The organism is Litoreibacter roseus (assembly GCF_009811795.1).
In the GTDB taxonomy this organism is placed as follows: Bacteria; Pseudomonadota; Alphaproteobacteria; order Rhodobacterales; family Rhodobacteraceae; genus Litoreibacter; species Litoreibacter roseus.
The window spans coordinates 225,870-685,756 of the sequence record NZ_BLJE01000002.1; the positions used below are offsets into that span (position 1 = coordinate 225,870).

The 459,887-nt window shown below is 57.4% G+C and carries 428 protein-coding genes, 7 tRNA genes, 3 rRNA genes, 1 other RNA gene and 1 pseudogene (2 of these 440 cut by a window edge); 230 read left to right on the forward strand and 210 right to left on the reverse strand.

Annotation, left to right across the window (positions count from 1 at the left end; translation table 11 throughout):
• Positions 1 to 288 carry the end of an NADP-dependent malic enzyme gene (locus tag KIN_RS08110; protein ID WP_159805850.1) on the forward strand. Its footprint begins 1,974 nt before the window's first position, so 288 of the gene's 2,262 nt are visible here — the last part of the coding sequence; the start codon falls outside the window, past its left edge; its stop codon occupies positions 286 to 288.
• Positions 289 to 297: 9 nt separating this feature from the next.
• Here KIN_RS08110 and dnaJ read toward each other — a convergent pair whose 3' ends face one another.
• The 3 genes from dnaJ to KIN_RS08125 form a co-directional block, all read right to left on the reverse strand.
• Positions 298 to 1,437 carry a molecular chaperone DnaJ gene (gene dnaJ, locus KIN_RS08115; protein ID WP_159805852.1) on the reverse strand — a complete coding sequence of 380 codons (1,140 nt, stop codon included), beginning with the start codon at positions 1,435 to 1,437 and terminating at the stop codon, positions 298 to 300.
• An 82-nt stretch (positions 1,438 to 1,519) separates the two neighbouring features.
• Entirely contained in the window at positions 1,520 to 3,445 is a 1,926-nt protein-coding gene (gene dnaK, locus KIN_RS08120; RefSeq protein ID WP_159805854.1) for a molecular chaperone DnaK, read from the reverse strand.
• 226 nt (positions 3,446 to 3,671) lie between these two features.
• Complete coding sequence (locus tag KIN_RS08125) at positions 3,672 to 4,493, reverse strand: ABC transporter permease (RefSeq protein WP_159807903.1); 822 nt, start codon at positions 4,491 to 4,493, stop codon at positions 3,672 to 3,674.
• Positions 4,494 to 4,607: 114 nt separating this feature from the next.
• Between KIN_RS08125 and cysQ the strand changes: the two genes are divergently transcribed.
• The 8 genes from cysQ to KIN_RS08165 all read left to right on the forward strand — a co-directional run bounded on the left by cysQ (position 4,608) and on the right by KIN_RS08165 (position 13,383).
• Complete coding sequence (gene cysQ / locus KIN_RS08130) at positions 4,608 to 5,417, forward strand: 3'(2'),5'-bisphosphate nucleotidase CysQ (protein ID WP_373281649.1); 810 nt, start codon at positions 4,608 to 4,610, stop codon at positions 5,415 to 5,417.
• Complete coding sequence (locus KIN_RS08135; RefSeq protein WP_159805858.1) at positions 5,414 to 6,214, forward strand: 3-deoxy-manno-octulosonate cytidylyltransferase; 801 nt, start codon at positions 5,414 to 5,416, stop codon at positions 6,212 to 6,214. Before cysQ ends, KIN_RS08135 begins: the two co-directional genes overlap by 4 nt.
• Positions 6,211 to 7,425, forward strand: coding sequence for a glycosyltransferase family 2 protein (locus KIN_RS08140; RefSeq protein WP_159805860.1), 1,215 nt, complete (start codon positions 6,211 to 6,213; stop codon positions 7,423 to 7,425). Before KIN_RS08135 ends, KIN_RS08140 begins: the two co-directional genes overlap by 4 nt.
• Positions 7,426 to 7,563: 138 nt before the next feature.
• Positions 7,564 to 8,457 carry a UTP--glucose-1-phosphate uridylyltransferase GalU gene (gene galU, locus KIN_RS08145; protein WP_159805862.1) on the forward strand — a complete coding sequence of 298 codons (894 nt, stop codon included), beginning with the start codon at positions 7,564 to 7,566 and terminating at the stop codon, positions 8,455 to 8,457.
• Positions 8,458 to 8,475: 18 nt separating this feature from the next.
• Positions 8,476 to 9,459: a UDP-glucose 4-epimerase GalE gene (gene galE / locus KIN_RS08150; protein ID WP_159805864.1), complete on the forward strand. Its 984-nt coding sequence runs from the start codon at positions 8,476 to 8,478 to the stop codon at positions 9,457 to 9,459.
• On the forward strand, positions 9,419 to 10,660 hold the full coding sequence (locus KIN_RS08155; protein WP_159805866.1) for a glycosyltransferase family 4 protein: 1,242 nt from the start codon (positions 9,419 to 9,421) through the stop codon (positions 10,658 to 10,660). Before galE ends, KIN_RS08155 begins: the two co-directional genes overlap by 41 nt.
• 27 nt (positions 10,661 to 10,687) lie before the next feature.
• The gene (locus tag KIN_RS08160) at positions 10,688 to 11,698 is read left to right on the forward strand and encodes a glycosyltransferase family 2 protein (protein ID WP_159805868.1); all 1,011 of its coding nucleotides are present in this window, start codon (positions 10,688 to 10,690) and stop codon (positions 11,696 to 11,698) included.
• Complete coding sequence (locus tag KIN_RS08165) at positions 11,695 to 13,383, forward strand: DUF5927 domain-containing protein (RefSeq protein WP_159805870.1); 1,689 nt, start codon at positions 11,695 to 11,697, stop codon at positions 13,381 to 13,383. Before KIN_RS08160 ends, KIN_RS08165 begins: the two co-directional genes overlap by 4 nt.
• Before the next feature lie 3 nt (positions 13,384 to 13,386).
• Here KIN_RS08165 and KIN_RS08170 read toward each other — a convergent pair whose 3' ends face one another.
• The 8 genes from KIN_RS08170 to KIN_RS08205 form a co-directional block, all read right to left on the reverse strand.
• Entirely contained in the window at positions 13,387 to 13,851 is a 465-nt protein-coding gene (locus KIN_RS08170; protein WP_159805872.1) for a PTS sugar transporter subunit IIA, read from the reverse strand.
• A gap of 31 nt (positions 13,852 to 13,882) precedes the next feature.
• Entirely contained in the window at positions 13,883 to 14,458 is a 576-nt protein-coding gene (gene hpf, locus KIN_RS08175; protein ID WP_159805874.1) for a ribosome hibernation-promoting factor, HPF/YfiA family, read from the reverse strand.
• A gap of 236 nt (positions 14,459 to 14,694) precedes the next feature.
• Positions 14,695 to 15,456 (reverse strand): LPS export ABC transporter ATP-binding protein, encoded by a 762-nt coding sequence (gene lptB, locus KIN_RS08180; RefSeq protein WP_159805876.1) that lies wholly within the window; start codon positions 15,454 to 15,456, stop codon positions 14,695 to 14,697.
• Complete coding sequence (locus tag KIN_RS08185; protein ID WP_159805878.1) at positions 15,457 to 15,951, reverse strand: LptA/OstA family protein; 495 nt, start codon at positions 15,949 to 15,951, stop codon at positions 15,457 to 15,459. It abuts the gene before it with no gap.
• A gap of 12 nt (positions 15,952 to 15,963) precedes the next feature.
• Complete coding sequence (lptC, locus tag KIN_RS08190; RefSeq protein WP_159805880.1) at positions 15,964 to 16,563, reverse strand: LPS export ABC transporter periplasmic protein LptC; 600 nt, start codon at positions 16,561 to 16,563, stop codon at positions 15,964 to 15,966.
• A gap of 2 nt (positions 16,564 to 16,565) precedes the next feature.
• On the reverse strand, positions 16,566 to 17,537 hold the full coding sequence (locus KIN_RS08195) for a KpsF/GutQ family sugar-phosphate isomerase (protein ID WP_159805882.1): 972 nt from the start codon (positions 17,535 to 17,537) through the stop codon (positions 16,566 to 16,568).
• Positions 17,538 to 17,546: 9 nt separating this feature from the next.
• Positions 17,547 to 18,158 (reverse strand): ribonuclease D, encoded by a 612-nt coding sequence (locus KIN_RS08200; protein WP_159805884.1) that lies wholly within the window; start codon positions 18,156 to 18,158, stop codon positions 17,547 to 17,549.
• Positions 18,159 to 18,186: 28 nt separating this feature from the next.
• Positions 18,187 to 18,272, reverse strand: a tRNA-Leu gene (locus KIN_RS08205).
• Between the two features lie 153 nt (positions 18,273 to 18,425).
• Between KIN_RS08205 and KIN_RS08210 the strand changes: the two genes are divergently transcribed.
• Positions 18,426 to 19,409 carry a complex I NDUFA9 subunit family protein gene (locus KIN_RS08210; RefSeq protein WP_159805886.1) on the forward strand — a complete coding sequence of 328 codons (984 nt, stop codon included), beginning with the start codon at positions 18,426 to 18,428 and terminating at the stop codon, positions 19,407 to 19,409.
• Here the strand turns inward: KIN_RS08210 and KIN_RS08215 are convergent.
• The gene (locus tag KIN_RS08215; protein WP_159805888.1) at positions 19,406 to 20,209 is read right to left on the reverse strand and encodes an undecaprenyl-diphosphate phosphatase; all 804 of its coding nucleotides are present in this window, start codon (positions 20,207 to 20,209) and stop codon (positions 19,406 to 19,408) included. The genes KIN_RS08210 and KIN_RS08215 overlap by 4 nt on opposite strands.
• Before the next feature lie 210 nt (positions 20,210 to 20,419).
• On the opposite strand from KIN_RS08215, the gene KIN_RS08220 reads away from it, so the two are divergent.
• From KIN_RS08220 to gltB, 3 genes are read left to right on the forward strand one after another with little or no spacing between them, the layout of a single operon-like run.
• Positions 20,420 to 21,853 carry an NAD(P)-dependent oxidoreductase gene (locus KIN_RS08220; RefSeq protein WP_159805890.1) on the forward strand — a complete coding sequence of 478 codons (1,434 nt, stop codon included), beginning with the start codon at positions 20,420 to 20,422 and terminating at the stop codon, positions 21,851 to 21,853.
• 58 nt (positions 21,854 to 21,911) lie between these two features.
• A complete protein-coding gene (locus KIN_RS08225) occupies positions 21,912 to 22,361 on the forward strand; it encodes a GFA family protein (RefSeq protein WP_159805892.1) in 450 nt (149 codons plus the stop codon).
• Positions 22,358 to 26,893 (forward strand): glutamate synthase large subunit, encoded by a 4,536-nt coding sequence (gltB, locus tag KIN_RS08230; protein WP_159805894.1) that lies wholly within the window; start codon positions 22,358 to 22,360, stop codon positions 26,891 to 26,893. Before KIN_RS08225 ends, gltB begins: the two co-directional genes overlap by 4 nt.
• 5 nt (positions 26,894 to 26,898) lie before the next feature.
• Here the strand turns inward: gltB and KIN_RS08235 are convergent, their stop codons facing one another.
• From KIN_RS08235 to KIN_RS08260, 6 genes are all read right to left on the reverse strand, one after another.
• Positions 26,899 to 27,372 carry a hypothetical protein gene (locus KIN_RS08235; protein ID WP_159805896.1) on the reverse strand — a complete coding sequence of 158 codons (474 nt, stop codon included), beginning with the start codon at positions 27,370 to 27,372 and terminating at the stop codon, positions 26,899 to 26,901.
• A 7-nt stretch (positions 27,373 to 27,379) separates the two neighbouring features.
• Positions 27,380 to 27,859: an RNA pyrophosphohydrolase gene (locus KIN_RS08240; protein ID WP_159805898.1), complete on the reverse strand. Its 480-nt coding sequence runs from the start codon at positions 27,857 to 27,859 to the stop codon at positions 27,380 to 27,382.
• A complete protein-coding gene (locus KIN_RS08245) occupies positions 27,856 to 29,193 on the reverse strand; it encodes a S41 family peptidase (protein WP_159805900.1) in 1,338 nt (445 codons plus the stop codon). The genes KIN_RS08240 and KIN_RS08245 overlap by 4 nt, the downstream gene beginning before the upstream one ends.
• A 167-nt stretch (positions 29,194 to 29,360) precedes the next feature.
• Positions 29,361 to 30,881, reverse strand: a complete 1,521-nt coding sequence (gene gpmI / locus KIN_RS08250) for a 2,3-bisphosphoglycerate-independent phosphoglycerate mutase (RefSeq protein ID WP_159805902.1) — start codon at positions 30,879 to 30,881, stop codon at positions 29,361 to 29,363.
• A 68-nt stretch (positions 30,882 to 30,949) separates the two neighbouring features.
• Positions 30,950 to 31,726, reverse strand: coding sequence for a CpsD/CapB family tyrosine-protein kinase (locus KIN_RS08255; protein WP_159805904.1), 777 nt, complete (start codon positions 31,724 to 31,726; stop codon positions 30,950 to 30,952).
• Positions 31,727 to 31,744: 18 nt separating this feature from the next.
• On the reverse strand, positions 31,745 to 32,890 hold the full coding sequence (locus KIN_RS08260) for a GumC domain-containing protein (protein WP_159805906.1): 1,146 nt from the start codon (positions 32,888 to 32,890) through the stop codon (positions 31,745 to 31,747).
• Between the two features lie 225 nt (positions 32,891 to 33,115).
• On the opposite strand from KIN_RS08260, the gene KIN_RS08265 reads away from it, so the two are divergent.
• Complete coding sequence (locus KIN_RS08265; RefSeq protein WP_159805908.1) at positions 33,116 to 33,802, forward strand: sugar transferase; 687 nt, start codon at positions 33,116 to 33,118, stop codon at positions 33,800 to 33,802.
• Here the strand turns inward: KIN_RS08265 and rlmH are convergent.
• From rlmH to crtA, 6 genes are all read right to left on the reverse strand, one after another.
• On the reverse strand, positions 33,799 to 34,269 hold the full coding sequence (gene rlmH / locus KIN_RS08270; RefSeq protein WP_159805910.1) for a 23S rRNA (pseudouridine(1915)-N(3))-methyltransferase RlmH: 471 nt from the start codon (positions 34,267 to 34,269) through the stop codon (positions 33,799 to 33,801). The genes KIN_RS08265 and rlmH overlap by 4 nt on opposite strands.
• A complete protein-coding gene (gene rsfS, locus KIN_RS08275; protein ID WP_159805912.1) occupies positions 34,270 to 34,626 on the reverse strand; it encodes a ribosome silencing factor in 357 nt (118 codons plus the stop codon).
• Positions 34,627 to 34,777: 151 nt separating this feature from the next.
• Complete coding sequence (bchO, locus tag KIN_RS08280) at positions 34,778 to 35,641, reverse strand: alpha/beta fold hydrolase BchO (RefSeq protein WP_159805914.1); 864 nt, start codon at positions 35,639 to 35,641, stop codon at positions 34,778 to 34,780.
• A complete protein-coding gene (locus KIN_RS08285) occupies positions 35,638 to 37,314 on the reverse strand; it encodes a magnesium chelatase subunit D (RefSeq protein WP_159805916.1) in 1,677 nt (558 codons plus the stop codon). The genes bchO and KIN_RS08285 overlap by 4 nt, the downstream gene beginning before the upstream one ends.
• On the reverse strand, positions 37,311 to 38,318 hold the full coding sequence (gene bchI / locus KIN_RS08290) for a magnesium chelatase ATPase subunit I (protein WP_159805918.1): 1,008 nt from the start codon (positions 38,316 to 38,318) through the stop codon (positions 37,311 to 37,313). Before bchI ends, KIN_RS08285 begins: the two co-directional genes overlap by 4 nt.
• A complete protein-coding gene (gene crtA, locus KIN_RS08295) occupies positions 38,315 to 39,052 on the reverse strand; it encodes a spheroidene monooxygenase (protein ID WP_159805920.1) in 738 nt (245 codons plus the stop codon). Before crtA ends, bchI begins: the two co-directional genes overlap by 4 nt.
• An 82-nt stretch (positions 39,053 to 39,134) precedes the next feature.
• On the opposite strand from crtA, the gene KIN_RS08300 reads away from it, so the two are divergent.
• From KIN_RS08300 to tspO, 3 genes are read left to right on the forward strand one after another with little or no spacing between them, the layout of a single operon-like run.
• Positions 39,135 to 40,682: a phytoene desaturase gene (locus KIN_RS08300; RefSeq protein ID WP_159805922.1), complete on the forward strand. Its 1,548-nt coding sequence runs from the start codon at positions 39,135 to 39,137 to the stop codon at positions 40,680 to 40,682.
• A complete protein-coding gene (gene crtB, locus KIN_RS08305; RefSeq protein WP_159805924.1) occupies positions 40,679 to 41,686 on the forward strand; it encodes a 15-cis-phytoene synthase in 1,008 nt (335 codons plus the stop codon). Before KIN_RS08300 ends, crtB begins: the two co-directional genes overlap by 4 nt.
• 25 nt (positions 41,687 to 41,711) lie before the next feature.
• Entirely contained in the window at positions 41,712 to 42,179 is a 468-nt protein-coding gene (gene tspO, locus KIN_RS08310; RefSeq protein ID WP_159805926.1) for a tryptophan-rich sensory protein TspO, read from the forward strand.
• Here the strand turns inward: tspO and crtC are convergent.
• Both crtC and crtD read right to left on the reverse strand, forming a co-directional pair.
• A complete protein-coding gene (gene crtC / locus KIN_RS08315; RefSeq protein WP_505712031.1) occupies positions 42,176 to 43,090 on the reverse strand; it encodes a carotenoid 1,2-hydratase in 915 nt (304 codons plus the stop codon). The two genes, tspO and crtC, sit on opposite strands and share 4 nt — an antisense overlap.
• On the reverse strand, positions 43,000 to 44,574 hold the full coding sequence (gene crtD / locus KIN_RS08320) for a 1-hydroxycarotenoid 3,4-desaturase CrtD (protein WP_159805928.1): 1,575 nt from the start codon (positions 44,572 to 44,574) through the stop codon (positions 43,000 to 43,002). The genes crtC and crtD overlap by 91 nt, the downstream gene beginning before the upstream one ends.
• 104 nt (positions 44,575 to 44,678) lie before the next feature.
• Here crtD and KIN_RS08325 point away from each other — a divergent pair, with 104 nt between their 5' ends.
• From KIN_RS08325 to dxs (KIN_RS08385), 13 genes are all read left to right on the forward strand, one after another.
• The gene (locus KIN_RS08325; protein ID WP_159805930.1) at positions 44,679 to 45,560 is read left to right on the forward strand and encodes a polyprenyl synthetase family protein; all 882 of its coding nucleotides are present in this window, start codon (positions 44,679 to 44,681) and stop codon (positions 45,558 to 45,560) included.
• Positions 45,561 to 45,680: 120 nt separating this feature from the next.
• Entirely contained in the window at positions 45,681 to 46,688 is a 1,008-nt protein-coding gene (locus tag KIN_RS08330) for a methyltransferase (protein WP_243144866.1), read from the forward strand.
• 130 nt (positions 46,689 to 46,818) lie between these two features.
• The gene (gene bchC, locus KIN_RS08335) at positions 46,819 to 47,760 is read left to right on the forward strand and encodes a chlorophyll synthesis pathway protein BchC (RefSeq protein WP_159805932.1); all 942 of its coding nucleotides are present in this window, start codon (positions 46,819 to 46,821) and stop codon (positions 47,758 to 47,760) included.
• Positions 47,757 to 48,758 (forward strand): chlorophyllide a reductase iron protein subunit X, encoded by a 1,002-nt coding sequence (locus tag KIN_RS08340; RefSeq protein ID WP_159805934.1) that lies wholly within the window; start codon positions 47,757 to 47,759, stop codon positions 48,756 to 48,758. Before bchC ends, KIN_RS08340 begins: the two co-directional genes overlap by 4 nt.
• A 322-nt stretch (positions 48,759 to 49,080) precedes the next feature.
• Entirely contained in the window at positions 49,081 to 50,523 is a 1,443-nt protein-coding gene (gene bchY / locus KIN_RS08345) for a chlorophyllide a reductase subunit Y (protein ID WP_159807909.1), read from the forward strand.
• A gap of 91 nt (positions 50,524 to 50,614) precedes the next feature.
• On the forward strand, positions 50,615 to 52,093 hold the full coding sequence (bchZ, locus tag KIN_RS08350; protein ID WP_159805936.1) for a chlorophyllide a reductase subunit Z: 1,479 nt from the start codon (positions 50,615 to 50,617) through the stop codon (positions 52,091 to 52,093).
• Positions 52,090 to 52,314, forward strand: a complete 225-nt coding sequence (pufQ, locus tag KIN_RS08355) for a cytochrome PufQ (protein ID WP_159805938.1) — start codon at positions 52,090 to 52,092, stop codon at positions 52,312 to 52,314. Before bchZ ends, pufQ begins: the two co-directional genes overlap by 4 nt.
• Before the next feature lie 141 nt (positions 52,315 to 52,455).
• Complete coding sequence (gene pufB, locus KIN_RS08360) at positions 52,456 to 52,602, forward strand: light-harvesting antenna LH1, beta subunit (RefSeq protein WP_159805940.1); 147 nt, start codon at positions 52,456 to 52,458, stop codon at positions 52,600 to 52,602.
• A gap of 11 nt (positions 52,603 to 52,613) precedes the next feature.
• On the forward strand, positions 52,614 to 52,769 hold the full coding sequence (pufA, locus tag KIN_RS08365) for a light-harvesting antenna LH1, alpha subunit (RefSeq protein WP_159805942.1): 156 nt from the start codon (positions 52,614 to 52,616) through the stop codon (positions 52,767 to 52,769).
• A 122-nt stretch (positions 52,770 to 52,891) separates the two neighbouring features.
• Positions 52,892 to 53,731, forward strand: a complete 840-nt coding sequence (pufL, locus tag KIN_RS08370; protein ID WP_159805944.1) for a photosynthetic reaction center subunit L — start codon at positions 52,892 to 52,894, stop codon at positions 53,729 to 53,731.
• A gap of 3 nt (positions 53,732 to 53,734) precedes the next feature.
• Positions 53,735 to 54,703 carry a photosynthetic reaction center subunit M gene (pufM, locus tag KIN_RS08375; RefSeq protein WP_159805946.1) on the forward strand — a complete coding sequence of 323 codons (969 nt, stop codon included), beginning with the start codon at positions 53,735 to 53,737 and terminating at the stop codon, positions 54,701 to 54,703.
• A gap of 3 nt (positions 54,704 to 54,706) precedes the next feature.
• On the forward strand, positions 54,707 to 55,813 hold the full coding sequence (gene pufC / locus KIN_RS08380; RefSeq protein WP_159805948.1) for a photosynthetic reaction center cytochrome PufC: 1,107 nt from the start codon (positions 54,707 to 54,709) through the stop codon (positions 55,811 to 55,813).
• Positions 55,814 to 55,893: 80 nt separating this feature from the next.
• Positions 55,894 to 57,777, forward strand: coding sequence for a 1-deoxy-D-xylulose-5-phosphate synthase (dxs, locus tag KIN_RS08385; RefSeq protein ID WP_159805950.1), 1,884 nt, complete (start codon positions 55,894 to 55,896; stop codon positions 57,775 to 57,777).
• Here dxs (KIN_RS08385) and idi read toward each other — a convergent pair.
• The 6 genes from idi to KIN_RS08415 all read right to left on the reverse strand — a co-directional run bounded on the left by idi (position 57,768) and on the right by KIN_RS08415 (position 64,022).
• Positions 57,768 to 58,310: an isopentenyl-diphosphate Delta-isomerase gene (gene idi, locus KIN_RS08390; protein ID WP_174239107.1), complete on the reverse strand. Its 543-nt coding sequence runs from the start codon at positions 58,308 to 58,310 to the stop codon at positions 57,768 to 57,770. The two genes, dxs (KIN_RS08385) and idi, sit on opposite strands and share 10 nt — an antisense overlap.
• The gene (locus KIN_RS08395; RefSeq protein ID WP_159805952.1) at positions 58,307 to 59,488 is read right to left on the reverse strand and encodes a geranylgeranyl diphosphate reductase; all 1,182 of its coding nucleotides are present in this window, start codon (positions 59,486 to 59,488) and stop codon (positions 58,307 to 58,309) included. Before KIN_RS08395 ends, idi begins: the two co-directional genes overlap by 4 nt.
• Positions 59,489 to 59,491: 3 nt before the next feature.
• Positions 59,492 to 60,781, reverse strand: coding sequence for a BCD family MFS transporter (locus tag KIN_RS08400; protein ID WP_159807913.1), 1,290 nt, complete (start codon positions 60,779 to 60,781; stop codon positions 59,492 to 59,494).
• Positions 60,778 to 61,677, reverse strand: coding sequence for a chlorophyll synthase ChlG (gene chlG / locus KIN_RS08405; protein WP_159805954.1), 900 nt, complete (start codon positions 61,675 to 61,677; stop codon positions 60,778 to 60,780). Before chlG ends, KIN_RS08400 begins: the two co-directional genes overlap by 4 nt.
• A gap of 96 nt (positions 61,678 to 61,773) precedes the next feature.
• Positions 61,774 to 63,195, reverse strand: a complete 1,422-nt coding sequence (ppsR, locus tag KIN_RS08410; protein WP_159805956.1) for a transcriptional regulator PpsR — start codon at positions 63,193 to 63,195, stop codon at positions 61,774 to 61,776.
• A gap of 56 nt (positions 63,196 to 63,251) precedes the next feature.
• Complete coding sequence (locus KIN_RS08415; RefSeq protein WP_159805958.1) at positions 63,252 to 64,022, reverse strand: hypothetical protein; 771 nt, start codon at positions 64,020 to 64,022, stop codon at positions 63,252 to 63,254.
• Positions 64,023 to 64,355: 333 nt separating this feature from the next.
• Between KIN_RS08415 and bchF the strand changes: the two genes are divergently transcribed.
• From bchF to KIN_RS08490, 15 genes are all read left to right on the forward strand, one after another.
• Entirely contained in the window at positions 64,356 to 64,823 is a 468-nt protein-coding gene (gene bchF, locus KIN_RS08420; protein ID WP_159805960.1) for a 2-vinyl bacteriochlorophyllide hydratase, read from the forward strand.
• A complete protein-coding gene (locus KIN_RS08425) occupies positions 64,820 to 66,100 on the forward strand; it encodes a ferredoxin:protochlorophyllide reductase (ATP-dependent) subunit N (RefSeq protein ID WP_159805962.1) in 1,281 nt (426 codons plus the stop codon). Before bchF ends, KIN_RS08425 begins: the two co-directional genes overlap by 4 nt.
• Before the next feature lie 52 nt (positions 66,101 to 66,152).
• The gene (gene bchB, locus KIN_RS08430) at positions 66,153 to 67,694 is read left to right on the forward strand and encodes a ferredoxin:protochlorophyllide reductase (ATP-dependent) subunit B (protein WP_159805964.1); all 1,542 of its coding nucleotides are present in this window, start codon (positions 66,153 to 66,155) and stop codon (positions 67,692 to 67,694) included.
• Positions 67,684 to 71,229, forward strand: a complete 3,546-nt coding sequence (locus KIN_RS08435) for a magnesium chelatase subunit H (RefSeq protein WP_159805966.1) — start codon at positions 67,684 to 67,686, stop codon at positions 71,227 to 71,229. Before bchB ends, KIN_RS08435 begins: the two co-directional genes overlap by 11 nt.
• 28 nt (positions 71,230 to 71,257) lie before the next feature.
• Positions 71,258 to 72,154, forward strand: coding sequence for a ferredoxin:protochlorophyllide reductase (ATP-dependent) iron-sulfur ATP-binding protein (bchL, locus tag KIN_RS08440; protein WP_159805968.1), 897 nt, complete (start codon positions 71,258 to 71,260; stop codon positions 72,152 to 72,154).
• Entirely contained in the window at positions 72,154 to 72,858 is a 705-nt protein-coding gene (bchM, locus tag KIN_RS08445) for a magnesium protoporphyrin IX methyltransferase (protein ID WP_159805970.1), read from the forward strand. Before bchL ends, bchM begins: the two co-directional genes overlap by 1 nt.
• Positions 72,855 to 74,294 (forward strand): PucC family protein, encoded by a 1,440-nt coding sequence (locus KIN_RS08450; RefSeq protein WP_159805972.1) that lies wholly within the window; start codon positions 72,855 to 72,857, stop codon positions 74,292 to 74,294. Before bchM ends, KIN_RS08450 begins: the two co-directional genes overlap by 4 nt.
• Positions 74,295 to 74,328: 34 nt before the next feature.
• A complete protein-coding gene (gene puhA, locus KIN_RS08455) occupies positions 74,329 to 75,096 on the forward strand; it encodes a photosynthetic reaction center subunit H (RefSeq protein WP_159805974.1) in 768 nt (255 codons plus the stop codon).
• A gap of 13 nt (positions 75,097 to 75,109) precedes the next feature.
• Positions 75,110 to 75,748 (forward strand): photosynthetic complex putative assembly protein PuhB, encoded by a 639-nt coding sequence (gene puhB / locus KIN_RS08460; RefSeq protein ID WP_159805976.1) that lies wholly within the window; start codon positions 75,110 to 75,112, stop codon positions 75,746 to 75,748.
• 12 nt (positions 75,749 to 75,760) lie between these two features.
• Positions 75,761 to 76,213: a photosynthetic complex assembly protein PuhC gene (gene puhC / locus KIN_RS08465; RefSeq protein ID WP_159805978.1), complete on the forward strand. Its 453-nt coding sequence runs from the start codon at positions 75,761 to 75,763 to the stop codon at positions 76,211 to 76,213.
• An 18-nt stretch (positions 76,214 to 76,231) separates the two neighbouring features.
• Positions 76,232 to 76,528, forward strand: coding sequence for an O2-dependent cyclase accessory protein (locus tag KIN_RS08470; RefSeq protein WP_159805980.1), 297 nt, complete (start codon positions 76,232 to 76,234; stop codon positions 76,526 to 76,528).
• Entirely contained in the window at positions 76,525 to 77,619 is a 1,095-nt protein-coding gene (acsF, locus tag KIN_RS08475) for a magnesium-protoporphyrin IX monomethyl ester (oxidative) cyclase (RefSeq protein ID WP_159805982.1), read from the forward strand. The genes KIN_RS08470 and acsF overlap by 4 nt, the downstream gene beginning before the upstream one ends.
• Positions 77,619 to 78,473 carry a putative photosynthetic complex assembly protein PuhE gene (puhE, locus tag KIN_RS08480; protein ID WP_159805984.1) on the forward strand — a complete coding sequence of 285 codons (855 nt, stop codon included), beginning with the start codon at positions 77,619 to 77,621 and terminating at the stop codon, positions 78,471 to 78,473. Before acsF ends, puhE begins: the two co-directional genes overlap by 1 nt.
• Positions 78,463 to 79,674: a 5-aminolevulinate synthase gene (gene hemA, locus KIN_RS08485; protein ID WP_159805986.1), complete on the forward strand. Its 1,212-nt coding sequence runs from the start codon at positions 78,463 to 78,465 to the stop codon at positions 79,672 to 79,674. The genes puhE and hemA overlap by 11 nt, the downstream gene beginning before the upstream one ends.
• A gap of 91 nt (positions 79,675 to 79,765) precedes the next feature.
• Positions 79,766 to 80,215 carry a c-type cytochrome gene (locus tag KIN_RS08490; RefSeq protein WP_159805988.1) on the forward strand — a complete coding sequence of 150 codons (450 nt, stop codon included), beginning with the start codon at positions 79,766 to 79,768 and terminating at the stop codon, positions 80,213 to 80,215.
• Between the two features lie 56 nt (positions 80,216 to 80,271).
• Here KIN_RS08490 and KIN_RS08495 read toward each other — a convergent pair whose 3' ends face one another.
• Both KIN_RS08495 and KIN_RS08500 read right to left on the reverse strand, forming a co-directional pair.
• Complete coding sequence (locus KIN_RS08495) at positions 80,272 to 81,657, reverse strand: mechanosensitive ion channel family protein (protein WP_159805990.1); 1,386 nt, start codon at positions 81,655 to 81,657, stop codon at positions 80,272 to 80,274.
• A 76-nt stretch (positions 81,658 to 81,733) separates the two neighbouring features.
• Entirely contained in the window at positions 81,734 to 82,345 is a 612-nt protein-coding gene (locus KIN_RS08500) for an SOUL family heme-binding protein (protein WP_159805992.1), read from the reverse strand.
• A 243-nt stretch (positions 82,346 to 82,588) separates the two neighbouring features.
• Between KIN_RS08500 and leuC the strand changes: the two genes are divergently transcribed.
• From leuC to KIN_RS08535, 6 genes are all read left to right on the forward strand, one after another.
• Positions 82,589 to 83,992 (forward strand): 3-isopropylmalate dehydratase large subunit, encoded by a 1,404-nt coding sequence (gene leuC, locus KIN_RS08510; protein ID WP_159805994.1) that lies wholly within the window; start codon positions 82,589 to 82,591, stop codon positions 83,990 to 83,992.
• A complete protein-coding gene (leuD, locus tag KIN_RS08515; protein ID WP_159805996.1) occupies positions 83,992 to 84,597 on the forward strand; it encodes a 3-isopropylmalate dehydratase small subunit in 606 nt (201 codons plus the stop codon). Before leuC ends, leuD begins: the two co-directional genes overlap by 1 nt.
• Positions 84,598 to 84,758: 161 nt before the next feature.
• A complete protein-coding gene (locus KIN_RS08520; protein ID WP_243144867.1) occupies positions 84,759 to 85,688 on the forward strand; it encodes a hypothetical protein in 930 nt (309 codons plus the stop codon).
• 65 nt (positions 85,689 to 85,753) lie between these two features.
• Positions 85,754 to 86,743, forward strand: coding sequence for an endonuclease/exonuclease/phosphatase family protein (locus KIN_RS08525; protein WP_159805998.1), 990 nt, complete (start codon positions 85,754 to 85,756; stop codon positions 86,741 to 86,743).
• Between the two features lie 70 nt (positions 86,744 to 86,813).
• Positions 86,814 to 87,929: a 3-isopropylmalate dehydrogenase gene (gene leuB / locus KIN_RS08530; protein ID WP_159806000.1), complete on the forward strand. Its 1,116-nt coding sequence runs from the start codon at positions 86,814 to 86,816 to the stop codon at positions 87,927 to 87,929.
• 149 nt (positions 87,930 to 88,078) lie between these two features.
• Positions 88,079 to 89,032, forward strand: coding sequence for a DMT family transporter (locus KIN_RS08535; protein WP_159806002.1), 954 nt, complete (start codon positions 88,079 to 88,081; stop codon positions 89,030 to 89,032).
• 4 nt (positions 89,033 to 89,036) lie between these two features.
• On the opposite strand, the gene KIN_RS08540 is transcribed toward KIN_RS08535, so the two are convergent.
• Genes KIN_RS08540 through KIN_RS08575 form a run of 8 tightly spaced genes read right to left on the reverse strand, consistent with a single transcriptional unit; the run spans position 89,037 to position 97,467 of the window.
• Complete coding sequence (locus tag KIN_RS08540) at positions 89,037 to 90,083, reverse strand: glycosyltransferase family 4 protein (RefSeq protein WP_159806004.1); 1,047 nt, start codon at positions 90,081 to 90,083, stop codon at positions 89,037 to 89,039.
• The gene (locus KIN_RS08545) at positions 90,080 to 91,627 is read right to left on the reverse strand and encodes an ABC transporter permease (protein ID WP_159806006.1); all 1,548 of its coding nucleotides are present in this window, start codon (positions 91,625 to 91,627) and stop codon (positions 90,080 to 90,082) included. The genes KIN_RS08540 and KIN_RS08545 overlap by 4 nt, the downstream gene beginning before the upstream one ends.
• Positions 91,628 to 91,630: 3 nt before the next feature.
• Complete coding sequence (locus KIN_RS08550; protein WP_159806007.1) at positions 91,631 to 92,389, reverse strand: ABC transporter ATP-binding protein; 759 nt, start codon at positions 92,387 to 92,389, stop codon at positions 91,631 to 91,633.
• Positions 92,390 to 92,393: 4 nt separating this feature from the next.
• Complete coding sequence (locus KIN_RS08555; RefSeq protein WP_159806009.1) at positions 92,394 to 93,392, reverse strand: ABC transporter substrate-binding protein; 999 nt, start codon at positions 93,390 to 93,392, stop codon at positions 92,394 to 92,396.
• On the reverse strand, positions 93,389 to 94,321 hold the full coding sequence (locus KIN_RS08560; RefSeq protein ID WP_159806011.1) for a lysylphosphatidylglycerol synthase transmembrane domain-containing protein: 933 nt from the start codon (positions 94,319 to 94,321) through the stop codon (positions 93,389 to 93,391). Before KIN_RS08560 ends, KIN_RS08555 begins: the two co-directional genes overlap by 4 nt.
• A gap of 1 nt (position 94,322) precedes the next feature.
• Entirely contained in the window at positions 94,323 to 95,930 is a 1,608-nt protein-coding gene (locus tag KIN_RS08565; protein WP_159806013.1) for a sulfatase-like hydrolase/transferase, read from the reverse strand.
• Positions 95,927 to 96,670, reverse strand: a complete 744-nt coding sequence (locus tag KIN_RS08570; protein ID WP_243144868.1) for a CDP-alcohol phosphatidyltransferase family protein — start codon at positions 96,668 to 96,670, stop codon at positions 95,927 to 95,929. The genes KIN_RS08565 and KIN_RS08570 overlap by 4 nt, the downstream gene beginning before the upstream one ends.
• Positions 96,667 to 97,467, reverse strand: coding sequence for an endonuclease/exonuclease/phosphatase family protein (locus KIN_RS08575; protein WP_159806015.1), 801 nt, complete (start codon positions 97,465 to 97,467; stop codon positions 96,667 to 96,669). Before KIN_RS08575 ends, KIN_RS08570 begins: the two co-directional genes overlap by 4 nt.
• Positions 97,468 to 97,533: 66 nt before the next feature.
• On the opposite strand from KIN_RS08575, the gene KIN_RS08580 reads away from it, so the two are divergent.
• Entirely contained in the window at positions 97,534 to 98,121 is a 588-nt protein-coding gene (locus tag KIN_RS08580; protein ID WP_159806017.1) for a YceI family protein, read from the forward strand.
• Between the two features lie 14 nt (positions 98,122 to 98,135).
• Here the strand turns inward: KIN_RS08580 and KIN_RS08585 are convergent, their stop codons facing one another.
• Positions 98,136 to 99,029 (reverse strand): LysR family transcriptional regulator, encoded by an 894-nt coding sequence (locus tag KIN_RS08585; protein ID WP_159806019.1) that lies wholly within the window; start codon positions 99,027 to 99,029, stop codon positions 98,136 to 98,138.
• A gap of 129 nt (positions 99,030 to 99,158) precedes the next feature.
• On the opposite strand from KIN_RS08585, the gene KIN_RS08590 reads away from it, so the two are divergent.
• From KIN_RS08590 to KIN_RS08605, 4 genes are all read left to right on the forward strand, one after another.
• Entirely contained in the window at positions 99,159 to 100,157 is a 999-nt protein-coding gene (locus KIN_RS08590; protein WP_159806021.1) for a TRAP transporter substrate-binding protein, read from the forward strand.
• A gap of 78 nt (positions 100,158 to 100,235) precedes the next feature.
• Positions 100,236 to 100,718: a TRAP transporter small permease gene (locus KIN_RS08595; RefSeq protein WP_159806023.1), complete on the forward strand. Its 483-nt coding sequence runs from the start codon at positions 100,236 to 100,238 to the stop codon at positions 100,716 to 100,718.
• Positions 100,715 to 102,007 (forward strand): TRAP transporter large permease, encoded by a 1,293-nt coding sequence (locus tag KIN_RS08600; protein WP_159806025.1) that lies wholly within the window; start codon positions 100,715 to 100,717, stop codon positions 102,005 to 102,007. Before KIN_RS08595 ends, KIN_RS08600 begins: the two co-directional genes overlap by 4 nt.
• On the forward strand, positions 102,004 to 104,127 hold the full coding sequence (locus KIN_RS08605; RefSeq protein ID WP_159806027.1) for a N,N-dimethylformamidase beta subunit family domain-containing protein: 2,124 nt from the start codon (positions 102,004 to 102,006) through the stop codon (positions 104,125 to 104,127). The genes KIN_RS08600 and KIN_RS08605 overlap by 4 nt, the downstream gene beginning before the upstream one ends.
• Here KIN_RS08605 and KIN_RS08610 read toward each other — a convergent pair.
• Complete coding sequence (locus tag KIN_RS08610; RefSeq protein WP_159806029.1) at positions 104,124 to 105,374, reverse strand: NADH:flavin oxidoreductase/NADH oxidase family protein; 1,251 nt, start codon at positions 105,372 to 105,374, stop codon at positions 104,124 to 104,126. The two genes, KIN_RS08605 and KIN_RS08610, sit on opposite strands and share 4 nt — an antisense overlap.
• An 84-nt stretch (positions 105,375 to 105,458) precedes the next feature.
• Here KIN_RS08610 and xrtT point away from each other — a divergent pair, with 84 nt between their 5' ends.
• The 6 genes from xrtT (at position 105,459) to KIN_RS08640 (ending at position 114,028) form a co-directional block, all read left to right on the forward strand.
• Positions 105,459 to 106,880, forward strand: coding sequence for an exosortase T (gene xrtT, locus KIN_RS08615; protein WP_159806031.1), 1,422 nt, complete (start codon positions 105,459 to 105,461; stop codon positions 106,878 to 106,880).
• Positions 106,881 to 106,897: 17 nt separating this feature from the next.
• Positions 106,898 to 108,913: a VIT and vWA domain-containing protein gene (locus tag KIN_RS08620; protein ID WP_159806033.1), complete on the forward strand. Its 2,016-nt coding sequence runs from the start codon at positions 106,898 to 106,900 to the stop codon at positions 108,911 to 108,913.
• Positions 108,914 to 108,961: 48 nt separating this feature from the next.
• Positions 108,962 to 109,642: a response regulator transcription factor gene (locus tag KIN_RS08625; protein ID WP_159806035.1), complete on the forward strand. Its 681-nt coding sequence runs from the start codon at positions 108,962 to 108,964 to the stop codon at positions 109,640 to 109,642.
• A 29-nt stretch (positions 109,643 to 109,671) separates the two neighbouring features.
• Positions 109,672 to 111,171, forward strand: a complete 1,500-nt coding sequence (locus KIN_RS08630) for an ATP-binding protein (RefSeq protein ID WP_159806037.1) — start codon at positions 109,672 to 109,674, stop codon at positions 111,169 to 111,171.
• A 79-nt stretch (positions 111,172 to 111,250) separates the two neighbouring features.
• Positions 111,251 to 112,207 carry a TAXI family TRAP transporter solute-binding subunit gene (locus KIN_RS08635; RefSeq protein WP_159806039.1) on the forward strand — a complete coding sequence of 319 codons (957 nt, stop codon included), beginning with the start codon at positions 111,251 to 111,253 and terminating at the stop codon, positions 112,205 to 112,207.
• A gap of 33 nt (positions 112,208 to 112,240) precedes the next feature.
• Positions 112,241 to 114,028, forward strand: a complete 1,788-nt coding sequence (locus tag KIN_RS08640; protein ID WP_243144869.1) for a TRAP transporter permease — start codon at positions 112,241 to 112,243, stop codon at positions 114,026 to 114,028.
• Positions 114,029 to 114,053: 25 nt separating this feature from the next.
• On the opposite strand, the gene rrtA is transcribed toward KIN_RS08640, so the two are convergent.
• From rrtA to KIN_RS08655, 3 genes are all read right to left on the reverse strand, one after another.
• Positions 114,054 to 114,695: a rhombosortase gene (rrtA, locus tag KIN_RS08645; RefSeq protein WP_159806041.1), complete on the reverse strand. Its 642-nt coding sequence runs from the start codon at positions 114,693 to 114,695 to the stop codon at positions 114,054 to 114,056.
• On the reverse strand, positions 114,692 to 116,932 hold the full coding sequence (locus KIN_RS08650) for a VIT and vWA domain-containing protein (RefSeq protein WP_159806043.1): 2,241 nt from the start codon (positions 116,930 to 116,932) through the stop codon (positions 114,692 to 114,694). Before KIN_RS08650 ends, rrtA begins: the two co-directional genes overlap by 4 nt.
• Positions 116,933 to 117,492: 560 nt before the next feature.
• Entirely contained in the window at positions 117,493 to 118,926 is a 1,434-nt protein-coding gene (locus KIN_RS08655) for an MFS transporter (RefSeq protein ID WP_159806045.1), read from the reverse strand.
• Positions 118,927 to 119,369: 443 nt separating this feature from the next.
• On the opposite strand from KIN_RS08655, the gene KIN_RS08660 reads away from it, so the two are divergent.
• From KIN_RS08660 to hmuQ, 5 genes are all read left to right on the forward strand, one after another.
• Complete coding sequence (locus KIN_RS08660) at positions 119,370 to 120,410, forward strand: hemin-degrading factor (RefSeq protein WP_159806047.1); 1,041 nt, start codon at positions 119,370 to 119,372, stop codon at positions 120,408 to 120,410.
• Complete coding sequence (locus tag KIN_RS08665; RefSeq protein WP_159806049.1) at positions 120,407 to 121,261, forward strand: heme/hemin ABC transporter substrate-binding protein; 855 nt, start codon at positions 120,407 to 120,409, stop codon at positions 121,259 to 121,261. Before KIN_RS08660 ends, KIN_RS08665 begins: the two co-directional genes overlap by 4 nt.
• A 57-nt stretch (positions 121,262 to 121,318) precedes the next feature.
• The gene (locus KIN_RS08670; protein ID WP_159807923.1) at positions 121,319 to 122,326 is read left to right on the forward strand and encodes a FecCD family ABC transporter permease; all 1,008 of its coding nucleotides are present in this window, start codon (positions 121,319 to 121,321) and stop codon (positions 122,324 to 122,326) included.
• A complete protein-coding gene (locus tag KIN_RS08675; protein ID WP_159806051.1) occupies positions 122,323 to 123,123 on the forward strand; it encodes a heme ABC transporter ATP-binding protein in 801 nt (266 codons plus the stop codon). The genes KIN_RS08670 and KIN_RS08675 overlap by 4 nt, the downstream gene beginning before the upstream one ends.
• A 91-nt stretch (positions 123,124 to 123,214) precedes the next feature.
• Complete coding sequence (gene hmuQ / locus KIN_RS08680; protein ID WP_159806054.1) at positions 123,215 to 123,535, forward strand: heme-degrading protein HmuQ; 321 nt, start codon at positions 123,215 to 123,217, stop codon at positions 123,533 to 123,535.
• A gap of 37 nt (positions 123,536 to 123,572) precedes the next feature.
• Here hmuQ and tolA read toward each other — a convergent pair whose 3' ends face one another.
• The 5 genes from tolA to KIN_RS08705 are packed head-to-tail and all read right to left on the reverse strand — an operon-like array spanning position 123,573 to position 126,339.
• The gene (gene tolA / locus KIN_RS08685) at positions 123,573 to 124,505 is read right to left on the reverse strand and encodes a cell envelope integrity protein TolA (protein ID WP_159806056.1); all 933 of its coding nucleotides are present in this window, start codon (positions 124,503 to 124,505) and stop codon (positions 123,573 to 123,575) included.
• Entirely contained in the window at positions 124,502 to 124,885 is a 384-nt protein-coding gene (locus tag KIN_RS08690) for an ExbD/TolR family protein (RefSeq protein WP_306439000.1), read from the reverse strand. Before KIN_RS08690 ends, tolA begins: the two co-directional genes overlap by 4 nt.
• Positions 124,882 to 125,283, reverse strand: a complete 402-nt coding sequence (locus tag KIN_RS08695) for an ExbD/TolR family protein (protein WP_306439001.1) — start codon at positions 125,281 to 125,283, stop codon at positions 124,882 to 124,884. The genes KIN_RS08690 and KIN_RS08695 overlap by 4 nt, the downstream gene beginning before the upstream one ends.
• Positions 125,255 to 125,908 (reverse strand): MotA/TolQ/ExbB proton channel family protein, encoded by a 654-nt coding sequence (locus KIN_RS08700; RefSeq protein ID WP_159806060.1) that lies wholly within the window; start codon positions 125,906 to 125,908, stop codon positions 125,255 to 125,257. Before KIN_RS08700 ends, KIN_RS08695 begins: the two co-directional genes overlap by 29 nt.
• Complete coding sequence (locus KIN_RS08705) at positions 125,908 to 126,339, reverse strand: hypothetical protein (RefSeq protein WP_243144870.1); 432 nt, start codon at positions 126,337 to 126,339, stop codon at positions 125,908 to 125,910. The genes KIN_RS08700 and KIN_RS08705 overlap by 1 nt, the downstream gene beginning before the upstream one ends.
• Before the next feature lie 161 nt (positions 126,340 to 126,500).
• Here KIN_RS08705 and KIN_RS22410 point away from each other — a divergent pair, with 161 nt between their 5' ends.
• The 3 genes from KIN_RS22410 (at position 126,501) to KIN_RS08715 (ending at position 127,725) form a co-directional block, all read left to right on the forward strand.
• Positions 126,501 to 126,737, forward strand: a complete 237-nt coding sequence (locus tag KIN_RS22410; protein ID WP_243144871.1) for a hypothetical protein — start codon at positions 126,501 to 126,503, stop codon at positions 126,735 to 126,737.
• A 117-nt stretch (positions 126,738 to 126,854) separates the two neighbouring features.
• Positions 126,855 to 127,238 carry a TroA family protein gene (locus KIN_RS22415; RefSeq protein WP_243144872.1) on the forward strand — a complete coding sequence of 128 codons (384 nt, stop codon included), beginning with the start codon at positions 126,855 to 126,857 and terminating at the stop codon, positions 127,236 to 127,238.
• A 43-nt stretch (positions 127,239 to 127,281) separates the two neighbouring features.
• Positions 127,282 to 127,725, forward strand: coding sequence for an ATP-binding cassette domain-containing protein (locus tag KIN_RS08715; protein WP_243144873.1), 444 nt, complete (start codon positions 127,282 to 127,284; stop codon positions 127,723 to 127,725).
• 120 nt (positions 127,726 to 127,845) lie between these two features.
• Here KIN_RS08715 and KIN_RS08720 read toward each other — a convergent pair whose 3' ends face one another.
• The 7 genes from KIN_RS08720 to KIN_RS08750 form a co-directional block, all read right to left on the reverse strand.
• Positions 127,846 to 129,843 carry a TonB-dependent hemoglobin/transferrin/lactoferrin family receptor gene (locus KIN_RS08720; protein ID WP_159806064.1) on the reverse strand — a complete coding sequence of 666 codons (1,998 nt, stop codon included), beginning with the start codon at positions 129,841 to 129,843 and terminating at the stop codon, positions 127,846 to 127,848.
• A gap of 412 nt (positions 129,844 to 130,255) precedes the next feature.
• On the reverse strand, positions 130,256 to 131,362 hold the full coding sequence (locus KIN_RS08725; RefSeq protein WP_159806066.1) for a flagellar basal body P-ring protein FlgI: 1,107 nt from the start codon (positions 131,360 to 131,362) through the stop codon (positions 130,256 to 130,258).
• Entirely contained in the window at positions 131,362 to 132,372 is a 1,011-nt protein-coding gene (locus tag KIN_RS08730) for a flagellin N-terminal helical domain-containing protein (protein ID WP_159806068.1), read from the reverse strand. The genes KIN_RS08725 and KIN_RS08730 overlap by 1 nt, the downstream gene beginning before the upstream one ends.
• Before the next feature lies 1 nt (position 132,373).
• Positions 132,374 to 133,828: a flagellar hook-associated protein FlgK gene (gene flgK / locus KIN_RS08735; protein ID WP_159806070.1), complete on the reverse strand. Its 1,455-nt coding sequence runs from the start codon at positions 133,826 to 133,828 to the stop codon at positions 132,374 to 132,376.
• Positions 133,829 to 133,850: 22 nt separating this feature from the next.
• The gene (locus tag KIN_RS08740; protein WP_159806072.1) at positions 133,851 to 135,155 is read right to left on the reverse strand and encodes a flagellar hook protein FlgE; all 1,305 of its coding nucleotides are present in this window, start codon (positions 135,153 to 135,155) and stop codon (positions 133,851 to 133,853) included.
• An 85-nt stretch (positions 135,156 to 135,240) separates the two neighbouring features.
• On the reverse strand, positions 135,241 to 136,071 hold the full coding sequence (locus tag KIN_RS08745) for a flagellar motor protein MotB (RefSeq protein WP_159806074.1): 831 nt from the start codon (positions 136,069 to 136,071) through the stop codon (positions 135,241 to 135,243).
• Between the two features lie 83 nt (positions 136,072 to 136,154).
• Positions 136,155 to 137,033, reverse strand: a complete 879-nt coding sequence (locus KIN_RS08750; protein ID WP_159806076.1) for a zinc ABC transporter substrate-binding protein — start codon at positions 137,031 to 137,033, stop codon at positions 136,155 to 136,157.
• A 79-nt stretch (positions 137,034 to 137,112) separates the two neighbouring features.
• On the opposite strand from KIN_RS08750, the gene KIN_RS08755 reads away from it, so the two are divergent.
• The 4 genes from KIN_RS08755 to KIN_RS08770 are packed head-to-tail and all read left to right on the forward strand — an operon-like array spanning position 137,113 to position 139,477.
• Positions 137,113 to 137,601, forward strand: a complete 489-nt coding sequence (locus KIN_RS08755; RefSeq protein ID WP_159806078.1) for a Fur family transcriptional regulator — start codon at positions 137,113 to 137,115, stop codon at positions 137,599 to 137,601.
• Positions 137,598 to 138,314: an ATP-binding cassette domain-containing protein gene (locus KIN_RS08760; RefSeq protein ID WP_159806080.1), complete on the forward strand. Its 717-nt coding sequence runs from the start codon at positions 137,598 to 137,600 to the stop codon at positions 138,312 to 138,314. The genes KIN_RS08755 and KIN_RS08760 overlap by 4 nt, the downstream gene beginning before the upstream one ends.
• Entirely contained in the window at positions 138,314 to 139,111 is a 798-nt protein-coding gene (locus KIN_RS08765) for a metal ABC transporter permease (protein ID WP_159806082.1), read from the forward strand. Before KIN_RS08760 ends, KIN_RS08765 begins: the two co-directional genes overlap by 1 nt.
• A complete protein-coding gene (locus KIN_RS08770; RefSeq protein WP_159806084.1) occupies positions 139,112 to 139,477 on the forward strand; it encodes a hypothetical protein in 366 nt (121 codons plus the stop codon).
• On the opposite strand, the gene KIN_RS08775 is transcribed toward KIN_RS08770, so the two are convergent.
• Positions 139,409 to 140,647: a Coenzyme F420 hydrogenase/dehydrogenase, beta subunit C-terminal domain gene (locus tag KIN_RS08775; protein ID WP_159806086.1), complete on the reverse strand. Its 1,239-nt coding sequence runs from the start codon at positions 140,645 to 140,647 to the stop codon at positions 139,409 to 139,411. The two genes, KIN_RS08770 and KIN_RS08775, sit on opposite strands and share 69 nt — an antisense overlap.
• 142 nt (positions 140,648 to 140,789) lie before the next feature.
• On the opposite strand from KIN_RS08775, the gene KIN_RS08780 reads away from it, so the two are divergent.
• Positions 140,790 to 141,812: an aspartate-semialdehyde dehydrogenase gene (locus KIN_RS08780; protein WP_159806088.1), complete on the forward strand. Its 1,023-nt coding sequence runs from the start codon at positions 140,790 to 140,792 to the stop codon at positions 141,810 to 141,812.
• A 7-nt stretch (positions 141,813 to 141,819) separates the two neighbouring features.
• On the opposite strand, the gene KIN_RS08785 is transcribed toward KIN_RS08780, so the two are convergent.
• The 4 genes from KIN_RS08785 to KIN_RS08800 all read right to left on the reverse strand — a co-directional run bounded on the left by KIN_RS08785 (position 141,820) and on the right by KIN_RS08800 (position 144,629).
• Positions 141,820 to 142,500, reverse strand: a complete 681-nt coding sequence (locus KIN_RS08785) for a hypothetical protein (RefSeq protein WP_159806090.1) — start codon at positions 142,498 to 142,500, stop codon at positions 141,820 to 141,822.
• Between the two features lie 126 nt (positions 142,501 to 142,626).
• On the reverse strand, positions 142,627 to 142,938 hold the full coding sequence (locus tag KIN_RS08790) for a P-II family nitrogen regulator (RefSeq protein ID WP_159806092.1): 312 nt from the start codon (positions 142,936 to 142,938) through the stop codon (positions 142,627 to 142,629).
• Position 142,939: 1 nt separating this feature from the next.
• Entirely contained in the window at positions 142,940 to 143,917 is a 978-nt protein-coding gene (locus tag KIN_RS08795) for a sodium-dependent bicarbonate transport family permease (RefSeq protein WP_159806094.1), read from the reverse strand.
• A gap of 64 nt (positions 143,918 to 143,981) precedes the next feature.
• Positions 143,982 to 144,629: a carbonic anhydrase gene (locus KIN_RS08800; protein ID WP_159806096.1), complete on the reverse strand. Its 648-nt coding sequence runs from the start codon at positions 144,627 to 144,629 to the stop codon at positions 143,982 to 143,984.
• 144 nt (positions 144,630 to 144,773) lie between these two features.
• Here KIN_RS08800 and KIN_RS08805 point away from each other — a divergent pair, with 144 nt between their 5' ends.
• From KIN_RS08805 to KIN_RS08815, 3 genes are all read left to right on the forward strand, one after another.
• Positions 144,774 to 145,154 carry a hypothetical protein gene (locus KIN_RS08805; protein WP_159806098.1) on the forward strand — a complete coding sequence of 127 codons (381 nt, stop codon included), beginning with the start codon at positions 144,774 to 144,776 and terminating at the stop codon, positions 145,152 to 145,154.
• A gap of 70 nt (positions 145,155 to 145,224) precedes the next feature.
• A complete protein-coding gene (locus tag KIN_RS08810; RefSeq protein ID WP_159806100.1) occupies positions 145,225 to 146,607 on the forward strand; it encodes a leucyl aminopeptidase family protein in 1,383 nt (460 codons plus the stop codon).
• Positions 146,604 to 147,431, forward strand: coding sequence for a C40 family peptidase (locus tag KIN_RS08815; RefSeq protein ID WP_159806102.1), 828 nt, complete (start codon positions 146,604 to 146,606; stop codon positions 147,429 to 147,431). The genes KIN_RS08810 and KIN_RS08815 overlap by 4 nt, the downstream gene beginning before the upstream one ends.
• A 3-nt stretch (positions 147,432 to 147,434) precedes the next feature.
• Here the strand turns inward: KIN_RS08815 and KIN_RS08820 are convergent, their stop codons facing one another.
• Both KIN_RS08820 and KIN_RS08825 read right to left on the reverse strand, forming a co-directional pair.
• Positions 147,435 to 147,779 carry a DUF2794 domain-containing protein gene (locus KIN_RS08820; RefSeq protein ID WP_159806104.1) on the reverse strand — a complete coding sequence of 115 codons (345 nt, stop codon included), beginning with the start codon at positions 147,777 to 147,779 and terminating at the stop codon, positions 147,435 to 147,437.
• 234 nt (positions 147,780 to 148,013) lie between these two features.
• Positions 148,014 to 148,832: a DUF4198 domain-containing protein gene (locus KIN_RS08825; RefSeq protein WP_159806106.1), complete on the reverse strand. Its 819-nt coding sequence runs from the start codon at positions 148,830 to 148,832 to the stop codon at positions 148,014 to 148,016.
• Here KIN_RS08825 and KIN_RS08830 point away from each other — a divergent pair.
• The 3 genes from KIN_RS08830 to KIN_RS08840 are packed head-to-tail and all read left to right on the forward strand — an operon-like array spanning position 148,831 to position 151,967.
• Positions 148,831 to 149,985 carry a HupE/UreJ family protein gene (locus KIN_RS08830; protein ID WP_243144874.1) on the forward strand — a complete coding sequence of 385 codons (1,155 nt, stop codon included), beginning with the start codon at positions 148,831 to 148,833 and terminating at the stop codon, positions 149,983 to 149,985. The two genes, KIN_RS08825 and KIN_RS08830, sit on opposite strands and share 2 nt — an antisense overlap.
• A gap of 18 nt (positions 149,986 to 150,003) precedes the next feature.
• Entirely contained in the window at positions 150,004 to 151,020 is a 1,017-nt protein-coding gene (locus KIN_RS08835; protein ID WP_159806108.1) for a phosphatase domain-containing protein, read from the forward strand.
• Positions 151,017 to 151,967, forward strand: coding sequence for a DMT family transporter (locus tag KIN_RS08840; protein ID WP_159806110.1), 951 nt, complete (start codon positions 151,017 to 151,019; stop codon positions 151,965 to 151,967). The genes KIN_RS08835 and KIN_RS08840 overlap by 4 nt, the downstream gene beginning before the upstream one ends.
• Before the next feature lie 239 nt (positions 151,968 to 152,206).
• Here KIN_RS08840 and KIN_RS08845 read toward each other — a convergent pair whose 3' ends face one another.
• On the reverse strand, positions 152,207 to 153,076 hold the full coding sequence (locus tag KIN_RS08845; RefSeq protein WP_159806112.1) for a branched-chain amino acid aminotransferase: 870 nt from the start codon (positions 153,074 to 153,076) through the stop codon (positions 152,207 to 152,209).
• 162 nt (positions 153,077 to 153,238) lie between these two features.
• Between KIN_RS08845 and KIN_RS08850 the strand changes: the two genes are divergently transcribed.
• The 6 genes from KIN_RS08850 to dxs (KIN_RS08875) are packed head-to-tail and all read left to right on the forward strand — an operon-like array spanning position 153,239 to position 158,461.
• A complete protein-coding gene (locus KIN_RS08850) occupies positions 153,239 to 153,751 on the forward strand; it encodes a MarR family winged helix-turn-helix transcriptional regulator (protein ID WP_159806114.1) in 513 nt (170 codons plus the stop codon).
• Between the two features lie 8 nt (positions 153,752 to 153,759).
• The gene (locus tag KIN_RS08855) at positions 153,760 to 154,461 is read left to right on the forward strand and encodes a response regulator (RefSeq protein WP_159807931.1); all 702 of its coding nucleotides are present in this window, start codon (positions 153,760 to 153,762) and stop codon (positions 154,459 to 154,461) included.
• An 18-nt stretch (positions 154,462 to 154,479) separates the two neighbouring features.
• The gene (locus tag KIN_RS08860) at positions 154,480 to 155,418 is read left to right on the forward strand and encodes a histone deacetylase family protein (RefSeq protein ID WP_159806116.1); all 939 of its coding nucleotides are present in this window, start codon (positions 154,480 to 154,482) and stop codon (positions 155,416 to 155,418) included.
• Complete coding sequence (locus KIN_RS08865) at positions 155,415 to 155,657, forward strand: exodeoxyribonuclease VII small subunit (RefSeq protein ID WP_159806118.1); 243 nt, start codon at positions 155,415 to 155,417, stop codon at positions 155,655 to 155,657. The genes KIN_RS08860 and KIN_RS08865 overlap by 4 nt, the downstream gene beginning before the upstream one ends.
• Positions 155,658 to 156,518, forward strand: coding sequence for a polyprenyl synthetase family protein (locus tag KIN_RS08870; RefSeq protein WP_159806120.1), 861 nt, complete (start codon positions 155,658 to 155,660; stop codon positions 156,516 to 156,518).
• A gap of 14 nt (positions 156,519 to 156,532) precedes the next feature.
• Complete coding sequence (dxs, locus tag KIN_RS08875) at positions 156,533 to 158,461, forward strand: 1-deoxy-D-xylulose-5-phosphate synthase (protein WP_159806122.1); 1,929 nt, start codon at positions 156,533 to 156,535, stop codon at positions 158,459 to 158,461.
• Here the strand turns inward: dxs (KIN_RS08875) and KIN_RS08880 are convergent.
• The 7 genes from KIN_RS08880 to hslO are packed head-to-tail and all read right to left on the reverse strand — an operon-like array spanning position 158,458 to position 166,691.
• A complete protein-coding gene (locus KIN_RS08880) occupies positions 158,458 to 159,648 on the reverse strand; it encodes a class I SAM-dependent RNA methyltransferase (RefSeq protein WP_159806124.1) in 1,191 nt (396 codons plus the stop codon). The two genes, dxs (KIN_RS08875) and KIN_RS08880, sit on opposite strands and share 4 nt — an antisense overlap.
• A 7-nt stretch (positions 159,649 to 159,655) precedes the next feature.
• Complete coding sequence (locus KIN_RS08885) at positions 159,656 to 161,512, reverse strand: ABC transporter ATP-binding protein (RefSeq protein WP_159806126.1); 1,857 nt, start codon at positions 161,510 to 161,512, stop codon at positions 159,656 to 159,658.
• Positions 161,509 to 163,350 carry an ABC transporter ATP-binding protein gene (locus tag KIN_RS08890; protein WP_159806128.1) on the reverse strand — a complete coding sequence of 614 codons (1,842 nt, stop codon included), beginning with the start codon at positions 163,348 to 163,350 and terminating at the stop codon, positions 161,509 to 161,511. Before KIN_RS08890 ends, KIN_RS08885 begins: the two co-directional genes overlap by 4 nt.
• A gap of 39 nt (positions 163,351 to 163,389) precedes the next feature.
• The gene (locus KIN_RS08895) at positions 163,390 to 163,974 is read right to left on the reverse strand and encodes a LysE family translocator (protein ID WP_159806130.1); all 585 of its coding nucleotides are present in this window, start codon (positions 163,972 to 163,974) and stop codon (positions 163,390 to 163,392) included.
• Complete coding sequence (locus KIN_RS08900; RefSeq protein ID WP_159806132.1) at positions 163,974 to 165,104, reverse strand: CCA tRNA nucleotidyltransferase; 1,131 nt, start codon at positions 165,102 to 165,104, stop codon at positions 163,974 to 163,976. The genes KIN_RS08895 and KIN_RS08900 overlap by 1 nt, the downstream gene beginning before the upstream one ends.
• Positions 165,104 to 165,706 carry a CoA pyrophosphatase gene (locus KIN_RS08905; RefSeq protein WP_159806134.1) on the reverse strand — a complete coding sequence of 201 codons (603 nt, stop codon included), beginning with the start codon at positions 165,704 to 165,706 and terminating at the stop codon, positions 165,104 to 165,106. Before KIN_RS08905 ends, KIN_RS08900 begins: the two co-directional genes overlap by 1 nt.
• On the reverse strand, positions 165,690 to 166,691 hold the full coding sequence (hslO, locus tag KIN_RS08910; RefSeq protein ID WP_159806136.1) for an Hsp33 family molecular chaperone HslO: 1,002 nt from the start codon (positions 166,689 to 166,691) through the stop codon (positions 165,690 to 165,692). Before hslO ends, KIN_RS08905 begins: the two co-directional genes overlap by 17 nt.
• A 96-nt stretch (positions 166,692 to 166,787) precedes the next feature.
• Here hslO and KIN_RS08915 point away from each other — a divergent pair, with 96 nt between their 5' ends.
• Positions 166,788 to 167,228 carry an NUDIX domain-containing protein gene (locus KIN_RS08915; protein WP_159806138.1) on the forward strand — a complete coding sequence of 147 codons (441 nt, stop codon included), beginning with the start codon at positions 166,788 to 166,790 and terminating at the stop codon, positions 167,226 to 167,228.
• 17 nt (positions 167,229 to 167,245) lie between these two features.
• On the opposite strand, the gene KIN_RS08920 is transcribed toward KIN_RS08915, so the two are convergent.
• Positions 167,246 to 168,559: a SpoIIE family protein phosphatase gene (locus KIN_RS08920; protein ID WP_243144875.1), complete on the reverse strand. Its 1,314-nt coding sequence runs from the start codon at positions 168,557 to 168,559 to the stop codon at positions 167,246 to 167,248.
• 127 nt (positions 168,560 to 168,686) lie between these two features.
• Here KIN_RS08920 and KIN_RS08925 point away from each other — a divergent pair, with 127 nt between their 5' ends.
• Entirely contained in the window at positions 168,687 to 169,010 is a 324-nt protein-coding gene (locus KIN_RS08925; RefSeq protein WP_159806140.1) for an Hpt domain-containing protein, read from the forward strand.
• Here the strand turns inward: KIN_RS08925 and ilvA are convergent.
• Complete coding sequence (gene ilvA / locus KIN_RS08930; RefSeq protein WP_159806142.1) at positions 169,002 to 170,261, reverse strand: threonine ammonia-lyase IlvA; 1,260 nt, start codon at positions 170,259 to 170,261, stop codon at positions 169,002 to 169,004. The genes KIN_RS08925 and ilvA overlap by 9 nt on opposite strands.
• 142 nt (positions 170,262 to 170,403) lie before the next feature.
• On the opposite strand from ilvA, the gene KIN_RS08935 reads away from it, so the two are divergent.
• From KIN_RS08935 to KIN_RS08945, 3 genes are all read left to right on the forward strand, one after another.
• Positions 170,404 to 171,630 (forward strand): argininosuccinate synthase, encoded by a 1,227-nt coding sequence (locus tag KIN_RS08935; RefSeq protein WP_159806144.1) that lies wholly within the window; start codon positions 170,404 to 170,406, stop codon positions 171,628 to 171,630.
• Positions 171,631 to 171,813: 183 nt separating this feature from the next.
• Positions 171,814 to 172,893: a YjgN family protein gene (locus KIN_RS08940; protein WP_159806146.1), complete on the forward strand. Its 1,080-nt coding sequence runs from the start codon at positions 171,814 to 171,816 to the stop codon at positions 172,891 to 172,893.
• Positions 172,894 to 173,955, forward strand: a complete 1,062-nt coding sequence (locus tag KIN_RS08945; protein WP_159806148.1) for a M48 family metallopeptidase — start codon at positions 172,894 to 172,896, stop codon at positions 173,953 to 173,955. It abuts the gene before it with no gap.
• Here KIN_RS08945 and KIN_RS08950 read toward each other — a convergent pair whose 3' ends face one another.
• Positions 173,956 to 174,243 (reverse strand): YggT family protein, encoded by a 288-nt coding sequence (locus KIN_RS08950; RefSeq protein WP_159806150.1) that lies wholly within the window; start codon positions 174,241 to 174,243, stop codon positions 173,956 to 173,958. It lies immediately after the preceding gene.
• Positions 174,244 to 174,376: 133 nt separating this feature from the next.
• Between KIN_RS08950 and KIN_RS08955 the strand changes: the two genes are divergently transcribed.
• The 4 genes from KIN_RS08955 to KIN_RS08970 all read left to right on the forward strand — a co-directional run bounded on the left by KIN_RS08955 (position 174,377) and on the right by KIN_RS08970 (position 178,146).
• Positions 174,377 to 174,907 carry an acyl-CoA thioesterase gene (locus tag KIN_RS08955; RefSeq protein WP_159806153.1) on the forward strand — a complete coding sequence of 177 codons (531 nt, stop codon included), beginning with the start codon at positions 174,377 to 174,379 and terminating at the stop codon, positions 174,905 to 174,907.
• 88 nt (positions 174,908 to 174,995) lie between these two features.
• Positions 174,996 to 176,435, forward strand: coding sequence for an MFS transporter (locus KIN_RS08960; RefSeq protein WP_159806155.1), 1,440 nt, complete (start codon positions 174,996 to 174,998; stop codon positions 176,433 to 176,435).
• Positions 176,417 to 177,283 carry a penicillin-insensitive murein endopeptidase gene (gene mepA / locus KIN_RS08965; protein ID WP_159806157.1) on the forward strand — a complete coding sequence of 289 codons (867 nt, stop codon included), beginning with the start codon at positions 176,417 to 176,419 and terminating at the stop codon, positions 177,281 to 177,283. The genes KIN_RS08960 and mepA overlap by 19 nt, the downstream gene beginning before the upstream one ends.
• Complete coding sequence (locus KIN_RS08970) at positions 177,280 to 178,146, forward strand: esterase-like activity of phytase family protein (RefSeq protein WP_159806159.1); 867 nt, start codon at positions 177,280 to 177,282, stop codon at positions 178,144 to 178,146. Before mepA ends, KIN_RS08970 begins: the two co-directional genes overlap by 4 nt.
• On the opposite strand, the gene KIN_RS08975 is transcribed toward KIN_RS08970, so the two are convergent.
• Positions 178,143 to 178,958 carry an LOG family protein gene (locus KIN_RS08975; protein WP_159806161.1) on the reverse strand — a complete coding sequence of 272 codons (816 nt, stop codon included), beginning with the start codon at positions 178,956 to 178,958 and terminating at the stop codon, positions 178,143 to 178,145. The genes KIN_RS08970 and KIN_RS08975 overlap by 4 nt on opposite strands.
• Before the next feature lie 85 nt (positions 178,959 to 179,043).
• Between KIN_RS08975 and dapD the strand changes: the two genes are divergently transcribed.
• The 8 genes from dapD to typA all read left to right on the forward strand — a co-directional run bounded on the left by dapD (position 179,044) and on the right by typA (position 188,480).
• On the forward strand, positions 179,044 to 179,871 hold the full coding sequence (gene dapD / locus KIN_RS08980) for a 2,3,4,5-tetrahydropyridine-2,6-dicarboxylate N-succinyltransferase (RefSeq protein WP_159806163.1): 828 nt from the start codon (positions 179,044 to 179,046) through the stop codon (positions 179,869 to 179,871).
• 154 nt (positions 179,872 to 180,025) lie between these two features.
• Positions 180,026 to 180,772 carry a MipA/OmpV family protein gene (locus KIN_RS08985; protein WP_159806165.1) on the forward strand — a complete coding sequence of 249 codons (747 nt, stop codon included), beginning with the start codon at positions 180,026 to 180,028 and terminating at the stop codon, positions 180,770 to 180,772.
• Between the two features lie 60 nt (positions 180,773 to 180,832).
• Positions 180,833 to 181,165 (forward strand): DUF8846 family protein, encoded by a 333-nt coding sequence (locus tag KIN_RS08990; RefSeq protein ID WP_159806167.1) that lies wholly within the window; start codon positions 180,833 to 180,835, stop codon positions 181,163 to 181,165.
• 16 nt (positions 181,166 to 181,181) lie between these two features.
• On the forward strand, positions 181,182 to 182,330 hold the full coding sequence (dapE, locus tag KIN_RS08995) for a succinyl-diaminopimelate desuccinylase (protein WP_159806169.1): 1,149 nt from the start codon (positions 181,182 to 181,184) through the stop codon (positions 182,328 to 182,330).
• Between the two features lies 1 nt (position 182,331).
• Entirely contained in the window at positions 182,332 to 182,916 is a 585-nt protein-coding gene (locus KIN_RS09000) for a TIGR04282 family arsenosugar biosynthesis glycosyltransferase (RefSeq protein ID WP_159806171.1), read from the forward strand.
• Between the two features lie 9 nt (positions 182,917 to 182,925).
• Positions 182,926 to 185,172, forward strand: coding sequence for a ribonuclease R (gene rnr / locus KIN_RS09005; RefSeq protein WP_159806173.1), 2,247 nt, complete (start codon positions 182,926 to 182,928; stop codon positions 185,170 to 185,172).
• A 109-nt stretch (positions 185,173 to 185,281) separates the two neighbouring features.
• Positions 185,282 to 186,577, forward strand: coding sequence for a lytic murein transglycosylase (locus KIN_RS09010; protein WP_174239108.1), 1,296 nt, complete (start codon positions 185,282 to 185,284; stop codon positions 186,575 to 186,577).
• Positions 186,578 to 186,659: 82 nt separating this feature from the next.
• Positions 186,660 to 188,480 (forward strand): translational GTPase TypA, encoded by a 1,821-nt coding sequence (gene typA, locus KIN_RS09015; protein WP_159806177.1) that lies wholly within the window; start codon positions 186,660 to 186,662, stop codon positions 188,478 to 188,480.
• Positions 188,481 to 188,516: 36 nt separating this feature from the next.
• Here typA and yaaA read toward each other — a convergent pair whose 3' ends face one another.
• Complete coding sequence (gene yaaA, locus KIN_RS09020; RefSeq protein ID WP_159806179.1) at positions 188,517 to 189,311, reverse strand: peroxide stress protein YaaA; 795 nt, start codon at positions 189,309 to 189,311, stop codon at positions 188,517 to 188,519.
• A 57-nt stretch (positions 189,312 to 189,368) separates the two neighbouring features.
• Positions 189,369 to 191,408, reverse strand: coding sequence for a DNA helicase RecQ (gene recQ / locus KIN_RS09025; RefSeq protein ID WP_159806181.1), 2,040 nt, complete (start codon positions 191,406 to 191,408; stop codon positions 189,369 to 189,371).
• Positions 191,409 to 191,581: 173 nt separating this feature from the next.
• Here recQ and KIN_RS09030 point away from each other — a divergent pair, with 173 nt between their 5' ends.
• A complete protein-coding gene (locus KIN_RS09030; RefSeq protein ID WP_159806183.1) occupies positions 191,582 to 192,610 on the forward strand; it encodes a TRAP transporter substrate-binding protein in 1,029 nt (342 codons plus the stop codon).
• On the opposite strand, the gene rsmD is transcribed toward KIN_RS09030, so the two are convergent.
• Together rsmD and KIN_RS09040 are read right to left on the reverse strand one after the other, a co-directional pair.
• A complete protein-coding gene (rsmD, locus tag KIN_RS09035) occupies positions 192,607 to 193,170 on the reverse strand; it encodes a 16S rRNA (guanine(966)-N(2))-methyltransferase RsmD (protein ID WP_159806185.1) in 564 nt (187 codons plus the stop codon). The two genes, KIN_RS09030 and rsmD, sit on opposite strands and share 4 nt — an antisense overlap.
• Entirely contained in the window at positions 193,167 to 194,375 is a 1,209-nt protein-coding gene (locus KIN_RS09040; protein WP_159806187.1) for an NAD(P)/FAD-dependent oxidoreductase, read from the reverse strand. The genes rsmD and KIN_RS09040 overlap by 4 nt, the downstream gene beginning before the upstream one ends.
• Positions 194,376 to 194,460: 85 nt before the next feature.
• On the opposite strand from KIN_RS09040, the gene KIN_RS09045 reads away from it, so the two are divergent.
• Positions 194,461 to 194,949 carry a peroxiredoxin gene (locus tag KIN_RS09045; RefSeq protein WP_159806189.1) on the forward strand — a complete coding sequence of 163 codons (489 nt, stop codon included), beginning with the start codon at positions 194,461 to 194,463 and terminating at the stop codon, positions 194,947 to 194,949.
• Positions 194,950 to 194,989: 40 nt separating this feature from the next.
• Here the strand turns inward: KIN_RS09045 and KIN_RS09050 are convergent, their stop codons facing one another.
• From KIN_RS09050 to KIN_RS09075, 6 genes are all read right to left on the reverse strand, one after another.
• Positions 194,990 to 195,283: a 4a-hydroxytetrahydrobiopterin dehydratase gene (locus tag KIN_RS09050; protein ID WP_159806191.1), complete on the reverse strand. Its 294-nt coding sequence runs from the start codon at positions 195,281 to 195,283 to the stop codon at positions 194,990 to 194,992.
• The gene (locus KIN_RS09055) at positions 195,267 to 196,460 is read right to left on the reverse strand and encodes a GNAT family N-acetyltransferase (protein WP_159806193.1); all 1,194 of its coding nucleotides are present in this window, start codon (positions 196,458 to 196,460) and stop codon (positions 195,267 to 195,269) included. Before KIN_RS09055 ends, KIN_RS09050 begins: the two co-directional genes overlap by 17 nt.
• 48 nt (positions 196,461 to 196,508) lie before the next feature.
• Positions 196,509 to 197,261, reverse strand: coding sequence for a glycerophosphodiester phosphodiesterase family protein (locus KIN_RS09060; RefSeq protein WP_159806195.1), 753 nt, complete (start codon positions 197,259 to 197,261; stop codon positions 196,509 to 196,511).
• Positions 197,258 to 197,725, reverse strand: coding sequence for a RidA family protein (locus tag KIN_RS09065; protein ID WP_159806197.1), 468 nt, complete (start codon positions 197,723 to 197,725; stop codon positions 197,258 to 197,260). Before KIN_RS09065 ends, KIN_RS09060 begins: the two co-directional genes overlap by 4 nt.
• 83 nt (positions 197,726 to 197,808) lie before the next feature.
• The gene (locus KIN_RS09070; protein WP_159806199.1) at positions 197,809 to 199,122 is read right to left on the reverse strand and encodes an HlyD family type I secretion periplasmic adaptor subunit; all 1,314 of its coding nucleotides are present in this window, start codon (positions 199,120 to 199,122) and stop codon (positions 197,809 to 197,811) included.
• The gene (locus KIN_RS09075; RefSeq protein WP_159806201.1) at positions 199,119 to 200,855 is read right to left on the reverse strand and encodes a type I secretion system permease/ATPase; all 1,737 of its coding nucleotides are present in this window, start codon (positions 200,853 to 200,855) and stop codon (positions 199,119 to 199,121) included. Before KIN_RS09075 ends, KIN_RS09070 begins: the two co-directional genes overlap by 4 nt.
• A 174-nt stretch (positions 200,856 to 201,029) precedes the next feature.
• Here KIN_RS09075 and KIN_RS09080 point away from each other — a divergent pair, with 174 nt between their 5' ends.
• A complete protein-coding gene (locus tag KIN_RS09080) occupies positions 201,030 to 201,779 on the forward strand; it encodes an MlaA family lipoprotein (RefSeq protein ID WP_159806203.1) in 750 nt (249 codons plus the stop codon).
• Complete coding sequence (locus KIN_RS09085; protein ID WP_306439002.1) at positions 201,766 to 202,374, forward strand: MlaC/ttg2D family ABC transporter substrate-binding protein; 609 nt, start codon at positions 201,766 to 201,768, stop codon at positions 202,372 to 202,374. Before KIN_RS09080 ends, KIN_RS09085 begins: the two co-directional genes overlap by 14 nt.
• 2 nt (positions 202,375 to 202,376) lie before the next feature.
• On the opposite strand, the gene KIN_RS09090 is transcribed toward KIN_RS09085, so the two are convergent.
• The gene (locus KIN_RS09090) at positions 202,377 to 204,554 is read right to left on the reverse strand and encodes a transglycosylase domain-containing protein (RefSeq protein ID WP_159806207.1); all 2,178 of its coding nucleotides are present in this window, start codon (positions 204,552 to 204,554) and stop codon (positions 202,377 to 202,379) included.
• Between the two features lie 256 nt (positions 204,555 to 204,810).
• On the opposite strand from KIN_RS09090, the gene KIN_RS09095 reads away from it, so the two are divergent.
• Both KIN_RS09095 and amtB read left to right on the forward strand, forming a co-directional pair.
• Entirely contained in the window at positions 204,811 to 205,149 is a 339-nt protein-coding gene (locus KIN_RS09095) for a P-II family nitrogen regulator (protein ID WP_159806209.1), read from the forward strand.
• A gap of 27 nt (positions 205,150 to 205,176) precedes the next feature.
• Positions 205,177 to 206,523, forward strand: a complete 1,347-nt coding sequence (gene amtB, locus KIN_RS09100; protein WP_159806211.1) for an ammonium transporter AmtB — start codon at positions 205,177 to 205,179, stop codon at positions 206,521 to 206,523.
• Between the two features lie 76 nt (positions 206,524 to 206,599).
• On the opposite strand, the gene trxA is transcribed toward amtB, so the two are convergent.
• From trxA to regB, 8 genes are all read right to left on the reverse strand, one after another.
• Entirely contained in the window at positions 206,600 to 206,920 is a 321-nt protein-coding gene (gene trxA / locus KIN_RS09105; protein WP_159806212.1) for a thioredoxin, read from the reverse strand.
• 21 nt (positions 206,921 to 206,941) lie between these two features.
• A complete protein-coding gene (addA, locus tag KIN_RS09110; RefSeq protein ID WP_159806214.1) occupies positions 206,942 to 210,340 on the reverse strand; it encodes a double-strand break repair helicase AddA in 3,399 nt (1,132 codons plus the stop codon).
• Positions 210,337 to 213,288, reverse strand: coding sequence for a double-strand break repair protein AddB (addB, locus tag KIN_RS09115; protein ID WP_159806216.1), 2,952 nt, complete (start codon positions 213,286 to 213,288; stop codon positions 210,337 to 210,339). Before addB ends, addA begins: the two co-directional genes overlap by 4 nt.
• Positions 213,281 to 213,967, reverse strand: a complete 687-nt coding sequence (locus KIN_RS09120) for a nucleotidyltransferase family protein (protein ID WP_159806218.1) — start codon at positions 213,965 to 213,967, stop codon at positions 213,281 to 213,283. The genes addB and KIN_RS09120 overlap by 8 nt, the downstream gene beginning before the upstream one ends.
• Complete coding sequence (locus KIN_RS09125; protein WP_243144878.1) at positions 213,960 to 214,970, reverse strand: aminoglycoside phosphotransferase family protein; 1,011 nt, start codon at positions 214,968 to 214,970, stop codon at positions 213,960 to 213,962. The genes KIN_RS09120 and KIN_RS09125 overlap by 8 nt, the downstream gene beginning before the upstream one ends.
• A 2-nt stretch (positions 214,971 to 214,972) precedes the next feature.
• The gene (gene tsaE / locus KIN_RS09130; RefSeq protein WP_159807937.1) at positions 214,973 to 215,455 is read right to left on the reverse strand and encodes a tRNA (adenosine(37)-N6)-threonylcarbamoyltransferase complex ATPase subunit type 1 TsaE; all 483 of its coding nucleotides are present in this window, start codon (positions 215,453 to 215,455) and stop codon (positions 214,973 to 214,975) included.
• A gap of 72 nt (positions 215,456 to 215,527) precedes the next feature.
• Positions 215,528 to 217,117 (reverse strand): PAS domain-containing protein, encoded by a 1,590-nt coding sequence (locus KIN_RS09135; protein ID WP_159806220.1) that lies wholly within the window; start codon positions 217,115 to 217,117, stop codon positions 215,528 to 215,530.
• 65 nt (positions 217,118 to 217,182) lie between these two features.
• Positions 217,183 to 218,577, reverse strand: a complete 1,395-nt coding sequence (gene regB / locus KIN_RS09140) for a sensor histidine kinase RegB (RefSeq protein ID WP_159806222.1) — start codon at positions 218,575 to 218,577, stop codon at positions 217,183 to 217,185.
• 97 nt (positions 218,578 to 218,674) lie between these two features.
• Here regB and KIN_RS09145 point away from each other — a divergent pair, with 97 nt between their 5' ends.
• From KIN_RS09145 to KIN_RS09155, 3 genes are all read left to right on the forward strand, one after another.
• The gene (locus KIN_RS09145; RefSeq protein ID WP_159806224.1) at positions 218,675 to 219,289 is read left to right on the forward strand and encodes an SCO family protein; all 615 of its coding nucleotides are present in this window, start codon (positions 218,675 to 218,677) and stop codon (positions 219,287 to 219,289) included.
• Positions 219,290 to 219,358: 69 nt separating this feature from the next.
• Positions 219,359 to 219,913, forward strand: coding sequence for an ActR/PrrA/RegA family redox response regulator transcription factor (locus KIN_RS09150; protein ID WP_159806226.1), 555 nt, complete (start codon positions 219,359 to 219,361; stop codon positions 219,911 to 219,913).
• Between the two features lie 77 nt (positions 219,914 to 219,990).
• Entirely contained in the window at positions 219,991 to 220,296 is a 306-nt protein-coding gene (locus tag KIN_RS09155) for a hypothetical protein (protein WP_159806228.1), read from the forward strand.
• A gap of 36 nt (positions 220,297 to 220,332) precedes the next feature.
• Here the strand turns inward: KIN_RS09155 and KIN_RS09160 are convergent, their stop codons facing one another.
• A complete protein-coding gene (locus KIN_RS09160; protein ID WP_159806230.1) occupies positions 220,333 to 220,497 on the reverse strand; it encodes a hypothetical protein in 165 nt (54 codons plus the stop codon).
• A 104-nt stretch (positions 220,498 to 220,601) separates the two neighbouring features.
• Between KIN_RS09160 and KIN_RS09165 the strand changes: the two genes are divergently transcribed.
• Positions 220,602 to 221,471: a LysR family transcriptional regulator gene (locus tag KIN_RS09165; RefSeq protein ID WP_159806232.1), complete on the forward strand. Its 870-nt coding sequence runs from the start codon at positions 220,602 to 220,604 to the stop codon at positions 221,469 to 221,471.
• Positions 221,472 to 221,473: 2 nt separating this feature from the next.
• On the opposite strand, the gene KIN_RS09170 is transcribed toward KIN_RS09165, so the two are convergent.
• Both KIN_RS09170 and KIN_RS09175 read right to left on the reverse strand, forming a co-directional pair.
• Positions 221,474 to 221,956 (reverse strand): GNAT family N-acetyltransferase, encoded by a 483-nt coding sequence (locus tag KIN_RS09170; protein WP_159806234.1) that lies wholly within the window; start codon positions 221,954 to 221,956, stop codon positions 221,474 to 221,476.
• Entirely contained in the window at positions 221,953 to 222,546 is a 594-nt protein-coding gene (locus KIN_RS09175; protein WP_159806236.1) for an HD domain-containing protein, read from the reverse strand. The genes KIN_RS09170 and KIN_RS09175 overlap by 4 nt, the downstream gene beginning before the upstream one ends.
• 114 nt (positions 222,547 to 222,660) lie before the next feature.
• Between KIN_RS09175 and ahcY the strand changes: the two genes are divergently transcribed.
• The 3 genes from ahcY (at position 222,661) to KIN_RS09190 (ending at position 225,272) form a co-directional block, all read left to right on the forward strand.
• Complete coding sequence (gene ahcY, locus KIN_RS09180; RefSeq protein WP_159806238.1) at positions 222,661 to 224,046, forward strand: adenosylhomocysteinase; 1,386 nt, start codon at positions 222,661 to 222,663, stop codon at positions 224,044 to 224,046.
• A gap of 27 nt (positions 224,047 to 224,073) precedes the next feature.
• Positions 224,074 to 224,799, forward strand: a complete 726-nt coding sequence (locus tag KIN_RS09185) for an extensin-like domain-containing protein (RefSeq protein WP_159806240.1) — start codon at positions 224,074 to 224,076, stop codon at positions 224,797 to 224,799.
• A 131-nt stretch (positions 224,800 to 224,930) separates the two neighbouring features.
• Positions 224,931 to 225,272: a DUF2853 family protein gene (locus tag KIN_RS09190; RefSeq protein WP_159806242.1), complete on the forward strand. Its 342-nt coding sequence runs from the start codon at positions 224,931 to 224,933 to the stop codon at positions 225,270 to 225,272.
• Positions 225,273 to 225,579: 307 nt separating this feature from the next.
• On the opposite strand, the gene KIN_RS09195 is transcribed toward KIN_RS09190, so the two are convergent.
• From KIN_RS09195 to tsaD, 4 genes are read right to left on the reverse strand one after another with little or no spacing between them, the layout of a single operon-like run.
• Positions 225,580 to 225,993 carry an EVE domain-containing protein gene (locus tag KIN_RS09195; RefSeq protein ID WP_159806244.1) on the reverse strand — a complete coding sequence of 138 codons (414 nt, stop codon included), beginning with the start codon at positions 225,991 to 225,993 and terminating at the stop codon, positions 225,580 to 225,582.
• Positions 225,993 to 226,265 carry a YciI family protein gene (locus KIN_RS09200; protein WP_159806246.1) on the reverse strand — a complete coding sequence of 91 codons (273 nt, stop codon included), beginning with the start codon at positions 226,263 to 226,265 and terminating at the stop codon, positions 225,993 to 225,995. Before KIN_RS09200 ends, KIN_RS09195 begins: the two co-directional genes overlap by 1 nt.
• A 2-nt stretch (positions 226,266 to 226,267) precedes the next feature.
• Positions 226,268 to 227,200: an NAD(P)H-dependent glycerol-3-phosphate dehydrogenase gene (locus tag KIN_RS09205; RefSeq protein ID WP_159806248.1), complete on the reverse strand. Its 933-nt coding sequence runs from the start codon at positions 227,198 to 227,200 to the stop codon at positions 226,268 to 226,270.
• A complete protein-coding gene (gene tsaD / locus KIN_RS09210) occupies positions 227,197 to 228,294 on the reverse strand; it encodes a tRNA (adenosine(37)-N6)-threonylcarbamoyltransferase complex transferase subunit TsaD (RefSeq protein WP_159806250.1) in 1,098 nt (365 codons plus the stop codon). Before tsaD ends, KIN_RS09205 begins: the two co-directional genes overlap by 4 nt.
• A gap of 70 nt (positions 228,295 to 228,364) precedes the next feature.
• On the opposite strand from tsaD, the gene KIN_RS09215 reads away from it, so the two are divergent.
• The 6 genes from KIN_RS09215 to KIN_RS09240 all read left to right on the forward strand — a co-directional run bounded on the left by KIN_RS09215 (position 228,365) and on the right by KIN_RS09240 (position 236,112).
• Positions 228,365 to 229,075, forward strand: coding sequence for a uroporphyrinogen-III synthase (locus KIN_RS09215; RefSeq protein ID WP_159806252.1), 711 nt, complete (start codon positions 228,365 to 228,367; stop codon positions 229,073 to 229,075).
• A gap of 90 nt (positions 229,076 to 229,165) precedes the next feature.
• On the forward strand, positions 229,166 to 230,509 hold the full coding sequence (locus tag KIN_RS09220) for a COG4223 family protein (RefSeq protein WP_159806254.1): 1,344 nt from the start codon (positions 229,166 to 229,168) through the stop codon (positions 230,507 to 230,509).
• Between the two features lie 8 nt (positions 230,510 to 230,517).
• Positions 230,518 to 232,053, forward strand: a complete 1,536-nt coding sequence (locus KIN_RS09225) for a heme biosynthesis protein HemY (RefSeq protein ID WP_159806256.1) — start codon at positions 230,518 to 230,520, stop codon at positions 232,051 to 232,053.
• A gap of 86 nt (positions 232,054 to 232,139) precedes the next feature.
• A tRNA-Thr gene (locus tag KIN_RS09230) sits at positions 232,140 to 232,215 on the forward strand.
• Between the two features lie 103 nt (positions 232,216 to 232,318).
• The gene (locus KIN_RS09235) at positions 232,319 to 234,406 is read left to right on the forward strand and encodes a hydantoinase/oxoprolinase family protein (protein WP_159806258.1); all 2,088 of its coding nucleotides are present in this window, start codon (positions 232,319 to 232,321) and stop codon (positions 234,404 to 234,406) included.
• A complete protein-coding gene (locus tag KIN_RS09240) occupies positions 234,403 to 236,112 on the forward strand; it encodes a hydantoinase B/oxoprolinase family protein (protein ID WP_159806260.1) in 1,710 nt (569 codons plus the stop codon). Before KIN_RS09235 ends, KIN_RS09240 begins: the two co-directional genes overlap by 4 nt.
• 20 nt (positions 236,113 to 236,132) lie before the next feature.
• On the opposite strand, the gene KIN_RS09245 is transcribed toward KIN_RS09240, so the two are convergent.
• Both KIN_RS09245 and KIN_RS09250 read right to left on the reverse strand, forming a co-directional pair.
• Positions 236,133 to 237,248, reverse strand: coding sequence for a CaiB/BaiF CoA transferase family protein (locus KIN_RS09245; RefSeq protein ID WP_159806262.1), 1,116 nt, complete (start codon positions 237,246 to 237,248; stop codon positions 236,133 to 236,135).
• Positions 237,248 to 238,411, reverse strand: coding sequence for an acyl-CoA dehydrogenase family protein (locus KIN_RS09250; protein WP_159806264.1), 1,164 nt, complete (start codon positions 238,409 to 238,411; stop codon positions 237,248 to 237,250). Before KIN_RS09250 ends, KIN_RS09245 begins: the two co-directional genes overlap by 1 nt.
• 208 nt (positions 238,412 to 238,619) lie before the next feature.
• Between KIN_RS09250 and KIN_RS09255 the strand changes: the two genes are divergently transcribed.
• A complete protein-coding gene (locus tag KIN_RS09255; RefSeq protein ID WP_243144879.1) occupies positions 238,620 to 239,195 on the forward strand; it encodes a nuclear transport factor 2 family protein in 576 nt (191 codons plus the stop codon).
• A 159-nt stretch (positions 239,196 to 239,354) separates the two neighbouring features.
• Positions 239,355 to 241,154: an NAD(P)/FAD-dependent oxidoreductase gene (locus KIN_RS09260; protein WP_159806266.1), complete on the forward strand. Its 1,800-nt coding sequence runs from the start codon at positions 239,355 to 239,357 to the stop codon at positions 241,152 to 241,154.
• A 20-nt stretch (positions 241,155 to 241,174) separates the two neighbouring features.
• Here KIN_RS09260 and KIN_RS09265 read toward each other — a convergent pair whose 3' ends face one another.
• On the reverse strand, positions 241,175 to 242,089 hold the full coding sequence (locus tag KIN_RS09265; protein WP_159806268.1) for a LysR family transcriptional regulator: 915 nt from the start codon (positions 242,087 to 242,089) through the stop codon (positions 241,175 to 241,177).
• A gap of 213 nt (positions 242,090 to 242,302) precedes the next feature.
• Here KIN_RS09265 and KIN_RS09270 point away from each other — a divergent pair, with 213 nt between their 5' ends.
• Positions 242,303 to 243,952: a BCCT family transporter gene (locus tag KIN_RS09270; RefSeq protein ID WP_159806270.1), complete on the forward strand. Its 1,650-nt coding sequence runs from the start codon at positions 242,303 to 242,305 to the stop codon at positions 243,950 to 243,952.
• A gap of 53 nt (positions 243,953 to 244,005) precedes the next feature.
• Here KIN_RS09270 and KIN_RS09275 read toward each other — a convergent pair whose 3' ends face one another.
• The 10 genes from KIN_RS09275 to KIN_RS09320 form a co-directional block, all read right to left on the reverse strand.
• Positions 244,006 to 244,446 carry a MarR family winged helix-turn-helix transcriptional regulator gene (locus KIN_RS09275; protein ID WP_159806272.1) on the reverse strand — a complete coding sequence of 147 codons (441 nt, stop codon included), beginning with the start codon at positions 244,444 to 244,446 and terminating at the stop codon, positions 244,006 to 244,008.
• A gap of 96 nt (positions 244,447 to 244,542) precedes the next feature.
• Complete coding sequence (locus tag KIN_RS09280) at positions 244,543 to 246,759, reverse strand: xanthine dehydrogenase family protein molybdopterin-binding subunit (protein ID WP_159806274.1); 2,217 nt, start codon at positions 246,757 to 246,759, stop codon at positions 244,543 to 244,545.
• A 2-nt stretch (positions 246,760 to 246,761) separates the two neighbouring features.
• Positions 246,762 to 247,226 carry a (2Fe-2S)-binding protein gene (locus KIN_RS09285; RefSeq protein WP_207710122.1) on the reverse strand — a complete coding sequence of 155 codons (465 nt, stop codon included), beginning with the start codon at positions 247,224 to 247,226 and terminating at the stop codon, positions 246,762 to 246,764.
• Positions 247,227 to 247,572: 346 nt separating this feature from the next.
• Complete coding sequence (locus KIN_RS09290; RefSeq protein ID WP_159806276.1) at positions 247,573 to 247,917, reverse strand: DUF8776 family protein; 345 nt, start codon at positions 247,915 to 247,917, stop codon at positions 247,573 to 247,575.
• A gap of 20 nt (positions 247,918 to 247,937) precedes the next feature.
• A complete protein-coding gene (locus KIN_RS09295; RefSeq protein ID WP_159806278.1) occupies positions 247,938 to 248,324 on the reverse strand; it encodes a response regulator in 387 nt (128 codons plus the stop codon).
• 13 nt (positions 248,325 to 248,337) lie between these two features.
• Positions 248,338 to 249,222 (reverse strand): CheR family methyltransferase, encoded by an 885-nt coding sequence (locus KIN_RS09300; protein ID WP_159806280.1) that lies wholly within the window; start codon positions 249,220 to 249,222, stop codon positions 248,338 to 248,340.
• Entirely contained in the window at positions 249,219 to 249,689 is a 471-nt protein-coding gene (locus tag KIN_RS09305; RefSeq protein ID WP_159806282.1) for a chemotaxis protein CheW, read from the reverse strand. The genes KIN_RS09300 and KIN_RS09305 overlap by 4 nt, the downstream gene beginning before the upstream one ends.
• Entirely contained in the window at positions 249,673 to 251,760 is a 2,088-nt protein-coding gene (locus KIN_RS09310) for a chemotaxis protein CheA (RefSeq protein WP_159806284.1), read from the reverse strand. The genes KIN_RS09305 and KIN_RS09310 overlap by 17 nt, the downstream gene beginning before the upstream one ends.
• A 4-nt stretch (positions 251,761 to 251,764) precedes the next feature.
• Entirely contained in the window at positions 251,765 to 252,133 is a 369-nt protein-coding gene (locus tag KIN_RS09315) for a response regulator (protein WP_159806286.1), read from the reverse strand.
• Positions 252,130 to 252,420, reverse strand: coding sequence for an STAS domain-containing protein (locus KIN_RS09320; protein ID WP_159806288.1), 291 nt, complete (start codon positions 252,418 to 252,420; stop codon positions 252,130 to 252,132). Before KIN_RS09320 ends, KIN_RS09315 begins: the two co-directional genes overlap by 4 nt.
• A gap of 267 nt (positions 252,421 to 252,687) precedes the next feature.
• Here KIN_RS09320 and KIN_RS09325 point away from each other — a divergent pair, with 267 nt between their 5' ends.
• The 7 genes from KIN_RS09325 to KIN_RS09355 all read left to right on the forward strand — a co-directional run bounded on the left by KIN_RS09325 (position 252,688) and on the right by KIN_RS09355 (position 259,055).
• A complete protein-coding gene (locus tag KIN_RS09325) occupies positions 252,688 to 253,488 on the forward strand; it encodes a S49 family peptidase (protein ID WP_159806290.1) in 801 nt (266 codons plus the stop codon).
• Between the two features lie 169 nt (positions 253,489 to 253,657).
• Positions 253,658 to 254,608, forward strand: a complete 951-nt coding sequence (locus KIN_RS09330) for a calcium/sodium antiporter (protein ID WP_159806292.1) — start codon at positions 253,658 to 253,660, stop codon at positions 254,606 to 254,608.
• Complete coding sequence (locus tag KIN_RS09335; protein WP_159806294.1) at positions 254,605 to 255,393, forward strand: SDR family oxidoreductase; 789 nt, start codon at positions 254,605 to 254,607, stop codon at positions 255,391 to 255,393. Before KIN_RS09330 ends, KIN_RS09335 begins: the two co-directional genes overlap by 4 nt.
• Before the next feature lie 305 nt (positions 255,394 to 255,698).
• A complete protein-coding gene (gene uvrC / locus KIN_RS09340) occupies positions 255,699 to 257,585 on the forward strand; it encodes an excinuclease ABC subunit UvrC (protein WP_159806296.1) in 1,887 nt (628 codons plus the stop codon).
• Between the two features lie 98 nt (positions 257,586 to 257,683).
• Complete coding sequence (pgsA, locus tag KIN_RS09345; RefSeq protein ID WP_159806298.1) at positions 257,684 to 258,352, forward strand: CDP-diacylglycerol--glycerol-3-phosphate 3-phosphatidyltransferase; 669 nt, start codon at positions 257,684 to 257,686, stop codon at positions 258,350 to 258,352.
• Positions 258,353 to 258,354: 2 nt separating this feature from the next.
• The gene (moaD, locus tag KIN_RS09350; protein ID WP_159807943.1) at positions 258,355 to 258,600 is read left to right on the forward strand and encodes a molybdopterin converting factor subunit 1; all 246 of its coding nucleotides are present in this window, start codon (positions 258,355 to 258,357) and stop codon (positions 258,598 to 258,600) included.
• 5 nt (positions 258,601 to 258,605) lie between these two features.
• Positions 258,606 to 259,055 (forward strand): molybdenum cofactor biosynthesis protein MoaE, encoded by a 450-nt coding sequence (locus KIN_RS09355; protein ID WP_159806300.1) that lies wholly within the window; start codon positions 258,606 to 258,608, stop codon positions 259,053 to 259,055.
• Between the two features lies 1 nt (position 259,056).
• Here the strand turns inward: KIN_RS09355 and KIN_RS09360 are convergent, their stop codons facing one another.
• The 3 genes from KIN_RS09360 to ubiA all read right to left on the reverse strand — a co-directional run bounded on the left by KIN_RS09360 (position 259,057) and on the right by ubiA (position 262,405).
• The gene (locus KIN_RS09360) at positions 259,057 to 259,386 is read right to left on the reverse strand and encodes a hypothetical protein (RefSeq protein ID WP_159806302.1); all 330 of its coding nucleotides are present in this window, start codon (positions 259,384 to 259,386) and stop codon (positions 259,057 to 259,059) included.
• Positions 259,373 to 261,343, reverse strand: coding sequence for an OmpA family protein (locus KIN_RS09365; RefSeq protein ID WP_159806304.1), 1,971 nt, complete (start codon positions 261,341 to 261,343; stop codon positions 259,373 to 259,375). The genes KIN_RS09360 and KIN_RS09365 overlap by 14 nt, the downstream gene beginning before the upstream one ends.
• A gap of 87 nt (positions 261,344 to 261,430) precedes the next feature.
• Complete coding sequence (gene ubiA / locus KIN_RS09370; protein ID WP_159806306.1) at positions 261,431 to 262,405, reverse strand: 4-hydroxybenzoate octaprenyltransferase; 975 nt, start codon at positions 262,403 to 262,405, stop codon at positions 261,431 to 261,433.
• 12 nt (positions 262,406 to 262,417) lie between these two features.
• On the opposite strand from ubiA, the gene KIN_RS09375 reads away from it, so the two are divergent.
• The 3 genes from KIN_RS09375 (at position 262,418) to KIN_RS09385 (ending at position 265,115) form a co-directional block, all read left to right on the forward strand.
• Positions 262,418 to 263,146 (forward strand): 16S rRNA (uracil(1498)-N(3))-methyltransferase, encoded by a 729-nt coding sequence (locus KIN_RS09375; RefSeq protein WP_159806308.1) that lies wholly within the window; start codon positions 262,418 to 262,420, stop codon positions 263,144 to 263,146.
• Positions 263,143 to 263,670, forward strand: a complete 528-nt coding sequence (locus tag KIN_RS09380) for a hypothetical protein (RefSeq protein WP_159806310.1) — start codon at positions 263,143 to 263,145, stop codon at positions 263,668 to 263,670. Before KIN_RS09375 ends, KIN_RS09380 begins: the two co-directional genes overlap by 4 nt.
• 74 nt (positions 263,671 to 263,744) lie before the next feature.
• Positions 263,745 to 265,115 (forward strand): glutamate--cysteine ligase, encoded by a 1,371-nt coding sequence (locus KIN_RS09385; protein WP_159806312.1) that lies wholly within the window; start codon positions 263,745 to 263,747, stop codon positions 265,113 to 265,115.
• On the opposite strand, the gene plsY is transcribed toward KIN_RS09385, so the two are convergent.
• From plsY to KIN_RS09400, 3 genes are read right to left on the reverse strand one after another with little or no spacing between them, the layout of a single operon-like run.
• Positions 265,112 to 265,726: a glycerol-3-phosphate 1-O-acyltransferase PlsY gene (plsY, locus tag KIN_RS09390; RefSeq protein ID WP_159806314.1), complete on the reverse strand. Its 615-nt coding sequence runs from the start codon at positions 265,724 to 265,726 to the stop codon at positions 265,112 to 265,114. The genes KIN_RS09385 and plsY overlap by 4 nt on opposite strands.
• On the reverse strand, positions 265,719 to 266,984 hold the full coding sequence (gene pyrC, locus KIN_RS09395) for a dihydroorotase (RefSeq protein ID WP_174239110.1): 1,266 nt from the start codon (positions 266,982 to 266,984) through the stop codon (positions 265,719 to 265,721). The genes plsY and pyrC overlap by 8 nt, the downstream gene beginning before the upstream one ends.
• Positions 266,984 to 267,934: an aspartate carbamoyltransferase catalytic subunit gene (locus KIN_RS09400; RefSeq protein WP_159806316.1), complete on the reverse strand. Its 951-nt coding sequence runs from the start codon at positions 267,932 to 267,934 to the stop codon at positions 266,984 to 266,986. Before KIN_RS09400 ends, pyrC begins: the two co-directional genes overlap by 1 nt.
• A gap of 157 nt (positions 267,935 to 268,091) precedes the next feature.
• Here KIN_RS09400 and KIN_RS09405 point away from each other — a divergent pair, with 157 nt between their 5' ends.
• The 4 genes from KIN_RS09405 to KIN_RS09420 all read left to right on the forward strand — a co-directional run bounded on the left by KIN_RS09405 (position 268,092) and on the right by KIN_RS09420 (position 274,368).
• Complete coding sequence (locus tag KIN_RS09405) at positions 268,092 to 268,865, forward strand: uracil-DNA glycosylase (RefSeq protein WP_159806318.1); 774 nt, start codon at positions 268,092 to 268,094, stop codon at positions 268,863 to 268,865.
• Between the two features lie 18 nt (positions 268,866 to 268,883).
• Entirely contained in the window at positions 268,884 to 269,426 is a 543-nt protein-coding gene (gene moaB, locus KIN_RS09410; RefSeq protein ID WP_159806320.1) for a molybdenum cofactor biosynthesis protein B, read from the forward strand.
• Positions 269,427 to 269,514: 88 nt separating this feature from the next.
• Entirely contained in the window at positions 269,515 to 270,963 is a 1,449-nt protein-coding gene (locus KIN_RS09415) for an efflux RND transporter periplasmic adaptor subunit (protein WP_159806322.1), read from the forward strand.
• Positions 270,964 to 274,368 (forward strand): efflux RND transporter permease subunit, encoded by a 3,405-nt coding sequence (locus KIN_RS09420; RefSeq protein WP_159806324.1) that lies wholly within the window; start codon positions 270,964 to 270,966, stop codon positions 274,366 to 274,368.
• On the opposite strand, the gene KIN_RS09425 is transcribed toward KIN_RS09420, so the two are convergent.
• Entirely contained in the window at positions 274,365 to 275,204 is an 840-nt protein-coding gene (locus tag KIN_RS09425; protein WP_159806326.1) for a protein-disulfide reductase DsbD domain-containing protein, read from the reverse strand. The two genes, KIN_RS09420 and KIN_RS09425, sit on opposite strands and share 4 nt — an antisense overlap.
• A 106-nt stretch (positions 275,205 to 275,310) precedes the next feature.
• On the opposite strand from KIN_RS09425, the gene KIN_RS09430 reads away from it, so the two are divergent.
• Positions 275,311 to 275,886 (forward strand): YqgE/AlgH family protein, encoded by a 576-nt coding sequence (locus tag KIN_RS09430; protein WP_159807947.1) that lies wholly within the window; start codon positions 275,311 to 275,313, stop codon positions 275,884 to 275,886.
• On the opposite strand, the gene KIN_RS09435 is transcribed toward KIN_RS09430, so the two are convergent.
• Entirely contained in the window at positions 275,883 to 276,824 is a 942-nt protein-coding gene (locus KIN_RS09435) for an L-threonylcarbamoyladenylate synthase (RefSeq protein WP_159806328.1), read from the reverse strand. The two genes, KIN_RS09430 and KIN_RS09435, sit on opposite strands and share 4 nt — an antisense overlap.
• Before the next feature lie 126 nt (positions 276,825 to 276,950).
• Between KIN_RS09435 and KIN_RS09440 the strand changes: the two genes are divergently transcribed.
• The 5 genes from KIN_RS09440 (at position 276,951) to KIN_RS09460 (ending at position 280,964) form a co-directional block, all read left to right on the forward strand.
• Complete coding sequence (locus tag KIN_RS09440) at positions 276,951 to 278,657, forward strand: acyl-CoA dehydrogenase (RefSeq protein WP_159806330.1); 1,707 nt, start codon at positions 276,951 to 276,953, stop codon at positions 278,655 to 278,657.
• Positions 278,654 to 279,676 (forward strand): MBL fold metallo-hydrolase, encoded by a 1,023-nt coding sequence (locus tag KIN_RS09445; RefSeq protein WP_243144880.1) that lies wholly within the window; start codon positions 278,654 to 278,656, stop codon positions 279,674 to 279,676. The genes KIN_RS09440 and KIN_RS09445 overlap by 4 nt, the downstream gene beginning before the upstream one ends.
• Positions 279,677 to 279,698: 22 nt before the next feature.
• Positions 279,699 to 280,154: a DUF6173 family protein gene (locus KIN_RS09450; RefSeq protein ID WP_159806332.1), complete on the forward strand. Its 456-nt coding sequence runs from the start codon at positions 279,699 to 279,701 to the stop codon at positions 280,152 to 280,154.
• Positions 280,155 to 280,229: 75 nt separating this feature from the next.
• The gene (locus KIN_RS09455; protein ID WP_159806334.1) at positions 280,230 to 280,364 is read left to right on the forward strand and encodes an aa3-type cytochrome c oxidase subunit IV; all 135 of its coding nucleotides are present in this window, start codon (positions 280,230 to 280,232) and stop codon (positions 280,362 to 280,364) included.
• Positions 280,365 to 280,370: 6 nt separating this feature from the next.
• Positions 280,371 to 280,964: a hypothetical protein gene (locus KIN_RS09460; protein ID WP_243144881.1), complete on the forward strand. Its 594-nt coding sequence runs from the start codon at positions 280,371 to 280,373 to the stop codon at positions 280,962 to 280,964.
• Positions 280,965 to 281,073: 109 nt separating this feature from the next.
• Here the strand turns inward: KIN_RS09460 and rpsU are convergent, their stop codons facing one another.
• A complete protein-coding gene (rpsU, locus tag KIN_RS09465; RefSeq protein ID WP_012176928.1) occupies positions 281,074 to 281,280 on the reverse strand; it encodes a 30S ribosomal protein S21 in 207 nt (68 codons plus the stop codon).
• Between the two features lie 108 nt (positions 281,281 to 281,388).
• Here rpsU and KIN_RS09470 point away from each other — a divergent pair, with 108 nt between their 5' ends.
• Positions 281,389 to 282,090, forward strand: a complete 702-nt coding sequence (locus tag KIN_RS09470) for a COQ9 family protein (protein ID WP_159806336.1) — start codon at positions 281,389 to 281,391, stop codon at positions 282,088 to 282,090.
• A 95-nt stretch (positions 282,091 to 282,185) separates the two neighbouring features.
• The gene (locus KIN_RS09475) at positions 282,186 to 283,166 is read left to right on the forward strand and encodes an NAD(P)H-quinone oxidoreductase (protein WP_159806338.1); all 981 of its coding nucleotides are present in this window, start codon (positions 282,186 to 282,188) and stop codon (positions 283,164 to 283,166) included.
• 2 nt (positions 283,167 to 283,168) lie between these two features.
• Here the strand turns inward: KIN_RS09475 and KIN_RS09480 are convergent, their stop codons facing one another.
• Together KIN_RS09480 and KIN_RS09485 are read right to left on the reverse strand one after the other, a co-directional pair.
• Positions 283,169 to 283,630 carry a CreA family protein gene (locus KIN_RS09480; protein ID WP_159806340.1) on the reverse strand — a complete coding sequence of 154 codons (462 nt, stop codon included), beginning with the start codon at positions 283,628 to 283,630 and terminating at the stop codon, positions 283,169 to 283,171.
• A gap of 56 nt (positions 283,631 to 283,686) precedes the next feature.
• Positions 283,687 to 284,316, reverse strand: coding sequence for a ribonuclease T2 family protein (locus KIN_RS09485; protein WP_159806342.1), 630 nt, complete (start codon positions 284,314 to 284,316; stop codon positions 283,687 to 283,689).
• A gap of 126 nt (positions 284,317 to 284,442) precedes the next feature.
• On the opposite strand from KIN_RS09485, the gene KIN_RS09490 reads away from it, so the two are divergent.
• Positions 284,443 to 285,216 (forward strand): DUF1013 domain-containing protein, encoded by a 774-nt coding sequence (locus tag KIN_RS09490; RefSeq protein ID WP_159806344.1) that lies wholly within the window; start codon positions 284,443 to 284,445, stop codon positions 285,214 to 285,216.
• On the opposite strand, the gene ccoS is transcribed toward KIN_RS09490, so the two are convergent.
• The 8 genes from ccoS to ccoN form a co-directional block, all read right to left on the reverse strand.
• Positions 285,217 to 285,402: a cbb3-type cytochrome oxidase assembly protein CcoS gene (ccoS, locus tag KIN_RS09495; protein WP_159806346.1), complete on the reverse strand. Its 186-nt coding sequence runs from the start codon at positions 285,400 to 285,402 to the stop codon at positions 285,217 to 285,219. It lies immediately after the preceding gene.
• Positions 285,399 to 287,540, reverse strand: a complete 2,142-nt coding sequence (locus tag KIN_RS09500; protein WP_159806348.1) for a heavy metal translocating P-type ATPase — start codon at positions 287,538 to 287,540, stop codon at positions 285,399 to 285,401. Before KIN_RS09500 ends, ccoS begins: the two co-directional genes overlap by 4 nt.
• Positions 287,537 to 288,001 carry a FixH family protein gene (locus KIN_RS09505; RefSeq protein ID WP_159806350.1) on the reverse strand — a complete coding sequence of 155 codons (465 nt, stop codon included), beginning with the start codon at positions 287,999 to 288,001 and terminating at the stop codon, positions 287,537 to 287,539. Before KIN_RS09505 ends, KIN_RS09500 begins: the two co-directional genes overlap by 4 nt.
• Positions 287,998 to 289,416: a cytochrome c oxidase accessory protein CcoG gene (ccoG, locus tag KIN_RS09510; RefSeq protein WP_373281651.1), complete on the reverse strand. Its 1,419-nt coding sequence runs from the start codon at positions 289,414 to 289,416 to the stop codon at positions 287,998 to 288,000. Before ccoG ends, KIN_RS09505 begins: the two co-directional genes overlap by 4 nt.
• Positions 289,417 to 289,612: 196 nt before the next feature.
• Positions 289,613 to 290,497 carry a cytochrome-c oxidase, cbb3-type subunit III gene (gene ccoP, locus KIN_RS09515; protein ID WP_174239111.1) on the reverse strand — a complete coding sequence of 295 codons (885 nt, stop codon included), beginning with the start codon at positions 290,495 to 290,497 and terminating at the stop codon, positions 289,613 to 289,615.
• Complete coding sequence (locus KIN_RS09520; protein ID WP_159806355.1) at positions 290,497 to 290,712, reverse strand: cbb3-type cytochrome c oxidase subunit 3; 216 nt, start codon at positions 290,710 to 290,712, stop codon at positions 290,497 to 290,499. The genes ccoP and KIN_RS09520 overlap by 1 nt, the downstream gene beginning before the upstream one ends.
• An 11-nt stretch (positions 290,713 to 290,723) precedes the next feature.
• Positions 290,724 to 291,503, reverse strand: a complete 780-nt coding sequence (gene ccoO / locus KIN_RS09525; protein WP_159806356.1) for a cytochrome-c oxidase, cbb3-type subunit II — start codon at positions 291,501 to 291,503, stop codon at positions 290,724 to 290,726.
• 12 nt (positions 291,504 to 291,515) lie between these two features.
• Positions 291,516 to 293,114: a cytochrome-c oxidase, cbb3-type subunit I gene (gene ccoN / locus KIN_RS09530; RefSeq protein WP_159806357.1), complete on the reverse strand. Its 1,599-nt coding sequence runs from the start codon at positions 293,112 to 293,114 to the stop codon at positions 291,516 to 291,518.
• A 190-nt stretch (positions 293,115 to 293,304) separates the two neighbouring features.
• Here ccoN and KIN_RS09535 point away from each other — a divergent pair, with 190 nt between their 5' ends.
• Positions 293,305 to 294,144 carry a universal stress protein gene (locus tag KIN_RS09535; RefSeq protein ID WP_159806358.1) on the forward strand — a complete coding sequence of 280 codons (840 nt, stop codon included), beginning with the start codon at positions 293,305 to 293,307 and terminating at the stop codon, positions 294,142 to 294,144.
• A gap of 14 nt (positions 294,145 to 294,158) precedes the next feature.
• Here KIN_RS09535 and fnrL read toward each other — a convergent pair whose 3' ends face one another.
• A complete protein-coding gene (fnrL, locus tag KIN_RS09540; protein ID WP_159806359.1) occupies positions 294,159 to 294,896 on the reverse strand; it encodes a transcriptional regulator FnrL in 738 nt (245 codons plus the stop codon).
• 174 nt (positions 294,897 to 295,070) lie between these two features.
• Here fnrL and KIN_RS09545 point away from each other — a divergent pair, with 174 nt between their 5' ends.
• Positions 295,071 to 295,811 (forward strand): sulfite exporter TauE/SafE family protein, encoded by a 741-nt coding sequence (locus tag KIN_RS09545; protein ID WP_159806360.1) that lies wholly within the window; start codon positions 295,071 to 295,073, stop codon positions 295,809 to 295,811.
• Here the strand turns inward: KIN_RS09545 and KIN_RS09550 are convergent.
• The 3 genes from KIN_RS09550 to clpS are packed head-to-tail and all read right to left on the reverse strand — an operon-like array spanning position 295,808 to position 297,988.
• Positions 295,808 to 296,614, reverse strand: a complete 807-nt coding sequence (locus KIN_RS09550; RefSeq protein WP_159806361.1) for an SDR family NAD(P)-dependent oxidoreductase — start codon at positions 296,612 to 296,614, stop codon at positions 295,808 to 295,810. The two genes, KIN_RS09545 and KIN_RS09550, sit on opposite strands and share 4 nt — an antisense overlap.
• A 38-nt stretch (positions 296,615 to 296,652) precedes the next feature.
• Positions 296,653 to 297,624: a class I SAM-dependent methyltransferase gene (locus KIN_RS09555; RefSeq protein WP_159806362.1), complete on the reverse strand. Its 972-nt coding sequence runs from the start codon at positions 297,622 to 297,624 to the stop codon at positions 296,653 to 296,655.
• 43 nt (positions 297,625 to 297,667) lie between these two features.
• A complete protein-coding gene (gene clpS / locus KIN_RS09560) occupies positions 297,668 to 297,988 on the reverse strand; it encodes an ATP-dependent Clp protease adapter ClpS (protein WP_159806363.1) in 321 nt (106 codons plus the stop codon).
• Positions 297,989 to 298,097: 109 nt separating this feature from the next.
• On the opposite strand from clpS, the gene KIN_RS09565 reads away from it, so the two are divergent.
• Positions 298,098 to 298,802 carry an HAD family hydrolase gene (locus KIN_RS09565; RefSeq protein ID WP_159806364.1) on the forward strand — a complete coding sequence of 235 codons (705 nt, stop codon included), beginning with the start codon at positions 298,098 to 298,100 and terminating at the stop codon, positions 298,800 to 298,802.
• Here the strand turns inward: KIN_RS09565 and KIN_RS09570 are convergent.
• From KIN_RS09570 to KIN_RS09590, 5 genes are all read right to left on the reverse strand, one after another.
• Positions 298,799 to 299,620, reverse strand: a complete 822-nt coding sequence (locus tag KIN_RS09570; protein ID WP_207710123.1) for a DJ-1/PfpI family protein — start codon at positions 299,618 to 299,620, stop codon at positions 298,799 to 298,801. The two genes, KIN_RS09565 and KIN_RS09570, sit on opposite strands and share 4 nt — an antisense overlap.
• Positions 299,621 to 300,088: 468 nt before the next feature.
• Positions 300,089 to 300,688, reverse strand: coding sequence for a recombination mediator RecR (gene recR, locus KIN_RS09575; protein WP_159806365.1), 600 nt, complete (start codon positions 300,686 to 300,688; stop codon positions 300,089 to 300,091).
• Positions 300,689 to 300,713: 25 nt separating this feature from the next.
• Positions 300,714 to 301,058: a YbaB/EbfC family nucleoid-associated protein gene (locus KIN_RS09580; protein WP_159806366.1), complete on the reverse strand. Its 345-nt coding sequence runs from the start codon at positions 301,056 to 301,058 to the stop codon at positions 300,714 to 300,716.
• A gap of 51 nt (positions 301,059 to 301,109) precedes the next feature.
• A complete protein-coding gene (locus KIN_RS09585) occupies positions 301,110 to 301,610 on the reverse strand; it encodes a GNAT family N-acetyltransferase (RefSeq protein WP_159806367.1) in 501 nt (166 codons plus the stop codon).
• Positions 301,582 to 303,342, reverse strand: a complete 1,761-nt coding sequence (locus KIN_RS09590; protein ID WP_159806368.1) for a DNA polymerase III subunit gamma/tau — start codon at positions 303,340 to 303,342, stop codon at positions 301,582 to 301,584. The genes KIN_RS09585 and KIN_RS09590 overlap by 29 nt, the downstream gene beginning before the upstream one ends.
• A gap of 164 nt (positions 303,343 to 303,506) precedes the next feature.
• On the opposite strand from KIN_RS09590, the gene KIN_RS09595 reads away from it, so the two are divergent.
• A complete protein-coding gene (locus KIN_RS09595; RefSeq protein ID WP_159806369.1) occupies positions 303,507 to 304,253 on the forward strand; it encodes a hypothetical protein in 747 nt (248 codons plus the stop codon).
• A 132-nt stretch (positions 304,254 to 304,385) separates the two neighbouring features.
• Here KIN_RS09595 and KIN_RS09600 read toward each other — a convergent pair whose 3' ends face one another.
• Positions 304,386 to 304,943 (reverse strand): TetR/AcrR family transcriptional regulator, encoded by a 558-nt coding sequence (locus KIN_RS09600; protein WP_159806370.1) that lies wholly within the window; start codon positions 304,941 to 304,943, stop codon positions 304,386 to 304,388.
• Between the two features lie 86 nt (positions 304,944 to 305,029).
• On the opposite strand from KIN_RS09600, the gene KIN_RS09605 reads away from it, so the two are divergent.
• Positions 305,030 to 305,893 (forward strand): alpha/beta hydrolase family protein, encoded by an 864-nt coding sequence (locus KIN_RS09605; protein ID WP_243144882.1) that lies wholly within the window; start codon positions 305,030 to 305,032, stop codon positions 305,891 to 305,893.
• Between the two features lie 9 nt (positions 305,894 to 305,902).
• Here the strand turns inward: KIN_RS09605 and ffs are convergent.
• Positions 305,903 to 305,999: signal recognition particle sRNA small type (gene ffs, locus KIN_RS09610), an RNA gene on the reverse strand.
• 97 nt (positions 306,000 to 306,096) lie between these two features.
• On the opposite strand from ffs, the gene nudC reads away from it, so the two are divergent.
• Together nudC and KIN_RS09620 are read left to right on the forward strand one after the other, a co-directional pair.
• Entirely contained in the window at positions 306,097 to 307,065 is a 969-nt protein-coding gene (gene nudC / locus KIN_RS09615) for an NAD(+) diphosphatase (protein ID WP_159806371.1), read from the forward strand.
• A 47-nt stretch (positions 307,066 to 307,112) separates the two neighbouring features.
• The gene (locus KIN_RS09620; protein ID WP_159806372.1) at positions 307,113 to 307,601 is read left to right on the forward strand and encodes an SRPBCC family protein; all 489 of its coding nucleotides are present in this window, start codon (positions 307,113 to 307,115) and stop codon (positions 307,599 to 307,601) included.
• Here the strand turns inward: KIN_RS09620 and KIN_RS09625 are convergent.
• Positions 307,598 to 308,431, reverse strand: a complete 834-nt coding sequence (locus KIN_RS09625) for a prephenate dehydratase (protein WP_159806373.1) — start codon at positions 308,429 to 308,431, stop codon at positions 307,598 to 307,600. The genes KIN_RS09620 and KIN_RS09625 overlap by 4 nt on opposite strands.
• 104 nt (positions 308,432 to 308,535) lie before the next feature.
• Between KIN_RS09625 and KIN_RS09630 the strand changes: the two genes are divergently transcribed.
• The 5 genes from KIN_RS09630 (at position 308,536) to KIN_RS09650 (ending at position 314,939) form a co-directional block, all read left to right on the forward strand.
• Entirely contained in the window at positions 308,536 to 309,054 is a 519-nt protein-coding gene (locus KIN_RS09630; RefSeq protein ID WP_159806374.1) for a c-type cytochrome, read from the forward strand.
• 166 nt (positions 309,055 to 309,220) lie between these two features.
• A complete protein-coding gene (locus KIN_RS09635; protein ID WP_159806375.1) occupies positions 309,221 to 311,140 on the forward strand; it encodes an extracellular solute-binding protein in 1,920 nt (639 codons plus the stop codon).
• Between the two features lie 15 nt (positions 311,141 to 311,155).
• The gene (locus KIN_RS09640) at positions 311,156 to 312,238 is read left to right on the forward strand and encodes a microcin C ABC transporter permease YejB (protein ID WP_159806376.1); all 1,083 of its coding nucleotides are present in this window, start codon (positions 311,156 to 311,158) and stop codon (positions 312,236 to 312,238) included.
• Positions 312,235 to 313,341 (forward strand): ABC transporter permease, encoded by a 1,107-nt coding sequence (locus KIN_RS09645; RefSeq protein ID WP_159806377.1) that lies wholly within the window; start codon positions 312,235 to 312,237, stop codon positions 313,339 to 313,341. The genes KIN_RS09640 and KIN_RS09645 overlap by 4 nt, the downstream gene beginning before the upstream one ends.
• Positions 313,338 to 314,939, forward strand: coding sequence for an ABC transporter ATP-binding protein (locus KIN_RS09650; protein WP_159806378.1), 1,602 nt, complete (start codon positions 313,338 to 313,340; stop codon positions 314,937 to 314,939). Before KIN_RS09645 ends, KIN_RS09650 begins: the two co-directional genes overlap by 4 nt.
• Positions 314,940 to 314,944: 5 nt before the next feature.
• Here the strand turns inward: KIN_RS09650 and KIN_RS09655 are convergent, their stop codons facing one another.
• Both KIN_RS09655 and KIN_RS09660 read right to left on the reverse strand, forming a co-directional pair.
• Positions 314,945 to 316,318 (reverse strand): D-alanyl-D-alanine carboxypeptidase family protein, encoded by a 1,374-nt coding sequence (locus KIN_RS09655; protein WP_373281652.1) that lies wholly within the window; start codon positions 316,316 to 316,318, stop codon positions 314,945 to 314,947.
• A gap of 206 nt (positions 316,319 to 316,524) precedes the next feature.
• Complete coding sequence (locus tag KIN_RS09660) at positions 316,525 to 316,920, reverse strand: hypothetical protein (protein WP_159806379.1); 396 nt, start codon at positions 316,918 to 316,920, stop codon at positions 316,525 to 316,527.
• A 91-nt stretch (positions 316,921 to 317,011) separates the two neighbouring features.
• Here KIN_RS09660 and hemF point away from each other — a divergent pair, with 91 nt between their 5' ends.
• A complete protein-coding gene (hemF, locus tag KIN_RS09665; RefSeq protein ID WP_159806380.1) occupies positions 317,012 to 317,905 on the forward strand; it encodes an oxygen-dependent coproporphyrinogen oxidase in 894 nt (297 codons plus the stop codon).
• Here hemF and KIN_RS09670 read toward each other — a convergent pair.
• Together KIN_RS09670 and hemE are read right to left on the reverse strand one after the other, a co-directional pair.
• Positions 317,902 to 319,287, reverse strand: a complete 1,386-nt coding sequence (locus tag KIN_RS09670; protein ID WP_159806381.1) for a mechanosensitive ion channel family protein — start codon at positions 319,285 to 319,287, stop codon at positions 317,902 to 317,904. The genes hemF and KIN_RS09670 overlap by 4 nt on opposite strands.
• 27 nt (positions 319,288 to 319,314) lie before the next feature.
• Positions 319,315 to 320,346: a uroporphyrinogen decarboxylase gene (gene hemE / locus KIN_RS09675; protein WP_159806382.1), complete on the reverse strand. Its 1,032-nt coding sequence runs from the start codon at positions 320,344 to 320,346 to the stop codon at positions 319,315 to 319,317.
• A 99-nt stretch (positions 320,347 to 320,445) separates the two neighbouring features.
• Here hemE and hemC point away from each other — a divergent pair, with 99 nt between their 5' ends.
• Positions 320,446 to 321,405 carry a hydroxymethylbilane synthase gene (gene hemC / locus KIN_RS09680; protein WP_159806383.1) on the forward strand — a complete coding sequence of 320 codons (960 nt, stop codon included), beginning with the start codon at positions 320,446 to 320,448 and terminating at the stop codon, positions 321,403 to 321,405.
• On the opposite strand, the gene KIN_RS09685 is transcribed toward hemC, so the two are convergent.
• Entirely contained in the window at positions 321,402 to 322,814 is a 1,413-nt protein-coding gene (locus KIN_RS09685) for an FAD-binding oxidoreductase (RefSeq protein WP_159806384.1), read from the reverse strand. The two genes, hemC and KIN_RS09685, sit on opposite strands and share 4 nt — an antisense overlap.
• A 112-nt stretch (positions 322,815 to 322,926) precedes the next feature.
• On the opposite strand from KIN_RS09685, the gene KIN_RS09690 reads away from it, so the two are divergent.
• Positions 322,927 to 323,003 (forward strand) — tRNA-Met (locus KIN_RS09690).
• Positions 323,004 to 323,132: 129 nt separating this feature from the next.
• Here KIN_RS09690 and ykgO read toward each other — a convergent pair.
• Entirely contained in the window at positions 323,133 to 323,258 is a 126-nt protein-coding gene (gene ykgO / locus KIN_RS09695; RefSeq protein ID WP_028287243.1) for a type B 50S ribosomal protein L36, read from the reverse strand.
• A gap of 80 nt (positions 323,259 to 323,338) precedes the next feature.
• Positions 323,339 to 323,413 (reverse strand) — tRNA-Val (locus KIN_RS09700).
• 137 nt (positions 323,414 to 323,550) lie between these two features.
• Between KIN_RS09700 and KIN_RS09705 the strand changes: the two genes are divergently transcribed.
• Positions 323,551 to 324,420, forward strand: a complete 870-nt coding sequence (locus tag KIN_RS09705; RefSeq protein WP_159807959.1) for an N-formylglutamate amidohydrolase — start codon at positions 323,551 to 323,553, stop codon at positions 324,418 to 324,420.
• Positions 324,421 to 324,453: 33 nt separating this feature from the next.
• Here the strand turns inward: KIN_RS09705 and KIN_RS09710 are convergent, their stop codons facing one another.
• The 9 genes from KIN_RS09710 to KIN_RS09750 all read right to left on the reverse strand — a co-directional run bounded on the left by KIN_RS09710 (position 324,454) and on the right by KIN_RS09750 (position 335,411).
• Positions 324,454 to 325,755, reverse strand: coding sequence for a PepSY-associated TM helix domain-containing protein (locus KIN_RS09710; RefSeq protein ID WP_159806386.1), 1,302 nt, complete (start codon positions 325,753 to 325,755; stop codon positions 324,454 to 324,456).
• A 39-nt stretch (positions 325,756 to 325,794) separates the two neighbouring features.
• A complete protein-coding gene (locus KIN_RS09715) occupies positions 325,795 to 326,154 on the reverse strand; it encodes a hypothetical protein (RefSeq protein WP_159806388.1) in 360 nt (119 codons plus the stop codon).
• A 74-nt stretch (positions 326,155 to 326,228) separates the two neighbouring features.
• Positions 326,229 to 327,479, reverse strand: coding sequence for a glycerate kinase type-2 family protein (locus KIN_RS09720; protein ID WP_159806390.1), 1,251 nt, complete (start codon positions 327,477 to 327,479; stop codon positions 326,229 to 326,231).
• On the reverse strand, positions 327,476 to 328,360 hold the full coding sequence (locus tag KIN_RS09725; RefSeq protein ID WP_159806392.1) for an NAD(P)-dependent oxidoreductase: 885 nt from the start codon (positions 328,358 to 328,360) through the stop codon (positions 327,476 to 327,478). Before KIN_RS09725 ends, KIN_RS09720 begins: the two co-directional genes overlap by 4 nt.
• A gap of 80 nt (positions 328,361 to 328,440) precedes the next feature.
• Entirely contained in the window at positions 328,441 to 330,354 is a 1,914-nt protein-coding gene (locus KIN_RS09730; RefSeq protein ID WP_159806394.1) for a glycosyltransferase family 2 protein, read from the reverse strand.
• Positions 330,351 to 331,535 (reverse strand): glycosyltransferase family 61 protein, encoded by a 1,185-nt coding sequence (locus KIN_RS09735; protein WP_159806396.1) that lies wholly within the window; start codon positions 331,533 to 331,535, stop codon positions 330,351 to 330,353. Before KIN_RS09735 ends, KIN_RS09730 begins: the two co-directional genes overlap by 4 nt.
• The gene (locus KIN_RS09740) at positions 331,532 to 332,635 is read right to left on the reverse strand and encodes a glycosyltransferase family 4 protein (protein WP_159806398.1); all 1,104 of its coding nucleotides are present in this window, start codon (positions 332,633 to 332,635) and stop codon (positions 331,532 to 331,534) included. Before KIN_RS09740 ends, KIN_RS09735 begins: the two co-directional genes overlap by 4 nt.
• Complete coding sequence (locus KIN_RS09745; RefSeq protein ID WP_159806400.1) at positions 332,632 to 333,618, reverse strand: hypothetical protein; 987 nt, start codon at positions 333,616 to 333,618, stop codon at positions 332,632 to 332,634. The genes KIN_RS09740 and KIN_RS09745 overlap by 4 nt, the downstream gene beginning before the upstream one ends.
• Positions 333,615 to 335,411 carry an ABC transporter ATP-binding protein gene (locus tag KIN_RS09750; protein ID WP_159806402.1) on the reverse strand — a complete coding sequence of 599 codons (1,797 nt, stop codon included), beginning with the start codon at positions 335,409 to 335,411 and terminating at the stop codon, positions 333,615 to 333,617. The genes KIN_RS09745 and KIN_RS09750 overlap by 4 nt, the downstream gene beginning before the upstream one ends.
• 310 nt (positions 335,412 to 335,721) lie before the next feature.
• Here KIN_RS09750 and KIN_RS09755 point away from each other — a divergent pair, with 310 nt between their 5' ends.
• The 7 genes from KIN_RS09755 to KIN_RS09785 all read left to right on the forward strand — a co-directional run bounded on the left by KIN_RS09755 (position 335,722) and on the right by KIN_RS09785 (position 343,393).
• Positions 335,722 to 336,555: a hypothetical protein gene (locus KIN_RS09755; protein WP_243144883.1), complete on the forward strand. Its 834-nt coding sequence runs from the start codon at positions 335,722 to 335,724 to the stop codon at positions 336,553 to 336,555.
• Positions 336,548 to 337,600, forward strand: coding sequence for a glycosyltransferase (locus KIN_RS09760; RefSeq protein ID WP_159806406.1), 1,053 nt, complete (start codon positions 336,548 to 336,550; stop codon positions 337,598 to 337,600). The genes KIN_RS09755 and KIN_RS09760 overlap by 8 nt, the downstream gene beginning before the upstream one ends.
• Positions 337,597 to 338,589 carry a sulfotransferase family protein gene (locus tag KIN_RS09765; RefSeq protein ID WP_159806408.1) on the forward strand — a complete coding sequence of 331 codons (993 nt, stop codon included), beginning with the start codon at positions 337,597 to 337,599 and terminating at the stop codon, positions 338,587 to 338,589. The genes KIN_RS09760 and KIN_RS09765 overlap by 4 nt, the downstream gene beginning before the upstream one ends.
• Positions 338,586 to 339,755, forward strand: a complete 1,170-nt coding sequence (locus KIN_RS09770) for a hypothetical protein (protein ID WP_159806410.1) — start codon at positions 338,586 to 338,588, stop codon at positions 339,753 to 339,755. The genes KIN_RS09765 and KIN_RS09770 overlap by 4 nt, the downstream gene beginning before the upstream one ends.
• Entirely contained in the window at positions 339,752 to 340,708 is a 957-nt protein-coding gene (locus KIN_RS09775) for a glycosyltransferase family 2 protein (protein WP_159806412.1), read from the forward strand. Before KIN_RS09770 ends, KIN_RS09775 begins: the two co-directional genes overlap by 4 nt.
• 217 nt (positions 340,709 to 340,925) lie before the next feature.
• Positions 340,926 to 341,900: a UDP-glucuronic acid decarboxylase family protein gene (locus KIN_RS09780; RefSeq protein ID WP_174239112.1), complete on the forward strand. Its 975-nt coding sequence runs from the start codon at positions 340,926 to 340,928 to the stop codon at positions 341,898 to 341,900.
• The gene (locus KIN_RS09785; protein WP_243144884.1) at positions 341,897 to 343,393 is read left to right on the forward strand and encodes an NAD(P)/FAD-dependent oxidoreductase; all 1,497 of its coding nucleotides are present in this window, start codon (positions 341,897 to 341,899) and stop codon (positions 343,391 to 343,393) included. The genes KIN_RS09780 and KIN_RS09785 overlap by 4 nt, the downstream gene beginning before the upstream one ends.
• 7 nt (positions 343,394 to 343,400) lie before the next feature.
• Here KIN_RS09785 and KIN_RS09790 read toward each other — a convergent pair whose 3' ends face one another.
• The 3 genes from KIN_RS09790 to KIN_RS09800 all read right to left on the reverse strand — a co-directional run bounded on the left by KIN_RS09790 (position 343,401) and on the right by KIN_RS09800 (position 347,674).
• Entirely contained in the window at positions 343,401 to 343,826 is a 426-nt protein-coding gene (locus tag KIN_RS09790) for a universal stress protein (RefSeq protein WP_159806416.1), read from the reverse strand.
• 15 nt (positions 343,827 to 343,841) lie between these two features.
• Positions 343,842 to 346,601, reverse strand: coding sequence for a TRAP transporter permease (locus KIN_RS09795; RefSeq protein WP_159806418.1), 2,760 nt, complete (start codon positions 346,599 to 346,601; stop codon positions 343,842 to 343,844).
• A 110-nt stretch (positions 346,602 to 346,711) separates the two neighbouring features.
• On the reverse strand, positions 346,712 to 347,674 hold the full coding sequence (locus KIN_RS09800) for a TAXI family TRAP transporter solute-binding subunit (protein WP_159806420.1): 963 nt from the start codon (positions 347,672 to 347,674) through the stop codon (positions 346,712 to 346,714).
• Between the two features lie 189 nt (positions 347,675 to 347,863).
• Here KIN_RS09800 and KIN_RS09805 point away from each other — a divergent pair, with 189 nt between their 5' ends.
• Positions 347,864 to 349,183, forward strand: a complete 1,320-nt coding sequence (locus KIN_RS09805) for an aspartate aminotransferase family protein (protein ID WP_159806422.1) — start codon at positions 347,864 to 347,866, stop codon at positions 349,181 to 349,183.
• 3 nt (positions 349,184 to 349,186) lie between these two features.
• On the opposite strand, the gene KIN_RS09810 is transcribed toward KIN_RS09805, so the two are convergent.
• Positions 349,187 to 350,440 carry a DNA polymerase IV gene (locus KIN_RS09810; protein WP_159806424.1) on the reverse strand — a complete coding sequence of 418 codons (1,254 nt, stop codon included), beginning with the start codon at positions 350,438 to 350,440 and terminating at the stop codon, positions 349,187 to 349,189.
• Between the two features lie 112 nt (positions 350,441 to 350,552).
• Between KIN_RS09810 and KIN_RS09815 the strand changes: the two genes are divergently transcribed.
• From KIN_RS09815 to KIN_RS09825, 3 genes are all read left to right on the forward strand, one after another.
• Entirely contained in the window at positions 350,553 to 351,446 is an 894-nt protein-coding gene (locus tag KIN_RS09815) for an SPFH domain-containing protein (RefSeq protein ID WP_159806426.1), read from the forward strand.
• A gap of 2 nt (positions 351,447 to 351,448) precedes the next feature.
• Positions 351,449 to 351,730 carry an NfeD family protein gene (locus KIN_RS09820; RefSeq protein WP_306439003.1) on the forward strand — a complete coding sequence of 94 codons (282 nt, stop codon included), beginning with the start codon at positions 351,449 to 351,451 and terminating at the stop codon, positions 351,728 to 351,730.
• A 240-nt stretch (positions 351,731 to 351,970) separates the two neighbouring features.
• A complete protein-coding gene (locus KIN_RS09825) occupies positions 351,971 to 352,315 on the forward strand; it encodes a hypothetical protein (RefSeq protein ID WP_159806428.1) in 345 nt (114 codons plus the stop codon).
• Positions 352,316 to 352,375: 60 nt separating this feature from the next.
• Here KIN_RS09825 and pyrF read toward each other — a convergent pair whose 3' ends face one another.
• Positions 352,376 to 353,065, reverse strand: coding sequence for an orotidine-5'-phosphate decarboxylase (pyrF, locus tag KIN_RS09830; RefSeq protein WP_159806430.1), 690 nt, complete (start codon positions 353,063 to 353,065; stop codon positions 352,376 to 352,378).
• 243 nt (positions 353,066 to 353,308) lie between these two features.
• On the opposite strand from pyrF, the gene clpB reads away from it, so the two are divergent.
• Positions 353,309 to 355,927, forward strand: coding sequence for an ATP-dependent chaperone ClpB (clpB, locus tag KIN_RS09835; protein WP_159806432.1), 2,619 nt, complete (start codon positions 353,309 to 353,311; stop codon positions 355,925 to 355,927).
• Between the two features lie 69 nt (positions 355,928 to 355,996).
• Here the strand turns inward: clpB and KIN_RS09840 are convergent, their stop codons facing one another.
• Positions 355,997 to 356,485, reverse strand: a complete 489-nt coding sequence (locus KIN_RS09840; RefSeq protein WP_159806434.1) for a fasciclin domain-containing protein — start codon at positions 356,483 to 356,485, stop codon at positions 355,997 to 355,999.
• Between the two features lie 243 nt (positions 356,486 to 356,728).
• On the opposite strand from KIN_RS09840, the gene KIN_RS09845 reads away from it, so the two are divergent.
• The 11 genes from KIN_RS09845 (at position 356,729) to KIN_RS22425 (ending at position 366,980) form a co-directional block, all read left to right on the forward strand.
• Entirely contained in the window at positions 356,729 to 358,228 is a 1,500-nt protein-coding gene (locus KIN_RS09845; protein ID WP_159806436.1) for an FMN-binding glutamate synthase family protein, read from the forward strand.
• A 71-nt stretch (positions 358,229 to 358,299) separates the two neighbouring features.
• Positions 358,300 to 359,214 (forward strand): protein-methionine-sulfoxide reductase catalytic subunit MsrP, encoded by a 915-nt coding sequence (gene msrP, locus KIN_RS09850; protein ID WP_159806438.1) that lies wholly within the window; start codon positions 358,300 to 358,302, stop codon positions 359,212 to 359,214.
• A gap of 36 nt (positions 359,215 to 359,250) precedes the next feature.
• Entirely contained in the window at positions 359,251 to 359,880 is a 630-nt protein-coding gene (msrQ, locus tag KIN_RS09855; RefSeq protein WP_159806440.1) for a protein-methionine-sulfoxide reductase heme-binding subunit MsrQ, read from the forward strand.
• Positions 359,881 to 360,615, forward strand: a complete 735-nt coding sequence (locus KIN_RS09860; protein WP_159806442.1) for a histidine phosphatase family protein — start codon at positions 359,881 to 359,883, stop codon at positions 360,613 to 360,615.
• Between the two features lie 676 nt (positions 360,616 to 361,291).
• Positions 361,292 to 362,755 (forward strand): 16S ribosomal RNA (locus KIN_RS09865).
• A gap of 151 nt (positions 362,756 to 362,906) precedes the next feature.
• A tRNA-Ile gene (locus KIN_RS09870) sits at positions 362,907 to 362,983 on the forward strand.
• 16 nt (positions 362,984 to 362,999) lie between these two features.
• Positions 363,000 to 363,075: transfer RNA gene (locus KIN_RS09875), tRNA-Ala, on the forward strand.
• Positions 363,076 to 363,377: 302 nt separating this feature from the next.
• Positions 363,378 to 366,207, forward strand: a 23S ribosomal RNA gene (locus KIN_RS09880).
• Positions 366,208 to 366,286: 79 nt separating this feature from the next.
• A 5S ribosomal RNA gene (gene rrf / locus KIN_RS09885) occupies positions 366,287 to 366,401 on the forward strand.
• Together the 16S, 23S and 5S rRNA genes with 3 tRNA genes alongside form the textbook arrangement of a ribosomal RNA operon.
• A gap of 75 nt (positions 366,402 to 366,476) precedes the next feature.
• A tRNA-Met gene (locus KIN_RS09890) sits at positions 366,477 to 366,553 on the forward strand.
• Positions 366,554 to 366,776: 223 nt separating this feature from the next.
• On the forward strand, positions 366,777 to 366,980 hold the full coding sequence (locus tag KIN_RS22425; RefSeq protein WP_243144885.1) for a hypothetical protein: 204 nt from the start codon (positions 366,777 to 366,779) through the stop codon (positions 366,978 to 366,980).
• A gap of 99 nt (positions 366,981 to 367,079) precedes the next feature.
• On the opposite strand, the pseudogene KIN_RS22680 reads toward KIN_RS22425, so the two are convergent.
• The 3 genes and pseudogenes from KIN_RS22680 to KIN_RS09910 form a co-directional block, all read right to left on the reverse strand.
• Positions 367,080 to 368,132, reverse strand: a pseudogene (locus tag KIN_RS22680) (recombinase family protein); the annotation flags it as partial.
• Positions 368,129 to 368,299: a hypothetical protein gene (locus tag KIN_RS09905; RefSeq protein ID WP_159806443.1), complete on the reverse strand. Its 171-nt coding sequence runs from the start codon at positions 368,297 to 368,299 to the stop codon at positions 368,129 to 368,131. The pseudogene KIN_RS22680 and the gene KIN_RS09905, both read right to left, overlap by 4 nt.
• Positions 368,300 to 368,507: 208 nt before the next feature.
• Complete coding sequence (locus tag KIN_RS09910) at positions 368,508 to 368,927, reverse strand: helix-turn-helix domain-containing protein (RefSeq protein ID WP_159806445.1); 420 nt, start codon at positions 368,925 to 368,927, stop codon at positions 368,508 to 368,510.
• A gap of 160 nt (positions 368,928 to 369,087) precedes the next feature.
• On the opposite strand from KIN_RS09910, the gene KIN_RS09915 reads away from it, so the two are divergent.
• From KIN_RS09915 to KIN_RS09925, 3 genes are read left to right on the forward strand one after another with little or no spacing between them, the layout of a single operon-like run.
• The gene (locus KIN_RS09915) at positions 369,088 to 369,291 is read left to right on the forward strand and encodes a hypothetical protein (protein ID WP_159806447.1); all 204 of its coding nucleotides are present in this window, start codon (positions 369,088 to 369,090) and stop codon (positions 369,289 to 369,291) included.
• Positions 369,284 to 369,604 carry a hypothetical protein gene (locus KIN_RS09920; RefSeq protein WP_159806449.1) on the forward strand — a complete coding sequence of 107 codons (321 nt, stop codon included), beginning with the start codon at positions 369,284 to 369,286 and terminating at the stop codon, positions 369,602 to 369,604. The genes KIN_RS09915 and KIN_RS09920 overlap by 8 nt, the downstream gene beginning before the upstream one ends.
• Positions 369,601 to 370,413 carry a heparin lyase I family protein gene (locus KIN_RS09925; protein WP_159806451.1) on the forward strand — a complete coding sequence of 271 codons (813 nt, stop codon included), beginning with the start codon at positions 369,601 to 369,603 and terminating at the stop codon, positions 370,411 to 370,413. Before KIN_RS09920 ends, KIN_RS09925 begins: the two co-directional genes overlap by 4 nt.
• Before the next feature lie 470 nt (positions 370,414 to 370,883).
• Here KIN_RS09925 and KIN_RS09930 read toward each other — a convergent pair whose 3' ends face one another.
• Complete coding sequence (locus KIN_RS09930) at positions 370,884 to 371,072, reverse strand: hypothetical protein (RefSeq protein ID WP_159806453.1); 189 nt, start codon at positions 371,070 to 371,072, stop codon at positions 370,884 to 370,886.
• A 234-nt stretch (positions 371,073 to 371,306) separates the two neighbouring features.
• Here KIN_RS09930 and KIN_RS09935 point away from each other — a divergent pair, with 234 nt between their 5' ends.
• Entirely contained in the window at positions 371,307 to 372,743 is a 1,437-nt protein-coding gene (locus tag KIN_RS09935; RefSeq protein ID WP_159806455.1) for a hypothetical protein, read from the forward strand.
• Positions 372,744 to 372,773: 30 nt separating this feature from the next.
• Here the strand turns inward: KIN_RS09935 and KIN_RS09940 are convergent, their stop codons facing one another.
• Entirely contained in the window at positions 372,774 to 373,364 is a 591-nt protein-coding gene (locus tag KIN_RS09940; protein WP_159806457.1) for a hypothetical protein, read from the reverse strand.
• Positions 373,365 to 373,984: 620 nt separating this feature from the next.
• Here KIN_RS09940 and KIN_RS09945 point away from each other — a divergent pair.
• On the forward strand, positions 373,985 to 374,566 hold the full coding sequence (locus KIN_RS09945; RefSeq protein ID WP_159806459.1) for a hypothetical protein: 582 nt from the start codon (positions 373,985 to 373,987) through the stop codon (positions 374,564 to 374,566).
• 453 nt (positions 374,567 to 375,019) lie between these two features.
• Here the strand turns inward: KIN_RS09945 and KIN_RS09950 are convergent, their stop codons facing one another.
• Positions 375,020 to 375,592: a recombinase family protein gene (locus tag KIN_RS09950; protein ID WP_159806461.1), complete on the reverse strand. Its 573-nt coding sequence runs from the start codon at positions 375,590 to 375,592 to the stop codon at positions 375,020 to 375,022.
• Positions 375,593 to 375,830: 238 nt separating this feature from the next.
• On the opposite strand from KIN_RS09950, the gene KIN_RS09955 reads away from it, so the two are divergent.
• The 14 genes from KIN_RS09955 (at position 375,831) to KIN_RS10020 (ending at position 395,199) form a co-directional block, all read left to right on the forward strand.
• Entirely contained in the window at positions 375,831 to 376,214 is a 384-nt protein-coding gene (locus KIN_RS09955) for a hypothetical protein (RefSeq protein WP_159806463.1), read from the forward strand.
• Positions 376,215 to 376,387: 173 nt separating this feature from the next.
• Positions 376,388 to 377,113 carry a P-loop NTPase fold protein gene (locus tag KIN_RS09960; RefSeq protein ID WP_159806465.1) on the forward strand — a complete coding sequence of 242 codons (726 nt, stop codon included), beginning with the start codon at positions 376,388 to 376,390 and terminating at the stop codon, positions 377,111 to 377,113.
• A gap of 33 nt (positions 377,114 to 377,146) precedes the next feature.
• A complete protein-coding gene (locus KIN_RS09965; RefSeq protein ID WP_159806467.1) occupies positions 377,147 to 378,310 on the forward strand; it encodes a hypothetical protein in 1,164 nt (387 codons plus the stop codon).
• 53 nt (positions 378,311 to 378,363) lie between these two features.
• On the forward strand, positions 378,364 to 382,155 hold the full coding sequence (locus KIN_RS09970) for an SIR2 family protein (RefSeq protein ID WP_159806469.1): 3,792 nt from the start codon (positions 378,364 to 378,366) through the stop codon (positions 382,153 to 382,155).
• Between the two features lie 143 nt (positions 382,156 to 382,298).
• Positions 382,299 to 383,396 carry a hypothetical protein gene (locus KIN_RS09975; RefSeq protein ID WP_159806471.1) on the forward strand — a complete coding sequence of 366 codons (1,098 nt, stop codon included), beginning with the start codon at positions 382,299 to 382,301 and terminating at the stop codon, positions 383,394 to 383,396.
• 680 nt (positions 383,397 to 384,076) lie between these two features.
• The gene (locus tag KIN_RS09980; protein ID WP_159806473.1) at positions 384,077 to 385,018 is read left to right on the forward strand and encodes a helix-turn-helix domain-containing protein; all 942 of its coding nucleotides are present in this window, start codon (positions 384,077 to 384,079) and stop codon (positions 385,016 to 385,018) included.
• Positions 385,019 to 385,111: 93 nt separating this feature from the next.
• A complete protein-coding gene (locus KIN_RS09985; protein ID WP_243144886.1) occupies positions 385,112 to 386,146 on the forward strand; it encodes an NAD(P)H-dependent flavin oxidoreductase in 1,035 nt (344 codons plus the stop codon).
• Positions 386,147 to 386,149: 3 nt separating this feature from the next.
• Positions 386,150 to 387,430 carry an amidase family protein gene (locus KIN_RS09990; RefSeq protein WP_159806475.1) on the forward strand — a complete coding sequence of 427 codons (1,281 nt, stop codon included), beginning with the start codon at positions 386,150 to 386,152 and terminating at the stop codon, positions 387,428 to 387,430.
• Between the two features lies 1 nt (position 387,431).
• Positions 387,432 to 388,205 carry an MOSC domain-containing protein gene (locus KIN_RS09995; protein ID WP_243144887.1) on the forward strand — a complete coding sequence of 258 codons (774 nt, stop codon included), beginning with the start codon at positions 387,432 to 387,434 and terminating at the stop codon, positions 388,203 to 388,205.
• A gap of 36 nt (positions 388,206 to 388,241) precedes the next feature.
• Complete coding sequence (locus tag KIN_RS10000) at positions 388,242 to 390,137, forward strand: FAD-dependent monooxygenase (protein ID WP_159806477.1); 1,896 nt, start codon at positions 388,242 to 388,244, stop codon at positions 390,135 to 390,137.
• Between the two features lie 161 nt (positions 390,138 to 390,298).
• The gene (locus tag KIN_RS10005; RefSeq protein ID WP_159806479.1) at positions 390,299 to 391,084 is read left to right on the forward strand and encodes a hypothetical protein; all 786 of its coding nucleotides are present in this window, start codon (positions 390,299 to 390,301) and stop codon (positions 391,082 to 391,084) included.
• Positions 391,081 to 391,884: a hypothetical protein gene (locus KIN_RS10010; protein WP_159806481.1), complete on the forward strand. Its 804-nt coding sequence runs from the start codon at positions 391,081 to 391,083 to the stop codon at positions 391,882 to 391,884. Before KIN_RS10005 ends, KIN_RS10010 begins: the two co-directional genes overlap by 4 nt.
• Positions 391,881 to 392,636, forward strand: coding sequence for an aspartate/glutamate racemase family protein (locus KIN_RS10015; RefSeq protein ID WP_159806483.1), 756 nt, complete (start codon positions 391,881 to 391,883; stop codon positions 392,634 to 392,636). The genes KIN_RS10010 and KIN_RS10015 overlap by 4 nt, the downstream gene beginning before the upstream one ends.
• A complete protein-coding gene (locus tag KIN_RS10020) occupies positions 392,629 to 395,199 on the forward strand; it encodes an AMP-binding protein (RefSeq protein WP_159806485.1) in 2,571 nt (856 codons plus the stop codon). The genes KIN_RS10015 and KIN_RS10020 overlap by 8 nt, the downstream gene beginning before the upstream one ends.
• A 15-nt stretch (positions 395,200 to 395,214) precedes the next feature.
• On the opposite strand, the gene KIN_RS10025 is transcribed toward KIN_RS10020, so the two are convergent.
• A complete protein-coding gene (locus KIN_RS10025) occupies positions 395,215 to 395,937 on the reverse strand; it encodes a substrate-binding periplasmic protein (protein WP_159806487.1) in 723 nt (240 codons plus the stop codon).
• A gap of 124 nt (positions 395,938 to 396,061) precedes the next feature.
• Between KIN_RS10025 and KIN_RS10030 the strand changes: the two genes are divergently transcribed.
• Entirely contained in the window at positions 396,062 to 397,948 is a 1,887-nt protein-coding gene (locus KIN_RS10030; protein ID WP_159806489.1) for a methyl-accepting chemotaxis protein, read from the forward strand.
• A gap of 22 nt (positions 397,949 to 397,970) precedes the next feature.
• Here KIN_RS10030 and KIN_RS10035 read toward each other — a convergent pair whose 3' ends face one another.
• The 5 genes from KIN_RS10035 to KIN_RS10055 form a co-directional block, all read right to left on the reverse strand.
• On the reverse strand, positions 397,971 to 399,002 hold the full coding sequence (locus tag KIN_RS10035; RefSeq protein ID WP_159806491.1) for an oligopeptide/dipeptide ABC transporter ATP-binding protein: 1,032 nt from the start codon (positions 399,000 to 399,002) through the stop codon (positions 397,971 to 397,973).
• Positions 398,999 to 399,964 carry an oligopeptide/dipeptide ABC transporter ATP-binding protein gene (locus KIN_RS10040; RefSeq protein ID WP_159806493.1) on the reverse strand — a complete coding sequence of 322 codons (966 nt, stop codon included), beginning with the start codon at positions 399,962 to 399,964 and terminating at the stop codon, positions 398,999 to 399,001. The genes KIN_RS10035 and KIN_RS10040 overlap by 4 nt, the downstream gene beginning before the upstream one ends.
• Before the next feature lie 3 nt (positions 399,965 to 399,967).
• A complete protein-coding gene (locus KIN_RS10045; RefSeq protein WP_159806495.1) occupies positions 399,968 to 400,882 on the reverse strand; it encodes an ABC transporter permease subunit in 915 nt (304 codons plus the stop codon).
• A gap of 10 nt (positions 400,883 to 400,892) precedes the next feature.
• On the reverse strand, positions 400,893 to 401,816 hold the full coding sequence (oppB, locus tag KIN_RS10050) for an oligopeptide ABC transporter permease OppB (RefSeq protein WP_159806497.1): 924 nt from the start codon (positions 401,814 to 401,816) through the stop codon (positions 400,893 to 400,895).
• 127 nt (positions 401,817 to 401,943) lie between these two features.
• Positions 401,944 to 403,584, reverse strand: coding sequence for a peptide ABC transporter substrate-binding protein (locus KIN_RS10055; RefSeq protein WP_159806499.1), 1,641 nt, complete (start codon positions 403,582 to 403,584; stop codon positions 401,944 to 401,946).
• 292 nt (positions 403,585 to 403,876) lie between these two features.
• Between KIN_RS10055 and KIN_RS10060 the strand changes: the two genes are divergently transcribed.
• From KIN_RS10060 to KIN_RS10080, 5 genes are all read left to right on the forward strand, one after another.
• Positions 403,877 to 405,367, forward strand: a complete 1,491-nt coding sequence (locus tag KIN_RS10060) for an alkaline phosphatase (RefSeq protein WP_159806501.1) — start codon at positions 403,877 to 403,879, stop codon at positions 405,365 to 405,367.
• Positions 405,368 to 405,445: 78 nt separating this feature from the next.
• Positions 405,446 to 405,865, forward strand: coding sequence for a hypothetical protein (locus tag KIN_RS10065; RefSeq protein WP_159806503.1), 420 nt, complete (start codon positions 405,446 to 405,448; stop codon positions 405,863 to 405,865).
• Positions 405,866 to 405,870: 5 nt separating this feature from the next.
• Entirely contained in the window at positions 405,871 to 406,539 is a 669-nt protein-coding gene (locus KIN_RS10070) for an ABC transporter ATP-binding protein (protein ID WP_159806505.1), read from the forward strand.
• Positions 406,532 to 407,851 carry an ABC transporter permease gene (locus KIN_RS10075; RefSeq protein WP_159806507.1) on the forward strand — a complete coding sequence of 440 codons (1,320 nt, stop codon included), beginning with the start codon at positions 406,532 to 406,534 and terminating at the stop codon, positions 407,849 to 407,851. The genes KIN_RS10070 and KIN_RS10075 overlap by 8 nt, the downstream gene beginning before the upstream one ends.
• A 232-nt stretch (positions 407,852 to 408,083) precedes the next feature.
• A complete protein-coding gene (locus KIN_RS10080; protein WP_159806509.1) occupies positions 408,084 to 409,922 on the forward strand; it encodes an ABC transporter ATP-binding protein in 1,839 nt (612 codons plus the stop codon).
• A gap of 30 nt (positions 409,923 to 409,952) precedes the next feature.
• Here KIN_RS10080 and KIN_RS10085 read toward each other — a convergent pair whose 3' ends face one another.
• The 4 genes from KIN_RS10085 to KIN_RS10100 form a co-directional block, all read right to left on the reverse strand.
• A complete protein-coding gene (locus tag KIN_RS10085; protein WP_159806511.1) occupies positions 409,953 to 411,014 on the reverse strand; it encodes a lipocalin-like domain-containing protein in 1,062 nt (353 codons plus the stop codon).
• Positions 411,004 to 413,400, reverse strand: a complete 2,397-nt coding sequence (locus KIN_RS10090) for an ABC transporter permease (RefSeq protein WP_159806512.1) — start codon at positions 413,398 to 413,400, stop codon at positions 411,004 to 411,006. Before KIN_RS10090 ends, KIN_RS10085 begins: the two co-directional genes overlap by 11 nt.
• Positions 413,400 to 414,083 (reverse strand): ABC transporter ATP-binding protein, encoded by a 684-nt coding sequence (locus KIN_RS10095; RefSeq protein ID WP_159806514.1) that lies wholly within the window; start codon positions 414,081 to 414,083, stop codon positions 413,400 to 413,402. The genes KIN_RS10090 and KIN_RS10095 overlap by 1 nt, the downstream gene beginning before the upstream one ends.
• Before the next feature lie 73 nt (positions 414,084 to 414,156).
• On the reverse strand, positions 414,157 to 415,029 hold the full coding sequence (locus KIN_RS10100; protein ID WP_159806516.1) for an AraC family transcriptional regulator: 873 nt from the start codon (positions 415,027 to 415,029) through the stop codon (positions 414,157 to 414,159).
• Positions 415,030 to 415,333: 304 nt separating this feature from the next.
• On the opposite strand from KIN_RS10100, the gene KIN_RS10105 reads away from it, so the two are divergent.
• The 7 genes from KIN_RS10105 (at position 415,334) to KIN_RS10135 (ending at position 424,878) form a co-directional block, all read left to right on the forward strand.
• Positions 415,334 to 416,014 carry an MBL fold metallo-hydrolase gene (locus KIN_RS10105; protein ID WP_159806518.1) on the forward strand — a complete coding sequence of 227 codons (681 nt, stop codon included), beginning with the start codon at positions 415,334 to 415,336 and terminating at the stop codon, positions 416,012 to 416,014.
• Positions 416,015 to 416,083: 69 nt separating this feature from the next.
• Positions 416,084 to 417,817 (forward strand): ABC transporter substrate-binding protein, encoded by a 1,734-nt coding sequence (locus tag KIN_RS10110; protein ID WP_159806520.1) that lies wholly within the window; start codon positions 416,084 to 416,086, stop codon positions 417,815 to 417,817.
• 86 nt (positions 417,818 to 417,903) lie between these two features.
• Positions 417,904 to 418,914, forward strand: a complete 1,011-nt coding sequence (locus tag KIN_RS10115; RefSeq protein ID WP_159806522.1) for an ABC transporter permease — start codon at positions 417,904 to 417,906, stop codon at positions 418,912 to 418,914.
• Between the two features lie 3 nt (positions 418,915 to 418,917).
• Positions 418,918 to 419,856, forward strand: a complete 939-nt coding sequence (locus KIN_RS10120) for an ABC transporter permease (RefSeq protein WP_159806524.1) — start codon at positions 418,918 to 418,920, stop codon at positions 419,854 to 419,856.
• Complete coding sequence (locus KIN_RS10125; protein WP_159806526.1) at positions 419,853 to 420,821, forward strand: ABC transporter ATP-binding protein; 969 nt, start codon at positions 419,853 to 419,855, stop codon at positions 420,819 to 420,821. Before KIN_RS10120 ends, KIN_RS10125 begins: the two co-directional genes overlap by 4 nt.
• Positions 420,814 to 421,794 carry an ABC transporter ATP-binding protein gene (locus KIN_RS10130; protein ID WP_159806528.1) on the forward strand — a complete coding sequence of 327 codons (981 nt, stop codon included), beginning with the start codon at positions 420,814 to 420,816 and terminating at the stop codon, positions 421,792 to 421,794. Before KIN_RS10125 ends, KIN_RS10130 begins: the two co-directional genes overlap by 8 nt.
• A gap of 3 nt (positions 421,795 to 421,797) precedes the next feature.
• Complete coding sequence (locus KIN_RS10135) at positions 421,798 to 424,878, forward strand: alpha-mannosidase (protein WP_159806530.1); 3,081 nt, start codon at positions 421,798 to 421,800, stop codon at positions 424,876 to 424,878.
• Here the strand turns inward: KIN_RS10135 and KIN_RS10140 are convergent.
• The 4 genes from KIN_RS10140 to KIN_RS10155 form a co-directional block, all read right to left on the reverse strand.
• Positions 424,862 to 425,662, reverse strand: a complete 801-nt coding sequence (locus KIN_RS10140) for an ABC transporter permease (protein ID WP_159806532.1) — start codon at positions 425,660 to 425,662, stop codon at positions 424,862 to 424,864. The genes KIN_RS10135 and KIN_RS10140 overlap by 17 nt on opposite strands.
• A complete protein-coding gene (locus KIN_RS10145) occupies positions 425,655 to 426,422 on the reverse strand; it encodes an ABC transporter ATP-binding protein (RefSeq protein ID WP_159806534.1) in 768 nt (255 codons plus the stop codon). The genes KIN_RS10140 and KIN_RS10145 overlap by 8 nt, the downstream gene beginning before the upstream one ends.
• A gap of 50 nt (positions 426,423 to 426,472) precedes the next feature.
• Positions 426,473 to 427,489, reverse strand: a complete 1,017-nt coding sequence (locus KIN_RS10150) for an ABC transporter substrate-binding protein (protein WP_159806536.1) — start codon at positions 427,487 to 427,489, stop codon at positions 426,473 to 426,475.
• 113 nt (positions 427,490 to 427,602) lie between these two features.
• Positions 427,603 to 428,532 carry a hydroxyacid dehydrogenase gene (locus KIN_RS10155; RefSeq protein WP_159806538.1) on the reverse strand — a complete coding sequence of 310 codons (930 nt, stop codon included), beginning with the start codon at positions 428,530 to 428,532 and terminating at the stop codon, positions 427,603 to 427,605.
• Positions 428,533 to 428,677: 145 nt separating this feature from the next.
• On the opposite strand from KIN_RS10155, the gene KIN_RS10160 reads away from it, so the two are divergent.
• Both KIN_RS10160 and KIN_RS10165 read left to right on the forward strand, forming a co-directional pair.
• Positions 428,678 to 429,997, forward strand: a complete 1,320-nt coding sequence (locus KIN_RS10160; protein WP_159806540.1) for a UDP-glucose dehydrogenase family protein — start codon at positions 428,678 to 428,680, stop codon at positions 429,995 to 429,997.
• Positions 429,963 to 431,159: an NAD(P)/FAD-dependent oxidoreductase gene (locus KIN_RS10165; RefSeq protein WP_159806542.1), complete on the forward strand. Its 1,197-nt coding sequence runs from the start codon at positions 429,963 to 429,965 to the stop codon at positions 431,157 to 431,159. Before KIN_RS10160 ends, KIN_RS10165 begins: the two co-directional genes overlap by 35 nt.
• On the opposite strand, the gene arsH is transcribed toward KIN_RS10165, so the two are convergent.
• The gene (arsH, locus tag KIN_RS10170; RefSeq protein ID WP_159806544.1) at positions 431,140 to 431,841 is read right to left on the reverse strand and encodes an arsenical resistance protein ArsH; all 702 of its coding nucleotides are present in this window, start codon (positions 431,839 to 431,841) and stop codon (positions 431,140 to 431,142) included. The genes KIN_RS10165 and arsH overlap by 20 nt on opposite strands.
• Positions 431,838 to 432,743 carry an oxygen-dependent tRNA uridine(34) hydroxylase TrhO gene (trhO, locus tag KIN_RS10175; protein ID WP_159806546.1) on the reverse strand — a complete coding sequence of 302 codons (906 nt, stop codon included), beginning with the start codon at positions 432,741 to 432,743 and terminating at the stop codon, positions 431,838 to 431,840. Before trhO ends, arsH begins: the two co-directional genes overlap by 4 nt.
• A gap of 100 nt (positions 432,744 to 432,843) precedes the next feature.
• Between trhO and pncA the strand changes: the two genes are divergently transcribed.
• Both pncA and pncB read left to right on the forward strand, forming a co-directional pair.
• The gene (pncA, locus tag KIN_RS10180; RefSeq protein WP_159806548.1) at positions 432,844 to 433,452 is read left to right on the forward strand and encodes a bifunctional nicotinamidase/pyrazinamidase; all 609 of its coding nucleotides are present in this window, start codon (positions 432,844 to 432,846) and stop codon (positions 433,450 to 433,452) included.
• Complete coding sequence (pncB, locus tag KIN_RS10185) at positions 433,445 to 434,737, forward strand: nicotinate phosphoribosyltransferase (RefSeq protein ID WP_159806550.1); 1,293 nt, start codon at positions 433,445 to 433,447, stop codon at positions 434,735 to 434,737. The genes pncA and pncB overlap by 8 nt, the downstream gene beginning before the upstream one ends.
• Here pncB and KIN_RS10190 read toward each other — a convergent pair.
• From KIN_RS10190 to arfB, 3 genes are read right to left on the reverse strand one after another with little or no spacing between them, the layout of a single operon-like run.
• A complete protein-coding gene (locus tag KIN_RS10190; RefSeq protein WP_159806552.1) occupies positions 434,734 to 435,648 on the reverse strand; it encodes a phosphotransferase enzyme family protein in 915 nt (304 codons plus the stop codon). The genes pncB and KIN_RS10190 overlap by 4 nt on opposite strands.
• Complete coding sequence (locus KIN_RS10195; protein WP_159806554.1) at positions 435,638 to 436,912, reverse strand: aspartate aminotransferase family protein; 1,275 nt, start codon at positions 436,910 to 436,912, stop codon at positions 435,638 to 435,640. Before KIN_RS10195 ends, KIN_RS10190 begins: the two co-directional genes overlap by 11 nt.
• Positions 436,902 to 437,324 carry an alternative ribosome rescue aminoacyl-tRNA hydrolase ArfB gene (gene arfB / locus KIN_RS10200; RefSeq protein WP_159806556.1) on the reverse strand — a complete coding sequence of 141 codons (423 nt, stop codon included), beginning with the start codon at positions 437,322 to 437,324 and terminating at the stop codon, positions 436,902 to 436,904. Before arfB ends, KIN_RS10195 begins: the two co-directional genes overlap by 11 nt.
• Before the next feature lie 85 nt (positions 437,325 to 437,409).
• Between arfB and KIN_RS10205 the strand changes: the two genes are divergently transcribed.
• A complete protein-coding gene (locus tag KIN_RS10205; RefSeq protein ID WP_159806558.1) occupies positions 437,410 to 439,113 on the forward strand; it encodes a SulP family inorganic anion transporter in 1,704 nt (567 codons plus the stop codon).
• 238 nt (positions 439,114 to 439,351) lie between these two features.
• Here the strand turns inward: KIN_RS10205 and KIN_RS10210 are convergent, their stop codons facing one another.
• The 5 genes from KIN_RS10210 to dapA form a co-directional block, all read right to left on the reverse strand.
• The gene (locus KIN_RS10210; protein ID WP_159806560.1) at positions 439,352 to 439,975 is read right to left on the reverse strand and encodes a queuosine precursor transporter; all 624 of its coding nucleotides are present in this window, start codon (positions 439,973 to 439,975) and stop codon (positions 439,352 to 439,354) included.
• A 108-nt stretch (positions 439,976 to 440,083) separates the two neighbouring features.
• A complete protein-coding gene (locus tag KIN_RS10215; RefSeq protein ID WP_159806562.1) occupies positions 440,084 to 441,268 on the reverse strand; it encodes an amino acid aminotransferase in 1,185 nt (394 codons plus the stop codon).
• A gap of 2 nt (positions 441,269 to 441,270) precedes the next feature.
• Positions 441,271 to 442,119, reverse strand: coding sequence for a 3-mercaptopyruvate sulfurtransferase (sseA, locus tag KIN_RS10220; RefSeq protein ID WP_159806564.1), 849 nt, complete (start codon positions 442,117 to 442,119; stop codon positions 441,271 to 441,273).
• Positions 442,120 to 442,260: 141 nt separating this feature from the next.
• Positions 442,261 to 442,743, reverse strand: coding sequence for an SsrA-binding protein SmpB (gene smpB / locus KIN_RS10225; RefSeq protein ID WP_159806566.1), 483 nt, complete (start codon positions 442,741 to 442,743; stop codon positions 442,261 to 442,263).
• Positions 442,744 to 442,845: 102 nt separating this feature from the next.
• Complete coding sequence (gene dapA / locus KIN_RS10230; protein ID WP_159806568.1) at positions 442,846 to 443,718, reverse strand: 4-hydroxy-tetrahydrodipicolinate synthase; 873 nt, start codon at positions 443,716 to 443,718, stop codon at positions 442,846 to 442,848.
• A 144-nt stretch (positions 443,719 to 443,862) separates the two neighbouring features.
• Between dapA and KIN_RS10235 the strand changes: the two genes are divergently transcribed.
• Positions 443,863 to 445,797 (forward strand): lytic transglycosylase domain-containing protein, encoded by a 1,935-nt coding sequence (locus KIN_RS10235; RefSeq protein ID WP_159806570.1) that lies wholly within the window; start codon positions 443,863 to 443,865, stop codon positions 445,795 to 445,797.
• Positions 445,798 to 446,035: 238 nt separating this feature from the next.
• Here the strand turns inward: KIN_RS10235 and KIN_RS10240 are convergent, their stop codons facing one another.
• Both KIN_RS10240 and mnmC2 read right to left on the reverse strand, forming a co-directional pair.
• Positions 446,036 to 446,908, reverse strand: coding sequence for a DMT family transporter (locus tag KIN_RS10240; RefSeq protein WP_159806572.1), 873 nt, complete (start codon positions 446,906 to 446,908; stop codon positions 446,036 to 446,038).
• Positions 446,905 to 447,570: a tRNA (5-methylaminomethyl-2-thiouridine)(34)-methyltransferase MnmC2 gene (mnmC2, locus tag KIN_RS10245; protein WP_243144888.1), complete on the reverse strand. Its 666-nt coding sequence runs from the start codon at positions 447,568 to 447,570 to the stop codon at positions 446,905 to 446,907. The genes KIN_RS10240 and mnmC2 overlap by 4 nt, the downstream gene beginning before the upstream one ends.
• A 52-nt stretch (positions 447,571 to 447,622) precedes the next feature.
• On the opposite strand from mnmC2, the gene KIN_RS10250 reads away from it, so the two are divergent.
• Positions 447,623 to 448,666, forward strand: a complete 1,044-nt coding sequence (locus tag KIN_RS10250; protein ID WP_159806576.1) for an NAD(P)/FAD-dependent oxidoreductase — start codon at positions 447,623 to 447,625, stop codon at positions 448,664 to 448,666.
• Positions 448,667 to 448,669: 3 nt separating this feature from the next.
• Here the strand turns inward: KIN_RS10250 and KIN_RS10255 are convergent, their stop codons facing one another.
• Entirely contained in the window at positions 448,670 to 449,449 is a 780-nt protein-coding gene (locus KIN_RS10255) for an HTD2 family dehydratase (protein ID WP_159806578.1), read from the reverse strand.
• 18 nt (positions 449,450 to 449,467) lie between these two features.
• Positions 449,468 to 450,007, reverse strand: coding sequence for an NADPH-dependent FMN reductase (locus KIN_RS10260; RefSeq protein ID WP_159806580.1), 540 nt, complete (start codon positions 450,005 to 450,007; stop codon positions 449,468 to 449,470).
• Positions 450,008 to 450,118: 111 nt separating this feature from the next.
• On the opposite strand from KIN_RS10260, the gene KIN_RS10265 reads away from it, so the two are divergent.
• Positions 450,119 to 451,789, forward strand: a complete 1,671-nt coding sequence (locus KIN_RS10265) for a thiamine pyrophosphate-binding protein (RefSeq protein WP_159806582.1) — start codon at positions 450,119 to 450,121, stop codon at positions 451,787 to 451,789.
• On the opposite strand, the gene KIN_RS10270 is transcribed toward KIN_RS10265, so the two are convergent.
• The 3 genes from KIN_RS10270 to KIN_RS10280 are packed head-to-tail and all read right to left on the reverse strand — an operon-like array spanning position 451,784 to position 453,832.
• A complete protein-coding gene (locus tag KIN_RS10270) occupies positions 451,784 to 452,734 on the reverse strand; it encodes a zinc transporter ZntB (RefSeq protein ID WP_243144889.1) in 951 nt (316 codons plus the stop codon). The genes KIN_RS10265 and KIN_RS10270 overlap by 6 nt on opposite strands.
• A gap of 2 nt (positions 452,735 to 452,736) precedes the next feature.
• On the reverse strand, positions 452,737 to 453,345 hold the full coding sequence (gene cobO, locus KIN_RS10275; RefSeq protein ID WP_159806584.1) for a cob(I)yrinic acid a,c-diamide adenosyltransferase: 609 nt from the start codon (positions 453,343 to 453,345) through the stop codon (positions 452,737 to 452,739).
• A 55-nt stretch (positions 453,346 to 453,400) separates the two neighbouring features.
• A complete protein-coding gene (locus KIN_RS10280; protein WP_243144890.1) occupies positions 453,401 to 453,832 on the reverse strand; it encodes an Lrp/AsnC family transcriptional regulator in 432 nt (143 codons plus the stop codon).
• Positions 453,833 to 453,936: 104 nt separating this feature from the next.
• On the opposite strand from KIN_RS10280, the gene rocF reads away from it, so the two are divergent.
• A complete protein-coding gene (gene rocF / locus KIN_RS10285; protein ID WP_207710124.1) occupies positions 453,937 to 454,869 on the forward strand; it encodes an arginase in 933 nt (310 codons plus the stop codon).
• The gene (gene ocd, locus KIN_RS10290) at positions 454,869 to 455,924 is read left to right on the forward strand and encodes an ornithine cyclodeaminase (RefSeq protein ID WP_159806586.1); all 1,056 of its coding nucleotides are present in this window, start codon (positions 454,869 to 454,871) and stop codon (positions 455,922 to 455,924) included. The genes rocF and ocd overlap by 1 nt, the downstream gene beginning before the upstream one ends.
• Here ocd and KIN_RS10295 read toward each other — a convergent pair.
• From KIN_RS10295 to cobN, 3 genes are all read right to left on the reverse strand, one after another.
• The gene (locus KIN_RS10295; protein ID WP_159806588.1) at positions 455,921 to 456,637 is read right to left on the reverse strand and encodes an LrgB family protein; all 717 of its coding nucleotides are present in this window, start codon (positions 456,635 to 456,637) and stop codon (positions 455,921 to 455,923) included. The genes ocd and KIN_RS10295 overlap by 4 nt on opposite strands.
• A complete protein-coding gene (locus tag KIN_RS10300; RefSeq protein ID WP_159806590.1) occupies positions 456,621 to 456,971 on the reverse strand; it encodes a CidA/LrgA family protein in 351 nt (116 codons plus the stop codon). Before KIN_RS10300 ends, KIN_RS10295 begins: the two co-directional genes overlap by 17 nt.
• Positions 456,972 to 457,053: 82 nt before the next feature.
• A protein-coding gene (cobN, locus tag KIN_RS10305) for a cobaltochelatase subunit CobN (RefSeq protein WP_159806592.1) crosses the window boundary here: on the reverse strand, positions 457,054 to 459,887 show its 3' portion. Its footprint extends 841 nt past the window's final position; only the last 2,834 of its 3,675 coding nucleotides appear in the window; the start codon falls outside the window, past its right edge — the gene reads right to left on this strand; it ends in the stop codon at positions 457,054 to 457,056.

The following is a 459,887-nucleotide window of genomic DNA, read 5'->3' on the forward strand; positions in this document are numbered from 1 at the left end:
GTTGATTTTGAGTACGATGGCGAGATGAATGTTGACGTCGCCCTGAGTGCTGACGTCATGGCGGAATATCCATTTTGTAAACTGACAGGCCCCGCGAATGTTCTGGTGGTTCCAGCGCGCCATTCCGCGTCAATCTCGGTGAAACTGATGCAGCAAATGGGGGGCGCTACGATCATCGGACCACTTCTCAGCGGTCTCGATGAACCAGTTCAACTGTGCTCGACCACATCCCGTTCTAACGACATCCTGAACATGGCGGTCATGGCTGCCTGTAAAGTCGGGCGGTAGCGGTCTGGGTCAGCTTTTCATGCTGTCCCAGAAACCTTTGACCTTTGAAAAGAATTTGAGGAGCTGAGGATTGTTTTCCTCACTTAGCTTCTCAAACTCTTCCAGAAGTTCTTTTTGGCGGCTTGTGAGGTTCACTGGTGTTTCAACGGCCAGTTCGATGAACATATCGCCGGATCCGCCACCACGTAGCGCAGGAATGCCTTTGCCCCGCAACCGCATTTGACGACCCGATTGGCTGCCATTGGGAACTTTGACGCGGCTCCGGCCTCCGTCAATCGTCGGCACTTCGACATCGCCACCCAACGCAGCGGTCGTCATCGAAACCGGAACGCGGCAATAAAGATCGACGCCATCCCGCTCAAACAGCTCATGTTCCGCAACTTCGATGAAAATGTAGAGATCACCGGATGGTCCGCCCATCATTCCGGCTTCACCTTCGCCCGCTAGGCGAATGCGGGTCCCGGTTTCAACACCGGCCGGGATGTTGACGTTCAAAGAGCGATCCTTTTGCTCACGTCGCGCGCCGCCGCAGGCTTTGCAGGGGTTCTTGATGATCTGACCGGCGCCTGAACAAGTTGGGCAGGTCCGCTCGACCGTGAAAAACCCTTGCTGTGCGCGCACTTTGCCCATGCCGGAACAAGTTGGACATGTCTGCGGCTCTGCACCGCCTTCGGTTCCGGTGCCCTCACAGGCGGAACACGCGACAGAAGTCGGCACAGTTATCGCCTTTTGGATTCCGGTATAGGCGTCTTCCAGCGTGACCCGCAGGTTATAGCGTAGATCCGATCCGCGCATGGCCCGCTGGCGCCCACCACGTTGCCCACCGCCACCCATGAAGTCACCGAACAAATCTTCGAAGACATCCGAGAACGCACTGGCAAAATCACCTTGCCCGCCTCCGGGGCGCGCCCCGCCCATGCCGCCTTCGAAGGCCGCATGACCATAGCGGTCATATGCAGCTTTCTTGTCTGCATCTTTGAGAACTTCGTAGGCTTCGTTCGCTTCCTTGAACTGCGCCTCGGCGTCTGGGTTGTCTGAGTTCCGGTCTGGGTGAAGCTCTTTCGCTTTCTGGCGGTAAGCTTTCTTCAGCTCATCCGCCGAAGCCCCCTTTGAAACGCCAAGAATGTCGTAATAGTCACGTTTTGCCATAGTCAGATAAGCCTTTCCCTGAACTGCGGAGGCCGGCCGTTTGTCTCCGGCCGGCCTCGCTTACTCAGGTGGTGCGCCTCATTTAAGCGCGTTTGTCGTCGTCCAGATCTTCGAAGTCGGCGTCAACGATATCCTCGTCTACGCTGCGTGGATTGTCTTCCTCGCCATCTTCCGAAGGCTCTGCCGATGCGGCTTCATCCTGCTGAGACTTGTAGATCGCCTCGCCAAGTTTCATGGCTGCGTCTGTCAGGTTCTGGACCCCGCCTTTGATCTTGCCGGCGTCTTCCGTCTCCAGCGTTTCTTCCAGCGCTTTCATGGCCAGCTCAATGGCTTCGACTGTAGACCCATCGACTTTGTCGCCGTGATCTTCGAGGGATTTCTTGGTCCCGTGTATCAAGCTTTCGGCTTGGTTCTTCGCTTCGACCAGCTCGCGACGTTCTGCGTCGGCCTCGGCATTTGCCTCGGCGTCCTTCACCATTTGATCGATCTCATCATCAGACAGACCACCGGAAGCTTGAATGGTGATCGCCTGTTCTTTGCCGGTGCCTTTGTCTTTTGCACCGACCGAAACGATACCATTGGCATCGATGTCAAACGTCACCTCAATTTGCGGAAGACCGCGCGGTGCGGGTGGAATTTCTTCCAGATTGAACTGACCGAGCATCTTGTTATCGGACGCCATTTCACGCTCACCTTGGAACACCCGGATGGTTACGGCGTTCTGATTGTCCTCGGCAGTCGAGAAGATCTGCGATTTCTTCGTCGGGATTGTTGTGTTCCGGTCAATCAAACGTGTGAACACACCACCCAGCGTCTCGATACCCAGCGACAATGGCGTTACATCCAGAAGAACAACGTCTTTAACATCACCCTGCAGAACGCCGGCCTGAACGGCAGCACCCATCGCGACAACTTCGTCCGGGTTCACGCCTTTGTTTGGCTCTTTCCCGAAGAACTTCGAGACCTCCTCAACGACTTTGGGCATCCGCGTCATACCACCGACGAGGACAACCTCGTCAATATCGCTGGTGCTGAGGCCCGCGTCTTTCAGCGCTTCTTTACAAGGTTTGATTGAGTTCTTGATCAGATCGTTGACCAGTGTTTCCAGTTTGGCGCGTGTCAGCTTCATCACCATGTGAAGCGGCTGGCCGCCGTTTGGATCCATTGAGATGAACGGTTGGTTGATCTCGGTCTGCTGGGAAGACGAAAGCTCGATCTTCGCCTTTTCGGCGGCTTCCTTCAGACGCTGTAAGGCCATTTTGTCTTTGGTCAGATCGACGCCGTTCTCTTTTTTGAACTCGTCGGCAAGATAGTTGACGATCCGCATGTCAAAGTCTTCACCACCAAGAAACGTATCACCATTGGTGGATTTCACTTCAAAGAGGCCGTCATCAATCTCAAGGATTGTGATGTCGAACGTACCGCCACCAAGATCATAGACCGCGATGGTTTTTGTTTCTTTCTTGTCGAGACCATAGGCCAGCGCAGCGGCTGTCGGCTCGTTGATGATCCGCAAAACTTCAAGGCCAGCGATCTTACCGGCATCTTTCGTCGCCTGACGTTGGGCGTCGTTGAAGTAAGCTGGAACTGTGATAACCGCTTGCGTGACGTCTTCACCCAGATAGCTTTCAGCGGTTTCTTTCATCTTCTGCAGGATGAACGCGGAAATCTGAGACGGTGAATATTTCTCGCCGCTCGCTTCAACCCATGCATCGCCGTTACCGCCGTCGATCACGTCGAACGGCATGTTCTTTTTGTCTTTCGCAAGATCTGCGTCGTCAAACCGACGGCCGATCAAACGTTTCACGGCAAAAATGGTGTTGCTGGGGTTGGTGACAGCTTGCCGTTTTGCGGCTTGGCCGACGAGGCGTTCGCTGTCGGTGAAGGCGACGATCGAAGGTGTGGTGCGTGCACCTTCCGCATTTTCGATAACGCGGGGTTGCGATCCGTCCATGATCGCAACACAGGAGTTGGTGGTTCCAAGGTCGATACCGATGACTTTAGCCATATGCTCTGGTCCTCTCTTTAAGGCGATGTTGTGGATAACAGGTCCTTTTAGGCCCCTGCTGTCCGATCCCAATTGACCGGGGGCGAACCCCCATCGGATTTCTGGTGGTATATAGGTCCCTCAAATCAGCGCTGCAAGGCGCGAGATCTGCGGAAATTCAATGAAAAAGAGTATTTTTGGCCTCTTATGTCTTAAGCTATAGGGTGATGTTTCAAATTCGGATGGATCAGCGGCCCGCGCCCCAACTGACAGATGCGTGTTTGCGGGTGTAAAATTCACCCATAAGACCGATCATGATCAATGCCAGCGAGACGTAAACTGGATAAGAGATAGAACTGAAATGCGGGTTGTAGTTGATGAATGCAAAACCGCGCGCTTGATCAATACAATGGAACAGCGGATTCCAGTCGAAGAAGGCGAGCATGAAGCTGGGCATCGTGTTGGCAAGGAACATCTTGCCAGACGCGATCATATTGGCTCGGCTATAGACCATGGCGCACAGGCTTGCAAAACCCGGAAACCAAGGCTTCAAAGCCAGAAATACCATCCCAACGGCGACACCCGAGAACCATGCAAGCAGGAACATGCCCGCGCTGCCGATAGGGTCGTCGATAACGATTGGGCGCCATGCAACATGAACGATGAATAAGATCAATAGGACAGACAGGGTCTGCATATAGAGTGTTGAGAGAGCCGCTGCCGATATGGCGATTGCAGTGTTCATCGGCGCGTGCTGCATCATTGCTGAGGTGGGCCCTTCTGACCCAACAATCGCACCCACGGCCTTGGTATGTGTGAGAAACAGGAATATCCCTGACAGCAGGTAGAGAATAAAGTCGCCCCGAATTGCGCTGCCACGCATCCCGAGGACATAAAACATCAAGTAGAACGCCGCGAGAAACACGACCGTCTGCATCATATTGGAGGCAAGGCCCAGTATGGCGTTCCGGTTGCCTTTTCTCATACTTCGCACAGTGCTGACATAGATCAGCTCAAGCAATCCGAGCGCGGATCGAAAATGCGAATTTCTGTCCTGTGCGTCAAACATAAGAAGTGGATGCCTTGAGGTGGTCGCCACGACGTCTCTAATACCGGAGAACTTGCCGTTCCGTTAGCGACGCACCATAAGGGGATCAACTGTTTCGATCAACAAATCCCGGAGATGGCCCCAGTGGACTATAACAACTTGGCAACGGTTTTCAGGACGCTCGCGCTGGAAGCTGGCGCATTGATTATGGAGATTTACGAAGCCGGGGAGATCGACGTCAGATCCAAGGATGACAGTAGCCCTGTGACGGCTGCCGACGAAGCCGCAGACAAACACATCTCTGCCGGACTTCGAAAGGCCTTTCCGGATGTTGCGCTTGTGACTGAAGAGCAGAGTGACAGCCACACGCAGGACGTATCGACTTTTCTGATCGTTGATCCCCTGGATGGAACCAAGGAGTTCATCAAGCGGCGCGGTGAGTTTACTGTGAACATTGCGCTCGTTGAAAACGGTGTGCCCACTCGCGGCGTTGTTTATGCGCCAGCAAAAAACCGGATGTTCTACACAGATGCGGCGGGAAACTCAGTTGAAGAAGACGGTCCGTTTGATACGCAAACCGTTGGCCAGACGCGCGCGATGAAGGTCACGCAGCCAGATAATGATAGTCTGGTTGTCGTGGCTTCGAAATCTCACCGGGATCAGGCAACGGATGACTACATCGGTAAGTACGCGGTTAAAGACATGACCAGCGCTGGGTCTTCGTTGAAGTTCTGTCTCGTCGCGGCGGGCGAAGCGGACATCTATCCTCGCCTTGGTCGGACAATGGAATGGGACACCGCAGCGGGTCATGCTGTTCTGGCTGGCGCTGGTGGGCAGGTGGTCCGGTTCGATACGCATGAGCCACTGACATATGGGAAACCGATCTTCGAAAATCCGTTCTTCATTGCCTATGCCCCTGGTGTTGACCTGAAGCATCCAGAGTGAGTGCTGCAATCATAATTCCGGCCCGGTTTGCATCGAGCCGCTATCCCGGAAAACCGCTGGTCGAGTTGACGGGCGCAACAGGTGAACGCGCTAGCTTGATCGAACGATCATGGCGCGCGGCAACGTCTGTGTCTGGAATATCCGAGGTGGCTGTCGCCACAGATGATCCGCGGATCGAAAGGGCCTGCATAGAGTTCGGCGCGCGGGTGATCATGACGTCGCCCGATTGTCAGAACGGGACCGAGCGCTGCGCAGAGGCGATGGCGCATCTAACGGAATCTGCAGATATCGTCGTCAATCTTCAGGGCGACGCCCCGCTTACGCCCGCTTGGTTCATCGAAGATCTGGTCGCTGGCCTTCGGGATGATCCCAAAGCTGATGTCGCGACGCCGGTGTTGCGATGTGACGGGGCCGCGCTCAACGGGTTTCTCGATGATCGCAAGGCAGGTCGGGTTGGTGGGACGACGGCTGTCTTTGATGCGAACAAACACGGCCTCTATTTTTCAAAGGAAGTCATTCCGTTCACCACGAAGCATTACGAGGATGCAGACGAGACGCCCGTATTCCACCATGTGGGTGTCTATGCTTTCCGCCCCTCAGCGCTCGACGCCTATCCCAACTGGCCGGTGGGTCCACTGGAAAGACTGGAAGGGTTGGAGCAGTTGCGGTTTCTTGAGAACGGCAACCGCATTTTGTGCGTCGAGGTTGAAGCGAGGGGACGCCAGTTCTGGGAACTGAACAATCCTGAAGACGTCCCGCGCCTCGAGAAAATGATGGCGGAGATGGGCATCGCATGACCGAGACGGCCGCGAGCGTGATTATCGCAAGCCGCCATCGACCGCGCGACCTTCTGAAATGCCTCAAAGCGCTCGAATTTCAGCATCACCGCAATTTTGAGGTCGTCGTCGTCTCCGATCCCAGCGGATGTGCCGCGATCAAAGACAGCACCTTTTCTGGACGGGTCAAACTTATCCCATTTGATGAGCCGAATATCAGCAGGGCGCGGAACACTGGATTGGAGCGTGCCGCCGCCGACATCGTGGCGTTTATTGATGATGACGCGATAGCGGAGCCGACGTGGCTCATCAGATTGATTGCGCCTTTTGAAGATCAGACCGTACTCGGCACAACCGGATATGCGCGTGGTCGGAACGGCATAAGCTACAGGTGGACCGGCGAATACATCCAACCCAATGGCGATGTGGTGCCGCGAAATCCGGCGGCCCCGGAGCGTTATGTTCACGGTGCAGATCCGGTCTTGATGGCCATCGGGATGAACTGCGCTTTTCGCGCGTCGGCCTTGAGTAAGGTTGGCGGTTACGATCCGAACTTTCACTATGGTCTGGATGACGCTGACTTGAGTATGAGGCTTGCTGAACTTGAAGGCGCGACGATCTTGGTTCCGCTGGCGCAGGTCCAGCACATTTCCGGACCAAACGAAACACGAAGTACCGCTCAGGTGCCGACTTCAATGATTGAGCACGGGGCAAGCTTTGGCTGGTGGTCCAAGAAGTATGACCGGTCCTTAGACGAGTTCTACGCGATTGCAAAAAAGCTCTGGCGCGACTCGATCGACCCGCGACTCGTACGCGGCGATCTGGAACCGAAATCCGCCCGTCAGTTGGCCGAGGGATTCGCGGAAGGGTTCAAAATTGGTCAGTCCCGCACCAGAATTGAGCATAGGCTCGAACCTGCTCAAGCACCCTTCCTGCGCTACTCTGAAAAGCTAAAACCCAACAACCTCAAAGTGGTTCCCGGCTATGTTTGGAACCGGCAAGATCTTTATCAACGCGCCAGGGATCTGGCCCGTCAGAACACTGTCGTGACGGTGATGTCGATGTCGCCTACATCGCTGTTTCACAGGCGTTTTTTTCATGAGGATGGCTTTTGGGTTCAGTCTGGCGGGATCTACGGAAAATCTGATCGCAAAGATCCGCTATTTAAATGGCAGACACTTGCCGAACGCGTTCAAAGAGAGGCTGTAGCTCTCTCTGTAACTAGGCCATAATAAAGCCAATGTTCTACCACAGAGGTTCAGGTCAACAGGTCTTCGCGAGATGGGCACAGTGCATATACTCTAAGTTTATGTTGCCGTTGCATCGTTTGTCGTAGACTGAGAACCGAACTTAAAAAATCGAGGGTTATGATGAAGCGTCGCGTGACCAAAGCTGTATTTCCTGTTGCCGGTCTCGGAACCAGATTTCTGCCTGCAACAAAGTCTATTCCAAAAGAAATTATGACATTGGTCGACAGGCCACTGATTCAATATGCAATTGACGAGGCCCGCGCGGCTGGGATCAAGGAGTTCATTTTTGTCACGTCTCGGGGCAAGGGTGCGCTTGAAGACTATTTCGACCATGCGCCAGAGCTCGAGACCTCTCTTAAAAAGAAGAAGAAGAAAGATCTGCTGTCCGCTTTGAAAAGCACCAATATGGACAGTGGGGCAATTGCCTATATCCGCCAGCACAAGGCGCTTGGTCTTGGACATGCCGTTTGGTGTGCGCGCCGCTTAATCGGGGACGAGCCGTTTGCCGTCATCCTGCCCGACGATGTGATCGCGGCGGAAAAACCGTGTCTTCAGCAGATGGCGGAAGCCCATGCTGAAACGGGCGGTTGCATGGTTGCCGCGATGGAAGTGCCCCAGGAAAAGACGTCCTCCTATGGTATCCTTGATGTGAAAGAGGATCACGGATCCATCGTTTCGATGAATGGTATGGTCGAGAAGCCTTCTGCAGAGACCGCGCCGTCCAATCTGGCTGTGATCGGTCGATATATCCTAACCCCGCAAATCATGCAGAACTTGAACAAGATTAAGCAAGGGGCCGGTGGTGAAATCCAGTTAACTGACGCCATTGCGAAAGAGATCGAGAACGGTCGTTCAGTGCATGGGTACCGGTTCCGCGGCCAGCGCTACGATTGTGGATCAAAGGCGGGTTACCTGCAGGCGACCGTCGCGTTCGGTCTTGCGCGGGAAGAACTTCACGACGAGTTCTCCGCCTATCTTGATGAACTTGCGGCGACGAAGCGCGCAGCACAGTAAGCAGACATCACGGCTGACATGACTCAAATTCTCGTGACAGGGGGCGCCGGTTACATCGGTTCCCACGCATGCAAAGCTCTGCGCGCTGCCGGATATGAACCCGTTGCTTTTGATAACTTGTCGACGGGCTGGTCGGATGCTGTGAAATTCGGTCCTTTCGAACAAGGTGATTTGCTTGATCGTGAGAGGCTCGATGCTTTGTTCGCGACGTACGATTTCGACGGTATTTTGCACTTCGCGGCATTGAGCCAAGTTAATGAGGCATCAGAAGATCCGGGTCTTTATTGGCGTAACAATGTCGGCGGATCTCTGAACCTGATCGAGGCTGCGGTCAGTCACGATTGTAAGAATTTCGTATTCTCCTCGACATGCGCCACATACGGCGATCAGGACGGCGTCACGCTGACGGAAGACACCGATCAGCATCCGATGAACGCCTACGGGGCCTCCAAGCAGGCCGTCGAGCAAATCCTGAAGAATTTTGGTGAGAGTCATGGTCTGCGCCACGTGATTTTCCGGTACTTCAACGTTGCGGGTGCTGATCCCGATGGCGAGGTTGGCGAGTTTCATCAACCCGAGACTCACCTTATCCCGCTGATGCTTGATGCAATCGATGGGAAGCGCGACGCGCTTACGGTCTATGGCAGTGATTATCCAACAGAGGACGGCACCTGTGTGCGTGATTATGTCCATGTGATGGATCTGGTCGATGCGCATATCAAAGGTCTGCGATGGCTTGTCGATGGCGGCGAAACCCGCGTTTTCAATCTGGGGACGAAAAACGGTTACTCGGTTCGCGAAGTTATCGATGCCAGCCGGTTGGTCACCAATAAGGATGTCCCCATCATTGAGGGTTCTCGTCGGGAAGGCGATTGCGCTAAGCTGGTCTCGGGCAGTGACCGCGCAAGACAAGAGCTTGGTTGGAGCCCCGATCGTTCAACCATGAAGGATATGATCCGGGATGCCTGGCGTTGGCACCAGACGGGACATTACGATAAATAGGCACTTTCCGGTCTTACTCGACATCAGTCGGCTGATTTCCCGTGTTCACCTGCCCCAAATGACAGGGATCGACCGGGTCGAGATGGCATATCTCGATTGGGGCATGTCCAGTGATGCGCCTTTTCACGCGGTTGTACGTCTTGTCGACAGTGTCGCGGTTCTTGATCGGCAGGGTGTACACCAGATACTGGACCGGCTCATGGGCCGGGTAGAGTGGGGGACGAAAGACCTTCGCGCGTTTGCTGGTCTCAAGTTGCCGGATTTGAGGCGGCGGGCCGAGGCAGATGTGCGGCGAATTGCTGTAGCCAAGATAAAGGAGGATCAGGTCGGCGATATTGCCCTTGGCGATGCGATTTATCTAAACGTCGGCCATTTCATCCAGTCGCGGAAGTTCCTGTTATCATTCTCAGGGCTTAAAGTTCATCTGGTTCACGACCTCATACCACTCGACTATCCGCAGTTTCAAAAATCCGGAACCGTGCCAAAGTTTGAAGCGGACATGAGGCGTGTTGCTGCGGTCAGCGATCTGATCCTGTCAAACTCGAAAGCGACAGCAGATCGTGTCGCAGAGGTTTTCGGATCATGGGGATCTGTCGCCCCGGTCTCGGTGGCGCATCTCGGTGTGTCTTTCCCCCACTTCGAACGTAAAGCGACGATATCCAAAGCGCCGTATTTCATTGCAATTGGGACCATTGAACCGCGCAAAAATTACGATTTCCTTCTCGATCTATGGGAGGAACTCGCGGGCGATCCTGACCGGTGGCCGCCACATCTTCATATCGTTGGACGGGACGGTTGGGCGGATAAAGCACTTTTCAGGCGATTGAAAGTGGCGGAAACGAAAGGTTGGCTTTCTATCCATAGCGATATCGACGACGCTCAGCTTTGGTCCCTTCTGAGCGGCAGTGGGGGACTTCTTTTTCCAAGTCACGCGGAAGGTTTCGGTCTGCCCGGGCTGGAGGCGAAGGCACTTGGCATTCCAGTGATTTGCCCGGAGCTTGACGTGCACAAGGAACTCCTTGGTGACTACCCCGTTTACGCAAGCACAACGGATCGCTATCAGTGGATAACCGCCATACAACGACTGGTAGATCGATCAAAAACACGCTCCGATATTCAAAGCGACGGCAGATTAAATGACGTGCCAATCTGGTCCGATCATTTCCGGACGATCACCGCAGAGATTGAAAAACTCAGATAATCGTTTTCTGCTATGCGGTGTCGCAACATGAGGACACTTAAAAACTACCGCTTGCGTTTGGAGCGTAAGAGATGGCGCGCACGGGCGTTTCGAAAACGTCGAGAGTTGAGCGTCGCAATCAATCGAACCGGTCAAATCCAGTCGACTGATATCCTTCTGTTTTCCACGATCAGAAATGAATGCCTGCGGCTGCCATACTTCCTGTCGTACTATCGTAATCTCGGCGTTGACCACTTTTTCTTCGTCGACAACGGGTCCAGAGACGACACCGTTGAATATTTGTCGGGTCAGCCTGACGTAACTTTGTTTCAAACGGATGCAAGCTACAAACTCGCGCGCTTCGGGGTCGATTGGCTCAATTGGCTACAGATGCGATATGCGCATGGGCACTGGTCAATCGTTGTCGATGCCGACGAATTCCTGATCTATCCGTTCTGTGATACGAGGCCGCTGCGTGCCTTAACCGATTGGCTGGATGCATCTTCGATTCCATCACTGAGCGCGATGCTGCTCGATATGTATGCGAAGGGTCCCCTTGCAGACGTTGACTATCAGCCCGGCCAGAACCCATTCGAGATAACGGAGTGGTTCGACAGCGGGAACTACACGATCGAGCCCAATTACAAGTTTGGGAACTTGTGGATTCAGGGCGGTCCACGGGCGCGGTCCTTCTTTTTGGAAGATACGTACGCAGCCCCCGCACTGAACAAGACACCCTTGGTCAAATGGGATCGCGGCTATTGCTACGTGAGTTCGACGCATAGTCTTTTGCCGCGCAGACTGAACCATACCTATGAGACCGGTGGCGGCGAGCGTATCTCGGGCTGTCTGCTTCACGCGAAATTTCTTAATGATTTTGCGAGCAAGCGAGAGGAGGAACTGCAGCGTCGGCAGCACTACGGTGAAGGCCGGGAGTACGAGGCTTATGAAGAGTCGACCGTCGACGCGGACGGCTTCTGGTCACCATATTCGAGCCGATATACCGGATGGCGGGACCTTGAAACACTCGGCCTGATCTCACGCGGAACATGGATATGACCGTCGGTTTTGTCATGCTGGCTCATGCCTCCTTGGACCGGGCTGGGCAAGTCGCACGTCACTTGTCGGAAAGCGGTGCGCCCGTTGTCGTTCATATAGATAGACGTGTGAGCGATGCGGATTTTCGAAGGTTTAAATCCAAGATGCAGGATTATCCGGATGCGCGATTTTCTGAGCGTGTCACGTGCGAATGGGGAACATGGTCGATTGTTGAGGCAACGCAAAAGGCAGCGCAGCTTCTTCTGGATGAGTTTGAGCACGTCGATCGCGTTTTCCTGATCAGCGGAACGTGCCTACCTTTGCGTTCAATCGCAGAATTACAGGCTTATCTTGAGGCGCATCCAGGCACCGATTTCATCGAGTCTGTGACCGCTGATGAGGTGGACTGGCCTCTGGGCGGTCTGCATTATGAGCGTTTTACGCTTCGCTTTCCGTTCTCTTGGCGCAAAAGCCGAAAACTGTTCGACCGCTACGTCCAGTTTCAGCGCAGGTTTGGGGTTCAGCGCACGTTGCCGAAAAACATTTCACCGCATCTCGGATCTCAATGGTGGTGCCTGACACGTGAGACGCTGACTGCAATCTTTAATGCGCAGGACAGGGAGGATATCGATAGGTTTTTTCGTCGGGTCTGGATCCCGGATGAGAGCTATTTTCAAACTTTAGTCAGACAACACGCGACCCGAATAGAGAGCCGCTCTTTGACGCAGTCAAAGTTTGACATTCAAGGCAAGCCCCATGTGTTCTATGACGATCACCTAGCGTTGCTGGAAGATTCTCAGTGTTTTTTCGCGCGAAAGATCTGGCCGCGCGCCGAGAAACTCTACCGCAGATTTTTGGATCCGGCGAAAAGCGCGGTGTCTACGGCTGAGCCGAATCCGCTTGATATTGAACGTCTGTTTTCACGATCAACTGAGCGCAGCATGCGGGGGCGCGCCGGTCTTCACATGCAGTCGAGATTCCCACCCTATGGCTGGAGCAACGGTGCTACGGCCGCGCCTTATATGGTGTTACAGGGCTTCTCCCATTTGTTCGAGGATTTTGAAAACTGGCTCGACGGGGCGACGGATCTGCGCGCTCACGGCAGGCTTTTTGCATCGGACCGCGCGCATTTTGCGGGCGGAGAGAAAACATTTTCTGGCTGCCTCAGCGATGATTCTCGTTTGCGGGATTACAATCATCAGGCCTTCCTGACGAACCTGATCTGGAACACGAAGGGTCTCTCGCAGTGCTTTCAATTTGATCCCGCCGACAACCAGAATATCAGCTGGTTTCTCGCCGCTGATCAGAACGCACATATCGGTATTATCTCCGGTGCCTGGGCTATACCGCTGTTCCGTTCGGACGTGCCATTTCCCGAGATGCGCAAACAGGCAGCGCACCTGCAGCGGACTGAGGACAATTTTTTAAGACTGCTTAGTGATGGATCTTACACCAAGGCGCGCGTTAAAGTGTGGAGTCTCGCTGAGTTCATCGAAGACCCAAACACTAACATCGAAGCCATGTTTGCAGATCACCTTATCCAAACGGAGCATTTGAAGCTGCCGGAAATGGCTGATCTGATCGGTTTTGGATCATTTCTTCAAAAGCTACGAAACGAGGGTATGAGCCCACATGTCATGGGCGATTTTCGCGTTGCCGATGGTGAGGTGATCGTCGCGGTGCCCCCGAAAAAGTCCGGCAGCTAGAGATCAAGCTGCCTGCGACGTCGGGTGTTCTGTCAGGACCGTATGGAGTGTTGAAGACACGCCGTTGGCGCGCAGCTTTGCACATGTCTCGATATCACGCATTGTACGGGACACCAAAGCGAGCGCCTTCAGGTGGCTGATCCCAGAGTCGGCTGGGGCAAGCAACGCAAAGAACAGATCCACGGGCTGTTTGTCAGCGGCATCAAAATCCAACGGTGTCTCTGCCCGGATAAAAACGGCAATGACATCTTCGATCTCTTCCAGCCGCGCATGGGGCAGCGCAACGCCTTTACCCACACCGGTCGGTCCGAGGTTTTCGCGGTCCTGTAACGCTTCAAACGCGCGGGACTGCGATATTCCATAGGCCTGTTCAGCGATTTCGGCGATCTCTTGGAAGAGACGCTTTTTACTGGACAGAGACGATACGACTTTCACCGCCTCGGGCTTGAGAAGTTCCGAAATTTGCATTGCCGTTTCTTTAGTCCGAATTGCGGTCGCTTTAGGTGTTTGCGGCCGGATCGATCCAGCCGATATTCCCGTCATCACGTCGATACACGACGTTGATCCCCTTGTTCCCCTCGTTCCTAAAAACGAGAACTGGCGTCTCCGCTATTTCCATTTGCATTACTGCTTCGCCAACAGACAACGACGGTATCTTGGTCTCCATTTCCGCAACGATCACGGGCTGAAGGCTCTCGGGTTCCGCTTCCTGCGAGTCGTCTGTTCCGGCGAGGATATACGAGGACGCTTCCGAAAGTTCAACAGGCTGTGATCTTTCCTTGTGGTGGTCCTTCAAACGCCGCTTGTAGCGCCGCAACTGCTTTTCCATCTTTTCAGCGCAACCGTCAAAAGCAGCATAAACCTCTGTATTCTTTGCTTTTGCCTGTGTCGAAAGGCCCGTGCTCAGATGAACGGTCGCCTCGCAGACATACTCATGGGCATCTTTTGAGAAAACTATCGTTGCGTCAGTTGGTCGCTCTGCATACTTGCCGACTATTTCGCCAAGCTCGTTTTCTACATGCGTTTGGAGGGCCTCACCGATATCCAGTTGTTTTCCGCTGATCTGATAGCGCATAGCACCTCCATTATGTTGAGTGAAATCATGTCAGACGATAACTCCGTTCGCATCGAGACGCAGAAAGCTGACCTTCTGATGACAGAAACGTGCCACGTCCTGTTTTGATGTGTGGACGGGCCGCGGGAATGCAAGGCGTTAGAGCATTATCAAATGACATTGATCTCAGTTGGCGACAGACAGATGCCCCCTGTCAACCGAGTCGGCGGGGAAACGGTTGAATCCCTTACTTCCGGTCAGCTGATCTTGAAGTCTTTTCCCAGATAGACGCGCCGGACGTTTTCATCTGCAACGACTTCATCCGTTGTCCCACTCATCAGCACGTGGCCATCATGCAAAATGTAAGCCCGATCCACGATCTCGAGCGTCTCGCGTACATTATGATCTGTAATCAGAACTCCGATTCCACGCTTTTTCAACTCCCCCACCAGGGACCTGATGTCACCCACTGCGATTGGGTCAACGCCCGCGAAGGGCTCATCAAGCAACAAGTATTTGGGATTGGCCGCCAGACAGCGCGCGATCTCTGCACGACGACGCTCCCCCCCGGAAAGCGACAAGGAGGGCGCCCGTCTAAGATGTTCTATGGAGAACTCACTCAAAAGTTCTTCGAGACGTTCCCTTCGCTTCTTTCGGTTGCTTTCCGCGATCTCGAGAATGGCGATGATATTGTCTTCGACACTCAGGCCCCGGAAAATCGACATCTCTTGCGGTAGGTACCCGATCCCCATCTTCGCGCGGCGATACATCGGAAGGAGTGTTACATCACGCCCATCGATTGTGACGGTGCCACCCTCGGGGGTGACCAGACCTGCAATCGTATAGAAACATGTCGTTTTTCCTGACCCATTTGGACCAAGAAGAGCGACAACCTCGCCGCGTGATAGTTCCAGACTAACGTCCGTAATCACCGGTCGGCGCTTGTAACTCTTGCGCAAACCTTTCACGCGCAGGCCCGACAGCCCATCTGTTACGGTGAGTGTCGGTGTCGGTGTCACTTATTCGCCGCCTGTCTGAAAGATTGTCCGGACGCGCCCCTCCATCCGGCCCTGACCCGTGTCCAGATCAACGACAAGCCGCTCACCAGACAATGCATTCGGGCCCTGTGTCAGGATGACATCGCCGATCATCACGATCTCGGAATCGCCAATGCTGTAGACGGCTTCGCGGGACTCCGCTGCTTCCTCACCGTTTACGAAAGTGACACCACCAGATGCCAGAAGCCGTTCGATATCACCGCTATCGGCCTCCGGTCCTGTCGCATACTCCACGTCCAGTTGCGCGGCGCTCAATCGCATCTGTCCCTGACCGGCGACAACATTTCCTGTGAAGACAGCGCGGCCGGTGGTTTGATCCACGCGCAGCTCATCTGCTGTGATCTCGACTGGCAAGGATGCATCATGCTGAAGTCCGCCAAAGGCAACCGTTGCATTCTGGGCCATGGCGACCCCTGCAAACATCAACGAAGCGGCGAGAAATGAAAGACGAAACATAGACAAATACCTTCAGGAGTCAGGCTTATATACCAGCTTCACGCCGCCTTGGAAAACAAGAAGCTCGGATCCGGCGGGACCGGTCAATTTCATACGGCCCGCATCGATTGTACCGTAAGGCCCGGTTGCGCTGACTGCACCCGGCGTGGACAACCCGGTCGTTTCGAGATTGGCTAAAAGCTCTTGTGTGCGCATGTCGTATCCCGCTGAGCTGTTGATCCGCACATTCCCCGTCAGGTTCAACGTGGCCGCGCGATCGTCAAAGAGCGCATGATCAGAAATCACGACGTAAGTATGGCCCGTTGTCGTCTCGATCCGGGCAATGACCTCTTCAGCCATCAGACGTCTTGGATTGGTCAGGTCTGGCCGTGCGTATTTTGCGTCCACGGTGATTTCAGAGCCATCGCCCGTAACGCCGGAGAATTTGGGATCTGCCAACCGCTGTTCATTGGCGATCTGTTCGACATCGATTTCCGCGAAAGGAATTGCGTCGCTAGGGTCGAGCGTTCTGGAAAACAGAAAGAGCGTCGACAAAAGGGCAAGTGCCAACAACGGGAACAGCACCTTGGCCCATTGCACAAAGCGCGAATACCGGTTGTCGCGCGATGCCATAATTAAACGATTCCGGCGCGGAGGCAGTCATGTATGTGAAGCAAGCCCTCCGGCCGACCCGCCCCATCATTTGGAACGGCAAAAAGGCACGTTATGCGCGGGGACGGCATTGTCATCAGCGCGACGGCCTCTTCGGCTAACGCGTCGGGCTCAATCGTACGAGGATCGGCAGTCATGACCTGATCGACCGCCTTTTCCAGCAACCCGTTCATATGACGCCGCAAATCGCCATCTGTTATGATCCCGGCCAATTTGCCCGATGTATCAGTCACACCCACAACGCCAAACCCTTTTTGACTAATGACAAGAAGGGCTTCCGACATAGGCGTTCCAGACGAGACAAGCGGAAGTTCATCGCCTTTGTGCATAAGGTCCTGAACTTTCGACAGCTTTGCACCAAGTTTGCCGCCCGGATGAAATTCCCTGAAGTTTTCAGGGGTGAACGATTTCGTCTTCATCAACGCAATGGCAATTGCATCACCGAGGGCCAGCGTCATTGTGGTTGATGTTGTTGGGACTATGCTGGTGCCGCAGGCCTCTTCCGCGGGGGGAAGAACGATTGCCACATCGGCCTTCGTCAGAAGCGTGCTGTTCGCTTTACTCGCAATGCCGATAAGCGGAATTGAGAAGCGCCGTGTGTAGGCGATCAAGTCCGCAAGCTCAGGCGTTTCGCCGGAGTTCGACAGAACAATTGCGACGTCGCCCACCGACATCATGCCCAGATCACCATGGCTTGCTTCCGCTGGATGAACGAAATGCGCGGGCGTTCCGGTCGACGCGAATGTCGCCGCCATCTTCCGGGCAATGTGGCCGGACTTGCCCATGCCGCTGACAATGACCCGTCCCTTGGCACTCAGGAGGATTTCCAAAGCGTCAGAGAAGCCTTCGCCCAGCGAGTTCGCCAGCATATGAAGCGCGTCGGCTTCCTGCTCGATCGTCTGTCGACCGATGGAGATAAAGTTCTGGTCAGTCATTGCACTTACTTAATGCGCAAAGATGTCGATGTCAGGCCACCCGGCCAAATCCAGCCCGGCACGGACCGGCAGAAAGTCGAAACACGCTTGCGCGGTCTCCATTCGACCTTCCCTGATAAGACGTTCATTCAGCTTATCCCGCAGGCGATGGAGGTACAGGACGTCCGAAGCCGCGTATGCCAACTGCGCCTCGGTCAATTCTTCGGCACCCCAGTCGCTTGATTGCTGTTGTTTCGAGATATCGACGTTCAACAGCTCTTGCAGAAGATATTTCAGGCCATGCCGATCCGTGTAGGTCCGGATGAGTTTTGAGGCTATTTTGGTGCAATAGACCGGCGCGGTCAGCACGCCAAACGCGTTCATCATGGCCGCGATATCAAAGCGCCCGAAGTGGAAGAGCTTCAGTACATCTGGATCTGTCAGCAACTTGCTCAGATTGGGCGCTGAAGTCTGGCCTTTCGCAACCTGAACAAGATGGGCATTGCCGTCACCACCGGACAATTGCACGACGCACAACCGATCCCGATGCGGGTTCAAACCCATCGTCTCGCAATCGATCGCAACAACCGGTCCAAGGTCCAGATCGTCGGGCAAGTCTGCGGTGTAAAGGTGGTTTGTCATTTATCCCTCGTCATCCTAATCGGAGGGATGGTGCCCAGGAGAGGACTCGAACCTCCACGTCCATACGGACACTAGCACCTGAAGCTAGCGCGTCTACCATTCCGCCACCTGGGCAGGTGTCGTCGTGAGCGCGGTGGATAGCGCTGACCTTGCCAGCTGTCAACGGGATTCGACCCAGTTCCAGCCCTGAAATGACTGGGACCATTTGCGCCTTGTCTGGCTAGCTTCGCGGGCGTAAACGAGTGTGGCCTCAGGAAGGAAAAGCACATGTCCAAGCTGGTAACGATCTATGGCGGTTCGGGCTTCGTGGGCCGCTACATTGCGCAACGTCTCGCAAAGGCGGGCTGGCGTATCCGGGTCGCTGTGCGACGTCCGAACGAGGCGATGTTCGTGAAGCCCTACGGCGTTGTTGGCCAGGTAGAGCCCGTCTTCTGCAACATTCGCGATGATGAGAGCGTGCGAAGCGTGATGCACGGCGCCGATGCGGTTGTGAACTGCGTGGGCATACTGGCGCCCGATGGCAAGAACGGGTTCGATGCGGTCCAGCATGAGGGGGCCGAGCGGATTGCACGCATCGCGTCCGAGCAGGGCATCAATACAATGGTTCACGTGTCGGCAATTGGTGCGGATAAAGAGAGCGAAAGCATCTACCAGCAAACCAAGGCTTTGGGCGAAGAGGGCGTGCTGCAACATATGCCGTCTGCAGTAATCCTGAGACCTTCGATTGTTTTCGGACCTGAAGATGATTTTTTCAATCGCTTCGCATCGATGTCCCGGTTTGGTCCGATTTTGCCCGTTGTGGGCGCTGATACCAAATTCCAACCGGTTTATGTAGACGATGTCGCCGATGTTGCTGCGCGGGCCATTGATGGCGAGGTGGCGCCGGGAATTTATGAGCTTGGCGGTCCAGAGGTGGGTACGTTTCGGGAACTTATGCAGCAGATGCTGGACGTCATCCGTCGTCGTCGCCTGATCATCAACATTCCATTTTTCATAGCGCAGATCATGGGCGCCGGTTTTGATTTCCTGAAGCTGATATCGCTCGGTCTTATATCCGGTCCGGTGACCCGCGATCAGGTTCGCAATCTTGCGTCGGATAATGTGGTTGCCAATGATGCAAAGGGGTTTTCGGATCTCGGCATTACGCCAACCGCGCTTGAGGCGATTTTGCCGTCCTATCTGTGGCGGTTTCGCCCATCAGGTCAGTATGATGCGATCAAGGAGAGCGCGAAGAACCTGCGCGTTGATTAGGTGTAGGCGATTGTCAGTAAAATGATGCCAAGAATGACCCGGTAAATCACGTAGGGCGTAAAGCTCACTGATTTCAGCAACCGCATCATTAGGCTCAAGGCGAAAAGTGCCGCGACAAAAGCAAAGAATGCGGCAATAGCGGAGTCTCTGGCCAGCATGACATTGGCGTCCGCAATAACCTCCAGCCCGAGAACCAGAGCAGATCCCAGTATCGTCGGGATCGACATGAGCATCGCGAGTTTTGCAGCGTCTTCTCGTGCGTAACCAAGTGCCCTCGCGCCCGATATTGTTGCGCCAGATCGTGAGGTCCCGGGGATCAAGGCCAGCGCCTGCCACACCCCCATGATTGCTGCGTCTTTTAAAGACCAGCGAGGTGCAGTTTTTTCTGATGGAAAGTTTTGGTCTGCCCAATAGAGCACAAGTCCAAAGATCAGCATTGTCCAGCCGATCACCGTGACGGAGCGCATCGCCAGATCAAGACCAGTTATCTTCAGAACAATGCCAAACAGAACCACAGGAACGGTCGCGATACACAGGCAAAGGGCAAGCCACGCGCCTTGGGTGTCCACCCTGCCACGCACAAGACGAGTCACCCCCACCGAGGCGACCTTCACATCGGACCAAAAATAGAGAATCACGGCAAATAGCGTGCCAACGTGCACGGCGACATCAATCGTCTGGCCTTGATCATCCAAACCGGTGAGTTGCGGCAATAGGATTAGATGCCCGGATGAAGAGACCGGCAAGAACTCTGTAACCCCTTGAATTATAGCTATTATTATTAGGTGTAAGAGAGACACAGGTCCTACCGTCAGCGATTCTCCGGCACACTAGCCACAAGGGCTCAAATAGAAAGAGTATATTTAGGTAACCTATACTTACCTAAATATACAGTGCAGACATGCGACTTTCCGTACTTGATCTGAGAAAAATGAATTTAAGTCAGTATATATGACTTTTATTTCGGTTGGAACTGTCTTAACCAGTGCCTTCGATCAAGGGAGTATACCATGGCGAAGCAGCCGATGCTGAAGTTTGTTGATGTAGAACGGGATATGCCGGAGAAGCGGCCCCCGAATCTGCGTTCGCACGACTTTAACGAAATCTACGCTGAATACGCGCGCGAGAAAGCTGCCGAGCAGGCAGGGCGATGCAGTCAGTGTGGCGTCCCGTACTGTCAGTCCCATTGTCCGTTGCACAACAACATCCCCGACTGGTTGCGTCTGACTGCGGAAGGTCGGTTGCAGGAAGCCTACGAACTCTCCCAAGCGACAAACACTTTTCCCGAGATCTGTGGCCGTATCTGTCCTCAGGACCGGTTATGCGAAGGCAACTGCGTGATCGAGCAGTCTGGCCATGGCACGGTCACCATCGGCTCGGTCGAGAAATACATCACAGACACCGCATGGGAGAACGGTTGGGTAAAACCGGCAAATCCGAAGGTCGAACGAGAAGAAAGCGTCGGCATCATCGGCGCGGGTCCGGGGGGTTTGGCCGCTGCAGACCTGCTGCGCCGGGAGGGCGTCCAAGTCACGGTGTATGACAGGTATGACCGCGGCGGCGGGCTACTGACCTACGGCATCCCCGGCTTCAAGTTGGAAAAAGACGTCGTCATGAAGCGGATGGAGCAGCTTGAGCAAGGAGGGGTGACCTTCCGGCTAAACTGCAATGTTGGTGAAGACATCAGCTTCGAAGAGATCCGTGATACCCATGACGCTGTTCTGATCGCGACCGGTGTTTACAAGTCGCGGGATCTACCCGCGCCGGGTGTGGGTGCCGACGGCATCGTGCGCGCTATCGACTTCCTGACCGCCTCCAACAAGAAAAGTTTTGGCGACAGCGTTCCCGAATTCGACAACGGCGAGTTGAATGCCGAAGGCAAGCGGGTGGTCGTGATCGGCGGTGGCGATACCGCGATGGATTGCGTGCGAACTGCTGTTCGCCAAGGGGCCACTTCTGTCAAATGCCTCTATCGCAGGGACCGCGCAAATATGCCGGGTTCCCAGCGGGAAGTCGCAAATGCCGAGGAAGAAGGCGTGGAATTTGTCTGGCTCACCGCGCCCAAGGGATTTGTCGGCGATCAAGTGAGTGGCGTGATGGTCAGCAGAATGCGATTGGGTGCGCCCGATGCAACTGGCCGTCAGACGCCAGAATTGATCGAAGGTGCAGACTACACCGAAGATGCCGATCTGGTGGTCATGGCGTTGGGCTTTGAGCCGGAAGAATTGCCCGCGCTTTGGAATGTGCCAGAACTCGAGGTTACGCGCTGGGGTACCGTCAAAGCTGATTTCCAGACCCACGAAACGAATCTGCCCGGCGTATATGCCTGCGGCGACATTCAACGAGGCGCTAGTCTTGTGGTTTGGGCGATCCGTGATGGGCGTGAAGCGGCAGAAGCGATGTTAGACCAGTTCGCTGCCAAGGGGCAGATCGCAGCCGAGTAGCGCACGCGACATTGAGAGTGCCCTTCGGGGCTTATCCGATCTCAGGAGACCGAATGATATGAGTGATGCAGTAACAGGTGGATGCCTTTGCGGGGCTGTGCGTTATACGTTGTCCAAAAAGCCTGACGCCTTTGGCGCGTGTCATTGCAATATGTGTCGCCGTTGGACCGGTGGAATCGAATTGGGTGTTCAAGTGATGCCCGGCGATATCACTTTCGACGACGAGACCCATATCAAGCCCTTCAAATCGTCTGACTGGGCCGAGCGGGCGTTTTGCGACACCTGCGGCACAAGCCTGTACTGGCGGCTGACCGCGCCCGGCGCGATGCACGGGATGATGGCTTTGTCTGCGGGCAGTTTGGACAGTTTGGAGGGGATGGTTCTGGATCATGAAGTATATGTCGATCACAAACCTGCCGCCTACGAATTTGCGGGCGACCGCAAACAGATGACCGAAGCCGACGTAATGGCGATGGTACAAGGATCACTTGAGGGAGACGCGCAATGAGCTTGGATGAAAATTGGGTCCTTCAGGAAGAACAAAAGCGCGCCTGGATGAGCGAGAACAGCCTTTATCGTAACGAGGACGAACACGCGTCTTGCGGCGTTGGTCTCGTTGTTTCAATCAACGGGAAAAAGTCGCGCAAAGTCGTTGAGAATGGCATCAATGCGCTGAAAGCTGTTTGGCACAGGGGGGCTGTGGATGCAGACGGGAAAACCGGTGACGGCGCGGGTATTCACGTTCAAATTCCCGTCCCGTTTTTCTACGATCAGATTGAACGGACAGGGCATAAGCCGAAGACAGATGCGCTGATCGCCGTTGGTCAGGTCTTTCTGCCGCGTACTGATTTTGGTGCTCAGGAAACCTGCCGGACCATCGTCGAGACCGAAGTCCTCCGGATGGGATACTATATCTACGGCTGGCGGCACGTTCCTGTAAACATCACGGTTCTGGGCGAAAAGGCCAATGCGACACGGCCCGAAATTGAACAAATCCTGATCTCGAATTCTAAGGGTGCGGACGAAGAGACATTCGAGCGGGAGCTTTACGTGATCCGCCGCCGCATCGAAAAAGCCGCTGCTGCCGCGCAGGTGCCTACGCTCTACGTTTGCTCGCTGAGTTGCCGCTCGATCATCTACAAAGGGATGATGTTGGCCGAGCAGGTGGCAGAGTTTTATCCCGATCTGATGGATAAACGGTTTGAAAGCGCATTTGCCATCTACCACCAACGCTATTCGACCAACACGTTCCCGCAGTGGTGGTTGGCCCAACCGTTTCGCATGCTGGCGCATAACGGTGAAATCAACACGCTGAAAGGCAACATGAACTGGATGAAGAGCCATGAGATCCGCATGGCCTCTGGCGCATTCGGGGACATGGCCGAGGATATCAAGCCAATCGTGCCGACCGGATCGTCAGATTCCGCGGCGTTAGACTCTGTTTTCGAGGTGCTTGTGCGTGCGGGGCGGTCCGCACCGATGGCCAAAACTATGCTGGTCCCGGAAAGCTGGTCAAAGCAGGCAGTCGAGATGCCGAAGGCGTGGCAGGACATGTATTCCTACTGCAACTCGGTGATGGAGCCTTGGGACGGTCCCGCAGCGCTTGCGATGACGGATGGGCGTTGGGTTTGCGCCGGTCTGGACCGAAACGGTCTGCGCCCGATGCGTTATGTCGTGACGGGTGATGGCCTTTTGATTGCGGGATCCGAAATCGGGATGGTACCCACAGACGAAGCGACTGTTCGGGAGAAAGGCGCACTTGGGCCCGGCCAGATGATTGGCGTCCATATGGGGAAGGGCAAGCTCTTCCATGATGAGGAGCTGAAGAACAAGATGTCTGCCGCGCTGCCATTCGGCGAATGGGTCGGCAAGATCACCGATCTGGAAAGCGTGACGTCCGGTGTTCAGGAAACTCCGTTGTTCTCCGGTGAGGAACTGCGGCAACGCCAAATCGCTGCCGGCTACTCCATCGAAGAGCTAGAGCAAATCCTCGCGCCAATGGCAGAGGACGGTAAAGAGACTTTGGCATCCATGGGCGATGACACGCCTTCCGCGGTTCTGTCCAAGAAGTATCGCCCGCTTAGTCATTTCTTCCGCCAGAACTTCAGCCAAGTAACGAACCCCCCGATTGACAGTTTGCGCGAATACCGCGTGATGAGCTTGAAGACCCGGTTCGGAAACTTGAAGAACGTGCTGGATGAGGATTCCAGCCAAACCGAGATTCTCGTACTCGACAGCCCATTCGTCGGTAATGCGCAGTTCGAGAAGATCATCGAGCACTTCAATGCGCCGATGGTCAGCATCGATTGCACCTTCCCTGCAGAATCCGGACAAGGCGCCCTGCGAGAAGGCTTGGAACGTATTCGGGCCGAGGCTGAGGACGCCGTTCGGTCCGGCGCGGGACACATCGTACTGACCGATCAGCAACAGTCCGAAAGCAAGGTCGGGATGCCAATGATCCTCGCCACCAGCGCTGTCCACAGCTGGCTCACGCGTCAGGGTTTGAGGACGTTCTGTTCGCTGAATGTGCGGTCCGCCGAGTGTATTGACCCTCATTATTTCGCCGTTTTGATCGGTTGCGGTGCGACGACGGTAAATGCGTATCTGGCGGAGGATTCTATCGCTGATCGTATCGACCGCGGACTGCTTGATTGCACTCTGACAGAGGCCGTTGCCCGGTATCGCAATGCGATTGACCAAGGCCTTCTGAAGATCATGGCAAAGATGGGTATCTCTGTGATCTCCTCCTACCGCGGTGGTTTGAACTTTGAGGCCGTGGGTCTCAGTCGCGCTATGGTGGCAGAATACTTCCCGGGAATGCAAAGCCGGATTTCTGGGATTGGCGTGAACGGCATCCAAACGAAGGCAGCGGAAATTCACAGTCGTGGATGGCTGGGGGAAAGCGGGATCCTTCCAATTGGCGGGTTCTACAAAGCCCGTCGCTCGGGGGAAAAGCACGCATGGGAAGCACAGACGATGCACATGCTTCAGGCCGCCTGCACGCGCGCAAGTTATGACTTGTGGAAGCAGTATTCCCAAACGATGAAGGCCAACCCCCCTATCCACCTGCGTGATCTTCTTGAGATCAAGTCACTGGGCCAACCGATTTCGGTGGACGAAGTGGAAAGCATAACGTCGATCCGTAAGCGCTTTGTGACACCGGGCATGTCGCTGGGGGCGCTCAGCCCTGAAGCCCACAAGACCCTGAATGTTGCGATGAACCGGATTGGGGCCAAGTCGGACTCGGGCGAAGGCGGCGAAGATCCCGCGCATTTCGTACCGGAGCCCAATGGTGACAATCCGTCCGCCAAGATCAAACAGGTCGCATCGGGTCGGTTCGGTGTGACAGCGGAATACCTCAACCATTGCGAAGAACTTGAGATCAAAGTCGCGCAGGGTGCAAAGCCCGGCGAAGGCGGTCAGCTTCCGGGAATGAAAGTCACAGACCTGATTGCTCGTCTGCGGCATTCAACCAAAGGTGTCACGCTAATTTCGCCGCCCCCGCACCACGATATCTATTCAATCGAGGATCTGGCTCAGCTGATTTACGATCTTAAACAGATCAACCCACGCTGTAAGGTAACTGTGAAGTTGGTCGCGGCTTCGGGCGTTGGCACGATTGCCGCGGGTGTCGCGAAGGCCAAAGCCGACGTTATTCTAATCTCGGGCCATAATGGCGGGACAGGTGCGTCGCCTGCCACATCGATCAAGTATGCAGGGCTGCCATGGGAAATGGGTCTGACAGAGGCGCATCAGGTTCTGGCGATGAACAACCTGCGGGATCGCGTGACTTTGCGTACCGATGGCGGTTTGCGGACCGGGCGTGATATCGTCATGGCGGCGATGATGGGCGCTGAGGAGTACGGCATCGGCACAGCCGCATTGATCGCGATGGGCTGCATTATGGTGCGCCAATGTCAGTCGAATACCTGCCCGGTCGGGGTTTGTACCCAAGACCAAGCGTTGCGGGACAAATTCACGGGTACAGCGGACAAGGTGGTCAACCTGATCACGTTTTACGCGCAGGAGGTGCGGGACATCCTCGCCAGCATCGGTGCACGCTCTTTGGACGATGTCATTGGTCGTGCCGACTTGCTAACGCAGGTCTCGCGTGGCTCGGCGCATCTCGACGATCTGGATCTAAATCCGCTTTTGATTACCGTCGATGGGGCAGAGCGGATTGTGTATGATCGCAGTCGCGCGCGGAATGCGGTGCCTGATACGCTTGATGCGGAGATCGTGAAAGATGCCCAGCCTTTCTTTAAGGACGGTGAGAAGATGCAGCTGTCCTATGCCGTGCAGAATACCTTGCGCACTGTCGGTACGCGGGCATCTAGCCATATCGTTCAGCGGTTCGGCATGCGGAACGATCTGCAACCCGATCATCTGACCGTGAACCTGACGGGCTCGGCCGGTCAATCGCTTGGGGCCTTTGCAGCCCCTGGTTTGAAGCTGGAAGTGTTTGGCGATGCCAATGATTATGTCGGCAAAGGTCTATCCGGTGGCCGTATTATTGTTCGCCCCCCTCAGGAAAGTCCGCTGGTGGCGGAGGACAATACAATCATCGGCAACACTGTTCTTTACGGTGCAACTGACGGTCATCTGTTTGCAGCAGGTCGTGCGGGAGAGCGGTTCGCCGTCAGAAACTCCGGTGCCAAGGTTGTCATCGAAGGATGCGGCACCAACGGATGCGAATACATGACCGGCGGTGTCGCGGTTATTCTTGGTAGCATCGGCGCCAATTTCGGCGCTGGTATGACGGGGGGTATGGCGTATCTCTATGACCCGGACGGTGAGGCCACAGCGCTGATCAACATGGAAACACTCGTCACCGGGCCCGTGACCGTCGATCACTGGGAAAATGAGCTAAAGCAACTTGTTGAAGCACATGCCGCCGAAACAGGGAGTCAGAAAGCTGCAGGTCTTCTGCAACATTGGGATAGCGAAAAGCAGAACTTCCTGCAGATCTGTCCGATCGAAATGCTGCCCCATCTTGCAGCACCCCTGAACTATGAGGACGCCGCCGTCCCGGCGGAGTAGACGCTTTACTGCGCCTCCGGCTCGCATGGGCCGGAGGCCGCACATTGTTCTATCCGTTTCAATGTGTCGTTTGCCGGATCGGCAAAGAGCGATTGATAGCAAGGACCGACGGTCATGCGCAACTGGCGGCCCTCCACTTCCACAAAAGCCAGATGTGTCGACGCTGGATTCAATGTCGCGCACCAAGGTCCCGCGCAGGTGAGCGTGATCTCAACAGGTGCCGCCACATCTTCGGTGAAGCCCCGGGCCGTCAAAAGCTGTCCGGCGAATTGAGCTTCCAAATTCAAGCTTTGCGGATTTTCCCGAACGGCGGGTGGCAAGGCGTCCTCGAATGAAAAAACGCCTTTCAAGACCACATAGGTTTTGGCCGATTGAGACGCCATCCCGTAGGCCTGCGCGACATCGGGCTTCATGCAAGACAGCGCATAGGCCGGGTTTGCCATCAGGGATAACGCGAGAATGTAGCAGATCCGCTTCATTCGGCATTCATATCATGTCGCGAAATTCGGCAACGACCTTTTCGTAAACGGGACGCTTGAACGGCACGATTTCACCGACAATCGTATTGATGTCCGCCCATCTCCAGCGTCCGAACTCCGGATATTTGGTTTCGATGTTGATCGCATCGTCATTTGCGGAAAGGCGCATCAGGAACCACATCTGCGTTTGTCCGCGAAACCGCCCGTTGGCCACTTTTGCGACAATCTCGGGGGGGAAGTCGTAGTTCACCCAATCGGACGTTTGACCCACGACAATCACATCATGAGCACTTACACCGATTTCTTCTTCAAGTTCGCGAAAGGCGGCGGTTTCGGGCGTTTCGCCTTCGTCGATCCCGCCCTGAGGCATTTGCCAGGCCTCAGGCGTATCCAAGCGTTCGCCGACAAAGATCTTGCCATCTTTATTCGCCAGCATAACCCCGACGCAAGGTCGATAGGGCAGCTGGCGAATGTCTTTTTGCGTCACTGATTGGCAGGCGTCAGCGCACCGAGGCCTTTCAGGATATCGATTGCATAGGCCAGTTGATAATCCTGATCGCGTAAAGCTGCGGCGGCTTCGGCTCTGGCTGTCTCTTCTTCAAGCAATTTGCGCTCATCCTCAGAGATCGAGTCGTTATTGAGGGAGCCGCGAAGGTCAGCCTCGTACCGGCCCTGTTGCGCGGCTTCTTCGTCCTCCTCCGCCTCGGGACGGCGGGGTGGCTGTTTCACGATGATATCAGGCGAAACGCCCAATGCCTGAATCGAGCGTCCCGACGGTGTATAGTAGCGCGAGGTCGTCAGGCGCATCGCGCCGTCACCGCGGACTGGCACAACGGTTTGGACCGACCCTTTGCCAAAGCTCTTTTCGCCAATCACAACAGCGCGACGGTGATCCTGCAATGCACCCGCGACAATCTCGGATGCGGAGGCTGAACCGCCGTTGATCAAAACAACAATCGGTTTTCCTTCGGTCAGATCACCTTCTGTCGCGTTGTAGCGTTCGCTGTCACGGGGGTTGCGGCCACGTGTTGATACGATCTCGCCCTTGTCCAGAAACGCATCACTTACCGCGATCGCCTGGGTCAGAAGCCCGCCGGGATTGTTCCGAAGATCAAGGACAATGCCGTTGACGTTGTCGATGCCACCGGCCTCTTCGATCTGCTTTCTCAAACCTTCTTCAAGATTTGGGTATGTCTGCCGGTTGAACGTGGACACCCGCAGTACAACAGACTGCCCTTCGGTCCGGGCCCGCACAGCTGTCAGTTTGATGGTGTCCCGGATGATGGAGACGTCAAACGGCTCATCCACACCTTCCCGCACCACGGTCAAAACGATCTCTGACCCAACGGGACCGCGCATCATTTCGACCGCTTGGTCAAGTTGAAGACCCAGAACGCTCTCGCCGTCGACAGCTGTGATAAAGTCGCCCGCTGCCATGCCGGCATCATCGGCCGGCGTACCGTCCATCGGTGCGACAACTTTCACGTAACCATCTTCCTGTGTCACTTCGATACCCAAACCGCCGAACTCACCGCTCGTCTGCGTCCGCATGTCATCGTAGTCTTGCGGCGCAAGATAAGACGAGTGGGGATCGAGTGATGTTAGCATCCCATTGATTGCGGCTTCGATCAGATCTGCTTCTTCAACGTCCTCGACATACTGGGCGCGGATGCGCTCAAAAATGTCACCGAACAGATCAAGCTGTTCGTAGACGGAGGACTTTCTATCTGCTTCTTGAGCCAGAAGCGGGCCCGCGACCTGAGTGGTCAGCAGGGCGCTCGCAGCGGTCCCCACAAATGCAGCCATAAGAAATTTCTTCATGAGGTTTTCGTTCCCTTTCCGCAGCGCGCGTGCGCGCCCGACGTCACCTTGTCTGTGCACATATAAACCGGTTGAAGGCGTTTGCCGCCACATTGATTTGCCTTGGGCTATCAAAAAACCGTCATATTCTCTGTCCCAAACGCTAAATTGTGCCGAAATGCCACGCCTTATTGGTTAATCAGCGAAGCCCCGGTCATTTCCTTCGGCTTTGGCAGGTCCATGAGTTCGAGCAGCGTTGGTGCAAGGTCGGCAAGCCTGCCCGAAGATAGTGTGGCATCCGGGGGCCCGCCGACAAGAAGGACAGGAACGGGATTGAGCGTATGAGACGTGTGCGGTCCGCCCGTGTCCGGGTCGATCATCGTCTCGCAGTTCCCGTGATCTGCTGTAACGATCATGGCGCCGCCCGCTTTGTTAAGGGCCTCTATGGTTCGCCCTAGCCCCGTGTCGACAGCTTCACAGGCCGAAACGGCGGCGTCGATGTCGCCTGTGTGTCCGACCATATCAGGGTTGGCGTAATTGACGACGATAAGATCAACCCCGGATCCGATTGCCTTGATCAAAGCATCTGTTACCTCACCCGCAGACATCTCCGGCTGCAGATCGTATGTCGCCACATCGGGGCTTTTGGGCATGGAGCGATCTTCGCCAGCCTCGGGGTCTTCCTTGCCACCATTCAGAAAGAACGTCACGTGTGGATATTTTTCAGTCTCTGCCAACCGAAACTGAGTTTTTCCATGCTGTGCGACCCAAGCGCCCAATGTGTTTGTAATCGTTTGCTTGGGAAAGACCGTGGTCATGTAGTCGTTGTGAGCGGTGGAATAGTCTACCATCCCAAGGCGGGCGGCTAGTTTCGGGCGGCTCTCAATCGGAAAAGCGTCAAAGTCCGGCTGACCAAACGCTGCCAAAATTTCGCGCGCCCGGTCCGCACGGAAATTCAGACAAAAGAGCCCATCACCGTCAACCATACCGGCGTAGTCACCAATAACAGTCGGCAGGATGAATTCGTCTGTTGTGTCGGTCTCGTAAGCTGCTTCGACAGCGCTCATTGCGCTTTTGGCCATTTCACCTTCGCCATTGCCCATCGCATCGAAGGCCTTCTTGACGCGGTCCCATCTGTTATCGCGATCCATTGCATAATAGCGTCCTGATAACGTTCCGATCTTCACGCTTGCGGGTAGGCCGTCCAGTAGCGCTTCGAGATAGATTTTCGCTGATTTTGGCGCGACATCTCGACCATCTGTTATGGTGTGTAGGGTCACGGGGACGTCGGCGTCCGTCAAAGCCTTTGCGGCAGCGATCATATGTTCGTGGTGGCCGTGAACACCGCCGTCCGAGATGACACCCATGAGATGCGCCGTTCCGCCGGTCCCCTTAAGCGTTTCGATGAACCCCTGCAGAGACGGGTTCTCGTGAAAGCTACCATCCTCAATCGCCAGATCGATCTGTCCAAGGTCCATGGCGACAACGCGGCCGGCGCCGATGTTGGTATGCCCGACCTCGGAATTACCCATCTGGCCACTAGGCAGACCAACATCTGGGCCATGGGTGACCAGCGTTGCATTTGGACAGGTCTCAAGCAGCCGGTCCATGGTCGGCGTGTTCGCCAGAACCGGCGCATTGCCGTCGCGGGTGTCGGACAGGCCCCACCCGTCCAATATGCAAAGAACAACGGGCTTTGGTGCAGACATGACGGACCTCTCTTTTGCCGTCTTGTCTAGTCGCCGCGCTTTGCCACATCAACGTGGTTTCCCGAGACTTACGAAAATCGATCACGGTTCAGCGCAACACCCAGAAAATCAGTACTGTCCTTCAGGATATCGCGGCACGTTTCCAACTGGTCGATATCAGACTGCCCCGCCCGTGTTACCAGAAGTGACGCATCGAACATATCAAGGGCCGCCAGGGTGTCGTCATGGGGCAGCAAGGCTGGCATGTCGAAAATTATGACATCCGGCTGGAAATGCGCCTCAACCTTGTCGAGCAGGCTCCGGCTTTGAAATGCCGCCAGCATTTCGGCGGGCATGTCCACGGGGGTCTCGTTTAAACTAAGCGCAAGGTTGGTGCCGACCCGCAAGGTCGTGCTGGCAAAGGATCGGTGGGTTGTTGCTAAAGCGGACAGGCGTGGTCCCTTACTGTCGAGATCGAGATATTTCGAAAGGGTTGGACTGCGCAGATCGAAGTCAAACAGCATCACCCGCAGGTCATGCTGCCGCGCCATTGCAAATGCGAGATTGGCCGCAACGACAGATGTGCCGCAGCCTTCCATCGGTGCCGTGACGGCAAGCCTATGGTGGCTGCATGTGCGCATCTTTTGCAAGACGGAGGTACGCAGCCGGTCGAAATACTCGGTCCGCTTGTCCGCGCGGTCTGCGAAAATCATGTTGCGCCTTAATCGCTTCGGATCCAGCTCAACCGGTGTAAAAAGCTCCCATGCGTCGGCAGCCTCGCTGTCGAGAATACGCTTTCGCAAACCAGAAGGTGCCTCGTTTTTTGTTGCGGCAACCAGGTTTTCAGGCTCTTTGATCTGTTCCATAGGAAGGCTCCTTCGAGGTCAGGACAGCGTCTTGGAAAAATTGGGGATCACCGCCAGAGGCGTGAGACCCAATCCGTGGCTGATGTCTTTTGCGCGGTGAATGCGACGATCACTGCGGCGGAAAAATGATCCGACAAGCCACAGGCCCGAGACAGTCATCAGGGCGCCGCTGATCAATATGAGCCATTTCAGCCGTAAAGACGTCGCGGTGGTCTGAACGAATGGCCCGACGATGGAGGATGTCGCGGTTTGATTGATCCGATTGTCATACTGAGACAGGGCGTCTGTCGCGTTGCGGTAAAGACTTGCGAGGCGACCCTCCTCTTCCCGCAGTGTTTCTAGGGCCAGCGCCTTTTCTGGCGCCAACGTCTGCTCGGCGTTTATCTTTGCGATCTGTGCTTCAACCTCGGCCAGTGGTGCGCCAACCGCGGGTTGTGGATCTGTCGTGTGCCCTACGAATTTCGCGCCGTTCGTTTTCGTAGGCGCTTGGCGAAGGGCTGCAAGACTTGTTTCGGTCGGTTGAGGCGGCTTCACCTTCAGCAGGCTTGCCCGTTGTGTCTGAAGTTCGGTCAGCTTCTTGGTCCGCGCCGCGACGGCTGTTGGACTGAGATCGGAATTTGTTTGGGTGAATTCCAGAATACGCTTGCTTTGTGTATTCAGCGCATGTTCCGCCCGGGCGGCGCTCAACTCGAGACTCTGTCGTTGTCGCGTCGCAGTGGCCATTAAACGTTTCTTTTGTTCGTCGATGATCTGACCCGCGACCCCCAGTGTTAGGGCTTGTGCGATCTCGGCGTTTCCGTGACCGTGCCGCGCGCGGAGGATCGTGGCGTCGGACGTATTCGCGATGATGTCGACGACGAGGCTATCGCGAAGCGCCTCGTGAACGCTGGTCGCATCAGCGCCAAACGTGCTTTCCAGACCTAGATCCTGAACCAGTTGGGCCAAGACGTCCGGACGTGTCGCGAGGTGCCGAAGAAGCGTGCCTTCGGCGCCGCGAGCCGTATCAGGACGCTCAGGCGTCTGGAGCATAACCTCTGTCGTGGCCGTGTATGTGAGCGGGAAATTTGACACACCCCAATGCGTCGCTGCTGCACCCGCGCCCAGGATCAACGCATATGCGGGAAGGCGTTTGAGCGACATCCAAAGATGGAAGCGTGTGTTCATGGAGATGTTCCTTTTTTGCGTAACACCAAGCGTTTAACCGGCGAATTCATGCCATTTTTCGTGCAAATTCAGGAACGAAGGATGTGTTTAAAGGTTTAAGACATAATTAATCGTATTCTTCGATTTGTTCGACTAAGCCGAAGAAGCGAGTTGATGGTCCTTGTGTAAGAAAAGAATCAGGCAGGCTCTCTCCTGCTGCTGCAAAAGAAACCTGCGAGGATCCGGATGACAGCACCCATTAAGATTACCGAGGTCGACGGCTTTGGGCCTGTCGAACCGGTCCCTGCTGCACGCCCCTTTCGAAAACGAATTTACGACGGCTTTGGAAAGCGCGCGTTGGATCTGACGCTGATCGCGTTGTCTCTGCCGCTTATTGTTCCATTGATCACTCTGATGGCGTTGGCCGTTATTTTGCAGGGGCAAAAGCCTTTCTTCCGCCAGCGCCGTATCGGTCGGCATGGCGACGTCTTCACGATGTTCAAGCTGCAGACGATGTGCAGAAACGCCGATGCAAAGTTGGGCGATATACTGAAAGATGATCCAGACGCCGCCGCCGCATGGGCCAAAAAGCAAAAGCTAGATCACGATCCTCGTGTGACGCCTGTCGGACGTGTTTTGCGCAAAAGCTCTATGGATGAACTGCCGCAGATTTGGAATGTTCTGATTGGCGATATGTCGTTGGTCGGGCCTCGGCCGATGATGGAGAATCAGGCGGCCCTTTACGAAGGTACGGCGTATTTTAACCTTCGTCCGGGTCTGACCGGTCCTTGGCAAGTCTCCGCGCGCAATAAGTCTAGTTTTGGGCAACGCGCCCATTTCGATGATCTCTACGGTAGGAAGAAAAGCTTGACCTACGACGTCGCCATGATCCTTCGCACCTTGCGTGTGGTTGCTCGCGGAACGGGCAGCTAGATCCTGTGATAGGGTAAGTTGGCCGCGATGGAGGCAGCGCGATAAAGCTGTTCGGATAGCATCACGCGGGCCAGCATATGCGGCCAGACCATTTTCCCAAAAGACATCGAGAAATCTGCCTGCGCCCTGACCTTGGTTGAAAGACCATCCGCGCCGCCTATCAGAAACGTGGCATCGCTTCGCCCCGCATCGCGCCAATTTGCGAGCTTTGACGCAAACTCAGGCGATGTCAGCGCATCTCCCCGCTCATCCAATGTACAGACCAAGCTGCCTTTCGGGATCGCATTTGCAAGCAGTGCGCCTTCGCGTTCAGAGCCGCCGCTCTTTTTGTCTTCGATCTCAACAATACGGGCGGGCCCAAGACCCAGCCCGCGACCGGTGCGGTCAAATCGTTTCAGATAGTCTTCTATGAGGTCCAGTTCCGGCCCGGATCTCAGGCGACCGACCGCACAAATGTGGATCCGCATTCAAAGATCAGCGTCTTTGGATCCTGCAGGCAGCCACATTTTCTCAAGTTGATAAAATTCACGAACTTCGGGGCGGAAGATATGCACGACGACATCGCCCGTATCGAGCAGAACCCAGTCACCCTGGCTCTTTCCTTCGATCTTCGAGATACGCCCGAACGTCTGTTTGATGTGATCCGTCAGCTTCTCTGCCAAAGAGGACACCTGCCGTGTCGACCGGCCTGAACAGATTACCATGTAGTCGGCAATCTCAGAGCGACCGCGCAAATCGATTTGCACGATGTCTTCCGCTTTATCAGATGTGAGGGATTTAACGATGGCGTCCAGCACCTCTTCGCTGGTTCCGACATCACGCATAGCGGCCGTGTTGGCCTTTGAAGCAACTGGCGTTCCAGTTGCATTTGCAAGTTGAGACAGCGCTCAAATCTCCTTCGTGGCGCGCCGCAAACCCTCGGCGCCAGGTAAGTCGAAGATAACACCGGTTTTGAGAAATCTCAACGTCGCGAAATCAGGCTGCGTCGATATGGGACCTTATGAGCGCGGTGCAGCGATCCGGGTCCTCTTCGTGCATAAGGTGTCCCAGGTCATCAAGCATGACGAATTTTCCGTTTTTCACGCGTCTTGCGGCTTCATCGGACACATCAGTTGGAACGGCGCCGTCCTTCTTGCCAGCCAGAAACAGTGTCTCTTGTTCCAGATGAGGCAACTGTCTGCGCAGCTTGGTAAGTGACCAGTTCGCCATCATTGAAAGCGTTCCGTCCACATGGTCTCGATCCGAGATCAGACGTTGGTAGAAATCGAGGCCGTCAGGCCCAATATCGCTGCCCGTTCCCGTAATTAGCTTATGGACCGTCGCTGGGCGTGATGCGGTTTTGCTGAAGACGGAGGCGGTCAAAGGATTGAGCGCGAGCAATTTAGCCATTGTGGGAAACAGGACTCCAGCCACCCCCTCAAAGTTCTCGAGCGCGCCATTGATCGCAACCAGCCTGGTGGACTTTAGCGACGGCCAATCCAGTGCCATGCGGAAAGCAATCGCTGCGCCGGCTGAATGGCCGATAATTGCTTTTGGAATGACTTTCATATGCCGCAACAGACTGATGATATCTGCGCTCATGAAATCAAGCGACAGTCGCGACTTTCTGTCGGCCTTAGTAAATCCCTGCCCTGGTAAATCAACGGCGATAACGCGGTGGTCTTTGGATAGATCGGTGAATACCGCGCGCCAGGAATGGCACGATCCGCCCGCGCCATGGATAAGAAGAACCAGCGGTCCTGTGCCCGCATCCTGTACGAACCAGCGATAGGGACGCACGTCGACAAAGCTGCTGAACTCGGCATTCGGCCAGTCTTCAGAGTTTTCGTCCCAGTTCATTCCAGAACAGCTTCGATCGCCTGACTGACACCATGCGCGTTTGCTCGCGGAAGGGGCAGATATGGCGCGCCAAGGTCATGGGCAAGATCCTTCAAAGCCGCTTGCGGTCGCGTGCCGGTGTCGATCACCAGGGCGGGTGTCTGCTTTTCGCGAATTAATCGCGCGATTTTGGACGCATCCCTCTGTGCCTCGCCCCGGTTGGCCGAGCCATCCAGCGCGATATTTGCCCGGCCATCAGTCAACAAGGCAATTGTTGGCGTCATACCTTTGCTCTTCGTTGACAAGGCTAAAAGAAACGCGGCTTCCAACCCTGTTGCAAGTGGGGTGCCGCCCCCACCGGGCAGTGCAGACAAGCGGCGCTTGGTTTGAACCAAAGAACGCGTCGGTGGCAAAAGTAATTCCGCGTCCGTGCCTCTGAATGCAATCAGGGCGACTTGATCCCGTCGCGCGTAGGCTTCCGCCAAAAGCAACTCGACTGCGCCCTTTGCCTCAGCCATTCGGGCCAATGCTGCGGACCCGGATGCATCTACGGCGAATATAAGAAGCCGGTCACTCTTTTCTTCGAACCGCTTCAGGCAGAGGTCCTCAGCACGGATGTGTATCGTCCGGTCCGGTGCGTAGGGCGCTCCCGCCCTGATCTTCTGCCATGGGGCTGCCCTACGCAAAGTGGCGATCAGGTCCAGCCGGGCCGCGCCGCCCAGTCGCCCGCGGATTGATGGCTTTGGTTTGCCGCGCCGATTGCTTCGTTTTTTCGCTCCAGCTCCTGAAGACCCGGTGGTGGTCGCTTTCGCAGCGCCGGTTTTCAAATCCTGCAGAACGTTTTTCGGCAATGCAGCCGCGACGGCTTGCAAGACGATATCTTCGGGGATTCCGGTTTGGGTCGTTTGGTTTTCAGGTTGACCTTCAGGGGATGCGCTTTCTTGGGGTGCAGGTGCATCCGACAGGTCTGGCACGCGGATGGCACGCGGCGCGATCACAAGTGCCATGGCTTGTGCCAAATGGGCTTCTGTCACACTCGCATTCCGCTGGAGCGCCGCCAAAGCGCGCGCGGCCCGGATCGCGAACAGAACTGCCCGCGTGCTGACCACCCCAAACAAAAACGCAGTCTCCACCGCTTGCGCGACGAGGTCGGCGGAGATTTCGAGTTTTGCGTAGGCAATCCTGGCGATTTCGATGCTGTCATGATCCAGAATAATCTCGCTGGTGTTTCGATGGCTAAGGCCATTCAGATCCAGATGAAACGCCAACCGGTCCTGCAAGGCGGGTGGAAGCATTTCGTCATCATCGCTCTCATCAAGCGCCAAAAGACTATGACCTTGACCGCCATCAAGCGACTGCCCAAGCCGGGCAGCAAGGGGGGCGGGACACCGTTCGGCCATGCTCAGCATCAAAACAGAAGGCTCGCGGCCAAGAAGTCCCGATGTCAGGACAGTTCGACCGAGATCGAGCGTTTGGGTCAGATCAAGACCACCAAACAACTGATCGTCGCTGACATTCGGATGCAAACGGGCAAGAGGTCGGGGTGCCATAGCCGGACCGACCGCAGCAATAAGCCGATCCCGTGGTGCGTCTGCTTTCGCGCGCAGCCAGATGCCACCCAAGCCTGCGGGATCAATCGCAAGAAGCGTCAGTGCCGCTGTGGCCGTTTCCCATTCAGCGGCCCGCTCGGTCATACCAAGACTTCATTGATCACCCGATGCACCCGGGCAGTCGAGCCTGCTTCGTCAAGTGGATCGCGGCGAAGCCTGTGTCGCAACGACGACGGTGCAATATCGCGGATGTGCGATCTGGTGATTTCTGCATCCCCTTGAAACGCCGCCAAGGCGCGTGCGGCTTTCAAAAGGGTAAGCTCACCGCGTAGCCCATCTGACCCCAAGGCGACGCACAGCTTGGCGCACTCTTCCAGCGCGCTGTCCGGGGTCGCGACACCACCGAGCAAATCTCGCGCGGCCAAGATACGGTTGCGTAGCTTGGTGTCCTCGGCGCGCCACCGCTTCATGAACGGTTTCGGGTTGGTTTCATATGCGTCGCGTCGCTTGATCACCTCGACCCGGTGCGCAATATCCGTCGGCGATGCCACCTCCACAGACAGACCAAACCGATCAAGAAGTTGGGGGCGCAATTCGCCCTCCTCCGGGTTGCCGGAACCGACAAGAACAAACCGGGCTGCATGGCGGATAGACAGTCCGTCGCGCTCAACAACGTTTTCTCCCGAGACAGCGACATCAAGGAGAAGATCCACGATGTGATCCTCAAGCAAATTGACTTCGTCTATATAGAGATATCCCCGATGCGCGCGCGCCAGCAGACCAGGTTCAAAGTCCTTTTTGCCCTGTGTCAGAGCCTTTTCGATATCGAGCGCGCCCACGACGCGGTCCTCGGTCACACCCAACGGCAAATCGATCACGGGCGTGGGAACCTGGATCGTGCGGTTGCCTTTCACCGTCTCGGGCACAGGGCAGTCCGCCACTGTTTCACTGTTGTAGGGACATCCGCTTACGACGTTAATCTTCGGCAGAAGTGCGGCCAAGGCCCGGACAGCGGTCGACTTTCCGGTGCCACGATCCCCGAATACCAGAACACCACCGATGGACGGGTCGATGGCCGTGAGGACCATCGCTTGCTTCATCTCGGTCTGCCCGACGATTGCCGAAAACGGATAGGGTTGTGCGCTCATGGGCCGCCCTCCTCTGGTTTGAATGCGGCCAAGGGGTTTTTGCCCTGCCAACTGCCGACAGCCTCGCGCACCGCAAACCGGGCGTAGAGCTCTTCCGAGAACCAGTCACCGGCGCGGACCGCTTTGATCGCGCGCGCATGCGGCCCATCTTTGCGGGCGAAATGGCTCATGCTGGTCAGATCAGGCCAGATTGAGAACGTCACTTGGTGGAACCATGGCACTTCCCCAACCCCGATCTTGAATAAAACCGAGGAGTCGCTGCCAATCACGGTACTGATTGCGGGCACCCGTTTCCAGAATTGTAGCGCCACGGATGGTTTGATCGTAGCCCGCGTCAACGCAGCGATCGGTCCGTCATCCGTGGCGGTACCAGGCTCAAAGGGGTTAGCATCTGACCATCGCCCCCGCACCGACGACGTCTGCAAAAACACGGTCCAATGTTCTGCGCATTTGTTGCGATATCGATTGAATAGACCCTCGTCCTCCAACCGGGATTTGGCGATGTCGAAGGACGGCCAAACCGCGAGGATGGCATACACCTCGGTGTTGGGGACGGGTGTAAATCCTTCCCCCGTTCCGCTGCCGAAAAGCTTCCAGAACTGGAGGTCTCGGATTCGTTTCATAGGGCGTCTGGCAAGACCCATTTGAGCGAACGCCCAAAGCCGTCCGTACGCGGATGGAAACCGAAAGAAGCTGAGGCTTACGGTTTGTATGGCGACTCTCCCGATCGACATGTGTCAACTAAGTCTGACATAACTGGGTTCGGTTTGAAAGGAATTGTTGTAAACAAAAATAGACACATGTACGCTTCTCAGAATGACAAGAGTCGATCCTAACCTATTCTATCCGACACCTCCTAAGCATCGCCCGACCGCAGTCGTAATAGGCGCTGGATTGGGTGGGCTCGCTGCCGGGATGCGCCTTGGTGCGCGGGGCTACCGGGTCGAGATTGTTGATCGTTTGGATATGCCCGGGGGGCGCGGATCGTGCCTTCATCAGAACGGTCACCGGTTCGACTTGGGGCCGACGATTGTGACCGTACCCCAGACCTTGCGAGAGCTTTGGGCTGCTTGCGGCGAAGACTTTGATGCCGCAGTAGATCTGCGGCCGATGGATCCGTTTTACGAAATCCGCTTTCCAGATGGGTCGAACTTCAAGGCAACCGGTACCACGGATGGCATGCGTGCCGAGGTCGCGCGGCTGTCCCCGTCTGACCTGAAAGGGTTCGACAAATTCCTCGTCGACAGCGAAGCCCGATATCAGTTTGGCTTTGAAGATTTGGGCCGCAGGCCGATGAACAAGCTCGCGGATCTGATAAAGGTCCTGCCAAAATTTGCATATCTGCGCGCAGATCGGTCTGTGTACGCCCATGCCGCACGCAGGGTCAAAGACGAACGTCTGCGCATGGCACTGTCATTTCATCCGCTCTTTATCGGCGGCGACCCATTTCATGTCACCTCCATGTATATTCTGGTGAGCCATCTCGAGAAGGAGTTCGGTGTTCACTATGCGATGGGCGGTGTCGCCGCGATCGCGCAGGCTATGGCCGATGTCATCGAGCGTCAGGCCGGAACGTTGAACTTCAATCAGGATGTCAGCGAGGTTCTGACGAAAAACGGACGTGCGGCTGGCGTCAAGCTGGCGTCGGGTCGGATCATTCCGGCGGATATTGTCGTGTCAAACGCGGACGCCGGACACACCTACAAGCATTTGGTCAAGTCGCCGCGTAAGCGCTGGACTGACAATCGTTTGAAAAAGTCACGCTGGTCGATGGGTCTTTTCGTCTGGTATTTCGGAACCAAGGGCACGCGGAAGATGTGGGAAGATGTCGGTCACCACACAATTCTAAATGGGCCGCGCTACAAGGGGCTGGTTCGTGACATCTTCATCAAGGGCAAGCTGTCCGATGACATGAGCCTTTACATCCACCGTCCAACAGTCACGGATCCGTCCGCCGCGCCCGAAGGGGATGACACGTTCTACGTTCTCTCCCCCGTTCCGCATCTCGGGTTTGACACGGTCATTGATTGGGAAGAAGAGCGCGAGCGTTACAAGGCAAAGGTTACCAAGGTTCTCGAAGACAAAGTGTTGCCGGGCTTTTCCGAGCGTATCTCTGCCAGCGAGATCTTTACTCCGAATGAGTTTCGGGATCGCTACCTGTCGCCCAATGGGTCGGGCTTCTCGATCGAGCCGCGGATTCTACAAAGCGCATGGTTCCGTCCGCATAATGTGTCAGAGGAATTGCCCGGCCTCTACCTCGTCGGCGCAGGAACCCATCCGGGCGCCGGTCTGCCGGGCGTCATTTCCTCTGCGGAGGTTCTTTCGAAGCTTGTGCCCGATCCCGTAAAGGTTCCTGCAGAATGATCCCCGCCGCAGATCTTGCGCACTGTCGCGCTGCGATCCGCACGGGATCCCGGTCTTTTTTCGCGGCCTCTCATCTTTTGCCGGCGCGGGTGCGTGATCCGGCCCTCGCGCTTTATACTTTTTGCCGGCTGGCAGATGATGCGGTCGACTTGCACCGCGAAAAGGCGCAGGCTGTTGCCGCCTTACGGGATCGTCTCGAACTGGCTTACGCAAAGACCCCGCGTGATGCGCCCGCTGATCGTGCCTTTGCAGCGATGATTTCCGATCATGAGATGCCGCGGGAGTTGCCGGAAGCACTTTTGGAAGGCCTTGCGTGGGATGCTGCGGGGCGCGATTATGAAACGCTCAGCGATGTGCGGGCTTACTCTGCCCGCGTCGCCGCTGCGGTTGGCGCGATGATGACCGTACTGATGGGTGTGCGAGACGCGGATGCCTTGGCGCGGGCCTGTGATTTGGGCGTCGCGATGCAACTGACCAACATTGCCCGCGATGTGGGCGAGGACGCCGTGGAAGGCCGCCTCTACCTGCCGCGTCAGATGATGGAGGATGAAGGGCTCGATCCCGACGATTTCCTAGCTGCGCCGAAGCCTTCCGCTGCATTGGGTCGAGTGACGCGCCGATTGCTGAGAGAAGCGCAGCGTCTTTATCATCGATCAGAGCCGGGGATCAGTGCGCTGCCTTTATCCTGTCGTCCAGGGATCTTTGCCGCGCGCCATATCTACGATGGCATCGGCCAACAGGTCAGACGCAATCAGTACGATAGCTTCAGTCAGCGCGCGCGCACGAACAAATGGCAAAAAACGGCATGGTTGATGCAGTCTGTTCTGCGCACGGGCGTAACCTGTGCGATGCCGCAATCCGCTGTTCTCTTTGCTGCCCCTTTGCCTGAAGTCGAATTCTTGGTAACCGCCGCTGCCATTGATCAGGATCGTAGACAACCCCGGGCGGCTGCGGTGATCGATGTATTTGCCCAACTCGAAGCGCGAGATAGGTTAGGCGCATAAGCATCGTCAATTTGCAGGATCACTGATGGACTGGACGCTCTTCCTCATCTTCTTCGGGGCTTGCTGCGCTGCTGCGGCGACGGGCGCGCTATTTCAGCCGGGAGAGTGGTACGAGAGCCTCGACAAACCGAGCTGGACGCCGCCGGATTGGGTCTTTCCGGTGACGTGGACGATCCTTTACATCGCTATCGCTGTCGCAGCCGCGCGTGTTGCCAAGATGGAAGGGGCATATCTGGCGCTGGCCTTTTGGTCTCTGCAGATCGCTCTCAACACCCTCTGGACGCCGATTTTCTTTGGCTTGCGGCGTCTGAAGGCTGGGATGATTGTTATCGTGGCCCTATGGGTGGCGGTCGCCGGATGCCTCTGGACAATGATGCAGCTAGACACAATCGCAGCGCTGCTGTTTGCGCCCTATCTGGTCTGGGTCACCATCGCATCTGCGCTTAACTTTTCAGTGATGCAACGCAATCCGGACGTTGAGCCTATAACCTAGGTTGCCCAACGCGCGCGGCGTGGCACTTTTACCGCCAGCATTGGCTTGATCCAGCGCGATCCGAACCTGTTGAGATCCAGCGCCTCGTGAACGCCCTCGGACCGAAGTCCGTTTATGGTGGTTTGGACAACAGACCGGCAGTAAAACGGCGCATCCAGCATCGACTTAACCTGAACAGGATGTGTGCCAGCGTCACCCCGTGTTTCGCGGCGTACGGTCCAGAGGGATCGCTGCATTTCCTGCTTCGGCGGTGCTTCGAACTGCTGGATTTGGCCCATCGCGTCAAATTTCAGCGCAACCGCCAGATCCGGCGATCCATCGCGTCGCGTGGCATCGTAAAAGCAGGCAGTCCCATCAGGCATCGGATAGCGACCCCACGTCCAGTAGCTGAAATCATCTTCAAGCGCCGCTGTACCAAAATTCGCATCGAAGTACCCATGGCCATGCCAGTTCCAGCCCGCTCGGCCCAGATCGACCTCGATGTCTGCCACCGGCGCAAAGGGCCGCCAAATGTGCCTGTCCGTTTTGTGTAGTGACACTTCTACGTCTGTCACAGCTTTCGGATGTACCTTTATGGTCCCTCGAACCCGGTCAAGATGGGGTACACTGCGCTCATTAACGGCGATCGTTAGCGACGTACCATCCCAGTGAAAGGAACTTGGCCCAACTTCGAATGTGTCATCGCTTTGTGTCAGCGCAGATGATCCCCGGTCCGTCATGGTCCAACGGCCGCCAGCGCCATAAGTGGCGACATTAATGCAGCAGTGGTCTTGGGGTGATCGTCGTCCGCTCCAACGATACCAGGGCGAAAAGACCGATCCTATGAAGCCGATGATTGAGATGGCCCGTGTGCCATCTGCGCTGACCCCGTCGATGTACCACCATGCATAGCCGTCCGGCGCGACCTGGATGCTGAAGTTCGGTCCGCTAAGATCGCCTCTGCCGCGTGCTTGCCGGAGAGGGCCGCCATGGGGATACCCGCCCCCGGATGCGCCCCGCCCCCTGCCAGATAGAGCCCCGGTATTTTCGTCTGTGCGCGGGGCCGCTTCATCGCGGCCAACAGTCCGTGCGGGCTTCGACCGTAGAGTGCGCCCGCGGAGCCCGGAAACAAGTCCGCGAAGTCTGTCGGTGTCGTCAGAGACTTCAGGGTCGGTGTTGTCTCGAAGGTCAGCCCCATTCTGGACAGCCTCTCGAAGGTTTGAGTCTGACATTGCGCTGCCTCCTCCTGATAGGTTGCACTTTGGGCTGGCGGGCCATTCATGATGATTTCGAACCGCTCGGCGCCGCCCGTTGGTTGCGCGCTGTCATTGCGATCCTGCGCGCAGACATAAAGCGTTGCGTCGGACGGCACCTGTCCTTGGGCAAGATCGCCAAACTCGGTCTCAGGGTTATCTGCAAAGAATAAATTGTGATGGACCAGATTGGCCCCTCTTGGTTTTGCGGCGAAGGACCAGACAAAGGCCGAAAGGCTACGTGGTTCTACGTGTGATTTTGAGACAGCGCCGCCCACGTTCTGCCCAAGCATCCCGTGGGACAGAGCCCTGGGGTCCCCGTTGAAGACGACCTTCTCTGTCAGAATATGACTGCCGTCATCAGTGATCACGCCCGTAACGCCGTGGCCATCAGTTTGGATACGCGCGACGCCTTGGTTCAAGGTGATGGTTCCGCCGGCCTTCTCGATCAGCCCAGCGAGGGCGGCAGCAAGCGTGTGCATCCCCCCTTTGAGCGACCAGACACCAGCCTGCTCCGCACTCCAGATAAGGGACAAAAGAGCAGGCGATGCGTAGGGAGAGCCGCCGACATATGTCGCATATCGCCCAAACAGCTGCCGCAGGCGTGGATCACCAAATGTATTCGACAAAGACGCGGCCAGACTACGCAGCGGGTCCATCTTCGGGATCACATGTGGCTGGCTCATGACCTTCAAGGTCAAGTCCATTTGGCGGGGCGATGCTGCCTGCATCATCGGCTCGTCGAATGCGTCAAAGAGGATTTTGGTTCGCTCTGAAAATCTAAGGAACGCATCAGCTTCGCGCTTACCGGCAAAGCTCTCTACAGCGGCTGCACTTTTGGCCGTGTCGTAATAGAGATCAAGCGCGCTTCCGTCTGACCAAGCGTGGCGTGCCAAAATGTCGTGTTGGATGAGATCGACGGTGCTTTCCAGCGTGGTGCCTGCATTTTCCAAAAGATCGTCAAAGACATGGCGCATCGTCATCACTGTCGGTCCAGCGTCGACCGGCCCGACCTCTGACGGAACAGTGCGCATCTTGCCCCCGACGGCAGCGTGACGCTCAAGAACCAGAACATTTTCGCCTGCAACGGCCAATCGAAGGGCTGCCGCAAGACCGCCAATGCCTGCGCCAATCACGACGATCTGTTCCGCCTTCTGTCCCACGCCAATCCTCTGCTGTGTGCCACGCTTATGTTGACAGCTTTCGGACAGCTGTCCACTATAACTTACACTATGACTGTAATCAAAAGCGGACAGAGGGGTGGGCGATGCCTTTTACCAAACGGATAGATGCGGCCGTTATAAGATCCCTTCGTACAGCGCAAGCTGGTGCCGCACCGCCCAAACTCGCCGCAGCGCTCGAGCACGCTGTGCTGCCCGGTGGCGCACGCATTCGTCCGCAGATTTGTATGTCCGTGGCGAAGGCTTGCGGGGATGACCAACCTCAAATTGCAGATGCCGCAGCTGCAGCGATTGAATTGATCCACTGCGCAAGCTTGGTGCATGATGATCTGCCTTGCTTCGACGATGCGGGGTTCCGGCGCGGAAAGCCAAGCGTTCATGTCGCCTATGGTGAGCCGCTTGCTGTTCTCGCGGGTGATAGCCTTATCATATTGGCTTTTGAGACGCTGGCGCGTCAGGCACATCATGACTGCCAGCGCACGGCCCAGTTGATCCTATCGCTTACCCAATCCACTGGAATGCCCAATGGGATCTGCGCCGGGCAAGCCTGGGAGAGTGAGCCCGAAGTAAACCTGTCTGCATATCACCGCGCAAAGACCGGCGCGCTGTTTGTCGCTGCGTCCCGCATGGGTGCAATCGCGGCGGGTCATGACCCCGAACCATGGACCGAGCTTGGCGCCCGCATTGGTGAGGCCTTTCAGGTCGCCGATGATTTGCGTGATGTGCTTTACGATGAAGAGACGCTTGGAAAGCCCGTAGGTCAGGATGAAATTCACACGCGACCAAATGCTGTGTCAGAGCTTGGCGTGCGCGGTGCGATTCGAAGGCTCAAGGACATCCTCGGTGGTGCCATTGCGTCCATCCCCTCGTGCGAAGGCGAGGCAGAGCTGGCCGAAGTTGTGCGCAAAACCGCCGAGCGTCTGACGCCTGTTTCGGTCAAGCGCAGCGGCGCCGCCCACGCGGTATAGATTGTGGCGGCCGTTGATCCAGGCAACGCGGTTCGACCCGGCGTTTTGGAGCGCCTTCAAAACTGGATGATGTCGCTGGTCGCACGACCTGGGTTTCAAGCTTGGGCGTCGCAGAACAGAATGACACGCCATCTTGCCGCGAAAGACGGCGCGCGGCTCTTTGATCTGGTTTCGGGCTTTGCCTATACGCAAGTTCTTCTTGCGGCGGTTGAATTAGACCTCCTTGCGATCCTGAAAGCCGGGCCTTTGAGCTTGGATCAAGTCTCGCAGCGGATCGGTGTGCCCCGTAAAAACGCAGAGATTCTTCTGAATGCGGCAGCCGCGCTTGATCTGATCAAAAAGCAGCGTGATGGCCGATATCGTCTGGCGCGCTTAGGCGCGGCCACCCTTGGTGTCCCCGGTTTGGAGCAGATGATCCTTCATCACCGCATGTTCTATGATGATCTTAGCGATCCGGTCGCCCTGCTCCGCGGAGAGACCAGGCCGCAACTGGCAGAGTTCTGGCCTTACGTAAAAGGTGAGGCCGGACGCGATATCCCGCCAGAGACTGCTGCGACCTATTCAAATCTCATGTCAGAGAGCCAATCCCTCGTTGCAGCGGAAACGCTCGCGACCGTCAAACTTGATGATGTATGCCATTTGCTCGACATCGGCGGCGGCACTGGCGCGTTCATGACGAAAGTGCTCGCGCAGTATCCGAAGATGAACGGCACCGTGATGGACTTGCCGTCCGTTGTTCAAAATGCAGTCTCAGCTGAACCTCGGATGAATTTCCAACCCGGTAGTTTTCTTGAACCTATCGATACCAGCGCAGACGCCATCAGCCTGATCCGCGTACTCTACGATCATTCTGATGAAACGGTTCAGAGCTTGCTGACAAACATCTACGACACGCTTCCAAGCGGCGGGCTATTGCTTATTTCTGAGCCGATGTCCGGTGGTGCGACGCCCCAGCGAGCGGGCGATGTCTACTTCCCTTTATATACGCTTTGCATGGTCACGGGGCGAACCCGGTCTGCCGATCAAATCTCAGATCTGCTGTCAATTGCCGGATTTTGCGACATCAAAATACATGCTGCACACCGCCCCTACGTCACATGCTGCGTGACATGCCGGAAGGCTGTCTAGCATGTTGGACATATTTGCTGTCCAAAAGAATTGACAATCAGTTCTGTCAACTTAAACTGACACATAAGACTCAAAAGTCATCAATGCGAGCCAAAAGGCTTCCAAATTAGCCGACACGGGGAGAAAATTTGTGCAAACGACCGCCGTTCTTCTTTCCGGGCCCAAGGATCTCAGCTTGGATTCCATTGAATTGAATGCGCCTGCGGATGGCGATGTGGTGATTGATATCACGCATTCCGGAATTTCTACCGGTACCGAAAAACTCTTCTGGACCGGTGAGATGCCGCCATTTCCCGGTATGGGATATCCGCTGGTGCCGGGATATGAGGCCGCCGGTGAGATCATGCAGGCGCCCGCTGAAAGTGGATTCAAAGTTGGCGACCGAGTTTTTGTACCCGGCGCGAATTGCTTCGGCAACGTGAAGGGCCTGTTTGGCGGCGCATCCCGCCGTATTGTCACACAGGCAGAGCGGGCCATTCGGATCGATCCGGAGCTAAAGGCCGAGGGCGCGCTTCTGGCGCTGGCTGCCACGGCACGTCATGCGATGGCCGGTCTTGATAAAGCGCTTCCCGATCTGATTGTCGGGCACGGCACTTTGGGGCGCTTGCTGGCGCGGCTCACAATCGCCGCTGGTGGGCCGCCGCCAACCGTATGGGAAATCGATCCGGACCGGCAAGTGAGTGATGGCAGCTATCCGGTGATCAATCCCGAGGCAGACGACAAGCGCGACTATGACTGCATCTATGACGCCTCTGGCAACGGCGGTCTGCTCAATGAGCTGATTTCCCGTATTTGCAAAGGGGGCGAGATCGTCCTTGTAGGTTTCTACGCCGAGCCTTTGTCATTCGCATTTCCACCCGCGTTCATGCGGGAAGCTCGGCTGCGTGTTGCGTCCGAATGGACCGCTGAAGATATGGTCGCAACCCGCCAGCTGATTGAATGCAACGCCCTCTCCTTAGATGGGCTAATCACACATCGCGCCAGCGCCGTGCGTGCAGAAAGCGCTTATCAGCAAGCCTTCGAAGATCCGGCCTGCCTGAAAATGATACTCGACTGGAGGGATGTCGCGTGAAAGACGAAGTGCCAAATCTGAAAGACTTCGATCAACGCCTGCGCGACGAAGCGCACGAAGACCTGGCGGACGTCATTGCAGAAGAGCCGACTTCCAAAACGCAGATCATCGCGATCTACGGTAAAGGTGGGATCGGAAAATCGTTCACGCTCGCAAACCTCAGTCACATGATGGCGGAGCAGGGCAAACGGGTCCTGCTCATCGGCTGCGATCCGAAGTCTGACACGACCAGCTTACTGTTTGGCGGCAAGGCCTGCCCTACGATCATCGAGACCTCCACCAAAAAGAAACTCGCCGGAGAAGAGGTCAAGATCGGCGATGTCTGCTTCAAGCGTGGTGGCGTCTTTGCAATGGAGCTTGGCGGACCCGAAGTGGGTCGTGGGTGTGGTGGTCGCGGGATCATCCACGGGTTTGAGCTTCTTGAAAAGCTCGGTTTCCACGACTGGGATTTTGACTATGTGCTGCTCGATTTTCTGGGCGACGTGGTTTGTGGAGGATTTGGCCTGCCGATCGCACGCGACATGGCACAAAAGGTCATTCTCGTTGGTTCGAACGACCTCCAGTCTCTCTATGTGGCCAATAACGTTTGTTCCGCGGTGGAATACTTCCGCAAGCTCGGGGGTAATGTCGGCGTCGCGGGTCTGGTCATCAACAAGGATGACGGGAGCGGTGAGGCTCAGAAATTTGCCGATGCGGTCGATATCCCCGTTCTGGCTTCCATACCGCAGGACGATGATCTGCGTAAGAAATCCGCCAACTATCAAATTGTCGGTACGTCCAAATCTCAGTGGGGTGCACTCTTCGCAGCCCTTGGGGACAATGTCGCCGAAGCACCGCCCGTTCGTCCGGCGCCGCTGGATCAGGACGGCTTGCTGGCCCTTTTCGACAGTAAAGACACGGGCGGCGACTTTGTGCTGCAGCCCGCGACAGATGAAGACATGCGCGGGAAGAACGCCAAGCCGGTCGAAAGTCTCGAGGTGATCTATGACCACGTCTGAGATGAAACTGGTGATGCGTGAAATGCTCGAGGAGCTTGAAAGGCAACGTGCGGAGGCCGTTCGGCAAGCGAAACGCTGCAAAGATATGGAGAAAACATATCAGCGCATGCGAGACGATGCCGAACAGCTTTATCGCGCAAGCTTGGGGAACCGGACCGATGTTTGATCTCGAAGAACTCGCCCAGTGGGACGAAGGATTGTCAGCGCTTGATACGGATACGCCGGAGATGGATGACGACGTCTCTGAAGATGGGGCGGACGATTGAAAGATGAGCTGACATACGCCCCAGCCGATGGTGCGGGGTGCCATGCCGGCGATACGATGAAGGCGGCTGCGCGGGAGGCAGGCAATTCCGAGGTGCTGGATCAGTACGCCGCCGACTACCCTCAAGGTCCCCACGACAAACCGCAAAGCATGTGCCCGGCTTTTGGCTCATTGCGCGTGGGCCTGCGTATGCGGCGCACCGCAACCGTTCTGAGCGGATCAGCCTGCTGCGTCTATGGGCTGAGCTTTGTTAGCCATTTCTACGGTGCGCGGCGGTCTGTCGGATACGTGCCGTTCAACTCTGAGACGCTCGTTACAGGTAAGTTGTTCGAAGATATTCGGGACAGCGTTCACGAGCTGGCAGATCCCGACCGCTATGATGCCATTGTCGTGACGAACCTTTGCGTGCCAACGGCGTCTGGCGTGCCGCTGCGGCTTTTGCCGTCTGAAATTAATGGCGTACGGATCATCGGAATTGACGTTCCGGGATTTGGTATTCCGACTCATGCCGAGGCGAAGGATGTGCTTGCCGGGGCCATGCTGAACTACGCCCGTGCAGAGATTGAAGCCGGTCCTGTTGCCGCGCCGGTAAGTGCCAAATCCGATAGGCCGACCGTTACGCTGCTGGGCGAGATGTTCCCTGCGGATCCGATGAGCATTGGTCAGATGATCGAGCCGCTGGGCTTGGCTGTGGGTCCGACGGTGCCGTGCCGTGAATGGCGGGAGCTTTATGCCGCGCTGGACTGTGGCGCGGTTGCTGCGATCCATCCGTTCTATACAAGTTCCATTCGCGAATTTCAGGCCGCCGGGCGGCCGATACTGGGATCTGCCCCGGTGGGTGTCGATGGCACTGCCGCGTGGCTCAGGGGTCTGGGGGATGCGTTCGGTCTCTCTGACACGGCGGTGGCGGCGGCGCAGAATGCGTCTCTCCCGGCGATTTCATCTGCGCTTGCCGCCTCGCCAATCTCGGGCACCATCACATTGTCGGGGTATGAAGGCAGTGAGTTGTTGGTGGCCCGCCTTCTTATCGAAAGCGGTGCCGATGTGCCTTATGTCGGCACCGCTTGTCCAAAGACGCCTTGGTCTGCCGCTGACGCGGAGTGGCTTGAAAACAAGGGCGTTAAGGTGAAATTCCGGGCGTCCCTTGAGGATGACTGCGCGGCGATGGAAGGGGTCAAGCCCGACCTTGCCATCGGCACGACGCCGGTCGTTCAGAAGGGCAAGGAGCTTGGGATCCCATCGCTCTACTTTACCAATCTGATCTCGGCGCGACCGCTCATGGGGCCTGCTGGTGCCGGGTCGTTGGCGCAGGTCGTTAACGCGGCCATCGCGAACAAAGACCGGATGGATCACATGCGGGAATTCTTCGATGGCGTGGGTCACGACGACACTGCCGGGGTCTGGGAAGGGACACCGAATGTGCGGGAGGATTTCAGGGAACTGAACCGCAAGAAGCTCGAAAAGCAGGCCCGCGCGGCAAAAGCGGCGGAGATGATATGAAACCTCTCCGCAGCCGCGAAATCACCTTTCGGACTTCTATCGGACTTTTGTCGGACTTCCCTCGGACCGCATCCGGTCCGGAGGGGCGCCCATGCTGATCCAGGATCATGACAGGGCCGGCGGATACTGGGGCGCGGTCTATGCGTTTTGCGCCGTCAAAGGTCTGCAGGTCGTGATCGACGGTCCGGTCGGCTGCGAGAACCTGCCGGTCACGTCTGTTTTGCACTACACCGATGCGCTGCCTCCACATGAGTTGCCCATCGTGGTGACTGGACTTGGCGAGGAAGAGTTGGGTCGCGATGGCACCGAAGGCGCGATGAAGCGCGCATGGGGCACCCTTGATCCGGCGCTGCCTGCGGTCGTCGTCACTGGCTCGATTGCCGAGATGATCGGCGGGGGCGTCACGCCCATGGGGACCAACATCCAGCGGTTCTTGCCCCGCACGATCGACGAGGATCAGTGGGAAGCAGCGGATCGCGCGATGACGTGGATCTTCACAGAGTTCGGCATGACCAAGGGTCGAATGCCGCGCGAGGCCAAGCGTGAGGAGGACGCGAAGCCTCGCGTCAATATTTTGGGTCCGATGTATGGCACGTTCAACATGCCATCCGATCTGGCCGAAATCCGGCGTCTGGTCGAAGGGATCGGGGCTGAGGTCAATATGGTGATGCCCATGGGTGCCCATGTGGCCGAGATGCGCAATCTCGTGAACGCCGATGTAAACGTCTGCATGTATCGGGAGTTCGGGCGCGGCCTGTGCGAAGTTCTGGGCAAGCCCTATCTGCAAGCGCCGATCGGGATCGACAGCACAACCAAGTTTCTGCGCACTCTGGGCGAGATGCTGGATCTGGATCCTGAGCCGTTCATCGAGCGCGAAAAGCATTCGACGATCAAGCCCGTCTGGGACCTGTGGCGGTCGGTCACGCAGGACTTCTTTGCGACGGCCAGTTTCGGGATCGTCGCGAACGAAACCTATACGCGGGGGATCCGCAACTTCCTTGAGGACGATATGGGACTGCCATGTGCCTTGGCCGTTCCGCGGTGCGCCGGGAAGAAAACCAACAACGAAGCGGTGCGTGCGGAACTTGCGCAAAAACGTCCGCTGATCGTCTTGGGTTCGATCAACGAAAAGATGTATCTGGCCGAGCAAAAAGGCGGGTTTGGCCCCTCGCCTGCTTTCATCCCGGCCAGCTTTCCGGGCGCCGCGATCCGGCGCGCGACGGGCACGCCCTTTATGGGCTACGCCGGGGCGACCTACCTGATCCAGGAGGTGTGCAACGGGCTGTTCGATGCGCTCTTCCACATTCTGCCGCTGGCATCCGAGATGGATGCGGCGGAGGCTACGCCGACCAATCTACGCCGCGATTTTCCGTGGGACGAGGACGCCCAGCGGCTGCTCGACACGATTGTTGCAACCCACCCGATTTTGACCCGCATCTCGGCCGCGAAAAACCTGCGGGATCAAGCCGAAGCGGCCGCGCTGAGCCAAGGCGCGGAGCGGGTGGTCAAGGAAACGATGCTGGCCTTTGCACCAGCCGGATTTGAATTCAACGAGGGAGAACGCTCATGAGCGATCAAACATCGAATGGCGGATTTGACACCGCCCCACGCCGGACGCCGCGGACTGAATTTTATGTCTACTTCGCGATCATCTTCGCGGCGGCGCTGCCTTTGGCCTTTCTGGCCTGGGGTCTGGCCTTTCTGAAAAACGGCAGTCTGGCCAACAAAGGTCCGATTGCGCGGGCCTGGAGCCAGGCCCGGATCATCACACCGATGATCTTCAGCGCCTGAGCGCGCTTCCAAGTTTCCGGTGTCACAACCGGGATGCTGATCTGTCACTCCCCCCCGGGGTGGCGGATTGTGACGGGGGAAGAGCCCTCGACATAACCCGGCCGCGGGGGGCGCGGCGTCAGTCTAATTTCGGAGGAAACGATGGCTGATAATTTGTCCTTCACGGGACTTACTGACGAGCAGGCACAAGAGCTGCACGCAGTGTATATGAGCGGGCTTTGGCTGTTTTCGGCCGTGGCACTCGTCGCTCATATCGCGACGTACATCTGGCGTCCCTGGTTCGCATAAAGGATTGAAACATGGCTAAGTTTTACAAAATCTGGCTCGTCTTCGATCCCCGCCGCGTGTTTGTCGCACAAGGCGTGTTTCTGTTCCTGCTGGCTGCGATGATTCATCTCGTCGTGCTCAGCTCGGGCCTGAACTGGTTCGAACTGGCTGCAAACACCGGTCAGTAAGAACGTTCAAACCAACGCTGCGGGCGGGCTCACCCGAAAACCCCGCCCGCGGCAAACCGGATTTCAGTGGGACGGCTACGACCCCAATCACGATCAAGGCCGCCAAGTGAGGGAGACAAGCAATGGCATTGCTCAGTTTCGAAAAGAAATATCGCGTCCGAGGTGGGACGCTCATTGGCGGCGATCTGTTCGATTTCTGGATTGGGCCGTTCTATGTCGGCTTCTTCGGCGTCACGACAGCGTTTTTCGCGGGTCTTGGCACCATTTTGATTTTCTGGGGCGCCAGTCAGCAGGGTACGTTCAACCCGTGGCTGATCAACATCGCGCCCCCTGATCTGAGTTACGGTCTGGGCATGGCGCCCCTGATGGAAGGGGGGCTTTGGCAGATCATCACATTCTGTGCGGTTGGTGCCTTCATCAGTTGGGCGCTGCGCGAGGTCGAGATCTGTCGCAAACTGGGGATGGGCTATCATGTGCCCGTGGCCTTTGGTGTCGCGATCTTCGCCTATCTGACGCTGGTCGTCTTCCGCCCGCTTTTGATGGGCGCGTGGGGGCACGGGTTTCCGTACGGGATCTTCAGCCACCTCGATTGGGTGTCCAACACGGGCTACGCCTATCTGCATTTCCACTACAACCCGGCCCATATGCTGGCGGTGACCTTCTTCTTCACCACGACCATGTTCCTTGCGCTGCACGGCGCGCTGGTTCTGTCGGCGGCCAACCCTGAGAAGGGCGAAGAGATGAAGACGCCCGATCACGAGGACACGTTCTTCCGGGATTTCATCGGCTATTCCATCGGCACCCTAGGCATCCACCGGGTGGGTCTGCTTCTGGCGCTTAACGCCGGGTTCTGGTCGGCGATCTGTATCATCATCTCCGGTCCGGTCTGGACGAAGGGCTGGCCCGAGTGGTGGAACTGGTGGCTCGATTTGCCGATCTGGCCAAGCCAAGTGGGGTTATGAGACATGATTGAGTATCAAAACATATTCACCCAAGTTCAGGTCCAGGGCACGCCCGAATGGGGCATGGACAATGAGCACAACATGGTGGCCGAACGGGCCGTCAAGCCACGGTTCTCGACGCTGATCGGTTGGATCGGGAACGCGCAGCTGGGTCCGATCTATCTGGGCTATTTCGGCGTGATCTCACTGGCGACCGGTCTGCTCTGGTTCAATATCGTGGGCCTGAACATGCTGGCGCAGGTCGACTGGTCGATCCCCGAGTTCATCCGGCAGCTGTTCTGGCTGGCCCTTGAGCCGCCATCGCCTGAATACGGTCTGCGCATTCCGCCGCTCAACGATGGCGGGTGGTACATTATCTCAAGTCTTATGCTTCTGGTGTCCGTCTGTGCGTGGTGGTTGCGGACCTATCTGCTGGCCGAGCAACACAAGATGGGCAAGCACGTTGCATGGGCCTTTGCGGGCGCGATCTGGCTGTTCCTTGTGCTGGGCCTTTTCCGGCCGATCCTGATGGGGTCGTGGTCCGAGGCTGTGCCCTACGGCATCTTCCCGCATCTGGATTGGACGACGGCGTTCTCGATCCGGTACGGAAACCTCTATTACAACCCATTCCACTGTCTTTCGATCGTGTTCCTCTATGGCTCTGTCCTGCTGTTCGCGATGCACGGCGCCACCATTCTGGCGGTCACTCGTCAGGGCGGCGACCGGGAGTTGGAGCAGATCGCCGACCGGGGCACCGCGTCCGAGCGCGCGGGTCTCTTCTGGCGCTGGACCATGGGGTTCAACGCGTCGATGGAAGGCATTCACCGCTGGGCCTGGTGGTTTGCGGTGCTGACACCTGTCACCGGCGGCATCGGCATCCTTCTGACCGGGACCGTTGTCGACAACTGGTTCATCTGGGCGCAGGAGCATCACTTCGCACCGGCCTATGACGGAAGCTACGGCTACGAGGCCTATAACGGGGAAGGAGGCTGAGCCATGCTACCCAAGTGGTTTAATGACTGGAATTCCAAGAATCCGACGAACATTTTCGGCCCCGCCATCGTCGTGGGTGTCGTGGGATCGGCGGTGTTCTTCGCGGCGATGATCGTCTCCTGGGGTCAGCCCTTTGCGACGACCTCGCTTCAGACCGGCCCTCGGGGCACGGGGATGAGCGTCCCTGAGTTCGTGGCCGAACTGGAAGCGGGTGATCCGACGATCGATGAATACTACACGGACAGCCCGATCATTCCCGAAGGCAACGAGCCGCTGTCGGGGGAGATCTACGAAAACGTGCAGGTCCTGACCAACCTCACGGAAGACAACTTCAACCGTGTGATGCTGGCGATCACGAACTGGGTCTCGCCCGATCAGGGGTGTGCCTATTGCCACGCTGGCGCGGATGAAGGGGAATATGCCTCGGACGACCTTTACACCAAGGTTGTATCGCGGCGGATGATCCAGATGACCCAGGCCATCAATGAGGACTGGGATGCACATGTGAACGCGAATGCCCAAGTGGGTGTGAATTGTTCGACCTGCCACCGTGGGCAGAACGTGCCGACCTATATCTGGTTCGAACAAACGCCTGTGGCCGACAAGTTCGCCGGCTGGTCTGCTGTGCAGAACCAGGCAACACCGAACAGCGAGTTCACCTCGCTGCCATCCGATGCTTTGCAGGAGCTTTTGGTAAATTATGGCCAGATCAATGTGCATGATCTGGAGAGCCGTGTGGCGCAACAGCCGGGCGATCCTACATGGCAGAACACCGAACGCACTTTTGCACTGATGAACTACTTCTCGAACTCGCTGGGGGTGAACTGTCTGTTCTGTCACAATTCCCGCGCGTTCTATGATCCAGAGCAGTTCACACCGCAGTGGTCTACGGCCAGCATTGCCATCGGTATGGTGCAGGAGTTGAACAATGACTACCTGATCCCGCTGCGCGACGAGTATCCCGAAGAGCGGCTTGGTCCGATCCACGCGGATGCCCCGAAAGCGGCGTGTAAGACCTGCCACCAAGGCTATCAGAAACCCTATCAGGGTCTGAACGTGATCGCCGACTGGCCTGAGCTGGCAACGACAGGTGTCCCTGTCTACGAATGAGACGCTTGCTGACATATTCTTGAAAGAGACGCCGCGCCGGAGAGACTCCTGCGCGGCGTCTTCAGTTTTGGAGAACGCCGATGTCCCGCCCCGACACTCCGACCCTCGACAAGGTGGATGGTCCGTCAGACATGACCGCTTTGGACGACGCGACCCTCGGTCTGCTGGCGACCGAGTTGCGGGAGGAGCTGATCTCGGCGGTGTCCGAGACCGGCGGGCATCTGGGATCATCGCTTGGAGTGGTCGAATTGACCGTCGCCTTGCATGCGGTCTTTCGCGCGCCCTATGACAAGATCATCTGGGACGTCGGGCATCAGTGCTATCCTCACAAGATCCTGACCGAGCGGCGCGATCAGATCAGAACGCTGCGCCAGAAGGACGGTCTGAGCGGGTTTACCAAACGCAGCGAGTCCGAGTTCGATCCGTTCGGGGCGGCGCATTCGTCGACCTCGATCTCTGCCGCGCTGGGCTTTGCGGCGGCCCGGGATCTTGGCGCGGACACGGGCCATGCGGTGGCCGTTATTGGCGACGGGTCGATCAGCGCTGGCATGGCTTACGAGGCGCTCAACAATGCCGGCCATGACAAGCGGCGGTTGATTGTTGTGCTGAACGACAACGAGATGTCCATTGCGCCGCCGGTTGGCGCGATGTCGCGATATCTGACTGGATTGCAGTCCGAATTGGGCGGTCTGAGCGCGTCGATCAAGGATCATGCGCGCCGGGCGCGGGCGCTGGTCACCGGACAACCGGATCGCGGTACCTTGTTTGAACAGATGGGGTTCACCTATGTCGGGCCAATTGACGGCCACGACATGGGGCAGCTCTTGCAGACCCTGCGGGCGGTTCAGTCGCGGGCGGACGGTCCGGTTCTGATCCATTGCTGCACGGTGAAGGGCAAGGGCTACCGCCCCGCCGAGCATTCCCCTGACAAGTATCATGGCGTTTCGAAATTCGATGTCCTGTCCGGCGCCCAGCAGAAGGCGAAAAGCAACGCGCCCAGCTATACCTCGGTCTTCGGTCATGCCCTTGTGGACGAGGCCGAGCGCGATCCGAAGATTGTCGCGATCACGGCGGCCATGCCAAGCGGCACGGGTCTGGATTTCATGGTGGAGCGGTTTCCGGAGCGGACGTTTGACGTTGGGATTGCGGAACAGCACGCGGTGACGTTCTCCGCCGGGTTGGCGGCGGCCGGGATGCGGCCCTTCTGCGCGATCTATTCCACCTTTTTGCAGCGGGCGTATGACCAGATCGTCCATGATGTCGCGTTGCAAAACCTGCCAGTACGCTTTGCGATTGACCGTGCGGGGCTGGTGGGGGCCGACGGCCCGACCCATGCGGGCGCATTTGACATTGGTTATTTGACCCATTTGCCGAACTTCACCGTCATGGCGGCGGCCGATGAGGCGGAGTTGATCCATATGGTCGCCACGGCGGCGGAACATGACGGCGGGCCGATTGCGTTTCGGTATCCGCGCGGCACGGGTGTGGGGGTGGATCTGCCCGCGATCCCACAGCCGTTGCCCATCGGGCGGGGCCGGATCATGACCGAGGGCAATGATGTCGCCATCCTGTCCTACGGCGCTCATTTGTCTGAATGCCTGATGGCGGCAGAGCGGCTTGAGGCGCAGGGGATTTCCGCGACTGTGGCCGATGCACGGTTCTCGAAGCCGCTCGACACGAATATGATCAAGCAGCTTTTGCGCCACCACAAGGCGATGATTACGGTGGAACAGGGTGCGCGCGGCGGGTTCGGGGCCCATGTGCTGGAATGGCTGGCCAATGAGGGCGGGTTTGATCGCGGCATGAAAGTGCGCACGATGACGCTGCCCGACCGGTTCATCAATCAGGCGAGCCCGATGGAGATGTACGAGGATGCGGGCCTGGATGCGGCCTATATCACCGTGAATTGCGTGGAGCTTTTAGGGCTGGTCGGTGGGCGGTTTCCCGCGCCGCTTCAGGCCTGAACGAGCGAGCCGAAGATTCGGTCGCGGTGTTCCTGCAGGTAGATGCGCAGCCATGCGCTGTAGCGTTCGGGCTTGCGTGCCACCTCTGCCGCGAGGTCGAAGAAACTGATCCAGCGCGTGTCCATCACCTCGTCCGGGTTGGGTGTCACGGACAGGTCAGCCGGGGCTGTAGCCAGAAAGATATCGACCAGTTCATGCTCGGTCATGCCGTTGCCGACATCAGCGCGGTATTCGACCTGATCACGGAACGATGGGTAGAGCCCGGTGATCCCAAGCTCCTCGTTCAGACGGCGGATGGCGCAATCCTCGGGTGCCTCCCCCCACAGCGGATGGGTACAGCACGTGTTCGCCCAAAGACCGGGCGTGTGATATTTCGTTAGCGCGCGCCGCTGGATCAGAACCTTGTCGTTGCGCATGACAAACACCGAGACCGCCTTATGACGCAGACCGCGCTTGTGGACGTCCATCTTTTCGACGGCGGTCAGCTTGCCGTCGACCCAGGCGGGAATCATATCGCGGGCCATCATGTTCATGTGCGTACGGCCGGGATCAGCCGCAGCAGGTGGGCTGCGTTCTTCAGGCCGATTTTCAGGTGGGCCATGGGGCGGGCCCTCACAAGTTTCTTGTTCATATAGGCCTCGAAGGTCAGGCGCTGCACGTCGATGTCGTGACAGAGTGACACGAACCGTTCGCGCCGCTCGTCTGATTTGTAATACGCGTCCTGCATCGCGCCCAAAACGCGAAAAACTGTCCCATGCTGTTTCAGGAACGCCTTGCGCGCGAGCCCCAGATCCTTGACGCGGCCCGAGGCAAGGCAGGCCATCGCGGCATTGGCGGCCTGACGCCCGCCTTCCATCGCGTAGTAGATCCCTTCGCCCGAGGACGGCGCGACAACGCCTGCGGCATCCCCCGCCAGCACCACATCCCGGCCATTGTCCCATTTGTCCAATGGCTTCAGGGGGATCGGTGCGCCTTCCTTGCGGATGGTCTCGCACCCCGACAGGCCCGCGTTTTCCCGCAGGGAGCGCGTGGCCTCTTTCAGATCAATGCCGTCGATGCCTGTGCCCATGCCGACGCTGGCGGACTTACCATGGGGGAACACCCAGCCGTAGAAATCCGGTGAAATGGCGCCATCGTAGATCACGTCGCAGCGGGTCGGGTCATAGGCGCTGGGACCGGTGGGGGCTTCGATGATCTCGTGATAGGCGATCACGTAGGGGATTGTATCGCCGCCGGGCACTTCTGCGCGGGCCACGTCTGACCGCGCCCCATCAGCGCCGATGATCAGCTTGGTTTCCAGCTCCAGCGTGTTGCGGCTGACCTTGTCTCGGTAGACCACCTTGGTCGAGCCGTCTTCACGGTCAATCCTGAGGAACGTCCCTGTGTAGCGGTGGACACCGGCTTTTTTGGCGCGGACGCGCAGAAACTCGTCGAAATGTTCGCGATCAACCATGCCGACATAGCCGTTCTCGATCGGGATATCGACGGAGCGGGCGGTGGGCGAGATCATGCGGGCGGTGGAGATACGCGCCACCAGCTGGTCCTCGGGAATATCGAAATCCGCGACAGCGCGGGGTGGGATGGCACCCCCGCACGGCTTGATGCGCCCGGCGCGGTCCAGCATGGCGACGGTGTGGCCCTTGCGGGCAAGGTCTTCTGCAGCCGTGGCCCCAGCGGGACCGCCACCGACAATAACGACGTCATAGATCATGGGTTATTCCCCCGGGACAAAATGAGATGTTTGCGTATACGTGTTGCGTTCGATCACCCGCGCGGCCATCAGGCCCGCGATCAGGAAAAGGCTTCCCTCGACCAGAAAAACGGCGCCGAAAGCATCGGCATCGGTCATCAGCGGGCGTAGGATATCGACGGCGGCGGCACCCAGAAGTCCGCCAAATCCAGCCGCGACTGCTTGCGCGGCGCCCCAAAGACCCATGCGGGTGCCTTCGCGGCGGGACTGACCCTCGCCTGCCAGCTGCATCATCGACCCGATGGCGGCCACGGCGAAGGCTCCGTTGGAGAAACCCAAGAATACTGTTGCGGGCAGAAGCAGGTTTTCCTGCTGCGTCTGACCGATGAAGAAAATCCCAAAAAGCGCGATGGCCGACAAGGCGCAGCCCACGACGACCCAATGGCGCAGCGCGCCCAGTTTCAGCCCTGTGGCACAGATGCCGACGCAGATCATGCCCAAGAAGACGCCGCCGTTCTGTGCGCCGGACAGGGATGTCGTCTGACCGGGGGTGAGGCCGAAGACGAGGCCCGCGTAAGGTTCAAGGATCAGTTCCTGCATGAAATACGCGGTCATCGACAGGAAAACGAAGATGGTGAAATTGCGGGCCTTGGGCTCGGCCCAGACCTCTTTCATGCCGGTCATGAAGGGAACGGCGACGGCGGGCGTCTGTGGCTGGCTGACCCGACGCTCGATCCCCCAGACGGCCAGAGTTGTCAGGACGACGGCACCTGTGGTGACGATGGCCACGATCTTCAGCAGAAGCGCGGGGGTGTAAGGATCAAGGAACGCGCCAACGGTGCCTGCGGTCACTGCAATGCCTGCGATCATCATCAGCCAAGTGATCGTCGCGGCGGCAGCGCGGCGGCGGGGATGGGTGGCCGTGGCCAGAAGCGCCAGCAGGGATGTGCCGGACGCACCCACGCCCAACCCGATCAGCGCGTAGGCAAAGACTGAGATAAGAAGCCCTGTGCTCAGGCTCTGTTCCAGCTGAATAACGCCGAGCGCGGCCAGAAAACCGCCTAGGGCCAAGGCAACCATGCCGCCGATGATCCAGCGGGTCCGGCTGCCGCCCATGTCTGACAGAAAGCCCCAGTTCGGCCGGGTGATCTGAATGCCGTAATGCAGCGCGACCAGAAGGCCGGGCAGGACGGCGGGTAATGCAAGCTCCACCACCATGAGGCGGTTGAGGGTGGATGTGGTCAGAACGACAATCGCGCCCAACGCCATCTGCACCAAACCAAGGCGGACGATGGACAGCCAGCTGAGCATCAGACGAGCCCCCGAAGCGCGAAAGCGGCCACCATCATGCCGGTCACATAGAGCGCAACGCCGGTGCCGTTGTACCACGGCGCCTTTGCGCGTGGGTCACGGATCAGGATGGTCATGGCCCAGATTTGCAGACCCAAGAGTGCCGTGATGGCGAGGGCGAAATAGGGTCTATCCCAGCCCAAAAGTAGGAAAATCACCCCGATTTGCGACAGGGTCATCACAGCGCAGGCCACCAGGGCGGCGCGCGCGGGGCCAAGGGTGACGGGCAAGGAATTTACGCCAGTTTGGCGGTCGCCTTTCAGCGCCTTGAAATCGTTTAAGGTCATGATGCCATGGGCGCCTATCGCGTAGAGCATGGCGATGGTTATGATCCGCCAATCGGGCAGTCCGGCGGACAGGACGGCGGCGCCTGTGAACCACGGCAGGCCTTCGTAGCAGAGGCCAACCAGACCGGGGCCCCACCAACCGGATTTCTTCAGACGAACGGGTTCGGCGGAGTAGGCCCATGCGGCGGCAACGGCCGCACATGTTGCGGCAAAGCCCCATGGTCCAAGGGCGAGACCGACCAGCAAGGACAAGGCGGACATGCCGAGTGCGATGTAAAGCCCCCATTGACCGGGGACGCGGCCCGATGGAATAGGACGTTCGGGTTGATTGATGGCGTCCACGTGACGGTCGCACCAGTCATTGGCGGCTTGGCTCATCCCGCACACAATGGGACCGGCCAACAAGATGCCGAGACCCACCAGCCACAGGTTTTCCAAAGGCGAGACGCCGACTGAGACCACGCCGCACAGATAGGCCCACATGGGTGGAAACCATGTAATCGGCTTCAATAGGCGCAGAGCGGCTGCGGGTTCGGGGTAACGACGTCGTTGTAATGTGTAGCTGACAGTCATGTGTCAACTTAACTATACAAACTGAGTCCCGACAAGAATTTTAACCGAGGCAAAAGGCCCCAGTTCCTGGTTCGGCTTGAAATGGCTGTAGGCGCCTCAATCCTTGGGGGATTTGTCGAGCAAATTGTACTTGCGCAGCTTCACATAGAGGCTCTGACGGCTGAGGCCCAGCATCTCGGCCACGGCGACGCGGTTGTTGCCGGTCAATTCGACGGCGGTCTCGATGCAGATCTTCTCAATCACGTCGGTGGTCGCAGCGACGATGTCTTTCAGGGGCGATGAGCCGACCAGATCGACGATGTCGTTCATCCGGTGGGTGCTGTCCTGCTCGTCTTGGCTGCGCAAAAGATCGCCGCGCGAGGCGTCCCGCAGGATAAAGGCGAAGTTGGATTGGGGGCCGTCATCCAGACGCGTGGCCGAAATCTCGACCTGACGCGAGGATCCGTGGCTGCCCACAAGCTGCGTCGCGTAAAGTTGCATCCGACCGGCGCGGGTGGCGTTTTCCAGCAAGACGTTGCTGTCGATCTTGCCGCGCACGAGGAAATCGGCGATGGGCCGCCCCTTCACGCTGGACATCAGCGCGATATCGGTCAGGCCAAGGAACGCTTCGTTGACGAAGCGGATGACGCCCCGGTCGTCGGTGAAGACGATCGCATCGACGCCTTTCTGAAACAGGGTTTCCAAGCCGCCCGAGATTTCGATGTCCGCGCCGTCGGTGGCGGTCTCGGTCTCCAACCGGCATAGGAATGTCCGTTCGCCCGCTGCCCGGAAGAGCGTTGGATGAATGCTGATCTTGCGCCCGCTGCGCCGCGCGACGACGCTGACGCCGGACTTGATGTTCTCGGCAGAGGCCCCGGCCAGGCTGTCGATGAAATCGTCTGAGCCGTTTGCCTCAACTTCACTTTCCAGATTGCACCCGACAAGTGCCTCGGCACTGCCGCCCAGAACGCGGGCTGCGGCCTGATTGCAATCGGTGATCCGACCCGATGCGGCGCTCATCAGAACGAGGGCGTCCTGAGAGGTTTCCATCAGCACACGGTAGCGGGTCTCGAAATCGCGATGCGCCTCGTAGTCACGTTCCAGCGCCAGTTGCGCTTTGACAAGCCGTTGTTGCAACTCGGCGATGGCGCGCATGTCCCGACCCAGCATCAGGATGCGCCCGTCCTGGCCGGTCAGGTGGAAGCTGTAGCTGATCGGGAACTGCCAGTTGGCGTTGTCGAAATGATTGACCTCGACGGCGGGAATGATCTGGGCCTTGCCGCGGCGATAATCCTCGATGATCGACATCACGCGGTTCACGCTGTCTTCCGCCAGAAACTCGCAGATGTTGCGACCCTTCCAGTGGTCCAACTGACCCATAGTCTTTGTCAGGGGGTTGATCGTCACCATTTCGATTTCGCCCGTGTTGGTGACAACGATGGCGATATCCGCTGCGGTCGCGATGACCTGATTGATGTAGTCAGGTGCAACCTGTGGATCGGCATTATCGATCCAGAACCCAATCTCTCTGATGTTCATACCAACGTACCTATGCTTCGACATCACTATGTCAAAGACTCAACCGGTCTTCCAGACTACCCCACCACAAGATTTCGTAAGTTGCAAAATGCGACAGCGGCTCGTGGATCCGATGTCACAATATCAGCACCTGTGAGTGCTTTGATCTCGTCATCGTCGGTCATGGTTCCGATACTCAGCACAATCGGAACCCTGTTGATGACGGTATCGCGCAGTTCCTTGATCAACTGCCGTGCACCACTGACGGTGCGTTTGCTCGAGATCGACAGTCCGATCATCGAAAACTGTTCGGCCTTGGCGATCCGCGCGATGTCCGTATTGGACCGGCCGATCATCACGCGGGTCATGCATCCCAGGGCGTCGAATGCGTCCGCTGCAATCAGACCACCCAGCACATGGTCTTCGGTCAGCGGAACGGCGATCAGGACCTTGGGGCCTGCATCGGTTCTATTGGGTGCGCGCCGGGCCACCAACTGGCGAACCATTTCTTGGATGCGGGCGGTTCCGATTGTGACATCGGCAAAGCTGACGTGATTGTCGCTCCAGAGTTGGCCCAGATAGCGCGCAGCGTCGCCCGCAAAATGGTGGATGAACGCATTGGGCGATACACCGCTTTCCATCAGTTCAGACATGGTGGCGCGGCGCAAATTAGGATCGTCGGCCACAACCGACATGGCCAAGGCTTCGGTCCGGGGATCAACCCCCTTGGCGTTCGGATTACATTGTTTCGACGACACGACGCGCAGGGCTTGAGCGGCGAGTTCTTCCACGGACGAGCGCTGATGCCATCCAGCCTCGCCGTTTTTGGTCTCGAACATCAGCGTCATGTGGTCAGTCGGTACGAGAAGCGATCCATGCCGGAAATACGGCCTGTAGGAACCCCCCGTTGCCTTTCGAGAAAACTATGCAGTTTTAGGTCCATTTTGTAAAGTTCCGTATCCCTTACCAATGTCCAATTCAGTTGACACACGGCGGCTCGCGCCAGGTCCCACCACGCGGAATCGCGCAATGCCTTATTTTTTCTTCGTATAGGGAAGCGGTTATCGGCCTGCGTGTCAACTTTGATAGTGTAAGTTTCAATTGACACTTTGGGTTACCCGGCGATACCTTTTTATCAGAACCACAGAACATTCGGGGGAATCGAGGGAGATGTTCGCCCCATGAACACACCCACACAGACCAATCGTCTTTACACTGCCGATCAACGCGCCCGTCGGGACGCGACACGGTGGACGTTGGTTCAGGGCGTCCTCGCGCCGCTTCAGTTTCTGGTCTTCATCGTCTCGCTGGCGCTGGTCGTCAGGTACATCGCCACGGGCGACGGCTACCAGATCGCAACGGCATCTGTGCTGGTCAAAACCGCTTTCCTCTACATCATCATGATCACCGGCGCGATCTGGGAAAAGGTCGTCTTCGGCCAGTACCTCCTCGCCCCGGCTTTCTTCTGGGAGGATGTGTTCAGCTTCGGCGTCATCGCGCTGCACACCGCCTATCTCTGGGTGCTTTTCGCCGGGACGGACCCCCTGACGCAAATGCTCGTGGCGCTCGCCGCCTATGCCGCCTACCTGATCAACGCGACACAGTTTGTGCTCAAGCTGCGCGCCGCCCGTTTGGAGGTCGCCGCATGAACAAGCCCGCCGCCCTGACCCAAGGCAGCTGCCGTGACGCCCCTATCCTGAAAGAGCGCGGCCAGCGCGAGGTCTTCTGCGGTCTGACCGGCATCATCTGGCTGCACCGCAAGATGCAAGATGCGTTTTTTCTTGTCGTGGGCTCGCGCACCTGTGCCCATCTTCTGCAATCGGCTGCGGGCGTCATGATCTTTGCCGAGCCGCGGTTCGGGACAGCCATTCTGGAAGAGAAAGATCTGGCCGGTCTGGCCGACGCGCATGAGGAACTGGACCGCGAGGTCGGTCGCCTGCTGGAGCGGCGCCCCGACATCAAGCAACTGTTCCTTGTCGGGTCCTGCCCGTCCGAGGTTATCAAGATCGACCTGTCCCGCGCGGCGGAGCGTCTGACGAAAATCCATGCGCCCCATGTCCGCGTGCTGAACTACTCCGGCTCGGGTATCGAGACCACTTTTACGCAAGGCGAAGACGCCTGTTTGGAATCCATGGTGCCGGTTCTGCCCAAGACGGAAGCGGCAGAATTGCTGCTTGTGGGCGCGCTGCCCGACGTGGTCGAGGATCAGGCGCTGAAGCTTCTGGACGACATGGGTGTGGGTCCCGTGCGGGTTTTGCCTGCTGGGCGTGCCGATGGCATTCCGGCCATCGGGTCCAATACCAAGTTTGCGCTGTTGCAGCCGTTCCTCGGCGAAACCGCCGCCGCCCTGACCCGGCGCGGCGCCCATCACATTCCAGCACCTTTCCCGTTTGGCGAAGAGGGTACGACGCTGTGGCTGCGTGCGATTGCCGACCAATTCGGTGTGGATGATGACACCTTCGAGCGTGTGACCGCAGCCCCCCGCGCCCGGGCGCGCAAGGCCGTTGCGGCCCACGCCGCAGATCTCACTGGCAAGTCGATCTTCTTCTTCCCAGACAGCCAGCTTGAATTGCCTCTGGCGCGGTTCCTGACGCGTGAATGCGGGATGCATGCGCTCGAGGTCGGCGCGCCTTACATCCACAAGGGTCTCGTCGGGCCGGACATGGATCTGCTCCACGCCGAGGTGATCTCCGAAGGTCAGGACGTGGACAAGCAACTTGACCGCTGTCGCGCCGCCCGCCCCGATTTGACCGTCTGCGGTCTGGGTCTGGCCAACCCGCTGGAGGCGGAAGGCCTCGCGACCAAATGGGCCATCGAACTGGTCTTCACGCCTGTGCATTTTTACGAACAGGCAGGCGATCTGGCCGGTCTTTTCTCCCGTCCCCTGCGCCGCAAGGGCCTCCTGAAGATGGAGGCCGCTGAATGAACCGCGTCGTGGTCTTCTTTCTGGCAAAAATACTCACGGCGGGACGCAGGCCATGAAGTTGACCGTCTGGACATATGAAGGTCCGCCCCATGTGGGTGCCATGCGGGTCGCAACGGGCATGACCGGTCTGCACTATGTGCTCCATGCGCCTCAGGGTGACACCTACGCCGATCTGCTATTCACGATGATCGAACGGCGCGGTCAGCGCCCGCCGGTAACCTACACGACCTTTCAGGCCCGCGATCTGGGCGCCGACACCGCGCATCTCTTCAAGGACGCCTGTCAGGACGCCTATGACCGGTTCAAGCCGGAGGCGATCATCGTCGGCTCTTCCTGCACCGCGGAACTGATCCAGGACGATCCCGGCGGTCTGGCCGAGACGATGGGCTTGCCGGTTCCCGTGATCCCGCTGGAATTGCCCAGCTACCAGCGCAAGGAAAACTTCGGCGCGGATGAGACGTTCTTTCAGATCGTCCGCCATCTCAGCACGCTGCAGCCCAAAACCGAGCGCATCACGTGCAATATTCTGGGCCCAACGGGTCTGGGCTTTCGCCACCGCGACGATATCGAGGAGCTGACCGCACTTCTCTATGACATCGGTGTCGAGGTGAATTGCGTGGCGCCAATGGGGTCCAGCCCCGGCGATATCTCCCGCCTCGGTGCGGCGCATTTCAACGTGATGCTCTATCCCGAGACCTGCGAGATGGCGTGCCGCTGGCTGCAGAAAACCTACGATCAGCCTTATACCAAGACAGTGCCTATCGGGGTTGGCGCCACGCGGGATTTCATCGCAGAGGTCGCGCAGATCATCGGCAAGCCTACGGGTCAGATCGACGACAGCCGTCTGCGCCTTCCGTGGTATTCGGCCTCTGTCGACAGCACCTACCTGACCGGCAAGCGCGTTTTCCTTTTTGGCGACGCAACCCATGTCAAAGCCGCCGCACGGATCGCCCGCGACGAGATGGGGTTCGAGGTCGTGGGTCTTGGCTGCTACAACCGCGAATTTGCCCGCGACATCCGCGCGCTGGCCAAGGATTACGGCGTCGAGGCGCTGATCACAGATGATTATCTGGAGGTGGAGCGCGCTATCGAAACGCTCACGCCGGAAATGATCCTCGGCACCCAAATGGAACGCCACATTGGCAAGCGGCTGGGCATTCCCTGCGCCGTCATCTCCGCGCCCGTTCACGTGCAGGATTTCCCCGCGCGCTACTCGCCGCAGGTCGGTTGGGAAGGCGCGAATGTGATCTTCGACACATGGGTCCATCCGCTGGTCATGGGGCTGGAAGAACATCTGCTGCACATGTTCCGCGAGGATTTCGAGTTCCACGATGCCGCCGGCCCGTCCCACCATGGCCATGCGGCAACCCCGCGGATGCCGGCCGCGGCCGAAGGGGGCTCGATGCCCGCTGAGGGCGCCTCTGTTTCCACCGATATCCGATGGCTGCTGGACGCGGAAAAAGAGCTGAAGAAAATCCCGTTTTTCGTGCGCGGCAAGGCGCGTCGCAACACAGAAAAATTCGCGGCAGACCGCGGTGTCGCCGAGATATCGGTCGACACGCTGTACGAGGCAAAGGCCCATTATGCGCGATAGCTCGGATCATATCGGCTACCGCGTCGTGATCGTGACGCTGGATGCCCATGCGGCGGGTCCGGCTTCCCGCGTGTCTAACCGGCTGGAGAGCGACTTCCCGGGCCTGTCCGTTTCGGTTCATGCGGCGGCGGAATGGGGCGGGAACCCCCAAGCGCTCGAAGATACCAAGGACGCCATCCGCCACGGCGATATAATCATCGCAAACCTACTGTTCCTCGAAGAGCACGTTCAGGCAATCCTTCCCGATCTGATCGCACGACGTGACGTCTGTGACGCGATGATCGGCATGGTCGCCGACGGGGATGTGGTAAAGCTGACCCGCATGGGCGATCTGGACATGCAGAAGCCCGCCTCGGGCGCGATGGCCCTGCTGAAAAAGCTGCGGGGCACCGCCAAGCCGTCCGCCGCCTCGGGTCAGAAACAGATGCGGATGCTGCGGCGCCTGCCAAAGATCCTCAAGTTTATCCCCGGCAAGGCGCAGGATTTGCGCGCATGGTTCCTGACCATGCAATACTGGCTGGGCGGATCTGATCACAACGTTGAACAGATGATCCGCTTTCTGGTGTCGCGCTATTCCCGTGAAACCGCGTGGCACAACGTGCAGGCGAAAGCCCCCGTGGAATACCCGGACGTGGGCGTCTACCACCCTGATCTGCCGGAGCGTATTGCCACGGACAGTGCCACACTACCCACCCCCGATAGTCCCGTCGCGACCGTCGGCCTTTTGATGTTGCGCAGCTATATCCTGGCCTCTGACACCGCGCATTATGATGCAGTCATTCGCGCCTTCGAGGCGCAGAACATCCGCGTTATCCCGGCCTTTGCAGGGGGTCTGGACGGGCGTCCTGCGATTGAGGCGTATCATCAGGACGAGATCGACGCGCTGGTGTCCCTGACTGGATTTTCGCTGATTGGTGGCCCCGCCTACAATGACAGCGATGCAGCGGTGGAGGTTCTGTCGAACCTTGATGTCCCTTATGTCGCGGCCCACCCGCTGGAGTTTCAGACGCTGGGCGAGTGGGGCGCCGGATCAAGTGGCCTTGGCCCGGTGGAAACGACCATGCTGATCGCCCTGCCCGAGATCGATGGTGCAACAAATCCCACGGTCTTTGCGGGCCGCCACGGCGCGACAGGGTGCAGCGGATGCGAGAAAATGTGCGGTGCGACCGAGGGTGACCGCACCATGGCGCCGTGTTTCGAACGGATCGAGAAACTTGTCGCCAAGACCCGTAATCTGGCGACGCTGCGCCGCTCTCGGCTTGCGGAGCGCAAGGTGGCGATTGTTCTGTTCGGCTTCCCTCCCAATGCCGGTGCTGTGGGCACGGCCGCTTATCTCAGCGTGTTCGAAAGCCTGTTCAACACCCTGACCCGGATGAAGGCCGAAGGGTACAGCGTCGATGTGCCTGAAACCGTTGATGACCTGCGCACCGCCGTGCTTAAGGGCAACAGCGCCCAGTTCGGGACCGAGGCGAATGTCGCGGCTCATGTGCCCGCGGATACCATCGTCGGCCAAACCCCTTGGCTGTCCGAAATCGAAGAGGTGTGGGGTCCTGCACCAGGCCGCATCCAGTCCGACGGGCGCGGCGTGTTCATTCTGGGCGCGCAATTAGGCAATGTGCTGGTGGGTGTCCAGCCGACTTTCGGCTACGAGGGTGACCCGATGCGGCTGCTCTTTGAAAAGGGCTTCGCGCCGACCCATGCATTCGCAACCTTCTATCTTTGGCTGAAAAACCAGTTTCAGGCCGATGTGTTGCTGCATTTCGGGATGCATGGCGCGCTAGAGTTCATGCCGGGTCGTCAGGCGGGCATGGGGGCTGCGTGCTGGCCGGATCGGCTGATTGGCGAGATGCCGAACGTGTACCTCTATGCCTCCAACAACCCATCCGAGGCGAGTTTGGCCAAGCGGCGCAGCAATGCAATCACGGTCACGCATCTGACGCCACCGCTGGCGTCTGCGGGGCTATACAAAGGACTTTCGGAATTGAAGGACAGCGTGCGGCGCTACCGGGCCTTGTCGCCTGATGCCGGTAACCGTGACGAGCTGGAAGCGCTGATCGCCGTACAGGCCGACGCCGTTGATCTGGGCGGCATCGCGCCTGATGCCTTGTGGCTGAAACTATTGGAAACCGAAGACGCGCTGATCACCGATGGGCTGCATGTGGTCGGACAACCCTTGGGGGCCGAGGAACGCGCCGAACATATCCGCGTCATGGACGATCCAGACTCCGCCGAGCGCGTGGATCAGTTGCTGCAGGACGAGCACGAGTTGCCCGCCTTGATGCGCGCTCTGGGCGGGCAGTTTATCGCCCCCGTTGCGGGTGGTGACCTGATCCGGTCGCCGGACGTGCTGCCCACGGGTCGCAATATCCATGCCTTCGATCCGTTTCGCATGCCCACGGCCTTTGCCATGCAAGATGGTGCTAAACAGGCTCTAACTCTGCTCAAAACCCATAAATCAATGCCCCGGACCGTGGCGCTTGTTCTGTGGGGATCGGACAACATCAAATCCGACGGCGGCCCCATTGCTCAGGCGTTGGCGCTGATGGGGGCCAAGCCGCGCTTTGACAGTTACGGGCGTCTCAGCGGTGCCGATCTGGTGCCTTTGGAAGAACTTGGGCGTCCCCGGATTGATGTCATCATGACGCTGTCCGGTATTTTCCGGGATCTGCTGCCTTTGCAAACCCGGATGCTGGCCGAGGCCGCTTACAAGGCCGCCACGGCGGCCGAACCGCTGGAGCAGAATTTCATTCGCGCCCATGCGCTGGCCTATGCGGAGCAGATGGATGTGGATCTGGAAACTGCCAGCTTGCGGGTCTTTTCGAATGCGGAAGGGGCCTATGGCTCCAACGTCAATCAACTGGTCGACAGCTCCGCCTTTGGCGACGAGGACGAGTTGGCCGACGCCTATGAGGCACGCAAGAGCTTTGCCTACGGCGTGAATGGCAAGCCTCAGCCCAATGCGGCCCTGCTGCAGAAAGCGCTGAAGGACGTGGATCTGGCCTATCAGAACCTCGAATCCGTCGAGCTGGGCGTGACGACCGTTGATCATTACTTCGACACCTTGGGCGGGATTTCCCGGGCCGTGAAGCGCGCCAAGGGCGAGGCTGCACCGGTTTACATCGGTGACCAGACCCGGGGCGAGGGCAAGGTACGCACGCTTCAGGATCAGGTGGCCTTGGAAACTCGCAGCCGGGCGCTGAACCCGAAATTCTACGAAGGCATGCTGAAGCATGGGCATGAAGGCGTGCGCGCGATTGAGGCCCATGTGACCAACACGATGGGCTGGTCTGCCACAACCGGTCAGGTCGAGCCGTGGGTCTATCAGCGCCTCAGCGAAACCTTCGTGTTGGACGAAGAGATGCGTCGCCGTCTGGCGGATCTGAATCCGGCGGCCAGTGTGCGCATGGCCAACCGTCTGATCGAAGCGCATGAACGCAATTACTGGCAGCCCGACGAAGATACTTTGACTGCATTACAAGCCGGTGCCGACGAGCTTGAAGACGCCATGGAAGGCGTCGGAATGGCCGCGGAATGAGCCTGTTTATAGCCGAAAGGAGGCTCTCATGAGCCCCAAAGACGAAATTCCAAACCTGTCCGGCCTTGATGGCGAAGGCTCCGTTCAGGTGCATCAGCCGCCGGAGGCCAAGATCGAAGGCGCGAAGGTGTTTTCCGTGTACGGCAAGGGCGGCATCGGTAAATCAACAACCTCGTCGAACCTGTCGGCGGCGTTTTCAATGTTGGGCAAGCGGGTGCTGCAGATCGGCTGTGATCCGAAGCATGACAGCACGTTTACCTTGACCGGCACTCTTGTGCCGACTGTGATCGACTCGCTGAAAGATGTGGATTTCCACGCCGAGGAACTGCGCCCCGAGGATTTCGTTTACGAAGGCTTCAATGGTGTGAAATGCGTGGAGGCCGGTGGTCCCCCAGCAGGTACGGGGTGCGGCGGTTACGTCGTTGGCCAGACCGTGAAGTTGCTGAAGCAGCACCATTTGCTGGAAGACACGGACGTTGTGATCTTCGACGTCTTGGGTGATGTGGTGTGCGGCGGGTTCGCGGCACCTCTGCAACATGCGGACCGGGCGCTGATCGTTACGGCGAACGATTTCGACTCTATTTATGCAATGAACCGCATTATTGCGGCCGTTCAAGCCAAGTCGAAAAACTACTCTGTTCGGCTGGCTGGGTGCGTTGCGAACCGCTCGAAAGACACCGATGAAGTCGATCGCTATTGCCGCACTGTGGGCTTTGACCGGATCGCGCACATGCCGGATCTGGATGCAATCCGCCGGTCGCGACTGAAGAAAAAGACGCTGTTCGAGATGGACGACGATCAGGATATCGTCGAATGCCGCGCTGAATACGTCCGGCTGGCCGAAACCCTGTGGAACGGCACCGAGCCATTGGCGCCTGCGCCTCTGCCGGACCGTGAGATCTTTGAGTTGCTTGGGTTCGATTGATGCAGCAACAGACCGCATATGTTCAGACCCGCGCCCGTGTTGAGGACTACTTCGACCGCACGGCGACCCAGACCTGGGAGCGTCTGACCTCTGACGCGCCGGTCTCGGGCATTCGGGCGACGGTGCGGGCGGGGCGCGATCAGATGCGCGCAACGATGCTGGCGCAATTGCCCGATGATCTGACCAGTGCGCGGATCCTGGATGCCGGATGCGGCACCGGGACGATGGCGGTCGAACTGGCCAACAAGGGCGCGGATGTCACCGGTATCGATATCTCGCCGTCGCTGATTGACATTGCCGAGGCGCGGCGCCCGGACCGGGTCCGCGGTTCGCTCAGCTATCAGGCGGGCGACATGTCAAATGCGGGTTTGGGACGGTTTGACTACGTGCTCGCGATGGATAGCATGATCTACTACGACAAAGGCGATATAGGCTCTATTCTTGCCCAATTCGCCCCACGCCTGTCGGAGAAAATGATCTTCACACTGCCGCCACGTACGGCGTTGCTGATGGCGATGTGGCGGGTGGGCAAGCTATTCCCGCGCAGCGACAGATCCCCGATCATGGTGCCCCACACGGCCCAAGGTATTGCCCACGCGGCACGTGACGCCGGGACCACTGGCAAGATTGCCCATGTGGAGACGGTGAATTGCGGGTTTTACCATTCTATGGCGTTGTCCTTCACGATGGGGGGGCAAAGATGAGCGACGAGCCGCATCCCCTGACGCGTTTCACGTTGCGCATGCTTCCCTTCTCGGACGCGGCCAGCGCGGATCTGCCGATGGGCCAATTGTTGCGGCTGTCGCTGTTTCAGGTCTCGGTGGGGATGGCGGCGGTCATGCTGCTGGGCACGCTCAACCGTGTGATGATCGTCGAACTCAGCGTTCCTGCGTTTCTGGTCGCTATCATGATCGCATTGCCGGTTCTGATTGCGCCGTTCCGCGCGCTGCTGGGGTTCCGATCCGACACCTATCGGTCTGCCATCGGATGGAAACGCATCCCCTATCTCTGGTTCGGCACGCTCTGGCAGATGGGTGGTCTGGCCATAATGCCCATGAGCCTTTTGGTTTTGGGCGGGGATACAGTTCACGACGTGCCATTCGCGGGCGAGGTTCTGGCCGCGCTTGCGTTTCTGATGACCGGCTTGGGCATGCACATGACCCAGACCGCGGGCCTTGCCTTGGCCGCAGATCGGGCCACGGATGAAACGCGGCCCCGCGTCGTCGCGCTGCTTTATGTTATGTTCCTGATCGGGATGGGCGTCAGTGCCGTGATCGTGGGCTACCTGCTGCGGGACTTTGGAAATATTCGCTTGATCCAGGTGGTGCAAGGCACTGCCGTGGCCACGATTGTCCTGAACGTTATCGCCCTGTGGAAGCAGGAGCGGATGAGCCCGATGACCGCCGCCGAGCGCGCAGAACCCCGTCCCAAATTTGCCGAAGCCTGGGCCGATTTCTCGGCCGGTGGGCAGGCGGGTCGCCTGATTGCGGTCGTCGGCATCGGGACGCTGGGGTTCAATATGCAGGACGTGCTGCTGGAACCCTATGGCGGCGAGATCCTCGGCCTGTCGGTCAGCGCGACCACGTTCCTGACGGCCCTGTGGGCCATGGGGGCTTTGGTCGGCTTCGGGCTTGCTGCAAGGTGGCTTTCCGCTGGAATAGACCCTTATCGGATGGCCAGCCGCGGCCTTCTGGCGGGTGTCGTGGCCTTTTGCGCGGTGATCTTCGCGGCGCCCATGAACTTCGCGCCGCTGTTCTTCGCCGGTGCCACCCTGATTGGGTTTGGCGGCGGGCTCTTCTCGGTCGCGACGCTGACGGCTGCCATGACGATGCCCGCCACCGGGCTGGCTGGACGCGGTCTGGCGCTGGGCGCCTGGGGCGCGGCTCAGGCGACAGCGGCGGGACTTGGCGTGGCGCTGGGCGGCACAATCCGCGACGTGGTCAACGCCGCAGCCACCCAAGGTGTACTGGGCGAGGCGATGAACTCCGCCGCAACCGGATATTCTGTCGTCTATCACATCGAAATCGCGTTGCTGTTTGCGACGCTCATCGTGCTTGGCCCGCTGGTGCGGACGGGGCGCAATTTCATTCAAACCTCGGAAGAGACACGCAAGATCGGGCTTGCGGACTTCCCCACATGACCCACACCCCCGGGTCACATAACTGGAGGATAAAATGGTAGATCCATTTTTTGGCAACTTCGATCTGGCGTCTCTTGCGCTCTGGCTGTTCTGGGCCTTTTTTGCGCTTTTGATCTATTATCTGCAGACCGAAAACATGCGGGAAGGCTACCCGCTGGAAGATGATGACGGCAATCCGGCGCCCAACCAAGGTCCGTTCCCGCTGCCTTCGCCCAAGACCTTCAAGCTGCCCCATGGGCGTGGCGAGGTCACCGTGCCTGACATGCAGCCGGAAAATCGTGAGGTCGCCCTGAAGCGGACCAATGGCGCGAATGGCTTCCCATTTGAGCCAACGGGTGATCCGCTTGTTGATGGTGTTGGTCCCGCATCCTGGGCTCCGCGCCGTGATGTGCCCGAGCTTGATGGCCACGGTCATCCCAAGATTGTGCCGATGGCGGGCGCGGATGGCTTTGTGGTGGCCGCCGGTAAAGACCCGCGCGGTTTACCGGTTCAGGCGGGCGACAAGGCTGTCGTGGGTGTGGTCACGGATATGTGGATCGATGAGCCCGAGCAGCTGGTGCGGTATCTGGAGTTCGAACTGAGTGAAGAGTACGGGTCCGGCACGCGGCTGGTGCCCATGCAACTGGCGCGGATCAAATCCGACCGGGTGCAGGTCAAAACGCTTTTCGGGAAGCACTTCGCCAATGTGCCAACCACCAAATCGACCACGCAGGTCACGTTGCTCGAAGAGGACAAGATCTGTGGCTACTACTCGGGCGGTGTTCTCTACGCCTCCGAAGATCGCCTGAACCCGCAGCTCTGAGGACACGAGACCCATGCCCCATGATGATTTCGCCGTAGAACCCATTGAAGGCCTGCCGGAACTGCCACCGGAGGGGGAAAAAATCCTCTGGCAGGGCAAGCCACATTGGTGGACGCTCGCGAAGGAAAGCCTGAACATCTATTGGGTCATGGGATATTTCGTGCTTTTGGGCGTTTGGCGCTCGGTCAATCTGGCGGAGTTCACTCCGCCCCTCGCGGCAACGCTGGGGGCCATTCCGTTCCTGATCCTTGGCTTGATTGCCTGCGGTCTGTTGCTGCTGATCTCGGTCGTGCAGGCGCAGACGACCGTCTACACCATCACGAACCGCCGCGTTGCCATGCGCATCGGGGCGGCGCTGACCGTAACGCTGAACCTGCCCTACCGCTGGATCGGGTCGGCTGATCTGGACCTGCGCCGGGGCGGCACAGGCACAATTGCTCTGTCGCTGATCGATGAAGGCACGCGGTTGAGCTATCTGACGTGCTGGCCCCATGTCCGGCCGTGGCGGATGAACCCGACGCAGCCCGCTTTGCGCTGCATCAAGGACGCCGAGCATGTCTCACGTATTTTGGCGCAGGCCGTGGGCTCGAACGTTCCCGTCACACAACCGCAACCTCAACCACAGATGCCAGACGCCGTTCCGGCAGAGTAAGGGAGCCATTCCATGAGCGAACAGCAACTGATCGACCGCGACCGCGAGATGATCCCGACCTTTTTGCTGCGGGCGATGCTGGGTGTTGTCGTGGCGATCTTTGCGCTGGCCGCCTTTGCGTCCTTCACCGACCGCCCCCTTGAGGCGATGCCACCTGAGGTGCCCGTGATTCAGAGCCGGGATATCGTGATCCACGCCACCATGTCGGGTGCGGTGCGCGTCACCGACACCTCCGGCGCTGTAATCGCGGATCTGGCCCCGGAAGAGGGCGGGTTTATTGCAGGTGTTGGCCGCGTGCTGGAGCGGGAGCGTGCCAAGATCGGCATCACCGAACCTACCGCGATCAAGCTGATCAAATACGAAAACGGTCGTCTTGCCCTGAGAGACGATTTCACCACGTGGCGTGCTGAACTTCAGGGGTTTGGCCAAACGAATGAAGCTGCGTTCCATAAACTGCTCAAGTAATTGCCGGGAGACAATTCAATGGGATTATTTACGAAAGAGAAGGAAACCGCACCCTGTGAGGTCGAGGTCAGTCACACGTTCGACAGCCTGCACGCTCACGTCAAATTTCTGAACGGCGCCACGATCAATCCGGGCGACGAGGTGCTGGTGCACGGCGCGCCGGTTCTGGCGGGTTACGGCGAGATCATCATTGAGGAACGCACGGCGACGATCACACGCGCTTCGATGGTTGAACAGGTCTGGACCCGAATGACGGGCGATCTGGAATGCATGGAACTGGCAGAGTTTGCCTTCTCGGAAGGAGCTTTGTCATGAACGCGCATACGGATGTAAACGCCGCTGGCATCATTCCCGAAAACTCCGATGACAGCACCGCGATGGCCACGGAAACCACGCTGCTGGATCCGCGGTTCTACACCACCGATTTCGACGAGATGGACAAGATCGACGTCACGCCCGTTCGCAAGGAATGGGACGAGATGATCGCGGCCATGTCGGCCGACCCGAACAAGGGTCACTTTAAGAAAAACGACGAATGGAACACGCCTGATTGGGAGGCGATGGATCCCAAGCTGAAGGCCGAGTTGATCGATTTCCTCGTGTCTTCATTGACGGCGGAATTCTCGGGCTGCGTCCTCTACAAAGAGATGAAGCGGCGCGGCAACAATCCTGACATCTGTGCGCTGTTCCAACTGATGGCGCGGGACGAGGCACGCCATGCGGGGTTCATCAATGATGCGCTGCGCGAGGCGGGTGTTGCGGTCAATCTGGGTTTTTTGACCAAGGCCAAGAAGTACACCTATTTCCGGCCGAAGTTCATCTATTACGCGACCTATCTGTCCGAGAAGATCGGGTATGCGCGCTACATCACGATCTACCGGCATCTGGAGAAGAACCCGGACAAGATGATCCATCCAATTTTCAAGTGGTTCGAAAACTGGTGCAATGACGAGTTCAGCCACGGCGAGGCGTTTGCCCTGCTGATGAAGACGGACCCCAAACTGACAAACAGCTTCGTCAACAAGTTGTGGATCCGGTTCTTCCTTGTCGCGGTGTTCTCGGTCATGTGCATCCGCGACCATCTGCGTCCGGAATTTCACAAGGCGCTTGGCATCGATATCGACTGGTATGACCGGGAGGTGCTGCGCAAGACCTCCGATATTTCCAAGCAGATTTTCCCCGTTGCGATCGATCTGGAAAATCCACGCTGGGAAAAGAACCTGCTGAAACTGCGGCAGGCTTCGGCGGCCATGGACGCGGCTCGGCGCAAGGGCGGGATTGCCGGTGCGTTTGGGAAAGTCGGCGCGGGCGCGCGGGCGGGTCTGGCCTTTGCTAGCCTCTACCTGATCCCCGTAAAAACCGATCACGTCATTGAAGAGGACAGCCGCATGGTGCCGAGCTACTGATGTTTGACAACGGATGGATAGCGGCCCTGTCGGCCCTCTTTCTCTGGTGGTTTTCCACCGGGGCGATCCTGATTGCGGTCCGGGTCGCCGAAAAGAAAGAGCGTCACACCAAGATGACGTTGGGTCTGTTTCCGCTGTTGTTAATTGGATTCGCAGGAATCGCTGCTACGACGGGCGAGGGAAGGGTAACGAGTTCTCTTTTTCCTCTCTCGGACGTGTTCCTGTCCGACACCGCTGCGGTCTATATCAGCTTTCTGTCGGCGCTCGCCATTTGGGGCTGGATTGAATTGGCGTTCTTGACCGGGCTGATCACTGGACCCAACACAAATATCTGCCCCAAACATATCCCCGAGTGGGAGCGGTTCATTCGCGCCTGGGGTACTGTTGCTTATCACGAGATGCTTTTGACGGCAGCGCTGCTGGCTGTGGCGTATCTGACCTTCGGGGCCGACAACACTGTCGGGTTCTGGACATTCGCCGTGCTGTACTTCGCGCGGATTTCGGCGAAGCTGAACCTCTTTCTGGGGGTGCGTGAGATCAATACAGAGTTTCTGCCCCGCCGCCTTGCCCATCTTCCCAGCCATTTCAGGCACGGACGTATCAACTGGCTGTTCCCGGTTTCCGTCACAGTCCTGACCTTTGCCACGGCTTGCTGGCTGGAGCGGATCTACTCCAGCATTACAGGAGCGGAAGTGGCTGGATTTGCCCTTCTGTCCGCGCTCACCGCGCTGGCGCTTTTTGAGCACTGGATGATGGTGCTGCCGTTGCCCGACGAAAAACTCTGGCGCTGGATGCTGCCGGAAAAAACAACAATAAAGACCAAACGACTGAACGAGGAAGCCCATGGACTTTGACAGCCTGTTCAACGCCCAGCTCGATACGCTGAAGGCCGAAGGAAACTACCGGATCTTTGCCAATCTTGAGCGACATTGCGGGGACTTCCCGAAAGCACGCAACCATTCGGACGGCGCGGATGAAGTCACGGTCTGGTGCTCAAACGATTATCTTGGCATGGGCCAGCACCCGAAGGTGCGGCAGGCGATGAAAGACGCCATCGACAAATGCGGGGCGGGCGCCGGCGGCACGCGCAATATCTCCGGCACCAATCACGCCCATACGGAGCTTGAGGGTGAACTGGCCGACCTGCATGGCAAAGAGGCCGCACTGTTGTTTACGTCTGGCTATGTGTCCAATTGGGCCGCGCTCAGCACTCTTGGGGCACGTTTGCCCAATGCGGTGATCCTCAGTGATGAGTTGAACCATGCCTCCATGATCGAAGGCATCCGCCATTCCCGCGCGGACAAGATCCTGTGGAAACACAATGATCCGGAAGATCTGGATCGCAAGCTGGCAGCGTTGCCTGCCAATGCCACGAAGATCGTCGCATTCGAATCCGTCTATTCGATGGACGGGGACATCGCGCCCATCCGCGAGATCGTCGAGGTTGCCGAAAAGCACAACGCGCTGACCTATCTGGATGAGGTTCATGCCGTTGGTCTCTATGGCGCGCGTGGCGGGGGGATCAGCGAGCGCGAAGGCGTAGCGGATCGGATCACCCTGATCGAAGGGACGCTGGGCAAGGCGTATGGCGTGGTGGGTGGTTACATCACCGGGTCCGAGGCGCTATGTGATTTCATCCGCTCTTTTGCGTCAGGTTTTATCTTCACGACGGCTTTGCCGCCCGCGGTGGCGGCGGCTGCCCAGACCTCGATCGCGCATCTGAAGCAGTCCAGCGCAGAGCGCACCCAGCAGCGGCGTCAGGTCGCGCGCCTGCGGGCCGCGTTGGATCGCGAAGGCATCCCCCATCTGGAAAATCCCAGCCACATCATTCCGGTGATGATCAAAGATCCGGTCAAGTGTCGCCAGATCGCGGATATCCTGATGCAGGATCACGGAATTTACGTGCAGCCGATCAATTATCCCACGGTTCCCAAGGGCACCGAGCGTTTGCGGTTCACGCCGTCACCTCTGCATACGGATGCCGATATCGACCATCTGGTCCATGCGCTGACGCAGCTTTGGAAGCAATGCGCGCTGGCCCGTGCAGTGGCATAGGGTCGCCCCACTTCGTTTTGCAAAAATGTGAACTTTACCTGCGTTCTAAACACTTTAAGTATGGCTGCAGCTAGTAGGAGGAACGATTCCAATGAAATTCCCAGCCATTGCTGTCGCCGCGACAGCACTCTTCGCTGCACCCGCTTTTGCCGATGGTCATGCCACCGGTGATGCGGCTGAAGGCGAGAATGTTTTCAAGAAATGCCGGTCCTGCCACATGATCGTGGCCGATGACGGAACCGAGATCCAGAAGGGCGGACGCACTGGTCCGAACCTCTATGGCATCTATCAACGTGTGCCCGGATCGGTGGAAGATTACCGCTACGGTGACTCGTTGGCCTCCATCTCCGAAGAGGGCCTGATGCCCGATGGTTGGGTCGAAGAAGAGTTCGTCGTCTACGTCGCCGACCCTAAGGCTTGGCTTGAGACAAAGGTTGAGGGCAATGCCCGCTCGAAAATGTCCTACAAACTGCGCGATGAGCAGGAAGCCAAGGACATCTGGGCCTATCTGGTTTCAGTCGGTCCGGCCCCTGAAAGCTGATCTGACACATCAAAGTCCTGAAATGCGGCGGCCCACGGCCCACGGGTCGCCGTTTTTCATTCCGACATCAGAGTTTTGTCGTTTGAGTGACCTTCCAACCCCTGTGGCGCGTCGTCGTTGAGCAAACGAACCTCCCGCTGCGGGAACGGGAAGGAGATGCCGTTTTCTTTGAACGCATCCCAGAGCGCCAAATAGACATTACCCCGGATATTGGTCAGCCCGCCCGTCGGATCGGAGATCCAGAACCGCAGGATATAGTCGACGGAACTGTCCCCAAAGCCCACGATATGGCAGACCGGCGGGCGAAACTGCAGTACGCGGTTTACGCCCATTGAGGCTTCGATTGCGATTTTCCGAACTTCATGGGGATCGCAGCCATAGGACGTTCCAAAGAAGATATCGAGCCGGACGAACTCGTTCGAGTGAGACCAGTTGACCACCTGGTTCGTGATCAGGTCTTCGTTCGGGATCAGGTATTCTTTGCCGTCCCGCGTGGTGATCGACACGTAACGCGCGCCGAGGGAGTTGATCCAGCCGAAGGTTTCCCCCAACGAAATTACGTCGCCTGGCTTGATCGACTTGTCGAGTAGGATGATGACGCCGGAGACAAGGTTTGAGACGACCTTTTGCAGACCAAAACCAAGGCCGACACCGATGGCACCAGACAGGACCGCAAGCCCGGTCAGATCCAAACCCACCGCTTTGACGCCAAGATAAAAAGCCAGACCGTAGAAGGCGATTTGCAGCATCTTGACGATGAGCACCCGCATGGATGGTGAGATTTCTTCGTTGGCCTGAATGCGCTGCGTTGTGGTCCGCGTGGCAAAGCGCGCCACGGCAATGAGCGCACCAAGGATCGCAAAGGCCTGTACCACGATCAGCAGCGACAGGCGCATATCGCCAAGTTCAATGGCGGCGCTGTCGAGAATGCGCGCGGCGTCTGCTGTCAGGCCCAGAATATAGAGCGTCACGTAGACCCACGCGCCATAGCGCACGACCATGCGCAAGAACCGCGACCGGATCAGTCGCGTGAGGAACACAACAAAAAGCCACGCGGTCGCCAGCGTTGCGATGATGCCCAGCAGATAGGACCGGCTGGGCCACGTCATCTCGCGCATGATCAGGACGGCCACCCATATCAGGGCGACAAAGAAAATCGATCGCAGGCGTTGGTGGACGATGGCCAGAAGACGCAGGCGCCATTTCGGCCAACCTTCCCGTGTGCCCATCCATGCACGAATGCGTGGCCCAAGAATGGCCCGCAAAAGATGCGCCAGAACAAACATGCCCACGGCGATTGCGATCTGATAGGCGTTCCACGGGCGCCAGAGTGTTTGGACAAAGGCCTCGCTCTGCATCAACAGCATCTGGCTCAGGTCCAGAAACTCGACGACAGCCTCAGGCGCCAGATCTTCAGGAAGTGTGCTGGTGTGCTCTGACATTGGCCCCGTTCATTGCACGTATTATTCCGCGCGTTGCTTCACTTTGGCATGGGTCAGGGCCAGCCCGCAAGATGGACTACTCGACGCGGAACGCGACCTCGTTCCGCCGGTTCCATGGCAGGGTGAACGGATCATCATAAAAGTGAAAGATTGGCGGCTCGACAATCTCAAGCCCTTCGCTAGCCGCGAACTGACGCAGGTCATTGGTCTTCTCACCAAGGATGGCATCCGACCAGCGACCGGAAAACTGTAGAACCAGCTGTGTCTCCGGCTGGGTTTCAAAGAACCGGATCGCCGGATCCTTGGCGGTGGGCAGCGTGTCGAGGGTATAGCTTGCGGGCATCATGAAGCGAATGTCCCAGGCGTCGCCCTCTGGCATCTGAGTGACGGGGGCTGTCATCGCGATCTTGGTGCTGTCGCCCGCATCGGTTTCATTCTTGCCAAAGATATAGCCCGCCAGCATCCGAAACCCCTTGGAGGCCGCACCGCGCCGGGACCCTCTGACCCGCACTTCCGCAACCACGTGGGGGGCGTAGCGGCGCAGTTCGATATCACCTGCACTGCGGATCACTTCGGCGGGCGGTGTCTCGTAGCCCTTGTAGTCGGCTGTGGTGTCCGCCTGCGCGGCGCCAACAGCACTCAGCAGAACACCCGCGGCAATTGCGAAGGTCGTTTCTTCGATGCCCATAGTGCATCTACCCCTTAATTCTTTGATCATTATACGCTGTGAGTAGCATATTGGATTATTCGCACTCTTGCGAGACTCGTCCCCGCGCGGTATGGCCCCCTTATGATACGCATTTTCGACATGGATGATCGCGCCCGTCTGCGCGAGCGCTTTTACGGCGCGACCTTCACGGTTCTGGCCCGTCTATAGGCGGCTGCCCCTTCGTCGACGCCTATTCACATCTATACCGGGAGAGGACCTAAAATGACCGCCCGCACCCTCTATGACAAAATCTGGGACGACCACGTCGCCCACGAAGCCGAAGACGGCACGTGCCTGCTTTATATTGACCGCCACCTCGTACACGAGGTCACAAGCCCACAAGCCTTCGAAGGGCTGCGCATGGCAGGCCGCAAGGTGCATGCACCGGACAAGACAATCGCCGTGCCGGATCACAACGTGCCTACCACGCTGGATCGCGCGAATGGCGGCATGAACGAGGAAAGCCGCATTCAGGTTGAAGCGCTGGATACCAACGCCAAGGATTTCGGGATCCACTACTACCCCGTCTCCGATGTCCGGCAGGGGATTGTTCACATTGTTGGACCGGAACAGGGCTGGACCCTTCCGGGTATGACAGTTGTCTGTGGCGACAGCCACACGGCGACCCACGGGGCATTCGGCGCGCTGGCCCACGGCATCGGCACCTCCGAGGTGGAGCATGTTCTGGCGACCCAGACGCTGATCCAGAAGAAATCGAAGAACATGAAGGTCGAGATCACCGGCAAGCTGCGCCCTGGTGTGACGGCAAAGGACATCACGCTTTCGGTGATCGGTGAGACCGGTACCGCCGGTGGCACAGGTTATGTCATTGAATATTGCGGTGAGGCGATCCGCGATCTGTCCATGGAAGGGCGGATGACGGTCTGCAACATGGCTATCGAGGGCGGCGCGCGTGCTGGTCTGATCGCACCCGATGAAAAGACCTACGCATACTGCAAGGGGCGTCCCCATGCGCCGAAAGGCGCGGCCTGGGAAGCGGCGGAGGCCTATTGGCGCACGCTGTTCACCGACGACGGTGCGCATTTCGACAAGGTCGTGACGATCAAGGGTGAAGATATTGCGCCGGTCGTCACTTGGGGTACATCGCCCGAGGACGTGCTGCCGATTACGGCCACCGTACCGGCGCCCGAGGATTTCGAAGGCGGCAAGGTCGAAGCGGCCAAGCGGTCTCTCGACTATATGGGCCTGACGCCCGGAACGCCGCTGAGCGAGGTTGAAATCGACACTGTTTTCATCGGGTCCTGCACCAACGGCCGGATCGAGGATCTGCGCGCCGCTGCCGAAATTCTGAAGGGCAAAAAGGTCAAGGACGGGTTGCGCGCGATGGTCGTGCCGGGCTCGGGTCTTGTGCGCGCGCAGGCGGAAGAAGAAGGTCTGGCGGACATCTTCAAGGACGCCGGGTTCGAATGGCGCTTGGCGGGCTGTTCCATGTGCCTTGCGATGAACCCTGATCAACTCAGCGAGGGGGAGCGGTGTGCCTCCACCTCCAACCGCAATTTTGAAGGACGGCAGGGCTATAAGGGCCGGACCCACCTTGTCAGCCCCGGAATGGCAGCCGCCGCGGCGTTGACCGGCCGGCTCACCGACGTGCGGGAGATGATGTAATGGATAAGTTTGAAGCACTCACAGGGATCGCGGCGCCAATGCCGTTGGTCAATATCGATACGGATATGATCATCCCCAAGCAGTTCCTGAAGACGATCAAGCGGTCGGGCCTTGGGGTGAACCTGTTTGACGAAATGCGCTATGACCGGCAGGGCAATGAAATTCCCGATTTCGTACTGAACAAGCCGCAATACCGCGACGCCGAGATACTGGTGGCGGGCGAAAATTTCGGCTGCGGATCGTCGCGGGAACACGCACCTTGGGCGATCAAGGATTTCGGCATCCGCTGCGTGATCGCGCCCAGCTATGCCGACATCTTCTACAACAACTGCTTCAAAAACGGGATCCTTCCCATCGCCTTACCGCAAGAACAGGTGGATGTTTTGATGAAGGACGCCGAGAAGGGGGCGAACGCCCGGATGACCGTCGATCTGGAGGCACAGACGGTCACCACATCGGATGGTGAGGTGTTCAATTTTGAGGTCGATGCCTTTAAAAAACACTGTCTTCTTGAGGGGTTGGACGATATTGGGCTGACCTTAGGTAAGGCTGATGCGATCAAAAAGTTCGAGGCAAGTGCGAGCACTGCTCGGCCATGGATTTGACACAATAAAAGCTATATCTGGGCCTTTGTCTCTAAATCAGGCCTAGATATTGCATCGGAACTTTTCCGGTGACACAAGAAAAACACGATTCCTCCCAACAAATTCCCCCCGCCTTATCCAAAGGTTGAGACCATAGGGGAATTGGGGAAGATTGTATTAAAATGAAAAAGAACCTGGAGGCTATTGCCAAAAGATCAGGTCAGGAGGAAGAGCGTTTGGGCTCTGTCTCCGATCACTTTGAGGGGCTGTTTGACGTGATTTCGCGCGTGACGGGGGCGGTTGCCCGCGCATTTTTCGTCGTACTTTTGATTGCGACACCATCTTTGCTGTTGCCGGGACAATCTCAGGACACGACTCAGATCGTTGTTCTGATTGCGTTCTTCGCTGCGCTTATCACATTGATTGAATATTCATCATCTTATCCGGCCTTGATCGAATTCAGAAATGCGCCGCCGCTGAACCGCATCCGGTTCATCACGCTGTTCCTGATCGTCTTTTTCCTGTCGATTGTCTTCCGCGGTTTGTCCGATCCGACAACGCTGACGCAGTTCATAACCGTTGTGGGTCTTCTGGTCGGTCACGTGATCGACTTTCCATACAGCCCTGTTCGACTGGTCATTTACCTGATGCCAGAGGACGTGAGCCCCGATCATCTGAGCCTCGTGCGGGCAAGTGCCGGGATCAGCTACCTTGTGGCGCTGGTATCGCTGGCGGTCTTTATGATTGTCATCCGTGTCAGCCAGTGGCCGAACCAAGCCGAGCGGTTCAACTTCTGGACGAACCTGCCGACCTTCGACCCAACCATGGGTGGCGACATCGTGACCCGTCTGAACCGGGATGCGCGCTTTAACATTACGTTAGGGTTTTTACTGCCATTCCTGACGCCACTGATTGTAAAGACGGCGTCGGGCTTCTTCGACACATCCATGAGCCAAGCGCCGCAGACCTTGGTGTGGATGATCGCAGTATGGACCTTCCTTCCCGCAAGCCTGTTCATGCGCGGTATCGCGATGAACCGGATTGCCGAGATGATCGAGCATTACCGCACGCGCGGCGCTGGTGCCATCCAGCCAAGTCTCGCGCGGGCCTAGCAGCCCTCTGCTATCTTGCGCTCGGGTGCCTCACGCAGGCACTCGCGGCTGACCCTTTTCGGGTTATGAGCTTCAATACGGGGCTGGACCGAAAGGGTCCCGGTTTGTTGGTTCGGGATATCCTTAAGGGCGAAGACGAAGACATCGGGGCGGTTCTTGCCGAGATTGCGGCTGTCTCACCCGATATCGCGGTTCTGCAAGGCATCGACTTTGATCACAATGGCGTCGTTCTGGACGTACTTGCTGACGCGCTTCGGGATCACGGGCTGGACCTACCTCACCATTTCATGCGCCGGCCGAATACCGGGACGGGAACGGGCTTTGATCTCGATAAGAACGGTCGCCTTGGTGAGGCGCGAGATGCGCAAGGCTACGGCACGTTCTCGGGGCAAGGTGGCATTGGGATTCTGTCACGCTTTCCGATCCTTGAAGACACCGTTGGCGACTATTCCGATGTCCTTTGGAAGGACGTGCCCGGCCCCAGCTTGCCCGTGATCGATGGCAAGCCTTATTTTTCAGCTGAGGTGCTGGACGTCCTGCGTCTGCACACGGTTGGCGCTTGGGTTGTTCCGATCCAGACGCCGGACGGCCCCGTTCAGATCTGGGCGTCTCAAGCAGGTCCGCCGGTGTTTGACGGTCCCGAAAACCGGAACGGCTTGCGCAACGCAGCAGAGATCAGGTTCTGGACGGATATGGCCGAGGCCGGGTCCGTTCCATTTGTGATCGCTGCGGGTCTGAATGCCGATCCGCATGATGGGGATGGATCGCATGCGGCGATTTCAACCCTTCTCGCCAGTCCCAATCTTCAGGACCCACGCCCCGCGTCAGACGGCGCGCAGCAGGCGGCCGATGCGGGGCATGTGACCCCACCGTCGCAGGACACCGTCGATTGGCCGAACTCGGACACCCGCCCTGGAAATTTGCGGGTCGATTATGTTTTGCCGTCTACTGACCTACGGGTCGTGGATGCTGGGGTTCATTGGCCACCCGACGTCCCGCCGGAGACATTTGGGTCGCGCCACCGGGCTGTCTGGGTTGACGTTGCCCTTGATTGAGCTGCCTTCGTCTTGACGCAGGGAACACCGCAGGATAGGCCGCAAACACCTGTTCTGACGGAGCTTTCCCATGTCAAATCTCTCTTTGTTAATTCTGCCCGGCGACGGCATCGGTCCAGAAGTTATGACCCAGGTCGAACGCGTGATCGATTGGCTGGGCGACCAGAGAGGACTGAAATTTGATGTGTCGCGCGATCTTGTCGGCGGCGCGGCCTATGACGAGCACGGGGTTCCGCTGGCCGATGAAACCATGGCCAAAGCGCAGGAGGTCGATGCGGTTCTGCTTGGCGCTGTCGGCGGCCCGGCCTACGACAATCTCGACTTCAGCGTGAAGCCCGAGCGGGGTCTGCTGCGCCTGCGCAAGGAGATGGACCTGTTCTCGAATCTGCGTCCCGCGCAGTGTTTCGATGCGTTGTCTGATTTTTCGTCTTTGAAGAAAGAAGTAATCTCTGGCCTTGATATCATGATCGTGCGGGAACTGACCTCAGGCGTTTACTTTGGCGAGCCACGGGGCATTCAGGATGACAATGAGGGCGGTCGCGTAGGCGTTAATACGCAGCGCTATACGACGAACGAGATCCGCCGCGTGGCGCGCTCTGCCTTTGAACTGGCGCGCCGTCGCAGCAACAAGGTCTGTTCGATGGAAAAGGCCAATGTCATGGAAAGCGGTATTCTGTGGCGGGAAGAGGTCTCGTGGGTTCACGAGAACGAATACCCGGATGTCGAGCTAAGTCATATGTACGCCGACAATGGCGCTATGCAGCTTGTGCGTGCGCCAAAGCAGTTCGACGTGATCGTCACGGACAACCTGTTTGGTGACATCCTGTCCGATTGTGCTGCCATGCTGACCGGATCGCTCGGGATGCTGCCCTCCGCCAGTCTTGGCGCACCGATGGAAAATGGTCGGCCAAAGGCGCTGTACGAACCCGTCCATGGTTCGGCGCCAGATATTACCGGCCAAGGCAAGGCGAACCCCATCGCCTGCATCCTGAGTCTTGCCATGGCGCTGCGCTACTCGTTCGATCAGGGCGAAGAGGCCGCTCGCATTGAAAAGGCTGTTGAGAAAGTGCTGGCCGATGGTGTTCGCACGGGTGATCTGATGGGCCCCGATGGTGGAACGCCTGTGTCGACGTCCGGCATGGGCGATGCGATCCTTGATGCACTTTCCGAAAGTGCCAAAAAGTAAGCCTTCGTTAAGCCGGTTTGCCCTAATCAGTGAGGCTGCAAGGACGCTTGTCAGTGCATGAAGGATTTGCCGCATTTGCGGACAGTGCGAAGCATTGACGCGCCCGGACCCGCAAGACAGTGTCGGGGCGAAGCTGAGTTGGGGTATCCATGTCAAAGAACGCCAAAGGCGCACTCTATGCCCTGATTGCGTTCGGGATTTTCGCCACCCATGACGTGATCATCAAGATCCTGGGTGCGGCGGCGTATTCCCCCATCCAGATCGTATTCTTCAGCGTTCTCTTCAGCTTCCCACTGGCCACGATGTATCTGATGCGGGACGCCACCAGCGGGACGTTGATCCCCAAACATCCCTATTGGATGATCGCCCGTACATTGGCGGCCGTCGTCACCGGGTTTTGCGCGTTCTACGCGTTCTCGGTGCTGCCCTTGGCGCAGGTCTACGCCATCCTCTTCGCGTCGCCGCTGCTGATCACAATCCTCGCGATCCCGATTTTGGGTGAGCAAGTCAAATTGCGCCGCTGGCTTGCGGTGATCGTCGGGCTTTGCGGCGTTCTGGTTGTTCTGCAACCGGGCGAGACCGCGTTGGAACTGGGTCACGCCGCGGCTTTGGTTGCTGCCGTCTGCGGTGCATTTGCCTCGGTCATCGTGCGTAAGATTGGTCGGGAGGAGCGGCCCGTCGTGATCATGCTTTATCCGATGATGGCGAATTTCGTGGTGATGGCCGCGCTCTTGCCGCTGGTCTACCAACCCATGCCCATTCAGGACTTGGCCCGCTTGGGTGTGATTGCCCTTTTCGCATGGACCGCCGGACGGTTCCTGATCGCGGCCTATAGCACCGGGGAGGCCGTTGTCGTGGCCCCCATGCAGTATTCCCAGATCATCTGGGCAACCGCCTACGGGTTGTTTTTCTTTGATGAGGCGCCAGGTCTCAACACGATTATTGGATCCGCTATCATCATTTCCAGCGGTCTTTATATCGTGCTCCGCGAAAGCCGGGTGGAAGAGTCCGAAACCCCTGTTCTGCGCACCCGCAGCCGTCCCGAGACGGGGACAACCCCGCGGATCGCCCCCTCGCTTTGGCCGAGAAAGCCACCCGAATAGGCCGCTAGAGCGCGCGGTTAGCTACATCCTTGATCACGCTTGCAATTATTTTGGCTGTATCCTGCCATGTCGGCAGATCGTTCGCCTTTGCGACGGCTGCCGCTTTGTACTGCTTGTAGGCTGCGGGGTCGGTCAGCAAGGTTCTTAACGCGCCTGCCAACTGCTCCGGGTCGTTTGGTGGTACTAAAATCCCGGCATCTCCAACGGTGTCAGGCACGGCCCCCACGGCGCAAGAGATGACCGGTAGCCCGTAGAGCATAGCCTCGCTCAACACCATGCCGTAGCCTTCGTAGCGGGTGGCGAGCGCAAAGATGCTTGCCGCTGCGAAGCGGTCTGCAAGGTCTAAGGCGCTGAGTTCGCCGGTGAACTGGACCCGGCCCGCCAAGCCAAGTCGCGTCAGCTGATCAATCAAGGAGGACGCGTAGGCCGCGTCGTGCACCTTTCCCGCGATAACAGCACGCCAATCGAGATCCTTCAGACCGGCGAGCGCGTCGAGCAGGACGTCGTGCCCTTTGCGCGGGGCGAGAAGCCCCACTGACAGGATCAGCGGTGGGTTCGACGGTTTTGCCGTGATCTTTGGTCGATCAAATCCCGGTAGAGCAATTGTGATGCGGTCTTCGGGAACGCCGAATTGCTTGGTCAGAATATCGGCGGTGTGAGCGCTGGGCACGAGAACATGGGTAACATGCTTCAGGACGGCTGCCTCGTTTGCCAAAAGCTCAGCGGCGCGTGATGGCGGCAGACCAGTCTCCAACCCAAGCGGGTGGTGCACCATCGCGATCACGGGCGCCGCCAAATTAGCTATACCATCGGGGTCGATAGCGCCGGACACGAGCCCATCGAGGATGACCGGACGGTCTGCTGGAATGTCCTGCAAGGCGCGAAGCGTTGCGACCATATCGCCTGGCGTAGGGTCAGGAAAGCTGTCGGGCAGTTGCAGATGCTCTGTTGAGCAGTTGATTTCATTGAGCACTCGCAAAACGGTTGCTTCGTAAATGTAGCCACCGGTGCGTTGGTGCATATCACCGGGGATGGCGAAGACAGCGTTCATCCCTGCACCTGTTCGCTTGCGTAAACGCGCAGGATGGCACGCTCGATACGCTCAACGACGAGATAGGCCAGCGTGGCGGCGGCGGTTACGACGACAATCGCGCTCCACAGCATGTTGTAGTTCGATGTTGTCGCCGTCAGTGCCATGAGGTTTCCGATCCCTTTTCCCGTCGCAAGCCATTCCGTCGTCGTGACCGCCAGAAAGGCTGCCGGAATGGCCATGCGGGCCGAGGCGAAGAAAGCGGGCAGCATTGCCGGGATGCGCGCCCATCTCATCAGCCGCAGGCGCCCGGCCGCGTAGCTGTCGAACATATCGATGATCTGTCCGGGCGTTTGGCGCAAGCCTTGCAGGCAGGCAATAAGCGTGGGGAAGAAGATCATTACGGCAACGATGATGATCGTGCCCGCTGCACCGCGCCCCAAGGCAAGCACGATCAGGGGTGCTGTTGTAATGATGGGCACGGATCTCAGCGCAATGGCAGCCGGAAGAACCGTGGCTGACAGGGCTGGGACGAGGGTTAGCAAGATCGCCAGACCCGCGCCAAGCCCCAGTCCCGCCAAATAGCCCGGTACGGTGAGCGCGCTTGTTTCGGTCAGGGCGGTGCGTAGCGTGCTTCGCGCCTCGTCATTGGTCGTCAGATACCGCCAGATGTCCAGCGGCCGCTTGGCAAAGAACCGATTGAGATCGAATATATCCATCACGCTGTGCCACAGGACCAGAACGAGCGCGATCAGTGCAACAGCCTTGCCCAAGCTTCGGCTCCAATTCTCGCGTCCCTGTACTGGGGGCGGCGTCATAAGAATGCTCGCCGGATGCGCAACCAACCTACGTCCGATCCAGCCGATGATGCCGTAGACTAAGATGGATACGGTCGCGGCAAGGCTCGCAAGCGCCCAAGTGGCGTCCACGTCCAGACTGCGCATGGCCCGCAAGGTCAACACCCCCAAGCCCCTGTCTGCGCCCGTAAACTCGCCGATCATCGCACCCAGAATAGCCGCGGGCGCGGCGATCTGCAGGCCCGCGATCAGATAAGGCAGGCTGGCGCGCGCGCGGATGTAGAAAAGCTCGGTCATCCTTCCGCGTCCGTAAATGCGCGTGAGGTCCGACCAGTTTTGCGGGATCGCCCGAAGCCCAACGACCAGCGCCAGATAGGTCGTGTAGTATACGGCTAGCGCGGCCAGCGCGATCTGCGGGCCATTGCCCGGTCCATAAAGCACGCGCAGGATTGGCCCGGTTGCAACAAGCGGCAGACAAAAGACGGTCAGCGCCAGTAGGGAAATCGTTCGTTCGCTGCGCGGCAACAAGATCACAGTGCAGGACAGAATGATCGCGCCAAGATTGCCCCAGAGAAATCCCCAAGCCGCATTGTGCAGCGTCGCGGTGACGGCGCGGGATAGCAGACCAGTGTTTTCAGCCATATGTCGTAGAACGTCTAGGGGGCCCGCGATGACAAAGCTGTTTGGGTAGATCTGCGCGACGATCTCCCACAAGGCCAGGGCAGCAAGGGCACTGAGCCAACCGTGGATGCCGCGTGTTCGCGTCATATGTCAGGCGGCCACGGCGCCGAGGGCATCCGAAACATCATCACATACGCGCTGGAAGTCTGGCGTGTTCGGGACGGGGATGGTCGTCTGATCCACCGTGATGTCCGCGACCACCGCAGCAGGTCGGGGGGAAAGGACGAGAATGCGGTCTGACAGCAACACCGCTTCCTGCACAGAGTGCGTGACCAGCACAGCGGTCGTTCCGCGGTCGCGCCAGAGCGGCGGCAATTCCAGATTGAGCCGATTGCGGGTAATCGCGTCCACAGCCCCAAAAGGCTCATCAAGCAGAACAAGCTCGGGTTCGGAAATCAAACAGCGGGCAATGGCGGCCCGTTGACGCATCCCGCCCGACAGTTCAGCGGGGCGGCGGTCGCCAAATCCGCTGAGGCCAACCAGATCAATCAGTGCGTTCACCTGATCAGGATTGCTGGGTTTGCGCGCAAGTTTCAGTCCCAACGCGATGTTGCTGTGTAAAGTGCGCCACGGCAGCAATGATGGGTCCTGAAAAGCCATGGAGACGGCGCCGCGGCGGGCCAGGGCTTTCGGTGTCTCTGTTCCGATCTGGACGGTCCCGGTGGTTGGATCCTCCAGCCCCGCGATCATGCGCAGAACTGTCGATTTACCGCACCCGGATGGCCCGACCAGTGCGGTGGTCTGACCTGCTTTCAACATCAGATCCAAAGGCGCCACGGCGTCTACTTTGGCGTCGCCTGTGCCGAAAACCTTGGAGACACCGTTCAGCTCAACCGCGGCGCCGGACATAGGACTACACCGCATGCACCTCTTCCAGAAGGGAGCGATCCCAAAGTGCGGGTGTCACCTGTCGACCCAAAAGCGCAAGGGTCTCGATGTTTTGTGCAATGCCGTCCTCTGTGAACCAGCCGAAGCCCTCTGCTGCGGTTAGGTCAGAGAACATCAACGGCAACTGGCGTTCGGCTTGCAGTTTCTGCGCCTCAAGGTCGAGGCCTGCATCGGGGAACATATCGACAGTGAGTACGGCCGCGGCGTCGGTGTCTTTTTGGTAGTCGTTCCACCCGCGCACCTCACCTTTGAGCAGGCCAACGATCTCGGCGCGCCTGTTGGCGATGCTGTCTTCCGTCGCGATATAAGTCTGCGAATAGACCGAATATCCGTGATCCGCCATCAGCATGGTCACGTTGTCTACGCCCTGAATTGTCATGGCAACCGGCAGGTCCGTGGCCCAGCACAGCAGGCAATCCACCTGACCCGAGACCAGCGGCGCGGCATCGTATTGGGTCGGTACAATTTCGATCTCGTTTATGTCGACATTGTTGAGTGTACACAGCGCTTGCAAAACCGGTGTGTTGTTCGTCGACATCCCGATCTTCTTTCCCACCAGACCGGCGGGGCTGTTGACAGGGTTGGCGGCCAGCGAGGCGATGGCGAACGGATTTTTCTGCATCGCGACGGCAATGATTTTGAAGGGCGCACCCTCAGCAACCGCCGCAGCGGTATAGTCTGCCGCCGAAATGCCGACCAAAGCAGTCCCAGAAACCACAGGGGGTTCTACAGGTGCGTTTGGGCCGCCCGGCGTCAGCGTGACGTCCAGTCCCTCGTCAGCCCAATATCCATTGGAAGCCGCGATATAGCTTCCGCCAAACTGGACCGAATGCAGCCAAGACAATTGCAGGTTTGCGGGGGTGTTCGCCAAGGCGAGGCCTGGGCGCACAAACGCTGCTGCGCCAAGTGCTGCGGCGCCGGTCGATAGTACGCTTCTGCGGGTCGGAGTACGTGTAAGTTTCATTGGACCTCCAGCTTTCGGTCGGACTTTTCAGGTGTGTATTCAGCGACTTCTGCCGCTTTTGTATTTTTCGTATCTGTTAGAAGAAACAGGAACGCGGGGCAGGCCGCCAGTAGTATCATGGTTCCATATACGATTCCCGTCGCCGCCCCCTCGCTGGCCGATGCCGAGGCCATGGGGAACAGAACGACCGCAGCGGCCTCGCGCCACCCCCAACCACCGATCGACAGTGGAACAAGCATGGCGGTCAGCACAAGCGGGATCAGCGTGAAGACGGTGCTCGCGGGCAGTATGGCGCCGATCGCGCGGGCGCTTGCATACATGCTGTAGCAGAGCAGCACAGCGATGGTTGCTGCAAGGAACGCCTGACGCGGCTCGCGCAGATTGCGCACGAGATGTGTGAGGAATCCCCCAATGCGGCCGTCGCCCCTTGCAAAGAAAAGCACTGCGCCCGCGATGACAGGCATTGCGGCAAGGACCAGCCAGATCCAGCTTGGCCACGCGACACCGCCGGGCACCCAAAGAACCACAACGAAGCCCAGAAACATCAGGGTGAAGAGGCAGATTTGCCCGATCAGTCTATCTATAATGACCGATTGCGCAGCACGGCTTAGGTCGCCGGTATCCCGGACCCGGACGGCCCGTGCTGCGTCCCCGGCAACCCCACCCGGTAGGATCATGTTGATCAGTTGGGCCAGGTAGTACTCGCGCACGGCGCGACCGAAGGCGATCTCAAGCCCGAAGTTCTGGGCGACCCATTGCCATCGTTTGGCCATCAGAAACGTGCTAAGGGTCAGACAGGCGAGTACCACCGCCAGCCAGCTCAGATCTGCACCTCTCAGTTTTTCCGCAATCTGCGCACTGTCCGTGAAGAGCAGCAGCGCGCCGATCATCGCAGCGGACACAAGGAATTTGAGGGCAAACCGCAGCATTTTAGCGTGCCGCCAATGGGCCGGGGGAGGTGAACGCCCGGATGAAGTGATCCCGGAATGCGTCCATACGCCAGACCGGCGCCTCTGCATCTGGGATCAGGCTGGGTGTCCAGTCCCAATGGCTGATCTGTTCAAGGACCGTATCAGGCGCGATCATGTGGAGTGGTACATCGTGGCTGTCGATCTGAGACACAAAACCCGCGGGCTGATGATCGCCGACAACAAGGATAAGTGGAGCTTCATCGCCAAGCTGGGCAACATGCGAAAATGTGGCTTGCAGCGCATAATCAATGGCCAATCGGTACTGTTCGCGCACGCGGTCCCGGTCGCGCCACACTTCTTTTGGGGTGGGACCTTGGGTGGCGTATTGGGTAAATACGGTTCCATCACCGAGTTGATCCCACTCCAGCAGTGGCGGGATCGGGACCCAAGGCGCATGGGATGAAATCAGGGCGATCTGTATGAAATCGGGGCGCGGATCCTCGCCCAGAATGTCGCGGTAGGTTCCAAGGGTGAACTGATCCGGCATGGTCACCCAGTTGAAGCGCGCGCCTTTATAGGGGATGTCCGCTGCCGGATGCACCCGCTCGAACCCCATCAGGCTGCTTTCCGGCCAGCCCATTGTGATCGCAGGCATGATAGCTGCGGTCCGAAACCCAGCGTCCGCCGCCAGATGGAAAAGTGATTTGCGTCCGCTGCCAAGCATGGCGTTGTAGCGGCCGTTGTCCGACGTCCAGAGCCCGGTCGACAGCGTGCCATGTGCGAGCCAGCTTTGCCCACCGGCAGTGGGGGATGTCAGCCAACCGGATCGAATACCGAAACCGGTAGCGCGCAGGGACTGTTCCGCCGTCGTCAGAGTGGCAAGGTGCGTGTCGGTGTAGAGAGGATTTTCAAAGGATGTTCTGCCGTAGCTTTCGATGTAAATCAGGATCACGTCGCGTGGACCGATCATGTCAAAAAGGCCGGTCGCATCGGCGTAGGGATCCTGCGCCGCGTCTTGGCGGAACTGGATCAAGTCCGCTGCCGTGGCCTGCATCTCGACCGCGCGCTTGAACATCAATCGGCTTGTCCATGATGTGCCAGGGGGGCTTTCGGGCAGCTTCCACATCTTCAATGCATGACCCGCATCGACGACGGTGATGACGCTGAATGCGATAGCAATCAGACCGGCACTTACCCGCACTATCGGGCGACCCCCGACGCATGACCACGCGCGAAACGTATAGATTAGAGCGAAGAACAAAACCGCGAGAAGCAGCCCAAACCCTACCAGCAGGATAATGGCCAGTGGGCGACCCACGCTGTTTTCGAGCAGGTTGAACCCCGCTTCGACCAGAAAGGCATCCAGAACGGGGTTGAACGGTCTATTATACGCGACGAACATCCCGTAATCGGCGACCTTCATCAGCGCCGCAAGCACGAGGGTCGTCGCGAAGAGAACCGGCAGAAAGAGGCGGGGTCGCAGCGCGACGAGCGTCAGGATCAGAACAGGCAATTCCAGAGGGAAACGGTTGAGCGCAGTCCATTTCATCGTACCGGGATGGTTCGGAAGGACGAGCACGAGGAACACCAGAACGACGCCCCCACCCAGAAGAAGTATGCGCTTCATTTTGAGCGCCTTGCCAGCCACAGCGTGTCAATCGCAAAGGACCACATCAACACGGCTGTTGCGGCCAGCGAAACAGGCAGCCGTGCGGCATCGGGCACGATCGGGGTCATCAGAAAAATCAGGGCTGCGATTTGAACAACGCAGATGACTTTGCGTCGGAATCTCTGCGGCAAAGGGGCGGAAAGCCATGGAAACACGAAGGATGCGGCAACGAAGGCATATCGCATGAACCCCAGCGCGAGGATTTCGGGTCCGACTTTCCCGCTTTGCCAGAGAAGCAGCGCCAGCGTCGCGCCAAGAAGTGCGTCTATCTCCATATCGAAGCGGGCCCCGAAGTCAGACACGAGACTTTCGCGCCGCGCGAGCCAGCCGTCGAGGCCGTCCATCGAGAAGGCAATCGTGGCGATCACAAAGAGCGTCCAGGAAGATGTTGCCTGCAACTCGGTCTGAAACAGCGCGCCGATAAGGATTGCGCAGAGGCTGGCACGTGTCAGGGTGACGATGTTGCAAGCGCCCAAGCCGGCGTGCGGGTAGCCTGTCGCAATCCCACGAACGGCAAGCCCCGACACGCACGCGAACATTGCAACGGTGATGCCAACGGGCAGAAGCGCTCCGGAATAGATCCAAAGATTTATCCCCGTCGCGCCCACCATCAGGACCAAAGCGGCCGCCGCAAACGATACGGCAGGCCGCGTCTCTAGCCTAAGACGGTGGGGATGTGACGGATCGCTTTCAATCATGTTGGCTCACCTAGCACGGTGCCCTTTATTGTCACTTTGGCCACCAGCGGGCAATGATCCGATGCGATATTGGTTTCCGGCGTGTTCAAAACCCGCGCCTCACGCACGGTCCCCGGTTCATCGCTCATGATGCGGTCGAGGGGTAGGATCGGCGTGCGCGTCGGGAAGGTGGCAGGGGCCGGTCCGCTAAATTTCCGACCGAGCATGGATTTTGAGAACGCAAAGCCGCCCCATGGACGCCATTCATTTAAATCTCCTAGCAACACCGTCTGCATAGAAGGCCGCCGTCGGATGTACTGACCCAAGGTACGCATCTGGACGGCCCGCAGGGATTGGCTCAGGGACAGATGCATGGACATCAGGCGGAACCGGGTCAGGCCATCGGTAAGCTCAAGGCTGACCGCACCGCGGTGACAATGCCCCGCCAGATCGATCAGATCGGTATGGACCACATTGAGACGAGGCGCGACAAACAGGATTGTCCCCAGAAACCCAGAACTTTCCGGTCCCCATCTCAGTGCCGGGTCAGTGTGGATGCAGTGTAGGCCTGTTGTGGCTTCGATGGCAGGGATATCGAGGATTTGCGCGTGTGGCGGGCATTCTTCGTCTGCTTCCTGCAGTGCCAGAACATCTGGCTCTATTGGCGCTATTGCGGTTTCTATCGCGTTGACGATCCGTCCCGGATCCCGTTTTCCGTCCCGCCCTTTGGCGCGGTGCACATTCCATGTGGCACATGTCAGGTCAGGACTTTGCACGGTGTCTCCGGTCACGTTTGTTTGACACCATTGCTTGCTCATTGGTGCATCCAGTGCATCTTATGTAAATATGAATAAATTGCCCAACTCACCTTGAGGGAGGATCGAATGAGACACCTTTTTGCCACGGCTCTGTTTGCAACGACTTTTGCAGCAACCGCTGTTTCCGCAGCTCCTGAACGCTATGAGCTCGACCCGGATCATACGGCGGTCATGTTCACCGTCGATCATGTCGGTTACGCGGCAACGCTGGGTATCTTCGGCGAAGTGGCGGGCACGTTCATGTACGACATGGAAACACAGGAACTGAGCGACGTTCAGGTCACCATCGCCTCAAAAAGCGTGAATACCTTCCATGACGCCCGCGACAACCACGTCAAGGGAAGTGATTTCCTGAATGTGTCAGAGAGCCCAGAAATCACGTTCACCGCAGAGGGCGGCGATCCCTCGGGTCAGAACAGCGGTACAGTGACCGGTGATCTGACTATTCTGGGCCAGACCCACCCGATCACGTTGAATGTGACGCTGAACAAGGCGGAGGCGTACCCGTTTGGTCACAAGCGCTTTGTGCTCGGGCTCTCTATCGACGGTTCTCTCAAGCGCAGCACCTATGGGATGACCTATGCCGTGGCCAACGGTCTGGTGGGGGATGAGGTTGATATCCGTATTGAGACGGAAGCGATGCGGATAGAATAATCGCAGGCGCCTTTTCATGCCTGCGCCATACGGGCTTGAAGAAACTCGGTGAACCTTGCGACTGATCCGCTGAGCGATTGCGGGTTCCAGATCGCAAGCGTGCTAAGCGGTTCGGCGGTGGTCTCGATGGGGATCGGGATCAATCCGCGCCGCGCCGCGATCAGTGAGCTTTCTGTCAGTATCGTGATCCCCATGCCGCTGGCTACAAGGCCTAGGATACCCGCAGAGTTGAACGCTTCCTGCACGATGCGGGGTATGAAGCCGGCGCTTCGGCAGAGCGGCATGAGGTGGGCATAGAAATGTTCCCATTCTCTTGGGGGGCCGTGGATGAAATCCTCGTTGGCCAATTCGTCTAGCCTGACGGATTGCCGGTTCGCCAACCGGTGGTTCTCATGCACGATGCAGACAAGCTGATCTTGCTGGATCTCGATCTGCTCGTAGTCCGGTTTGCTGACCGGGCCCGTTACAAAACCGATATCAAGCACTCCGGCGGCCAGCTTCTCCAGCTGTAACGTCGTGACGTCGTGATGAGGCTGGAGCGTTATGCCGGGCTGTTTGCCGCGAAACGTCTGAAGCAGACTCGGCAGCGTTCCGGCAATCGCGAAGTCAGTATAGCCGACCCGAATTGTTCCGATTCCGCCCGCGTGGACCTGACGGGTGTTTTCGACGGTGTGATCGACCGCATTCAGGATACCGTGAGTGCCGTCCAAGAACTCCTGCCCGGCGGGTGTCAGTCGCACGTTGCGGTTGGATCGCTCGAACAGAACAACGCCCAATTCGGCCTCCAGATGCTGGATGGCACGACTTAGCGCGGGTTGTGCAATCCCCAGACGATCCGCCGCTCTGCGGAAATGAAGCTCCTCCGCGACAGCCAGGAAGTAGCGCATGTGGCGGAGGCCAAATTTCATTGATGCCTAAATATTATCAAAAAGAACCTATTCGATATTATACAAGCAATGCATGCTGTGGCAAATTTTTCGCAACCTAAAACTTACCTCGGGCGATCTGGGGTCAACCAAAGCGGAGAACACCCCCCAATGCATCTGCCCAGACTTCTGTCCGCCGGAGCCGCGCTGACGGCGCTTGTCATGTCCAGCCAAACTGCGCTGGCAGATGATGTTGTCATCAATCTTGGATACGCCGCCGCCGAGGGCAGCTCCTACAGCGTGCTGGCCAACAAGTTTGAAGAGCTGGCCGAGGAATACTCGGACGGATCGATAGATGTGAAGGTCCGGTGTTGCGGTCAGTTGCTCGGCGAGGATGAGGCGTTCAAGGCGATGCAGCTTGGCACCGTTGACATGCACGTGATCACCGGCAACAACGTCTCGCCGCACTTTCCGCTGATGGATGCATTCGTGTTGCCCTACATCTTTGAGGACAAGGCCCACGCCTACCGCGTTCTGGAAGGCGAGGTCGGTCAGCAATTCGCGTCCGCGCTGTTGGATGCGACTGGTGTGCACCTTCTGACCTATGGCTTTGTTGGCGACCGGGATTTTTATAACTCCCGCAACCCGATCACCAACATGGCGGACATGTCGGGCCTAAAAGTCCGTGTTCCGAAAAATCAGGTGATGATCGATACATTCACGGAATTTGGCGCAGCACCGATCCCGCTGCCTTGGGCCGATACGCCGACCGCGCTGCAGACCGGTACGGTGGAAGGCGCAGACAACGGCACGTCCTTCATCAAGTCCCAGAAGTTCTATGAGATCATGCCGCATTTCACGGCTCTGGAGCATTTCACCTATTTCTCTCCGCTGTTTGCAAGTCAGCGGGTGATGGACAAACTGGATGATGCCCAGAAAGACGCGGTGATGCGCGCCGCGCGGGATGCAGGCATCTACCAGAAAGAAGAAATGACCCGACAAACGGACGAGATCCGGGCTTTCCTGACCGGTGAGGGTGGGATGAAAACGGCTGAATTTGATCGGACCGATTTTATCGCTGCCGGACAACGGGTGCAGGATAGATATGCCTCTGACAAAGGGGCCGAGTTCACGGAACTTGTGACAGCCATTCGAGACGCTGCGGAGTAGGACCACCACTCTCTGACGAGTATGGGCGCGCTTTACATTTAGGTAGGCGCGTCCACTTTCCCCCGCTCGGAGGCCAAGATGCTGTCAAAGCTGGATCGCTACTTCGAAGAGGTCCTCTGCACGATTTTTCTATGTATCGTTGTCTGCTCTGTGCTGATGCAGGTCGTGCTGCGGTTCTTCTTCCATTCTGCGGCTGTCTGGGCTGAAGAGACGGCCGTCTACGGCATGATCTTCGCCGTCTACCTTGGTGCCACGATGGCCGTGCGGGACCGTGCGCATATTCGTATCACACTGCTGGTCAACAGATTGCCCCGTGCGCTTCAGGTCGGCTGTATTGTCTTGGCCGATCTGCTTTGGGTCGGGTTCGTCATCTTCATGATATTCCAGACCACGACTTACACGCAGCTTCTGTTCAACGTGACCTATCAAACACCGGGGCTGGGAATTGAGCAGCGCTGGATCCAGATGTTCATTCCGATCCTGTTCGGTTTGATGCTGTTCCGCATCTTTCAGGTCTATTGGCGCTGGCGGTCTGACGGGTTCCGGGATTTGCCGTTGTGAACGGCCCGCTTCTCATGGCGGCGGTCTTCGTCTTTACGATGGCCATTGGTGTTCCTATCCCGTTCGCCGCAGGGCTGGCCACCGTCGCGGGTCTGATGATCGCAGACATCCCGATGACCTTGATGGCGCAGGCGGCCTGGACTGCGTTCGAGCCGTTTCCCTTGGTGACCATCCCCCTTTTCATTCTGGCGGGCCAGTTGATGGAACAGGGGGGTATGTCCGAGAAACTGGTTAATATCGCCCAGAAACTGGTTGGCGCTTACAAAGGCGGGCTGGGTTTGGTGACAGTCGTGGCCTGCATGTTCTTCGCGGCTCTGTCAGGGTCTGGTCCTGCGACGACAGCGGCGATCGGGTCCATTACGATTCCGGCCATGCAGGAAGAAGGCTACCGTTCCCGTTTTGCAGGGGCGATTGCAGCGGCGGCTGGCGCGCTGGGGTCGATGATCCCGCCGTCTAACTTGTTGATCATCTTCGCGCTGGTGACAGACGTGTCTATTCCGCGGCTGTTTCTGGCGGGCATCGTTCCGGGCATCATATTGGGCTTCATGTTGATGATTGTGGTCTTCCTGCTGTCGGTTCGACACGGGTATGGTGGCACGGGGGAAAAGTTCCGATGGGGTCCACTGTTGGAGGCATTGTGGGAGGGCAAATGGGCCGTCCTTGCCCCAGTGATCATCCTTGGGGGTATTTACGCCGGAATTTTCACACCGTCTGAGGCGGCCGGCGTGGCTGTGGCGTATGGCTTCTTTGTCGGCCTTTTCATCTACAAGGGCCTGACGTGGGCCAAGCTGTTCTCTGCGTTCAAGTTCACTGCGATCGTCATCGGCACCGTGCTGTTCATTCTGGGGTCGACCAAGGCGTTTGGACAGCTCGTCACGATCTTTGACATCCCCGCCTCAGTGCTTGGTTTGTTTCAAGGACTGGCGGAGTTCCCGTGGTTGGTGATGCTGATGATCGGTATTTTTTACATCATCGTCGGCATGTGGTTGGAAAGCATTCCACAGATCATTATCTTCACTGCTGTTTTCTTCCCGTTGGTCACGAGTCTTGGCATTGATCCCGTGGTCTTTGGTATCTTCACGGTGATGACCTGCGAGATTGGATTTCTTACCCCGCCCATTGGGGTCAATCTCTTTGTGGCAGCGCGAATAAGCCGGGTGTCGATCGAAGATATCTCGGTCGGTGTTTTACCGTTGCTGGTCCCGTATCTGGTGATGATCCTGATGTTGGTGTTCTACAACGAGTGGGTGACGTTCCTGCCTGATCTTGTTTACGGACCATCCCTATGAGCGGGCAAAAGGAAAACCCGCCCCTTCTTGGTTATTGTGAGCAGATGTCCGCACGGCCGGGCGAGACGCTTGAATTTAAGGTCTCCTCATCTGTGAAATCGCCTGTCACGGCTCGCCTGGTGCGGTCCATCAGCGCCGATCCGAACCCGGATGGGCCGGGGATTGTAGAAGAAGATGCCTCGGCGTTCTTCGAACCGACCTCTTTCCCGTCCACGCACCAGCCGTTTTTTCCGGGATCCTATGCGGTGGCATCGCAAGCGATCTCTGTCGCGGGCCGGCATGACATTACGCTGAGCGCCGTCGTGTTTCCGACTTTGCGCTCAGACCGGCCCCAGACCGTACTGAGCATCGGTAACCTTGATCTGCAAATTGACACGGACGGCGCGCTTGCCCTGGGGGCCGGCGATCAGGTTACAACTTCCGGACAGCCCTTGAAGTTGCGCCAATGGGTCATGCTGGAGGCAACGCTTGGGGCGAACCGTCTTCTTTTGCGGCATGTACCGATTGGACGGACCTCGGGTCCAGCGGTTGAAACCACTCATGACATACAATCGGATTTGACCACCTTGGGCCGCCCAGTTGTTGCGGCCAAGATGTTATCGGACGGTGCGGCGACCCAGCATTTCAGCGGAAAGATCGAAGCGCCGAGCGTAAGCGTCGATGGCACCTGCGTTGCGGAGTGGGATTTTTCCAAAGAGATATCGACCACGACGGTCGCGGCTCAAACCGGACCAGAGCTGCAGCTTGTCAACTTTCCGACGCGCGCGATGACCAGTTCCGCATGGGACGGAAGCGAGATGAACTGGACCCACAAGCCTGCCCACTATGCGGCGATCCACTTCCATGAAGACGACATCTATGACTTCAAATGGCAGACAAGCTTTGACTTTGCAGTTCCAGATGACATGCCATCCGGTGTCTACATCATGCGGCTTGAGGCCGATGGGCACGAGGACGCCATCCCTTTTTTCGTGTGTCCGAAGCTGGGGCGTCCCACGGCAAAGCTATGCGTACTCGTATCGACGTTTACCTATGCGGTTTACGGCAATCACGCGCGCCCGGACTATGATCCCAGTTGGCAGGACCGGATGGATGAATGGCAGGCCTATCCCCATAATCCGGTTGATCATCAGAACTATGGGCTGTCGACGTATAACTACCACTCTGACGGGTCAGGCATTTGTCACGCATCCCATAGACGGCCGCTTTTCAACCTGCGTCCAGGATTTCTGACGTTCGGGGCCACGTCTTGTTCTGGCCTGCGGCACTTCCAGGCGGACGGCCATTTGATCAGTTGGCTGCACGCGAAGGGCATCGACTACGATCTGGTCACAGATATGGATTTGCACCGGGACGGGTTTGGGGCGATCAAAGGTTACCGGGCCGTCACGACCGCGACGCACCCTGAGTACCATACAAAGAATTCCCTTGATGCTTTGCGGAACTATCGGGATGGGGGCGGCCATCTGCTCTATCTAGGGGCGAACGGATTCTATTGGCGCATTGCGATCCATGAAGAAAACGACAGCCTGCTGGAGATCCGGCGCGCCGAAGACGGCATTCGTGCCTGGGCGGCGGAGCCGGGTGAATACTACAATGCATTTGATGGGACCTATGGCGGGCTTTGGCGTCGCAATGCGCGCCCACCTCAGGATCTCGTGGGCATAGGGTTCGCCGCACAGGGGGATTTCACCGGTGATCCTTACGTTCGGACGTGTCGAGATCCCGCCTATGACTGGATTTTCGACGGGATTGAGGATGACGTCATAGGGGATTTCGGGTTCTCAGGCGGTGGGGCTGCCGGTTTCGAACTGGACCATATCGATGGCCACCTTGGCACGCCGGACAGCGCGGTTCTTCTTGCCCGCTCGGTCACCAGGGACGAAGACTTCATGCTGGTGCCTGAAGAACAGCTGACGCACTTAACCAATCTCAGCGGCGGCCCGGAAGCGGATGCTTTGCACGCGGACATGATCCATTTTGACGTGCCGGGCGGCGGTTCCGTTTTCGCAACCGGGTCCATTACCTTTTGCGGATGTCTCCCGTGGAACAACTTCGAAAACAACGTCTCGCAATTGCTGCAAAACGTGATGCGCCGAAAGCTATCTGACCCGCACTAACCAGCCCCATCTGTGGCGCGCCATCTTTTATAGGTTTTGGTGCGTTTCGCCGTCCGGAACCGCTCCTTTATCAGGGCCAGCGGCGCGAAAACACCCGGGTTTGGCGAAGCACCGACCGCCATCCGTTCCAACTGCTCCTTGGCCAGAGCCATCGTCGCGAGTCCCGCGAGGGCGCGGTTTTTCCAGGTGACTTGCGGCACATGGATTACATCCTGAGTACCGTCCTTCCAGCCGTTGACCAGATCCGGCGCGAACGCAAATGCACGCGCGAGCCCTAGCATGGCCACACCGGTGTCGTCCGCCAGTGCGGCGCGCGCAGTTTCAATCCGGGTAATGCCGCCGGTGATCATGAGCGGCATCTCGGCCACCTGCGCGATGTCACGGGCAAACTCGACGAAGTACGCTTCGCGCTTGACCGTGCTTTCGGTTTGGGATCGTCCCTGCATGGCGGGGCTTTCATAGCTGCCGCCGGACAGCTCGACCAAGTCGACGCCCTTGCCGTTCAGATGCGCGACGACCCATTTCGCGTCTTCCGCGTCGAAACCACCTTTCTGGAAATCCGCTGAGTTCAGTTTGACGGCGACACAGAAGCCGGGTGCCACGGAGTTCCGGACCGCTGCAACGACATCAAAAAGAAGCCGCGCCCGATTTTCGAGCGATCCGCCCCATTGATCTGTTCGCTGGTTGGTTAACGGAGACAGAAACTGTGACAGCAGGTAACCGTGGGCGGCGTGAATCTCGACACCCGTGAACCCGGCCTCTTCTGCGCGGCTCGCGGTTGTTGCGAAGGCTTCGATCAGTGACGCGATTTCCCCTGCATTTAGCGCTCTTGGTTTGGCGAAGAGCTTACTAAACCCCGGAATATTCACCGCGACATCGGACGCAGAAACGGCGTCCTCCCCCATGTCTGCATAGACCTGCCGGCCCGGGTGATTGATCTGCATCCAGAATTGCGAACCGTTTGTACGACCGGCCTTAGCCCATTCGCGAAACGGATCGAGAGGTGCTTTGTGATCCAGAACGACCCCGCCCGGCCCCGTCAGCGCGTCTGGTGCGACCATGACATTTCCGGTGATCAGAAGGCTCGCGCCGCTTGCGGCCCACCGTCGATACAGCGTCTGCAGCCGTTCGCCCGGGACTTGCCCCCAATCTGCAAGGTTTTCTTCCATCGCGGCCTTCGCGATGCGGTTTGACAGCACTGAGCCGTTGGGCAGATGAAGGTCTTCAAACAGTCGGTCTGCAGTCATTTACGGCCGTCCTTTCGAATATGTCTGCACATCTTCTGCACAAGACCGAAGCTTTAGCTGCACGTCAGATGGTGACAAGGCGGTATGGAGCAAAAACGTGATACCCTGATTTTGTGCGGTCTGGCGCTTGCGTCGGTTATCTTGGCCATCGAGCCCCTGAGCTGGCTGATGACAAGCTGGCGTGATCCGTCCTACCAGTCCTACGGCGGCGTATATTGTGCCGTTCTTCTGGGTTTGGTTTGCCTGTCCCTGAAAAGCACCCCGCTTGGCAAACCAACCTCAGCAGGGCGCGTTTTTGCTCTATTTCTCATTGCGGCCGGTATCCGGCTGGCCGGGCAAGTTCTGGCCATCAATATTCTCAGTGCCCTTGCGCTGGCGCTGGATGTCTTTGCACTGGCAACGCTCTTGCGCCTCGATCAGCGCAAGTTCGCAGTGTCACCGACTTGGGTGGCCGTGTTTTTTCTGTTTGCCTTGCCGTTGGGGCCGATCCTTCAGCGCGTCGCTGGGTTTCCTCTTCAGATGATTTCCGCCGATCTTGCGTGCCACATGCTGTCGCCGTTCTTTGCGGATTTGCTGTGCGAGGGTGTGCGGCTGCGCGTGAACGGCGTTGACGTTCTGGTTGATCTGCCCTGTTCCGGTGCCTCGGGCCTTTTGCTCATGGTAAGCCTGTGGGCGTTCCTGAATGTTATCTACAGACCCCGTCTGCTGCCCGCCTTGGCTGGCGGTGCGTTCGTTGTTCTCGTCAGTATCGTTGGAAACGGGGTTCGGATAAGCCTGCTGGCGTCTGGTTTGGCCTTGGGCATCGACACAATGGCGCCCTTGCTGCACGCAGCCATTGGCATTGTCGCCCTTATGGTCGCTGCCTTGCCTGTCGTCTTGCTCTACAAGCCATCTGCCGCTGTGCCGAAATGCAGATCCTTTCCTTTTCCGAAATTGCCCAGGACCTTGCGGGTCCCTGCCGTCGTCGCGGCCATCATTGCGGCGGTCGCGATTGTAAATATTCCGAAGACACCCATTGATCGCTCGCCGCCAGTTGTGCAAGCGGAACTGCCGCGGCAGCTTCTGGGCGAGGTCGTGCAGCCCGTGGTGCTCAGCCAGACCGAGCAAAACTATTTCACGACCTATGGCGGTACGGCGCAGAAAGTTCAGTACGGACCGTTGGGCGTGAATATCGTGCGAACCTCATCGCCGCTGCGGCATCTGCATTCGCCCGCGACCTGCCTGCTGGGTATGGGGTATTCGGTCCGGTTTCTGGGCACGCGCTTCGATCCCTTGCCGACGTCGGTCTATGAGGCGACGGGCCCCGACGGTCGTGTCTGGACCGTCGCGGTCAGCTTTGTCTCGGACGATGGCTATCAAACGGCAAGCGTGGGTGAGGCGGTTTGGAGTTGGCTCAACGGATCGTCCCAGACGTGGCAGTCCGTTCAACGGATCACCCCACATTCCCTGCCGGATCAAGACCGTATCGCGTTTGAGCAGGCAGCCCTCTCGGCCCTCGACCTTTGACATGTGAAAGGATCACCATGCGACTATTTTTTCTTACTCTTTACGCGTTTGGCTTTGCCACGGTCTCCATGGCTATAGGCGCGGAGCGTGACGATATCGCGGGCCGTGTGATTGCGCATGTCGACGGAAAAACCGTTGATCTTCCGCTTCTGGACAGTGGCGTGGCGGTCAATATCGAAGGCGATATGGCGACGGTCGAAATCACGCAAACCTTCTCAAACCCGTCACGTGTCCCGCTAGAGGCGCGGTATCTTTTCCCGCTTAACCAACACGCAGCGGTGTACGGAATGCAGATGGAGGTTGGCGATGAGATCGTACAGGCCAAGATCAGGAAGAAGGCAGTTGCGGAAGCCGAATTCGTACAGGCGTCCCAACAGGGCAAAGCTGCGGCTCTTCTGACCCAACATCGCCCCAACATGTTCACGCAGCGCATTGCCAATCTCATGCCCGGTCTGCCGGTCAAAGTCGTGCTGCGATACGTACAGATGGTTCCAAAGATCGACGGACGGCATGAATTGGTCATACCATTGATCGTTGGGCCCCGCTACGAGAGCCCGGACGTCCAGATCGCGGAGGATCCGTCTCCACAACAGGACAATATGTGGACGGTCAGCAAGGTCCCCGTCTATCCTCATGTGGCGGGCTTGGATGTGCCGGAAACCTACACATCTGAACGGGTTTCGCTTGCTCTGCAGCTTATCAGTGGGGTGTCGGTATCGGAATTCGGCAGCGCGACGCATGATCTTCTTGTAGATAGCAGCGATGGCTCAATCAGCGCCACATTCGTAGACGGCAAAGTGATGGATAACCGCGACTTGGTCATCCACTATACGATGGGCGGGACAGACCTTCAGGCGGCCAGCCTGTCACACACGGATGATCGCGGTGGTTTTCTTTCGGTAATGGTCGAGCCACCTTCGATGCCAGACGATGCTGTCGCGATACCGCGCGAACTGGTGTTTGTGTTGGACACGTCCGGATCCATGGGTGGCGCACCGCTTGAGGCGAGTAAGCGATTTATGGATGCCGCGCTCGAAGGCCTGCGTCCGGGGGATTACTTCAGGGTTATCCCGTTCTCGAATTCGACTCAACGGTTCGCGAATGGCTCTACGCCTGCAACCGCGTCTAATATCCGAAAAGGCAGACGTTATGTAAACGGATTGAAGGCAGGCGGCGGAACTGAGATCGACAATGCGATCCAGACCGCGTTTGCGACCCGTCAACCCTCCGACACGATGCGGATCGTTGTGTTTCTGAGTGATGGATATATCGGTGATGAAGCGCGTGTTCTGAGGACCATTCGAAATCAGATCGGTCAGGCTCGGATCTACGCATTTGGCGTGGGCAACTCGGTCAACCGCTATCTGCTTGATGCGATGGCTGATGAGGGGCGTGGATATGCCCGTTACGTTGGCGTCGATGAAACTGCTGGTGAGGTCGCGGATATGCTGGCGGCTGACTTGAAAACGCCGCTTTTGACCGATCTGTCCATCGATTGGGGTGGTCTGGAGGTGACCGACGTCACCCCGACACGCCTGCCGGATCTTTTTGCCGGGGGTAGTCTGCGGATCTATGCGCGTCATTCCGGCAATGTCCCGCACGCTCAGACAACACTTAAGGGTCTTGTCCAAGGCCATCAAGCCGAGATGCCGATTCCGGTCACGTTAACCACCGCCGAGACCGATGCCGCTTTGCCTTTGATCTGGGCGCGCAACAGGATTTCGGATCTCACTCGTCAGATTGCAGTTGGCAGTGATGCGGTTAACGCCGAAGCGGAAATCACCGAGCTTGGCTTGGCGTTCTCGCTGCAGACCCGATATACGTCCTTCGTCGCGGTTTCCGAAAAGCAGGTGAATGCCAGTGGCCAACCTTCCACGCCCGCCGATGTCCCGCTTCCCATGGTGTCTGGCGTGTCCGCCGGGGCTTACCCGCAGGCCTTTGCAGGCTCATCATCTCCGGAACCCGCAGCGATCATAGGCTTCATCGCGCTGGCGCTTACAACGATCTTCGGACTGCGTCGGCGAATTTTCTGAATGCAGGCCGTGCTGGACAAAATTCAACCGAGTTGCAAAAGAAACAGCATGAGCGCCCGTATTCTCATCACTGACGATGATCCGCACATCCGCGATGTCATTCGTATCGCGACCGAGGCCGCCGGGATGCAGACGATTGAGGCCGCAAATGGTGAACTCGCCTTATCCCATATCGGTCGTGAAGCTGTCGATCTGGTCGTCCTCGATGTCGGGATGCCCCAGATGGATGGGTTTGACTGCTGCAAGGCCATTCGCGCGAAGTCCAACGTTCCGATCCTTTTTCTGACGGCCCAGGATGATGAAGTTGACCGCGTTTTGGGGTTTCAGCTGGGCGGCGACGACTACGTGTCAAAACCGTTCAGCCCCCGTGAACTGGTGCTTCGCATCAAGGCTATTCTGGCGCGTGGCAGACCCGCGACCGAGGCCGTTCGGACACATGGGGCGCTGGAGTTAGACGCGCCCGGCCATAGCTGCCGGATCGGCGGGCTGGAGATGGCGCTGACGGCGACCGAATTTGCCCTTCTTGAACGACTTCTCCAGCATCCAGATCAGGTACTGGATCGAAACCAGTTGATCGACGGCATATACGGGCACAACACGACATTGTCCGGTCGCACTGTTGATAGCCATATCCGAAATATCCGGGCGAAGGCAGCGGCGCTGAATTGTCACAACATCATCGTCACAGTTCATGGCGTGGGTGTGAAGCTTGGTCCGTGCGGCGGTTGAGTGGCGTTCGGCGCAAATGGCGGCCGTCCATGGTCATGGTCGTCGCGCTTGTTTGCGGCGCGCTGATCTCGGTTCCGCTTCTGGCGCTTTTGGGGGCGCGGTTAACCTCCAACCAGTTTGTACGCGAAACTGAACAATCTCTGATCAATCAAGCCGCAATCTACGCAAAGCTCTTCGCGGCGTCTTTCGAAGAACTTGACGGGCCGCTGATCGGAACACCTTTGTCGGAAGAGCGCGCCGCGCATTGGAATGCGAACCTGCATCCCGCGCGGGCTCGGCTCAACGTGCGATCGATAAGGGTGCTGCCGCCGCGGCCCGATGGGGCACCTGTGGATGAACCCGTGGAGCCGCGATATGCCAGTATCCGCCCGCAACTGATCCAAGTAGCTCGGGATGCGCGCAAGACCACGTTGGCGGGCGTGGTCTTCCTTGATGCCGATGGGCGAGACGCGAGTGGGGAAGGACCTGTTTCCTTCGCCAGCTTGCCCGAAGTGCAAGCCGCGCTGAATGGCGAAATTGGCGCCGTGCTGCGTGCGCGGGGGGATGACTATGATCCGCATCCTTTTTCTTCACTCAGTCGGGACACCGGATACCGCATTTTTCTGACGTATCCCGTGATCTCTCAGGATCGGGTTGTTGGCGTTATCTATCTGTCGCGCACACCGCTCAATCTGGGTAAGTTTCTGTTTCAAGAAAGGTTCGCCCTCGTCACGATGCTGATTTCCACGCTGGTGGGCGCAGCACTTATCGGGTTTCTCCTTTTCCGGCTGATATCCCGCCCGATCTATGCGTTGCGGGACCATTCCCACGCGGTGGCGTTGGGGCAGGCGCCAAGTTCCATGTCGCAGGCGCATTATGGCATTCGGGAATTGGCAGAGTTGGGCGAGAGCGTTTCAACTATGGCAAATGCTCTGTCTCAGAGGTCCCGGGAAATCTCGACTTATACGGATCACGTCACCCATGAATTGAAATCCCCTGTGACGGCGATTATCGGCGCGGCGGAGTTGCTGGAAGACGACGCCGTGGACCCGGTCAATCGGGACAAGCTGTTGAAAAATATCAACGCGGAAGCGCGGCGGATGAATCTTTTGCTGGGTCGCCTGCGTGAGATGACCCGCGTTCGATCCGCGCCACACGACGGGCCGGGCATGTTGACAAACATGTTGCCTGAGATTGAAGGCTTGGCGGTCCGCGTAACGAAAGGGTCGGACGAGACAGTGCCGCTGTCGGAACAGCACGGTCAGATGATCCTTGATCACATGGCACAGAATGCGCGCGGACATGGGGCGGACCAGATGCAGGTTTCCTTCGAAGGCGGTGTCTTGAAGGTTTTGGACAACGGGGACGGCATTCCCGAAGGTAATATCGAGCGGGTGTCTGAACCCTTCTTTACCACCCGAAGAGATGATGGTGGCACTGGCATGGGGCTCGCGATCGTTTCGGCTATTCTGGAAAGCTATGGCACCTCGCTTGTCTGTGTGCCGAATGACGGCGGTGCTCTTTTCGAAATTCGCTTCGCACATCCCTAGGGATATAGGCAGATCTTTTCAGTCGCTTGCCTTGCGGCGCTTGAGCCTCCAAAGTCATGAAAAGTCTGGGAGGATCAACATGTCATTCACAACACGTTTTGCTGTTCTTGCGTCACTCGCCGCGATCATTGTCGCACCCGCGTGGGCCGAAACCCGTGTCACCTACAAATCTGCAAAGGTGGGATCGTCCTATTACCAGATGGCGGTCCAGATTTCCGAAGCGATGAAGGCTGGGACGGATAGCGAGGTGTCTGTCACGGTCGAGGAAAGCCAAGGTTCTGTCCAGAATGTGATGGAGGTTCGGGCACGGGGCGCTGACTACGTGTTTACCACACCGCCTGCGCTGGTCGGTTTGGCACAGGCCGGCAAGGCGATGTTCGAAGGCAAGGGTGATCCTGCCTTCGATGAGATCCGCGCCTTGTTCCCCATTCCGTCCTTGACCATGCATTTCGTCATGTCCGAGGCCAGTGGCGTGAAAAGCTTCTCAGAGATGGAAGGCAAGACAATCCTTCTGGGAAGCGGTTCTTTCGGGGCGCGTGAAGGGGCCAAATACCTCGAACTTTTCGGGTTGCAGGACAAGGTGACCATCGCGGACTCTGAGCTTTCAAATGCCGTCAGTGCTTTGAAGAACGGCCAGATCGACGGGTTTGTTACGGCCGGATCTTATCCCGCGCCGAACGTCATAGAAGCGGCCGCATCGACGGGTGTCACGGTTTTGTCCCTGAGCGAGGATCAGATTGCGAAATCCAAACGGACGCCATTGACGATCCCTGCTGGCACATATGCTGGGCAGTCAGAAGCCATCACCACGACGTCTTTGCCTGTCGTGGCCTATACGACATCTAAGATGGATGACGAGACAGCCTATCTTTTGACCAAAACGTACTGGGATATGAAAGCCGATATGGCAGGTGACGCCGCATGGTGGGACGGCGTGTCCACCGAGATGCTGAGCACGATCACAACGACAATTCATCCAGGTGCGGTGCGCTACTACAAGGAGATCGGCGCTACTTTGAGCGATGCGCATATGTAGTCTGGTTGCCGCGTTGTCTGAGCTATTTGAGACTTGATACCGGGATCTGCTGATCGCGCAGGTGGCGTCTGGGTCGCCTTGGGCGCGCTGACATGTGTGTTCCACATCGGTTTGATCTTTTCCGGGCTGGTTCCGAACCTTGTTGCACGCCCACTCCACATGGCGCTGATCCTGCCGTGGGTTTTTCTTATCGCACCCCTCAGCAAGGTCGGTGCCGTTCTCTGTGCAATTGGCGTTCTGGGTTGTGTCTGGATTGCGTGGAACCATGTGGACCTGCGCAATCAGTACGGCTTTCTTGAGGGCCAGTTTCAGATCGTCCTGGCAGTTGTGTTGCTTGTCATTGTGCTTGATGCGGCGCGCAGGATGATCGGTTGGCCGCTGCCTGTCGTGGCATTGTTCGCCCTGCTCTATGGCGTCTTGGGGCACCATATTCCCGGAGAGTTTGGCCATGCGGGCACGCCCATACGCAGCTTTCTGGGGACGCTCGTTATCGCGGAAGGAGGCCTTTGGGGGAGCCTGACTGGTGTTTCAGTCGGGGTCGTGGCCATCTTTGTGATCTTTGGGGCGGTGTTGAACGCTGGTGAGGCCGGGCAGGGCTTTATGAATGTAGCTGCCGCCGCCGCAGGTCGGTTAAATGGCGGCGCGGCGAAGGTGGCGGTTCTATCATCGGCCTTGTTTGGATCGATATCTGGATCGGCGTCGGCCAATGTTGCATCAACCGGGGCGGTCACTTTGCCTGCGATGACCAAACTGGGCTATCCCAAGCGGCTGGCTGCGGCAGTCGAGGCTGTGGCATCTTCCGGTGGGCAAATCATGCCGCCGTTGATGGGGGCAGGCGCCTTTGTAATGGTTGAGCTCACCGGCGTGCCGTACGCACAAATTATCGTCGCTGCGCTTTTGCCCGCGATCCTCTACTTTCTTGCCGTCTGGATGGGCATAAACGCCTATGCGCAGCGCTACGACCTGAAGGGCGTGCCCGAGGACCAGCGACCGGATCGTCGCACCGTCCTAGTGACCTCCGTCTTCTTTCTGGTCCCTTTTTCGGTTCTGCTTTTCTCGATGTTTGTGCTGGGTTTCACGCCACAATACGCAGCGGCGCTTGCGATTTTTTCCGGGGTCGCCGCGCTCTTTTTTGACACCGCTTTCAAGGTGCAGATCGGCGGCGGGCTTCAACGACTTCGCCGCGCCATGGTTAATGCGGGTCAACAGGTTGCGATGATCGCGTCAATCATATTGTGCGCATCAATCATAATAGGCGTTCTGGGCATTACCGGGCTGGGTATCAAGATAACTTCGGGTATCCTCTCGGGTTCTGGTGGTGCACTCTGGCCCGCTTTGTTGCTGACAGCGCTGGCTTGCCTGCTGCTGGGGATGGAGGTTCCGACGACCGCTGCCTATGTGATTTGCGTATCGGTCGCGGGACCCGCGCTGATTGAACTGGGGCTGGATCCCTTACAAGCGCATCTCTTTGTCTTTTGGTTCGCACTGCTTTCTACAATCACGCCACCGGTTTGTGGTGCTGTGTTTATCGCGGCCGGTATGATCGGGGAAAACTGGCTGAAGGTGGCGATAACTGCGATGGCGCTGGGCGTTGGTTTGTATCTGATACCTCTTGGAATGATCGCCAACGAAAACCTGATCCGCTTGCGAGAGCACCCGCTTGAAGCACTGATCGCATTTCTGCGTTTGGCGATCGGCCTCTCTTTGATTTCGTATGCATTGATCGGCCGCTATCAAATCCTCTTGCGCGCACTCATGATTTTGTTGGGGCTCGGGCTCTTATTTTCAGGTGTAGTGCTGGTTTATCTGAGGCAACCATGATCTGCCGAACCTGAAAGCCGGCTCATTATCCGGCCATCTGGCCGACGCGTTGTGTGATCATTTGGTAAGCCCGATGGCCGAACATGAAACCGGTGGCAAGTGCCAGTCCTACTGAATACCCCAACAGATGGCTGAGGACGTGCGGCGGCCAGTCGAGACCCCCAGAGATCAGCGGAGGATTTGTCAGCTCCCAGCCGATTTTGGCCAGACCCGCCGCTAGCAATGCAGCCCATAATTTTCGTGAGCCGTTTTGTACGCCGTAGATACACAGTGCTGCGAACAAAGTGTTAAGCACGCCGGACAAACCGCAATAGAGCGCGATTGAGGGGTCCAGAAGCACACCGAGCGAGATGACCATGCCGCCCGCGCAGACCAACCAGATCAGCTTGCGCGATCCGATCCATCTTTCGAGCGGGATGCCGAGGGCAAACAGCCCAATCAGGTTTGGCATTAAATGCGCGGTGTCGAGATGGACAAGATGGGCAGTAACCAGACGCCAGACTTGCCCTTCCATGAGATCCCCGTCCGCATGGGCAAAGATTTCGAAACTGCCGGGCGCAAGCTGGGTCAAAGCGTGGACCACGAGGACAAGCGCGCCGAAGCCGAGCGTGGCGGGGGCCGCATATGCGGCCTCCGCGCTGCCCCGAAGAGAGGAGAGAACGTTCACGAGCGGCCTCGCTTACCTTTGGTTCCGAACAAGCTCGCAAATCCTGCCAATGCGGCCAAGATCATGCCGAGGATACCCACATTGCCGGAGCCACCTCCACCGCCGCCACTGCGGGTCGGCGTATAGTTCGGCGCTGGCGACTGGAACATCGGCTGGGTCGTATCTGTCCGGTTCGATTGTACCGGCGCGCCAGCACGCTGTGCGGCTGCGTTGGTCTCTGTCTCTACGCGGTCGCGATTGCGCCGCTCAATGCCCAATTCTTCGAAACGTTCCTGTCGCAAGGCAACCATGGCGGTGAGCGGTGTCAGAACGCCATGTTCAACAGACAGGTCGATCACGTCGGTTTTCATGTCCGCGCTCTCACCCAAAAGCGCCATCTGCTCCATTCGGTTTTCGATCGCTTGAAATGCCCAAAGGCGCTCGATCTCAGGATTTCGTGTGGCGGTCTTGGGCAAGGACGCGACTGTCTCATACTGCACGCTCTCGCCCGCAATTTCGCCTGTCAGGGTCACACGCACATCGCCCTCGCCCCAATAACGACCCAGAACGGACAACTGTTCACCCCGGTAGAGGGTTCGGATATCTTCGGCCTGGATGTCGGCGATGCGGACGTCGCCCTCCACGGCGTCGAGCTCGATGTTGAGCCCGTTCAGCGCTTCATACCCGACCTTGTTTGCGGCTTCGACAAGCACACCCAATACATCGTCGGAGTTTGAGACAGAGACCGATGTCCCGCCGGACAAGCGGGTCATAGGCTCTAGCAACGGGCGATTTGCGCCAGTGCCCATAACGGCGGTGAACAGTCGGGTGTCCTGATTTTGAACGAGATCAAGGAACCGCTTCGTTTCGGTCACGCCCACATTTGCCTCACCATCGGTGACCAGCACGATGGCACCTGTGCGATCAGCGTCGAGTGATCGTATAGCCAGGTCGAGCCCGGCATAGAGATTGGTGCTGCCCTCGGTCTGCAGAGCGCGGGCGCCCGCGGTCCATCGCGCCACGTTCTCAGGTGTCGCAGAGACCAGGCCGCCCGTCAGGTCGCGGGCGTTGTCACTGAAGGTGACGATTGAGAAGCGATCTTCGGGTGTCAGTTGAGCCAACGCGCGCGCGACGCCTTCCCCCAGAGTGGACAGCTTGGAGCCCATCGAACCCGACACATCGAGCACAAAGGCGAAGTCGCGCCCCCCGGTGATGGGTCCCAGATCCATGCCCGGTGTCAGGGTAAGCATGAACGTGCCTCGTCCTTCCGCGTCGGCCTTGTATGGTACAAGATCCACGCGGGCAGGCTGGTTCGCTACCTGACGCCAATACAGAACAATATCCGTATCAAGCCGCGTTGAATGCGCGTCCATCCGCCGTGCAGAAACCGGCATTTCGCCTTCAACGCCGGACTCGATGACCGCGCCGTCCAGTATGACTTCGCTGCCGCCAATTGCGTCCCATTCGCTTTCAGCGTCCGGATTATGCGCCGTTGGCGTCAGTACCGGTGCGGTGCCTGCGTCGTCTTGCGCGGGTAGGTCGATCACGTTGCGTCCGTCGCCCAGCGAGATGCGCCAGCCATCCGCCGTTCGTTCCGTGTGGGCGTTTGGATGCGCGGGCAGGCGCACCGCCTCTATCGGGTAGTCGGTGCGCAACTCCATGTCGAAGGCGAACCGGCCCGTTATGTCCTCGCTCATGTCCCAGAAAGCGATCCGGTCTTCGTTCGTGCTTTGGCGTTCCAGCGGATAAACGTAGCGTCCGATGCCACCTTCAAGGCGCGCGGGTTGCACATAGGTCAGCCGCACCATCACGTCGCCGCCTGCTGGAACAGGGGTCACCCGCATGTCGAACGCGTAATGGTTGTCCTGTTCAGCAATAGCTGCCTCGCGGCCTGCTGCACGCTCATCCTCATAGATCTGACGGCCACGCTCGCGCTCAATAACCTCGCCAACGACCGGCTGGCCATCGATCCAATAGGTAAACTCTGTCACCGCAGCCTTTTCCGGCACTGGGAACGAATAGCGGGCCTCCGCTGCGGCTGCGCCGGGATTGGCGAAGCGCTGCTCAATCGTGGTGATCGCATAGCCATCTTCGAGGACCACCTGAACCTCGTGATCTGCAAGTTCGAGCGGTTGCTGCGTACCTGCGGGCGTTAACAAACCCGCCGCTTCGGCAGCGGGCGAGATCACCAGAGGCGCCACGCCAAGCGACGCCGCCAAGGCGAGAGATGAGACAGTCGGGATGAAGGATCGGATCATTTTGCACTCCTGAACGTTGTTCATATTTTTCAGATAGCAGTAGCTTGAACGTTGTTCAAGAAAAATTTTAAAGAGAAATCACGCCACCCTAACAAGTGCTTTAGCCCAAAAAACGTGATCGAGAAATCTTACAAAATATTGATATAATTATATAATAGGAAAGTATTGACCTCTTTTCGAAGCGCCGCTCAGGGTCAAACTAAGAAAATTAACTATTCGATATGTCGGTCCGTTCGTGCCTCTTGTCGAAGGAATGATCTTCGCCAACCGCGTCGAACGAATCTCTTGAACTGGCTCGGTACAGCTTTCGGTCATTACGTTCAGTTGGCTTAAAGACGCTGGCCAGAGATGGGAGGATATGAGGCGCTAGATAGACGGGAAGGGGCGTCCCCTACGGGATCAATCGAAAGACCCGAAACTTCGGCGCTATGATAAAATCTACGACCGCGTCGGGCTCTTATTGGCCGCCCGTTGGTAGGCTTGCGTAAAATATTGCGGGCTAGCCGACTACATAAACGAACTCGAAGAGACTACTTCCTGATCGGCCTGAGATCATTTCCTCAGTCGCTTTCGACAGTATCCGTGTCAACGAGGATCCATGCGCTCAGGGCACTGGCTGCGGCAAGGCCTGCTCCGGCCCAAGCGGCAGCAGCCAGCCCGGCAGTCAGATTATCTGATGATCCAATCAGGACGAGCCCCAAAAACGCGGTGGCTACAAGGCCAGCGATCCGAGAAATGGCATTGTTGATTCCAGATGCAACACCGGAATAGCGGTCCCCCGCGCTGGCCAGAACAGCCGATGTCAAAGGTGCGACGCTGGCCGCCATCCCAAGTGCCAGCAAAACAAGCGCTGGAAAGATATCCCGCCAATAGCTGATATCGTTGGCGGGAATGAGGGTGAAGAACAGAAACCCGCACCCAACCAGAACCGAGCCCATGGTCAGGATCAGCCGGGTTCCTAGCCGTTCGGCGAGGGTTCCGCCGACCATTCGTGACAGGAGTCCAAGTATCAGGGGAAACGGCAGAATCGCCGCCCCTGCCGCGGTCGCACCATATCCTAGGTCGCGGATCAAAACGTAAGGCAGCAAGACAAGCAGACCGCCGAGGGCCATATAGAGAAACAGGGTCAGCAAAGAGAGGCCGGAGAACGTCGAGCTACCGAAAAGCGCAAGGGGGGTCATTGCGGCGTCACCCTTGCGGTGTTCTACATAAAGAAATGCACCGACCAAGACCAAGCCCGCGACGCTGGCCCCAATGACAGTCGGAGTTGGGCCGCGTCCGGGCAGAGCGATCAGCGCCCAGATCAGCGCCAAGAGCCCTGCACCGATCAAACCGGCACCCAACCAATCCAGTGGCGCGCGGTCGCCTACACTTGCTCTGCTTTCCCGAACAGAGCGACGTGCAACCAAATAGGCAAAAATGGCCACGGGCACCACGGCAACGAACGCCCACCGCCATCCCGCGACATCTACAATGATCCCGCCCAGAAGAGGCGCTAAAGCGCCCGCCGCAGCCCCTGCAGCAGCCCAAGTTCCGACCGCCCGTCCGCGCTCCTTTCCCGAAAAGCCGTCTGCGATGATTGCAAGCGATGTCGGTGCAATCATGGCGGCTCCGACTCCTTCAAGCGCGCGACCGATCAGTAAAACCGGGAAGTTCCATGCAACGGCGCACAGAAGGCATGCCGCGGCAAAAATCACGAGGCCCATTTGAAAAACGCGCTTGCGCCCGTAATGATCCCCTGCGGCCCCAAAGATCAACACAAGTGCGCCCAAAGGCAGCAGGTAGGCGTTCACGATCCACTGCGCACCTGTCGCACCAGTGCCGAATTCATCCTGCATCACAGGCAACGCCACGTTGATGATAGAGCCCACTACGAAGGCAAGGCTTGATCCTGCGACAGTTGCGATCAGCGTCCCGCGCTTGTCGGGACACGGGCTGTCAGCTTCAGGTTTGCCAGCAACAACGTTGCAAGGGAGAGGCAATGCGTTTGTCATTCTATGTCCCCCTTGCCGTCGCCCCGGGTCCGTTGCTTGCCCAAGAACGCCATGGATCAACGCCGAAATCAACACCGCGACAGGGACAACAGCCTATGCCCGCGTATACGTCTATGCCTGCTCAATCTTGTTGGTCATCTAAACCCCTTAAGATGCTTCTGGAGGCGTTCTGTGTCTTTCGCTGCGTGAACCAACGTCCCGGTTGGGCGTCTTTAAGCATTGAAACCGTAACCAAAAGGCTCGACGGGCTGTCTGGTCAGATTCAAAGCAGTTTACGGCTCAAACGGAACAGCGCGCCAATAAGACCAGGTTGACGTGTGTGATAGCACGTCTTGTCACGGCAAGATAAACCGACTATTTCTATCAGGAAAGAGGTATCGTCCCAGCCAAGCCACAGTGCCAAGCCATCCAAGTTAAGTATAACAACCGGAGCTTGGCCTGCTGTGTCCGCACCAACTTTAAATGCCGAAGACATTCGTGCGCATCGATCCGCGGCGCCTGATGCCCGTGATCGTGACTTTGCGGAGCGCCTTGGGATCAGTGAAGCCGCGCTTGTTGCAGCGTATTGTGGACACGGCGTGACACGGATCGACCCCAATCCCGATGCGGTTATGAGCGCGGTCCAAGAGCTTGGCGAAGTTATGGCCCTGACCCGCAATGCCTCCTGCGTGCATGAAAAGATCGGTGTCTATGACAACTACCACCCAGGCCACCACGCCGCGATGATCCTGACCGAAGATATCGACCTTCGGATTTTCCCCCGTCATTGGCAGCATGCGTTTCTGGTCGAGCGGGAAAGCGATGGTGGCCTTCGCCGAAGCGTACAGGTCTTTGATGCCGCCGGTGACGCGGTGCACAAGACTATACTGCGTAACGGATCAAACCACGCGGCATTCACCGGACTTGTGTCGCGTCTGGCCTCGGAGAACCAATCGCAGGACTGCATCTTCAACACGCGTGCGCCTGACGAGCCTGCTAAAATTGCGACCGACAAGGTTGATATCTTGCGTAAAGAATGGCGACGCCTGACGGATACGCATCAGTTCTTGCGCCTGGTCTCTAGACTCAAGATGAACCGATTGGGTGCATATCACGTGGCCGGGCCAGCCTTTGCCCGGAAGCTGGCATCCAATGCGGTCAGTGCATTGCTGACCGACTTGCAACGTACCGAAACCGAGGTGATGCTGTTTGTCGGCAATCCCGGCTGTATTCAGATCCATACAGGTGCCTTGTGCTCTCTGAGGCCCATGGGCTCTTGGCTCAACGTGATGGATCCCCGCTTCAACTTACATTTGCGTAGCGAAGCGGTGTCGGAGGTTTGGGCGGTGCATAAACCCAGACAGCGCGGCACGGCCATATCGGTGGAAGCATTTGACGCGAAGGGTGCGCTGATCTTCCAAGTCTTCGGCGTTCCGAAAGAGGGACGCGACAGCCGCCCGGCGTTTCGTGCCATTGTCGAAGGATTGCAGGAGGTTGCAGCATGATCGACCGACGCGGGTTTGTTGCTTTGACGTTCGCTTTCGGCGGCATGGGCACGCAGCTTCTGGCTTCACGCGACACCCGTGACGTCATTGCAATCGGAGGCGATGTGACCGAGATCATCTTCGCGTTGAACCAAGGGCACCGCCTTTTGGCGCGCGACACAACATCGACCTATCCCGCTGCCGCCCGCGACCTGCCCGACGTGGGCTACATGCGCCGTTTATCAGCGGAAGGTGTCCTGTCCTTTGCGCCATCTCTTATTGTGTCAGCAGAAGGCGCAGGTCCGCCGGAGGTTATCGACATCCTTCGCGCCGCATCGGTTGAGTTTGCTGAAATACCGACGGGATACGATGCGGAAGCGATTGCGCAGAAAATCCATGCGGTCGGTGCGGCTCTGGCGGTGCCTGGCAAAGCTGCGAAATTGACCGCCGACACCCATGCGGCTTTGACTGCGGCCGTTGATCGTGCCGCGCGCACTGACGCGATGCCAAAGCGTGTATTGTTCGTCTTGTCGACTCAGGGTGGCCGTATCCTGGCCTCTGGCACGAACACGGGCGCCCACGGGATCATTCAGATGGCGGGCGGAACAAACGCAGTATCGGAATTCGAGGGGTACAAGCCTTTGTCGGATGAGGCCGTTAGTGCCGCGGCACCCGATGTTATTCTGATGATGGACCGCAGTGGTGATCATGCGGCGACGGATGAAGAGCTCTTCGCACTACCAGCCATATCCTCAACCCCGGCTGCGCAATCAGGCGATGTTGTGCGCATGAACGGGTTGTTGCTGTTAGGGTTTGGCCCGCGCACGGCGGACGCTGTCACAGCGCTGAACCGTGCGCTCTATCCGACCTAAGCCCCTTTGGCTTTGGCCGATCATCTGCCCGACAGCCGCGCCACCCGCGCCCGGCATATGCATCTGTGGTTATCGGTTGCGTTGATTGTCGTGGGAATTTTCAGCCTAACTGTTGGGGCCACGGAGGTATCGCTTGGTTCCGCACTGTGGAAAGTCGTCCAGGGCGAAGCGCTGACCCGGATGGAAGCTATCGTGCTTTGGGACATCCGTGCGCCCCGGCTCGCCCTTGGCCTTATGGTCGGCGCCGCATTGGCGATGAGCGGGGCGGTGATGCAAGGCTTATTCCGTAATCCGTTGGCTGATCCCGGCCTTGTTGGCGTTAGCGCTGGCGCTGGTTTGGGTGCAATAACGGCCATCGTCTTGGCTGGGCTCGCACCGATGTGGCTGGCATTGGCTGTTGGCGATCAGTTGGTGCCCGTCGCGGCTTTTTTGGGGGGCTGGGCCAGCACGCTATTGCTTTATCGCGTCTCGACCCGGCGCGGCCGTACCTCTGTCGCGACGATGCTGCTTGCAGGGATTGCCCTTGGTGCTTTGGCTGGCGCGCTGTCGGGTGTCCTTGTTTATATCTCGGACGATCGCCAGTTGAGAGATCTCACCTTCTGGGGTTTGGGATCATTGGGCGGCGCCAACTGGACAAAGGTTCTGACCGCCGGGCCGATCATTATGGTTTCTGTTGTCGTGGCCGCATCACTTGGACGGGGTCTAAACGGTCTCGCGTTGGGAGAGGCGACAGCGGCGCATATCGGTTTGAACGTGCAATGGATCAAGAATACGGCCATTCTGACGGTAGCAGCGGCCACAGGCGCCGCAGTGGCGGTGTCCGGCGGGATTGGTTTCATTGGCATCGTCGTGCCACATCTTTTGCGGCTAGGCACCGGTCCGGATCATCGACCTCTGCTGATCAACGCGTCTCTTCTGGGTGCGCTGCTTTTGGTGCTGGCCGATATGATCGCGCGGGTCATTATTGCTCCTGCTGAGTTGCCGATTGGTATCGTGACAGCAGTCCTTGGTGCGCCGGTGTTCCTGTGGATTTTGCTACGCCAGCACGCGATGGTGGATCTGTGACCTTGTCAGTGCACAATCTATCCGTGCGTTATGGGCGTAAGACTGTCATCGACGGACTGGAATTCGAAGCGCGACCTGGTGCGCTGCTTGCTATTGTTGGGCCAAACGGGTCGGGGAAATCGACCCTGATCAAAGCGATCTGTGGTGATCTTCCGTATGAGGGGTCGATAGTTTTCAATGGCACCGAGGTAGCCGATGCCCGCCCTCGGGACTTGGCTGGCGTGCGGGGCGTGCTGCCGCAAGCCTCAACTCTCGCGTTTCCATTTCACGCGATTGAGGTGGTACGCATTGGACTAAGCTCTGGTGTGGGTGCGGATCACGCTGATCGTGCCCATGCGGCGATGGCGCGCGTAGGCCTTACGGGCTATGCGAACCGCTACTACCAAGAGCTTTCGGGCGGTGAACAACAACGTGTGCAACTGGCCCGCGTACTGGCTCAGGTTTGGGAACCGGTCACGGCCGACGGCCCGCGCTGGCTCATGTTGGACGAGCCTGTCTCCAGCCTCGACATCGCGCACCAGTTGCAGATCATGACCATCGCGCGCGACTTTGCTCAAGCGGGCGGTGGCGTTGTCGCGGTAATGCATGACCTGAACCTGACCGGGCTCTTTGCGGATCATGTGCTCGTTATGGCGGAGGGTCAGGCATTGGCCACAGGTCGCCCGGTTGATGTGATGACCGACGTTACCTTGTCACGCGCGTATGGATGCGACCTTCAGGTCAACACTGTCCCACAAAGTGTAACCCCATTTGTTCTTCCGCATAATGCGCGAGCCGCTGCATCAAAGAGAGTTTAGCGTGCGTAAACGGCTCTAATAATATGCCCCAACACTTACGTATCGACCCACTTAAATCCCATCTAACCGCACAACTAAAAAAGGATTTTCAATGTACATCGCCATGAACCGCTTCACCGTTGCTCGGGAAAATGAACAGGCTTTCGAGGATCTTTGGCTCGGTCGCGACAGTCATCTGAAAGGGATGGACGGGTTCGTCGAGTTTCAGATGCTCAAGGGGCCCGAAGGGGAAGATGAAACGCGGCTCTATGCCTCGCACACAGTCTGGTCGTCCGAAGAGACCTTTCGCGCCTGGACCCGATCGGACGCGTTTCGTGCGGCCCATAGGGGCGCGGGGACCACAACGAAGCTACATAAAGGGGCGCCAAAGTTCGAAGGCTTCTCTGTCATTCAGGAAATCGCGGCTGACTAACCTCTGCAAAACACACCCGTCTGACGAGAACCCGGCATCAACGCCCTTTGATCGGAATGGAGAACGACCGCTGTGCGCCTTTTGGTGGTATTGGAAATGGTGCAGCCCGCTGGATGATCTGAAGAGCCACGCGATCCAGCTCAGCGGACCCGGAGCTGCTGACGAGTGAAATGGCGCTCAACCCACCATTTGTTGCGATGCGGAAAGCGATCGTTGCCGTTCCGCGAGTCCTTAAACTGGGTCGACGCACACGCTGGATCCTGCTCATGACCTGACCTGGATAATTGGATGCCGCCGCGTTGCCCTCTTGTGTTGACCGAGGACTACCCGTTGTCCGCTGTGCATGCGGGGTCGAAGTCACCCCATCTGATTGTCCAGCGCGCGCGTTCGTCTGTGCTTCATTGCCTTGCGGCGTAGCATCAGCCCGGCGCGCGCGATCTGGTGTGGGTGGCTTATCGCTCATCGCGTTGCGCTCCACAAACTCGCGCTTGCGCGGTTTAGGTCGAAGGGATTTGGAGACCTCGGTTTCCGTAGGATCTTCGGCCTGAAGTATTCCGACGGGTGCTGTCGGTGCAATCGGAGTGGTTTGCATTGGCCTCATGGGCGCCAAAGTGGTGAGATTTGGTGTTGCGGCCGTGTCCGTCGCTGATGGTACCATTGTTACTGTTCCGTCGGATACAGGCTTTGCTTCAGGTAGTGCAGAAACGGTCTCCGTGATCTTCTGCACGTCTTGTTGTTTGGCCATCTGCTCGACCACGAGCGGTTGGTTGATCTCGGTCGCTTCGACCCGCGTCAGAGTCCCTTCTGCCATATCAGCAAACGCATTCCCCAAGGAGGCCTGCGTCGCGCCGACTTGCCCGCCCGCAATTTCGATATCCGCCGCAAAATCCATCCTTACCAGCCCCGCCAGATGAAGGACCGCAGCAGCGATCAAGGCAAGTCCAGCGATCCAGCGAGAGGTAGCGATCATTGCAGCCCGCGCTCTGTGACGATGATCACTTTACGCGCGCCCGCGCGGCGCAGATCCTGGCCAATCGCTACCAATTGTGCAGCGGGCAAAGTCTGGTCTGGCACAATCCGAACCTCGGTTTGCGCATCTTGTTCGAGCGTTGACATGTACGTTGCAGCATCCGGCATGCCCACGCCACGAAAGCTCATCTGACCGTCGGAGTGTATGACCAGAGCATCGGGTGGCGGCCGAGCATCAAGATCTCTTGTGTTTACCAAAGACAAATCCCGATCCAATGGTGGTGAAAGTGTGCCAGCAACCATGAAAAAGACGAGCATTAGAAAGACGATGTTGATGAGCGCAATAGTAGGCTCGCGTTTAGATCGAAGAGCTCGCATCATGCATCGCCCAGAACAGTGACACGCGCCGTTGGTATACTGCGCAGAACCACCAGCAGGTCGGTCAAACGTTGAGCGGTCACGTCCCTACGCAGACTGACAATGATGGGTTGCACTAACTCCGTGTCTATTCGCCCCGTCAAAGAGGCTTCAAGCCCATTCAATCCGAAGGGCTCACCGTTTACTGTCAGCGTCGCCTCACCGAGTTGCAAAAAAAGTGGAGCCACCGTTTCTGCGTCTGTTTGTCGTCCGGCTCCGGTTGTGCTCAACTCGATCTCGGCGAACTTCGAAAAGGTCGAGGTCAGCATGAAAAACAACAAGAGCAGAAAGATTACGTCAATAAGCGGTGTCACCGACAACCGTCGTCGTGTCCTAACCATGGCTCGGCACCATATCCACATGCATCATTCGTTGATCACGCTGATCCAGTGGCGCCAATGCGGTCAGAATGAGTGTATTGGCCAAAACTCGTTCCTCATCCATTCGGCCCTCGAACCACGCCAGTATCAGTGAGGTGGGCATCGCAACCACCAAGCCCACGGCAGTTGTCAGCAAGGCGACCCAGATGCCGCCCGCCAAGATAGACGGGTCCACTTGCGCCCCCGCTGCCTGCAATGACTGGAACGCTTCGATCATTCCCAGAACAGTTCCAAAAAGTCCCAAGAGGGGGGCTATATGGGCCACCGAGTCTAAGAACCGAAATCCTCTTTCAAGACGCGTGAACGCCTCTTCTGACATCGCGGCCAACCTGTTTCTGTCGCCGCCATTGAAGGCTGCTGTCAGGATAGGCGCCAGATAGCTGCCCGACTGTTCCAGCGCATCGTAAGCTCGGGCCCGGTCGCCTTGATCCCACGCCGTCAGCGCAATCCTTAAAGCGCGGTGTCGACCGACATGCGCTGCCGAAAACTGCCATAACTTGTAAATTACAACGGCGAGGGTCAAAACTGATACGGCGATCAACAGCATGACCACCGGGCCACCCAGATCAAATACTCTCGCAACCTGTGTAAGAATCCCATCGATCATCAGCCCAAGACCTCGACTGAAACGCGGCTCGACGGCACCAACCCACCTTCACAGGCGTCTGCTGCCAGACCTTCGGCCCTACATGTCTGCACTCCGTTGAACAGGACGCGCCCGAGGTTTCCGCAAGTCAAGTCTGGTACTGCAAACTGTCGCACCCTAGGGCGCCCCATCGGCAATGCGCCAAAGTCAAAGAGTGTTAGCTGAGCCACGCGGCCATCCGCCTCGAACAGTACGGTCTCATAAACAAGTTGGTCTATGTCGACGGTCTGTCTGTTCGTAACCAGGAATGTTAAAGTGCATGTTCCGTCGCCTTCGGTGACGGTGTTCAGTTCGATCGCGACCTTATTTGTCAGGTCTCTTTCATCTGCCACGGTCTCGAATGGCAGCAAACATACAAAAAGTCCCAAAAGCCGTAAGGCAGTCCTGTTCATTTCAAGCTCCCCTGCATTTGCAATAGGCGTACCTGGCGTTGGCTGGGGACCCGTCGTCCAAAAAATACATATCTGGAACGATGGCCGCAATACCTGATAATTTTACTTTGAATTGAGGAAACGTATGTCATACACCAAACGCATAGCCATAGGAGACCGCTATGACGTTCATTACGAATGTCGGTGGCGTTGCGGCGAAAATCGATGAAAACGACCGATACGCCACCGAAAATACGGTGCCGTCTCGTTTGATACTCGGTCGCCTTCTGGGGCAGGAGCAGGGCGCGCCTGAGTTCGTTGATTTCTATATCGCGGAAATGCGCAAAGTGACGAACGTTGTAGATCAGATTCCCGCCGAAGATCGCCCGATGGTCGGCGTTGAAAACGCGGCCGGTTGACAGCCCGATTTCTGTTGTAGGTCCTTTGGTCCTTACAACTATGGACGATTTGTTGAGCTGGCGGGCGGAACCAACTACGCCACAACACTGGCAAATGCATACTCGGTCGATTTATCGATGGAAGGTATCATTGAAGCCGATCCCGACCACATTGTCGGCACATGCGCCAACTGGGCCGAGGCGACGCCTCAAGTGACGTCAACTTTGCTCGGATACGACGCGGATCCGGCGGTGAACGCCGAAAAAATCAGAGCGCTGGCGATGTGTCGCGGATTCAGGGATCTGCGGGCGGTGCAAGATGGCAATTATCACTCAATCTATCATCAGTTCTACAACTCGCCCTACCACTTCATTGCATTACAGCAGATCGCAAAATGGCTTCATCCCGATGACTTCGAGGATCTTGACCCGCAAGAAACCTTTGACCGGATGCATGAGCGCTTCATGCCTTACGAAAACTCCGGTCAATTCTGGCTAAGCGCCAACGCGCCTGCCAGCTGACAAAGGAAACCTGTGGCGTTTCATGCGCCGCAGGTCTGTTCATATGACAGTTCAATACACGAAAGACATCGACGCATCTGCTATTGTCGCAGCTTACCGCCGCCGGTCTGAGGCCTACATATCCGAATTGCCCGGCGGACAGTCGCAAATGGTTTCGGTGGCGCAGGCTCTCATCCGGGAGGCGGACATCCACCTGTTTGATGAACCGACCTCAACCCTTGATCTGCACCATCTGCTTGATGTGCTGAGCCGCATTCGCAATACCATCGCCGCGCGTGGGGCCATTGGTATCGTCGCGTTGCACGATCTCAACCTCTCGGCTCGCTTTGCCGATCACCTGATCCTCTTGCAGCACGGAAAAGTTCTGGCCCAAGGCGCCCCGACCAGTGTCTTGCATCGGCCTGAAATCTCGCAGACGTATAGGGTGGATATCCGCATAACCATAGGCCCAAGAGAGGATCTGGTTGTCTATGCCTATGGGCCATAAAGCGGTTCTTTGATTGGCTGTACCTGCCCGCAGCGCGTGTGCAACCGCCCGCCTTGTCCTCGGCCAATCCGTAAAGCAGAGCGTCTAAGCTAGACACTCTGCTTTGACGCCACGCATCGTTCAAAACTGGTGTGATACAGACACTTTGAAGGTGCGCCCCGACTGGGGAAGCTCGTTGGGATAGATCGTGTAGTCTTCGTCAAATACGTTGTCGATCCCCGCACGAAAGACGGATCCCTCCAGAGGGCCGTCAGACGGCACCCATGATCCAAACATATCGAGCAGACCATATGACTCGCCCGGTGATCCTCCTTCAGGGACATCGTCTTGGTCCGCGGCAAATGTTGCACGCAGTCCCAATTCTAAATCATCAAGCGGACGGTAGCCCAATGTCGTGACCAGTCGTTCCTGTGGGATGGATCCTAACGCCTCCCCATTTTTCTGCTTTCCACGGGGCATGCTCAAACCCAGCCCCGCAAACCAGAGCCCCGCGTCATAGTCCATCTCGGCTTCGAAACCGTAAAGTTCCGCATCGACGTTTCTTTGCGATGTCGTGCCAAACACAAAGCCAGTAAAAGCGCTGGAAAAATCGAAATCGGTCACGACGCTGTCGATGAAATTGTCCACTTCGGCATAGTAGGCGTTCACAGAGAACCGCAGTATATCTCCGGGCCGCGCAAAATCGGCACGCTCAAATCGCGCGCCCAGTTCTACTTGTGTTGATTCCTCTTCCTCAAGATCTGGGTTTGGAACGAAACTGTTCACTCCCGTCAGTCCGGGGCCAAAATCGACGGAGAAATGCTCCCCATCGTTATAGAGTTCGGTCAGAGTCGGCGCACGAAACGCGCGAGCCAGGTTTCCAAAAAGCTGCCAAGTGTCGTTCGGTCGATAACTGAACCCGATCCTGGGCGAGAAGAATGTCTCATCCACATCGGCAAGCGTTGGATCATCGACATCCCGGCTGTAGTCGTCGTGCCGGACACCAGCAATGAAATCCAAACGGTTCGTTACGCCAAAAGTCGCTTCTGCAAACAGGCCAGTTGTATCCGCCTGAGAGTCTGGAAACTGTACGCGGTCGTCCCCATTTCGCGTTCCGCTTTGCGTATCGCGGAAGACCTCGATGCCGTAGACAAGACTCACCGGTATGCCGATGTCAAATCTGGATCGATTGACAACTTCAAAGCCAAAGGTGTCGTATTCGGTCTGATCTGCGCGCCCATCGACCAACCGGTCTTCACGGATATCCAGCTCGTTGCCGTAAATGAGTACGGAAAGATCCACGAGGTTCGAGTTCCGCGGGTTCCAGTCCCACGACAAGCGCCCGGTGAAAATCTCGGCGGAACGCTCCACATCCCGCTCACCACGCGATGCAGAATCCGCAGCGGCAGGTGTCGTTCCTTCATCGTCATAGTGGGACAGGCTCAGCTCGAACCGATGATCAGGTGTCGGTTCGAATCCAAACTTCAACACGCCGTTCACCTTATCGACTTCTGATCGCAAAATGTCATCGCCGGCTCCGTCATCAAGCGGTGCGTCGAACTGTCGGGTGCCGATGAAGGCAAGCGTGTCGAACTTTCCCCAGTCCCCATAGACCGTGGCAGTGGGGCTGTAGACCTCACCATTGTCCGAAAAGCCGAAACGTAGGCGGGCACCGGTGGTCTGGCCTGCGCTCAGCAAGTCTGTGGCATCCTTCGTGTCAACAGCGATCACACCACCGATGGCGCCGGATCCGAAGAGGGTTGATCCGCCGCCTCGCACGACCTCAACGCGTTGCACGATATCCGGGTCGAAAAAGAACCTCCCCCGGTGCGCCTGATTAAAATTCAAGCGACCACCGTCGACGCGCAAGACGACTTGTTCGTCCTGAAAGCCACGAATATTGGGTTCCTGTGCGATGCCGCGCGGCCCGCCCTCAATCACCACGCCCGGAATGTCACCGATCAACTCTTCATAAGTATCCGCCTGCCGTCGTTCCAGATTTTCGCCTTCGGCCACGGTCGCCGCAACCGGCGTATCTCGGATATCCCTGTCGTCCCGCAGCGCTGTTCCTAGAATGAGTGGCGGCAACTCTACCGGATCTTCTTGCGCTTGAGCCGCGCCTGCTAAAGCAGCCGTCAAGGCCGCGCATCTGAATACGCAAATTTGCATTGTGTGTCCCCGCATTATGTCCCCGTTGGGCGCGGGGCCTGCCGGGTACGGGTGGGGCGCGCAATCGCAGCTTCGTACGATACCTGATAAAAAAAGTAAAGATTGATTGCCGTTCGATTGGAAGGTTCAAATTGACCTGCCGCAACTTTGAGGCGGAAAGACAAACCCGCTAGATCTGATCTCAGCGAATACCCATCGAGCCATTGGCTTTGCGACAGATACCCGCGATCCATATCTAGATATTTCGGCGAAAAAATTAAATTCTATCTTCGATTTTGACTTTAATCTTATAGATATTAACTAGGAAGTAAGTGTAATAACATCCGTGCATAAATTTAGAAATGAAAATATCGTGACCATGCACTGCAAATTCTATGGTATTTCACTGTACAATAAACTCAGCGTGTAAGGCTCCGGCCGCTTTAATGCTCTTAAGTATATCAATCATATCAATTGGTGAAATACCTAATGCATTTAGGCCGGCGATCACGTCAGACAAGGACGTACTGTCAGGTAACTCCGCTAACCCTCGCCCTTGATCCTCAGCAACCGTCGCGCGGGTGCGGGGTACCACGACAGTTGTTCCCTCACTAAAGGGGCTTGGTTGCACAACTAGCGGGGCCTCTTCGATCGTCAGGGTAAGGTTACCTTGTGCGACCGCAACTCTGGAAATACGCACATCGCGACCCATAACTATTGTTCCAGATCTCTGGTCTACCACGACTTGCGCCTTCTGCTCGGGCTCGACAGTAAGATTTTCAATTCGACTAAGTAAATGAGCCGGCGATTTGAAATCGCCAGCCTCAAGATCGATTTCAACGGTACCCGCATCCAGCATTAATGCAACGCGACCACCGACCAGCTGGTTTATAACGGCCTCGATTTTAGAAGCGGTAGAGAAGTCTGGGGATCTAAGTGCCAACCTAATACTTGTAAGGTCTTGAAACGAAAAATCGACTTCCCTTTCGATCCTTCCGCCAGATGGAACTATACCCGACGTTGGAACGCCATGTACTACCCGTGCCGCATCACCTTCTGCGGATATTCCACCAGCGATAACTGAGCCTTGGGCAACAGCGTAAATGTCGCCATCTGCAGCATTCAAGGGAGTCATAATTAGTGTACCGCCAAGAAGGCTCTTGGCGTCACCTATAGCCGATACAGTGATATCAATCTTACTGCCTGCTCTGCTGAATGGTGGAAGTGTTGCGGTTACAAGAACGGCCGCCACATTTTTTGGGCGGAACTGCTCACCGGTCACATTAACACCAAGCCGCTCTAGTATATTCGACATCATCTCTTCGGTGAAGGGTGCGTTTCGTAGGCCATCGCCGGTACCATTGAGCCCGACAACCAAACCGTATCCAACAAGATCATTTCCGCGTACGCCATCAAATTCTACAAGATCTTTTAATCGCACTTCAGATGCATTTAGTGAGAGAGTAAAGTAGCAAGAGAGGAATAATATAATTATTGTGATGAAGCGCATTATCTCAGATACTCCGTCAGATTCAGTCTCGAGGTTTTAGCTGTGATAAGGTAGAGACTTTCCAGCCCCAATTGTACTTCTTCTAGGCGAGACGCTACTTCGTATGTATCTACGGATGTTATTCTGCTTTGTGCTTCGGTCAGAGATAGCACAATCGCGGCTGATCGAGCTTCGGCGGTTTCAAGCGCTTCCTGCGAAAGTCCTATATTTGCTTGAATATCAATTATGTCGGAACGACCGTTTATAAGGCCCTCCGATGCGGCAATCAAGATATCGTCACGGCCAGATGGATCAGCGGTTAAGGCACCTTCGGAAATCAGTACGACGGAGGCGAGATCCTTTAAGAGCTGTCGGATTTCGTCAGCATCTGCCGTAAGTGTTGGCTTGACGGATGTATTTGGACCAATCTGAGTGTTCTGGGCCGCAATAGGGCCACCTTGATAGGCATCCGTCTCGAAACCACCACCTGCTGAGAAGAACCAATCGTTCATTGCTGCTTCAAAATCTGGTCCGGTTGTCGCAGTCGCAGTTGCCGCCGTCAGGGAAGCAAGAATATCGTCCGATGAGGCCAGCGCCGCGCCATCAATCTCCGTACCGGCAAATAAAGATACTCCACCGACGGAGCTGTTCAGATAAGACACAACCGCGTCAAACTTCTCTCGTGATGTCGCAAGTTGAGCGGATACAGCACCGCTTTGGTCAAGCGTAGTTGCCGCTAGCAAATCTGTTCCAAAACTTCCAACTGTATTTTGGATCGCCTCGAGCGCGCCCTGTGTTGCATCAAGACGCGGCTTTACTTCTGCGCGCACCAAAGAATAGGCGTCCTGCAATTCGAGCTCACGCGTAATCGAAGCAGAAGGTGCAAAATCGCCTCCGGTCCGCTTCCCGAGATCGCTGGTCTTACCCGTCACCAGCTCACTGGTGAGTCTGGCTAGCTCTGACTTAAGGCTTGCGTTTTGCTGCCGAGAGATCAGGCTCTGGGCGAGATTGCCTAGGCTGGAGAACTGCATTTTATATCCTCAGAATTGATTGCATCATTTCGTCTACGACTTGGATGACGCGTGCGTTGGCCGCATAGGCCTGCTCGACCAATAGTAATTTTTGCATTTCTTGATCCGTATCAACGCCGGACTGCAGCTCTACTTCTGTCAGTGCGCGTTGTTGGGTCGCTGCAAATGTTTGCTGCCGCTCTGAGAGCTGTCGAGAAGATCCGAAGCCGGACAATACGTCGGAAATAAGATTTGAAAAGGATCCTGTCGTTTCGAGGGCGGTGGAGGACGGTGCGTCAAGAGACGATAGCGCATCAGAGAGTGCGGTAAGAATGGTGGTATCGCCCGGCGCGCCTGGTGTAATGCTTTGTAAACCATCCCGCAGTTTCCGATATTCGCCGCTCTCTGATGGATCAACCGCTGCGTTCACCTGTATCCGGGATGCGAGACCGATCTCATTGAGTGGATCCAGCACTGTTGCATTGTCAGTGAAGAGTCCAGGGTCGGTAGCTGTGAGCGTAGGGTCTACGCCTGTTTTGGACACTCTCTCGATAAGGTCACGCGCAAGGCCGTCAAGTTGTTCTTGCGCTTCCGGCGCATAGATATCCCGAACAGCAAATAGGCCGGAAAGCGAGCCACCTGCCAGCGCCGCGGCGGGCGAGCCGACTGTCGTCGCACTGCCCTCAATCGTTACTCCGGAAAGGGCCCCTGATGTAAGTGTCATGTCCGGCGTGATGAATGCGGTTCTGTCGAAGGATAGTTTGGCAGCGGTGTCGTCCAACAGAACAGTTCCGTTGCTGGTCATTAAAGCGACCCCGCCGTAGTCGCGCGGTAGTTGCTGGAGGGGAACAATCTCGCTGACAGCGTCAATCTCCGACTGCCGTTGATCCATCAGCGTTGACGCATCACCGCCCGCCGCAAGCGTTCGTCTGATTTCCTTGTTGAGGTCCTCGACATTCTGCAAAGCGCTGTTCAGATCCTCGACTTGTTTGCTTATCTTCGTGTCGGCCTCAACGCGGATCGTGCTGATTTCGTCGGAGGTCTTATTCAGCTGCGTTGCGACCTCCTGAGCGGCATTCACCACGGCAGCCAGCTTTGTGTCACTATTTGGGGTGCCTGCCGCAGCAATGAGGCTTGCTTCCAATGTGGCCACTTTCGATGTCAGGGAGGCCGCGTCGTCAGGCGTTCCCATGGTTTGCTCCAGCCGTAGGAAGAAACCAGCTTTAGTGCTCGCCTCCCCGTAGCTTGCGTCGGCTTGCCTGCGATCAGAAATAGCGGTTTCATTCACCTGACGTTCGACGCCAGTGATCTGAACGCCGGCACCAACGGCGCCGGCGGTTCTTGAGGCAAGTTGTATCTCCCGCCGACCGTACCCTTCTGTCAGGGAGTTCGCGACGTTCGAGGAAATAACCTCGGCGGATCGCGACGCTGCCGTCAGTCCGGATACCGCGTTTGCCAATGCACTGGAGATACTCATGACGCTCGTCCTTCAGTCGGAGTTATCGTTTGATATTCGTTGTTTCCTGAAGCATCTCATCGACGGTCTGAATGACCTTCGCGTTGGATGAGTACGCTCGTTGGGTCTGGATCAGCGAGGTCAATTCACCGGCGACGTCGGTCGCGGACTCTTCAAGAGCGAACCCAACAATATCCCCGGTCGGTCCATCGCCCGCATCCCACAAAAAGAAAGAACCGCTTTCGATGGAAGGTCTATAGGTCTGATTGTCCAGCGAGATCAGTCCATTCGGATTGGGCAGGTCGACCAGAGGGATCTGATAAACGCTGCGCGTGATACCGTTGTCGAATGTCGCTTTGACTAGACCATTGGAGTCAACATCAACTGCAATCATGTTGCCCACTGGCGATCCGTCTTTTGTAATCTGTGTGGGTGCAAAGTTGTCAGAAAGCTGTGTGATGCCGGTGGCAGTGTTCAACGCGCCGATCGTAACATCGATAGGACCACTGCCGACATTCATGCTCAAAACGCCTGTTGTCCCGTCATACGTGTCTGTGAAGGGTGCATTTACCGATACAGACCGAAGCGTGCCGCCGCTGCCGCGTGCGTCATTGAATTCCAGTGTGTAATTCGCAACCTCAGTACCGAGATCAGAGTCGGTGATGGACATCGTCCAAATGTTGGAGCTACCGGCTACGGTTGTATCCGGCGTAAAAACCGCAAGGACATTTTGCGATGTGCCAAGATTGTCGAAGTACTCGATTGACAGCTCATATGGGTCACCGCTTGCGCCGAATGCCGTTTCGGTTGCAGGTAGGTTCACCCCGAGGTTCATTCTTGTCGTAGGTTCACCCGCGAACTGGTTGACGTTGATCTGGACCGGCTCAAGCCCATCCGAGGTGTCGCGTGGGAAGGTCGGGACAGTTCCGTCGGCTTCTGCAGGCCACCCCATCAGGATCATTCCCGTCTCGCTCTTCAGATAACCTTCGGAGTCCGTTCGAAAGGAACCTGTCGTCGCAAGGCGGAAGGGGAACTCATCCCCGCGCTGACCGACAGCAGATTCGGTGGTCACAGGCAGGAACCCCCGTCCGCGAACGGCGAGATCCGTCGAGTTAGCCGTCGTCAGCAATGCGCCTGGCTGATCTATCAGACGTTGAGAGGTAACGCGAACCCCGCCTGCCGAGTACTGGCCCGTCCCACTGCTGAGAACCATGGAATGAAAGTCCGTGTCGGCGCGCTTGTAGCCGTTTGTATTCGAGTTCGCGATGTTATCGGAGATCGTCGCCAGTTTACTTGCGTTGGCCGCAAGGCCTGAAACGCCTGCGTTCAAGGAGGAAGAGATCGTCATAGCTGCGCCTTTCTGATGCACCCGTCTTGCAGCCACTATGCGTGCGTGACCTTAATACCGGGCTAATAGATAAAATGAGATGTATTTAGGTCTGCTCTCGAAGCAGAATGATTTCCAAGCGATTGTTTCTGTTTGATATTTTATTCTTCAGATACGGTTTCTGCTGCCCATACCCGATCACCCGCTGAACCCGGGTTTCCGGCAGTTCAGCGCCCTCGAACATTTCGCGAACCGTCTGTGCGCGCGATGTTGTGAGTGACCAAGACGGGTTTTCAATAAGAAGGGGTGAGAACGTGCGCGTGTGTGCGGCAACCGAGAGCTTATTTTCAACAAGGAGGAATACTTCAGTCAAGATATCCACGATTTCCGTCAGGATCGGGTTGGGCTCCGTTGTCTGCGCGTCAAAGAGAGGCGCGCCATCGAGATCGAACACTTCTATCATCAAGCCCTCATCGGTGACGCGGGTGATAATGTGCTTCAACGCCATCTCTGCCACGAGGCTTTCACCGCCCCGGCCGATGATGTTTGCTTCCAGTTCCTCGAGTTTTTGTTGTTCCTCGTTCTGCTGAATACCTGAGTTGCCTGACGCTTCGTTCCGACCGGGCGGATTGTCCAGCAGCCCACCAATTCCACTTTGCGCGAGAGTTTCTTCCGAGAAAATTGTGTTCCCACCGAAGGCACCGTCCCCGCCGCCGGACACTCTGGCAACGGGAATCGTAGGGCTAAAATAGTCCGCGAGGCCCTTTCGCTGGTTTTCGGTCGTCGCGTTCAACAGCCACATCAGCATGAAGAAGGCCATCATCGCTGTCACGAAATCTGCATAAGCGACTTTCCAGGCGCCACCGTGATGCCCGCCGCCGCCAACGACCTTCTTGCGTTTGATGATAATCGGTCGAGTGTCGTTGCTGCTCATCATGGCCTCTTCGCGGAATGCTTCAGAGGTATGAGATGCAGGTGAACTTATGCTTAATGACGCTCGAAAGAGGTATTATTTGTTCTTCAGATGTTCCCGCAGGCTGTAAACGCTTTGGCCACGTCAATCAAGAGGTCGGCGTAAAGGTTTGGACCGGCTTCTAAGTTGGCCCCCAGTATATCCGTTTGGCTGATCTGGACATCACGATCGAGGCCCTTGATATCTTGAGCGCCGCCGACCGTAGGCACAATCAGGCAAACGGGTTGATCCCCGCTGAGCTCGCCTTGCAAATCTTTCAGGCGTTTCGCCGACGGCGCGGCGTCATCTACATTTGTGATCGCCCCGATGGTTTCAACCGAGAACCGTTCTTCAAAATATCTGAGTGCATCGTGCTGAACGACGATGGACCCGGTGACCTGAGATACTTGGTCGTGGGTATCGGCTTCAATCTTTTCCAGCGCGGCGGCCGCCCTTAAGGCATTTTCTTCGTAGATCTTGTCGTGTTCCGGATCAGCGGCAGACAGGATCCGGGCAATTTCGCCAAGCCAGATCTTCGCATTCTGCGGATCAAGCCAAGCATGCGGATCTACGGGGCCGTGGGAATGACCGTGGTCATGATCAGAATGATCTTCGGCTTCGTGAATAATGGTTTCTGGTACATCCAGAAGGCTTACTTTCTGGGCATTTTCTCCAAGATTCTCCAACGAATCGTGCAACCAAGGCGTCAGTGCTTCGCCGATCCAGAACACGACAGCTGCGTCTTGTAAGGATTGCGCGTCGGAGGGACGCATTGCGTGGGAGTGGGGCGATGCGCCCGCCGGAAGAAGGAGGCTGGGCTGGCCGACACCGTCCATCACCGACGCAACCAGACTATGGACCGGCGCGATATCTGTAACGACTTTTGGCACCTCCGCCACTGCGGTCCCAACAGTCAAAAACCAAACTAAAACGGAGATACGCGCCATTGCATTGCCTTCATGTCTAGATTACTCAGAGACTCACTATTTGATATGTTATAATATATCAATACGGAGATTTAACGAAATGGCATCCGGCTTCGAGGCGCATGATCACACGGATTGTATAAGGACTGCGATGGCTCGGGTGGAAAAGCATTGCGCGGAAAAATCGTTGCGGTTGACCAAGTCCCGCCGACGTGTGCTCGAACTGTTGCTGTCAGAACATAAGGCGCTTGGAGCGTATGATATCCTCGCGCAACTTGCCGCGGAAGGCTGGAACGCGCAGCCGCCAGTTGCCTACCGCGCTTTGGATTTTCTTGTCAAAAATGGGTTCGCCCATAAGCTTGAACGGGTGAACGCCTACGTTGCGTGTATCAATCCGGACGCGGATCACCTTCCATCTTTCATGATTTGCCGTGATTGCGACGCCGTGGCGGAGGCGCGCTCGCCCGCACATGCCCGGGCTTTCAAGGCGGCGGCTGAAGCGGCTGGGTTTGAGATCGAAAAAACTGTTCTGGAAGCGCAAGGACTCTGCCCAAGTTGCCAATCCGCAGAGAACGAGACACAGCGATGAGGATGGTAGACGTCAACAAAGTCAGCGTTTCGCTTGGCGGGAAGCCTGTGCTGCAGAACGTCAGTTTTCATCTAGATGCCGGTGAAATCGTGACAATCGTTGGCCCAAACGGGTCGGGAAAATCGACTGTCCTGCGCGCCATTGTCGGTGCGATCAAGCCTGACGCGGGCCAGGTGGTTATGCCTGGCAGTTTGCGCTTGGGCTACGTTCCGCAAAAGCTTCATATTGATCAGACGCTTCCCATTACCGTGGCGCGGTTTCTGTCTTTGCCCAAAAAGCGATCCGGGGCAAAAATCGCTGAAGCCTTGTCGCAAGCGGGCGTGGAAGGGCTTGAACGACAACAAATGACATCCTTGTCCGGTGGGCAGTTTCAAAGGGTCCTACTGGCCCGCGCTTTGTTGGAAGACCCGCAATTGCTGATCCTCGACGAAGCAACCCAAGGGCTAGATCAGGTTGGGTCCGCCGCGTTTTATCGCCAAGTGGAAGACGTGCGCGCATCCCTCAATTGTGCTGTTCTGATGGTCAGCCACGAGCTTCATGTCGTAATGAGCGCATCGGATCGTGTGATTTGCCTGAATGGGCATGTCTGCTGCCACGGCAGTCCGGAAACGGTGGCCTCCGCACCTGAGTACCGGGCCCTGTTCGGGACGGGCACTCAAGGCGCACTTGCGCTATATCGCCATGACCACGATCACTCGCATGAGACCCATTGATGTTTGACGATTTTCTGGTGCGTGCGACCGTCGCGGGGATTGGCGTTGCGTTGGGCGCCGCCCCTTTGGGATGCTTTGTGGTGTGGCGCCGCATGGCCTATTTCGGTGACGCCACAGCGCATGCAGCTGTGCTGGGCGTTGCTCTGTCTTTGGCCACGTCTATTCCTGTTTTTACAGGCGTTCTGGTTGTCGCGCTCTCGATGGCGCTGCTTATCACATCTCTCAACGGCCGTGGTGTTGCCATGGATACACTTTTGGGGGTCGTTGCGCATTCGTCTCTCGCCTTCGGCCTGGTTGCAGTGTCTTTCCTCAACGGAATTCGCGTGGATCTGATGTCCTACCTGTTCGGTGACATTCTCGCTGTCGGCCACGTTGATCTAATCGTCATCTGGATAGGTGCGCTGGCCGCTTTGGCATTGACGCTCTGGTTCTGGTCACCGCTTTTGTTGTCGACCTTGAACCCGGACCTTGCCCGCGCCGCTGGCGTCAACCCCAAGCGGCAGGAACTCATCCTGACCCTTGCCTTGGCGTTGATCGTTGCTGTGGCCATCAAGATTGTTGGCGTTCTTTTGATTGCGGCCCTTTTGGTAATACCGGCCGCAGCCGCACGCCCCCTCAGTCAAACGCCGGAGGTCATGGCCGTCCTTGCAGCGATAATAGCCGTCGGTTCGGTCATTGGCGGTTTGCAGGCGTCCTTGCTGATCGATACCCAGACAGGACCTTCCATTGTCTGTTGCGCGGCGATTGCGTTCTTTCTCAGCCATGCCGTTCGACCGCTTCTTGCCAAGCGCTTTTGAATGTACGAAGGCGATAGCTTTTTTACGCTCAGCCCGCTTGGTCAGGCCGGATTGCTGGTTCTTTCCGTGCTTCTTGCGATCTTCACTATCATCATCGCGCGGAAAGCGATGCGCGGTTGGAGTGCGCCCTTGCTCGCTATCATGGTGTTCTACGGCTTCGTCTGGCTGTCACCGCAACTTTACTATCAATTCTACCGGGTGATCATTGATGGGTTGCCGCAGCAATGGGTCGTGGGGCAGCCTCCATCGGTCGAGCTCATCTTCGACATTCTTAGCTTCCAGGGCCCCTCAAATTTGTCATTTCACGGCCAGGCTATCCTTGGGTGGTGCCTGATCATCCTGTCTCTCGTCAGGTTGAGGCGTTAGGTCATAGGGAGCGGTCAAATCCCAGATATGTTCCGGGATCATGTTCTTCACGCGCTTCGGGTGCTGCCGTCTGAGATGCAGAACCGTCTCGATCGCCTTCATTTCGACTCGCGCCTTCGCAAACTCCAAACCGCGTGGTCCGATCTTGGGCATCAGCCATGCCATCAATCCACGCATAAAGTTGGGCATCTGACGCAGTGGCAAGCCACCGGCAGCCCGTTCGGTATTTGATAGAAAGCCTTTCACCGGACCTCTTCTGTTTCCGGCTGTACCAATCTGATCAAGGCGCATTTCGCCCTTGATGCCATCGAGCATGCCTTGCCCCCGCGCATTCCGGACAAGGATCCACTGCTCACCCTCACCGGCCATGTAGCCGACTGTGATATCAGACAGCACATTCGTGTAGTCCACGCAGGTTTTGCAGCTCAGAGGGAAGAAATCGTCGGGTAGCTCCGAAAGCTTCAGCTTCAGAAACGGTATGTCCTGCGACGTGCCGTCCTCAAACCGGATTTCCACATGATAATCCGCGCGAAACTCCAAATAGGTGATCGTCTCTGGTTTAGCCGAAAGTGTTCCAAGAAACGTATGGAAATTCTCGGTCGTAGTGTTGTCGGAGCAAGGCGTGCCGATAACAAAGATCGCCTCGAACCCGAGTTCTTTTTCGATCCGGCGCAGTGCGTAAACCTGACAGGGTATCCCGATCACCACGATCCGCTTGTGGCCAGCTGCCGCCGCGGGTTCCAATAGACTAAGCAGGGGCGCATAGCCCATCCGCATTCCCCGGGCGATCGGCATGGCGGCCGGATCCGTGACAATAATCGGCTGGGGTCGCCATTTGTCATTTGGATGAGGCCCAACTGTCAAAACTGCATCAACTGTACCGGTTTCAAGCAGCTTCTGCGCAAGGCGGGTTGTGATACCGGTCCATTGAGCCCCTTCCGCCGGTTTGTCTAGCGCGGCCTTGTGCATCGAAATAACTGGTCCGAAGAAGAGTTCATCCGGTCTGCGCGCCCGGCCTTGGACCACACGCTCCATTTCGGGGTAGTCTGGCTTGATAAACTGGCAGGCCATACCACAGGACTTGGACAGCTTCATCCGGGAGAGACCGCAATCGGTGCAAATCTGGCGCGCCTCGGCGTCTGGAAGGGGCGGGGCAGTATAGCCTGTCATGAGTTCACGGTATCTGTCGCTTGTCCAAAATGTCAATTTCAGATGACACTTTGGGTAGGTCTTACAATCGCTCTTCCCTCCGGGACCCAATCCCGTTATCAGGCCGCGTCTGCAAGACAAGTGCCGTAAAGGATCAAGTGACATGGGATACAAGATTGTCGTTGTCGGCGCGACCGGGAATGTCGGCCGTGAAATGCTCAATATTCTGGCGGAACGCCAGTTTCCAGTGGATGAAATCGCGGCGCTTGCGTCGCGGCGCTCGCTTGGAACAGAAGTTTCGTTTGGCGATACGACACTTGTCACGAAAGACCTGAATGAATTTGACTTCGCAGGCTGGGATATCGCCCTCTTTGCGATTGGCTCCGACGGTACGAAAGAGCATGGACCGCGTGCCGCGAAAGCCGGTTGTGTGGTGATCGATAACTCTTCGCTCTACCGCTACGATCCTGACGTTCCGCTGATTGTCCCCGAGGTGAATGCTGACGCGATTACCGGCTATTCGAAGAAGAACATTATCGCGAACCCCAACTGCTCGACCGCGCAGATGGTTGTCGCCCTCAAGCCGCTTCATGATCGCGCACGGATCAAGCGCGTTGTTGTGAGCACGTACCAATCTGTTTCCGGCGCTGGCAAAGCCGGGATGGATGAATTGTGGAACCAAACGAAGGGCATCTATGTGCCCGGACAGGAACGGGCGGCTGACAAGTTCACGAAACAGATTGCGTTCAATGTCATTCCCCACATCGATGCCTTCATGGAAGACGGATCGACCAAAGAAGAATGGAAGATGGTCGCGGAAACGAAAAAGATCATTGATCCGGCCATCAAGGTCACGGCGACATGTGTCCGTGTGCCTGTTTTCGTGGGCCACTCCGAAGCGATAAACATCGAGTTCGAAGACTTTCTGGACGAGGATGAGGCGCGTGATATCTTGCGTGAAGCGCCCGGTGTGATGGTTATAGACAAGCGGGAGGATGGTGGATACGTCACGCCGGTCGAAGCCGCCGGAGATTTTGCGACCTTTATCAGTCGCATTCGCCAGGACTCAACGATTGAAAATGGCCTGAACCTGTGGTGCGTATCTGACAATTTGCGCAAGGGCGCCGCTTTGAACGCCGTGCAGATCGCCGAAACGCTTGGGGCGCGCGTTCTTAAGAAGGGGTGACCCCTCTTTAGACCATATCGGTTTCAATGAAGATATCAGGAGCTTCCTCGACGTGGATGATGTCGGCGGCTTCGGGTGCTTGTTCCGTATCCGCCAATGGGTCGCTCTGTTCGAAAATGAGACCGAGGTCGGGCATGGAGGAGCCGTCGTCTTCCATAGGCCGGAAGTCGAACCGATCGGTCGGATCCTCTGCTTCAAACATGCTCATGAGAACGCCGGAGACTTCTACACCGTCAATCTGGGGCAGCGAAATTGAAAACCCGTCCGGCATGTCCGTATGATCAAGGCGCGTCATGAATGCGTTTGCCAAGGTTGAGTTGGCGAGATCGGGTGTGCTCATATCTGGCAGCGGTGTGTCCGATATGGAAAAGAGCTGATCGGTTACTGTGCCGTTTTCGTTGTTGAAACCAAAACAGATTACGTTTGTTTGCCCTTGGTCGCTGGCGCTTAGACCAAATATCTCGACGCGGTCTGGCTGCGGAGCGTCATTTACATGGACGCCATCCATGACCAGATTATAATCCGACAGCGAAATCGCTGCGGAATCCGGTTCAATTTCTACATATGCAAAATCCAGTGTTTCCACACCAGTCCGCATGACCACATCAAGTGTGCTGGGCGCGACGGTCGTCACCTGACTCAATTCGTCCGAGGTTATCTTGTAGCCGGAAATAGAAAAAACAGTCATGTGTTGCCCCTTGTTATCGCACTGAGGGGTTCTGGACCGGCGAAGTTAACTGGTGCTGACTGCCGAAAGCAATTCTGGGAAAAATTTTAGAAAAAGGTCGGTGGTTTAGCGAGGTGATAGAATGGGTCAAAATCTCTCGGCACGAAGAACTTCGCAATCCGTCACAGAAACCACTCCGATATGGCGCTCGACAACTTCAAGTGCGGCGTTCAGCAGGCCATCTAATCGATCAGATCGCAGAATGCAGGTGACGCTGATCATGCCTGATGCTGTGCTGACCTGACCATCTCGCGACCATCGTCCGGATCGACCGGAGCCGCCCAAAACCGGCAAAATTGTATAAGCGTCGATCCCGGCATCATTCATGGCGCGGACAAGACGGCGCTGGGCCGGGGCTTCGATGATGATTTCAACACGTTTGGCCGGATGGGTTTGCATTCTAACCTCCTGTAGCGAAGCGCGCGATGGCTAGGTAAATCGGTAAGCCAATCGTCAGGTTGAACGGGAATGTAACGCCAAGCGACAGCGTCAGATAGATAGAAGGATTGGCTTCCGGCAAGGCAACCCGCATAGCGGCTGGGACGGCGATATAGCTAGCGGATGCCGAAAGGGTCATCAACAACATCGCCCCCCCGGTCGACAAACCAAGAAGCAACGCCGCGCCGAGGCCTGCGAGACTGCCGACAAGCGGCATTGTCACCCCAAAAACGATGGCACCAGCCCCCAGCAGACGAGCAGAGGTCCGAAGACCACGTCCGGCCACGAGCCCCATATCCAGTAGAAACAGACACAGGACACCGGTGAACGGCGCCACAATAAAGCTTGCGATACTGTCCAATCCGTCTTGGCCCGTGACGGCCCCGATAATGAAGGAGCCGACCAAAAGAACGATTGAGCCGTTAAGCAGGATCTCGCGCCAGAGCCCGGGCTCCATCTCGTCATCTCCGTTGCCGCGCGAGATCAGCCAGAGGGCAGACAAAATGGCTGGCGCTTCCATGACTGCGGCGGTGGCCACCATGTAACCTTCTGCGGTCAATCCGGCGCTTTCCAGAACGGTGGTGCCTGCAACAAACGTGACGATAGAGATCGATCCGTAATGCGCGGCGACCGCGGCTGCGTCCGTCCTGCTGAGGTTGGTGAGCACTTTCAGCAATGCAAATGCCACGAAGGGCAGCAGGGCAGACAGAATCAGACCGGCGATCAGTGTCCCGACAAGCCGGGCATCAATCCCGTTCGCTGCGACAGCGGCGCCGCCTTTGAAGCCAATCGCGAACAGAAGATAGATCGAAAGCGCTTTCGCAGCGGCCTCAGGGACCGTCAGATCTGACCGGGCAAGCGCGGCGGCAACGCCCAGAGCAAATGACAAAATCACAGGTGAAATCAGGTTGGCCGCAGCCAGCGCTAGGATTCCGTCCATACTGCCCTCGTTTTTTGTGTCTGACCGTTGTTCAGCAAAAGACCCTTGGCCTCAAGTGCTTTGCTCAGACAGCCGTAAATTCATCGGTTTCGGTCGACAACGCCCAGAGGTCGCCTTTCGCGATATCATTATAGAGACCGTGAAGGCTGAGGCGTCCTTCCTCGATCGCGTGTCGGACAAACGGGAAGGTGGTTAGGTTGCTCAGCGAAATACGGATGGACGCGTGTTCCAGCGCCTCAAGCCGCTCGCTTTCGGATCCGTCTGGCAGGCCTTCAAAGCCCGGTCGCAGAATATCCATCCACCGCCCGACGAAGCTGGATTTTTTTTCAAGCTCCGGCGCGTTGCCCGAACACATGTCATAACATCCCTGAACACCGCCACAGCGGGAATGACCAAGCACGATGATATGGGCAACGCCCAGTGACTCGACCGCGTATTCAATGGCAGCTGATGTGCCATGGTGGTCGCCATCGGGCTCGTAGGGCGGGACAAGGTTCGCGATATTGCGATGAATGAAGAACTCACCCTGCTCGGCTCCAAAGATCGAGGTCACGTGGACCCTGCTGTCACAGCACGAAATGACCATCGCACGGGGCCGCTGCCCCTCTTCAGCAAGCTTTCGATGCCACGCCTCGTTTTCCGCGAATGTAGTTGCCTTCCAGCCGTGATAGCGCTGGATCAGATAGGCAGGCAGCGGTTTCAATCCATCCATAGTCGTCTCCCGATTCAGGCCCAACTACTTTCAATTCAATTGAATTTCGAGTGATTTCTGATTTTCGACGAAACACTTTTTTCATGTGGAAACGGCAGTTTTGACCCAACACAGCCGCGGGGTGCGGGTGGAAAGGGGTGGACGATGTCCGATATTATAAAACTGAAATTCGTGGAAAGGGTCATTCTTGATCCAGACCGATTGGTCGAATTATGTGTATCGCTTGGCGATGCTGGTGCAGAAGAACTGATCTCGCTGACAATGGAAGAACTGTCATGTGGCTTGGGCCGTGTTGAAGAGGCGTACACCGCTCAAAATTGGTCGATCATGTCCGCTGAGGCCCGCCAATTGTCCAATGCAGCGGATCACATCGGGATGCAGACCTTCGTGACAGTCGTTGCCGATGTTGTGACATGCGTCGAGCAACAAGACTTCATTGCCCTGAGCGCCACGCTGGAACGCCTGCGTCGCATCGCGGACAAATCCTTGAATGCAATGTGGGACATGCAAGACATCCCTGGGTGATTTCCGACTTTGATTTGCAGCACTTTCAATTACAGGTAGTGTCTGCAAATCTGAGATAGGAAATTTAAGAATGCCCACTTTTGCCGCGCCCGATGCGTCAGCCCATCCACTTCATTTGCTGCGGCCTGATCGTCTGGACAGTTGGCTCTCTGATCAGAGCACGCATGTGCAGCGATGGGTCAAGGCAAATGGTTTCACAGGGCGCGAAGGGGAGGTTTGCTTGATCCCGGGTACGGATGGCGGCGTTGACGCGATCGCAGCGGGGTTGGGTGACACATCCGCCGCCGCGCGCGGTCGGTTTCACCTCGCATCGATTGCCCAAAAGCTGCCCGAGGGGACCTATAAGATTGCCAGCCACGGTGAGGCTGAAGACCTGCAAGAGCATGCATTGGGTTGGCTGCTGTCCCGCTACAAATTCAACCGCTACAAATCAGGGGAGCCGCACTCCGCAAAGCTTATCTGCCCGGACGGCGTAGATGCGGACAGGCTCAGCGCGATTGCGGCGGGTGAGTTTCTGACGCGAGATCTCATCAACACGCCTGCAAACGATATGAGCCCACCCCAGTTGGAGGCCGCCGCGCGACAATTGGCGCAGAATCACGACGCTCAGGTCGACGTCATCACCGGTGAGGCATTGCTGGAAAAAGGTTTCCCACTCGTACACGCCGTCGGGCGGGCTTCCGCCGATGCCCCAAGACTAATCGATCTGACATGGGGAACCGACGGCCCGGCGCTCACGCTCGTTGGTAAGGGCGTCTGCTTTGATACGGGCGGTCTCAATATCAAACCCGCGTCCTCTATGGGGTTGATGAAAAAAGACATGGGCGGCGCCGCGACGGTCCTCGGGCTGGCGCATATGATCATGGCACTCAAGTTACCGGTTCGTCTGCGAGTTCTTGTCCCTGCCGTCGAAAACTCGATCAGCAGCAACGCGTTTCGCCCTCAGGATGTTCTCATCTCCCGCGCTGGCAAAACAGTGGAGATCAACAATACAGATGCAGAGGGTCGCCTGGTTCTGGCCGATGCGCTGACCTACGCCGATGAGGCAAAGCCCGATGCTCTGATCTGCATGGCGACCTTGACCGGCGCGGCGCGTGTCGCCGTGGGACCAGACTTGGCGCCGTTTTATACAGATGACGATGAGTTGGCTCAGGCCTTGCAACATGCGGCGAAGGCTGTGCGTGATCCCGTTTGGCGGATGCCATTCCACACACCGTACGAGACCATGATAGAACCGGCGGTCGCTGATTTGGACAACGCGCCCGGCGGTGGATTTGCGGGCTCCATCACCGCAGCACTTTTCTTGCGCCGTTTCGTGGAGCACACGGCCAAATTCGCACATTTCGACATATATGGATGGCAGCCCAATCCACTCCCCGCCCGACCGAAAGGCGGTTTGGGTCAAGGGGCCCGGGCGCTGCTAGACGCACTACCGAAAGTTCTCAACCTATGACCGACGCCCGCTTAACGCCTTCCAACGAACGTGTGGCCGCCGCCTATTTAGAAGGTCAGGTCGATGCGCCGCGATATGTTGAAGGGGAGTTGCTGCAATGTACCTGTGCGGCCGCCGATATCCTTGGCAAACCCGGAGGGCGCCGCACGTCTCAACTTCTGTTTGGTGATCTGTTCAACGTTCTTGAGGTACACAAGGGCCATGCGTTTGGGCAGTCGGTCTATGACGGCTACTGCGGTTATATTCGTGAAGATCTTTTGGGACGTGCCGAGGACGCGACCCATTGGGTATCTGTTCCTGCAACCCATTTGTACCCCGCACCTCATTTGAAGGTCATGACCCAAGGCGCGCTATATTTCGGATCAGAAGTATCTGTGATCGGCATTGAAGGCACGTGGTCTCGCCTGTCGGGCGGGCAGTGTGTCCCAAGCGTCCATCTCCAGCCCATTGGTGAACGTCGGAAGGATCCCGTCGCTGTTGCGGATTTGCTGTTGGGTACGCCATATCTTTGGGGCGGCTCCAGCCGCTACGGCATCGATTGCTCGGGCTTGATCCAGATTTGCTGGCGTGCCTGTGGGCGCGAATGTCCGCGCGACAGCGATATGCAGGAACAGGACATCGGACATCCTGTCGAGATGGAAGATATTCGCCGCGGTGACCTGGTCTTTTGGGACGGGCACGTTGGTCTGATGACATCAGATAGCATTATGATCCATGCCAACGCGCATCACATGGCTGTGGCCTATGAGCCTTTGGAAGACGCAATCCAACGGATCGACGAGGCTGGCGATGGTCCAGTTACATCGATCAAAAGACCCGAATGACAGTCATTCGACGACGCGGATCAGTTTCTTTTCCAGAACCCTGAGAACCTGCTTTAGATCAGCACCCCGCTTCAGAATGCGACCATCCATACCAATCACGGCATATTGCTGTTGCTTGGCGGCAAGCTTTGGTCGTTTCTCGATGCGGTAGATTGGATGTTCCGCCGCGCGTCGAAAAATCGAGAAAACGGCGACGTCTTTTAGCATCGAAATCCCGTAGTCCCGCCATTCGCCAGCGGATACCATGCGACCATAAAGTGTAAGGATGTCCCCGAGCTCTCGACGGTGAAACGCGACTCGGTCCGGTATCTGATGCCCTTGCAGCGGAATTGGTGAATTATAGCTCATCGTGCAACCCTGACGTGAACACGGCTCATTTTGCAAGAGTTGTCCACAGGCGATCCTATCGAAACCCCAGCAATTCCGCGCGTTTTCCCTGTTTTGGCCATGATTGGTTGCGACCTATTCCATGTGTAGCGAGTGAGAGCTCAACCCGGTGCGGCAGTATCAGCCCCCACCCAGATGGTCGCACCGGACTACACGGGACTACGGCCCCATCCTGAGTTTTCAGGGTGGGGTTGCTCACTTCAAGGGGTCGTCAGGCACAGCAAATGTTAGTGACGCCCAAAGCGAGTACCATACCGGATCGTCCTTGGGCTTTTGTGCCTCAAGCGGGACCATAGCGACCGCATCAACAAGATAGGCATGACCAGGCTTAATGGGCAAATCGACCTCACCTGTCGCGTCGGTTCTGTGAAGCGTCACGTTGACCGTATCGTCAGGTGCGCGTTCGAACAATTCGACCTGAACATCGGCCCGCGGCGCCCCTTCAAACAGCACGCGAACCGGCAATGTATCGCCGCTTTTCGTATAAGGGTTCGCCAATGCAACGATTTCGGTGCGCAGGCCGACCGCTTGGTCATCGCCCGCGCCAGACCCGACGGCGACAAGGCTTTTGCCAAAGCGCCGATACCGCTCCTTGAACCTGTCCTGAGGCAAACCGCGTTCGGTGTGTTCATTCAGAACCTCGGTAAAATCCTTATGGGTCGTGAATTTCACGAACTTTTCCCACTTCGTATAGGTCAAAACGCTGTCCGTCGTTTCATGAACGATGATGGCAAGCCCGTCGTTCGAGACGTCCATGTTCAGGGCAGGCGTGTCCCCCAGTCGTCCATCGACGGGCAAGGTGTCGTTATCCAAAAGAACCTCGAACCGCTCGAACCGACGGGGGTTGAAGGAATATCCGCTGCCTTGAAATTCTTCTCCGACACGAAGTTGGGCTTGCAACTTCTCGGTGTTCTCGATCACGTAGGCCTCGGGAGATATCCAGAATTCGTGGCTCATCGCGACACTGGGGAGAAGACCGATGAGACCGGCACAAAGAGCGGGACGAAAATTCATGATGATCAAGCCTTTCCAAGCGTTCACCTACATGCTGGCCTGCTGGGTCATATTGTCAACCATCAGCCTCCTCACCTTTTTGTCGGTCGCATCTGCCCATGAAGTCAGACCCGCAATTGCCGATGTAACTTTGGATGACAGCGCTCTCCAAATCGAGATGCGCTTGACCGCAGAACCGCTTCTGGCGGGTATCGATTTGCAGGGTCTGGAAGATACCAACGAAGCGCCCGAAGCGGACCTGAACGATCAATTGCGGGCGCTGCCGCCCAGCGAACTGGAAGCCCGGTTTCAGGCGGCGTGGCAGGACCTCCAATCCGGTTTCTTCGTTCGCGCGGGAGATGCCGATGTTTCGTTGGCGCTAACTGGTGTATCTGTCGTGCCTTTGGAAAATCTAGAGCTGCCGCGCGACACGATGGTGACCCTAGAGGGTGCCTTGCCCAATGACGACTCTGAGGTTCGGGTCGGGTGGGCGGCGGCCAACGGGCCGCTGATTGTACGTCAGGCAGGCGCAGGTGACGATGCCTATGCTGGTTTTCTGGAGAACGGCGATCTCAGCGAACCACTACCCCGAGCCGGTTCAGCCACGGAAAGCGGGTGGTCCGTATTCGTCCGCTACATTGGTGTTGGGTTCGATCACATTATTCCCAAGGGCTTGGATCATATTCTGTTCGTCCTTGGCCTATTCTTCCTCAGCCTGAAGGTCAGGCCGCTGGTCATGCAGATTACTGTGTTCACAGTTGCGCATACCATTACTCTTGCGCTGGCGAGCCTCGGCGTCGTCGCGATCTCACCTGCGATTGTGGAACCGCTGATCGCCGCGTCCATAGTTTATGTTGCTGTGGAGAACATCTTCGTCTCGCGCGTGACACCGTGGCGGCCGTTCGTCATCTTTGCGTTTGGCCTTTTGCACGGGCTTGGATTCGCGTCTGTCTTGGGGGAGTTCGGCCTGGCGCCGGGGCGCTTCGTGGCAGGTCTGATCGGGTTCAACATCGGTGTCGAGATTGGGCAACTCACGGTCGTTGCCCTGGCGTTTCTCGCGGTGGGCTATTGGTTTGGACAAAAGCCCTGGTACCGCCGGGCCATTTCTATCCCGGCCTCCGTCGTGATCGCACTTATCGGCGCGTATTGGGCTGTTGAGCGGGTGTTTTTTTAAAACACAAAGGGGCACTGAATGATCAAAAACATTCTGCACAAGATCTCGCTATTTCTGGAGAGAGCCGCCGACATGATCTGGCGGCGCAACCGAACAGGTCAGGTCATCGAGCCTTACTACGGCTACTCCACACCAGACGAGATCGTTCTGCGGGGGCGCGTTCTGGCGGCTTCGGCACAGAGGATCGCTCAAGCAGATCAAAGCTGGTTCACCAATCTGCGACAGATGGTTGGTCTGTTTTTAACCAGCGAAGTGGCGGATGTTGAGGTTCGCGCATCTGATGTGACGGCGAAAACAGACGAAGAAGGCTACTTCACGATCCGCTTGCCACGTCCCAAAGGCAGTGGTTGGATCGAGGTTCCCGCCCATTTGGAAGATCAACCAGAGACCGCCGTCACCTGCCCTGTTCGCATCTCGCCTGAAGACGCTCAGTTTCTTGTCGCATCCGACATTGACGATACGATGCTAAAAACGGGTGCGTATTCTGTTTTGAAGAACCTGTGGACGTCCCTCACCGGGAACGCCCTGACGCGCGTCATCTTTCCGGATGCAATCGTTCTGATGAATGCGCTTGCTCAAAACGGGCGGAATCCGATTTTCTACGTCAGCTCGTCTCCTTGGAACTTTCATAAGTTTCTGTCCGACGTGTTTGCCCATGCCGGACTGGTGCGAGGCCCTAAGTTTCTGCGGGACCTTGGGCTCAGTGAAAGCCAATTTATCACGGGTACCCACGGCGATCATAAAAGCAGCGCCATCGACACAATTCTCGCGTCCAATCCGTCGCTGCCAGCTATCTTGATCGGTGACACCGGTCAGCACGACGCGATGATCTACCTGTCTGCGATCCGTCGCCATCCGGGTCGTATAAAGACCGTCATTTTGCGGGAGCCGGGACCCGGTCCAAACACCGAAGGCAAACAAGCGATGGCCGAGATAGAGGCGGAAGGCGTGCAACTTCTGCATGGCGTCAACTTCAAGGGAATGGTCGATCAGATCGATCTAGCTGACCCTTCTCAGGATCGCGAGAGATCATGACAACCCCGCCTAAGCTGGTCCGGTCGAAACCGCTTAAGGCGATCCTTTTTAAACTTGGTGCCGTCACGATGTTCATCGTCATGGCCAGCCTCATCAAAATCGCTTCGGAGCGCGTACCAGCGGGCGAGGCCGTGTTCTTTCGCGCCTTTTTCGGGCTTCCGATCGTCCTTGGCTGGATTGCGGTTCGCGGTGAACTGAGGACTGGTCTGAAGACCGACAATCCGCTTGGTCACTTCTGGCGCGGCCTTGTTGGTGTGACCGCCATGGGGCTCGGGTTTTCGGCCCTGGGGTTGCTCCCCTTGTCGGAGGTTAAAGCGATCCAATACGCCCAACCCGTTCTGGTGGTCGTCTTTGCGGCGATGTTTCTGGGTGAGGTTGTCCGCGCTTTCCGCCTGACCGCTGTCGCGCTGGGGCTAACTGGCGTTCTGATCATCATGTGGCCGCGTCTTACTGTGTTATCGGGCGGTGATGCGGATCCGCTGCTTGCACTTGGCGCGATTGTTGCCTTTGGGTCAGCGGTGATGGCCGGATTGGCCCATGTATTCGTCCGCAAGCTTACGATGACCGAGCCGACCTCGGCGATCGTCTTCTGGTTTTCGGTGACGTCTGCCTCGTTGTCGCTGCTGACGATCCCCTTCGGATGGGTAATGCCAACGCCCCAAGAAGCCATGCTGTTGATCGGGGCAGGTCTTTTGGGGGGTGTCGGCCAAATCTTCCTCACCTCAAGCTATCGGTACGCCGATGCGTCCATCGTCGCACCGTTCGAGTACTCTTCGATCCTCCTGGCCGTCGGCATCGGATATTTCGTATTCGCCGAGGTTCCCACGTGGCCTATGATGTTTGGGATCGCCTTGATAATCTGCGCGGGCGTACTCATCATTTGGCGTGAACGGAAGCTGGGTCTGGAACGGGCGAAAGGTCGCAAAGTGATGACCCCGCAGGGGTAATTCTGCAAAGCTGTGGCGAATCTGCTATGGTGTCCTCAGTTACGGGAGGAGATCATGGGCAAACATATTCTAGACACACCCGTTCGAAGACCGCGTGGCCATAATCTGCGCCGAGCCACCTTGCTGGCTTCGGCGAGCCATCCAAGTGAGGCCAGCTTGATGCTTCAGCGTCGCATGAAAACGCGGCGAGCTGCGACACGGCTGAAAAATTATGTTCGCATTATCAAGGGCTGGCGCGCTTAAGCACGCACCAGTTTTTCGTAGTCTTCCGAGATATCGCGGGTGAGGCTGCCAACATCGAAATTGTAGTCCCCGATTTTGCCAACTGGGGTCACCTCTGCTGCTGTGCCTGTCAACCAGCACTGCTCGAACCCTTCAAGCTCTTCCGGCATGATGTGGCGTTCATGCACCTTGACCTGCCGCTCTTTCAGCATCCCAATGACTGTTTGGCGTGTGATGCCGTTCAGGAAGCAATCCGGATCTGGCGTGTGAACTTCGCCATCTTTAACGAAAAAGATGTTCGCGCCGGTCGCTTCCGCCACATAGCCCCGGTAGTCGAACATCATCGCGTCTGAACACCCCTTAGCCTCTGCCGCATGTTTTGACATGGTACAGATCATGTAAAGACCTGCGGCCTTGGCGTGGGACGGGATGGTTTCGGGGCTGGGCCGTTTCCACTTCGAGATGTCGAGCTTCGCGCCCTTCATCTTGGCATCGCCGTAATATGCGCCCCATTCCCACGCAGCAATAGCGAGTCGAACCGGATTGCGCGCGGATGCGACGCCCATATCCTCCCCTGCGCCGCGCCATGCCACGGCGCGCACATAGGCGTCTGTCAAGCCGTTCGCGGTCAGAACCTCTTGTTTGGCCGCCTCAATCTCATCGACAGTCCAAGGTATCTCGAAATCGATCATCTTGGCGGAAGCATGGAGGCGCTCAGAGTGTCTGCGGCTCTCGAAAATCTTACCGTTGTAGCAACGCTCACCTTCGAACACGGACGAGGCGTAATGCATGGCATGGGTCAAGATGTGCACGTTGGCGTCGCGCCAATCGATCATCTTGCCGTCCATCCAGATCAGACCATCGCGGTCATCATATCCACCTGACATTTTCCGTCCTCCGCTTCGCTCTTCATTTCCGATTATTGCCAATATGCGGCCACCTCGGACATAATATTTCAAAAATGCTGAGAATCGCTATCATTCTGTACTTGGAAAGTCAACAAGGCTGACATAATATGACAAGAGTAGAGAAGAAAAAGGGCTATATAGATGTCTGAACGCGGATCCGCGCATGCCTCAACGAGCGGTGAAAATCTTCTCTTTCTGACAGACGATCAGTTGCGACGTGGAATCGAGGCGATGTTCTTTGCCTATCGTGGATTTACAGCAGATCCGGATCGCATCCTGAACGACTATGCCTACGGGCGTGCGCATCACCGGGCTATTCACTTCATTAACAGATCGCCTGGCACAACTGTCAACAATCTACTCGACATCCTTGGTGTTACAAAGCAGTCGCTGAACCGTGTTTTGCGCGCTCTCATCGAGGATGGGTTGGTGGAATCTCAGGTCGGCAAAAGAGATCGGCGTGAACGGCATCTGTTTTTGACAGACAAGGGCCAGGCGTTGGAAAAAGAATTGTCTGAAGCACAGCGTGTCCGCATGCGCGCTGCATACCGCGATGCCGGACCCGACGCCGTCGCCGGATTTCGGAAGGTGCTTGAACAAATCATGGATCCGGAGTTGCGCAAACACTTTCAAAGCCTCAAGGATGGCAGTTGATGGCTGGACTGACCCAAAATGACGCTCACCTTCTGATTGTAGATGATGATGAGAGGATCAGAACACTTCTGCGGCAGTTCCTGTCGCGCAATGGTTTCTGGACTACGGCGGCACGTGACACCGATCATGCGCGCAGATTACTGGAGGGGCTGGATTTCGATCTGATCGTTCTGGATGTGATGATGCCCGGCGACGACGGGATCACCTTCACCCGCGAACTGCGCAAGAAAATGGAAACGCCGATCCTGCTGCTGACGGCAAAGGGTGAGAGCACTGACCGGATTTCTGGTCTGGAAGCGGGTGCGGACGACTATGTCGCCAAGCCATTCGAACCTAAAGAACTGCTGTTGCGGATCAATGCGATTTTGCGGCGAGTTCCGGCGTCAGAGGCGACTGTTGAAGCCCCAAAGGTCATCAACTTGGGCGAAATTCGCTATGACACGGAACGGGCCGAGATGTGGCATGGGGACGACATGGTCCGTCTGACCGCCACAGAAGTTGCTCTGATGCGGATATTCTCGACTGCGCCAGGCGAGCCGTTTTCAAGGGCGCAACTTGTTGAAGATTTAGGGCGCGATAGGGGACAGGCGCAGGAGCGCGCGGTGGACGTGCAGATCACGCGCCTGCGTCGCAAGATCGAAGCCGACCCGAAACAGCCCCGCTACCTGCAGACAGTACGTGGGGCGGGCTACATGCTCACCCACGACTAACAGGGCAATCACAACACCATGACCACCGCCTTCCTCACCCACAGCGACTGTTTGCAGCACGTCACGCCAGACGGTCATCCAGAACGTGTTGATCGCTTGATGGCGATCTATGCCGCTGTCGATACGATTGATCACGCGGGCCTCTTGCGGGTCGAAGCCCCGCTTGGGTCAGCTGACGATATCCTGCGGGTGCATCCACGGTCCCATCTGGATGCCATTGAGCAGGCCATCCCAAGCAGCGGAAGTGTCGCGCTTGATGCCGACACCCATGTCTCGCCCGGTTCCTTGCGCGCCGCGCTCCGGGGCGTTGGTGCGATGACCAAAGCCATCGACATGGTTCTGGATGAAGAGGTTCAAAACGCTTTCGCAGCAGTCCGACCGCCCGGCCACCACGCCGAAACGTCAACGCCTATGGGATTTTGCCTCTTCGGCAATATCGCGATTGGGGCGAAGTACGCGCTGGACGTACACGGCCTCAAGCGCGTCGCCCTTGTGGATTTCGACGTCCACCATGGCAACGGTACGCAGGATCTGCTCTGGAACGAACCGCGCGTTTTGTTCGCCTCGTCTCATCAGATGCCGCTGTACCCCGGGTCGGGCTATGCGAACGAGACGGGGGCATCGGATAATGTACTGAACGTACCGCTTGACGCAGGCGCCGACGGCCGGGCCTTCAGACAGGCCTATGAACGAACGATTTTTCCTGCATTGGAGGATTTCGCGCCAGAGCTCATCCTGATTTCGGCAGGGTTTGATGCACATGCCCGCGACCCGCTTGCAAATCTGATGCTGACAGAAGCCGATTTCGCGTGGGTGACGGAAAAGCTCTGCGACATCGCGGACACGCATGCGAAGGGGCGCATCGTCTCGACTTTGGAAGGCGGATATGATCTGGATGCGTTGGCTGCGTCGACCAAGGCGCATCTGGAAGTTCTGCTGGAAAGAGGCGCGACATGACTGACACACCCGTAGCCGAAATGACCTTCGAACAAGCAATGAAGGAACTGGAAAGCGTGGTCGGTCAGCTGGAACGAGGCGATGTGCCGCTGGAAGATTCCATTAAGCTGTACGAACGTGGCGCCGATCTGAAAAAGCGCTGCGAAACAAAGTTGAAAGAGGCCGAAGAGAAGGTCGCCCAGATCACCCTTGATGGGGATGGCAAGCCCACAGGAACGACGCCCGTCGAGGGAATGTAAATGTTTCAGGCAGCGCTGGAGGATGCGCAAGATCGCATCGAAACAGCGCTTCAATCCGAACTTTCCGGTATTGAAACCACAATCGGCGACGCTATGCGCTACACCTGTCAGGGTGGTAAACGCCTCCGCGGTTTTTTGGCTCTCGAAAGCGCAAGGCTGCACGATGTTTCGCAAGGGACGGCGATGTCTGCGGCTTGTGCCATCGAGATGGTGCACGCGTATTCGCTCGTTCATGACGACCTGCCCTGCATGGACGATGATGATCTCAGACGTGGGCGTCCTACGGTTCACAAGAAGTGGGATGAGGCGACCGCAGTTCTAACTGGTGATGCGCTATTGACCTACGCTTTCGAGGTTTTGCTCAAAGCAGACGTCAACCCGTCTCGTCAAATCGACCTCCTGCAAGCACTCGCCAAGGCTGCCGGGCCTCAAGGAATGGTTCTTGGTCAGGCACTTGATATAGCTGCAGAGGCCGCAAAGACGCCGCTGGGCATTGATGAGATCACGCATCTTCAGCGTGGAAAAACCGGCGCTTTGATCTCTTGGTCGGCGATGGCTGGCCCACGAATGGCAGGCGATGATACCAGCGCGTTGGAAGGTTACGCCGACCGGCTAGGCCTCGCGTTTCAGATTTGTGACGATATTCTGGACGTCGAGGGCAATCCCGAAGACATGGGCAAGCGGCTGCAGAAGGACGGTGCGGCCAACAAGGCAACGTTCGTTTCTCTCCTCGGATTGGACGGTGCAAAGTCCCGCGCGAGAGACCTGATGCAAGACGCAATCGATGCCCTGGAATCTTACGGCACAGAGGCGCGCAACTTGAAAGACGCGGCGCGGTTTGTCATTGATCGGAAAACCTGAATAATGGATGCGACATGAACGACAGACCCGCCACCCCGACCCTTGATCGCGTCTCAACCCCATCTGACCTCAAGAGGATGTCTGACACCGAGCTGAAACGGGTCGCCGAAGAACTGCGCGCAGAAACGATCTCCGCTGTTTCCGAAACCGGTGGCCATCTTGGTGCGGGGCTTGGCGTTGTTGAACTGACCACTGCAATTCATGCGGTGTTCGATACACCAAAGGATCGTCTGATCTGGGACGTGAGCCACCAGTGTTATCCGCACAAGATCCTGACAGGCCGTAGGGACCGGATCAGAACTCTGCGGATGAAGGATGGGTTGAGCGGGTTCACCAAGCGCAGCGAAAGCCCCTATGATCCCTTTGGGGCCGCACACAGTTCGACCTCTATTTCTGCGGCCCTTGGTATGGCCGTGGCCCGCGATCTGGGCGGAGCACCAGAGCACGGATTGGGGGATTGCATCGCCGTAATCGGTGACGGGGCCATCAGCGCCGGTATGGCTTACGAGGCGATGAACAACGCGGGCCATCTCAACAAGCGACTGATCGTCATTCTCAATGACAATGAGATGTCGATTGCGCCACCCGTGGGTGCAATGTCGTCCTACCTGTCCCGGCTTTACGCTGGCGCTCCGTTTCAGGAGTTTAAGGCCGCCGCGAAAGGTGCTGTTTCCCTGCTGCCTGAGCCGTTTCAGGAAGGCGCGCGGCGCGCGAAGGAACTGCTTAAAAGTGCCACGGTTGGCGGTACGCTTTTTGAAGAGCTTGGCTTTTCCTACATCGGACCGATTGATGGTCACGACATGGATCAGCTCTTGTCTGTTCTGCGTACCGTGAAGGTGCGCGCCGACGGCCCAGTGCTGATCCACGCGATCACCAAGAAGGGTAAGGGATACGCCCCGGCGGAGGCTGCGATTGATCGGGGTCACGCGACGGCCAAGTTTGACGTCATCACGGGCAAGCAGAAGAAATCGCCGTCAAACGCGCCGAGCTACACAAAAGTCTTCGCGCAATCCCTGATCAAGGAAGCGGAGGAAGACAGTAAGATCGTGGCTGTAACCGCCGCAATGCCAGACGGGACCGGCTTGAATCTGTTCAACGAGCGATATCCCTCCCGGTGTTTTGACGTGGGCATTGCCGAACAGCACGGGGTAACGTTTGCGGCCGGGCTTGCTGCAGGGGGCATGAAGCCCTTCTGCGCCATCTATTCGACTTTTCTGCAGCGCGGATATGATCAGGTCGTCCATGACGTTGCCCTGCAAAGGCTGCCTGTGCGCTTTGCGATCGATCGTGCGGGCCTGGTCGGCGCGGACGGCGCGACCCATGCTGGATCCTATGACATTGCGTATCTGGCCAACCTTCCCGGTATGATCGTTATGGCGGCCGCGGATGAGGCGGAGCTGGTTCACATGGTTGCAACGGCTGCGCAGATTGATGACACACCGTCTGCCTTCCGTTTCCCAAGAGGGGAAGGCATGGGCGTCGATATGCCAGAGCGCGGCGTTCCACTCGAGATCGGGAAGTCCCGGATGGTCGCAGACGGTGATCGCGTCGCAATTCTCTCGTTTGGCGCGCGGCTAAAAGAGATTAATCAAGCCGCAGAAAATCTTGCGCAAAAAGGAATTCGCCCGACCATTGTGGACGCGCGTTTCGCCAAGCCGCTCGATGAGGAAATGATCCTACAACTGGCGCGGCATCACGAAGCCCTGATCACTGTAGAGGAGGGTGCCGTTGGCGGGTTCGGCTCCCACGTTGCGCATCTTCTGGCGGAACACGGCGTATTTGACACTGGTCTCAAATACCGCTCGATGACGCTGCCGGATATCTTCATCGATCAGGCAAGTCCGGCAGACATGTACGCTGTTGCAGCCATGAACGCGCCAGACATTGAAGCGAAGGTTTTGGATGTCTTGGGCGTCGCGACCCTTGCGGACAAACGCGCTTAAGTCCTGCTGAACTGGGCCGCCAGCTCGACATGGGATGACCACCTGAACTGATCGACGGGCTGGACCCAATCGAGAGAATAGCCCCCATTGACCAATATTGCGGCATCTCTGGCGAAGGTGATCGGGTTACAGGACACCGCCGCGATGCGTGGTACATTCGACGCGGCAAGTTCGCGCGTCTGTGCCTCGGCACCCGCACGGGGCGGGTCTATCACAACCGCGTCCGCTTTGCGGAATTCATCTGTCAGCACTGGGCGCCTGAACAAATCACGTGTTTCGGCAGTGACCCGTCTCAGCCCCGCAGTCGTGCGCCACGCTTTGTCGAGGCTATCGATCAGCGCTGCGTCACCTTCCAATGCCCACACTTCGGCGGTCTGAGCCAAAGGCAGCGAAAACGTGCCGCAGCCGGAAAACAGGTCGAGGACCTGCTTTGCGTCGCCGACAATTTTTAAGACCAAGTTTTGTAGCGTTGTTTCCCCGTGCTGGGTGGCCTGAAGAAACGCACCTGGCGGTGGCGCGACCTGCGCCAAGCCAATCGAATAGCGAGGTGTGCGGGTTGCCACGACCTCCCCGTCCCATGCGAGGCGGGCCAGATTATACTGTGCAATGAGCTCTCCGAGATCAGGAAGATCATTCGGTTCAACGGCTTTCGCGTTGCGGACGTCGACATCGAGGCCGCCATCAGATACCGCCACGGCAAAGCTCACCTCTCCCTTTCTGGATCCGTAGCGGATCGTCAGTGTCTGGAAGAGATCCAGTGCCGCAAGAATTTCGGGCAGAAGGATCTGGCAGTCCGGAATCTCAACTAGGGTATCAGACGCGCGTCCGTGAAATCCGATCAGCGCACCTTTCTTTGTACGTCGCCCGTGTAAAGTCGCGCGGCGCCGAGAACGTGGCGGGGAGGTCAGAGTGTCATGAACGGGCGGCTGAAGCCCACGCGCAGCCAGACCTTGGCGCACCACATCCGCCTTCCAGCGCGCAACGAAGTCGTCATTGGCGTGTTGCACTGCGCATCCGCCGCATGATTTGAAATGCCGACAGGGTGGCGCGACCCGCTCAGACGAAGGTTTAATCACCCGACCATCGGGCCAGACCTCTTCGCCGGGCAGAACACGGGGAATGGGTGGGGTATTGAGGGCGACGCCCTCCCCTTTGTGGTTGAGGCGTTCGATAGTGACTGGGGTCATCTGGGCTCTATTCAGCTGCTTTCAGGCCAATAAAGCCACCTGACTGGCGATGCCAATAGCGCGCGTAAAGACCATCTTTCGCCAAAAGGTCCGAATGGCTGCCCTGTTCGGCAATCCGCCCATCATCCAGCACGACGATCCGGTCCATCCGGGCGATGGTGGACAGGCGGTGTGCGATGGCAATCACGGTCTTGTCGGCCATGGCGTTGTCGAGCGCGGTCTGAATTGAGGCTTCAACCTCGCTATCAAGTGCACTTGTGGCTTCGTCCAGAATTAGGATCGGGGCATCTTTCAAAATGGCGCGGGCAATGGCGATCCGTTGGCGCTGGCCGCCTGATAGCTTCACCCCCCGTTCCCCCAAATACGCGTCGTACCCGGTGCGACCTTTGAAGTCCTTCAGGTCCATAATGAAGTCATGCGCCTCCGCCCTTTTGGAGGCTTCGAACAATTCCGTGTCCGTCGCATCGGGTCGACCATACAGAATATTGTCGCGGGCGGACCTGTTGAACATCGCGGTCTCTTGCGTGACCATCCCGATATTGCGCCGTAGGCTTTCCTGCGTGACACGGGCAACGTCCTGACCGTCGATTTCTATCTTGCCCTCTTCGGCATCGTAGAGCCGCAACAGTAGGGATACCAAAGTGGATTTTCCTGCACCTGACGCGCCGACCAAAGCCAGCTTTTCGCCGGGTTTTATCGTAAGGCTGATGTCGCGCACACCGCCGACTTCCCGCCCGTAGGTAAAGCTGACATTGCGTAACGCAACGGTTCCGTTGGACACGTCCAATACGTGCGCGTCCGGATCGTCTGTCAGGGTTTGCGGCGGTGTCAGCGTCTTCATGCCGTCCTCGACCTCGCCGATATGGCCGTAGATCGCCATCAGAGTGAAGCTGACCCAACCGGTCATCTGTGCAAGCCGGATCGAAACCGCGCCGATGGCGGCCAGATCACCCGGCGTGACGCCCGCGCCGCGCGACGCAATGCCTGTTGCCAGCATCGCGATGGGCAAGGTGCCAGCCAGGAAAATCAGGCCGATGCGGAATAATGCCGAGAGCTGCCCGAACTCCAACGTCTTGTCGTTCAGGCGCTCCATGGCCCCAAGGGCCGCTCGGTCTTCATGGTCAGACTGGGCGAACAGCTTGACCGTCTTTATGTTGGTAATGGTGTCTACGACCTGCCCGGAGACCATCGCGCGTGCTGCCGCCCGCGCGGCTGATCGCGCCCGGATTCGAGGGAGAAAGTAGCGCAGAAAGATCGCATAGGTTCCGAACCAAAGTGTCAGGACCAGCATGAGCCGTGGGTGAATGGAGCCGACCAGCAGCAATGCTCCGACCACAGACGCCAGCGCGAAGAACACTGCGTTGACTGACTCGATAATGACCTCGGTCAAAGACCGGGCGATCTGCATTTCCTTTTGTGCGATCCGCCCCGCGAAATCATTGTCAAAGAACGTAACGGCATGGCCCAAAGTCCAGCGGTGCACCCGCGACAGTGTGAGCGTGAAGATCGAAGGCCCGATTACGACGGATTGGAAAGTGGCGGAAAGACCGAACAGCAATGGGCGCAGGATCAATAGAAGTGCAATTGCGCCGAGCGCCAGCGGCACGGCACTGGGAAGGGCCGTGGCAGCACCTGATACTGCCGCCGCATCGACTACGCGGCCAAGCAGCCACATGGTAAGAACTTCCGTCGCACCGGCGAGCGCAGAGACTGCAGCGGCAGCGATCAGAATCGGCCACGCACCCGCAACACACCAGCGCATGAACGGAAGCAATGCCTGAGGGGGTGCACCCGTGGCCGGTGCTGTCCTGTCGACCAATTGCGACGCAAACGCGATCCATCGGCTATAGGCTTGTGCGATCATTCGGCGGCCTCGGTGTTGATGAACCCGCCAGATTGCCGTGTCCAGAACCCAGCATATAGTCCGCCCTTGGCCAAAAGCGCCTGATGGTTACCATCTTCGACGATTTTACCGTCCTCCAGCACCACGATGCGGTCCATATGGGCGATAGTGCTTAGGCGATGAGCGATGGCGATTACCGTTTTCCCCTCCATCACACCGTAGAGGGTATCCTGAATTGCGGCCTCTACCTCGCTGTCGAGTGCACTTGTTGCCTCGTCCAGCACAAGAATTGGGGCGTCCTTCAGCATGACGCGGGCCAAGGCGATCCGTTGTCGCTGTCCGCCAGACAGCTTCACCCCGCGTTCGCCCACATGGGCATCGTATCCCTTGCGCCCTTCCGGATCTTCGAGTGTTTGAATGAATTCATGCGCTTGCGCTTTCTGGGCTGCACGCACCATGTCCTCGTGGCTCGCATCAGGATCGCCGTAGAGGATGTTGTCGCGCACGGAGCGATGGAGGAGAGAGCTATCTTGGCTGACCATTCCGATCTGACTGCGCAGACTGTCCTGCGTAACATGCGAGACATTTTGTCCGTCGATCGTGATCTGCCCACCTTCGACGTCGTAGAACCGCAGCAGCAGCTTGACCAAGGTTGTCTTGCCCGCACCGGAGCGACCGACAAGTCCCACCCGCTCTCCGGGTTTGACGGTAAGGTTCAGATCGCCAATGCCGCCGCTGCCCCGCCCGTAATGGTGCGTGACGCTGTCGAACTCAATCGCGCCCTGTCCCGCAACAAGTGTTTTTGCGTCTGGCTTGTCGATCAGCTTGATGGGCTGGGCAATGGTCTCCAGACCTTCGGAGACTACGCCTAACGACTGGAAGAAGGTGGACAGGGCCCACATAATCCAGCCGGTCATTGCGTTCAGCCGTAGGGTCAACGCGGCCGCCGCCGCGACCGCGCCGATCGAGGCGGCGCCTGTCGCCCAGAGCCAGATCGCCCAACCGACGACGCCTACGATCAGGAATCCGTTCAGCGTGACCAGCATGACATCCATGAGGGTGTAAATGCGCATCTCTGCCGCGAAGGTCTTGCGCATCTTCTCGATGGCATCTTTCGCGAAGTCGACCTCGGCGTCGTGATGGGCAAACAGTTTGACTGAATGAATGTTGGTGTAGCTGTCAACGATCCGCCCGGTGATCATCGACCGTGCGTTCGAGGTGGCCTTGGATGCAGGCCCAACCCGCTTCATGGTCCAAGACATCAACAAGGCATAAAGCGCGAACCAGATGATCAGCGGAATGGCCAGCCTCATGTCAGCGCCGGCCAATAAAATGACCGCGCCGATCAGATAGGCGAGCGAAAAGGTGATTGCATCGAACACCTGAAAGACGGCCTCGCCCGCAGCAGGGGGTGCTTGCATGATGCGGTTTGCGATGCGACCCGCGAAGTCGTTTTCGAACCACCCCACCGATTGCCGCAGCACATGACGATGCGCCCTCCAGCGAAAGAGCGTTCCGTAATTCGGCAGAATGCCATTGTTCAGGATTGCGACATCCAGACCTTGGATCAGTGGTCGAATAACGAGAATAAAAAGAGCGATCAGGATCAGTTCCAGGCCGTAGGTCTGAAACACCTCTTCTGGCGTGCCATTCGACATGACGTCCACGACACGGCCCATGTAATAGATCAGAGCGACCTCAATGATCGCAACGACTACGGATAGAACAGCCGCCGCCAAAAAGACCTTCTTAAACGGCTGCGAGTAGTCTTTTATGAACGGCCATAACTTCGTCGGCGGCGTGTCCGACGGTTGGTACGGGACGTAAGGGTCAACCAGATTTTCGAAGAATCGAAACATGCAAATATGCCTCTCTCGGGCACATCTATATCGCCTGTCTCAGAAGAAAACCATGAGCGCAGAGAGCGCCAGCGCGGCGGCCATCACAGTCGTAAATTTTCGCCACGCGGCCGGTGATTTCAGAAGACGGGTCAGGAGGCTTCCGGACATCGCCCAAAACAGGCAAACGCCCAGATTTATACCGGAAAACGCCGTTGCCAGCCTAACTGCTTCGCCCGCTGGCGATAGACCTGAGCTGTATCCAGACGCCGCTGCAAGCGCAACGGCCCATACTTTGGGATTCACCCACTGGAATAAGATCGCCTCGATCATTGTAAAGGGGCGTCCGGCTTCATCGGGGGACTCGGCCCTGCGGGATGCGAAGAGCGCGTATGCCATCCACAAGATCCACCCTGCCGCCGCACATTTCAGCGCAAAAACAAGTGATGGGATCGCGAGGAGTAATTCGCCGATGCCATAGCCTGTAATGCCGGATGTAATCCCAACGCCCAGTGCCACGCCCAAAATATGCGGCACTGTTCGCTTGAACCCGAACCGGGCGCCGGACGCCGTGAGCATGATGACGTTTGGTCCCGGTGAGAACAGCCCGGCAAACACAAAAGCATACAGCGGATCGAAGGTCACTAAGCCAACAGCTCTGATTGAGACAGCTGGAAGCCGGACGCGATCCAGCGGTCCTCAAGCTCTTTCAATTTCGCACCAAGTGCCGGGCCGTCATAGTCGGGCGTCAGGTGATGAGCCTTGATTGGAAAGACGGCCTCAGCGCCCGTTGTCAGATCATGTGCCAAATTGGCGGGCAGGGGCTGCCCCAACAAGGCGCACCTGATGAGAACCGCATTTTCTGCCAGATCCCGTCCGTGCCGATACGCCATTTCCGATGTGCGAAAATCCAACCGCGCGAGGTCAGTGAGCGTTCTCAGGGTCTTCGCCTCTGTCCGCGACAGACGCCATCTGTTCGTGACATCTTCGCCACCCAACGTTGCGGCGCGCCGTAGCCAGTCTGGCGCCTTGCCGGTCTCAAGATGAACCAATACGGCAAGATTGTCTGTCTCTGCCCCGGGCATGACGTGCCTCAAAATACCCGCCCGTGACATGCTTGCGACTGCGGGGGCCGGATCAGGGGCACTCAGAAGCTTTTTCATCTCGGCCCCGATCCGCTCGCCCGACAGTTGGTCCAGCCCATCCGCGAGTTCGGCGCAGGCTGACAGTCCATCTGCTTCGATACCGTCGCGTCCGTACCATGCATGAAACCTGAAGAACCGCAGGATCCGCAGGTAGTCTTCCCGAATGCGCTGCGCAGGGTCGCCGATGAACCGGATCGTTCTGTTTTCCAGATCGGGAAGGCCGCAAACCGGGTCGCTGATCGTTCCGTCTGCAGCCATGTAGAGCGCGTTTATGGTAAAATCCCGCCGCGCGGCATCTTCATGCAGATCGTCTGAGAAGGCCACGACGGCGCGGCGCCCATCGGTCGCAACGTCCCTCCGGAAGGTTGTGATCTCGTGGGCTGTTCCGTCAATCAGAACGGTAACCGTCCCATGTTCGATCCCGGTCGGAACGACTTTCAACCCGGCGCTATCTGCCAATGACATAACGGTCTGAGGCAGTGCGTCAGTTGCAATGTCAATGTCATCGACCTTAACTCCAAGCAGCCCGTTCCGGACACAGCCGCCGACACAGAACACCTGATGGCCCGCTGTCGTCATGAGATCCATGAGGCGGTGGGTTTCAGCAGGGATCGCCCATGTCATCTTCATCAGGTCAAACGCTCGGCCAGTGCACGCAAAATGCGCGCTGTGGCGCCCCATATATAATAGGGACCGTAGGGGACCGTATAAAAATGCCGCTGCGACCCCCGCCAGTGGCGCCCTTCCACCAAGAAGTGATCTGTATTGATCAAGTGCGTGAGCGGTACGGAAAACACCTCTGCAACTTCATTTTCTTCAGGACGGGGGCGGAAGCCCGGTTCAATGATCCCGACAATTGGTGTGACATCGAAGCCCGTGACGGTCTCGTGGGACGGTAAGGCGCCCAGAACGTTGACCTGCGTATGCGGCAACCCGATTTCTTCGTGGGACTCGCGCAAGGCACACGCGATCAAATCGGCGTCTTGCGGGTCCTTCTTGCCGCCGGGAAAGGCAATTTGCCCTGGATGATGCTTTAGCGCCGACGAACGTTTGGTCAGGATCACGTGAATGCTTTCCTGCACGGCAATCAACGGGATCAGAACGGCCGCCTCCCGCAGAAATCTGCCGTGCGGGAGGCTTATGCCGGGATTGAGGTCGAAATCTGAGGAGGCGGTGCCGTGGGATTTCAACGCCGCCTCGATGTCAGCGATGTGTTTACTGGCTTTGCTCATTCACACTTTCAGCTTCAAACCCAAGCGTCGATGGGTCGAGCACATAATGAGCTCCGCAGAACTGACAGTCGGCCGTAAGATTGCCCTCGTCCGTCGTCATATGAGCGATGTCCTTCGCCGAATAAATCGACATGCTTTGCCGCACCTTATCCTCGGAGCAGGTGCACCCGAAGCTGACCGCCTGCGCATCGTAGGCAATCGGTGTTTCTTCGTGAAAGAGCCGCACAAGCAGATCGGTCGGCGCAATTTGCGGACCGATCAGTTCGATATCTTCGACAGTGTCCAGCAGGATGTTGACGCGTGACCAGTTCTCGGCGGCTTCGCCTTCCAAAATGTCCTCGGGCTGTAAGACACCGGCCTCACCGGTCCCGCCTTCGTTCGCCATCAAGGGGGACGCTTTGGGCATGTGCTGCAGCATGATGCCGCCAGCCCGCCATTCTGCAACTTCGCCTGGAATGTGGCTTTCTCCATAAACCAAGGCAAAGCGGGTTGGAATCTGCTCAGATTGCGCGAAATAGGTCTGCGCGCAATTTGAAAGAGAGCCACCGGCGATAGGTGTGATGCCCTGATAGGGCGTCATGCCGTCCCCTTGATCGATCAGAACCGCAAAATACCCCTTTCCGATTTGTGGGAAGTGGGGCGCATCTGCTTTGATCCGGTCCGCGTCATAGCTGGCGTAAGCCCGAATGCGCGCAGGCTCGCCCTCTTCGGAGGGGCCAAAATAATCGGTCGCAATCAGTCGAAGGGGTCCGTCACCGCGTACTTGCAGGGACAGTTTCCAGCGCAGCTTGATTGTCTGACCGATGAGGGCGGTCAGCAGCGCCATTTCTGCAACGGCGGCTTCCACCGCTGCGGGATAATCATGTTGCGCCAAAACTTTGTTCAGGGTGCCATCGAGGCGGGCAAAGCGCCCTCGAATGTCGCTTTTGTCGAGTTGAAACGGCAAAACCGTGTCATCCCATGCAATGCGCTGTCCATGTGTCATGGGGTTTCCTTCTTTGTGCAGACCGTGACATACCGCGTCTATATGGAGGCGGCAATGCCAGCTCCAAGGGATGAGGACGCATAACGGGGTTGTGTCATGATCAGACGGTTTGGCGAAGCGCCTATCCCACAACAGCGCTATGGCCACAGGCCGGGTGCCTACGCGATCATCGAAAAAGGTGGCGATTTGCTGGTCACGCATCAAGCTGCACCTTATCCGGAGGTCCAACTTCCGGGCGGTGGAATTGATCCCGGCGAAAGCCCGTTACAGGCGCTACATCGCGAGGTCGAGGAGGAAACCGGCTGGATCATTTCGGTGCCACGTAGGCTTGGCGCCTTCCGGCGGTTCGTATTCATGCCGGAATACGACAAGTTCGCGGAAAAGGTCTGTCATATCTATCTCGCCAAAGCGGTCTATGCCCGAGGTGCCCCGACAGAGGCTGGTCATATGGCGCTTTTCATGCCGCCTTCGGTCGCCGTAGAGGTGCTGGCAAACTCGGGTGATCGTCACTTCGTCAGGCAGCTTTTCGGGGTTTGATAATCTTTGCTGGCAGATCAGGCGGCGTGGGCAGAGACTGGTCCGTCGTAGTGAAACACCAACGCTGAGATATCGTCATCGAAGTCTGCGTCACCGCGGAATTTTTGAAGATCCCACATTATGTCATTCAGCATTTCCGATCCTGCGTGCTCGGAGTGCGCCTGTAGAATTTCGATGAAACCGGGCTCATCCAGCATGTCACCCTTCGCATTCTCGCACTCTGTGATGCCATCCGAGTAAAGGACCAACCTGTCACCTGGCGTGAGCTGTGCTTCAAAGCTCTCATACTCTGCGCCCGCGACCAACCCTATGGGAAGGCCACCGCTGCCAAGCAGGTCGGCGCTCTTGTCTGAATGCACGACAATCGGTGGCGGGTGACCGGCCTGAACACAGGTCATCTTGCCGGTGCTGAGATCCAAAACCGCCAACGCAAAAGTAAAGTAAAGTTCTGTGTCGAGCTCACGCAGGAGTATCTCGTTGAACCGCGCAGCCGTATCCGCCGGATCTCTCGCCACAAAACCGCCGGCCTTTGTTTCCTGCAAAGCAATGTTCTGCTTGGGATTCAGTCCAGACAGGTAGCCAGCGAGCCGCGCGGTCATCAGTGCTGAGCTGACGCCGTGCCCCGAGACATCAAGCGAGAACAGACCCAGGTGGGTTGATGAGATTTGGAAGTAGCCGACCAGATCGCCACCCACATGCCCGCTGGGCTGCAGGATCATTGCGATGTTGCCTTCGTCCAGCGCCACGTCGGTTTCACGTACCAGCGACTGCTGCAGTTTGCGGGCCTCGATCAGGTCCCGGTCGAGACTGTCGTAAAGCTTCTGAATGGCTTCCAGCGCGTCGTTGACCATCCGGTTTTTTTCGATCAGCTGCGCGTGCATGGTCACGATCCGCTCACCAGCCTTCAGGCGCGCTTTCAATTCCCCAAAGCTCACCGGCTTGGTCAGAAAGTCGTCTGCGCCTGAGTTGAGACCCTCAGCCACCTCGCGTGTTTCGCCCTTGCTTGTCAGAAGAATGAAGTAGCCGTAGCTGCTGCGCTTCATTTGACGAAATTTCTGGCAGAACTCTGGTCCGTCCATGCCAGGCATCATCCAGTCGCTTACGATGATCGAAAAATCATGGTGCTTGCAAAGCTCCAGACCCTCCGGGCCGCTTTCCGCCTCAAAGACCTCGTAACCCCATTTTCTGAGGCCCGTGGACAAAAGTTTGCGCTGCATACGGCTGTCATCCACGACCAAAACCTGTTGCGGCGTCGCAGGGTCGGCCGCAAAGGTATCGTCCCAGTCAGACGGGATTAAAGGGTCGCTGTGCATCGCGTTGGTCATGGTCATTCTTTTGGCGTTTGCCGTTTAAAAAGGTGTGAATTCGCTCATCGAAGCGCGTAAAAGTTTAACAGTAAGAGATCGTTAACTATTGGATCGCTATCTGCACCGATGTACGTTGGTTTTGGACCCCGCGATGATTGATTGGGCACGTGTCGAAGAGCTGATCAGTGATCTGGGCAAGGATGACTTTCGTGAGATCGTCGATATGTTTCTCAGCGAAGTCGAGGACCGTATAGAAGGTCTGGATCAAAGTGATCACACTCAGTTTCTAGAGGATCTGCATTTTCTGAAAGGCAGCACAAACAACCTTGGTTTCACTGCTGTTGGCGTAATGTGCGTGTTAGCCGAAAATGCCCCCAAACCTAACAGTGCCGCTGAGATTAGCGATTGCTACCAGAAGTCCAAACAGGCCTTCATGCTCGGTCTGGATCGTATGAGTATCACCCGCTCAGATTAGAAACTCCGCCAGAATCTCGTCGTTCGTGATGTCGCGATGATCGAATCCGGCGTTCGTCATTGCGACGGTCAACGCCTCGAACTTCGCGGCGTCATCGGTTTCGATCCCAATGAGCACAGTGCCGTAGTTGCGGGCCGACTTCTTCAGATACTCAAAGCGTGCGATGTCATCGCTTGACCCCAAAAGCGCGAGGAAATCTTTCAATGCGCCGGGCCGCTGCGGCATCCGAAGTATGAAGTACTTCTTGCGGCCCGCATAGCGCATGGCCCGTTCCTTCACCTCAGGCAGCCTTTCAAAGTCGAAATTGCCGCCTGATGTCACGCAGACAACAGTCTTGCCTTCGATCTGACTGCGCAGTTCTGGCAAGATGTCCAAGGCGAGCGCCCCGGCCGGTTCCAAGACGATGCCTTCTACGTTCAGGAACTCGATCATAGTGGCGCAAATCCGGTCTTCCGGCGCTGTCAAAACATGGGCGGGTGGAACATCGCGAAGATGTTTGAAGGTGTGCTGCCCCATGCGCGCGACAGCGGCGCCGTCCACGAATGTATCAACCGCGGGCAAGCTAACAGGCGTCCCCGCGGCAAGGGCGGCGGTCAGGCTGGCCCCGCCCGCAGGCTCTACAAATCGAAGCTCCGTCGAGGTTCCCCTCGCGCGCAGGTACCGGGCCACGCCAGCGGACAGGCCGCCACCCCCGACCGGTAAAATGATCATGTCGGGTGCCTGCCCGAGCGCATCCAGGATCTCCAGCGCGACGGAGGACTGGCCTTCAATCACATCGGGGTCATCGAATGGCGCCAGAAAATGCCCGCCCTTAGCCGCGCAATGTTCTTGGGCCGCGGCCAGGGTCTGATCGAAATAGTCTCCTGTCAGGCGAATGCCGACTGACGACCCGCCGAAGGCCCGGGTCTTGTCGATCTTCTGTCCGGGCGTTGTCACCGGCATGAAGATTTCCCCCTGCACACCGAAATGCCGGCAAGCCACGGCGAAACCCTGAGCATGATTGCCCGCACTGGCACAGACGAAGTGGTTCTGGTCGGGATGCGCATCTCGCACTTTGCGCATTGCATTGAAGGCGCCTCTGATCTTGTAGGACCGCACTGGCGACAGGTCCTCGCGCTTCAGATAGATCTTCGCGCCGTAGGTCGTGCTGAGAAAGTCGTTCAGTTGTAGCGGTGTCGGCTCAAAGAGGCTGCGCATATGCCGGGTGACGGCTTGGGTGGTCTCCAGCACGTCTTGGGGCGTTTGTCTCATCAATGATCAACCTTGGCGATGCAAAGAGGTCCAGTCTCAATTGATGGCCCCCGCAGGTCAACCGCGCGATCCGCAGCGCCTTGCGTCCTTTTGGCAGAGGAGGTATCGCCGCATAAATCGAAAAGTCTGTGGAGCTTGCCTGATGTCTACCGCCCCCAAGAAAGTTGTCCTTGCCTATTCGGGTGGTCTCGACACCTCCATCATCTTGAAGTGGTTGCAGACCGAGTACGGCTGCGAGGTCGTCACCTTCACCGCGGATCTGGGACAGGGCGAAGAGCTTGAGCCTGCGCGCAAGAAAGCCGAACTGCTGGGGATCAAACCAGAAAACATCTTTATCGAAGACGTGCGGGAAGAGTTTGTCCGCGACTTTGTCTTTCCTATGTTTCGGGCCAATGCGCTTTACGAAGGGCTCTATCTTCTGGGCACCTCCATCGCGCGTCCTCTGATTTCCAAGCGGCTGATCGAGATTGCGGAAGAAACCGGCGCGGATGCCGTGGCCCACGGGGCGACGGGAAAAGGCAACGATCAGGTGCGGTTCGAACTCAGCGCTTATGCGTTGAACCCCGACATCAAAGTGATCGCGCCATGGCGGGAATGGGATTTGTCCAGCCGGACGAAGCTACTGGAATTTGCGGAGCAGAACCAGATCCCAATCGCAAAGGACAAAAGGGGCGAAGCACCATTCTCGGTGGATGCCAACCTGCTGCATACGTCGTCGGAAGGGAAGGTCCTCGAAGATCCCGCAGAGATTGCCCCTGACTATGTGTATCAGCGGACCGTCCACCCCGAAGACGCCCCAAATGAGGCCGAACTGATCGAGATCGGATTTGAGCAGGGGGATGCTGTCTCGGTCAACGGTGACGCGATGTCACCCGCAACGGTGCTGACGAAGCTCAACGAGTTGGGTGGCAAACACGGGATTGGCCGCCTTGACCTGGTCGAGGGCCGGTTTGTCGGAATGAAGTCCCGCGGCATCTATGAAACCCCCGGCGGAACGATCCTGCTAGAGGCCCACCGTGGAATCGAGCAGATTACCTTGGACCGGGGTGCCGCGCATCTGAAGGATCAGTTGATGCCGCAATATGCCGAACTCATCTATAACGGTTTCTGGTACAGCCCGGAGCGTGAGATGTTGCAGGCGGCAATCGACAAGTCACAAGAGCACGTGACCGGCACGGTGCGTCTGAAGCTCTATAAAGGTTCGGTGCGGACGGTGGGTCGCTGGTCCGATCATTCGCTCTACTCCGAAGAGCATGTGACGTTTGAGGACGACGCCGGGGCATACGACCAGAAAGATGCGGCAGGCTTTATCAAGCTGAACGCGTTGCGGCTTCGTCTTCTGGCGATGCGTAGCCGCCGCATGAAGTGAAGAAGACCGGATACGCGATCCATTGCGTTGGCGTATCTGTCACAGTTGATCGCACATTGTGTGTTACGCGCGGGTTTTGACATTTTTCTGCCCTTTTCCCCGCAAACAAGCGCGTCTGTGCGAGATTGGCGTAGAATGCGGTAGATCTCCCCTATTGTAGATCTAATTGCGAGACGTCGGATTATGCGTGACACTTATGATGCAGCCCCAGCCAGACAAGCGGAACCTGTAAGCTTTGAGTTTCGGGGCAAAGCGGGCGAATGGTTTGGAATTTGGATTGTAAACCTTCTGCTGAGCATAGTGACGCTTGGCATCTACTCTGCTTGGGCAAAGGTCCGAACAAAAAAGTACTTCTACAACCACACTTACGTCGCGGGTCGGAACTTCGACTACCATGCGACGGGTATGCAAATTCTGATCGGGCGCCTGATCGTTGTTGCGGCTGTGGTTGTGTTTCAGCTTGCATCGAGCCTTGATCCGATCATCTCACTTGTTCTGATCCTCGCGCTTGTGGTCGTGTTTCCTTGGCTCATCGTGCGCTCCATGATGTTCAATGCGCGGATGTCCAGCTTCTCCAACGTACGCTTCAACTTTCTAGGTGGCGTTGGACAAGCCTTTCTGGTCTTTCTGATTTATCCAATCCTGACCGCACTGACACTCTACACGACGTTCCCGCTGCTGGACCGGGCGGTAAAGCGTTTCTCGATCAACAACCACCGGCTCGGCACCGCCAAGTTCGAGATGGAAGCTCCGATCTGGCCTTTCTACAAGGCGATGCTTTTTGCTGCTTTGTGGGTGCTGGCCGTTGGCGTGGTGGCCGTAGCACTGACCGGATTTCAGCTGGCGAACCTTTTTTCGCTTGGTGACGTTGAAGACGACCCGGTTGCGATCTTCACGATCATCGGCCTGTTCTACCTAATGTTCTTTCTCGCGTTTTTACCTGCGGCCTTCATGTATCAGGCAATGACCCGGAATGTCGTCTACAACAGCACCGAGCTTTCGGGCGGCCACCGGTTCCATTCGAACGTAACAACTCTGCGCCTGATGTGGATTGCCGTGTCCAACGCAGTAATCGCGGCGGTTACGCTTGGCCTTATGTTGCCTTGGACCCAAGTGCGCCTTGCGAATTATCTCGCCAATCATACCTATCTTCTGCCGGGCGGATCACTTGATGATTTCGTCGGACGGCAGGTGGATGAGGGCATGTCTGTGGGTGAAGCATATTCTGACCTTGAAGGGATTGATGTGGGACTGCCGATCTAGATGACCGACAGAGAAACCACGTATCTGCACATTCGGATGAAGGGGCGGGCCTTCGCCCTTCATAGCTCTCGCGAGATACCTTGTGAGCTTTTTGTGTCAGACAGCGGTCGCGCGGTTTTGACATCGGAAGACGGCGCGACGGTCGAAGATGTGGCCGCCGAAGATCTCGATGTCGCATCGCCTTTGGGGTCCGCGCCGCGTCGGATCACATTTCCGGGCGGACTGGTGTTCGAGACAAGTGACCATGACGCTGTCACGCAGCTGACCGGTGCCACACGTGGCGGTTTGCTGCATCACTATGAGCAGTTCAGCCCACGCCTTGTGGGGGTTATTGCCGCCGCAGTGCTGTCGGTCTGGATCATCTGGCGCTATGGTCTCGATATTCTGGTGACAGCAGCCATTGCACTGACGCCCCCCATACTCGTCGATCAGATTGATCGCGGCACCCTGAAAACTATTGATCTTACCATGGCCGAGACCAGCACGCTGGATGACGCCGAGCGCGATCGGGTTGAGCAGATTTTCCGAACCTTGCTGGACGATCTACCCGCGGATCAGCGGGAAAAACACGATTTCACCCTTCTGTTTCGCTCAATGCCGGATGTGGGTCCGAATGCCTTTGCCCTGCCCGGTGGGACCGTGATCATGACCGACCAATTTATTGAGGAGTTTCCGGGCCGCGATGTGCTGGCGGGTGTCCTTGGTCATGAACTAGGCCACGTGGTGGAGCAGCATGGTCTGCAGCAGACCTACAGGTCGCTGGGCGTTTTTATCCTGATTGCGTTTCTTGCGGGTGACACCGGGCCGATCCTTGAAGATGTCCTGCTTGAAGGCAGCCTTCTGTTGTCACTCTCCTATTCCCGCAGTCACGAAACCGCTGCGGACGAGTTCGGGCTGGCCTTGAGCCACCGCGCAGGGTTTGATCCCGCAGGCCTCGCCGTCTTTTTTGAGAAGATCTCGGAAATGGGGGAAGGTCCGCCAGAATGGATGTCGACGCATCCTGCGAATGAGAACCGCATCGAGGCAATTGAGACCTTTATCGAAACGCTGGACGCACCCTGATCAGATAAACAGCGCGGCGTTGTTTCGCAAAATGATCTCGATCGCGTAGACACCGAGAAGTGCCACGATCGGGCTTAGATCAAGGCCACCCATATTGGGCATGAACCTGCGGATCGGGCCATAGATCGGCTCCAGCAGCCGATTCAAGCCATCCCAGATTTGCGCGACGATGGGCTGGCGCAGGTTCAGGACCTGAAAGCTCAACAGCCAACTCATGATGAAGTGAACGAAGATCACCGTCTTTACGACGCTCAGAACAAGCATCAGAATCTGGAAGAGAGATGTCATAGGTGTGCTCCGTTGTGACCGCAGTCTAGGTAAGGCGCTCCGATGCCCTGTGCAAGCCTGACCGTGACGTGAGGTTGCGGTTGACCCCGGGAAGAAGAGGCGCGTCATAGAGCTCACGTTGGAGATCAGACCCATGTACCCAGTCATCAGGCTCGCCAAGGAATTTTTTTTGTTTCGCAATGCGGAACCGTTGGGCGTATTCGACACCCACGTGTCCCATCATGTCTGCTGGCCATGGGATCTCGATCTCTGGATGGAGCTGAACAACGGGCGAACCCTGACGATCTACGATTTGGGGCGGTTGCCCTTCGCCAAGCGCACCGGGCTTGTCGATGTGTTGCGCCGAAAGCGTTGGGGGCTGACGATGGCAGGGGCCTCTGTTCGCTATCGCAGGCGGGTCCGGATGTTTGAAACGATGGAGATCCGGTCAAAGGCGCTCTGCTGGGATGAACGTTTTATTTACCTTGAACAGAGCATGTGGGTGAAAGGCGCTCCAGCATCGAGCATCCTCTATCGATCTGCTGTCACCGGCAAGGATGGGATCGTGCCGCCATCGCAAGTGGTTGAAGAGCTTGGCCACGATATCCGCTCACCCGAACCGCCGCTTTGGGTGGCCGAGTGGATCAAAGCAGAGGCACATCGTCCATGGCCGCCAAACCCGTGACGCTCAGGTTTACTTTAGGTAAGTTATTCCTTGCCTCCACAACGAAACTGAACGATATAGTTTACACGGCATGGAGTGAGTTTTCGTGATGGGCGTAACGCGTAGCAGCGCGGCAGATTCGGTTTATGAACGCCCTCTCAAGAAGCGTATCGTCGGTTGGATGATGTTCGACTGGGCAAGCCAGCCTTACAACACCTTGTTGCTTACTTTTATATTTGGTCCATATTTTGCCGATATCGTGAGCAATTCCCTGATGGCGGACGGCCTCTCGCCGCAACAGGCCAAGGCAGATGCCCAAAGCCTTTGGGGGCTGGGGCTCACGATCTCTGGCCTGCTCATTGCTCTCGTTGCACCGATTTTGGGTGCTGTTGCGGACCGAACCGGTCGGCGCATGCCCTATATCAGGGTTTTCTGCGTCCTTTATATCGTTGGCGCCGCAGGTCTATGGTTTGCCGTTCCGGATGCGATGAACTTTGGGCTCATGCTGGGGTTCTTCATCCTTGGGCTAATCGGGATGGAGTTCGCAACAATCTTCACCAACGCGATGCTTCCCGACCTCGGCCCTAAGTCGGAAATTGGCCGCATCTCCGGCTCTGGCTGGGCCGTTGGATATCTTGGTGGGCTTGTCGCATTGGTCGTGACACTGTTTTTTTTCGCGGAAAACAACGAGGGCCGCACGCTCATCGGTATTGCGCCCATTCTTGGCCTTGATCCCGAGATGCGCGAGGGCACCCGGTCCGTTGGGCCCTTCGCCGCGATCTGGTTTGCACTGTTCATGATCCCGTTTTTCCTGTGGGTTCGCGAAGATCCCGTAAAGCCGGTTGTCCAGGAGAACGCGATACAAGAAAGCCTGCGTGGGCTTGTGCGGACCATCAAACGGCTGCCGGAAAGCCCCAGTCTTGCGGCCTATCTGGCCTCGTCTATGTTTTATCGGGACGCGCTGAACGGCATGTATACCTTCGGCGGCCTCTATGCCGGTCTGGTTTTGGGCTGGTCCATCGTGGATATCGGCAAGTTCGGGATCGTGGCGATTATCTTCGGTGCGATCTTTGCCTGGTTCGGTGGGCGCGCTGACAAGAAGTACGGCCCGAAGCCCGTTATTCTGATCTCAATTATCTTCCTGATCATCGCCGCTATCTCCATCGTTTCGATATCGCCGACCACCGTGCTTGGGATGTCCGTCACCGAGGCACCGGTACTTGCGGGTCAGTCCGCGAGCGACGTGGCGTTCTATCTGTGCGGGGCTTTGGTTGGCGCTGCCGGCGGTGTGATCCAGTCCGCCTCACGTACGATGATGGTCCTTCAGGCAAACCCCGATCGCATGACCGAGGCTTTCGGTTTGTATGCATTGGCCGGCAAAGCGACGTCTTTTCTGGCACCAGCACTCATCTTTATCACGACCGAGCTGACCGGAAGCTCAAGAATTGGCGTTTCACCCGTCATCGGGCTCTTTCTTTTAGGCCTTGTCCTGCTAATCTGGGTAAAACCGGACGGCGAGGATAAGGCAGTATGGACCTCCGCACCCTAGGCATCGCGCTGATTTTCAGCGTCTGTAGCAGTACGTTTGCCGCGACGGCTGAACCGCTTGCAAAGACACTTTTCGGCGCAAAACGCGCGGCCTCTCAGCAAACAGCAAAATCCCACGGCAGCTACAGCCGCGGATGTGCCGCGGGGCTCGTTCAACTGCCCGAAAGCGGTAAGACATGGCAGGCGATGCGCCTGTCACGCAATCGCAACTGGGGCCATCCTGAGTTAATTGATTTCGCCAAAGACCTCAGCCGTAAGGCGGACAAGCTCGGCTGGGCTGGCCTGTATTTTGGTGACTTTTCCCAACCGCGCGGCGGGCCGATGTTGACCGGTCACAGATCCCATCAGATTGGTCTGGACGCCGACGTCTGGTTGTACCCTGTGTCCCGCGTCAATCTCACGAAACGGCAACGCGAGAACATCTCCGCCGTTTCCATGCGGCGTGCCAACGGCGCATATGTGAACAAGAACTGGACCCGGACGCACCATGAGATCGTAAAGGCGGCCGCGAAAGACAAGCGCGTCGCCCGGATCTTTATTTTTCCAGGCGCAAAGGTTCAGATGTGCAAGGATGAGCGCGGCAACAGAGATTGGCTGCGCAAGGTAAGACCGTGGTGGGGTCATCACTATCATTTCCACGTGCGGCTGAAATGTCAGCGTGGTTCATCCAACTGCGTCAACCAGGCAGCACCGCCGCCCGGTGATGGATGCGCGGATGCGCAACGCTGGGTGAACGAGATTCTGAACCCGCCGCCCCCACCGAAAAATCCCGCCCCCGCCAAGCCACGCCGAGAATATGTTCTTGCGGACCTGCCGCAAGCCTGCACAGGTGTTCTGTCCTCCAGATGATCCGCCTTCTTGCGATCTTTCTCACCCTCGCCGGTTCGGCTGGGGCGCAATCGCTCGAGTTCGTCAGCCGGTTTACATGGCGCTCGGATCAGGCCGAGTTCGGTGGGTTTTCATCTTTGGAATTGTCTCAGGATGGGACCAGTTTCTACGCCACCTCGGATAAAGGAATATTCGCTGAAGGCCGGTTGGAGCGGCGACGCGGCCAGTTGGTTTCTGTGCGGGAGGGGCGCCTGACGCCAATAAAAGGCTTGAACGGCAAAGAAATCCTGTCATGGCGCAGTGATGCAGAGGGGTTGGCCGTCGCCCCAAACGGGGTGCTCTTTGTTTCCTTTGAAGGTCAACATAGGATCCTGTCCTTCGCATCAACCTCCGCCGCGCCGCGCCGCGTCCCGTCTGCCCCGGCCTTCCTAAGGATGCAAAAGAATTCCTCGCTGGAGGCGTTGGCGATTGATGAGAATGGCGCACTCTATACGATGCCAGAGCGGTCAGGCGATCTAAATGTCCCATTCCCCGTTTTCATTTTCAAGAACGGCCAATGGCTCAATCCAACGGCGGTCGGCAGAAGCGACGGGTTTTTGCCCGTCGGCGCCGATTTCGGGCCGGACGGCCGTTTTTATTTGTTGGAGCGAAATTTCCACGGCATTGGCGGGTTTTCTTCTCGTGTGCGCAGCTTCGCGGTCGCCAGAAATCAGTTCGTGGATGACAAGACACTTCTTGTGACGACGCCAGGGACCCATGACAATCTTGAAGGCATCGCCGTCTGGAAAACTGACGCCGGTGGATTACGCGTTACCATGATTTCCGACGACAATTTCCGCTTCTTCCAGCGCACAGAGTTTGTGGAATACCGACTGGTGCCTTAGCTGCCTTCGCGGTCGATAATGGCAATGGCGTCTTCTGCTGTTTCCACGAAATGGAAGAGCGATAGATCCTCTTCCGAGATCGTGCCTGCATCTGACAGCGCCTCCCAATTGATGATCTTGCGCCAGAACGCTTCCCCAAACAGAAGAAACGGAAGCCGTTCCATCCGGCCGGTCTGGATCAGGGTCAGTGCCTCAAAAGTTTCGTCGAGCGTTCCAAAGCCACCAGGGAAAACCGCAATGGCCCGCGCGCGCATCAAAAAGTGCATTTTGCGGATAGCGAAGTAATGGAAGTTGAAGCAAAGCTCGGGTGTCACGTAGCTGTTGGGTGCCTGCTCATGGGGCAAAACGATGTTGAGACCGATGGATTTGCCGCCTGCATCCAGTGCGCCACGGTTTCCAGCCTCCATCACTCCGGGACCACCGCCTGTCACGATCACATTACTAAGGCCACCATTGGCATTGGAACGTTCGGTCATGAGCCGCGCAAAGGTGCGGGCCTCGTCATAAAAGCGCGACAGGTCAGCCAGAGTTTCAGTGCGGGCTGTGTCTTTCTCGGCGGGCGCGGGGATGCGCGCGCCACCGAACATAACGATGGTGCTTTCGATGCCCGCCTCGTTCATCATCATCTCGGGCTTCAGTAGTTCAAGTTGCAATCGCACGGGGCGCAACTCATCCCGGCACAGGAAATCATTATCCGCAAACGCAAGCGCATAGGCCGGGGACCGCGTCTGCGGCGTATCCGGCACCTCACTTGCGGTTTCAACGTCTTGCCGCGAATAACGGAACGGGTGCTTGCGGTTGTCGTCTTTCATGATCGGCTCCGATCGTTGCGCCTGGGTCTGCGACCGTCTATAGGCAGCGCGACGATCGCGCCAGCCATGAAGTGAGGACAACCCCATGTCGAATGCCCAGCTTGAAACTGCCATCGAAGCCGCTTGGGACGCGCGCGACACAATAACACCAGCCACGACGGGTGAGACGCGGGAAGCCATCGAAGACACACTCAACGCTTTGGACGGCGGCACACTTCGAGTTGCCGAAAAGCAAGGCGATGGATCGTGGCATGTGAACCAATGGGCCAAGAAGGCAGTGCTTCTTGGCTTCCGGATCAAGGATATGGAACAGCAGGACGGCGGGCCACAGGGCGGCGGCTGGTGGGACAAAGTCGACAGCAAGTTTCTGGGGTGGGGGGACAACCAGTGGAAGGCTGCAGGCTTTCGCGCCGTTCCCAATTGCGTGGTCCGCAAATCCGCATTCATCGCGCCGGGCGTTGTGCTGATGCCATCATTCGTAAACCTCGGCGCGTATGTTGATGAGGGCACGATGGTCGATACGTGGGCAACGGTCGGCTCCTGCGCGCAGATCGGGAAGAATGTGCATCTTTCCGGCGGGGTTGGGATCGGCGGTGTGCTTGAACCGATGCAGGCTGGACCAACCATCATCGAGGACAATTGCTTTATCGGGGCGCGGTCCGAGGTCGTCGAAGGCTGCATTGTGCGCGAGGGCAGCGTGCTTGGGATGGGTGTTTTCATCGGCCAATCCACAAAGATTGTCGATCGGGAAACGGGCGATGTCATGTACGGCGAAGTGCCGCCGTATTCAGTCGTTGTTGCGGGCTCCATGCCGTCAAAGAACAACGTCAATCTCTACTGCGCGGTTATCGTGAAGCGCGTTGACGAACGGACGCGTTCCAAAACAGGCATCAACGAATTGCTGCGGGACTAAGGTCTCTGACGTCGTGATCTAGACGCCAAAGACACGCGGTTTTTTGCCGGATTTCGGCCTTATGAAACTGTATGCGTATTTCTCTGGTCTGTACTGCCCCGCCGGGCGTAACAGAATGCAGAGGTTCAATATTTGGCAGGACAGGATCATTGCAATGAAACGCGCGCACCTTTTGGCTTTTCCCCTTTGTGCAGCATGTACGACATCAGCCGTTTTGGCTCAGGATGGTCAGCAGGGATTTAGTGCCGGTTTGGCCGTCGGTGTTTCGACCAATCCCTATATTGGTGAGGATAATGATGCGTCGCCGTTCCCGCTCATCCGCTATCAGGGCAACGGTTTTTCCGTTGGGACAACCGGGGTCTTTATCGACGCGTTTTCGACGCCCGTATCAAAACTCGAATTTGTCGCCACGCCACGGTTTACGGGTCTGGAAGATCCCGATGCAGACGAGTTGAACGGAATTGATCGCGACTTCACCGTCGATGCGGGTTTTAGATTTACCTATGACGTGACGCCCGGCACCGAACTTGTGACCACAGTTTTGCAGGAGGTCACCGGCGAGCATGACGGCCAGGAACTGCGCGTCAGCCTGTCTCGCAGTTCTGACGGGTTCGGTTTTCCGCTGAAAGGCACCGTGGGTGTAAGTTGGAAAAGTGAAGACCTTAGCGAATATACCTATGGCGTGTTCGCGTCCGAGGCCCGCGGCGGGCGAGACGCCTACTCGCCCGGCTCTACGCTCACACCGTTTGTTGGGCTCAGTTCAAGCATTCCCCTGTCGCAAAGCGCCGTTCTGATCGGTGGCGTACGGGCCGAATTTCTGGAAGACGACATTTCAGACAGCCCGATCGTAGATGAAGATGTGATCTTCGGGGCAAGTATCGGCGTTCAGTTCTCGTTCTAGGACGCGCCGTGCATGTTGGCGCGTCTTGACTGACGTCAGCGCGCCCGCTACCGCCGCTGCATGAAAAAAGAGAAAAAGCAGCACCACGTTTTTACCCTTCTGATTGAAGTGGGGCGAAAAGATGATGATGGTCTTCCCGAGACTGCGACGGGTGCTGCGCTGATGTGCTATGCCTCCGGCGTGGATGAAGCGGAAGCTGTGCGCGAAACCGTAGCTCTGCTCAAGCAGGCAGGGCTCGCTCCCCTTGATGTATCTGGCTACGGATCGTTGGAAGATCGCCGGGCCGAGGGTCATGACATCAGCGTCGAAGAAGAAGCGTTAATGCAGCGCGCGCTCGCGGAAAACTCGGTTGTGGTCGCACAGACCACCGCCTTCTATGCAGACAAGTCCTGAGAAATCGGAGCGTTTTATGAACACCCCCGTTGATCCCGTTCAATTGACTGCTGATCTGGTCAAATGCCCCTCCGTCACACCGGTCGAAGGCGGCGCTTTGCAGCTTTTGCAGGATCGTCTGTCCAGCGTCGGCTTCGAATGCACGCGTGTGGACCGGGGCGGCATCGCGAACCTCTTTGCCCGCTGGGGTGACCGGGGCCATGCACGCAGTTTCGGCTTCAACGGGCATACGGATGTTGTGCCGCTGGGTGACGAGGCCGCGTGGTCCGTGGCCCCTTTTGGCGCTGAGAGGAAGGATGGCTGGCTCTACGGACGTGGTGCCACGGATATGAAATCCGGTGTCGCTGCATTTGCGGCGGCTGCAATTGATTTCGTGCGGGACACCCCCCCTGACGGAGCCGTTATTCTGGCGATTACAGGGGATGAGGAAGGCGATGCGCTCGACGGAACGGTCGCACTGCTGGATTGGATGTCAGAGCAGGGCGAGGCCATGTCTGCCTGTCTGGTTGGCGAGCCGACATGTCCCGAGCACATGGGCGAAATGATGAAAATCGGGCGGCGTGGGTCCATGACCGCTGAGTTCATAATCCGTGGTGTTCAGGGGCATTCCGCCTATCCGCACCGGGCGCGCAACCCGGTACATGCGACGGCCCGGCTGGCCGATCGTCTCGCGTCAAAGGTTCTCGACACCGGGACTGAGCATTTCGATGCATCTACCTTAGCCGTGACGACAATCGACACCGGCAACCCGGCCAATAACGTCATTCCGGCCGAAGCCCGAATGACGGTGAACATCCGGTTTAATGACGCCCATAGCTCGACCTCTTTGAGCGAATGGCTGGCTGAAGAGGTTGAGATCATCAAAGCGGAGACGGGCGTTGATGTTGAGACCGCAACCAAAGTCTCTGGCGAGAGCTTTCTTACGCCGCCGGGCCCGCTCTCTGACCTGATCGCCGCGGCGGTGGAGGCAGAGACGGGTATGAGGCCTGGGCTTTCGACATCGGGCGGCACATCTGACGCGCGGTTCGTCAAGGATCATTGCCCGGTGGTTGAGTTTGGTCTTGTCGGCAAAACTATGCACCAGGTGGACGAGCGCGTAGAGATCGCGCAAATCGTACAGCTTAAAGCGATCTACTCCCGTATCCTGAAGAGCTATTTCGCCTGAGATGCGACCTACTCTTGTCGTCATGTTGAAAGAGCCGCGTCCAGGTCGGGTGAAAACGCGTTTGGGCCGGGATATCGGCATGGTCGGCGCGGCGTGGTGGTTCCGCCATCAGACGGCCCGGCTTTTGCGGCGATTGCGGGATCCAAGGTGGGATCTCGTGCTGGCCGTCGCACCGGATGCCGAAGGGCGCGCCAGTCGCGTCTGGCCCCGCGATCTGCCGCGTTGGCCTCAGGGACAGGGGGATCTGGGGCAGCGCATGGCGCGCGTGTTTCGCGATCTTTCTACTGGCCCCATTTGCATCGTCGGGTCGGATATTCCGGATATCAAACCTCACCACATCAATGCGGCCTTCAAAGCGCTCGGGGCGTCCGATGCAGTGATAGGTCCAGCCCCCGATGGGGGCTATTGGCTTATCGGTTTTGCGGTGGGGCGTCCCCTTCGCGCGGCTGTCTTTGATGCTGTTCGCTGGTCGAGTGAACATGCGCTGGCGGATACGGTGCAGGCCCTGAGCGGTCGTCGCGTCGCATTTATCGACCCGTTGCATGATGTAGATACTGTGGATGACCTGCAGCCCCGCGCATGTTAAGCGCTGCAAATGAGCAGTATTCCAACCAAAGATGAAGTCCTCGCTTGGATTTCAGATCATCCCACGCAAACTTCCAAACGTGACATCGCCAAGGCGTTCGGCATCAAGGGCGCGGCGCGGATCGATCTCAAACGTATCCTGAATGAATTGGCGGACGAAGGGCACCTTCAGAAGCGGCGCAAGACGTACCGCGATGCCGACGCTTTGCCGCCGGTCAGCGCGTGCCGCGTGGATCAGGTTGACGAAAACGGTGACCTGTTTCTTGAGCCAGTCGAATGGTCTGGGGAAGACGCGCCGCCGAAAATTCTGTTTATCCCGAAACGAACCGATCCCGCGCTTGGGGTCGGGGATCGCGCGCTTTACCGGCTCGCGAAGGTGACCAATGAGGATCACGCCTACGAGGCCAGGCTTATCCGGCGCATCGGGGATGGTCCGTCAAAGATACTCGGACTCTTCAAGAAAACAGCTGAGGGCGGACGGATCATACCGATCGACAAAGGTGCCGATAAGGAATGGCGCGTTCCGCCCGGTGCGATGTCCGGCGCCAAAGACGGAGAGCTTGTTGAAGCAGAACAAACCGGACCCAAGGCCCGGATGGGACTGCCGCAGGCCCGTATCGTTTCACGATTGGGTGACCCCGGCGCAGCGCGGTCGGTCTCACTGATTGCAATCCACCAGCACGGTATACCCGACGCGTTTCCGGATGAGGTGATCGCCGAGGCCGAAGCGGCGGAACCTGTTCAATTGGGCAAAAGAACCGATCTGCGGGATATGCCACTTGTCACCATCGACCCGGCCGATGCGCGGGACCATGACGATGCGTGCTATGCTGAGGCCGATGACGACCCGAAGAACCCTGGCGGTCATGTGCTCTGGGTGGCAATCGCGGACGTCGCACACTACGTGCAGCCCGGATCGGCACTGGACCGAGAGGCCCGCAAACGCGGCAACTCCACCTATTTCCCCGACCGGGTCGTGCCGATGCTGCCGGAGGCGCTGTCGGGTGATCTGTGTTCTCTACATGAGGGTGTGGACCGGGCTTGCGTTGCAGTCCGCATGGTCATCGATGCCAAGGGTAAAAAACTGTCTCAGACGTTCATGCGCGGGCTTATGCGGTCCCCGGCGTCGCTGAATTATGAAGAGGTCCAAGCGGCTTTTGATGGCGCGTCGAATGATAAAACTGCCCCGTTTCTGGATTCTGTGATCAGACCGCTCTACGCGGCATATCGGGCGTTGGTGACTGCACGGGCATCCCGCCAACCGCTCAATCTGGACCTGCCCGAACGGCGGATTGCGTTGAATGAGGCAGGGCGCGTCATATCCGTTGCGTTCCGGGACCGACTTGATGCGCATAAGCTGATTGAGGAATTCATGGTGCTGGCCAATGTTGCCGCCGCCGAAACATTGAACGAGAAAAAATCCCCACTGTTGTTTCGCGTCCATGAAGAGCCTAGCCCGGAAAAGCTGGAAAGTCTGCGCGAGATTGCGACGGCCAGCGGCTTCGTTCTGGCCAAGGGGCAGGTCCTACAGACGCGGCACCTGAACCAGCTTCTGTCACAGGCGGCGAACACCGAACATGCGGAGTTGATGAACATCTCCGCATTGCGCTCCATGACACAGGCGTATTACGCGCCGGAAAACTTTGGGCATTTCGGTCTGGCTCTTCGCAACTACGCACATTTCACCTCGCCCATTCGCCGGTATGCGGATCTGATCGTCCACCGCGCGCTTATTTCAGCCCATGGCTGGGGGAATGACGGATTGGATCCTGCGGAAATTGAGCGGTTGAAGGAAACCGGTGAACTGATCTCGGACACTGAACGCCGGTCCATGGTGGCCGAACGGGACACGACCGACCGCTATCTGGCCTCGTTTCTAGCCGACCGGGTCGGCACAGAATTCGAAGGCCGCATTTCCGGCATCGTGAAGTTCGGGGTGTTCGTAAAACTGGATGACAGCGGCGCGGATGGACTTGTGCCCGTCAGTACGCTGGGTCGGGAATACTTCGTGCATGACCGGGATGCGCAGACGCTCACGGGCGAACGCTCCGGCGCGACGCTCAGCTTGGGGCAACGTGTTCTCGTGCGCCTCGCCGAAGCGACCCCTGCGACCGGCGGGCTGACGCTTGAACTTTTGGAGCTCGATGGCAAACCGCTGCCCAACACCGGAGCCCCCCGGCGGGCTGGGACGCGCCGCAAGCTTATCAAAAACCGCGAAAAGGGCGCCAAACTGAAGAAAAAGGCGCGCCGCCGCTAAGATAGAGATAATCGCAGCGCTTGGGTCAAACGGGCTTTATGGAAGAGCCTCAACGCGCTATTCTCTGACCAAAATAATGAACCGAATTTGGTCAGAGCAGGTGAGTATCATGAAATTCATTGCAGTCTTCTGCGCATTTACACTCGGCGCGTCCCAAGCATTGGCGGTCGATTTTTCCAAGCGTCCTATCCTTCGGCCCGACGTAAAAGAGGTCAGAACTATTATGCCCTTGCAGCGTCCTTACCGGGCGACCGAAGCAGCGCCGGTCGTTCAGGTCGCCAACAACCCGTCGGGGTTCACGCAGTGGGTGTCCCGCTTCAAATCGCGCGCGCGCGCTCAGGGGATCAGCAGCGCAACCTTCGATCGGGCGTTTCAGGGCGTGCGCTATGACGCGGACGTCATAAAGCGGGATCGCAATCAGTCGGAATTTACGAAGACGCTTTGGGACTATCTCGACAGTGCCGTCAGTGCGAGCCGAGTGAAAAATGGCAAAGCTGCCCTGCGCGAACACAAAGCGACGCTTGATCGGATCGAAGCAAGATTTGGCGTGGATAAGGAAGTGGTGACGGCGGTCTGGGGTCTGGAAAGTGCCTATGGTGCCGTGCGCGGGGACAAGGATCTTATTGGGTCGCTGGCGACGTTGGCCTATGACGGCAGACGCGGCAAATTCTTCGAAAGTCAGTTGATTGCAGCATTGAAAATCCTTCAGTCCGGCGACGTGGCCCCCCGCAGCATGACGGGCAGCTGGGCGGGTGCGATGGGTCATACGCAGTTTATCCCGACCTCCTACCTTGCCTATGCGGTTGATTTCACCGGCGATGGCAAACGCGATATTTGGTCGGACGATCCCACGGATGCGCTGGCCTCCACGGCGGCGTATCTGGCGCGGTTCGGGTGGGTGAAGGGTCAGCCTTGGGGGGTCGAGGTAACTGTCCCGCGCGGGTTCAACTACGCCTTGGCCAGCCGTGAGATCAGAAAATCCCCGGATGGCTGGGCGGCGCTTGGGATTCGCGGCGTAGATGGTCGCCCTGTGCCGAACTACGGCAGTGCATCAATTCTGCTTCCGGCCGGTGCAAACGGCGCAGCGTTCATGATCTTCAAGAATTTTAGCGTGATCGAGCGGTACAACACTGCAGATGCTTATGTGATTGGCGTGGGTCATCTCTCGGACCGGCTGAAAGGTGGCAGCAAGATCCAGGCAAACTGGCCACGGGGCGACCGGGCCCTGACTTTTGCCGAACGTAAAGAACTTCAGCAGCGTCTGACCCGTGCGGGCTTCAACACTCAGGGGATCGACGGACGTATCGGTCCGCGGACAATTGAGGCCGTGCGCAGCTATCAGCGGTCTGTCGGCATGGCGCCAGATGGCTATGCGTCCCTGTCGATCCTGAAAAAGCTTCGTTAACGCCGCAGTGCCGCATAAAGGGTGGCTATTCAGTCAGTGATCGGGTAGGCCGCGCGCAACACCCCTGTAAAGGCTGACTGATATGGACCTTCGCAATATTGCGATCATCGCGCACGTTGACCACGGCAAGACGACCCTCGTCGACGAGTTGCTCAAACAATCCGGCTCGTTCCGAGAGAACCAAGCCGTCGCGGAACGCGCGATGGACAGCAACGATCTGGAGCGCGAGCGGGGTATCACGATCCTCGCCAAAGCGACATCCGTCGAGTGGAACGGGACGCGGATCAACATCGTCGACACCCCCGGCCACGCCGATTTCGGCGGCGAGGTGGAGCGCATCCTGTCCATGGTGGACGGCGTCGTTCTGCTGGTGGACGCTGCCGAAGGTCCCATGCCTCAGACCAAGTTCGTCACGTCGAAGGCTCTTGCGTTGGGACTTCGCCCGATCGTTGTCCTGAACAAGGTCGACAAGCCGGACGCTGAGCCGGATCGCGCGTTGGACGAGGTGTTTGACCTCTTTGCCAATCTGGGTGCGGACGACAATCAGCTTGATTTTCCAGCGATGTATGCGTCCGGCCGCAGTGGTTGGGCAGATGTAGAGCTGGACGGGCCGCGAAAAGATCTGTCGGCACTGCTTGATCTGATTGTGGACCACGTGCCCGCACCGGCCCAGGTCGAAAAACGCGATGAACCATTCAAAATGCTGGCGACGACGCTCGGATCGGATCCGTTCATTGGCCGCATCCTGACCGGCCGCGTCGAAAGCGGAACGCTCAAAACCGGTGAATCGATCAAGGCGTTGAGCCGGGATGGCGAGCGAATCGAACAGTTCCGCGTGACCAAGATTCTTGCCTTCCGGGGATTGTCTCAGGTTCCGATTGATGTGGCCGAGGCAGGTGACATTGTGTCTTTAGCGGGCATGGCGAAGGCTACGGTGGCCGATACGCTGTGTGCCGTTGACGTGAACGACGCACTGCCCGCACAACCCATTGACCCCCCAACAATCACCGTGACCTTCGGGATCAACGACAGCCCGCTTGCCGGGAAAGACGGTAAGAAAGTCCAGTCGCGCGTGATCCGTGAACGCCTGATGAAAGAGGCCGAGTCCAACGTCGCCATTCAGGTGACAGATACCCCGGGTGGTGAGGCGTTCGAGGTCGCGGGCCGCGGCGAATTGCAGATGGGCGTTCTCATTGAGAACATGCGCCGGGAAGGTTTTGAGCTATCGATTTCCCGCCCACAGGTGCTGTTCCGTACCGTTGATGGTCAACAGATGGAGCCGATTGAAGAGGTCACCATTGACGTTGATGACGAATATTCCGGCGCTGTAATTGAAAAAATCACTGGGACGCGGAAGGGTGATCTGGCCGAGATGAAGCAGGCTGGCGCGGGCAAAACCCGCATCATCGCTCATGTGCCATCACGCGGACTGATCGGCTATCACGGTGAATTCCTGACCGACACGCGGGGAACGGGCGTCTTGAACCGGGTGTTTCACGAGTGGGCCCCGCACAAAGGGCCTATTCCGGGCCGCCGGGCGGGCGTTCTGATCTCTATGGAAAACGGGGTTTCCGTGGCCTATGCGATCTTTAACCTTGAGGATCGGGGTAAGTTCTTCATCGGTGCGCAGGAAAATGTTTATCAGGGCATGATCATCGGTGAACACAGCCGCGAGAATGATCTGGAAGTGAACCCCCTTAAGGGCAAAAAGCTGACCAACGTCCGGGCTTCTGGAACGGATGAAGCTGTACGTCTGACAACGCCAGTGAAGATGTCACTGGAAGAGGCGATTGCGTATATCGACAATGACGAGTTGGTTGAGGTGACGCCGAACGCCATTCGTTTGCGCAAGCGTTATCTTGATCCTCATGAACGGAAACGTCAGTCGCGTGCTGCCAGCTGATTTGAGCGCGGGCTGTCTGTTCAGCCCGCTGCTGCTTTAAGACGCATTTCGCAGGGCTTGTGTGCTTGTGTCTGCACGTAGAAATACTGGTCGTCCGGGCTGGGACAAATGTGGCTGATGCGCATACCCGGCTAGATCGAATGCCAGAAGATCATCCGGGTCGCGCAGCCGGTTTTGGACTACGAATCGTGCCATCGCGCCCCGCGCTTTCTTTGCACAGAAGCTCACGATCTTTGGCCCGCCCGGCTTGTCCTCTAGAAAAACCGGCGTCACGACATCCAGTTCCAAAGCGTCGAGGTCGACCGCACTAAAATACTCCTGACTGGCGCAATTGACCAAGACGGTGCTTCGCGTCGCCTCGGCCTGCTCGTTCAAGGCATTTGAAATCGTATCGCCCCAGAATTCGTACAGCGATTTGCCACGTTTCGTACGCAGCCGACTGCCCATTTCCAAACGATAGGGCTGAATCGCATCAAGCGGGCGCAACAAACCATAGAGCCCGGACAGGATACCGAGATGGTCTTGCGCATAGGCGACCTCATCTTCATCCAATGACCCGGCATCAAGGCCCGTATAGGTATCCCCTGCGAAACTGAAAATCGCGGGCTTCGATGGAAGTGCACCCGTTATTTTGAAGTTCTGAAATCGATCCGCGTTCAAGCGCGCCAGATTTGCAGAGATGCTCATCAGCTTTTGAAGATCATCAACCGAAAGGGTCTTTGCCGTCTCAACCAACTCTGCGGCCTCAGCCTTAAAAATTGGGCGTGTCGCATCCCAAGGACCCGCGTCCGACATGTCCAGCTTCTTGGCCGGCGAGATCACTGTGAGCATTGCATTATCCCTTTACATCTGCGTCTTGAGATAGTCGTTTTGCGGGCGCGTTCCAGCTCAGGCGTCGCTCAGCACATCGATAAAGGCGGATCCAAACCGCTCTGCCCGGCGTTCGCCCAGCAACCGTGTCATCGTGCTTTGGTCCTTGGGCTTCGTCTCCGCGACCTTCGCCAAAAGCGCCGCGGAGCAACTCATCGGTTTGCCCAGCCCATCGCATCCTCGGGCGAGCTCTGCCTGCACCTCAAGAAGCCGATCGTAAAGCGTTGCCGCCGTGCGGCCTGCCAATTTGCGTCTGGCGGGGTGAGAGGTCTCGACCGTGTCGCCAGTGATCACTTCAAGAAATGCCGTCCCAAAATTCTCCAACTTCTTCGTTCCAACGCCGCCGATCCGCGCAAATTCGTCAAGGGTCGTCGGACGGGTCTCCGCCATCTCAATCAGCGTTTTATCGTTGAAGATAACGTAGGCGGGCACGCGGGCCGCTTCTGCTAACGCCCGGCGCTTGGCCTTTAGGGCAGAGAGCAGTGGTGCGTCTTCTTCACTGACCAAAGCTTTGACGGCGGGCCTACGCTCCCCTTTTTTTATTGTATCTTTGCGCAGAGTGATCGTTGCCTCATCGCGCAAGATGGGGCGCGCCGCATCAGTCATTCGAAACGCGCCATGCCGTGCAGGGTCGGGTCGAATGAGGTCATGCCCCATCATTTGGCGAAAGACCGCTTGCCATTGTCGCTTGTCATACTCTTGCCCGACGCCAAAGGTCGGAAGCGCGTCATGCCCCCGTTCGCGCACCTTTTCGGTGGTGTTGCCGATGAGAATATCGGTCAAATGTCCCGCGCCGAAGTATTCGCCCGTCCGCAAGATCGCCGACAGCGCCTTGCGTACTGCGACGGTCCCATCGAAGGTTTCAGCGGGCTTCTCGCATAGATCGCAATGGCCGCACGTCACCTCGGTGTCGCCAAAGTAGCCCAACAGCACCGTGCGCCGACACGCGAGCGCCTCTGCCAGACCGAGCAGCGCATTCAAGCGCGCGTGGTCGGCTGCCTTGCGGTCATCACTGGCCAGGCTTTCGTCAATCTGTTGACGGCGGAAGCGAATATCGTCAGCGCCATAAAGGGTAAGTGTCTCAGCGGGTGCACCGTCCCGCCCTGCACGCCCGATTTCCTGATAATAGCCTTCTATCGTCTTCGGCATATCCGCATGCGCGACCCACCGTATGTCTGGTTTATCGACGCCCATTCCGAAGGCAATGGTGGCAACGACGATCAAGCCGTCCTCGCGACTGAAGCGTGCCTCGACCTCGCGGCGGGCATCTGCATCCATCCCACCGTGATAAAAACACGCCGTATGACCCGCATCATTCAGCGCGCGGGCCAGCGTTTCGGTCTTTGCCCGCGTCCCACAATAGACGATCCCGCATTGACCTTTCCGCGCAGCCGCGAAGTTCAGTATCTGCGCGCGTGGCGAATTCTTGACCTGAAACGCAAGATGAATGTTCGGCCGATCAAACCCTTGTAAGAAAGTCTTTGGCGCTTGTCCGTCAAACAGGCGGTTCACGATCTCCGCCCGTGTTTCCACATCTGCTGTTGCAGTGAATGCGGCCAATGGCACATCGAGCGCGCGACGCAGGGCGCCTATCCTTAGGTAGTCAGGGCGGAAATCGTGCCCCCATTGGCTCACGCAGTGGGCCTCGTCCACTGCAATCAGCGTGGCGTTGGCCCTGCGCAGCAGGTCAACAGTCGCGCCAGATGCCAAACGCTCCGGCGCCATGTAGAGCAGTTTTAGCGTGCCGGAGCGGAGTGCAGTCAGAACCTCATCCGTCTCGGCATCCGTATTGCCTGATGTAAGCGCACCTGCGGCAACACCTGCTGCTTTCAAAGCGCGGACCTGATCGCGCATGAGGGCAATGAGCGGGGAAATAACAACCGTCAAACCATCCCGCGCCAAGGCCGGGATCTGAAAGCAAAGCGACTTGCCGCCACCGGTTGGCATGATGGCCAATGTGTTCTGACCGGCGCAGACGGCCTCAATGATTTCGAACTGTCCCGGTCTGAATTCATCAAAGCCGAAAACATCAGACAATAGCTGGGAAGGGTCGAACATTGCCGCCTGTCGCTTTATTGATTTACTCGATTTTGATGGAGCATCCCATATTGCCCATAGATGAACAAGTCAGCTTCACCACCATATCTTGATGAAGTTTTTGAGAATGACTTGCAACTGGGTCAGGAATGCTTACATAGATTTCATCCCATACTTGGCAAAGGAGGTCTGTGATGACCTTTCTGAAAACTCTTTCGATCGCCGCTTTGACAACCGCTCTCGCGGCTCCTTCCATCGCGCAAGAGGTGACATTGCGCTTCCAGCATTTCGTTTCGCCGAAATCTGCCAACCCGACCTATTTTATGCAGCCTTGGGCCGACAAGATCGAGAAGGATTCAGGGGGTCGGATCAAGGTTGAGTTGTATCCTTTCATGCAGCTGGGCGGTAAGGCACCTAGCCAATATGACCTCATTCGGGATGGTGCGGTGGACGGCGGTTGGGTCATTCCCGGCTACCAGCCCGGCCGCTTCCCGGAAGCCGAAGCGATGGAGTTGCCTTTCATGGTGACGAAATCCGGGGAAGAGGCGAGCGTTGCGGCGTGGAAATTCACCCAGAAATATCTGCAGGATGATTTCTCTGACGTGCACCTGATTGCAGCACATATGCATGGTCCGGGTCTTGTCCACAAAAAGGGTGATCCGATCGAGAAGGTCGAGGACTTCAAAGGTCTCAAGCTGAGAGGTCCATCACGACCCGCAACCCTGCTGCTGAAAGAGATGGGTGCTATTTCTGTCGGTATGCCGGTGCCCGCGTTTCCAGAAGCCTTATCAAAAGGGGTGGTCGATGGTGGTGTGATCACATGGGAGATGTCGCCATCCCTCAAACTCGATGAACTGACAGACAGTCACACGGACGTCGCAGGCGAGAAGTCTCTCTATAACCTCTATTTCATCTGGGCGATGAATAAGGAAAGCTATGCCAAACTTCCCGACGATTTAAAGGCAGTAATTGACGCCAATTCGGGGGAGATGGCCTCAGCCTGGGCCGGGCGTGCCCATGATCAGGGTGATGTGACAGGCAAGGCTGCCATGGAAGACGCGGGCAACACCATTGCACAAATATCAGTCGAGGAAACCGCGCGCATTCAAGCGTTGGGCGAGAAAGTGACAGAGGATTGGATTACCGAGATGACCAAACGTGGACTTGATGCCCGGGCATTGGTCGAAGACGCGAGGCGGTTTGTGGCTGAAGGCAAAAGCTAGGCCAGCCCGCGCCGCATTATGGAAATATGCGTGTCGCCGTAGCGCCGATTATCTTCACGAGTGTAACCCTCAGGTGCGTCCTGAGGGCTTTTTTCTTCCCAGACGACAAGTGCGTTTGCATCGATCCATCCCATTTCCGCAGCCTTCGCAAGCGCCGGCTTGCCGAGATTTTGCCCATAGGGTGGATCGAGAAAAATCAGATCGCAGGGTGCTGACGCCTGTGGCAACCGACGCGCGTCCGAGGTCAGGACTCTTGCGTCAGCCTCGACATCCAGAAGACGAATGTTTTCCCGCAGAAGGGCAAGCGCTTTTCGACCGCTGTCCACGAAAGTTACGTGATCCGCGCCTCGAGACAGCGCCTCCAGCCCAAGGGCACCGGTTCCCGCAAAGAGATCCAAGACCCGCGCGTGCTCTAGGGTTCCGGCAAACTTGCCGCCACCGAGGACGTTGAACAGGCTTTCCCTGACCCGGTCTGCGGTCGGACGAAGATGCGCTGCGGCATCGCCTTTCCCAACCGCGGCCAAGGCGCGTCCGCGAAACCGACCCGCGACTATTCTCATGCAGCGAGAAGCGCTTTCAGATCCGTGTCCGCATCCGCGATCATATCCATTGATGGATGTTTGTTGGCCTCAATCAGCCGCTTGCCGATCATATAGGCCCGCGGATCGTTCATAGCGTCCACAGCCAGCAGCGTTTCATCCTTATAATACCAATGAGACCGGCCGCTGTCCGCTTCGCCGCGAACAGCGACATGAGTGTATCCAGTGTTAAGACCGGCAATCTGGAGTTTGACGTCGTACTGATCGGACCAGAACCACGGACTGGGGTGGTATTCCTTTTGGGCACCCATCATGTTTTCTGCAACGCATTCGGCTTGATCGATGGCGTTCTGGACGCTCTCGAGTCTGATCCGCTCGCCCTGAAAAGGGAAAGACGCGCAATCACCCGCGGCCCAGATGCTGTCATCAGAGGTCTGCCCGTAGATGTCCGTTCTCACACCGTTCTCGACGCGAAGACCTGAACGTTCCGCAATCGCGCATCGTGGTATCACGCCGATGCCGGTGATCGCTATGTCAGCTTCGATTGTACTTCCATCTGACAGCAGCGCGCCCTCGACTTGCGTCTCGCCCACAAGATGTTTCAGCGAAACGCCTTCCCTGATCGTGACCCCGTGGTTTTGATGCAGCGTCCGGAAATAATCGGATGTTTCGGGACAGGCGACGCGCTCCAGTATTCGATCAGTCATTTCTACAACCGTCACATTCAGTCCGAGCTGTGCGGCAACGGCTGCGGCTTCCAGCCCGATATACCCGCCACCGATAATCGCAAGGTTCTTGGCCTTCGCAAACGGCTCTCGCATCGCATCTACGTCTTCCAGCGTGCGGATGACATGCACATTACTTAAACCTCCACCGCATGCATCGGGCAGCGCACGCGCGACGAGGCCGCTGGTGATCGCCAACTTGTCATAGGGGATCTCCTCATCGCCGACCTGCGCCACTTTTCGTTCGGTGTCGATCAGATCCACAGGTGCGCCCAGCTTCAACGTGATGTTCTTCTCTGCATAAAGGGCCTCAGGTCTCAGAAACAGGCGGTCCTTTGACATCTCCCCCAACAGGTATTTCTTCGAAAGCGGGGGACGCTGGTAGGGCGGGACAGGCTCTGCCCCGATAAGCGTGATGTCCCCGTCATAGCCGAGATTGCGAAGTTTGAAGACAAGTGAAGATCCGGCCTGCCCCGCACCTACGACGACAACATGAGGCATATGCTTTCCTTCTCTCGGTTCTGGCCACCCAACCGCGCCAGCCTATATGAAGCAGACGTTAGAACTCAAACAGGGAAAGTGAAATATGACAATTTCCGTAGGGGACCAACTGCCGGACGCCAAACTCGTCAGACTTGGCGATGCCGGACCAGAGCAGGTGGATATCGCAGAACTTACCGAAGCTCGAAAAGTCATCATTTTCGCGGTCCCGGGGGCCTACACCCCGACTTGCCATTCGGCGCATGTGCCAAGCTTCATTCGCACCAAAGATCAGTTCGAGGAAAAGGGCGTGGAAGAAATAATCTGTGTCTCTGTCAACGACCCGTTCGTTATGAACGCCTGGGGTGAAGCGACAGGGGCATCTGGTGCGGGTATCACAATGCTAGGAGATCCAGAGAGCACGTTCACCAAGGCCGTCGGCATGGATTTCGATGCCCCGCCTGCCGGGTTGCTGGCGCGATCCAAAAGGTATGCGATGCTGGTTGAAGACGGCAAGGTGACAAAGCTGAACCTCGAAGAGTCGCCGGGTCAGTGCGATGTATCAGCTGGCGAGACGTTGCTGGAAGCGTTGTAATCGGCAGCCTGCGTCACCTGACCCAAACTGGCGCTCGCTTCTAGGCGAGTTCGTCAAACTTCTTGGCAAGCTCCAGATCCAGCTCTGACAACCCATCTACGTCGTGGGTTGTCAGCGTAACATCGACCGTTTTGTAAACGTTTGACCATTCCGGATGGTGGTTCATCTTTTCGGCGTGGATTGCAGCACGGGTCATGAACCCGAAAGCGTCAACAAAATTCTTGAAGCTGAAAGATTTTGAGACCGCATCACGGTCCGCGTCATGCGTCCATCCGCTGGCTTTCAATTTAGTCAGACCCTCATCCCGGTCGTGCCCGTCAAGTTTCGTCGCCATCATCCTCATCCTTTACTGATTTGAAAGGTCCGTACTCGGTCAGAACCTCGATTTCTTCGTCCACCGCATCGCGCTCTGCGATCAGAAACTTCTCGATTGCGTCACGAAACCCTTCATCTGCCACCCAGTGTAACGAATGCGTCACCTTTGGCAGGTATCCCCTGGCCAATTTGTGGCTGCCCTGCGCCCCGGCTTCTACGCGGGTCAGCCCTTGGGCAATCGCATAATCAATCGCTTGATAGTAACACAGTTCGAAATGCAGACAGGGGTGATGTTCCGAACATCCCCAATAGCGCCCGTAGAGCGTATCCGCACCGATGAAGTTCATCGCACCCGCGACACAACGCCCGTCCCGGACGGCCAGGCTGAGCAAAATGTCATCTCGAAGCGTCTCCTGCGCCTCATCGAAGAACTTTCGTGTCAGATAGGGCATGCCCCATTTTCGCGCGCCGGTGTCTTGGTAGAAAACCCAGAAGGCGTCCCAGTGCTCCGGAAGGATATTATCGCCTGTCACTGCAATGATATCCCCACCGAACTTCTGAGCCTGCTTGCGTTCTTTCCGGATGTTTTTGCGTTTGCGCGCCGAAAGTGACGCCAGAAAGGCATCAAAATTGACGTAGTTCTGGTTTGTCCAATGAAACTGCTGGCTGGTTCTACGAAGCAGCCCCATCTGCTGGCCGGCTGCGGCTTCGTCTTCAGTGCAAAATGTGATGTGCAGGGAGGACAGCTGATTATTGGCGGCCAATTGTACGGCCCCTTGGACCAGTGCGGCGCGGCCCGTATCCGTCCAATCCGGATGGGTTAGGAACCGGCGTCCTGTCGCAGGCGTAAAGGGCACCGCAACCTGCAGCTTGGGGTAGTATCGACCACCGGCGTTCTCATAGGCATGCGCCCAGTTGTGATCGAAAACATACTCCCCTTGGCTATGATTTTTCGCATAGAGGGGGGCAACCGCGATGATCTTTCCTTCCGCACGTGCTGTCAGATATTGGGGCTGCCAACCAGACCCGGCGCCGACAGACCCGGAGCGTTCGAGCGCGCTTAGAAATCGGTAAGTCGTGAATGGATCAACGGGCCGCCCCGCTGGGCCTACTTCACAGGCACACGCATCCCACTCCTCGGGCGCGATGTCCGCAAGGGTCGGCAAAACGGTGATTTCGACTTGCGTTTCGGTCATTGGGGGACGGTTCCTTCCCCGGTCGACATGGGGTCATGCTGCACCCGGTCAACCCGGAAGGTAGCCTTCAAACGTAATATTGTCGGCGATCTTCAGAGCTTCTCGCGCGACAGCCTCGGATCGTACGGTCCAGCACAAAACCGATGCGCCCGTTTGTTTGATCTCTGCAACGCGGGGCGCATTCAGATCTGTGACATCATGGGAAATAAACTGTGCCTTCACCCGATCAAAATCAGGGATTTTCCTCAAGATAGCGCATGTGTTTTGCGACAGCGGCCAGTCGGCGGGGTTGAAGTCAGATGTCACGATACCCCGCGGGATATCCGGAAGAAGCGCCGCGAGGCGCGAGACCGAATGTGGGTTGAACGACATTACCGCGACATCACCATGATAGGCCTGAACTGCGGTTGCGACCGAGTGCTCTAGCGGCCCCAGATCGTTGCCCATCGCGCCGTCCTGATCCTTCAATTCGATGATGACTGGGACCCGGCCTTCAATTTCTGATAAGATCTCCGGCAAAGTATTGATCGTATCTGAACTATTTTTGAGTGTAATTTCTTTCAGGTTTGCGGCCTTATGTTGTCTCACAGGTCCGTTGTGATTTGTGAGGCGTCGCAGGTCGTAGTCGTGAAAGACCATGGCGTCGCCATCGTGCGACAGTTGCACATCCAGTTCGATAGGGTAGCCCGCATCGATGGCCTCTCGAAACGCACCTAGCGAGTTTTCTACTATACCGCGGCTGGAATTGTGCAGCCCGCGATGTGCAATCGGGCGGGTCAGAAACGCGTTTGGCAGACTCACGTTTTAATCTGAAAGATGCCTTCGATTTCAACGGCAACACCCAGCGGTAAAGCGGCCGCACTGACGGCAGATCGTGCGTGACGTCCGGCATCACCCAGCGCTTCGACAAGAAAATCAGATGCGCCGTTGATCACCTGAGGTTGATTTGTGAAGTCAAGGGTGGAGTTTACGAACCCGGTCAATTTGACTACCCGCTGAAGTCTGTTGAGGTCGCCGCCACATGCAGATTTCACCTGAGCCAGCAGGCTGATGGCACAGGTCTTGGCCGCCGCTGCGGCCTCTGCGACCTCCATATCTTTTCCAAGTTTGCCTACGATCAGACCGTTTTCGTTCTGGGAAATCTGGCCTGACACATAGAGAGTGTCGCCAATTTGAACGCTGGGTACATAATTCGCGGCAGGCGCGGGGGCATTGGGCAGGGTTATACCCAGTTCATTTAGACGTGCTTCGTAATCGGTGGACATAGCCGCGGCTCCTGTGCTTTCACGTTTGAACGCAGGCTATGGGTCGCCTTGTGCTGGTGCAACCAACAAGCCGCCGCCAGCGCTCAGCTTTCTCGGAACGCGCGATTGAAATAGTCGGTCAACGGCTTGACGAGGTAGGCGATGGGCGACCGTTCGCCTGTCTGGATGAAACCCTCGACCGGCATTCCTGGAACGAGGTCGACATCGCCCAATCGTGCGCGCTCACCATCGTTCAACTCCATTTCGATCCGGTAGAAGCTGCGGCCCGTCGCTTCATCCTTGAAAGCATCGCCCGAGATACTGCCTACTTTACCGAACACCTCCGGTGTTGTCCGCGCATCGAAGGTCGAAAAGCGCAATGTCACATCTTGGCCGGTGAAAACCTCGTCGATGTTTATGGGATCGATTTCGCCCGTGATCAGCAGGGGACGATCCTGCGGAACAAGATACATAAGCGGATCTGCCGGACGGATAACGGAGCGTTCAGCAAAAACTTCCAAGCCAAAGACCAGCCCTGAAACCGGGGCGGTGATGGTCAAACGCGCAAGGCGTTCCTGAAGATCCAATCGGTTTTCGCGCAGCTCAAATTCCCGGTATTGCAGATCGCGAAGTTGGGAGATTGCATCCTCCTTTCGCTGTGTGTTTAGGCGCAAAATTTCGAGGTCAATCTCGGTGATCCGTGTTTCGCTTTCCGCAGCAGATGCCGTCAGCTCTCCGACAGTGCCGCGCAGACGCGCGTCTTCCCGTCTTAGGCCCAAGACCCGACCAGCTTGTGCAAGGCCCTTGTCCAGCAACTCTTGTTGCGCCGACAGCTCTTCTTCAAGAAGTTCCAACTGAAGTTGAAGCGCTTCTTGCTGGGACTTGATCCCTTCAACCTGATTTCCGATCTGCGCTTTCTGTTTTTCGAGCTGTTCGACGGCTTGCTGCGCGGAATAAATGCGCGTCTCAAACAGACGCTGTTGGCCGTCGATGAGCTCCTGAAGCTGTGGCCGATCCTGAGACGCTTGCAAAAGCAAGCGATCAAAGGTGATCTCCGTCAGATCATCCCGCTCCGCCCGTAGTCGTCCGGCACGGGCGATCAACTCGAACAGCTGGCCTTCCACAATCAGAAGCTCGGAGCGCAGACGGGATGCATCGAGCTTGATCAACACATCTCCTTTGGAGACCTGATCACCTTCACCGACATGTATGGCAGCAACCACACCGCCATCTGGGTGCTGAATAACTTGTCTGTTCTGATCGACCTCAATACGTCCGGTCGCAATAATGGCGCCCGCAATGTTCGCCATGACACCCCATGTCCCAAATCCCCCGACAAGGATGAAAAGCGCGAGGAAGCCGATGATGGATGGCTTCGTAGCAGACCATTTCTGCGGCTGTTTCTGGGGCTGGCTCATGTCACGCCCCCCGGTCCGGTTGTTTTGGTGATGTTTGCATGGTTTTGAACCGTCCCCCGCAGAACTTCATCGCGCGGGCCGAAGGCGCGGCGCATACCTTGATCGAGTACCATAAGAAGTTCGCATTCCTGAATGGCGGACGGCCTATGAGCCATAATTATAACGGACCTGCCATCTGCCTTCATTTCGCGAATGGATTTGTTCAAAGCGTTGGACCCGTCGTTGTCGAGCGCGGCATTTGGTTCATCGAGAACCAGTATAACCGGATTCCCGTAGAGTGCGCGGGCGAGGCCTATTCTTTGGAGCTCACCGCCTGACAACCGTCCGCGGGCAGCGGTCACTGGCGTGTCATAGCCTTGTGGTTGTTTGAGGATCAGATCATGGGCCGCTGCTTTTTGGGCTGCAGCAACGATCTTTGCCGGATCTGCTTGTGGATCGAGTCGGGCGATGTTTTCCCCGATTGTGCCATCGAATAGAGTGACTTTTTGCGGCAGATACCCGATGTGACTGCCTAGGACATCGGCATCGTATTGATCCAGCGCCGCGCCACCCAATCGGATTTTACCTCCTGCCGCGGGCCACACGCCGGTCAGGGCTTTGGCCAACGTAGATTTACCAGCACCAGACGGGCCGATCACGCCCATTGCTTGCCCCGGCGGCAGATCAAACGAGATCATGCGCAGTGTGGCCTGTTTTTCACCCGGTGGGATGATGGTCAGCTGCTCTGCGGACAGACGCGCCTCTGGTCTGGGCAACGGAGTCCGGCGCGGCATTTCTGAGACTTCGCTGAGCAGGCTCACAAGGCTTTGCCATCCGGTTGCCGCCCGTTGAACCAAGGCCCACTGGCCGATGGACTGCTCGATTGGCGCCAATGCGCGTCCAAGCAGAATCGACCCGGCAATCATTGCGCCCGCGGTCATTTCGTTTTGCAAAACGAGGTATGCCCCGAGTCCAAGCATTGCCGATTGTAAGAATAGACGAAGTGTCTTGGTTGTCGCCGTCACCGTACCAGCACGGTCGCTTTTGATCAGGTTGCCTTCGAGCGCGGTTGCACGGACTTTCTGCCAGCGATCAAAACTAGCTTCTCGCATGCCGAGTCCCTGCACGATCTCGGTCTCTTCCATAATCTCATCGCTGAGACGGTTTGCCTGCATTGTGCCAATATTGGCTTCCAACTGCGGTTGTCTGGTCATTCGTTGGTTGAGAAGGGCCAGCACAATCAAAATTCCACCACCGCCTAGCGCCAAATAGCCAAGCCAAGGGTGAAAGATAAAAATCGCGGCGAGAAAAAACGGGGTCCACGGCAAATCGAAAATTGCCAGAAGTACCGGTGACGAAAGCAAAAGCTGGACCGACTCCAGATCACGCAGGCCTGACTTTGTGTCCGACTGATCTGGTGCAAGGTTGGCCTTTCGCAGCATTGCGGAAAAGACGCGACGATCCAATCGGTCCTGAAATCTGGCACCGGCGCGGGCGAGGACACGACCCCGCGCGTAATCCAGAAAACCCATCATCGCGTAAAGAAAAACCACAAGCGCGGACAGGGCGATCAACGTTTCTTCAGAGCGGCTGCCTAGGACGCGGTCGTAGACCTGCAGCATGTAAAGCGGGCCTGTCAGCATCAAAAGGTTAACAAAAATGCTGAAGATAAAGGCGCTGCTGAACAGATGCCTGCTCTCGCTGCGCGCTTCCGCGAGCTCTGATCGACCTTTCTGGAGTGGGTCTTTTCTCATCGCGCTGCGCCGTCCTTTGAAGATTTGCGGAGCACATTAGGCCGTATCTTGCTATTTCCACGCATATTTCAAAACTTTTTGGTTCGTTGGCTTGACGCACTGGAGGTTTCGCACATCCTCCCTTAATGCAAAGTGTCTAGTGGTTGTAAAATACATAAAAGTCGAGTCACGCACATGTGGAAGACCTTACACTATCAACGCGCCCTAATTTCTGCCGGGCTGCTTATCCTTGTGAGCGCGTGTTCGCCAGCGCCAATCGAAACGGCAGTGAACGATCCCCAAGAGGCGAAAAATCGCGGGACGCATCAGTTCAATCGTGACCTCGACAGCTTGGTTGTCCGTCCGACAGCAACGGCTTACGGAACGATCGTGCCCGGACCTGTTCGGACAGGGGTCAGCAACTTCGCGTCGAACCTGAACCTGCCCGGAATGGTGTTGAACGACCTCCTGCAGTTGCGGATCGAAGATGCCGGGGCAAACACGTTCCGCTTCCTACTGAATTCTACTTTTGGCATCGCGGGTATTCTTGATATCGCAACAGATGCCGGCCTTGAGGAACGTAGTACGGATTTCGGCGAGACCCTTCATGTATGGGGTGTCGAAGAGGGTGTTTACGCTGAATTGCCAATTGTTGGCCCAAGTACGGAACGCCACGCTTTTGGCCGCGTTGTGGACACCATTTTGAATCCACTGAACTTTGTCATCGAAAATCCAGAGCGTTCCGCCGTAGCCGCCACAGGCATCGCCGCACGATTTGGTGATCGCTACCGGTTCTCGGATTTCATAGATTCGGTGCTATATGAGAGTGAAGACAGTTATGCTCAGGCCCGCCTGCTGTATCTGCAAAATCGCCGCGCCCAACTGAGGGGCGGTGCGGATGCTGAGTATTTCGACCCTTACGAGGAGCTATATGGTGAAGAATAACGTTTTTACCCGTCGCACATTCATCGCAGGCGCTGCCGCGCTTTTGGCGACGTTCAATACGCGTGCAGCTAGCGCGTTGACCGGATCCGAGGCGGAATCATTGGTGGTACAAGCCGTCAACGACATCAACCGCATCATCGCATCCGGTAAGTCTGAGAATGCGATGCTTCGTGATTTTGAGCGCGTCTTTGCAAGCTACGCTGACGTGCCTACCGTTGCGCTCAGCGCGCTTGGCCCAGCAGGTCGATCAGCGTCCAACGGTGAAAAACGGGCCTATATCGGCGCGTTTCAGGACTATTTCACGCGAAAGTATGGCCGTCGTTTCCGGGAATTCGTGGGCGGAGAGATCACCGTGAACGGATCGCGGAAAACCAAGAGCTTTTACGAAGTGAACTCGATTGCAAGATTGCGCGGATCGTCGCCATTCCGCGTTGTTTGGCTTGTGTCTGATCGCAGCGGTAAACCGCAGATCTTCAACATTATTATCGAAGGTGTGAACACCCTGACGTCTGAGCGGGTCGAGATCGGCGCGATGCTAGATCGACGCGGGGGCGACATCGGCCGTCTGACGGCCGACCTCAAGAACGCCGGCTGATTTCAGCGGCCGAGCAATCGGCCAAGCACATCGAGAATAATCTCTTCTGCGGTCGACCCTCTGTCAGAACGGGGTCGGCCGTTTCCATTTTGGGAGCGGGGACGCCCGACCTGCTCTGGGATCGGTGGTGAAACCTGTGGTGGACGGGCGGGACGGATCATCGGGAGCGGACCAGCCGGAATGCCTTCAGTGACGCGAACCATGGTTTCCTTGAAAATCTCTGTTGGCAGGCCACCGCCTGTGACGCCCGTCAGTGGGGTGTTGTCGTCGTACCCCATCCAGACGCCCACGACATAGTTCGATGTGAAACCGATGAACCATGCATCGCGTGCAGCCTGTGTTGTTCCGGTCTTTCCGGCGACCTCGCGTCCGGCGATCTGCGCCCGCGCGCCAGTGCCTGAATTTACCACCCGGCTCATCATATAGATCAACTGTTCGGCGGCCTGAGGTGTTATCACCCGGTCGCCATAACCGCCGTTCTGGCCCATAAGCGGGCTGTTATCGCCCTTGAGACTGATCTCGGTTAGTCCGTACGGCGTTACGGCCCGGCCGCCGTTGAGGATACCTGCGTAGGCACCTGTCATCTCAAGAAGCGTGCTTTCGGACGCGCCGAGGGCAAGGGCCGGACCATCGGCGAGCGCGTTGTCGATCCCGAACTCTTCTGCCACCCGGCGTACGTTGTCGCGCCCCACCTCTTCCGAGACCTTCACGGCGACAGTATTGACCGATTTCGCCAGTGCGGATGTCAGTGTAAGTGGTCCCTCATAGGTCCGCGAATAATTCTTCGGGCACCATTCTCCGGAGCCCGGTACATTCAGACAGACCGGCGCGTCCTCGACCACAGAGTCGTACTGAAAGCCAAAATCCATCGCGGCGGCATAGACAAACGGTTTGAAGGCGGAGCCTGTCTGGCGCTTGGCTTCTGTTGCCCGATTGAAAGCGCCCGTCACCTTTGCCTTGCGGCCACCAACCATGCCTCGCACGGCGCCGTCGGGCGACATAACGACAATCGCGGCTTGCGCCAAAGAGCCTTCGCGAACCTTATTTTCAAAAACATAGTCCAGCGCATCTTCGGTCGCTTTCTGAATGCGGTTGTCGAATGTCGTCCGGATTACGACATCCTCCGTCGTATCGCGGGCCAAGAATGAAGGTGTGGTGTCCATGACCCAATCAACGAAATACCCGCCCGCCTGATCCTGCGCAACTTGGGACAGGCCAGCCGGTGCCGCCAATGCGGCAGCTTCTTCAGTTGGCGTAATATAGCCCTGCTCCCGCATCAGTTTGAGCACGGTCGCCGCCCGGTCGCGAGACCGCTGGAGGTTGTTGGTCGGCGCGTAGCTGGACGGCGCCTTTAGAAGACCAGCCAGCATCGCAGCCTCCGGAATGCTGACCTTCGCCGCCGGTTTGCCGAAATAGCGTTGGCTTGCAGCCTCAAAACCGCGAGCGCCTGCACCCAGATACGCCCGGTTTAGATACACCGTGAGGATCTCGTCCTTGGTGTAGCGGATTTCCATCGCGAGCGCGTAGATCGCTTCCTTCAGCTTCCGGGGGATGGTTCCACGACGGCAATCCGCCTCATATTCCGTTTCGGACTTCCATCTTTCCGGATCAAACTCGACACCAAGGCATAGAAGCTTCGCGGTTTGCTGAGTGATCGTCGACCCGCCATTGCCCGAAAGTGGCCCCCGGCCTTCCCTCAGGTTGATGCGAACGGCGCTGGCGACGCCGCGCGGGGATACACCGAGATGCCAGTAGAAGCGCTTGTCTTCGGTCGCAACGACGGAGTTTTTAAGCGCAGTGGCCACTGCGTTGGCGGAAATGGGCCCTCCAAACTGATCACCGCGCCATGCAAAGACCAAGCCATCCTGATCCAGAAATGTGACCGAGCCGCGCGTTCTGCCGTCAATGAGTTCTTCCACGGGGGGGATCTGCGTGGCCGTGTATGCAACAGCGGCGCCTACGATCAATGCGGCAACCGCCGTGATGCGCCAGAGAAAGCCGAATGCCAATCGCGCAAGGAAGGTGAATGGGAAAAGCAATGTCCCGATGAGACCACGCTTCTTTTTTGTCACGCGCGCCTTTCGCTTTGGCGCACGCTTCTTAGCGGCGGGTTTCGCGACCGTTCGCGAGTACCTTTTGTCCGCCACCAAGGGCGATTTTTTCTTGCCGGATTTGGTCATGCGCCTGCGCTCGAATGTTCTTGTTTTTCTTTCCTCATCTATAGGCGTTTCTGACGCGGATGTAGAGCAAATCTACAAAAAGAAGCGTTCATGAAATGCTTATAAATTAATCTAAGTCTAAAATTTAGGCGTTTTTTGCATCAAATGCGCTCTGCTGCTCTTCCTGTGACGGCTTCCAATATTGCTGCCGCCTGCCAAAAGGGCAGTTTTCCTCCACGACGCGCCCGACCGACGGGCCAAGCGGAAGGGGAACAGTGTGAAACTGATAATTGCAGCGATTAAACCGTTCAAACTTGAGGAGGTGCGCGAGGCACTGACCTCAATCGGTGTGCGCGGAATGATGGTGACCGAAATAAAGGGGTTCGGATCACAGTCCGGCCATACGGAAATCTATCGCGGCGCCGAATATGCGGTGAATTTTGTGCCGAAGGTGAAGCTTGAGATCGCGGTTAGCGCGTCCATGGCAGACCAGGTCGTCGAAACCATCGCAAGCACTGCAAAGACCGACAAGATCGGTGACGGCAAGATCTTCGTGCTCGATCTCAGCCAAGCTGTGCGCGTGCGGACCGGCGAAACAAATGAAGAAGCTCTCTGAGCGCAAACTTTCCAGGGGAACACACTTATGAAACTGCAACACCTGATACCTGCGGCGGTTGCTGCGCTGGCGCTGCCGGGGATTGCGATCGCGCAAGACGCTGTGCCGGGCACTGACGCTTCGTCGGATTCCATCTTTATCTTCAACTCGCTGTTGTTTCTGATCGGCGGCTTCCTTGTGTTTTGGATGGCTGCAGGCTTTGCAATGCTTGAAGCTGGACTGGTACGGTCCAAGAACGTCACAACCCAGCTGACGAAGAACATCGCGCTCTTCTCACTGGCGGCGATCATGTACTGGCTGATCGGGTACAACGTGATGTACCCGCTTGGCAGCTGGTCCATTGGAACGGATGAAACCGGCGGCTACCTTGGCGCATTCGGTGTTGCCATCCTTGAGGCAGTCGGTGTCACGCGCGACGGCGCTGATGACTATGGTTACGCATCCACAGGCTCGGACTTCTTTTTCCAATTAATGTTCTGTGCAACAACAGCGTCGATCGTCTCGGGCACGCTGGCTGAGCGGATCAAGCTATGGCCATTTCTGATCTTCACGATTGTGCTGACCGGACTGATCTATCCGATCCAGGCGTCCTGGAAATGGGGCGGCGGTTTCCTTGATACGCAATGGGGCTTCCTCGATTTTGCTGGCTCCACTGTTGTGCACTCTGTCGGCGGTTGGGCCGCGCTCGCGGGCGCACTGATCCTTGGACCACGCCTTGGCAAGTACAAAGACGGTCGGGTGAACCCAATGCCCGGCTCTAATCTGGCACTCGCGACCCTCGGCACGTTTATCCTGTGGCTCGGCTGGTTCGGCTTCAATGGCGGCTCGCAGCTTGCGATGGGCACGGTGGGTGATGTCTCTGACGTCTCACGCATCTTTGCCAACACCAACATGGCTGCGGCTGCTGGGGCTGTGACAGCCTTGATCCTGACACAGCTGGTCTATGGCAAGGTTGATCTGACGATGGTCCTGAACGGTGCGCTGGCCGGTCTTGTGTCGATCACCGCTGAACCGCTGACCCCAAGCCTGTTCATGGCGCTGGTCATCGGTGGCGCTGGTGGTGCAATCGTTGTCTTCACCGTCCCAATGCTGGACCGCATGAAGATCGATGATGTTGTTGGTGCGATCCCGGTTCACCTGATTGCAGGTATCTGGGGAACGATGGCGGTTCTGCTGACCAATAGCGATGCGACATTCATGGGTCAGTTGATGCCGATCATCATCATAGGCGTGTTCGTTTTCGTCGTCTCTTCAGTGGTCTGGTTCATTTTGAAAGCGACAGTTGGTATCCGAGTATCTGAAGAGGCCGAGGTCAATGGACTTGATGTCTCAGAACTTGGAATGGAGGCTTACCCGGAGTTCTCCAAGGGGTAGCTAGTTCTAACGTAACAAGAGAAAGCCCGGATCACAGGATCCGGGCTTTTTTCATTCCGACAAAATGTGAGGGGGTTTAGACGGTCTCGTCAATCCAGCTTTGAAGAGCTGCTTTCGGCGCTGCGCCCACTTTGTTCGACACCACTTCGCCGTCTTTGAACATGAACAGTGCCGGAATACCGCGCACGCCCATCTGAGCGGGTGAGTTTGGATTTTCATCCACGTTCACCTTCACGATCTTCACCTTGCCTTCGTATTCAGCGGAAAGCTCTTCAAGGGCCGGGCCGATCTGCTTGCAGGGTCCGCACCATTCGGCCCAGAAGTCCACGATCACGGGCACATCGGCTTTGCGCACCTCGGCATCAAAGGTATCGTCTGTTACTGCAACGGTTGCCATGTCTGGCCCTCCGGAAAAATTTCAGTTGGTCTGAACGTATGAACTGCCCTCGGATGGGTCAAGATATATGGCATCTCGCAGCGCGGACCTCACGATGTCGTGCGGCAGTGTCATGAGCGTGGCCGTTTTCGTCCAAAGGATTGCGGTTGCTATCTTTTTCCCGGGATAGATCTGTTCCAGCGCTTCGGCATATGCACCCATTTGCCGCAGAAGCCCGTCCGGCGTGTCGGCCGCGCGCTCCGGAACAACGAAATTCGACTTGAAATCCACAGCGAGAATTCCGTCCTCTGTGATGATGAGACGGTCAATCGAACCATAGATTCGCGCGCCGTTAAGGGACGGAAGGCTGGCGGAGACCGGCACTTCAGCAAGCGTATCCGGCGCAAAGATATCCGTCAGTTCTGGTGCGCGGAGCACGGCGAGAGCTTCAGCCAGCAGACCCGACTCTGCCAATGGACCCATACGCGCAAGCATCGCGAGACCACGGTCTTCGCGCTGCTCATCGGGGAGGGGGGCTAGATGTTCGAGAAGCAAGTGTACCGCAGTCCCGCGTTCTTTGCCGTCATTTGGCTCGGATGTCTTGTCCCTGAAAATCACCTTGGCGCCGCCCAGATCGGACGGCGCGTATGTTTTAGAAGCCGGTCGTGGCGCAATTGTTGATGCATAAGCCCAGTCAGGAAGTGCGCTTTTTTCTGCCATAACAAGCTCGACCGTCTGATGGCGCTGCGGTTCGGGCCAGCTTAGATGTGAAAGGCGCAATGCCACCTCTTGCTCCTGGGGCTGAGTTGCACCGGCGCGTGCCATGCCATCCTCAAGGATCTGATACCAAGTGCTCCGCGCGGTCTTCGGCACTTTCCCCGCACCACAAATCACCAACCAGCTTTCTGCCCGTGTCATTGCCACGTAGAGAAGTCGCATCCGCTCTTCATCCTGACGCGTTTTGATCTGGTCGCTGACGTCTTGAATACATTTGGGCATTTGTTCGGATGGTGGCTTCCAGAGCGGCAGCCCATCAATAACGAAGATCTCGTCGCGCACCGGCTTGGCGGCTGTCAGGGTTTCGGGCAGGATCACAATAGGTGCTTCCAACCCTTTGGCCCCATGCACAGTCATGATACGGATCTCATCGTTCGATCCGTCGAGTTGCCGCTTGATTTCCAGCTCGTCCGCAGCAAGCCATGCCAAAAACGAAGTGAGGTTCGGGACGGAGGCTTGTTCGAACCGTTGTGCCTGGTCCAAGAGCGCCGCAATCCCTTCCTCTGCTGCTGCGCCCAGCCGGGCCACGATGCGTTCACGCCCGCCATGTCGGGTGAGCGCGCGCTCTAACAGATCGTAGGGGCGCAGGAAGTCTGCCTGATCCCGGAGGTCTTTGAGCATCGCGTGGACCTGCGGAAACCGCTCTCGATGTTCTTCAAGCGACTGACGCAGGTAGGAGGGTCTGCCATGGGCCAAGTCATAAAGCTCCGCCTCGCTCAGACCGCAAAGAGGGGATCGCAAAACAGTGGCCAGCGAAAGATCATCCTCGGGCGTTGCGAGGTAAGACAAAAGCGCGGTCAGATCCTTCACGCCAAGTTCTGCACCGACTTTCAGACGGTCCGCGCCCGCAATCGGCAAATCCGCATCCTTGCACGCGCGCAAAAGCTCTTTGAACAACCCATTAGAGCTGCCCCGGCCCTGCACAAGGATCAAGAAATCGCTTGCCCGGATCGGTCGGGTCACTTTGGTGGTCTCGCCGCCATGTTCCTCAAGTTGGGTGATCCGCCCGGACTCAAGCTGTTCCTTGATGAAGCGGGCAACGTTCCGCGCCAATCTAACCGAGTGATGGTCGGTGCCCAGAATATCAACCGGGTCAAACCAGTCCCGCTCCGGTTCGGCTTCTTCCGGTTCGACCACGGGCCAAAGATCGACACGGCCTGGAAGTGCTGACTTGAATGCGTGATGAAGTAGCTGGTCACCCATCCCTTTCCGCAGGTCTTCCGTGAATGTTGCGTCGACAAGCTGCAGGACGGGCTCTGCAGATCGGAAAGAATAGAGAAGGTCCTGCTGTTGTAGATCTTGGCCCAGATCAGACAGCGCCGTGTTGAAGTACTCCCGCATGGTATCAAAGGCCGCGGGATCCGCGCCTTGGAAGGAGTAGATCGACTGTTTTGGGTCGCCCACGACAAATATTGTCCGGGCCTGTGGGCTCTGTGCGCCAACACCCGACGTGAATTCTTGAGCGAGTAGTTGCACGACGTCCCACTGCGCGGGCGAGGTGTCCTGCGCTTCGTCCACCAAGATGTGATCCACGCCACCGTCCAACTTGAACAGCACCCAGGATGCGACCGCGGGGTCCGTCAAAAGCGCGCGAGCTTTCAAAATCAGATCATCAAAATCCAGCTGTGCGGTGCGCAATTTGTATTGGGCGAGCCGCTGCAGGAATACCCCTGCGAAAGCATACAAGATTTGCGTGCGCCTCAGCGCGCGCGCAGCAAACCGATCGTCTCGGGCATCGGCTATGCGATTTCGGAAGTCGTCGAATGCCTCGGCAATCGGACCAAGTGCAACTTTGACGTCTTTGGTTGGCTGAAATTTCTTGGGTGTGCCGCCGGCAGTCAGAAAAAGACGCTCCAATGTTTGCGACGCTTCCAAGTCCGGCACTGATAGATCGAGCACTGACAAAGCGGCGGCGAGCGCTTGGTCGCTCTCCTTCCCGTTTTTTAGTTCTTTCACGACGTCACTGACAAGCGCGTCCTCGCCGCCGATGAATGCCCTTTTGGCCACGGCGGCCTCATCTGCACGGGGATCCAAACCAAACCACTTGGCCAACGCTTCAAGAGAAGCGCTCTGAAATGCCGCTGCATTCTTGGCAATCTCGCCAAGCATTTTATCCGTGTCGTCGCCTCGAAAGTGCTCTGCGAAAGCAGAAAATACATCCGGGCAGTCTTCGGCCATTTGGTCCAGAATTTCGGAGCGCGCAAGCTTCGTTGTCCGGTCATCCATCTCGCGAAAGTTTGGGGAGACGCCCGCCTCTAGAGGGAACCGACGCAGAAGAGACGCGCAGAACGAATGGATCGTCTGGATCTTCAAGCCGCCTGGCGTTTCAATCGCCTTTGCAAACAGACGTCGTGCCTCGGCCAGTGTCTCAGACGTCAGGATATCCGCTGGAACACCAAGACCGGATAGGCTCTCCGCAAGATCCGCGTTGCTCATCATGGCCCACGCACCCAAGCGACGAAACAGTCGGTTTTGCATCTCGCTTGCGGCAGCCTTCGTATAGGTCAGACACAAGATGCGTTGTGGTGGGACGCCGCCCAAAAGCAGCCGCGCGACCCGGTCAGTCAGAACGCGTGTTTTTCCCGAGCCTGCGTTTGCCGACAGCCAGGTGGATTTTCCGGGATCGGCGGCCGAGACCTGCGCGCGGCTTGCGTCGTCCATCATGGACCCACGTCCACCGGGGCTGGTGGGTCCGTGACGTCCCATTCACCGAAGCGGGCCAGCGTATCAAAGTCGTTCGAAAACGAGACTGTCTCCATCGCACGTCGCGACGCGTAGCCTTGGCTGCGGGTTTGATATGCGGCTATCAAACGGACCAGCCCGGTCCGGGCACTGTCCAACTCATCGCTGTCCACGTCGAATATGCGCTCATCGGGCTTTGCGCCCAAGCCTATATAGCCTGCCCGTGCGACGTGAGGCGGCAGGCCGGGAAACCCGCCTTTCGTCGCGATCAGAGCCAACAGTGGAACCTGCTTGTTGAAGTGCTCCATCTGCTTGTTCGACGGGACGCTCCCGGTTTTGTAGTCGTAGATATATGCAGCCCCCAATGGGTCGAGATCGATGCGATCCGCGCGGCCGTGCAATTCAAATGCGATCTCATCGATGTAGAACCTGCCATCTTCTTCGAAGCGGGTGGGGCGGGCTTCTTGCTGGCGCTCTGCTTCTGTGGTCAGAAACCAGTGTGCCACGCGGGACAGATGAGCCCGCCACATCGCGCGGGTCGCAGGCCATGGGACGGTCTCCGAAAACACCCGATCCGCCGTGTTCATCAGTGTATCCACGTTAAGCTTTGAGAGATCGTCACGCGTTTCTGAAACAAACTCTTGCAGCACGGTATGGATGGCTTGTCCGCGTAAGGGGGCGTCCGGCGAGAGGGACAGGGGATCCAAGGCGCGCAATTTCAGAATTCGCTGCGCATAAATTGCATAGGGATCCCGGATCAACGTCTCGATCCGGGTTACAGACAACTTGGTAGGCCTTACAGCGACCGGCGGGCGCGGGGCAGGTCGCCGGGCTGGCGGGATGGTTGTCTTCGGTCGTTCCAGTTCTGCGGCTTTCGCGAGCCAGTCATTGCCGCGACCGCGCATGTGTTGCAGCGCTTCGGCGCCGGTCATCTCATCACCGCCGGGGATGCCTTCAAGCAGATTGCACAGGCGGTTGATCCAGCGAGACGGCACTGTCTCGGCCTCTGCATCCCTGACCGAGCGGGTCAGCCAGACCTCCTTCGCGGCGACAGCTTGTTGAAAATCATGCGCTGACAGACCAATCCGACGCTCTGGTAGCAACAGCCCCGCGTTCTGTCGCATCTGGCGGTTCAGCCAAGGGTCCGGTGGCGGTGTTTCAGGCCAAACGCCATCGTTCAACCCGGCGAGGATCACCAGATCTGCGCCCTGAACGCGTGCCTCAAGCGTTCCCCAGATCATGACGCCCGGGTGAAAGTTCACTGGATCTCGCGCCTCGGCGCCGCTGAGAACACGCCCCAAGATCTGCGTGTAATCTGTGGCCGTCATATCCCCGGCTGCGTCCGCTGCGTCGCGAAGGGATTGCATGACGTCTCTCGCGGTCTCGCCGGAGGCCTTGCCCCAAAGCGCAGGCGTCTCTTCTGCATCCCGCGTCAATTCCTCGGTGACTTGGATATGGCGAGACGCAAGATCAGTCATCGGTGTGGTCTGTGCGACGTGCAACGCGTCAATACAATTGAACACCGAATCTACCCAGCGGGTCGCATCCGGATCATCGCGCCGCTGCTCTGCCCATTTCAGAACAGCCGCCCGGTTCGGAAACGCCATTTTCCCGCGGATGGCCTGAAGTTCCAGATCACGGGTACGCAGGAGGTGCGTGCTGCGATCAACTCGGGATACCAGCGGATGCTTCAACAGCGCGAGGAATGTCTCTGAGGTCAGTGGGCGCATCATGATGTCTGCGGTCTGACGCAGCAAACGTCCCGGCGCGGTCTGGGCCAATGGGATCCCGCCGCTGTCATCGGGAACGATGCCCCATCGTTGCAGAGCTGCGGTAATTTGACGGGTCAGCGTCCGATCCGATGTGATCACCGCCGCAAGCTGGTTGTCTTCGACGGCCTGCCTGAGCCGCAATGCGATCGTGACTGCTTCGGCGCGCGGGGTCTTCGCCTCTATCAGCGAAAGGTTGGATGTGGCGTTTGGCAACTCGGTCAGTTTTTTACCATCGGTTAGCCAGCTGTCTGTCACCGGCGCGGGCCTGAGCGCCAAGGAAATTAGCTGGTTACGCGCGGGACTGTGGGGCTTGTGATCATGCCACGCGGGGACATCTCTGTTTTGCAAGCCCAGCGACTTTAGGAGCGCGGCAAACCGGAATTGCGGATGATCTTCGAGAGACAATGTGCCCGGAGCGGGCGCCATCAATCGGTCCCAGATCGCGGACGGCAGATCAAAATCATAGCCAGGCAGAATAACCGCCCCTTTTGGCAAGCGTGAGACCGCCTGCATCAGCAGATTGGTTGTACCGCGCGATCCTGTTGAGCCGGCGATGATGATGGGATGGTTCGGTGCGCGCACCTCCCACTCTGCGATCTTTTCCTCTACGACAACGCGTTGCCGCTCTTCGGTGTCCATCGCAGTAGTGTCCGACAGCAGATCGCCAACAATCTCCAGAAATGTCAGGCTGCGCGCCCAATGGGCGGAATGTTGTTCGACGTCGAGCGATTTGAGCACGTCGAAAGAGACGCCTTCGCCCTGCATTTCATCCATGAGCGTGGCAAGGCTGTCAGCCAGATCATAAGCGCTGTCCTCGGCGGCCAGATCGGGGGCCTTTTCGATCAACCGTTTCACCAGACGCGCCAGTTCAAGCCGCCGTCTCAGGGGGTCAACGGGCTCCGCCGTGATCCGGGCCGTAGGATCATTTGCCAGATCAGTGATCAGTCGAATTTTCGGAAGAAAACATGCACCCCCTTGCTGGAAAAGCGCGACGATCCTGCGACGCATGCGGGTTGTGTTCACGAAAAGCTCGACCTTAGCCATTGCGTGAGGTGGTGTATCCGCCAGCCTCTCTTTCAATCCATCCGCGACATTGGCTGGGAAATCGACCCCCGGTGCGACACCGAAAAGCCTTGGCGTGTCTGAGCTTTCAAACATAACTCAGCATATCTTCTGCCAAGCCGATCCCATCGGGCGTTCCCACATCCGCCCACATTCCGGGATAGATCACCCCGTAGGCCGTCCGCCTTTCAAGCCAGATGTTCCAGAGTTTCCAAAACGAAAAGGCGCCATTTGGCATATCAGCGAATGCTGCGGTCTTCACGATCTGGGCGCCTGTGTAGACATCGCCGCGGCTGCTCTTGATCAATCGGCCCGTGGGATCCGTCTCAAAGCTGCCCGGACGAGTATAGCCAACTGTGCGCTCGAGCGGGACAAGCAACAGCAACGCATCCATCTTGGAAGGTCGCCATGCGTCCGCCAAAATCTTCAGCGGGTTGGGGCCGGCCCATGCCGCATCGGAGTTCATGGCGAAAGCAGCCTCCCCCGGCAAATGAGGCAGGGCATTCTTTAACCCGCCCCCGGTATCCAGAATTTCCGGTTCTTCAACCACAATCTTTATGGTGCGCCCCCTTAGATATGCCTCGACCTTCGCGGCATGGTAGTGGGCGTTCACCACGATGTTCAGTCCCAGATCTTCTGCCGGAGAAATGGCGTGTTCCAGCAGAGGTCTGCCCGCGACCTCGATCATGGATTTTGGGGTGTTTTTGGTCAGATGCCCCATTCGCGTTCCGAACCCTGCCGCGAAGATCATTATGCTCTCTGGGGTGTCAGACATGGCTTTGCTTGATCTTTGCAATCACGTCCGGGCTCGGGTTCGGCAAAAGCGGCCCGACGCACTTTGCCAGATCGCGCAACGCTGGGTGCTGCAGATCGCTTTGCAGATTGCGCCAGACCCGCGGCAGAAGATCCGGATAGTGTGGCTTGCCATCACGGACGCATAATCGCGTGAAAACACCCAAGATACGCAGATTACGCTGGGCGCTGCAGGCGGCATAACTCGCGCTGAAACGATCGCGTTCAAAGTTCATTTCAGTGCAATATCTCTCGAGTGTGGCTCGTTGAACCTCTCGGCTGACATCCCGGCGCGCGTCTTTCAAAAGTGAAGCCAGATCATAGGCCGGATCGCCCAGCATTGCGTCCTGAAAGTCCAACAAACCAACACGGGCAGGCCCATCACGGTCCGGCAACCAGATCAGATTTTCAGCGTGATAGTCCCGCTGCGTCAAGACGGTCGGCCCGATCATATGCTCCGTCAGGGTCTGATAAACGCTCTGTTGAAGTGCTGCGCGATCCTGACCTGTTGGTACCTTTTCCGCACCATATGCGCCGTACCAGTCGACCGATAGCAGGGCCGTCTCGGTCATCGCATCTGCATCATAGGGCGACAGGTTTTGTGGCGGTGCCGCCTTATGGGCGACGAGAAGGGCATCAATGGCGCACTGATAGAGATCCATCTCGGCAGTGTCGTCTTTTGCCAAGACGCGGGCATAAAGAGCGTCGCCAAGATCCTCGATCAATAGGACGCCGAGGCTTTCATCGGCGTCATAAATCTTTGGCGCGCTCAGACCGATGGACAGAAGATGATTTGCAATCTTCACGAACGGCCTGACATCTTCGCCTTTCATTGGCGGGGCGTCCATTAGGATTGCGGTGCCATGGTCCTTGTCCGTCAGGCGTTCATATCGCCTGTTGCTTGCGTCCCCCGCGATTGTCCTGCGCTCGGCACTCGCCCATTTTGTCCGTGCGAGAAAGGCACTGATCTCGTCTGTTCTCTGCACCCTTACTCACCCGCCTGTCGTTTGAGCAGACCTTCTAGGCCTGAAAAGCCTTCAAAGCTACCGGATAGCGATAGGGTCCGCGCGTCGTCGTTTATAGGATCGGGTGCGAAGGAAAGCGTCAGTGCGTGAGCGGGGGTCAGTTCGCCCAGCCTATCCGGCCATTCGATAAGACAAATCGCGGTGTCGAATGCTTCTTCAAGTCCCAGTTCAAACAGCGCCTCGGGACCTGTCAGTCGGTAGAGATCCGCATGCCAGATCTCTTGGTCCGCCACGTCATAAGTTTGAACAAGGGTAAAGGTCGGTGAAGGGACATCTTCAACCAGACCTGTCTGGGTCATCAGATGTTGAATGAAGGCGCGGGCAAAAAAGGTTTTCCCAGCGCCCACAGGACCCTCCAGCAGAAGCGTCGCGGGTGCTGTCGCGCTGTCGGCAAACGCCTGCGCCAGGGTCAGGGTATCGTCTAGGTTTTTGAGGTGGATTTGGATCGCTTGGGCCTGCCCGTCGAAAGAAGGTGTTTGCCCATTTTGACGGGATACCCACGGTCCCGCAAGCGGTGATCAACCGCTCATGCGGGCGCGGTTGGGCGGTACAACTGCCATAGGAACGATGGTCTCACGAACTTGCGCATCCGCTTCGGTGAAGCCCACAAGTGTCGTGTTTCCGGGCAGTGGTGCAACTCTGCAAATCATGGCGCGCCCGTCGTTGAGCGTCACCATTCCAGACCATTCCACGCGTTCGGACATCTGAACCGAGAAGTCCCGCAAGTCGCCCCAGATCGGCGACGGCATTGTCTTTTCCTGCCATTGCTTGATGGCATCCACGACACTGATCTGCGCCACTTCGCTCATCGGATCGCTGCCCCACAGGGCTGTGTAGGCAGCGTTGGCCATGGTGACGACTCCTTCAGGACCGAAGATCGCAATCGCCTCTGGAATACTGTCGAACAGCGACTGGCTCAGCTCCAACTCTTGGCGGAACTTTCGGGTCAGGGACATCTCGGCCGTGATATTTTCGATCAGAAAGGCGATGGCGCCTTCCGGATGGGGACGGCCGGTGACGCGGTAGATCTGGCCGTTGGGTAGGGTCCAGGTCTCGCCATAGGTGCCGTCTTGCGCGGATTGCTCCAGCTGGGCGATTTTCTTGCGCCAGTCACAGAAATCCTTCCGCTCCGGGATCATGCGACTTTCCCGCAATTGATTGAGAAAATCGTAAAGTGTCGGCCGTGCCGACAACCACTCCGGCCGCAGGGAGGTCAGTTCCATCAGCGCGGGATTGAACAAAACCAACTGCCGAGACTTGTCAAAAATGGCGAGGCCCGTCGGCAGGTAAGCGAAAGTCTGTGTGAGCGTCTGCATATAGCTGCGCAAGGAGTTCTCGGCCTTGACCGTCGCGTTGGCGTCGAATGCATAGTGCAGGCTGGATTCATCGCGACCGTAGCTTGCGATCTCGAACCAGTCGGTATCGCCGCTGAGTTTTGTGAGCTTCGATCGTTTGGGGACGGCCTGTTCCCCCGGACACGCCACGGGGCTGCTGTCAAAGAGCCGGGGGATCGGCCATTTCGCAGCATTCTTGCCTTCCTCGGAATCCTCGACCAAGTCACGATAGGCTTTATTCACCCAGTCGATGTTGCCGCCAGCATCTTCGCGCCACATGGCCACCGGGGATGTTTCCACGGTGCCGCGCAGAACCTGCAATTCGGCATTGGCTGCTTTTGCACGATCATGATCTACAAGGATCTTGCGGGACAGCGGTGCTGCAATTCCCGTCACAGCAACCGACAACAGTCGATCGTCAAAGGTAACTGCGACGCTGATGGGACCGCCAGATGTCAGATCGTGCAGCGTAAACGGAATTTTCAACTGCTCCGCATTGTCGAGTCTGTCTTGCAAAGCCGGGAATAACGTCGACAACCGGCTGATCAGTTGGTGGAAGATATCCTCGTCCAGATCCTCGACGCTCAGCGCTTGTTTGGCCGCCGGGGAGGTCGCCACAAGCTCGCGATTCTCAAAAGTGAAAACATGGGGCTCACTGTATTGAACCTGCCGCGCGGTTGGTGGAACGGCTTGGCTGAAGAGCCATAAAACAAGGCCGCCGATCCCAAAGCCACCGAGCAGGACCAATGCCATAGGAAGGAGAGCAATTGACATCTTTTACACCACCGGTCTTTGATTCAAGATCGGACGATCCTGACTCCGAAGCGGTTAATGCAGCGTTAAATGGGGATGGGACGGTTTTCGCCAAGCGCTTGGGTTCCTGGGGTGACGTCGATGACAATCGCAGCACTCGGCCAAACAACTTCGGCAATTGCACCGCTTCGGTCATGCCCCGATCCAGGCGTCTCACTATCTATCGATCCGTTCGCAAAGATCGTTTCCGCTCCTGACCGTTCCAGAAGGGTCTTTGCGATGAAAAGACCCAGGCCCATGCCTTCGTATTCCGGCCGCTCACTTGATTTTGCCTCTCGCGCCCGCCTGCGGATGAACGGATCACCGATGCGGCCTAAAAGATCCGTCGGATACCCGTTGCCGTCATCGATTATCCTGATCGACACATGATCGTCTGACCATTTCGTATCGATCCAAACACTACAGCGTGCGAAATCGACAGCGTTTTGGATCAGGTTTCGCAGTCCGTGTATCACCTCGGGGCGTCGCTGGATGTTGGGCATTTTGCGTGCCCCGCCCGGGGAGACCACGTAGCTGAAATGTACCTCCTTCCCGCGGGCCATATGTGGCTCTGCGGCTTCCTCAACCACCGCGCTCAGGGGGGCTGTTCGCAGGTGAAGGTCATCCTTTCCTGTGCGTCCCATAGAGCGAAGAATGTCGCGGCATCGGTCCGCCTGTTCCCGGATCAGTTCTGCATCCGCGCGCAGCGTGGGATCTTCCAGTTCCTCAACCAGTTCCGAACTGACCAGCTTGATCGTGGCAAGTGGCGTTCCCATCTCATGCGCTGCCGCGGCAACCACACCGCCAAGATCGGTAAGTTTCTGCTCCCGTGACAAGGCCATCTGGGTCGCAAGTAGGGCCTGGCTCATCGCGTAGGTTTCTGCTGTGACGCGCCGAGCGTAGATCGCCAGAAACACGATGCCAATCATCATGGCGGCCCAGAACCCGAGAACAAAAAGGGGCGGCATCCGAAAAACAAAGCCATTCGCATCCTGTAACGGCACGTGAAAGTAGCTCAGAAGCGTGACGAGAATGATCGCCAGCCCGCCCAAGATGAGGGTCGGCTGCGGCTGCATCGTCATCGCAGACACAGTCACAGGCGCAATCATCATCAGCGCAAATGGATTGTTCAACCCGCCAGTCAGATAGAGAAGGAAGCCCAACTGCAGCAGATCGAACAGCAACAGCAGAAACACTTCTTGTTCCAGCAAACGGCGATTTTCGGGATAAACAAAACCCGCGACGAGGTTGGTGATGACCAACGCACCGATGGCCAGAAAGCACCAACCGATACTGATGTCAAAATTCAGGCCGTAGGTGGTAGTAAGGATTGCCGTCGTTTGGCCCATCGCGGCGAGCCACCGCAGCAGGATCAAGGTCCGCAGTCTGACCATACCCCGGCTGCCGTGGCGGTTCAGCCAAGCTGTGGTTGGTGCTACCATAGCGCAGATGTGATGCGTCGCGTCATTATGAACCGTTGATACGGGGCGCTGGATAAAGGATCAACTGAGGCAAATCTGCAGAGAAGGATTCCGGACCATGAAACTCTATGCCACAGTTGCTGCAGGCGCCGTTGTCGCGATGGTCGTGGGGCTGGGGGCCTATGTCATGCTTGCGGGAAATGGGGACGATCAGTTCGCCCAATGTTCGCAGGCCACGACGGCGGGCGGTGACATTGGCGGGCCCTTCGAACTGGTCAGTGAAGATGGTACGACGGTCACGGACGAGGATATTCTCACCAAGCCGACTTTGGTGTATTTCGGGTATACCTACTGCCCCGACGTGTGTCCCTTGGACGCAGCCCGCAACGCTGAAGCCGTCGATCAACTGATTGGGGGTGGATATGACGTTCAGCCCGTCTTCATTTCGATTGATCCAAACCGTGACACCCCTGAGGTTCTGACAGAGTTCACCGATGTAATGCATCCTGATATGATCGGTCTCACAGGCTCCCCAGAGCAGGTGCAGGCGGCTTCTCAGGCCTATCGAACCTATTACAAGCGCCAGCCGGGTGAGGACGATTACTACTTGGTCGACCACTCAACGCTGACCTATCTTATGCTGCCCGAACACGGGTTTGTGGACTTCTTTCGGCGGGATGCGACAGCACCACAAATCGCTGAAACCGTGGCTTGCTATGTGAATGCAAGCTAAGCGAGATTTGACCTGAGGTAGGTTGAAACCTAGGTTTCAAATCATCACGCACCGGGAGGATGCCGCGAAATGGTTGAGAGAGCGCTGAACGACATTGGCGAAGATACGTCATTGCTTATCGTGGATGATGACGAGCCGTTTTTGCGTCGTCTGGCCCGCGCAATGGAAAAGCGTGGCTTCACCCCCGAGATGTCTGAAACCGTTGCGGGTGGCAAGGCGATTGCCACTGCGCGCCCCCCTGCCTACGCCGTGATTGATCTGCGGCTTGAGGATGGAAATGGTCTGGACGTGGTCGAAGTTCTGCGTGAACGGCGGCCAGAGTCCAAGATTGTCGTTCTGACCGGTTATGGTGCCATTGCGACAGCTGTCGCCGCAGTGAAGATTGGCGCGACGGATTACCTGTCGAAACCTGCGGATGCCAATGACGTAACGAACGCCCTTCTGGCCACCGGCGACGAGCTTCCGCCACCGCCGGAAAACCCGATGTCGGCAGACCGGGTGCGTTGGGAGCATATTCAGCGTGTGTATGAATTGTGCGACCGCAATGTGTCCGAGACCGCGCGGCGATTGAACATGCATCGCAGAACGCTTCAACGAATCTTGGCCAAACGCTCGCCACGATAGTCTGCTTTCCGATGAGATATGCGAGCGGCTGCGTCATCCTGAGCATTGGTTGCCTGCTTGGATGCGTGGAAATTCCCATGGAGTCCCCGGCACAGACCATTCCTTATACGCTGGATGCAAATGGCATTCAGTTGGCCGACCGCCCGCTGCGTATAGATTTTGGCCGCACGGATCATTCGACCATGACGGCGATGACAAAGCTCACTGGTCAGCCTGCGCAACGGCAGGTCGGATGCACGAACGGTTTGCGCGCGCTGACGTGGCGCGATGGTACGGTTCTGGTATTCGATACGACAGAATTCGTGGGTTGGGTGTCTGCGGCGAACGGGTCAGATCCCCGCCGGACCGCGGGGCTCTCGTGCCCGTCGCCGCAGACCCTTTGAGCGACGTTTGACGCGACAGGGAGACGCGTCAGCGCCTCACCAAAGGTCGCGGTAGCGGGTCGCGCGGTAACGCTCCTGGTGTTTGTGAGCGCGGGGACTTCTGATGTAGCGATCCGCATGTTCCTTAAGATGATCCGGATAATCCGACGCATTTCCGTCGCGAAGATCCTTGAGCAGAATATGGGCGAGAAGTGTAAGCATGACTTCGATCCTTTCGAGGTATGTCAGACAATACCCGCGTAAATCTCTAAAAGTCGAAGCATTAAGAGTTGCAGGATGTAAGCTCAGCTATCAGGTTGTAATTTATGGACTGGCGTCAAATCCCCTCCCTTTCGGCCCTGCGCGCGTTCGAAGCAACGGCCAGGCTGTCGAGCTTCAGCGCAGCAGCACGTGACCTGAATGTGACCCACGCGGCGATTGCGCAGCACGTGCGGGGACTGGAAAGCTATTTCGGGCGGTCGTTGGTTTTCCGCCAAGGGCAGTTCATGGAGTTGACCGCCGACGGAAAAGCCTTGGCGACGGCGTTGTCTCACGGGTTCGAGACCATCAGCGAAGGCGTCCATGCTCTGCGGGTGGGAAAAGAAACGCGCCCGTTGAAAATTGCACTGACCCCGACATTCGCCGAAAACTGGTTGATGCCGCGGGTCGGTGCCTTCTGGTCAGCCCATCCTGGTATCGAACTTGCGCTGGTCCCAAGTGGTGCTTTGGTGGATCTGCAGCGCGACGATTTCGACCTCGCAATCAGATACGGGCATGGGCACTGGCCCGGTACCCAGGCCGATTTCTTGGCACCCGCAAACTACATCATCGCCGGAACACGTGCGCTGATTGGGGAGTGTGCGCCGGCCCACATCTCTGATCTGACCGCCTTCCCTTGGTTGTTCGAAACAGGCCGGGACGAACAACGTGTTTGGGCTGCCGAGGAAGGTCTGGATCTGAAACGTACGCAGGTGACCGAGTTCGCGACAAACGGGCTTGTCCTGTCGGCGGCGCGCGCAGGATACGGTCTGACCATGCAGGCGCGGGCTTTGATCGAAGCGGATCTGGCAGCGGGCACTCTGGTGTGTGTCTATGAAGCCGAGCAAACGTCGCTGGGCTATTACATTCTGACCCGCGCCGGCCTCGTGTCTTCCCGCGCGCAGACCTTCATAAGCTGGCTCAAATCAAGTGCCTAGCGTCAGGTGAGATCCAAGCGCTTGTGAATGCGATCCACAGGCGTCCCGTCGTCCAGAGGGATGTTTGCGCTGACGCTGTGATCTTCGAAACCCATCTTTGAGTAATAGGCGAGGCCACCCGTATTGTCGCCGCGGATTGTGGCATTGATCTCCGTAAATCCCGCGGCGCGACACGCAGTTCGCGTTCTGGCAAACAAGGCGCTTCCGATACCGCGCTGTACGCCGCTGACTTTCGCAAAGGTGGCTATGCCGGCGATATGGTCGTCAGGCGGATCGAGCGGCTCAATCCACTGGAAGCCTGCCACGCATCCGTCCCGCTCTGCCACATGCAGAAAGGTCTTGCTGTCCGGCGCATCCAGCAAACGGTCGAAATAGGAGGCTGAGACGGGCTTTTGGTAAGCCGTCGTACCGCCGATTGTGATGATCTCATTCAGAATGTCGACGAGTTGCGAAACGTCGTCCTGGTTTCCCAATCTGATCTTCACAACAAGGCCTCCGACAATTGATTAAAGCGCGTTATGAAATCTGCCTTTACCTCCATCGGTGGGCGCGGACTGAGCACCACAGGCAAAGCCAAATCGTCCGGAGGCGTCCCGAAAAATTTGTTTGCCTCTTCAATGGAAAACCCGGCGATCTGGGTCGCCTCCAGCCACGCGCTGATCCGGTCCGCTTTCTTGATCTGCCGCTTTATGGTTTGCGGAAGCGTGGCGGGCAGTCCGAACCGCAAATGGATAGCGGCGGTCAGCCGACTGTCGAGTTCGGCATAACCGGGCCCCACGGCGGATTTCACCGGACTGATCATGTCACCGATCACATATTCTGGCGCATCATGCAGCAGTGCGGCCAGCTGCCATTTAACCGACGCCTTTGGTTGAGCTGCGGTGAAAAGCTGTTCGACCAGAACGGAATGTTCGGCCACCGAATAAGGGAAATCTCCGAATGTCTGCCCATTCCAGCGCGCGACGAAGGCCAGCCCATGGGCGATGTCTTCCAATTCGATATCCATAGGCGTCGGGTCCAACAGATCCAGTCTGCGCCCTGAAAGCATCCGTTGCCACGCGCGTGCGGGTTTCATCCTGCCTGCCTCATATCGTTCAGTTCGTCGTTATATGTCCCGATAGCGCATTGTCGAGGGCGGGGGGCGGTGCTATCTGCCCCAAAACGCATTTGACCTTTGGAGGCAGCCCACATGGCGCAGGATTACATCGTCAAGGATATCGCTCTGGCCGCATATGGCCGTAAGGAACTTGATATTGCCGAGACGGAGATGCCCGGTCTCATGGCCCTGCGGGAGGAATACGGCAAAAGCAAACCTCTGAGCGGATCGCGTATTGTTGGTTCGCTGCATATGACAATCCAGACGGCCGTTCTGATCGAAACGCTTGTCGCGCTGGGCGCTGATGTCCGCTGGGCCTCTTGCAACATCTTCTCGACCCAAGACCACGCGGCGGCTGCAATTGCCGAGGGCGGCACGCCTGTATTTGCGATCAAGGGTCAGTCGTTGGAAGAACACTGGGACTATCTCGACCGGTCTTTCCAATTTCCCGAAGGCGCAAATCTGATCCTCGACGACGGGGGCGATGCCACGCTCTATGTTCTGCTCGGCGCGCGGGCCGAGGCGGGCGAGGACTTGGGTGTTGCGACCTCCGAAGAAGAAGAGGTCATTCATGCCCAGATCAAGAAACGCATGGAAGAAACACCGGGCTGGTTCACCAAGACCCGTGACGCGATCAAGGGTGTGTCCGAGGAGACGACCACAGGGGTGCACCGGCTCTACGATCTGGTGAAAAAGGGCCAGCTTCCGTTTCCGGCGATCAACGTGAATGACAGCGTTACCAAATCCAAATTCGACAACAAGTACGGCTGTAAGGAGTCACTCGTCGACGGCATCCGCCGCGCAACCGACACGATGATGGCGGGCAAGGTTGCGGTTGTGATGGGCTACGGCGACGTGGGCAAAGGCTCCGCCGCGTCGCTGCGTGGTGCGGGTGCCCGCGTGAAGGTGACGGAGGTCGACCCGATCTGCGCACTTCAGGCGGCCATGGACGGCTTCGAAGTTGTGCTTCTGGAAGACGAGGTCGACAAGGCTGATATCTTCATCACGACGACCGGCAACAAAGACGTGATCCGAATCGAGCACATGCGCGCGATGAAGGATATGGCCATCGTCGGTAACATCGGCCACTTCGACAACGAGATCCAAGTGGCCTCGCTGAAGAACCATAAGTGGACCAATATCAAGGAACAGGTGGATATGATCGAGATGCCGTCGGGCAATCGGATCATCCTGCTTTCTGAGGGCCGTCTTTTGAACCTCGGGAACGCAACCGGTCACCCATCGTTCGTGATGTCAGCATCCTTCACCAATCAGGTGCTGGCGCAGATTGAGCTTTGGACCAAAGGCGAGCAATACAAAAATGAGGTCTACATCCTGCCCAAACATCTGGATGAAAAGGTTGCGCGCCTTCATCTGGGCCGGATTGGCGTAAAGCTGACCAAGCTCGACAAGGATCAGGCGGATTATATCGGTGTGGCTGCAGAAGGTCCGTTCAAGCCTGAACATTATCGGTATTGATCCAAACGGTATTTGCGGACCGTCTGAATGCGTTGGCTCACGGCGATATGGCGCGCGGGGATCGCGCTCTGTATCGCGGCGCTTGTGGGATATGGCGTCTATGATCTGCATGCGCGCGAAGACAGCCCGATCCCACGGGAATGGAACGCTCTGAAGCGGCTCTATATCAGCGATCCGGTCACACCTTTGACGGGGTACAAGCTAAGCGCCGCCACCCGTGACCCGCAAATTTGTCAGGCCGTTTTACAGGATGGTGGTGTTCAGTTTCGCCCGATGCCGGACTTGGAAGCCTCGCCGCAGTGTCATATCCGCGGCCGGGTTTCTCTTACAGGTGTCGGCGCAGCCTGGATTGCCCCAGTAGAGACCCGATGTGCCATCGCGTTGCGCATGGCGATGTGGGAGCAGCATGCGCTGCAATCTGCGGCAACGACCCATTTGGGAACCGATCTGACAAGGATTGAGCATTTCTCAAGCTATAATTGCAGGGCGATCCGAACGGGTGCAGGAATATCCAACCGCATGAGCACACACGCCACCGCTGACGCCATCGACATCTCCGGGTTCCAATTTGCAGACGGGCGACGGATCACGCTCAAGGATAACTGGTCCGGACCGGCGGATGCGGCCAATTTCCTGAAGGATGCCAGAGACAGTGCCTGCCGATGGTTCGAAACGACGCTCGGGCCCGACTACAACGCGTTACACGCGGATCATTTCCATCTGCAATCCCGCGGTTGGGGTACATGCCGGTGATGCACCTTGCCTCTTTTTTCCCCGCTTTTTTCTTTGTCACAGGCCTCTTTAGCGATTAGCCTATGACATAAGACCCTGCTGCAAGGGTCGATCGAGGGGCAGGTGCCCGTTCTTAATGGTGGGAGATATCCATGGGTAAAAGAGACGAACTGATCGAGCGTTATGCGGATGATCTGAAGAACAAATGTGGCATGACGCCTGATATGGACCTTCTGACAAAGGTGACGATCGGATGCGGTCCAGCGATCTATAATGCGGACGCGTCCACCGTATCGGGCAGCGACAAAGAAGAGCTTGAGACCGTCAAGAACAACTTCCTTATTAAAAAACTTGGTCTGTCGGACGGCCCGCAGCTGATGGAAGCGATCAATTCAGTTATCGAGACCTATGGCAAGTCAGAGCGGAACAAGTACCGCGCGGTTGTCTACTACATGCTGACAAAGCATTTCGGCAAAGAGAGCGCTTACGCGTAAACGACTGCCGACACCGGAGGGCGCCCATCACGTGATCGAGGCGCCTTCTTTATATTTGATTAACCTCAATACATTGCTTTTAAAAGAAAATGTCTGAGTTTGGAGTTTGCCAAACGAGAAATGTCGGGGTATGACTTCGGTATCGGGCCAGGAAGGCCGGAACCAGATTTTACAGAACACGTGTGGTGCGACAGTTAGCACGTGGGGTAGAGGAGGGTTCCGGGGGGTCGGAACCCTCCCATTTTTTTTCAGCGGTTGATATTCGGTTCTGATACGCCTTCGGGCGCATCACCCTGACTCGACCACCTTAAATTCCCGCCATCTCGCAGACAATTTTCCATTCGTCTTCCGTGACCGGTTGGACAGATAGACGTGAGTTCGTGACAAGCTTCATATCCGCTAGCCGCTGATCCGCTTTGACCATGTCCAAAGTGACCGGGGTTTCGACGGGCTTCACGGCCTTGATGTCTACGCAGTCCCATCTGTCATCGTCCGTTGTGCTGTCTTGATGCGCCTCGGCGCAGACTTCTACAATGCCGACGATTTCGCGATCTTTTTGGGAATGGTAGAAAAATCCGTGATCCCCCAGCGACATCTCGCGCATGAAGTTCCGGGCCTGATAGTTGCGGACGCCATCCCATTCCTCGCCAGCGTCACCCTTCGCAACCTGATCGTCCCATGACCAAGTCGAAGGTTCAGATTTGAAAAGCCAGTACCGCATCACCCCACCACCTTGTTCCAGACCTGTATTCTGACATCTTGGAACAGGCCTGCTTTCGCGTAGGGATCGGCGTCCGCCCAGTCTTGCGCTTGGCTCTGTTCTTCTACTTCGAGGATCAGCAGTGATCCCGCCATGTCTCCTGCGTCGTTTAGAAGAGGTCCCGCCATCTCAACGATCCCGCTGTCGGCGATGTGCTTCAGATGTGCTTCGCGGTTGGCCTTCCTGATATCGAGACTGTCGGGCTTGTCGGTACAGATCAGTGCCACACGCATATTTATTCCTTTCCCAGCGGACGGGAGAGCAGCGCATCAAGCGCGTCTTCCAAAGAGGTGCGCCCTTCTACCATGCCAGCCACAGCATTGGCGATTGGCATATCTACCCCATGCTGCGCCGCCAGTTTTACGACCGCGCGCGATGTTGCTCGCCCTTCTGTCGTTGCATCAGGTTGGGTGGTCCCGGCCCCCAAAGCATAGCCGAAGCTGAAGTTGCGCGATTGACTGGACGTGCAGGTCAGCGCCAGATCGCCAAAGCCCGCCAGTCCCGCCAGTGTTTCCGTAGAAGCGCCCAAGGCGACTGCGATCCTCTGCATTTCAGCAAAGCCCCGCGTCATCAACGCGGCCCGTGCGCTTTCACCCAGTTTTGCCCCCATGCAAATGCCACAGGCGATGGCGATCACGTTTTTCAACGCACCGCCAAGCTCTGCCCCCCGTGGATCATCAGACAGATAAAGTCGCAGCGCGTCAGTGGACAGCGCATGTTGTAGCGTCTCACCGAAGGACACATCGCTGCTTGCCAAGGTCAGCGCGGTCGGCAGTCCTGAGGCGATATCGCTCGCAAAACTCGGCCCAGTCAGTATTGCTGTCGGACCGTTCGCGTGAGACGCCATGATCTTCGTTGGACCGTGGCCGGTTTTCAGGTCAATCCCTTTGCAGCAAGCGACCAAGGACGCTTTCGGTTGGTGACGCTCCAGAAAGTCCGAAAGTGTTTGCATCGGAACGCATAGCAGCAGGATGTCGTCCGGTTCGGTCTCTAGAAGGTCGGTCACGCGAATGGTATCTGGCAAGGTCACCCCCGGCAAGCGCGGGCTTTCTCTGCTTTTCTGCATTGGGCGACTGTCCCTCGCCATCAAGGTCACCGGTCGCTCCGCTGTTGCCTGCGTTACCGCCATAGCAGTTCCAAAAGCACCGGCCCCTGCAACGTAAATCATGCCTTCGCCCCTTTTTTACCGGATCCGAGCAGCGCTGCCGATTTGGTGTCGAGCGGCCAGCGTGGACGAGCGGCCAGCGTAAGATCGTCGACGAGGCCTAACTGATAGCGCTCGATACCGGCCCATGCGATCATGGCGGCGTTGTCGGTACAAAGCGCAAGGGGTGGGGCGACAAACCTCAGGCCGCGATCCGTCGCACGGTTTTCCAACGCATGTCTGATCTGCATATTTGCTGCGACGCCCCCGGCAACCGCGATGGCTGGCGACCTCGGCCCAACGTCCAGATAAGCTGTGATCGCCCGATCTGTTTTTTCGACGAGCACGTCTGCGACGGCTGATTGAAAGGCTGCGGAAAGATCGCATTGGTCTTGTGGTTGCAGGCCGCCTTGGGCCGCAATCAATGCATCTCGTGCGCGCAGAGCAGCCGTTTTCAGGCCGGAAAAGGACATATCGCAACCGGGCCGGTCCAGAAGCGGCCGGGGCAGTTGAAACCGGGTCGCATCGCCGGTCTTCGCGGCGCGCTCGATGTTAGGGCCACCGGGTTGAGACACACCGATCAGCTTTGCGACCTTGTCAAACGCTTCGCCCGGCGCGTCGTCGATCGTGCCGCCAAGGCGCATGAATTCTGTCGCACTGCGGGCGATCAACAATTGGCAATGGCCACCGGACACAAGCAAAACGAGATAGGGGAAGTTGAGTTGATCCGTCAGGCGAGGTGTGAGGGCATGGCCCGCCAAATGATTTACGCCGATCAGCGGCTTTGAGGCACCAGCAGCAAGACCCTTGGCGCACATGACGCCCGACATCACACCCCCGATAAGTCCCGGTCCCGCCGTAACAGCGATGGCGTCTATGGCGTTTAGGGTAAGGTCAGCCTCTGTCAGCGCCTGCTTGACTGCGACATCCAATTTACTCGCATGTGCCCGTGCAGCGATCTCGGGGACCACGCCCCCGAAGTCAGCGTGGAGATCAGCTTGACCGAAAACCACGGATGACAGGATGTCTGCCGCACCATCTGCGGTGCGACGTACGACAGCCGCTGCGGTATCATCGCAACTGCTTTCCAGTCCCAGCACAGTCAGATTGTTGGTCATGTCGCCCTGTTGCGTGATCATCCTTGCGCAGGTAACACCCGGACATGGGGCAGACAACACCGGCGCGCATATGAAGACACTTCTGTTGACCCGACCGCTTCATGCATCCCGTCGAACGGCATCAGATGTACAGAAAGAAATGAGCGCGTCGTTTGATCTGCTGATATCACCGCTGCTCGAGATCGTCTTGTGCGACGCAGATCTGCAAAAAGGTGAGTGGGATGGCGTCATCTTTACCTCGGAACACGGAATCCACGGGGCGCTCGAGGCGGGCATTCCGAAAACGTTGAAGGCGTTTTGCGTCGGGGAGCGGACGTCTGAAATCGCCGCCAACGCCGGGTTCAAGGTCGCGCTGACTGCTGAGACGGCCAGCACGCTTGCAGACGCCTTGTCCCATTCGTCGGGGTCCCTACGCCTGCTTTATGCGCGCGGCCGGCACATCTCGGTTGATCTGGCGGCGCTTTTGCAGCCGCAGGGGATCGTACTGGATCAGCGGATTGTTTACGACCAAAAGGCCCAAGTCCTCTCGCCGGAGGCTTTGGTACGGCTCGCCAGCCCGGAACCTGTCGTCGTGCCAGTGTTTTCTCCGCGCTCTGCGAAGCAACTCTGTCGCCAACTTCCAGATGGGGTTGGAACGGATCGGCTTGCGATCTGCCTGAGTGAAGCCGTCCGCGAAAGTATGGCTCCGGATCTTTTCCGCGTCGTACGGGTTTGCCCCAGACCGGATGCGCGCCATATGGTTCAGTGCATCGTTACGGGCCTGTCAGAACCATCCGCTTGAGCGCGGGTGACGTCCTAGGATAGTGTCCCGTTGGGTGAACTCGAGAGAGTCGCGTTTTCGCGCGATGACCCGATTGAAAGGAAATGGGCCTTGGCAACTTCGAAAAAGACTAAGTCCTCCAAGGCATCGTCAAAAACGTCAGATGTTGAGGCACCGCCCGAGGCCAGCGCCGAGCCTGTAAAACCGCTTGAAAATGCAAAAGTCGAGGACGCTGAAGTTATCTCCGAGACGACAAGTGATGTAGACACGCCGGAGCCAGAAAGCGCATCCGTCCCTGAGGTTGCCCGTGAGATATCTGCCCAGGATGCTACCACGCCGGATGAGGTGATTTTGCTGGGTGATGCGGACGCGAAAGAAAACGCACCCCGAACCGATGAGAGCGCAGAACCCACGACATCTGATAAGCAAACTGATGAACCTGAGCGCGCAGCGGAAGCTACAGCTATTGTTCCACCGGTTGTAAAGACAGAACCCAGCAGCAAGGGTGGTGGATTTTTCCCGATGCTTATCGGTGGCGCCGTGGCGGCTGTTCTTGGGTTTATTGCGGCGCAGATGTATCCCGACGGCTGGCCGCTTGATTTGGGTGGCGACACCGAGGCCCTGGAGCAGCAGATCGCGGCCCAACAAACGACAATCGAAGATTTGAGAGCCGATCTTGAAAGTCAGACCGCATCAATTTCGGATTTGTCGAGCGCATTGACAGAGACTGGTGAAGCACGAGCTGCCTTGGACGCGCGCCTGTCCGAAATCGAAACGCAATACGACGCCCTCACTCAAGCGGGCGGCAACCTCGAGGGAATATCTGCCGAGTTGCGTGCCGTCCTTCTGGAACAGCGCCGGGAAATCGACCGTGTTCAGAACGAGCTGAATGAGATGACTGCCTTTGCACAAGGGCAGATTGCAGAGGCGGAGCAGGAACAGGTTCAAGCCGAGCGCGCCCGGGCGCGGGCCGAGGCGCGCAGCGGACTTGTCGAAGTGCGCAACGCTTTGGCTTCAGGCGATAGCTTCGCGGACGCTCTGCCCAAGATCGCACCCGCCGTCGAGGTGCCAGAAGCGTTACAATCGGTGGCGTCAACCGGCGTTGCCACGCAGCAATCTCTGCAGAATACATTCCCTGATGTCGCGCGATCCGCCTTGTCCGCATCAATCCGGGAAACGTCTGGCGATGCGCCGACAGACAGGTTTCGTCTGTTTCTGCAGGATCAACTCGGCGCTCGGTCACTGACCCCAAAAGAAGGGGACGACCCTGATGCGGTACTGTCGCGCGCCGAAGCCGCAGTGAAAGCAGGTGATCTGGCCGCTGCTTTGAAAACAATTGACGCCCTGCCAGATGGCGGGCGGTCCTCCTTGTCCGACTGGGCACAGAGGGCGCAAGCGCGAGTAGACGCGGTTTCTGCGATGAACAGTTTGGACGACGCCTTGAGCGCGGATTAGGAATAAGTATGGTTTGGTCTCTCGCTAAAATTCTGTTGTTCGTCGCGGCGGTCGCCCTTTTGGCGTTTGGCGTAAATCTCTTGATGGAAACCAGCGGCGGTGTTCGCATCGCGGTCGCCAACCGGGAATTCACCCTCAGCCCCCTTGTGGCCTTGCTGGGGCTCGCAGCGCTGATGATTGCCTTCTGGCTGGCACTCAAGGTGCTTGGCTTCCTCATCGCGACGTTTCGGTTCCTGAACGGAGACGAAACCGCCGTGTCCCGTTATTTCGACCGTAATCGGGAACGTCGCGGTTTCGAAGCGTTGGCCGACGGCCTGATGGCGTTGGCCTCCGGCGAGGCAAAGGTTGCGATGGCCAAAGCCTCAAAGGCGGAAAAATACCTCAAGCGTCCTGAACTGACGAATTTGATCACGGCGCAAGCCGCCGAGATTGCAGGCGATACACGGAAGGCCCAAGACACCTACAAGCAATTGTTGACGGATGAGCGGACACGGTTCGTCGGCGTGCGCGGCATCATGAAACAGCGCTTGGCCGAGGGGGACACGGACACCGCCCTCAAGCTTGCCGAAAAAGCCTTCGCGCTAAAGCCGAAGCATGAAGAAACGCAAGACGTCTTGCTGCAGCTTCAGGCTCAGAAAGAGGACTGGGGTGGCGCGCGCAAGACGCTACAAGCGAAACTGAAACATGGCAGCCTGCCCCGTGATGTGCATCGCAGGCGGGACGCTGTTCTGGCCTTGTCCGAGGCGCGCGATGTTCTGGCAGAAGGTCAAAGCATCGAAGCCCGCGAAGCCGCCATCGAGGCAAACCGTTTATCCCCTGATCTGGTACCGGCGGCGGTCATGGCAGCCCGGGCCTATATTGAAAACGAGAAACCCAAATACGCCACACGCGTGATCAAGAAGGCATGGGATATCACGCCGCACCCCGATCTCGCGGCGGCATTTGCGGCGATTGAACCGGACGAGGCGCCGGATGATCGTATCACGCGGTTTAAGACGTTGACGCGGTCCCATGAGAACGACCCGGAAACTCAAATGTTGCTCGCTGAGCTTCATATCGCGGCTGAGGATTTTCCGGCTGCTCGCCGTTCTATGGGATCGCTGACAGAGACGCATCCGACCGCGCGATCCTTGACTTTGATGGCCGCAATCGAGCGTGGTGAAGGCGCGGACGACGCCGTCGTGCAGGGCTGGTTGACGCGTGCGCTTACGGCTTCCCGTGGGCAGCAATGGGTGTGCGACAAGTGTCATCACATTCATCCCGGTTGGACGCCCACCTGCGAAAACTGCAAAAGCTTTGACACGCTGAGCTGGACCGAGGCGCCACAAAGCGAAATCTCTATGCCTGCTGGCGTCGAGATGCTGCCCCTGATCGTCGGCGCGTTGGAAGATAAGTCAAAGGACGTGTCCATTGAGGACCCTGATGAGGTCGATCCTCCAAGCACAGAAGAGGTTGAGGCCATCGCAACGGCAGAATCCGATGTCGTGGTGCTGGAGCCTGAGCAGCGCACCAAACCCGCTGAGAAAGCAGCGGCAGAAAGCTAGGGGCACTCAAAAAAGGCTTGCATGCCAAGACGCTTCGCGGCATCTGAACATCGCTTGATCTTGAGCACGTATGCAGAGATCAGCACGCCGCTGTAGCTCAGATGGTAGAGCACGTCATTCGTAATGATGGGGTCGTAGGTTCGAGTCCTATCAGCGGCACCACATCCCCCTTCCGAATATTGGACTTGGGTTGAATTACCGGGCGTCCATTCTGGATTGTTCGCCGTCTTGCTGTCAGACTCCGCGTTGAGGGAACGAAGGTGCCATGGCGACAGACAGCGTACGGATGGGTGTGGATATTGGCGGGACCTTCACCGATATCGTTCTGGAACGCGGCGATGTCACGTTTTCAACGAAGGTTCTTACGACTTATGCGGCGCCGGAAAACGCAATCATTGAAGGCATGCATCAGGTCTGCGCGAAGGCGGATGTCACGCCATCCCAGATCGAACAGATCATTCACGGCACGACACTTGCGACGAATGCGCTGATTGAGCGGCGCGGTGCGAAAACGGCTTTGATCACCACGCAGGGGTTCCGCGATGTGATTGAGATGCGGACTGAGTCGCGGTTTGAGCAATACGATTTAAACCTTGTACAGCCCGAGCCACTTCTGCCTCGCCAGATGCGCTATGTCGTTCCGGGTCGCATCGATGCCACCGGGACAGAGCTGTTTGGCATCACCCGGGCCGAGGTCGAGGAGGTGGTCGATGAAATCGCTGCTGCTGGATACCAGAGCGTCGCGATCGGCCTAATCCACTCCTACCTCAACGACGCCCATGAACGGTTCGTCGCAGAGATCATCGCGGAAAAAATGCCTGATGCAATGATCTCGCTGTCCTCTGAGGTTAGCCCGCAAATGCGTGAATACGAGCGGTTCAATACGGTCGTTGCAAATGCCTATATCAAGCCTTTGATGAAGTCCTATCTGGGCCGACTTGAGGGTCGGCTGCGGGGCGAAGGCATCGCGTGCGACATTTTCCTGATGCATTCTGGCGGTGGGATCATTTCGATCGAAAGCGCGGCGGAATTCCCCGTGCGGCTTGTTGAATCCGGGCCCGCCGGAGGTGCCGTTTTTGCCGCAAACATCGCGGCACGCTACGGCTTGGATAAGGTGCTGTCCTTCGACATGGGCGGGACAACCGCCAAGATCTGCCTCATCAAGAACCAAACCCCCAAAACCAGTCGCGTATTCGAGGTTGCGCGCACATACCGATTCAAGAAGGGCTCTGGTATGCCGATTTCAATCCCCGTGATTGATATGGTCGAGATTGGTGCCGGGGGCGGTTCGTTGGCCCATGTGGACAGCCTGCGGCAAATCCGGGTCGGACCAGAAAGCGCCGGGTCGGAACCTGGTCCAGCATGCTATGGTCGTGGGGGTGACAGACCTGCTGTCACCGATGCGGATCTCATACTCGGAAAACTGGATCCCGAGAATTTCGCCGGTGGTTCGATCAAACTCGAGATCAACAGCTCCGAGGCCGCGCTGCAATCCGTTCTGGGCGATCCACTTGATATGGATGCAACCACCGCAGCCTTTGGGTTGGCGGAGGTTGTCGATGAGAACATGGCGAATGCCGCCCGTGTCCATGCGGTCGAGAACGGTGAAGATCTGAGCGATTACACGATGATTGCCTTTGGGGGCGCCGCGCCGTTGCATGCCGGACGCCTGTGCGAAAAGCTGGGTGTGGATCGCCTTCTGGTGCCACCCGGCGCAGGGGTTGGCTCGGCCATCGGCTTTCTACGGGCGCCCTTTAGTTTCGAGGCCAATCGCTCCGTCTATATGAAGCTCTCAGACTTCGACGCAGACAAGATCAAGATCCTGCTGTCCGATCTAAAGACGGAGGCAACCGGATTTGTGCGCCGGTGTGATGACACGTCCGAGATTTTGTCGGAATTCAAAGTCTATATGCGCTACACCGGGCAAGGGTGGGAGATCCCAATAGTCCTGAGTGAACGGCAAGCGGCAGATCCGGACGCAGACACGTTCTTCGATCTGTTTGTGTCGGAGTACACGAAGTTGTTTGGCCGCTCCGTCGTCGGATTGGATGTCGAAATCACGGTCTGGTCCGTCAACGCGACCACGCCACCCGAAAAAGTGGCGCGTGTGGCCGACGCCAAGAGCCGGGAATCTGCGCCCGGTGTGGGAACACGAAAGGTGTTCGATCCGGCCCGTGCGGAGTTCCAATCGGCCAAGGTCGTTGACCGAAACACCATGGACAGCGGACAGACCACAGACGGCCCTGCGGCAATCGTTGAGGCTGAAACAACGATCATCGTGCCAGACAGCCGCACCGCAATCTGCCAGCCCGATGGATGCATTGATCTGGTGACGAAGGGGGAGCAGCGATGAGCCGAACGCACTCGAATGTTGCCTATCAAGTCATGTGGAACCGCTTGATCTCAGTCGTTGAGGAACAGGCCCAGGCATTGGTGCGCACCGCCTTTTCGACATCCGTGCGTGAAGCGGGCGACTTGTCTGCGGGCGTTTATGACACGCATGGCAATATGCTGGCGCAGGCTGTGACCGGCACCCCCGGGCATGTGAACGCGATGGCCGATGCGGTCGCACATTTCATTCGTAGGATCGGTCGTCAGAATATCTTCGAGGGTGATATCTACATCACCAACGACCCGTGGGAGGGGACAGGCCATCTACACGACATCACAATGGTCACGCCGTCCTTCAGGGGCGGGATGTTGGTCGGTTTCTTCGCCTGCACCGCGCATATCGTCGACATCGGCGGTCGCGGGTTCGGTGCGGATGCGGCGAGCGTCTACGAAGAAGGGCTCTACATTCCGATCATGAAATTTGCCGCAGGCGGCCAAGTGGATCAGACGCTTGTTCGGATCATTCGCGGCAATGTGCGGGAACCCGATCAACTGATCGGCGACATCTACGCGTTGGCTACATGCAACGAGATCGGGCACCGGCGGCTGACGGATATGATGGAAGAGTTCGCATTGGATGACCTCGACGACATCGCAAACTACATCCTCGAGAATTCCTGCCGGGCGACGCTGGAGCGGATCGCGAACCTGCCCCAAACAGAAGCGACGGGCGAGATGACCGTGGACGGGTTTTCGGCGCCTATCACTCTCAAGGTCAAGCTGACCATAAAAGAAGACCGGATCATATCGGATTTCGCAGGATCCTCCGGGGTCGACAAGAAGGGTATAAACTGCCCGTTGGTCTACGCGAAGGCCTATGCCTGCTACGCCCTAAAATGCGCCATAGCACCGGATATTCCGAACAATGCGGCCTCTCTCGCGCCGTTTGAGATCACTGCGCCGGAAAACACAATCATCAACGCGTTACATCCCGCCCCGGTCGCGCTGCGGCATATCATCGGGCATTTCGTGCCGGATACGGTCTACAACGCGCTGGACAAGATCCTGCCGGGTATCGTGCCTGCAGAAGGCGCAGGGTGTCTGTGCAATTTTCAGGTTTCTCTACGCCCGCGAACGGACAAGCCCGCCCCCGCGGATGCGGTCCGGTCCGAGGTTCTGACATTTAATTCGGGCGGATCTGGTGCGCGCCCGGACTACGACGGTTTGAACGCCACGGCGTTTCCGTCGGGTGTCATGACAATGCCTATCGAGGCGACCGAGCATGCGGGCCCCGTGATCATCTGGCGCAAGGAGTTGCGCCAAAACTCGGGCGGTGCCGGCAAGCAGCGGGGTGGACTCGGGCAGTATATGGAAGTTGGCGCGCGGGACGGGCATGAGTTCGACATTCAGGCCATGTTCGACCGGATCGATCATCCCGCGCGCGGACGACGGGGCGGGCATCACGGTGCACCCACTACGATTGAACAGGACGACGGAACGCCAATGAACGGGAAGGGCAAGCAATTTGTCCCGCACGGCAGGCGGGTCATGATGGCGTTCCCAGGCGGCGCGGGCTACGGCGATCCGGCTGATCGACCGGTGGAGTCGATCAAGCGCGACCTGGCGCGCGGCTATATCTCGGCTGAAGCGGCGGCAGCGGAGTACGGGCTCAGCGATGCAGATATTGCTGAGGTCGCAGAAGCCGTCGCCAGAGGCGAAGCTATTTGACCAATCCCGCATCTACTTGGTCAGGAGAATTCCGTGCGAATCTTGTCCGTCTGCTCACCGATATCTGGTATGGGTGCAGGCGCACTTTTCGGATGAAGCGGGGGCGCGGCCATGGAATAGACTTGTCCATTCGCAACACCTTCGATCCGGCGCAGGGACGGGTGAGCGCTTAGATCGGGAACTCCGCAGACACGGCCAAAGGCTAGACCGGCCCGGTCGAGACGCGCAATGGCTTCGGACTGTGTCAGGCTGGCAAAGACAGGCTCCATCTCCGGGTCTAGAATGCTGCGGTTTTTCGATCGTTTCGGGTTCGTATCGAACCGGTCATCAGCGGCAAGCGCGGGCCTTTCCAATACGTCGCGGCACAGTCGTACCCATTCATCGGCGGTCTGAACCGCCACCATGACATCGCCGTCGGCACATTTGAAAGATCGATACGGGTAGATCGAGGCATGCTGCAGCCCGTTGCGACCCCAAATTAATCCGGCCTGTTCGAAGTGCAGGAGTGGAACATTCATCCAATCTGCGAGACAATCAAACATCGACACCTCGATGGATTTGCCCTTACCCGTGATGCCGCGCTGTATCAGTGCCTCTAAAATAGCGGCGTGCGCCGTCATCCCAGTGGCAATATCAGCAACGGATGCACCGGTCTTGCTGGGGGTATCGTCGGTTCCGGTGATTGCGCATAGACCGCTTTCCGCCTGTATCAGCATATCATAGGCCCGCATGTCTGCGTAATCGGTGTCCTGTCCATAGCCCACGATGGACAGCATGATCAGTCGCGGGTTGAGCGCCAGCACGGTCTCTGGTGTCAGTCCCAACCGACCAAACGCGCCAGGGACGAGATTTTGCACCAAGACATCCGCTTTCGCCAACATTCGGCGCAGGAGTTCCAAATCTGCCGCGTCTTTCAGATTAAGAACCGCGCTCTCTTTCCCGCGATTGAGCCAGACGAAGTAGGCGCTCGCCCCGTGAACAACCGCATCATAATGACGGGCCGTTTCTCCTTGGGGCCGCTCGATCTTGATAACCCGCGCACCGGCGTCTGCAAGGCGGGCGGTACAAAGTGGCGCCGCCACGGCTTGCTCGATTGAGACCACGGTAAGACCTGTGAGGGGGGTGTCGTCTTCCATCAGTAGGACCTCGGTAGATCAAGCACATGTTCGGCAAGGTAGGACAGGATCAAGTTCGTCGAGATCGGAGCAACTTGATAGAGGCGCGTCTCGCGGAATTTGCGTTCGATGTCGTACTCTTCTGCAAAACCGAACCCACCATGGGTCTGGATGCAGACATTCGCCGCCTCCCACGCGGCGTCGGCGGCCAGCATCTTTGCCATATTGGCCATCTCACCACAGTCTTCGTCCGCCTCGAACTGATCAATCGCGCGCTCTACGACCAATTCAGCCGCCCGCATGTTTGCGTAGGCTTTCGCGATCGGGAACTGGACCCCTTGATTTTGACCAATGGCGCGCCCAAAAACAGTACGGTCCTTGGCGTAGTTGCGCGCGCGGTCAATAAACCATTTGGCGTCGCCGATGCATTCGGATGCGATCAGGATCCGCTCCGCGTTCATGCCGGACAGGATGTAACGAAACCCTTTGCCGACCTCGCCCACCAGATTTTCGGCCGGAACGCGGACGTTGTCGAAAAATACTTCGGTGGTCGAGTGATTCATCATGGTGCGGATGGGCTTGATCGTCAGACCATTTCGTTTGGCATCGGTCATATCCACGATGAAGACCGACAGACCCTCTGTGCGCTTTTCAACCTTATCTTTAGGCGTCGTCCGCGCCAGCAACAGCATCAGATCTGAATGCTCCGCGCGGCTTGTCCAGACCTTTTGACCATTGATGATGTACGTGTCGCCTTCGCGGGCCGCGACTGTCTTGATTGACGTCGTGTCCGTGCCGCTTGTGGGCTCCGTCACGCCGAAAGCCTGAAGACGCTGTGACCCGCTGGCAATCTCTGGCAGGTACTTCGCCTTCTGTGCCGGGCTGCCGTGGCGCAAGAGCGTTCCCATAATGTACATCTGTGCGTGGCAGGCACCACCGTTGCACCCTTGCAGATGGATTTCCTGCAAGATCGCCGCAGCCGCCCCCAGCGGAAGGCCTGCACCGCCGAACTCTTCTGGAATCAGAACCGAGAGGTAGCCTGCGGTCGTCAGCGCATCAACGAATGCAGTAGGATAAGCCATGTGCCGATCGAGATCGCGCCAGTACGTGCCATCGAACTTCCGGCATAGCTTTGCGACCTCGGCGCGAATTTCCGGATGTCGAGCGGCGTCAATGTTTTGCATGTGAAGCTTTCCCAAGTGGTCCGGGGGAAGCATGTCAGTATCCGGTGAGGTGAAAAAGGCAGAAAGGGCTGCCGCCAAGAGAGCTCGCCCGCAAGGATTGGATGCCGAGCAAGAATATTCAAAAATCAACGTGTCTTGTTCAATCTCTTCACGGATAGCCTGCCTATCTTCAAACTCATCAGAACTTGAACACGAACTGGAGATGACGATGAACGCCCTGACCTCAACCTTCGCTATGACATCCGCCGTTGCCGTTGGGTTCTTTGCCCTTAGCGCCGCCGTGGCCAACGCATTTGAGCCAAGCGAGCCGATCACGGCGGAAACGCTTTTAGAGGTCGCAGAGATGACCCGGATCGCAAATGCCATCGACTCGGCGGTGGATGCAAAGAACTGGGACGTCGCGCGCAGCTATTTCACCGACACGATTGATGTCGATTTCACATCCCTTGTTGGGGGCGAGCCCGCAACAATTCCCGCCGACGCCTTGATTGCGGGATGGTCTGGCAATCTGTCTGCGGAAAAGACGTCCTTCCACCTGCGTGGCAACCATGATGTCGTTTTCACTAGCGAAGACAGCGCTGTGATGCACAGCCATGGATATGCGTGGAACCGGATGGAACGCGGTGCGCTGGAAGAGAACGGCGGCAACGATCTGTGGGAAGTCTGGGGTACCTATGAGCATAGCTTTGTCCAGACCGATGCGGGTTGGAAAGTTGACGGAATGACCTTCAATGCGACCGCGCAGCGCGGCAACGCCTTCGTGCGCGACACGCCCGGTAGCTGACGCCAAAGGTCCTCACATTCCAAGGATCATCCAGAATTTCGGGGGGGCTTGATGCGGGCGATGATCCGCTTCCCTCCCAAATTTAATCGGAAAAAGCTTGGTGAAACCATGTCTGCGGCGCAATCCTGAAGCGGCAGCATGGTTAAGGGAGGACATATTATGCTCGACACGACAACAGATGATACCGTCCGCAGCTTTCTTGATACCTTTGGGCAAGCACTGGAACGAGAGGACATCGACGCTGCCGTCGATATGTTTGCTGAAGACTGTTACTGGCGCGATCTCGTGACGTTCACATGGAACATCAAGACCGTTGAAGGCCGAGAAGAAGTGGCAGACATGCTGCAGAACCAACTGGCCAAAACCAAACCAACGGCGTGGCAACTGGCGGATGGGGAAATCGCGACCGAGGAAGACGGGATCACGACGGCCTGGATCAGCTTCGAGACAAATGTCGCACGCGGCTACGGCCTCGTCAGATTGCGCGACGGCAAGATCTGGACGCTTCTGACATCGATGGTGGAACTGAAGGGCCATGAAGAGCCCGCGGGCGTCGATCGACCCCTTGGCGCAAAACACGGCGCGGGAAAGAACCGTCCCAGTTGGAAAGAAGAACGGGACGCGGAACTTCGGCAGTTGGGCTATACCAAACAACCTTATGTCGTGATCGTTGGCGGTGGGCAGGGTGGAATTGCATTGGGCGCGCGGCTTCGCCAGCTCGGTGTGCCTACAATCATCGTCGAGAAGAATGAACGCCCCGGCGACAGCTGGCGCAACCGGTATAAGTCACTCTGCCTGCATGATCCGGTTTGGTACGATCATTTGCCCTACCTGCCGTTCCCGCCCAACTGGCCGATCTTTTCACCGAAAGACAAGCTGGGTGACTGGCTCGAAATGTACACGAAAGTGATGGAGCTTAACTACTGGACCGAGACAACCTGCAAATCAGCCAATTATGACGAAGCCAATGGCGAATGGACGATTGTCGTGGATCGCGGCGGCGAAGAAGTCACCTTAAAACCCAAGCAGCTGGTGCTGGCGACAGGCATGTCCGGCAAGGCAAATGTGCCTGACATTCCGGGCGCTGACAGGTTCAAAGGTGACCAGCATCACTCGTCCCAGCACCCCGGGCCCGATGCTTATAAAGGCAAGAAGGCTGTTGTAATTGGATCCAACAACTCAGCCCACGATATCTGCGCGGCGCTTTGGGAAAATGATGTCGACGTGACAATGGTTCAGCGTAGTACCACGCATATCGTGCGGTCTGATACGTTGATGGATATCGGTCTGGGCGCACTCTACTCCGAGGAGGCTGTGCAGGCGGGAATGACGACGAACAAGGCCGATATGATCTTTGCGTCACTGCCCTACCGGATCCTCCACGAGTTCCAGATTCCGCTGTATCAGCAGATGAAAGAGAGGGATCAGGACTTTTACGACGGGCTTGAAAAGGCCGGGTTTCAGATGGACTGGGGCGACGATAATTCCGGGCTGTTCATGAAGTACCTGCGGCGCGGGTCGGGGTACTACATCGACGTCGGTGCCAGTCAATTGATTATCGACGGCAAGATAAAGCTGGCCCATGGGCAAGTGACGGAAATCGTTGAGGATGGTGTGATCCTTGAAGATGGCACAAAACTTGATGCGGACCTGATTGTCTATGCGACAGGCTATGGGTCAATGAATGGCTGGGCGGCAGATTTGATCGGACAGGATGTAGCTGACAAAGTTGGTAAGTGCTGGGGACTGGGATCGAACACCACCAAAGACCCCGGACCTTGGGAGGGCGAGCAGCGCAATATGTGGAAACCTACCCGGCAGGATGGGCTGTGGTTTCATGGTGGTAATCTGCACCAGTCGCGGCACTACTCTCAGTTCCTGTCTCTTCAACTCAAAGCGCGGATGGAAGGGATCGATACGCCGGTCTACGGCGTGCCAGAAGTGCATCATCTCGGATGACCTTCATCTGTTCTGCTTTGTCAGCGGACACCATGTGCTTGCGTTAGACAGTTCAGGAACCGGATCGTTTTGCGATCCGGTTCCGGATGCTTTCGGGTGATCGCCGCGAACATGCTCACGTATCGGCTGTTCTCAGGATCAACCGGCTTCACCTTCCCGGCTGCCACGAACGGGGCGGCGGAGTGATCGGCGAGAAAGCCAAGATAAGCGCCGGACTGGATCAGCAGCGACAGTGCTTCCTCGTCCTGTACTCGGGCCGCACGTCGGAGCCCGAGGCTTTGCCCGGCCGTCATATTGGGCGAGTTGAACCCGAAGCCCGCGTACTTATGGCGGGCGACATCTATCGTGGCACCATCATCAGAAAACAGCGGATGCCCTTCGCCACAATAAAGCGTCATATGTTCCCTGTAGAGGTCCCGGTAGCGGAGCGATGGGGATGGACGGTGAACCGGCACGATGCCCAAATCAAGTGTACCTTCGACAATACGGGCCTCAATGATGTTTGGCGGCTCGACTGAAACATCCAAAAGTACGTCGGGTGCCAGTTCGTCATAGGCTTGGATCGCCTTGTGGATCTGCGCATTGGGGTTTGTGGTCGATTGATCAAACAGACCAAGTCGTAAAGTGCCGGTCAGATTTTCGTGAATGTTGTCGACCTCTGATTGGAACAGGTCGATGGAATTCAACAGCCGTCTGGCCGACGCCAGCACCTGCTCACCTTCCGGGGTCAATGAAAACCCGGCGGGACCCCGATTACAAAGTTTGAGACCCATCCGCATTTCAAGATCAGCGATGTGCTTAGAAATCGTTGAGCGTCCGATGTTCAGCTCAGGTTCAGAGGCGGCCAACCCGCCGCACTCGGCAACCGCCACGAACACGCGGACAAGCCGAATATCCACGTTTCCCAGACTTTTCAGGATCGCGCGTTTCGCCATCCAAATGTTTCCTTTTTATGAAACCATAGGTCCAAAGGTTCCCTGTTATCAAACCAGAATTCATCTGCAACGCTGAGGTCGGTGGGCTTGCCTTGGCAAACAATGATCCCAAAGCGGAGAAAAACGCAGGCCCGCAACTGCGCCTCCGATGCTCGGACCGGCATTCCATGCCTGCACCGGAGGACCAGCAGACAAAAAAACAGGGAGACTACTATGGCCATAAAGCCAGCAATTATGGACCTGCCCATTAAAACCGCTGCTCAAGGGTTTTATGCAGGGTTCAGCAAGAACGTAACTGTAACCTCTAAGCTCTTAATCGGCGGACTGGTCCTTTGGGCCGTTGCCTTCCCGGATCAGGCGGGCGGGGTCCTCAATTCCTTTAATTCATTCATCCTCGCAAATTTCGCGACCTGGTATATCTGGGTGGTGGCGCTTTTCGTTCTGATCTGCGTGCTTCTGGCCCTTTGGCCCACGGCAGGTCGCTTGAATCTTGGGCAACCCGGCGAAAAGCCCGAATTCTCCAATTTTTCATGGTTTTCGATGATGTTCGGCGCCGGGATTGGCGTCGGAATGCTGACATGGGCCGTTGCGGAACCGGTCTACCATTTCAACAACAACCCCGAGGTGATCCAAGGCCTTACCAATGGCGGCACGGCGGACAACATACGCATGGCTTACAAATGGTCCTTCTTGCACTGGGGTCTCGGCGCTTGGGCCTGCTATGCTATTGCGGGTCTGTCGCTGGCCTTCTTTAGCTATCGGCGGGGGTTGCCGCTGACGATCCGGTCGTCCTTGACACCGTTATTCGGCAAATCGCTTTCGGGTGGTTTGGGCCACGTTATTGACATCGTTGCGGTTGTCGCGACGATCTTGGGCGTTGCGCAAACGCTGGGGTTCGGTGTCGAGCAATTCGTGGCTGGCCTTGCGCGGATCGGCATAGGCGGCTTGATCGGCGAAGACGGCACGGCAAACTCGCTTGGGATCATCGTGGCCATCGTGATCATCATGGGTGCCTCAACCCTGTCGGCGCTGTCCGGTGTCGGCAAGGGCATCAAGTGGCTCTCTAACATCAACATGGCGCTCAGCATCTTTCTTTTGGCGTTCTTCCTGCTGTTCGGTTCGACGTTCTTCGGTTTGCAGGCCCTGATTGTGGGTGTCTGGGACTATCTGATCGCGATGCCTGATATGATGTTCCGTGTCTGGCGCACCGATGGTGTTGAAGGAAGCGTCGCCTCTAACCTCGCCGGGTGGCAGGGCGCATGGTCCGTTTTCTACTGGGCTTGGTGGGTTGCATTTGCACCGTTCGTCGGACTCTTTCTCGCACGGATTTCCAGAGGTCGGTCCATTCGGGAATTCGTGTTGGGCGCGATGATCGTCCCATCGCTTATGTGCTTCGTTTGGTTCACATGGGCCGGCGGCACCGCGATTGATCTAGAGCTGAATGGCGGCGCGAATGGCGTGATTACGGGCGCACCAGACGGGGACAAGATCTTCGCGATGGTCCAATACATGCTTTCGCCGTTCCTCGGGTGGGCCATGGCGGTCCTGATCGTTGTTCTGCTGATGACATATCTTGTGACGTCCGCAGACTCCGCTGTTTTGATCGTCAACACCATCAATGCGGCAGGGGATGAAGGACCGAAAGCAAGACCCCACATTGTCTTTTGGGGTGTCGCGTTGGGGGCCGTTGTCGCAGCTTTGCTGCTGGTGGGCGGATTGAAGGCGATCCAGACCGCGATGGTCATCGGCGCGTTGCCCTTCTCACTGGTGATGGTGCTGATGTGCGTGTCGCTGGTGAAGGCGATCTATAACGATGGTCGCCGTGAGCGAGCCGGTTTGGAAACGGTTCAGCCTGCCGAATAAAGAACTGGAAGGTGCCGCGTGGATTACCCGCGCGGCACCTCTGACTTGCCTAGCTAGGTTTGTCTTGAAACCCGATGGGCAATCGTGGTCATTGACCTGACGAATTGCTCGCGATCTTCCTCCGGCAAGGCGCTTAGCATCAGCTTCATGGTTTCTTTTTCTTCAGCATCAATCTGTGTCCACGCAAATTGACCTTGCTCTGACAGACTAAGCGCCACTGCCCTGCGGTTGGTTTCGGGCCGCTCCCGCAGCACCAATCCGCGCCGAACAAGTCGGTCGACAATACTCGTCGCCGTGGTGGGAACAATCGCCAGATGGTTTGCCAGTTCGGCCGACATACAGCCCGGGTTTTGCGAGATAAAGCGCAGGGACTGGATGTCGGAGGGCTGAAAATTCAACTCCTTGTGGGCGACCTGATGCGAAGTTTCCGCGACTTTGAGCACGCGCATTATCGTCGAAACAGAGGTTTGAAGATCGGAGACGATATCGGTCATAGGAGATCTATACGACGATACGGAACGAAGACAAGTCAGCCAACCGCTCGGATGGCTGGCTCATCGTCGTCTCACGAAAGATCCTATCGTTCAGGTTTAAACGCCGTAGAAACCGTGTTTGGCGATCGGTAACTCGCGGACGCGCGTGCCGGTCGCAGCGAAGATGGCGTTTGTCAGGGCAGGCGTCACCGGGGGAACGCCCGGTTCACCGAGACCGCCGGGAGGATTGCCGCTTGGCATGAAATACACGGTCTGCGACGGTGCGTTTTCCATCTGTATCATTCGGTAGTCCGGAAAATTCTGTTGCACGATCTTGCCACCCTCCAAGGTGATCTCGCCAAAAAGCGCCGAGGTCAGCCCGAAGATGACGGAGCCTTTGATCTGTGCCTCCCCCGCATCCGGGTTGATTAAACGACCGCAATCAACAACGGATGTGACGTGGTTAACCCGAACTCCACCGTCATCTGAGATGCTTGCATCGACGACCTGCGCGACGATTGTTCCGAAGCTTTCGACCATCGCTACGCCTTGTGACCGGCGTGGTTCAAGGTCGGCGCCCCAGCGGGCCTCTTTACCCAACCGTTGCAGAACAGCGCGCCGCCGTGGGTCGGTTGTGTGATCCAGCCGAAATTGCAGCGGATCCACATCCGCTTCATAAGCAAGCTCATCCATGAAAGTCTCATTGAAGAACCCCATTTGCGTGAAGTCGACTGCACGCCACGTTCCAACCGGAATGGGACTTGGACATTTGACGCGTTCGATCTGCCGGTTCGGGACATCATAAGGGAAGGCAAACGGGCGCTCGCTGTCCGGCATCCCGGACGACGCGTCGATATAGGCGTGCGACACGGCAGAGATCCGGGACCCATCGAGCGACCCCGCCATCTTGCTTAGGATTGCAGGACGGTAGCTGTCATTTGCCATATCCGCCTCACGGGACCAAATGACCTTAACAGGCTTATCAAGTTGCGCGGCAATGCGGGCAGCAATGGTGACAAAATCCATATCACCCCGCCGTCCAAACCCACCCCCTAGGTATTGGGAATGGATCGTAACGCTGTCCTTATCATATCCGAGAACATCTGCCACCGCAGCCTTCGCAAACAGCGGGTTCTGATGACCAACCCAAATTTCACAGGTCGGGTGGGTCACGTGCGCCGTGCAATTCATAGGCTCCATCGTGGCATGCGCCAGAAACGGAACCGCGAATGTCGCGTCTATGCGTTTGCCCTGCGCCAGTGACGTTTCGGTATTTCCGGCGCTGTCCATCACCTCCCGCTTTTTGTGGGCGAGATCGTTCTCATGCAGGGCGCGGATGGCTTCGGATGACAAATCCTGCTGGCCGCCATCCCACGTGACGTTCAACTCTGCCAAGACCTGAGTGGCCGTCCAGAAACTGGTGGCTGTCACGGCAACGACGTCACCGAGATTTAGAACTTGCCCCAAGCCGTCTCGTTTCCGGACGCCGGATTGGTCTACGGACAGGGCCCGCGCATCTCTTATCGGCGGCAAAGCGATCGCGGCGTAAATCATCTCTGGCACCTGAACATCCATGCCGAAGACAGCGCGCCCGTTTACTTTTTCCGGCAGATCCAGACGAGCCTTCGAGGTGCCCACGATCTTGTAGGTGTCGGGATCCTTGAGGTCTGGCTTCAACGAAGGTTCGAACTCTGCGGCGGCAGTTGCGAGGCTGCCGAAGCTTTCTTTCCGGTTGGATCCAGCGTGCAGCACGTAGCTGTCTTTGGCTTCAAGTTCGGACAGGGGAACGTCCCAGTCTCGTGCCGCAGCGGCCAAGAGCATACCTTTTGCAGAGGCACCGGCCCGTCGCATTCCGTGATGCCCCGTCAGCCGAATGGCGGTGCTGCCGCCAGTCATCTGCCCGACCAACCCGCTCGCAATCTGCAAAAAGGAGAAATCTAGAAGAGGGTAGATAAAGGCCGGTATCTCCGCCCCTTCGCCGACAATATAGCCGCGTCCAAGATCGCTGTTTGTGTACTCATGAAGGGCAGGGGCCTGTTCGATTGAAACGGTGTTCCAGTCCGCCTCCATTTCCTCTGCCAGCATCTGAGCAAGGCCTGTTCCCGCGCCCTGACCCATTTCAGAATGAGGGATTAAAACTGTAATTTGGTTCTCTGGCGAAACCTTGACCCAGGTGTTCAAGATGGCCTCGTCTGCGTCTTTGACGGTGTCCGCACTCATCTTGAGTCTGTTTGGTGCGAGCGTCAGCCCAAGCGCCAGACCCCCTCCGATAAGGCCAGCGGAGGCTAAAAATGTTCTGCGTGTCCATTTTGCTGCGGTCGATCCCTTGGCCATATCTAGCCCCCCTGACGCGCTTTGGCTGCGGTGTGAATCGCGTTCCGGACTCGATCGTATGTTCCGCATCTGCAGATATTCGTCATCGCGGCATTGATATCTTCGTCCGTTGGGTTTGGTATTTCCTGTAGCAGAGCTTCGGCGGCCATTATCATGCCCGACTGGCAGTACCCGCACTGTGGGACTTGATGCTCGAGCCACGCGGTTTGAAGCGGGTTTGATGTGCCGTCGATGTCAAGGTCTTCAATGGTCCGCACATTTCGCTCCGCCACGGCCTCGACCGGAAGAACACATGTGCGCATTGCAATCCCGTCCACGTGTACGGTGCAGGCACCACATGCCGCAATTCCGCATCCAAATTTGGTACCCGTCAGCTGAAAGTCTTCTCGAATGACCCAAAGCAGTGGTTTTTCCGGGTCAACATCGGCGGTTACGGCATCCCCATTTAACGTGAAGCTGATTGACACGCAGTTGCTCCCAATACGATTTCCGAATGGAGCTTAATATACGAAAATCGTAATGTACACAAAACATATTAATTTGAAGCTTTAAGTTTTCGTGTTGGAGATAAATGCCTTTGATCAGGCTTTCTCGATGGCATTCTTTGAGTGTTGGAGCGGCTCGCAATTGCGTGGCGATCCACACCATACATCTGTGATTTCCGAAAAGACCTGAGCGAATTCCGTAACTATGGCGATCTTGCGAAGTTTCTGGCCAGATTGCATCGGATCAAGGACGCGTTGCTAAAGAGCGCTGAGATGGGCTTAGACTACGATGCACCACACTTGAGACAGGATCCCTTGTCGGGTCGGATCAGAACATCTCTATGTCGCGCATCTTTCTTTTCCTAGGTCTAGAAACCGGTTCATCCGCACCAGACAGACGCCTTCTCAAAGCGCCGAGTTTAACATGCTCTAGGCTCCTATGAATACGATCATCCGTGAATTCAGGCGCCGCGCCGGACAATCCATTTAGAAGGTTCCGGAGGTCAAGCAAGGTCTGGTCAGCCACATCGAATTCTTGCAGCGTTTCAATCGACATATCAAAATCGTTTGGATCGGCAGTGTGCAATAAGTCGGATACGCAGGCTTCTAGGCGCCCTAAACGCTCTGACACACTTATGAGTTCCTCGGCCGCATTCTTGAGCAATTTGCCCATCTCATATCTTGCTTCCGGCATCAGAACTTACCAACTACTTTTTCGATACAGAGCTTCATATCTTTCGCTGAGAACGGCTTTTTGATAAAGTTGTTCAAGCCAAGGCTCTGCCCTTTTTTCAGGATATCCTGCGTCGGTGTGCCGGTTACAAGGATAAAACCGATGCGCTGGGTCGCCTGGTTTTGCCGCAACGCCTGAAGCAGGCCGAGGCCGTCCATACCAGGCATGTTCATGTCCGACAAAACCAGATGGACGGGTTTGGCAGACAGAGTGGCCAAAGCTGCCCGACCATCGTTTTCGGTCTGAATATTCCACAAGCCGATGTCGTTGAGCGACTGGGTGATCAAACCGCGACTTGTCGACATGTCATCGACAACCATCAGCTTGAGCGCTTCTCTAAGGCTCATATCTGATCTCCGCTCACAATTCGTCCTCAACGGCCATGCCATGCGCCAACTTCTGGTATACGGTCACACCAACATTCTTGAACTTGCGTCGAGTTCCGGGCGTCAACCGTTCCGAATGTCCCATCAGAAGCGTTCCACCGTCCACCATTTGCTGATGAAATCGGTCCCAAAGACGATCTTGGGTCGCCTTGTCAAAGTAGATCGCCACGTTCCGGCAGAAAATGACGTCAAATTTGCCGGACATGGGCCATACGTCGACCAAGTTGAGTTTTGCAAAGGAGATCAGCGCTCTGGGGACGGGTCCTACGGAGTAGCCGCTCTCGGTCTTTGTCAAATAGTTTCGTCTCTGTTCAGCTGAGATAGCTTCACATTCTGTTTCCGGGTATTCGCCGATTTCTGCGACGTCCAAAATAGTTGAATCGATATCCGTGCCCAAGACCTTGATATCGAGGCTTTGCACGTCGGAACAATGGTCAAGAAGGCAAAAGGCGATTGAGTACGGCTCCTGCCCGGCTGAACACCCCGCAGACCAAATCCGGACTCGCTCACCCCGGCGCGCCTTTGCGATAAGCGGTGGCAGAAGCTCAGTGGTGAGATAGTCGAAATGATGACGTTCGCGGAAGAAGTGGGTCACGTTTGTCGTAAGCGCTCCTAGAAGAAGCTTGCATTCCTCTTCACCCCTTTCGCTTTCCACGTAGTCGCAATATGCGGAAAAACTGTTCAAGTTTAGTGCGCGCAAGCGTTTCGTTAGGCGTGAGTAGACAAGATTCTTCTTTGTGGGCTGCAGTGCCAAACCGTAATTTGAATGCGCCAATCTGGAGATCCGAAGAAAATCAGCATCCGTGTAGAGAAAGCCTTTTGGTGCTGCGTCTTGTTTTACTGTGTGAGCCGTTCTCATTCGGCCACCAATTTGCTGCTTGGCGACAGAATTGCCTCAAGATCTATTAATCGGGTTATGTCGTCATCGACGCTTGCAAAGCCTTGAATGTAACTAATGACTTCCTCGTCCCCAATGTTCGGCCGCGGCTGGATGGCGTCGGGATCTAGGCTCAGGATCTCCGAGACGGAATCAACGAGCATGCCGATCATTTGATCCCCAATCGCTGCGATGATTATAACATTACGCTCGTCTGGGGTGAGTTTCCCGAAGCCAAGACGTGCAGATAGGTCGAACACGGGAATAACGGAACCGCGCAAGTTAATGACGCCCAAAACATAGTCAGGGGCATGAGGCAGGACGGTCGCAGGCGACCACCGGCGAATTTCCCGAATTTGGGAAATTTCTAGACAGAACGACTGGTCGCCGACAAAGAAGGAGACAAATTCGGACCCTATTACATCAGGTTGTTCAAGCGCTTGCTGCATGGAGGGCCTCGCCTTTGGGGGTGGTCATATGCGGGGAGTGGACCCCGGGCTTTGCGGACATCGTCAACGTATCCGGATCTAGGATCAGAGCGATTTTGCCGTCACCCAGAATTGTCGCTGCCGAAATTCCTGGGATCGCGCCGTAGTTGCCGTCGAGACCTTTGATCACGACTTGCCGCTGGTCTGAAAGGTCATCTACTGCCAAAGCAAACTGGCCAAGACCCTCGGCTTCTACGAGAAGTAAGACCTGATCTTTGTAATCGATCGGCTGGGCTCGCAGGCCAAGTTGGGTGGCTACATCGAAGATTGGCACGTTCAGCCCGCGAATGCGCAGCATCCAGTTTTTTGTGCCTATGGCATCAAGGTCCCGCACGGTTGGTCTAATCGTCTCGAGCACCGAAGAGATTGGAATGACCATCGTCTGGTCGGCCACCTGAACGATCATGCCGTCCAGAACAGCCAGTGTGAGGGGAAGCACGATGGAGAATGTTGATCCCTTGCCCGGCGCCGAGGTGATGGACATGCGGCCACCCAGAGACGTGATCGCGTTCTTGACAACGTCCATACCGACACCGCGTCCGGACAAATCGGAGACTTCGACAGCTGTTGAAAACCCGGGCAGGAACAAGAGGTTGTCAATTTCGGAGTTCGAAAGCTCCGCGTCCTGCGGGACAAGCCCCTTAGACATCGCTGTTTCAAGAATTTTTGCCCGGTTAAGGCCCGCACCGTCATCGGAAATACTGATAATGACATGGCCTGATCTGTGGGTCGCGGTGAGACGAATGTTTCCGGTTGCGTCTTTCCCAGCCGCGACACGTTTTTCCGAAGGTTCGATCCCGTGATCGACTGCGTTCCGGATCATGTGCGTGAGTGGATCAGCAATGCGCTCAATGACCGTTTTATCGATCTCCGTCCCTTCTCCGTCCGTAAGGAGCCGAACCTTTTTGTTCGATGCCATCATGGTTTCCCGAACGACCCGGGACATCCGCTGAAAGAGCGGCTTGATCGGCTGTGCGCGGATCGACATCACCCCTTCCTGGATTTCTCGAGCGAGGTTTTGATAGGCCTCCAACTCGCTGGGAAGGCCGCTGCTTGAGGAAATTTCGGCCTCATCGATAAGCTGGCTGATCCGTGCTTGATTGATGATCAACTCCCCAACGACATTGACCAAGCGGTCTACGCGGTCCAGATCCACACGCAGAGTTTTCTTGGCAGGGGCAGCAGCGCGAGGTTTTGTCTCTTGAACGGGGAGAGTATCGGTATCATCGGTCTCGAGATCCGCGTCAGCGTCCGTCGGAATGTCAAAGACCGCAGATTCTTTAGTCAATTCAGCTATGTCGAGATCACAAAGATCCTCGACAAATTCAAAGACTTCGCGGATCTGATCCTCGTCGGCCGTTGTTTCGAGTGCCAGATGCCAAGAGAGATAGAGGTTTTGCCAGTCCAGCTTCCTCAAGTCAGGCACGGAGGCTGTTTCGACCCGTACCGACACTGTTCCAAGGTCAGCCAGAGCGTCCAACAAAAGCTCAGGTTCATGGCCATTCTTTAGAAGGTCCGCCGTGGGTGTAAATTCAATCTCGAAGGTCGTTCTTCCCGGTTCTTCCGTCACAATCGGCTCGTCGAGCGAGAATGTGATCGCCTCAAAACCGAAATCATCGGACTGGTCATCTATCCCGGCTTTAACGGTGTCGCCCAAGTATGTTTCGAGCGACGCAAGAATTGAAGTTGTCCCACTATCGGCTCTGTTCGTTCCTGAGCGCCCGTCTTCAACGAGGTTATTCAGGTGATCGGACGAATGCTGCAATACTGCAAGAAGACCGCTGTCGAGCACTATTTTGCCTTCTCGCAAAAGATCGAGAACTGTCTCAAACGCATGGGCAAATGCAACGATGGCGTCCATGCTAAACGCGCCGGCGCCACCTTTGATGGAATGAACGGCTCTGAAGATCGCATGAACGGTGTCGTCCGTTGCCGTGCCGTCTTCGAGTTCAGATAACCCGTCGGTCAAAGCTTCCAGAAGCTCGTCACATTCTTCAAAGAATGTATCGCGGATGGTGTTGGGCGCGCTCATCTGATCAGGCCCCAGCGACCCGCTTCAAAACCGTAATCAGGGACTCATCTTCAAATGGCTTTACGATCCAGCCGGTCGCGCCGGCCTCCCGCGCCCGTTTTTTCAGGGTCACCGCGCTTTCCGTTGTCAAAACCAGAATTGGAACGTTTTGATTTTCGGTTCCAGTCCGAATGCCGTCGATTACACCAAACCCGTCAAGGTTGGGCATGTTGATGTCGGTTATCACAACGTCAGGTTTCACTTCATTGTATCGGGCGATGCCATCCACACCATCCACTGCGTCGAAGAACTCGAAACCGGCGGCTTCTATGGACATGCGCAGAAGATCGCGAATTGTACGAGAATCGTCGATGGCAAGAACCTTGGTTTTCATTCTGTTTCGCTTTCTTCGAAGGCATTTTCCGAAAAGCCCATGGACCTTAAGCTTTTTTGAAATTGGTCGGACGGTTCCGTCAGAGTCAGCGTCTGGCCGGTTTGTTGAAACTCTTTCGCGATGACGAAAAGCAGCTGCGCATTCAGTGCGCCCAGCCGTCTGACATCCTTTGCGTTCACGTCGAGCGTGGCATTTTGCGGAAGGTTTATGGCAAGCTTGTAGAGCTGTTCTGATACGTCCCGATTGGGGCGTTCTGGCAACTTGAAGCTCTGAACATCGGCTGACATCGCGACCCTATAATAAGCCAATACATACGCTTGTGCGGATCAAAGCATCTGGAGATGACTGTCTGCACAGAGCTTGGTTAGAACAGGACTATTAACAATTGGTTGGGATCTGCAGATGGCATTTGGAAATGCTACCGACGACCACGAAGGCAACGGAATCGACTTCGCGTGCCAACGGCCATGGCCCAGGCAGAGGCTGTCGACCGGGAAATTTATAATGGCGGCGTGCACTTGTGAAGGTAACACTTGCGATCTACATGCCCACCCATGAAACGCTATATCCCCTTCGTGAAAACGCCGCCCCGGGTCTCTGTTGTTCGCATGAGTGGTGTGATCGCCGCTGGCGGGCGCGGGGCCAGTCTGAACGACGCGGCATTGGCGCCGCTGCTTGATAAGGCGTTTCGGCGCGGAAAGCCGTCGGCTGTGGCTTTGTTGCTCAACTCACCCGGGGGATCGCCAGTGCAATCCTCGTTGATTGGGGCCCGCATCCGCCGCTTGGCAGAAGAACATGAAATGCCGGTCTTTGCTTTTGTCGAAGATGTTGCTGCGTCCGGTGGTTATTGGCTTGCTGCCGCTGCAGATGAGATATTCTTGGACGAAAGCTCCATCGTCGGATCGATCGGTGTGATTTCCGCCTCATTCGGTTTCAACGAATTTATGCAGCGGCAGGGGATTGAGCGGCGGGTTTATACGGCAGGCAAGGACAAATCGATGCTTGATCCGTTTCGGCCCGAGCGTGCTGAGGATGTTGAGCGGCTTAAGACATTGCAGGCCCAGATCCATGATACGTTCATCGCCCATGTCAAAAAACGCCGTGCTGATAAGCTCAGCGACGACGACGATCTGTTCACTGGTGAAATCTGGGTCGGGCAGCGGGCCATTGACGTCGGACTGGCCGATCAGATCGGACATCTGGTGCCTGCCATGAAGGATCGCTTCGGTGATGATGTGGCCTTCACAGTCTACGGTCAGAGGCGGCCGTTACTTCAAAGGTTCGGTGCGCGGATAGTTTCGGATGCGTTCGATCAATTGGATGACAAGGCCCAATGGGCGCGCTACGGATTGTAGCATGATCCTTAAAATCGTGAGCCTCTTTCTGATCGGGATGTTGGTGCTTGGCATGTTTGGTAAGCTGCGCCTCCCCGGATTGGCAAAACGGTCTACACAGAAATGTGCTTCCTGCGGTCGCCCCCGGATCGGACGCGGCCCCTGTCCCTGCAAAAATCACGGATAACATATGCAAGAGTTTCTGCTGTCGGGTCTTGGCCTGATCATTCTTCTGCTTGCAGGGGATGCTTTGGTGCGGGGCGCTGTCAATCTTTCGCTCCGTTTGGGTGTTCCCGCATTGATCGTCAGCCTGACCATCGTCGCCTTCGGAACATCTGCGCCTGAACTTTTGATTTCGATAAAGGCAGTAATCGATGGAGTGCCGGGGCTTGCGCTCGGAAATGTGGTTGGCTCGAACACTGCGAATATTCTTCTTGTTCTGGGGATCCCGGCTTTACTGGCGGGCCTGCCCACTGGAGAGACCAACACCAAGAAGTCCTACGTCCAGATGGTTGGCGCGACGGGTCTTTTCATCGCTGTGTGTTTCCTTGGGCCTATCACATGGGTGCACGCGCTTGTGCTTCTTTTGGGTGTGGCGCTCATCCTCGGCGACCAGTTTCGGGACACTCTGGCACATAAGCAATCGCTCGCACAGGAAGCGGATGTCGAGGGCGCCGATCCGCACATGGCGGGTTGGAAGATCGCGGCCTTTCTAGTTGGGGGGCTGGTCGGCTTGCCCTTGGGTGCGAGTATTCTGGTCGAGAACGCCACGATCATCGCGCAGCGTTATGGTGTTTCGGAAACGGTGGTTGGGCTCACCCTAGTTGCCGTCGGAACGTCTTTGCCAGAACTTGCGACGACGGTCATCGCGGCCTTGCGTAAGGAGGCAGAGGTTGCCTTGGGCAACGTCATTGGCTCGAACATCTTCAATCTTCTCCTGATCATAGGCGTCTCCGGTTTTTTCGGGGTTCTGCCGATCCCGCCCGCGTTTTTGGTATTTGACCTCTGGGTCATGCTGGGTGCATCGCTGATCCTGATCCCGGTGGTCTTCCTGAATAAGGACCTGGGACGACGGTGGGGTATCTTCCTGACCGGGCTCTACGTTCTCTACATTATTTCACTGCTGGGGATGGAGCTATGAGTGTTGCGCGAAAGGCTGGCCTTGTAACTGGGGCAGGTGGCCGTCTCGGGCGGGCGATGGCAGTTGAACTGGCAGAGATGGGGTTCGACGTCGCCATTCACTATGCAAGCTCGGACAAAGGCGCACTGGAAACGGCACGCCTTGTGGAGGCCGTAGGGCGCAAGGCGGCGGTCCTGAAGGCCGATCTGCTTGATGCGGATCAGACCGATGGCCTCGTGGAACGCGCAAAGTCAGAACTGGGCCAATTGACGGTTCTGATCAACAATGCCTCAATCTTCGAACACGATACGATTGAAACGGCGACGCGGGACAGTTGGGCGCGCCACATCGGGTCGAACCTGCACGCCCCGTTTGTACTGACCCAAGCGTTTGCGGCACAGGCACCCGCTACCGCCAGGGATGCTGAGGGCGAGCAGTCAGCATCGGCCTGCGTCATTAACATGGTGGACCAGCGGGTGCGTAAACTGACGCCCGAGTTCATGACCTATACCATCGCAAAGATGGGGCTTTGGGCTTTTACGCAAACGGCAGCACAGGCGCTTGCTCCGGCGATCCGGGTAAACGGCATCGGACCGGGACCGACGCTTCAAGGCGGTCGGCAAAGCGCGGAGCACTTTCAAGAGCAACGCGAAGCCACAATTCTGGGCCGCGGATCAACGCCAAAGGGCATTGTACGGGCAATGAGATACCTGATCGAAACGGATGAGGTGACCGGCCAGCTTCTGTGCGTAGACGGTGGTCAGCACCTCGGATGGCAGACGCCGGATGTCCTTGGCGTAGAGTAGCATTTTGTCGCAAATACCAATGGATACCCTTGACTTGTCCACGCAATGAGTGAGCGTCACGATTCTGTTACCGAAGTTTTAACGTTTTCAGTAGGTTGTGAAGCGACAATTAAAAAATTCTTTGTTTTCAGAGGGTTGAAAAAATGCTCAAAAATTAAGCATTTGTTAAAGTGTTCGGAAATGAAACGAAAATTTGCCTCTACCCAGAGTTTCCCCCCAAGTTTATCCACAACAAAAGTGGACAGGTTTTCTCTTGTCACTGCCTTTGGTCCATTGCAGCAATATGACGGAATCATGACAGCCTGATGCCTGACCCAACGGAACAGCAAAATCCAAGTGAACCGCCAACCATTGGCGGCCATGCCTGCGTGCAATCCTACCTGAATACGATCGACAACAGCCCGGGTGTGTACCGAATGTTGGACAGCCAGCAGCGGGTTCTTTACGTGGGCAAAGCGCGCGCTCTGAAGAAGCGGGTGTCGAGCTACGCCAAGCCGTCCGGTCACAGTCCGCGCATCGCCCGCATGATTTCCGAAACGGCGTCGATGATGTTCCTGACGACGAAAACGGAAACCGAGGCTCTGTTGCTGGAACAGAACCTGATCAAGCAACTGAAGCCCAAATTCAATGTGCTGCTCAGGGACGACAAGAGCTTTCCGAACATTCTCGTTGCTAAGAACCATGACTTTCCGCAGATCAAAAAACATCGTGGCGCAAAGCGCGAAAAGGGAGATTACTACGGCCCCTTCGCAAGTGCGGGCGCGGTGAACCGTACCCTGAACCAGTTGCAGAAGGTTTTCCTGCTGCGCAACTGCACAGACGCCACCTTCGAGACGCGCTCTCGACCCTGCCTTCTGTACCAAATCAAGCGATGTGCGGCCCCGTGCGTCGACTACATCTCAAAAGAAGATTACGCAGGTCTTGTAAAAGACGCGGAGCGTTTTCTATCGGGCAAATCCACCAATGTGCAGGAGGTTCTGGCCGAGCAGATGCAAACCGCGTCCGAGAATATGGAGTTTGAACGCGCCGCAGCGTTGCGGGACCGTATCCGTGCGCTGACCCAAGTTCAGACCGCGCAGGGGATCAATCCCAAAGGCGTGGCGGAGGCGGACATCATCGCGCTGCATCTCGATCACGGTCAAGCCTGCGTGCAGGTGTTCTTCATCCGCGCCAATCAGAATTGGGGCAATCGGGACTTTTACCCCAAGACAGGCTCAGGTGCCGCTGAGGCAGAGATTCTCGAAGCGTTTCTGGGTCAGTTCTACGATGACAAGGAACCGCCGCGTCAGATCATTCTGTCCCACGATATCGAAGATAAGGACCTGATGGTCGAAGCGTTGTCGGCCAAAGCTGGTCGCAAGGTTGAGTTACTGATCCCGCAGCGGGGCGAAAAACAGGAACTGATCGCAAGTGCGCTCAGAAATGCGCGGGAAAGTCTGGCACGTAAGATGTCAGAAACCGCGACGCAGACGAAACTGCTCAAGGGTATAGCAGAGGCGTTCGACCTGAACGCGCCCCCTCGCCGGATCGAAGTTTATGACAACTCTCACATTCAGGGCACAAACGCTGTTGGCGGTATGATTGTCGCCGGGGCAGAGGGTTTTCTGCGCAACCAGTATCGAAAGTTCAACATCCGGGGGGATGATCTGACCCCCGGTGATGACTTCGGTATGATGAAGGAGGTTCTGACACGACGCTTCAAACGACTGCTGAAGGAAGACCCAGACCGCGAAACAGAGATGTGGCCAGACCTGCTGTTAATCGACGGCGGTGCCGGCCAAGTCTCAGCCGTGCGGGAGATTATGGGCGAACTTGGCGTCGATGATATTGCGATGGTCGGGGTGGCCAAGGGCGTGGACCGTGATGCAGGCAAGGAAGAGTTTCACCGCACCGGGAAGCAGCCATTTGCCCTTCGGCATAATGACCCCATCCTCTACTTCGTCCAGCGACTGCGGGACGAGGCACACCGATTTGCCATCGGCACCCACCGCGCGAAACGAGCGAAATCTCAATTGAAGAACCCGCTGGACGACATTGCGGGCGTCGGCGCAACCCGCAAGCGTGCGCTGCTTCAGCATTTCGGGTCAGCCAAAGCTGTTGCGCGAGCAAACCTTGCAGATCTCAAAGCCGTCGAAGGCATTTCCGAAGCGATGGCCAACATAATATACGACCACTTTCACGATCAAGCGTGAGGCCTCTACTGTGCCCTTGCGCCTTCAGGGTGATAGGGAAAGCACGAATGCGCCGACATGCGCTTCCCCATAGTTTTCGAACCAGCTAGGGTCGCCCCATGACATGGAATTTGCCCAATATTCTCACCGTTCTGCGGTTGTTCGCGGCCCCGGGCGTGGCGGTGATGTTTCTTTACTTCGCAAGACCACTGGCCGATTGGCTTGCCTTCACCCTGTTTGTGATCGCCGCCGCGACCGATTGGGTCGATGGCTATCTGGCCCGCGCGTGGAAGCAGGAAAGCAAATTCGGCGCGATGCTGGATCCCATTGCAGACAAAGCCATGGTAATCATTGCACTGCTGGTCATCACCGGGTTCTCGGGCATGAACCCTTGGGTGCTTCTGCCGTCCACTGTGATCATGTTCCGGGAAGTCTTTGTCTCGGGCCTGCGTGAGTTTCTTGGATCAGCTGCAGGCACGCTGCAGGTAACGAAGCTGGCGAAATGGAAGACGACCGCCCAGATGGTCGCGATTGCCGTACTCTTTGCGCAAGGGGTCTTTGAACACTATCTTGGTATGCAGAGCTGGGGCATGGATCAGGCGATGTTCGAAAGCATCATGGCCGGGTTCGAAGAAGATGTTCTGGGTCTGAAGTGGAAATACTGGGGCGCCTATCTCAGTTGGATTGTCGGTGTTTCATTGCTCTGGATCGCCGCCGTTCTGACCCTGATGACCGGCTGGGACTATCTGGCGAAGGCGATGCCTTACTTGAAAGACGAGGTGCGGTGATGGTGAATGTGCTTTATTTCGCATGGGTGCGCGAACGGATCGGGCTTCCGAAAGAACAGGTGGAAACGACAGCTGCAACTGTCGCCGATCTTGTTTCTGAATTGAAAGAACGCGAGGAGCGCTATGCGTTGGCATTTTCTGATCTAACTGCCCTGCGTGTTGCAGTGGACCAAGAATTGACTGATTTTGATGCCCCCCTCAGCGGCGTGCGGGAGGTCGCGTTCTTCCCGCCGATGACCGGCGGATAAAAAAGATGCAGATCGTCGTTCAGGAGCAGCCCTTCGATGTGGGCGACAGGCTTAATCAGTTTTCGGCGAGCCGGACTGATATGGGTGCTGTTGTGAGCTTCACGGGGATCGTGCGGCAAGTGGATGGCAAATTGTCTGACATGATGATCGAGCACTATCCCGGAATGACCGAAAAGGCCCTGACCTCCATCGCGGAGGATGCCGTGAGCCGGTGGTCCCTGGGCGATGTCTTGGTCGTTCACCGCTACGGACTACTTGCCCCAGGCGAGGTGATCATGATGGTTGCGACAATGTCGCGACACCGGGCCGATGCGTTTGCGGCCGCAGATTTTCTAATGGATTATCTGAAGTCTCGCGCGCCGTTTTGGAAGAAAGAGCGGACGGCGGATGGCAACGCTTGGGTCGCTGCGAAAGACGAAGACGAAGACGCGTTGAACAGGTGGCAGACGCCCTAGATCACCCGGCTTGGGATACACGCTCTATGTAGCCGCGCAATTCTTCGGCTTCGTGCCGCGCGGCCCTGAGACCGTCCATCGCCGCGCCCAACTCCGCCTCGGTCTGCGATAGTTGGTTCGTCAGTTCCGCTTCACGCTGCTGTAGATAGGTGATCGCCTGATCTCGGGTCTCTTCTGCGTCGTGCAGCGCTTTGGCCATTTCATCAAGCTCCGCGATATCCGCGGTTGAGACACGGCTGAACCGCTGGATCAGCCAAGACGTCAAGAAGCCGATGGTGAACGCCACGAACAGTATGACAGCGGTGGCGATGATGAACTCAGTTCTGTTCACTTGTATCCTCTGTCGGTTCGGTCGGCTCAGCGGTCTCGTCGCTGGCGTCAGTGGTCTCAGATGCGTCTTCTTCGGCTGTGGCTTCGGCATCATTAGGTGCCGGGGCCTCCCCGTCTTCGGGCGCGTCATCCTCGGTGGCGGCAAGGCGGGCATCTGTCAACAGCCGAACCTCAATTCGACGATTAATTTCGCGACCTTCTTCTGTCTTGTTGTCCGCAATAGGGACCGTTTCGCCATAGCCGCGCGCCGTCAGGTTTCGCGTGGACACTCGGCGCTCCAGCAGCGCGGCAAGCACAGAGTTCGCCCGTTCCTGACTGAGCTCAAGGTTCATGATCTCACGACCCTGACTGTCGGTGTGACCGCCAATTTCCATCTGGACGCGCCCGCATTGCTGGGCGATTTCGGCGATCTTATCAATTGTCTGCGCCGCACTTTCGGTGATCTCCGCGGATGCGGGTTCAAAGGCTATCTTGCTCAACGATAGAATTCGGTTGATCCGCTCGACACATTCCTCGGGGGTGGGAATGTTCAGTGTTTCATCAAGTAACTCGTCATATCTGACGTTGACCTCGAAATTTTCGGACTCCCCCAGCTTGTCCGCCAGTATGCGAGAGATGTCGTCGGTGGACGTCTTTGATCCGCTGACCCCACGAATCTCCACATAATCCGGCTGCACAACCGCGCTGCCATTGTTCAGGGTCCCAAGAGACTCGAGCGCGGCCAGAACACGAACCGCCCAGTTCTGCGGCAGGTCGGGATCTTCACGCGTTGCGAGATAGACCGCATCCGTTCCGAATTCTGCGCGAGCATAGGCACCCACGATCTGTTCGATGCTGTCATCGGTCAGGCGCCCCCTTAGCTGGACCAACCCCTCAGGGCTGCGCGTCGCCACGAACTCGATCGCACTTTCATCGTCACCAGTACCGTCCACGATGACCTTCTCAGGTAGCACTGCATGAAGGGAGAAGACGTCAGGCAGGTTGGCATCCAGTTCGCCAGCAACCCGGTCGAACACGGATTGGTTTGTGCTGTCAGTGGCCACTAAGGTCACATCAGCGTCCGAGAAGGTGAGGGATCCGCCGCCCATGTCTTTCAGACTGGCAAGCGCAGTTTCTACGGCCTCCGCCCACCGCGGCGACGGAACACCAAGCCCGATCCGGCAATCCGCATCGGCTGGCACACCGGCCGCCGCCGCTGCCTCTAGTATGCGAGCGCGGGATCGCTGGTTGGGAGCCGAGCAAGCATCAAATCTGGCGCCCTCTTCCGCAAGCGTAACCCGCAGTGTGAAGGGCGTGATCACCGGGCGCGGGGCCGAGATATCCAGCGCTACGTCGATCAAATCCGGCGCCTGTCTGTTCAGGTCACGCTCAATCTTGCGTTTGGCCTCGGCGCTATCGCTGATCGCCGTGATTTCCACCCGCTCCGACGTTACCGAGATTTTCGATTTCGGCAGGTCACGCAGTGCGTTCAATGCGTAGTCCAATGCCGTGGTCCATCCTTCTGGCACGGGATAGTCCGCCGTCTCTAGCATGTCAGTAACGTCGCCATCGCCGGACAGGCGCTCAAGCTCTGTGGCGATTTCCCCGCGATCCACGGAGGAGGGGATCAGACCGATCAGCGAGATGCCGTCCCCATTGCGCAGGATCTCGACAGAAAAACTTGGGGGCTGGATCTGCGCGCGGGCCTTGATGTCCATCAAATCGATGATCCGGTCCGGATCAATCGCACGGCCCACCTGGGACACGACCCGAAAGCGCGTTGCCTCATCCGGCGCCTCACCGCTCAGGCGAACCTGTAGACCATCGGTCGTGACATCCGTCCAATCATAGCCTGATAGAAGAAGTGATGACTTCACAGCATCTTCAGACCGTTCCTCGATCCACGTTGCGCTCACGCTCGCGCCCATTACAGACAGGCCAGCGGCGCCCACAAAGGCGAGTATTGTCTTGAGCTTCATGATCTCCCCTCAGCCTGCCGCAACGCGATTCATGCACGCCCCGCACGCCATGCGCTAATTTTTAAAGACCTACGCGCCATCAATCAATCAAAGGAGTGCCGCTATGGCAAGAAACAGCACAGCAATCAGGCCTGCATCTCGGTTCGACCGGAAGATTTTCATGCAAACCTGCCAGTCGTTCGTATCCAGATGCGCCAATTGCCACGACATGTGCCAGCCAAACCCCCAGACGCCCACCAGTGCGACCGTCAATGTCAGAACATTCGCGTCGGGCACCAGCGCCAGAATGATCGCGGTGGCAAAAAGCAAAACCGACATCACCAAAAACCCCCGCAGCCAAGCGCGTGAGTTTTCGCCGAAGAGCCGAGCCGTCGATTTGATGCCGATCAGGGCGTCGTCCTCTGTGTCCTGATGTGCATAGATTGTATCGTAGAATAGCGTCCACGCGATACCAGCCAGATAGAGCACGACCGCAGGCCAGTCCAAACTTCCCGTGTGTGCCGTCCACGCCAGAAGCGCGCCCCAATTGAAAGCCAGCCCCAGAAAGACCTGAGGCCACCATGTAAAACGCTTGGCGAAGGGATAAATCGCGACTGGCAGCAACGCGGCGATGCCCAACAAGATCGCGGCCCAATTGAAGGTCAGTAGGATACAAAGCGCCACAAGGCTCTGCGCTACCATCCAAATCACCGCCTGCCGGACGGTGACTTGCCCCGCCGGGATGGGACGGGACTGTGTGCGGGCGACCTGTGCATCGAAATCTCTGTCGGTGATGTCATTCCATGTGCACCCTGCGCCCCGCATCAGGAACGCGCCGATAGCACAGCCTGCCATGATCCAAAGATCAAACAGCTGCGGACTACCCATCGTCGCAGCCAACAGAACGCCCCACCAACACGGCAACAACAGCAGCCACGTGCCGATGGGTCGATCCGCACGACTGAGCCGCAGATAGGGGCGCATTGGTGCAGGTGCGAAACGGTCCACCCAATTGTCGTCAACGGCGTCGATGACCTGCCCTTCGGCCACTGGACGCTCTGGCGTTCCTTGGAGGTCGGTCATAAGGTTTGCCCTATGGTGGGACGTGCGAAAATCAGGCTGTTTGTAGACGATGCTCTGGCTGTCGGCAATTCCGTTCCAGTGGGGCGCGACCATTCGAACTATCTGTTCAATGTTATGCGTTTGAAGGCAGGTGACCGGGTTTCCTTATTCAACGGAAAAGACGGCGAGTGGCAGGCCGAAATTACGGCGGCAGGCAAGCGGCAGGGTGCCTTGCGGTGTCTGTCCCAGTCCGCGCCGCTGCGTATGCCACCGGATCTGTGGCTGCTGTTCGCGCCCATCAAGAAAGCCCGCACGGATTTTATCGTTGAGAAGGCAGCCGAGATGGGTGTAGCGCGGATTGTTCCAGTGCAGACCGCCTTCACCAATTCAGAGCGGATCCGGCAGGATCGACTTCAGGCCCATGCCATAGAGGCGGCAGAGCAATGCGGTGGCACGTTCGTGCCTGAAGTGTCCGAGCTGTTGAAACTCTCTGACCTCCTGACTGACTGGGATCTAGATCGGCGGTTGATGTTTTGTGACGAAACCCGTGCGGGGGGCGTCAGCACCTTGGATCCGAACGCCACGGGTCCATGGGCCATCCTAATCGGTCCGGAAGGTGGGTTTTCCGACGATGAGCGCGACAGACTACACGCTATGGACTACACAACGGTCGTGAGTCTTGGGCCGCGTATCCTGCGCGCGGACACTGCGGCGGTCGCCGCGCTTACCCTTTGGCAATCGACTCTTGGAGACTGGCGATGAGTTTCGTACGGCCAGAAATACAATCTGCCTTCGTCAAGTACTCCGAGGTTCTTGCGGGTCTCGTTATTGCCGCCGTCGGCGTTTGGACGCTTCTGCGGTCAGGCTGGCTGGTGCAAGCTCTTGGCGGGGCCATCATTCTGATCGGACTGGCGATTTCCTACACGGCGTGGCGCAGGTTGAACTTTCCGACCCATGCGGACGGGCCGGGTCTGGTCGAAGTCGATGAGCGCGAGGTCAATTATCTATCCGCCTATGAGGGCGGCACGGTCTCCATAGACCGCCTGGCCCGGGTCAGCGCGGTTGCCGCGCAAAACAGTCATCACGGCGCAGACATGGTCTGGGTTCTCGAAGAGGATGGCGGTCAACAATTGGTGATCCCATCCTCTGCGACCGGTGTTGACCAACTTTTTGATGCTTTTGCCGCGCTCGATGGGGTGGATTACGACAAGGCAAATCAGGCACTCGCTGCGGCCGACAACTCCACGTTTGTGATCTGGAGTAAAACGCGCGAACAGTTGAACTGATATTTCCGCACATTGACTTCGATCTCAATTGCCGACACGCAGGACGTTCAGATCTTTTTGTTCGGAGCTTCCCCATGTCCATTCCTCAGTCCGGCGGCGGCCCGATCACGGACCATTCCCAATTGGCCCAATACCTTGCGGATGGATGCAAGCCCAAGGATCAATGGCGCATCGGAACCGAGCACGAAAAATTTGGCTACTGCAAAGACACGCTAAAGCCGCTGCCATATCACGGTGAGCGGTCCGTCAAAGCAGTTCTGGAAGGCTTGCGGGATCAGTTCTCATGGGACCCCGTCGAGGAAGGTGGCAACATCATCGGCCTGACCAAGGGCAAGGCGAATGTAAGTCTTGAGCCGGGTGGCGCGCTGGAACTTTCAGGCGCGCCTCTCGAGACCATCCACGAGACCTGCGACGAGGTGAATATCCATCTGGCCGAGGTGAAAGCAGTGGCAGACAAGATCGGCGTCGGCTTTATCGGGCTGGGTGCGGCGCCTGAATGGACCCATGAGCAAATGGATCTGATGCCCAAGGGTCGCTACAAGCTGATGAACGATTACATGAACCGCGTTGGCACCCATGGCACCCAAATGATGCGACGGACGTGTACCGTTCAGGTCAATCTCGATTTCAGTTCCGAAGCCGACATGATCCAGAAAATGCGGGTGGCAGTTGCGCTTCAACCTGTTGCGACTGCACTTTTTGCGAATTCACCTTTCTTCGAAGGCAAGCCCAACGGCCACAAGAGCTGGCGCAGCCGTATCTGGCGTGACCTCGATGCGGACAGGACCGGAATGGTCCCGTTCATCTTCGAGGATGGTTTCGGGTTTGAGGCGTGGGTGCAATATGCGCTCGATGTGCCCATGTATTTTGTCTACCGCGACGGCGAATACGTGAATGCGCTGGGTATGTCCTTCCGCGATTTCCTGAAGGGCGAGCTGCCTGCACTGCCCGGCGAAAAGCCCACACTCAGTGACTGGGCAGACCATCTGACCACGCTCTTCCCCGAAGCCCGTATGAAGCAGTACATCGAAATGCGCGGCGCTGACGGTGGGCCATGGCGTCGTTTGTGCGCGCTTCCTGCATTTTGGGTTGGATTGTCCTACGATCAGTCCGCGCTCGACGCAGCGTGGGATCTTGCGAAGGGCTGGGATGCCGAAACCCGGCAGGCGCTACGCGTTGCAGCCTCGGTTGACGGTCTGCAGGCCGAGGTGAATGGGATCAGCATGCATGATCTCGCGCGTGAGGTCGTCGCAATTGCAGATGCTGGCCTCAAGGCCCGGGCGCGTCCGGGGGCGGGCGGTCTGGTCCCCGACGAGACGCATTTTCTCAACGCGGTAAAAGAGACGGTCGAGACCGGTAAGACTCCGGCCGATGAGCTATTGGATCACTACCATGGTGACTGGGACGGCGATTTGAAACGGATCTACGCGGAATACAGCTATTAAGCTTTATCTTTCTTGCTGATGGAGGGCTCGGTTCCTTCCAAAAGTCGATGGATATTCGCTACGTGTCGCATCCAAACCAATAGCCCCAAGGCCAGCGCCAGGGCGATCATATCAGGCTCGCCAAGAGTCCAGAGCCATGCGGGGACCATAACCGCTGTGAAAAGCGCCGCCACAGATGAGATTTTGAAGAGATACGCGATCAGAAGCCAAGTCAGGCAGGCCGCAATGCCAGCAGGCCAGAACAGCGCCATAAGCGTTCCGAGGTAAGTCGCCACACCCTTGCCGCCCCTGAATTTCAACCAGATCGGAAAGATATGACCGAGGAAAGCTGCCAACCCTGCAAGCTGCGCCGCATCTTCGCCCACTAACGCCCGCGCTAGAAGCACTGCGACGCCGCCTTTTCCCGCGTCGAGCAGCAGAGTCGCCGCCGCTGCGGGTTTCGAACCTGTACGCAGAACATTCGTTGCGCCGATGTTGCCGGAGCCGATTTGTCGGAGATCACCAAGACCAAACATGCGGGTGATGACCAGCCCAAAAGGGACAGAACCCAGCAAGTAGGACAAAGCCGCGACAATCAGAAGAACGGTAGGCGCGCTGGTGATCTCAGGCACGATACACCTCTTCTCCGCCAACAAAGGTTTGCAAAACGCGGCCCTGCATGCGCTGACCGTCGAAGGGTGTGTTCTTGGACTTTGATTTCAATGCGAAGCGATCCAGCACGAACGGCGCGTGGGGATCAAAGAGCACCAGATCAGCGGGCGCCCCCAAATCAAGACGACCCCCCTCAAGGCCCAGAAGCCTTGCCGGGTTGAGCGACATCGCCTGCCAAAGTGTAGGCAGATCTATGTTGCCTGCATGAAACAGACGCATAGCTGCCGGTAGAAGTGTCTCAAGTGCGACCGCGCCAGAGGCCGCTTCTTCGAATGGCAGGCGCTTGCTTTCCTCATCCTGGGGCGTGTGCATGGACGAGATGATGTCGATCACCCCTTCCGATACGGCCTCAACCATGGCCATCCGGTCGTCTTCGCTCCGCAGCGGGGGTTTGACCTTGAAGAAGGAGCGGTAGTCGCCGACATCGAGCTCGTTCAAAGTCAGGTGATGGATGGACGTTCCGGCTGTCACCGATAATCCGGCAGCCTTGGCCCGCTTCAATGCAGGCAATGCCGCGGCGGTCGAGATCTGATCTGCGTGGTAGCGAACGCCCGACATCTCAACCAGCGCGAGGTCGCGTTCAAGCCCCATGCGTTCGGCCATCGGGCTGACCGCCGGTAACCCGCGGAGCGAAGCAAACTTCCCGCTTGTCACCGCCGCGCCCGCAGACAAACCCTGATCCTGCGGGTGGGCAATGACCACGGCGTCCAACGATTTCGCATAAGCCATCGCGCGCCCCAGAACCTTGGTGTCCTGCACCACGCTGTCGCCATCCGAGAAAGCCACGGCGCCCGCGTCGAGCATGAAGCCCATCTCGACCATTTCGCGTCCGGCTCGCCCCTTAGTGAGACTTCCGATGGGTGCGATCCGAACCGGCGACATCTCAGCGCCGCGTTGCAACGCGAACAGCAGAGTTTCCGGCGTGTCGATTGCAGGCAGCGTGTCGGGCCGTGTGACCATCGTGGTCACCCCGCCAGCCGCTGCGGCCAGACCGGCGGTCCGAAAACTTTCCTTGTGACGCTCGCCCGGTTCGCAGACCTTCACGCCGATATCAATCAGCCCCGGCGCCAGACATTTCCCGCCGCAATCAACGCGCGTGACACCCGAAATATCATCAGGGCGCTCGGCGATCCGGCCATCTCCGACAAAGAGCGCACCCAAGGTCATGCTTCCCCGGACCGGATCGATCAGCTCGGCATTTTCGAACAAAACGGCCATCAGACAAGAACCTCGCGTGGTCTGGCGCGGCGAGCCTTCACCAAAAGCTCCATCGCGGCCATTCGCACTGCGACACCCATTTCGACCTGTTCCTGAATGACGCTTCGGTTGATGTCATCGGCGAGTGTTCCGTCAATCTCGACGCCACGGTTCATTGGGCCCGGATGCATCACGATTGCATCTGGCTTGGCATAGCTCAGCTTTTCCGCGTCGAGGCCATAGCGGTGGTAGTATTCGCGCTCCGACGGAATGAAGCCACCATCCATGCGTTCCCGTTGAAGGCGCAGCATCATCACCACATCGACGTCTTTCAAGCCCTCACGCATGTCATTGAACACCTCAACGCCAAACTCATCGATTCCTGAGGGCAGCAGCGTGGGTGGTCCGATGACCCGGATTCGGTTCTCCATCTTTCCAAGTAGCAAAATGTTGGAGCGCGCGACCCGCGAATGCGCGATGTCGCCGCAAATCGCGATGCTCAGGCGATGTAATCGCCCTTTTGCACGCCGAATGGTCAGAGCATCAAGCAGGGCTTGGGTCGGATGTTCGTGACGCCCGTCGCCGGCATTCAGAACCGCGCAATTGACCTTTTGCGCCAGTAGATCGGCGGCCCCGGAATGGGGATGCCGCACGACCAGAAGATCCGGATGCATCGCATTGAGCGTCAACGCGGTGTCAATCAGCGTCTCGCCCTTTTTTACGGATGAGGCTTGCATCGACATGCTCATCACATCCGCCCCCAGGCGCTTCCCTGCCAGTTCGAAAGAGGCTTGCGTCCGCGTGGAGTTTTCAAAGAACATGTTGATCTGGGTCATCCCGGCCAGAACCTCGGAATGTTTCACGTCCCGGCGATTGAGGTCGACATATTGATCGGCGAGATCAAGGAGGCTCACGATCTCGTCCTGGCCCAAATGCTCGATCCCAAGCAAGTGTTCTGAACGAAATGCCATCGAAGCCCTCCTTAAGTTGGACCGCTTATAGCAGAGCACTTGGCCGCGGCAATCCGGTGTCGCCATCGGCTTCTGACAGGATATAGAACATGCGATACAGAGCCGCTGATCATGATACCGCATTGTGCTGTCGGACTGACAAACTATAACTTCCGATATGGTTGAAGAACTGGATTTTGAGACGGCCCGTGCCATGCTGGAGTGGCAGGTCGATCTTGGTGTGACCGAGGCGATCTCGGAAGCCCCGATCAACCGCTATGACACCCCGAAGGCCGCGCCCAAGGTCCAACCCAAGCCGGATGTGACGCAAGCGACCCAAACGGACGATCCTGTCGACACCGTGGCCGTTGCGCGCGAGATGGCGGCTGGTGCGGACGATCTTGAGGCGCTCCACGCGGCAATTGCCGGATTCGACTATTGCGACCTGAAGAAGGGCGCGCGCTCTCTCGTGTTTGCAGATGGTCAGCCCACTGCACGGGTCATGATCATCGGCGAGGCCCCCGGTGCGGACGAGGATCGTCAAGGCCGCCCGTTTGTGGGCCGTGCGGGTCAGCTTCTGGACGCAATGTTGTCTGCCATCGAATTCGGGCGATCCAGTGAGGCCAACCCAGTTTACATTACCAATATTCTGCCTTGGCGCCCGCCCCAAAATAGGGATCCCAAGCCGGACGAAATCGCGATGATGCTGCCGTTTGTAGAGCGTCATGTCGCGCTGATAAATCCGGATGTTCTGGTTCTGATGGGCAATATCTCGTGTCAGGCGCTTTTGGGGCGAAAGGGAATCACCAAGCTGCGTGGCACCTGGACCGAAGCGTTGGGCCGCCCCACATTGCCCATGTTCCACCCCGCATATCTGCTGCGCACATCGCTCGCTAAGCGCGACGCCTGGCATGACTTACTGCTGCTGCGGGCGAAGATGAAATCCCTTTGACTTTGAGGTTGTCCCGCTATGAGCCGTATTGACGAAAGCAAAGACTTCATCCCGGTCCGGATCGCGGTTTTGACCGTTTCGGACACCCGCATGCTGGAGGATGACAAATCCGGCCAAATCTTGGTGGATCGGATCGCAAACGCGGGGCATTCACTGGCCGCGCGCAAGATTGTGCCAGACGAGCGGGAGCAGATTGCGAACCAACTTAGAACCTGGTGCGCTGATCCCAGGATTGACGTGGTGCTGAGTACGGGCGGAACCGGGCTGACGGGGCGCGACGTCACTGTCGAAGCTCATCGCGATGTCTACGAAAAGGAAATCGAGGCATTCGGCATCGTGTTCACCCATGTCTCAATGGCCAAGATCGGTACATCTGCTGTTCAAAGCCGAGCAACGGGCGGGGTCGCGCAAGGAACCTACCTTTTTGCGCTGCCCGGCAGTCCGGGGGCTTGTAAAGACGCGTGGGATGAAATTCTGGTGAAGCAATTTGATTATCGGCATCGCCCTTGTAACTTTGTCGAGATTTTCCCTCGTTTGGACGAGCATCAGCGGCGGAAATAGTGTTGCGTGACGTTTAACGTCAGGATGTTGGACGCAATGCGTTTTGCACCTTACATTGTAACCTGTTGATTTAAGCGGAGCACGGGCGATGCGGTTCTTTCGTCGCAGTCTTGTTGGTTTGGTGTTGCTGTGCGCAACCGTCGGCCTTCTGGCGTTGGCCGGGAAGTCGATTTTCGACGCTGTATCCGTCAGTCTGAGCGAAGAAGGCCCCGGGCAGCAGACCGGCGAACGGGTCTTCTCGGTCAATGTCTTGCCAATTGAGCCCGATGTAATCAGCCCCGTCCTCACCAGCTTTGGCGAGATCAGGTCCCGGCGTACTCTCGACATCCGCGCCCCGATTGAAGGGCGTATTATTGAACTGAGCCCGGAATTCGAGGAAGGCGGGCGCGTCACGGCGGGTGATTTGCTGGCGCGTATCAATCCGGCTGATGCGCAGACTGCCGTTGACGTCTCCCGCACCGATCTGGTCGAGGCGCAATCCGATCTACGAGATGCGGAGCGCGCGCTGGTTTTGGCCCGGGACGAACTGGTCGCGGCAGAGGATCAGGCCGAATTACGGGCAAGGGCGCTCCGGCGGCAAGAGGACCTACGAAGCCGTGGTGTCGGGACCGAAGCTGCTGTCGAGACGGCAGAGCTAGAAGCGTCCAGCGCGTTGCAGGCCGTGTTGTCACGGCGGCAGTCTGTGCAACAGAACGAGGCCCGGATAGATCAGGCTCGCACGCTGGTTGAGCGCCGCGAGATCAACCTCGCGAACGCTGAGCGTCTTCTTGCAGAAACCGAGATTTTTGCGGCTTTCGACGGCCGCCTCGCAGACGTTACAGTGACATCGGGCGGGATCGTCGCGACGAACGAGCGGTTGGCGCAACTGGTTGATCCGACAACGCTTGAAGTGTCATTTCGGATTTCAACCGGCCAGTATGCGCGGCTTCTTCGTCAGGACGGCGGGCTGGTTGATACACCTGTAGAGGTCACGCTCGATGTGCTGGGCGTTGGCCTGACGGCGCAAGCGCGTCTTACCCGCGAAAGTGCTGCGGTCACGGAAGGGACGACGGGCCGGGTGCTTTATGCTGAAATACTAGATCCACGTGGCTTACGGCCCGGTGATTTTGTGACTGTCACGGTGATTGAGCCGGAATTGCAGGACGTGGCCCGTGTGCCCGCCACTGCCGTCAACTCTGCCGGGCGGGTTTTGGTCTTGGCAGACGGTGATCGCCTGCGAGAGGAAGATGTCGAAGTTTTGCGTCTGCAGGGTGATGACGTGATCATTGGGGCCGCTTCCATCGCGGGAGAAGAGATTGTGGCCGAGCGGTCCCAGCTTTTGGGTGAAGGCATAAAGGTTCGGCCTCTGCGTCCGCTTGCATTGGGCGAAGATGAAACCGTCGAACTTGATGATGAACGCCGTGCGCGTCTGATCTCATTTGTGCAATCCAACGTGCGTCTGTCGGATGAAGCCAAAGACCGCATGCTGATCCAGTTGCAAGAACCCCTGGTGCCCGCGCGGATGGTTGCGCGGATCGAAAACCGGATGGGCAGCTAGATGCGCACACAAATCGCATCAAAGACGGGCGGTTTGATCTCATATTTCACGCGTCACAGAACGGCGGCCAATCTGGTTCTCGTTCTTATGATTGTCTTGGGCATCGCCTCCGCCCCGAGAATGCGCGCACAGTTTTTCCCTGATACAATTCTGGAAAGCCTGTCGATTGCAGTCGCGTGGGACGGGGCCGGTGCAGACGACGTGGACCGGGCCATCGTTCAGCTGATGGAGCCGGTTCTGCTTGCTGTCGAGGGGGTGGAAAGTTCCGTTGCCCGCTCGCGGGAGGGCAATGCCACGATCACCCTGGAATTCGAACCTGACTGGGACATGGGCCGCGCGTCTGACGAGGTTCAGGCGGCGGTTGATGGGATCAACGATCTGCCGGAAGAGGCCGAAGAACCGACGGTCACCCGCGTTGCATGGCGCGACCGGGTCACGGATGTGGTGATCACCGGCCCGGTGGGGGTAGATCAACTTGCCCGGTTCTCGGATGAGTTTGTCACCCGGCTTTTTGCTGCGGGGGTGACGCGCACAAAGATCCGGGGCGTCGCCGCGCCTGAAACCATTGTCGAAGTGCCATCGGCTGATCTGATCAAGAACGACATCACCATGGCCGAGATCGCTGAGGCCATCCGCGAAGAAGCCTCCGCCGACCCGGCGGGCGATGTCGATGGTGCCAATGCGCGCGTGCGGACAGGTGTGGAAAAACGGGACGCGCAACAGATTGCCGCGATTGTCCTGCGCTCGAACGAAGATGGCTCAACCTTGACCGTGGGCGATGTGGGCAGGGTTATAGTCGAGGGGGCGGATCGGGACAGGGCCTATTATGTCGGCGACAATCCGGCGGTTTCGATCCGGGTGGACAGGTCTACTCAGGGCGATGCCATTGCGATCCAGAACGCTGTCCAGAAAGTCGCAGACGAGCTTGAGCCGATCCTGCCTGAAGGAACGGAGATCGAGCTGATCCGAACCCGATCCGAAGCCATCACAGGTCGTCTTGATATTCTTTTGGACAATGGTCTGGTCGGGCTTGGTCTTGTTGTTTTACTACTTTTTCTCTTTCTGAACGCTCGGACAGCGTTCTGGGTGGCTGCCGGGATTCCCGTTGCGATGTTGGGTGCCATTGCCTTGATGTATGTGGGCGGCCTCACCATCAACATGGTGTCGCTTTTCGCGTTGATCATCACGCTCGGGATTGTCGTGGATGACGCCATTGTGGTGGGCGAGCATGCGGATTTCAGGGCCCGTACGCTAGGCGAGGACCCGGTGGTCGCGTCTGAGAACGCAGCTCGCCGGATGTCCGCCCCGGTCTTTTCGGCTACGATAACAACAATCATTGCGTTCTTTGGCTTGGTCGCCATAGGCGGGCGCTTTGGCGACCTGATCGCGGATATACCATTCACAGTGATTGTTGTTCTGATCGCGTCTCTGATCGAATGCTTCCTGATCCTGCCCAATCATATGTCTCACGCCTTGGCCGCGTCCGCGAAAGAGCATTGGTACGACTGGCCCTCCCGAACCGTATCAAAAGGGTTCAAATGGGTGCAGGTCCGGCTATTCCGGCCATTTATGGGGTTCGTTATCCGTGCGCGCTACCCGGTTCTGGCGCTGGCGATATTGGCGCTGGCCAGCCAAGTGGCGCTGTTCATCCGGGGCGATGTCACGTGGCGGTTCTTCAATGCGCCTGAGAGGGGCTCGGTTTCAGGCAACTTCGCCATGCTACCGGGTGCGACGCGCAGCGACACGCTGGAAATGATGCAGGAATTGCAGCGCGCAACCGACGAGCTTGCGGCCCGCTACGAGGCTGAATACGGTCGCAACCCGCTGGACTATGTCATTGCCGAACTTGGCGGTCTGACCGGGCGCGGCCTGGCCGGACAGGACAGCAAGCAGCCCGATCAACTGGGCTCCATCGCGATAGAGTTGATTGATGCGGATCTGCGTCCTTATTCGTCCTTCAAGTTCGTCGGCGACTTGCAGGACGCCGTCCAGCGCCACCCGATGCTTGAGACAGTCAGCTTTCGCGGTTGGCGGTCCGGGCCAGGCGGTGATGCGCTGGACATCGAGTTTTTCGGTGCGGACGCCGAAACATTGAAAGGCGCTGCGGAGGCGCTGAAAACGGCTCTGTCGCAATTCCCCGAGGTGTCGGCCGTTGAAGACAGCTTGGCTTACGACAAGGAAGAGCTGATCCTTGATCTCACCGCCCAAGGGCAGGCTTTGGGGTTCACAATTGATCAGCTTGGCAGCGTTCTGCGCAATCGGTTGAACGGTATTGAAGCCGCGACCTATCCTGACGGCCCCCGGTCCGCCACGATCCGGGTTGAACTGCCAACAGGCGAGCTGACGGCTGACTTTATGGAACGGACATTCCTGCGCGCAAGCGGCGGCGAATACCTGCCCTTGTCGGATATCGTGACCGTTGAAAGCCGCAGCGGATTTTCAACGGTACGTCGGGAAAACGGGATCAGGCTAATTTCGATCACTGGCGATATCTCGGAGGATGATCCAGCCCGCGCCGAAGATGTCCTTGAGCAAATCCGCCTCGATATTCTGCCAAATCTTGAGGCTGACTTCGGCGTTACTTCTCAAATGTCCGGGCTTGTCGAGCAGGAGCGGGACTTTCTGACAGATGCGGCCATCGGTTTCATCCTGTGTCTGACCGGGATTTACCTGACATTGGCGTGGGTGTTTTCCAGCTGGACCCGCCCGATTGTGATCATGGTAATCATCCCCTTTGGCCTCATTGGGACGATCTACGGTCACAACGCCTGGGACGTGCCGCTGTCCATGTTTACGGTCGTTGGCTTAATCGGGATGACGGGGATCATTATCAACGATTCAATCGTGCTGGTCTCGACAGTGGACGAATACGCGGCGGAACGCGGGCTGATCCCGGCGATCATCGATGGGACCGTCGACCGATTGCGCCCTGTTTTGCTGACCACGCTGACCACCGTTCTGGGACTTGCGCCCTTGCTGTTTGAGGAATCGCGTCACGCCCAATTTCTCAAGCCCACCGTGATTACGCTATGTTACGGTTTGGGCTTCGGCATGCTGCTGGTTCTGTTGATCGTGCCATCGCTGATGGCAATGCAGTCCGATATAAAACGTCAGGTCACAGCCGCGTCGCGGATGCTTCAAGCAAAAGGTGCGCCCGCTCTGGCGCGGATCGGCTTCGGGGCACTCGTGCTTTTTGCGGCTGCGTTATTCACGGCGACGCTAGGCGCAGTGTTCTGGAACGGACAGCTGCCGGAGCAGATCCTGATAATCGTACCAAGCCTTGCCGATAGTGCGCCGACCTTGGCCGCGTTCATGGTCTTTATGGTCGGGGTGATCGGTGCGGTTTTGGCAGCATGGATCGTCTCGGCGGTGCTGCAGGTTTTCCGACTGCGCCGTGCGTCCTAATCCAGCCTACACCCGTTGATCTCGACTGCGTCCTGTGTGGTCAGGACCGTGAAACGGATGTTTCCAGCCATCCTATCAGAGATCGGACGCGTGCCTTGTGCCACAAGAAGCGATGTGGCGACCAACCGATCACCTTGCCGCTTCAGCTTGGGTTCACTGGCCCAGATGCTCGTATCCTGAGGCTCTACTACGAGCGCTTCGTTCTGACCGTCCAGCGGGGGCAGGGTCAGAGAAACGTCGAGCTTGGTCCCCTTCTCTGAAGGGCTTAGCGCGCAGACGGGGGTTTTGATGCCAAGCGCCTTTGCGGATTTCGGTTGCAAAGCCAAAGCCGCCTTGACTACAGCGTTTGGTTCGGTCGCGCTGGCGGACAAGGTGGTCTTGATCTTCGCCCGGATGGGTACGCAAACATCCTTGCAAATACCCATTACGACCATAGCCATCAGCCGGATATCATCATCGTTTTCTGCGTAGAATTTGATCGGCAGCACCAAGCGATCACGATACCCCAGCGAGCGCAGTCCGAAGTCCCAAAACACGGTCGGTCGGGGCCACATGATATCCGTCTTAGCCAAGTTATGGGACGAAGACCAATATGCCTTGGTCGGCAAACCACCATCACCCGGTGCGCGCCAATAGGTTTTCCAACCCTGCGCCAGTGTTATGTCTAGCGCCGCAATGTGGGTCTTGGGGTCACTGCGCCACCCTTCGATAAATTCGATCTGAACGATATCTTTAGCGTCTGACTGCGTGACTTGCGCCGTCGCAGGCAAACCAGTGGCGATGCCTAAAGCGGCACATAAAAACAGGCGTTTCAACATTCGATCGACAATAGGCAACTGCGGCTCACTTAAAAATAAAATAATGGAGAGCGCAGTCGGCGAAGCGCGGCCTTTCTGGAAGCTGCCGCTTGAAGACAGACGGTGTTTCACCCAATTTATGTGGATGGACAGCGCAACCGATTCTACCACTTTGGACGGCAAGCTACTGATCGCCATGCCGGGGATGTCTGACCCGCGCTTCGATCACAGCGTTATCTTCATGTGTTCTCATTCATCCGACGGGGCGATGGGTCTGATCGTGAACAAGCCTGCAGATGATCTGAAGTTCAACGACCTGCTGAAACAGCTGAACATAGAGGCGTCGTCTAATGCGCGCAGCGTGCGGGTCCATCTGGGCGGTCCAATGGAATATGGGCGCGGGTTCGTACTGCATTCCGCAGATTATGCGTCGAACGAGTCAACGCTTGATGTGTCTGACGATTTTGGAATGACGGCGACATTGGACGTGCTCGAAGATATCTCTCAGGGAAGTGGGCCAGAGAAGTGCATTCTGGCCATGGGCTATTCGGGTTGGGGGCCGGGGCAGCTTGAAGACGAGATCGCCCGGAACGGCTGGCTGATCTGCGACGCGGAGCGTGACATTGTCTTCGGCAGAAATGATGATGGCAAATGGGGCGCCGCATTGGGCACCCTTGGGATCGACCCGCTTCTTCTCAGCGCGGATGGCGGCCGGGCCTAATCGCGCGGTGCGGCCGCACGGGCCAGCCTGTCATTGATTGCGACGCCCAAGCCTTTGTCCGGGATCGGGGCCGCGGCAAGCGTTTTACCCTCGTTTTGCGCCAAAAGGTCAGCCTTCCGCAAAGTTGCAAACAAATGGGTGGCAGCCTCCGTCAGATCGCCCTGTTCTGACAAGTTGAAATGCCCATTGACGGGACCGAACCCGATCATCACCTCCGCTGCACGTGGCGCTTCTACGCCCAAGCGAAGTCTGGAGTTCGGCGCATAGTGCGAGGCCAATTGGCCCGGCGCGCTTATCCCTTCGTCCGATGTCACGCCCGGGATATCCTCTCCCAACAGCGCTTCCAGTTCTTCGACCGGTACCCCGCCGGGGCGGAGCAATGTCAGCGGTGTCGTTCGCAGTATTGTTGATTCCAACCCGACCTCGCAGGATCCGCCATCAAGAACCGCTGCAATCCTACCGTTTAGGCCATCCAACACGTGCTGAGCGGTCGTGGGGCTTATGGTACCCGACGGGTTTGCCGAGGGCGCCGCGATGGGACGGCTGGCGCGCGCAATCAGGTTTCGCGACAAAGGCGCTGCAGGCATTCGGATCGCAATGGTGTCGAGCCCCGCGGTGACCAGATCGCTGATCCCGAATTCAAGCCGAACGGGAAGCACAAGCGTGATGGGCCCGGGCCAGAACGCCGCTGCCACCTGTTCTGCGATGTCATCGAACACGGCGATTTCCCGGGCCATTTCAATGTCAGCGACATGTACGATAAGCGGGTTGAAACTTGGCCGCCCCTTGGCCGCATAAATCGCCGCGACAGCCTCTGGGTTCGTTGCATCGGCGCCAAGACCATAGACAGTTTCCGTCGGAAATGCGACCAAATCGCCGCCTTGCAAAAGCAGGGCGGCCTTCTCTATATCAGCGCCGGTCAGCTGTAACGTTGGCATATTGAACCCGATCCATGACGTGGCGTTTTGATTGATAGAACACTTCCCAGCCGTCAAGTTGACCGGGTAAAGTAGATTTTCTGTGTCGCGCCTCGGTTGTGCGCGATCCAACGTGGGAGAGATGAGATGGCATATCGTGCGCCCGTAAGCGAGTATAAATTCCTCTTCGATCACGTGGTAGGCCTCGACAAGGTCACTGGAACGGATCGTTTCGAAGAAGCGACACGAGACGTCACATCCGCCATTCTCGAAGAAGCCGGCAAGATGTGCGAAGAGGTCTTGGCCCCCTTACAGCGCAACGGCGATCTGCATCCTGCACGGCTAGAAAACGGCGTCGTTCGCACATCGCCTGGCTTTGGTGACGGCTACGCCGCAATCGCCGAGGGCGGCTGGATCGGCATGGCCGCAAGCCCGGAATATGGTGGAATGGGCTTGCCTTATTCCTTGCAAAACGCGGTTAACGAAATGATGGGCGGGGCGTGCTTGTCGCTTCAGCTAAACCCGCTGATGACCCAAGGCCAGATTGAAGCGCTGGAGCATCATGCATCAGACGCACTCAAGGACATCTACCTGCCCAAGCTGATTTCCGGCGAATGGTGCGGAACGATGAACTTGACCGAACCTCAGGCCGGGTCCGATGTGGGCGCTCTACGCAGCAAGGCGGAGGACAATGGCGACGGCACGTACGCCGTTACCGGGCAAAAGATATACATCAGCTGGGGGGACAATGACTTCAGCGAGAACGTCTGCCATCTTGTGCTGGCGCGCTTGCCGGATGGGGTCGATGGAACAAAAGGCATTAGCCTTTTCATGGTGCCGAAGCTGATCCCGGATGCGGACGGAAACCCCGGTGTGGCCAACAGCCTGAAGGTGGTTTCGCTGGAGCACAAGTTGGGTCTTCATGGCTCACCTACGGCGGTTATGCAGTATGATGGCGCGACTGGCTGGCTTGTGGGCAAGCCCCATGGCGGTATGGCAGCTATGTTCACCATGATGAACAACGCGCGGCTCGGCGTTGGCGGGCAGGGGATCGCGGTTGCGGAGGCCGCTTATCAACATGCCCTCAGCTATGCGCGTGACCGCAAGCAGGGCAAAACCCCGTCGGGCGATGCAATCACCGGTCATGCGGATGTGCGCCGGATGCTGGCGCAGATGAAAGCAGAGACGTTCGCCGCACGCTCCATTGCGGCAGCATGTGCTGTGGCAATCGACATGAGCACTGCAACCGAAAGTGCCGAGTGGAAGGCGCGGGCCGCGCTTCTGACACCGATCGCAAAGGCCTTCGGAACAGATATCGGCATCGAGGTTTCACAGCAGGGCATTCAGGTTCACGGTGGTATGGGGTTCGTCGAAGAAACCGGCGCCGCCCAGTTCCTGCGGGATGTGCGTGTCACTGCGATCTACGAAGGCACCAACGGTATCCAGTCCATGGATCTGGTGGCCCGCAAGATGATGGATGGCGGCGAGGCGGCGTATGCGTTGATTGACGAGATCGAAGCCTATGCGGAGGGCGTGAAATCGTCTCATCCCGATCTCGCGGAACCTGTGTTCAACGCAGCCGAAACGTTGCGCGAAACAACAGAATGGCTCGTCGAACAGGACTTGAACGATCGGTTCGCGGGTGCCGTTCCATACCTGCGTCTCTTCGCGCGGGTTCTGGGAGGGTACTACCACCTCTGTGCGGCGCGCGCTGATGGTGAAGGCAGCGCGCGGTGGAAATTGGCAAATGTATACTTGCATCGTCTTCTGCCAGAGCACGTGGGGCTTGCAGCCCATGTGCGGCGCGGCGCTGCGGATCTTTACGAACTGACAGACGAAGATCTGGCGGCTTGAGCGCCAAGCTGCACTACCCGTTTGAGGAAATCCCTGAAGAAGGCGCGGCTATAGAGGTCGCGCCGGGCATTTTGTGGATGCGCCTGCCGCTTCCGATGAAGCTGGACCACGTGAATATTTATGCGCTGGAGGACGGGGATGGGTGGTGCATCATTGACACCGGCTTTTTCTCGAAGCGCGGAGTTGGGATATGGGAAAGCCTACTTTCCGGGCCACTGGCCGGAAAGCCCGTCACGCGGATTCTGGTCACGCATCACCATCCAGATCACATCGGCATGGCAGGTTGGTTCCAAGGCCGTGACGCCCAGTTGCTGACCACGCGCACGGCATGGTTGATGGCGCGGATGCTGGTTCTGGACGAGCAAGACGCGCCCACGCCCGAGGCCGTTACGTTCTATACTCGGTCAGGTATGGCGTCTGACATTCTTGAAAAACGCCGCACCGAACGGCCATTCAACTTCGCCGATTGCGTCGCCCCCTTGCCGCAGGGATACACCCGTATCAAGGAAGGCGATGTTCTGCAGGTTGGCCAGCGAACATGGACCGTTCGGATCGGCCATGGCCACGCGCCAGAACACGCGACGCTCTGGTCCGACGATGTGGTGCTTGGAGGCGATCAGCTATTACCGTCGATTTCGCCTAATCTGGGGGTCTATCCGACCGAGCCCGGTGCCGATCCGGTCAGCGACTGGTTGACTTCGTGCGAGCGCCTTGGCCAATACGCGACGGACGATCAACTCGTCCTTCCGGGACACAAGCTTCCGTTCACCGGGTTGCCGTTCCGGCTGTCGCAACTGATCGAAAATCACCACGGGGCTCTGGTACGTTTGCTTGACCATCTGTCCGAACCACGTACCGCCCATGAATGCTTCCTGCCGCTCTTCAAGCGCGAGATCGGTGGTGGCGAATACGGTCTGGCATTGGTGGAAAGCGTCGCCCACTGCGCGCACCTTTATTTGGCTGGACAAGCAACCCGGGTTCTGGGCGAAGATGGGGCCTACCGATACACGCGCGTCTAGTGCTGTGACATGGAGTTTGGCGATGAGCGAGATCAAGACCACGGCGGAAGCGATCGAGAACGCAGCGCTGCCCAAGTCGCGCGCGGTGCATCTGTCCAATTGCGCGCCGACGCCGGAACAACAACCGCTTCCCAAGGGCGTTACGGATAAGCCTTTGTCCGAGAAAAGTCCGGCGGAATGGGCCTATGAACGGCTGATCCTTTATATCAAGAACTTTGAAGAGCAACTCGACAACAACCACGAGATTGCGATGGGCTTCACGGGCGGCACCACAGGGATCATGCGAATCGAAGGCATGGGGTTCTACGCGCCTGATATCATCAGCTTTTACGGCAGCGATCCAGAAGGGGGGCGAACTCAACAGATCCAGCATGTCACTCAGCTCAATGTCCTGCTTCGTGCCTTGCCGAAGAAAGTGGATCAGCCCGAGCCGAACCGCATCGGGTTTCGGCTGGCACAGGATCTTGAGCAGGACTAATGCAAAGATCGTCGCAGTGACACGGCGAACAGAATCCGCTAACAGGGCAAAAATCAGTCAGTACGGAGCATTCCAATGGAAGAGCACAAGCACGGATCCATGGACATCAAGGAACAAGAGAAGACCTTCGAGGGCTTCGTGAAATTCACGACCTATAGCGTCGTTGCGATTTTGTTCATCCTGATCTTCCTCGCCGTCTTCAACTCCTAAATCTGCGTGATCAAACGAACGGTATTGGTCCTGAGCCTTGTGCTGGGGCTGTCGGCCTGTGGCGCGGAATCCGTCTGGGCCCCAGAAGAGGATGTGCGTCGTGCGGTTTACCGGGATCCCGGTCCCGCGACATTGACGTTGATCACCGTCGTCAACAACAGGTCTGGGTCAGGTGCCCACAGCGCGCTCTTGATCAATGGCTCGCAGCGCGTTGTCTGGGATCCTGCCGGGACATGGTGGAACCCCGCCGCGCCAGAACGCAACGATCTGCACTACGGCATGACGGATCAGATGGTCGATATCTATATCGACTACCACACGCGCGAGACCTACCGGACGGTTGTTCAGGAAATCAAAGTCAGTCGCGCGGTAGCCGATCAAGCCATCCGAGAGGCCAGCGCCTATGGTGCGGTGCCCAAGGCCTACTGCGCTGTATCGACGGCCGATATTCTGAATGGCCTGCCGGGCTTTGGATCCATCCCGACTTCGTATTTTCCGAATAGCATGATGGATGCTTTCGCCAAGTTGCCCGGTGTCAAAACGCGCGTCTTCCGTGACGATGACTCTGATGACAATTCAGGCCTGTTGCCCGCTGGCTAGTCGCGTTTTAATCTAGTGAGCTTGCCGTTTTTCAATCTGACAATTGCGCAAAAACAAACCCCCGGGGCCGGGCCGCGGGGGTCGTTTTCGTGTGCAATCTGGCTGTTACCTAGAGACCGCCTTCGCGCTGTGCCTTTTTACGGGCTAGCTTGCGGGCGCGGCGGATGGCCTCGGCCTTCTCGCGTGCTTTCTTCTCAGACGGCTTTTCGTAATGTTGCTTGAGCTTCATTTCCCGAAAAACGCCTTCGCGCTGAAGTTTTTTCTTCAGAGCACGAAGCGCCTGATCGACGTTGTTGTCGCGAACGCTTACCTGCATGTGGTGTCACCACCTTCCTAAGTTAGAGTTGCAAGATATTGCAGGAGGTGGCCGTATAGCAAAGGCGCATTAGCTTGTCTACCATGTGCAACCCAATGGAGTGTTCCGATGTCTGACGATGCCCGCGACCAACTTCTTGATGCTGCTTTGATGCATGTTCCCTTCGATGGATGGTCCGAATCCACCTTTAAAGCAGCGATTGAGGACAGTGACGTCGAGACGCCCTTGGCCCATGCTTTGTTCCCGCGGGGTGCGGTTGATCTGGCGATTGCCTTTCACAAACGCGGCGACGCAGAAATGGTCAAGCGGCTTAAGGCCGAGAACCTGATGTCACTCAGGTTTCGGGACAGAATCGCCGCTGCCGTCAGGTTTCGGATAGAAGCGATTGAAAACAAGGAAGCCGTTCGTCGGGGATCGAGCCTTTTTGCGCTGCCACAATACGCGGGCGATGGTGCCCGGCTGATCTGGGGAACGGCGGATCTGATTTGGAACACGCTGGGCGACACATCCGAGGACTACAATTGGTACACCAAACGCGCCACGCTGTCGGGCGTGTATGGATCGACGATCCTGTTCTGGATGGGCGATGACAGCGAAGGCAGTCACGAAACCTGGGCTTTCCTCGACCGCCGCATCGACAACGTGATGCAGTTCGAGAAGGTGAAGGCACAGATCAACGACAACCCTGTCGCCTCGCGCTTACTGGCTGGTCCGAACTGGTTATTGTCGAAACTGAAAAAGCCGATGGCGATGCCCGATCCCGATCTGCCTGGGCACTGGAAGCCAAGCTCGGGTGCGGATCGGGGCTAAGCTGCCAGCGCGTTCGGCGGGACGCAAGCATGCGCTTTCCGAGGCGACCCGATACCTGCTAGTCGTTACGGGAAACGTCAGGAGGTGGACCAGTCATGACAGGTGAGATGAGGGTTGTCGAAATCAGCGAACCGGGCGGACCTGATGTTCTGGTGCCTGCCAAACGTCCTATCCCGCAGCCAGGACATGGCGAGATTTTGATCAAGGTAGCGTTCGCTGGTGTGAACCGGCCAGATGCGCTGCAGCGGGCTGGCAGCTACAACCCGCCCCCCGGCGCGTCTGACCTGCCCGGGCTGGAAGCTTCCGGCCATATCGCCGCGATCGGGTCCGGTGTGACGGGCTGGTCAGAGGGGGACCCGGTTTGCGCGTTGCTGCCCGGGGGCGGCTACGCGGAATATGTCACCACACCCGCAGCCCACGCCTTGCCGGTTCCCGAAGGACTAAGCCTGAAACAGGCTGCCGCCCTGCCGGAGACCTATTTCACCGTTTGGTCCAACGTGTTCATGCGCGGCGGACTGAAAGCGGGGGAGCGGTTCTTGGTGCATGGCGGCTCGTCCGGTATTGGCACGACCGCGATTCAATTGGCAGCCGTTATGGGTGCGCGGGTGTTCACTACAGCGGGCAATGACGAGAAATGCGCGGTCTGTCGGGATCTGGGGGCCGAACAGGCGATCAACTACCGGGACGCGGATTTCGTCGAGGTCCTCAAAGCCGAAGGTGGGGCCGACCTGATTCTTGATATGGTTGGTGGGGACTATATCCCCCGCAATCTCAAGGCGCTCGCAATGGACGGACGGCTGGTGCAAATCGCGTTCCTGCAGGGTCCAAAGGTTGAGGTGAACTTCGCGATGATGATGGTGCGCCGCCTGACTATTACCGGCTCAACTCTGCGCCCCCAAAGCGACTTGGCTAAGGCACGCATTGCGGACGAGTTGCGCGAAAAGGTCTGGCCCTTGCTGGCATCGGGCCGAATTGCGCCCGTTATGGACAGTGAATTCGTGCTGGATGAGGCCGCGAAAGCTCATGCCTGGATGGAGACCTCGCAGCATATCGGCAAGATCATCCTGACGCTGTGAAATCACTTTGTTCCGTCAAAGAGCGGCACGGTCGACATCGACATTTTTGCGGATCCGTCCTGCACGTCGCGGGCGTGGGAGACATAGATGAGCGTCCGGTTGTCCTCATCAAAGATCCGGCGGACTTTAAGGCTTTTCCAAATGATGGATCGGCGCTCGCTGAAGACGGACTCTCCGTCGCTGCCTCGATCGATATTGCCCAACGTGATCGGTCCAGTTTGACGACATGCGATAGAAGAGTTCGAAGGATCCTCAAACCAGTTGCCCTTTTGCAGCCGGTCGATCAATCCGCGCTCGAAATAGGAAACGTGGCAGGTGACGCCCTCGACCTTGGGATCGGCGAAAGCCTCAATAATGATGTCGTTGCCCAGCCAGTCCACATCAACACTGCCGACCTCATCTGCAGTGGCGGGAAGGGTAGCAGAGGCCAGAAAACCGGCGGCGAGAAGAAGCTGTTTTGTCATTGGTCGTCTCCTGAATGCGTCTGACCAACGCTTGGGGCGGCCGTCAGGTCCATCTGTCACCGAATAGGGTCCCAAAGGGCGTCTGACTGACTACAATCCCGACGGGTATCCGCGCCACACCGGCGGGGCTCTAGATCCTTCGTCAGGCAGATCCGGACCTCCTGAATACGGCGGGATTTGCAAGTGATCGTGATCCCGTCTGCAGTCAGCTGTGGATTGGCCTCCAGAAATGCTTCTTCCACGACAGATGCCGGCAGCTTCACGGCGTCTTTCAATTTTCGGAAGACAGCCGGGCGCGTGACAGCGTTATACGCTTGCCGAGACTTCTCGTAATACGCAGCCGCAGACAGCCCAGAACACCGACCATGTTTGTTCCACTGATGCCATGCCAAACCCGATGAGCCCATGATATCCGTCATCTCCGCCGTTTGTGCCCGGGACGGGTTGCGCGCAGTGGTGGGGCAATCACTGGGCCAGCCTCGCTCGTATTGCGGCCAGAGCCCGTGCAGTGTCCAACCGTAGTCGTGCCGGGTCTGGCATTGATCTGCGCCACGCCGGTCGCCTTCTAGGGCGCACCATGTGGGTGACCAAGACAGCGCCAGAACGTAGTAATCGAATGCGCCTGCGCGATCATCTTCAGCCGAGGCTACGCTGCTGAGGGCGAGCAATATCAGGAGCCACCGCATTTCCACTTTCCCTTCGCTGTCTGCATCCCTATATACGCGTCAGGTTCCCCAACAACACGAACTTGTTCCAATCGGGACAGCCCCTAAGCCGGGCGACGGGACAGGTGTATTCGAAGAGGAGAGATCATGGCAAAACCGATTATGGCGAAAGCCACAGCCGTTTGGCTGGTGGACAACACCACATTGACCTTCAAACAGATTGCCGATTTCTGCGGTTTGCATGAATTGGAAGTCCAAGGCATCGCGGATGGCGACGTCGCCGCGGGTGTGAAGGGCTTCGATCCGATTACCAATAACCAGCTGACGCAGGAAGAGATCGACAAGGGTCTCGAAAATCCGCGCCACAAGCTGCAGTTGAAATACAACGCTGCCGCCGAGGGTGAACAGCAACGTCGCGGCCCCCGTTACACACCATTGTCGAAACGGCAGGACCGCCCGGCATCCATCTTGTGGCTGGTGAAATTCCACCCTGAGCTGAGCGATGGTCAGATCAGCAAGTTGGTCGGTACAACAAAACCCACCATCAACGCGATCCGTGAGCGGACCCACTGGAACATCCAGAATATTCAGCCGATTGATCCTGTTGCTTTGGGTCTTTGCAAACAGTCCGAACTGGACGCTGCTGTTCAGAAGGCCAACGCGAAGAGGGCCAAAGAGGGCGAGGTCATGTCCGACGAGGAACGGCGCAAGCTGGTCTCGACCGAGCAATCGCTGGGCGTTGAGCCTGAGGCGAAGATGCCCGCCGCAATCTCCGGTCTTGAGACATTCTCACTGACGGACTCGAAAGACGAAGATGACGAGGAAGAAGAGCTGCTGGTCGATGCGGACAGCCTGTTCAACCTGCCAGATTCGCCCGGCGAGACAGACGGCGAAAAAGACGAAGAGAACGACAAGGACTGATCAGTCCTTTGCTGCCCGCCCGGTTTGATCCCGGTCGGGTGGCTCCGCCTCATCGCTAAAGAGGATCCGTTGAGCGTCCCCGTCGAGGTCTTCGTACTGGTCGGACCGTAAGCTCCAGACAAACGCGATCAGACCAACCGCCCCAAGGCACAGCGACACCGGAACCAGAATGAGCAGAATGTTCATGCCCTGAGCCTCAGCGCGTTCACCAACACCGACAGCGAGGACAGGGACATCGCGATGGCCGCCATCAAAGGCGTCGCAAACCCCAGCAGGGCGATGGGTACCGCGATCACATTGTATGCCACCGACACTGCGAAGTTTTCCGTCACCCGCGCCTTGGCTTGAACGGCAACCCGTGCGGCCTCGGGAATGGCGCCCAGATCCGGGTTTAGCAGCACCATGTCAGAGGCGACACGCGCCACATCCGTCGCCGTCGCAGGTGCCATCGAAACGAAAGCCTGAGCCAAAGCTGGCGCGTCATTCATGCCGTCGCCGACCATCAGAACCTTGCGTCCGTTGATCCGCATCGCGGCCAGTGCGTCGGACTTGTCACTGGGCGACATGGCCGCTGTGATATCTGTGATACCCACGCGCGCGCCCAGATATTGCGCAGCCCGGTCTTGATCGCCGGTGAACAAAGCCACGTGCAGCCCCATTTTCTTGAGGTCCTGAACCGCCTCCAGAACGCCGGGTCTGAGTTGTTCCTCGATCTGGATTGTCTTCGGGACCGCGTCGCCGATCCGCAGGGCCGGACCAGACGCCGCACCAGTCAGCGCCGCGCTGCCCAACCGAACGCGCTGACCCTCGAACATCGCGGTGATCCCGGTGCCCGGTTCTTCACGAACTGACGAAAGCTGCGCAGGAGTGATGTCCTTGGGTAGAGCCGCACAGATCGCACGGGACACCGGATGGCGAGAGGTTTGCGCCAATCCCTTTAAAACGGCCAGTTCGAGGTCAGAAAAGGCGCTTGTATCTACGGTGACCTGTCCTTCGGTCAGCGTGCCGGTTTTGTCGAAGACGACGGTGTCGACCTCGGCCAACCGTTCTAGAGCCGTTGCGTTTTTCAGCAACAGACCGCTGCGGAACAGGCGCCCTGACGCGGCCGTCATCACGGCCGGAACCGCCAGGCCCAACGCACAGGGGCAGGTGATGATCAGGACGGCGATTGCGATGTTCATGGAAAGCCGCACGTCGCCGGAGATCGCCAACCAGACCACAAAGGCGGCCAGCGCCAATAGATGAACAGCAGGGGCATAGATCTGCGCAGCGCGGTCGGCGAGGCCGGTATAGGTGTTGCGTGCGGTTTCCGCGATTTCGATCAAGGCGGCCATCTTGCGCAGGGTGGTATCCTCTCCCCGGGCTGTGACGCGCAGCTCAAGCGGACCGGTTAGATTGACCTCCCCCGCCAGAATGGCATCGCCGGTGCGCGCAGCATGGGGCAGGCTCTCACCCGTAATAAAGGATCGGTCAACTTCGCTTTCGCCGCGCACGACCTCTCCATCCAGCGGTACCCGCACACCGGCGGGCACAAGGATCCGATCGCCCACCGCGATATCCTCGAGTGCGGCGGTTTCCTGATCCGTCCCGATCAGCCTTGTAACGCGCGGGATCTCCAGCGCCGCCAGTTCTTTCGCCGCAGAGCGCGCCGCGCTCCGTGTGCGGTGATCCAAATAGCGCCCGATCAGCAGAAAGAACGTAAGGGACAACGCCGCGTCGAAATACGCATGTGCCCCACTTTGGGAGGTCTCGTAGAGCGACATGCCCGCCGCCAGCAGGATCGCGAGCGAGATCGGTACGTCCATATTCAGCTTCCGCACGGCCAGCGCGCTGAGCGCGTGCCTGTAGAACGGCTGCCCGGCGTAGATTATCGCGGGCAGGGCGATCATGGCGGAAATCCAGTGGAACATGTCCCGCGTCGCTTCGGTCGCGCCGGACCAGACCGACACGGACAAAAGCATGACATTCATCATCGCAAAACCCGACACTGCGATGCGGATCAGAAGATCCAGCCCGGTCTTGTCCTTCTGCTGACCCAATGTGGCGCTGTCCAGTTCCAGCGCGTCGAAGCCGACGTTTCGGATGGCGGTCAGCAAAGGTTCCGCCGTGATGCCTGGCGCGGTTTGGATGCGGACCCGCTTGAGGCCCAGATTGACCCGCGCGGCCACCACGCCATCGACTTGCATCAACGCCCGCTCGACCTTGGAGATACAGGCGGCGCAATGGACCGTGGGAAGGGAGATCTGGATCGCGTCGGGCCTATCGACCGATGGGGTATCGGCATCAGGCCCAGTGGCGCATCCGGGGCAGGCGGCGACGGTCATCCGGGGTTCCTTACGATGATGCGTTGGCGGAAGGGCGTACCGTCCTCGGCGACGGCTTCAAGCCGCAGGTTCCAATTGCCCGGCGCGACCGAGACCGGGGCCGTGAAGCGGGTGCCGTCAAAGACGAAATGCGGGCTTTGATCCTCGTAGACATGGGTGGCCCGACCCAGCACGGCGGACACGATTTGCGGCTCCGCCACACCTTCGGTCGTGTTGAAGGTCACGCTCAGCTGCCCCCGTTCGATTTGCGCAGACACGTCCCAGTTCAGCGCCTCTTGTGCACTTCGGTCTTTTTGAAAGGACTGGCTGACTACGTAGGAATTCTTCGTCTCCAAACCCGGAAAGGTCGCGACTGCCTGAAACGCCAAGGTCAGGTTGACCGCGATGATCACCCCGAACGCACTGCAGGTAATGAACAGAACCTTGCGCCCGGTGAGCGGTTTGACGGGTTTCACTGTCATTGTTCAACTCCATTGAAAGTTGTGGCCCGCCCTGCACGGTCTCCGTTCTGAACATCTTCGACCCAGAGCCGGAGGTCGGTCCGATCTCGGGAGGCCGCGGGATCCTCCGGGCGGGCAGTGACGTAGATCCGCTGGATCAGGGATTCGTTGGCAGGGACGGTGACCTGATTGGTCTGTGCGCCTTCGCCTTCCATGTTGATCCGCAGAATGTCGTCCGAGGACAACATCATACGGAATTGGCGATCATCCCCTAGCTTGTTGCGCAGGCGGACATTGTAGACGTTGCGGATCGATCCATCCGAGAGCGTGACGTAGGTCGGGTTGCGAACAGGCTCGACCGTCAGTTCAATATCGCTGCGCACGAACAGTGCGTAGACCAGACCGACCCCGATCAAAGACCACAGCGCGGTGTAAAGCAGGACGCGAGGTCGCAGCACGTGCTTCCAGATGGGTTTCGGGGCGGCGCCAGCGCGCTCAGCCTCTTCGTCGGACAGTGCCAAATAATCGATGAGTCCGCGTGGCTTACCGATCTTGTCCATGATGTCATCGCACGCGTCGATGCAAAGCGCGCAGGTGATGCACTCCATCTGCTGCCCGTCGCGAATATCGATGCCCGCGGGGCAAACGTTGACGCAGGCCATACAGTCAATGCAATCGCCCTCGGTGTTCTCGTGCTTCTTGCCGCGTGGCTCGCCACGCCAGTCGCGGTAGGCCACCGTGATCGTTTCGGGGTCCATCATGGCGGCCTGAATGCGCGGCCATGGGCACATGTAATTGCAGACCTGCTCACGCATCAGGCCGCCAAAGACAAATGTAGTTGCCGTCAGAATGGCAACCGTAGTGTAGGCGACGGGATGGGCATTGAGTGTGAACAAATCCACCAAAAGCGTCGGCGCATCCGCGAAGTAGAACACCCAAGCGCCACCGGTCGCGACGGCAATCAGGATCCATACGATCCATTTTGTCAGCCGTAGCCGCCATTTGCGCAGATCCCAGTCTGCGTTCCATAGGCGCACGCGGGCGTTGCGATCCCCTTCTATCCAGCGTTCCACCAGTATGAACAGATCGACCCAGACTGTCTGTGGACAGGTATAGCCACACCACACGCGACCGAGAGCGGATGTAAAGAGAAACAGGCCAAGGCCCGCCATGATCAGAAGGCCCGCGACAAAGTAGAATTCGTGCGGCCAGATCTCGATCCAGAAGAAGTAGAAGCGCCGACCGGCCAAATCGACGAGAACCGCTTGATCGGGCAGTGCCGGGCCGCGGTCCCAGCGGATCCACGGCGTGATGTAGTAGATACCCAGCGTGACGATCATAATCCACCACTTGAGCGTGCGGAAGAACCCGGACACACGGCGCGGGAAGATCGGCTCGCGCGCGATATACATCGGCTCTGATGATTGACTGGCCATCTGCATGGCTCCTGATCCTGTTCGCACGTCTGGTCTAAGTTTACGGATCGGCGTGAACTTTGATACAGATCAACGGTTCTATTTTGTCGCGGTCTGGCATTGGTGCTCCGGCTTCGGGCTGGTGCGAACAGGTCACGAAGCCGGAGCTAAGCAAATGATGTTATCGATCTTGGCGATCCTCCAGCAACACCATTTGCTACTCTGTCGCGGGTTGCTCGCCGCCACCAAGCTGGTGGACATAGGCGGCAACCGCGTTGACCTCGGCGTCACTCAGACGAGGCGACCACGGGGGCATCACGCCGAAACGGGAATAGGTGATCGTCTCGGTCAGCGCCTCGCGATCCCCGCCGTAAAGCCAGATGGCATCGGTTAGATTGGGTGCCCCCAAACTGTCATCACCCATACCGGCTTCGCCGTGGCAGGCTGTACACTGTTCCTCAAACAGGATTGTGCCTTCAGCAGCCATCGCGGCATCATGCTGCTGACCAGAGATCGAGCGGACGTATTCGACCAGATTTGTGATCTCCTGCTCTTCAAGCAACTCACCGAAGGCGGGCATTTCTGACCAGTGTGCGTCGCTGTCGACCTCGTTGCGAATACCGTGTCGCACTGTGTAGGCGATCTCTTCAATTTCGCCGCCCCAGAGCCAGTCGTCGTCCAAAAGGTTCGGGTAGCCCACAGCCCCCGCCGCACCCGAGCCGTGGCACTGAGAACAGTAAGTCCGGAACACGGCAGCCCCGCCGGCAATGGCATACCGGTTCAACATCTGATCCTCACTCAGGGACGCCAGATCGACCGAGGCGAGCGCTGCGGTCAGTGTGGCATTCTGCGCTTCGACCGCCTCAATCTGCTGGACGACCTCGCCGCGTGTGGAATACCCAAGCAATCCGCCCGTCGCGCGGTTGACCAAAGGCCAGGCCGGGTAGGCGACCGTATAAAGCACCGCCCAAACGATGGTTGCGTAAAATGCCCAGAGCCACCAGCGCGGCAGGGGGTTGTTCAACTCCTTGATGCCGTCCCATTCGTGGCCCGTGGTGTCGATTCCGGTGACGTCGTCGATGTCTTTTTCGTTGTGATCCATCACTGCGCCCCTTCCGTCTGAGGTTTTTGTGTGTTGCAGGCGTCCGTGCGGTCAGCCTGTTCCAGATCATCGCGCAGGGGGATTTGCGCGATCTCGTCATGGGTGGGACGACTGCCCGGACGAAAGGCCCAGACGATCGCGGTGATGAAGAAGGCGAACATGGCCAGAAGGACCCAGCTGTCAGCCAACTGTCTGAGGAAGGAATAGGTGTCCATATCAGGTCCCCTTATCGGCTTGCATCTGGTGTGAAGGTCGAGAAGTCGACAAGCGTGCCAAGCATCTGAAGATAGGCGATCAGTGCGTCCATCTCCGTCAATTGGGGCTGGCCGTCGAAATTGCTGACCACCGCGTTCGGATAGCGCGCGACCAGATCGTCCCAGTCACTGTCAGGGTCACCCTGATTGCGGAAGTCGGCTTCGGCGGCAGCGATCATCTCGTCCGTATAGGGCACACCGACAAAGCGGTGGGTCCGCATCAGATCGGCGACATGCTCCGGGTTGATGGTCGTTTCTGCCAGAAACGCGTATTTCGGCATGATCGATTCCGGCACGACCGATTGTGGGTCCATGAAGTGGTCTACATGCCAGTCATCGGAATACCGCCCCCCCACGCGGGCCAGATCAGGGCCCGTGCGCTTAGAACCCCACTGGAACGGATGGTCATACATAGACTCCGCAGCCAGCGAGTAGTGCCCGTACCGTTCAACCTCGTCCCGCATGGGCCGGATCATCTGGGAATGGCAGACATAGCAGCCTTCCCGCACATAGATGTCCCGGCCCGTCAGCTCCAAGGGGGAATAGGGGCGGACGCCGTCGACCTCTTCGATGGTGTTTTCAAGATAGAACAGCGGTGCAATCTCGACGATCCCACCGATACTGACCACCAAAAAACTGAAGATCAGCAACAACGTGGGGCTGCGTTCAAGGATCGCGTGCTTGGCCAGAAAACGCTGGGTTTTCGTTGGCTTCTGCGCAGGCTCATTCGGGGTGGTGTTTACATCACTCATGGGACGCGCTCCTTATTCTGCCGGGGTTGCCACAGGGGCTGTAACGGTGCGCCCGCCCCGGATGGTCATCCACATGTTCCAGACCATGATCAGGCCGCCGGCAAGGTAAAGCACCCCACCCAGGCCGCGGACGACATACATCGGGAATTTGGCGCTGACAGTGTCGGCGAAGGAATTGACGAGGAACCCTTGGTCATCGACCTCACGCCACATCAAGCCCTCCATGATGCCGGATACCCACATTGATGCGGCATACAGCACGATGCCGATGGTCGAGAGCCAGAAGTGCCAGTTGATCGCCGCCATCGAGTGCATCTGCGTCCGCCCCCAGAGGCGTGGTGTCAGGAAGTAGAGCGCGGCAAAGGTGATCATACCGTTCCACCCCAGGGCGCCCGAATGCACGTGGCCGATGGTCCAGTCGGTGTAGTGGCTAAGCGAGTTGACGGCCCGGATCGACATCATTGGACCCTCGAATGTCGACATGCCATAGAAGCCGAGGCTGACCACCATCATGCGGATGATCGGGTCTGTCCGCAGCTTGTCCCACCCCCCTTGCAGGGTCATCAGACCGTTGATCATCCCGCCCCACGAGGGCATCCAAAGGACGATCGAGAATACCATGCCAAGGGTCGAGGCCCAGTCAGGCAGCGCCGTGTAGTGCAGGTGGTGCGGTCCAGCCCAGATATAGAGGAAGATCAGCGCCCAGAAGTGGATGATGCTGAGTTTGTAGGAATAGACAGGGCGGCCCGCCTGCTTTGGCACGAAGTAATACATCATGCCAAGGAAACCCGCCGTCAGGAAGAAACCCACCGCGTTGTGGCCGTACCACCACTGGGTCATCGCGTCCTGTACGCCCGAGAAGACCTGCACTGATTTGGAACCCCAGATCGAGACGGGGATCGACAGGTTGTTGACAATATGCAGCATCGCAACGGTGACGATGAAGCTGAGCAGGAACCAGTTGGCGACATAGATGTGTTTCTCGCGCCGGGTGAAGATCGTGCCGAGGTAAACAACAAGGAAGGCGACCCAGACAATGGTCAGCCAGATATCTACGTACCATTCCGGCTCTGCATATTCCTTGGATTGGGTGGATCCCAGAAGGTAGCCTGTGGCGGCCAGAACGATGAACAGGTTGTAACCCCAGAAGACGAACCAAGCGAGGTTGCCGCCCCAAAGACGGACGCCGCTTGTGCGCTGGACGATGTAGAAGGACGACATGATCAGCGCGTTGCCTCCGAACGCAAAGATTACCGCGCTTGTGTGCAGGGGTCTCAGCCGTCCGAAGTTGGCATAGGGTTGTGCCCACTCGATGTTGAGCGCAGGGAACGCCAGTTGGAAGGCAATATAAGTACCCGCCAGAAACCCGACGACGCCCCAGCCTGCCGTGGCAATCGCGCCCGCCCGGATGGGACCATCCATGTAGCCGTTGGCGTCCACGACCGGACGAGGCTCGTCCACGCGGCGCACTGTCCACAGAAAGAGCCCGCCCGCGGTGAACATCAGGATGATTGCATGAACCTGGTAGGCAAGGTCGAGTGCCCAGTTGGCCGCAATCGCGCAAAACAACGTTATCACCCCGAGGGTGATTAACTTCACGGCGTCTATCATATGGTGTGTCCCCTATCTTGAGGCCGACTCGGTCGGACTGCCCTGTTCGCGGCCACACCATGAGCAAGACGACGCCGAGTGCGCTTTGATCTGCATCAAACCGCAAAGGGATAGGACTTGCGGGCGATCAAGGCTGTTGCACAAACACCTTGCAAGACTGTTCGAAAGACACCTTGCGGAGAGTTCAGAGATGGCCATTCGAACGATTTCGACATTTCTTCATGGTGCCGCGCCAAATACAGACACCCTTGAAGCTACGATAGAATTCGCGCGCCGCCGCGATGCGCATCTGTCTGTCATGGTGGCCTCGGTCAACGATGTTGATCCGGGCTTCTATTATGCGGGTATGCACGCAATCACCATTGCCAGCGCGGTCAAAGACGCTCAGGGCGAACTGGAGACACTTTACCAGATGATCGAAGCCCGGTTGGAGCCGGAGGATATCAAATGGGACCTGGCGCAGGCCACGGTTCTGCCTGGGACGCTTGCAAACTTCGTTGGTGACCGCGGACGGTTTTCGGATCTGATGATCCTGCCGCAGCCCTATGCCGAGGGCGGCCTGCCTGAGGACGCCACCGCGATTGAAGCTGCGCTCTTTTCTGCAAAGACACCCTTGCTGGTGCTGCCGGAACACATGACCGTTATTCCCAATTTTGAGCGAGTTCTTCTGGCGTGGGACGAAGGGGATCAGGCGCTAAAGGCGGCGCGTGGTGCGATGGGTTTCCTTGCGGGTGCGCAGGAGACGTTCATCACCATCATCGACCCACCAAGACATGGCCCAGACCGGTCCGATCCCGGTGGCCAACTGGCGCAGATGATCCACCGGCACGGGGGGAAGGCGAATGTCGCAGTGCTTGGTCGATCAGAGGGGCGCATTTCCGACATTCTGCTGCGCCGTGCGCGGGAACAGGGGTGCGATCTGATTGTGATGGGCGGTTACGGTCATTCCCGCATGCGCCAGTCTGTCCTAGGTGGTACGACGAGGCGCATGCTTGAGATCAGCGACCTGCCGATCTTCATGATGCACTGAGCCGGTATGATGTACTAGGCCAGCGCGGCGTCCCATGTCTCACCCGTCTCTGAAATGAGTAGGCCAAGATCAGGGACGACGACCCCGCGCTGGCCAGATAGCTCTATCAGCCCGTCTGACTTCAGTTGCGACAACTGTCTGCTAACTGTCTCCAGCGTGAGACCGAGATAATTCGACATGGCTTCGCGCGTGAGCGGCAAATTGAATTCTGTGTGTGACGGAACCTGCGCGCCGCGTTTCGGCGACATCCGCCGTGCAATCAGAACCAGAAGGCTCGCGATCTTTTCACGGGCGGTTTTACGACCTAGCAGCAGCATCCATTCTCGTGCGGCATCAAGCTCGTCCATCGACATTTCCAACAAGCGGTTGCTGATGTTTGGCGTGCTCTGGACCAGTTGCTCGAACGGCTTCCTGCGGAAGCAGCACACCTTCACATCGGTAATCGCTGTTACATCAAAGGGCGCGACCCCGCGTCCGGGCCGTCCAATGAAATCCGAGGGCAGCAGAAGACCAACCATTTGTGTGCGCCCGTCTTCCATAGATTGGCTGATCGTGGCGACCCCCTCGATTAGGGAGGCCACATGATCCAATGGGTCGCCCCGCCAGAGGATTGGCTGGCCCGCATCGTAACTGCGGTAATACTTGATCTCTTCCAGCTTGCGCAGTTCGTCGCCTTCGCACTTTGAACAGACCGCGTTGTGCCGGATCGGACAATCCTTGCAATTGGGCATGGTCGTCGTGGTGCGTATCATCACGTTCTCCCGGGGCATGCGCTGCGTTTCTCGATACACTATAGGCATCGTTTCGAACAGGTGCGAGGTGCTGCGTCGCTTTATAATGCTTCTGTCGGTGTTGCGGGATGTTTCGTTGCGAAAGGCCGCAGGGTTTGCCTACAAGAGAGGCCTTGAGATCTCTGGGACACGTGGATGGACACAAATGTACTCTTGGTGGCCGGAGGGGCGTTTTTGCTGGCCGGTCTAGTCAAAGGGGTTGCTGGCATGGGGTTGCCGACGGCCGCCATTGGCCTGATGACCCTTATGCTGGATCCGCGGACTGCTATCTCCCTTATTTTCTTTCCGATGATCGGCTCTAACGCGTGGCAGATCTACCGATCCGGCGAACTGATAAGGACGGTGAAGACCTATCGGATCTTTGCCATTGCTCTGTTTTTCGCGGTGATCGTGACATCAATCCTGACCAGGTCCGCAGGCGATCAGACCTTGCTGGCCGCACTGGGCGGTGTGATCCTGCTTTTTGTTGCCGTCAGTTGGTGGGGGTGGGTGCCACGGCTACCTGACCGGTATGACTCAGCCGCGCAGCTGGGTTTTGGCCTTTTTGGCGGTGTGATCGGTGGCATGACTGTCGGGTGGGCCGCGCCGCTAGCGATATATTTGACAACCAGAGGCGTCGACAAGGATGAGTTCGTGCGGGCCACCGGATTTCTGATCTTTGTGGGCAGTCTGCCGCTGTGTGCAGCCTATGTTCAGCTTGGGTTTCTGACGGGGCCACTGGCGGGCATATCCATCGCGATGCTGGTACCGACCCTGATCGGGTTTTCGCTGGGTGAAGTGTTGCGGGGGAAGATGTCTGTCACCGTCTTCAGAAATACCATTCTGCTCGTCTTTACCGCACTGGCACTGAACCTGTTGAGGCGCGCGTTCTTCTAGTGGGCAGGTGTTTCAACGGGATCCAGAAGGGAGCGTCCGCCGTCCACCGTCATGATCTGCCCCGTCATGAACCCCGCGCCCTCAGAGCTGAGGAATTGAACGGCATCCGCAACCTCACCCGGCGCCGCGATCCGAGCCAAAGGCGTGTGATCCACGATATCGTCCCGCAGGCCTTCTGTTTCCTTAAGCGCCGATTTCAGACTGGCGCTCATCACAGATCCGAAGGCCACAGCGTTGACACGGATATGGTGGGGGGCCAGTGCAACGGCAAGCGTGCGGGTCATCTGGTCCATTGCGGCGGTTGCAATTGAAAATCCCATAAGGCCCGGACGGGTGCGACCCGCCGCGATGGACGAGAGGTTGACGATGGAACCTGCCGTTTCAGATCCGCCGTCCTGTTCGGACTGTTTTATCATGCGTTTCGCGATCAACTGGCTCAGCTTCAGGCTGGCCAGAAGGTTCTGGTGCAAGAGTTGCTCGACGCTGTCGTCCTCGTCATCCAGTGGGTCTGTGGTCAGAACCTGCCGGGAAGCGTTCACCAGAATATCGACCCGATCAAAGGCGTCGAGCGTAGCGGACAGAAGGTTGGCCTGAGACAGCTTCTCCCGCAGATCGCAGGAAAATGAGCGCGCTGCGCCGTCCTGATCGTCGGCATTGTCGATCTCTTGGCGCAGGCGTGCCTCGTCCCGGTCCGCCAGCATCACATTTGCCCCGTTGGCCACGAATTGGCGGGCGATTGCAAGACCGACGCCATTTGCCGCGCCCGTTATGATGGCGGTCTTGCCCGCGATTGAAAATGACATGGGAAGAAGTCTCCGACCTATGTGGACCGCATGACCTGCTAGGCGTTCGCCGTCTTGGGTTTGCGGGCGCGGAAGATTTTATAGCCGTTCTGCTGGAGCACGGTGTCCACGTCCTTAAACACCCTGCCGAGTGTTTGTTCATAGGGCAAATTGCGGTTCGCAACAATCCACGCTTCGCCTTTGGGTTGCAGAATTGCGGCGGCCCGCTTGAGGAATGCCTGACCGATTACCGGATCCGGTTGGCGGGATGTATGAAAAGGCGGGTTGGTGACAACGACATCATAGCTACCCTCTACTTCCCGGGCGTCTGTCCATTTGAAGACAGCTCTTTGATCCGGGACGTTGACCTTCGCCATTTCCAAAGCCGTATGATCCGCCTCAATCAAATCCAGTCGCACAACGTCAGGCGACAGCAAGATATGTCGCGACAAATATCCCCAACCCGCCCCAAGATCAGCAACCTTGCCCGACAGTTCTGGCAAGGTCTCCGCCAGCAGGCGTGACCCCCGGTCTGCGCCGTCAGCAGAAAAGATGCCCGGAACTGTTGTGAAGCCGTTTTCCAGATGCGCCGGTTTCGGGCGCCATTCATCGATGTTGGGCGGGCGCAGCGGACGGATGAACCAGACCAGCTTCCCATGCGCCTTCGAATAGCTGCCTTCGAGTGCCACATGATATCTGAGCGTCTTGATGACGCTTTCGACGCCGTCGGTCTTGTCGCCATCCAGAATGATCAGGCCACCTTCCGCCGTGTTGTCCATCGCTGAGGCGATCAGAGCCAAAGTTGCGTCCTTCGACCTGTGACAATGAACAATCGACACCGCGACCTTTGTTTTGAATGTGGTATCAACGCCAATTCCGCGTCGAAGAAGCTGTGCATGATCGGGAAAGAATGACTGGCTTGCAATAAGGCGGCTGGGCTGAATGCCACAGATATCGATAGACCCCGGCGCGTTTATAAGACCGACCCGACCTGCCGGTGGAATGGAGAGCAGGCCGCGATCAAGGGCCATAGAGAGACGGGACGGAGACATATTTGCGAGAATAGGGCGGTGCCTATTCCTTTTCCATCGTGCACTGCAGGGGGTGCTGATTCCGGCGGGCAAAGTCCATCACCTGCGCCACCTTCGTTTCGGCGATCTCGAAGGCAAACACGCCGACCACTGCGACCCCTTTTTTATGAACCGTCAGCATGATCTCCACGGATTGCGCATGGTTGAGGCCAAAGAATCGCTCCAGCACCAGCACGACGAACTCCATCGGGGTGTAGTCATCGTTCAGCAGCAACACCTTGTAGAGAGGCGGCCGCTTGGTCTGCGGTTTTGTTGCAGTGATGACACCGGCCTCGCCGTCCGGGTCGTCGTCCTTGTCTGACATTTTTATCTGAAAGGGCTGCACGCGTGCTACCAACCTCTGAGTCTTTTGGGTGAATTGGCATTACTATATATGCGGGGTTCAGGTCCAGAAAAGGGTGTGCCTCTTTAAGATGAAGCAAAACTTAACAACCATCGGCTTTGATGCGGACGATACGCTCTGGCAGAACGAGGAATTCTTCCGTCTTACACAGGATCATTTTGCGGCGCTCCTGTCCGATTATGCCGATCCGGATCACCTCTCAGAGCGCCTGTTGCAGGCTGAGCGCAAGAACCTTGGGCAATATGGGTTCGGCATAAAAGGGTTTGTTCTGTCGATGATCGAAACTGCAATCGAGGTTACGGACAAGACCGTTCCGGCCACTGTCATCTCTCAGATTATCGAGGCAGGGCAGGAGATGTTGCGCCATCCCATTCATTTGCTGCCACACGCGGAAGAAACCGTTGGCAAACTGGCCGAACGGTTCAAGCTGGTCCTGATCACCAAGGGCGATCTTTTGCATCAGGAGCAAAAGCTGGCCCAGTCTGGTCTTGGAGAGATGTTTGACGCCGTGGAAATCGTGTCTGACAAGACGCCTCAAACCTACATCCGTGCCTTCATGCGCCACGGTGACGGACCTGACCGCGCGATGATGGTGGGCAATTCGATGAAATCGGATGTGGTGCCTGCGATTGATGCGGGTGGATGGGGCGTGCACGTGCCAGCCCGTTACGAGTGGGAGATGGAGAAGGCGGATGCCCCAGAAGGACATCCGCGGTTTCGCGTACTGAAGGACCTTGGCGCTTTGCCTTCCCTGTTGGATGCGCTGGGGCTCTAACGACGCAAAGCTGCCACCGCCCGGACGTGGCTTTCAAATCCTGCAAACATATGTGTGAGCCTGTCGGATACGTCCTGCGGTGCAGATGACATGTGACCCGCCGTCAATGGCGGCTCGGGCGCGTACTCGGCGAGAAGCTGCACGGTCTGCGCATATTCCGTGCCCCGTAGCTCTTCAATCACCGACAGACCGAAGTCGATCCCTGCCGTAACGCCGCCCCCGGTTATGCGGTTGCGATCCTGCACCACACGCTCGTCCACGGCTGTTGCGCCAAATGCGTCCATGGCGGGCATTGCAAGCCAGTGTGTCGCGGCGCGGTACCCGTCGAGCAGACCGGCCTGACCGAGGATCAGGGCCCCGGTGCAGACGGATGTGACGTATTTCGCCGACGCCCCCTGAGATGCAATGAACTCAATGGTCTCACTGTCCTCCATTGCATTGAGCGTGCCTGATATTCCGCCCGGAACGAACAGGACGTCAGGTGCCTCAACGGCCTCAGAAAACACGATATCGGGCAAAATGGTCAATTTTGTATCACTGACAATCGGCTCTCGCGATTTGGCCGCGATCTTTACTGTCGCGCCCCAGAGGCTGCCAAACATGTACTGCGGCCCCACTAGATCAAGGGCCGTCATTCCGGGATAGGCAAGCATTACGATCTGTTCTGAGCCGGTCCAGTCGGGCGGCCATCCCGACATATCGTGAAGCGGTACATCAAGGTCATCCCTGACCGAGGATGTAGGCGGAGAGGCTGCAGTCGCGCGTGCTGAAAGCAAGCCCAAGGCGGCGAGCACTGCAAACTGACGTCTGTCAATCATGGTGATATCCTGTCTGAAAATCTGAATGTAAGGGTTCAGACAGATAGGGGTGGTGCCCTCGCCGGGTTTGAGCGGGCTCTGACAAAACTGTTCGGACGGTATAGCCGACGATGTCGCCAGATGTTCTGCCGTTCAAATTGGATAACGGCAGGAATTGCGTGGACGCTGGTGACCGGTTGAGGGCCGATCTTCAGACAAGAATCATACTCTAACTCTTGGTTTTTGACGGGTTGGCCAGTGAGGTCCAGCGTAAGGGTGACAAGCCGGTCGCCAGTGCAGATGACGATCCGCGACATCCCGGGAAGAACCATGCTGATCCCGGCACCCATATGCGGCAGAACCAAGCTGCAAAGCAGTCCAAGGATGAGCACGCATCTCAGCATCTTGTCTCTGGCCGTTGAGGGGTTTCTTCCGAAAACATTTGAGTACAGTGCTACAGACCGCAGTCGTCATCAGTATGACAGATCGTCAAATGGCCTTGCGCGCCTTTAGTGCGGCTGAGATCGTGCCGTCGTCCAGATAGTCCAGTTCGCCGCCGATGGGCACGCCCTGGGCAAGGGATGTCACGGCGATCTGTCGTGCCTCTAACTGATCGGCGATATAATGGGCGGTCGTCTGACCGTCGATGGTGGCATTGAGCGCAAGGATGACCTCAGTCACCCCTTCGCTGGTCACGCGGTCCAGCAATTTGGGAATACGCAACTCATCCGGGCCAATCGCATCAAGCGCCGACAACGTTCCGCCCAGTACGTGATAGCGGCCCTTGAAAACCTGACCGCGTTCCATCGCCCAAAGGTCAGCGACATCCTCCACCACGCAGATCTCGCCCGTGGCGCGTTTTTCGCTTTCGCAAATGTCGCAGATATCCGTGGTGCCGATATTGCCGCAGTTGAGACATTCCCGCGCGGTTGCCGCAACCGTCTGCAACGTATCAGCCAGTGGCATCATCAGCAAACTGCGCTTCTTGATCATATGCAGCACAGCGCGACGCGCCGACCGCGGACCGAGACCGGGCAGCTTCGCCATCATCTCGATCAGCGCGTCGATGTCTTTGTTGCTTTGGGTCACGAGGCTGCGTGCCGCTCGTGTCGCGCTAGAATGGCAACTTCATGCCCGGCGGCAGGCCAAGACCCTCGGTCAGTTTGCCCATTTCATCCTGAGCCTTTTCAGACGCCTTCGCCTGCGCGTCCTTGATCGCTGCAAGGATCAGATCCTCGACGACTTCTTTTTCGTTCGGATCGAAAATGGACGGGTCGATGTCCAACCCAGTCAGTACGCCCTTGGCCGTTGCGGTTGCCTTGACCAGCCCTGCGCCGCTTTCGCCGGTCACTTCAATATTCTCGAGCCCTTCCTGCATTTCAGCCATCTTGGCCTGCATTTCCTGAGCCTTCTTCATCATCCCGGCCATATCGCCGAGTGATCCCAAACCCTTTAGCATCAATTTCTCCTTACGTGATCCAAAGCCAGAGATACGCTTCGGGATAAGTGATCACAAGCGTTTGGCGAACCAACTGCGCTCATGTATCAGTCCCATCGCCTGAAAGGCTGCCTTGGCGGTCGTGTTTGCGGTCCAGGTGTCCAGAGTGATTTCGGTGGCCTCGACATCTTGAGCCACGTTTTCTGCGGCTATGATTAATGCGCTAGCGAGGCCGCTTCGCCGAAAGTCAGGATCTACCACAATATGTTCAATGTGAAGGCGTCGGATTGCATAGGTAATCGGGGACTCAGGTCGATCTACGATTGAAAAGAACATATAAGCAGCAACGTCCTCGTTAGCTGTTCCGACAAAAACACCCGCGTCATCGGCTTCGATCTTTTCAGTGAAAAACTGATGCAACCATTTGGGATCACTCTCGAATTTGAAGCGGTCTGGGTAGGTTTCAGCATGCCAGCCCTGAACAATTTTGTTTAGCTTGACGAGCTCCTTCAGATCCTTGTCGCTAGCCGGGCGTACTCCAAGTCTAATCTTCTTCAAACGGGTCCCATTCATCTTCCACCTCAGGCAGGGCTTCGACGGCAGCTTCTTGTACTAGGTCTTCTGGGGTCTTGATGTCGATGATCTTTGCATCGGGAAAGATCGCGAAGGTCGCTTTGAGCAGGGGATGCTCGGCCGCCGCTGCTTTCAAAGCATTTGCTTCCGCGTCGCGCTCGGCCTGGAGGGTAGGCGCGCCACCGCTGCTGACGATGCTGACGCCCCATCTGTTGCCTGTCCATTGCTGCAGGCGGGCGCCTAGGCGTTGCGCGAAATCCGCAGGCGCGTCGCTGGTCGGTTGGAATTCGATCCGACCGGGGCTGTAACTGACAAGTTGAACGTATTTTTCTACCTCGATCAGAAGTTTGACGTCGCGGTTTGCGCGGATCAGGTGCAGCACGCTCTCAAATGTCGGAAACCGGGCCAGCGCCGTCTCGGGGTCTCTGGCCACGGCCATCGCCGCGCCACCGGAAGAGACGGTTGGTGACCGCGGCGCGGCCTGTTGCGGTGCGGCGGTTGCGGTTGGCTGAGCGAATGCCGGGGATTGTGGCGCAGCGCTTGCGGACGCAGGTGCCGTCGGCGGTGTGGTTTGTAGCTTTTTGACAAGCTCTTCGGGCGACGGCAGATCAGCCATATGGGTCAGCCGGATGACGGCCATCTCGGCGGCCATCATCGCGTTGGGTGCACTTGCGACCTCTTCCAGCGACTTCAGAAGTAACTGCCACATCCGTGACATTGCCCGCATGGGCAGTGCTTCGGCCATCATTTGACCGCGCGTGCGCTCGTCCGGACCAACGGTGGGATCTTCGGCAGCTTCTGGCGTGATCTTGATAACACTCACCCAATGGGTGATCTCGGCCAGATCACGCAGAACAGCCACCGGATCAGCGCCATCGGCATATTGCGCGCTCAGTTCCTGCAATGCGCCTGCGGCATCGCCCTTCATAATCAAGTCGAACAGATCGAGCACCCGACCACGGTCCGCCAGTCCCAGCATCGCGCGCACCTGTGCGGCGGTCGTTTCACCAGCGCCATGAGAGATTGCCTGATCCATCAGGCTCATCGCATCGCGGGCGGACCCTTCAGCGGCGCGCGTGATCAGTGCCAGCGCATCATCGGCAATCTCGGCGTTTTCCTGTGTCGCGATCCAGCGCAGGTGGTCGATCATCACCTCAGGCTCGATCCGACGAAGATCGAACCGCTGACAGCGTGATAGAACGGTCACCGGAACCTTGCGGATTTCGGTGGTCGCGAAAATGAATTTCACGTGCTCGGGGGGCTCCTCCAGCGTCTTCAAGAGCGCGTTGAACGCGCTGTTCGACAGCATGTGAACCTCGTCGATGATATAGATCTTATACCGGGCGGAGTTCGGGGCGTACTGAACCGAGCCAATGATGTTGTCCCGGACGTCATCGACGCGGGTCTGTGTTGCGCCGTCCATTTCCAAGACGTCTACATGGCGTCCGTCCATGATCGCAACACAATGCTCACACACGCCGCACGGTTCAGTCGTGGGCCCGCCCTGACCATCGGCGCCGATGCAATTCATGCCTTTAGCGATGATCCGCGCTGTGGTGGTTTTGCCAGTGCCGCGGATGCCCGTCATGATGAAAGCCTGTGCGATCCGGCCTGCGTCGAATGCGTTTTTCAGTGTGCGCACCATCGCATCCTGACCCCTGAGGTCGGCAAAGGTGGCGGGCCGGTACTTCCGCGCCAGAACCTGATACCCGGACTGGGTCGTGTCGCTCATGCTACCCCGCTGGATTCGATGCCGTCAGAACTTACGTCGCCCGCAGAGGGAGGTCCACCGAAAGGCGATTGGGCTAGGTTTTGGATATTGATCGCGCCAATCACAGGATGTATTCCACTGACTTTGTTTGAAGAACGATATCGCTCTACCGATCGGAGACAATTGTGAAGCCGTTCATTTTTCTGCTTATCCTCGCTAGCGCGTCCTGTGCAGCGGTTGGCCAACAACTCTATCCGAACTCTGTCGCCTCTAACGATCTTGATTTTATTATGGCAGACGACCCCGGCGCTTGCTGGTCAATTGCTGCAAAGGGGGGAGGGAGAACGGAAATGTATGATCCGCGGCGTGACATGCTGTTTGTTGACGGTGCTCTTCATTTCGACGTTAGCTTTCCTGACCAACTCCTCCGGATCAATGTCCATCCTGACGTCGGCGATCCCCGTCAACGCGCGGTAGAAGCGGCTGCATCTGTTTCCAGACTGCCGACCCAGATGAGGACTGAGCTAAGATATGTGAACATTCTGGATGGCGATGGGGCGGCATGGGAAGAGGCTTTGGGAGGCTTCTTTACTCTTTATGATGAGCTCATGGAACGTCGGCTGGCTGAGCACGATTTGGATGAAACGGTATTTCACGAAACTGCGCATGTCGCGCTGGACCCATTGCTTGCCAACAAGCCCGAATGGCGGTCAAATCAGCGCGCCGACAATAACTTCATAACGAGTTACGCGGCCAAAAACCCAAACAAGGAAGATATTGCCGAAAGCGCGTTGTTCGCATGGACACTTACGCATCATCCGGGACGGTTACCGGCAGATGTCGAGGCAGGCGTTCGTAGCGTCATACCCAACCGTTTAGACTACCTACGCAATGTTCTGGAAAGTTATACGCCGCCGTCTTGTCCCGCTTAGGGCAACTGACGTGCTCTTATGTCAGGTCGCAAAACCTGACATTGGCGCAATTACCGCGAAGGTGCGGCTTCTCCCACCGGGACGCAGCCTATAGCGTTTGAGCTCGTGTCCCCCGTCTCCAACAAAACTAGCTCACGCCCCAAAAACCAGCCCGGGTATTTTTCGGATGGGGTCGGCAGATTTGCGGGCGCGGGCGAGGTTCCAGGCGCCTTGGAGTGTGATCCAAATCGCCTCGGCCAGCTGGTCTGCGTGGCTTTTCTCCAACCCGTGTTCCCGTCCTTTCGCGGCCACGGCGGCAATCCAATCGTCAAAGATCGTGCGGGTCTTATCGCGAAACATGACGTTTTCAGGTGCCTCGAACAGGATCGATGAGATCGGACAGGTACGCCAATGATCTGACAGGTCGAAGAGCTTTGCCAGCTTGAAGCATAGCGTCGTGATGCCGTCTTGAAAGTCCCGGGCGTCGGCGAAGGCATCATCCAATATATGCAGCAGCTGGACTGAAGCCCAGTCGGCGGCGGCGAGGGCAAGATCAGCCTTCCCGTTAGGGAAGTGATAATAGAGTGATCCCTTGGGCGCGCTGCTAGCCGCCAGAATCTCGGCGACGCCGACACCGTGATAGCCACGTTCCTGAAACAGGCGGGCTGCGTTCGCGATAAGACGATCACGGGTGGAAAGGGTTTCTGACATCGTGGGTGTATCTCATGGCTAGACCGATTGGTCTACCGATGATATAGACCAAGTGGTCTAATGGAGTGCGCGCGATGGGATGTGAAATGAAGATGGTCCCCTACGGACAGCCGATTACGCAGGAAATCAGCGTGAGGTCTGGCGCGTCCAAACTTTCCGGGCGTCTCTATCATCCGACGGATACCCCGCGCGCGATTGTTATTCTGAACGGCGCGACCGGAGTACCGCAAAGTTTTTACACCGCCTTTGCCCGGTGGCTTGCGACGGAACAGAACATCGCCTGCGTCACCTATGACTACAGAGATTTCGGTCTATCGGCTGCAGGGCATCCGAAACTGTCGACGGCGACGATGGCTGACTGGGCCGTGCGCGATGCGCAGGCCGTCCGGGATTATGTCGCGACGACCTTGCCCGGGGCACCGATCTGGATCATCGGGCATTCGCTGGGCGCACTCACTCTGGCCTTTCAGGACCGGATGGATCGGGTCGACCGGGTGATCACTGTTGCGAGTGGGCCGGTTCACGTCAGCGATCACCCTTGGCCTTATCAGGGTGCTGCGCGGCTTTTCTGGTTTGCCCACGGTCCCGCAATGACAAGCGCCCTTGGCTACCTGCCGGGCCGTGCCACGGGAATGGGGTCCGATCTACCTGCGAGCGTTTACTGGCAATGGCGGCGCTGGTGTACGTCCCGCAGCTTCTTCGCGGACGATATCGGCTCTACCCTGCCTTATCCGGACTGGACGGCGATCACCTGTCCGGTCAAATTTGTAGCCGTCGCGGATGATCAGATGGTACCGCCTTCGGCTGTCTGGCGGTCGATGGAGTTCTACCGCGCGGCCCCAAAGCGCCAACTAACCCTGGAGCCTGCAAAATATGGCGTGCCGAAAATAGGCCATCTCGGGGCGTTTCGCCGCGCAAACGCAGCCTGTTGGGCCGATATCATAGCATAAGGGAAAGTGGGTGAGAGGCTGGACAACGACCCAAGCGGGGCTCGTTACGGCTGCTTCCTTCCGGATCTGACCGGGTTGGCGAGGCGCTCGCCCGCGCCAACCTCTCACCGATCCATATAGGTGTCGCCTGCGAGTCGCGCAAGCGGGGTTTGCCAAGGTCAAAGCGACATGGCATGACGCGGAACGCGATACCGGGAGCCCCAATGAAACACGCTGAAACCGTCACGTTTGGTGGCTCTCACCTTGACCGCGCCGCGGAATTGCGCGGCGATCCGGCTGCGCTGGAAGATATGCTTGCTGCGACCAACACCCGCGTTTTGCCAATCTGGCGGGGCAAACCCTTGGTCGCGGGGGACAGGCGTGATCAGGGGGGGTGGTTGCCCGCGTCGCATCCCATCTTTGCCGAGGCCGATGAAGCCCCGATCTTTCTGGGGCGGAGTGAGATGCAAACCGGCCTGTTTGCGCGGGACATCTCGTGCTGGGAGCCCGCGGATCTGGTGGACATGCAAGGGGCATTTTTCGATCCGACAGAGCAATGGCACCCGTCTGTGCCGGAGGATCACCGGTTCTCGGAATTGCGGGGCGTCATGACCCGCTTGTCTGCGCGGGACGCTGAATTGATCGCGAGCGCGAAGGCCATTCTGGGCTGGCATGAAAGCCACGGGTTCTGCGCCTATTGCGGCGCAAAGACGATGCTTGCGATGGCGGGCTGGCAGCGGGATTGCGAGGCGTGCGGCAGACATCACTTTCCACGCACTGATCCAGTGGTCATAATGCTCATCACCCACGGAAACGCGGTTTTGATGGGGCGCTCGCCGGGTTGGCCGGACGGCATGTATTCCTGCCTTGCCGGATTTGTAGAGCCCGGCGAGACGATCGAGGCCGCCGTTCGCCGCGAAGTCTTTGAGGAGGCGGGCATCCGCGTCGGGCACGTGGAGTATCTGGCAAGTCAGCCATGGCCATTCCCCGCGTCCCTGATGATCGGATGTCACGGCCATGCAGAAACCAGCGAGATCACCGTTGATCCAAGCGAGATCGAAGACGCCAAATGGGTGACCCGAGAGGAGATGCTTGAGACGTTCGCAGGCAACGATCCAGCGATGAAACCCGCTCGAAAGGGGGCCATTGCACATTTTTTGTTGCTCAATTGGCTGAAAGACACCCTTGATTAGGGGATGGATGGTACAGGGACAAAAACGAAGTTGAGCATTCGAGCAGAATGAGATTTTCGACGAAAGAAGACCTTGAGATCCCGATAGAGCAAACGTTTGAGATGCTATCGGATTTCGAAAACTACGAGCGCGCTGCGATTAAAAACGGCGCGGATGTGGTGCGTGTGGATCAAGCGACTGCCAAAGGCGTTGGCATGTCATGGCGTGCGACTGCGCCTGTTCGCGGACGGATGCGGTCCTTTGCCGTGACCCTAACGGAATATGAAAAACCCAGCGTTATGCGGTTTGACGCGGAATCCGGCGGGATGATCATCAACTTCGTTATCGATCTGGTGCCTTTGTCCCGCAATCGGACCCGCGTCCGGATGGAATTGGACATTCGACCGCGCACTCTTTCGGCACGGCTGCTGATGCAATCAGTGCGACTGGCCCGCAATACACTTAACCGCCGCTACAAACGACGCATCGCTAACTTTGGCGAAGATCTGGAAGACCGTTATGCCGCCGCCCTGCGCCGAGGGTCGTCTGGCGTCTAATCGCGGGAAAAGGCTGCGGGATAGGTGCCAAGGATACGTGTCTCGGAGGTAAAGTAATCCAACTCTTCCATCGCGCGTTGTACAGCAGGATCATCCGGGTGCCCCGCGATGTCGGCGTAAAACTGCGTCGCCGTGAATTCCCCGTCGACCATGTAGCTTTCCAGCTTGGTCATGTTAACGCCGTTCGTGGCAAATCCACCCATAGCCTTGTAAAGCGCCGCCGGAATGTTGCGGACGCGGAAAACGAAGGATGTGATCATATGGGTATCGCCGCGGCGGCTTGTGTCCGGTTCCCGCGACATGACCAGAAACCGCGTGGTATTCGTGTCGCTGTCTTCGATGTCGCGGGCCAAGAGGTCCAGCCCGTAGGTTTCGGCCGCAAGTTCTGAAGCAAGGGCACCGACATGGCGATCGTTTGTCTCGGCCAGATCGGCGGCGGCCCCGGCGCTGTCTGCGCTAGCCTCGGCCTTGATGTTATGCTTGGCTAAAAATTCCCGGCATTGGGGAATAAGCACCAGATGCGCCCGGACAAGCCGGATATCGTCCAGCTTCGCGCCAGGCAACGCCATAAGACTGATCCGGACCCGAACGAACGCCTCGTCAATGATGTGAAGTCCCGACGACGGCAGCAGGCGGTGAATGTCGGCCACCCGCCCGTAGGTCGTGTTCTCAACCGGAAGCATGGCCAGATCTGCAGCACCCGTTCGCACCGCTTCGATGACATCTTCAAACGTCGCGCAGGGCAGTGGATCGTAATCCGGGCGGGCGTCGATACAGGCCTGATGCGAATAGGCACCGGCTTCCCCTTGGAAGGCTATTTTAGGGTTCATTGAACTTTTCTTCACTTTGCGCGTTTGGTCGCGGGTCTATACCTTGCGGAAGGGCACTGGAAAAGAATAGATACCGCTCAAACGCCAAAGAGGTGAGAGACGATATGTTCGACACGATGACTTTTACCAAGATCCTAGGGGCCGTTTGTGGCTCGCTGCTGATTTTCCTGCTCGGTGGATGGGCCGGAGAAATTATCTACCACGGCGGTGGAGGTCATGGCGACGAACATGAACAGGCCTATGTGATCGAAGTCGAAGACAGCGCACCTGCCGAAGAGGAAGTTGAGGAAGTCGATTTTGCGTCGCTTATGGCGGAAGCCGATCCAGGCCGGGGTGAACGGGTGTTTTCAAAATGCCGCGCCTGCCACAAGCTGGAAGATGGCGCTAACGGAACGGGCCCGCACCTTTACGGTCTTGTCGGGCGTGACATTGGCGAAGTGGATGGCTTCAACTATTCTGGCGCATTGAGCGAAGTCGCCGAAGTCTGGACGCCGGAAAACCTCAACGGGTTCTTGGAAGCGCCACGCGACTGGGCTCCTGGCACATCCATGGGATTTGCCGGTTTGAACAGCGCAGAAGAGCGCGCAAACCTTATCGCCTATCTCGATACAATCGGCGGCTAAGATCAGCTGAATTTATGTCAGGCCGCGCCTTCGGGTGCGGCTTTTCTTTGCGCTATTGCCTGATATCCAAGGACACCTCACGAATTCTCAACTTGATTGTTGGGTGAAAGCCGACTCTGGTGGTCTATGTCGTTAAAAACGATATGTGAAATCCGGAGGAGCCTGCATGACACCCGAGCGTTCTACTGCCCAAACCGCCATAAGGCCAAATACCGAACCGACCGTTGGTTTGAACTGGATGTTGGGAAGTGCAGTCTCGGTTCTGATCATAGCCGCAACGACCTTTGCCACGAAGGCCGAGGAGGTTATCGTCTCGCATGGGTATTCGAGCTTCGGCGATCTAAAATACGGCCCCGATTTCGAACATTTGGATTACGTGAACCCGGACGCCCCAAAAGGCGGCGAGATCTCGACGTGGTCCTTGGGTAATTTCGACAGCTTCAACCAATATGCCCGGCAAGGTGTGGCGGCTGCGCTGAACACCATTGGTAGCGAATCTGTTCTGACGTCGACCGCAGATGACCCCTACGGCGCGTACTGTTTTTTGTGCGAGACGCTGACCTACGACGAGGATCTGACTTTCGTCACCTTCAAATTGCGCGAGGATGTGACCTTCTCTGACGGCTCGCCGATGACGGCTGCCGATGTCGAGTTCAGCAACAGATTATTTCTGGAGCAAGGCATTGCGGAATATCGGCGTATTGCTGAAGGGTTTGTGGACAGTATTGAGGTGGTCGATGACTACACGATCACCTTCCGATTCAACGAAAGCTCCCCCGTGCGCGACCGGATCGGTTTTGCGGGTGGTGGACCAGTTTTCTCGAAGACATGGTTCGAGGAAAATGACATTCGGCTCGACCAGAGCACGAACCGTCCTTTCCTGAGCACAGGGGCCTATGTGCTGGATAGCTTCGATTACAACCGGCAGGTCATCTACGCCCGAAATCCAGACTACTGGGGCGAGGGGATCCCCTTTAACATCGGGCGGAACAACTTCGACCGGATACGCGTCGAATATTTCGCGGACCGGGCCGCGGCGCTGGAGGCGTTCAAATCGGGGGACTACCACTTCCGTGCGGAAAGTGACGCCAAGGATTGGGCCACAGCCTACAACTTTCCGCGCGTTGACGATGGCACCGTTGTGCTGGAAACCACACCGGATGAGACCGTCGGCCCGATGCTATCTTTCGTCTTCAACCTTGATCGCGAGAAATGGCAAAACCCGGATGTGCGCCGCGCGATTTCTATGATGTTCAACTTTGAATGGACGAACGAGACGCTCTTCTACGGGCTGTTCAAGCGTCCGGTGTCTTTCTGGGAAAACACTGATCTTGCCGCAACGGGCCTGCCAACCGAGGCCGAGATTGCCCTATTGCAACCGCTGGTGGATGAAGGACTTCTGCCCGAAAGCATCCTGACCGAAGAGGCCGCGATGCCGCCTGAAAACCGACCCCGGGCCAACCAGCCCGCACGTGGCATGTACCGTGAGGCCGGACGTTTGCTGGACGACGCCGGATGGGAAGTCGGAGATGACGGAATGCGCCGGAAGAACGGCGAGGTCCTGTCGGTCAATATCATCCAGTACAACCCACTCTATGACCGCGTGGTGAACCCGTTCATCGAAAACCTCGAAGCACTTGGCGTTGCCGCAAATCTGGAGCGGATCGACACCGCCCAATATGTAGAGCGCCGCCGTAAGGGCGATTTTGATCTGACGAACCAAGGAATTCAGATGGGGTTTGAGCCATCTATCGGTCTCAAGCAGTGGTTTTCCTCTGAGACCGCCGATAACAGTTCGCGCAATCTCATGCGGTTGCGGGACCCTGCAGTGGATCGTATTTTACCGATCGTGATCGCGTCAGACACGCTTGAGGATTTGCAGACTTCCGTTCATGCCCTTGACCGTGTACTTCGCCATATCGGCTTCGCGATCCCGCAGTGGTACAAACAGGAATACTGGCTTGCCTACTATAAGATGTATCGCCATCCCGAGCCCCTGCCGCCGTTGGCCATCGGTCTCTATGATTTCTGGTGGTACGATGAAGAAGCCGCTGAAGAGCTGCGCGCCCAAGGTGTGCTGCGCTAGGTTCGGGGCCAGTCAGTGCTAGCCTATATCGTCAGACGTCTGCTGCTTGTGATCCCGACGTTGATCGGGATCATGATCATCAACTTCGCCCTTACACAGTTCGTACCGGGCGGCCCCATTGAGCAGATCATCGCCCGAATCGAAGGTGGCGGGGACGTCTTCGAAGGGATCAGTGGCAGCGGTGGTGACGAACTGACGCTAGACACCGAAAACAGCAATTATGCTGGCGCACGTGGGCTTCCACCGGGCTTTATTGAAGAGCTTGAGCGTGAGTTCGGCTTCGACAAGCCGCCGTTGGAGCGGTTTCTGACAATGATGTGGAACTACCTGCGCTTCGATTTCGGCGAGAGCTATTTTCGCGATGTCGGCGTGCTGGAGCTTGTAGCGGAAAAGCTGCCAGTCTCGATATCGCTGGGGCTGTGGTCCACGCTGATCGCCTACATCATCTCTATTCCGCTGGGTATTCGAAAGGCCGTCAAGGACGGCTCGCCCTTTGACACATGGACGTCTGGCGCCATCATCGTTGCATATGCAATCCCGGGCTTTCTGTTTGCCATCCTATTGCTGGTGCTCTTCGCTGGTGGATCCTATCTGCAGATTTTCCCCTTGCGAGGCCTGACTTCGGACAACTGGGAAGATCTGAGTCTGATCGGCAAAGTGCTGGACTACCTCCACCACATCGCCCTACCGGTTCTGGCATCGACCATCGGGGCCTTTGCCACGCTGACCTTGTTGACGAAGAACAGCTTCCTTGACGAGATCAAGAAACAGTATGTGATTACTGCAAAAGCGAAGGGGCTTTCGGAAAGTCGGGTCCTTTATGGGCATGTCTTCCGGAATGCGATGCTGATCGTGATCGCGGGTTTCCCCAGCCTTTTCCTCGGAATTTTCCTGACCGGCTCCCTTATCATCGAGACAATCTTTTCGCTTGATGGCTTGGGACGTCTCGGGTTCGAGGCGGCGGTGGCGCGGGACTATCCGGTTGTCTTCGGCACGCTTTATTTCTTCGGTCTGATCGGTCTCTTGGTGGGGATTCTGTCAGATCTGATGTATGTGTTCGTTGATCCGCGCATCGACTTTGAAAGCCGCGAGACATGAAGCTGTCGCCGCTCAATCAACGTCGCTGGCGAAACTTTCGTCGCAACAAGCGGGCATTCTGGTCGCTCATCATCTTCAGCATTCTGTTTGGCTTGTCCTTGTTCGCCGAGGTCATCGCGAACGAAAAACCTATTCTGGTGCAGTACCGAGGAGAATACTTTACTCCGTTCCGCAGCTTTTATCCTGAGACGGCCTTCGGCGGTGACTTCCGGACGGAGGCAGAGTACCGCGATATAGAGGTGCAATGCCTGATCATCTCGGGCGGACTGGAAGAATGTTTCGACGATCCCGAAGATGTGATCGAAGACGCCCAAGACGGCGAAGTTGCAGGAAGCGACATCGAAAAGGGTTGGATTTTGACCGCGCCCATTCCCTACAGCTACAATACCGTCAACGATATCGACGGCACCGCGCCGTCGCCCCCGGACGGCGATCACTGGCTTGGCACTGACAACGCGGCACGCGATGTTTTGGCGCGCGTGATCTACGGCTTTAGGCTGTCCATTTTGTTTACACTGATCGTCACGCTGGCCTCATCGGTGATCGGGATCATTGCCGGCGCCATCCAAGGGTATTTCGGCGGGCGAACCGACCTGATCTTCCAACGTGTACTGGAGATTTGGGGCGCGACGCCGAATCTTTATGTGATCATCATCATGTTTGCCATTCTGGGACGAAGTTTCTGGCTGCTTGTCTTCCTATCGATCCTTTTTGGATGGCCTGCCCTTGTGGGGGTTGTCCGTGCCGAGTTCCTGCGGGCGCGCAACTTTGAGTACGTTCGGGCCGCTCGCGCATTGGGCGTGTCAAACTGGACGATCATGTTCCGCCACATGCTGCCCAACGCCATGGTGGCCACCCTCACCATTCTGCCTTTCATCATCACCGGAACCATTGGCGCGCTGGCCTCGCTCGACTTTCTGGGATTTGGCCTTCCTGCGTCGGCGCCGTCCCTTGGGGAACTGACCTTGCAGGCCAAACAGAACCTTCAGGCCCCTTGGTTGGCGTTCACCGCCTTCTTCACCTTCGCAATCATGTTGTCCCTTTTGGTCTTTATCTTTGAGGGCGTGCGAGACGCATTTGATCCTCGGAAAGTGTTCCAATGAGCCGACTTCTTGATGTGCAAGACCTTCGCGTGGCGTTCCGTCAGGACGGCGCTGAAACCGAAGCCGTGCGCGGGATCAGCTTCTACGTCGACAAGGGTGAGACGGTTGCCTTGGTGGGCGAATCCGGGTCGGGCAAATCAGTGTCCGCGCTGTCTACCGTACAACTTTTGCCCGAGTCGGCTCAGGTATCAGGTAAGATCAGCTACGATGACAGGGATTTGGCCAACGCGTCCGAGGCTGACCTTCGCCGTGTGCGCGGCAACGACATCAGCTTCATTTTCCAAGAGCCGATGACCTCGCTCAATCCGCTTCACACGTTGGAAAAACAGGTCTCGGAGAGTTTGCAGCTACACCAACGCCTGTCCGTGGCGGATGCGCGCATAAAGGTGATCGAGCTTCTGGAAAAGGTGGGTATTCGCGACGCCGAAAGCCGCCTGACCTCCTATCCGCACCAATTGTCCGGTGGCCAACGGCAGCGTGTCATGATCGCCATGGCGCTGGCAAATGGACCGGATCTCTTGATCGCGGATGAACCGACGACTGCGCTTGACGTGACCATCCAAGCCCAAATCCTTGACCTCTTGGCAAAGTTGAAGGTTCAGGAGCAGATGAGCCTTTTGTTTATCACCCACGATCTGGGCGTGGTGCGAAAGATCGCGGACCGCGTGTACGTCATGCAGCACGGTGAGATTGTCGAAAGCGGCCCGACGGCCAGCATCTTTGACAATCCCCAGCATCCCTACACGCAGATGTTGCTGGCGGCCGAGGCAACGGGCCAGCCGGAACCGGTGGCCGCTGACGCGCCAGAGATTGTTTCGACGGAAGATCTACGGATCTGGTTCCCCATTCAGGCCGGACTTCTCAAGCGCACGGTTGGCCACGTGAAGGCGGTCAACGCAGCGACGGTCAGCGTGCGCGCGGGTGAAACGCTAGGCATTGTCGGTGAAAGCGGGTCCGGGAAGACGACGCTGGCCCTTGCGATCATGCGGCTGATCTCTTCCAAAGGTCCGATCTCGTTCGTGGGACGGGAGATTCAGGGGTTGTCCTCTCGGCAGCTGAGACCGCTGCGTGCCGATATGCAGATCGTGTTTCAGGACCCCTATGGCTCGCTCAGCCCCCGTATGACGGTGGAGCAGATCATTGCGGAAGGCCTTGGCGTGCATGGGACCGAGCCGGGGCGCAATCGCCGCGATATGGTGTCAGATATCATGCAGGAGGTGGGACTGGAGCCCCAGATGATGCATCGCTACCCTCACGAATTTTCTGGCGGGCAGCGGCAGCGCATCGCGATTGCGCGCGCCATGATTCTGCGACCCAAGCTGGTGGTTCTGGATGAGCCGACCAGTGCGCTTGATATGACGGTTCAGGTTCAGATCGTCGAGCTTCTGCGCGAGCTACAGCGGAAGTACGGGTTGGCCTACCTATTCATTAGCCATGACCTGAAAGTGGTACGTGCGCTCAGCCACAAGATGATCGTGATGCGGCAGGGGGATGTAGTTGAGGCCGGCGAGGCACAATCTGTTTTCAACGATCCTCAAACCGAGTACACGCAGACTTTGCTGGCAGCAGCTTTGGATCTGAAGGCAAGCGCCGCCTAGGCGCGCTAAGCGCCGTCCGGTCCGCGCACTTCACAGTCAACACCCCGCGCTTCGAGCCGCATGCATGCGAGATTTGCACGGTTCTCCGACAGGCCGACGAAGTTCGCCTCCCATCCCTGCGGTTGGTCTACAACTTTACGCAGTGCCTCGTCCAATGTTTCAAGCTCTTGCAGGGCTGTCTGAAGCAGTAGACGTTCTGCCTTGTTGCGTGTTGTATATCTGCCCAGACTGATGCTCCAGTGTTGACCGCCGGATGTGCTGGCCCGCGAGATCACTTGCCGTTTGGGTGCTTTTTCAAGCTCTGATATGGCGATCGCTCCTATCCCCGTTGGTCTGCGCAGGGGCGTCACAACGGGCTTTGATTTTGGCGTAACAGGTACGTCTTCAGCGACGGCATTGCGGGAAGCGCTGACATTCTGATCCACATCTTCGACCAGCGCCATAAGCACGTCTGCCGTCATATCGGCCGAAGGGCGCATCAAGGGGCGCCTGCTTGTAGTAACAGCTGCGATCCTGGTTTCCGTTGCGCCATAACGTGGCAACCGTGGCTTTTTCAACGCGACGCGTGATGGCGCGCGTTGAAAGCCCATGTCCAAAAGCTCTGCCACCCGCGCGTTGCGCGTTGCGGTCGATCGGCCGCCGAAAACGGTTGCAATAACACGTTCCCTGCCACGCTCTGCCGAGGCGACAAGGTTGAACCCCGCCGCGCGCGTGTAGCCGGTCTTGATCCCGTCTGCGCCTTTGTAAGCACCAAGCAAGCGCCGGTTCGTGTTTGCGACCTCGCGCACCCCTGCATGGGTCGAGCGGCGCGAAAACAGGTTATAGTACTGAGGATAGTCGTAGATCATGTGCCGACCCAGCACTGTCATATCACGGGCAGTCGACATATGGCCTGACTCCGTCAGACCGTGGGCGTTCTTAAAGGTCGTCCGGGTCATGCCCAACGCCTTGGCGGTCCGGTTCATGCGGCGGGCGAATGCGGCCTCACTTCCTGAAATCGCTTCGGCCAATGCAGTCGCCGCGTCATTCGCGGATTTGACTGCTGCAGCACGCACCAGATAGCGGATCGCAATGCGCTGACCCGACTTCAAACCCAGTTTAGAGGGCTGTTCTGCGGCCGCCTTTCGGGAAATCTTGACCTTCGTGTCCATGGAGATTTCGCCGCGCCGGACGGCCTCGAACACCACATACAGGGTCATCATTTTAGTCAGCGAAGCTGGGTGCAATCGCGTATCCGCGTTGCGTGCGTGCAGCACTTCGCCCGTTCGCGCATCCATCACCATCGCGGCGTATGGCGCGGCGGTCGCACCATTCACCAGACAGGCGAAAACACTGAAAAATATGGCCGCACGGGCCACTTGAAAAAGACGTAAAACCACGACGTCTGCCTGCTATCTGCCTCGGGGATGGCGTTACATCCCCTTGATTTTCATTAAATGACCATTTTTGGCCTTAAGAAGACGCTAACACAAAGTCGATTTCTCGAAAACACTTTAGTTTCAATAAGTTTCATGTGGTTATTAAAGCACACATACAGAATGGTGCGCCGCAAAACCTGAGAGCCACCAGATATTGAGTTTAGATGTCAGCCGGTCGCGCCGGGGATCCGCGAACGCTCGCAGAAATCGAGGGCTGCGGCGGTTTCGCGCTGCAACTCTTTCTCCTTGGTCTGCAGCTCCGCCAGTTTGCGCCGCTCCTGACGTGGATCGATGGCGACAGGCACATCACGGCTAACCGGTTCAAGCCGGTTACAAAACCGGATGCCGCCATGACGGTAGCCGCTGCCGAAACAAAAGTCGGTATACGCGATGGTGCGGGTTTCCGTGTTGATCGCATATCCGCGATCAATATTCTGACGTGTGTCTGCGATCAGAGTGCGCACGATTTTCAGATCTTCGGTCGCGTCGCTGACGCATCGTTTGTAGGGATCAGCGCAGGCCGCAAGCAGCAGGGCCGGGGCCAATATCAGAAATTTGCGCATGCTCAAGGATCCGTCCGTTTTTTGTCGCTATGGAATCGTGACTTGTTTCGCTTTCATCTGTTAGGAAACTATAAATGACCGGGGACAGCAAATGACTGAAATTTTCGACGCGCGCAAAGCGCAGGCCGCTGCTTGGTTCCGCAGCCTTCGGGATGACATCGTCGCGGCGTTTGAAATGCTGGAAGACACTCAAGACACAGGTCCCTTTGCAGACGCACCAGCCGGGCGGTTCGAGGTGTCGGAAACCAAACGCACCGCCGAGGACGGATCAGACGCGGGCGGCGGGTTGATGTCCGTAATGCGCGGCGGTCGGGTGTTCGAGAAAGTCGGCGTGAATGTCTCGACGGTTTACGGCCAGTTGGGAGAGCGCGCGCAGAAGGCTATGGCAGCGCGCAAAGACCTGTCCGGGATGGCCGACGATCCACGCTTCTGGGCCTCCGGTATTTCGCTTGTCGCACATATGCAGAACCCGCAATCGCCTGCGGTCCACATGAACACGCGGATGTTCTGGACCCCTCATGCTTGGTGGTTTGGCGGTGGATCGGATCTGAACCCGTGTATCGAGTACGAGGAAGACACGGCCTTCTTCCACGAGACGTTGAAGGAGTATTGCGACAAACATGACGACGCATACTACCCGAAGTTCAAATCCTGGGCGGATGAGTATTTCTTCGTTCCCCACCGGGGCCGCGCGCGGGGTGTTGGCGGAATCTTCTACGATGATTTGAACACTGGCGACTGGGATGCGGATTTCGCGTTCACACAAGATGTAGGACGTGCGTTCCTGCCCGCGTTTCTTGGCGTGACCAATAAACGGCGCAACGCCGTTTGGACAGAGGACGACAAGGACGCGCAGCTGGTCCATCGTGGCCTCTATGCGGAGTACAATCTTGTCTATGATCGGGGCACCAAATTCGGTCTGGAAACCGGGCATGACGCGAATGCCGTTCTGATGAGCCTGCCGCCGCTGGCGAAGTGGGTCTAAGTCTTATCGCTTAGCAGATCGGCGTCATCTGTCGGCGCCTCAGTTTCGCTGGCAATCTGGGTGACCTCTTCCTGTTCATTTGTGAGGTCGCCTTCGATTTCTTCCGCTTCTGATTTATCTTCGGCCTCTTCGCTGGCTTCTGCGATCTCGGATGTGGCAATGGCCTGCGCACGTTCGGCTGCTGCGCCGTCAAGCTGCAGAACCGGTACACCTTGTGGGAATATAACCTCCCGCGCGTCGTCTGGCATTGGTACGCCTGCCTCGGTCAAGGCGTTGTTCACCAGCCGCAAGAGCGCCGATTTCACTTTTAGAAGCGAGTAGTTCTTCGCATCGAACCAGTAGTAGGCTTTCAGGTTCACGGTCGAGCTTCCAAGATTGTCGATCAACACCATAGGCGCGGGTTCGTCCAGAACGGCCTCGTGGGTTTGAAGCACCTCTTGGATAATCTTCTGGGCGCGCGCAGTGGACACATCATAGCCTACGCCGACTGACAGAACCTCCCTTCGTGAAGGTGACGCTGTGTAGTTCGTGATCGTGTTTTTGAAGATCGTCGCGTTGGGGATCTGAATGTGATTGCCCTCGGGCGAGATCAAAACGGTAGAGCGCGTGTTCATGGAGCGGACCGACCCCATCAGACCCGTGACCTCAATGAAATCGCCGGATTCAAACGGGCGGCGGATGCTGAGAAGAAGCGACGCGAGGAAATTCTCGGCGATGTCGCGGAAGGCGAAACCGACCACGATGCCCAAGACCCCGGCACCGCCGACGACGGAGAAGGCGAGTTGGGTCAGACCCGCCACTTGTAGCACAATGTAGAGACCGATCAGAAAGATCGGCAGCGCCATGACGCGAGAGACGATATCCTTGAGAAATGGCGACGATATCCGGCCCAGCAGGTAGCGCCGCAGCCCCTTCGACGCGAGGCCGGACAGCCACCAAGTGAGGGGCAGAATAACGAGCGTGAGCAAAATCAGCGGAAGTGAGGTGACCATCCGTTTCAACAGGGAGTCGAGTTCTGCCAATGCCGGTGCGAAGGACCAGGTCAGTTCCTGTTCCACCACGATCCGGTTCACGACCGCCACGACACCTTGTGTGTTCGAAGCCAACTCTCGTGCCCAGACCCGGTGGTCTGTTGATCGCGCGCGTCCGTCCAGAAAGACGATGCCGCCGTTCACCGTAACCTCTGGCTCTACATACCAGCCCGTCGACTGAAGGATATCCAGAATACGCGTCGCGATCTGCCCGTCCCGCGCGACGGGTTCAACCGCGACGGTTTCCGTGGGCGCAGTGACATCATCAGAGGCCGCAGTCGTTTGCGCAAGACCGGGACTGCATAGAAGTGCGAGGCAGAGGCAGGCAATCGTCAGACAGGATTTGAGCATAAACCTTACGTGCCCTCGACACATGCTTTAGCCGCGGATGGCTTCTAGCATCACATGAACATTCTCGGGATCCGCTTCGGGCGTTATCCCGTGGCCCAGATTAAAGATATGAGGCCCGCCGGAGAACGCCTTCACTATGCGTTTTGTTTCATCAATCAACGGCTGCCCGCCTTCGACCATATGCGTTGGGGCAAGATTGCCCTGAACACAGCCATCACGCTGTACATATCCCGCCGCCCAGTCTGCCTGGACTGAGTTGTCCAATGCGACGCAATCCGCACCGGTCTCTTTGGCAAAGCCGATGTACTTTTCACCCGCCTCGCGCGGGAAAGCGATAATCGGCACATCGGGGTGGCGCGATTTGAGCTCGGCGATGATCCTCTTGGCTGGGGTGAGCGCGTATTTGTCAAAGTCATCGCCTGAAAGCGATCCGGCCCAGCTGTCGAAAAGCTTGAGAACCTCGGCGCCGGCATCCGCTTGCTTGGACAGGTATTCGATGGTGCCCGCCGTCAGAAGGTCCATCAACGCATCGAAGGTCTTCGTATCTTCAGCTTTCAGTTTGTGAGCAGGGGCCTGATCCGGCGTGCCCTTTCCCGCGATCATGTAGGTGGCAACCGTCCAGGGTGCCCCGGCAAAGCCAATCAGCGTCGTCTCGGATGGCAGTTCTTTCGACAGAATGCCGACCGTTTCATAGATGGGGCCGAGACGGTCGTGGATGTCATCGGCGCCTTTCAGTTTGGCAAAATCCGATGCGCTTGTGACGGTGGACAGGCGAGGGCCTTCGCCGGTAACAAACCACAGATCCGCCCCCAAAGCCTGTGGCAGCAAAAGGATATCGGCGAAGAGGATTGCTGCGTCGAAATTGTAACGGCGTATAGGTTGCAGCGTCACTTCCGCAGCCAGTTCCGGGTTGTAGCAGAGCGATAAGAAATCACCGGCCTGCGCGCGGGTGGCACGGTATTCCGGCAAGTAGCGACCAGCTTGCCGCATCATCCAGACTGGGGGTGTTTCCAATGTCTCGCCCGCCAGCGCGCGCATCAGTTTTTTAGGTTCCGCCATCTGTTCCCCGTAACTCGTTTTCATCTGTGGTCTGGCGAAAGGAAGGGGATGTCAACCCAAGAGGTTGTCAGTTTTAGTTGACGCCTTTAGAGAATTGATATGGCTCTTGATCTCCCGACCCCCGACACCCCCCTTAAGATCGGCACCCGCGGCTCCCCCCTTGCGCTGGCGCAGGCGTATGAAACGCGGCAACGACTGTCTGATGCATTTGATTTGCCCGAGACTGCGTTCGAGATTGTTGTGATTACAACGACTGGCGACAGGGTTTTGGACCGCCCACTGAAAGAGATCGGCGGGAAGGGGCTGTTCACCCGCGAGATTGAAGAAGACATGCTGGCAGGGCGGATCGACATTGCGGTTCATTCCACCAAGGACATGCCTGTCGATCAGCCAGAGGGTTTGATTCTGGATACGTTTCTGCCGCGCGAAGATGTGCGGGATGGGTTCATCAGTCATGACGTGTCATCCATTGCGGATCTGGCCGAGGGCGAGACTGTCGGCACGTCCAGCTTGCGGCGCCGTGCGCAATTGCTCTATCGCAGGCCGGACCTGAACGTGGTAGATTTTCGCGGCAACGTGCAGACCCGCTTGAAAAAGCTGGAAGACGGCGTGGCCCGCTGTACGTTCCTCGCGATGGCGGGTCTGAGGCGGCTGGAGATGACGGATCTGCCGGTTACGCCGATTGATCCGGGCGATATGCTACCCGCAGTGGCGCAGGGAACAATTGGGATCGAGCGACGCATCTCGGACACCCGCGCTGCAGAGATGCTGGCGTCCATTCATGACACGACCACCGGGCACCGGCTGGCTTGCGAGCGGGCCTATCTTGCGGCACTTGACGGTTCCTGCGAGACGCCGATTGCCGGTCTGGCCGAGATTGACGGCGGGACGGTTCAGTTCCGCGGTGAAATTCTGCGGACAGACGGATCTGAGGCGATTGCCGATGCTGACACCGCGCCGCTTGAAGACGCCGCTGATTTGGGTCGCGCCGTCGCTGCGCGCCTGAGATCACGAGCGCCTGCGGATTTCTTCGACTGGCAGGTTAAGGCAGAGGCTTAGGGCGCTGGCAGAACCTTTCCGGGGTTCATGATGTTGTCTGGGTCGATTGCCTGCTTCACGGCTCGCATGATGTCCAGCGCGACGTCGTTTTTCCGCCGCTTCATGGAGTTCAGCTTGGACAGGCCGATACCATGTTCTGCCGAAAACGTGCCGCCCAGATCAAGGGCGACGTCTTCGACCGCCTCCATGATCCGATCCGCCAGATCCGGTGAATTTCCAGTGGGCCATACAGTATAGTGGACATTCCCGTCCCCAAGATGGGACACGGTAATGCTTGTTGCCTCGGGGTCGATCTCGCCCAGGCGTGGTTTGATTTGCTCTTCGAAGGCGGCGACTTTGTCCAGGGGAACTGCGATATCGTGGTTCACGACCCAACGTCCCGGCATCATGATCTCTGCAGCTGCCTCGCGGCGATCCCACATCTCTCGACGCTGAGCCTCTGACTGCGCAATCACCGCATCAAGAACTGTTTCCTCTTCCAGCATCTTGCCTAGGATAGCCTCTAGGGAAGCGACGATCGGGACTGTTCCGTCGGCCTGCATCGTGCTTTCGCGTGTCGCCGTTGCGCCAACTTCGACCAGAATGTTAATGTCGTAGAGGGTGTCGAAGGGTGCGCGGGCGCCGTCCATCAGTTCGAGATGCCCCTCGATGTAGCGGCGGGGCATGTATTCGAACGCTTCGACCGCACCGCCCGTCTCTTCCTGAAGCTGGTTCAATAGCCTGAGCGCATCATCCAGAGATCTGACGGCGATCATCGCGGTCGCATAGGCGCGGGGTTTCGGGAACAGTCGGAGGACGGCCCCGGTGATTAACCCCAGCGTGCCTTCCGCCCCGATCATCAGGTTGCGCAGATCATAGCCAGAATTGTCCTTTCTGAGTTCGGTCATCAGATCCATGATCCGACCATCGGGGAGAACGACTTCCAGCCCGAGACACAGCCCGCGTGTGCTGCCGTAGCGCACAACGTTCGAGCCGCCTGCATTAGTCGACAGAACGCCTCCGATCATCGCCGACCCGCGCGCGCCGAATGTCAGGGGAAACACCATGCGATGCTCGTCCGCCGCATCGTGAAGCGAAGACAGAACGACGCCGGCATCAACAACTGCAATCCCGGCATCGGGCCGGATGTCCCGGATTTTGTTCATGCGCTCCAGTGAGATCATGACGGCGTTTTCTGCTTTGGTACCACCGTTCAGACCGGTGTTCCCCGCGACTGGGACAATTGCGATTTTCTCCCGGGCACAGATTTTGACGCACGCGCTCGCCTCTTGAGTGGTTTTTGGTCTGAGAACGACAAGGGGGGTCCCGTGATACTGACCCGTCCAATCCGTCGCGTACTGCTCCATGTCAGCGCCAAGGCGGACGTTCTCTTGGCCAACCACTTCGACGAATTCTTCGATGTAACCCATTTGACGTCCTCCCTGCCCGAAAGTGCGATGATCCCTTGGGAAAAGGCAAGGCGTTGAGGGGAAATTCCGGGTTGACGTGAAAGCGAGGTGCGCCTAGATCACCCCACGGTTTGGCGGAGTAGCTCAGGTGGTTAGAGCAGCGGAATCATAATCCGCGTGTCGGGGGTTCAAGTCCCTCCTCCGCTACCAATCCCTTTCAGTTCGGTGACATCATAGTGCGAGGTCGCGGTTGCTGTTTCGGCGCAGTCACCTGTTGAGGACCTACAAATGAAAAAGCCGCCCCATGGGCGGCCTTTTCGAAATCTGATGTCGCTTGGCTCAGCCCTGACGGGCTTTGAACCGGCGTTGGGTCTTGTTGATGACGTAAACCCGGCCCTTACGACGCACGACCCGGCAATCCCGGTGGCGCGACTTCAGGGAGCGAAGCGAATTCCTGACCTTCATGTCCAATCTCCTGTTGTCCAGCGCGCATGCGCCTTCGGTTAAAAATAATGCCCGGACCCCATGTCCGGGCGTTTATGCGATGGTGGGCACTACTGGGATCGAACCAGTGACCCCTTCGATGTCAACGAAGTGCTCTACCGCTGAGCTAAGCGCCCATCTGCCGCCGAACATCTCGCGCATCCATAGCCATATGAACGCAGCCGAAGCCCGTTGGTCCGCGCTCTATAGAAGGAGTCGGAATGTGGTTCAAGGGCTTTTGAAGCGCGTCGAAATCGGCCTATACTTGTTCGCAATGACACCGACGCACAATGATGCCTACACGCTGTCCTTTCCGGACGTCCAGACAACATCCGTTGTCTTTGCCAGCCCCCATAGTGGGCGGCACTACCCGCGCGCGTTTTTGCGTCGGTCTGTCCTGGACGAGTTGACGATCCGGTCCTCCGAGGATGCATTCATTGATTTAATTGTGGGAAATGCGCCTGACTGCGGGGCGCCGCTGCTTGTGGCCAAGGCGCCACGGGCGTTTCTCGATCTCAACCGCGCGTCGGATGAGCTTGATCCGTCGGTGGTGGAGGGGATCGGCAAAGTTGCCCATAATCCACGAATCGCGTCCGGTCTGGGGGTCGTCCCTCGGGTCGTGTCCAACGGTCGGGCGATTTACCGCGGCAAGATTTCCAAGGCAGAGGCCACTGCGCGGATCGAACGCTATTGGCTGCCCTATCACACCTGCCTTCAAAAACTGCTGGACCACACGCGGCGGCAGTTCAACGAAGCAATCCTGATCGACTGCCACTCTATGCCACATGAGGCATTGGATGCCGTGGCCAAACCGGGGGCGCCCCGCCCCGAGGTTGTTCTGGGCGACAGGTTCGGCTCATCCGCCGAAACCGATCTGGTGGACAGAATCGAGACGATTTTCCTTGATGCTGGCTTGACTGTCAGCCGGAACGCGCCGTTTGCCGGTGCGTATATTACGCAGCATTATGGTCGCCCGTCTCGTCGACAGCATGCGATCCAGATCGAGGTTGATCGGGCGCTTTATCTCAACGAGACCTATGTGCGCCCGAATGATAATTTCCGGAATTTCCAAGCCGTGATGACCCGCGTCGTGCAAGAGATCTCGGACATTGGGCGCGCTTCCGTACCACTCGCGGCGGAGTAGGCGGGGCCACGAATGCCGACCCCGCCATATGTCCTAGACTGATGCAGCGCGGAACCAGCCCAAACGACGAAAGATTAACCAGTCGAGGATCAGCACCACGATCAACGACGCGCCCACCAGTGGAAACAGGATCGCGACCCCGACGACAAGCAGAACCAAAACCGGACTCATCGCAGCATCTGGTGCTCTCGGGACGCCAAGGGATCCGGCGGGGCGTCGTTTCCACCATGCCACGAAACCGCTGATCGACAGGATGAATGCGGCCAGTGCAGCGATTGTATTCTGCGCGATGTTCAGCCAGCCATAAAGCTCGCCCTGATGGAACGAGATGCCAAGCGAAACGGTCTTGGCAATGGCGGGGTTCGCCGCAAAATCGTGCCGCTTCAGAACGGCGCCGGTGTACTGGTCTACGATCAACTCGGTCTGGTCATAGCGATTGGTGCTGGCCGATCTTATCCAGAACGCCGCCTCCTCGGATTTCGGCGGACGAAGTTCGTAGGGCGCAACCAGACCTGACTGGCGGGCCACATCGAACACCTGCGCGTAGGCAATGGGCGTTCCGCCGGACGCGGTGGAGTTCGGAACGTCGCCGCCAAATCGCAGGCTCTTGCTCTCCTGATTGGTTCGCTCTTGCACGTAGGATAGCCCGCCGCCCCAGACATCGGTCCATGGCAGACCGGTCACGATGATCGGCAAGACCAGGACCGCCGCAACAAAGCCCGTGAACATATGCGTCTCACGCCACCAACTGCGGCCCTTGCCCGTGGGCAGGCTGACAGCCTTGGCCAGCGTGCGATTGCCGCGCGGCCACCAGAGGTAGAGTCCGGTGATGAACATAACGACGGCCCAATGGGCGGCCAGTTCTACGAATTTCGTACCGACATCGCCCAAAAGAAGTTCGCCGTGAAATTTACGCAAGACACGCATCGCGGTTTCATCGCGGGGCGTGACCGCCAGAACCTCTGCCGTGTAAGGATCGACCCAAGCGAGAGAGCGGATCTTTTCGGCGTCATCGAATTCGACCAGGGTGCTGCGTCCGGGTTGATCATAGGTTGTCATGCCGCGCACGCGGGTGATGCCAACACTGTCAGCCACAGCGGCCAGCTGAGCCTCGTAGGGCACGCGGGTACCGGCGACAGTCACGTTCATCCGGTCCGCATAAAGCCAGCTTTCGATCTGTGGTTTGTAAAGGTAGATACCGCCGGTCAGGGCCAACATGGCCATGAAAGGAAGCACGTAGAGCGAGGCGAGGAAATGCCATTTCCAAACCAAGCGGTAAAAGGCGCCGCCGGTCTCTTTTGAGCCGGACTGCGCCGATGCGGTCGCATCGGTCATGTTCGAAATCCTGTTGTTTATCTGAAGAAAAGAGCGTGTTCAGACAACAGGGGGAGGGGCCTGGCTGGGCCATTTGATCGCGAAGAGATCGCCATTCGGCGCGGGATGTAGTCTGACCGAAAAGCGAAACTGATAATCGCGGGCCAAAGCGTGCCAGTGTGCCGTGTAATCCGGTGTGTGGGCGGCCAGATCACCGAGGACGCAATGGTCGGTGGTGATCACTGGTTCCTCAATCGGCTCACCATCTGCGGACAGTGTGACCCGCACGATTTCGGACCCGGTGCAGATCACGAATGTCTGCACGCCGGGAATGACCTCTGCCAAGGCGGCAGTCATCTTGGGCGCAAGCAGACCAAGCGCCACGCAGCTGATCAGAAGATATCGCAAGACAACAGACATTATGTGCCGACGTTTATGCCAAACCATGGTCTCGCGCTATCTGAACATCGGTCGCAGTAGCGAATTTTCGATATCTAGAGAATTAGGATTGCGCGAAAATCGTTTACGTTGGTCTGCGTGGGTCCCGTCATGATAAGGCCACCCGCTTCCTTGAAGAAGGTATAGCTGTCGTGCCCGTCGAGATAGTCGCGCTTGTTCAGAGGCTCTGCCTTTTCGCGTACGGCGTGCGTCCAAATCGCGCCTGCGTTGTCGCCGAACCCGTCGATCCCGTCCGTATCCGTTGCCAGCGCAGACACGCGATCATGGTCCCACGCCGTTACAAACCCGAGCAGAAATTCCCCGTTGCGACCGCCTATGCCGGGCTTTTGCCGTACGGTTACGGTTGTTTCCCCGCCCGACAGCAACACACAGGGCGTCTCTAGGGGTTGGCCATGAGCGACGATCTGGCGGGCAATCCCGGCCATAGTTTTGCCGACTTCGCGGGCCTCGCCCTCGATCGCATCGCCCAGTATCATCGGTGTGACGCCCTGTTCCTTGGCGATCCGCGCGGCGGCCTCCAGCGCACTTTGCGGGCGCGCGATCATCTTCTGCGTCGTGCGGGCAAAGGCAGGGTGATCTACGTCCGGCGTTTCGGACGCGCCTGTTTTCAGAATATTGCGGATGCTGTCGGGTAGCTCGATCTGGTAACGGTCGATGATGGTCAATGCATCGGCGGATGTGGTCGTGTCAGGGACCGTCGGGCCGGACGCAATGATACTGGGATCATCCCCGGGCACGTCGCTGATCGTCAGTGTTAGGGACTGCGCCGGGTAAGCGGCGACGGCCAACCGCCCGCCTTTGGTGGACGAGAGGTGCTTTCGTACACAATTCATCTCATCAATTGCCGCGCCTGAGGCTAGAAGGGCCTTGTTGATCGTCTGCTTTTGTTCCGGCGTCACACCTGCGCAGGGGGCAGATAGCAGCGCCGAACCACCACCCGAGATCAGGAACAGCGCGAAATCCCCCTCACCCAGATCTTCCAGCAACGTCAGAATTCGAAGCGCTGCCTCATGACCCGCCGCGTCTGGCACCGGGTGGCTCGCCTCCACGATCTCGATATGTTCGGTTGGCAAGGCCGCCCCATGGGGTACGATCACGATCCCCTCGCACGCGCCCCACACCGTTTCCACCGCTTGGGCCATCTTCGCGGATGCCTTGCCCGCGCCAACGACCACGACACGTCCACTTGGGCGTTCACTAAGCGCTGGTGGCACGGCGAGCAGGGGGTCTGCAGCGGCAACGGCAACCTCAAAAAGACCGCGCAGAAACCTATCCGGATCGATCATTTGGCTTCCCCGGACAAAGCGCGCAGCCGTTCGATCAGTGACGATGTATCCCAACGGCCACCGCCCAGGGACTGAACATCGGCATAGAACTGGTCCACCAGTGCGACGATAGGCAGGGACACCCCAAGACCTTTTGCGGTTTCGAGCGAAATACCCAGATCCTTGCGCATCCAGTCAACAGCAAAGCCGTGGTCGAAATGGCCATCAACCATTGTGTCCGCCCGGTTCGCCAATTGCCATGATCCGCCCGCACCCTGCGAGACAAGCTGCGCGACTTTTTTCGCGTCGAGGCCTGCTTTGGTTGCAAAGTGAATGCCTTCGGAAATCCCCTGAACAATGCCTGCGATGCAGATCTGGTTGGCCATCTTCGTCAGTTGCCCCGCGCCGACATCACCGAAATGGACAACAGCCTTGGCATAGATGTCCATTACGGGCTCTGCCTTGGCGAAATCATCTTCTGCTCCGCCACACATAACGGCAAGCTGGCCGTTCTCGGCTCCGGCCTGACCGCCCGACACCGGCGCGTCGACAAAGCCTATACCCTCTTCGCGTCCGATCTCGGCCAGTTCCCGAGCGACATCAGCGGACGCTGTTGTGTGGTCGACAAAAACCGCGCCTTCCGACATCCCAGCGAAAGCGCCATCCTCGCCCAGAACCACTGACCGCAGATCATCATCGTTGCCAACGCAGGCCATCACGAAATCACAGCCCTCGGCTGCTTCTCGCGGGGTCTTGGCGTGGCCGCCGCCGTGGTCCTTAGCCCAGCTTTCTGCTTTGGAGGTGGTCCGGTTGTAGACGGTCACATCATGCCCTGCCGCCTGAAGGTGTCCTGCCATCGGATACCCCATGACGCCCAGACCCAGAAACGCAACTTTCGCCATTCTCACTCTCCCTCAGATATGCTGCGCGCACCCTAAGCCGATCACGTGGCGCACTTCAATCTGAGCGTGGCCTTTATCCGCTAGGTCTGGCGTGCCTGTTTGCGTTCGTAACGCGGGGCGTCGATCTCACGCAGCTTTGCCCGCAGGGAAAACGGGGCCAGCATGTAAGGCAACCACATCCAGTTACGCCAGATCTGCGGGCGTTCGCTCAGCATCCGCCGCACGATGGCGCGGCCTTTGACCGGATTGCCCTGATCCTCACGCAATTCCCGCCGGGCACATTCGAGCAGGTAGAGATGCGCGGCCCCCACCCGGCGCAAGGCATGGGCATTGCGGGTCCACAGCATCGCCAAAGCATCCATGTTGCGCCGAAATGCGCGGGAGCGTCGGTCGTCTGTCTCATGGTCGTTATAGATTGTTAGTGGCTCATCAACTGCCGTGATGTCGTAGAGCCGGGCCAGTCGCTGTATCCACTCCCAATCCTCCATGGAAGGCATGTCCGGATCAAAGCCACCGATGGCGTCAAAAACCTCGCGCCGCACCAGCCCGCTGGAAAGAGGCGCATGTATCGGATTTGTGAGCAATAAAACGGGCAGACAGGAGCCTGTGTAGCGCGCGCGGCGTGTCTCGATTGTCGTGCCGTCTTTCATGATATCGACGGCGGTATAACAGTATCCGGTCCGCGCGGGCGCTGCTTCCATGAGGGCGACCTGCTTCGCCAGCTTTTCGGGCCGCCAAAGATCGTCTGCATCAAGAAACGCGAGGTATTCGCCCTTTGCCGCTTCAATCCCCGCGTTCCGGGCCCGGGCCACGCCGCGATTGACCTGCGTGATAACTCTTAAGCGCGGATCGGTCAGGGTGGCTAGAACCCCGGCCGTGTCATCAGTAGAGCCGTCATCTACCACGATGATCTCGGTTGTCTCATAGGTTTGATCCAGCGCGCTCTGTGCGGCGTTCCGAACCATGTTGCTGCGATTGAAGGTCGGGATGATGACGCTGACCCGCGGTCCTGAGGTGACGGGTTCGGGTGTGTCGTCCATGGCGTATATCTTGGTCTCCACGATGGGCGTCGTCCGTTCGTTCCGCCATGCCATCGCGCGGGCGCCTAGCTGTCCTACCGCCTCTTTCAAACCGTCCCAAGGGCGTGCCCCACCTGCGCGGTCGATCATCGCCTGAATCTCGCCCGCGAATTCAGGATGTTTGGCGGCGTCCCGTCGAAGCTCAAGAGCGGATGTCATGAAAGCCGAGCGGTACTTTGCGGCCTGATTACCCAAGGCATCAAGCGTATCGCTGAGGGAGTTCAGTCGCGCGCGCAGGCCGAAGGGTTGCAATCGCCTGCCCGAATAGGAGACCATCTCGCCGGGCAACCGTCTGTACAGCGCGAGCCCATCCGATGCCCAGACACGCGTCACACCTCGCGCCAAAGCGCGGCGCAGCAAGTTGCCGTCGTCATCAAGGCCCGCCTCTTGCAGCCACCCACCGCTCGCTGCGAAGCCTTCCTTGGTCCAAAGCACGCAACACGGTGGCGACCACGTGCCGGTCAGCCAGTTTGCCAAGGCGTCCTGGCCTGGTCGCGGCAACGCGTTTGATGCGGGTTTGATGTACCAAGGGGTTAGTGGCGCGTCTGAGGCGGCTTCCAAGCGGTCCCATGGACAAAGCGCAACTGCCTCCGCCGGGGCCTCATCGAGGGCCCGGCCTAGGGCGGCCAGCGTGCCGGGTGTGAGCAAATCGTCGGCGTCCAGAAACATGATCCGGTCACCCCTGGCGAGGCTTGCACCGGTGTTGCGGGCAATCGCAGCGCCTTTTGCGGTGCCCGCGTGAACCTTCACACGCGCGCCGAAGCTTTCCGCGATGGCTCGGCTTTTGTCGGTCGAACCGTCGTCGATCACGATGATCTCAAGCGGCGGCTCGGTCTGGTTGAGCGCCGATCTGAGTGTTGCTGCGAGAAAAGCCTCACCGTTTCGACACGGGGTTACGATAGAAACGGATGTCATATCAGGGCCAGCACCCGCGCGACCTCTGCCGGATCAACTGAAAGATCCTGCTCCAGCGGATGAGCGGCCCCTACACCCTTTGCAGCGATGAGCGCATAAGGCAAACCCAAGGCCGCAGCCATCGCGTAGAAATTCGGATTCGGATAGGCGGGATCAGCCATCTCAATGACACGTGTGCCGATTGGACAGAAGAGCATATTCGTCAGGCCAGCCCCATGGGGGGCCAGTAAAACAGCGGTTTCGGACATCAGATCAATCTGCTCGGCGAAATTAAGATGCTCCATCACCACCGTCTCGAACCCGGCTTCCGTGAGCACTGGCATTAATTGTTCTTCCTCAATCAGTTTCCGCCCTTTGGCGGCCTTGCGGCTGATAAAAATTCGCCGCGTCGGCGTTCGGGTGGGCGCCAAAGCTGCGCGGGTTGCGTTCAGCAGCGCGGGATCAAACCTGTCATTTTCGACCAGCGTCAGAGTTTTGGCGTAAAGAACAGCATTCAGCGGAAGGACGGCGCAATCCTCGGGGTCGATACTCAGCATGCGAAGGCTGTCGTCGACAGTCTGCGGGCGCTTCTCGGGCAGGACCAGATCCGTCAGCTGCCCGCGATCTTTCAATAAGACAAGTTTTGGCAGATGAGCCGAGAGCCAGTGGGAGTGGTTGTCAAACACCCGCTCTGCGATCCAAACCGCATGATCCATGACAAGATCCGGCGGACGCGCGGCAAGCGCCGCGTGGAAAGGGCGATATCTAATCTCACGCAGATCAAGGCTTTGGCCAGTCGGGTCCATGATTGCGGGGGAAAAGTCCATCGCGGCATCGGGTGTTTGGCACGACAAGATGCGCGTGTTTGACAAGGTCAGAACACGGGCAGGCGAAACTGGGCGGTTAAGGACATCCCGTTGTGAAAATCCCCACCACCCGGGATCGCGAGATAGGTTTTTTGCATTGTTCAAGTTGAACGGTAGAGGGGCTGTGTGGCGGCGTTCAGGGTGAACCTCCAGCACATTACCCACTGCTGATGCGGGTTTGTGGCGGACCCAGCGACGGGCCAGAACGGGCGTGGGGCATCCAAGGTTTGCCAGCCGTTGACCCGCGCGATCACGCCACCAACTGAGTTTCCGTGCGATGGGGCCGCCAAGCCTGTCCGCCGCTGCGGGTGTCATATAGAGTGGCTGTTTGCTCATTCTGCGGCATGGCCGCGCTGGTCGCGTGCGGCAAGGGAGTGAATGAGTTGGGCGTATTGATCATAGCAGGCGGTGTGGGAAAAGGCCTCAGCCCGTGCGCGGGCGCCCTGTCTGGTATAATGCGCCGCGCCAGACAAAGCCTCGGACAGGGCGTCGGCTAAGGCGGGGACGTTTTCGCGGGGTACGACGCGACCTGCGTCCTGTGTCAAAACATCCGGTATGCCGCCGACATCAGTGGCAACCGCTGGGCAGCCGCAGGCCAGGGCTTCGATCAGGGCAAGGGGCATCCCCTCGCCACGGGACGGCATGGCGAAAACCTCCGCCTCGGACAGAGCGGTGCGCAACTGGTCCGGGCTGACATGGCCCTTTAAAACAACCCGGGCGTTCAAACCGGCGGCGTCGATCTGGGACTGTAGTTTTGTGCGCTCGTCCCCTTCGCCATAGATATGCGCGACCGCGTTGGGCAGCGCTTTCATCGCCTCGATCAGAAGGTCGAACCCCTTGATCGTCAGCAAGCGGCCAACGCTGACGATCCGGCCCGGTATGACCGGTACGTCTACGGGCCGCCAGAAATCTGCGTCAGCGCCGTTGGGGATGTAATGCAGCTTGGGTGCTATGGCGGGCGCGTAGTCTTGGGCGGTTTGCGCCAGCTCTTGCGATACTGCTGTGATCGCGTCGGCCGCGCGCAGGAACCGCGGCAAATGCACTTTCATCTGCGGGGTTGGGCGCAATACATCGCCACCGTGGATTGAGACGAGCAGCTTGAATTTGAAGAAGGGCCGCATGCCCATGAAGTAGGACATCACACCGGTCGGAAAATGGATGTTCACGACATCGGGCCGTTCACGGCGGAGGACCTGTGCGAGGTTAACGGCTGAGCTCGCGGCTTTTGGGATAGCAGCAAGCGTGGGTGTGCCTTCGTCAGTTGCGTCCGCTGTCGGGTGAAAAGCAATCCCTTCGGTCTCTTCCGTTTCGTCCGGACCCATGCGCCGGACGGAAAGGTCGTGGTCAGGCAGCATGCGTTCAAGATCATCCATCATGCGCTGCACGCCACCTTTATCGGCGCGTCGGGTGGGGGAATACATCAGAACCCGTGTCACGAGGCGATCCCTTCCAGTACGGGGCGGGGTGCGGTGCCGGATGGCACATAGCCCCATTTTTGCAGGTCTGCCGGGATCGATCGCGCCAAAAGCGCGTTGCCTGCGCTGTAAGATTCCAGAATTGCGGCACTCAGTGTAGAGGTCAGGCGGATCGTCTTGCCACGTCCCGGCATGGCCCAAGAGGGTGCGTTGATCTTGCCAAGTTGATAAGGTCGGAGGGCCCAGACGCCTGTTTCTGCTTGCCTGACATTCGCGCGGGACCCCTCGGCATGCTGTGTCAGTGCCTCGACCATCTCCGAAGGTGTCCGAAGCCATATCAGAATATTGCGCAGGGTCGCGCCCTTGTCTGCCCGCATCGCCTCATGCGGTAGAACGGTAAGGCTGGCATTGCCCAATTCGCGGAGGATAGCGGCCTGCAGCGCGGCGTAGTCGATCACCATGCCGAACCCGCACCGGTCAATTCGCGGATCAAGTGTGCGCGCGACCATTTGCTCAAACCCGCCTTGGTTTGCAGCGGTCACGCGGTTCGAAATCTGGGCGTAGTGGGATGCGAGCCATGTGTCCTGACGGCGAATAACCATCAGAACTTTCACCTTCTGAAAACCCCACTTGCGTGCGTGTTCCGCCAGCGCGGCCAGATGAATGGCGAGCGTCCCGGGGCGGCGGGCCGCGCGTCCGATGGCTTCGTCCGAGATCAGCAGATCGCGCGGCTTTTTCAGCCAATCCATGCGGTTCCCGAGAAGCTCCTCAAACATCTGGTCACCTGCGGCAGACCAGATCGAAGCGGCGCGGCGCAAGGCGCAGCCCATGAGACGACGTTCAATGGCCTTGTCTCCGCGCTCATTGAAGAGTGCGGTGTGCGGCACGGCTCGGACATGTAAGTGATCCAGCTTGGGAAAGATGTGGTCTTGCAGAAAGGTCGAGCCGGTCTTGGGCATCCCAATGTGAAGAAAAAGCGTTCCTCCTTCAGATGCGGCGTTCATTCGGCAGCCTCCGCCAAGGCGCGAAAACCAGAGTTCTGGTCAATCAGCTCATCGTAGCTGCCATGGCCGACGACCTGGCCGTCCTTCATCATATAGATCTGATCACAGTGGATGATGGTCGATAGGCGGTGTGTGATCGTGAGGATCGTTTTCTCGCCCTGCAGGGCGTCAATCGCCTCCAGCACCGCGCGTTCGGTGACGGTATCAAGGGCGCTCATCGCTTCATCAAATACGATAACGGCCGGGTCACGATAGAGCGCGCGGGCGATTCCGATACGCTGACGTTGTCCGCCGGACAGCCGCACACCACTTTCGCCGATGACGCTGTCATAGCCGTCGGGCAGCTTGTCCACGAACTCATCGAGCTTCGCGAGTTTCCCGACTTTCGCCACGATTTTACGGTCGACTTCGTCTGCTGGAACGCCAAAGGCGATATTGCCTGCGATCGTGTCGTCCGTCAGGTAGATTGTCTGAGGCACATAGCCGATCGTATTCTGCCACGCATCCATGTTGTCCCGCGTGATCTCGACACCGTCTACCAAAAGCGCGCCATCGCTTGGGCGCAGGAGGCCCAGCAGAATGTCGATCACGGTGGTCTTGCCTGCTCCGGTGCTGCCAACAAAGCCGCAACTTGTCTTGGCGGGTATGCTCAGGGACAGATCTTGGATGGCGGTTCTGTCAGAGCCTGGATATTGGTAGCTGACCGCCTCAAGCCGGATTTCGCGATCCAGACCCATAGGCGCGACACGGGGGCCGGTGCGGCGGTCGCCAGCGTGCGCGCTCTGAAGTTCATCGTAAAGTTCATCCAGCGCGGCGCGGCCAAACCGAATCTGTGCGATGTCGCGGAAGAGACCTTGCAAGGTCGGCATCAGTTTCAGCCCGGCAAAGGCAAACGCACCGATGGTCGGCAGGACAGCTTCTAAGGCGCCGTTGTTGCTCCAGAGGACCCAGAGAATGAATAACAGGATGCCCCCGAAGGCGAGAGCTTCCATCACGTATCGCGGCATCTCCCCCACAAGCGCAAGGCTGGCCTGATGGCGGGCGAGCCTCCGTGATGGACCAAGGAAACGATCTTCATAGCTTTGCTCAAGACCAAGAAGTTTGACCTCTTTGATGCCGCCCAACGCTTCTTGAGTGATTTGGAAACGCTCGCGTACGGCAAGTTTGCGATCCTGCCCGATGGCCAGAAGGCGCTTTCTCAAAAAAGCATAGGTGGCCCCGAACAGCCCGCCGATGATGAAAGCGGTCATGACTGCGCCAACAGGCTCAAGCCAAAGCAGAAGCCCCAACAGAAGAATAGCAACGATGGCGTTGGCGATCAGACGCATTGCGGGGCTGATTGAATGAGATACGACCTGATTGACCTCCGCCAGAACGGTTTTGCTGAGATCTGCGGAATGGCGGCCCAGAAACCACTCGTAGGACTGGGACAGGTAATGCGCGAGCATTCGGTTGGCGAGGGTCAGAACGACACCGCGGCTGAATCGGACCATCAGATAGAAGGTCAATGCGCGCACGGCGATGCTGGTCAGAACCATCACAAAAACGACGACGCCGAGAAATCTCAGGAACGCGGCGCTGTCAGTGTAGCCCAATGCATTGTAGGTCGAAGATAGAAGTGGCTGCGTTTGGATAACATCCGGATTTCCCAAAACAGCGAGAAACGGCAGGATAGAGGCAACGCCGGCCAGATCCAGCGCGCCGGTCACGAACATCATGCAGATGGCCAGCATACCGCGGCGTTTCTGGGCGCTGTCCAAGAGCCCTATCATCCGGTTGTAGCCTTCAAGCATCAGACGCTCTGGCCTCATTTGCTGCAGTGCAGTATCTTGGTGAACGAGATTGCAAGCCAAGTCTACCCTGACGTCGCCACTGATGGAACCGCGGCACAGGGTGTAGGTTGGGCAAAGTAAGGGTTTGAATGGGGTGCTGGGAAAATGGTCGTTTTTCTAAACAAATCACACAATTTGGCGGCGCATCGTTGTGTCTGATACTTCGGTTGTTCGACTTGTGAGCTGTTTGGGTGTTGATCTCGAATTGTCTCATTTGCCTCATTTTCTGGCGCACTATCAGCAACTTGGTGTTCGCGCAGACAGAATTCATATGATTCTGAACTCTGCGGATCCAGATGCACCGGGATTTGAGCAGGCGGAGCGGATCCTTGCCGATCTCGGCGCTGCACCGCCGCGTCGCTGGGTCGAGCGCTACACAAGCGATGGAATGTGGGCGGAGCGTCGCCGACTTCAGCGGGACATCGCTGACCGCGGTGACTGGATCTTGAATGCGGATGTGGATGAGCACCACGCCTATCCCGGGTCCATCGGCTCTGTCATCGCCCATTGCGAAACAAAGGGATACAACGCAGTGCAGGGTGTTCTCATTGATCGCCTTTCCGAGACCGGTGCGTTGAACCCCGTGTTGGAAACGCCGCCGTTGTCAGTGCAGTTCCCGCTGCAGGCCGAGATGCATCTGTCACTGATGGGTCGCGGCAAGTACCACGGTGTCGATGGCACAACGAAACTGATGCTACACAGCGCGCGTGTTTTGCCAAGCCGCGGTGGTCATAATCCATCTCCGGAGGGGGAAGCGCCGCGATATCTGGTAGGTGGGCGGCTTGCGACCTTTCCGGGGGTTATGCGCCCTGAGTTTCGGTTCGCCTTCCCGTTTCGAGTGGATCACTACAAGTGGACTGCGACCCGCGAAACGACGTTCAAACGGCGGATTGAAACGCCTGGTGTAAGCGCCGCGGGTAAGGAGGTCGGCGGTCAGTTGACGCGGTATCTGGCGGAACACGGACAGATCAGATTGCAGGACGTGGCGGTTCACAAGGGCCACCGCGCATCCTCATCCTGGAAGTTCTTGGCGTTCCGAATGCGTTTGGCAGCGCGCATGCGCGCGAAATTCGCGCAGCGCTCGACGCGGCCAGCCAATGCCTGAAGCCGCGGATGGTCCTCCGCCTGCGATCAGCGTTTTGATGAGCTTGCGCAACGGGGCTGCCCATCTTCCTGCGACCTTGAACAGCCTGGCCGATTTAAGATCACCGTCCGGGCAGATCATCGAATTTGTTATCGTTGATGACGGAAGTGATGATGAAACACCTGCGCTTCTGGCGGGGTGGGTCGAACGCGATGACCGCGTCCGCGTGCTCAGGCGGGACACGCCCACGGGTCTTGCTGCGGCGCTAAATTATGGGCTGGAGGCATGCGGCGCACCGTTGGTTGCGCGGGCGGACGGGGACGATCTTTACCATCCGGACCGTCTGATCCTGCAGGCCGATGCCTTCACCGATAATCCCGATCTTGGTGTCTTGTCCTGCGGGTATGACCGGATCTCTGATGACGATGAACTGATATCGACAGTGATCCCACCCACTGGTCCTGACATCCTGCGTTTTCGCATGTTGTTTATGAACCCGATCCTGCATCCGGGCGTGATGTTTCGAACGGCCGTTGTGCGCGATGTCGGCGGCTATGATCCCGCCTACTGGACCGCGCAGGACAGCGATCTTTGGGCACGTCTGCGCGACAAGACGGTGATCGACAATCTGCCTGACAGCTTGGTGAGGTACCGCGTTCATTCAGGGTCTGTCATGAAGACCCGCGGGGATGCGGGGCAGAAACTCAGCCGGAGCGTACCAGAACGTTTGCAAACGGACTATTTCGGCGGCGAATTGCCCTACGATGTGGGGTCCACCGTCGATTTGTTTCAGGGGTTCAAGCCTTTGTCCGCCGATAAGGTCCGTGCCGGGATAAACGGCTTGCAGGACATCTACGCCATCGCGAAACATCGCGAGACGCCAGCCGTTCTGGTCGATTTTCGCAGACAGGTCATAGGCTCCATGTTGAAACAGGCAAAATGGATCAAGGGGAAGGCGCCGCTGGCCGCGCTTGCGCTGTGGCGAGCCGCTTTGGCATTCAAGATGGCAGGTTCGGCGACGGCATCCACAACGTCAAGCCCGGACCGGAAGGTCCCTCAGCTATGACCACAACCCCGGCTGATCCAGTTTCCCAAAAACGGGCCGGTTACCATTCCGTGCCGGTTTTTGATGGTCGTGCATCCCGGCGACACACGGACATGCCGCTCTGGCGGCTAAGGGCAATGTCATACGTCCCGGTGCGGGGCGTTGATCCTGCTAGGGCGCAGACTTTCGCCCAGTTCGTGGGGTTTCCCCGGTCTGGGCATTCGCTGATCGGCGCCCTAATCGACGCGCATCCACGGGCCATTGTCGCACATGAGCTCGATGCGATGGGCCTGTTCCGCGGGGGTTTGTCCTATGCGCAGATAGCGCGGTTGATCGCTCGAAATGCCCGCGCGTTTGCCGACAACGGCAAGTGGTGGAACGGATATTCCTATGCGGTGGATGGCGTGTCGTCTTCTGATCAGTCGCCGCAAGTGATCGGTGACAAGAAGGGCGATTGGGCCGCGCGATGGTCTGCGGCTACGCCGGGTTTGCTTGATCGTGTCCTAAAATCCAGTGCGCCGCATCCGCGCTGGCTGCTGGTGACACGCGCGCCGGAGGACAATATTGCGACGATGACATTGCGGCGTGGCGGAGCCTATGATCGCATACGGATCAAGGCTGCATCGGATGGCGTTTCCGCAGGGCCAGCGGTTGACGCGGCCCAAGCAGATGGCACTCTGCCCACCGGGGCATCAGACGCTATGATTGCCGACTACCGCAGTTTATGCGACGCTATCGCGGATATGAAAACGCGTATCCCGCCCGAGAACTGGCTCGAGATTGGGTATGAGGCTTTCACCCAAGATCCCGTTGCAGGACTGCGCCGCATCGCAGATTTTCTTAAACTGAACGCCGAGGATGACTGGCTCAACGCGGCCTCGGCACTGGTTCATGCAGGCCGGTCCCGGTCCCGTGACCGGCTCAGTTGGACAGATGCCCAGATTCAGGATGTCGATGAGCTAACAACGCAATTCGACTTTCTGAAAAGGTATGAAAGGGTTGGTGCGTGAGCGGTTGGCGGTTGACGAAATTGACCCAGTCCCTGGCAGAGAGCGGCGGGATTTCCCATTCTTACTACGACATACCGGTGTTTGACGAGCCGGGTGCTCAGATCATAGCCCACAGATTGCCGTTCACCATGCGCCATCCAGGCGCTGAAGATGCCGTCGAGATCGGACTGGTAGGTTGCAACGCCGCGGGACCGGACAATTTTCAGATAATCGGAGAGAGCCGGGCGTGGTCTTGGCAGCAAGGTCCCATGGCACAGTGGATTGCGGGCGGACCGCGCGTCGTCTGGAATGACCGTGAGGACGGAAAGATCGTGGCGCGGGTGAAAGATACATTGACCGGAGACGTACGGACACTCCCAGGACAAGTTTATGCAATTGATGCGGCGGGGAAAACCGCGCTTTCGCTTGATATGACCCGGCTTGATGCCCTGCGAGCTGGCTATGGCTATCCAGGCGGCGTCGCCCCCGATGGGTTGTCACGCGCGCCGGCCGATGACGGTGTCTGGGCGATGGATATCGAAACCGGGCATCGGACGCTTTTGTTGGATATCAGGCGCGCTGTTGGGTTCATGAACAAACACCGTGGCTGGCGAGACTATATAAAGCGGCAGGGTCTGCGCGTGCATTACTGGTTCAATCACGCCAAGATCTCACCTGACGGGACGCGATTTACGATTAAACTCCGGTGGCGTCGGATCGGGCGCGGTTGGGACGATCGACAAGGTGTCAGTTTGACCTGTAAAATGGATGGCAGCGATCTGAGGTTTTTGGCGCCCGCGACCAGCCACGTCATCTGGCTCGACAGCGAACGGCTCTATTTCTGGCAGCGCAATGCGTTGCGGCTCTATCTCGACAGCGCGCCCTTGGGGACAATGCTGCATCAAATGGCCCCTGATCTGGTCACGGCAAATGTCCACATGAGACATCTGGATGACGGCAACCTGTTTGTGCTCGATACGCCCTATAACGAAAAGATCGATGTGATCACTTGGGATGCAGCGGCGGATGTGTCTCAGACCATCGCGACCTTTACAGGCCATGTTCCGAAGTCCGGTCCCTTCAGATGCGATCTGCATCCGTGCCCGTCCGCTGATGGCAAGCGGATCGCACTGACGTCCCTGCAGGACGGTGCGCGGGATGTGTATCTCTTGGATCGCATGGGATGAGCACGCCAACGGTCTCGGTTATTATCCCGACTTATCAGCGACCGGATCTCGTCTGCGATGCCATCAGATCAGCCCTGGCGCAGAGCTTCACCGATCTTGAAGTTATTGTCGTCGTGGACGGCGGCGATCCCGCAACCGTGACGGCGCTTGATCAGTTAAAAGACCCTCGGTTGCGTGTTCTCACACCTACAGAGCAAATGGGAAATGCCGCCGCGCGGAATCACGGACTGGATGCAGCGACCGGCACTTGGATCGCACTTCTAGACGATGATGATGTGTGGATGAAGGAGAAGCTTTCCATTCAACTGGATGCGGCGAAAGCAGCCCAGAGCCGCGGGATCGCTATGCCCATCGTCTCTTGCCGCTTTGTTGCGCGCAGTGACACTGCCAGTTTTGTTTGGCCAAGGCATCTGCCGGAACCAAGTCAACCTTTGAGCGAGTACCTCTTCTGTCGCAAACGCCCCGGGACCGGAGATGGTGTGGTCCAAACCTCGACGATGCTGGTCCCTGGAGCTCTCTTCGATCAAGCGCGGTTCGATCCGGACTGTAAGCGGTTTGTCGATGTGGACTGGATTCTGCGCGCGGTTCAGATAAGGGGCGTCGAGGTTGTTTTCCCCGATGCAAGGCAACCCCTTTCGCTCTGGGCAATGGACGATCGGCCACGTATCTCGCTTGAGGGGGCATGGCGGGATGATGTGGACTGGATCAAGGCTCGCCGTCATCTAACGACGTCCCGTGCTCGCGCCGCGTTTTTGTTAACACTTCCCAGTATCCGGGCGGCTCGCGAAGGGGACATCCGCGCGCTTTGGCTTTTACTACAGGCGGCCTTGTCCGAGGGGCGGCCGGGCTTGGCAGAGCTTGTTTTTCACGTGGCAAATTTCACGCTGCCACACAGCCTTAAGCACTGGTTGGCACGCCGCGCAGCAGGCCCTTCCAAAACACCAAGCGCCTGAAAAACCCGCAAATCGCCCACTGTTTCGCCGATCCGCCTCGGCGTTCTCAGCACGTTCCTGCCATTCGATCCCTTTAAAAAAGCTTAACTTGCTCTTAATAGGTGTTTCGCGGCTTCTGTGACTGTTTTTGCAGGCGCAGAATCAAGCGGCCCGGAACTTTAATTGCTTCAAGTCGTTAATTTCAGTTGCCTGACCGACAGCATGCTTTGGGGTGCATATGGAAAAGCGAATTCTCGTGTCCGGTGGGTCCGGCTTTCTGGGTAGTCATCTCTGTGAGCGTCTTGTTGCCCAAGGCAATGACGTGCTTTGCGTCGACAATTATTTTACTGGTCGCAAGCGCAACATCGCGCATCTGATCGGCAAGCCAAACTTCGAAGCAATGCGCCACGACATCACGTTTCCGCTCTATGTCGAGGTTGACGAGATCTACAACATGGCGTGCCCGGCCTCGCCCCGACACTATCAGCATGATCCCGTACAGACTACGAAGACAAGTGTTGTCGGCGCGATCAATCTTCTCGGCCTAGCGAAGCGCACAGGCGCCAAGATTTTACAGGCGTCGACCTCTGAAATTTACGGCGATCCTGATATTCATCCGCAAACTGAAGATTATTGGGGGAACGTGAACACGATCGGCCCACGCGCCTGCTATGATGAGGGTAAGCGGTGTGCCGAGACACTGTTTTCCGACTATCACCGTCAGCACGATCTGCGCGTGAAAATCGTCCGCATTTTCAATACTTACGGTCCGCGTATGCTGCCTGATGATGGTAGGGTTGTCTCAAACTTCATCGTTCAAGCCCTCAATGAAAAACCCATCACAGTCTACGGGGAAGGCAAGCAGACCCGGTCATTCTGCTATGTGGACGATATGGTAGATGCACTGATGGCTGTGATGGCCACGCCTGATGACGTCACGGGTCCGGTCAACGCGGGCAACCCCGAAGAGGTCGAGATCGGGGAGCTTGCCCGCAGGATTACAGACAAGGTCGGCGCTGCAGCGTCCATCGAATATCAAGAAAGCCCGGTGGACGATCCCAGACGACGGTGCCCCGATATCTCGCTGATCAATAAACTTACCGGTTGGAGCCCGAAGGTTCCGCTGTCTTTAGGGCTTGATCGCACAATCAGTTATTTTCGTGACGAGGCCGCGCCCGGAGCGTCACTTCATTCATTGGGGGAATCCGCATGATGGACGGCAATATCGAAGACATCGAACGACGCGCAAACGCTCTCGATCTTGCTGTCATTGGTGGTGGCCCTGCTGGTCTGACGGCGGCCTATGAGCTTTTGAAGCATGCGCCTGAAAAGTCGGTTCAGGTGTTCGAGGCTTCCGGCAAGTTGGGCGGGATTTCCCGCACCGAAGATCACAAAGGTTTCCGCTTTGACATTGGTGGACACCGATTTTTCACCAAGGTCGAAGAAGTCAACGAGATGTGGCACGAGATTTTGACGGATGACTTCATCCGGGTGCCGCGCTCCAGCCGGATTTACTACCGCGGCAAGTTCTATGATTATCCTCTGAAAATTTTTAATGCGCTCGGCAATATCGGTGCCTACGAGGCGGCGCGGATCATGGCAAGTTATGCCAAATGGAAGGTAAATCCGAACCGCGACGAGAAGAGTTTCGAGGATTGGGTGATCAACCGGTTCGGAGGGCGTCTCTACATGCACTTCTTCCGCAGCTACACAGAAAAGGTCTGGGGCATCCCCCCACGTGAAATCGAGGCGGATTGGGCCGCGCAACGGATTAAAAACCTGTCACTGACCAAGGCGATCTGGAACGCGATTTCGGGCGCGAATGACACCGCCAGTTTGATCGAGGAGTTCGATTATCCCCGCCTGGGTCCCGGCATGATGTGGGAACGCTGCGGTGAAATCATCGAAGAGAAGGGCGGGAACGTCTTTATGTATGCGCCCGTTCAGAAGTTGATACGCAAGGGCAACCGGATTGTGGCGCTTGAGACCAAGCAGAAAGATGCAGTGACCGGTGAGGTTGTCACCAACCGGGTAGAGGCCAAGAACTTCGTGAACTCGATGGGTCTCAAAGATCTGATCAATTGCATCGAGCCCGCCCCGCCACAGCATGTTCTGGACGCTGCGGCCAAGCTGAAATACCGAGATTTTCTGATCGTGACACTGGTGCTGAACACGCCTGATCCGTTTCGGGACAACTGGATCTATATCCATTCCGATGATGTCAAAGTGGCCCGCATCCAGAACTTCCGCGCCTGGTCGCAGGAGATGGTGCCAAATGACACCCAAGCGTCCATCGGCATGGAGTATTTCTGTCAGGAAGGCGACGGCCTATGGGACAGCTCAGACGAAGACCTGAAAGAGCTTGCGTCGGTTGAGATCGAACGCTTGGGCCTTGCCAAGAAAACCGATGTCGTCGACGGCGCGATCATCCGCCAGCCCAAGGCATATCCTGTCTATGACACGGAGTACAAAGATGCGGTTGCCGTGATCGAAGCTTGGATGAACTCGATGGAGAACCTCCAGACCGTAGGTCGGAACGGGCTGCACCGCTACAACAACCAAGACCATTCCATGCTGTCTGCCATGTATGCGGCGCGCAATATCCTTGGCGCCAGCCATGACCTATGGTCGGTTAATGTTGAGCGGTCCTACCACGAAGAATTCCAGCGCAAGGACACCAAGAAAGAGCCCGCGCTGGCAAGCTAATCCATGTCTATCTGATAACCATCACGGGCATCGGGGCATGACGGACCACCTTGTTGGCATGGGAGCCAACGAGGAATGTCCGAAGCTCATCCGGCGGATGCGATGCCATGAATATCGCGTCCGCCTTCACTTTTTTAGCCGCTTTCAGGATCGTCTCAGACACATGCCCATGGCCCACATGGGTCATGACCTTCGCGTGGTCTGGAACTTGTTTCTTCGCGAACTCGCCCAGATCATTCTTCATGTGCTGCAACGCCTTCTTTTCGAAGTCAGGCGGAAGGTAAGAGGCGACCAGTGCCGACCCCAAATCATGGACGATCCCCAGAATATGCAATTGGCCGTCCTTGCCGATGGCTTCTAGCGCCAGCGGCAGGGCCTTGTTCCAGCTTTCCGGGTGATGGATGTCGATGGGCAGCAGGATGTTGTCAAACATGGAAAAGTTCCTTCCCTAAGCCGTAGCCGTTTCGGCTGGACGTCCCCGCCCGCGCTGCATCATCACGACCAACGCCAAAAGGACGAGCGCCGGGATGAACATCCAGTACTTCGATGGCTGAACTGCCGGGGCCAGTACCTGTTCGATGGTTTGATCCCAATCGAAGCCAGCCTCGGCGGCCGGGCTGCCAAAGGCTACGTTGTCGATAATCACATCCTCGCCGTTCACGATGTACTCGAGGCCGGAGGCCAAAAGCCTGTCAGCACCGGTTTCCCCTTCGCCGACGGGCAGAAGAGCGGTGAACGTGACCGGATCGCCGACGGCATTCAAGCCGCTGACTTCCAGTCGCAGGTCTTGACCCACCTCCGCATCCATGGCGGCCTGTTCAATCTGTGCGGGTGGCACGTTTTCAAATGGTGCAACAACCATGTCCATCCAGAAGCCCGGTCGGAACAGGGTAAAGGCAATCAGGAGCAACAGAAGGGTTTCATGAATGCGGTTGCGGGCAAGGAACCAGCCTTGGGTGGCAGCGGCAAAGAGCAGCATCGCACATGTCGCGACAATGAAGACAAGTATACCTTGCGCCCACGTCACATCGATCAGCAAAAGATCGGTGTTGAAGATAAAGAGAAACGGCAAGGCTGCTGTCCGCAGGCTATAGAAGAACGCAACGACGCCGGTTTTGATCGGATCCCCGCCGGACACCGCTGCAGCAGCGAAACTGGCGAGGCCGACCGGGGGCGTCACATCCGCCATGATCCCAAAATAGAACACGAACAGATGGACCGCGATCAGTGGAACGATCAGTCCGTTCTGTTGCCCAAGCGTTACGATCACAGGGGCGAGCAGCGCCGACACAACGATGTAGTTTGCCGTGGTGGGCAAGCCCATTCCAAGGATCAGTGACAGGACGGCGGTCAGCACGAGGATCGCCATGATGTTTCCGCCGGACAACACCTCTACCACGTCCGCCAACGCGGATCCGACCCCGGTCTGGCTGACCGAACCCACGATGATGCCAGCCGTTGCTGTTGCGATGCCGATGCCGATCATATTGCGGGCGCCTGCGACCAGACCTTCCAGAAGGTCTACGAAACCCGCGCGTGCCTCTGCGCTGAAGCTGCTTTCGCCCCGCATCAACGCAAGGATCGGGCGCTGTGTGACGAGGATGAAAATCATGAACGCGGCTGCCCAAAAGGCCGACAAACCAGGTGAGAGGCGGTCGATCATGAGAGCCCAGACCAGCACAACGACCGGCAACAGGAAGTGCAATCCTGACCGTACCGTGGGACCAGGCATGGGGAGTTTGGTGACGGGGGCGTTCGGATCCTCCATCTTCAGCGGCGCTTCGCGGGAGCTGATGAAGAGCAATCCGATATAGACCAGCACAAGGAATCCGAAGACAACGTAGGATGCATTCTCCCCGAATGCAGGCCTAATCCAGCCCATCCCGTAATAGACGGCAAAACTGAGCGCGCAGATTGCGGCAATGGTGAAGGCGAGTGAGATCAACCAAGCAACGAGAGGCTTCGGCTCATAGGGACGCGGAAGACCCTGCATGTTCGCCTTCATCGCCTCCAGATGCACGATGTAGACCAGCGCGATGTAGCTGATGACGGCAGGCAGGAAGGCGTGTTTGACGACGTCGAAATAGGGGATGCCCACATATTCAACCATCAGGAACGCGGCAGCACCCATCACGGGAGGCATGATCTGCCCGTTAACCGAAGAGGCCACCTCGACCGCTCCGCCTTTCTCGGCCGAGAAGCCGACGCGTTTCATCAAGGGGATGGTGAATGTCCCAGTCGTCACCACATTCGCGATGGACGAGCCGGAGATCAGCCCGGTCATGGCCGAGGACACCACGGCAGCTTTTGCGGGACCGCCCCGCATGTGACCCATCAGGCTGAACGCGACTTGGATGAAGTAGTTGCCCGCACCGGCTTTATCGAGAAGTGAGCCGAAGAGGACGAAAAGGAATACGAACGAGGTAGACACACCAAGAGCGATGCCGAAGACACCTTCAGTGGTGATCCACTGGTGGTTCACGACCTCGGACAGATTGTTGCCCTTGTGGGCGATTATACCTGGCATGAGCGCGCCGAGGAATGTGTAGACCAAGAAAACAGTTGCAACGATCATGAGCGCGGGGCCAAGTGCGCGGCGCGTCGCTTCCAGCAACAACATGAGGCCTATTACCGCAACCACGAAGTCTTGCAGAATTGGGGCGCCGACCCGTTGGGCGATGCCATCATAAGCGAAATAAAGATACAGTGAGGCCGCCGCCCCAAAGAGGGCAAGACCCCATTCCCAAAGCGGAACACGATCCTTGGGGGAGCCCAAAAGAATAGCGCCGATCACCGCGACGCCGACAATCGGAATCCACCAGACGGGTGTTTCGTCCTTAGCCCCATAGATGAATAGGAACGTCAGTATAACGGGGACGGCGAGCGCGAGGATCAACTGTGCGGGCGATCGCGCGGCCGGGTAGGCAAGAAAGGCGAGCAATAATGCGAAGGCGAGGTGGAAGGACCGTGCCTCGGTGTCGTTGAACACGCCGAAATTAATCATGAAGGGGATGGGGGAGGCGATCCAAAGTTGGAACAGTGACCAGATCAGGGCGACCGCGATCAAGAAGATACCGACAGGCCCGCTTGGGGATCGTCCGCCTGTATCGGAGGAGGCCACCAGTTCATCAAGTTCTGCTTGGCTCAGCCCCCCTTTTCCGGAGGCCTCGTTTTCAACAGCCGCGGATTCGAATTGCTTATCGCTCATGATATGTCCCCCTACGCCGATGCCACCGCACAGAATTCTTCTGAATGACGGGCATCGTAGGATGGTCCCGCCGAAGCGGAGCCATCTGTTTCAATCAGGATCGGGGATCCTTACTCGATCCAACCGCGCTCGCGGTAGTATTGCTCGGCACCCGGATGCAGCGGTGCGCTTAGGCCGGCCGAGATCATTTCTTCCTCTTGCAGGTTGGCAAATGCGGGGTGCAGGCCCTTGAAGCGGTCAAAATTGTCAAAGACTGCCTTCACCACGGTGTAGACGACATCATCGGCAACATCGGCTGACGTCACGAATGTGGCCTTCACTCCGAAGGTTTGGGTGTCGTCGTCATTGCCCTTGTAGAGACCGCCGGGGATCGTCGCAGCGGCATAATACGGGTTGTCCGCGATCAGCTTGTCGATCGCTTCGCCTGTCACATCGACCAGTTTTGCATCAACTGTTGACGTGGCTTCTTGGATCGAGCCGTTAGGATGGCCCACGGTGTAGATGATGGCATCGACCTTGTTGTCACCCAAAGCGGCTGACTGTTCCGCTGGCTTCAACTCTGACGCGAGCGCGAAGTCTGAAGATGATTTTCCCATGGCGTCTAAAACAACGTCCATGGTCGCACGTTGACCAGATCCGGGATTGCCGACGTTTACACGCTTGCCGAACAGATCATCGAAGCCCTCGACACCGGAATCGGCCCGCGCCACGACAGTGAATGGCTCGCCATGTACCGAGAAGACGGCACGCAGGTTGTCAAACTTGTCGCCCTCGAACTGGGACGAGCCGTTGAATGCGTGGAACTGCCAGTCGGACTGGGCCACGCCCATGTCCATGTCACCCGCCTTGATGGCATTGATGTTCGCGATCGAGCCGCCCGTGGAGGGGGCCGTGCATTTCAGGCCGTGATCTGCGGAGCCCCGATTGACAAGGCGGCAGATCGATTGACCTACCACAAAATAGACGCCCGTCTGGCCGCCGGTCCCGATGGTGATGAAGCGGTCCTGCGCATGTGCCGCGGATACACTGACAGCAAGCGTTGCTGTCAGAAGTGCGGTACGAAGATGCAGCATAGTATTCTCCCATATTATAGTTTTTATCGACAGTTGTGCCCGAGACCTGCCTTTGTTTTGAATCAGCGTAGCACCGGAAATGCCAATCGCAAGCATAAGGTGTTTGAATATGGTGGCGTCGAACTAGGCTTTGCGTCACCGGCGTCTTCGTGGAATCGTTGAGTCACAGACCTTGTCGGAGACTGTGCGATGTCACATATTTTTCCGCGTCATTCGGCGCAGAGCTACCCGGTCGCTGTTGGTGGCGAGGGTTGCTATCTGATCGACGACACAGGCAAACGCTATCTCGATGGATCGGGTGGCGCCGCCGTATCCTGTCTGGGTCACGGTGATCCTGATGTGACCGAGGCCATCAAAGCGCAGCTGGATCAGCTTGCCTTCGCCCATACCGGGTTTTTCACAAGTGCCCCGGCCGAGGCGTTGGCTGATCTTCTGGTGGAACATGCGCCGGACGGGCTGGACCGGGTTTATCTCGTATCGGGTGGGTCAGAGGCTGCGGAGGCCGCCATAAAACTGGCGCGCCAATATTGGGTGGAAAAGGGTGCCCCAAGTCGCAGCAGGCTGATCGCACGTCGCCAAAGCTACCACGGGAACACGATAGGTGCCCTGTCAGCCGGTGGAAACGAGTGGCGCCGCGCCCAATTTGGCCCATTGCTTCTGAACGTCTCGCATATCGCACCTTGCTACGAATACCGCTTGCGCGAGGCCGGCGAAAGCGCCGAGGCCTACGGATTGAGGGCGGCCAATGCGTTGGAGGAGGAAATTCTACGCCTTGGTCCGGATACGGTGATGGCCTTCATGGCGGAGCCCGTCGTGGGGGCCACGGCGGGGGCGGTGACCGCTGCGCCCGGCTACTTCAAGCGAATACGTGAGATTTGCGACACCTACGGCGTACTACTCATTCTCGATGAAGTGATGTGCGGGATGGGCCGTACAGGATCGCTGTTTGCTTGCGAGCAGGACGGGGTCGCACCCGATATCGTGTGTATCGCGAAAGGGCTGGGTGCGGGCTACCAACCTATCGGCGCGATGCTGTGCACGGCTCAGATTTACGACGTCATCGCGGCAGGCTCTGGCTTTTTTCAACATGGACACACCTATCTTGGGCACCCGGCGGCTGCAGCAGGCGGTCTGGCCGTGGTTTCGGCTATTTTGCAGCGCGGCCTGTTGCCTCGGGTTCAGGAAAAGGGGGACGCCCTTCACGCGCGGCTAATGGAGCAGTTCAAGCAGCACCCGAATATCGGCGATATCCGGGGACGGGGGCTCTTCCGCGGCATCGAGATAGTTGAGGATCGCGAAAGCAAAGCGCCGTTCGATCCGTCCCGTCGCATTGCGGCAAACATCAAAAAAGCGGCGTTTGAGGCGGGGCTGATCTGCTATCCCATGTCGGGGACTATCGACGGCAAGCATGGCGATCACGTCCTCCTGGCCCCGCCTTTCATTATCAGCGACGATCAACTCGATGAGTTGACCGACAAGCTGAGCCAAGCCCTTAATGCTGTGATTTAGCGTTTAGCGCAACGCGCGACCCTTGGTGATCGCGTCCTTGCCAAACCGGGCTCTGATCTTGTCGGTGGCCCGTTCCGCCTCGCTGCGCTTCTCGGCATCCGGATCAAGAAGGTCGGGCGCCCGGTCTGCGTCGTCTTCATCGGTGAGATCGGAAATGCCGACGCCCAGCAAACGGTACGGCCCTTTGTCCCCGATCGCGTCAAAGAGACCCCGCGCCGTAGAATAGATCCTGTCCGCCATCTGCGTCGCATCCCGCAACGTCAGGCGTCGGGTGATGATCTGGAAATTCGCTTGCTTCAATTTAAGCGTCACCACACGCCCTGCGATCCGCTTGGCTTTCGCCCGGTCGGCCACCTTTTCCGACATCCGCCAAAGGTGTCCATCCAAAAGATCCAGATCATTGGTGTCGTCGTGAAAGGTGGTCTCGTTGGAAATACCTTTGACCGGTTCGTGCGCTGTGACCTTTCGGTAATCCTGACCGCGTGCAAGATGCCACAGCCGATCACCCATGGAGCCGAAGCGTGCATGCAGATCTTTTCGATCCCAGCGAAGCAGGTCTGAAAATGTCCGAATGCCGGCTTTCGCCAGTCCCTCGCGGCTGACAGTCCCGACGCCCCAGATCAGGCTGACGGGTTTGTCGCGCAAGAAATCTGTCGTCTCGGCCTCCCCAATGATGGAAAAGCCGCGTGGTTTGTCGAGATCGGATGCAACTTTCGCCAAAAACTTGTTGTGGCTGAGCCCAATAGAACCGGTCAGGCCAAGCTCCGTCTCCATCCGCCTAACCAGTTTGGCAAGCATCACAGCTGGGGGCGCGCCGTGCAGTTTTTCCGTTCCGCTCAGGTCCATGAAGGCCTCGTCCAGCGACAGGGGCTGAATGGCGGGTGTCAGTTCCTCCATCATAGTGCGGATTTGACGGGACACGTCGACGTAGACATCCATGCGACCCCGAACCAACACAGCCTCAGGACACAGCTTGAGCGCCTTGAACATAGGCATCGCCGATCGAACCCCTTTGATCCGCGCGATGTAGCAGGCTGTCGAGACGACGCCCCGCCGTCCACCGCCAATGATCACGGGTTTGTCAGCCAGTTCCGGATTGTCCCGTTTTTCAACCGATGCATAGAACGCATCGCAGTCCATGTGTGCGATTGACAGCTCGAACAGTTCGGGATGAGACAGCACGCGTGGACTGCCGCAGACCGGACATCGGCTTGCGTCGTTAAATTGACTAAAACAGGTGCGACAAAGGGATGGCATCGGCCGTAAAATACAGGATGCGAATTTGCAGCACAACGGGCGGTGTTCACGGTTCGGTCTTTAAAATTAGTCGATTTAACCCCATATGATGTGTGGGGGCAGAGGAGAATGTATGAATATTGAAGATTTTTTGCTGAACTTTGTCGGGAACAACATCGTGTTCCTTTTACTGGCGGCTCTGATCGTTGTGGCGATCCTCACTGGTGTGCGGATTGTTCCTCAATCTCAGAAGTTCGTGGTTGAGCGTTTCGGGAAACTGAGGTCCGTGCTGGGACCGGGTATCAACCTGATTGTTCCGTTCTTCGACAAGGTGGCGCATAGAATTTCTATTCTTGAACGGCAACTTCCCACGAATAAGCAGGACGCGATCACGAGTGATAACGTTTTGGTGCAGGTCGATACCAGCGTGTTTTACCGTATCATCGAGCCTGAAAAGACCGTGTATCGGATCCGGGATATTGACGCTGCGATTGCGACAACCGTCGCTGGTATCGTCCGGTCAGAGATCGGTACGCTTGAGCTGGACGAGGTGCAGTCCAACCGGGCACAGCTGATCATACGGATCCAGCAGTCACTGGAAAAAATCGTAGATGACTGGGGGATCGAGGTTACACGAGCTGAAATCCTTGATGTGAACCTTGATGAGGCGACGCGCGCGGCCATGCTGCAGCAGTTGAACGCCGAGCGGGCCCGTCGGGCACAGGTTACCGAGGCAGAAGGTCTCAAGCGGTCGGTTGAACTTCAGGCCGATGCGGAACTTTACGCAGCCGAACAGGCCGCCAAGGCGCGCCGTGTCCAAGCCGACGCAGAGGCCTACGCAACCAGCGTCGTGGCGCAAGCCATTGAGGACAACGGTCTTGAAGCGGCGCAGTATCAGGTTGCCCTGAAACAGGTCGAGGCGCTGACCGAGGTTGGCAAAGGCAACGGCAAACAGACTGTCTTGCTGCCCTCCGCGGTACTCGACTCCTTCGGAGACGCGTTTGGCCTGCTTAAAGGGAGATCTTAATCATGTGGACAGCCTATTGGTTCTGGTTCGCGGCAGCGTTGGGCTTGGGTATCCTCGAAGTTCTTGCCCCAGGCTTCATCCTCTTGGGCTTCGCGCTGGCAGCGGCGGTCTTGGGAGGGGTGTTCGCCATCGGCGGGCCGTTCGCGGCCTATCTTGCGGCGTCACTTCCCATCACGCTGGTGGCCTTCGCAGCATTGTCATTGATCGCATGGCTTGGATTACGCCGAATTTTCGGCAAACCGGAAAAGAGTGTCAAAGTCTGGCACACTGATATCAACGACTGATCTCTAATCTCCGTTGAACACCATATAAAGGCGCCCCGTGGGACTTCATTCCTAGGGCGCTTTTTTTGTTGGTTTTGACGATTTTTCATTTGAACACCTTTTATGTGCGTAAAAGCGCAGAAATTAGGAAAATTTCTACATTTGGTGCATTGATGGATTGCGCCGGTGGGCGCATATCAGTCTCATCAAGCGGGCAGGATGCTCCGCCACACAGAGACCAGATTAGAAAGGACTGAACCCATGAAATTCATCGTCACAGCCGCCGCAATCGCGATTTCGATCACTGCAGTATCCGCAGCAAAGGCGTCGCCAGCCCATGAATACTTCGCGCAGTTCAATGACAGCGCAGCCGAGCAGATTGTGCGTGTCGAAGCGCAGACACCAACCCGCGGTGCGACACCAAGCGTTGTCGCTGCCGCCGAGAAGCTGCAACTGGATGATAGCCGCGACGGCCAGATCTTCTTCGGTGGTAACGTTGAAAGCGAAACCGGTGGCAAAGCACAGCTCGCCGCATCGCTGGGCGTCAGCAGCGCTGACTATACATTGGCCGAACTGGTCCAAATGCGGAACTCAGAGGAAGACTAAAGCCTCTTTACTTCCCCCTTTTCTCAAGCGAGCCTCCCGGATCGGGGGGCTCGTTTTCGTTTAGGGAAGTGTTTTCAAGATGGCTTCGACCGCATGTCTGGGGTCCGTCGCCTGCCAGATGGGTCTGCCGACCACAATATGATCAGCGCCCTGAGATATCGCGGCGGCAGGCGTAGCGGTTCGTTTCTGATCATCTTTCGCAACACCATCAGGCCTGACGCCGGGTGTGACAATCTTCTTTCCCTGGGCCTCAGACATTGTCCGGATAAGACCGGCTTCGTTGGGGGACGCTATGACGCCGTCGGCCCCCGCGTCAAAGGCGCGGCCAGCCCGCTCCAGAACGAGATCTTGAACATCCCCGTCCTTCATGAGACCCGCATCAAGATCGCTCCGATCCAGTGAGGTCAGGATTGTAACAGCAAGAATTTGAAGATCAGTGCCGCTTGCGCCCTGCTTGGCTGCCTGAACAACATGCGGATCGCCATGGACTGTCAGGAAATCCAAGTCGAACTGTGCGAGACCGTGCACGGCTGCTTCTACTGTTGCGCCGATATCGAAGAGCTTCATGTCGAGAAATATGCGCTTCCCGTGGTCTTGCTTCAGCTCGTTGGCCAGCGCCAAGCCACCGCCAGTGAGCATGCCGAGGCCAATCTTGTAAAACGAAACGCTGTCGCCAAGCTTCCCGGCGAGATCAAGTCCGGCCAGCGCGTTCGGAACATCGAGCGCGACGATTAGACGATCATCTGACATGGGAGCTCCTTTGGATTTTTCTCTAGATGTCCGGGAGGATGAGGAAGGTCAAGCCGCGGCTGCATCAGTTTGCTTTTCGGACGATGTTTGGGACCGACGAAGGTGCAAATCTCATCTCGTGACATTTTTGCATCATGCGGACCTTGTGCCGGCCTGTTTTCGTTTCCATATCATGAGGAAGGTTCCCAAGGGACATGCCGCTTACGGGTGTTCGAGTGGAACGCTTATCGGAAAGGACAGATCATGAATTTGGAAAAGTTCACAGAACGCGCGCGCGGGTTTGTGCAAGCCGCTCAAACGATTGCGATGCGCGAAAGCCATCAAAGACTGGCACCCGAACATCTTTTGAAAGCTCTCTTGGATGACGAGCAAGGCCTTGCCTCTAACCTGATCGCACGGTCGGGCGGTGCCCCTGAGCGGGTTCTCGACGCCGTAGACGTGGCAATGACGAAACAGCCAAAAGTTACCGGCGATGCGGCGCAGGTCTATCTGGACACGCAGACGGCGAAGGTTCTCGATGAGGCGGAAAAGCTGGCAAAGAAGGCTGGCGACAGCTTTGTCACGGTCGAGCGGGTTCTTACCGCGCTGGCAATGGTGAAATCCAAGGCAAAAGAAGCTTTGGAAGCAGGGGATGTGACCGCCCAGAACCTGAACACAGCGATCAATGATATTCGCAAGGGCCGCACGGCGGATAGCGCATCGGCGGAAGACAGCTTCGAGGCGTTGAAAAAATATGCCCGCGATCTGACAGAGGCGGCTGAAGAGGGAAAAATTGACCCGATCATTGGCCGCGACGAGGAAATTCGGCGGACCATGCAGGTCCTGAGCCGCCGGACGAAGAACAACCCGGTTCTCATTGGTGAGCCGGGCGTGGGTAAAACCGCAATTGCCGAAGGCTTGGCTCTGCGGATTGTGAATGGCGACGTCCCGGAAAGCCTGCGCAACAAGCGCCTGATGGCGCTGGATATGGGCGCATTGATTGCTGGCGCGAAGTACCGCGGTGAGTTCGAGGAGCGCCTGAAAGCAATTCTGTCTGAAGTGACCAACGCTGCCGGCGAAATCGTACTGTTCATCGATGAGATGCATACGCTTGTCGGCGCCGGGAAGGCGGACGGAGCGATGGATGCATCAAACCTTCTCAAACCTGCTTTGGCGCGGGGTGAGTTGCACTGTGTGGGCGCTACAACTCTGGATGAATATCGCAAGCACGTGGAAAAAGACGCGGCTTTGGCGCGGCGGTTCCAGCCTGTCTTGGTGGAGGAGCCAACTGAGGAGGACACGGTTTCTATTCTGCGGGGCATCAAGGAGAAATACGAGCTGCACCATGGCGTTCGCATCTCTGACTCGGCCCTTGTCGCGGCTGCAACGCTGAGCCACCGCTACATCACGGATCGTTTTCTGCCGGACAAAGCGATTGACCTGGTCGACGAGGCAGCGTCCCGTCTGCGGATGGAGGTCGACAGCAAGCCTGAAGAGCTTGACGCGCTCGACCGGGAAATTCTGCAAAAGCAGATTGAGGCTGCGGCGTTGGAGAAAGAAGACGATGCGGCGTCGAAAGATCGGCTCGCGGCAATCGAAAAAGAACTGTCTGAACTGCAGGAGCGGTCTGCTGAGATGACCGCGCAATGGCAGGCGGAACGGGACAAGCTGGAAGGCGCGCGCGACCTCAAGGAACAGTTGGACCGTGCTCGCGCGGAACTGGACATCGCCAAGCGGGAAGGCAATCTGGCGAAGGCCGGGGAATTGTCCTACGGCGTGATCCCTCAGTTAGAGAAGCAACTGGCTGACGCGGAAGATCGTGAGAATGAAGGCGTCATGGTCGAAGAAGCCGTGCGTCCCGAACAGATTGCAAGTGTGGTCGAGCGGTGGACTGGTATCCCGACTTCCAAAATGCTGGAGGGGGAGCGCGAGAAGCTGTTGCGAATGGAAGAGGCGATCGGATCCCGCGTCATCGGTCAGAAGAGCGCCGTTCGGGCGGTCGCCAACGCAGTGCGTCGTGCGCGGGCAGGGCTGAATGATGAGAACCGCCCGCTTGGGTCCTTCCTGTTCCTTGGCCCGACCGGTGTAGGTAAAACGGAACTGACGAAAGCTGTTGCCGAGTTCCTGTTCGACGATGACAGCGCGATGGTTCGCATTGATATGTCCGAGTTTATGGAAAAGCACGCGGTGGCACGCTTGATCGGGGCTCCTCCGGGATACGTGGGCTATGACGAGGGTGGTGTCTTGACGGAAGCTGTTCGGCGCAGGCCCTATCAGGTCGTGCTGTTCGATGAGGTCGAAAAGGCCCACCCGGACGTGTTTAATGTTCTGCTTCAGGTACTGGACGACGGGGTTCTAACTGACGGACAGGGCCGCACGGTCGATTTCAAACAGACGCTGATCATTTTGACCTCTAACCTTGGTGCTCAGGCTCTCAGCCAGCTGCCAGATGGGGCCGATGCCTCGCAAGCGAAGCGAGACGTCATGGATGCTGTGCGGTCGCATTTCCGTCCAGAGTTCCTGAACCGATTGGACGAGACGATTATCTTTGATCGACTGGCGCGCAGTGACATGGCGGGGATTGTCGATATCCAGCTGCATTTGCTCGAGAAGAGGCTTGCTGGTCGAAAAATCGCGCTCAATTTGGATGAGGGTGCGCGGGCCTGGCTGGCAGAAGAAGGCTATGATCCCGTTTTCGGCGCGCGTCCTCTGAAGCGTGTCATCCAGCGTGCGCTGCAAGATCAATTGGCCGAGATGATCCTGTCGGGCGATATCAAGGATGGCGACGCAATTGACGTTAGCGCGGGTGCAGATGGTCTGCTGGTCGGAGACAGAGTCTCATCGTCCAACAGAACGCCCCCGGAAGACGCTGTCGTTCACTAACTAAAAATGGCCCCGAAGCTAATGCTCCGGGGCCTTCGATTCCGAACGGATAATTCGTTCGAATGTGCTTTAGCTTTCTGGTGGCAGAATGACGGAATCGATCACGTGGATCACACCGTTTTCTGCTTCGATGTCAGCTTGGCTTACGTTTGCGCCTTCGACAGTCACACCATTGGCTGTGCTGATTTCCACTGCCGCACCCTGAACTGTGTCTGCGGTCATCCCGTCGCTCAGATCTGTGGACATAACTTTGCCCGGTACGACATGGTATGTGAGGATGGATGTCAGACGATCTTTGTTCTCTGGCAAGAGAAGTTCATCTACTGTGCCTTCCGGCAATGCTTCAAATGCTGCGTCTGTCGGCGCAAATACTGTGAACGGACCGTCACCTTTCAGTGTTTCGACCAGACCTGCTGCTTCAGCGGCTGCAAGCAGGGTGTTGAAGCTGCCAGCGCTTTGGGCTGTGTCGACGATGTCTTTCTTCATGCTGCCCGCGTAGGACGGTGTGAAGGCCAAGGTCGCTGCTGCAACAACGGTCAGAAAAGTTCTGCGGATCATTCGATTTTCTCCCACTATAAAAATTGTCCCTCGTTATGAGAGACTGTAAGGTATACGCGGAAACCCCCCCGGCAGGATGCCGCCTACCCAAAATTTCTGGGTGTTGACCGAATGCGGATTTCGCCTAAGCCCCGCGAGTTCTCCATTTCCAGTAAATTACTTGTGATAAAATATCGGATTTCGGCTGTGATCCGACCCTGAGAATGTGCAGAACTGGCGGTAATTCAGCAGGGGTACGTGGTAATGTGGATGTTTGAATGGGCAGGCTGGGCTATTGAAGTGCTGGCCCTTACCTTTGTCTTGGTGATCGGAGTCGCCACCCTGGTTGTGGTTGTCTTTTTCGCTATTGACCGGACCCAGCGCGAAGACGCCATTCGCAGAAACTACCCTGTCATCGGTCGGTTCAGGCATCTCTTTACGGAGTTGGGGGAGTTCTTTCGTCAGTACTTCTTTGCCATGGACCGTGAGGAATTGCCGTTCAACCGCGCCCAGCGGGATTGGGTGGGCCGTGCGACCCAGCATAGCGGTAACACCGTGGCCTTTGGGTCGACCCGCAACCTGTCCGTCGTGGGCACGCCCCTTTTCGTCAACGCGCCCTTTCCACCGCTGGACAACCAGTTTGCCACAAGCGCCCCATTGATGATCGGCCCCGGTGCCGCGCAGCCCTATGTGGCCCGCTCAATCTTCAATATATCAGGCATGAGCTATGGCGCGATTTCAAAGCCGGCGGTCATTGCGCTGAGCCGCGGCGCCAAGGATGCTGGTATCTGGATGAACACGGGCGAGGGGGGATTGAGCCCCTATCATCTTGAGGGTGGAGCTGACATCGTATTCCAAATTGGAACGGCCAAGTATGGCGTTCGGGACAAGGCGGGTAATCTGGACGAAGCCAAACTGCGAGAGATCGCGGCCCATGAGCAAGTCAAGATGTTTGAGGTCAAGCTGGCTCAAGGCGCGAAGCCGGGCAAGGGTGGCATCCTTCCGGGCAACAAAGTCGGACCTGAGATCGCAAAAATCCGAGGCATAGACGAGGGGCAGGATTCCATTTCACCCAACCGCCATGTCGATATCGGGAATGTGGAAGAGCTCTTGGATTTCATTGCGCATATCCGGGACGTTACTGGCAAGCCCGTCGGTATCAAGACGGTCATGGGCTCCGCCGCGCCATTCCATGAGCTTTTTCGTGCGATCAAAGCTCGCGGTGAGGACAGCGCGCCGGATTTCATTACCATTGATGGGGGCGAGGGTGGGACCGGGGCGTCACCTCTGCCACTTATGGATCTGGTAGGGATTAGTATCCGCGAGGCGCTGCCCGAACTTGCCTGCCTTTTGCGGAACTACGGTCTGAAGCAGCGGATCCGGCTGATTGCCAGCGGCAAATTGATGGTGCCGGGTGACGTGGCGTGGGCCTTGGCTGCGGGCGCGGATTTCGTGACGAGTGCGCGGGGCTTTATGTTCTCGCTAGGCTGTATTCAGGCGATGAAGTGCAACAAGAATACCTGTCCCACGGGGATCACCACTCATGACCCGAGATTTCAGAAAGGCCTCGTGCCGGAAGACAAGTGTTTAAAGGTCGCGCGTTACGCCCAGAACATCGTCAAGGAAGTCGAGTTGATTGCCCACTCTGTCGGTGTCGCGGAGCCTCGCCAACTTCGGCGCGAACATGTGCGGATTGTGCAAGATGACGGCAGATCGGTTGCAATGGATGAACTTTATCCCGACACTCAAGCAACATCTTCGTGAGTTTGTGCGTTATGGTTTTGTCTCGTACGTTACCTATCTTATAGACACTGGGGATCAAAAAGAGGACTGACATGGCAAAGCGCTACACTTCTAATCTGACCTGGAACGACGTCACCCCTGAGAGTGTCTATCTCAATCGACGAAACTTTCTGGCCGGTGGTGCAGGCGCGATCGCTGCAGGGTCCATTGCCGGACCCGCTGCTGCAACGCAGTATTCGACCGATGAAACGCCCAACACATGGGAAGAAATCACTCAGTATAACAATTTCTATGAGTTCGGCACGGACAAGACAGATCCCGCGAAATACGCGGGCGCGCTGACAACGAGCCCCTGGAGTATCGAGATTGGTGGGCTGGTAGATAAGCCCGGTACATACGATTTCAAAGACATCATGTCCGAGATGACCATCGAAGAGCGGATTTATCGCCTGCGATGCGTCGAAGCCTGGTCCATGGTGATCCCGTGGAACGGCTTTGAACTTGCCGACCTGTTGAACATGGCAGGTGTGAAGGAAGAGGCGAAATTTGTCAGCTTCGAAACGCTCTACCGCCCTGAAGAAATGTGGGGACAGAAAAAGCACTATCTGGTTTGGCCCTATACGGAAGGTCTGCGCCTAGATGAAGCGATGCATCCGCTGACCATCATGGCCACCGGTCTCTATGGTAAAGATATGCCAAATCAGAATGGCGCACCGATCCGATTGGTTGTGCCATGGAAATACGGCTTCAAGTCGATCAAATCGATTGTGAAGATCACACTTCTTGAAGAAGAGCCGCTGACAAGCTGGAATGTCACCAACTCAGACGAATATGGCTTCTACGCGAACGTCAATCCGCTGGTTGATCACCCACGGTGGTCGCAGGCCACAGAGCGTCGTATCGGGGGCGGCATCTTCGCAAAACGTATCCCGACAAAAATGTTTAATGGATATGGGGATGAAGTGGCCGATATGTATAAGGGTATGGATCTGGCGAAATACTACTGACGTGCGTCAGGCACCCTAGCATATTGGAGTGATGACATGGCGGTCACGGATACCTTGAACCGATCCGCTCGGGCCATACCGGTTTGGGTCATCTATATTCTAGGTATTTTGCCGCTTGCCTACATAATCTTTGCAACGTTCGCTGGTGCGATGGGTATGGACCCCGTAAAAACCATCGAACACGAACTTGGCCAGTATGCGATCATCTTTTTCATTCTGACCCTCACGATCACGCCGATCCGACAATTGGCTGGCGTGAACCTGATCCGGTTTCGCCGATCGCTTGGTCACCTAACGTTCTTTTACGTCTTCCTTCATCTGCTGGTTTGGCTTGGTCTCGATATGCAGTTGCAATGGGGTCAGATGTGGACCGACATCCTAAAGCGGCCTTACATTACCATCGGAATGGTCGGGTTCGTCCTTCTTTTGCCTGTGATGGCGACATCGAATGACACCTCTATCCGACGTTTGGGTGCCGCCAGTTGGCGCAAAGTTCAAAAACTAGTGTACCCGGCTATATTCTTGGGCGCTCTACACTACGTGATGGTCCAGAAAGTATGGGAAGCTGAATCGATGATCTACATGGGGATCGTTCTCGTACTATTGGTATATCGTCTCCGCTCCCTTAAACTCGGGGCGTTGCTCAAAAAAAATAGGAGTGCATAAATGATGCGCCGCGCCTTACTTACGCTTTTGACTACAACACTGCTCAGCCCCGCTGCGTATGCGGCAGAGGGTGGAGTAGATCAGATCTCCACCCATATGGGTGAGATGTCTGTCACGATGGGCGGTGGGGGCCGCGCCGTTGAGGATACTCTGCGGTTCGAACCCTTTCAGATGATCGATGAGCTTTTCGGTCGTTCTGATATTGTTTTCCTGATGCGCCACGGTCCAACGGACTGGAGCAAACTTGACGAAAAAAATGTCTCGCCCACAGATTGCGAAAATCAGCGCGTGATGAGTGACTCTGGTAAGCAGGCGATGCAGGACTTTGGGGCGTTGCTGGCCGCAAACGGATTGTTGCCCGGCAAGATTGTCGTCAGTGAATGGTGCCGGAACCAGCAGACCCTTGAGAACATCAAGATCGGCTTCGACGAAGTGGATCCAAGCATTCGCGATAGCATTCCGGTCGAGACTTCTGCAGACCTGAACCTTTTGCTTTCTTTGCAGGGTGCGGAAAATGTGGTGAACCTGAGGGAGCGGGTTGCATCCTGGGATGGTGGTGAGGGCACTGGGCCTTTGCTGCTGATCAGTCACTTCACCAATATCGAAGAGTTGACGACCTTCACTGTATTTGAAGGGGAGGTCCTGATCGTTGACCCTGATCGCGAGAACCGGGTCCTTGGATATCTTCGGTTGCGCAGCGCTGCGCCCGATGTCGGGCATTTCAACGTCCAGTAATCAGCGCACCGACTCATTTGAGGGGCCGATTCCTTGCCAGATGGCAGAGAGTCGGCCTTTTTTCGTTCAGATCTATCCACATTTGGTGCCGAGTCTGTGGACAACCCCAACTCCCAAGGCTTTTGCGCGGATAAACGACCTGACAGACACGAAGCCACGCGGAAAAGTTCGAGAATATTTTGACCGTTAGTTATTGAAATTAAACGATAATCTAAAAGATCAGCAAAAAATGTCATCTTTATGCAAAAAACCCCTTGCGGGTCTCAGCGCTGGGGCCTAAATACCCCCTCACCGGCGGCGCAGAGATGCACCAACGGGGCGCCAGACGGGCCACACGGTCAAGAAAGCGGAACAAAAACAGAGACTTATGCAGGCAGTTGCGCCAGAAAGATCCAGGCGCTTCGGTTCGTTTTTGTCTCTACGCTCTTTGAAATTGATATAGACATGAAGAGATATGCGGGCGGTTTGGTCCAAATCGATGGATCGACCTCGGCATATCGACTTACTAGAACTTCGGTTCGATGATGTAAGGTCAGCTTCACTGTTTGGACGGCTTTCGATTTCTTATGAAATCCTAAGCACAACAAACAGAAAGAATGGTCTGTGGTGTTCAGTAAGCATCGCAGGTTGATATGTGCAGAGGTTCAACGTCAAGGATAAGCTAGCAATAGCTTTTCAACTTGAGAGTTTGATCCTGGCTCAGAACGAACGCTGGCGGCAGGCCTAACACATGCAAGTCGAGCGCACCTTCGGGTGAGCGGCGGACGGGTTAGTAACGCGTGGGAATATACCCAAAGGTACGGAATAGCCTCTGGAAACGGAGAGTAATACCGTATGTGCCCTTCGGGGGAAAGATTTATCGCCTTTGGATTAGCCCGCGTTGGATTAGGTAGTTGGTGGGGTAATGGCCTACCAAGCCTACGATCCATAGCTGGTTTGAGAGGATGATCAGCAACACTGGGACTGAGACACGGCCCAGACTCCTACGGGAGGCAGCAGTGGGGAATCTTAGACAATGGGGGAAACCCTGATCTAGCCATGCCGCGTGAGTGACGAAGGCCTTAGGGTCGTAAAGCTCTTTCGCCAGGGATGATAATGACAGTACCTGGTAAAGAAACCCCGGCTAACTCCGTGCCAGCAGCCGCGGTAATACGGAGGGGGTTAGCGTTGTTCGGAATTACTGGGCGTAAAGCGTACGTAGGCGGATTAGTCAGTCAGAGGTGAAATCCCAGGGCTCAACCCTGGAACTGCCTTTGATACTGCTAGTCTTGAGTTCGAGAGAGGTGAGTGGAATTCCAAGTGTAGAGGTGAAATTCGTAGATATTTGGAGGAACACCAGTGGCGAAGGCGGCTCACTGGCTCGATACTGACGCTGAGGTACGAAAGTGTGGGGAGCAAACAGGATTAGATACCCTGGTAGTCCACACCGTAAACGATGAATGCCAGACGTCGGGCAGTATACTGTTCGGTGTCACACCTAACGGATTAAGCATTCCGCCTGGGGAGTACGGTCGCAAGATTAAAACTCAAAGGAATTGACGGGGGCCCGCACAAGCGGTGGAGCATGTGGTTTAATTCGAAGCAACGCGCAGAACCTTACCAACCCTTGACATCCTGATCGCGGTTACCAGAGATGGTTTCCTTCAGTTCGGCTGGATCAGTGACAGGTGCTGCATGGCTGTCGTCAGCTCGTGTCGTGAGATGTTCGGTTAAGTCCGGCAACGAGCGCAACCCACGTCTTTAGTTGCCAGCAGTTCGGCTGGGCACTCTAAAGAAACTGCCGGTGATAAGCCGGAGGAAGGTGTGGATGACGTCAAGTCCTCATGGCCCTTACGGGTTGGGCTACACACGTGCTACAATGGCAGTGACAATGGGTTAATCCCAAAAAGCTGTCTCAGTTCGGATTGGGGTCTGCAACTCGACCCCATGAAGTCGGAATCGCTAGTAATCGCGTAACAGCATGACGCGGTGAATACGTTCCCGGGCCTTGTACACACCGCCCGTCACACCATGGGAGTTGGTTCTACCCGACGACGCTGCGCTAACCTTCGGGGGGCAGGCGGCCACGGTAGGATCAGCGACTGGGGTGAAGTCGTAACAAGGTAGCCGTAGGGGAACCTGCGGCTGGATCACCTCCTTTCTAAGGATGTTTCTAGCCAGATCAGCTTGCTGATCTCATGAAACACTTAGCAGTGCTTTAAGCACATAGATCAGATCTTCGGATACTGATCACTCGGTACCAAGCCGTCCTCATATCTCTTCATGGAATAACACGGGCTACCGCCCGTCTTGGGTCGGTAGCTCAGGTGGTTAGAGCGCACGCCTGATAAGCGTGAGGTCGGAGGTTCAAGTCCTCCTCGACCCACCATTAACTCTGGTTTTCAGGGGCGTTAGCTCAGCTGGGAGAGCACCTGCTTTGCAAGCAGGGGGTCATCGGTTCGATCCCGATACGCTCCACCATTGTTTTCGATTTGATCATCAAGCGCTTTTTCAGCGTTTGATCATCCAATCGGATGAATTGACATCGTATAGAGAGATACAAACATCAGTTTGTTTCATTGCGTTTCCAAGTGCGGAAGCGTAGCCATTTGATTGGCAGAATGAAACGAATTAATCCAAGTCAAGTAAACTAACCAAAATATAAACCCTGCACACTTTGAACCAGCGTGTAGGATTTGGGAAAATTTACTCTTTTGATTAATGACTGTTCCTGAACAAAAGCAGGACGCAGTCGCAGAAGAAGCCTGTCTTCTTCTGGATCAAATCAAGCGCGAGAAGGGCGTTTGGTGGATGCCTTGGCAGTAAGAGGCGATGAAGGACGTGATACTCTGCGATAAGCAGTGGCGAGCCGAGAATAGGCTTTGACCCACTGATCTCCGAATGGGGCAACCCACCTGACAGTTTGTTATTGTTTGCTTCGGCAATCGATAATGAGCTGAAACAGGTATTTATAACCTGAATACATAGGGTTATAAAGGCAAACCCGGGGAACTGAAACATCTAAGTACCCGGAGGAAAGGAAATCAACAGATACTCCCCTAGTAGCGGCGAGCGAACGGGGATCAGCCGAGTGATGATTGTGGTTAGAATGGTCTGGAAAGGCCAACCAAAGAGGGTGATAGTCCCGTATAAGAAGCATGATTCAACGTATTAAGTAGGGCGGGACACGTGAAATCCTGTCTGAACATGGGGGGACCACCCTCTAAGGCTAAGTACTCCTTACTGACCGATAGCGAACCAGTACCGTGAGGGAAAGGTGAAAAGCACCCCGACAAGGGGAGTGAAACAGTTTCTGAAACCGGACGCCTACAAACAGTTGGAGGCCCCTTGAGGGCTGACAGCGTACCTTTTGTATAATGGGTCATCGACTTGGTCTATCTAGCAAGCTTAAGCCGTTAGGTGTAGGCGCAGCGAAAGCGAGTCTTAATAGGGCGAATGAGTTAGATGGATCAGACCCGAAACCGAGTGATCTAGGCATGACCAGGTTGAAGGTAAGGTAACACTTACTGGAGGACCGAACCCACACCTGTTGAAAAAGGTCGGGATGAGTTGTGCCTAGGGGTGAAAGGCCAATCAAACTCGGAGATAGCTGGTTCTCCGCGAAATCTATTTAGGTAGAGCGTCATCCGAATACCCCGGGGGGTAGAGCACTGGATGGGTAATGGGGCCCCACAGGCTTACTGATCCTAACCAAACTCCGAATACCCGGGAGTACTAGATGGCAGACACACGGCGGGTGCTAACGTCCGTCGTGGAGAGGGAAACAACCCTGACCTACAGCTAAGGCCCCTAATTCATGGCTAAGTGGGAAAGCAGGTGGGACGACCAAAACAACCAGGAGGTTGGCTTAGAAGCAGCCATCCTTTAAAGATAGCGTAACAGCTCACTGGTCTAAATAAGTTGTCCTGCGGCGAAGATGTAACGGGGCTCAAGCCATGAGCCGAAGCTTAGGATGCCGTAAGGCATGGTAGCGGAGCGTAGTGTGATATAACTCCATGCCTCTTTTGCACTGTTCGCAGTGTACCGGAGGCTCGGAGTTTTCTGTGAAGCCGGCGCGTGAGCGATCCGGTGGAGAGATCACTAGTGAGAATGATGACATGAGTAGCGACAAACAGGGTGAGAGACCCTGTCGCCGAAAGTCCAAGGGTTCCTGCTTAAAGCTAATCTGAGCAGGGTAAGCCGACCCCTAAGGCGAGGCCGAAAGGCGTAGTCGATGGGAACCAGGTTAATATTCCTGGGCCATGTGGTGGTGACGGATCTCGAGGGTAGTTCATCCTTATCGGATTGAATGGGCTGCTTAGAGGTTCCTGGAAATAGCCCCACTGTAAGATCGTACCCTAAACCGACACAGGTGGACTGGTAGAGAATACCAAGGCGCTTGAGAGAACGATGTTGAAGGAACTCGGCAAAATACCTCCGTAAGTTCGCGAGAAGGAGGCCCAGTTTCTACGCAAGTATTGGCTGGGGGCACAAACCAGGGGGTGGCGACTGTTTACTAAAAACACAGGGCTCTGCGAAGTCGCAAGACGACGTATAGGGTCTGACGCCTGCCCGGTGCCTGAAGGTTAAAAGGAGGAGTGCAAGCTCCGAATTGAAGCCCAGGTAAACGGCGGCCGTAACTATAACGGTCCTAAGGTAGCGAAATTCCTTGTCGGGTAAGTTCCGACCTGCACGAATGGCGTAACGACTTCCCCGCTGTCTCCAACATCGACTCAGCGAAATTGAATTGCCTGTCAAGATGCAGGCTCCCCGCGGTTAGACGGAAAGACCCCGTGCACCTTTACTACAGCTTCACATTGGCATCAGGCACAACATGTGCAGGATAGGTGGTGGACTTTGAAGCCGGAACGCCAGTTTCGGTGGAGTCATCCTTGAGATACCACCCTTGTTCTGCTTGATGTCTAACCGCGGTCCGTTATCCGGATCCGGGACCCTGTGTGGCGGGTAGTTTGACTGGGGCGGTCGCCTCCCAAACAGTAACGGAGGCGCGCGAAGGTTGGCTCAGAGCGGTCGGAAATCGCTCGTTGAGTGCAATGGCAGAAGCCAGCCTGACTGCGAGACTGACAAGTCGAGCAGAGTCGAAAGACGGCCATAGTGATCCGGTGGTCCCGAGTGGAAGGGCCATCGCTCAACGGATAAAAGGTACGCCGGGGATAACAGGCTGATGGTGCCCAAGAGTCCATATCGACGGCACCGTTTGGCACCTCGATGTCGGCTCATCTCATCCTGGGGCTGGAGCAGGTCCCAAGGGTACGGCTGTTCGCCGTTTAAAGAGGTACGTGAGCTGGGTTTAGAACGTCGTGAGACAGTTCGGTCCCTATCTGCCGTGGGTGTAGGATACTTGAGAGGAGTTGCCCCTAGTACGAGAGGACCGGGGTGAACGATCCACTGGTGGACCAGTTGTCATGCCAATGGCAGTGCTGGGTAGCTATGATCGGAAAGGATAACCGCTGAAGGCATCTAAGCGGGAAGCCCCCCTCAAAACAAGGTATCCCTGAGAACCGTAGTAGACCACTACGTCGATAGGCCGGAGATGTAAGCGCAGCAATGCGTTCAGTTGACCGGTACTAATTGTTCGATAGGCTTGATTTGATCCAGTAGAAGCTAGACTTTTATGGATCTGAAGAGCTGCACAATGCAGTTTGACTTGAATTTGATGTTTCTTTCTCGGTTTGGTGGTCATAGCGCGAGCAAAACACCCGATCCCATCCCGAACTCGGCCGTTAAGTGCCGTCGCGCCGATGGTACTGCGTCTTAAGACGTGGGAGAGTAGGTCACCGCCAAACCTAGTAAGAAACATCAAAGTATCTCTCTACATGATGCGCCTCAGATAAAGTTACAAATGAGGCAGCGCGAATTGGCGCGGGATGGAGCAGCCCGGTAGCTCGTCAGGCTCATAACCTGAAGGTCGTAGGTTCAAATCCTACTCCCGCAACCACCGACAACGAACGCCCCGCAGAAGTACCTGCGGGGCGTCGTTCGTTCTCATCCGCCATTTCCATGATCGCACCCAGTTCACCGTGCAACTCGACATCAAACCCAGTGTTTGTTGGGGTCACCTTAATGTGATCAATTAGGTCCTGGATCGCTTCGATAGCACGCTGACGGAGCGCGGGATCACTCAGTCCATCGGTCAGTTGCTTGATCTTGGTACGGTAGACTTGCCCGAGATTGTGGATCGGAATGACCGTGTCCCTTTCTTCATGGTGCGCCACTTCGACTTCCAAAGTTTCTTTCTCGGTTTCGAGTTCACTCAGCTTGCTGGTGATGCTCTTAGTGTCGGTACCGCTGATGATGTGATTGACAATGCGATCGATCTGACGGGTCACTTCTACCAGACGTTTCGTTTTCAACCTCAGTTCTGATACCGACGTTTTGCGAAGCCTCTCGACTTCCTTCTGAAACTCAGCGGTAAATTGGTCTAAGTACTTTGAGTTCAACAGACCGGTGTGCAGACCTTCAAATACCCTGGCTTCGACTTCTTTCCGAAGAATGGTTTTGCTGTTCGAACAGGCACGTGAAGCACGATATGCTGAACAGCCATAGCGATCTTTGGCCGTAATCGCCAATGGTCCACCGCACTCGCGGCACCTCAAGACACCGGACAGTGGATGTACTTTCCGGTGTTTTCGGTTAAGTGCGAGGTTATTGTCGTCCCTTGGCATCGCAATACTGTTTCTTGTCTGTTGGTCTTTCACCTGCTGCCAAAGATCATCATCGATGATCCGAAGTTCCGGAACCTCCGTGACTATCCAGTTTTCCTCAGGCTGAGGCTTTGAAACTCGCCTTCCTGTTTTTGGGTTCTTCCTGTACTGGGTACGTCCATAAACGAGGCGGCCAACATAGGCTTCGTTATTCAAGACTCCTGTACCACGGTCACGCTGACCACGAACGGTCGTATCCTTCCAGATGCGGCCTTTAGGTCCTGGAATCTCTTCGTCATTTAGGGTCTTTGCAATCGCCCTTGGGCTCATGCCGTCTGCATACATCTCAAAGATACGCTGGATGACGGCCTCTTCCTTGGGATCGGTTAGCCGTTCTCCAGGTGACGAGACCCGGTATCCATATCCAAGTCCTCCCGCAGCCTTGCCATCCAAAATTCGACCACGTTGCCCGCGTTTAACCTTTCCGCGAAGGTCTTCGACAAAGTTATCCGCGATGGTGCCCAAGAAGCCAACCAGCATCTTGCTCATTTCACCGTACTGGATGGTGAACAGACGGACTCCGGCAAAGCTAAGTTCGTCATGAAGTTGAGAGATATCGGCAAGGTTCCGAGACAGACGGTCTAGTGACTCCGCAAGAACTACGTCAAAGTCTCCAAGATCAGCGTCAGCTTTCATCCTTTCAAAATCAGGCCGTCGCGCGGAACCACCGCTCATTGCGGCGTCAGCGTAGACTTTTACTACACTCCACCCTTGCTTCTCGGCATATTCACGTGCCTCCCGTTCTTGATCCACAAGTGAACTGTCACTTTGCATGTCGGTTGAGTAACGACAGTAGATTGCGCAACGAGTCATTCTGTATCTCCTCCGATAAGCATGCCGGGATCGCGCACGAAGTCCAATGCTGCCTGTCGGCCAAGCAGCCGACTGAGAAGCAGCAATGCTTGTTCCATCAGTTCAACATTGATTTCGGAGGTATTGTTATGGCGGCATTTCTCCGCCAGAGAGATTTGGCATTCCATGATCAGACCCACAATTATGGTCTGAGTTTTCCACCCTCACGACCTGTTGTGGATGCGCACAGAAAGGTTCGGCAAAGTGTGCCGACTACACTATTGTATTACCTATCCGTGGTTCGGCCCTGATCTTTGATCTAGGCAAGGGAACATCGCGGTACCACTGAATTGGGCACGGACTCTGGAATTATCAATAGCTTGCCAATGCTTTTGCTTACCCGGTGAACATCGCCTCAATTATCCCAAGATGCCTCTGCGGACTGAACTCAGCAGTTGCGTCATTGACGATGTAGTTGATCTCCAATCGATACAGTTCACTTACTGCCAGCGCCATCTTCTCTGGGGACGGGTTGGCACCCAAATCGTTCACCACCTCCTGAACAGCTGCGACGACCAGCTTGAGGCGGTCCAGATCAATGGTGGATAGCCTAGTCACAATGCTGCCTGCCACCAGCGCCGATGCGGACACGTCATAAAGAGTGGCCAGCATTTCCAGCCTATCCATCGTGACTTTCGACAGCCCGTTTTCCATGCGTGAAAAGCTGGCACCGCTGATACCGATGCACTCAGCCGCTTTCTCAAGCGTGAGTCCGGCCTGTTCTCTGGCCTGTTTGAGCATGTTGTGGAGTGCCACGGTCGTTGTCTCATCTGTGAAGCCTTTTGCAGTGTTACATTTTTTGTAAGGCAGGTGAAGCCCACCTACAGCCGGAAAGCCTCTGGCGAATCACTTACGAAATACGTAAGAGCGTAAAAACATGAGGCTGCAAGACTTTCTGACTTCGAGAGGGATAACGATGGCATCTTTTGCCACCACCGTAGGGACGACGACAGCCACCATCAGCCGCGTCTCTGATGGTGTGGTTGTGCCGCGCAAGGAACTAATGAAGCGTATCTACGCCGCCTCGGACGGGCTGGTGACGCCTAATGATCTGGTTGGCCTTTATTGTGTCGAGCCATGTACCCAAACTGTGAAAGCCAAGGATCATGGCGATGATTGAAACCCTGTTGATTTCCTTCACCGGCCTGCAACTCACCCTCCTGCTCATCGTCACGGTCGTAGGCGGGCTGGGCATTGGGTTGTTGGCCTACAGCACATCCGAAGTCGTGATTGGCTGGGGCGTCGTGATCTTCATACAGTTCGTGCTATTCTGGACATCTGCGCACTTGGACGCAGTGCTGTACGGGTATAAAGCGGGGATACATGGCGTTAATCCTATCGCATATGTCCTGTTGCATCATGCGGTGCAAATTGCGATCTTATCGGCAAGTTTTGCGGCGGGCCGGGCCTACGCATTCCGAAACAGCCAATGATCCACGTCATGCACTTCGTTCCAAAACTCGTCATTGCCGCGTTGTATGCAGCTAGTCTTTTGATCTGCGGCCCATCAAGTGCGGAGAACTACAAGGTTCCAGCATCTGTGGAACGCCAGGTGTCTGGCATCCTGGGAGAGGCTATCGAGGCTACCCAACGGCTTCCTCGTCCGTCATCAATGCAAGCGATGCAACAAGGCGCCATTCGATTTGTCCGTTTCACCATTGCTGACGGTGACATAGGTGGCGCACCGACAGACAACGACCCAACCCACAGTCGGATATTCGATAAGCCGCACAGCGAACGCGCAGAAATACGGACCGAGGACGCCCTCCGCAGCAACTCAGTGTATGAGGTGACCTTTCAGGTGCGGTTTGTTGAGGGCTTTTATGGAGACAGCGAAACCTTCTTCCAGATACACACCGGTCAAAAACCACCTTTGATGTTCTTCTTCCGCCAGTTTGGGCGAACCCATCTGCTGGCAAACTTTTTGCAGGGCTGCGCCCGCACCTGCGGGCATAATGATCAGCCTGACTATGTTCGTGTAAAGGAGTTCTATCCAGCGTCTGGCATGTTTGGACGTTGGCATCAGTTTCGGTTCCTTATCGACACAAGCAACCAAGGTGAAATGTCGATCTATGTGAACGGCCAGCCGTTCGTCACAAACCAGCCGGTCACGTTCCCATCTCAACACCGCCCGTACCTGCGTTTCGGGGTCTATCGATCTGGAAGCGAAGAAGGGAACCGGACCTCTGTCGTTGACTACCGCAACCTCAGTATTCAGAGGGTCAGACAAGCCGGTCAGTGAGTTCTCGTCCGACGAAGCCTGCGCCATCCACCTGTCAAGTGGCAGGTCTGGTAATGCCGCTGAGCTACCAGGATTGATGATGTTTCGAAATGTTTCATTTCGGCGCTCTTCGTTCGTCAAGAATGAAGCGCGTGCTCATCGTGTTTGACTGAAGGGTCTGATCCCTATCGGCCTTGCTCTATTGACTAGGCTGACTGCGAACCAAACCATTCTTGAGGAAGAAGTCGTTCATTCTTGACGAATAATTCATTTATTCTTCAAGAGGATAAGCCAGATCACGATTTTCCAAACACCCTGCATTTTCATTGAATCACGTTAGCCATTCGCCTAGCTTTGTGATGCGCGGTGCAAACTCACCGCTGCCATCCATCAGGTCCGATCCCTGGTAACATCCCAAAGGAGTTATGCGATGTTCAAACGCACAAACTGGGGCATTCCGCCTCCAAACATCACATGCAAATGCCGCATCATTATGCGGCGGACGACTGGCCACAAACATGGTCCAATTCATCGTCACGGGTCTCGTGCTCGATCAGCAATTCGATTGCATCGCTGATCAGTTCGCCCAATGACCGGCGTCCGGTTTGCAGGACATGTACCTTGGCTTCGACCAGAAGCTCTGGGTCCAGGTTTCTGATGGTGTGACGGTTTCCTGACATCGTTTCTCTCCCGATTGGTGACACCAATATTTAGGGAAACAAGACCGTCACAGCATACGTAGCGGCCAACGTCGCCGGTCTGCGCCATTACCCCCTAAATACCCCGTCAGCCTGGTACGTCATGTCGGACCAGACCCACTTCATGTGGATTGATGCCCCGTGGCTGACGCACATCAACTCAGAAGCGTCCAGCCCAGCGTCCGTCACAGGGTGCCCAGGCTGATGCCAAGGCATATGAAGCAAAGAAACCAAACACGGCGGGTCAATCGTGACGAAATCGAAGTTGCCCGGAAAACATCCGAGAAGGGTCGTCTGCAACGCTTGTTGAGCAAGACGATCTTCTCGCCCAGATACATCGCCTACGTCATGAGCAACCCGGAGGGCCTTCTTCGGATGCCGTACCTGCTCCGGGAACTGCAAGCCATGAAACGCATACTGAAGGCCCTCAAGAAGCGCTCAAACGATCCCAAGTGCAATGCCCTCTATGAGAGGATCAACATGCTGGACGGCAGCACAAAACCCACGTCGCCCCTCTGTGCCATTGCACGCCACCTGACAGCACGATCCATGCACCTTGATCTCGACAGCCTGTTTTTCGACGATTGCATGGGTGAATGGACGATGGAGACCATTGTTCATGGCATCGCCCCCTTCACCGACGACCAGCGCGGGGTGGTTGGTATCGCCCGTGAGAGCTTTGAGACGATCCAGAACGCCATGAAGGCCGCTGGTGCTGGCTATGTCGAGGTTGGTGCCTTTGAGCCCGATCTGCGATCCAGCGACGAGTTCTTCGACAAAGCAGCCCTGCGAAGACTTTGCATGGAACTGGGATGTAGCTTCCCAGAGACCGGGGCCTTCGTTGTCTGTTCGCATCGTCTGGTCCGGGTGCAAAGCGATGATCTGTACCAATCACTGCTGGACGCAGAGTTTCCAGGATACCGCCGTGTTCACCGCAAACACATGGACCGTAACAAAAGCCTGCAACAGAACTGGGAGGACATTCTGGACTACATCTGGAAGCTCGAAGAACTGGTCAATGGGGCCGATGGTGATGCCCAGATCGCCGAGGGTGACTGCCGTCGATGCATCCGGGTCACATCACTGGGCACGACAACGGATGGTCTGAAAGGCCGGACACGTGAAGATGCTCTGTGCGACTTCGGCTTGTTCCTGGACGACCTTGGTCTGGACTTCTTCAAGATCAATCACGTGAACATCTTTGCTCGGGCCTGGTACAATGAAGATGAACGACTGATGTTCACTTCGAAGGGTATCGAACTTATGGACGCCCCTGGTGTCTGCCCTCAGGATTTACACACCCACTGCAACGATGCCCCTCGCCGTCGTCTTCTCCAGGAAACACCAGGCTATTCGAACTTGCCTTTGCGTGATCGGACACGGCTTTTGTTAGCACAACGTGACATGGAAACGTTGAACACATCGCGTGAAGTGGGGCCGCTTATCCCATCAGGTCAGAAGCTGGAGTTCACGGACGGCACAGAGGGCTTCTCTATCCCAATCGTGAGCTACGGTGCCCGGTCTGAGCAGAACAAGCGGCGGTCTGACCAGAAGAATGCGGAAAGCCGACGGGTGGTAGCTGAGAAACGGGCACGGGGACGACGGCAAGAAGCAGGAAGGCGTTCCAACCGCCTCAAAAAGCTCCAACCATAGCGTCACCTTGCATTGACCAAGCGCGCTTCATCACGAGACCACTGCACTGACGGACTGATTTGATCTGCGCTCCCCCAGGACACAGGTTCGCGTTGGGCCACTATAACCACGTTTCAGATGAAAGGCGGCGAGTTGGAAGCCTCCTTGAGGCCAGTCTTTTGGGGTGTCCAGCAAAGCGATTTCGCGGAAACCGAAGCCCATCTCTTGAACATCCCTCATTCTCGCCTTCCCGCTGAAGTGTACCAACGGGATGACCCAGACGATGTTTGCTGCAAGACGCATGGCGTGGATGTTGAATGCCCGGAATTGGGACCATGGAGGGTTACTAACGATCCAGTCGATGGGTTGGTGCCAGTCAAAAAAATCTCGACCCTCATCGATTTCACAATAATGGCTAATGGCACGAGCTGGGAAAGCGTCCAAGAATTGCCCATTTCCACGGAAGGGCTCAAGCATGACACCGGTTGGTTTGAAGTGGCTGATAACCTCCGCCGCCAGATCGCGTGGTGTGTATACGACATCCTGTTCTGAGGCGTTCTTTGTTGGCACCAAACGCCGGTTTTTCGGAACGACCTTGGGCTTCAGTTTGAGTTCTTTCATAACAGCTTCAAGAACAGTCATCCTACCCTTCGTCTGGTTCTCTAGGGCGATAAGTGTTCGGGTAGTCACGCCGGTACATTCGACTAGGGACAGTTGCGTCCGCCCTCGCTGTTGCCGCACTTGGCGAATTGCTGCACCCAGGGCTTCACCATTTGGGTAGTCACCCCATGTCACTCGGCAACCCAATGCTCCGACCACTTTGTTCATCGTCGCGACGGTCGCAGAACTACACTCGGTGCTCGTAATGCTGTGAGGTTTGACACCCGCCTTTCGTGCCACCGCTGCCATTGAATAGCCCTGCCGGAGGCGTTCCTTTCTAATCAGATGACCTAAACGCATAGTGAAATTCTTGGGCTGCCTGTCTGCCGAAAAGTTTCACACGTTTGGGAAGCAAAGATCAACAATTGAACGACCCAAATCCCACATCGTTGGCACACACCGCCGGGCAAAGGCAACGAAACCGGTCACGTTCTGTAAATGAACTGGACCGCAGCGCCGATTACTACAATGAACGAAAACCAGCCGTTGGTCCTCCCTGCCGCGAAAGCTGAAAGAGAGCTCATATCTCCCAAATGCTGCACGGCGAACGTGGGCTATGTATTCAGCTTTCACTGCTTCAAGATGCGATGTAGCTAGTTCGAATGGAATTACTCAGTGATCTCGGATTTGTATTGCTTGGCGCGGTTCTCGGTGTTGGGTCATCAGGTGTTTTCTGGTGGGTACAAGCCCACTATTGGGTGCCAAGTATTAAGTTCTCAGAAGAGATCGCTGAGTACTTGCTCACAAACAACCATAGCCTCTTCCAATGCGCTTTTGAGAACGTTGGCAAGCGAGAAATCATTGATTTGGAAATCCAAGTTCGAGTTGGCATCAAAGGTTTTCTAGGTGCCACGGGTTGGGCATATCATACCGTTTCCTCTAATGCTTCGCGAGTGCCACAACTCGCACAGCGTAAGAGAAGACGGGTAAGGATATTTGATACTCGAGAAGCGGCTACCTTCGTGGACATGCCGTCAAAGTCGCTGCGCGAGAAGATTGAAGCCTGTGCTTCCCTGAGAGAAGTCCTGCAACTTGGCGAAGACGCGGTAGTGCGTATTCACGTGTTTGGGTATGACGGGTTCAGCGGTGCTCGAAAGCATTTCAGATCGCGTGAGTATCGAGAAACTGACATTCGGAAAGGCACCTTCGAGGGATTGGATGTTGTGCAAAACAAGAGGTTCTGAACTCAAGTACCAGCAAATTCTTCAATCTTAGCCTCACACTGAAAGCCCCCAGCGGTTATTGATCCGGCGGTTTGAACTAACCGCTTTGTCAGCCGTCAGGGCGTTTGTCATCCCAAATCGAACCACTGCCGCTGGTTCTGAACAATCTCTTGACCTTAGGTGAACAAATTCGTGATCGTCGCCACGTGCACCCGCTGAGTAATGGGAAGAACTATGAGGGCCTGCGTGCAATCGTCTCAAATGGGTAAGCCGAACCGACACACTTCAATAGTGCCCGATAAACGTCTCACCAGAATAGTATCTGGGTTTCAATACATCCAATTTCGAAGGTCTAAACCCAACTGAGACACAACTCGTCGGGCTTTGGTCCCATGGCCCTGTTATCCGCTTCCAAGTCAAAGGACTGCGAGGATCGGCAAAGACCACCACTCGCCCATTTCGAAGCGCCCCAGTTCATGGCACCGAAGACCTAGAGGCCCCAGGAAGCCATCGGTACAGAGTTGGTACGGACACCCCTACCGCAGCAGCCGCATCCTTGACAGGTATCCCATTTGCCAGCAGTTCACGGACGGCGTTCACTTTATCGGCGGTCATTTTCTTCGGACGCCCACCAACCCGACCCTTTTCCCGTGCGGCCTTGAGACCAGCTTGGGTCCTCTCTATGATCAGGTCCCGTTCAAAAGCGGATATTGCCCCCATGACGTGGAACAGGAGCCTTCCCCCAGGTGTCTTGGTGTCGATGGCCTCAGACAAGCTTTGGAACTCAATGCCGTTCTGGTTCAACCGATCCATGATCTCAATCAGATGTGGCAGACTGCGGGCCACACGGTCCAGCTTGAAAACGACCAGCTTGTCTTCGGCATGGGGACGCAGGTAGTCCAACACTTCTGCCAACACGGGTCTGTCCTTCTTTGCACCAGAAGCGGTCTCGGTGAATATCTTCTCACACCCTGCATCTTTCAACGCCGCGATCTGGGCGTCCATGACTTGGTTGTCCGTGCTGATCCGTGCGTAACCAATATTCATCCAGTCTCCTTCTCAAAACTCATCGGCACCGTATCAGGTTTGGTGATTCGTTTCGATAGGGGTTTTTGATAAGCTCCCAATGTGTGTTTTTTGGGTATGATGCAGCCCACGCCCCGAAGATTTCAAGAACTTTGAAAACGACCGTTTGTGAGAAGACTGATCTTTTGCACCGCGACTTGTTGATCAACGAACAAAAAACATAGACTATAAATGACAGAAGTTTGTTGAGATCAAATTCATGTTGAAAAAGATACTTGGTTTAGTCGTTATCGGCGGCTTGGGATATGTTAGTTATGACTACTATCGTGCGGGGTTCCACACTGCACCAGAACATCAGACTGGTGATTTCCTTTTGTCCTACTCCAACGGCTTACGGGCGGTAATGAGGGGAATTGACAATGAGAAAGCCAGTAGAACCTACCTCGGTTACCCAGCCAACAACATTCCTTCCTGGTACCAAGATACATGGTCCATCTGCCGCATTCCAACTGACGATGAAGCTACTGCATTTCTAACGCACGTGGAGATTGGCCCAGGCGGACGGCTGGACGCAATCTGTGAAATTGATGCAGATGGTGATGTCTTTGTTCGTGGATGGGTCGCATCCGTGCCAGACTTATAAGGCTGACGATTTCGATAATACACCTGCACATCGGTGCTATAGTCCCTTGTTGAAAATGCTGGTTTACAGAAGGAAGAATCGACTTTTCAACACTTGGAAGAGAACAATTATCGACATGGTTATCCGCACCAGTCATACAGTGTTTTATTCAATTTAATGGCGAGTAGCTTGAGATGGGCATTGATCGGGGTGAGGTGGAGACATTTCTCAAGGACTGGGCAAACACCAAGTCAAAGCCACATTTTGCAGTATTGATCGAAGGCCGTTGGGGCTGCGGAAAGACACATTTCGTAACGAAGCTTCTGGACGATGAGTCATTCACGGATCGCAAACCAATATACCTTTCGGTCTTTGGTATTGCTGACATCCAATCTCTTGAAACTAGTCTCTTCTATGCCAGTGCCAGCACGGCCACCAAGACCCTGCACAAAGGTATGGGACTTGCTGGATCGGTCTTCAGCGGGGCGCTAACTCTGGGTACAGGTGGTATCCTAGGTGGCACTGCAAATCTCAATAAGGTTGTTGATGCCGCCACTTCACAACTGGAACAGTCAGCCAAAAACATGGATGGGGCCTTGTTGGTCCTTGATGACTTGGAACGCTGCCAAATTCCGATGCCCGTACTATTGGGCGTGGTAAACCGCTTCGTGGAGCATGGTGATACTCGTGTGATCCTTTGCGCAAACACTGATAACTTGGAAGATAAAGATTTCCAGGCTTTCAAAGAAAAGGTGGTTGGGCATTCCTTCTTGCTTGAAAGCGATCCCGACAGTGCATTGGCATCGTTCATCACCGAGATCGGACAGCCTGAACCCCGTGAACGCTTGTTGAAGTACCACGATGATATCCTTGATCTGTATGGCAGGTCGGGGTTTCACAACCTAAGGGCTCTACGATAGTTCATTTGGCAGTTGGCTTCAATTCTTGAGAAAATGGAAGTGGACTACCACCAGAATGATAAGTTGGTTCAGAACCTTATCATTCAGTTTTTCATCTTCTTCATCGAGTTCAAGCTCGACCTTTCGGACGAAACCTCAACTCTGACGCCCCAAGACTTGCTGGGCAGGTATGACGAAGGCAAGGACGAGGTCCGTCATGTCTATGAGTTCTCATTCGACAAAGACAAGGAACCCACCCCTAAACAGCGCGTCTTTGAGAAATATGAACAACACAATGGGATCACGACAGTCGTCACTGTCCAACAATGGATTTCGATCCTTACCTCTGGGGTTGTTGATGCGGAGCGATTGAATGCCGAACTAGCCCAGTCAGACGAGGTGGCTGGCGTCGCGTCTTGGCCGTCCTGGAAGAGGTTGTGGCACCTCTATGACTGGGATTTCTCAGATGGTTCGGAGCATGAGTTCTGGTCAGATGTCGAAGATATGCAGTCACAACTGAAAGACGGTTGCTACGTCGAAGTTGGAGAATTTCTCCATGTCGTTGGCGTATCCCTTATGCTGGCGGATCACGAACTGATCGATCAAACAGTTCCCGATACGATTGCAGCGATGAAGACATACATTGATGAAAAGTTCGTTGCCCAGCTAACGGATGACCGTTGTCGTGGTGTCAGCGAGAGGTTTGTTCGTCACTTAGATTCATACGACGGCCTTGGTTTTATAGGGCGTGAGGATGATAAGTTTAGGCAGGTGGTGGATCATCTGGTCAAGAGAATGGATGCATGGCACCAAACTTGGCTGAATGAAAATGCAGGCAAACATCTTCTGACATTTCTCACTGAGGACTGGATACGTTTCTTTGGAAACCTCACAATAATCAACCATGCACCTGAGCAGCGTTATTTGGATGTGCCGATATTGGCGACCATTGATGCGGTGAGCTTTGTCGATAGCTGGCTCAGCCTATCACGCCACAATGAACAGGCAGTAGTGGGGAGCATGAAAGACCGCTATAAATTTCGTCCCGCACTCTTGGATGCTGAAGGTCCGTGGTGGAGAGAAATTCAAGCTGAACTCAAGCGTCGGATTGCAATGTCTGAAAGCAAGCCGAGGAATGTTCAGATCAACAACCTGATAAAACAAATCAACTCATCAATGATTGAAGAGTGGGAACTACGGCAGTTTGAAGAGTTCTAAAATGGTAATTCATCTGACCTTAGCTGGATGACGCGAAAGCGGATAGATCAACAATGAGATTCCACGAAAACGGTCCAATCATACCTGATGTCCTACTGGAACGCAGTGACGCAGGCAGGGTCGTCTTCCTCTGCGGCGCTGGTGTTTCATTGCCGTCTGGAATGCCGAGCTTCGTTGGCCTTACGCAGCATGTGATCGATTTCTTCGATCCACCTGAGAACTCCGAGATCATGCGGGCGTTCCAGCCTTGGATTGATGATCCAACTGGTACGAACATGCCGCTGGATCAAATCTTCAACCTGCTTCATCTGGAATACGGTCGAGATGAGGTGAATGCATTGGTGACAGAGCGACTTCAGGCTTCGGCAGGAAGCGGTCAAGTTGGATATCACCACAGCTTGGTCAAACGCATCTCAACCAGTCCAAACGGCTTACCACAGATCGTCACCACGAACTTTGATCTGCTGTTCGAAATGGATGGTGAACTGCCAACGTTTGCACCTCCCGCCTTTCCTGATCTGGCGTTTGGACGTTCGGTTGAAGGTATCACCTACCTTCATGGTCGGCTTGCGAATGCCGACGCTGACCATCACCCATATGTCCTAAGCAGTGCTGATTTCGGACGCGCATACCTGTCTGAAGCTTGGGCTACGAATTTCATCCGAAATCTGCTGGAACATTACACGGTGGTACTGGTCGGCTATCAGGCTGAAGACCCACCGATCAAATATCTGCTGCAAGGTTTGAACCATGACGGTCAGTTTGATCGCACACGCATCTATGCTTTTGACAAAGGTGCACCTGAAGACATCGAAGCCAAGTGGCGTGATCGCGGCGTCACGGCAATTGCTTACGCCGATCATCCTGATCTTTGGCAAACTATGGAAGCATGGGCAGATCGTGCAGACGATCCAAGGGACTGGCGAAGGGCGGTAATTGCGACAACGGAGCAGGACCCAAAGTCACTGTTACCATACCAACGCGGTCAGGTTGCGCATGTGGTGCGTTCCGTACCTGGTGCAAAACTATTGGCAGATGCTCAGCATCCAACTCACCCAGAATGGGTTTGCGTATTCAGCGGTTTCATTCGATCAGCGAAGCGGGTCAAAGGCTATGGTGATGATGCCGAGGTCTTTGAGCCGAATGTGGCTTATGGATTGGACGATGACCTTCAAAACCTAACTGATGAAGACTATCGCCGTGGAACCTTCAACGATGATCTTTTGTCGTGGCGACTTGGCGATGAAAACCCAACTGATGCACATCGACTTGGTGGCAGAACGCCAGACGGCCACACCAATGTTCCGCCGCGTCTATGGCATTTGTTACGATGGATCGGGGATCATCTATCCAGCCCTGTTATTTCTTGGTGGGCCATCAAGCAGAATGGTCTGCATCCACGTATGCTGAACCACATAGAATGGCGTCTGGGTCAGGACAAGGAGCTTGATCACAAAGTTCGGCGCATTTGGAGCTTGATCATCGATCACCACAAAGACCCAAGAAATCGCGAATGGGATGGTGACTGGTTTGACCTGAAGAGACGGGTTGCGAATGAAGGTTGGTCTCCAAGTGTTCTGCGTGAGTTTGGTCGAGTTGCTGCACCAAAGTTGGATATCAAGCCACCCTACAGCTTAGCAGGAGCGCGTCCTCCCACAGCGGACTGGCCTGACATAGAACTTTGTCATCTTGGACAATTCGAAGTGAAATTCTTAGAACGTCACAAAGATGATCTGACCGTACCTGACGAAGTACTTCCTCAGTTATTTGGCTTGCTCGAAGACGCGATGAAGGCCGCTTCAGGGATGCTGTCAGATATTGGTACGACCTACTTTGTCACGCCAACCTGTTACCCTGATCGTGAGGTGGACGGCAAAGATCGGCATAACGAAGCCGCCGACGCAATGAAGTACTTCGTTGAACTGTTTGAACGACTGGTTCAGGCGACACCCGATGTGGCACTGGGACACTTCCTGACGTGGCCAATTGAAGATCAATTCTTCTTCAAGAAGCTGGTCCTTTACGCTTTGTCAAAGGAAGACTTGTTCGCACCTGAAGAGGTTGGTGAGCGTGTCCTTGCCCTAAACCAAGCTACATTCTGGGATACCGACGTAGCGCGGGAACTGGTCTTTCTTCTGGTTGACAGGTGGACGGCATTTCCAGAACCGCTTCGTCACCAACTGGGTGAACGGATTCTCAACGGACCAGACCAAGAAAGCTACTGGTCTGAAGATGTGTATCCAAGCAGGCGTGACGAGTTTATCGCAAGATATGCACGTTACTTGGAAATGCAGGGATGTGAGCTTGCAGCCGATCAAAGTGAACGTCTAGCTGTTATCATCAACAGCATCGAAAACTGGAGCGACGGATGGGCAACCTCTACAGTCACCGAAAACGGTTCCCATGTTGGAACGGATGAAACTCCCGATTCAGTGGTTGATCTCGCCGTCGATGAAATCATTCCCCGTGCAAAAGAGGACCTGCAACGGGACTTTGGCAGCTTCACAGAGAAACGTCCATTCACAGGACTGGTGAAAGCCAACCCGCGCAAAGCTCTGTCTGCGTTGTCGGTTGCGGCCAGAGCGAAAGACTACCCACAGGTGTTCTGGTCAGCCATGATCAATGAGCTTCCTGATGATATTTCTCCAAGGCTCCGAAGGGTGTTGCTGCACCGCCTTAGCCGCCTTCCTCATGCGGTGATCGTGGAATTGAGACACACTATCTGTCGGTGGCTGGAACAGAACATCACAAAGCTGATCGAGTTCGATGACGAGCTTATTTGGGCCGTGTTTGATAACGTCTTGGATGGCGTTGTCGATGGTGGTGACAACGCCACCGAAAGCGGGATCGGAGAAATAAGTCGTGGCGGTGAGGTCATCCCCCAATCACGTCGCACATACCAACACGCCATTAACGGGCCTCTGGGAATGTGCGCGGAGGCTTTGTTCCGTGCTGTACCTGGCGAAAAGCAGGAACAAAACTCGCTGATCCCAGATCACATCAAGAACCGTATTGAACGGTTGTTCGGATCGCCGGGTGAAGGTTCAGACCATGCTGTTTCAATCACCTTCAGCAAGTTGAATTGGTTGATGCACGTTGATCCAGAATGGGTCGAACAACGGCTCATTCCAATGTTGGCATTTGATCACACCGCTGCTGAACCAGCTTGGAACGGGTTTCTGTGTAGCAATAGGGTTCCGTGGTCACCTCTGGTAGTCCTTGTTAAGCCATTGCTGTTGCAAGCCATACCATGGGCTGAGAGCCAGACATGGGATCGCGATTTGGCAAAAGTCGTAACTCAATGGTTGGGTTTCTTGTATCTGTTCAGGCGTGATGAGGAAGACGGTATCAATAAACAGCAAATGCGTCGTGTTCTTCGGGACATGTCTGGTGATACGCGTAACCAATTCATCTGGTGGCTTGGGGAAGTCGGCCAGAAGAACGATGGTGGATGGGTTGGGCTGGTAGCACCTTTCCTAAATGAAGTGTGGCCGAGAGAACGTATCTATCGCACCGCGTCATCTGTCGAGTCGTGGATCACTATGCTTGAAGATACTGGGGCCAGTTTTCCTGTCGTGTACAAAGCTGTGAAGCGTTTCCTTGTACCAGTCGAAACTGACCACCATCCGTTCTATCGATTTACTCGTGAAGTTGGTGAGGACAAACCCATTACAGTGCAGTTCCCAGAAGAGACACTCGATTTGCTTAGCGCCGTAACGCCGCAATTCTTGAACCGACCGCCTTACGAGCTACCGAAAATATTGGAGTTAGTGGTTGAGACTGCACCTGTGCTTCAAGCGGATGAACGGTACCTCAGACTCATTGAGTTAGTCGAGAAAAGCTGATCGGTATGGACTGCTTGCGAAAGTTAGTATTCATTCTCAATCGGAACGAACTGGTCGCGCATCGCCTTTGGAAGGGCTCATGCGGCCCGCAGAGAAGTAGTTCAATATGACCTTCACCGACGAAAAAGAGCAGGAGCAGACCTTTGAGCCTCGACAGTCTATGTCATCCAATAAATTATTTCTTTGATGACCTGCGCACGGGTTCGTATCTGTGCCTCTTGCCTGTCGATAAGCTCCACTGTGAACAAATTGTGGAGCTAAGTGACGACTTTGTTGTCTACCCTGCGGGCTCGTTGTCCGCAGATGATTTGAATTTGGTCTGGTGGCCAAGCTGTGGATACCAAGAAATCCGCGACAGAAACATGATGTCCAAGGACCTCTCGTCTATTTCAGGCGATGACTTACATTGGGTCAAGTCGGGGGTCACGGGAATCGACCGCGATGAATTATTTTCAGGGGTGTTGATCGCATTTATAGTAGAACTCGATTGGGAAACCTTTCTGTTGCCGCCATCTCATGAGTCTCACTTGGAATGCCTTCAAAAAGCATCCGCCAAAGCTGAGCAGGCGATGGATTTAGTAAGGCTAAACTACTGCAATCCCATGGTCGTGCAAACCTTTCCCAATGTATCTGGTTTTCATAAAGAAAGCGGCTTCACGGCTGGGCTATTTTACACTTTGAGTGATAATGAATCCTACCTGATTGCAGGTGAGGTCGTGCCGAGTGCGCTTGTCAGAGGCTTGGGTCTTGAACTCGATCAATTTGCCTGTGTTGAACTAGTGCAAGGTGGCCAAGTCGGCATGATCGCCAGACATGCACTCCGCCTCTACTCGGGTGCTTTGACGGCCTCGACTGAAACACTGAAGTTCATTCAGTTAATGAATCTGATCGAGTACATTGCGTCGCCATTTGAGTATAGGAAGATGGTCGAGGTGAAAAAACGGATCGCCCGACATGTCGCCAAGGACGCTGACGATTACAACGACATTCTTGAGGACTTTAAGCTCCTTACGAGTAAGCCAGGCAGTGCGGCAGGTCCGAACAATGGCCTTAGGCACAATATCATTCATATGGGTCAGAACATTGAAGACCTTATCGGACCAGAAGAGAGGGCCAAGATGTTTCGTCGGTTAATCTCTTACACTGCGATTCCGATCAACGATATGATCCGATTGTCGGCAGAGGACTGGGAAGCCCTTGAGAACTATAGGGCCGATAGGAAAAATGAAATAGGCTTGTGAACAGATGAGTTGAACGTTCATCATACGGGAATGATCACCGTCATTCGCTTTCGGTAGTGACGAACTCCCGCAACCATTTAAAATCTCGACGTAAGCGTGAGAACTTTTGCGGCACCAACTGAATGTTCGTTATGTGTTTGTAAGTTGAGATTTGGTCAACGTCTCTCAACAGAATAAGCGCCTTAAGCCGCGCTTTTGTTGTTTTTGCGTATATCAGCGAGCACTTTTTCCCGACAACAGTCTAGTCCGTCAGCCGTCGTTTTGCTTTCTTTTGTGTGATCGTCCGAAGGACGCTCACCAGTAATTTGCGAAAATCAGACGTTAGACTGCTTGCACCTACATCATCTGGCAGAACGATCCTATCAATCAAAGATCGAAGAATTATCGTATATTCCTAAGACCAAAAAATCCTTCGATCCTAATACGTGTGCTGGCAGCGTGGAAGAAGCGCTAGTTGGACGCCGGTATAGCCCAATTCAAGTTCGCGAGCAGTATTCTCAAGAAAATTTACTCAATCAGCTCACACCGATGTCGGCAAGCCTTCCGCGCCAGGATGTCGACTGGACATAGGAGACAGGCTGACGAAGTGTCTGAATGCCTCGTAAACGGTAGAGACCACGCAGGAAGAACAGCGGTCTTAAACCTGTGCTGAGCAGCGGTGCCATGATACAATCCGGCAGATGAAAACGTGGCAAGTGACCTCTGAAGATGTGCAGGTAGGCCTTTCAAAGTGGGCCGATGGCCTTCAGGAGGCCTTCGTCCAACTAGAGCCCGTCGCCACGGTACAGGACGGGTTTTTCGGCCAGATACGCCAAGTCACCGCGGCAGATTTGACTGTATCTATGGTTACGTCGAATGGGCATGAGGTTCGACGTCTGCCGAGCCATATCCGACGTCGGGCCGGTGATACGGTGTTCATGAATGTGCTGAGCCGAGGCCGAAGTTTCGTGACCCAATCGGATCTCCAAGAAATCGCGCCCATGGATATCTCTATCGTGGATACGCGCGCCCCTTTCGCCATCCGGCATGATAGCCCCTTCCAATTGGCTTCTATCGCACTGCCATCGGACTGGGTTGCCGCTGATCTGGTGTGCCATCATGCCTTAAGCCGATCCGCCGCTGGTCGGGAATTATCCAGTATTATCTGGAGTTTGGCTCAGGCGTTTTTGACCGCCAGCCCTGAGAACGATCAGTTCCGGGTGTCTTTGGTCGGCCAAATCCAGCATAGTCTCGCACTCTTGTCTCAGATCGAGAAGACTGAGGCCGCGCCTCATACCGCTGTCGAGATGTTGCAGAGCTATGTGCGACGTCATCTCGATCACCCTGAGTTGCGCGCTGCACAACTTGCGGCGCATTTTGGCGTGTCCGTGAGGCGGGTTCACCAGTTGTTTGAACCGACCGGGCATACGGTGTCAGAGTTTATCAACGACACACGGCTTTCCCGCGCGGCTGAGCTGCTGGTTGACCCAGATGCCGTGCACCGATCGATCTCCGACGTTGCGTGGAAAGTTGGATATGGGGATCCGTCTTATTTCACCCGCCGCTTCCGCAGAAGATTCGGATGTTCGCCCAGAGCTTACCGTCGGGCGGCTCAACCCGTGCCGATTGCGCGGGAGTCCTAGAAAACCAGCGCGTCCGTCCTAACCGTTGCCAACGCATCGTTGCAGCCTGATTTGACCTGCGCTGATGGCGCAGGTTTGACAAAGGGGCATGCCATGACGCAGATCACTACACGGTTCACCGATCAATTTGGAACACGCTATCCGTTCGCACAGGCTGGTATGGCCTTCGCTGGTGAGCGCCCTGAACTGGCGGTTGCAGTTAGTAAGGCTGGCGGTATTGGTTCCATCGGTGTGGGCTTCATGCCCGGCGATGAGTTGCGGCGGACAATAGGCACGATCCGCGATGCGACGGATGCCCCTTTCAATATCAACTTCATTACATGCTTTGGAAACGACGAACAGGTTAAGGTTGCTGCGGAAGAGAAGGTGCCGGTGGTCTCGTTTCATTGGGGGGATCCACCTGAAGACCAACTGAAACGCCTCAAAGATGCGGGATGCTCGATATGGATCCAAGTTGGCTCGGTCGAGGATGGCGAGCGGGCTGTGTCTCTCGGCGCTGACGTTATCGTGGCGCAAGGGTGGGAGGCAGGTGGCCACAATTATGGCGGCATGGGCACTTTGGCACTGGTCCCCGAGATGGTTGATAAAGTGGGCGATCGGGCTTTGGTACTGGCCGCAGGCGGGATCGCGGACGCCCGCACCGCCGCCGCTGCCCTGGTTCTGGGCGCCGATGGTGTCTGGGTCGGCACGCGGCTGGTCGCAAGCTCCGAAGCATATGTTCACCCCGAACACCACGTTCGTCTGGTCACCGCGCATGGTGCCGATACGACCCGTTCCGGCGTGTTCGGCCCGGAAATGCCTGACTTCAACCCGATGCGTCTTTTGAAGGTTCGCGTGACTGAAGAATTCGAGGGTCGTCTTGCGGATGTGCCCACAGCACGCGAGGAGGAGCCCATAATTGGTGAAACCGTGTTTCTGGGGCAACCGCATACCAAACGCCGCTTTGACGTGATATTGCCTACGCCGGAAACGTCCGGCGATTTTGAAGAGATGGCATGGCTTGCTGGGCAGGGGGTCGGGCAGGTAAAAGAGATCAAGCCCGCCGCTCAGATCGTTGACGACATGATGATTGGTGCGGAATATATTTTGGCGCGCATGGGCGCTGGCCTGAAAACTGCTGCGGAGTGACCGTTGAACCAAAACGCAGAAGATGCCGCCACGGCTCTCGGACAGCTGAGTGATTTCAATCTGCTGGTGCGCAAGACAACGTCGATCTCAACTGATGAGGCAGGTCCGCTTACGGGTATGCCTGTCGTTGTGAAAGCGAATATCGCTATTGCTGATCTACCGCAGTGTGGGGCGTCACCTGCACTGCAGAACAACATCGCGACCCAATCAGCATCCGTGGTGGATCGCCTGTTGAAGGCGGGTGCAGTGGTTGTCGGACAGGCAAATATGCACGAGCTGGCCTTTGGCATCACAAGCCATAACACTGAATACGGACCAGTGGGCAATCCGGCGGCGCCCGGCCATATGTCGGGTGGCTCATCAGGCGGAACAGCAGCGGCAATTGCATCTGGTGCGGTTTCGATGGGGCTCGGGACGGACACTGGTGGCTCAGGCCGGCTGCCAGCGGCGATGTGCGGGTGTACGGGATTTAGACCCACACACGGAAGATACCCTGCGGATGGGGTCCTCACGCTTTCGAGCAGTTTTGACACGGTTGCACCCATGGCGCGGTCCGTCGCGGGCGTCCGCGCGCTGGATGCCGTCTTGTCGGACAACCCTCTCGCCGAGCCAGTGCCGCCTGCGCGGATCCGGTTGGGGGTGGTCACTGACGCCTTGTGGCAGGATGTCGACGCGGGCATGGTAGAGGCGTGCAAGCTGATCCTGGACCGTTTGGTGACGGCAGAGGGCGTTGAGTTGATACCGCTCAGCGCGCCGGATTTGTTAAGCAGCTGCGCCGACCTCTCAATGGGCATCGTGGTCTATGAAACCAAAGCGTTCTGGGAGCCGTTTCTCGCCAAAAGGGGCACAACGCTGGCCGAATTCGCCGATCAGATCGCAAGCCCGGACGTGGCGGGGATATTTCGATTGGTTGCAGATGGCGCCGCACCCACCAAGGAAGCATACGAAGAGATGGTCGGTCCTAAGCGAAGGACGGTCCAGAACATGATGGCTGATCCTCTCTCAGACGTGGATGCACTGGTGATGCCAGCATTACCGATCACGGCCCCGCCCATCGGGGAGACTGAGACTTGCCGGATAAACGGCGAGACCGTCGATTTGTTTACAGCGATGACCCAGCGCGCTTTGGTTGCTTCGGTTGCTGGCTATCCGGCTATATCTTTGCCCGCAGGGAAGCTCGATTTGCTGCCGTTCGGGTTGGAATTTATCGGCAAGCCCGGCCAGGATGACGCCCTTCTGGCACTTGCGAGTGAACTCGAACAGATGATCGGGGTCGTGGGTTAACATGATTACCATTAAACGGATCCAACGCTTTCCTATCAAAGGATTGTCGCCTGAAGGTTTGGACAATGTCACGCTACACCCGGGCGAGGGGGTGCCCGGCGATCGGATGTACGGGTTTGCGCGCCATGGATCTGGGTTCGATCCCGAAAATCCAAAGCCGCTGCCGAAGGACCGGTTTGTCGTGTTGTTGAACCAAGCTGGCTTGGCCGGGGTGCACTCGACTTTTTCGCCTGACACGAGCGAACTTTCCGTTGTTGCGGGTGGCGCCAAGCACGTGTTTGACATGAGCGCAAAGCCTGGCCGTGACAGCGCCGCCGCTTGGTTGGCGGATCATTTAAAGCTGCAGGACGAAATACCGCCGAACTTCGTATCAGCCGCCCCACATCGCTTTACAGATGTCTCCGTGGTCTCCCCTCAGATGATGAACGCCATCTCGATCATAAACCGGGCGTCCGTGCGCGATCTGGAAGTACGTTTGGGGACAAAGGTTGATCCAGCGCGGTTCCGTGGCAATCTTGAGCTTGATGGTCTTCCGCCATGGTGGGAGCTGGAAAATATCGATGCCATCCTGCAGATGGGCGACGTGAAGCTGCAGTTGATCATGCGCACCAAAAGATGCGCCGCAACAGAAGTGAACCCAACCACGGCAGAGCGTGACCTTCGCCTGCCGTACCTGTTGCGCAAGGAACTGGGTCATATGGATATGGGCGCATATGCTCAGGTTATCGAGGGTGGGATCTTGCAGGTCGGACAGACGGTAACCTGTGATGTCTGATCCGGAGCGAGTTCCTCGCAGAACTGAGGTCACGCGATGCAATATCATCTGAATGGTTTCCAGCCGGGCGATCCAGCGCAAGCATCTGCCACTGAACATGCAGGGGAAGAACCGGATGCCGTTGATGTGCTGATCGTAGGGTGTGGACCAGCCGGGTTGACGTTGGCCGCCCAACTTTCCGTTTTTCCGGACATAGTCACACGCATTGTCGACCAGAAATCGGGTCCGCTGAAGGTTGGGCAGGCTGATGGTATCGCCTGCCGGTCGATGGAGATGTTCGAAGCCTTCGGGTTTGCCGAGAAGGTCGCGAAAGAGGCTTATTGGGTGAACGAGACGACCTTTTGGCGCCCAGCACCAAATGGAACGGGCCTTGCCCGGGCGGATCGCATTCAGGACGTGGAAGACGGCCTCTCGGAATTTCCGCACACGATCCTCAGTCAAGCCCGGGTGCATGACTTCTATCTGGACCTGATGAAAAACGGGCCCCACCGCCTTGAGCCGCATTACAATCGCCGATTGGTCGACCTTCGGAAAACGACAGATCCAGATTTCCCCGTAACCGCAACGTTCGAGTGCGGGGATGATTTCGACACGCAGGAAACCATTCGCGCGCGCTACATCGTTGGATGCGATGGCGCCCGCAGCGGGGTGCGTAAGTCGTTAGGTCACGAACTGAAAGGCGAAGCCGCCCGGCAGCTTTGGGGCGTTATGGACGTTCTGGCCGTGACGAATTTCCCGGATATCCGCCTGAAGAGCGCAATTCAGTCGGCAGACCAAGGCAGCCTTCTGATCATCCCGCGTGAAGGCGGCTACATGGTCCGGATGTATATCGAACTTGACGCATTGGTTGAAAACGAGCGCGCGTCGGACCGCAACGTTACGCCGGATGGGCTGATCGACAAGGCGCGCGCCATTCTCGACCCGTTTGACTTGGACGTGAAGGACGTGGCGTGGTGGTCCGCGTACGAGATCGGTCAGCGCGTCTGCGATGCGTTCGATGATGTGCAGAACGAGCCGCGCGGGGCAGTGACACCGCGCATCTTCATCGCGGGTGATGCATGTCACACCCACAGTCCCAAAGCTGGGCAGGGCATGAACGTCTCCATGGCAGATACGTTCAACCTCGGCTGGAAGCTCGCCGCTGTTTTGTTGCGACGCGCAGATCCAGGCTTGCTGCACACATATTCAGCCGAACGCCACGCAAAGGCGCAGGAACTAATTGAATTTGATAGACAGATGGCGCGCCTTTTCAGCGCCAAGCCTAGGGATGATGACGAAGCCGCAGAGTTTCAGCGCTACTTCAAGAAACATGGTCGATACACGGCGGGTGTTGAGACGCGTTATTCGCCATCGATCATTACGGGTGCCGGAACGCATCAAAACATCGCAACCGGGTTTACCGTCGGCACGCGGTTTCATTCGTCGCCGGTGATCCGTCTTGCTGACGCCAAGCCGCTTCATTTGGGGCACATACTTAAGGCAGACGGTCGTTGGAGGTTGATCGCGTTTGCTGGATCACAGGACAATGGGCAACCGGGAGGGGCCATCGCGCGCCTTTGTGAACACCTGAGCTCGAACGCGACATCGCTTCTGTCTCGGTACACGCCTAACGGGGCGGACATCGACTCCGTCATCGACCTCAGGGCCGTCTTCCAAGCCAATCATCGCAGTCTGGACGTTTCCAGGATCCCGCTGCTGCTGCGACCGACGAAGGGGCGCTATGGGCTTGTTGACTATGAGAAAGCATTTTGCCCTGACGTTAAGGATGGTCCCGATGTCTTTGACCACCGAGGCATTGATCGCGGCGCAGGCGCGCTTGTTATTGTCCGGCCGGATCAGTTCGTGGCGGATGTGCTGCCGCTTGATGCATACGAGGCGATGGCTGCGTTTTTCGACGGCTTCATGCGCCAAATACCTGATGGATCACAGTGAGCCTTTCTTGAGCGAGGCCTTTGAGCCCGATCTGCGATTGTTCTCAAACTGACGACAAAATTGACTCAGCGCCCAAAGTATAGTTAACGAGTAGTGTAATTTTAGTTTTTGTTAGTTCGCTTGGCGCTCTGTTTCGCGCTGGCTCAGTTTAGTAGGTGCAAATGTATAGTGCTCGAATCGTGAATTCGCTTGCTGATACGAAGGCGGATATCACCGCACAAAGTATAGCTGAACGTCTCCCCGCAACAGAATCCACGCTCACCGGTATGGGGGGCGTATTAACCAACCGCACTGGCGATTTTGACCTCGCTGGACGGGACGCGTGGATCTTCATCAGCATCAAAAATCGTGGATTCAATCGCCCCTATATTGATCGCTTCATCGACATGTGCGAGGCATCCGGCATCAATGGGCATATCTGCCCCGTTGACGATCCGTATCGCTATAACAGCATGGCAGAACTCAAATGCGATGAATTGCCCGAAGAAGAGCTGGCCAAAATCGAGCGTCTGTCGTCTGACATTGGGCGTATGGTGCAGAAGGCGATAAACGGAAAACGAACCAAGCGGGTCGACATCGTCAAATGGCGCGATCTGGAGCGTGAGACGCCGCCGATTTACCGCGCAGAACTGACAAGAGCCTTCAAGGATCGGACCCGGATCCGCGATTTTCTTTATGATCATGTGAGCTCAGTCAAGCCAGTCGAGACCGAGCGGGACTTTGAGCGGTATGCGGAGTTTTTCCTCTGCGAAGTTCCCGTATTGATGCACACCTACTATGCCCATGGGGCGACTTTGGATATCTACCCCGGTCCGCAACCCAAGTTTTTCTGGCAGATCGAGCTTGGCCAATTTGAGGCTGAACTGCCAGAAATGACGGCCATGACACGCGGCGAACGTCCGATGCTGTATCTGGACACCCATAACCGTGGGAGGGCCGGGAAATGATCGACACGTTGGAACGCCCCGCTCTCCGCGTTTCTGCGGACGACATTCTGGAAAGCCATTTCACATTAGCGGCGCGGCCCGGTGCGATCGAACCGATTGTCGTTGACGGCGCCGCCGGTTGGACCTCTCCGAACCCGCACCCTGTGCTCAGCCTCATGCGCTGGACCACAATCGATCCGGGCACAGCAAGCCTGGCCTTGGATGCGGTGCTGGCGCGCTTTCGGGACGCGGGACAAGGCTTCGACTGGATGACCGGACCCAAGACCGCGCATCTCGTGCCGCTGCTGTATGAGCGGGGATTTATAGCCCCCCCGCTTGATGTCGCGGCGATGATCCGCTGCGTGTCGCCCGATATCGACATCAGCATGCCGAAGGACCTACGGGTCTGGAAAGTCGAGGACCTACAGGACGACCGGATCTCTCGCGTGATGGCGCGGGGGTTCGATGTCTCGGGCGAGGTTGGCGCGATCTTCCACGAAGCTTATCTGACATCGTCCCCGCTTCAAACCTCAGACGTCTATGCGGTTTCCGCGGATGGCGACGATGCGCCCGTCGGTGTGGGCTACTTGTCATACATCGGCGACGGTCCGTCGGTCCTTCTGCGCGTGTCGAGCACATTGGACGAATATCGTGGCCGCGGCATCTACAAGGCACTTGTGCTCCGCAGGTTGGCCGATGCGGCAAAGCAGGGCAGAACACAGGCCTTCGTTCACGCATATTCCGATGGATCGCAGCGTGTCCTGTCCGGACTGGGCTTCGAAAGCGCCGGGTCGTTACAGCTTCACCGCTGGCGGCCATGAGCGTGCATATCAGAGTCGTGACGCCCGTTATTCCCACCGGTCTGACGGAGGCCGCGCACTTTGAGGGAATTCTCGGTCCGGATGACTGCTTGGATTTTGTCGAGATCGACAAAGGGCCGTCATCCATCGAATGCGCTTTCGATGAAATGCTTGCCACCGCCGATACGGTGTCCAAGATCATTCAAGCCGAACGCGCTGGCGTCGACGCCGTTGTTCTGGATTGCATGGGTGATCCGGGGCTGCGACCCGGCCGGGAAACCGTTTCAATTCCAGTTCTGGGACCCTGCCAAACGGCGATGAACCTTGCCTGCACGTTGGGTCATCGTTTCAGTCTTTTAGCCGTCACTGCAAACATGCGGATACAGTTCGAAAATCAGGCGAAACTGTATGGCGCTTGGGACAGGTATACCTCAACCCGTTCGGTTGAAATTCCAGTCTTGGATCTGTGTGCTCAGTCAGACGTGCTAAAGGAGAAACTGCTTGATGCTGCGGTCTGCGCTATCACAGAAGATGACGCCGACACGCTGATCATCGGATGCACTGGGATGGTCGGGCTGGCGGTTGATCTTCAAACCAGACTTCACGAGGCAGGGTGGTCCGTGCCGGTTATCGACCCGTTACCGGTTGCCGCAAGGCTGGCAAAGGTTTTGGTTGAAAGCCGCCTTACCCATTCGAAACGAGCCTATCCTACACCGGGCAAGAAGCTGATCCGCGGTTATGATGGCTCAGCTTTGGAGGCATTCAATGGCTAGTTTCGTATCCGCGCTCGATCCCACGGTGGTCTCGGAAGATCACTGTCAGGACAGTGAAACCTCGCTAGACCTCGGCGCATTGCTTGCCAAGTCGCTTGCAGCAACACCCACGGCATGTGCGCTTCGCTATCGCGGAAGTGATCTGCCGCGCGGGAAGCTATTAAAAGCCGCGCGGGCGGTGGCGCGACGTCTTATGCAAGAAAAGATCGCTCCGGGGGAGCCTGTAGTGATTCAGATTGAACATTCGTTTGATCTGGTCATAGCGCTGTGCGGCGTTCTGATGGCCGGCGGAGCAGCTGTTCCGGTTGACCCGGCTTTGTCCGAGGACCGTACGCGTGCAATCCTTTCGGATATCGATCCCCGGCTCGCGCTCTCGCTCCCAGAGGGTCAAGCCCAGATTAGCGTGGACACCTACGAACGACCCCGAAGATCCTGTCCCGGTCTGGCGTTCGTTGTCTATACCTCGGGGTCCAGCGGGGGACCAAAAGGCGTCCAAATCAGCCAACGGAGTTATGTTCAGCGGTTGCAGCACATCGTCTCGGCAAATCCGGCGGATTTGTCCGATGTTGATCTGATCTGGACCCCATCCAGCTTCATTGGAATGCTGGATGAGGTGTTCTTTCCGCTGCTTCAGGGCATCCCGGCTGTCATAGCGGACCCAGCCCCTCGCAAAGATCCGCGTGCCTTCGCTGATCTTGTTGCTCGGGAACGGATCACGACTTTCCGCATCACCCCAAGTCTCCTTGATGTATTCCTGAGCCCGGCAACTGCCGAACGGTTGCGAGGCGTCCGTGCTATTTTTTGCAGCGGAGAGGTCATGCCAACCGACGTCCAGCAAAAGGTTCATAATCTGACCCCTGCAAACCTCATCAGCTTTTACGGTGCCACAGAGGCACCCGGTGTCGCATTTCATGTCTATGAACGGACAAAGCCGTTTCTGAAATCCACAATCTGTGCGCCGCAGCCGTTCGCCGATATTCGTATTTTGGACGCCAATGGCAAAGAAACATCCATAGGTCTGACGGGCGAGATTTGGATCGGTGGTTTGGCTGTGGCGCAAGGTTATTGGGGAAAGCCAGCCCTGACGGCTGAGAAGTTCGTCCAAAAAAGCGGCGCGCGCTGGTACCGCACGGGCGATCAAGGCCGACAACTTGGAACCGGAGAGATCGAAGTGTTGGGCCGTACTGATCTCAGCGAGGTCAAAATTCTGGGCGTTCGCGTTAGCTTGCCCGAAATCCGAGAAGCACTGCTGTCGATCAATGGTATTCGCGATGCATGGGTGAGCGCCGTTTTTACAGCGTCCAGTGCTGATCCAGTGCTTGTTGCCCATTGTATTTTGGAAAATGGCTTAGATTTTGACGGCGAAGGCATTAGGGCGACGTTGGCGAGATGCTTGCCGACCGCCGCCATGCCCCTGTTCGTGGTGCGCCATGAGCGGTTCGAACTGACCGCAAACGGGAAGCTGGATGTGCAAGGACTGGCCAATCACGCAGCCAAGGTCATAGAAGGATCGCGAGATCTGGATCAGAAGTCTGATGCCAGCGTTTCGATATCACTTTCATCCGAGGCGAATGTGCTGTTGCCTGTTGTAATTGAAGTTGCAGAAGAAATTTTGAAGGTTGATGGCTTGGTAAGCCATGACGACTTTTTTCTTCGGGGCGGAAACTCCCTTCTGGCGGTACAATTCGCACTACTCTTGAGCGAGAAGATCCGGGTCGAGCTTGCGAGTACCTTGATTTTCAACGCAGGCACTTTCGGCGAGATTGCAGAAATGATCGCGGATGGGCGCGGCGTTATCGCGTCTCCTGTCCGATTGTTACGGGCGGGCAAGAGAGATGAGCCGCCTCTTTTTACCGTTAACTCGACCGGAAATTATGTGCAGTTTGCAAAGCATTCACAGCTGGATTGTGCCGTCTACAACCTCAACATATTCGCGTTGACCAACGATTTGATCGATAAGCTTGATACAGTGGAGCTGGATGAGCTGGCTCGCCGTTTGGCCGATTGTATTCAAGAGACCTATCCGACTGGCCCATGGCGCCTTATGGCCTTCTGTCAGGATGGCTGTCTTGCGGTAGAGATCGCACGTATTTTGCAAGCCCGTCATGAAACGCCAGCAAGTCTGTTTTTAATCGATACGTTCTTTTTGGATCATAAACCCAGCCTCAGCATGTGGGCGATGCGGGCCATCGATCTTGGGCCGCCTTACTATCTTCGTAAGCTCATTAATAAATTTCGGCGAAGCCCCATAAAATCTGATACGAAAACCATTGAACAGAGCGCAGCCCTGATTGGGAAGTCGAAAAACGATGGGCGGTTACATAGGAGGTTCATGGAGTTATTCATGACCTATCGTCCATCAGTTTTTAACGGGAAGGTTACTTTATTTATATCCCGAGAGTGGCGCCGGGTAAAACTGGACTGCGTACGTGAACTTGCAGGAGATGGACTGGTGATTAAAGATCTCCCCGGACTGCACGATACACTTTTTACGTCTAAGAATATTCCAGTACTCGCTTCCGCTGTTAGAGATGCACTTAATTATCCATCAGCGCGAGGATAGCAACTGTCTTATATACTAGTAGGTCAAGCCGCCAAAATACTTACTATGAAGGGCATCGTATTCTCCACTTACCCTGATTTCTGCAAGTGCTGCTGCTAGTCGCGCCTGAGTTTCTTTTGAGTAACCCTTTGTTGCGCAGAGCCAAAGATCGATCTTGGCAATCGGTGTGCCAATTCTCAAGGTATCAGGCGAATATCCAAACTGAGCCCATTCGAAAGCGGCTCTTTCTGCTAGGGTATAAACAGCTGAAACCCGGCCAGCTTGAAGTTTCCTTAGGTTTCGCGCCGCCGTAGCCTCCTCGACGTTTTCGAACCCGGCCGCCTGAAGTGCATCTAGATAGACACCTTGCGCACCGATGTTATCAAGATTACGCGCATCCTCAACAGAGTTGATCAGCGGACCTGTTGTGACGAAAACCCGTTGTGCCTCAATAAGCGGGGCAATCCACTCGTATTGATCTTCGCGTTTCTCTGTTCGCGTGAGACCAAAGATCAAAACTGACTCGTTTCCTAAAGCAATTTTCTGGGCTCGCTTCCAAGGGTAGTAATCAATCTGGAGAGAAAGGCCTGCGCGTTCCACCATCAGACTGACGAGCTCATGATTGAAGCCGGGAAGATCTTGATCATGTCCGCGTGACATTGGCGCTACATCAGCACTTGTCACAGCGCGAAGTACTTCAGCAGATGCTGAGCCAACAAGCGTGAGCGCTGCTGCCAGAATTGATATGATCAAACGCATTTTACTCTCCTACCTTTACGCACAAGCGGGAGTAACATCGAATCTTCTAAAATTGCGTAAAGAGGCTCTCAATCTTTTCTAAACTGATCACTTGTATCGAATAGTGAAATCATCGGTGCCAGTCATGCTGTATACTATTCGCGTTAAACTTGTTTTTATGATATTGCTTTTCATCAGCGCGTTTACCGTGGTGATAACAGCCTATTGGGCAAGGAGTTATACTGCGGAGCTTCGGGCCGGATTTGAAGCGGCGCTCACCCAAACTGCGACATTTCTGGCCCCGCCACTGGCTGCAGCGATTTGGAACTTCGAAGACTATCAGGTCAGAAAGACCTTGCTGGGTTTGGATGTGAACCCTGCATACCGGTTCGCTCGGATCGTTGCAGATGGTGAGCTCTTTCTTGAACATACAAACGACGAAAGTGATTTCTCGGTTTGGGCGGATGTCGTATCCAGAGTGCCTGACTTGCCAGCTGATATCGGCAAAAGCGGCGAGATCACTTTCTTTGATGACCATCAGATCGCGGTAATTCGGGCGCCGCTTGTCATCGATACGGATCGGGTCGTCGGGGATGTCATGTTCGGCTTTTCCACTGACGCCATTAGGCAAAGTCAGGATGATCTATATCAACGGGCGGTCGGCATCGCCGTTATCAGCTTCGGAATCGCCGGAACCTTTATTTTTCTGCTTGCCAGCTCATTTACACGTCCCTTGGCGCGGGTCGCCCGCATGGTGCAGTATATATCCGACGGTGAACTGGACTTTGAGAACAAGGAACGCACACGCCGAGATGAGGTAGGGCGCATCGCACGCGCCGTCGACGAGTTTCGCGAGAAAAATGGGGCGATCCGGGAACTTGAACGAGACCGGCAACGTATGCTCGACAAGCTCGCAACCTCCGTAGGGACGGTGGTTGCGAAGGCTGTGGATGGCGAGTTTTCAGAGCGTGTGGAGGCCGAGTTTGACGACGCCGTTTTGAATGAGTTGGCGACAGGCATCAACGACCTGCTCGCGACAGTTGATCGCGGGCTGGATGATGTCCAGTCCTCGCTCACAAGCCTTGCGGGGGGTGATCTGAACGCATCTATGACGGGTAATTACAGCGGCGCATTCAGGCGGCTGTCCGATTGCGTTAACACGACCTTCGACAAACTTCACGAAATCATCGGGCAAATCGATGATTCCAGCAGGGTCTTGACGGAATCTGCCATAGAAACAAAACGGATCGCCGACGATCTGTCGCAGCGCAGCAGACATCAGGCGACCGAGCTTGAAGCGACATCTCAAGCCGTCGAAAACGTGTCTGAGCTTGTTCAAAAGAGTGCGGCGACACTTGACGAGATGGACGCGCAATCGCGCTCTGCCCTTGAGCAGGCAACAAGCGGAGAGCGGATTATCGAAGAGGGGACAGTCTCGATTTCGGAATTGGATCAACACTCCGACCGCATATTGGAGGTTGTCGGTGTCATTGAAGGCATTGCGTTTCAGACCAATTTGATCGCACTGAATGCGTCCGTCGAAGCGGCAAGGGCCGGAGAAACGGGGACGGGCTTCGCCGTTGTTGCAAAAGAGATCAGGGCCCTCGCGGAACGCGCCAAGAGCGAGGCTGGAAACGTCTCAAGCCTTATTGCGGAAAACTCTGTACGAACGGGCCGCAGTGTCGATCAGATGCGCAAGGCCGGGGCGTTAATCAAAGATAATATCGTGGGCATTCGGGAGCTTTCGATTGAAATCACGCGCGTATCGGAGGCGGCAGCTCAGCAGGCAAGCCAAGCAAGCAACATCACCAACTCAGTTAGCGAGCTTGATGATATGACCCAACATAACGCGAGCCTTGCCGATCAGGGGCGCACCTCGGCTGAACGGTTAAGCGCTGCCGCCGAAGGCCTCATGAAATCAGTTGGCGTCTTCCGAAAGGAACCGGCCGACGCCGAGGGTGAGATCGATGCGTCCAACACAAAAGAGCGCACTTCCGAGTCTCCTCCCGAGTTGCAAACAGCCGCTGGCTAGGTGGTGAGCGAAGGATGCCGGGTCACGTCATTCGGGGCGTCTGCGTACCGTTTAAGGCTGACGAGCCGTCGAAGGCCGCTTCGTGATAGGGACATGCAACGACGTGGTCTTTGCCGACCTCCAGCAATGCCGGTCTGGTCTCAGCGCAGGAGGTTTGGGCAATTGAGCACCGCGTGCGGAAAACGCAACCCGAAGGTGGCGCAAGCGGCGATGGGAGCTCGCCCTCTAGCACTGGCCTCACACGCGCCCGCTCCAAAACAGGATCGGGAATTGGGGCGGAGGCGATCAGAGCCCGCGTGTAGGGGTGCTGCGGCGTCTTGACGATATCGCGTGCACCGGCCCGCTCCATCTGCTGGCCGAGATACATCACCATGGTGCGGTCAGAGATATGCTTCACCACGCTCAGATCATGGGCGATGAAGATCATGGAAAGCCCCATATCGCGCTGGATCTTCTTCAGCAGATTGACCACCTGTGCCTGCACACTGACATCGAGCGCGGAAACAGGTTCGTCACACACGATCAGACGGGGCGACAGGATCAGCGCGCGTGCAATCCCGATCCGCTGGCATTGCCCGCCGGAAAACTCGTGGGGATACCGATTGAGCAATGTGGGCAACAGGCCGACCCGCTCCATCATTTCGCCTACTTTTTCACGCGCTTCCTTACGAGAGGTTTCGGGATGATGGGTCATCAACGGCTCGGCCACGATTTCCCCAACCGTCATACGCGGGTTCAAGGCGGCGAGCGGATCCTGAAACACCATTTGTGTTTCCCGCCGATGCGCACGTCTGTCGCGGGGCGACATCTTCATCAGATCCTGCCCTTCCCACATCACCGCACCAGAGGCGGCCTTGACCGTCCCGATAACCGCACGGGCCAGCGTCGATTTTCCAGATCCACTTTCGCCGACAACGCCCAAGGTTTCGCCCGGTGCCAGATCAAAGGAGATATCGTTGACAGCGTGCAACTTGCCTGGCTTGGTCCAAGGCCATGCGTTGCGCGGCATGACGTCGAAGGTGACGGACAGGTTTCTGACGGACAACAAACTCATGCGACCTCCAACACGTTTGCGTGGCAAGCCCGTAGCCAGGGGCCATCGGCTTCCAGTGCGGGTTGTACCGTCGCGCATTCGGGTTTTGCGAAACCGCATCGTGGGCTGAACGGGCAGCCGGATGGCAGCTGAGACATATTAGGTGGCTCTCCAGGGATTGTCTCCAGATCGTCCTGATCAATGTCGAGCCGCGGAACGGCTTTCAGAAGGCCTAGCGTATAAGGATGGGCAGGGCGGGCGAAAAGCGCGTCGGTTGGGCCTTGCTCCATCACCCTGCCGCCATAAAGCACCACGGTCTTGTCGCAGCTGTCGGCGACGATACCCAGATCATGGGTGATCAGGATCATCGCCGTGCCGAAGTCTTCCCTGATCTCGGCCAAGAGCTGCATGATTTGCGATTGCACCGTGACGTCCAGGGCCGTCGTCGGCTCGTCTGCGATCAGCAGTCGCGGTTTGCAGAGCAGCGCCATGGCGATCATGATCCGTTGCCGCATCCCACCCGAAAACTCGTGCGGGTACATGGACAGACGGGTTGCGGCATCCGGGATTCGCACCGCGTCCAGCATGCGAATGCTCTCGGCGTCAGCCGCGCGCCGTGACAGACCTTTGTGCAAGGTCAGAACCTCGGCCATCTGCGACCCGATCTTGAGGTAGGGATTGAGCGAGGTCATCGGATCCTGAAAGATCATCGCGATCTGTTCAGCGCGAATTCGGTTCAGCTTACGGGGGGAAAGTCCCAAAAGCTCTTCCCCGTTTAAACGGACAGAGCCGGTCGCCGTTCCGTTGCGGGCCAAAAGACCCATAAGCGCGAAGGCGGTTTGGCTTTTTCCCGATCCACTTTCGCCGACAATCGCAAGCGTGTCGCCTTGGTTGATGGCAAGGGACAGGCCGTTGACCGCGCGGACCGGGCCATCGGGGGTTGTGAAGGTGACGCCAAGGTCTTCAATCTGCAGCAGTGTCATGGCTCACCGATCCTTCGGGTCGAGCGCATCGCGCAAACCGTCACCGATAAAAAACAGCGCGAACAGCGTGACGACGAAAAACGCGAGCGGGAAGTAAAGCTTCCACGGTGCAGTGCGCAGGTGGTCCGTTCCCGAATTGATCAAGGCACCCCAACTGGTCGCGGGCTCTTGAACGCCGAGGCCCAGAAAGCTGATGAAGCTCTCAAAGATAATCATCTGTGGCACCAGCAAAGTGGCATAGACGATCACCACCCCCAAAAGGTTCGGCACAATGTGGCGAGCGATGATCGCGGGGGTGCTGACACCTGTCGCAATCGCCGCTTCGACAAATTCTTTGTGTTTGATGCTCAGCGTTTGCCCGCGGACGATCCTGGCCATATCGAGCCAGGAAATAAGGCCGATCCCCACAAAGAGCATGAACATGGACCGTCCGAAGACAACCAGCAGCAGGATGAGCACAAACATGTAGGGGATAGACATAAGCACATCCACGAGGCGCATCATGACATCATCTGTGCGTCCGCCAATATAACCTGCGGCCGCGCCGTACGCCGTGCCGACGACAACCGAGACGAGCGCCCCGATCACGCCGATCATCAGCGAAATCCGCGTGCCCTGAACCGTTCGTGCGTAGATATCGCGACCCGTTTCATCGACCCCGAAGTAATGACCGTTTTCCAAAGACGGGCCACCGATCCGTTCGAAATTGCCCAGCATCGACCAGTCGATCTCTTCGTTGGACCATTGGGCAAAAAGACCGCCGAAAACGGCAAAGAGCAGGACCAGAGCAAAAATTACGAGGCCTGCAACGGCAGCCTTGTTGCGAAAAAATCGTGTGCGGGCGTCTTGCCAAAGCGAGCGCCCCTTCACCTCTGCTGTCAGTGCGCCTGTGTCACTGTTGGTATCCAGCGCGGACATCTGCGCCTCCTTAATAGCGGATCTTGGGGTCGATCCACGCGTATAGGATGTCGACCACAAGATTGAAAAAGATGGTGAGGGCGCCGATCAGAATGGTGATCCCCATGATCACCGAATAGTCCCGCGCCAAGGCTGAGTTGACAAAGAACTGCCCGATCCCGCCCGTGGAAAAGAAGACGTCGATCACAACCGATCCGGTGATCATCCCGACGAAGGCTGGCCCTAGATAGGAGATCACTGGCAGAAGCGCGGGCTTCAGCGCGTGGCGAAAAATGACATGGCGTGTGGGCAGTCCCTTGGCGTAGGCCGTTCGGATAAAGCCCGCGTTCAGAACCTCCAGCATCGAGGATCGGGTCAGCCGAGCGATTGATGCCATATAAGATGTCGACAGCGCGATAACCGGTAGGATCAGATACTCGATCTGCCCCCCACGCCAGCCGCCGCCGGGCAACCAGCCCAGCCAAAGCGTAAAGATAATCACAAGAATTGGGGCCATCACGAAATTTGGCAGGACCTGAGCCCCAATCGAAATTCCGACCGCCAGATAGTCGAGCCAGGAATTGTGGTAGACGGCAGCGAGGATGCCCAGCGTTCCGCCAACAAGCACAGCAACGACAAACGACCAGAACCCGTAGGTCAAGGTGACAGGAAAGCCTTGTTCGATCAGGTCATTGACCGTGCGGTCTTTGAATTTGAACGAGGGGCCGAAATCAAACTGCGTGACAACGTTCCAAATATAGATGCCCATCCGCTCGATCAGGGATCTGTCGAGGCCGTACTTTGCCTCAAGATTGGCAAGCACTTCAGGAGGGACGCCGCGTTCGGTTGCAAAGGGGCTGCCGGGGGCCGCTTCCATCAGGATGAAGGACATCACAATCAGAAGAAGCAATGTAGGAACCGCGACGGCAAGGCGGCGCAGGATGAAAACAGTCATGAGTTGGAAAACCGGTTTTGAAGAGATGCGGATCGCGCGTTATCGACGCCAGCGATCCTTCTGACATGTCCCCCGGCGCAGACGGGCCGGGGGGCGACGCGGGGCCCGGGCCAGCCGGGCTCAGCGCTCACTCTTCTGCAACGCGGTAGAAGTCTTTGACGTACCAGTTGTTTTCGGCGTTGTTGTACGGCCAACCCTTCATGTCGGCGCGCAACAGAAACGCATTGGCATAGTGATAGATCGGCGCGATGCCCATGTCGGCCGCGATAATGCGTTCAACTTCGGAATAGATCGCCTGCGGATCTTCGGCCGTGGCAAAACCGGCCATAAGCTCATCGACCTGAGGGTTCGAATACTTGCCATCGTTGTTTTCGTGATCGGTGACCATGGTTTTGAGGAACGTGGAAGCCTCGTTGTAATCGGCGCACCATGCGGATCGGGCGACATCGAAATTCTGCGCCTTTCTGATATCGAGATAGGTGGACCATTCGTAATTGCTCAAGGTTGTTTCAACGCCGAGCTTCTGCTTCCACATTTGGCTGATCACCGTCGCGATCTGCTTATGATTTTCGGACGTGTTGTAGATCAGGTCCAGTTCCAGCGGCTCACCGCCGGTGCCAAATCCGGCCTCCTGAAGCAGAGATTGCGCTTCCGCGTCCCGGTCTGCTTGGGACATGTTCATATAATCGATCTCGGGCGTCACAAACCCGGCGGTTTTCGCGTGGCTGAAGGTGAAGGCGGCGGTCTGTCCGCCCTGAAGGATCTGGTCCACAATGATATCGCGGTCAATCGCAAGGCTGAGCGCGCGCCGGACGTTTGGATCCTGCAATGCTGGATGGCCTGTGTCGGTCTGGTTGAACTGGTAATAGTAAGAACACAGACGCGGAACGCTCACGGCCTCGTCCGGGCGTTCTTCCTGCAAGCGGGGGAACGATCCGGCGGGCAGTGGCTCAATCATGTCGTATTCACCGGATTCGTAACGGGTGAGGGCCTGGTTGACATCGTTGATGATCAGGCCTGTTACCTTCTCGATGATCACACTTTCCGCATCCCAGTATTCCGGATTTTTGGTCGCGGACCAGTATTCGTTCAGCGCGACATCTTCCAGAACGTAAGCGCCGTTGGACACGATATTGCCAGGTTGTGTCCAGTCCGATCCATGGGCCTCAATAGTAGCCTCATGCACCGGCATAAAAGTTGCATAGGTCACGATGGATGTGAAAAACGGCAGCGGTTGCGTCAGGGACACTCGCAATGTGTAGTCATCGACGGCTTCTGCACCAAGGGTTTCCGGGTCAGCTTCACCGGCCAGAATTTCGGCGGCGTTTTCGATGGATGAGAGCTCAATGTACCATGCATAAGGCGAGGCGGTCGCAGGCGAAACTGCGCGACGCCACGCATAGATGAAGTCATTGGCTGTCACTGGATCACCGTTTGACCATTTGGCATCCTGGCGCAGGTTGAATGTCCATGTTTGGTTGTCTTTCGTCTCCCAGCTTTCCGCAACGCCGGGTACGATATTGCCGTCTGCATCCTGGCTGACCAACGCCTCGAACATTTGTCGGATCGCGTGAAAGCCCGCCGTTTCTTCGTTCAACGCGGGATCAAGCGTCGGAAACTGATCGAGCATCCGGTAGCTGAAGGTTTGATCCGCAGCCAACTTCTCCCCCGTTTCGGGATGCACGGTGAGGGCGTGACCGTCGGCCAAAAGCGGTTTGGTTGCGAGAATAAGGCTTGTGGTCAGGGCAAGAAGAGTTCTGCGTTTCATTGTGGTCTCTCTGTTGATGAGGTCGCTGGTTGCTGTCAGCGCTCTGGTTGTCTTGGTGGCCGCATCTTTCGGTGTCGCACCTCCCGATGCAAGGTCAGTCGATCCGTAGTATCGGCGTACCTCCGCCCACGATGAAATCCATGCAATTTGAAGCGATCTGCCGCTTGAAATGGCATTCGCGGGATCGGCGGTGACGCGCCCTCAGCAGTCGGTTTACAAAACCGTCACAGAAGTGTCGCAGGATCTTTTTCTGGTTTTTCTAGACGGGGGCGTCGACTTATTGGGGTGATCCATGAAGACCAGAACAGTTGTAATTTTCACCGCCACACTGTGTACGACAGCTACCTTTGCACAGGAGTTGCCGCAATCCAACAATACGTGGTTCACGGAAGGGCAGGCCGCGCTTGAAGCAGCCCTGGCCAAGCAACCAAACACAAACCGTGCAACCAATGTCATCCTGATGATTTCTGACGGCAACGGTGTTGGTACGAATTACGCCACGCGGCTGTTTCAGGGGCAGCAAAGCGGAAATTTCGGGGACGAACATGTTCTGCCGCACGAGGCGTTCCCGAACCTCGCACTTGTCAAAACCTATAATGTTAACGCGCAAACACCTGACTCCGCCGGAACGGGCACCGCCATGATGAGCGGTATCAAGACGAAGGCCGGGGTTGTCGGCGTGAATGAAAAGGTGATCCGCGGAGATTGCACCACGATCGAGGGTAACACGGTCGCGTCCCTGAACGAGATCATGTCCGAGATGGGCAAAGCAACGGGAATTGTCTCGACCGCACGGATCACCCATGCAACGCCAGCCTCTGCCTATGCAAAATCCGTAGATCGGAACTTTGAAGAGGCCGTGCCGGAAGACTGCACGCAGCAAGCCGATATCGCTCGACAATTGCTGAGCGCAATGGCGGCGGGGACGATCGACGTCGCCATGGGCGGCGGGCGTCGGAATTTTTTACCGACCGATACGCCGGACGACGAGCAGGATATGGGGCGCCGCGAGGACGGCCGTAACCTGATCACCGAAGCGCAGCACGCGGGCGTATCTTATGCTTGGAATGACGAGACCTTTGCGGCGATGCCGCTTGATGGATCCGTCCCGCTATTGGGTCTCTTTCAGTCGGGACATATGCAGTACGACGCTGACCGTACTGGGGAACCAAGCCTTGCGGAAATGACAACCGCTGCGATCACTGCGTTGCAAACTGCCGGTGGGGACAACGGGTTCTTTCTGCAGATCGAAGCGGGCCGGGTGGATCATGCAAACCACGGCGGCAATCTTGCACGTGCTGTGCGGGACGGCGTGGCATTCGCCGAAGCGGTCGCGGCAGCCGACGAGTTGACCGATGACGCGCATACGCTGATCGTCGTGACCGCTGACCATGAACATGCGATTGCGTTCAACGGGTACTGTGGGCGCGGTTCGAATATTCTGGGGCTCTGTATGAGCATCGACGGCGAAGGCACCAAGCACAGTGGCGTGCCTGAATTGGCCGATGACGAGCGGCCCTATACAGTTGCGGGATACCTGAACGGTCCGGGATCGGTTCTGCGGGAGGATATGAATTTCTCTGGCGTGCGCCCCCAAATCGTCGAGGACGAGGTGACCGATCTGGACTACATCCAGCAAGCGTTGATCCCGAAATCGTCCGAGACCCATTCAGGGGAAGACGTGGCAGTCTATGCAAAGGGCCCATTCGCCCATCTCTTTGATGGAACGATTGAGCAGAACGTGATCTTTCATATCATCGATCACGCAGTGACCGCAGAATAGGCGCTGCTGATATAGTAATCTCCGGATGGCTCCTCATATGGGTGTGGGGTCACCACCTGTTCGCGAGGACACCAGACTATGAACCGCCGCCAGTTTGTCATTGCCGCAGCGACCGCCGCCTTGACCGGGACGCACGGGCATGCGTCTGATGGTAAGATCATCATGCGGGATCTGTACAACAAGGACCTCAGTTTCTCCAATCTGGCACTGTCGCTTGAAGGGCGGAGCATAACGGTCAAAGGCTATATGGCGCCTCCTTTGAAAGCGGATGCGAACTTCTTTGTTTTGACCAAGATGCCGATGTCGGTGTGCCCATTTTGCGAAACGGAAGCCGAATGGCCCGATGATATTCTGGCAGTCCACATCAAGCGCCGCCTCAAGATGATGCCCTATAATGTCCGGATCGAGGCGTCTGGCGTGCTGGAACTTGGGGCAGAGACAGATACGCGGACCGGCTTCGTCAGCCGTGTTCGACTGACCGAAGCACGGTACAGCTGATCCGAATGGGGCCGGCGCTTTCGATTTCAGACCTGCGGGTCACATCGCCGAGCGGACGTTCGCTTCTTGATGTTTCCTCTCTGAACTTGCCCGCCGGCAAAACCATGGGCATCGCTGGACCATCGGGGGCCGGAAAATCGACGCTTCTTTTTGCTGTGGCCGGTTTGATTGTGCCAACAGCGGGACGGATCGCGTGGGATGACACAGTCATAACTGACATGCGCCAGCGGGCGCGCACCGCGTTTCGGCGGCGCAGTGTGGGGATGATCTTTCAGGATTTCCTGCTGTTCGATGAACTGGGGGCTGCCGCCAACGCGGGCGTTTCGGCATTGTTTCAACCCGCTGCCAAGCGCGTCGCCTTACAGGAAACGGCGGAGACGCATCTCAACAGCTTTGGTTTGTCGGATGTGTCTCGTCCCGTGGCCAGTTTTTCCGGTGGGGAACGTCAACGTGTTGCAGCAGCTCGTGCCTTGGCCGGGGAGGCGACCATCCTGTTGGCGGATGAGCCCACGGCCAGCCTGCACCGCGAGGCTGCAGACGCGCTCACCGATGACCTGCTAGATCAGGTTGCGGCCCGGGGAATGACAATGGTCGTCGTCAGCCATGACGCGGCTCTGCTGAACCGGATGGACAGCGTGGTGGAGATCACCGACGGGCGCATAAATCATGGTTGATCTCTGGCACAGCCTGTCGGCCCCTTTACAGGACAGCCTGCTCCTTATTGCACTTCTGGCTCCGCTTGGCCTGCTGGGTTGGATCACGATTGCCGGATTTTCCCCATTGCCACTGGTTCGGGCGATCTTGTGGCGGTTCCGCTGGGCCAACGCGCTCTTTGTGTCGCTTATCGCGGTGTCCGTGGGACTGGGCGTCGGGATTCTGGCGCAGGAACGCGGCCTTCGCGTTGGTACGGCGACTGCAGCAGACAAGTTTGACCTGATCATAGCAGCGCCCGGCAGTGAACTGACGATGTTGATGGCCGCGGTTTATTTGCAGCCGTCCAATGTTGGGCTAGTGGATGGACAGGTCTACACACGTATCGCCGAGGATCCGCTCGTGGATCTGGCTGCACCGCTGGCCTTCGGGGACAGCTACAAAGGTGCCCCCGTCATCGGAACGATATCTGAGTTCGTAGCCCATCTTTCCGGCACCCTCGCCGAGGGTGAGATCTGGCAGACATATGATCATGCCGTCATCGGTGCAGATGTTCCGCTGTCCATCGGTGAGAAATTTGAACCGGCCCATGGCTTCGGTTTTGCGGTCCAAGAGGGCGTCCACGGCCACCAATTGACTGTGATGGGCGTGATGCAGCCAACGGGCAGCCCTTGGGACCGGGCTATTCTGGTACCGATCGAAGCGGTGTGGGAAACCCACGGCATGTTCACGGGGCACGCCCCCGAAGACAATGATCATACGGATCGGTTCGGCCCGCCATTTGACGCTGATTTTTTTCCAGGCACACCGGCGGTTGTCGTGCGGGCGCAGTCCCTTGCCGCGGCTTACACGCTTCAGTCGACCTTCGCCCGTGACGGCGAGACCATGGCCTTTTTCCCCGGTGCAGTTTTGGCAGGGCTCTACAACGTCATGGGGGACGTGCGCCAAGCAATGTCGCTGATGGCCAGCGTGACGCAGATCCTTGTTGCCGCAAGCGTCCTCATGGGCCTCTTTATTCTGTCGCAACTTTTCCAACGGCAAATGGCACTGCTGCAAGCCTTGGGTGCCCCGCGTCGGTTCGTCCTATCGGTCGTCTGGCTCTATGCGACCGTCCTGACCATTGCAGGCGCTTTGTTTGGGTTGGTGGTCGGGTTTGTCTCTGCGCTCGTCTTGTCTGAGGTCGTTAGCGACAGAACAGGCATCAACGTCACGGCCCAGATCGGATGGGGCGAGGTGCATCTGATCGCGGCCTTTGTGTTGGGCGTGTCGGTTCTGTCACTGGTTCCGGGCATCGCGGTTTTGCGCCGGGACATCGCCACCAGCTTGCGCAGCTAAGACCCGCGCGCGGCGCTTTCGGCAAAATGTCGCAGTATTCTTTCAAACAGGGGTGACGACTCGCTTTCGATGGTTTACCCAACGTCCATCTCATGACGGAGGAAGACGTATGATGCTTGATAGGACACTTTTCGCGACCTGATCGCCTGTCCTGTCTTGGGTTGGGTGATCCCCGCCCCGTCTACGCTTCCCAAATTTTGTTCCCCACAATGCTGTTCGCAGGAACTCCGTCATGTTTCGCTATTTCGAAAATATTATCGACCCGTTTCAACCTTTTGAGGAAAAGACGCCGCCCAAGGCGCTCTGGCCTTACTTCTGGTCGCAAATCCGTACCCTCAAAGGATGGCTGCCAGTCATGGCACTCAGCAGTCTTGCCGTTGCGCTGGGTGAAACCTTTCTGATCTTCTACGCCGGGCGGGTGATCGACCTGATGGCGGAGGCTGGTCTGCAGGCCTTTTGGGCGGCGCATGCAGCAGAGCTTGTGTTCGCCGCCGTCGTGATCGCACTTTTGCGGCCGCTGCTGATCTTCGGCAATCACCTGCTGCTGGAGCAGACCCTCGTCGGGACACTGCACGTTCAGTCCCAATGGCGGGCGCACCGGCATCTGCTGGGGCAATCCATGGGGTTCTTCCAAAACGATTTCGCCGGGCGGCTGGCCAACCGTGTCATGCAGATGGGCCCTGCGACCGAGGACAGCGCCTATATCATGCTGGAGGCGCTTTGGTTCTCCCTGGTTTACGTCGTTGGCGCGATGATCATCATTGCGGGCATCGATCCGCGTTTATCTGCGGTTTTGATCGTCTGGCTGACCTTGTATCTGCTTTATACGCGGCTGCTTGTTGTTCGGATCGCGGTCGCGTCCGAGAAGTGGTCCGACGGGCGTTCGCTTGTCACCGGGCGGGTCGTGGATGCCTACACCAATATCGAGTCCGTCAAGCTGTTCGCAGGTGTCGACACAGAGGAAAAATATGTCCTCTCGGCCTTCCGGCGGCTGCGGTTGCGGCTCAACCGGTTCCTGCGGTTGGCGACGGAGTTGCACCTTGTTCTCAACCTGCTGAACGGTTTGCTGATCATCGGTATGGGGGGGTACGGCATTCATCTTTGGACGCTGGATCAGGTCTCTATCGGTGAGGTGTCGGCGACCTTGGCATTGGCCCTGCGTCTGAACGGGATGAGTGGCTGGATCATGTGGGTGACCATTCGGTTGTTCGAGCATTTCGGGGTGATCCGGGAAGGGCTGCGCAGTATTGCCGTGGCGCATTCCGTGATCGACCGGCCCAAAGCCCCTGCGCTCAACATCGGTGCGGGCGAGATCCGGTTTGATGCCGTCAGCCACCATTACGGCAAGGGCAAAGGCGGGTTGGACAATGTCTCGCTTACGATCCCTGCCGGTCAGAAGGTTGGTCTTGTCGGGCGGTCCGGTGCCGGGAAGTCGTCGCTGATTAACCTGCTCCTGCGCTACCGGGACGTGGAAGACGGGCAGATCCTGATTGACGGCCAGAATGTCGGTGGCGTAGCGCAGGACAGCTTGCGGGCCGCCATCGGCGTCGTGACACAGGACAGTTCGCTCCTGCACCGCTCGATCCGGGCCAACATCCTCTATGGCCGGGCCGGTGCGACCGAAGCTCAGGTGGTCGAAGCTGCCAAGCGCGCGGAAGCTCATGAGTTCATCGAGGGGCTCAGGGATCCAAAGGGCCGGACCGGCTACAACGCTTATGTCGGCGAGCGGGGCGTGCAGCTGTCGGGCGGTCAACGTCAGCGGATCGCGATTGCGCGGATGATCCTGAAAGATGCGCCGATCCTGATTCTGGACGAGGCGACTTCCGCGCTGGACAGCGAGGTGGAGGCTGCGATCCAGCGCACGCTTTATGGCGTGATGCAGGGCAAGACCGTAATTGCGATTGCCCACCGTTTGTCGACGATCGCGCAGATGGACCGGATCGTTGTGCTGGATCAAGGCCGCGTGGTCGAAGACGGCCCGCATGAGGCGCTGCTGGACCGGGATGGTATCTATGCCAGTCTCTGGAAACGCCAGTCCGGCGGATTTCTGGGCCAAGAGGCCGGACAATGAAAGAAAAGGCGGGGGCAAGCCTCCGCCTTTTTATTCGTAGCCTGTCATTTCGAGATATCCGCGCCCAGTGTGACTGCCCGAAAAGCTGATCGGGCCCTCCCAATAGGGGAAGCTCGTGCCCATCCAACTTTGTGGATTAAGCGGCGTCGTCTGGATATCGATGCCACGGACCGGCAATTCGATGCGCCACTCGACGGGTACCTGACGCCCCTCGACCTCCGCCCATTCCAGCGGTGTGACACGTAACGCGCCATCAGTATAAGGCGTGGCGGCGCCGTCCGGTTCGATCCAAGTGGCGGATGTAAACTCGGCAGAGGCATCGCTGCGCAGGGCAAAACCCATCATCTTGGACCCATCTTCAAAATGCAGCGAGAACCAGTCCCAGCCGGTCTGATCTTCGCTCAGCGGTTGGGACGACCACTCCCGATCAAGCCAGGCTTGGCCCGTGACTTCCACGTCGCCCTCTGGCAGCCGCAACGTGCCCGCGACCTGATAGAATGGTTGGGAATAGTAATAACTTGCCTGACCCAGTGGGGACTTCACCGAATATCCCTCGATGCCTTGGGGCACCAGTGGACCATCCGCCGTCAGGGCCAGATCGTAGGAAAACCCCTCACCCTTTGCTGTGAGCTGAACCGCAGACAATGGATCGGCGTCGACTGCCAAGCTGCGCATCGACCAGTCATCAATGAAGGCTTCGAACGGATCAAGCGTCACGCCCGCTTGCCCAAACCCGCCGCGCCCAAGGCGTTCGGCATGGTAATGCGTCTCAGCCGTGGTCAGACCGGCATGACCCATCCAAAGCTGGTTCGCGCTCCAACCACGTCCGGCTTCTGGTTTCAGGGCAGACCGGAAAAGCGTCCACTGGATGCCGTAATCGTTTCCGGCGGCGTCCTGCAGGTTCGCGGTCACATACCACCATTCAATGCGATAGGCGGGATGGGGGCCGTGGTCGGCGGGAAAGTCAAAAGGAACGCCTTTCTCCGGCACCGCAAAGCCGTCGTCCGCTTCGGTTCCAAGACCTGCGAACCCTTGGCCAAAGGCTGGGGGCGTGATCAAAAGTGCGAGACACAGAAGCCATTTAGCGCTCATGGGCAAACACCTTCAGCAATGCGGATGGAGGTGTGCGTGCCAGACTGCGGATCGGCCAAAGCGTCGCGAGGCATGCGGCGAGCAGTGCCAAGCCGCCCAATCGGAACCAGTCGCTGGGAAAGATCTCCATCGGTAATTTCCATCCGAAGGCTTCCACGTTGACGACAGAGAGCAGGACCCATGCCAAAAGCAAACCTACCGGGATCGAAATCACCCACGTGAGGAGCGCCAAAATCAGCGTACGCGCCAGTTCGAATCTTGCCAACTTCGCCCGTGTCAAACCCAAAGCCCAGACCGGTGCCAACTGCGGCAGGCGCATCGACGCCAATGTCAACAGACTGGCCAGCATGGCAAACGCCGCGACGCCCAATGTCAGAACGTTGAGCGCGCCGGTAACGCGGAAAGTTTGTTCAAACATGTTCATCGAAAACTGTTTGATCTCGTCTTGGTTGATGACGCCCTGCCCGGGCAAATCGAAGCGTGCTCTCAGTGCCTCGGCAAGCGCGGGCGCGTCCTCAGGATCGACGCGAACCGCAAGGCGCAGCTTCGGAATATCCGGGTGGCGGGCTTCAAGACTGGCATCGGCCACAATCGCCTGACCCGACGGATTGCCGTAGTCGGAATAGATCCCGACGACAGGCAGGGTCCAACTCGGTTCCAACTCCACCACGTCTCCCGGGGACAGATCATCGCGCCGCGCAAGCTGCTCGTTGATCAAGGCGCCGCTGCCATCGGCAATTCGGTCCCAGACGTTCGCCTCTGCATCCAAAAGTGGCCAGTGATTGCGATAAGTCTCGTGGTCCACAATGCCGAATACCTCTGCCGGCAGCCCCGATATCCGGGTCTCGACTGACCAGATCGGCAGCAGAGCGTCGCTGCGGGGTTCAAGGAAAGCGCGGACGTCTTCAGCCTGCGCTTCGCTGCGGGCAGAAACATACAACTCCGCGGCCAAGCGCTGATCAAGCCAGCCTGTGAACGTCCCGCGGAAAGAGCCGACCATCGTGCCCACGCCGATATTTGCTGCAAGGGCCAGAAGCAGCGCCATCAGTGCCAGTGATAAGCCGGGCACCTGCTGGCGTGTATCGGCAAAGAGCCACTCTCCCAAAGCTGTCTGTCCAAAGCGTGCTGCCTGATCAAGCGCCCATGTGAGCAGTCCGGGAAGGGCCAGCGCCGCGCCCACAAGAAGGCACGCAAGACACGCAAAGCCCGCCAGCAGGGAGCTTCCGAAGATCGCGAGTGCTACCGACAGAGCAAGCAAGCCTGCCGCCGCTGCGGATTGTCGCCGCAAGGCCTTTGCCGAAGCGCGCGCCCAAGCCCGTGGTTGGGCCGGGGCCAAGATCGGCAAACGGGCGACCCGGCTCAGCGCCTGCGCCCCGGCGATCGCAGCACCTGCCAGCGAGATGCCCAAGGCTGCGGCCGCCCAGAGCGCATCGAAATTCAGTTGGCCGGTGACATCAGCCCCGTAAAGCCCCCTCAAGGTTCCCGCGACATTGGGCAAGAGCGCGGCCGCGATTGCGTAACCCAAAGCGATCCCGATCAGCCCTGCGATGATCGCGAAGGTGGCCAACTCAACCGCCAGAAGCGTGATCAGAGAGCGCAAAGGAACGCCTAGGGCGCGCAGTGTGCGAAAGGTCGCCCGGCGTTGTTCAAACGCCAAGCCAATGGCTGCGTGAACGATGAAAAGGCCCACAGCGAAAGACAGCAAGCCGAAGGCGGTCAGATTCAGATGAAAGCTGTCCGTCAGGCGGGCGATATCTGATGGATTTTCGCCGGCGACCCGTTGAAGGGATGCGACCTCCGACAGCGGCGGAAGGTCTGCGGGTTGTGTCGCGGCCACCAGAAGATAGCTCGGGTTCGTTTGCCCGAACCTTTCGGCGGCCGTCGAAATATCGGTAAGGATGGTATCGACCGCGATGGACGAGGACGTCTCGATTGCACCCAACTCGGCGGGAATGCGCGGCGCGAGTTCTGGTGACGCGATCAACAGGCCTTCGATCAAGAACCTTGTTGGATCGTCCTCATCGGTCAATGCCGGGGCATTCGCCTGGGGCGGGGCCGTCAACGGATCAATCCCGACCAGTCGTGCTGAGCCTTCGGCAAGGTCAACGCTTCCCTCGATCACTGGCGACACACGCCATCCTGCACGGCGCAATTCTGCATAAACCGATACAGGAACGGGGCTGCCATCGGCCATGACCAGCCGTTCCAGTTGATCCTGTCCCAACGCGCTGGCGGCGCGATCATAGCTGTCGCGCGCCTCGGAGTTGATGGCCTGCACGCCGGACCAGAGTGCTGTTGCGAGTGCCAGGCCGACGATCAGGCTGAAAAGCTGGAGTTTATGGCGCATCCAGTGAGCCAAGAGCGCGGAGAGCGCACTGCGATACATCAGACAGCGATCCCTTGGACGGGCAGATCGTCGGCCAGCGTGCCCTTCGCGAGATGGATGCGATTGTCCAAGCGCGCGGCAAGGCGTTCGGAGTGGGTGACCATCAGGAAAGCGGCACCCGTTTCGGTCACCAGATCCAGCATGATGTCGAGCACCGCGTCGCCTGTGGCCTCGTCCAGATTGCCGGTGGGTTCATCGGCCAAGACCAATCGAGGCCGCGGCGCGAGCGCACGGCCTACCGCAACGCGCTGCTGCTGACCGCCGGACAGTTGTTCTGGGTAGCGATCAAGAAACGGCGTCAGCCCCAGCTTCTCGGCCAGATCCGACTGCCAGTCCTGATCCAACCGACCAGCCAACCGCGCCTGAAAGGACAGGTTTTGAGCGACTGTGAGCGAGGGGATCAGATTGAATTGTTGGAAGACCAGACCGATTGCCTCTCTGCGGATCCGTGCGCGCCCGGCATCGTCGAGTGTGTCGAACCGCTCGCCGTCTAGGGTGATCTCACCGCTGTCGGGATGATCGAGACATCCGATCAGATGAAGAAGCGTGCTTTTCCCGGAGCCGCTCTCCCCCGTTAAGGCAAGGCTTTTGCCAGCCTCCAATGACAGAGATATCCCGCGCAGGACGGGCAGGGGGCCCTCGGTTGTATCGAAGGACTTGTGAAGGTTGGTGACTGTCAGCACAGATGATCTCCGGTTCTTGCGATTGATTTAGCCTAACCACCCGCCGCTTAAAGCGACAAATGGCCCTACGGGCTCAAACGCTTTGCGCACCATGGGCGGTGACTTCGAACGGGTCTCGCTGATGACGCAGGCGGTACTGGCGTGGGGTCAGGCCGAACTGCAGGCGAAACAGTCGGTAGAAATGGCTGATGTTTTCGATCCCGCAATCTCGCGCGACTTCTTCGATGGGCAGTTCACTGCTGCTGAGCATGCGGGCTCCGTGATCAAGCCTGAGCTTGTTGACATAGGCCGAGGGCGTCAGTCCCAGTACCATGCGCGAAGTTCTGCAAACATGCTCGTGACTGCGCCCTGCCGCGTCGATCAAACCTGCTGCACCCCGCCGAAACACAGCCGGGTTCTGGGCCGCACGGCATGCATCGGTGAACCATTTTGGAGCGGTGTCCCGCACCGGATGAACTTGGGCCAAGACCCGTGTCGCCAACATCAAGATGAAGTGCTCGATATAAGCAAGCGCGCGTGGTGCCGTCTGCAGCTCGACCAGCGCTTGCGTGACCCGCGCCAGATCGGGGCCAGCCAGCATGTGGGTTTCAGGATAAGGGCCGCGTGTGTCAAAAAATTTGCCGCAGACCTCGTCGGGGTAGCGGCTGCGCAGATGGCGCACGGTTTTGGGTTTGAACATCACATTTATGATGCGGCAGCCCTGCATTTTATCCGCCTTGAACGCATGGGCATCATCGGGGCGGATGAACACAAGGTGGCCCGGCAGAAGCGTTTCGCGTTTGCCGTTGACCCAATGGGCTGTCGCGCCGTCTTCGATCAGGAAAATTTCGTAATAATCATGGCCGTGGGCGGCGGGCGGAAACCGCGTGGCCAAGGATTTCCGCGCAATGTGAAACGCATCGTCCTTGGCAATGTAGTCGTCGATTTGAAAGGTCTTGATCTTCATGCGCCAACCCTAGCGAAGAAAGTTCGAAGATCGACGCATAAATATCAAGTTTGCATAAAAAAACGTCAAGACTGGATGATGCGAGGCCGCTCTAACATCTCTAGCCTTCCGTCTTGGGGAGGATGGCGATTTTGCGTAACCGCCAGCAAACGAGGGACAAATTTGCCTGCGCGAACGCCAGTCGCAGGGCATTTCGCGCGTGTTCCCGCCTCGACAGTACCAACCGCAAGAGCACAGGTTTGATCTGCAGCGCCATCTGCGCCAGCATTCCAAAAAATGGGTTTGAATGGATGCGAGGCAGCCAGTGAAGATTGTTTGGTACGGCCATGCGGCGTTTGGGTTGAGACCTGACAAAGGTCCCCGCGTTGTAACGGATCCCTACACACCCGAAGGTGTTGGATATGCGCCGATCACGGACCCTGCCGATCTTGTTCTGATATCCTCGGACGATGACAGCGCCCATTGCAGGGCCGATCTGATTTCTGGATCGCCGGAGGTCGTAAATTGCCTGAAGGTCGCCCAGTCTGGCGGGACACAGACCGCTGCAGGCGTCGAGATCACTGCGATTGAGGCCGCCGAATGGGACCATCATCCCGATCACGCAGTCCCAGGACAAAACGGCATGTATCGCTTCACGCTAGATGGGATCAAATTTGCGCATATGGGCGATGTCGGAAATCCGCTCACCGAGGCCCAACAGACATTTTTCGAGGATGTCGACGTGCTCTTCGCGCTGGCCGGTGGCTATCTCACGCTTGAACTGCCAGATTTGATGCAGATGATCCACCGCACGCGGCCCAAACTGGTCATCCCGATGCATTTTCGCACGCTGACCTATAAGCCGCGGAACACCAAATGGATCGAGAGTTTCCTGAGCCACTTCAAGGAAGATGATATCGATTTCGCTTTTTCCAGCGAGGTCGATTTGACCGCAGATGCAATTCCGAACCAGACCAGAGTACTGGTGATGGACTATGTTCGATAAAGTAAACTCCGGGAACGCCCGGATCGCGACCCGGGACCAAAATCCCGACATGTGGGAGGAAAGAAGAACATGAAACTGACCAAAACTATCTTGATGGGATCAACCCTTGCGCTGACTGCCATGTGGGGTGCTGCGTTTGCGCAGAATGTCGCGCGCGAAGATACCGTCATTTTCGATTTGGATCGGACCATCAAGGATCCCGACAATTTCAATTGGTTCACCCCCGGCACTAAGCGAATGCACGGCGCGCATCAGACCATGTGGGAGCCGCTCTTTATTCTGAATTACAACACCGGCGCCCTCGATCCGTGGCTTGCGACGGGCTTTGAAGCCAATGAGGACAGCACCGAGTTCACCCTGACCTTGCGCGACGGGGTCGAATGGTCCGATGGCGAGGCCTTCAACGCCGACGATGTTGTCTTTACCGTCAATATGGCGCTCGAGAACGAAGAGATTTCCTCGCGGGAGGCTTCGACGATCCGGGCGCAGGTTGCTTCGGTCGAAAAGGTCGATGACCTGACGGTGACCTTTGCGCTGAAAGAGCCCAATCCCCGCTTTGTCGTCGAGAATTTCGGCGTGCGCATTTTTGGGTCCTTTCTGATCATGCCCGAACATGTCTGGAATGGCGAGGATCCCGCGACCTTCGCGTTCAATCCCCCCATTGGCACAGGGCCATACACCTTTACCTCCGCCGCAACGAACCGTGCGATCTGGGACCGCAACGACGACTGGTGGGGCGCCAAGACAGGCTTCATGGATCTGCCGGAGCCGCAGCGGGTGATCTTTCTTGAGACCGGCGGCGCGGAAAGCCGCGCTCAGTTGATGGTTACGAACGAGCTTGATGCCGCACAGAATGTGGGTGTCGGCACATTTGAGGCAATCGCAGCTCAGAACCCGAACGTGATCGCGTGGCACAGCGACTATCCCTATGCCGCGTCTGACCCCTGCGCTCGCCAGTTGGAGATTAACACGACCGTCACACCGTGGGACAACCCAGCAATGCGCAAAGCGGTCGCCCATATCATTGACCGGTCGCAGATCGTGAATGTCGCCTATGAAGGCACCACCGTTCCGTCAGAGACGATGTTCGCGCAGTACGGCTCCATGGCGCCGTTTATCGACGCGGTGAAGGAAGCGGGGTACGGACTGCCTGCAACGGCAGATGTGGCCGCCGGCCAGGCATTGATTGAAGAGGCTGGATGGACCAAAGGCGGCGACGGCATTTACGAGAAAGATGGCCAACAACTGAGCGTGGACATCCACGTTAACTCTGCATCGACCGAATACACCCGAACCATTGATATCGTGGTGGAACAGCTCAACCGCGCGGGTATTGCTGCCAAGGCAGTCCCCGTTGAAAACGGCGTATTCTGGGGTGAGGTGCTGCCGTTCGGCAAATACGAGATGTCCTACAGCTGGCTGTCCTGCGGATCGGTGAACGAGCCGTGGGCGTCTATGGGTCGCTACACGGTGTCCGATGTCGTGCCCGTTGGCGAGCGCTCGCCCGGCTTCAACAACACGGCTCGCTGGTCCGGTGATGCCGCTGCTGCGTATTCCGCGATCGTGGATCAAATGGCGGACCTGACACTCGGCGATCCGGAAATTCCCGGTATGGTCGCCGAGGCCTACCAGCACCTGGACGCCGAGATGCCGTTTATTCCTCTGGTTCAGGCAGCCAAGCTTTTGCCGATGAACACGACTTACTGGACCGGCTGGCCAACGGCGGAAAACTATTACAACCACCCGTTCTTCTGGTGGAACCACACGCATCAAATCATCCACAACCTCGAAAAGGCCGGATGACCTGAAAGGACCTCGGAGCGATCCGAGGTCCGCCGCAGTGCCGCTTGCGGGGGCAAGCGGGTACTGCGCGAGATCAAAGGGGCTTTATGGGACGTATCCCACGCAAATATCTGATCAATCGGCTGATCACTCTGGCGTTGACCGTTCTGATCGCGGCCTCGATGATCTGGGTTATACCACGGCTCAGCCCGGTTGATCCCGCTGAGATCGCGCTGGGTCGCATGGCTTCGGGTGCCGGGGCTGTGGCCAATGCAGAAGAAATTCTGGCGCAGCTACGTGCACAAATGGGCATAGATCAGCCTTTGATCGTGCAATATTTTAAGTATCTCAAAGGCGCGCTGGTCTTCGATTTTGGTTTGTCGACAGCCACGTTCCCCACGCCGGTCTCAGCCCTGATCGCGCAGGCCCTGCCGTGGACCTTGGGCCTGATGATCCTGTCGCTGGTCATCACCTTTGTGATAGGTAACTTGCTGGGCGCATTAATGGTCTGGGACCACTCGCCCAAGCTGGCAAAGGTCGCAATTCCGGCGGCGATGGTGTTCACTTCGATCCCGCCCATCCTGTCTGGCCTCCTGCTTATGTGGATATTCGCGGCAAAGCTGCGCTGGTTTCCCCTGACCGGTGCTTACGGCCTGACTGTTGACCCGGGCTGGAACTGGGCTTTTGTCCAATCCGTCTTGCATCACGGATTTCTGCCAGCAATGGCCATAGTCATCGTGACCTTCGGCTTCTGGGCCTTGGGCATGCGCGGATTGATGATCACCGTACAGGGCGAGGACTACGTCAAGCTGGCGGAGGCGAAGGGATTGAAGCCACGCTACATCCTCTACCGCTACATGATCCGCAACGCGATCCTGCCGCAGATCACCGCCTTCGCTCTGAAGATCGGTCTGCTGATTGCGGGACAGGTGCTGGTGGAACGGATCTTTGCCTATAACGGCATGGGCAAGCTGCTGTACGATGCGATCCTAGATCAGGACTTTCCCGTCATTCAGGGGGTCAGTTATGTCATCATTCTCATCACGGCGCTGTCCGTCTTCATTGTCGATCTGATCTACCCGTTCATCGACCCCCGCATCCGGCACGAGGGGGGCTAGGCCATGACCTCCACCGATCATCAGGCCGAGATCGCCGCCGACAAGGCCGCGCGTAAGCGAGCCAAGCGGATGAAGCGCTTTGACAACCCGTGGCTCAATCCCAAGCTGATTTGGGGCGCGGGGCTTTTGCTGGCGATCGTCGCTTTGGGCCTGATCGGGCGGATGCTCTGGAACCTCGAACTTGTCTATACCGGCTCAACGCCGTTGAAACTGCCACCGCTGGGCTTTGAAAATCTGCGCAAACAGCCCGGTGTGCTGGACTATCCCTTGGGAACCGACGGCAGCGGTCGGGACATCCTGGCGCTCATCATTATGGGCGCGCCGAATTCGCTGTTTGTGGGGCTGCTCGCTTCGCTGATCGGGATGAGCACCGGGATCGTTCTGGGCTTCACCGCCGGGTTCGTCGGCGGGCGGACCGATGATGTCATCCGCGTGCTGAGCGACGTTATGATCACCATTCCCCCGCTTTTGATCCTCGTTGTGTTCCAATCGGCCTTTGGCGATGTCTCCCTGACCATGATGGCGCTGCTGATCGCAGGATTCGTCTGGCAGTCCCCAACGCGCCTGATCCGTGCGCAGGTGCTCAGTATGAAGCAATCGGGCTACGTGCAGATGGCGCAACTGTCCGGCGCATCGACGACCGACATCATGTTCAAGGAGATGCTGCCGAACCTGATCCCCTATCTCTTCGGGTCTTTCATCGCGAGTGTCACGACGGCCATCGTCACCGCCGTCGGGCTGGAAGTTCTGGGCCTCGGGCCCCAACGTATCCCGACACTGGGACGCACAATTTACGAGGCAATCAATGCTGGCGCGCTCATTCAGAATCTCTGGTGGTGGTGGGGTATTCCGACTCTGCTGCTGGCCACCATGTTCATCGGGCTGCTGTTGATAAATCTGGGGCTCGATGAGGTCTCCAACCCAAGGTTGCGCAAGGCATGAGCGAACCTGTCCTCTCCGTCCGCGGCCTCAAGGTCTACTATGCGACGCCCGATGGGGACGTGCTGGCAACGGATGATATCAGCTTCGATCTGGAACGGGGCGAGACGCTGGGTCTGGTCGGCGAAAGCGGGTCCGGCAAGACCACAGCGACCAGTGGCATTCTGCGCATGGTTTCCTCGCCCGGCCGGATTGCAGGCGGCCGCGTGACGCTTGATGGCGAAGACATGATCGCGCTGTCCGATGAAGAGTTTCGCAAGCGCCGTTGGTCCAAACTGGCGCTGATCCCGCAGGGCGCCATGAATTCTCTGAACCCTACGATGAAGATCAGTGCGCAAATTGCCGATGTGGTCCGAACCCACACAGGCGCCGCCCCTGATCGTGCGCGAGTGTTGGAACTGTTTCAGATGGTGGGCCTGCCCGAGCGGATCTACGAGATGTATCCCCATGAGTTGTCCGGCGGGATGAAGCAACGGGTCTGCATCGCGATGGCCGTCGCGCTGAACCCGACGGTAATCATCGCCGATGAGGCGACGAGCGCATTGGACGTTGTTGTACAGCGGGTGGTGGCCCAGACGCTGGCCAAGGTCAGGGATGCTCTTGGGGTGTCCATGATCATGATTGGCCATGACATGGGACTGATGGCGCAGATGGTGGATCGGATCGCTGTCATGTATGCGGGCAAGATCGTCGAGATTGCGCCCGTGGCCGATATGTTTGCGCGGCCCGGTCATCCGTATTCGAAAATTCTGATAGAAAGCGTTCCTTCGCTGACGGAGCGCCGCCCAATGAAGATCACCGAGGGCATCACCCACGACCCGCGCAATCCGCCGGAAGGATGCATCTTTCAACTGCGCTGCCCGCACGTGAACGACGGCTGCACAAAACCTCAGCCCATGCGCGAACTCCGTCCCGGTCAGACCGTCGCCTGTCACCGCGCCGAAGAACTGGAGGGCGCCCATGTCTGACGCGCTCCTCGATCTGCGGGACGTCCGCAAGGTTTACGGTGATCCGGATACGGGGCTTGTCGCCCTCAACGACCTGTCCCTGACCATCCGCAAGGACGAGCCCGAGATCGTGACCATCGCGGGGGAAAGCGGCTCTGGAAAATCGACGCTCGCCAACCTGGTGCTTGGGTTCACACGTCCCACATCAGGCCAGATCATGTTCGACGGTACGGATGTGGGCAACGCCTCGGCCAAGCAGATGAAAGCCTATCACCGGCAGGTGCAAGCCGTCTTTCAGGACCCGTTTGGCAGCTACAATCCTTTTTACCGGGTGGGCCATGTATTCGACATGGTGATCCGGAACTTCAAACTGTCCTCGAACAAGACCGAAGCCCGGCAAATGATGGAAGAAGCGCTGAATGCGGTAGGGCTGACCGGCGACGATGTCTTGCGGAAATACCCGCACCAGCTGTCCGGCGGGCAGCGTCAGCGGATCATGATGGCCCGCGCCTATATGGTAAAGCCCCGCCTAATCGTCGCGGATGAGCCCGTGTCGATGGTCGATGCCTCGCTTCGGGCGTCGATCCTTGATGTGATGATGCGGCTGCGGGATGAGGGCGGGATCAGTTTTCTGTATGTGACCCATGATCTGTCCACGGCCTATCAGGTCGGCGACCGCATTTTGCTGTTCTATCAGGGCACGCTGGTGGAACACGGCAAGGCGACCGACGTGATCTCAAACCCGCAGCATCCCTATGTGCAGCTTCTGATCGACTCCGTCCCGAAACCAGACCCCACGCAGCGATGGCAGGGCGAGATCATTCTGCCAGCCGAAGAGGAACTGCGCACGGCACATTCCACCGGATGCCGCTTCGTGCCGCGTTGCCCCCATGCGCAACCTGCTTGCAGCGCCGCGTTGCCGCCTGCTTACGAGGTTGGTCCGCGCGGGCATCGGGCGGCCTGCATTCTTCACGCGCCACCGCCGCAGGCCTGATCCATGAACCACAAACTGAGATTCACATCCGCGAAAATTGCCCAGCGGATCGCTCTGATCGAGCCCATGGCACATGCCAAACGGCAACCCATCGATCCGTTTCGCATGTTGACGCTGCCGGACGCCAAGGCCGATCCACCTCTGGATGCTGATTTCAGCGATTGGGACGAAATCCCCCACGAAAGCTACTGGGGCGGGGCGAATGTGAACTTCCTGATGATGTCCGAGTTTCAAGTGCCCGATGGGTGGGATCCGGACCATCTGGCGCTGCACCTGCCATTGGGGGTGTTTGGCGACATCTTCAATCACCCAGAGGCTCTGGTGCATATCGACGGGCGCTCCATCGGGTCGGCGGACCGTTATCACCACACGATTGCCCTGTCGCATAAGCTGGCCGACGGAAAACCGCACCGGCTGGGCCTGCACGGCTGGACCGGTCATACGAATTGGCCACCTGATGCGGAAAGCCGGGCCAAGCTCTTCATGGGCGTTCCGCGTCTGATCCAGCGTCACCAACCCACGGTCGATTTCATCCGCTTGGCGCGCTGCGTTTGGGAAACTGTGAATGTTTTGACCGACGAGGCGCCGGAACGTGACGCCTTGCTGGACGCGCTGGACCGAACATTCCTGCGGCTCGACACACACGACCCGATGGGTGCGGCTTTTTACGACACCGTTCCCCCCGCGCTTGAGATGCTGCAACAGGGCATTGCCGAGGCGGGCGCGCCGCTGGACGTGACCCTGCACGGGATCGGCCACGCCCATATGGACATCGCCTATCTGTGGCCGATCAGTCAGATTCGCCGCAAGAACGCCCGGACATACAGCAATGTCCTGCGGCTGATGGATCGCGATCCGGAGTTTCGGTTTTCCCATTCCCAACCACAGCTTTACGCCATGACCGCCGAGGATCACCCCGGTATTTTCGAGCGGATGCGCGCGCGTATCGCCGAGGGCCGGTGGGAGGTCATGGGTGGCATGTGGGTCGAGCCTGATCTGAACATGCCCGGCCCCGAGGCGTTGGTCCGCCAGCTGGTGCTGGGGCGTCGTTACTTCATGGAACAGTTCGGTGATGTGGAGACCCCTGTCCTTTGGCTCCCGGACACATTCGGGTTTCCGGGTCAGATTCCGCAGCTGATGAAACAGGCCGGGCTGCGCTGGTTCGTGACCAACAAGTTGAACTGGAACCAGATCAACCGTGTGCCGTCCTCGACCCATTGGTGGGACGGGCTCGATGGGTCTCGCGTGTTGGCGCACATCCTGACCACGCCCCGGCAAGTGCAATATCTTCCGTTTCCCACGAACTACAAAAGCGATCTGACCGCATCTGAGGTCTTGGGAACCTGGACCAACTCCACCGCGCAGGATCATGTGCAGCATTTGCCGATCTGCTTTGGCTACGGTGACGGCGGCGGGGGTCCCACCGAAGAGCTTTTGGCCAAGGCCCGTGCGTATCAGCGGATGCCGGGAATGCCCCGGATGCGCCATAGCAACGTGCGCGAGACGTTCGAGACGATCGAGGCCAGTGCGCAGGACTTACCGGTCTGGCGGGGCGAGCACTATATGGAAGGCCACCGCGGCGTTCTGACATCTCAGGCGTGGATCAAACGCGCAAACCGCAAATCCGAGCGCGCCCTGCACGAGGTCGAAGCGCTGGCGGCGATGGCAGGCATCCAGCCCAATCTGACACGCGCGTGGCAGCTTTTGTGCCTCAACCAATTCCACGACATCCTGACCGGTACCTCGATCCCCGAGGTGTTTGACGATGCCCGGCTTGATCACGCCGAGATTGGCGAGATTGCGGAAGGCTTTGCCCACGACCTGTCCGGGCGGCTCGTTGAACCGGGGGCAGATGCCATGACAATTCTGAACACCGCGCCCCTTGCGGCAGACCGCCTAGCGGTTGTCACGGCCGATGCCCCTTTACCAGGGCAGGACACACGCGATGGGCGGCTTGTCTATCTGCCGGACCTGCCTGCCTACAGTATCTCCGACGCCAGCACGGTTGCCGCCCAACCGCCCGAAGGGTTGTCGATCAAGCTGACGGCGGATGGTGCGGTCATGGAAAATGCATTGATCCGCGTCGAGATCGATGGGAATGGCCAGTTGGCGCGCGTCTATGACAAGAGCGCGGATCGCGAAGTTTTGGCCGCGGGGCAGCGCGGCAACCAACTTCAGTCGTTCGAGGATCGTCCGATTTGCTGGGACGCCTGGGACATCGATCCCTTTTTCGAAGAACGGATGGAGGTGATCGAGGGGAACACCACGCTTACCATCATCGAAACCGGGCCACTTCGGGCATGCCTGCAGATAAACACAACATGGCGCCAAAGCACGATCCGGCAGGATATCCGCCTCTATGCCCATTCGAAGCGGATGGATTTTGTCACGGCCGTGGATTGGCACCAGTCACATATATTGCTGAAAGTTGCGTTCCCCGTGTCCGTCAGCAGTTCGCGTGCCACCTATGACATTCAATGGGGTCGCATCGAACGGTCGACCGCGCGGGACAGTTCCTTTGACTATGCCCGCTTCGAGGTGCCCGCCCAGAAATGGGCCGATCTCAGCGCCGATGGCTATGGCGTCGCGCTGCTCAACGATTGTAAATATGGCTATGACACCCACAAGAACATGTTGCGCCTGTCCCTGATCAAATCCGCAACGATGCCTGATCCGACCGCCGATCAGGGCTCTCACATGTTCACGTACAGTCTGTTGCCCCACGCGGGCGAGGCTTTGGACGAGGTCGAGGCCCATGCTTATGACCTGAACACTCCGATCCGATGCGTTCCGGGGGTGCCGGTCCAGTCCGGTCCATTCGTCAGCAGCGACGATCCTTCCGTGATCATCGAAACGCTCAAGCCAGCGGACGATGGGGCAGGTATGGTCGTCCGCGTTTTTGAAAGCGCGGGCCAGCGGTGCAAAACCATCCTCAGATTTGCAGAGCCTGTGACGCGCGCCCGTTTCTGCGATCTGCTTGAGGCGGAGGAGCAAGACGCCACCGTTGACCAAGGGCGCGTATCTTTGGACCTTAGCCCCTTTCAGATCGTGACGCTGAAGGTCGAGATCAAACCCGCCAGTTGAGCAGGCGGCGTTCGATCAGGCCAATAGCCGCGCTGACAAGAACCCCAAGAACGGACAGGATCACAACACCCGCGAACAGGCGTTCCAGATCATAGAGCGAACCGGCCTCAAGGATGTACGCTCCGATGCCATATTCCGCGCCCAACATCTCTGCCGCGACCAGCAGGATGATCGCAATCGCAAGGCTGATGCGAAGGCCCGACAAAATCCCGGGCATCGCGCCGGGTAGAACAATCTTGCGCACAATTGACATCCAACTCAGCCCGAAGCTTTGCCCCATGCGGATCAATCCGCGATCCACGTTATCCACAGCGCCGTAAGTGGCGACGACTGTGGGTGTAAACGTGCCAAAGGCGATAAGTGCGTATTTTGAACCCTCGTCGATGCCGAACCAGATGACGAACAATGGGAGCAGCGCGATTTTGGGAATTGGGAAGATCGCTGCGACTAGCGGCACAAGCCCGGCGCGAATATGGGAAAACAGGCCGATCAGAATGCCCGTGCCGACCCCAACGATCACCCCTAGACACGCGCCAACCGCAAGTCGACTAAGGGACGGTATAAGGTGTTTCCACAACAGCCCCGATTGGTAGAGTTCTGCGAAAGTTCCCAAGACATCGCTGGGTTTGGGTAGAGTTAGCGCCGAGATAAAGCCGTTGCGTGTGCCAATCTCGGCCAAGAGAATGAGCACCACGAAGACCACGATGCCGATCTTGCGATTGGGCTTCGGCGCAAAGCCACCACCGCGAAAGCGGACCGGACGGGTGTGGGCGGTTTCAGACATCCAGAAGCTCCGCGTCAGCAGCCCGCGCTTCATCCCGCATCAAGGACCAAAGGTAGTGCTGGCGTTCCTCCAGCGTCGCGTCCCCGAAGTGGCGCTCAGACAAGGGCTGATCCAAGTGGACGATTTCCCGGATCTCGCCGGGGCGACGGGACAGCACGACGATTGAATGCCCCAGCCGCACGGCCTCGGCGAGGTTATGTGTAACATAAATTGCCGTGAACGGGGTCCGTGTCCACAGCGCGATCAGATCGTCCATCAACAACTCCCGCGTCTGGCTGTCGAGCGCCGAAAGCGGCTCGTCCATCAGCATCACCGCAGGGTTTACAGCCAAGGCGCGGGCAATCGCGACCCGCTGTTTCATCCCGCCCGACAGTTGCTTGGGTAGGGCGTTGGCAAAATCTGTCAGCTTCGTGCGGGCTAAGACATCCGAGATAATCCGGTTTACCTCGGCTTTGGGCAAATTGTGATCTTCAAGCACCAGGCTGACATTCCCACGCACGCTGCGCCACGGCAGCAGGGCGAAGTCCTGAAAGATGTAGGTCAGAGGATTCAGGCATCCCGAGGGTGCGTCGCCCATCTGCAGGATCTCACCTTCGCTTGGTTGTTCCAACCCGCCCATCAGACGCAACAGTGTAGACTTTCCGCATCCGGACGGACCTACGATACAGACGATCTTGCCCGACGGCACGGCAAGCGAAATATCCCGCAGAACCGCGGTGTCGCCATAGGCGTGCGTGATGCCGTTCAGCCGAATTTCCATGATATGCCCTCAAGTGTGGCCGGGACGTCGGGCGCCCCGGCGCACAGGGTTCAGGTTGCCTGCACGTAGCTTGGATCAACCAGCGTATCGACGGTGATGGTGTCATCCACCAGTCCTTCAGACTGGAACCATCCCAACTGGTCCTCGACCGACGCCATGTTCAGCGCGGCACCTTCGTTCAGCCGCATGGTGCCATTGATGATGGACGGTGCCGCTTTTTCACGGGGGCGGTCGGTGTAGACATATTTGTGGATCAGGTCGACCATCTCGTTGACACCGTCCTCGCCGTTTTCCTTGGCGATCATGGTGGCATTATAGTCAGCAACACCGCTGGAGAACGCGGCAAGGAAGTCACCTGTCATGCCTTTTTCGTCCGCGGCATTCGTGGCCGAGGTGAAGACCGTCGTCACCTGATAGTTGGGCAGGTAATCCGACACATTGCCAATGATATGCACCGCACCGGAGCCCGCGAGCGGTTTCGCAATATGAGGCACGATGGACCACGCATCGATCTGGCCCGTTTTTAGTGCGCCGATAATGGCGCCCACTTTTTGCAGCGGCTTGAAGGTCATGGTTGCACCTTCGGCTTCGGCGACTTTCGATCCCATGTAATGGAAAGATGAACCTGCCGTAGACATTCCGAACGACTTGCCGTCCAGTTGCGCAGGTGTCGTCAGACCTGCCTGAAACGCCGCGTCGGAAGCCAGAATTTTCTGCCCGTCGATACCCGGCTCTTCGGACAGCGCTCCGCCGATGACCTTGATCGCGCCCTTGTCTGCAAGTGAGATCAATCCGCCCGAGATCGCCGTGACGGCGTAGTCGACATCGCCCGAAGCAATGGCGACGGCCATGGGTTGGGCTGCCTGAAAGAACTTCAGTTCCACATCCAGACCCTGATCCGCGAAGTACCCACGCTCCTGCGCGATAAAGCTGGCCGAGTGGCTGGTGAAGCGCAGAGCGCCGACCGTGATCTTCTTGTTTTGCGCCAGCGCAGGTGCGGCCAAGCCGGATGCCGCGGCGGCACCCCCCAAAAGTGTCAGCGTCTGACGGCGGTTGAATGTCACCATGTCATATCCTCCCAAGATGATGGTGTGTGCCGCGTGGTGGCGCGGTCTTGTGCGGAACTCTCTTTCGGTCTGGCCGCAAAGGCAAGCCCACAAAGACACGTTTGGCGGTGGTCCTAGGTGACGAGAGTGCGTCGCACATTCTGGGCGGTCAGCGCGCTGACACGGACATTCGCTTCTTGCGTGACACCAGCGATATGGGGCGTCAGAATGAGGTTGGTGAGATCTTTGAATTTCGCGGCGGCCTCGGCGGTCAGCGGTTCCGTCTCGAACACGTCGAGCGCCGCGCCACCCAGACGCCCGTTGCGCAATGCCATTGCCAGAGCCACCTCATCAACCACGCCGCCCCGCGCAGCGTTGATCAGAACCGCTTTTGGGTGCATCGCGTCCAGAAGATCCGCGTTGACGATGTGATAAGTGTCTTCTGTCAGCGGGACGTGCAGACTTAGGACATCAACGGACGTTGCCAGTTCCAGCAAAGTCTCGCGCCGCCCGGCATGGGCCCATATGGGATCTTTCTCGGATACGAACGGGTCATAGGCCTCGACGGACATACCAAGCGTGTGGGCCTTGCCCGCGGTCTGGCGCGCAATGGACCCGAACCCTACGAGGCCCAACGTCTTGCCCGACAACTCGTATCCGGCCATGTCCTGACGAGGCCATTCGCCCGCGACCATTCGGTCGAACCCGTTATACGCCCGCCGCAACAGCGACATAGCGGTGGACAGAACATATTCCGCCACCGCCAGATCATTGGCACCACTCGCGGGGTGAACGGCAATGCCCCGCGCGGCGCATAGGTCCAGATCAATATTGTCGAGCCCAACGCCCAACCGTCCGACCGCTTTCAGATTGGGCGCGTGGGATAAAAGTTGTTCCTTGACCTGCGTTCGGTTCCGCACGATCAGCGCGTCCGCGTCGCCCAGTGCCTGAAACAAGCTGTCCGGTGTGTCCACGAGACCGGGATCATAGAGAACGTCGTAGGTTTGGCGAAGCTCATCCACGGACGCCTCATCCATGAATTCTGAAATGATGACTTTTTTCATCTTGTCCCCGCGTGTTGCTGCTCTCAACGGTGGTTTTTTGCTATCAGTCCGTCATGCGGGTGATTGTTTCAAGAACTTTGCTGGTCAACGGTCGACATATCGTTAAGAACGGCCCCGACAGAAGACGATAGGAACGAGGTCTTTCATGAAGATTGCGATGATAGGGACAGGCTATGTGGGTCTTGTCTCGGGTGTGTGTTTTTCGGACTTTGGACATCATGTTGTCTGCGTCGATCAGGATCAGACCAAGATAGACAAGCTGCAGGCAGGCCAAGTACCGATCTTTGAGCCCGGTCTGGATGTTCTGATGGCCAAGAATGTCGAGGCAGGCAGGCTGTCCTTTACCCGCGATCTTGCCAGTGCGCTGGAGGGCGCCGATGCGATCTTTATCGCTGTGGGAACGCCGACCCGGCGCGGGGATGGCCACGCGGACCTGACCTATGTTTTTGCGGCAGCCGAAGAAATCGCCAAAACCGCCAAGGACTACGCGGTGATCGTCACCAAATCGACGGTGCCCGTGGGCACCAACCGCAAGGTGCATGAGGTTGTGAAAGCTGCAAACCCCGATCTTGATTTCGACGTGGCTTCCAACCCGGAATTCCTGCGCGAAGGGGCGGCAATCGAGGATTTCATGAAGCCCGATCGCGTTGTCGTGGGCGTAGAGACCGAGCGCGCCGCGAAGGTGATGGAAGACATCTACCGCCCGCTTTACCTGCGCGACTTCCCGATCCTGACGACAGATCTTGAAAGTGCGGAGATGATCAAATACGCGGCCAACGCGTTTCTGGCCACGAAAATTACGTTCATCAACGAGATCGCGGCCCTGTGCGAAAAGACCGGCGCGGACATCAAGAAGGTCTCCAAAGGGGTCGGGCTTGACGGGCGGATCGGCAACAAGTTTTTGCACGCAGGTCCGGGCTATGGCGGCTCTTGCTTTCCCAAGGATACCAAGGCTCTTGCGCGGATCGGACAGGACGTCGCAAGCCCGATGGCAATCACCGAGACGGTCATCCGTGTCAACGAAGAGGTCAAACATCGCTTGGTTGAAAAACTACGTGACGTGTGCGGCAACAGCTTCAAGGACAAGACCGTCGCCGTTCTGGGTGTGACGTTCAAACCGAACACTGATGACATGCGGGACGCGCCATCGCTGACGCTTGTGCCGGCCATGGTGGGAGGCGGTGCGAAGGTTCGGCTGGTGGACCCCCAAGGTTATCGGGAAGGTCAGGATTTGCTGCCCGGATGCGACTGGCTCGATGATCCCTACGAGGCCGCGAAAGGCGCAGATCTTGTGGTTATTCTGACCGAATGGAACGAATTCCGTGCCCTCGATTTGTCGAGACTGGCCGGTGTGATGTCTGCGCCGAAGATGGCTGATTTCCGCAACGTCTATGACCCGTCCGATGCAAAGGCGGCCGGGTTCGAGGCCTATGTGTCCGTGGGGCGGTCGGATTACGGCGTCTGAGACCTATGACGTTCTGATTGTCGGCGGCGGGCCTGCGGGGCTGGCCGTCGCGCAGTCGCTGGCACCGGGCACGCGCGCGCTATTAGTGCACCAGGACCGTGAAATCGGCAAACCCGTGCGGACCTCGGGCGGATCCTGGCTGGCCGATGTGACGGCACTGGGCATTCCAGAGACGCTCTACCATATCGTCGGACGCGTGGACCTCTACACCGACGGGCGGCATCTGCCCGTCGGTCTGGACAGCGATCCCGTCGTTATTCTGGATGTGACGGCGCTGTATCAATGGCTGGCGACCTCAGCACAGGCGGAGATCAGGACCGGCACCAAGTTCCTGTCGGCGGAGGTGCAAGGAGACGCCTATCGCGTCCTGCTGCGCGGACCGGATAAGCGCGAGGTCACGGTGACCGCGCGCTATGTCATCGATGCGTCCGGTTGGCATATGGCCGTGCTCGAAAACCTCGGGTTGAACCAAAAACCCCACCGCCGGGGTGTTGGCATCGAATATGAATTCCAGACCACTGCGTTCGACCGGACCCGCGCCGTGCTGTTTTTCGGCAGCACTATCCCGGGTGGGTACGGCTGGGCCTTTCCAACACGCGAGGGCGCCGTCCGTTTGGGCGTTGGGGTGTTGGAGCCGGACAATCCGACATCGCCGCGCGTGATGATGGAGAAGCTGCTCGCCAGTGATGCCTTGGTGCGCATGGGTATCCCGCAGCCCGCGAACCACCACGTGAACGCAGGGATCATCCCCTCGGTGCCGTTCGAGCGTGATCTAATCCACGGCCAAGTCATTCGTGTGGGCGACAGCGCGCATATGGCGACGCCAACCTTGGGGGAGGGGATCCGGATTTGCATCGAGCAGGGCCGGGCATTGGGCGCGGCGCTGTCCCGAACCCTGGACACCGGAAACGACCGACCACTGAAAACTTGGGAGAGCTCCGTGCAAAGACGTCTGGCGCTTCAGTACCGGGTCGGGCTGTGGGCGAACAAGACCGCCGCCGGGTATTCGCCGCAGCAATGGGACAGGGGCATGGACCGCCTCGCGAAGCTGAGCGATGCCGAACTGATCGCCTTCATGCGCAACGAGTTTTCCGCACCGATGATAATGCGCCGCGCCGCCAAGATGGTCGCGTCAAAGGCGGTCAGATTGATGTCTGGTTGACCCGCTTGGACAGCGCTTCGCGGCTTTCGACGCGCTCTGAATAGCGATCCACCAGATAGTCCTTCCGGTCACGGGTCAACAGTGTGAACTTCACCAGTTCTTCCATGACATCGACCATGCGGTTGTAGAAGGGGGAGGATTTCATCCGACCGTTGTCGTCAAATTCCAGAAAGGCCTTCGGGCACGACGACTGGTTCGGAATGGTCAAAAGCCGCATCCAGCGACCCAGAATGCGCAGCTGGTTCACCGTATTGAAACTCTGCGAGCCGCCATTGACCTGCATCACAGCCAGTGTCTTGCCCTGTGTCGGGCGCACGCCGCCCATCGAAAGCGGGATCCAGTCGATCTGGGCCTTCATGATGCCAGTCATTGCCCCGTGGCGTTCGGGTGAGCACCAAACCATGCCTTCGGACCACGTCACCAGATCGCGCAATTCGGCGACCTTGGGATGATCGGTGCCTTCCGCGTCGGGCAAGGGCAGATCGCGCGGATCAAAGGTGCGCGTCTCGGCGCCCAGTTTCGTCAGAACTCGCGCGGCCTCTTCGGTCATCAGCCGCGAAAAGGACCTTTCTCGCAGCGAGCCATAAAGCAAAAGGATCCGTACCGGGCGCGACGCGTCTGCTGACAGGGCCTCGCCATCAGCTGCATGAAAGGCATCCTCGGTGATGTTGGGTGTCGTCATGGTGTCCCGATATGGGTTTCGCCGCGCGCGCGCGCCAAGGCGATTTGCTTCTGACGCATCCGGAACCGATCCCGGTCCGTGTCGGAATATTCCCCGATACACCGATGGCAGGACACTCCCGCTTCATACTCTGGTCGGGTCTCATCTTCGGGGTTCAGCGGGCGACGGCAGGCAAAGCACAGCGTGTGCGGCCCTTCCTTGAGTCCGTGCCCGACCGAGACGCGCCCGTCGAACACAAAGCACGATCCCGACCACGTGCTGTTTTCTTCGGGCACCTCTTCGAGATACTTGAGGATCCCGCCCTTCAGGTGGGACACATCCTCGACCCCTTGGCCCAAAAGGTAGTTGGTGGATTTCTCACAGCGAATGCCGCCGGTGCAAAACATGGCGACTTTCTTGCCTTCGAACTGGTCTTTGTTTGCCTGCCACCACGCAGGAAACTCGCCAAAGCTCTGCGTTTGCGGGTCCACGGCACCGTCGAACGTGCCGATTGCCACCTCGTAATCGTTACGCGTGTCGATGACGACCACATCATCCTGCGCGATCAGGGCGTTCCAGTCTTTGGGGGCCACATAGTGCCCGGTGCCAGCCTGCGGATCGACATCCGGCTGGCCCATAGTGACAATCTCTCGCTTCAGCCTGACCTTGAGGCGCGCGAATGGCATCACTTCGGCGGTGCTTTCCTTGTGTTCCAGATCGGCGCATCCGGGCAGGGCGCGAATATGAGCCAACGCTGCGTTAATGCCTGCGCGGGGTCCAGCGATTGTGCCGTTGATCCCTTCTTCTGCCAGCAGCAGCGTACCTTTGACGCCACCTGCGTCGCACACGTCCCGCAGCTCTTCGCGCAGGTCAGCAGGCGCGTCAAAGCGTGTAAAATGATAAAGGGCGGCGACGGTGAACATACCCGTCCAAATACGGTCCGCGTACACAGGGATCAAGGGGCGTGGTTGACGCCGCTGCGCCCCGCGCCTAGCAAAGTGAAAGTCTTGCAGGAGGATTGCTATGCGCGGATCGGAACACGCCCTGATCGTCATCGACGTGCAGAAGGATTTCTGCCCCGGCGGTGCGCTTGCAGTTCAGGACGGCGACGCGATTGTCGCGGGCATAAACGCGCAGATGGCCGAGTTTCAGACCGTCGTTCTCACACAAGACTGGCACCCCGTGGGGCACTCGTCCTTTGCGTCGTCTCATCCGGGCAAGGCCCCCTATGAGGTGATCGAGATGCCCTACGGCCCGCAGGTCTTGTGGCCAGACCACTGCATCCAAGGCTCAGACGGCGCGGCGTTTCATTCCAGCCTCGCAACGGACCCGGCCCAGATGATCGTACGCAAAGGGTTCCGGCCGGAGATCGACAGCTATTCCGCCTTTTTTGAGAACGACCACCAGACACCCACGGGGCTGGACGGGTATCTGCGCACCCGGTCCATCACGAAACTGACCCTTGTGGGGCTCGCGTTGGATTTCTGCGTGAATTTCTCAGCGGTTGATGGGGCACACCTTGGGTACAAGGTGGAGGTCGATCAGACGCTCTGCCGTGCCATCGATCTGGACGGATCACTGGAGATGGCTCGCGCTGGGATGAAAGAGGCAGGGGTGACGCTTCATGGTTGATATCGCCACACGGGTCTACAACCACAAATGGAAGATTGATCCCATCGTCCGGTCGCTCATCGACACGGATTTCTACAAGCTGCTGATGTGCCAGTCTGTCTTTCGCAACAAGCGCGATACGAATGTCACCTTTTCGCTGATCAACCGCAGCAAGGACATTCGTCTGGCTGATCTGATCGACGAGGGCGAACTGCGCGAACAGCTTGATCATATTCGCTCTCTGTCGCTCAGCCGGGGGGAAAGCACCTTCCTGCGCGGCAATACGTTTTACGGCAAACGCCAGATGTTCCGGCCCGAGTTCATGGAATGGTTTGAGGGCTTTCGCATGCCCGACTACCATCTGGAAAAGCGCGACGGACAGTATGAATTAACCTTTGAAGGCAAATGGCCCGAAGTGATGCTTTGGGAAATTCCGGCGCTGAGCGTGCTGATGGAGTTGCGCTCCCGCGCGGTCCTGAAGGACATGGGACGGTTTGAACTGCAAGTTCTCTATGCCCGCGCCATGACGCGCCTGTGGGAAAAGGTCGAGCGGTTACAACATCTGGATGGACTGAGGCTGGCTGATTTCGGCACACGACGGCGGCACAGTTTCATGTGGCAGGACTGGTGCGTACAGGCGATGATGGAAGGCTTGGGCGACAAGTTTATTGGCACCTCCAATTGCCTGATCGCCATGCGCCGCGAGGTCGAAGCCATCGGAACAAATGCTCATGAATTGCCAATGGTCTATTCCGCGTTGGCAGATGATGACGCGTCTCTGAAGCGCGCGCCCTACGATGTTCTGGCTGATTGGCATGAGGAGCATGAAGGTAACCTGCGCATCATCCTGCCTGACACGTACGGCACGGACGGTTTCCTAACCAATGCGCCCGATTGGCTGGCCGGCTGGACCGGTATCCGGATCGACTCGGGCGATCCCGCGGAAGGGGCCGAGCGTGCGATTGCATGGTGGATGTCCCGCGGTGAAGACCCGCGCGACAAGCTGGTGATCTTTTCCGACGGGCTGGACGTGGGCAAGATAGAAGAGCTTCAGTCGCAATTCGCAGGCCGGGTGAAGGTATCCTTTGGGTGGGGCACCCTGCTGACCAATGATTTCCGGGGGCTGGTGCCGGACAATGGCCTCGCGCCTTTCTCGCTGGTTTGCAAGGCGGTGTCTGCGAATGGAAGACCGACGGTTAAGCTGTCGGACAATCCACGCAAAGCCATGGGGCCCGCGCTTGAGATCGAGCGCTACAAACGTGTGTTCAACGTCGGCGCTCAGCGAGAGCTAGAGGTCGTGGTCTAGGCCTGAAACCGGTCCACGCATCGCAGCGCGCGCTCCGCGTAGAACCGCTGTCGGGGGTCATCTGCTCCAGTTCGGGAGATGATCCACCCGCATGATGCGAACGCCCGCAGCATCATGAACAGCGGGACAGCCGCCCGAGCCCCCGGCGCATCATATCCGCGGCACAGCGCATCCGCCAACGAGTCCAGATCGGGGTTCTCCGCATGCTGGATCAGGGCCGTGCCCAGATCATAGAGCCTGTAGCCCATGCCACTGTCATCAAAGTCGATAAGCGATAGGGCGTCGTCCGCCTGCAGAATGTTTTCCTGCAACAGATCGGCGTGGATCAAACCGATATCGGGATTTTCCAGCGCGGCCAACGCCTCCGCTGCTTGACCGCGGGCAATCAGAAGGGTCTCGACCTCTGCCGGGGCAAGGGCCGGATTGTCCCAGAACCTACCCCACAGCGGGTCAGGCCCCAGCAGCGCATCCAGATCCCAGTGCGGGCGTGTGATACCTGATTGATCAAGCCGGTCGGTCGTCTGATGCAGCCGTTTGATTAGACGCCCGAGCCGTTCATAGAGCGCGCACTGTTCGGCCAGCGGGCCGTCAAAGGGCACGCCATTCTCGCCGATAGGCGCCGCATCGATCCATGTGACCACGGATGCGCAAGGCATGCCGTCCGCAATGAGGTCGCCCGCCTTCGTGCGCAATGGCCGGGGGCAGGGGAAGCCCGTATCCGCCAGGCGCTCTGTCCATCTGAGTTCCGACCGGATGCCCTCGGCGCTTTGGTACCCCGTCCGGTGCAGACGCAACGCGGCGTGTGTCCCATCGGCAAACTGCACCTCGTAGACCGCGTTCTCTCGATCCCGGATAAGACGGGGCGGTGCGGCAAGCGGCCCCCACTGCGACAGGATCGCGTCAGGTATCATAGGGGGTGCGGGCCAAAATAGCCTCCAACGTGTCCATGGCCAGATCCACGTGATCGCGACCAAACGGCATAGGTGGGCGCATCTTCAGCGTGTTCATGTGGCGCCCGATCCGGTTCAGTAAAATACCCTCCTGCCGCATCCCCTCGACCACGGCGGCGGTGAATGGGCCGGCCGGTGTGCCGTCAGGCCGTACGAACTCAATTCCGAAAAACAGGCCCAATCCACGCGCCTCGGCCTTCAAGGGGTGGTCGATCCTTTGTAAACGGTCCAGCGCGTAAGCCCCGACATCTCGCGCATTTTGGATCAGATTTTCATCCTCCAGAACGTCCAGCGTCGCAAGCGCCGCCGCGCAGGACACAGGATTGCCACCGAAGGTGTTGAAATAGCCAAATGCCTCGCGGAAGGCAGCCATCACATCTGGTCGCGTCACAACTGCGGCGACCGGGTGACCATTTGCCATCGGCTTGCCCAAGGTGACCACATCCGGCGCAAAGCCCAGCCAGTCATGCCCCCACCATTCCGCGCCGATCCGCCCGAAGCCCGGCTGCACCTCGTCGCACAGGATCAGCCCGCCTGCCTTGCGGATGACCTCGACGGTGGGATCCAGAAATCCCGGGGACAGGGCCGGGAAGCCTTCATTCGCAAATGTCGGGCACAACATGAAGCCCGCGAAGCCGTGGCCGTTGGCGTCCAGCTCCGCGATGGCGCGAGCAACGTTCTCTGCAAATGCGTCAGGCTGGTTTTCAAGCTTTCCGCCCACGGGGCGCACCGTATCAGGGGCCGGGACCAGTCGGACGTGATCGGGATACCCGCCGATGGGCGGCCTGCGGGTGGATAATTGCGACACCGCGCTGGTGTTGCCGTGATAGGTGTTGTCGGTTGCGATGAAGCCGGTTTTGCCGGTGACAGCCTGTGCCATGCGAAGGGCGATGTCGTTGGCTTCGGAGCCGGTGCAGACCATGATCATCTGGCGCAGGTCGTGGCTGAACTTTGCAGTCAGGCGTTCGGTGTAGTCAAGCACACCATCATGCAGATACCTGGTGTGCGTGTTGAGCGTCGCGGACTGGCGCGCGATCGCCTCGACGACTTTCGGATGGCAGTGTCCCACATGGGGAACGTTGTTGTAGCAATCGAGATACCGCCGCCCGTCTGCATCCCAGAGCCACACGCCCTCTGCGCGTACCAGATGGACGGGATCTTCGTAGAAGGTCGGCACGTTTGGCCCCATGAGCCGCGCGCGGCGCGCCAGCATCTCAGCCGTCATAGTCGACCTTTCCGCGCAGGGATTTTACCTCACCCCGTTGCTTTTTGGCTGCGATGCGCCTGCGTTTGGAGCCGAGTGTGGGACGGGTGGCAATGCGCCGCTTCGGTTTTTCCAACGCCTTGAGGATCAGGTCGCGCAGGCGTTTCTCGGCAATTTCCCTGTTTCGGGCCTGGCTGCGGGTGTCCTGCACCTGCAGGATGATCGCCCCGTCCGTGGTCCAGCGCCGACCCGCCAGCCGTTTGAGCCGCGTCTTCACAGGCTCCGGCAGGTTGGGGGATCGGGCCGCCTCGAACCGCAGTTCCACTGCCGTGGCCACCTTGTTGACGTTCTGCCCACCGGGGCCGGATGCGCGCACGAAGTGTTCCGTCAGTTCCCAGTCTTCAATCGTGATGGTGTCAGTGATCCGGATCATGGCACCAAGTCATAGCGCGCCGGTGAAAAAGCGAAAGGGGCGCGATGAAGTGGCAATAGAGCCCCAACCGGGCTAGGTGCCTGATATGCGTTCGTTTCTTTCAAGTCTGACGCCGTCTTGGCTGGCGGGATATGAGCCGGGTCATTTGACGGCAGATGGCTTGGCCGGGTTTATTCTGGCGATCCTGCTGATCCCGCAGGCTATGGCCTACGCTTTGCTGGCGGGCCTTCCACCAGAGGCAGGCCTCTACACCGCGATGATCCCGCCACTGCTCTATGCCCTCTTCGGGCAAAGCGCGTTTGTTTCGGTGGGGCCTGTCGCGCTGGCCTCCTTGCTGGTGGCGGACGCTGTGGGGGGAAGTGATCTGCCCCCAATGACTGCGGCCGCCATCATGGCCATCGAGACCGGGGCGATCCTACTGGCCCTTGGACTGGTGCGGTTAGGCCGTCTGGTCAATTTCATCAGTGAACCTGCGCTTCTGGGCTTCACCGCCGCAGCTGCCGTGCTGATCGCGACCAGTCAGGTGCCGGCGTTGTTGGGCCTCGATATTCCACGCGCGGGCGACCTTGTTGCCGGAACGCAAGGTTTTCTGGGTGCAGGCATGCCACATCTGCCAACGGTTCTGCTCAGCCTGTGCGTTTTGGCGGCTTTGCTCATTGGTGACCGCTATGGGGCGGCTACGCTTTGGCGGATCGGGGTCCATCCGCCCTACCGCCTTGCGCTCGCCAAGAGCATTCCGTTGCTTGTCATGATCGCCGCAACGCTTGCGGCGGTACGTTTGGGCGATGGGATTGCGCGGGTCGCGCCGCCGTCTGGTGCGTTGCCCGAGATTGGCGTGCCGCTGCACAGTCTTGAGGCGTGGTTGAGCCTTCTGGGTCCAAGTGCTGTCGTCGCGCTGATCGTTTTTGTGACAGGTACGGCTGTTGCAAAATCCCTGTCAGGACGGGACAACAAGGCGCTCAACACGAGTCGGGAAGCGATAGCGGTCGGCGCGGCGAATGTCGCTGCTGGCATGACCGGTGGGTATCCAACCGGTGTTTCCCTCAGCCGGTCGGCACTTGTCTACGACACAGGCGCGCGGTCGCCGCTGGCCACGGCGTTTGCCGGGCTGCTGGTGCTGCCGGTGATCCTGTTCGGCGGCCCGGTTCTGGCGCTGCTGCCCGAGGCGGCCTTGGCCGCGCTTGTGGTCAGCGCGGTCTTTGGTTTGATCAAGCTGGATGAAATCCGCGCCGTCTGGCGCCACAGCCCGACCGAGGGCGGGGTCATTGCGGTCACGTTTCTGGCAACGGTACTGACAGGCGTCCAGACCGGTCTGCTGATCGGTGCGCTGGCGGGCATCGCGGCGTTCCTGTGGTTTTCCAGCCTGCCTCGGGTGACCCGCATCGGATCTGCGCAGGACGGGGAGATCTACCGTTCCGTTGATCGAGACGACATCGATGTGGATACATTACCTGTTTTGGTGGTTCGCATTGATCGCTCTCTTTACTTCGGCAACGTCGGACATTGTGAGGATCAGCTCAGCGAGCTTTTGGCGAAACATCCCGAGGCGAAGGGGCTGCTTTTGGACATGCGCGGTGTGAATGCCGTTGATGCAAGCGGCATTCGGATGCTTAACAGATTGCTCAGCTCCCTGAAGGAGCGTGATTTGGTCATGGGCTTTGCTGCGTTGCACGAGCCTGTCCATGAGGCCCTGCGAAAGGCCGGGCCAGGAAAAACCTACCCGTGTTATCAGACCGTCGAGGAAGGCGTTGAGGCGCTAACGCTGGAGTGCGACGGCGCGCAGCCGTGAGGCTTTTTGAAAAGAGAAAAGGTCGCTGACAGCGCAGCGACCTTTCCGAGATCTAGCGGAGGTGGGCCAAGTGGGTCTGACCCGATCCCTCGGTGTGAGTCAGGGGGCTGCCCCTAGAAACGCACCTCCGAACCTTGCTTGACACCTCTCTCCAAAATCACTCTAGACATGGACACCTCCTTTCTCTGGTTGCTGTTATCTCAGATGGTGGCACATCTTGTGGATAAAACAAGAATTTTTATGTCGCACCGTGAGAAAGTTTTGTGACGAGTATCCGGAAGGGGATCAAAGCGACCAACGCGATGCCCAGTTTCACCCCATAATCCGCAATGGCCAGACCAACCCAATACGGCATCACAGGTCCCATATCGAAGAGCGCGCGCGCCTCGTTGGCCCAGCTGACATCGTTGCCCGGTTCGACGAAGGTCAGCGCACCTGCGAAGGCAATCGTGAAGAACAGCCCAGTGTCCACAGCGGAGCCGATCACGCTGGACGTCAGTGGCGCGGTCCACCACGACCGGTCGCGCAGCTTCGAGAAAATCACCACATCCAGAAGTTGCGCCGTCAGGAAGGCGATGCCCGAGCCGACGGCGATGCGCAGGGTTACGAGCGGGCCAAACTCCCCCATAATCTGGGTGCCGATCAGCGAACAGATGACGCCAACAACGAAGCCGACATAGATCACGCGACGGGCGGGTCCCATTCCATAGACGCGGTTCATTACATCCGTGACGAGAAAGGCGAAGGGGTATGTGAAGGCCCCCCATGTCAGCCAGCCACCTGCGATGACGTGCTGCACAAGAATGTTTGATGTGACCACAATAGCGGCCATGGCGAAAACGCCGGGAAGAAGACGGGTCATTGATGTGTTCCGTTTTGACAAGGTAGCGGAGACTTGGGGCAAATGCCCTGCGAAGGCGGTCGTTTAGGACAAGGCTTTCACGGGCGCAAGCCCCTTCGCCCTCAGATGTCAGACGCCCGCTGCGACGATTGCGTCCGCCAAAAGCGGCACGGTTGAGGTGTTCAGCCCCGCAATGTTCATGCGGCTGTCGCCCACCATGTAGATTCCGTGGACCTCGCGCATCTCGTCTACTTGGGCGCGGGTTGCGCCAAGGCGGGAGAACATGCCGCGATGCTCAGCGAGAAACCCGAACCGATCTGACCCGGTTCGTTGCCGCAGCGCATGTGCCAGCTCTGTTCGCAACAAGGACAGCCCATCACGGATATCGCTCAGCTCTGCCTGCCATTGCGCGCGCAAGTTCGGGTCGTTCAGCACCATAGTCACCAGCCGCGCGCCGTGGTCCGGCGGGAAAGAGTACGCCTGCCGGTTGAGAAATGCCGCCGTGTCACGGGCCACGCCTTGCACGCCGGTGTCCTGCGACACCAGCAACAGCGCCCCGACCCGGTCCCGATACACGCCGAAATTCTTGGAGCAACTGGCCGCAATGATCATCTCGGGCATCGTCTTGGCCAGATGCCGGACACCGTAAGCATCCGCATCAAGCCCGTTTCCGAACCCCTGATAGGCCAGATCAATAAAAGGGATCAGACGTTTGGTTCGCATGATCTCAGCCACATCCTGCCATTGGGACGCGTTCAGATTGGCCCCGGTGGGATTGTGGCAGCAGCCGTGCAGCAAAACCACATCACCGGGTGCCGCGTTCGAAAGGTCCGTCATCATGCCGTCGAAATCCACGCCGCCGGTCTCGGGATCGAAATACCGGTACTCTGACATGGGCATATTCAGGTAAGAGATAATCGATGGGTGGTTCGGCCATGTGGGCGCGCTGATCCAGATCTGCGCATCGGGCGCGGCCAATTGGATCATCTCAAGCCCCGCGCGAAAGGCAGCTGTTCCGCCGGTTGTTGCGGCGCCCGTAACATGATCCGCTGACACCGCATCATTCAGGATCAGGCGGCGCATAGCGTCGGCAAACTCCGGATCACCGGCGAGACCCACATAGGTCTTAGTGGTTTCGGACTGCCAGAGCCTGCGCTCAGCCTCCTTTATGGCGCCCATAACGGGGGTGTTTCCGTGCGCGTCGCGGTAAACACCAACGCCCAGATCGAGTTTTGTCTCCCGCGGGTCAGCGCGAAAAGCCTGCATCAGCGCGATGATCTCATCGCCCGGTTGCTGGGGCAGAGCCTCGAACATTGTCAGCCCGTCTCGACCGCAAGCTGGTCAAACTGACCCCATTCAGCCCAGGATCCATCATAGAGCGAGTGCGACTTGTGGCCGATCCGCTCCAAGGCAAGGCTGAGAATGGCGGCAGTTACGCCCGAGCCGCAGGTCGTGATCACCGGTTTGGTGCTGTCGAGACCGGCGTCGTGAAAGATCTCGCGCAGACGCGCCACGGGCTTCATCGTGCCGTCGGTGTTCAGCAGATCTTTATAATAGACGTTTCTCGAACCGGGTATGTGGCCGGCCCGCAAACCCTCGCGTGGTTCCGGTTCATCCCCTTTGAAGCGTGCGGGGCCGCGGGCATCCAGAATTAAATGATCTCCCAGCTTCGAGGCCGCGGCCACTTGCGTCACGTCACGCACAAGGTGGGCCTGACGCTGCACGGTCATGTGGCGCTCTTTCGGAATAGGCGGCAAATCTTCCGTTTCGCGCCCCTCGGCCATCCATTTGACGAGCCCGCCATCCAGCACGGCAACCTCAGTCTTTCCCATCAGGCGAAACAGCCACCAGACCCGCGCGGCGGAAAACAGACCGGCGCCGTCATAGACAACAACCTGATGCCCGTCGCCTACGCCCATCGCCCGCATCCGGGACATGAATTTTTCCACCGGCGGCGCCATATGTGGCAAGGCAGAGCGTGTGTCCGAAATCTCGTCGATGTCGAAAAAGCGTGCGCCGGGGATATGAGCGGCCCTGTATTCCGCCTGAGCGTCCCGCTTCATATCCGGCAGATACCAAGATGCATCAAGCAGCCGCAAATCGGGGTTTCTCAAATTGGTCGCCAGCCAGTCTGTGCTGACCAGAGTCTTGGGATCATCCGCCATCTACCACGCCTCCACCGCTTCCTACCGAGGTAGCTTGAGTGGCCAAAGGGTTCAAGGGATGTGGTGACCGCAGAGCCTGCGGTTTGATCGGATCGACGGGATGTTATCTGGCGAGACGGGTGCGTTCGCCCGCCGCGCGGCCTAGCCGTGATCCTTCATCAGCCGGGCTTTCTGGCGTTGCCAATCGCGCTTGGCTGAGGTTTCGCGTTTGTCAGAGAGCTTCTTGCCCTTCGCGATGCCGATCTTCAGCTTCGCCCGGCCCTTGTGGTTGAAGTAAAGCACCAGCGGGACAAGCGTCATCCCCTCACGCTGTGTGGCGGACCAGAGTTTCGCCAGTTCGCGTTTGTTCACCAGAAGTTTGCGGCGGCGGCGCTCGTCATGCTGGAACGTCTTGGCCTGTTCGTAGGGCGGAACGTAGCTGTTGACCAACCACAGCTCTCCGTCCTCGACAGCGGCGTAACTTTCGGCGATCTGGGCCTTGCCGGTGCGCAGGGATTTGACCTCTGAGCCTTCCAGCATGATGCCGCATTCGATGTCTTCCTCGATCGCGTAATCGAACCGCGCGCGCCGGTTTTCGGCGACGATCTTGTAGTTTTTTTCTTCTGCTGTCTTGGGTTTGGCCATGGTCGGGCAGAGGTAAGCGCGCCACAGACCCACGTCAATGCCGAAGGCTGCCCGAGGGACGCCTTCGGCGAGAGTATTTTAGCCAGAAAGAAGGAACTGGCCTTAGGTGATCAGACCGGCGTGGATCATGGCGTCCTTGATCATCAGGCGTGTGCCATCGTCCAGCGTTGTCAGGGGCGAGCGCACTTCGTCAGAACAGTGTCCCAAGAGCGACAGGCCGTATTTGGCCCCGGCCACGCCTGGTTCCGTGAAGATCGCTTTGTGGAGCGGCATCAAGCGATCCAGACGTTCAAGCGCATCTGTGTAATTGCCTGCCAGCGTCGCAGCCTGAAATTCGGCGCAGAGTTTCGGCGCCACGTTGGCGGTGACCGAGATGCAGCCTACGCCGCCTTGTGCATTGAAGCCTATGGCAGATGCATCCTCGCCCGAGAGCTGAACGAAATCCTTACCGCAGGTCATGCGTTGCAGTGACACGCGGGCCACGTCGCCGGTTGCATCTTTCACGCCGATGATCATTTCGTGCTTGGCCAGCTGCCCCATCGTCTCGGGCGTCATGTCCACCACAGACCGGGGCGGGATGTTGTAGATGATGATCGGCAAGCCACAGTCTGCTGCGGCCATGAAATGCGCAATCATGCCCCGCTGGGTTGGCTTGTTGTAGTAGGGTGTCACAACCAGCGCCGCATCGGCGCCCGCAGCCTTGGCGTGTTTCACCAGACGGACGGTTTCCACCGTGTTGTTGGACCCGGCGCCTGCGATGACGGGTAAGCGTCCAGCGGCGGTCTGAACGACCGTCTCGACGACAGCATCGTGTTCCTCGTGGGTCAGGGTCGGGCTTTCGCCGGTCGTGCCAACGGGCACCAGCCCGTTTGAGCCCTGATCCACGTGCCACTCTACCAGACGTTTGAGCGCGTTGAAGTCCACTGCACCGTTTTTCATCGGCGTGACCAGTGCGGGTAACGATCCCTTAAACATAACGCGTCTCCTTACTTGAGTGACTGTGTGGGCGCGCATACCGTTCACATGAAGATGCCGCAAGGCCAATCATGACCCGTTTGTGTGTTGCCGCGTGCCTGTGGGCCGCCTACACCGCAGGGACCAAGAAGTGGACCGGATCCTATGCGAGATCGTTTTTACAAGGCCCTGATAGCGTGTCTGATGGCCGCCTCATTTGGGTTTGGTGCGGCGAATGCCGCCAGCTTCAACGATGCCTTGCGGGCCGCGGAACGGGGGAATTGGACCGAGGTTGAGGCCTTGCGTGCCGGTCTTGCGGGACCTGAGTTGAACATGATCGACTGGATGCGACTGCGGGGGCAGCAGGGTACGTTTGCCGAATGCCAGCGCTTTGTCACAGCGTTTGGCGATTGGCCGGGCATGCCGTTGCTGCGCCGAAGGTGCGAGAACACTATCCCGCGTGGGGCCGACCCTGATCGGGTGTTGCAATTTTTTAAGGGCACCCAGCCGCAAACCGGAACTGGTTCTTTGCGCTATGCCGAAGCGCTCTACCGGACGGGACAGAACAGCGCCGGATCGAACGAGCTGCGCCGTGCATGGATGACTTTCGCGATGACCCAGTCGGAGCACGACGCCTATGTGACGCGCAATGGCAACACCGTGAAAGACCAACACGTCCAGCGGCTGGATATGCTGGTGTGGCGTGGTGCCCATAGCGAGGCCGAGCGCATGTTCGATCTGGTGAGCGACGACTACGTCAAGCTGGCCAAGGCGCGGATTGCGCTTCGTAAAAACGAAAAAGGCGTCGACACCTTGATCGAAGCAGTGCCGGAAAGTCTACGCGATGACGCCGGGCTTGCCTATGAGCGGTTTCTGTGGCGGCTCAGGCGTGACCGGGACGAGGCGGCAGTTGAGATCCTGATGGAGCGTTCGATCTCTGCGCTTGATTTGGGGCGTCCGTCCGCATGGGCCAAACAACGGCGCGCACTGGCGCGAGATTACATGCGCAGCGGCAAGGCCGAACAGGCTTACGCGATTGCGTCGTCTCACTATATGAAAGGCGGGTCGGATTACGCCGATCTGGAATGGTTGTCCGGTTTCCTTGCGCTGCGACAGTTGGAGGCCCCCGCTGAAGCTGTCGCGCATTTCGAGCGTTTTGGGGCCGCGGTTGCCACGCCGATCTCGCTGGGGCGTGCCGGTTACTGGTTGGGCCGCGCCCACGAGGCTTTGGGCGATGACGCTGCCGCTGCTGAGGCCTACGCCCAGGGCGCACAGTATCAAAGCAGCTTCTACGGACAACTTGCTGCAGAGCGGGCCGGTCTGCCGGCCGATCCGAACATGACAGGGCAGGGTATCTTCCCATCGTGGCGTCAGGCGTCCTTTGCGAACTCCAGCATCCTCGATGCGATCCTAGCGCTGCACGAAGCCGGTCATCGCAATCTGACAGAGCGGTTCATGTTGCATGCGGTTGAGGGATCGGACCGGGTGGCCCTAGGTCAGATGGCCGATCTGGCGTTGGAGCTGGAGGAGCCGCATATCGCGCTGATGGTCTCCAAGCTGGCCGCGCGACAGGGCTATGAGCTTTACCGGACTTACTTTCCCATCGCGACGCCCGCCGGTCTGGATTTGCCTGTCTCGCCCGAGTTTGCCCTGTCCATCGCCCGGCGCGAAAGCGAGTTTGATCCGGTCGTCGTAAGCTCCGCAGGTGCGCGCGGGTTGATGCAATTGATGCCCCGCACGGCGCAGGAGGTGGCGCGGCAGGTCGGTGAGAGCTACAGCAGCACCCGACTTTTGAGCGATCCGGTTTATAACGCCCGCCTCGGCAGCCAATATCTGGCCAATTTGTCCCGCAGGTTTGGAAACAACCCGGTGCTGATGTCGATTGCCTACAATGCAGGCCCCAGCCGGGCGAACCGCTGGATGTCCGAACTGGGCGATCCCAGATCGGACCGCGTCGATGTGGTGGACTGGATTGAATACATCCCGTTCAGCGAGACCCGAAACTACGTCATGCGCGTGACCGAAAGCTTTGCGCCCTATCGCGCACGGCTCAGCGGCCGGGTGGAGGACCCGGCGCTGACATCGGTGCTCAAACAGTAGATATGCCTTAGGCTTTTGAGCCTTTGGCCAAGGAAAAGGCGGCGCCGCCGAAAGCTGCGGTTGTGCCGGACGGGATTTTACCCCGCATGCGATGTTCACCGGTGATCACCTTCTGATCGCACACTGCCCGGCGTGCCAGACCGGGCTGCGACCCGTAACCACATAGATGTTTGCGAGAGCAAGCCCTCGCGCGGTACCGGGGCGGATATATAGCCAAGAGACCTTAGCGAACCGTATCTCAATCGTGCGGTGCCTGCCGTGCGCGGAACAGCGTGAACAGACCCGCCCCGACAACGATGGCCGCCCCGATAACGACGTTCATTTCCAACACTTCGCCGAAGATCGTCAGCCCGATAAGCGAGGCAAAGACAAGCTGCAGATAGGCAAAGGGCTGTACGGCGCTGGCTTCAGCGACCTCGTAGCATTTGATCAACAGCCAGTGTCCAAGCGCACCGGTGATGCAGAGTGATCCCATCCAGAGCCAGTCGCGCGGCGTCATCGGCTCCCAAAACCACAGACCGACGACGGTCATGGCGACGCCGCCCACGGTGCCTGTCCAGAAGAAGCTTGTGGCTGTGCTGTCCGCCCGTGCCGCGTAACGGGTCAGCAATGCGTAGAGCGCGAACATCGCGGCAGAGGTCAGAGGGATCAACGCGAGCGGCGAAAACACTGCCACGCCGGGCTGCAGGATGATCAGCACCCCCACAAACCCGATGCCGATTGCAGCCCATCTGCGCCAACCGACCCGCTCACCCAGAACCGGGCCGGACAAGGCTGCGACCAGAAGGGGATAGCTGGTGAAGATCGCATGGCTTTCGACGAGGCCCAAAAGCGTGAACGCCAGCACCATCACGCAAATTTCCGCGGCAAGAAGAAGCCCGCGAAAGGTCTGCAGGATCGGTTGACTTGTCTGAGCGGCCGCTTTCAAACCACCTGAGGCGCGCGCGGCCACGGCGACGACGAAAGCCGCGAAGAACCAGTAGCGGATCATCACCACCATCAACACGTTGTATTCGCCTGCGAGGTGGCGCGAGATGCCGTCTTGGATCGCGAAGACAAAAGTGGTTGCCACCATCAGCCAAATGCCCATGCGGGTGTTGGCCTCCGTCATTTCAGTCGCCCGACGCTCATGTGCCGCTTTCGTCCGAACCCGGGAACCCGATGGATCTCAAACCCGGCGTCTGCCAAGGCTCGCCTTACGTGGCCGGCCGCTGTGTAAGTCGCGAGGGTGCCGGAAGGCGCCGTATGGCGTCCAACGGCGGCAAGAAGTTCAGGGTCCCACAACTCCGGGTTTTTGGCGGGCGAGAACCCGTCGAGAAACCATGCGTCCGCCAGACCATCCCATGCGGGGACCATGTCCCGCGCATCACCCGGAATAATTTGTACCTCCAAACCGTCGGTCTGAATGCGGGTCTGACCGGTCGTGAATGCATTTACGACCAGATCAGTGTCCAGTTCGGGAAAAGCAGACAAGGCACGTGCGATATCGTCGGCCTCCATCGGGTAGGCCTCGAAACTGGTGAACTGTAACGTACCCGGAGTTCCTGCGGCTTGCCACGCCTGCCACGCCGTCAGAAGATTCAGCCCTGTGCCAAAGCCCAGTTCAGCAATATGGAAGCCGTCTGCAAATCGCGCGGGCAGGTCATTACCTTGCAGGAAAACATGGCGCGTTTCGTCCAGCCCATTGTCGAGCGAGTAGTAGGGATCATCAAACCGCTGGGATACCGGAACGCCGCTGGCCTTCCATTCAATCGGTTCACGCTGGCAGGTCACGGGGCTTTGTCCTACATCACAAACGTCGCGACAATGGGAGAGGGCTGCGCGCTTGTCTAGACCTGAAGTAACGGTGTTCGGCGCGGGCATATTCGGTCTGTCCGTGGCATGGTCGTGCCTGCAGCGCGGGGCGCAGGTGACGGTCGTTGACCCCGGTGGTGTAGGGGCTGGATCCAGTGGCGGGATCGTGGGCGCACTGGCGCCGCACACGCCCGAAAACTGGAACGAGAAAAAGCAGTTTCAGTTTGAAAGCCTGATCATGGCCGAGGCGTATTGGCGAGAGGTGGCGAAGGTTTCTGGGCAGAACCCGGGCTATGGTAGGCTTGGCCGTCTGCAACCTGTGCTGGATGATCACGGCCTGGAGTTGGCACGCAAGCGAGAGGTGTCTGCGCGCGAACTCTGGCAGGGGCAGGCGGGATGGTTCGTCGAGCACGCCGAAGGTCTTGGCGATTGGGCACCAGCATCACCGACGGGATGGGTGATCCGCGACACACTCAGCGCGCGTTTGCATCCAAGGCAGGCCTGCGCGGCGCTCGCGACGGCAATCAAGCGCCAAGGTGGTGTTGTTGTGACCGGAGGTGCCGCGCGGGGTTTTGTGGTCGAGGCAACAGGCTATGCTGGTCTTTTGTCCTTGTCCGATGATCTGGGCCGTACGATGGGCAACGGCGTGAAAGGGCAGGCGCTGCTTTTGGAATACGCCGCGCCTGAGAGGCCGCAGCTTTTTGCGGACGCGCTTCATATCATTCCCCATGCGGACGGGACTGTGGCTGTGGGATCAACCAGTGAGCGCGGCTGGGAGGCGCCCGCGTCTACCGATGCGCAGCTTGAGGCGGTTCACGCGCGGGCGGTTGCAGCGTTTCCCGTTTTGCAAGGGGCCCCCGTCCTCGAACGGTGGGCTGGGGTCCGCCCGCGGGCCCGGACCCGCGCGCCACTTTTGGGGCGGCACCCTATGGCATCCGACCGCTTCATTGCGAATGGTGGTTTCAAGATCGGATTCGGTATGGCCCCTAAGGTGGGGGAGGTGATGGCGGATCTGATCCTGGGCGGTGTTGATACCATCCCTGACGCGTTTCGTGTCGAGACCGCGTTGGGATAAGGCTCAACCTGCGCGGGCCTGAAGGATCAACCTACCGTCCGGGCCAGAGACCCAGAGTGCAAGGTGGTCTTGCGTTTCATTGAGATGAAAATTGGCCTCTTCCCCGTCAAAGAGCGGCGCGATTGCCCGGAACTCGAACCGGCCAAGGGTGCCCAATGTCCGCTCCGCAATAAGCATCAAGTGTTGGGCCAGAAGAGGGCCATGAACAACGAGGCCCGGATAACCTTCGATGTCTTTCGCGTAGTCGCGATCGTAGTGAATGCGGTGGCCGTTGAAGGTGAGCGCAGAGTAGCGAAAAAGCTCGGTTGGCGTGAAGGTGTGGGTTTGGGCGATGGTACCACCGTCCGGCATCAGTTGCGCTGGACGTGGGCTGTATGGCGTATCCGGGAGATAGACCAGATCCTGTTCGTCGGTGATCACCGTGCTGCCATCCTGAACGATCACATGTTCCAGTGTCACAAGCGCCAGCGTGCCTTGCTTGCCCTCTTTGAGGCCAGACCGCAGACATCTGCTGCGCTTTTCCGCCGGAGTATCGACTTTTAGCGGGGCGTGGAACGCCAGTCGGCCCCCTGCCCACATCCGGCGAAGCAATCCCAGATCAGGGATAAGCCCACCCGTCTTGGGATGCCCGTCGCGACCTAGCTCGGCCGTGGGTTGGGCGTCCCAGAAAAACACCTGATGCGCGAACGGATGGGGGACGTCGTCCTCCAGCCCCAAAACGGTGTTTAACGCACGGATGCGCGCGGCATCTATCCGGTCTGTCAGCACAAGAGCGTCGTCCATGTGGTATCCGGCGGCCCGCTATTTGATCTCGCGTTTCAGCTTGTCCATCAGCTTGGTGAGAAAGTCGATATAGCTGTCAGTGATCAACTGCCCGTCCTCGTCAAAATGGTTTGAGGCACCACCGACCAGAACTTCCGGCCCCTGCAGGATGTTCGGTTGGAACGGCACCATTTTGAGGCGAAGGTCAAACTGCGTGCGTTCGCCGCCCGCCCGGCCAGCCGTTGCGGACATGATGGCCAGGGGTTTGTCCTGCCACGGATTGCCATCCGTCCGACTGACCCAGTCGAGCGCGTTCTTCAACACACCCGGAATGCCCTTGTTGTACTCTGGCGAGGAAATAACCACCGCATCGGCGGCCGCGATCTTGTCCGAAAGCGTTTGAACCGCCGCGGGAATGCCCTTTTCCGCTTCGAGGTCTTCGTCGAACAACGGCAGGTTCAGGTCGCCCTCCGTGAACGTCGTCGCCTCGCCCAAGCGCGCGGCTTCCCGGATCAGCTTTGTGTTGAACGAGTCTTTGCGAAGTGAGCCGGAGATACCAAGAAGGGCATATTCTGTCATAGTGGTCGATCCTTTTTCGAGATTTCAGACAGTTAGGGCAGACGTTTCCTTTGTCATTGCAATTTGCGGAAAACGCTCGGAAAACGATGGCGAACGCAGGGAGTTGGCGCAATGGGATCACGGCACGGCGGACAAATACTGGCGGATCAGCTTGCCATTCAAGGCGTCAAACGGGTGTTTTCTGTGCCGGGTGAGAGCTTTCTGGCCGCGCTTGATGGTCTTTATGACAGCGGCATTGAGAACGTTGTCTGCCGTCAGGAAGGCGCTGCGGCGATGATGGCAGAAGCCCATGGCAAATTGACCAACACACCGGGCGTTCTTTTTGTAACGCGTGGCCCCGGTGCCACCAATGCCTCGTCTGGCATCCATGTGGCCCGTCAGGATTCGACGCCGATGGTGGTTTTTGTAGGACAAATCGCGCGCGGTCACCGGGATCGGGAGGCGTTTCAAGAGGTCGACTACCGGGCCATGTTCGGCCCACTTGCCAAGTGGGTCACCGAGGTGGATCAAACCGCGCGATTGCCGGAATACATCGCCCGTGCGTTTTCCGTGGCCATGTCCGGTCGTCCCGGTCCGGTTGTTCTGGCGCTGCCCGAAGACATGCTGTCTGGTCACGCCGATACACCTGATCGCCCGAAAGTGGTTCTGTCACAGGCCAAGGCGCATATGATCGATGCTGAGCGCATCGCACATGCAATGGAACAGGCGGAGCGTCCATTGGTGATCGCGGGCGGGCCCGGTTGGTCTGTGACGGCATCAGATAACCTGGCCACGTTTGCGGCAGCCTTCGATGTGCCCGTCGCGGTCCCGTTTCGCAGGCAGGACTACCTCGACAACAGGCACGTCTGCTACGTCGGCGATCTTGGTGTCGGGATGAACCCGGCCCTTGCGGCGAAGCTCAAGGATGCGGATTTCTTGCTGGCCTTGGGCACCCGGCTGGGGGACATCGCAACGGGCAGCTACGAATTGATGGACCCGGCGGCCACGGGTAAGACGATCTGCCATGTGCACCCCGAACCAGAGATGCCGGGTCTGGTGTACCACGCGGACATTCCAATCACAGCGAATGCGTCTGCGGTGCTGACCGAACTGACCGCGCTTAGCCCATCGCAAAAAGTGTCGTGGGCGAAATGGAGGGCAGGCGCGCGGGCGGCCTATGAGACGTGGCAAGCCCCGCAAGAAACCCCCGGCTCGGTAAAAATGGAACAGGTGATCGCCCATCTTTCAGAAACATTGCCCGAAAACGCGATCTTGACCAACGGTGCGGGAAACTACGCGGCCTTCCTGCATCGCTATTTTACGTTCAAGAAATCGAAAACCCAGCTGGCCCCGACCTCTGGCAGCATGGGCTACGGGTTTCCTGCCGCCATCGCCGCGAAATTGCAGCATCCCGATGTGCCAGTGATTTGCCTCGCGGGCGACGGGTGTTTTCAAATGACTCTGAATGAGATGTCGACCGCCATCCAGCACGGGGCGGCGGTTGTGGTGATTGTCGCCAACAACGGCAAATACGGCACGATCCGGATGCATCAGGAAAAGACCTATCCGGGCCGGGTCAGCGGAACGGAGCTGTCAAACCCTGATTTCGCGGCGCTGGCGCGGGCCTATGGTGGCATGGGGCAGACCGTCGAACGGACCGAGGATTTTCCCGCCGCGCTGGACAATGCGCTGGCCGCTGGAACGTTGGCCGTGATCGAGTTGAAACTTGACGACGAGGTGCTTTCGACGGGCCTCAGCCTGAGCGAAACGCGCAAACTGGGTGAGGCTGCGACCGCCTCATAGCCACTTCATCCGCCGGAATAACCAGTAGAGTGCCAGCCCGATCGCGGCTGATGTCAGGCACAACAACGCAAAGGCAAATGCCCATTCCGTTCCAGGCATGCCCGCGACATTGACCCCAAACAGCCCAGTGACAAATCCCAGCGGCAGGAAAATCGCGGCGACAACAGATAGGATATAGCTGTTGCGGCCCAGCGTCTGCGCCGCCTGAGCGTCGATGTGATCCTGCACGACCATCAACCGGTCGCGCGCGGCGTCCAGCGCCTCCACCGCTCGGGTGATCCGATCGGTGGTTCTGCGGATCGAGCCCAGCGTGTCGCCGTCCAGAAGCGGCGTGTCCAGCGCACTCAGTTTGACCATCGCGTCCCGCTGGGGACCGACAAAACGGCGCAGCTTGATCATGCGCTGGCGCAGCCGGGCCAGATCGGATCCCATGTCAGAGGTTGGGTGAAACATTGCCTCTTCCATACCGTCGGCCTGATCTTCCAGTTCCAGAACGACCCCTTCGAGCCGATCCGTCAAACCGATCGTCAGATCATCCACAAACGCGGCAATGGATGAGGGGGCGTTCCCCGCATCGCAGTCCTCTTTCACCGCCGAGAGGGCCATCAATTGACGCAGCCGGGTCGTTACAACCAGTCCCGGGGCAAGCCAGAGGCGCAGTGAAATCATGTCGTCAACGGACGCGCCGGGGTTCAGATTGACGCCGCGAAGATTCAACAGGATGCCGTCGCCCAACCGCTCGCATCGGGGCCGGGTCTCGGACTGGGCCAGCGCGGCGGCGGCCAGTTCCGGGATGCGATCAGCCAGCCAAGGTTCCAGATCCGGGGTGGCGAGGTCAAAATGGACCCATCGGTAGGCTTGGCCATCGGGCGGGATATCCGCGTCGGTGACAGGTGCTGCCCGCCCGTCATCAAAGATATCAAAGCCCCACAGAAGCTCGGGCACGCCTAGAATTCCACCCCGATCTGTGCCTTGATCCCGGACCGGAACGGATGTTTTACAAGCTCCATCTCAGTGACCAAATCAGCGATCTCGATCAATTCTTCCTTGGCGTTGCGCCCGGTCAGAACCACATGGGTCATCTCGGGTTTTTCTTCCGTCAGGAATGTAACCACCTCGTTGATGTCGACGTAATCATAGCGCAGGGCGATGTTGATCTCATCCAGCAGAACCATCTTGTGGGCCGGGTCGCGGATCAGCTCTTTCGCCTTGGCCCACGCGGCCTGCGCCATTTCCGTATCGCGGGACTTGTCCTGCGTTTCCCATGTGAAGCCTTCGCCCATTGTATGGAAGCTACAGGTTTCGGTGAACTTGCTCAGGATCAGGTCCCGTTCCCCGGTGCTCATCCCGCCTTTGATGAATTGGACGACCGCGCATTTCATGTCATGGGCGATGCAGCGGAAGATCATCCCGAACGCGGCCGAGCTTTTACCCTTTCCTTTGCCCGAATGGACGATGATTAAACCCTTCTCGTCGGTTTTGGTCGCCATGATCTTGTCGCGGGCGGCCTTCTTCTTCGCCATCTTAGTGGCGTGGCGTTCTGCATCATCGGTCATTCGAAGCACTCCTTTGGAACTCACTGAACCCTATCTGCGGACCGAGGGAAAGGCCTCACGCGCGGGCCAGCAATATGCTGGTTTCCGTATTTAACACGCCTGGGATTTCGCGCACCTCCCGCAGGATCCGGTCGAAACTTTGCAGGTCCTCCGCCTCGATCCGCGCGACCATGTCCCAAGCGCCATTGGTCGAGTGCAATTCGATGATTTGTGCCAGATTGCGCAGGGCGCGCGTGACGGCGCGCGACATCGGTCCCTGCACAGCGATTGTCATGATCGCATGTATCGCATCTGTGTCCCCGCTTTGAAGTTCGACTGTGAAGCGCTGGATTGTGCCGCTGGACACCAGTCGATCAAGCCGGGTTTGGATGGTGGCCCGGGCGACGCCCAAATCCGCCGCCAGCGTGGTGACGGAGGCCCGTGCATTTTGCCGAAGCGCGGCGATCAAATTGCGATCTGTCTGGTCAAGATCTATCATTTTGTCCATTTTGCATATCACTATGATTTAAACAAATGGCAATTTGATCGCTTTGTATGGATCACGAGGTTCAAATTGCAGGCTATGGTCCTCGCGAACCATCGGAGATTTTCATGAAACAGATGTCCTGCGCCTTGGTCGGCGCGCCGGTCCAATCGGGCAGCGCGACCCCCGGATGCCTTATGGGCCCGGATGCCTACAGAACTGCCGGGCTGGCGGAGGTATTGCAGACCCTTGGTCACCGTGTCACCGACCGGGGAAATGTGGCTCAGGCAGAGATCAAGGACCTGACTCATGACAACGCCGCCGTGCACCATTTGACCGACATTGTCGCTTGGGCCGACGCACTGGAGGGTGCGGCCTATGAGGCAGCGTCGGCGGTGGATATGCCGATCTTTCTGGGCGGTGATCATGCCTTGGCCATCGGAACGGTCCCCGGTGTTGCGCGCCACGCGGCAGAGGCCGGTAAGCCGCTTTTCGTATTGTGGCTTGATGCTCACCCGGACATTCACACGCCTGACACGACCACCAGCGGCAATCTGCATGGTACGCCCGTCGCGTACTTCCTCGGCATGGATGGGTTTGATGGCGTTTACCCGGCGCTCAAGACCCGCGTTGCGCCGGAAAACGTCTGCATGATGGGCATCCGCTCCGTTGATCCGGCTGAAAACGCAGCACTGACCGCGCAGGGTGTCGAGGTACATGACATGCGCGCCATTGACGAGCACGGCATTATCAAGCCGTTGCGTGCCTTTTTGGACCGGGTCCGGTCGGCTGACGGGGCCCTGCATGTCAGCCTAGACGTGGACTTCTTGGATCCGACCATTGCGCCTGCGGTCGGCACGACGGTGCCAGGGGGCGCAACCTTCCGCGAAGCGCATCTGATCATGGAGACGCTGTGCGACAGCGGACTGGTCACCTCCCTCGATATGGTTGAACTGAACCCCTTTCTGGACGATCGCGGGCGCACTGCAAAACTGATGGTCGATCTGTGTGCAAGCCTTCTGGGCCGCACCGTTCTTGACCGCCCAACCCGGAGTTTCTGATGACCGATGCCCTTGCCCCCTCCGCCTTGGCGATGGTGCCGTTTGTCAGCGTCGATGACATGCTGAAGCTTGTGAATGCCATCGGACCCGCCCGGATGATGGCCGAAATCGCGGATTACATAGAAGCTGATTTCAAACGGTGGGAACAGTTCGATAAAACACCCCGTGTTGCCGCACATTCCGATGAGGGCGTGATTGAACTCATGCCGACCTCTGACGGGGAAACCTATGGCTTCAAGTATGTCAACGGCCACCCCGCCAACATGGCGCGGGGGTTTCAGACCGTCACGGCGTTTGGCGTTCTGGCGCGGGTCGACAACGGCTACCCGGTGTTGCTATCGGAAATGACGATCCTGACGGCACTGCGAACGGCCGCGACGTCGGCCATGGCCGCAGGTCATCTGGCCCCGAAGGACGCGAAAACCATGGCGATGATTGGCAACGGCGCTCAATGTGAATTCCAGGCTCTGGCGTTTCGCGAAGTTCTTGGGATCGAGACCGTACGCCTGTTCGACATCGACGGCGCGGCAACCGAGAAGGCGGCCCGCAATCTAGCCGACAGTGGTTTACGGGTCGTCTCCTGCGCTACACCGGAGGAGGCCGTGACCAGCGCCGAGATCATCACCACCTGCACGGCGGACAAGCAGTACGCCACCATCCTGACCGATAACATGGTCGGCACCGGGGTTCATATCAACGCCATCGGTGGGGACTGCCCGGGCAAGACAGAACTGCATCGCGATATCCTCCTACGCTCTGATATTTTCGTGGAGTATCCGCCCCAGACCCGCATTGAGGGGGAGATCCAGCAGCTGGATGCAGATCACCCGGTCACGGAACTGTGGCGGGTGGTTGTGGGCCAACAGACCGGACGGGCCAGCGCCGATCAGATCACGCTGTTCGACAGTGTGGGCTTTGCGACGGAAGATTTTAGCGCGTTGCGATATGTCCGCGATCAGCTTGAGGGGCAGGGATGCTATCAACTGCTCGACATGCTGGCCGATCCAGATGATCCACGCGATCTGTTTGGCATGGTGATGCGGGCCGCCGGCTAAAGGAAAAGTCCTGCGATATAGGGTGCAATGAGGGCGGTCAGTAACGCGTTGAGCCCCATGCCGATACCTGCGAAAGCACCCGCAGTCTCATTGACCTGAAACGCCCGTGCGGTTCCGATCCCATGGGCCGCGACGCCAGTGGCGAACCCACGCGCGCGCCAGTCTTTCACTCGCAACAGGTTGAGCAAAGGCGTTACGACGATGGCGCCGATGATGCCGGTCAGGATGACCAGAACAGCGGTCAATGTGGGCGATCCGCCGATTTGTTCCGAGATGCCCAAGGCCACGGGCGCGGTCGTTGATTTGGGTACCAGTGACAGAAGCGTCGCGCCGTCCAGACCCATCGCCCAGCCAATGGCAACAGCACTGAGCATCGCGGTCAGCGACCCGATGAGAAGCGCTGCAATCATAGGCAAGGCCATACGTCGCACCTGCGCCAGATTGCCGAAGAGCGGCACCGCCAGCGCAACAGTGGCAGGGCCAAGCATGAAGTGAACGAACTGGGCGCCCTCAAAATAGGTTGCGTAATCCGTTGTCGTTACGTGCAGCATCACCGCCAATAGGATGACGGCCAGCAGAACCGGGTTTGCCCAAGGTTGGCGGCCTGTCGCGCGAAAGATGCCGTCACCTATGAGGTAGGCCACCAGCGTTGCGGTCAGCCACAGCAGCGGGCCTTCTGATAGGTAGGACCAGATCTCAATCATCGGCGTCATCCTCGCCCGCCAAAAGCGCGAAGGTCAACGCGCCCGCTGCGATGGCCAGAACGGTGCTCAGCAGAAGGGCGAGAAACAACGCGACCCCGTTTGTACCCAGCTTGTCCAGATGCCCGATGATGCCCACCCCCGCTGGCACAAACAGCAAGGATAGATGAGACAGCAGGCCGCTGGTCGTGGGTTGGACCTCGGTCGCGGTTTTTGGCCGTGCAATCATGAGAACCAGAAACAGCGCCATCCCAAGCACCGGCCCGGGCAGCGGCAACTCGAACCCGCGGGCCAAGGCCTCCCCCATGAGTTGGAACAGCAACAACAGCGCGATGTGGAAGATCATGGCGGCCCGCCCAATGAAGAATGCTTCGACGTGGCCTTGGTATCAGGTTTTGGCGGCCTTGTCGGTGATCGGTCTCATGGCATCACGTTCCGGTCAGGCTGTCCAGCAGCGCCCGCGCAGAGTTCGATTTGGGCACCCAGAGCCCCCGCTCGATCGCTTCCTGAAAGCGCTCCGCCATTTCGCGCAGGGCGGGGGCGTTGTGTTCGGCGATGAAATCGCGGGTTGGCTCATCCTCCAGAAACGCCGTGTGGACCAGATCGAAATGGTGGTTCTGCACGGCCCCCGTCGTGGCCGCGAAAGCGAAGAGATAATCCAGCGTCGCAGCCATCTCGAACGCGCCTTTGTAGCCGTGCCGCTTCACGCCCTCAATCCACTTTGGGTTGACCACACGAGACCGGACCACGCGTCCGATCTCATCTTCAAGCGTGCGAATGACGGGGCGGTCCGGGCGGGAATGATCGTTGTGATAGATTGGCCGGTCCCGCCCCTGAAGCGTCGTCACGGCCGCCGCGGCGCCCCCTTCGAACTGATAGTAGTCGTCGCTGTCCAGAATGTCGTGTTCGCGGTTGTCCTGATTCTGGACGATGGCTTCGGTCTGGGACAGGCGCCGCTCGAATGCTGCCCGGTTCTGGTCGCCCTCGCTGTCCTTGCCATAGGCATAGCTGCCCCAGGTCAGGTAGGCGTCTGCCAGATCGGCCTTGTCTGCCCAGAGACGCTCGTCAATCATCGCTTGAAGGCCCGCGCCGTAGGCCCCGGGTTTCGAGCCGAAGACACGGTGCGCCTCGCCCTCCTCCTGAAAGCGAGCGGCGGCGGGGTTCTGATCCTGTGGCTCATCCAACGCCATGACGGCCCGCGCTGCGCTGTCTACCAGCGCCACCAGTTGTGGGAACGCATCCCGGAAAAAACCGGAGATGCGCAAGGTGACATCAACCCGCGGGCGGCCCAGAACACCGGCAGGCAGCACCTCGAATCCGGTCACGCGGCGGTTGGCACTGTCCCATGTGGGCTTGACGCCCATCAGGGCCAGACATTGCGCGATGTCATCGCCGCCTGTCCGCATGTTCGCGGTGCCCCACGCCGTCAAAAGCATCGTGCGGGGCCAGTCGCCATGGGTTTGCAGGTGCTTTTCGATCAGCAGGTTTGCTGATTTCCAGCCAAGGGCCCATGCGGTCGGCGTGGGAACGGCGCGGCTGTCGACACTGTAGAAATTCCGGCCGGTCGGCAAAACATCCAGACGCCCACGTGTGGGCGCGCCGGAGGGCGCCGGGGCGACGAAATGCCCTTTGAGGGCGGTGAGAAGGCCCGCCCCTTCCCTGGGCCCACAGGCGGCCACTGTGGGCATGACGTGGGCGCGGATGTGGTTGAGCACAGCCTGACTTGACGGCCCCGTGGCGGGCATAAAGTGATCCAAATGTGCTGCCGCCAGACGCTCCAGACGCTCAACGGCGTCTCCGGCTGTGCGCCAGGTGTCGTCAGAGATATCCGCCAGTGCCTTTGGGCGCGGTCCGGTCCACGGCGCAGCCATGTCGCAATCGAGCGGGTCAAAGCCCAGTGTCAGATCCTCCGCCAGCGCGCGGATCAGAGAGGCGTCTGGTCCAGTCCCGTCGCCACGTGGCACACGGGTAAGCGCGATAGCGAGGTCGCGGGCAAGATCACCGCCCGGTGCTTGTCCGAAGACATGCAACCCGTCGCGGATTTGCGCTTCTTTCAGTTCGCATAGGTATGCGTCGAGCTTGGCCAGATCGCCGTCCGCGTCACCTACGAACCCAGCGTCCCGATCCAGTCCGGTTGTCGCCGTAAGGCTCAAGATTTCACGGCGCAAGTGCTCGATCCGACGCGGATCCACACCGGCCGCCTCGTAGTATTCGTCCACCAGCGCTTCCAGATCGCGCAGCGGTCCGTAGGTTTCGGCGCGGGTCAGGGGCGGGGTCAGGTGGTCGATGATGACGGCTTGCGTGCGCCGCTTGGCCTGCGTGCCTTCGCCGGGGTCGTTGACGATGAACGGGTAGATATGGGGCATCGGACCCAACACCGCTTCGGGCAGACAGGTGTCGCTGAGGGCCGTTGCCTTTCCGGGAAGCCATTCGAGGTTGCCGTGCTTGCCCATATGAACAACAGCGTGTGCTTTCCAGTGGTGTCGCAGCCAGAAATAGAAGGCCAGATAGTTGTGGGGCGGCACGAGATCTGGTGAGTGGTATGTCTCTGTTGGATCAATGTTATAGCCGCGGGCGGGTTGCAGCCCGACGACGACCTGCCCGAACCGGTGGATCGACAGTTTCGCGCCTTCTGCGTCGAAAAATGGATCGACCTCGGGTGGTCCCCAGCGGTCTTCGATTTGCTGCCGGACGGCCAGCGGCAGCGCGCTGTAATGAGCATTATAGATCGCAAGCGGCAAGCGTTCTCCGCCTTTGGTCGCGGCCCGGTCCGTCAACCAATTGGTCGGTCCGGCCATGATCTGGTCCATCAGCGCCTTACTGTCTGCAGGTGGGGCGGTGTCATAGCCTTCGGCCGCCAGAAGCCGCAGGGCTTCGATGGTGGAGGCCGGGGTATCCAGACCGACCCCGTTGGCAAGCCGTCCGTCTTTGTTGGGGTAGTTTGCAAGCACGAGCGCGACGCGTTTCTCAGGCGTAGGCGTATGGCGCAGTTTGGCCCAGTTTGCGGCCAGCGCGGCGACAAAGCTGACCCGGTCACCGCGTGCGCGGTAGGTTGCGATGGGGCATTGGGTGGCCTCGTCGAAAAACGCCTCACCCTTGAAGCTGATGGCGCGGGACAGGATGCGGCCATCGACCTCGGGCAGCGCCACATTCATCGCGATGTCCCGCGCGCTGAGCCCTGCTGCGCTATCCTCCCAAGCCTCTTCCGATACGGCGGCCAGAACGACTTGAAATATGGGCGCCTCATTGATCTGCAGCGGGT

Bases quoted from the DNA above. Each gene is read 5' to 3' on its own strand.
- dnaJ (WP_159805852.1), bottom strand. From the start codon at position 1,437: ATGGCAAAACGTGACTATTACGACATTCTTGGCGTTTCAAAGGGGGCT.
- dnaK (WP_159805854.1), bottom strand. From the start codon at position 3,445: ATGGCTAAAGTCATCGGTATCGACCTTGGAACCACCAACTCCTGTGTT.
- KIN_RS08125 (WP_159807903.1), bottom strand. From the start codon at position 4,493: ATGTTTGACGCACAGGACAGAAATTCGCATTTTCGATCCGCGCTCGGA.
- cysQ (WP_373281649.1), top strand. From the start codon at position 4,608: ATGGCCCCAGTGGACTATAACAACTTGGCAACGGTTTTCAGGACGCTC.
- KIN_RS08140 (WP_159805860.1), top strand. From the start codon at position 6,211: ATGACCGAGACGGCCGCGAGCGTGATTATCGCAAGCCGCCATCGACCG.
- galU (WP_159805862.1), top strand. From the start codon at position 7,564: ATGAAGCGTCGCGTGACCAAAGCTGTATTTCCTGTTGCCGGTCTCGGA.
- galE (WP_159805864.1), top strand. From the start codon at position 8,476: ATGACTCAAATTCTCGTGACAGGGGGCGCCGGTTACATCGGTTCCCAC.
- KIN_RS08155 (WP_159805866.1), top strand. From the start codon at position 9,419: ATGCCTGGCGTTGGCACCAGACGGGACATTACGATAAATAGGCACTTT.
- KIN_RS08160 (WP_159805868.1), top strand. From the start codon at position 10,688: ATGAGGACACTTAAAAACTACCGCTTGCGTTTGGAGCGTAAGAGATGG.
- KIN_RS08165 (WP_159805870.1), top strand. From the start codon at position 11,695: ATGACCGTCGGTTTTGTCATGCTGGCTCATGCCTCCTTGGACCGGGCT.
- KIN_RS08170 (WP_159805872.1), bottom strand. From the start codon at position 13,851: ATGCAAATTTCGGAACTTCTCAAGCCCGAGGCGGTGAAAGTCGTATCG.
- hpf (WP_159805874.1), bottom strand. From the start codon at position 14,458: ATGCGCTATCAGATCAGCGGAAAACAACTGGATATCGGTGAGGCCCTC.
- KIN_RS08185 (WP_159805878.1), bottom strand. From the start codon at position 15,951: ATGTTTCGTCTTTCATTTCTCGCCGCTTCGTTGATGTTTGCAGGGGTC.
- lptC (WP_159805880.1), bottom strand. From the start codon at position 16,563: ATGGCATCGCGCGACAACCGGTATTCGCGCTTTGTGCAATGGGCCAAG.
- KIN_RS08195 (WP_159805882.1), bottom strand. From the start codon at position 17,537: ATGACTGACCAGAACTTTATCTCCATCGGTCGACAGACGATCGAGCAG.
- KIN_RS08200 (WP_159805884.1), bottom strand. From the start codon at position 18,158: ATGACAAACCACCTTTACACCGCAGACTTGCCCGACGATCTGGACCTT.
- KIN_RS08210 (WP_159805886.1), top strand. From the start codon at position 18,426: ATGTCCAAGCTGGTAACGATCTATGGCGGTTCGGGCTTCGTGGGCCGC.
- KIN_RS08220 (WP_159805890.1), top strand. From the start codon at position 20,420: ATGGCGAAGCAGCCGATGCTGAAGTTTGTTGATGTAGAACGGGATATG.
- KIN_RS08225 (WP_159805892.1), top strand. From the start codon at position 21,912: ATGAGTGATGCAGTAACAGGTGGATGCCTTTGCGGGGCTGTGCGTTAT.
- gltB (WP_159805894.1), top strand. From the start codon at position 22,358: ATGAGCTTGGATGAAAATTGGGTCCTTCAGGAAGAACAAAAGCGCGCC.
- KIN_RS08235 (WP_159805896.1), bottom strand. From the start codon at position 27,372: ATGAAGCGGATCTGCTACATTCTCGCGTTATCCCTGATGGCAAACCCG.
- KIN_RS08245 (WP_159805900.1), bottom strand. From the start codon at position 29,193: ATGAAGAAATTTCTTATGGCTGCATTTGTGGGGACCGCTGCGAGCGCC.
- gpmI (WP_159805902.1), bottom strand. From the start codon at position 30,881: ATGTCTGCACCAAAGCCCGTTGTTCTTTGCATATTGGACGGGTGGGGC.
- KIN_RS08255 (WP_159805904.1), bottom strand. From the start codon at position 31,726: ATGGAACAGATCAAAGAGCCTGAAAACCTGGTTGCCGCAACAAAAAAC.
- KIN_RS08260 (WP_159805906.1), bottom strand. From the start codon at position 32,890: ATGAACACACGCTTCCATCTTTGGATGTCGCTCAAACGCCTTCCCGCA.
- KIN_RS08265 (WP_159805908.1), top strand. From the start codon at position 33,116: ATGACAGCACCCATTAAGATTACCGAGGTCGACGGCTTTGGGCCTGTC.
- rlmH (WP_159805910.1), bottom strand. From the start codon at position 34,269: ATGCGGATCCACATTTGTGCGGTCGGTCGCCTGAGATCCGGGCCGGAA.
- rsfS (WP_159805912.1), bottom strand. From the start codon at position 34,626: ATGCGTGATGTCGGAACCAGCGAAGAGGTGCTGGACGCCATCGTTAAA.
- bchO (WP_159805914.1), bottom strand. From the start codon at position 35,641: ATGAACTGGGACGAAAACTCTGAAGACTGGCCGAATGCCGAGTTCAGC.
- KIN_RS08285 (WP_159805916.1), bottom strand. From the start codon at position 37,314: ATGACCGAGCGGGCCGCTGAATGGGAAACGGCCACAGCGGCACTGACG.
- bchI (WP_159805918.1), bottom strand. From the start codon at position 38,318: ATGAGCGCACAACCCTATCCGTTTTCGGCAATCGTCGGGCAGACCGAG.
- crtA (WP_159805920.1), bottom strand. From the start codon at position 39,052: ATGTCGATCGGGAGAGTCGCCATACAAACCGTAAGCCTCAGCTTCTTT.
- KIN_RS08300 (WP_159805922.1), top strand. From the start codon at position 39,135: ATGACAAGAGTCGATCCTAACCTATTCTATCCGACACCTCCTAAGCAT.
- crtB (WP_159805924.1), top strand. From the start codon at position 40,679: ATGATCCCCGCCGCAGATCTTGCGCACTGTCGCGCTGCGATCCGCACG.
- tspO (WP_159805926.1), top strand. From the start codon at position 41,712: ATGGACTGGACGCTCTTCCTCATCTTCTTCGGGGCTTGCTGCGCTGCT.
- KIN_RS08325 (WP_159805930.1), top strand. From the start codon at position 44,679: ATGCCTTTTACCAAACGGATAGATGCGGCCGTTATAAGATCCCTTCGT.
- KIN_RS08330 (WP_243144866.1), top strand. From the start codon at position 45,681: ATGACACGCCATCTTGCCGCGAAAGACGGCGCGCGGCTCTTTGATCTG.
- bchY (WP_159807909.1), top strand. From the start codon at position 49,081: ATGAAGGCGGCTGCGCGGGAGGCAGGCAATTCCGAGGTGCTGGATCAG.
- bchZ (WP_159805936.1), top strand. From the start codon at position 50,615: ATGCTGATCCAGGATCATGACAGGGCCGGCGGATACTGGGGCGCGGTC.
- pufQ (WP_159805938.1), top strand. From the start codon at position 52,090: ATGAGCGATCAAACATCGAATGGCGGATTTGACACCGCCCCACGCCGG.
- pufB (WP_159805940.1), top strand. From the start codon at position 52,456: ATGGCTGATAATTTGTCCTTCACGGGACTTACTGACGAGCAGGCACAA.
- pufA (WP_159805942.1), top strand. From the start codon at position 52,614: ATGGCTAAGTTTTACAAAATCTGGCTCGTCTTCGATCCCCGCCGCGTG.
- pufL (WP_159805944.1), top strand. From the start codon at position 52,892: ATGGCATTGCTCAGTTTCGAAAAGAAATATCGCGTCCGAGGTGGGACG.
- pufM (WP_159805946.1), top strand. From the start codon at position 53,735: ATGATTGAGTATCAAAACATATTCACCCAAGTTCAGGTCCAGGGCACG.
- pufC (WP_159805948.1), top strand. From the start codon at position 54,707: ATGCTACCCAAGTGGTTTAATGACTGGAATTCCAAGAATCCGACGAAC.
- dxs (WP_159805950.1), top strand. From the start codon at position 55,894: ATGTCCCGCCCCGACACTCCGACCCTCGACAAGGTGGATGGTCCGTCA.
- idi (WP_174239107.1), bottom strand. From the start codon at position 58,310: ATGAACATGATGGCCCGCGATATGATTCCCGCCTGGGTCGACGGCAAG.
- KIN_RS08395 (WP_159805952.1), bottom strand. From the start codon at position 59,488: ATGATCTATGACGTCGTTATTGTCGGTGGCGGTCCCGCTGGGGCCACG.
- chlG (WP_159805954.1), bottom strand. From the start codon at position 61,677: ATGACTGTCAGCTACACATTACAACGACGTCGTTACCCCGAACCCGCA.
- ppsR (WP_159805956.1), bottom strand. From the start codon at position 63,195: ATGAACATCAGAGAGATTGGGTTCTGGATCGATAATGCCGATCCACAG.
- KIN_RS08415 (WP_159805958.1), bottom strand. From the start codon at position 64,022: ATGACGCTGATGTTCGAGACCAAAAACGGCGAGGCTGGATGGCATCAG.
- bchF (WP_159805960.1), top strand. From the start codon at position 64,356: ATGAACACACCCACACAGACCAATCGTCTTTACACTGCCGATCAACGC.
- KIN_RS08425 (WP_159805962.1), top strand. From the start codon at position 64,820: ATGAACAAGCCCGCCGCCCTGACCCAAGGCAGCTGCCGTGACGCCCCT.
- bchB (WP_159805964.1), top strand. From the start codon at position 66,153: ATGAAGTTGACCGTCTGGACATATGAAGGTCCGCCCCATGTGGGTGCC.
- KIN_RS08435 (WP_159805966.1), top strand. From the start codon at position 67,684: ATGCGCGATAGCTCGGATCATATCGGCTACCGCGTCGTGATCGTGACG.
- bchL (WP_159805968.1), top strand. From the start codon at position 71,258: ATGAGCCCCAAAGACGAAATTCCAAACCTGTCCGGCCTTGATGGCGAA.
- bchM (WP_159805970.1), top strand. From the start codon at position 72,154: ATGCAGCAACAGACCGCATATGTTCAGACCCGCGCCCGTGTTGAGGAC.
- KIN_RS08450 (WP_159805972.1), top strand. From the start codon at position 72,855: ATGAGCGACGAGCCGCATCCCCTGACGCGTTTCACGTTGCGCATGCTT.
- puhA (WP_159805974.1), top strand. From the start codon at position 74,329: ATGGTAGATCCATTTTTTGGCAACTTCGATCTGGCGTCTCTTGCGCTC.
- puhB (WP_159805976.1), top strand. From the start codon at position 75,110: ATGCCCCATGATGATTTCGCCGTAGAACCCATTGAAGGCCTGCCGGAA.
- puhC (WP_159805978.1), top strand. From the start codon at position 75,761: ATGAGCGAACAGCAACTGATCGACCGCGACCGCGAGATGATCCCGACC.
- KIN_RS08470 (WP_159805980.1), top strand. From the start codon at position 76,232: ATGGGATTATTTACGAAAGAGAAGGAAACCGCACCCTGTGAGGTCGAG.
- acsF (WP_159805982.1), top strand. From the start codon at position 76,525: ATGAACGCGCATACGGATGTAAACGCCGCTGGCATCATTCCCGAAAAC.
- puhE (WP_159805984.1), top strand. From the start codon at position 77,619: ATGTTTGACAACGGATGGATAGCGGCCCTGTCGGCCCTCTTTCTCTGG.
- hemA (WP_159805986.1), top strand. From the start codon at position 78,463: ATGGACTTTGACAGCCTGTTCAACGCCCAGCTCGATACGCTGAAGGCC.
- KIN_RS08490 (WP_159805988.1), top strand. From the start codon at position 79,766: ATGAAATTCCCAGCCATTGCTGTCGCCGCGACAGCACTCTTCGCTGCA.
- KIN_RS08495 (WP_159805990.1), bottom strand. From the start codon at position 81,657: ATGTCAGAGCACACCAGCACACTTCCTGAAGATCTGGCGCCTGAGGCT.
- KIN_RS08500 (WP_159805992.1), bottom strand. From the start codon at position 82,345: ATGGGCATCGAAGAAACGACCTTCGCAATTGCCGCGGGTGTTCTGCTG.
- leuC (WP_159805994.1), top strand. From the start codon at position 82,589: ATGACCGCCCGCACCCTCTATGACAAAATCTGGGACGACCACGTCGCC.
- leuD (WP_159805996.1), top strand. From the start codon at position 83,992: ATGGATAAGTTTGAAGCACTCACAGGGATCGCGGCGCCAATGCCGTTG.
- KIN_RS08520 (WP_243144867.1), top strand. From the start codon at position 84,759: ATGAAAAAGAACCTGGAGGCTATTGCCAAAAGATCAGGTCAGGAGGAA.
- KIN_RS08525 (WP_159805998.1), top strand. From the start codon at position 85,754: ATGAGCTTCAATACGGGGCTGGACCGAAAGGGTCCCGGTTTGTTGGTT.
- leuB (WP_159806000.1), top strand. From the start codon at position 86,814: ATGTCAAATCTCTCTTTGTTAATTCTGCCCGGCGACGGCATCGGTCCA.
- KIN_RS08535 (WP_159806002.1), top strand. From the start codon at position 88,079: ATGTCAAAGAACGCCAAAGGCGCACTCTATGCCCTGATTGCGTTCGGG.
- KIN_RS08540 (WP_159806004.1), bottom strand. From the start codon at position 90,083: ATGAACGCTGTCTTCGCCATCCCCGGTGATATGCACCAACGCACCGGT.
- KIN_RS08545 (WP_159806006.1), bottom strand. From the start codon at position 91,627: ATGACGCGAACACGCGGCATCCACGGTTGGCTCAGTGCCCTTGCTGCC.
- KIN_RS08550 (WP_159806007.1), bottom strand. From the start codon at position 92,389: ATGTCCGGCGCCGCGGTTGAGCTGAACGGTGTCTCCAAGGTTTTCGGC.
- KIN_RS08555 (WP_159806009.1), bottom strand. From the start codon at position 93,392: ATGAAACTTACACGTACTCCGACCCGCAGAAGCGTACTATCGACCGGC.
- KIN_RS08560 (WP_159806011.1), bottom strand. From the start codon at position 94,321: ATGCTGCGGTTTGCCCTCAAATTCCTTGTGTCCGCTGCGATGATCGGC.
- KIN_RS08565 (WP_159806013.1), bottom strand. From the start codon at position 95,930: ATGAAGCGCATACTTCTTCTGGGTGGGGGCGTCGTTCTGGTGTTCCTC.
- KIN_RS08570 (WP_243144868.1), bottom strand. From the start codon at position 96,670: ATGATTGAAAGCGATCCGTCACATCCCCACCGTCTTAGGCTAGAGACG.
- KIN_RS08575 (WP_159806015.1), bottom strand. From the start codon at position 97,467: ATGAGCAAGCAATGGTGTCAAACAAACGTGACCGGAGACACCGTGCAA.
- KIN_RS08580 (WP_159806017.1), top strand. From the start codon at position 97,534: ATGAGACACCTTTTTGCCACGGCTCTGTTTGCAACGACTTTTGCAGCA.
- KIN_RS08585 (WP_159806019.1), bottom strand. From the start codon at position 99,029: ATGAAATTTGGCCTCCGCCACATGCGCTACTTCCTGGCTGTCGCGGAG.
- KIN_RS08590 (WP_159806021.1), top strand. From the start codon at position 99,159: ATGCATCTGCCCAGACTTCTGTCCGCCGGAGCCGCGCTGACGGCGCTT.
- KIN_RS08595 (WP_159806023.1), top strand. From the start codon at position 100,236: ATGCTGTCAAAGCTGGATCGCTACTTCGAAGAGGTCCTCTGCACGATT.
- KIN_RS08605 (WP_159806027.1), top strand. From the start codon at position 102,004: ATGAGCGGGCAAAAGGAAAACCCGCCCCTTCTTGGTTATTGTGAGCAG.
- KIN_RS08610 (WP_159806029.1), bottom strand. From the start codon at position 105,374: ATGACTGCAGACCGACTGTTTGAAGACCTTCATCTGCCCAACGGCTCA.
- xrtT (WP_159806031.1), top strand. From the start codon at position 105,459: ATGGAGCAAAAACGTGATACCCTGATTTTGTGCGGTCTGGCGCTTGCG.
- KIN_RS08620 (WP_159806033.1), top strand. From the start codon at position 106,898: ATGCGACTATTTTTTCTTACTCTTTACGCGTTTGGCTTTGCCACGGTC.
- KIN_RS08625 (WP_159806035.1), top strand. From the start codon at position 108,962: ATGAGCGCCCGTATTCTCATCACTGACGATGATCCGCACATCCGCGAT.
- KIN_RS08630 (WP_159806037.1), top strand. From the start codon at position 109,672: ATGGTCATGGTCGTCGCGCTTGTTTGCGGCGCGCTGATCTCGGTTCCG.
- KIN_RS08635 (WP_159806039.1), top strand. From the start codon at position 111,251: ATGTCATTCACAACACGTTTTGCTGTTCTTGCGTCACTCGCCGCGATC.
- KIN_RS08650 (WP_159806043.1), bottom strand. From the start codon at position 116,932: ATGATCCGATCCTTCATCCCGACTGTCTCATCTCTCGCCTTGGCGGCG.
- KIN_RS08655 (WP_159806045.1), bottom strand. From the start codon at position 118,926: ATGACAAACGCATTGCCTCTCCCTTGCAACGTTGTTGCTGGCAAACCT.
- KIN_RS08665 (WP_159806049.1), top strand. From the start codon at position 120,407: ATGATCGACCGACGCGGGTTTGTTGCTTTGACGTTCGCTTTCGGCGGC.
- KIN_RS08670 (WP_159807923.1), top strand. From the start codon at position 121,319: ATGCATCTGTGGTTATCGGTTGCGTTGATTGTCGTGGGAATTTTCAGC.
- hmuQ (WP_159806054.1), top strand. From the start codon at position 123,215: ATGTACATCGCCATGAACCGCTTCACCGTTGCTCGGGAAAATGAACAG.
- tolA (WP_159806056.1), bottom strand. From the start codon at position 124,505: ATGATCGCTACCTCTCGCTGGATCGCTGGACTTGCCTTGATCGCTGCT.
- KIN_RS08690 (WP_306439000.1), bottom strand. From the start codon at position 124,885: ATGATGCGAGCTCTTCGATCTAAACGCGAGCCTACTATTGCGCTCATC.
- KIN_RS08695 (WP_306439001.1), bottom strand. From the start codon at position 125,283: ATGTGGATATGGTGCCGAGCCATGGTTAGGACACGACGACGGTTGTCG.
- KIN_RS08700 (WP_159806060.1), bottom strand. From the start codon at position 125,908: ATGATCGATGGGATTCTTACACAGGTTGCGAGAGTATTTGATCTGGGT.
- KIN_RS08705 (WP_243144870.1), bottom strand. From the start codon at position 126,339: ATGAACAGGACTGCCTTACGGCTTTTGGGACTTTTTGTATGTTTGCTG.
- KIN_RS22410 (WP_243144871.1), top strand. From the start codon at position 126,501: ATGACGTTCATTACGAATGTCGGTGGCGTTGCGGCGAAAATCGATGAA.
- KIN_RS22415 (WP_243144872.1), top strand. From the start codon at position 126,855: ATGGAAGGTATCATTGAAGCCGATCCCGACCACATTGTCGGCACATGC.
- KIN_RS08715 (WP_243144873.1), top strand. From the start codon at position 127,282: ATGACAGTTCAATACACGAAAGACATCGACGCATCTGCTATTGTCGCA.
- KIN_RS08725 (WP_159806066.1), bottom strand. From the start codon at position 131,362: ATGCGCTTCATCACAATAATTATATTATTCCTCTCTTGCTACTTTACT.
- KIN_RS08730 (WP_159806068.1), bottom strand. From the start codon at position 132,372: ATGCAGTTCTCCAGCCTAGGCAATCTCGCCCAGAGCCTGATCTCTCGG.
- flgK (WP_159806070.1), bottom strand. From the start codon at position 133,828: ATGAGTATCTCCAGTGCATTGGCAAACGCGGTATCCGGACTGACGGCA.
- KIN_RS08740 (WP_159806072.1), bottom strand. From the start codon at position 135,155: ATGACGATCTCTTCCTCCTTGAACGCAGGCGTTTCAGGCCTTGCGGCC.
- KIN_RS08745 (WP_159806074.1), bottom strand. From the start codon at position 136,071: ATGATGAGCAGCAACGACACTCGACCGATTATCATCAAACGCAAGAAG.
- KIN_RS08750 (WP_159806076.1), bottom strand. From the start codon at position 137,033: ATGGCGCGTATCTCCGTTTTAGTTTGGTTTTTGACTGTTGGGACCGCA.
- KIN_RS08755 (WP_159806078.1), top strand. From the start codon at position 137,113: ATGGCATCCGGCTTCGAGGCGCATGATCACACGGATTGTATAAGGACT.
- KIN_RS08760 (WP_159806080.1), top strand. From the start codon at position 137,598: ATGAGGATGGTAGACGTCAACAAAGTCAGCGTTTCGCTTGGCGGGAAG.
- KIN_RS08765 (WP_159806082.1), top strand. From the start codon at position 138,314: ATGTTTGACGATTTTCTGGTGCGTGCGACCGTCGCGGGGATTGGCGTT.
- KIN_RS08770 (WP_159806084.1), top strand. From the start codon at position 139,112: ATGTACGAAGGCGATAGCTTTTTTACGCTCAGCCCGCTTGGTCAGGCC.
- KIN_RS08775 (WP_159806086.1), bottom strand. From the start codon at position 140,647: ATGACAGGCTATACTGCCCCGCCCCTTCCAGACGCCGAGGCGCGCCAG.
- KIN_RS08780 (WP_159806088.1), top strand. From the start codon at position 140,790: ATGGGATACAAGATTGTCGTTGTCGGCGCGACCGGGAATGTCGGCCGT.
- KIN_RS08785 (WP_159806090.1), bottom strand. From the start codon at position 142,500: ATGACTGTTTTTTCTATTTCCGGCTACAAGATAACCTCGGACGAATTG.
- KIN_RS08790 (WP_159806092.1), bottom strand. From the start codon at position 142,938: ATGCAAACCCATCCGGCCAAACGTGTTGAAATCATCATCGAAGCCCCG.
- KIN_RS08795 (WP_159806094.1), bottom strand. From the start codon at position 143,917: ATGGACGGAATCCTAGCGCTGGCTGCGGCCAACCTGATTTCACCTGTG.
- KIN_RS08800 (WP_159806096.1), bottom strand. From the start codon at position 144,629: ATGGATGGATTGAAACCGCTGCCTGCCTATCTGATCCAGCGCTATCAC.
- KIN_RS08805 (WP_159806098.1), top strand. From the start codon at position 144,774: ATGTCCGATATTATAAAACTGAAATTCGTGGAAAGGGTCATTCTTGAT.
- KIN_RS08810 (WP_159806100.1), top strand. From the start codon at position 145,225: ATGCCCACTTTTGCCGCGCCCGATGCGTCAGCCCATCCACTTCATTTG.
- KIN_RS08815 (WP_159806102.1), top strand. From the start codon at position 146,604: ATGACCGACGCCCGCTTAACGCCTTCCAACGAACGTGTGGCCGCCGCC.
- KIN_RS08820 (WP_159806104.1), bottom strand. From the start codon at position 147,779: ATGAGCTATAATTCACCAATTCCGCTGCAAGGGCATCAGATACCGGAC.
- KIN_RS08830 (WP_243144874.1), top strand. From the start codon at position 148,831: ATGATGATCAAGCCTTTCCAAGCGTTCACCTACATGCTGGCCTGCTGG.
- KIN_RS08825 (WP_159806106.1), bottom strand. From the start codon at position 148,832: ATGAATTTTCGTCCCGCTCTTTGTGCCGGTCTCATCGGTCTTCTCCCC.
- KIN_RS08835 (WP_159806108.1), top strand. From the start codon at position 150,004: ATGATCAAAAACATTCTGCACAAGATCTCGCTATTTCTGGAGAGAGCC.
- KIN_RS08840 (WP_159806110.1), top strand. From the start codon at position 151,017: ATGACAACCCCGCCTAAGCTGGTCCGGTCGAAACCGCTTAAGGCGATC.
- KIN_RS08845 (WP_159806112.1), bottom strand. From the start codon at position 153,076: ATGTCAGGTGGATATGATGACCGCGATGGTCTGATCTGGATGGACGGC.
- KIN_RS08850 (WP_159806114.1), top strand. From the start codon at position 153,239: ATGTCTGAACGCGGATCCGCGCATGCCTCAACGAGCGGTGAAAATCTT.
- KIN_RS08860 (WP_159806116.1), top strand. From the start codon at position 154,480: ATGACCACCGCCTTCCTCACCCACAGCGACTGTTTGCAGCACGTCACG.
- KIN_RS08865 (WP_159806118.1), top strand. From the start codon at position 155,415: ATGACTGACACACCCGTAGCCGAAATGACCTTCGAACAAGCAATGAAG.
- KIN_RS08870 (WP_159806120.1), top strand. From the start codon at position 155,658: ATGTTTCAGGCAGCGCTGGAGGATGCGCAAGATCGCATCGAAACAGCG.
- dxs (WP_159806122.1), top strand. From the start codon at position 156,533: ATGAACGACAGACCCGCCACCCCGACCCTTGATCGCGTCTCAACCCCA.
- KIN_RS08880 (WP_159806124.1), bottom strand. From the start codon at position 159,648: ATGACCCCAGTCACTATCGAACGCCTCAACCACAAAGGGGAGGGCGTC.
- KIN_RS08885 (WP_159806126.1), bottom strand. From the start codon at position 161,512: ATGATCGCACAAGCCTATAGCCGATGGATCGCGTTTGCGTCGCAATTG.
- KIN_RS08890 (WP_159806128.1), bottom strand. From the start codon at position 163,350: ATGTTTCGATTCTTCGAAAATCTGGTTGACCCTTACGTCCCGTACCAA.
- KIN_RS08900 (WP_159806132.1), bottom strand. From the start codon at position 165,104: ATGAAGATGACATGGGCGATCCCTGCTGAAACCCACCGCCTCATGGAT.
- KIN_RS08905 (WP_159806134.1), bottom strand. From the start codon at position 165,706: ATGAGCAAAGCCAGTAAACACATCGCTGACATCGAGGCGGCGTTGAAA.
- hslO (WP_159806136.1), bottom strand. From the start codon at position 166,691: ATGACACATGGACAGCGCATTGCATGGGATGACACGGTTTTGCCGTTT.
- KIN_RS08915 (WP_159806138.1), top strand. From the start codon at position 166,788: ATGATCAGACGGTTTGGCGAAGCGCCTATCCCACAACAGCGCTATGGC.
- KIN_RS08920 (WP_243144875.1), bottom strand. From the start codon at position 168,559: ATGACCATGACCAACGCGATGCACAGCGACCCTTTAATCCCGTCTGAC.
- KIN_RS08925 (WP_159806140.1), top strand. From the start codon at position 168,687: ATGATTGATTGGGCACGTGTCGAAGAGCTGATCAGTGATCTGGGCAAG.
- ilvA (WP_159806142.1), bottom strand. From the start codon at position 170,261: ATGAGACAAACGCCCCAAGACGTGCTGGAGACCACCCAAGCCGTCACC.
- KIN_RS08935 (WP_159806144.1), top strand. From the start codon at position 170,404: ATGTCTACCGCCCCCAAGAAAGTTGTCCTTGCCTATTCGGGTGGTCTC.
- KIN_RS08940 (WP_159806146.1), top strand. From the start codon at position 171,814: ATGCGTGACACTTATGATGCAGCCCCAGCCAGACAAGCGGAACCTGTA.
- KIN_RS08945 (WP_159806148.1), top strand. From the start codon at position 172,894: ATGACCGACAGAGAAACCACGTATCTGCACATTCGGATGAAGGGGCGG.
- KIN_RS08950 (WP_159806150.1), bottom strand. From the start codon at position 174,243: ATGACATCTCTCTTCCAGATTCTGATGCTTGTTCTGAGCGTCGTAAAG.
- KIN_RS08955 (WP_159806153.1), top strand. From the start codon at position 174,377: ATGTACCCAGTCATCAGGCTCGCCAAGGAATTTTTTTTGTTTCGCAAT.
- KIN_RS08960 (WP_159806155.1), top strand. From the start codon at position 174,996: ATGGGCGTAACGCGTAGCAGCGCGGCAGATTCGGTTTATGAACGCCCT.
- mepA (WP_159806157.1), top strand. From the start codon at position 176,417: ATGGACCTCCGCACCCTAGGCATCGCGCTGATTTTCAGCGTCTGTAGC.
- KIN_RS08970 (WP_159806159.1), top strand. From the start codon at position 177,280: ATGATCCGCCTTCTTGCGATCTTTCTCACCCTCGCCGGTTCGGCTGGG.
- KIN_RS08975 (WP_159806161.1), bottom strand. From the start codon at position 178,958: ATGAAAGACGACAACCGCAAGCACCCGTTCCGTTATTCGCGGCAAGAC.
- dapD (WP_159806163.1), top strand. From the start codon at position 179,044: ATGTCGAATGCCCAGCTTGAAACTGCCATCGAAGCCGCTTGGGACGCG.
- KIN_RS08985 (WP_159806165.1), top strand. From the start codon at position 180,026: ATGAAACGCGCGCACCTTTTGGCTTTTCCCCTTTGTGCAGCATGTACG.
- KIN_RS08990 (WP_159806167.1), top strand. From the start codon at position 180,833: ATGAAAAAAGAGAAAAAGCAGCACCACGTTTTTACCCTTCTGATTGAA.
- dapE (WP_159806169.1), top strand. From the start codon at position 181,182: ATGAACACCCCCGTTGATCCCGTTCAATTGACTGCTGATCTGGTCAAA.
- KIN_RS09000 (WP_159806171.1), top strand. From the start codon at position 182,332: ATGCGACCTACTCTTGTCGTCATGTTGAAAGAGCCGCGTCCAGGTCGG.
- rnr (WP_159806173.1), top strand. From the start codon at position 182,926: ATGAGCAGTATTCCAACCAAAGATGAAGTCCTCGCTTGGATTTCAGAT.
- KIN_RS09010 (WP_174239108.1), top strand. From the start codon at position 185,282: ATGAAATTCATTGCAGTCTTCTGCGCATTTACACTCGGCGCGTCCCAA.
- typA (WP_159806177.1), top strand. From the start codon at position 186,660: ATGGACCTTCGCAATATTGCGATCATCGCGCACGTTGACCACGGCAAG.
- yaaA (WP_159806179.1), bottom strand. From the start codon at position 189,311: ATGCTCACAGTGATCTCGCCGGCCAAGAAGCTGGACATGTCGGACGCG.
- recQ (WP_159806181.1), bottom strand. From the start codon at position 191,408: ATGTTCGACCCTTCCCAGCTATTGTCTGATGTTTTCGGCTTTGATGAA.
- KIN_RS09030 (WP_159806183.1), top strand. From the start codon at position 191,582: ATGACCTTTCTGAAAACTCTTTCGATCGCCGCTTTGACAACCGCTCTC.
- rsmD (WP_159806185.1), bottom strand. From the start codon at position 193,170: ATGAGAATAGTCGCGGGTCGGTTTCGCGGACGCGCCTTGGCCGCGGTT.
- KIN_RS09040 (WP_159806187.1), bottom strand. From the start codon at position 194,375: ATGCCTCATGTTGTCGTCGTAGGTGCGGGGCAGGCCGGATCTTCACTT.
- KIN_RS09045 (WP_159806189.1), top strand. From the start codon at position 194,461: ATGACAATTTCCGTAGGGGACCAACTGCCGGACGCCAAACTCGTCAGA.
- KIN_RS09050 (WP_159806191.1), bottom strand. From the start codon at position 195,283: ATGGCGACGAAACTTGACGGGCACGACCGGGATGAGGGTCTGACTAAA.
- KIN_RS09055 (WP_159806193.1), bottom strand. From the start codon at position 196,460: ATGACCGAAACGCAAGTCGAAATCACCGTTTTGCCGACCCTTGCGGAC.
- KIN_RS09065 (WP_159806197.1), bottom strand. From the start codon at position 197,725: ATGTCCACCGATTACGAAGCACGTCTAAATGAACTGGGTATAACCCTG.
- KIN_RS09070 (WP_159806199.1), bottom strand. From the start codon at position 199,122: ATGAGCCAGCCCCAGAAACAGCCGCAGAAATGGTCTGCTACGAAGCCA.
- KIN_RS09075 (WP_159806201.1), bottom strand. From the start codon at position 200,855: ATGAGAAAAGACCCACTCCAGAAAGGTCGATCAGAGCTCGCGGAAGCG.
- KIN_RS09080 (WP_159806203.1), top strand. From the start codon at position 201,030: ATGTGGAAGACCTTACACTATCAACGCGCCCTAATTTCTGCCGGGCTG.
- KIN_RS09085 (WP_306439002.1), top strand. From the start codon at position 201,766: ATGGTGAAGAATAACGTTTTTACCCGTCGCACATTCATCGCAGGCGCT.
- KIN_RS09090 (WP_159806207.1), bottom strand. From the start codon at position 204,554: ATGACCAAATCCGGCAAGAAAAAATCGCCCTTGGTGGCGGACAAAAGG.
- amtB (WP_159806211.1), top strand. From the start codon at position 205,177: ATGAAACTGCAACACCTGATACCTGCGGCGGTTGCTGCGCTGGCGCTG.
- trxA (WP_159806212.1), bottom strand. From the start codon at position 206,920: ATGGCAACCGTTGCAGTAACAGACGATACCTTTGATGCCGAGGTGCGC.
- addA (WP_159806214.1), bottom strand. From the start codon at position 210,340: ATGATGGACGACGCAAGCCGCGCGCAGGTCTCGGCCGCCGATCCCGGA.
- addB (WP_159806216.1), bottom strand. From the start codon at position 213,288: ATGTTTGAAAGCTCAGACACGCCAAGGCTTTTCGGTGTCGCACCGGGG.
- KIN_RS09120 (WP_159806218.1), bottom strand. From the start codon at position 213,967: ATGTCTGACACCCCAGAGAGCATAATGATCTTCGCGGCAGGGTTCGGA.
- KIN_RS09135 (WP_159806220.1), bottom strand. From the start codon at position 217,117: ATGTCAATTGCTCTCCTTCCTATGGCATTGGTCCTGCTCGGTGGCTTT.
- regB (WP_159806222.1), bottom strand. From the start codon at position 218,577: ATGGTAGCACCAACCACAGCTTGGCTGAACCGCCACGGCAGCCGGGGT.
- KIN_RS09145 (WP_159806224.1), top strand. From the start codon at position 218,675: ATGAAACTCTATGCCACAGTTGCTGCAGGCGCCGTTGTCGCGATGGTC.
- KIN_RS09150 (WP_159806226.1), top strand. From the start codon at position 219,359: ATGGTTGAGAGAGCGCTGAACGACATTGGCGAAGATACGTCATTGCTT.
- KIN_RS09155 (WP_159806228.1), top strand. From the start codon at position 219,991: ATGGAGTCCCCGGCACAGACCATTCCTTATACGCTGGATGCAAATGGC.
- KIN_RS09160 (WP_159806230.1), bottom strand. From the start codon at position 220,497: ATGCTTACACTTCTCGCCCATATTCTGCTCAAGGATCTTCGCGACGGA.
- KIN_RS09165 (WP_159806232.1), top strand. From the start codon at position 220,602: ATGGACTGGCGTCAAATCCCCTCCCTTTCGGCCCTGCGCGCGTTCGAA.
- KIN_RS09175 (WP_159806236.1), bottom strand. From the start codon at position 222,546: ATGAAACCCGCACGCGCGTGGCAACGGATGCTTTCAGGGCGCAGACTG.
- ahcY (WP_159806238.1), top strand. From the start codon at position 222,661: ATGGCGCAGGATTACATCGTCAAGGATATCGCTCTGGCCGCATATGGC.
- KIN_RS09185 (WP_159806240.1), top strand. From the start codon at position 224,074: ATGCGTTGGCTCACGGCGATATGGCGCGCGGGGATCGCGCTCTGTATC.
- KIN_RS09190 (WP_159806242.1), top strand. From the start codon at position 224,931: ATGGGTAAAAGAGACGAACTGATCGAGCGTTATGCGGATGATCTGAAG.
- KIN_RS09195 (WP_159806244.1), bottom strand. From the start codon at position 225,993: ATGCGGTACTGGCTTTTCAAATCTGAACCTTCGACTTGGTCATGGGAC.
- KIN_RS09200 (WP_159806246.1), bottom strand. From the start codon at position 226,265: ATGCGTGTGGCACTGATCTGTACCGACAAGCCCGACAGTCTCGATATC.
- KIN_RS09205 (WP_159806248.1), bottom strand. From the start codon at position 227,200: ATGATTTACGTTGCAGGGGCCGGTGCTTTTGGAACTGCTATGGCGGTA.
- tsaD (WP_159806250.1), bottom strand. From the start codon at position 228,294: ATGACCAACAATCTGACTGTGCTGGGACTGGAAAGCAGTTGCGATGAT.
- KIN_RS09215 (WP_159806252.1), top strand. From the start codon at position 228,365: ATGAAGACACTTCTGTTGACCCGACCGCTTCATGCATCCCGTCGAACG.
- KIN_RS09225 (WP_159806256.1), top strand. From the start codon at position 230,518: ATGGTTTGGTCTCTCGCTAAAATTCTGTTGTTCGTCGCGGCGGTCGCC.
- KIN_RS09235 (WP_159806258.1), top strand. From the start codon at position 232,319: ATGGCGACAGACAGCGTACGGATGGGTGTGGATATTGGCGGGACCTTC.
- KIN_RS09240 (WP_159806260.1), top strand. From the start codon at position 234,403: ATGAGCCGAACGCACTCGAATGTTGCCTATCAAGTCATGTGGAACCGC.
- KIN_RS09245 (WP_159806262.1), bottom strand. From the start codon at position 237,248: ATGGAAGACGACACCCCCCTCACAGGTCTTACCGTGGTCTCAATCGAG.
- KIN_RS09250 (WP_159806264.1), bottom strand. From the start codon at position 238,411: ATGCAAAACATTGACGCCGCTCGACATCCGGAAATTCGCGCCGAGGTC.
- KIN_RS09255 (WP_243144879.1), top strand. From the start codon at position 238,620: ATGAACGCCCTGACCTCAACCTTCGCTATGACATCCGCCGTTGCCGTT.
- KIN_RS09260 (WP_159806266.1), top strand. From the start codon at position 239,355: ATGCTCGACACGACAACAGATGATACCGTCCGCAGCTTTCTTGATACC.
- KIN_RS09265 (WP_159806268.1), bottom strand. From the start codon at position 242,089: ATGGCGAAACGCGCGATCCTGAAAAGTCTGGGAAACGTGGATATTCGG.
- KIN_RS09270 (WP_159806270.1), top strand. From the start codon at position 242,303: ATGGCCATAAAGCCAGCAATTATGGACCTGCCCATTAAAACCGCTGCT.
- KIN_RS09275 (WP_159806272.1), bottom strand. From the start codon at position 244,446: ATGACCGATATCGTCTCCGATCTTCAAACCTCTGTTTCGACGATAATG.
- KIN_RS09280 (WP_159806274.1), bottom strand. From the start codon at position 246,759: ATGGCCAAGGGATCGACCGCAGCAAAATGGACACGCAGAACATTTTTA.
- KIN_RS09290 (WP_159806276.1), bottom strand. From the start codon at position 247,917: ATGGGCAAATTGCTCAAGAATGCGGCCGAGGAACTCATAAGTGTGTCA.
- KIN_RS09295 (WP_159806278.1), bottom strand. From the start codon at position 248,324: ATGAGCCTTAGAGAAGCGCTCAAGCTGATGGTTGTCGATGACATGTCG.
- KIN_RS09300 (WP_159806280.1), bottom strand. From the start codon at position 249,222: ATGAGAACGGCTCACACAGTAAAACAAGACGCAGCACCAAAAGGCTTT.
- KIN_RS09305 (WP_159806282.1), bottom strand. From the start codon at position 249,689: ATGCAGCAAGCGCTTGAACAACCTGATGTAATAGGGTCCGAATTTGTC.
- KIN_RS09310 (WP_159806284.1), bottom strand. From the start codon at position 251,760: ATGAGCGCGCCCAACACCATCCGCGATACATTCTTTGAAGAATGTGAC.
- KIN_RS09315 (WP_159806286.1), bottom strand. From the start codon at position 252,133: ATGAAAACCAAGGTTCTTGCCATCGACGATTCTCGTACAATTCGCGAT.
- KIN_RS09320 (WP_159806288.1), bottom strand. From the start codon at position 252,420: ATGTCAGCCGATGTTCAGAGCTTCAAGTTGCCAGAACGCCCCAATCGG.
- KIN_RS09325 (WP_159806290.1), top strand. From the start codon at position 252,688: ATGAAACGCTATATCCCCTTCGTGAAAACGCCGCCCCGGGTCTCTGTT.
- KIN_RS09330 (WP_159806292.1), top strand. From the start codon at position 253,658: ATGCAAGAGTTTCTGCTGTCGGGTCTTGGCCTGATCATTCTTCTGCTT.
- KIN_RS09335 (WP_159806294.1), top strand. From the start codon at position 254,605: ATGAGTGTTGCGCGAAAGGCTGGCCTTGTAACTGGGGCAGGTGGCCGT.
- uvrC (WP_159806296.1), top strand. From the start codon at position 255,699: ATGCCTGACCCAACGGAACAGCAAAATCCAAGTGAACCGCCAACCATT.
- pgsA (WP_159806298.1), top strand. From the start codon at position 257,684: ATGACATGGAATTTGCCCAATATTCTCACCGTTCTGCGGTTGTTCGCG.
- KIN_RS09355 (WP_159806300.1), top strand. From the start codon at position 258,606: ATGCAGATCGTCGTTCAGGAGCAGCCCTTCGATGTGGGCGACAGGCTT.
- KIN_RS09365 (WP_159806304.1), bottom strand. From the start codon at position 261,343: ATGAAGCTCAAGACAATACTCGCCTTTGTGGGCGCCGCTGGCCTGTCT.
- ubiA (WP_159806306.1), bottom strand. From the start codon at position 262,405: ATGACCGACCTCCAAGGAACGCCAGAGCGTCCAGTGGCCGAAGGGCAG.
- KIN_RS09375 (WP_159806308.1), top strand. From the start codon at position 262,418: ATGGTGGGACGTGCGAAAATCAGGCTGTTTGTAGACGATGCTCTGGCT.
- KIN_RS09380 (WP_159806310.1), top strand. From the start codon at position 263,143: ATGAGTTTCGTACGGCCAGAAATACAATCTGCCTTCGTCAAGTACTCC.
- KIN_RS09385 (WP_159806312.1), top strand. From the start codon at position 263,745: ATGTCCATTCCTCAGTCCGGCGGCGGCCCGATCACGGACCATTCCCAA.
- pyrC (WP_174239110.1), bottom strand. From the start codon at position 266,984: ATGGCCGTTTTGTTCGAAAATGCCGAGCTGATCGATCCGGTCCGGGGA.
- KIN_RS09400 (WP_159806316.1), bottom strand. From the start codon at position 267,934: ATGGCATTTCGTTCAGAACACTTGCTTGGGATCGAGCATTTGGGCCAG.
- KIN_RS09405 (WP_159806318.1), top strand. From the start codon at position 268,092: ATGGTTGAAGAACTGGATTTTGAGACGGCCCGTGCCATGCTGGAGTGG.
- moaB (WP_159806320.1), top strand. From the start codon at position 268,884: ATGAGCCGTATTGACGAAAGCAAAGACTTCATCCCGGTCCGGATCGCG.
- KIN_RS09415 (WP_159806322.1), top strand. From the start codon at position 269,515: ATGCGGTTCTTTCGTCGCAGTCTTGTTGGTTTGGTGTTGCTGTGCGCA.
- KIN_RS09420 (WP_159806324.1), top strand. From the start codon at position 270,964: ATGCGCACACAAATCGCATCAAAGACGGGCGGTTTGATCTCATATTTC.
- KIN_RS09430 (WP_159807947.1), top strand. From the start codon at position 275,311: ATGGACAGCGCAACCGATTCTACCACTTTGGACGGCAAGCTACTGATC.
- KIN_RS09435 (WP_159806328.1), bottom strand. From the start codon at position 276,824: ATGCCAACGTTACAGCTGACCGGCGCTGATATAGAGAAGGCCGCCCTG.
- KIN_RS09440 (WP_159806330.1), top strand. From the start codon at position 276,951: ATGGCATATCGTGCGCCCGTAAGCGAGTATAAATTCCTCTTCGATCAC.
- KIN_RS09450 (WP_159806332.1), top strand. From the start codon at position 279,699: ATGAGCGAGATCAAGACCACGGCGGAAGCGATCGAGAACGCAGCGCTG.
- KIN_RS09455 (WP_159806334.1), top strand. From the start codon at position 280,230: ATGGAAGAGCACAAGCACGGATCCATGGACATCAAGGAACAAGAGAAG.
- rpsU (WP_012176928.1), bottom strand. From the start codon at position 281,280: ATGCAGGTAAGCGTTCGCGACAACAACGTCGATCAGGCGCTTCGTGCT.
- KIN_RS09470 (WP_159806336.1), top strand. From the start codon at position 281,389: ATGTCTGACGATGCCCGCGACCAACTTCTTGATGCTGCTTTGATGCAT.
- KIN_RS09475 (WP_159806338.1), top strand. From the start codon at position 282,186: ATGACAGGTGAGATGAGGGTTGTCGAAATCAGCGAACCGGGCGGACCT.
- KIN_RS09480 (WP_159806340.1), bottom strand. From the start codon at position 283,630: ATGACAAAACAGCTTCTTCTCGCCGCCGGTTTTCTGGCCTCTGCTACC.
- KIN_RS09485 (WP_159806342.1), bottom strand. From the start codon at position 284,316: ATGCGGTGGCTCCTGATATTGCTCGCCCTCAGCAGCGTAGCCTCGGCT.
- KIN_RS09490 (WP_159806344.1), top strand. From the start codon at position 284,443: ATGGCAAAACCGATTATGGCGAAAGCCACAGCCGTTTGGCTGGTGGAC.
- ccoS (WP_159806346.1), bottom strand. From the start codon at position 285,402: ATGAACATTCTGCTCATTCTGGTTCCGGTGTCGCTGTGCCTTGGGGCG.
- KIN_RS09500 (WP_159806348.1), bottom strand. From the start codon at position 287,540: ATGACCGTCGCCGCCTGCCCCGGATGCGCCACTGGGCCTGATGCCGAT.
- KIN_RS09505 (WP_159806350.1), bottom strand. From the start codon at position 288,001: ATGACAGTGAAACCCGTCAAACCGCTCACCGGGCGCAAGGTTCTGTTC.
- ccoG (WP_373281651.1), bottom strand. From the start codon at position 289,416: ATGGCCAGTCAATCATCAGAGCCGATGTATATCGCGCGCGAGCCGATC.
- ccoP (WP_174239111.1), bottom strand. From the start codon at position 290,497: ATGGATCACAACGAAAAAGACATCGACGACGTCACCGGAATCGACACC.
- KIN_RS09520 (WP_159806355.1), bottom strand. From the start codon at position 290,712: ATGGACACCTATTCCTTCCTCAGACAGTTGGCTGACAGCTGGGTCCTT.
- ccoO (WP_159806356.1), bottom strand. From the start codon at position 291,503: ATGAGTGATGTAAACACCACCCCGAATGAGCCTGCGCAGAAGCCAACG.
- ccoN (WP_159806357.1), bottom strand. From the start codon at position 293,114: ATGATAGACGCCGTGAAGTTAATCACCCTCGGGGTGATAACGTTGTTT.
- KIN_RS09535 (WP_159806358.1), top strand. From the start codon at position 293,305: ATGGCCATTCGAACGATTTCGACATTTCTTCATGGTGCCGCGCCAAAT.
- fnrL (WP_159806359.1), bottom strand. From the start codon at position 294,896: ATGATACGCACCACGACGACCATGCCCAATTGCAAGGATTGTCCGATC.
- KIN_RS09545 (WP_159806360.1), top strand. From the start codon at position 295,071: ATGGACACAAATGTACTCTTGGTGGCCGGAGGGGCGTTTTTGCTGGCC.
- KIN_RS09550 (WP_159806361.1), bottom strand. From the start codon at position 296,614: ATGTCATTTTCAATCGCGGGCAAGACCGCCATCATAACGGGCGCGGCA.
- KIN_RS09555 (WP_159806362.1), bottom strand. From the start codon at position 297,624: ATGGCCCTTGATCGCGGCCTGCTCTCCATTCCACCGGCAGGTCGGGTC.
- clpS (WP_159806363.1), bottom strand. From the start codon at position 297,988: ATGTCAGACAAGGACGACGACCCGGACGGCGAGGCCGGTGTCATCACT.
- KIN_RS09565 (WP_159806364.1), top strand. From the start codon at position 298,098: ATGAAGCAAAACTTAACAACCATCGGCTTTGATGCGGACGATACGCTC.
- KIN_RS09570 (WP_207710123.1), bottom strand. From the start codon at position 299,620: ATGATTGACAGACGTCAGTTTGCAGTGCTCGCCGCCTTGGGCTTGCTT.
- KIN_RS09580 (WP_159806366.1), bottom strand. From the start codon at position 301,058: ATGCTAAAGGGTTTGGGATCACTCGGCGATATGGCCGGGATGATGAAG.
- KIN_RS09585 (WP_159806367.1), bottom strand. From the start codon at position 301,610: ATGAATGGGACCCGTTTGAAGAAGATTAGACTTGGAGTACGCCCGGCT.
- KIN_RS09590 (WP_159806368.1), bottom strand. From the start codon at position 303,342: ATGAGCGACACGACCCAGTCCGGGTATCAGGTTCTGGCGCGGAAGTAC.
- KIN_RS09600 (WP_159806370.1), bottom strand. From the start codon at position 304,943: ATGTCAGAAACCCTTTCCACCCGTGATCGTCTTATCGCGAACGCAGCC.
- KIN_RS09605 (WP_243144882.1), top strand. From the start codon at position 305,030: ATGAAGATGGTCCCCTACGGACAGCCGATTACGCAGGAAATCAGCGTG.
- nudC (WP_159806371.1), top strand. From the start codon at position 306,097: ATGAAACACGCTGAAACCGTCACGTTTGGTGGCTCTCACCTTGACCGC.
- KIN_RS09620 (WP_159806372.1), top strand. From the start codon at position 307,113: ATGAGATTTTCGACGAAAGAAGACCTTGAGATCCCGATAGAGCAAACG.
- KIN_RS09625 (WP_159806373.1), bottom strand. From the start codon at position 308,431: ATGAACCCTAAAATAGCCTTCCAAGGGGAAGCCGGTGCCTATTCGCAT.
- KIN_RS09630 (WP_159806374.1), top strand. From the start codon at position 308,536: ATGTTCGACACGATGACTTTTACCAAGATCCTAGGGGCCGTTTGTGGC.
- KIN_RS09635 (WP_159806375.1), top strand. From the start codon at position 309,221: ATGACACCCGAGCGTTCTACTGCCCAAACCGCCATAAGGCCAAATACC.
- KIN_RS09645 (WP_159806377.1), top strand. From the start codon at position 312,235: ATGAAGCTGTCGCCGCTCAATCAACGTCGCTGGCGAAACTTTCGTCGC.
- KIN_RS09650 (WP_159806378.1), top strand. From the start codon at position 313,338: ATGAGCCGACTTCTTGATGTGCAAGACCTTCGCGTGGCGTTCCGTCAG.
- KIN_RS09660 (WP_159806379.1), bottom strand. From the start codon at position 316,920: ATGCGCAAATTTCTGATATTGGCCCCGGCCCTGCTGCTTGCGGCCTGC.
- hemF (WP_159806380.1), top strand. From the start codon at position 317,012: ATGACTGAAATTTTCGACGCGCGCAAAGCGCAGGCCGCTGCTTGGTTC.
- KIN_RS09670 (WP_159806381.1), bottom strand. From the start codon at position 319,287: ATGCTCAAATCCTGTCTGACGATTGCCTGCCTCTGCCTCGCACTTCTA.
- hemE (WP_159806382.1), bottom strand. From the start codon at position 320,346: ATGGCGGAACCTAAAAAACTGATGCGCGCGCTGGCGGGCGAGACATTG.
- hemC (WP_159806383.1), top strand. From the start codon at position 320,446: ATGGCTCTTGATCTCCCGACCCCCGACACCCCCCTTAAGATCGGCACC.
- KIN_RS09685 (WP_159806384.1), bottom strand. From the start codon at position 322,814: ATGGGTTACATCGAAGAATTCGTCGAAGTGGTTGGCCAAGAGAACGTC.
- ykgO (WP_028287243.1), bottom strand. From the start codon at position 323,258: ATGAAGGTCAGGAATTCGCTTCGCTCCCTGAAGTCGCGCCACCGGGAT.
- KIN_RS09705 (WP_159807959.1), top strand. From the start codon at position 323,551: ATGACACCGACGCACAATGATGCCTACACGCTGTCCTTTCCGGACGTC.
- KIN_RS09710 (WP_159806386.1), bottom strand. From the start codon at position 325,755: ATGACCGATGCGACCGCATCGGCGCAGTCCGGCTCAAAAGAGACCGGC.
- KIN_RS09715 (WP_159806388.1), bottom strand. From the start codon at position 326,154: ATGTCTGTTGTCTTGCGATATCTTCTGATCAGCTGCGTGGCGCTTGGT.
- KIN_RS09720 (WP_159806390.1), bottom strand. From the start codon at position 327,479: ATGATCGATCCGGATAGGTTTCTGCGCGGTCTTTTTGAGGTTGCCGTT.
- KIN_RS09725 (WP_159806392.1), bottom strand. From the start codon at position 328,360: ATGGCGAAAGTTGCGTTTCTGGGTCTGGGCGTCATGGGGTATCCGATG.
- KIN_RS09730 (WP_159806394.1), bottom strand. From the start codon at position 330,354: ATGACATCCGTTTCTATCGTAACCCCGTGTCGAAACGGTGAGGCTTTT.
- KIN_RS09735 (WP_159806396.1), bottom strand. From the start codon at position 331,535: ATGAGCAAACAGCCACTCTATATGACACCCGCAGCGGCGGACAGGCTT.
- KIN_RS09745 (WP_159806400.1), bottom strand. From the start codon at position 333,618: ATGAACGCCGCATCTGAAGGAGGAACGCTTTTTCTTCACATTGGGATG.
- KIN_RS09750 (WP_159806402.1), bottom strand. From the start codon at position 335,411: ATGCTTGAAGGCTACAACCGGATGATAGGGCTCTTGGACAGCGCCCAG.
- KIN_RS09755 (WP_243144883.1), top strand. From the start codon at position 335,722: ATGATTCTGAACTCTGCGGATCCAGATGCACCGGGATTTGAGCAGGCG.
- KIN_RS09760 (WP_159806406.1), top strand. From the start codon at position 336,548: ATGCCTGAAGCCGCGGATGGTCCTCCGCCTGCGATCAGCGTTTTGATG.
- KIN_RS09765 (WP_159806408.1), top strand. From the start codon at position 337,597: ATGACCACAACCCCGGCTGATCCAGTTTCCCAAAAACGGGCCGGTTAC.
- KIN_RS09775 (WP_159806412.1), top strand. From the start codon at position 339,752: ATGAGCACGCCAACGGTCTCGGTTATTATCCCGACTTATCAGCGACCG.
- KIN_RS09780 (WP_174239112.1), top strand. From the start codon at position 340,926: ATGGAAAAGCGAATTCTCGTGTCCGGTGGGTCCGGCTTTCTGGGTAGT.
- KIN_RS09785 (WP_243144884.1), top strand. From the start codon at position 341,897: ATGATGGACGGCAATATCGAAGACATCGAACGACGCGCAAACGCTCTC.
- KIN_RS09790 (WP_159806416.1), bottom strand. From the start codon at position 343,826: ATGTTTGACAACATCCTGCTGCCCATCGACATCCATCACCCGGAAAGC.
- KIN_RS09795 (WP_159806418.1), bottom strand. From the start codon at position 346,601: ATGAGCGATAAGCAATTCGAATCCGCGGCTGTTGAAAACGAGGCCTCC.
- KIN_RS09800 (WP_159806420.1), bottom strand. From the start codon at position 347,674: ATGCTGCATCTTCGTACCGCACTTCTGACAGCAACGCTTGCTGTCAGT.
- KIN_RS09805 (WP_159806422.1), top strand. From the start codon at position 347,864: ATGTCACATATTTTTCCGCGTCATTCGGCGCAGAGCTACCCGGTCGCT.
- KIN_RS09810 (WP_159806424.1), bottom strand. From the start codon at position 350,440: ATGCCATCCCTTTGTCGCACCTGTTTTAGTCAATTTAACGACGCAAGC.
- KIN_RS09815 (WP_159806426.1), top strand. From the start codon at position 350,553: ATGAATATTGAAGATTTTTTGCTGAACTTTGTCGGGAACAACATCGTG.
- KIN_RS09820 (WP_306439003.1), top strand. From the start codon at position 351,449: ATGTGGACAGCCTATTGGTTCTGGTTCGCGGCAGCGTTGGGCTTGGGT.
- KIN_RS09825 (WP_159806428.1), top strand. From the start codon at position 351,971: ATGAAATTCATCGTCACAGCCGCCGCAATCGCGATTTCGATCACTGCA.
- pyrF (WP_159806430.1), bottom strand. From the start codon at position 353,065: ATGTCAGATGATCGTCTAATCGTCGCGCTCGATGTTCCGAACGCGCTG.
- clpB (WP_159806432.1), top strand. From the start codon at position 353,309: ATGAATTTGGAAAAGTTCACAGAACGCGCGCGCGGGTTTGTGCAAGCC.
- KIN_RS09840 (WP_159806434.1), bottom strand. From the start codon at position 356,485: ATGATCCGCAGAACTTTTCTGACCGTTGTTGCAGCAGCGACCTTGGCC.
- KIN_RS09845 (WP_159806436.1), top strand. From the start codon at position 356,729: ATGTGGATGTTTGAATGGGCAGGCTGGGCTATTGAAGTGCTGGCCCTT.
- msrP (WP_159806438.1), top strand. From the start codon at position 358,300: ATGGCAAAGCGCTACACTTCTAATCTGACCTGGAACGACGTCACCCCT.
- msrQ (WP_159806440.1), top strand. From the start codon at position 359,251: ATGGCGGTCACGGATACCTTGAACCGATCCGCTCGGGCCATACCGGTT.
- KIN_RS09860 (WP_159806442.1), top strand. From the start codon at position 359,881: ATGATGCGCCGCGCCTTACTTACGCTTTTGACTACAACACTGCTCAGC.
- KIN_RS09905 (WP_159806443.1), bottom strand. From the start codon at position 368,299: ATGGAATGCCAAATCTCTCTGGCGGAGAAATGCCGCCATAACAATACC.
- KIN_RS09915 (WP_159806447.1), top strand. From the start codon at position 369,088: ATGGCATCTTTTGCCACCACCGTAGGGACGACGACAGCCACCATCAGC.
- KIN_RS09920 (WP_159806449.1), top strand. From the start codon at position 369,284: ATGATTGAAACCCTGTTGATTTCCTTCACCGGCCTGCAACTCACCCTC.
- KIN_RS09925 (WP_159806451.1), top strand. From the start codon at position 369,601: ATGATCCACGTCATGCACTTCGTTCCAAAACTCGTCATTGCCGCGTTG.
- KIN_RS09930 (WP_159806453.1), bottom strand. From the start codon at position 371,072: ATGTCAGGAAACCGTCACACCATCAGAAACCTGGACCCAGAGCTTCTG.
- KIN_RS09935 (WP_159806455.1), top strand. From the start codon at position 371,307: ATGAAGCAAAGAAACCAAACACGGCGGGTCAATCGTGACGAAATCGAA.
- KIN_RS09940 (WP_159806457.1), bottom strand. From the start codon at position 373,364: ATGACTGTTCTTGAAGCTGTTATGAAAGAACTCAAACTGAAGCCCAAG.
- KIN_RS09945 (WP_159806459.1), top strand. From the start codon at position 373,985: ATGGAATTACTCAGTGATCTCGGATTTGTATTGCTTGGCGCGGTTCTC.
- KIN_RS09950 (WP_159806461.1), bottom strand. From the start codon at position 375,592: ATGAATATTGGTTACGCACGGATCAGCACGGACAACCAAGTCATGGAC.
- KIN_RS09955 (WP_159806463.1), top strand. From the start codon at position 375,831: ATGTTGAAAAAGATACTTGGTTTAGTCGTTATCGGCGGCTTGGGATAT.
- KIN_RS09960 (WP_159806465.1), top strand. From the start codon at position 376,388: ATGGGCATTGATCGGGGTGAGGTGGAGACATTTCTCAAGGACTGGGCA.
- KIN_RS09965 (WP_159806467.1), top strand. From the start codon at position 377,147: ATGGAAGTGGACTACCACCAGAATGATAAGTTGGTTCAGAACCTTATC.
- KIN_RS09970 (WP_159806469.1), top strand. From the start codon at position 378,364: ATGAGATTCCACGAAAACGGTCCAATCATACCTGATGTCCTACTGGAA.
- KIN_RS09980 (WP_159806473.1), top strand. From the start codon at position 384,077: ATGAAAACGTGGCAAGTGACCTCTGAAGATGTGCAGGTAGGCCTTTCA.
- KIN_RS09985 (WP_243144886.1), top strand. From the start codon at position 385,112: ATGACGCAGATCACTACACGGTTCACCGATCAATTTGGAACACGCTAT.
- KIN_RS09995 (WP_243144887.1), top strand. From the start codon at position 387,432: ATGATTACCATTAAACGGATCCAACGCTTTCCTATCAAAGGATTGTCG.
- KIN_RS10000 (WP_159806477.1), top strand. From the start codon at position 388,242: ATGCAATATCATCTGAATGGTTTCCAGCCGGGCGATCCAGCGCAAGCA.
- KIN_RS10005 (WP_159806479.1), top strand. From the start codon at position 390,299: ATGTATAGTGCTCGAATCGTGAATTCGCTTGCTGATACGAAGGCGGAT.
- KIN_RS10010 (WP_159806481.1), top strand. From the start codon at position 391,081: ATGATCGACACGTTGGAACGCCCCGCTCTCCGCGTTTCTGCGGACGAC.
- KIN_RS10015 (WP_159806483.1), top strand. From the start codon at position 391,881: ATGAGCGTGCATATCAGAGTCGTGACGCCCGTTATTCCCACCGGTCTG.
- KIN_RS10020 (WP_159806485.1), top strand. From the start codon at position 392,629: ATGGCTAGTTTCGTATCCGCGCTCGATCCCACGGTGGTCTCGGAAGAT.
- KIN_RS10025 (WP_159806487.1), bottom strand. From the start codon at position 395,937: ATGCGTTTGATCATATCAATTCTGGCAGCAGCGCTCACGCTTGTTGGC.
- KIN_RS10030 (WP_159806489.1), top strand. From the start codon at position 396,062: ATGCTGTATACTATTCGCGTTAAACTTGTTTTTATGATATTGCTTTTC.
- KIN_RS10035 (WP_159806491.1), bottom strand. From the start codon at position 399,002: ATGAGTTTGTTGTCCGTCAGAAACCTGTCCGTCACCTTCGACGTCATG.
- KIN_RS10040 (WP_159806493.1), bottom strand. From the start codon at position 399,964: ATGACACTGCTGCAGATTGAAGACCTTGGCGTCACCTTCACAACCCCC.
- KIN_RS10045 (WP_159806495.1), bottom strand. From the start codon at position 400,882: ATGTCCGCGCTGGATACCAACAGTGACACAGGCGCACTGACAGCAGAG.
- oppB (WP_159806497.1), bottom strand. From the start codon at position 401,816: ATGACTGTTTTCATCCTGCGCCGCCTTGCCGTCGCGGTTCCTACATTG.
- KIN_RS10055 (WP_159806499.1), bottom strand. From the start codon at position 403,584: ATGAAACGCAGAACTCTTCTTGCCCTGACCACAAGCCTTATTCTCGCA.
- KIN_RS10060 (WP_159806501.1), top strand. From the start codon at position 403,877: ATGAAGACCAGAACAGTTGTAATTTTCACCGCCACACTGTGTACGACA.
- KIN_RS10065 (WP_159806503.1), top strand. From the start codon at position 405,446: ATGAACCGCCGCCAGTTTGTCATTGCCGCAGCGACCGCCGCCTTGACC.
- KIN_RS10070 (WP_159806505.1), top strand. From the start codon at position 405,871: ATGGGGCCGGCGCTTTCGATTTCAGACCTGCGGGTCACATCGCCGAGC.
- KIN_RS10075 (WP_159806507.1), top strand. From the start codon at position 406,532: ATGGTTGATCTCTGGCACAGCCTGTCGGCCCCTTTACAGGACAGCCTG.
- KIN_RS10080 (WP_159806509.1), top strand. From the start codon at position 408,084: ATGTTTCGCTATTTCGAAAATATTATCGACCCGTTTCAACCTTTTGAG.
- KIN_RS10085 (WP_159806511.1), bottom strand. From the start codon at position 411,014: ATGAGCGCTAAATGGCTTCTGTGTCTCGCACTTTTGATCACGCCCCCA.
- KIN_RS10090 (WP_159806512.1), bottom strand. From the start codon at position 413,400: ATGTATCGCAGTGCGCTCTCCGCGCTCTTGGCTCACTGGATGCGCCAT.
- KIN_RS10100 (WP_159806516.1), bottom strand. From the start codon at position 415,029: ATGAAGATCAAGACCTTTCAAATCGACGACTACATTGCCAAGGACGAT.
- KIN_RS10110 (WP_159806520.1), top strand. From the start codon at position 416,084: ATGAAACTGACCAAAACTATCTTGATGGGATCAACCCTTGCGCTGACT.
- KIN_RS10115 (WP_159806522.1), top strand. From the start codon at position 417,904: ATGGGACGTATCCCACGCAAATATCTGATCAATCGGCTGATCACTCTG.
- KIN_RS10120 (WP_159806524.1), top strand. From the start codon at position 418,918: ATGACCTCCACCGATCATCAGGCCGAGATCGCCGCCGACAAGGCCGCG.
- KIN_RS10125 (WP_159806526.1), top strand. From the start codon at position 419,853: ATGAGCGAACCTGTCCTCTCCGTCCGCGGCCTCAAGGTCTACTATGCG.
- KIN_RS10130 (WP_159806528.1), top strand. From the start codon at position 420,814: ATGTCTGACGCGCTCCTCGATCTGCGGGACGTCCGCAAGGTTTACGGT.
- KIN_RS10135 (WP_159806530.1), top strand. From the start codon at position 421,798: ATGAACCACAAACTGAGATTCACATCCGCGAAAATTGCCCAGCGGATC.
- KIN_RS10140 (WP_159806532.1), bottom strand. From the start codon at position 425,662: ATGTCTGAAACCGCCCACACCCGTCCGGTCCGCTTTCGCGGTGGTGGC.
- KIN_RS10145 (WP_159806534.1), bottom strand. From the start codon at position 426,422: ATGGAAATTCGGCTGAACGGCATCACGCACGCCTATGGCGACACCGCG.
- KIN_RS10150 (WP_159806536.1), bottom strand. From the start codon at position 427,489: ATGGTGACATTCAACCGCCGTCAGACGCTGACACTTTTGGGGGGTGCC.
- KIN_RS10155 (WP_159806538.1), bottom strand. From the start codon at position 428,532: ATGAAAAAAGTCATCATTTCAGAATTCATGGATGAGGCGTCCGTGGAT.
- KIN_RS10160 (WP_159806540.1), top strand. From the start codon at position 428,678: ATGAAGATTGCGATGATAGGGACAGGCTATGTGGGTCTTGTCTCGGGT.
- KIN_RS10165 (WP_159806542.1), top strand. From the start codon at position 429,963: ATGTGTCCGTGGGGCGGTCGGATTACGGCGTCTGAGACCTATGACGTT.
- arsH (WP_159806544.1), bottom strand. From the start codon at position 431,841: ATGACGACACCCAACATCACCGAGGATGCCTTTCATGCAGCTGATGGC.
- trhO (WP_159806546.1), bottom strand. From the start codon at position 432,743: ATGTTCACCGTCGCCGCCCTTTATCATTTTACACGCTTTGACGCGCCT.
- pncA (WP_159806548.1), top strand. From the start codon at position 432,844: ATGCGCGGATCGGAACACGCCCTGATCGTCATCGACGTGCAGAAGGAT.
- pncB (WP_159806550.1), top strand. From the start codon at position 433,445: ATGGTTGATATCGCCACACGGGTCTACAACCACAAATGGAAGATTGAT.
- KIN_RS10190 (WP_159806552.1), bottom strand. From the start codon at position 435,648: ATGATACCTGACGCGATCCTGTCGCAGTGGGGGCCGCTTGCCGCACCG.
- KIN_RS10195 (WP_159806554.1), bottom strand. From the start codon at position 436,912: ATGACGGCTGAGATGCTGGCGCGCCGCGCGCGGCTCATGGGGCCAAAC.
- arfB (WP_159806556.1), bottom strand. From the start codon at position 437,324: ATGATCCGGATCACTGACACCATCACGATTGAAGACTGGGAACTGACG.
- KIN_RS10205 (WP_159806558.1), top strand. From the start codon at position 437,410: ATGCGTTCGTTTCTTTCAAGTCTGACGCCGTCTTGGCTGGCGGGATAT.
- KIN_RS10210 (WP_159806560.1), bottom strand. From the start codon at position 439,975: ATGACCCGTCTTCTTCCCGGCGTTTTCGCCATGGCCGCTATTGTGGTC.
- KIN_RS10215 (WP_159806562.1), bottom strand. From the start codon at position 441,268: ATGTTCGAGGCTCTGCCCCAGCAACCGGGCGATGAGATCATCGCGCTG.
- sseA (WP_159806564.1), bottom strand. From the start codon at position 442,119: ATGGCGGATGATCCCAAGACTCTGGTCAGCACAGACTGGCTGGCGACC.
- smpB (WP_159806566.1), bottom strand. From the start codon at position 442,743: ATGGCCAAACCCAAGACAGCAGAAGAAAAAAACTACAAGATCGTCGCC.
- dapA (WP_159806568.1), bottom strand. From the start codon at position 443,718: ATGTTTAAGGGATCGTTACCCGCACTGGTCACGCCGATGAAAAACGGT.
- KIN_RS10235 (WP_159806570.1), top strand. From the start codon at position 443,863: ATGCGAGATCGTTTTTACAAGGCCCTGATAGCGTGTCTGATGGCCGCC.
- KIN_RS10240 (WP_159806572.1), bottom strand. From the start codon at position 446,908: ATGACGGAGGCCAACACCCGCATGGGCATTTGGCTGATGGTGGCAACC.
- KIN_RS10255 (WP_159806578.1), bottom strand. From the start codon at position 449,449: ATGGACGACGCTCTTGTGCTGACAGACCGGATAGATGCCGCGCGCATC.
- KIN_RS10260 (WP_159806580.1), bottom strand. From the start codon at position 450,007: ATGACAGAATATGCCCTTCTTGGTATCTCCGGCTCACTTCGCAAAGAC.
- KIN_RS10265 (WP_159806582.1), top strand. From the start codon at position 450,119: ATGGGATCACGGCACGGCGGACAAATACTGGCGGATCAGCTTGCCATT.
- cobO (WP_159806584.1), bottom strand. From the start codon at position 453,345: ATGACCGATGATGCAGAACGCCACGCCACTAAGATGGCGAAGAAGAAG.
- KIN_RS10280 (WP_243144890.1), bottom strand. From the start codon at position 453,832: ATGGACAAAATGATAGATCTTGACCAGACAGATCGCAATTTGATCGCC.
- rocF (WP_207710124.1), top strand. From the start codon at position 453,937: ATGAAACAGATGTCCTGCGCCTTGGTCGGCGCGCCGGTCCAATCGGGC.
- ocd (WP_159806586.1), top strand. From the start codon at position 454,869: ATGACCGATGCCCTTGCCCCCTCCGCCTTGGCGATGGTGCCGTTTGTC.
- KIN_RS10295 (WP_159806588.1), bottom strand. From the start codon at position 456,637: ATGACGCCGATGATTGAGATCTGGTCCTACCTATCAGAAGGCCCGCTG.
- KIN_RS10300 (WP_159806590.1), bottom strand. From the start codon at position 456,971: ATGATCTTCCACATCGCGCTGTTGTTGCTGTTCCAACTCATGGGGGAG.